Origin of the sequence: Saccharopolyspora gregorii (assembly GCF_024734405.1) — a bacterium.
Classification (GTDB): Bacteria; Actinomycetota; Actinomycetes; order Mycobacteriales; family Pseudonocardiaceae; genus Saccharopolyspora_C; species Saccharopolyspora_C gregorii.
Map to the genome: position 1 here is coordinate 975564 of NZ_CP059556.1, position 461373 is coordinate 1436936.

Below are 461373 nucleotides of genomic sequence, written 5' to 3' on the forward strand. Positions count from 1 at the left end.
GAGACCTGCCGGGCCATGTTCTGCGCGGCGGCGACGTGGCGTTCGTAGAGCGTCCCGTAGGCCTCCGTCGAACCGTGCCGGACGGCCTCGATCAGCTCGCCGTCGCTGGGGCCCTGCGCTTCGGCCGGGGCTGTGGCCACGCCGCACCTTCCTTTGTGTGGTCCGCTGTCCGGGGTGTGCCGCTGGTCGGGCGGGTCCGCGCTCGGGGTTCCGGTGCGACCGGCCGACCGGGTGCGTCCGGATGCGCCGATCGGAGCAGATCCGCTTCATGGAACCATCCGCGCGATCGCCCGTCGATCCGCCAACGTGATGCGAATTCGCGTCGTGCCCATTGTGATCGACGACTCCCCGCGCCCTGCACGCAGTCTTCCGTCATGGTCGAACGCGCAGGTCGTCTCCACGGTGAAAGGGGGTCGGGATGAGTAACTGGATCAAGGGGTGCAACGGGATCGACCGGTCGTTGCGGATGCGCTGGCGCACGGCGAGCCTCGCGGCGGGATGGCCGTTCCCGAGCGATTGGGGGGTGCGCGCCGTCGACGCGGTGTGCCGGGCGGTCGCGAGCGGGGCGGACCTCACCGAACCGCTGGGCAGGCTCGGTGCGGCGCGCGCGGAGGCCGGTGTCGGGCTGGCCGAGGCGCTGCTGGACGTGGCCGCGCTGCACGCCGCGAGCACCGGCACCGGCGACGGGCTGGTCTCGCCGGACCAGGACTCGGTGCCCGCGTGGATGCTGCGGCCGCTGGTGCTCGGCTGGGCCGAGGTGCAGGCCGAGTACACCGTGGGTCGCGAGGTGCAGGACCCGCTGACCGGCCTCACCACCGCGTCCTACCTGCGGGCCCGGCTGCACGAGGTGTACCGGGGATCGCGGTCGGCGGGACGCGCCGCCGACGAGGACCACGCGCTGATCACCGTGTCGCTGGACATCCCGCCGGACACCGGCGGCTACCCGATGATGATGGCGATGGTGCTGGCCGCGGACGTGCTGCGGGACGTGTTCGACGCGGGCGAGACGGTGTCGCTGCTGCGGCCGGACACCGCCGCGGTGCTCGCCGCCCGCCGGCCCTGCCTGGAGGAGCGGTGCGAGCGGGTGCGGATGCTGGTGCGGCGCAGCATCGCCGGTGATCCGGCGCTGCACCCGGTGGGGCCGGTGCGGGTCCGGCGGGAACAGCTGCCGGGCGACCCCGCCGCGGCCTGCGCCATGCTCGGCGCGGTGGACTGACCGTTCCCGGTGGTCCGGGTGCCGGAGGGCGGGCAGTAGGCTCTCCTGCTCGTGGACCACCGCACTCGCACTCCCGTCGTAGGCATGATCGGTGGTGGGCAGCTCGCACGGATGACCCACCAGGCCGCGATCCCGCTGGGCCAGTCCCTCAAGGTGCTGGCCGTCTCGCCGCAGGACCCGGCGGCGCTGGTCGCGCCGGACGTGCAGCTCGGCGAGCACACCGACCTCGACGCGCTGCGCACCTTCGCGGAAGGCTGCGACGCGGTCACCTTCGACCACGAGCACGTGCCCGGCGAGCACCTGCGCGAACTCGTCGCCGCCGGGGTCGCCGTGCACCCCGGGCCGGACGCGCTGCTGCACGCCCAGGACAAGCTGGTGATGCGCCGCAAGCTCGCCGGGCTCGGCTTGCCGGTACCGCCGTACGCCGAGGTCACCGAGGTCGCGCAGGCGCTGGAGTTCGGCGCCGAGCACGGCTGGCCGTGCGTGCTCAAGACCGCCCGCGGCGGCTACGACGGCCGGGGCGTGTGGACGCTGAACACCCCGGAGAGCGCCGAGCGCGTCGTCGGCGAACTCCTCGACGGCGGGGCGCCGCTGCTCGTCGAGCAGCGGGTGCCGCTGCGCCGCGAGCTCGCCGCGCTCGTCGCGCGCTCCCCGTTCGGGCAAGGCGCCGCCTGGCCGCTGGTGGAGACCGTGCAGCAGGACGGCATCTGCGTGCAGGTGCTCGCCCCCGCCCCGGACGCCTCGGAGGAACTGCGGAACGAGGCGCAGAACCTGGCGCTGCACATCGCCGAGGCCCTCGGCGTCGTCGGCGTGCTCGCGGTGGAGCTGTTCGAGACCGACGACGGGCTCGTGATCAACGAGCTGGCGATGCGGCCGCACAACTCCGGGCACTTCAGCATCGAAGGCGCCCGCACCTCGCAGTTCGAGCAGCACCTGCGCGCCGTGCTGGACTACCCGCTGGGCAGCACCGAGCTCACCGCGCCCGCCGTGGTGATGGCGAACGTGCTCGGCGCGCCCACCGAACCGGCGATGGGCGTGGACGAGCGGACGCACCACCTGTTCGCCCGGTTCCCGCACGCCAAGGTGCACCTCTACGGCAAGGCCGAGCGGCCCGGGCGCAAGGTCGGCCACGTCACCGTCCTCGGCGACGACATGGCCGCCACCCGCCGCGAGGCGGAACTGGCCGCGCACTTCCTCTCCACCGGGGAATGGGCCGACGGCCACCCGATCCACTGACACCCGCCTCGGCGAGCACCGGGGGTGCGGGGCGGCTGCCCCGCGGACGTGATGGGCTGGACGGCGGGCGGTCGCTCGCCGCGACGACGAGCAGGAGCACCGGGCGCGGGCGCCCGGCGGGGAGGAACCGGAGATGGCGCAGGAACGGCCGCTGGTCGGCGTGGTCATGGGCAGCGACTCGGACTGGCCGGTGATGGAGGCCGCGGGGCAGGCCCTCGCCGAGTTCGACGTGCCGTTCGAGGCCGGCGTGTACTCGGCGCACCGCACCCCGCAGCGGATGCTGGACTACGCCCGCGACGCCGCCGACCGCGGCCTGCGCGTGATCATCGCCGGCGCCGGGGGAGCGGCGCACCTGCCGGGCATGGTGGCGTCCGCGACCGTGCTGCCGGTGATCGGCGTGCCGGTGCCGCTCAAGCACCTGGACGGCATGGACTCGCTGCTGTCGATCGTGCAGATGCCCGCCGGGGTGCCGGTGGCGACCGTCTCGGTCGGCGGGGCGCGCAACGCGGGACTGCTGGCGGTGCGCACCCTCGCCGCGGACTCCGGTGAGCTGGGCACCCGGTTGCGCGCGGCGATGGCGCGCTTCCAGGAAGGCCTGGAGAGCATGGTCCACGACAAGCACGAGGCGCTGCAGGCGCGCCTCTGACGGACCCGTGCGGCGGGACGTCGCCGCCCGCCGCCGCGGTGCCGCCCGGCGGACTCACCTGGTGGATTCCAGCAGGGCCGCGCCGCGGAGGCGTTCGACGATGGTGGCGACATCGTGGCGGGCCACCTCCGCCGGGATGCGGTGGCGGTCGGCGAGCTCGCCCGCGATGCGGTCCGCGTCCTGCCCGATCAGCAGGCCGCGCAGCACCTGGGTGCCGGTGCGGTTGAGCAGCCAGCGCCGCCCGGTGCGCTCGTCGCGCAGCACCGTCCCGTCGCCGAGGTCGGTGGGGTCGACGTCAGGACGCAGTCGCAGGTGCATCGGTCCTCCCGGTGGAGCCCTGGGTGACGCCGCGCAGCCACGCCTCGCACCCCAGCAGGTGTTCCAGCGCGACCAGGGTGCGCGGTTCGACGTGCGGCGCGAGCAGGTGCTTGCGCAGCACGCCGGTGTCGACCAGTCCGTGCGCGGCGAGTTCCGAGTCGGTGAACAGCGCCAGGACGGCGCCGCGGTGGCGGCGCAACCCGATGTGCACGTCCGCCCCGACCCCGGCGTCCGGCCGGGGAGCGGGGACGGGCCGCTGCAGCACCGCGTCCGGTGCGGTGCCGCGGGCGGCTTCGGCCAGCAGCGGCTTGTACCGCCAGGGTGACGCCCGTTCGGCCGGGCGTACCGCGATCGCCGCCTCCACCACCCGGTCGTCGTAGTAGGGCAGTTCCAGCCGCACCCCGGCCGCCGCGTACCGCCGGACCAGCCGCCGGTACCCGGGTGCCGCGGTGCGCAGCGCGGTGAGCAGCTGGTGCCTGCCGCGGTCGGGCGCGAGCGGTTCGGCCTCGGTGGCCGCGGTGCGCAGCTCGGCGCGGGCGGCGGCCACCGCGTCGGCGCTCGCCCACGGCGCCGCGCGCAGCGGGGCGGGGCCCCAGTCCAGCGCGGTGTGGTGCCGCGGCCCGTTCGGCGCGGTGAGCCGGTCGGACTGCTCCCGCCACCAGTGCGCCACGTCGTGCGCGGCCAGCAGCGCCGCCATCGTCGGCAGCAGCGGCCAGCGGTGCAGCGACCGGTATCCGCGCAGTTGCCGGATCGCTTTCACCGGGCGTTGCCGCAGCAGCGAATGCAGATGTCCGGGCGGGCCGCCGAAGATTTCATCTCCGCCGAATCCGGCGAGCTGCCGCTGCACGCCGTGCTCGGCGAGCAGTTCCGCGCACCGGCCCGTCGCGGCGAGTTCCCGGAAAAGCGGAATGGGTTCTTCGTGGTCGGTGAGCGCTCCCGGGTCCTCGAATGCGGAGGGGAGTTCTCGCGGATCCAGCACGAGGTGCGTGCCGTCCGGCAATTGCCGCGCGCATTCGGCGGCGAACCGGTTCTCCCCGTTCTCGCGGTCGTTTTCCCGGCGGTTCAGCGTGACGAGCTCGGGTTCGTGCCGCGCGGTGAGGAAGCACAGCGCGGTGGAATCCATCCCGCCCGAGAGGTCGGCGCCGGTGCGCCCGGTCCCGGACCGGATCGCGGTGTCGAGCGCCTCCCGGGTGGCGCGGGCGCCGCGGCGCAGCGCCACGTCCGGTTCCGGCGGCCGCCACCACCGCACCTCCCGGGCCCGCTCGGCGGCGAGCCGCAGGTACGAGTCGGGGGCAGCGCCCGCACCCCGGACCACGCGGTGCGCCGGTCCAGCGGCGGCCCGGTCGGTCCGACCGCCACCCGCAGCGCCAGCGCCTGCTCGTCGATGCCCGCGCCGGCCAGCTCGGCGAGCAGGTCGGCGCGATCACCGGCGATCGGGACGCCGCCGACCCGGGTGTGGAACACCTGCCGCAGCCCGGAGATCCCGCCCTGCACCCGGACCTCGCCGCGCACCGAGGCGGCCAAGTGCACCCCGCCGGGCAGCCGGTGCAGCACCGCGTCCAGGTCGGCGACCGAGCGCAGCCCGTGCACGATCGACGCGAGCCGGGTCGCGTCGATCGGGCAGGACCCCAGCAGCGCCACCCGGACCGGCCCGAGCGCGACCGGGACGAGGTCGTCGGTGCGGAAGCGGCCGACCAGCCAGGGGTTCCCGGAATCGTGGCGGAGCACGATCCGCCCCTGCGCCGGGAATCGGTCGACGACGTTCTTCAATCCCGGCACGTCGGGCAGTACGACCCAACCGGAGTGGTGCTGGAGCATGCTCATTCCGTTCTCGGATCGGTGCGCGTCGCGGGGTAGGAGGAAAATGGTGCGGTGACCGGCTCGGGTAATTCCACGATTTCCACGAGCGTGGGAGTTTCGTAGCCGTCGGCAGCGGTCTGCTCGTCCATGAATGCCTCCGCAGTGGTGTGCAGGCACGGATTCATGCCGACGATCACACTGCTAGGAGCCCGGGTGGGGCACAATGCCCCCCGGGTGATGATGACCCCATTCGGTGAAGAAAGTACTAGTCACGTAACAATGCCCCGCGCGAAATGCGTCGGGACCGTCTCCGCGGTGTCGCGGCCGGGCCGCGCGGTCTCAGCCCAGGCGGTGCGCCAGCACCGCTTCGTGGGCCGTCCCGACCGGTCCGCGCTCGTCGAAGAGCCGGGCGCGGGTGACGCCGACGCCGGTGGGTTCGACGTCGCGCGCCATCTCCATCCCGAGCCATTCGCCGGCGGGCTCCCGGTGCAGGTACAGCGTGATGTCGCTGTTGATCCACGGGCCGAACAGCGAGCCGACGGGACTGCCCGCGCTGATGCAGTCGACGAGGACGGCGACCTGGCTCAGCCTGCTGGTCGGTTCGTCGGGCAGCAGCGGCAGCGGCAGCCGCATCCACGCCTGGGCAGGGCCGCCGGCGAGCTGGTCGCGGACCCAGCGGACCTGGACCACGTCGTGCACTCCCCAGCGCAGCCCGAGTTCGGCGGGCAGCAGCGAGGAGTCCGGCAGGCCCTGCGGTCCGGGGAACGGGGTGGGTTCGGGCGCGTGGTCGCCGTCGACCCCGCTGCGGCGCAGCACCTGGGCGGTGGCGCGGGTGACCTCGGTGCCGTCCTGGGCGAGGGTGACCTCGAACACGCGCAACCGCTTGCCGGCCCGGACGGTGCGGGTGGTGGCGGTGATCCCGGTGCGGGGGACGGGGCGGTGCAGGTCGACGGTGAGCCGGGCGACGAACAGGTCGGGTTCGTCGAGGGCCTGCTCGACGGCGCGGGCGACGAGTCCGGCGACGGGCCCGCCGCCGGTGAGCTCGCCCCACGGGTTGCCCGCGGCTTCGGTGGGCACGAACAGGTCGCCTTCGCGGCGGAACAGGCTCTCGTCTCGGCGCACGCCCGGATGCTACTCAGCAGTATCTTACTTTGGGTAGGTCTGACGGCTGGGTCGTCCGGGCGCGTTCGGGTTCGGTCGTCCGGCGCAGCGGGGGTGCGGGTTCCGTGACCAGTTTCCCATTCGGCCTTTTATTTGAAGGTTCATGTATATGCTGGGCGGTCGGAACCCCCGTGCCCCCCCGAAAGGTGAGCTGATGCAGCACCGTCTCCGCGACGTCACGATCCTGCTGGCCAGGTTGGTCGTCGGCGTGACCTTCGTCTTGCACGCCTACCAGAAGTTCGTGCTCAACGGCATCTCCGGCGTCGGCGCCGGATTCGAGCAGATGGGCATCCCGATGCCCGTCGTCGCGGCCGGGTTCACCGCCACCGTCGAACTGCTCGGCGGGCTCGCGCTCGTCCTCGGCGTGCTGATGCCCGTGGCGGGCGTGCTGCTCGCCGCCGTGATGCTCGGCGCGCTCGTCACCGCGCACGCGAGCGCCGGCTTCTTCGCCACCGACGGCGGCTTCGAATACGTGCTGGTGCTCGCCGCGACGAGCCTCGCGCTCGGCTTCAGCGGGCCCAAGTACACCGTGCAGGCGCTGTTCACCGGCGGCGCGCAGGCCGAACGCGCCGAGGTCGACGCCTGACCCGGGTGCCGGGCGCGAGGCGGCCGCCGACCGAGGCGGTGCCGCGCGCGAGCACGGAGCCGCGCGGGCCCGACGCCCGGTCCGCGCGGCCGGTGGCTCCGGCGGGGGCCGGAGGTTCGTGCTCCGCGACCCGGCACGCCGGGCGGCACCGCTCGGTGGTGGCGCCGCCCGGGGCGGTCGCGGAGCGCGGCTCCGGCGGCGATCAGCCGTCGAGCTCGACGGTCACCTTCTCGTCCGCGCGGCGCCGCTGCGCCTTCGCCGGATCCGGATTGCTCACCTGCACCAGGGAACCCTGCGCCGACAGCACCGACAACAGGCCGTCCAGCACGCCCTGCGGCAACGTCCAGTTTCGCGCGGACAGCACCCGCGCCCCGCGGTCCACGCCCTGCTCGGCGGCCCGCCGCGACGCCAGTCCCAGCACCTCGTCCACGCTGAACTCCAGCAGCGCGGGAGCACTGCCCGGCACCGGGTCGCGCGGGGCGAAGTCGTCCCCGTGCACCCGCACGTCCGAGGCGTAGTCCACGACCTCCGCGGGCAGCCCGCGCACCGGCCCGCCCATCGCGTCCAAGCCGACCGCGGCCACCACGTGCGCTCCCGCGCCCGCCTCCAGCACCGAGCCCGGCACGAACGCCACCTCGGCGCCCTTCGGATCGGCGACCACGTGCGCTCCGCACCACCAGGCGCCCAGCAGCACGCCCAGCGTCTGCCAGTGCGCGGGCAGCGCGACCGCCACCGGGGCGCCCGGCTCCACGTCGAGCTCGTCCACCAGCCAGTTCGCCGTCTTCGCCGCCCAGTTCGCGGTGGTGGCCCTGGACAGCTCGACCCGCGCGCCGGTCGCGTCGTCGTAGTGCGTGATCAACGGCCGCGGTGATCCGGCGGCCACCATCGGGGCCAGCAACGCCTGCGTGATGCTCATGGTGGGGGACCCTAGTGGTTCTGCTGCGCAGCACCGGGGTGGCGGAACCTCAGCGGGATCCCCCCTGAGAACCCGCTGGTGGTCCGGTTGCTTCGGTGGTCGCCGCTCATCGGCTTCGCCGCTGGCAGGACAGAGCCACGTCCCGCCTGGGCGGTTCGACGGCGGGGGTGCGGGCCGTGCGGTCGGGTTCAGTTGACGCAGGGGATGCCCGTGGAGCTGATCGCGGGTGCGGGCGGGCTCTGCCGCCGCGCCGAACCGTCCAGGTCCAGTGCCGGGCCCGCGCCGAAACCGGCGGTGGGCACCAGACCGGCGATGAACCCGCGCACCTGCGCCGGATCCACCGTCACCACGCTCTGCCCGTGCTCGTCGCGGTCGCCGACCGAACGCACCGGCAGCGTCACGAACCGGACGCTGCCCGAGGCGAGGCCCTGCATCCGCGCCGCGAACTCGGTGACGTCCCAGCTCTGGTCCAGCACCACCGAGCGCCGCGCCGCCTCCTGCAGCTCGGCGAGCTTCGCCGGATCCGTGAGCGTCCCGGTGGACAGCAGCTTGTCCGTCACCGCGGCCAGGAACACCTGCTGGCGCACGATCCGGTCCAGGTCGCCGCGCGGCAGCCCGTGCCGCTGGCGGACGAACGCCAGCGCGTCGCCGCCGGAGACGGTCTGGCGGCCCGCCGCGAAGTCCGCGCCCGAGTCCTTGTCGCTGGTGGCGTGCCGCAGGCACACCTCGACCCCGCCGAGCGCGTCGGTCACCTCGTAGAAGCCCAGCAGGTTCACCTCGGCGTAGCGGTCCACCCGGATGCCCGCGAGGCCCTGCACGCTCTGCACCAGCGCGCGCTGCCCGGCCAGCCGCGCGCGCCGCTCGGCGGCGGCGCCGGAACCGGGGTCCTGCCGGGACGCGGCCGCCTTCGCCAGCCCGTACACCGCGTTGATCTTCTGGGTGCCGCCGCCGGGCACCGGCACCGAGGTGTCCCTGGGCAGCGACACCGCCGTCGGCTGCGAGCCGTCGTGCGGGATCCGCAGCAGGATGAGGGTGTCGGTGTTGAGCCCGCTGGTGCTCTCGGTGCGCAGCTCGCGCAGCACGCTCAGCGGCAGCGGATCGCCCTGCGCGTCGGTGCGGCTGTCGTTGCCGGCCAGCAGCACGTCGGTGGCGGCGTCGTCGGCCGGCGGCGCGTCGGGGGTCTCGGTGAGCACTTCGGAGCCGCCGACCTCGTCGCTGAGCCGGTCCAGCGCGGTCCACCCGGCCGCGACGACCGCGAGCACGCAGGCCGACAGCAGCGCGATCACCGCCCGGCCGAAGATCCGCAGCGCGCGGCCCCCGCGCCTGTCCGGCGCCCCGGGGGCGTCCTCGTCGACGGCCACGGTCCCTCCCCGATGCGGCGGCCTCCCCGGCGGAGCCGCCCCGACAGCGGCCCGATTCCCGGAGTTGATCCACTGTAACCGGATCGCCCCGCCGAGCGGGCCCGTTCGGGCCGCGCGGCGGGGCGATCAGCGGGGTCGTGCCGGGATCAGTTCACGCAGGGGACCCCGCCCGCGTTGATCGGGCCGTCCGGCCCGTTCGGGTTCTGCTGCGCGGGCAGCGGCCTGGCCTGCCTGCCGCCGTCGAGCCGGATCTGCTTGCGACCGGCGAAGTTCTGCGTGCCGGGGCCCGCGTAGTCCGCGCCCAGGTACACCTCCACCGCGCCCGCGCCGAGGTTGCTGCTCTCCTTCAGCGGCAGCCCGCCGAGGCTCTCGGCGACCTGCTGCGCGGCGGCCTCGTCCCCGGGCGCGTGGTAGACCAGCGAGGTCGGCATCGAGTCCGCGTTGGAACTGCCGCCCTGGCTGAAGCCCTCCTGGCTGAGGCTGCTGAGCACGTCGGCGGCCAGGCCGGTCTTGCCGGAGGCGTTGAAGACGCTGACCGTGGTGCCGCTGCGCTGCTCCTCGGCGGCCTTCGCCTCCTGCTCCTTGGCCGCGCGTTCCGCGGGCGGCAGCAGCAGGTTGTCCACGAACTGCTTGACCTCGCGCGGGTTCGCCTCGACGTCCTCGGCACCGGATTCGCCGACCAGCTCGATCGGGATGGTCTGGAAGTCGATGTCGCCACCGGCGATGCCGGACATCTGCTGGGCGAAGTCGACCACGTCCCAGCCCTGGTCCAGCACCACGGACTTCTCCAGCGCCTGCATCAGATCGCCGAGCTTGCTCGGGTTGCTCAGGGTGCCGGTGGAGAGCATCTTGCCCGCCAGTCCGGACATGAACACCTGCTGGCGCACCACCCGGTCCAAGTCGCCGCGCGGCAGCCCGTGCCGCTGGCGCACGAACGCCAGCGCGTCCGCGCCGGAGATGGTCTGCGGGCCCGCCTTGAACACCGCGCCGGAGTAGGAGCTGTCGTCGACGTCGTCGAGCAGGCACACGTCCACGCCGCCGACGGCGGTGGTGATGTCGTGGAACCCCAGCAGGTTGACCTCGGCGTAGTGGTCGATGCTGGCGCCGGAGAGCTCTTCGATCGTTTTGATCAGGAACTTCTGGCCTTCGGCCTTGGATTGCAGTTCCAGCTGCTTGGGGTCGGTGACGCCGTCCTGTTCGAGGCGGTGGCGGGCTTCGCTCTTGGCGCGGCCGAGGGCGGAGTTGAGCTTCTGCTCGCCGTAGCCGTTGCCGAGCTGGACCATGGTGTCGCGGGGGAAGGACACGGCGCTGGCGCGTTGCCCGCCGTTGGGGATGCGCACCAGGATCATCGTGTCGGTGAGGTCGCCGCCCTCGTCGTCGGTGGTGCGCAGTTCCTTGAGGACCTCTTCGGGCAGCGGGTTCCCGTCGGCGTCGGTGCGGCTGTCGTTGCCGACCAGCAGCACGTCGGTGGCGCCGTCCGGCGAGTTCAGGCCGCTGCCGATGACATCGCTGCCGGAGAGCCCGTTGTTCAGGTTGCGCAGCGTTCCCCACGCGTAGCCGGTGGTCCCGAGCACCAGCACCGACAGCAGGGCCGCCACGGTGCGGCCGATGTGGGAGCCGGTGCGGCGTGCCGGGCGCGCGTGCTCGTCGGGCGGGGGTGGTGCGGGCGGTGCCGCCGGGTTGCGGGGTCCGTCGCCCGCGGGCCGCCGAGCCGGTCGTGCGGGCCGGTCGGGCGGGGTGCGTTCGGGCTTGGGGCGATCGGCCGGAGCGGGACGCCGGGGTTCGCCGCCGGCGGGCCGTCCGGCCGGTGCGCCGCCGGGGCGGGGCCTGCCGGGGGCACCGCCTGCCGGGCCGCCCTTCGGCCCGCGCGGGGGGACGGGCCTGCCCGGCTGCCCCGGTGGGCCACCTGGCCGTCGCGACCGGTCGTCCACGCCGAATCCTCCTCAGGGCCTGCCTTGCGAGCGTTACACCTCGCCGGGGTGATCCTCGGCGGGGTCACCGTGCAGGCTAACGGTGATCTGCCGCTGGGGTTGCGCGCGGGCGGGACGATCGGTGTCACTCGAACGATGGGCAGGTTCGATCACGCCGAGCACTGTCCGATCTCATTCTCCGCAACGATCCACGAACCTCCGCGGGCGCCTCCCGGCGCTCGGGTAGACGCCGGGAAACCCCCCACAACCCGCTGCGCACGAGATCCCGCCGGTACGGTGATCCGGCCCGCCGCGCGCGTGGCAGACTGCGGGCGAAGCCAGCCCGGACCGGGCCACCGCCCGGCCCGGCCGCTCTTTCGGGAAGGTGCCATGCGAGTTCTGATCACCGGCGGTGCCGGTTTCATCGGGTCGCACTACGTGCGGCGATCGCTCGGCGGTGACCACCCGGAGTTCGCCGACGCCGAAGTGGTGGTGCTGGACAAGCTCACCTACGCGGGAAACCGGGAGAACCTGCGCCCCGTCGCGGACGACCCGCGGCTGCGCTTCGTGCAGGGCGACATCTGCGACGCCGAGCTGGTCGGCGAGCTGATGCGCGGGGTGGACCTGGTGGTGCACTTCGCCGCCGAGTCCCACGTGGACAGGTCGATCCTCGGCGCCTCCGACTTCGTGCGCACCAACGTCCTCGGCACCGACGTGCTGCTGCAGGCCGCGCTCGCCGCCGAGGTCGGCAAGTTCGTGCACGTCTCCACCGACGAGGTGTACGGCTCCATCGACGAGGGTTCCTGGCCCGAAGGGGATCCGCTGGAGCCGAACTCGCCGTACTCCGCGGCGAAGGCCGGTTCCGACCTGCTGGCCCGCGCCTACTTCCGCACGCACGGCCTGCCGGTCTGCGTGACCCGCTGCTCCAACAACTACGGGCCGTACCAGTTCCCGGAGAAGATGCTGCCGCTGTTCATCACGAACCTGCTGGACGGTCGGCAGGTGCCGCTCTACGGCGACGGCGGCAACGTGCGGGACTGGCTGCACGTGACCGACCACTGCCGCGGGATCGAGCTCGTCGCCGGGGCCGGGCGGCCGGGTGAGGTGTACAACATCGGCGGCGGCACCGAGCTGACCAACCGGCAGCTCACCGACCGGCTGCTCGCCGAACTCGGCGCCGACGAGTCGGCGGTGCGCCACGTCGAGGACCGCAAGGGCCACGACCGCCGCTACTCGGTGGACCACGCGAAGATCAGCACCGAGCTGGGCTACCGGCCGGTCGTCGACTTCGGCGAGGGCCTCGCGGACACCATCCGCTGGTACCGGGAGAACCGCGCCTGGTGGGAGCCGCTGAAGCAGGCGACGACGATCAGCCGATGACGGAACGGGAAGCGGGCCCGATCACCGGGCCGGACGAGATCGCGCTGCTGGTGCCGGGCGGCCGCGGTCAGCTGGGCCGCGAACTGCACCGCCGGGCGCAGGGCCGCCTCGGCCTGGTGCACGCGCCCGGTTCCGGCGAGCTCGACGTCCGCGACGAGCAGGACGTCACCGACGCGGTGGACTCGTTCGCCGAGACCGCGCGGGACAACAACCTCCGGCCCGTCGTCGTCAACGCCGCCGCGCACACCGCGGTGGACGCCGCCGAAGGCGAGCCGGAACGGGCCGCGGCGATCAACGAGGCGGGTGCCGCGGCGCTGGCCCGCGCCTGCGCGGTGCGCCGGGTGCCGCTGGTGCACCTGTCCACCGACTACGTCTTCGACGGCACCGCCGACGTGCCCTACGAGCCGTCCGACGAGACCGGCCCGCGCACCGCGTACGGGCGCACGAAGCTCGCCGGGGAGCGCGCGGTCCTCGCCGCCGCCGACCGGGCCTGGGTGGTGCGCGCCTCCTGGGTGTACGGCGCCGGGGGCGGGAACTTCGTCAAGACGATGGTGCGGCTCGCCGGCGAGCGTGAGCGGGTGACGGTGGTCGACGACCAGGTCGGCGGCCCCACCTGGACCGGCGACCTGGCGGCCGGGCTGCTGGAGCTGGCCGGGCTGCTGGTCGAACGCCGCGATCCGGCCGACCGGGTGCTGCACTGCACGAACTCCGGGCGGGCCAGCTGGTACGAGTTCGCCCGCGCCGTGTTCGCCGAGATCGGCGCCGACCCGGACCGGGTGCTGCCGTGCGCCACCGCCGACTTCCCGCGTCCCGCGCCGCGGCCCGCTTACTCGGTGCTCTCGCCGCGCGCGTGGAACGCGGCCGGGCTGAGCCCGCTGCGGGACTGGCGTTCGGCGCTGGCGGCGGCGTTCGAGGTGGACGGCGCGGCGCTGCGCGGCGAGGGCTGAGGAGGCCGCCGGTCCCGGTTCCGCGCGTTCGCGGGGAGGGCCGGGACGGCCGCCGCTCCCGGTTCCGGGGCGTTCGCGGACGGCTGCCCGCGGCCCGCATTCATTGCGCGCGCATTCTTCGAGCCGTTCCGCTGTTCCTGCATTCGATTCGAGCCGCGCGGTTTCCGGTGAACCATTTCCGCTGCCAGCGCCGGTGTTACAGGCGAATGGGTGATCGTTGCTCCGGATCGGTGCGCGAACGACTGCGGTACCTGGTGGTAACGAGACCGAAGTAGTCACTCTTCGAGCCTAGTGCGATCACTTGTTCGGCGGGTTGGCAGCCGGTTCCGGGCATGAGGAAATTTCACCGCGGCCGGCGAACTGTCGGACCGACTGGGATGTCGCGGAAATCACGTGATCTGCGCTCGGGGGAAAGGTGTGCCATGGACTTCCGGTACGAAGCATTCTGCTTCGCCGATCCGCTGTTCTTCGACGAGCAGAACGGCGCTTCCGGTGGTCCCGGCGAATACGCGCGGCTGCTCGAACTCCCGGAAGTCCCGAGCTGGTCGGACGCGACCGCCGGCGGCTGGCGGATGCTGCGTCCGCGCGGCGTGGACCTGCCCTCCCAGGGGTGGAAGGTGCACGTCTCGGCCACTCTGCACAACGCGGAACGGGTGCTGCGCACCGTCGGCGGGTACTGCCTGCGCAACCGGATCGCGTTCAAGCACCTGGCCGGGCGCGACGTGCTCCTCGCGCGGAACTCCAAATACGCGTCGCGTTCGTCGAGCGGGAAGTTCATGACGCTCTACCCGGTGGACGAGAACCACCTCGAACGCATTCTCCTCGAACTGTCCGCACCGCTGCGCGGCGAATCCGGTCCGTACGTGCTGAGCGATCTCCGCTGCGGTTCCGGTCCGTTGTACGTGCGCTACGGCGGATTCGAGCAGCGGTGGGTGGAAGTCGGCGGAACCCGGGTGCTCGCCGTAGAGCGGCCCGACGGAGCGCTCGTTCCCGATGCGCGCGGACCGGGATTCTCGGTGCCCGGCTGGGTGCGGCTGCCCGCATTCCTCGAACCGCACCTGGCCGCCCGCCGGGACCCGGGGACGACCCGGTTCCCGTACCGGGTGACGTCCTCGATGCACTTCTCCAACGGCGGCGGCGTGTACCGCGCCACCCGGGAATCCGACGGCGTCGAGGTGGTGCTCAAGGAAGCCCGCCCGCACGCCGGGCTGGACCGCGACGGGACCGACGCCGAGGTCCGGCTGCGCCGGGAACACCAGGTGCTGCGGCACCTCGACGGCGTCCCCGGCGTGCCCGCGGTGCACGAGCTGTGCACCGCCTGGGAGCACACGTTCCTCGTCGTCGAACCGGTCCCGGGCCGCAACCTCGGCGCCTGGCTGGCCCGCAACTACCCGCTCACCCGCGGCGGCACCACCGCCGAGGAGCTCACCGCCTACGCCGACCGCGCGCTCGCGCTGCTCGACCGGGTGCGGGAGCTGATCGACCGGGTGCACGCCCGCGGCGTCGTCTTCGGCGACCTGCACCCGCTGAACGTGCTGGTGGACGAGGACGACTCGGTGGCGCTCGTCGACTTCGAGATGGCCGCGCTGGACGTGGACGCCCCGCGGCCCGCGCTCGGCGCGCCCGGATTCCGCGCCCCGCCCGGCAGCAGCGGCACCGAGGTCGACGGGCACGCGTTGGCCGCGCTCGCGCTGTGGATGTTCCTGCCGTTGAACGCGCTGCTGGAACTGGCGCCCGGCAAGCTCGACGCGCTCGTCGACGTGGCGCGCCGCCGCTTCCGGTTGCCCGCCGAGTACGGCGGTGCGCTGCGCGAACGGCTGCTGCCCGCGGGCACCGCGCCCGCCACCACCGAACTGGACCAGCCCGCGCCGGACTGGGGGATCGTCCGCAAAGGACTCGCCGAGGGCGTGCTCGGCAGCGCCACCCCGGCACGCGCGGACCGGCTGTTCCCCGGCGACATCGAGCAGTTCCGGGTCGGCGGCACCGGCATCGCCCACGGCGCCGCCGGGGTGCTGCTCGCGCTGGACGTCGCCGGTGCCGGGCGCTACCCGGAGCACGAGCGGTGGCTGCTCGACGCGGTGCGCCGCACCCCGCCGCAGCGGCCCGGGCTGCTCGACGGCGCGCACGGCACCGCGCACGTGCTCGACCACCTCGGGCACCGCGAAGCCGCGCGGGAACTCGTGGCGGCCGCCGCCGGGCTCGCCGCGCAGACCACCGGGCACGGCTACGGGGCGGGCCGGGCCGGCATCGCGCTGAACCTGCTGCACCTGGCGCACCGCTGGGACGACGGGGAACCGCTGAACCGCGCGCTGAACCTCGCCGACCGGCTCGCCGAGGAGCTGCCCGCCGCCGCGCCGCCCGGCGACGTGGGCCGGGCCGGGCTGCTCGACGGCTGGTCCGGGCCCGCGCTGCTGTTCGCGCACCTGCACGACGCCACCGGAGAACGCGCCTGGCTGGAGCTGGCCGACCGGGCGCTGCTGCGGGACCTCGACGAATGCGCCCGCACCGACGGCGGCGGCCTCCAGGTGCGCGACGGCACCGCCCGCACCCTGCCGTACCTGGGGGTCGGCAGCGCGGGCATCGCGCTCGTCGCCGAAGAGCTCGCGCTGCGCCACCCCGACGCGGAATGCCTGCGGTGGCAACCGGACCTGCTGGCCGCCTGCCTCGGCGAGTTCGTCATCCACCCCGGACTGCTGCACGGCCGCTGCGGGCTGCTCGCCGCGCTGGCCGCCGCGGACCGGCGGCGGCCCGAACCGGAGCGGACCGCGGCCATCGGCACCCACCTGGCCGCGCTGGGCTGGCACGCCCTGCCCTTCGGGGACGGCGGCATCGCGATGCCCGGCAACCAGCTGCTGCGGCTGTCCACCGACGTCGCCACCGGCGGCGCGGGCGTGCTCGCCACCGTCGCCGCCGTGCTCGACGGGCACGGCCGGGTGCTGCCGTTCTTCGACACGGCGCCGTGAGCGCCGCGCACCCGCACTGCGCCGTGAGCACCGCGCACCCGCCGGGCGACCGGTGGCACCACGAACTCCGGGCGGGATCCCGCCCGGTCAACGAAGGAAACGACGGAAGGAACGACCGTGGAGATGGTCCTGCAGCTCCAGGAGCTCGAAGCCCGGAACGAGACCTCGTTCGGCGGCGGCGGTGGCGGCGACAACGGCAGCAACCTGAGCCTGCTCGCGTCCTGCGCGAACAGCACGGTGAGCCTGCTCACCTGCCACTGATCGCCGCGTCGCCCGCCTCGTGCCGCGCGGGGGTCAGGTGGCGGAGCTCCGACGACCCGCTCATCGCGCTCGAACCGGTGCGGCGCACCCACCTCCGGCGGCCCACCCGCCGGACGGCGGGGCCGCCCCCGGGAGCGGGACGTCGAGGAACCGCGACGGTGCCGGTCGCGACCGGTGGGCACCGGTCGGCGCGAACGCCGGCCGAGCGGCGGCACCACGCGGAGCACGATCCCGAGGCGGACGACGGCTGAAGTGCGGCCCCGGCACCCACGCGGTGCCGGGGCCGTCCCGTGCCGCGGGCCGTCCGCGGCAGGTCGCGCGCGACGGCGGCGGAGGGCACGAGGGCCGAGGAGCGGAGGAGGACGCCGGATGGTGGACCACGAACGGGTGTTGGCGCCCGCGGTGCGCGCGCAGCGGTGGCCGGTGCTGCTGCTGGTGCTGACCGCGCTGGCGGCGACCGGCTGCGCCCTGCTGCTGCCCGCGGCGCTCGCGCGGACCGTCGACGCCGCCGTCTCCGGCAGCGGTGCCGTCGCCCCGCTGCTGGCGCTGCTGCTGCTCGGCTGCGGCGGGATCGCCGCGCAGGTGCTGGCGGTGCTGCTGTCGGCGCGGATCACCGCCGCCACCACGGCCCGGTTGCGGGCCGACCTCGCCGAGCGGCTGGTGCTGCTCGGCCACCGCGGCCCGTTCGCCGCCGGGGACGCGGTCAGCAGGCTCACCGGGGACTGCGCGGGCGCGGGCGGGATCACCGCGACGCTGGTGGAGATCGCGACCGCGGTGCTGCTGTCGGTGGGCGCGCTCGGCGCGCTGCTGCGGCTGGACCTGCGGGTGGCGCTGGTGTTCGTGGTGCTGCTGCCGCTCGCGGTGCTGCTGGCCCGGTCGCACCTGCGCAGCACGGCCGTGGACCTGCTCGGCTACCAGGAGGCGTCCGGCGAGCTCGGCGCCCGGCTGCTGGACGCGGTCACCGGGCTGCGCACCATCGCCGCCGCCGGGGTCGCCGAGCAGGAGGCTCGGCGGGTGCTGCGGCCGCTGGACCGGCTCGGCGCGGCGGGCGCGGGCACCTGGCGCACCCAGTCCCGGTTGATGTGGCGGGCCGGGTTGCTGGTGCCGCTGGTGCAGATCGCGGTGCTGTGCGCGGCCGGGCTCGGGCTGTTCGCGGGCAGGCTCACCGTCGGCGAGGTGCTGGCCGCCCTCGGCTACGCCACCGCCGGGATGGGCGTCGTCCGGCAGTCGGCGCTGTTCACCGCGCTGTCCCGCGCCCGGTCCTGCGCGCAGCGGCTCGCCGAGGTGCACCGGGTCGCGCCGGAACCGGCCGGTTCCCGGGTGCTGCCGCCGGGGCCGGGGGAGCTGCGGGTCCGCGGCGCCGCGGTGCGCGGGGCGCTCGACGGGATCGACCTGGTGGTGCCTGCGGGCACGATCGTCGCCGTCGTCGGACGTTCCGGGGCGGGCAAGTCCACGCTGGCCGAGGTGCTCGCCGGGCTGCGCCCGCCCGACCGCGGGCAGGTGCTGCTCGACGGGGTGCCGACGGCGGAGCTCGATCCGGCGGCGGCGCACGTGGGCGTCGCCTTCGCCCGGCCGGTGCTGCTGGGCACCACCGTGGCGACCGCCGTGTCCTACGGGGCGGTCGAAGCGGACGTGGCCGCCGCCTGCCGCGCCGCCCAGGTGCACGACCTGGTGACCCGGCTGCCCGACGGCTACCTCACCCCGCTCGCCGAGGTCCCGCTCTCCGGCGGGGAGGCGCAGCGGCTCGGGCTGGCCCGCGCGCTCGCCAGGACGCCGCGGCTGCTGGTGCTCGACGACGCCACCGCCAGCCTGGACGTGATCACCGAGGACCGGGTGGAGCGCGCCATCACCACCGCGCTGCCCGGCCGGACCCGCGTCGTGATCACCCACCGCGCGGGCACCGCCGGCCGCGCCGACCTCGTGGTGTGGCTCGACGAGGGCCGGATCCGGCGCGCCGCCCCGCACGCGGAGCTGTGGGCCGACCCGGACTACCGCGCCCTGTTCACCGAGGAGGCGCCGTGCTGATCGGCGAGTACCGGCGCGCCCTGACCGGGCACCGGCGCGGCTGGGCGGCGCTGCTGGCCTGCTCCGCGCTGGAGGCCGCGCCCGCGCTGCTGTCCGGGACGTTCGTGCGCAACGCCGTCGACGACGGGTTCGCCGCGGGCCGGTTCGACGTCGGCGCGGCCTGGCTGCTCGCGTTCGCCGCCGCCGCCGTGGTCGGCGCCGCCGGGGTCCGGTTCGTGTGGCGGCGCATCGGAGCCATCGTCGAGCCGCTGCGCGACGCGCTGGTGCGGCGGGTCGTGCGGGACGTGCTCGCCGACACCGCCCCGCCGCGCGGCGGACCGGACGCGGCGGGCGTCGCCCGGATCACCCAGCACGTGGAGGTGGTGCGGGACGCGACGGCGGGACTGCTCGTGCAGGCCAGGGGACTGCTGGTGTCGGTCGCCGCCGCGCTGGCCGGGGTGGCCGCGCTGGACCCGCTGCTGCTGTGGCCGGTGGCGCCGCCGGTGCTGCTGGCGGTGGCGCTGTTCGGCTGCTCGCTGCCCGCGCTCGCCCGCCGCCAGCGCGGCCTCGCCCTCGCCGACGAGCGGACCGCGACCCGGGCCGGGGCGGTGCTCACCGGGCTGCGGGACGTGGCGGCCTGCGGCGCGCAGCGGCAGGCGATCGCGGCGGTGCGCGACGCGGTGGACGCGCAGGCCGCGGCCGCGGTCCGGATGTCCACCGCCGCCGCGCTGCGCACCCTGATCATCGGCGGGGGCGGGTTGTTGCCGGTGCTGCTGGTGCTGGTGATCGCGCCGTGGGCCGTCGGGAGCGGGCGGCTCACCGCGGGCGCGGTGCTCGGCGCGCTCGTGTACGTCACCGGCACCGTGCAACCGGCGCTGCACGGGCTGGCCGCCACCACCGGGTCGGTGCTGCTGCGGCTGCTGGTGGCGCTGAACCGGCTCGCCGAGATCGGCCGCGCGGCGCCCGCGGACCGGCCGCGCGGCGTCCCGGCCGGGCCGCGGGTGCGGGCGCGCGGGCTCACCCACCGGTGGGGCGAGCACGCCGAACCGGTGCTGTCCGAATTGGACCTGGACCTGGACCCCGGCGAGCACCTCGCCGTCGTCGGACCCAGCGGCATCGGCAAGTCCACCTTCGCCGGGCTGCTCACCGGCACCCTCGCGCCCACCGGCGGCTCGGTGCGCGTCGGGGGAGTCGTGGTCACCGAGCTGGATCCGGCGGTGCGGCACCGGCTCATCGCGTTCACCCCGCAGGAGGCGTACCTGTTCGCCGGGACGGTGCGGGAGAACGTGGCGCTGCTGGCGGCCGGGAGCACCGATGCGCACCTGCTGGCCGCGGCCGCCGACGTCGGCGCCGCCGAGCTGGTGGACCGGCTGGGCGGGCTGGACGGCGAGGTGCGCCACGGCGGCGCGGACCTGTCGGCGGGCCAGCGGCAACTGCTGGCGCTGGCCCGGGTGCACGCGAGCGCGGCACCGATCGTGGTGCTCGACGAAGCCACCTCGCACCTGGACGGGCCCGCGGAGGCCCGCGCCGAACGCGCCTTCGCCGCGCGCGGCGGCGTGCTGGTGGTGATCGCGCACCGGCTCGGCTCGGCGCGGCGCGCGAACCGGGTGCTGCTGCTCGACGGGACCGGCGCACAGCTCGGCACCCCCGCGGAACTGCCCGCCCGCTCCGCGACCTACGCGGAACTGGTGCGCGCCTGGGACGACGCGCCGCCCGGGCTCAGCGGGCGGTGAGCAGGCAGTCCCGCAGCCGGATCAGCCCGTCCCGCAGCCGCGTCTTCACCGTCGCCGCCGGGGCGGCCAGCCGGCGCGCGGCCTCCCGGTGGTCGAGCCCGCAGTAGTAGGTCAGCGCCACCGCCTCCCGTTGCAACGCGGTCAACCCGGCCAGGCAGCTCCGCACCTCGCAGTGCTCGCTGCGGATCAGCACCGCCTCCACCACCGAGTCGTGCGCGATCCGGTGCGAGCGCGCCGCGAACCGCGCGTCCCGCGCCCGCGCCGACCGCACCGAGCGCAACCGGTCCACCGCCCGCCGGTGCGCCACGGTGAGCACCCAGCCGATCGCGCCGCCCCGCTCCGGCCGGTACCGGGCGGCGGTGCGCCACACCTCGACCAGCGCCTCTTGGGTGACCTCCTCGGCGTGCGCGTCGTCGTCGAGCACGTCGCGGGCCGCCGCGTGCACGAGCACCACGACCCGGTCGTAGAGCAGCTCGAACGCGCGCGGATCGCCCGCGGCCACCCGGAGCAGCAGTGCCTCAGGCCCGTCCTGCGCCCCTGCGCCCTGGGGCTGCCGCATCCGATCTCCCGTCCCGTCGTCCGCCCGTGCTCCCGGTGTTCGGTGCCGACCGGGGCGGCGACGGGCCGAATCGGCGATCCGGCCAGGAACGGCGCGAATCGGGCGCCCGCGAAGAAGGCCACCGAGCAGTGCCCGGTGGCCTTCGTCCCGCGCGGGCCGATCAGATGCCGAGGCCGCCGGTCAGGTCCTCGACCGTGCCCTCGACGCCACCGACGGGGCCGTCGGCGCCGGTCAGCGGGGCCGTCAGGTCCGCCATCGGGGCGACGCCGCCGACCACGTCGTCGATCGGCAGCTCGCCGGTGACGTCCTGCACCGAACCCATGACGCCGCCGCCGTCGACGCCGCCGAGGTCGAGTCCGCCGGTCAGGTCGCCGGCACCGGTGAGGTCCGAGATCCCGCCGGTCAGGTCGCCGCCCTGGACGCCGCCGACGGTGTCCTCCAGGCCGCCGACCACGTCGGTGACGCCGTTGCCCGCGACGTTGCCCGCGTTCAGGCCGCCGGTCAGACCGCTGATGTCACCGGTGTTGATGTCGCCGACCAGGCCGACGTCGTTGCCGTTGCCGACCGGCGCGCCCAGCTGGTTGTCCGAGCCGGTGCTGTCCTCGCTGCGGGACGTCTCGGTGCTGTTGCCGCTGTTCTCGGTGGACTGCTCGTCGGTGGTGCGCGCCGTCGGCGACAGCAGGCCTTCGACGTCGCCGAGCGCGGTGAAGATCTCCGGGGTGGCCATCGTGCTCTCCAATTCATCGGGACCGTTCGGGAGGAACGGCATCAGGGCGTCCGCGGGCACGCCGTCGCCGTCGGCGGCGAGCACCACCAGCCCCGGGGGCAGGGCTCGGGTGAACTCGTCGACGACCTCGACCGGTGCGAGGTCGAGGGTCAGCGAAGCGGCGTGCACCACGTCCGCGTTGCTCAGCTCGGGCAGGCCCGCCTGGTCCAGGAATGCGCGCGGCTCGGCGGCGAACTCGGCGCGCGATTCCGCGCCCGCCACCACTCGCCGCAGGATTTCGTACACCGTCTCCACGGTCCGCACGCTCCGTTCCCAGGAATGCTGCACGAGCGGGTCGGAACGGTTGTGGCGAAGTCATCGGTCCCCGCCGCACAGCCACGTCCGAGTCGGCCAAGACTCGGATTTCGGGGACCGATCGCACCGCGACCATCGCGCCGCCGACCCGTTCCGCCCGTGGTCACCACGCTAGGAGGGCGGTGAGCGGCGGGACATGGGGGTGATCCCCCTGTGCTTTTCCCCTATTAGGGGATCAGGCGCGAACGGGTTCTCCGGCGGCAGATCAGGAGTCCGGGGCGAAATCGATTGGTCGATTCACAGTGGGATTCGACACCGGTTTTCGGGGTGGGTCCATATCGATCGGGAAAAACATCGGCGGGTGACCGATCGATCGGGATCGCGGCTACGAAGGAATGCGCAACGGCGCGCGACGAGGCCCCGGCACGGTCGCACGGATCGCGGGCGCTGCGGTCACGTTCCGGGAATGGCCGGGTACCGGGTGCGCATCGGCGAGGTCCCGGCGAAGCACCTCCGGGGTCCGGGCGGGCTCGGCGGACGCCGCCCGGTCAGCTCGCGGCGCGGGCGTAGGCGCGCAGCGTCGCCGCCGCGCAACCGCGCCAGCTGTACCGCGCCGCGTGCGCCCGCCGCGCCGCCACCGCCGCCGGATCGGGCGCCGCCGCGGCGGCCCGCCGCAGTGCCGCGCGCAGCGCCTCCGCGTCGCCGTGCGGGACGAACTCGGCCAGCCCGCCGGTGACCTCCCGCAGCACGGGCAGGTCCGAGCAGATCACCGGCACCCCGCAGGCCAGCGCCTCCAGCGCGGGCAGCCCGAAGCCCTCGTCCCGGGACGGCAGCACCAGCGCCCGGGCCCCGGCCACCACGCTGCGCAGCTCCGGCTCCGGCAGGTACCCGGTGCGCAGCACCTTCCCCGTCTGCCGCGCCTCGCCAGGACCGGCCAGCACCAGCGGTGGCAGCCGCCGGTCGTGCGCGCGCAGCAGCACCTCGACGCCCTTGCGCGGGCCTTCGGCGCCGACGAACGCGAAGTACTCGTCCGGCAGGCCCAGCCGGTGCAGCTCGGCTCCCGGCGGCACCGCATCGAACCACTCCGGGTCCACGCCCAGCGGCGTGACCACCACGTCCTGGCGGGGCACGCCGAACCGCTCCGCGACCGAGTCGGCGACCGCCGCGCTCGGCGTGCACACCACCGCCGCCCGCCGCACCGAGGAGCGCACCAGGTCGGCGAAACCAGGCTCCGCCTCGGCTGGCTCGTCCAGGAACGCCAGGTCGTGCACCGTCACCACACCGCCCGCGCGCACCGCCGGCGGCAGCGCGAAGTTCGTGCCGTGCACCACGTCCACCGCGCCCGCCAGCAGCTCCACCGGCGGGAACGGCGCCCGGGTCCACAGCGCCCGCACCGCCCGCGCGGGCACGGGCACCCCGGTGGCCCGCACCCCCGGCGGCACCGCCCCGCGCAGCGCGCGCCAGCCGCGCGCCGTGAACCCGATCGCCCGAGCGTCCACATCGGACATCCGGCCGAGCTCCGCGCTCAACGACGCGGTGTAGCGCCCGATCCCGGTGCGCCTGCCCAGCAGCGGTGTGCCGTCCAGCAGGACCCGCAGCGGCCCGCTCACCGCTTGCGGAGCCGATCACCGGCCAGCCTGCGCAACCGGCCACCGGCCCGCCGCGCGACCTCCACCGGGCCACCCGCGTCCAGGTATTCGCGCAGCAGCGCCACGTCGCGGCGCACCGCCTCCACCCGGTCCGGCGGCTGCGTCCGGGTCAGCGGCGAGGCGGCGCGCAGCCGGTCCGCGGCCGGGCGCGGATCGCGGCAGAACTCGGTGAGCGGCGCCAGCACCGACTCCCAGGTGAACCGCTCCCGCACCGCCTCGATGCGCTCCCGGCAGGACGCGGCGAACTCCGCGTCGTAGAGCACCCGCTCCAGCGCCGCGGCCAGCGCGTCCGGGTCCTCGGCGGGCACCACCACGCCCAAGCCCTCCTGGCGCACCAGGTCCGCGAACGAATCGCCGTCCGTGGTCACCACCGGCAGGCCCGACCACAGGTAGTCCAGCACCCGGGTGCGGAACGCGAACGTCGTCTCCACGTGCTCGAAGTGCGAGGTCACCCCGCAGTCGGCGTCCAGCAGGAAGTTCTGCCGCTCCCCGTACGGCACCCACGTCTCGTTGAAGAACACGTGCTTGCCGGTCAGCCCCAGCCGGTTCGCCAGGTGCCGCGTCCGGTCCGCCATGCCCATCTCCGGCACGTCCGGGTTCGGGTGCTTCATGCCGAGGAAGAACAACCGCACGTCGTGGTGCCGCCGGGCGACCCGGTCCACCGCGTGCAGCAGCGTCAGCGGGTCGAACCAGCTGTAGACGCCGCCCGCCCACAGCACCACCTTGTCGTCGGCGTCGACGCCCGGCTGCACGCCCTTGATCGCGGGCCCGGTGCGGCGCGGCGCCACCGAGGACAAGCCGAACGGCACCACCTCCAGCAGCGAGCGCACCGTCGGATCCGTGTCGTAGAGGCCCGGCGTCAACCGGCCCAGCGACGCCAGGTGCCCCAGCCAGAAGTGCCGCTGCCGCTCCGAGGCGCACAGGAAGAAATCACCGCGCTGCAGCTGCGAGTTCAGCACCTCCGTCACCCCGCGCAGGTCGGCGGCGCGGCGCTCGTCGTCGGTGTCGCGGCCCTGCTCCAGCAGCTCCAGGTGCATCGGGTCGTACACGTCGCACACCACGACCTTCGTGGAGTCGGCGTGCTTGAGCGCGGGCACCATCTCCAGCACGTGGCCCTGCACGATCACCACGTCCGCCCACTCCACGTGCGCGGCGAGCTCGCGCGGTTTCGCCGCCACGACGGGGAAGGCCGACTCCGGCGGGTTCACGTGCGCGTTCACGCTGACCAGCCGCACCTGGTGCTCGGCGCTGAGCACCTCGGCCATGTGCCAGGCGCGGATCGCCGGGCCCGCCATCCGCTCGGCCACCGCGTCGCCGGTGATCACCGCGATGGTGCGGGGACGCCCGTAGACCTCGTCCAGGCCGAACGCGTCCACCAGCACCTCGTGCGCGGCCAGGTAGCTCGGCAGCGGGTAGGCCGGCTCCATCGCCTTGCGCATCAGCGGCACCAGGTCCGCGTCCGAGCGCACCCGGGCGGCCTGCTCGACCTCCCGCGACGCGGCCAGCTGCGGCAGCATCTCCACGAACCGGTCGATCGCGAGCAGGCTCGCCAGCGAGTCCCGCGAGATCGGCACGTCGTCGTCGAAGTCCGGGCCCTCCGGGCGCCGCGTCATCTCCAGCTGGTCCGGGTCGATGTCGCCGCGGGCCGTGGCCCGGCGCACCGACAGCGCCATCGCGGCGGGCAGCACCTTCGCCAGCGTCTCGGCGGAGACGTTCTTGTACAGCGCGGCCAGCGCGTTGCGCTCCAGCAGGAAGTGCTCCCGCGCCGAGGACACCTGCGTCATCGAGGCGTGGTGGCGGTGGAAGGTCAGCGACCGCGGCTCGTAGCGCACCCGCCAGCCCCGCAGGTTCAGCCGCCAGCCCAGGTCCACGTCCTCGTAGAACATGAAGAACCGCTCGTCGAACCCGTCCAGCGCGGCGAACAGCTCGGCGCGCACCAGCAGCGCCGAACCGGTGCCGAACAGCACGTCCCGCGGCGCGTCGTGGCTGCCGTCGTCCGGTTCGCCCGCGAACCGCTTGTAGCCCATGCCGAACCAGGTGAGCCCGCCGTCCACGAAGTCGACGAGCTCGCCCTCCCAGTCCAGGACCTTGCTGGCCACCGCGCCCACCGTCGGTTCGGCGCGCAGCACCGCCACCGCGGCCCGCACCCAGTCCCGGTCCGGCCGGGCGTCGTTGTTCAGGAACGCCAGCACCTGGCCGGACGCGGTCCGCGCCCCCAGGTTGCAGCCGCCGGCGAAACCCAGGTTCTCGCCCGGCTCCAGCACGGTGGTGCCCGGCGCCGCGTCGCGGATGCGGGCGGCCTCGGCGCTTCCCGGGGTGTTGTCGACGCAGATCAGTTCCAGCCGGTCCACCGGGTAGTCCAACTGGTCGCGCACCGCGCGCAGGCACGTGATCGTGTCCTCGGCGCCGCGGTGGTTGACGACGATCACGGAGACTGCGGGCAGCGCAGCGGACTCGGAGGTATCAGCCACGCCCCTAAGCGTGCCCTATCGGCGCCCGCCGAACGCACGCAGTCCGAAGATCCACCCGAATCCGGCGCCCCCGTTTCCGGGGTGAACGGACCGTTCGTCCGATCTCGTTGGACGAACGGTCCGTTCACTCGGGGGTCGGGGCGGGTCAGCGGCCCGCCCAGCGGTGCCAGACCTCGGCGCGGGCGGTCGCGGTGCGGCCGCGGCGGGCGAGCAGCGCGGCGGGAGCGTGGGCGCCGAGCTCGGCGAGCACCCGCAGCCGCAGCGCGAGCCGGAAGTTCGCCGGCGGCACCGGATCCCCGCGCAGCCTGCGCAGGGGCAGCACCGCGGTGAGCGCGGCGAAGCGCGCCAGCTCCCGCGCCGCGACCCGTCCCGGCGCGCAACGCAGCAGCGCCAGCAGCCGGTTCCGCTCGTTCCACCGGTGGAACTTCGCCGAACCGGGCCGAGTGCTCGCGCCGTGCAGGTGCGCCACCCGGGCACCGGGCACCAGCAGCACCCGGCCGCCGTCGAGCCGCAGCCGCCACGCGGTGTCGGTGTCCTCGTAGTAGCAGAAAAACCGTGCCGGAACCCCGCCCGCGGCGCGCAGTTCCGCGGTCCGCAGCAGCGCCGCCCCGCCGCAGAACCCGAACACCTCCCGCGCCGGGCCGGCGGCGCCCGAACCGGTTCCGCCGACGGACTCGGCCCCGCCGACCGACTCGACCCCGGCACCCGACTCGACCCGTGCCGCCGGTTCGTCCCCGCCGGCTGAAGGGACCCCGCCGACGGACTCGCCCCCGTCCACCGACTCGACCCCGGAACCCGACTCGACCCCCGCCGCCGGACCGCCCCCAGCGACCGGAGGAACCCCACCGACCGAATCGACCCCGTGCCCATCACCGCTCAACCGCACTCCGGCGGACTGCACGGCCCCGTCCGGGGTGCGCAGCACGGAGGCCGCCGCCCACGCCCCGCGGTCCGCGTCGAGCGCGTCCTCCAGCGCGGCGAGCCAGCCCGGTTCGGGTGCGGCGTCGTCGTTGAGCCAGGCCACGAACGGGGTGCCGATCCGCGGCAGCGCCGCCGCGATGCCGCCCGCGTAGCCGAGGTTGCGCGGCAGCCGCAGCACCTCCGGCCGGGACGGGTGCCGGGCGATCAGCTCGGCGGTGCCGTCGTCGGAGGCGTTGTCCACCACCAGCGTCCGATGTGGACGGTCCAGTGCGGCGACCGCGTCCAGGCAGGCGGTCAGGTGCCGCCGCCCGCGCCACGTCACGACCACGACCGTGCTCCGCACACCGCCTCCGTTCCGCGTCCGGCCCCGAACTCTAGGTGACGGCACCGCGCTTCCCGGCGGTACCGGTGAATTCGCAGCGTAGGGTTCTGCTCGGCGTGCAGGTGGCCGCCGTCCGCGAACCGGAGAGGTGATGAGGTGCCCGAGTTGGTCGTGATCGCCGAGCAGCTGGTCGCCCCGGTGCCGGGCGGAACGGGCCGCTACACCCGCGAACTGCTGGCCGCGCTCGCCGCCACCGCCCCCGCGGGCTGGGAGGTGCGCAGCGCGATCAGCCGCGGCGCCGACCCCGCCCGCGCCGCGGTGGACGGGGTGGGCGGCCCGGTGGTGCTGCCGCTGCCGCGCCGCGCCCTCACCGCGGCCTGGGAGCGCGGCCTGCCGCCGTGGCCCGGCGGCGACTCGGTGCACGCCATGACCCCGCTGGCCCCGGCCCGCAAGCGCGGCCGCGGCCTGGTGGTGACGGTGCACGACACCGTGCCTTGGACCCACCCGGAGACGCTCACCCCGCGCGGCGTCGCCTGGCACCGCCGCGCCATCGCCCGCGCCGCCCGCGACGCCGACGCGATCGTGGTGCCCACCGAGGCCGTCGCCACCGACCTCGCCACCCGCGTCGCGCTGCGCGCCGACGTGCGGGTGATCGGCGAAGGGGTGCCCGGAGCGCTGCTGGCCGAGCCCGATCCGGACCGGGCGCGCACCGCCGCCGCGAGCCTCCCGCCCAGGTACCTGCTGACCGTCGGCACCTTCGAACCCCGCAAGGGCCACGCGCACCTGATCGAGGCGCTGGCCCGGCCGGAGGCACCGGACCTGCCGCTGCTGCTGGTCGGTGCGCCGGGCTGGGGCGGGGTCGACCCGGTGCGCCTGGCCGAAGGGCACGGCCTGCCCGCCGGGCGGGTGCGGGTGCTGCGCGACATCGGCGACGCCGAGCTCGCCGTGCTGCTGCGGCGGGCGACGGCCCTGGTCGCGCCGAGCCTCGCCGAGGGCTTCGGGCTGCCGGTGCTGGAGGCGATGGCCCTCGGCACCCCCGTGGTGCACTCCGACGCCCCCGCCCTGCTGGAGGTCGCCGGGTCCGCCGGGCTCACCGCGCGCCGCGCCGACCCGCGCGCGCTGGCCCGCGCGTTGCGCATCGTCGTCGACGACCCGGACCAGCGCGCCCGGATGGCGGCGGCGGGTCCGCGCCGCGCCGAGCTGTTCGGCTGGCGGCGCGCGGCCGAGCAGGTGTGGCGGGCGCACCTCGAGACGTGATTTGCGGAACCCCCCACGATCCGCACCGGCACCCCCGTACGCTGCACGCGTGCACAGAGGCGAGCCGCAGCTCCTCGTCGACGCCACCGCCGTCCCCGCGGACCGCGGTGGCGTCGGTCGCTACGTGGATTCCTTGTTGGCCGCGCTCGACCAGGACGGCGCGCAGCTGAGCGTCGCCTGCCAGCCGCGGGACGCCGCGCTGTACGGCAGGCTCGCCCCGAACAGCCGGATCATCCCCGCGGCGGAGGCCGTCGCGACCCGCACCGCCCGCCTCACCTGGGAGCAGACGACGCTGCCCCGGCTGGTGCGCAGGCTCGGCGCGCAGGTGCTGCACTCGCCGCACTACACGACGCCGCTGGCGAACCCGGCGGCGTCGGTGGTCACGCTGCACGACGCCACGTTCTTCACCGACCCGGCGCTGCACTCGCCGGTGAAAGCCCGCTTCTTCCGCTCCTGGACGAAGGCCGCGCTGCGCCGCGCCACCCTGTGCGTGGTGCCGAGCGAAGCCACCGCCGACGAGCTCGCCCGCAGCGCCGGGGCCGACCGCTCGGCGATGCACGTGATGTACCACGGCGTCGACCCCGAGCACTTCCACCCGCCGTCGCCCCCGGAGATCGCGGCCGTGCGGGACCGGCTGGGCCTGCACGACCAGCCGTACGTGGCGTTCCTCGGCGCCCTCGAACCGCGCAAGAACGTGCCCGCGCTGATCAAGGGCTTCACGATGGCCGGCCGCGGCCGCTCCGACGACCCCGCGCTGGTGCTGGCCGGTCAGCCCGGCTGGGACACCAGGGTCGAGCGGGCGCTGGAAGCGGTGCCGCACCGCGTGCGGGTGATCCGCGCCGGGTACGTGCCGTTCGCCGAGTTACCCGGTTTCCTCGGCGGCGCGCACGTCGTCGCGTACCCGAGCATCGGCGAGGGCTTCGGGCTGCCCGTGCTGGAGGCGATGGCCTGCGGCGCTGCGGTGCTCACCACCGGACGGCTCAGCCTGCCCGAGGTCGGCGGGGACGCCGTCGCCTACTGCGGGGTGCGGCCCGCCGAGATCGCCACCGGGCTCACCGGGCTGCTCGACGACCCGGCCCGCCGCGCCGCGCTCTCGGCCGCCGCGCAGCGCCGCGCCAAGGAGTTCACCTGGGCCGCGTGCGCGGCGCAGCACCGCGAGGCCTACTCCCGTGCGCACCACCTGCACCGCCGCAGCCGCTGACGGGGCCTCACCGCCCCGCGGCCGCCGAGCGCCGTTCGGCAGAATGTCCGGGCGTGACCGCCTCTTCCCGCAGCCATGGCGACGAGCTCGCCATCGTCATCGTGACCTACTCGCCCGGCGAGACCCTCGACCGCAACCTCGACTCGATCCGCGCTGCCACCGAACGCCCGGTGCGGGTGGTCCTGGCCGACAACGGGTCGACGGACGGGGAACCGGAACGCGCCGCCGAGACCCGCTCCGAGGTCGAATTCCTGCCGACCGGGGCGAACCTCGGCTACGGCGGGGGAGCGAACCGCGGGGTGGCGGCCCTCGGCGAGGAGTACGGCTGGGTGGTGATCAGCAACGCCGACGTCGAATGGGCGCCGGGTGCGCTGGACGAACTGCTGGCCGCGGCCGAGCGCTGGCCGCGCGGTGGCGCCTTCGGTCCGCTGATCAACGAGCCCGACGGCACCGTCTACCCGTCCGCGCGGCTGCTGCCCTCGCTGGGGCGGGGAGCGGGGCACGCGGTGTTCGGCCGGATCTGGCCGGGCAACCCGTGGACCCGCGCCTACCGGCAGTCCGAGGCGGTCGTCGAAGAGCGCACCGCGGGCTGGCTGTCCGGCTCCTGCCTGCTGCTGCGCCGCGAGGCGTTCGACGGCATCGACGGCTTCGACCCGCGCTACTTCATGTACTTCGAAGACGTGGACCTGGGGGACCGGCTCGCCCGCAAGGGCTGGCTGAACGTGTTCGTGCCCAGCGCGCGGATCACGCACATCGGCGGGCACGCCACCTCCAGCGCACCGGCGAAGATGCTGGTGGAGCACCACCGCAGCGCCTACCGGTACCTCGCGGACCGGCACCGGGGCGCGGTGTGGGCGCCGCTGCGGCTGGCGCTGCGGGCCGCGCTGGCCGTGCGGGCGCGGCTGGAAGTGCGGGCGCGCGGGAAGTAGCCGGGCGGGGCGGCGCGAGCTCCGCGCCGCCCGTCGAGCCACCGCTAGTACTGCTGGCGGGCCGCGCGGGAGCCGAGCGGGCCGAACTGGCCCTCGGTGCGCTGCGCTTGATACGGGTTCGGCGGCAGCTGCTGGCCGAAGTCCTCCTCGGGCCAGCCGTACGGGTCGTTCCGGCCGCCCTGCTGCTGGCCCGGCTGCTGCTGCCCGCCCTGCTGCGGGGACTGCTGCTGCCCCGACTGCTGCCCGCCCTGCTGGCCGGACTGCGGCCTGCCCTGCTGGTCACCGCCCTGCTGCGGCCGGTTCTGGGGTTGCCCGCCCTGCTGTCCCGACTGCTGCCCCGACTGCTGCTGAGCGCCCTGCCGGGCCTGCCCCTGCTGCCCGGTCTGCTGCGGCCGCTGCTCGGCGCGCTGCTGCGGCCAGGCCGCCTGCTGCTGCGATCCGTGCTGCTGCTGGGGCTGCTGCTGCGACGTGGGCTGCGGGATCGCCGTCGTCGCGTCCGCGTCGACCTGCGCGTGGTCGGCGGCGGCGATCACGGTGCGCGGGATTCGCACGGTCGTCGAGGCGTCCATCGGCGAGGTGGCGCTGTCCGGTGTCACGACGAACGCGCCCCGTGCCCGCGCACGAGCAAGTGTTTCGTCGGCTCGGTCCCGCGGGTCCATAGCGGTGCCTCTCCATGCTTTCGCCGTCGGGTTCTCGGCCGCGTCGCGGCCGTCGCGCTACCGCGGGGCGCCGTCGAGGAGCTCGGTGCGCCGCGGTCCCTTCGTGTTGTCGCCGTTCCGCGGCAAGGTATGCGTGCCCTGTCCGCGTCCCGGCACGGGGTTCGACTTCGGTCCGCGCCGTGGCGCGGCGTTCGGTCCTGCTCCGCTGCTTCGCACTGTATCCGCCGTTGCCGTTCCGGGTCCGGTATCGGCGGTGGTCGGGCGCCCGGTGTCGTCGCGGCGCGACGATCATCGTGCCACCACCGGGAGCGCGTCCGCGACGCCGAGGTGGGGTGGAGCCGCGGTCGTTCGGTCGAGTTCGGGGGCGGCCGTCCGGACCCGGGACCTCGCCGCGCCGTCGCGGCGGCCGTCCCGCGCGTGCCACCGGGAGGATGGGGGGTGTGCTGCCGTGCCGGGGCGCCGTGCTCGCGGAACGGACCGGTAGTGACCGATTCCACTGAGCCGGAACCCGGTCTCCATTATGCCGCCGTCGTTGTCACAGTATTCCCCCCAACGGGTTTTCGTCAGGATCTACCGGACGCGCTCGGCACCGGAGCGGGGAAGCCCCCGCCGCCGATGACCGCGGCCGCGTGCCGGTACCGGATGCCGGGACGAGCCCGGCGCGAGGAAGGAGGTCCGGTATGACCGCCGGTCCCGATGGTTCGCCCGGCCCGCTGCGCGACGCGGAGGCGGTGGTGCTCGTCGGCGGCAAGGGCATGCGCCTGCGCCCCCTGACGCTGTCCGCGCCGAAGCCGATGCTGCCCACCGCCGGGGTGCCGTTCCTGAGCCACCTGCTGGCGCGGATCCGGGCGGCCGGCATCCGGCACGTCGTGCTCGGCACCTCCTACAAGGCCGAGGTGTTCGCCGAGCACTTCGGCGACGGCTCCGAGTTCGGCCTGGAGCTGGAGTACGTCGTCGAGGACGAGCCGCTGGACACCGCGGGCGCCATCCGCAACGTGGCGCACCTGCTGCGGGAGAAGGACGTGCTGGTGTTCAACGGCGACATCCTCTCCGGCCTCGACCTGCGCTCCCTCGTCGAGACCCACCGCGCCGGCGCGGCCGAGGTGACGCTGCACCTGGTGAAGGTGGCGGACCCGCGCCAGTTCGGCTGCGTGCCCACCGACGGCGACGGCCGGGTCACCGCGTTCCTGGAGAAGACCGAGGATCCGCCGGTCGACCAGATCAACGCCGGTTGCTACGTGTTCCGCCGCTCCGTGATCGAGGACATCCCGGCCGGTCGCCGGGTGTCGGTGGAGCGCGAGACCTTCCCGGGGCTGCTGGCCGCCGGGGCCCGGTTGCAGGGGCACGTGGACTCCTCGTACTGGCTGGACATGGGCACGCCCGCCGCCTACGTCCGCGGGTCGGCGGACCTGGTGCGCGGTGAGCTGCCGTCCGCGGCGCTGCCCGGCACCCCGGGCGAGGCCTTGCTGCTGCCCGGTGCGGACGTCGCCGCGGACGCCGTGGTCGACGGCGGCAGCACCATCGGCGCGGGCGCGGTCGTCGCGGAACGCGCCCGGATCACCGGCTCGATGGTGTTCGACGGCGCGCGGATCGGGGCCGAGACCGAGGTGGACGGTTGCGTGATCGGCGCCGGGGCCCGCATCGGTGCGGGGGTGGCGCTGCGCGGCGCGGTGATCGGCGACGGCGCGGTGATCGGCGACGAGTGCGAGCTGCTGGACGGCGCCCGGGTGTGGCCCGGCGTGGAGATCCCCGCCGGTGGCGTGCGGTTCTCGGCGGACCGGAGATGACCTGATGCGCACCACCTGGCAGCCGCCCGGCCCGCTGGACCTCCCGCAGGTGCTGTCCCCGCTGCGCCGCGGCAGCGGTGATCCCGCCAGCGCGGTGGAGGAGTCCGGTGCGTGGTGGCTGGCGTCGACCACCGCGCACGGCCCCGGGACGCTGCGGCTCGCCGCCGACCCGGCGGGCGCGGTCGTCGCCGAAGCGTGGGGCGAGGGCGCGGAACCGCTGCTGGCCCAGGTGCCGGAGCTGCTCGGCGCGGCCGACGACGACGGCGGGTTCGTGCCCGTGCACGACGCGGTCCGGCGCGGCGCGCGGGCCGCCCGCGGCCTCCGGCTCTGCGCCACCGGGCGGGTGTGGGACGTGCTGGTCGCCGCGGTGTTGGAGCAGAAGGTCACCAACCGGGAGGCGTGGCGGTCCTGGCGCGAGCTGTGCCGCCGGTTCGGCACTCCCGCGACCGGTCCGGCGCCGCGCGGGCTGTGCGCGCCGCCGAGCCCCCGGCAGCTGCGGGAGATCCGGGACTGGGAGTGGCACCGGGCGGGCGTGGACGGTGCTCGGCGGCGCACCCTGATCGCCGCGGCCGGCGTGGCGCACCGCCTGGAGCGGGCCGTGGAGCTGGGCGGGGAGCCGGGACGCGCGCTGCTCCAGCACCTCCCCGGCATCGGGCCGTGGACGGCGGCGGAGGTCGCGCAGCGCGCCTGGGGCGACCCGGACGCGGTCAGCGTCGGCGACTACCACCTGTCGACGATCGTCGGGATCGGGCTCGCAGGACGGCCGATGGACGACGCGGAGATGCTCGACGCGCTCGCCCCGTACGCGGGCCAGCGGCACCGGGCGGTGCGCTACCTCGGCGCCGCCGGGGTCCGGCGCCCCCGGTTCGGGCCGCGGCTGCCGCCCCGCGACTACCGCGTGCTGTGAGCCCCTGTCGGCCCGCTTCTGTTGCGACTACCGCGTGCTCTGCGGCGCCAGGTGCGGGCGGGCGGCGGCCAGCAGCGGGCCCAGGTCGGACTCCGCGGGCAGCGCGTCGATCGGCCACCAGCGCAGGTCCAGCGACTCGTCGCTGCGCACCGGCTCGGCGCCCGCGGGCGCGCGCACCAGGTACCGCACGTCGAAGTGCCGCGTCGGCACGCCCAGCGAGCAGGTGATCGGGTGCACGTCCAGGTGCACCGGTTCCGCCGAGACCGACAAGCCGTCGATCCCGGACTCCTCGGTGGCCTCCCGCAGTGCGGCGCCCGCCAGCGAGGTGTCCTCCGGTTCGCAGTGCCCGCCGAGCTGCAGCCACTTCCCGACCCGCGGGTGCAGGGTGAGCAGCACGTGCTCCCCGGCCGCGTCCAGCAGCACCGCCGACGCCGTCACGTGCCCCGGCGCGCAGGCGCGCAGGCACGCGTCCTCGCGCGCGTCGAGCAGCGCCAGGAACGCGTGCCGCAGCGCCTCCTGCCCGTCGCCGGACGGCCGCCATCCGCGCAGCACCTGTTCCGCGTCCGCGTGCAACACCTCGGCCCCCACGGCCGAACCTCCTCGCGCTCGCACCCGCTCACTCGGCGGGACCTGCGGTGATGTCAGAGTTCCAGCAGCCCGTCGTCCAGCTCGCGCGGCGGCCGCGGGCCGCCGACCGGCTCGGCCGGGTGCCCGACGGCCACCGCGCCCAGCGGTTCCCACGACTCCGGCAGCTCCAGCGCCGACCGCACCACGTCGGGGCAGAACATCGTCGAGGACACCCAGCAGGAGGCGAGCTCCTCCGCGGCCAGCGACACCAGCAGCCCCTGCACGGCGGCACCGCCCGCGACGGTGAACATCTCCCGCTCCGCGGCGGTGCGCCGCGCGTCCGGGTAGTCGTGCGCGCCGTCGCGGACCAGGAACGGCAGCACCAGTTCCGGGGCCGCGTACAGCAGGTCGCCGCGGCCCACCCGGCGCTGCGCGGAAGCCTCCTCGCGGCCGTCGCCGCGCAGGTCCGCCAGCCACGCCGTGCGCATCGCGTCCAGCAGCTTCGCCCGCAGCGGCCGGTCCCGCAGCCACACGAACCGCACCGGGCGGGTGTGGTGCGGGGCGGGCGCGGTCAGCGCGGCGGCCACGGCGCGGCGCACCGGTTCCTCGGCCACCGGTTCCGCGCTGAACGAGCGCACCGAGCGGCGCAGCAGCACCGCTTCCCGGCGGCCCTGCGCGATGGCCTCGTCGGTGCCGAGCCGGAACAGGTCGTGCTCCACCGGCCGCGCCAGGTCCCGCGCCGAGGAACCGTCGTCCTCGGTGCTCAGCCCGCGCAGCACCGCCACCGGCACGCCGCCGAGCTTGCCCTTCACCAGGTCCGCGGCGGCGGCGACCTCGTCGGCGATGGCGACCTCGGTGACGGCCAGCTCGTTGCCCTGCGCGTCGATGCTGCCCGCGTACCGGTGCAGCACCCGCAGTCCGGCCGCGCCGATCGCCGCGTCGGTCTGCCCGTTGCGCCAGGTCCGCCCCATCGTGTCGGTGATCACCACGCCGACCTGCACGCCCAGCCGGTCGGCCAGGCCGGCGCGCAGCCTGCGCGCCGAGGCGTCCGGGTCCTCCGGCAGCAGCGCGATCCGGTCCAGCGCCACGTTCGAGGCGTCCACCCCGGAGGCGGCCTGCACGATGCCCAGCTTGTTCCGCGTGATCAGCGTGTTCCGGAACCGCGCCAGCACCTCGGTCGCCTCGGAGCGCACCAGCTCGCGGCGCAGCCGCTCCCGCTCCTCCGGGTCGCGCGGGGTGCGCACCACCCGGCCCTCGACCTTCGAGACGACCTTGCTGGTGACCACCACGACGTCCCCGTCGGACAACCACGGCGCGCTCGCCGCGATGGAGGCCGCCACGTCGTCGCCGGGCCCGAACTCGGGCAGCCCGGTCACCGCGAACAGCTGGAGCCCGGCGGTCGCCGCGTGATCCCTCATGACCCCTCCGGAACCGAGAGCCCGGCCGCGTCGAACGCGGCCCGAGCCATCTCCGCCGTCGCGTCCACGTCGGACATCAGCAGCGGCACGTCCCGCACCGCCACGCCGGGCACGTCGGCGGTGTCGCCGGTGTGCACCAGCCACGCGTCGAGCACGCCGTCGGCGGACTCCGCGCGGGAGCCGTAGAGCCTGCCGACCGCCTCGGCGGAGGTCTCCACGCCGATCGCGGTCAGGCAGGCGTCGGCCATGCCGCGCAGCGGGCGGCCGCCGATGATCGGGGACACGCCCACCACGGGCGCCGCCGTCGAGCGCAGCGCCTCCCGGAAACCGGGCACCGCGAGCAGCGTCCCCACGCTCACCACCGGGTTCGACGGCGCGACCAGCACCACGTCGGCCCCGGAGATCGCCTCGGCGACCCCCGGTGCGAGCGAAGCCTCCTCGGCGCCGACCGGCACGATGGCGCCCGCGGCGGGTTCGGCGCGGTGGCGCACCCACCACTCCTGGAAGTGCACCGCGGTCGGCTCGCCGGTGGCCGGGTCCTCGATCGCCACGTGCGTCTCGACCCGGTCGTCGCTGACCGGCAGCAGCCGCACCCCGGGCCGCCAGCGGTCGCACAGCGCCTCGGTCACCGCGGACAGCGGGTAGCCGGCGCGCAGCATCCGGGACCGCACCAGGTGGGTGGCGATGTCCCGGTCGCCCAGCCCGAACCAGCTCGGTTCGGCGCCGTAGGCGGCCAGCTCCTCCTTCACCGACCACGTCTCGCCGACGCGGCCCCACCCCTTCTCGGTGTCGATGCCGTCGCCGAGGGTGTACATGCAGGTGTCCAGGTCCGGGCAGACCCGCAGCCCGTGCATCCACACGTCGTCGCCGATGTTGACCACGGCGGTCACCTCGTGCGGGGACCCGCCGTCGCCTTCGCCGAGCGCGGGCATGCCCAGCGCCGCCTTGACCCCCAGCAGGAACCGCGCCCCGCCGACTCCACCGACCAGTGCTACGACCTTCACCCCGCGATCCTCGCACGCGGGCGGGGGCGTCCGAGGCCGGACCGGTGTCCGCTGCGTCACCGGCGGGGCCCGCGGATCAGAACTCCCAGAAGCGGAACGACTCCTGGCCCAGCAGCGCCAGCACCGGTTCGCCACCGACGAGGCCGAAGACGAGGTAGGCCAGCGAGAAGAACGCCCGGCCCACGAACGGCACCGCGAACAGCAGCAGGAACAGCACCAGCGGCGCCCACGGCCGCGCCTTCTCGCCGAGCTCCCGCGCCCGGTACGACAGCCACGGCTCGATCGCGCCGTACCCGTCCAGGCCCGGGATCGGCAGGATGTTCAGCACGAACGCGATCACCTGCAGGAACGCCAGGTAGGACAGCCCGGTGGACAGCCCCTGCGGCATCGGCACCAGCTGCACCGCGGCCGTGATCAGCATCCCGAGCACCAGGTTCGTCAGCGGGCCGGCCAGCGAGACCATCGACTCGACGCGCCGGTTCCGCAGCGCGTGGTGGTTGATCCACACCGCCCCGCCGGGCAGCGGGATGCCACCGGCGATCACGAAGAGCAACGGCAGCACGATGCTGAGTACCGGATCGGTGTAACGGCGGGGGTCCAGCGTCAGGTAGCCCTTCGCCGGGACCGAGAGGTCGCCGCCCCGGTACGCGGTGATCGCGTGGCCGAATTCGTGCAGGCACAGCGACGTGGCCCACCCGCCGAGGACGATCAGCACGATGCCGGTGGTCCGGGCGAACGACTGGTCCACGGTGGCCAGGACGCCACCGAGCACCGTCGCGCCGAGCAGGGCCAGGAACAGGGGGCTCACTCGCGTGTTCACCCCACCAGTGTCCCCGGTCGGCCCCGGCCGCCGGGTGCCGACGGGTGAAAAGTCGCGATCCGCGCTGCGCGGCGCCGCCACCTGGCGTATCGGCCCGCCGACAAAAGAGTGCCGGAGTTGCGTCATGCGGCGGGAGCGGTGGGGTCCCTCAACGGGTTGGCTCCGCTTGACCGAGTGGAGCTACACCGGTGTAATCACAGCGGTGTCATTCTCCGCTGAAATGATTGCTCGGCGGCGGGTTCGCCGGGCGGTCCACCGCAGAGCGGTCGGCCGCCGGCGGTGAATCCCGGCGAATCGTCCGGTTCGGTTTTCCACCTCGTGGATTTTCCGCCTGCCGGATTTCGAGCGGAGGCCGGGGAAAGGGAGCCCCGGAAGGTGGCCATGGTCGGACGGGCGGGCCCGGTGAGAGGGCCGGTGCGCTGCCCGGGCGGCGACGCGGGGCGCGGTGCGCCTCACGTCCGGAGTGCATCCCGAACGGTCCTGGGGAGGGCCGCAGGGAACGGGAGCGATCGGGGGAGGACCAATGTGGGAGACAGGTCAAGCCCACCTGATGGAACAGGGCCGCTTGATGGAACAGAGTCATCCGCTGCTTCAGGGGAACCTGGTGCAATGGGGGGATCGGCAGGAATCCGAGACCACGGATGCCGATGTGCTCGCTCAGCTCTTCGAACTGGGTGAGCCGGAACAGGAGTGGCAGGAGCGCGCATTGTGCGCGCAAACCGATCCGGAGGCCTTCTTCCCGGAGAAGGGCGGCTCCACTCGCGAGGCCAAACGCATCTGCGCGGGCTGCGAGGTCCGGTCCGAATGCCTGGAGTACGCGCTGGAGCACGACGAGCGCTTCGGCATCTGGGGCGGGCTGTCCGAGCGGGAGCGCCGCCGCCTCAAGCGACGCGCGGTGTGAAGCCGGGCCCGCGCCCGCAGGTCCGGAGGGGCCGGCGGCGCGCCGGGCCCGGCTCCGCACCGGAGGCATCCGTCCCGGACCGGCCTGCGGTGATCACCTGAGACACCTGCGCGGACGCCCGTCCCGGTTCGGAGACAGGCTCTGAGGTTTCCGGCTCCCGTCCACTACCGTCGTGCGGTGATCGCACCACGGCAGGGGAGGACACTGTGGCCGGGACCGCGCCGCGCCTGAACACCGCGCCCGCACTGGCGGTGCTGGTGTGCCACGACGGCGACCGCCGGTTGCCCGAGGTGCTGGCCGCGCTGCGCGAGCTCACCGTCCGGCCGCGGCATCTGCTCGCGGTGGACACCGGTTCCACCGACGGCACCGCGGACCTGCTGGCGGGCGCCTCCGACCTGGTGGACGGGGTGCTCGACCTGCCGCCGGAGACCGGGTTCGGCGCCGCGGTCGCGGCGGCCACCGAGCACGCCGTCGCCCGCTGGGGCGATCCGGGCCGCTGGTTGTGGCTGCTGCACGACGATTCCGCGCCCGAGCCGGACTGCCTGCGCCGGCTGCTGGACGTCGCCGAGCTCGATTCGGCCGCGGCCGTGCTGGGGCCGCTCGGCCTGGACTGGGACGATCCGCGGCTCGTGGTGGACGCCGGGTTGTCCACCGACGCCTCCGGGCACCGGCAGACCGGCATCGGGGCTGCCGAGGTCGATCCGGAGCTCGCCTGGGCGGAGGCCGATGCGGGCGGGGATGTCGCCGGGGACCCGGGTCGGGACGGTGCGGGACGGGACGATCCGGAACGGCCCACGCCCGAGCGGGCCGAGAACGAGCGGGCCGAGAACGAGCGGGCCGAGAACGAGCGCGCCGGGGCCGAGACCGGGACCGAACCGGCCGGGACCGAACGCTCGGCGACCGAGCACCTCGCGACCGAGCGAACCCGGACCGAGGAATCCCGGACCGAGGAACCCGGGACCGAGCGAGCCGAACGATCCGGGATCGAACCCGCGGAGGCAGGGGCTGCGGAGGAGGCGGCCGAAGCGACCGGGACCGGAACGACCGGATCGCAGCGCGGGACGGGCTCGACCGGGACCGAACCCGCCGCCGCGGAAGCCGGGGACGAACCCGCCGCGGCCGCGAGCACCGCGCCCCGGGCCGCCGGGTCCACATCGGACGATCGGCGCCCGGCCCCCACCGACGTCCGCGTCGTCTCCGAAGTCCTGGCCGTCTCCACCGCCGGCGCCCTGGTCCGCCGAGAGGTCTTCGAGCGGCTCGGCGGCTTCGACCCGGCCCTGCCGCTGGGCTTCGACGACATCGACTTCGGCTGGCGCACCAACTCCGACGGGCACCTGGTGCTGTGCGTGCCGAGCGCCCGGATGCGCCACGCGGGCGCGCTGCGCACCGGCGACCGGGAACCCGACGCGACCGGGCGCGGGCTGCGGGCCGCCGAGCGCGTCGGCGGGGTGCGCACCTTCCTGGCCAACGCGCCGCTCCGGTCGTTCCTGCTCGGCGTGCCGCGGCTCGCGCTGCTGGTGCTGCTGCGCGCCGCCGGGTTCGGGCTGCTGTGGCGGCGCCGGGACGCGGCCGCCGAACTCGCCGCGTTCACCGCGCTGGTCACCGGCCGGATGGGGCTGCGCTCGGCGCGCGCCGAGCGGCGCGCCACCACCGCGGAACCGTCCGGGGTGCGCGGCCTGCTCACCAGCCGGGTGACGCGGTTGCGCAACGGGTTCCGGGCCGCGTTCGCCGGGCTGGTGCGGGAGCGGGTGCGCCGCGAGGTGGTGCTCGGCCGAACCCCCGCCGCGCTCGGGCCCGCGCGGGTCACACCGGTGGCCGCCGCGCCGCGTTCCGTCGGCCCCGCCGCGCTCCCCGCCGGGGCGCTCGGCACCCGCAGGCGCAGCGTCGGCGGCCTGCGCCGCCCCACCGGACCCGTGGTGGTGCCGGTGGCGGCCGCGCCCGCGGAGGAGGAGCAGCGGCGGCCCTCCCCGGTGCCGCGCGACGCGAGCTCCGCACCGGAACCGGATCGCAGGCTGCTGCTGGTGCAGGTGGACCGGCGCCGGGTGCTGCGGGAACTGGTGCTGGCGCCGCCGGTGGTGCTCGCGGTGGTGCTCACCGCGATCGCGCTGGTCACGCACGGCCTGGTCGCCGAGCACGCCCGGTTCGGCGCCGAGCTGCAGGGCGGCCGGCTGTTCGCGGCCGTCGACCTCGGTTCGACCTGGCGGGAGTACCTGGCTTCCTGGCACCCGGTCAACGGTGGCACCGGCTCGCCCGCACCGGCCTCGCTGCTGGTGCTGGCGCTGCTGGGCACGGTGCTGGCGCCGCTCGGCGGGCCGCAGGCGGTGGTGGCGCTGCTGCTGCTGTTCGGCGTGCCGCTGGCCGGGCTCACCGCGTACGCCGCGACCCGCACGCTGCCGATGCGCGGGAGGCACCGGGCGCTCGCCGCGGGTGCCTACGCGCTGCTGCCGCTGGCCACGTCCGCCGCCGGGCAGGGCCGGCTCGACGTGGTGGTCGCGCACGTCCTGGTCCCGCCGCTGCTGGCGGGCATCGCCTCCGTGATCGGGCTGACCAGGCTGGCGATGCTCGCCCAGTCCCGGCACTGGCTGGGCACGGCCTGCGCGACGGCGCTCGGCCTGGCCGTGCTGGGCGCGTTCGCCCCGCTGGTGCAGGCGCTGCTGGTGGTGCTGGCGCTGCTCGGGTTCGTGGCGGTGCCCGGCGAGGCGCGGCGGGCGCGGCGCCGGATGGCCGGGTTGGCCGCGCTGGTGCTGCTGCCGATCGTCTGCCTGCTGCCGTGGCCGGTCGTGCTGGTGCGGCACCCGGAGCTGCTGCTGCACGGCCTCGGCGCGCGGGTCACCGAGCTGCCCGCCGGGTGGTGGCCGCTGCTGCTGAGCGCCGACGGGGATCCGGCGACCTGGGCCGGCGGGCTGCTCGTGCTGGTGGCGCTGCTGGCCGCGGTGCTCGCCCCGCGCCCGGCGATGGTCCCGGGCGCGGTGACCGCGGTCGCCGGGTGGGCGGTGGCCTTCGCCGTGGACCGGATCGCGATGACCCCGGTGGCGGGCGGGCCGGCCAGCACCGGCGGAACCGGAGCTCCGCTGGTGGTGGCCGCGGCCGGGTTGCTGTGGACGGCGCTGTCCGCGGGACCGCTGCCGGTGCGGGTGCCGCGCCGGGTCCTCGCGGCCGCGTTGACCGGGACGCTGCTGCTCGCCGGGGTGAGCGCGGTGCTCGCCGGGCGCGGGCCGCTGCGGGTGGCACCGACGGGCGGGACCCCGGCGCTGGCCGCCGAGCTCGACGGGCCCGGCGGCATGCTGCTCGTCGAGCGCGGCCCGGCCCCGGCCCGGCTGGTCGAGGGCCGCGCGCCGCACTTCGGCGATGACGAACTGGTGCCGGTGCCTGCGGCGATGCGCTGGTTGCGGGAGGTCGAGGCGGACCTGCTCTCCGGCGACCCGCAGCGGGTGCGGACCGCGCTGGCCACCGCAGCGGCCCGCGGCACCGGCCACGTGGCGGTGCCGGACGCGGCGACCGCGGACCGGGTGCGGTCGGCGGCCGGGGACCTCGTCGCCGACCACGGCGAGCTCGGCGACGGCACCCCCGTGCTGCGGGTGCTGCTGCCGTCCGGCCCGGTGCAGCTGCTCGGCCCCGACCTGGCTCGGCAGTCGCGGCTGGCGGGTACGCCGTCCCCGCAGGCCCGGCCGCTGGGCGTGCCCGCGACGCTGCCGGAGGTAGCGGTGCGCGTCTCGGACGGCGGGGTGGGCCGGGTGCTGCTGCTCGCCGCCGAGCACGAACCCGGCTGGCACGCGCTGATCGACGGGCGGGAGGCGCCGCTGGCCGAGGGCTGGGGACACCAGGTCGCGGTGCCGGTGCCGGAATCGGCGAGCGAGGTCCGGGTCGGCTACGGCGACTCGTCCCGCACCGCGCTGCTCGTGGTGCAGGCCGCGGCCATCCTGTTCACCGCCATCGGCGCGCTGCCGTCCCGCCGCCGCTCCGACGAGTCCTGAACCGCCGGGCGGGGCCGGTCAGCAGGGCCTCACTGGCCTTCGATGACGTCCGGGTCGAGGCCCAGGTAGGTGGCGACCTGCTCGATGAGCACGTCGTGCAGCAGGTCGGCCATGTCCTGGCCGTCGCGGGCGCGGGCCTCCAGCGGCCTGCGGTAGAGCACGATGCGCGCGCGGGTCGGCAGCCCGCGGCGGTCCACCCCGGCGGGGACGAGCCGCGCCAGCGGCACGTTCGCGTCCACCACCACGTCGTCGTCCCAGACGACCTTCTCGGGGGCGGTGACCTGGACCTCGGGCACCTCGTCGACGGCCACGTCGAGCTCGGTCAGCTCGGCGTGCCAGCGCTGCTCGATCGGTTCCAGGGCTTCCAGCACGATCGCGTCGAACCGCTGCGAACGGCTGCGCGCGACCGGGACCGACGACGGGTACAGGGGGCCGCGCAGGCCGCGCCCTCGACGATCCCGCCGGGCGAGCGTCCGGCGCCGATATCCACGTGCGGTCACCACGGGCTGAGGGTACGCCCTCAGGACCGCCGCGGGGATGCCCGTTCGGGTCGCCTCTCGGCACCGGAGGTGAGCACGCGACGTCACCGGACTGCCCGACACCCGTTCAGCGCAGCGCGAACAAGGTCCGCCACCTGCGCGAACCCGCCGGTGAGCGGCGTGCGCGCCCGAAGATCGGGATCGGGGCGCGCGGACGTTTCCGCGTGCCTCCGGCGCGGGCTGGACGGGGGGCGCTATCGTGCCAGTCGTGCGGAGCGTGAGGCGGTGCTCGCGGACCGGGTGTACCAACCCGGCCGTTGCGACGCTTACGTATGCCTATGCGGACTCGACCGCGGTGGTCGGACCGCTCGCCACGTATGCGGAGCCCCACAGCTACGACCTGTGCGAGGAGCACGCGTTGCGGCTGACGGTGCCGAAGGGCTGGGAGGTCGTCCGGTACGAGGGCGAGTTCTCGTTGCCGGAAGGTTCCGCGGACGACCTGACCGCGCTGGCCGAGGCGGTCCGCGAAGCGGGGCGCTCGGACCGGCCGGTGGATCCGCCGGACTTCTCCGTGGGCGGTGGCAGGCGAGGTCACCTGCGGGCGCTGCCCGACCCCCGCGACGATTAGGGGATCCCGAACGTGACGTGCCGCTCGTGGCCGTCGGGAGCTCTCCGCAAGATCACCGATCGCCGGTAGGCTCGGACCGCAGCGAGGTTGGCCGGACTACGTAGGGATGTGCAGCGTGCGGGACCTGTCGGAGATCGTCAAGGCGTACGACATCCGCGGGGTGGTGGATGAGCAGCTCGACGCCGACGTCGTTCGGGAGATCGGTGCCGCGTTCACCAGGCTCGTCGGCGGTCCGGCCGTCGTCGTCGGGCACGACATGCGGGACTCCTCGCCGGGGTTGGCCGCCGCGTTCGCCGAGGGCGTCACCGGGCAGGGCGTCGACGTGATCTCCATCGGCTTGGCCAGCACCGACATGCTCTACTTCGCCTCCGGCACGCTGGAGCTGCCGGGCGCCATGTTCACCGCCAGCCACAACCCGGCCCGCTACAACGGCATCAAGCTGTGCCGGGCGGGCGCCGCACCGGTCGGCCAGGACAGCGGGCTGTCGGAGATCCAGGAGCTCGTCTCGCACGGCGTTCCCGAGTTCCTGGGTGCGAAGGGCAGCGCCTCCGAGCGGGACATGCTCGCCGAGTACGCGGAGTTCCTGCGCGGCCTGGTGGACCTGAGCGGGATCCGGCCGCTGAAGGTCGTCGTCGACGCCGGGAACGGCATGGCCGGTCACACGGTGCCGAAGGTGTTCGACGGCCTGCCCGTCGAGGTGGTGCCGATGTACTTCGAGCTGGACGGCGACTTCCCGAACCACGAGGCGAACCCGCTGGACCCGGCGAACCTGGTGGACCTGCAGGCGAAGGTGCGCGAGGTCGGCGCCGACGCCGGGCTGGCCTTCGACGGCGACGCGGACCGCTGCTTCGTGGTGGACGAGAACGCCGACCCGGTGGCGCCGAGCGCGATCACCGCGCTGGTCGCGGTGCGCGAGCTGGCGAAGGAACCGGGCGCGACCGTCATCCACAACCTGATCACCTCGCACGCGGTGCCGGAGATCGTCGCCGAGCGGGGCGGCAAGCCGGTGCGCACCCGCGTCGGGCACTCGTTCATCAAGCAGACCATGGCCGAGACCGGCGCCATCTTCGGCGGCGAGCACTCGGCGCACTACTACTTCCGGGACTTCTGGAAGGCCGACTCCGGCATGCTGGCCGCGCTGCACGTGCTGGCCGCGCTGGGCGGTCAGGACGGCGCGCTGTCCGGGCTGATGGCCGAGTACTCCCGCTACGCCGCCTCCGGCGAGATCAACTCGACGGTGGACGACCAGGCCGGGCGGATGAGCGCCGTGGCCGAAACCTACCGGGAACGTTCCGGTGCTCGAATCGACGAGCTCGACGGGCTTACCGTGGAGCTGGCGGACGGCTCCTGGTTCAACATCCGGCCTTCGAACACCGAGCCGCTGCTGCGGTTGAACGTGGAGGCGCCGGACGCCGCCGCGGTCGCCGCGCTGCGCGACGAGGTGCTCGCCGTGGTGCGGGGCTGACCGAGTGATACCGCCCGCTGGGCGTGGACCGGGTGTGGACTCAGGAGGGAACGTGGCCGTGGCCCTGGAACCGACATTGCTGGAGATCCTCGCCTGCCCGGCACCGGATCACGGCGCGCTGCGCGCCGAGGGCGGCACCGCGCAGGACGAGTACTTGACGTGCACTTCGTGCGGCCGCGGCTACCCGGTGCGGGACGGCATCCCGGTGCTGCTGGTCGACGAGGCCGTCGGCGGCCCCGAGGATCCTGGCTCGACCGGGGAGAGGTGACCTCCGGTGCTCGACGACAGCCTCTTCGACGATCCCGACCGGCTCACCGAGGCCGACTCGCGCGGGCTGTTGCGATCCGCGGCGCTCGCGGGTGCGCAGGTGCGGGCGGCCGCGGAGACCGTGCAGGAGATCGGTTTCGACGACCTCGCCGACGGCAGGCCGCGCTCGCTGGTGCTGATCTCCCGGCCCGGCCTCGGCCCGTCCGCGTGCGGGGTGCTGGCCGCGCTGGCCGGCCCGTCCTGCCCGGTCCCGGTGATCGTGGCCGAGTCGGTCCCGGTGTGGGTGGGACCGCTGGACGTGGTGTTCGCGCACACCCCGGACCCGGGTGATCCGACGCTGGCCGAAGGGGTGGCGACCGCGACCCGGCGGGGCGCCTCGATGGTGCTGGCCGCCCCGGCCGACGGACCGGTGGCCGCGTCCGGCGCGGGCCGGGCGAAGGTGGTGCCGCCGCGGATCCCGGTGCCGGACGAGCTGACGTTCGCGCACGTGTTCACGGTGGGCCTCAGCGTGCTCGTCGCGCTCGGGCTGCTGCGCTGCGACACCGATCAGCTGGCCGACGAGCTGGACCGGGAGGCGGAACGCGCCCACCCCGGGCAGGAACCGCTGATGAACCCGGCGAAGTCGCTGGCGCTGCGGCTCGCCGACCACGAGGCGCTGCTGTGGGGCGTGGACCTGACCGCCACCGCCGTCGCCGGGCACGGCTCCTACGCGTTGGGCGTGCACGCGGGCCTCGCCTGCGACGTGGCGAGCCACGCGCAGGCCACCACCCGGCACGCGCTGTACCGCTCGGTGCGCGACACCGGCTCGGACCTGTTCGCCGACCCGGACGAGGACGGCGGCGCGACTCCCCGGGTCTTCCTGATCAGCACCCGGCACGACGAGCGCTCGGAGGCGGACGAACGCACCGCGACCCGATCGCTGCCGGGCGCGGACCTGGTCGCCCCCGGCGAGTCGGCGCGGGCCGACGCGGTGCTGCGGGCCGCGGTGCTCGCGTTGCGGTTCGATCTCGCCGCGGTCTACCTGGGCCTCGCGGCGGGCACGCTCGGAGGTCCGGGCAGGCAGGCACTGGCCGTGCACTGACCGGACGGGGCGAACCCTGGGTGATTGCCGGGGACGTCCCTGGTGCACTGGTGGCGGAGAGGCGATGTCCTGGTTCCAGGGTCGGCGCCCTACGGTGCTGGTCCGAGGATGCGTGCGCGCCTGACCAGCGGTGAAGAGAGCGAGAAGGACTGTGGAGTTACTGCGGAACGCGGTGCGCCCCTACGCGTGGGGCTCGCGTACCGCCATCGCCGATCTGCTCGGCCGGCCCGTTCCCACTCCGCACCCCGAGGCAGAACTGTGGATGGGCGCGCACCCGGGCGACCCGTCGAAGCTGGTGCGCCCGGACGGCAGCGAGGAATCGCTGCTGGACCTGCTCGACGCGGACCCGGCGCACCACCTCGGCGAGGTGTGCACCGACCGGTGGGGCAGCAGGCTGCCGTTCCTGCTCAAGGTGCTCGCCGCGAACGAGCCGCTGAGCCTGCAGGCGCACCCGTCCGCGGAACAGGCCGCGGAAGGCTTCGAGCGGGAGGAGCGCGCGGGCATCCCGCGCAACGCGCCGAACCGGAACTACCCGGACCCCACGGCGAAGCCGGAGCTGGTCTGCGCGCTCACCGAGTTCCACGCGCTCGCCGGTTTCCGGGAGGCGCACCGCACGGTGCGGTTGCTGGGCGAGCTGGACGTGCCGACGCTGCGCCCGCACACCGCGCTGCTGGCGGCGCAGCCGGACGCCGACGGGCTGCGCGCGCTGTTCACCACGTGGATCACGCTGCCCGAGCACTACCTGCGGGGGCTGCTGCCGGAACTGCTCGACGCCTGCGTGCGGCACGTGCGCGAGCACGGCGAGTTCGCGCTGGAGTGCCGCACGGTGCTGGAGCTGGGGGAGGCGTACCCGAACGACGCGGGCGTGCTGGCGAGCCTGCTGCTGAACCGGTTGGTGCTGCAGCCGGGCGAGGCGATCTACCTGCCCGCCGGCAACCTGCACGCCTACCTGCAGGGCACCGGGGTGGAGATCCTGGCGAACTCGGACAACATCCTGCGCTGCGGGCTCACCCCGAAGCACGTGGACGTGCCGGAGCTGCTGCGGGTGCTGGACTTCACCTGCGGGGACATGCGGGTGCACAAGGGCGAGTCGCTGGACGGGAACCTCACCGTCTACCAGACGCCCGCCGAGGAGTTCCGGCTGTCCAGGGTGGACTGGTCCCCGGCGAACTCGACCGCGGTGCGGCTGGACTCGGACGGTCCGCAGATCCTGCTGTGCACGAAGGGCGCGTTGCGGCTGACCGCGCAGCGCCCCGGCGCGGAACCGGCCGAGCTGGAGCTGGGGAAGGGCCAGTCGGTGTGGCTGGCGGCCTCGGACCCGGCGGTGCTGGCGAGCCCGGTGTGCCCGGACGGGACGGCGCAGGTGTTCCGCGCGGCCGCGGGCACCTAGCGGGCGCGAATCCGCTCATACCTGCTCCGTCCGGGTGATCGTGGCGGTAGATTCCCCGCGGAACGCAAGGAATCGAACTCGGGAGCGGTGCGTGTCAGCAGGTGGCGGAACCAAAGCGATCCTGGCGGCGCTGGCCGCGAACGCGGGCATCGCCGTGGCCAAGTTCGGCGGATTCCTGTTCACCGGGTCCTCCTCGATGCTGGCGGAGTCGGTGCACTCGGTGGCCGACACCTCGAACCAGGGCCTGCTGCTGCTCGGGCAGAAGACCTCGGTGCGCAGGCCCACCGCGGAGCACCCGTTCGGCTACGGGCGGGACCGCTACTTCTACTCGTTCGTCGTGGCGCTGCTGCTGTTCAGCCTCGGTTCGGTGTTCGCGCTGTACGAGGGCGTGCACAAGATCCAGCACCCGGAGCCGTTGACCTCGCCGCTCGTGGCGGTGGTGATCCTGCTGGTGGCGATCGCGCTGGAGTCCTACAGCTTCACCACCGCGATCAAGGAGTCCCGCGCCATCAAGGGCGAGCTGAGCTGGTGGCAGTTCATCCGGCAGGCCAAGACCCCGGAGCTGCCGGTGGTGCTGCTGGAGGACGCGGGCGCGCTGCTCGGCCTGGCGTTCGCGCTCGGCGGCGTGGGGCTGGCGGTGCTGACCGGGAACCCGGTGTTCGACGGCGTCGGCACGGTCTGCATCGGCCTGCTGCTCGGCGTGATCGCGGTGATCCTGATCGTCGAGACGAAGAGCCTGCTGATTGGGGAGGGCGCGAGCCGGTCGGTGCTGGACGAGGTCGTCGGCGAGCTGCGCGGTGGCCGGGTGCGGCGCGTCATCCACATCCGCACCCAGTACCTCGGCCCGGACGAGCTGCTCGTCGCCGCGAAGATCGCCCTGGTGCCGTCGCTGGACGTGGCGGAGGTCGCAGCGGAGATCGACGCCGCCGAGGCGCGGGTGCGGGCGAAGGTTCCCGCGGTGCGGCTGATCTACCTCGAACCGGATCTGGACCGCGGAGCGGTCTCGGAACCGGCGGTGGATCCGGGTTCCGTGACGGACTCGGGACCGTCGATCGAGCCGCCTCGGGACTGATTCGCCGCAGATCTTCCTCTGTTCGCGGGGGCTTTCCCGATGATCTGCGGATAACCGGGAAATTGTGCCACCGGGCGCCGGTCTACCTGCAATGACACCGCTGCTGTGTGCGGACTGTGATCGCTTGGAGGCATTTGGCGGATCAACTTGTCCTCCGGGTGGACGGGGCGGTCACAGAGCATTAACGAATCGCGACCCCCACACTGTTTCCTAGCTAATCCGGTGCAACACTCCCCCGCTAGGGTGCGTTCCACCATTCGGGTTGGAAGAGGAGGGCGACAGTGCCAGGGACCGGGCTGTGGCGAACGAAGACGGTCGAGCAATCGATCAAAGACACCGATGAGCCGGACACGAAGCTCCGAAAGAACCTCGGTGCCTGGGACCTGATGGTCTTCGGCGTCTCGGTCGTCATCGGTGCGGGGATCTTCACGCTCGCCGCCTCCACAGCGGGGGACGTGACCGGCCCGTCGGTATCGCTGTCCTTCGTCTTCGCGGCGATCGCCTGCGGGCTCGCCGCGGTCTGCTACGCGGAGTTCGCCTCGACCGTGCCGGTCGCGGGCAGCGCGTACACGTATTCGTACGCGACGTTCGGCGAGTTCATCGCCTGGATCATCGGCTGGGACCTGATCCTGGAGTTCGCGGTCGCCGCCGCGGCCGTCAGCAAGGGCTGGTCCAGCTACCTGCAGCAGGTGCTGCAGCTCATCGGGATCAACGGGGTCCCGACGAAGTTCGAGCTCGGGCCGCTGCAGTTCGACTGGGGCGCGCTGCTGCTGATCGCCGGGCTCACCGCGGTGCTCGCGCTGGGCACCAAGCTGTCGGCGCGGGTCAGCCTCGTGATCAGCGCCCTCAAGGTGTTCGTGGTGCTGCTGGTCGTCGTGGTCGGGCTGTCCTACATCAACCCGTCCAACTACACGCCGTTCATCCCGCCGGCCGAGTCCGGCGCGGAGGACGCCTCCAAGCTGGACCAGTCGCTGCTGTCGCTGCTGCTGGGCGGTGAGACGAGCAGCTTCGGCGTCTTCGGCCTGCTCGCCGGTGCCTCGCTGGTGTTCTTCGCGTTCATCGGCTTCGACGTCGTCGCCACCACCGCGGAGGAGACCCGCAACCCGCAGCGCGACGCGCCGCGCGGCATCTTCGGCTCGCTGGCCATCGTCACCGTGCTGTACGTGGCCGTCGCCGTCGTGGTGACCGGCATGGTCAACTTCAAGGACCTGGCCACCGTGAACGGTGAGAAGGCCACGCTGGCGACCGCCTTCCAGCTCAACGGCGTCACCTGGGCCGCCGGGGTCATCACGGTCGGCGCGCTCGCCGGCCTCACCACCGTCGTCATGGTCATGTTCCTCGGCCAGGTGCGGATCCTGTTCGCCATGTCCCGCGACGGGCTGCTGCCGCGCGGGCTGGCCAAGACCCACGAGGAGCACGGCACCCCGGTGCGGGCGACGCTGCTCGTCGGCGGCATCGTGGCGCTGGCCGCGGCGTTCTTCCCGGCGGACAAGCTGGAGGAGATGGTCAACGTCGGCACGCTGTTCGCGTTCATCCTGGTGTCCGCCGGCGTGATCATCCTGCGTCGCTCGCGGCCGGACCTGCCGCGCGGTTTCCGGGCGCCGCTGGTGCCGCTGATCCCGATCCTGGCGATCATCGCCTGCCTGTGGCTGATGCTGAACCTGACCGCGCTGACCTGGGTGCGGTTCATCGTCTGGATGATCGCGGGCGTGGTGGTGTACTTCCTGTACAGCCGCAAGCACTCGCGGCTCGGCCAGCAGCAGCGGGAGGTCGCCGCGGGCGGCTCCGTCTGATCCGCCGTTCGCGCGCAGCGGGCCCGTTCCCCTCCGGGGGAGCGGGCCCGCTTCGTTGCGCGCCCCGGCCGCGCGGAGTGCACGCTTGGCATCTACTTGCCGATGTGCGTACACTTTCCATATGGAAAATGAATCGAACGCCTCCGGACGCGACCAGCTCGGCCAGCTCGACCAGGTCGCCGACGCGCGCCGCCGCATCGCCACCCACGTCGGGTTCTCCACCGCCTACTGGGTGGTCTACGGCGTCCTGCTCGTCGTGCTGGCCGGACTGCCGATCTGGATGGACCTGCTGGGCGCGGACTACAGCGCCTACCTGTCGTGGGGATTCGCTGTGATCGCCATCGGCTCGGCCTTCTTCACCGCCGCCCGGCGCCGCCGCTCCGGCGTCTACCTGTCCAAGCGCATCGGCTCCTACCCCGGCGCCCGGCCGTTCTGGCTGGCCGCGCTCGGCATCACCGCGGTCGGCTTCGGCGCCATCGCAGTGCTGGTCAGGTACCAGCAGCAGGGGATCGCGCTGCTGGTGCTGCCCGTCGTGGCCGTCGCGGTGTTCGCGGCGCAGGTGAAGACCCGGGCGGCGATGCGGCGCGACCTCGAAGAAGGCCGGGTCCGGCCGTGACGGGTGCGCACCACGAAGGCGACGGGCGCCAACCCCTCTTCGAGACCGGGCCCAGGCTGGCGCTGTGCGCTCTGCTGCAAGGCGCCGAGTGGGTCGACTTCGCGACCGCCCGGGACATGCTGGGCGTCAGCGACTCCGTCCTGTCCAAGCACAGCCGGGCGCTCGAAGAAGCCGGCCACCTCGAAGTGCGCAAGGGCTCCGTCGGGCGCAGGCCGCGGACCTGGTTCCGGCTCACCCCGGAAGGCAGGACCGCGATCAGCAACCACCTGAACTGGCTCTCCGGCCTCCGGGCGGCTTTGGACGGGGAGCGGTGAGGTGGTCCTGCTGCGAGGGGGACGGGGGGCGGAACGTCACCACCTGTCTTCGAACCCTGCCCCGCGGGTCCCGCGTCCTGTCAGCGGCGAAGCCGCTGGGCCGCCGACCGCCGAAGCAGCCCGACCACCGGCGGGTTCTCAGCGGTTCCCCCGCGAGGACGGCGATTTCGCTGTGCATGGACGTACATGAGAAATCGATCCCGCAGCGAGGGAACCGCTGAGGTTCCGCTACCCCAGTGCTACGCAGCAGAAGTAGAGCGACAGAGCTCAGCGGTCCGCGGCTCGGAGGGCGTTGCCTCGTTCCCAGGGGGCTGCTCGGCCGCGCGGGTCGGTGAGCTCGGGGAGCGCGGAGCGGGAGGGCTTCTCCTCGTCCGCGGAGGTCTCGGCAGCCCCGGTCTCGCCGGTGCCTGCCACCTCGTCCGGTTCCCAGCCCAGCAGGTCCGACACGGAAGCCGACTCGTCCCCGCCGAGCTCGGCGTCGGCGCCGTCGGCGGTGCGCTCCGGCTCGGTGCGCTTTGGCTCGGGGCGCCGCGGCTCGGCGAGCGCGCCCAGCGGATCCGCGGTCTGCTGCGCCACCGCGGTCGGCGTGCGCAGCGGCAACGTGGCACCCCGCACCGGGATCTCCAAACCGGCCGCCATCGCGACCGCGCGGTCCCACTCCGGGTCCCCGCTGTAGTCCGTGTGCCCCAGCACGCCCGGCACCCAGCGGCGGAACGAGAACGGCCCGCGCTGCGGATCCGGCAGCCAGTGGTCCCCGCCGAGCACCAGCGCACCCGTCGGCCCCCGCGTCGCAGGCGGCAGCGGGCCCTGCGTCCCGTCCGGCCGCAACCCGACGCCGATCAGCATCCCGTCGAAGACCTGCCGGTTCCAGGTGGTCACCGCGCCGCCCAGCGGATCGGTGCCCCGGCACAGCGACCGCCAGCGCCCGTTCAACGATCCGGCCAGATCCCGCAGCGACCCGTGCGGCACCACCCCCGGGAACGCCCGCGGATAGGCCCACTGCAGCTGGGAACCCGCGGTGACCAGTCCGACCCGTTCCCGGTCGGCCTCCGGCAGCGTCTCCAGCAGCCGCGCGGTCGCCACCGCCGCCAGCAGGCTGCCCTGGCTGTGGCCGACGAGCACCACCCGGGTGTCCGGCTCGGCGAGGTGCTCGGCCGCGCGCGCCGCCAGCTCCGGCACCACCTTCAGCGCGTAGCACGGCGGCACCACCGGGTGCGCCTCGCGCGGCCAGAACAAGGTGAGGTCGCACAGGATCCCCAGGTACCGCCCCGCGGTCCGCTCCTTCGCCGCCAGCTGCACCATCCGCAGCAGCCCCGCCGCGAGCAGACCCAGCGCCAGCACGCCCAGCGCCCGCAGCCAGTCCGCCCACTCGGTGCGCGGGAAACCCCACGCCCGCAGGGCCACCGCCAGCAGCGTGCTCGCGGTCAGCACCGCGGCGACCAGCAGCAGCACGTGGTGCGAGTAGCGGCGCTGCACGTCCGCGGTCCGCCACGAACCCGCCGCGTTGCGCTGGTCCTGCTGCCTGCCCGCGTGCAGCAGCGCCACCTGCTCGGGCACGTCCTCGACCCCGCTCGGCAACCAGCGGCGGACCAGCATCCAGCACCCCAGCGCGAGGCCGCCGACCAGCAGCAGCACCGCCGCGCTGCCCCAGAACAGCGCCACGTCGTCGTAGGCGTCCGGCAGCCGCAGCCGCTCCGGACCGCCCAGCGCCTGCCGGAGGCTCAGCGCGAGACCCGCGCCGAAACCGGCGCCCAGCATGCACGCCAGCATCAGCACCGGCGCCGCCATCCAGCCGCCCGCCCACGGGCGCAGCTCCCGCGGCACCGAAGCCCAGCCGGGCCGCGCCAGCAGCGCCGCCGGAACCAGCAGTGCCGCCACCGCCGAGCAGGTCAGCAGCAGTCCCACCGTGATCGCGTCCACGGTCGCCCCGGAACCCGGCAGCGGCGCGTTCAACGGCCCCGGCAGCACCGCCACCGCGAACAGCAGCACCGCGGCGGTCGCGACCACGACGCGGCGCGCGGTGCGGCTGAGCAGCCCGCGCACCACCGCGGCCACCGGGCCGGAACCCATCCCGCTCGGATCGTCCAGCAGCAGCGTGCCGCCCACCGACAGCACCAGCAGCAGTTCGGCGAGGATCCAGCGCGGATCGGGGTTCGGCGTCAGCGGCCCGCCCAGCGCGAGCACCGAGATCACGGCCAGCGCCCCCACCACGTGCAGCGCCCGCAGCGCAGGCGTGTCCGGATCGGCGACGACGTTCGCGCCCGGCAGCAGCGGGGCCCGCGCCGAGTGCTCGGCGGACTCGGTGCGCCCGCCGAACGTCCGCCACGAACCGGAGACCTGCCACGACACGCTGGAGAGCCGGTGCATCAGCAGCACGACCAGCCCGAGCAGCAGCATCGCCGGTACCGCACGTACCGCCGGCACGAGGCGCAACGACTCCGGCACCTCGTCCAGGCACGGCGAACCGGGGCGCAGGCACTGCGCGGCGAGCAGGTCCAGCAGCACCACGGCCAGCTGCGCGACGAACAGCATCGTCAGCAGCAGCGCGCCCACCCGCAGCAGCGCCCGCAGCAGGCGGGACAGCAGGGCACCGACGCGGTCGCCGGACCGGGGCGGCGGCAGCATCCAGTGCGCCACGTTGCTCAGCGCGAACGGGAACATCAGCGCCCAGCTGGCCTTCGCCCAGCCGCCGGAGGTCATGCCGCCCCACACGTAGCCCTCGACGATCCGGGGCACGGTGCGATCGCCCGCGGTGAGCATCGGGCCGGGCACGGGACGGCGCAGCCGGTCGGCGGGGCGCACGATGCGCCCCACCCCGTCGCCCGCCACGTCGACCGAGGCCACGGAGTCGGTGAGCGCGTCCCCGGTGGTCCCGAGGATGCCGTGCACCCGCAGCTCGACCACGCGGGTGTCGGGCCCCGGTATCTGCACTTGTGCCTCCTGGCCATCGGGTGTTGATCACTTGCCCGTGATTGTCCACCGCAGATCGACTCGTGGCGAGCCCTCGGCCACTCGATTGTGACGGCCTTCGCCCGCGCCTGTCCCCGGTTCGCCGTTGCTCGATCGAAATGCCAGGTCAGCGGATCGAGAAGGGCTTGCGCGCGCACGCAACCGGGCACGTCCGGGTGAGGTGCAGGCGTGTCGCGGGGCAGCGGCCGCGGTGCACCCACCCCCAGCGGGTGCACGGCGGCCGCCGGATGGCGGAACCGACCCCTCCGCGGTTCCTCCAGCCGCGATCAGGCCCCGCCGTTCAGGCCGTTGATGTCCCTGGCCTGCCCGATCTGCAGCACCGAGCCGCTGGTGGTGCCCGAGAAGTTGTTGTGCACGACCACCCCGCGCTGCGGCTCCGGCTCCACCGCGCGCCGCTGGTCCTGCTCCAGCCGTTCCCGGTCGACCCGCGCGGCGTCGACGCCGTCGAGCAGTTCCGGGTTCACCGAGTGCTTCGGGGTGTAGAGGTAAGCGTGGTCCTCGAAGTTCTTCACCTTGACCGCGTTCGCGGCGAACTGGGAGGCGCGCTTCTTGACGTAGCCGCCGCGGACGACGTCGGTGAACACCCGCTGGGACAGGATCGCGGCCACGTAGGTGACGTCCGCGTCGGAGGCGGTGAGGATGCGGCGCACCGGTTCCGCGTCGAGCAGCCGGTGGGTCTCGTTCATCGAGGTGGACAGCCCGCTCTCCGGCACCGGCCCGAGGTGGACGCTGGCGCGCAACCGCAGCTTGAGCGCGCGGTCCCGGGCGCGGACGACCTCGTCGTGCTCGTCGAGCACCTCGTTCAGCTCGTCCAGGAACGGGTCCACCAGGAACGGGGTGTCCATCGCGTCGACGCCGAAGTAGTAGCCGTCGCCGGTGGAACTGGCGAACACCTTCGTCTGCCACAGCCGGGAGAGCCCGCACTGCTCCAGGGCCCGCTCCAGCAGCTGCGGGATGTCCCGGCTGAGCCGCTCCTGGTGCGCGCTCGGGCTGAGGCTGAAGTCCTTGGTGTCCACGGCGAACACCGCGCGGTACGGCGGGAGCTGGCTGCTGCGCCGGGCGTTCGGACTGGGTGGCATGTCTCGTCCTTCCTGGAGCGGGAGCACCCGCGGGCCGGTGCTCGCCTGGGACCAGCATCGGGCGGGGGCGCGCGAACCGGCGTCCGATTTCGGACACCGCGGTGAGTGGTCGCGATCACATCTATCGGGATCGGTGGATCTCGTCCAGCAACGCCGCCGGATCGAGCACGTGCACCCCGCCCTGCTCGGTCCGCAGCAGGCCCAGCGCGCGGAAGTCGGCGAGGCTCGCCGCCACCGAACTCCGCGCCAGTCCCAGCAGGTCCGCCAGATCGCGTTGCGGCAGCGGCACGAAGTCGTCCTGCCCGGCGCCGGCCGTCAACCGGCACAGCAGCCACGCCACCTTCGACCGGGCCGACGAGCGGGACAGCTCCGAGATCATGCTGCCGTTCGACCGCAGCTTCATGCTCAAGTAGCCGGTCAGCTGGGTGCCCAGCCCGCGGCGGCGGACGAACGCGGTGAACTCGGGACCGCGCAGCCGCTGCCCGCGGCACTCCACCACCGCGAACGCGCTCGCCGACCGCGGTCGCTCGTCGATGGCGGCCTGCTCTCCGATGGTGTCGCCCGCGGCGCGCAGCGCCAGCAGCGACCGGCCGTGGTCCGCCCGCGCGCCGACCACCTTGCACAGCCCCGAGGTCAGCACGAACACGTGATCGCCGCCCTCGCCCTCGTTGAGCAGCGCCGCACCCGGCGCGCAGCGGAACGGCCCGCCGATGCGCAGCAGCTCGGCCCAGTCCGCGGCGGACAGGTGATCGCGAAAGCTGCGGTAGTCCTCGTCGAGCGCCACGGTGATCGATTCTGGAGCACCGGATCCGAGGTGGACGATTTTCGCGCCAGGTCAACCCTAATGGCGGTCCGCGGCCCTCGGCTGCGTATCGTCCCCGCCGTGGGGCGGCTGATCGTGATCGAAGGACTGGACGGGGCGGGCAAGCGCACGCTCGTCGACGGGCTCACCGCCCGGCTGCTGGAACGCGGCCGCAGCGTCGCGCACGCCGCCTTCCCCCGCTACACCGCCGACGTGCACGCCGAACTCGTCGCCGAAGCGCTGCACGGCGAGCACGGCGACCTCGGCGCCTCCGTGCACGGGATGGCCGTGCTGTACGCGCTGGACCGGCGCGGCGCCGCCGACGACCTGCGCGCCGACCTCGCCGCGCACGACGTGGTGCTGCTGGACCGCTACGTCGCCTCCAACGCCGCCTACGGCGCCGCCCGGCTGGGCCAGGACGTGGACGGCGACTTCGTGCGCTGGGTGCGGGAGCTGGAGGTGGAGCGCTTCGGGTTGCCGCGCCCCGACCTGCAACTGCTGCTGCAGGTGCCCGCCGACGTGGCCGCCGGGCGCGCCGAGCACCGCGAACGCACCGAGACCCGCCGCCGCGACCGGTTCGAGTCCGACTCCTCGCTGCAGCAGCGCTGCGCCGAGCTCTACGCGCGGCTCGCCGAGACCGGCTGGTGGTCGCCGTGGCTGGTCGTCGACGGCTCCGCGCGGCCCGACCACGAGGCGCTGGCCGCCCGCGTCCTCGGCTGACCGGCCACCGAGCTCCGCGGTGCCGTCGCCCGCGGCCGACTCCCCCGTTCGGCGGTACACCGCGCTCCGCGTTCGGTGCAGGCGCGACGACCTGCGGTGACGATCGGCGGGTGCTGCACGCCCCGGGAGTGAGAAGTGCAACCATGTGGGGCATGAAGGCGCGCGTGCTCGTGGTGGACGACGATCCGGCCCTGGCCGAAATGCTGACCATCGTCCTGCGGGGCGAGGGGTTCGAGACAGCCGTGGTCAGCGACGGCACCAAGGCGATGCCCGCGCTGCGCGAACTGAAACCCGACCTGGTGCTGCTCGACCTCATGCTGCCCGGCATGAACGGCATCGACGTGTGCAAGGCGATCCGCACCGAATCCGTGGTGCCCATCGTCATGCTCACCGCGAAGAGCGACACCGTGGACGTGGTGCTCGGGCTCGAATCCGGCGCCGACGACTACGTCGTCAAGCCCTTCAAGCCGAAGGAGCTCGTCGCGCGGCTGCGCGCCCGGCTGCGCCGCACCGACGCCGAACCCGCCGAGGTCCTCGCCATCGGCGACCTCAGCATCGACGTCCCCGGCCACGAGGTCACCCGCGACGGCGTGCCCATCGCGCTCACGCCCCTGGAGTTCGACCTGCTCGTGGCGCTGGCCCGCAAACCGCGCCAGGTGTTCACCCGCGAAGTGCTGCTCGAACAGGTCTGGGGCTACCGGCACGCCGCCGACACCCGCCTGGTCAACGTCCACGTGCAACGGCTGCGGTCCAAGGTCGAGCGCGACCCGGAACGGCCCGAGGTGGTGCTGACGGTCCGCGGCGTCGGGTACAAGGCCGGCCCCCCGTGATCCGGAGACCGGCGCGTTGAGCGGATGGGCGAGCCGGGGCGGCGTGCTGCACCGGTGGGGGGCGCGCGCCCGCGTCGAGGTCCGCGAGCGCTGGCAGCGCTTCGAACGCGTGTGGCGGCGGTCCATGCAGCTGCGCGTCGTCGTCAGCACGCTCGCGCTGTCGTCCGTGGTCATCTGCGTGCTCGGGATGGTGCTGCAGACGCAGATCACCTACCAGCTGATGACCGCGAAGGAAGACGCCGCGATCTCGCAGGTCCGCTACAGCCTGCCCGTGCTGGAACGCGAGCTGACCGCGGTCGACCCGAACTCCGACGACGTCTCCCAGCAGCTCGAACAAGCGCTCAACCGGCTCACCACGCCCAACTCGGGACGCCCCAGCACCGAAGCCTCCGCGGGCGCCTTCGACCCGGTGCTCGTCGACGGCTCCGACGCCGAATCCGAGGCGCAGCCCTCCGCCGGTCCCATCGACGACGTGCCCGAGGAACTGCGCCGGTTCGTCGAGCAGGGCGAGCTCGCCAAGCAGATCACCACCGTGCAGCGCGGACCCGAGCCGGTCACGATGCTCGTCGTCGGCACCCCCGTGGACAGCTCGACCCGGGCCCTGCAGGCCTACCTGCTGTTCCCGCTGACGTCCGAGAAGGACACCCTCAACGTCGTGCAGAGCACGCTGCTCGTCGGCGGTCTCGTGCTCGTGGTGCTGCTCGGCGCCATCACCAACCTCGTCACCCGCCAAGTGGTGCGCCCCGTGCGGCAGGCCGCGGAGAACGCCGCGCGGCTCGCCGACGGCGACCTCGACCAGCGGATGCGGGTGATCGGCGAGGACGACGTGGCCCGGCTGGCCGAATCCTTCAACGAGATGGCCGACAGCCTCAAGCAGCAGATCAAGCAGCTGGAGGAGTTCGGCCAGCTGCAGCGCCGCTTCACCTCCGACGTCTCGCACGAACTGCGCACCCCGCTGACCACCGTCCGGATGGCCGCCGACGTGCTGCACGCCTCCCGCGAGCAGTTCCCGCCCGGGCTGGCCCGCTCCACCGAACTCCTCGTCGACGAGCTCGACCGGTTCGAATCACTGCTCGCCGACCTGCTGGAGATCTCCCGGCTCGACGCGGGCGTCGCCGAACTCTCCGCGGAACCGCTCGACCTGCCCGCCATCGTGCAGCGCGCCGTCGACTCGGTGCGCGGCATCGCCGAGACCAGCGGCGTCCCGCTGCGCGTCGAAGTGCCCGCCGTCGACCTCGACCTCGTCGCGGACGCGCGCCGCGTCGAGCGGATCGTGCGCAACCTCATCGCCAACGCCATCGACCACGCCGAAGGCGGACCCGTCGAAGTGCGCTTCGGCGCCGGCCAGGACGCCGTCGCCGTCAGCATCCGCGACTACGGCGTCGGCCTGCGGCCCGGCGAAGCGGAACTCGTGTTCACCCGGTTCTGGCGCGCCGACCCGTCCCGCAACCGGCGCACCGGCGGCACCGGGCTCGGCCTGTCCATCAGCTCCGAGGACGCCCGGCTGCACGGCGGCGTGCTCGACGCGTGGGGCGAGCCGGGCTCCGGATCCTGCTTCCGGCTCACCCTGCCGCGCGAACCCGGCCGCGAGTTCGGCGAAAGCCCGCTGGCCCTGCCGTCGGGACGGCGCATCGCCGCACCCGGCGCGCTGCTCGCCCGCACCGTCGACGCGCACGCCGACGGCGAACCCGCCGTCCGCGACACCGGCCCGGCACGGCTGTCCGAACCGGCCCCGGCCGAGCCCCCGCCGCACGCCCGGCCGGCCCGGGCACGGCTCGAACCGGGACGTTCCGACCGGGCCGGGGAACAGGTCGCCGAACGAGGTGGGGAGGACCCGAGATGATCAGCCGCCGGCTCGTCGCGCTCGCCGTGGCGGTGCTCCCGCTCGCCGCCTGCGCCTCCATCCCGGAACGCTCCGACCCGATGGCCGTGCCGCTGACCGACCACGGCGTCTCCCGCACCACCACGCCGGAACCGCCGCGCGCCACCGATCCCGTCGACATCGTGCGCAGCTTCGTCGACTCCGGCTCCACCCGGGAGACCGGCTACGCGTTCGCCCGCACCCACCTCATCCCCGAAGCCGAGCGGCGCTGGGAACCGGCGAGCTCCGTGCTCATCGTCGACAACATCGACACCATCCCGGTGCCCCCCGCCCCGGGCCAGCCCGACGGGGAACGCCTCGTCAGCCTGCAGGCCGACCGGGTCGGGCGGCTGCGCGCCGATTCCTCCTTCGTGCCCGAGACCGGGCCGTACGAAGTGCGCGTCCCCGTGCAGCGGGGCCGGGACGGCCGGTGGCTGATCGCCGCGCCGCCGTCCGACATGGTCATCAGCCGCACCTCGTTCGAGAACGACTTCATGCCGGTGCCGATCTACTTCGCCGACCACGACGGCACCGGCGTCGTCCCCGACCTGCGGTGGATCGGATCGCAACCCGACAGCACGCTGCCGCGGCGCGTCGTCGAGCTGCTCATCGGCGGCCCGTCCGAGGGCTTCGAGAAGGCGATGGGCAGCAAGCTGCCGCCGAACGCGAGCCTCAAGACCAACGCCACCGAAGCCGACGACGGTGCGCTCGTGGTCAACCTCGGCGAACTCGGCGAACCCGACCTCGAAGCCCGCCGGATGATCGCCGCCCAGGTGGTGCTGTCGCTGCAGAGCGTCAGCAAGGCGCGCGTCCGGCTCCAGGAGGACGGGGTCGAGCTGCTGCCCGGCAAGCGGGACCTGCAACCCGCCGACGTCGCCTCCTACGAGAGCGACAACGCGTTGCGCCCCGGCACGCCCGGCCTCGTCGTGATCGGTGAACGGCTGCACGCGCTCGACGAGGACACCCGGCCCGTGCCCGGCCCCGCGGGGTCCGGTGCGCTGGAAGTCCTGCAAGGCGCGCAATCCATCGACGGCACCCGGCTCGCGGCGGCCACCCGCAACCCGTCCGGCCAGGTCGACCTGCGGATCGGCGCGTACGGCTCCGCCGACCTGCCCGCGGTCCCGCTCACCGGCAGCTTCATGTCCCGCCCCACCTGGCGCGACGACAACGAGGTGTGGACCGTGGTCAACGGGCGCGGGGTGTTCCGCGCGATCGAGGAGAACGGCAGCTGGACCGTCCGGCCGGTCGACGTCGCCGAGTTCGCAGGCGGACGGGAGATCAAGGAACTGCGGCTCTCGCACGACGGGACCCGGGCCGTCGGCGTCGTCGACGGGACCATCGTCGTCGCCGGGGTCGTCGACGAGGACGGCCGCGTCGCGCTGCGGCACCCCGTGGTGCTCGGCGCCGACCGCGGTTTCGATGTCACCCACGTCGACTGGCTCACCGACCGGTCGCTCGTCGCCACCACCGACGGATCCTCCCCGGTCATGGAGGTGTCCGTCGACGGGTTCAAGTGGACCGGGTACGCGTCCGCGAACCTCACCCAGCCGATCAACGCCGTCACCGTCGGGCCGGGCAAGCGCGTCGTCGTCGCCGACCAGAGCTGGCTGTGGGAGGCCGGGGAGCCGAAGGCGGTGTGGAGCGTGCTGCCCGGCCAGATCGGCGGCAACTCGATCCCGTTCTTCCCCGGCTGATCCTGGTCCTGCTGCGTCGACGGGCGGGGGCGGACTCCCCGCTGCGGGAACCGTCGGCACTGGAGGCTGCGCGGCAGGGGAGAACGCCGTTCCCGCGAGGACACCGCTGCACCCGAGGGAGTCCTGTTGCTCCGGTGGCCGGCCGCGCCGCTGACGGGATCGACGGCCCCGGTTCGCGGCGGTGCCGCCGACTCGCTCCGGTGTGTCGGATGGGGAGATCGCGCAGGATCGGGGCGTGCGTGGATCGGGTGAGCAGTGGGGGAGAGCGGGCGGGGCCGTCGCGGTCGCGATCGGTGGACTGGTGGATCTGGTGCTGCCGCTGCGGTGCGCCGGGTGCGCGCGGCCCGGTACCGGGTGGTGCACCGGCTGCGGCCGGGAACTCGGCGGGCTGCGCAAGGTGGTCCGCGAGCTGCCCGCGCCGCCCGGCGGTCGGGCCCCGATGCCGCCGGTGTTCGCGCTCGGCCGGTACCGCGGCGCCGCGCGGCACGCCATCATCGCGTACAAGGTCGCCGGCCGCCGTGACCTGGCCGAACCCTTCGGCCGCGCGCTCGCCGACGGGCTCGGCGGGATCGCCGGGTGGGAACCGGAGCTCGTGTCCGCCGCCCGGGCAGTGCCTGCGGCGGCCGGACCGTCCGATCCGAGCCGAGCGGTCGAGGCCCCGCGCTGGAACCTGGTGCCCGCCCCGTCGCGCCCGATCACCTCGCGCCGCCGGGGCGGTGCGCACATGAGCCGGGTGGCACGCCGGGCCGCCGCCGCGCTCGTCGACCGCGGCGCGGACGCGACCGTCGCCGACTGCCTGACCACCGGACCCGGCGCCCGCGACTCGGCGGGCCGCACCGCGCAGCAGCGGCTGCGCGACCTGGCGGGCCGCTCGGCGGTGCTGCTGGACCGCGCGCCCCCGCCGGGAGAGCCGGTGCTGCTGGTCGACGACGTGCTCACCACCGGCGCCACGATCGCGAGCTCGGTGGGTGCGCTGGCGGTCCACGGCGTGCCGGTCACCGCGGTCCTGGTGCTGACCGCGACCGGTGGCTGACCCGTTCGTGCGGACCGGCGTCCGGGGTGGAACTCCGCCCGGCCCTTCGTTCGTTCAGGGGGTATGAGCAGTCGACAGGATCCGGCGCCGGTCGCCCCGACCGGCGGGGACCGGGCATGGCGCCCGTTGCGGCAGGTAGCCGCAAGTCGATCTAGCTTCCCCCGAACGAGTGAGACGAGTGGGATGGGGCACGCCGATGGAACGCGCTACGCGAGCCTCGCGCGTCGCCCGCTCAGCCCCGCACATCACGCTCGGTGGCGGCTTGACGTCGCCCGTCTCGGGGGCTGTTTCCCGTTGGCGAAGTTAGCTAACGTGCCTGCATTCAGTCGTACCCGGGCTTTCGGGAAGGAGTGAAAACCCCATGTCCCTGGCGCCGGAAGCGAGCTGAGAACACCGCTGCACCGGCGCCTCCGTGCGGACACGTCCACGGGATGTACGCGAGGAACGGAGGTCGTGAATGGACATCGTCGTCAAGGGTCGCAACGTTGAGGTTCCCGAGCACTACCGGGAGCACATCGCTGAGAAGCTGACCCGGCTGGAGCGCTACGACAGGAAGACCATTCGGGCGGACGTGGAGTTGTTCCACGAACGCAACCCGCGACAGGCGAAGAGCTGCCAGCGCGTCGAGATCACCCTGAAGAGCCGCGGCCCCGCAGTGCGGGCCGAAGCGTGCGCAGGTGACTTCTACGCCGCGCTCGACTCGGCGACGAGCAAGCTGGAGAACCGGCTCCGCCGCATGCACGACCGCAGAAAGGTCCACTACGGCCGGCACAAGTCCACCTCCGTCGCCGAGGCCACCTCGGCGAACACCTCCCAGACCGTCGCGGCGGCGGGTTCCAGCGCCGTCGGATTGCTCGAAGCCCCCGCGGAGGAAGCAGTGGAAGCCGACGTCGATATCGACCTCCCCGCAGGCACCGGCGCGACCGGGACCGGCCGCGGTGTCCCCCAGCCGCGCGGCAGCTCCGACGACGGCTACGAACCGGGCCGGATCGTCCGGGAGAAGGAGCACACCGCCACACCCATGACCGTCGACCAAGCCCTCTACGAGATGGAACTGGTCGGCCACGACTTCTACCTGTTCTCCGACGCCGACACCGGCTGCGCGAGCGTGGTGTACCGGCGCCGAGGATTCGACTACGGGGTGATCCGGCTGGCAGGCTGACCCGATGATCGACCGGGCGTCCGGCGAGTCTGCGCCAGCGCCCGACCCCGCCGACCGTCCCCCGCGTACCGTGTGCGCGGGGGACGGTCGCCGTCCGGGGCCCGGTACCGACCGATCGCTCCTCGGGAATCGCCCACCGGGTGACCCGGCTCTAATACGATGACCACAAGGCGTCCTTGACGGGCGCATCACGATCAGCTAGTGAGGTCGACCGGATGGTCCTGTCCCGACTGCTCCGCGCCGGCGAGGGCAAGACGCTCAAGCGCCTCCGCGCCATCGCGAAGCACATCAACGAGCTCGAAGACGAAGTGCTCGCGCTCTCCGACGCAGAACTGCGGGCCAAGACCGACGAGTTCAAGCGCCGCTACAACGACGGCGAGACCCTGGACGAACTGCTGCCCGAGGCGTTCACGGTGGCACGCGAAGGTGCGCACCGCACCCTCGGCCAGCGGCACTACGACGTCCAGCTCATGGGTGGCGCGGCCCTGCACCTCGGCCAGATCGCCGAGATGCGCACCGGTGAGGGCAAGACCCTGACCTGCGTCCTGCCCGCTTACCTGAACGCCATCGCGGGCAAGGGCGTCCACGTCGTCACGGTCAACGACTACCTGGCCAAGCGCGACTCCGACTGGATGGGCCGCGTGCACCGCTTCCTGGGGCTCGACGTCGGCGCGATCACCGCCGACATGACCCCGGAGCAGCGCCGTGCCGCCTACGAAGCGGACATCACCTACGGCACGAACAACGAGTTCGGCTTCGACTACCTGCGCGACAACATGGCGTGGAGCCTGTCCGACTGCGTGCAGCGCGGGCACTTCTTCTCCATCGTCGACGAGGTCGACTCGATCCTCATCGACGAGGCCCGCACGCCGCTGATCATCTCCGGCCCCGCCGACCAGTCCTCGCGCTGGTACCAGGAGTTCGCGCGGCTCGCGCCGATGCTGCACAAGGACGTCCACTACGAGGTCGACGAGCGCAAGCGCACCGTCGGCGTCACCGAGGACGGCGTCACGATCATCGAGGACCAGCTCGGGATCGAGAACCTCTACGAGGCCGCGAACACCCCGCTGGTCGGCTACCTGAACAACGCGCTCAAGGCCAAGGAGCTCTACAAGCGCGACAAGGACTACATCGTCCGCGACGGCGAAGTCACCATCGTCGACGAGTTCACCGGCCGAATCCTGCACGGTCGCCGCTACAACGAGGGCATGCACCAGGCGATCGAGGCCAAGGAAGGCGTCGAGATCAAGGCCGAGAACCAGACGCTGGCCACGATCACGCTGCAGAACTACTTCCGCCTCTACGAGAAGCTGGCCGGCATGACCGGTACGGCCCAGACGGAGGCCGCGGAGTTCCAGGGCACCTACAAGCTCGGCGTCGTCAGCATCCCGACGAACGAGCCGATGGCCCGCAAGGACCAGCCCGACCTGGTCTACAAGAGCGAGGCCGCCAAGTTCGAGGCCGTCGCCGAGGACATCGAGGAGAAGCACCGCACCGGGCAGCCGGTGCTGGTCGGCACCACCAGCGTCGAGCGCTCCGAGCACCTGGCGAAGCTGCTGACGAAGAAGGGCGTGCCGCACAGCGTGCTCAACGCCAAGCACCACGAGTCCGAGGCGGGCATCGTCGCCGAGGCGGGGCGCAAGGGCGCGGTCACGGTCGCCACCAACATGGCGGGCCGCGGTACCGACATCGTGCTCGGCGGCAACGTCGACCACATCGCCGACGCCGAGCTGCGGCGCCACGGCCTCGACCCGGTGCAGCACCGCGAGCAGTACGAGGCGGAGTGGCCGGGCGTCGTCGAGAAGGTCAAGGCCCAGGTGAAGGCGGAGGCCGAAGAGGTCCGCGCCGCGGGCGGCCTGTACGTGCTGGGCACCGAGCGGCACGAGTCGCGCCGCATCGACAACCAGCTGCGCGGTCGTTCCGGCCGCCAGGGCGACCCCGGTGAGTCCCGCTTCTACCTGTCGCTCGGCGACGAGCTGATGCGCCGGTTCAACGCGGCCATGGTCGAGACGGTGATGACCCGGCTGAAGGTGCCGGACGACGTGCCGATCGAGAACAGCATGGTCACCAAGGCCATCCGCAGCGCTCAGACCCAGGTCGAGCAGCAGAACATGGAGATCCGCAAGAACGTCCTCAAGTACGACGAGGTCATGAACCAGCAGCGCACGGTGATCTACGCCGAGCGCCGCCGGGTCCTGGAGGGCGAGGACCTGCGCGAGCAGGTCCGCCACATGATCAAGGACGTGACCGCGGCCTACGTCGGCGGCGCCACCGCCGAGGGCTACGCCGAGGACTGGGACTTCGACAAGCTCTGGACGGCGCTGAAGGCGCTGTACCCGGTCCAGCTGGACTGGGAGGAGCTGGTCGAGTCCGAGGAGGACGTCAGCAAGGAGCTGCTCCAGGAAGCCGTCCTCAACGACGCCTGGGACGCCTACGACCGCCGCGAGGCCGAGGTCGACGGCAAGGTCGGCACGGGCGCCATGCGTGAGCTGGAGCGCCGGGTGGTGCTGAGCGTGCTGGACCGCAAGTGGCGCGAGCACCTCTACGAGATGGACTACCTGAAGGAAGGCATCGGACTGCGTGCCATGGCGCAGCGCGACCCGCTGGTGGAGTACCGGCGGGAAGGCTTCGACATGTTCCACGCGATGCTGGAGGCGTTGAAGGAGGAGTCGATCAGCTTCTTGTTCAACGTGCAGGTGGAGGCGGCCGAGCCGGAGCCCGCTCCGGAGCAGCCGTCGGTGCCGGTGTCGGTGAGCCGTTCCGACGGGTCCGACTTCCCGACCGACGTGCAGCCGGCCGTCGCGCGCGAACCGCGGGGCGCCGCCGCTGCGCAGCCGACCGGCGAGGCCGCGCAGCCGCGGTCCAAGCGCGCCAGGGCGGCCGGACCGGCGATGAGCCAGCTCGGCGGTGGCACGGTCGGCGGCGACGGCACGCAGAACGCGTTCGGCGGGCAGGGCTTCGGCGCTCCGCCGCAGCGTCCCCGGCTGAACTACTCCGGCCCCAGCGAGTCGGGCGAGGTGCGCACCAACACCGAGCGCGGCACCGGTGAGGACGCCAACGGCGGTACCCGGCGCGAGCGCCGTGCCGCGGCCCGGGAAGAGGCCAAGAAGAACAAGCGGAACTGACCTTCCGCCCGAAGCACCACCGCGGCGCCCCGCACTCCCCGTCGAGTGCGGGGCGCCGTCGTGTCGGGGCCCGGCCTTCAGACGGCGGCCAGGAAGGTGCACAGCCATCCCGCCTCACCCCGCTCCCAGCGCAGCACGACCGCGCGGGTCCGCTTCGGAGAGGAGATGACCGCGCAGCCCTCGACCAGGTCCGCGCCCACCGGACGCGCGTGCAAGGAGTGCAGCCGGGCCCGCGGCTCGTGCAGGACCTGCCGCAGCGCGTTCGACTTGAGCAGGGCGTGCACGGCGGGGGAGATCCGGGACTTGATCTGGCTGAGCGGCCGACGACCGAGCAGCACGTCCACCACCGGTTCGCCGAGCCTGGCCGCGAGCGCGCCGGAGCTGCGGTCGGCCGGTGCACCGGCCGGGTTGGCGAACAGGGTGCGCCGTGGAACGGCCGGCGCTCGTTCCGGGACCGTGCGTTCTGGCACCGTGCGTTCTCGGGCCGGGCGGACCGGAGCCGGGATGACCGCGGAAGCGTGGACCGGGACCGGGTGACCGGAAACCGCGGGCACCGGTTCTCGGCGGACCGGGTTCCCGGTGGAGCGAGCAGTGGGCGGCAGCGGTGTGGCGGGGGCGAGCATGGCACCTCCAGGGCGGTTCGCGGCGACCGGAGTCGGCCGGTCTCGTGGGGTAGAGGGCCGAGACCCCGGATCGCGGTCGTCTCCCGGCGAGATCGCCCCGAAGGTGTGAGCCGAGGCCCGAGCCGGCGCAACCCGGCGTTCATCCGCCGTGACCTGCGATTTCCCCTTAAGAGGGGGGTGGTGTTCAGGGCCCTGTGGGCGTCCTGTAGATTTCTTTCTGCCAGCACGGAACGGGCCGAAAACGAATCGGGCCGGGTGCGGCGGGGTCGCGAAACGGGCTTCCAGGTGACTGGTAGAGTGAGCGGCCGGATGGATCAACTCTAAACGGCAGGCCGGTGGCGGATGTTTCGCCTGTGGGTGTGGCGGGATGCGGGAACGCGGAACTGACCCCCCTGAAACGGCCGGAAATCGGGCCTGCTAGAGTTTGAAACATCGCAAGAACGAAAGACGAAATAACGACTCCCCGGAGTTCGCGGCCCTGATTGAGGGTTGTGGGTGATGGTGTGGGTGTGTTCTTTGAGAACTCAACAGCGTGCCGATGATGGTGAGTGGTAAACTCATCTTGATGAATTACATGCCTCGGCTTTCTTCGGATTGCTGGGGTGCCTCGTTTATTTCGGGGCAGGATTTTCTCTAAGACATTGTTGGAGAGTTTGATCCTGGCTCAGGACGAACGCTGGCGGCGTGCTTAACACATGCAAGTCGAACGCTGAAGCCCTTCGGGGTGGATGAGTGGCGAACGGGTGAGTAACACGTGGGTAATCTGCCCTGCACTCTGGGATAAGCCTTGGAAACGGGGTCTAATACCGGATAGGACACGTGGCCGCATGGTCTGCGTGTGGAAAGTTCCGGCGGTGCAGGTTGAGCCCGCGGCCTATCAGCTTGTTGGTGGGGTGATGGCCTACCAAGGCGACGACGGGTAGCCGGCCTGAGAGGGTGACCGGCCACACTGGGACTGAGACACGGCCCAGACTCCTACGGGAGGCAGCAGTGGGGAATCTTGCGCAATGGGCGAAAGCCTGACGCAGCAACGCCGCGTGGGGGATGACGGCCTTCGGGTTGTAAACCTCTTTCGACATCGACGAAGCCTTCGGGTGACGGTAGGTGTAGAAGAAGCACCGGCTAACTACGTGCCAGCAGCCGCGGTAATACGTAGGGTGCGAGCGTTGTCCGGAATTATTGGGCGTAAAGAGCTCGTAGGCGGTTTGTCGCGTCGGCCGTGAAAACCTGCCGCTTAACGGTGGGCGTGCGGTCGATACGGGCAGACTTGAGTTCGGTAGGGGAGACTGGAATTCCTGGTGTAGCGGTGAAATGCGCAGATATCAGGAGGAACACCGGTGGCGAAGGCGGGTCTCTGGGCCGATACTGACGCTGAGGAGCGAAAGCGTGGGGAGCGAACAGGATTAGATACCCTGGTAGTCCACGCCGTAAACGGTGGGCGCTAGGTGTGGGGACTGTTTCCACGGTTCCTGTGCCGTAGCTAACGCATTAAGCGCCCCGCCTGGGGAGTACGGCCGCAAGGCTAAAACTCAAAGGAATTGACGGGGGCCCGCACAAGCGGCGGAGCATGTGGATTAATTCGATGCAACGCGAAGAACCTTACCTGGGTTTGACATGCACAGGATCGCCCCTGAGAGGGGGTTTCCCTTGTGGCCTGTGTGCAGGTGGTGCATGGCTGTCGTCAGCTCGTGTCGTGAGATGTTGGGTTAAGTCCCGCAACGAGCGCAACCCTTGTCCTGTGTTGCCAGCACGTGATGGTGGGGACTCGCAGGAGACTGCCGGGGTCAACTCGGAGGAAGGTGGGGATGACGTCAAGTCATCATGCCCCTTATGCCCAGGGCTTCACACATGCTACAATGGCTGGTACAGAGGGTGGCGATACCGTGAGGTGGAGCGAATCCTTAAAGCCGGTCTCAGTTCGGATCGGGGTCTGCAACTCGACCCCGTGAAGTCGGAGTCGCTAGTAATCGCAGATCAGCAGTGCTGCGGTGAATACGTTCCCGGGCCTTGTACACACCGCCCGTCACGTCATGAAAGTCGGTAACACCCGAAGCCCATGGCCCAACCGGTTCGCCCGGGGGGAGTGGTCGAAGGTGGGACTGGCGATTGGGACGAAGTCGTAACAAGGTAGCCGTACCGGAAGGTGCGGCTGGATCACCTCCTTTCTAAGGAGCAATACACGTCCGCGAACGCTGGCCCTGTGGGGGTGGTGTTGGTGGGGTGTCCAGGGTTGAGAAGGCATGTGTTCTTCTGTTCTGGGTGCTCAAGGATTTAGTGGAAATGCCACTCGGAGTTTTCGTCATCGTGCACGCTGTTGGGTGTCTGAGAGGACACACTGGTGACCGTGGCCTGTTTGTGGGTTGTGGTTGGTGTCTTGTCGGTTGTTGTTTGAGAACTGTATAGTGGATGCGAGCATCTTTGTGGCCAAGTTATGTAGGGCACATGGTGGATGCCTTGGTACCAGGGGCCGATGAAGGACGTGGGAGGCTGCGAAATGCCTCGGGGAGCTGTCAACCGAGCTGTGATCCGAGGGTGTCCGAATGGGGAAACCCGGCCCGAGTGATGTCGGGTCACCTGCACCTGAATGTATAGGGTGTTGGGAGGGAACGCGGGGAAGTGAAACATCTCAGTACCCGTAGGAAGAGAAAACACTGGTGATTCCGTGAGTAGTGGCGAGCGAAAGCGGAGGAGGCTAAACCGGGCGCGTGGGATACCTGGCAGGGGTTGCGTGTCTGGGGTTGTGGGGCTTGTCTGGAGGCGGCTGTCACCGTTTCAGCGTGGTTGTGTGTGTTAGTTGAACAGGTTGGGATGCCTGGCCGGAGTGGGTGAGAGTCCCGTAGGCGAAAGCACATGCGATACGTGTGGATTTGTTCCCGAGTAGCAGCGTTTCCGTGGAGGGCGCTGTGAATCTGGCGGGACCACTCGCTAAGCCTAAATACTTCCTGGTGACCGATAGTGGATAGTACCGTGAGGGAATGGTGAAAAGTACCCCGGGAGGGGAGTGAAATAGTTCCTGAAACCATGTGCCTGCAATCCGTCAGAGCATGATCTTTGGGTTGTGTGATGGCGTGCCTTTTGAAGAATGAGCCTGCGAGTTGCTGCTGCGTGGCGAGGTTAACCTGTTGTGGGGTAGCCGGAGCGAAAGCGAGTCTGAAGAGGGCGTGGAGTCGCGTGGTGCAGACCCGAAGCGGAGTGATCTACCCATGGCCAGGGTGAAGCGCGGGTAAGACCGTGTGGAGGCCCGAACCCACCAGGGTTGAAAACCTGGGGGATGAGTTGTGGGTAGGGGTGAAAGGCCAATCAAACTTCGTGATAGCTGGTTCTCCCCGAAATGCATTTAGGTGCAGCGTCGTGTGTTTCCTGGGTGGGGTAGAGCACTGGTTGGTTGATGGGCCTTATGGGTTACTGACGTCAGCTAAACTCCGAATACGCCTGGGTAGAGCGCGGCAGTGAGACGGTGGGGGAGAAGCTTCATCGTCGAGAGGGAAACAGCCCAGAACACCGGCTAAGGCCCCTAAGTGTGTGCTCAGTGGGAAAGGATGTGGGATTGCCCAGACAACCAGGAGGTTGGCTTAGAAGCAGCCATCCTTGAAAGAGTGCGTAATAGCTCACTGGTCAAGTGGTCCTGCGCCGACAATGTAGCGGGGCTGAAGTGCACCGCCGAAGCCGTGTCAATGAGTCCTTGTGGCTTGTTGGGTAGGGGAGCGTCCTGCATGCAGTGAAGCGTCACCGTAAGGTTGGCGTGGAGTGTGTGGGAGTGAGAATGCAGGCATGAGTAGCGAGAGCAGAGTGAGAATCTCTGCCGCCGATTGACTAAGGGTTCCTGGGGCAGGTTCGTCCGCCCAGGGTGAGTCGGGGCCTAAGGCGAGGCCGACAGGCGTAGTCGATGGAGAACGGGTTGATATTCCCGTACCCGTGTGCACGCGCCCATGGCGAAACGGTTGAGACTAACCATCCGCGAGCATGATGGCTCTTCGGAGTTGTTGTGTGAGTGCATGGGACCTGATTCTGCGGTAGTCAAGTGATGGGGTGACGTAGTGGGGTAGCTGTGCCAGTGAGTGGTAGTACTGGTGTAAGCCTGTAGCCTGCCGTCTAGGTAAATCCGGGCGGTGTGAAGGGTGAGGGGTGATGCGTAGCCGTTGTGGTGAAGTCAGTGATCCCGTGCTACCGAGAAAAGCCTCTAGCGATGTGTGTGCATGGCCCGTACCCGAAACCGACACAGGTGGTCAGGTAGAGTATACCGAGGCGGTCGGGTGAACTGTGGTCAAGGAATTCGGCAAATTGCCCCCGTAACTTCGGGAGAAGGGGGGCCATTGCTGGTGAAGGGATTTACTCCTGGAGCTGGTGGTGGCCGCAGAGGCCAGGGAGAAGCGACTGTTTACTAAAAACACAGGTCCGTGCGAAGTCGTAAGACGAGGTATACGGACTGACGCCTGCCCGGTGCTGGAACGTTAAGAGGACCTGTTAGCACATCTTTGGTGTGTGAAGCGGAGAATTTAAGCGCCAGTAAACGGCGGTGGTAACTATAACCATCCTAAGGTAGCGAAATTCCTTGTCGGGTAAGTTCCGACCTGCACGAATGGCGTAACGACTTCTCCGCTGTCTCGACCACAGGCCCGGTGAAATTGCAGTACGAGTAAAGATGCTCGTTTCGCGCGGCAGGACGGAAAGACCCCGGGACCTTTACTATAGCTTGGTATTGGTGTTCGGTGCGGCTTGTGTAGGATAGGTGGGAGACTGTGAAGCGTTCACGCTAGTGGGTGTGGAGTCGTTGTTGAAATACCACTCTGGTCGTTCTGAGCATCTGAACCTCGGACCCTGATCGGGTTCAGGGACAGTGCCTGGTGGGTAGTTTAACTGGGGCGGTTGCCTCCTAAAGGGTAACGGAGGCGCCCAAAGGTTCCCTCAGCCTGGTTGGTCATCAGGTGTTGAGTGTAAGTGTATAAGGGAGCTTGACTGTGAGACTGACAGGTCGAGCAGGTGCGAAAGCAGGGACTAGTGATCCGGCACTGGCTGGTGGAAGCGGTGTCGCTCAACGGATAAAAGGTACCCCGGGGATAACAGGCTGATCTTGCCCAAGAGTCCATATCGACGGCATGGTTTGGCACCTCGATGTCGGCTCGTCGCATCCTGGGGCTGGAGTTGGTCCCAAGGGTTGGGCTGTTCGCCCATTAAAGCGGCACGCGAGCTGGGTTTAGAACGTCGTGAGACAGTTCGGTCCCTATCCGCCGCGCGCGTAGGAGATGTGAGGAAGGCTGTCCCTAGTACGAGAGGACCGGGACGGACGGACCTCTGGTGTGCCAGTTGTTCCGCCAGGAGCAGGGCTGGTTGGCTACGTTCGGGAGGGATAACCGCTGAAAGCATCTAAGCGGGAAGCCTGTTCCAAGATGACGTCTCCCACCCCTTTGTGGGTTAAGGCCTCCTAGAGATGATGGGGTTGATAGGCTCGGCATGGAAGCACAGTAATGTGTGGAGTGGACGGGTACTAATAGGCCGAGGACTTGTTCACGAAGATTGCTACGCATCCACTATACGGTGTCTGAGGCAGCAACTGGTTGGTTGTTGAATTGGATAGAGGTTTCACACGGCGCCCCGGGTGGGGTGTTGGTGTGGTTGGATTTGTCGGTGGTTTTAGCGGAGCGGGGAACGCCCGGTCCCATTCCGAACCCGGAAGCTAAGCCCTCCAGCGCCGATGGTACTGCACTCGATAGGGTGTGGGAGAGTAGGACACCGCCGACAATACTCATGAGGGGACACGCCCCGGAACCAAGTTCCGGGGCGTGTCCTGCTTTCCAGGCCCGTTCCGGGCATGTTGCTGGCCTGGGGCGAAGACGAGGGTGACGCGGGGCCCGGTCTCCGGGGGTGGTTTCACAGCCATCCTCCGGGGACCGGGCCCTTTTGTGTTCCCGGTCAGGACCTCCCGACGAAGCGGCCGGCTCGAACGACGCGCCTCCAGACCCCATTCACTGCTAATAGCCGCGCTTGAGCAACGAGCAGGAAAAAGCCCCGGTGCCGCAGCACCGGGGCTTCACCAGGACGAAGCGGAGAACCGCAGCTCAGCCCCCGCGCCGCCGCAGCAGCTCGAAGCAGAGCACCGCGGCCGCGCTGGCCACGTTCAACGATTCGACGCCACCCCGCATCGGGATGGCGAGCCGCTGCGCGATGCGGGTACCGACCTCTTCGGAGAGCCCCGCCGTTTCGCTGCCGAGCACGAACGCGGCCCGGGAACCGAAGTCGGCTTCGAAGATGCTCTCCGCCCCGGTGGCCTCCAGCGCGTACAGCGGATAGCCGGCGTCGGTGAGCATCTCGGCGGCATCCCCGGCGGTGGTGCAGCGCAGCACCGGCGCGTGGAAGGCGACGCCGGCGGAGGCCTTGATGACGAGCGGGTCCAGCCCGGCGACGCCGCGGTGCGGAACGATGATGCCGTCGATGCCCGCGGCCGTGGCGGTCCGCAGGATCATACCGACGTTCGCGGGCGTGGTGAGCCCGTCCAGCAGCAGGACCTGCCGCGGGGCGGTGGCCGGGTCGTCGAGGGCGTCGACCAGCGGGCGCATCTTCCGCGCCACCACGTCGGCGAGCACGCCCTGGTCGTGCCGCCCGTTGCCGGCGAGGACCTTCACCCGGTGCGCGCTGGCGCGCTGCACCTTCACCGCGCGGTCGGCGGCGGCTTCCTTGATCTCGTTGATCGCGGGGCCGCCGATGCCTTCGGCGATGATCACCTTGTCGACGCGCAGGTCCAGGTCGGACAGCGCCTCCAGGACCGGTTTCCGGCCGTAGACGGTGACGAACCGATCTTTGGGTGAGGTAGTGCTGGTCACGCGGTCCAGTGTCACACGAGGCGACGTGACCGCTCTGAGCAGGCCGATGGTGTGCCAGTATCGCGGACATGCCCGATCGCCTCTCCGCACTCGACGCCTCGTTCCTGTACCTGGAGGACCACACGACGCCGATGCACGTGGGTGGGGTGGCGGTGTTCCGCAGGCCGCGCAGCGGGTTCGAGTACGACCACGTGCTCTCGATGATCGATCGCAGGCTGGCGATGGTGCCGCGGTACCGGCAGAAGGTGCGGCAGTTGCCGGGGAAGCTGGCGCGCCCGGTGTGGGTGGACGACCAGGACTTCGACATCACCTACCACGTGCGCCGGTCCGCGTTGCCGAAACCGGGCAAGGACGAGCAGCTGCACGAGCTGGTGGCCCGGTTGATGTCCCGCAAGCTGGACCCGGAGCGCCCGTTGTGGGAGTTGTACCTGGTGGAGGGCTTGTCCCGAAGCCGGGTCGCGGTGATCACCAAGACGCACCAGGCGATGGTGGACGGGATCGGCGCGCTCGACATCGGGCAGGTGATCTTCGATCGGTCGACGTCCCCGGAGCGGCAGGAGGTCGAGGACCTGTGGATGCCGCGGCCGGAGCCGAGCCCCGCGCAGCTGGTGCTGGAGGCGGTGACGGAGGCGGTGCAGCGCCCGGGCGAGGTGGTGGAGAACGCCCGCTCGGCGGTCGGGGACGTGGCGGCGACGGTGCGGAAGGTGACCGGGGCGCTCGGCGGTCTCGCCTCGGCGGTGCGGGCCGCTGCGGTGCCCACCCCGGGCGGGCCGCTGAACGGGCCGACGTCGACGCAACGCCGCTTCGCGGTGTCCAGGGCGAAGCTGGACGACTTCCGCGCGGTCCGGCAGTCGCACGGTGGCACGGTGAACGACGTGGTGCTGGCGGTGGTGGCGGGGGCGCTGCGGAACTGGCTGCTGTCCCGGGGCGAGGTCGTGTCGGGTTCGACGACGCTGCGCGCGATGGTGCCGGTGTCGGTGCGCGGTGCGGATTCCGGTGGCGGAGACGAGGTTTCCGGGGCGGACGGCAACCGGGTGGCGGCCTACCTGGTGGACTTGCCGGTGGGGGAGCCGAGCCCGGTGCTGCGGCTGCACCACATCAGCCACGCGTTGCGGGCGCACGCCGAATCGGGCCGCTCGGTGGCGGCGGAGGCCTTGGTGGGCGTGTCCGGTTTCGCCCCGCCGACGCTGCACGCGCTGGGGGCGCGGGTGGCCAACGGCTTCTCGGACCGGTTGTTCAACGTGCTGGTGACGAACGTGCCGGGCCCGCAGGTACCGCTGTACGCGGCGGGCGCGAAGATGACGGAGATGTTCCCGGTGGTGCCGCTGGCGAAGAACCAGTCGCTGGCGATCGGGGTGACCTCCTACGACGGAGGGGTGTACTTCGGCCTGAACGGGGACCGGGACGCCATGTCCGATGTGGACGTGCTCGCGGCCATGATCGGGGAGTCAGTGGAAGAGATGATCGGGACGGTCGACGGATGAGGGTTTACCTGCCCGCCACGGTGCGCATGACGCGCGGCCTGGTGGAGGACCAGCAGATCCAGCCGCTCAGCGGCACCGGTTTCGCGTTGACGCCCGCGCTGCGGGAGTCGTACGCGGCGGGGGACACCGAGGAGCTGGAGTACGCCGCGATGCGCGAGGCCGCGCGGGCCTCGTTGCGGCTGATCGCGAGCGAACTCGCGGAGGACGAGAAGGCGGACCTGCGCCGGGTGGTGATCTCCGCCGACGTCGAGGACGTGGCGCTGCGCCCGGACCTGGACCACGCGGTGGTGCGGCTGTCCGGGCCGGTGCCGTGGAAGAAGGTCGCGGCCGTGCACGTGGACTCGCCGGACGCGGAGGACGCGGTGCGCGCCGCCGCCGGTGTGATCGACTCGGCGGACCTGGGGGACCCGGACGCGGAGTTCGTGCTGGGCGAGGCCGAGGACCACGAGCTGTCCTGGTACGCGCCGCAGGAGGTTCCGTTCCTGCTGGAACTGATGTGACCCGGGCGGCCGGGGCGCGCGTGGCGCCCCGGCCGGTCGCGGTTCACGGGCCTTGCGGCAGACCCGGCATCTCGAACTCCCGGATCTGGGAGGCGTCCGGCTTCGCGACGCTGACCGGCTTCCCCCAGTCGGAGTAGGTGAGGGTGGTGGTCGATTCGCCGACCTGCTGGCCCGCGATGTTCATCGGGGGAGTGACCTGCTCGACCTTGAGCGGGCGGCCTTCCTCGTCGGCCCACACGGTCTGCTTGAGCTCGGTGACACCGGCCTTCAGCATCATCTCGTAGCTCTGCTTGAGGATGCCCTCGGCGGAGCCGACGACGTCGTTGATGTTGGTGACGACCTCGTACTTGGTGGCCTGCGTCCCGTCGACGGTGTCGGAGCCCGCCGCGGTGAACTGGGATCCTTCCGGCAGCAGCTTGCGGAAGTCGGCGGCCTCGGACAGCGCGGTGGACTGCGCGCCGCCGACGGCGGCCGCGGGGCTGTTCTGGGCGATGTGCGCCCACGGCTTGCCCGGGTCGCCGCCCATCGAGTTCAGCTGCGGGTTGTTCATGTACGTCTCGCCGTCGATGACGATGATCTCACCGGTGGTGCCGGTGCAGCTCATCGCGGACTTGGCGGCGTCGACGTCGCAGTCGCTCTGGAGTCCACCGGCGCTGCCGAGCGTGGCGTTCAGCTTCAGCTTGTACGACTTGCTGTCGTCCATGGCCTGGGAAGCGCCGGAGACCAGCGAGGCGAGGTCGCTGTAAGCCCCGCCCTGCTGGGCCCCGGAGTCGCTGGAACCGGTCTCCCCGGCACCACCCGGGTTCTGACCGAGGGCACATCCCCCCAAGGTCGCGGTCAACGCGACGGTGCACACTGCGATGCTCGTGCGGCGCACGGAACTTCCTTCCCCTGATCAATATCGGCGAGAGGAAGCTAGCAGCGCGGTTCGACCGTTGTGGGCTGTTCGCGGAAGTTCGTCAACGCGGCGGTTGCGCTCCGGGCAGCGGGCCGTCCGGGAAGGCTCCGACCTGGTCGGCGAGTGGCGGCGCGATGTCGACGGGCGCGCCCCAGTCGCGGTAGGTGGAGGTCAGCGATACCTGCCCGGCTTGCGCGACCTGCTCGGTGGCGGCGAACCGCGCGGGGAGGCCGCGGTCGTCGAGCCACAGCTCGTAGCCGATCTCGGTGCGCCCCGCGTCGGCGGCCTTGCGCAGCCGGGTCCGCTGCTGCTCGTCGGGCGCGGATGCGGCGCCCTGCGCGGTGAGCACCCGCAGGCTGTACCGGGTGGTGGGGGTGCCGTCGACCTGTTCCGGCGTGCTCGACTGGATCCTGGTGGCGCCGGCGACCCCGGCGAACGTGGCGCGCGGATCGGCGGCGTCCTGCACCTGGCGGAGGGCGGGGGAGAGCAGCTTCGCGGCGAAGTCGGTGCCGTCGGCGGCGAGCCGCAGCCACGGCTTGCCCGGTTCCGGCTGCAGCAGCGGCGACTTCAGGTAGCCGACGCCGTCGACCACGGCGAGTTCCACCGGTTGCGGTGGCTGGGCGGCGGCCGGCTTGGTGGTGCCGTGCAGGGCCACGTCGGCGCGGTCGGCGGTGTAGCGCACCGCGCCGTCGCCGGCGAGTTCGCCGACGAAGCCGAGGTCGCCGCGCACGCTGCTGCGCACGCTGCCCTCCTCGTCGATGCGGTGCAGCACGTCGGCGAGCAGCGGTTCAGCGGACGGGCGCGGGTCGGGTCGCGCGGCGGCGGGCTTGGAGGGCTGCGGTGCGGGCGCGGGGGCGCAGCTCACCGCGGCGAGGGCGCCGAGCAGGACGGCGGTCAGCGGGGTGGCGTGGCGGACTCGGGGCATGGTCGAGCTCCTCGTCGGGGGACGACGTCCGCGTCCGACGCTAGCAACGCCGTGCGGCGAGCACAGGTGCCGTTCGAGTCGTCGAGGTTTCCGCGGCGTTGCGGCTTTCCCCGGGATTCCCGTTCGGCCGCAAGGATTTCCGCCGTGCGGACGCGGCCCGTCCGGGAAGTCCGCTTGCACCCGGCCGGGTGCCGGTCAGGCTTCGTCGCGTCCCGCGCGGGACCGCAGCAGCCGCCGCAGCGAGCTGAGCTGCTCGGTGCGGCCCGCACCCGCTTCGGCGGCGTAGGTGTCGAGGTGGCACTCCGGGTCCGCACCGCCGCCGAGGTGCCCGCAGTTCGACGGGCATTCCTCGGCGGCCTCGGCGAACCCGGTGAAGGCGCTGATCAGGTCGCCGGCGGTGACGTGCGCCAGGCCGAACGAGCGGATGCCCGGGGTGTCGACGACCCAGCCGCCCGCGGGCAGCGGGAGCGCTACCGCCGAGGTCGAGGTGTGCCTGCCCTTGCCGACGCCGCTGACCTCGCCGGTGGCGCGTTCGGCGTGCGGTACCAGCGTGTTCACCAGCGTCGACTTGCCGACGCCGGAGTGCCCGACCAGGGCGCACACCCGGCCGTCGAGCTGCTCGGACAGGTCCTCGTGCAGCTCGTGCATGTTGGTGACGACGATCGGCAGCGGCAGCGCCGAATAGGTCGCCAGCACCTCGTCCGGCGTGGCCAGGTCGGACTTGGTGAGGCACAGCACCGGGGTCAGCCCGCCCGCGTAGGCGGCGACGAGGCAGCGGTCGATCAGCCCGGTGCGCGGCGGCGGGTCGGCGAGCGAGGCGACGATGATGAGCCGCTGCGCGTTCGCGACCACGATCCGCTCGTACGGGTCGGTGTCGTCGGCGGTGCGGCGCAGCACGCTGCTGCGGTCGGCGACCCGCACGATCCGGGCGAGCGTGTCGGCGCGACCGGACGTGTCGCCGACGAGGTCCACCTGGTCGCCGACGACGACCGGGGTGCGGCCCAGTTCGCGGGCGCGCATCGAGGTGACCAGGCGGTCCGGGTCCCCGTCGAGCGCGCAGGTCCACCGGCCCCGGTCCACGGCCACGACCATGGCCGTGGCGGCGTCGGCGTGCTCCGGGCGCCGCTTGCTGCGCGGTCGGGTGCCGCGCCCGGGACGCACCCGCACATCGGATTCGTCCAGGTCTCGCCAGCCGCGGCGGCCCATCAGGCCACCGGCTCCAGCATCGCCGACCACATCCCGGGGAAGTCGGGGATGGTCTTGCGGGTGGTCGCGACGTCCTCCACTTCGACGCCGGGGACCCGCAGGCCGAGGATGGCGCCCGCGGTGGCCATCCGGTGGTCGGCGTAGGTGTGCCAGGTGCCGCCGCGCAGCGGCCGGGGCCGGATCAGCAGTCCGTCGGCGGTCTGCTCGACGTCCCCGCCGAGGCCGGTGATCTCCCGTTCCAGCGCGGCGAGCCGGTCGGTCTCGTGCCCGCGCAGGTGCGCGATGCCGTGCAGCCGCGAGGGCCCGTCGGCGAGCGCGGCGAGCGCGGCGACGGTCGGGGCGAGCTCGCCGACCTCGTGCAGGTCGACGTCGACCGGCAGCAGCCGTTCCGGGCCGGTGGCGGTGAGCCCGCCGGCGTGCAGCGCGACCTCGGCGCCCATCGCGGTGAGGATGTCCCGGAACGCGTCGCCCGCCTGCGTCGTGGCCGACGGCCAGCCCGGCACGGTGACCTCCCCGGCGGTGGCGGCCGCGGCCGCCAGGAACGGGGTCGCGTTGGACAGGTCCGGTTCGACGTCGAGGTCGAGCGCCCGGATCGGCCCGGGGGAGACCTGCCAGGTGTTCGGCCGCTGGTCGTCGACGTCGACGCCCGCCTCCCGCAGCATCGCGACGGTCATGTCGATGTGCGGCAGCGACGGCACCGGCGGCCCGTCGTGCACCACGGTCACGCCCTGCTCGAACCGCGGGGCGGACAGCAGCAGCCCGGAGACGAACTGGGAGGACGCGGAGGCGTCGATGGTGACCTGCCCGCCGGGCAGCGACCCGGTGCCGCGCAGTTCGAACGGCAGCGAGTCGCCGGTGATGTCGGCGCCGAGCTCGCGCAGCGCGTCGAGCACCGTGTCCAGCGGCCGCTTCCGCGCGTGCGGGTCGCCGTCGAAGGACACCGTCCCGTCGGCGAGCGCGGCCAGCGGCGGCAGGAAGCGCATCACGGTCCCGGCGAGGCCGCAGTCGACGCTCGCGGGCGCGCGCAGCTCGCCCGGTTCGACCAGCCAGGCGCCCTCGGCGCCGTCCCGCACCGCGGTGCCGAGGGAGCGCAGCGCCGCCGCCATCAGCTCGGTGTCCCTGCTGCGCAGCGGCCCGCGCAGCGTGGACGGCCCGTCGGCGAGCGCGGCGAGCACCAGTGCGCGGTTGGTGATCGACTTGGAGCCGGGGACGGGGACCGTCGCGCGGACCGGGCCTGCGGCGACCGGGGCGGGCCAGAGCTGCGTCATACCCCCATGATCCCGCATTCGTCCCTGCTCAACCGGCCGGGGCCGGGCCGGAGGAGTTCGACGTCGTCGGTGGGTGCTGCGACGATGGGCTCGGGGGCGGCGCGACCCCGCCCCCCTGGCGGCGACGGCGGAGGTGACCAGGAGATGTGCGGCAGGTACGCCTCCACGAAGGATCCGGCGGCGCTGGCCGCGGAGTTCGCCGCCGACGACCGGACCGGCGGTGGTGCCGGGGGAGCCGACTACAACGTGGCCCCCACCAAGCAGGTGCCCGCCGTGGTGGCGCGGCACCGCGACGGCGGACCGGCGCGCAGGCTGCGGACGATGCGCTGGGGCCTGGTGCCGAAGTGGGCGAAGGACCCGAAGATCGGCAACCGCATGATCAACGCGAAGGCGGAGACGGTCGTGTCGAAGCCCGCGTTCCGCGCCGCGGCGAAGTACCGCCGGTGCCTGCTGCCCGCCGACGGCTGGTACGAGTGGAAGCGCGACGGCGACCGCAAGCAGCCCTACTTCATGACCTCCCCGGACGGGGCGAGCCTGGCCCTGGCCGGGCTGTGGGAGACCTGGCACGACCCGGCCGCGGCGGAGGACGCGCCGCCGCTGGTGACCTGCTCGGTGCTGACCACCGCGGCCGTCGGGGCGCTCGCCGAGGTGCACGACCGGATGCCGCTGGTGCTGCCCGCGGACCGGTGGGAGGACTGGCTCGACCCCGAGCGCCACGACGCGTCCGGCCTGCTCGCACCCTCGCCGGACCTGGTGGCCGCGCTGGAGCTGCGGCCGGTGTCCTCGGCGGTGAACGACGTGCGGCACAACGGCGCCGAGCTCATCGCCCCGCAGGACGACCCGGACCCGGCGGTAGCGTTGGATCATGCTCGGGATGCGGGGTGAGTGCTGATGTGCGGTCGCTACGCGGTGCGGCGCGACCCGGCGGCGCTGGCCGCCGAGTTCGACGCCGTGGACCGCTCGGAGGGGCTGCTCGGCCCGGACTACAACGTGACTCCGACCAAGACGGTGCCGATCGTGGTGCGCCGCGGCACCGAGCGCAGCGTGCGGCCGGTGCGCTGGGGGCTCGTGCCGACCTGGGCGAAGGACGCCACCAGCGGACCGCCGATGATCAACGCGCGGGCTGAGACGATCACCACCAAGCCCGCGTACGCCGAGTCCGCGGCCCGCCGCCGCTGCCTGATGCCCGCGGCCGGCTGGTACGAGTGGCGGCCCGGCGACAAGCGCAGGCAGCCGTACCTGTGCGCGCACCGCGGCGGGGCCAGCCTCGCGATGGCCGCCGTGTTCTCCGCGTGGTGGTCGCCGGAGAACACCTCCGCACCCTTGGTGACCTGCGCCGTCGTCACCACCGACGCGGTCGGCGAGCTCGCGGGCGTGCACCACCGGATGCCGCTGGTGCTGCCCGCGGACAAGTGGGCCGACTGGCTCGACCCGGAGCGCGACGATCCGCGCCCGCTGCTCGACCCGGATCCGCGGTTGCTCGCGGAGCTGGACCTGACCACGGTGTCCACCGAGGTGAACAACATGCGCAACAACCACCCGGGCCTGCTGGAACCGGCGGAGCCGGTGCCCGCACCCGCCGAGCAGGGGGCGCTGTTCGAATGACCCGCGTGCAGATCGACACCCCGCACGGCCCGGCCGCGGCCGAGCTGCACTGCGCCGAGGAGGGCCGGGCGGCGCTGCTGCTCGGGCACGGTGCGGGCGGCGGCATCGCGGCGCCCGACCTGGTGGCCGCGACTCGCGCCGCCACCGGCGCCGGCGTGCACGTGGCGCTGGTCGAACAGCCCTACCGCGTCGCGGGCCGGAAGGCACCCGCGCCCGCCAAGCAGCTCGACGCCGCGTGGCTGGCCGTCGCCGAAGACCTCGGCGAGCGCTGGTTCGCGGACCTGCCGCTGCTGTTCGGCGGCCGTTCCTCCGGGGCGCGGGTCGCGTGCCGCACCGCCGAGGCGGGTACCGCGTCCGCGGTGCTGTGCCTGGCGTTCCCGCTGCACCCGCCGGGCAAGCCGGAGAAGTCGCGGCTCGGCGAGCTCGACGCCGTCGACCCCCCGGTGCTGGTGGTGCAGGGGGAACGGGACGCGTTCGGCAGGCCCGAACCGGCGCACCGGCGCGAAGTGGTGCTCGTCGCCGGGGACCACTCGTTGAAGGCCGACGTCGACGCCGTGTTCCGCGGGGTCGAGGAGTGGCTCACCCGGGTCCTGCGGCCGCTCGACTGATCAGGCCCCGGCGATGTCGGCGACCTGCGCGTCCAGCAACCGGACCAGGTCGGCGGCGGCGAGCTCGATCTCCAGGCCGCGGCGGCCCGCGCTGCAGAAGATCGTGTCGAACGCCTCGGCCGAGGAGTCGACGACCACCGGCAGCCGCTTCTTCTGCCCCAGCGGCGAGATGCCGCCCGCCACGTAACCGGTGGCGCGCTCGGCGGCTGCCATGTCGGCGAGCTTCGCCTTCTTGCCGCCGCGCGCCGCGGCCAGCGCCTTGAGGTCGAGCTGCCCGGTCACCGGCACCACCCCCACCACCAGCGCCCCGTCGACCTCGGCGACCAGCGTCTTGAACACCCGCTCCGGCGGTTGTCCCAGCGCATCGGCCGCTTCCTCGCCGAAGGACTCCGCCCGCGGGTCGTGCTCGTACGCGTGCACCCGGTGCGCGACCCGCTGCCGGTCCAGCAGCGCGGTCGCCGGTGTTCCCCTGCCTGCCATGCCCTGACCCTAGGAGCAGGAATACCCACCGGCCGCACCGCGTTGGACCGGCCGTGACGGAGTTGACGAACACGTGCTTACTCGAACGGCAGCGGGACCTGCCCGAGCGCTCTGACGCAGGTGAGCGGGGCATCGGGCGGGTATCCTCGAAGTGGGTCCATGCGCAGGACGGCATGGGTTCGTCGCCAGCAGCCACCTCTTCCTGGCGGCGGGAAAGGATCCCGGTGGTCAACACCCCGGAGCAACCCGGCACGGCGGGGACCGCCGGCGGCGATGCCGCGGCGGCCGAGCCGGAGCAGGTCGAGGAGACCGACCAGCAGCGCGTGGCCCGCTTCGAGCGGGACGCGATGCCGCTGCTCGACCAGCTCTACGGCGCGGCGCTGCGGATGACGCGCAACGCGCCGGACGCCGAGGACCTCGTGCAGGAGACGTACTTGAAGGCCTACTCGGCGTTCAAGTCGTTCAAGCAGGGCACGAACCTGAAGGCGTGGCTGTACCGCATCCTCACCAACACCTACATCAACGGCTACCGCAAGCGGCAGCGGCAGCCGCAGCAGCAGCCGACCGACGAGATCGCCGACTGGCAGCTCGCCCAGGCCGAGAACCACACGTCCACCGGGCTGCGCTCGGCCGAGGTGGAGGCGCTGGACCGGCTGCCGGACTCCGACGTGAAGAACGCCCTGCAGCAGTTGGCGGAGGAGTTCCGCATGGTCGTCTACTTGGCCGATGTGGAAGGCTTCGCCTACAAGGAGATCGCCGAGATCATGGGGACGCCCATCGGCACGGTGATGTCGCGGCTGCACCGCGGCCGCAGGCAGCTGCGCGACATGCTCACCGACGTGGCGCGCGACCGTGGTTTCCTCAGGGAGAAAAAGCAGGAGGTGAGCACCTCGTGACGTGCGAACATGACGAGGCGTCCTGCGAGGACGTGCTCGCCGAGGTGTGGCTGTTCCTGGACAACGAGTGCAACCAGGACCGGCGCGCGGCGCTGCAGGAGCATCTCGACGAGTGCGGGAGCTGCTTGGAGCACTACGGCTTGGAGGAGCACCTCAAGGAGCTGCTGCACCGCAAGTGCGGCGGCGAGCACGCCCCTTCGGACCTGCGGGAACGGTTGCGCAGCTCGATCCGCGAGACGGTGCTTCGGCAGGCGGACGTGACGGTCGAGCGCGGGCCGGACGGCACCTCGGTCGAGGTGCGGGCCAAGAAGCGGACCTCTTCGGCCGACTAGTACCGGCCACGCCGCGAGACGAAGAAGAGCCCCGGACCACATCGGTCCGGGGCTCTCGCATGCGTGCGGCGCGCGGAGCGCACCGTCACGTCAGCTGCCGTTGGGGCGCTTGCCGTGGTTGGCCTTGTTCTTGCGCCGGTCCTTCTTCTTGCGGGAACGCTTTCCCATGACCCCTCCCTCGCGTCGTCCCGCGCTCCGGCCGGGCAGGCCGTGGGCGGGGATTGGTTCCTTGCGGAGTTCTGGCTGTCCAGTCTCGCACGTGCGCCACCCGGGCCCGTTGGGTGGCCCGGCACGTGGTTTCCTTGACGAAACCCGCGTCCGGGCCGTCGCGGAGCGAACTCGTGGAGCGAAGGGTTCGCGCGGAGCCGGTGGTCTCGACCGCCGGGGGCGGTGCCGTGCGGGAGGGCGACCTCGACGCCGGTCGCCGAGTCCGGACCGAAGGAGCGCCTTGTCGACGCTGAGTGACCTGCTGGCCGAGCACACCGGGTTGTCCGGGGCCGCCGCCGACCACCTCCAGCTGGTCGTCGCGGAGTGGCAGCTGTTGTCGGACCTGTCGTTCGCCGATTTCCTGCTGTGGGTCCCGGTCGGCCCGGAAGACGCCACCGAGGACCGGTTCCTGTGCGTGGCGCAGGCCCGGCCGACGACCGCGCCGACCGCGCACCCCGAGGACGTGGTCTCCACCGAGGTCACCCCGGAGGATCACCCGCAGCTGCGGCGCGCCGCGCTGGAGGGGCGGATCTGCCGGGAGGAGGACCCGCGCTGGCACTTGGGCGTACCGGTGCGCCGCGAGACGATCCCGGTGAAGTTGGACCAGGAGATCGTCGCGGTGCTGAGCCGGGACACGAACCTGGCGGTGCCGCGGGTGCCGAGTCCGCTGGAGATCTCCTACCTGGGCAGCGCCGCCGACCTGTGCCAGATGATCGCCGACGGCACGTTCCCCACCCCGGAGCCTGCGCCGGACGTGCACACCAGTCCGCGCGTCGGCGACGGTCTGGTCCGGGTGGACGCGTCCGGCACCGTCGTGTTCGCCAGTCCGAACGCGCTGTCGGCCTACCACCGGATGGGGCACGCCGCGGATCTCGTCGGGGTGCAGCTGGCGCCGCTGACCAGGTCGTTGCTGTCCGACCCGTTCGACGCCGACGAGGTGGCCCAGCGGGTGCGCCGCGCGGTGTCCGGCGAGCCGAGCATGCGCATGGAGGCGGAGGCGAAGGGCGCGACGGTGCTGTTCCGCGCGTTGCCGCTGCAGCCCCGCGGTCAGGTCGCGGGTGCGTTGGTGCTGGTCCGGGACGTGACGGAGGTCAAGCGGCGGGACCGGGCGCTGATGTCGAAGGACGCCACGATCCGCGAGATCCACCACCGCGTGAAGAACAACCTGCAGACGGTGGCGGCGCTGCTGCGGCTGCAGTCGCGGCGCACCGGCAACTCGGAGGCGAGGCTGGCGCTGGACGAGTCGGTCCGGCGGGTCACCTCGATCGCGCTGGTGCACGAGACGCTGTCGATGTCGGTGGACGAACGCGTCGACCTGGACGACGTCGTGGACCGGGTGATCCCGATGATGAGCGACGTCGCGGTGGCCGAGACCGGGGTGAAGGTGAGCCGGGAGGGCCGGTTCGGCGTCGTGTCCGCCGAGTTGGCGACTCCGCTGGTGATGGTGCTCACCGAACTGGTGCAGAACGCCTTCGAGCACGCGTTCCCGGAAGGCACCGGCGGGGAGGTCGTGGTGCAGGCGGAGCGTTCGGCGCGCTGGCTCGACGTCGTCATCTCGGATGACGGTCAGGGCCTGCCGAAGGGATTCTCCCTGGAGCGCGCCGAACGTCTCGGCCTGCAGATCGTGCGAACCCTCGTCGAGTCTGAGCTGCGGGGTTCGTTGAGCTTGCGCGGTCGGGGCCGGCAGCGGGGTACGGAAGCCGTGTTGCGCGTTCCGCTGAAGTACCGCCGCTGAGCGCCTGACGCCGCAAGCGCGTCGATGGGGGTCGGTGAGCCCGATTGCGGGGTGGCTCACCTGGGGTCGGTCCGCTCGGTCAGTTCGCCTTGGGGGTGGCCGCTGACCGGCATCGACGCTGATCGACCCCGGTTCTCATCGGGGATGTGCTGTTCTTTCGCGACCGCCGTGTCGGGGTCGCCCGGGGGGGTTTGCGCGGGGTCGGCCGGGATGCCCTCCGGCCGACCCACTACGCTGCGAGCAGGTCCGCTGCTCAGGCGTTGGTACGAGCCGCCCGAGTCCGCGAGCTGCGACGCTTCAGGGCACGCCGCTCGTCCTCGCTCATGCCGCCCCAGACGCCGGCGTCCTGGCCGCTCTCCAGTGCCCACGCCAGGCACTCGGAGGCAACGGGACAACGCCGGCACACGGCTTTCGCCTCGGCGATCTGCAGCAGCGCAGGACCGCTGTTCCCAACGGGGAAGAACAGCTCCGGGTCCTCGTCACGGCAAACCGCATCGTGGCGCCAGTCCATGATTCCTTGCTCCTCGCTAGGCGCGCACATGGCGCGCCGGTAGTTCGTTCGGGGTGTTTGTGAATGCTTTCACGGAGTCCGTGTGCTTGTGAATGCTTTCACGAACTGCCGTGATGTCAAGAGTTCGATCTCGTGTCGTGAGCCAACTCACCTGAAAGATCGACGTCTCGTGACCAGGGGTTCTGAATGATCGCTGGTCAGGGGCGGGGCCGTCGATCAGCGATCGGGCTCCGTTACGAGAAGGTTATACAGCGACCCGCAGGGCGTCCGGCACGGACACGAACTCGATGACCGAACGCTCGCCGAGGTTGTCGCCGTCCACCTGCAGACGCAACGGCTCCTGACAGGCTACGTGGATGTGGCCGACATCGGCACGCCGAAGCGCGTTTCTTCCGTGTGGTTTCGCACTACCGCGGAGCATCTGCGCGATGTAGCGCAACACAACGTAAGCGTTCATGTCGCGCAGCGCGAACACGCCCAGCCCGGTGTCGAACGTGGTGTCCGGGTTCATCCGCATCGGACGTGAGCCCAGGTACGTCCAGGGGTCGGTGTTGGCCACGAACGCGGTGTGCAGCCCGGTGACCGGCTCCTCGTCGCCGACCTGCACGGTGATCATCGGTTCACGGCGCGACATGCGGAAGTAGCAGCTCAGCGCGGTGCGCGCGTAGAGCGCGGGGGTGACGTCGCGGCCGCGGCCGCGGATCTGGTCGACCTCGGCGACCACGTCGGCGTCCCAGCCGACGCCCGCGTTGAAGGTGAACCAGCGGTCGTTGGCCTTGCCGAGCCCGACCAGCCTGCTGCTGTCGGTGGCGATGGCCTGCAACAACCGGTACGTCGCCTCGATCGGGTCCTTCGGCAGGCCCAGGGCCCGCGCGAACACGTTCGCCGAACCGCCCGGCACGACGCCGAGGGTGGGCAACCCGCGCTCCGGGACCGGATCGGCGAGCATCCCGTTGACGACCTCGTTGACCGTGCCGTCACCGCCGTGCGCGATGACCAGGTCCACGCCTTCCGCGACCGCCGCGCGGGCGACCTCGGCGGCGTGACCCCGGTACCGGGTCTGCGCGACCTCCAGCTTCACCACGTCGGCCAAGGCGTGGGCCACCACGTCCCGCCCGGCGGCGGTGGTCGAGGTCGCCTGCGGGTTGACGACGAGCACGGCGCGCACGACCTGCAGCCTAGGCGAGGCGTTCCCGCGGCTTCGCGGGGTGCGGCCGGACGGTCAGGTCCTGGTCGGTCGAGTCCGCGTTCCTCCCCTGGTCGGCGACGTGGGACGGAGCGGGACGCTGCGGTCCCGGTCGACCCGACCGGCGGCGGGCTGAGACACCGCGCGGGCCGGGCGCGTCGCGCCGGCTCCGCTTCGCGGTGCGCCCGCACGGGCGCGGTCGTCGACCACCGGTACCGGTTCGGCGTGGGCGCGCAACCCCGGAGCGCGCCCGCGCCGCTCACCGGAACGGGCAGGTCGCGGCGATGATCGGTGGGACACCCCGTTGCCCACGACCTCCGCTGCTGCCATGGCACGATCTTCGCGCCCGCACCCGGCCCGAGCCATGCGGCGTTCGGGCGGTATTACCCTGGGCAGTGCACACGCAGAGTCACGATCGGTGGTGGGGGCCGGTGGCCGGCCTCCACGGGTCGAGTGTGACCTGCACCGCAATCCGTCGAGTCCGAAAGGCGATGCCGCCGTGCCGCCCTCCGCTCCTCCGCGCACCGTGCGCATCGCCGCCGTCCTGACCGTCGCCGAAGCGGTGGCGGGCCTCGCCTTCGTCGTCGCGCTGCTGGTGCGCACCGGCGCCCCCGACCTGGGCGGGGTGAACACGCTGGACCGCACCGACACGTTCGCCGAGGCCGGGTACTTCGGCATCATCTCGCTGGCGGTGCTCGCCGCGGGCGTCGGCATGTGGCAGGGCAGGCACTGGGCGCGCACGCCCGCGCTGCTGCTGCAGCTGATCCTGCTGGGGATCGCCTGGTACGCGATCGGGCCGTCGAAGCAGCCGCTGGTCGGGTTCGCGCTCGCGGTGCCCGCGGTGGCGGTGCTGTGGCTGATGTTCAACAAGCAGGGCCGGGTGTGGTCGCTGTACGGGCGGCCGCTCAACGGCGGCGGGTCCGGCGAGGGCTGATCGGCCCCGGCCGGGCGTGCCGGTCGCCGCGCTCCGGACGCTGAGCCCGCCGGAGCGCGGCGGGCGCGTCGTCGCCGGACGGATCTTCTGCGCGAGGCGTTCCGCGCGGCCCACGGCGGCGCTGAACGCCTCGGGGGTGTTGATCACCCGTCCGGTGGGGCTCTGCGTCCCGGCCGCCGGGCGAGGCGGGGTCAGGCGCCGAACTCGCGCAGCGCGTCCCCGGTGAGCCGGTGCACCGTCCACTCGTCCATGCCGCGGGCCCCGACCGACTCGTAGAACTCGATCGCCGGGGTGTTCCAGTCCAGCACCCACCACTCCAGCCGCGCGTAGCCGCGTGCGACGCACTCCTGCGCGAGCGTGCGCAGCAGCGCTTTGCCGAGCCCGGAACCGCGCCGCTCGGGCAGCACGAACAGGTCCTCCAGGTAGATGCCGTGGCGGCCCTCCCAGGTGGAGAAGTTCAGGAACCACAGGGCGAAGCCCGCGACCTCGCCGTCGACCTCGGCGACGTGCCCGAACAGCGCCGGGTCCGCGCCGAACAGCGCGCGGTGCAGGTCGGGTTCGGTGAGGTGGCACTCCTCGGCGGCCTTCTCGTACTCGGCCAGCGCGTGCACCAGCCGCACCACCGCGGGGACGTCGGACTCGGCCACCCGGCGGATGACGTGCTGCGGCATCGCTGTTTCCTCGCTATCGGATCGGAGCGGGCACGTTGGAGCGTTCGAGCTGGGGGACGCCGCGCTCGTGCCCGAGCACGGTGATCCCGGCGGGGTCGAGGGCGAACCGGACGCCTTCGGTGACGGGCAGGCCGAGCCAGCGGGCGATCAGCGCCCGGCTGAAGTGCCCGTGCCCGGCGAGCAGCACGTCCCCGGCGGGGCCGGTGGCGATGCGGTCGAGCAGCGCGTCGGCGCGGGCGGTGACGTCGGCGGGGGATTCGCCGCCGGGGCAGGGGTGCGTCCACACCGTCCAGCCCGGAACCTGCTCGCGGATCTCCGGGGTGGTGCGGCCCTCGTAGTCGCCGTAGTCCCACTCGGCCAGCAGCGGTTCGACCTGGGGGGTGAGCCCGGCGAGTTCGGCGGTGCGGCGGGCACGGCCGCGCGGGCTGGCGAGCGCGGTCAGCGGTGCGTCACCGCGCAGGGCGGTGAGGGTGCGGGCCGCGGCGGTGGCGAGCTCCTCGCCCCGCGCGGTGAGCGGGACGTCGGTGCGCCCGGTGTGCTTGCCGCTGCTGGACCACTCCGTCTCGCCGTGCCGCAGCAGGAAGACCTTGCGTTCGCCGGATTCCGCCACGCGGCGAAGTCTAGGCGGCCGGGCCCGCGGCGCCCGCCGCGCCACCGGTGCGGGGGCCCGAACGCGAGAACGGCGCCGTCGCGCGGTGTTCCCGCTGCGGCGGCGCCGTTCGGCGACAGCGACCTCAGCCCTGCTTGGTCTCCCAGAAGATCTTCTCGATCTCCGCGATGTAGTCCAGCAGCTCCTGGCCCTTGGCCGGGTCCATGGAACCCTTGGTGCCGGTCGCCCCAGCGGCCTTGGTGGCCTTGTTGACCAGCTCGTGCAGCTGCGGGTACTTCTCGAAGTGCGGCGGCTTGAAGTAGTCAGTCCACAGCACCCACAGGTGGTGCTTGACGAGCTCGGAGCGCTGCTCGGCGATGATGATCGCGCGAGTGCGGAACTCGAAGTCCTCGTTGTTCTGGTACTTCTCCTGCACGGCCTTGACGGACTCAGCCTCGATCCGCGCCTGTGCCGGGTCGTAGACCCCGCACGGCAGGTCGCAGTGCGCGGTGGCTTCCAGGCGCGGGCTGAGGATACGGGACAGTAGACCCATCATTCCTCCCTGACAGTGAATGCTCCGACGTGCGTGACCCTACTCGTGACGATCTCGTGCGTCTTCCTGGAGGGACCGCTGCGGGGGTGCTCTCGACCGGAGGTGGGACGGTGTCCGGGCTGGATCGGTGGCGGTGGCGCCGGGTGCTGGTGCGCGGGGCGTCGATGGTGCCCGCGCTGCGCGAGGGGGACGTGGTGGTGGTGCGGACCCGCGCGGTCGCCCGGGCGGGTGATGTGGTGCTGGTGCGGTGGGCGTCGCGACCTGCGCAGCTGTCGGTGAAGCGGGCGGTGCGCCGGGAGGGCGCCGGGTGGCACGTGGTGGGGGACAACGCGTTCGGTTCGACGGATTCGCGGGAGCTGGGGCCCGCGGCGGTGCTCGGCGTGGTGGCGTGGCGGTTGTGGCCGAGGCCACAGCGGCTCCGCTGAAGTGATACCCGTTCACTTCGTTTGCACCGTTTATGTGAACAGGGTTCACAACTGTGGGTGCGCGCTGCATCATCCAGCGTCATGACTCTCTCCCGCCGGCGCATGCTCGGTCTCACCGCGCTCAACGCGGCCGCCGCCCTCGGCCTCACCACCGTCTCCACCCGCGGGGCGGTCGCCGCAGGCCGGCGCACCACCGTGCCCGCCGTGGTGATCGGCTCGGGCTACGGCGCGGCCACCACCGCGCTGCGCCTCGGCTCCGCGGGAGTGCCCACGCTCATGCTGGAGATGGGGCGGCTCTGGGACACCGCGGGCGCCGACGGATCGATCTTCTGCGACATGCTGCGACCCGACCACCGCAGCAGCTGGTTCCGCACCCGCACCGAAGCACCGCTGGCCAGCATCCTGTGGCTCGACCTGGTGAACCGGGACGTGAAGCCGTACGCGGGTGTCCTGGACCGGATGCACTTCGACGAGATGGACGTCTACGTCGGCCGCGGCGTCGGCGGCGGCTCCCTCGTCAACGGCGGCATGGCCGTCACCCCCGAACGGGACGACTTCGCGCGGATCCTGCCGGGCGTCGACCCGGAACCGATGTACCGGCGGTACTACCCGCTGGCGAACCGGATGCTCGGCGCGAACTCCCCGGACCCCACCTGGTTCGAGGACACCGACTGCTACGCCTACGCGCGGCTGTCCCGCAGGCACGCCGAACGCGCCGGGTTCGGCACCACCTTCGTGCCGAACGTCTACGACTTCGACTACATGCGCCGGGAAGCCGCCGGTGAGGTCCCGAAGTCCGCGCTGGCCTCCGAGGTGATCTACGGCAACAACCACGGCAAGCGCAGCCTGGACAAGAGCTACATCCCCGCCGCCCTCGGCACCGGCAACGTCACCCTGCAGACCCTCACCCGCGTCACCTCGTTCCGGCAGGAGGCCGACGGGACCTACGTGCTCACCACCGAGCGCATCGACGAGCTCGGCGAGGTCCGCGGCACCGCCGAGATCGCCTGCGAGCACCTGTTCCTCGGCGCGGGCAGCCTCGGCTCCACCGAACTGCTGCTGCGCGCCCGCGACACCGGGGCGCTGCCCGACCTGCCCGCCGGGCTCGGCGAGAAGTGGGGGCCGAACGGCAACGTGATGCTCGGCCGCGCCAACCACCCGTGGGACACCACCGGGCTCGTCCAGTCGGGCATGCCCGCGCTCGGCATCGACAACCGGCACGACCCGGACAACCCGGTGTTCGCCGAGATCGCGCCGGTGCCCGCGGGCATCGAGACCTGGGCCAGCCTCTACCTGGCCATCACCCGCAACCCCGAGCGCGGCCGCATCGAGTACGACGCGGCCACCGACTCGGCGCGGCTGCGCTGGCGCGAGGCGCAGGGGCAGCCGTCCATCGACGCGGCGAAGGCCGTGTTCGACCGGATCAACCAGGCCAACGGCACCGCCTACCGGCACGACCTGTTCGGCGACACCAGGGCGTTCGAGAACCGGTTCACCTACCACCCGCTGGGCGGCTGCGTGCTCGGCGACGTCACCGACGCGTACGGGCGGGTGCGGGGCTACCGGAACCTGTACGTCACCGACGGCTCGCTGATCCCCGGCTCCACCGGGGTGAACCCGTTCGTGACGATCACCGCGCTCGCCGAGCGCAACGCGGAACGGGTCCTCGCCGAGGACTTCTGAGCTCGCGGTCGCCCGGGCCGGTCCGCCCGGGCGACCCGCCGGTCATGCCGCGGCGCGGAGTTCGGCGTAGCGGCGCAGGCAGGCGTCGTAGTCGGGCAGCAGGCCCGCGTCGGCGGCCGCCGCCAAGGTCGGCGCGGCGCGGTCCTTGTCCGAGAGCACCGGTTCCCCGTCGAGGTGCTCGGCCCACGGCAGGCCCAGTTCCGGGTCGAGCGGGCTGATCCCGTGCTCCGCCGACGGCGTGAACGGGGTGGAGCACAGGTAGCTCATCACCGTGTCGTCCTCCAGCGCGACGAACGAGTGCCCGAGCCCCTCGGCGACGTACAGCGCCCGGTACTCCGCGGAGTCCAGCCGCACCGCCACCCACCGCCCGAACGTCGGCGAGCCGACCCGCACGTCCACCACCACGTCGACCATCGAGCCGCGCGGGCAGTACACGTACTTCGCCTGCCCCGGCGGCACGTCCGCGAAGTGCACGCCGCGGATCACGCCGCGCGCCGAGACGCTGTGGTTGGTCTGCCCGAGGCGCAGCGGGTGCCCGACGGCCTCGACGAACGCCGCCTCCTGGAACGGCGCGGCGAACAGGCCGCGGTGGTCGGGGAAGGACTTCGGGGTGAACTCGTGCACGCCGAAGATGTCGAAGGACCGGATTTCCACGTCCGCAGCGTAACCACCTGATTTTCCGCTCTTGTCGTGGAGCACTGGGGTGGCGGAACCTCAGCGGTCCCCTCGCTGCGGGATCGATTTCCCAAGTGGCTCCGCCACGAGGGAAATCGCTGTCCTCGCGAGGGAACCGCTGAGAACCCGCGGGTGGCCGGGCTGCTCAGGTGGTCGGCGGCTCAGCGGCTTCGCCGCTGACAGGAGACTGCCAAGACCCGCGGGGCGGAGTTCGGGGTCGGTGGTCAGCGGCTCTGCTGCTAGTGGGGAACGGACGCGGGCCGCGGCTCGGGATGGACGCGGCAGCGGGTGCTGCGGCCCGCCGGGCGTTCGGGGCTGGTTGTCGGGTGCGCGGAAAATCGGGAAATGTTGCGCCACCGAGAACTGCCCGCAGGAAACCGCCCGCGTGACGCCCGACCTGCTCGATCAAGTCTGTGACCCTGGTCGCTGACAGCGCGGAACCCGCGCTGGCAGACTGGCCGGACCGCAGCGTCCACCGGTTCGCTTTCCCGCACCAGGGAAACCGGCACCGGTCGTCCCGACGCCCGTCGCACCCGGTACCGCCCGGGAGCCCTGACGAGCGCGTCGCCGGGTGGCTGTACGCCACCCATTCGCTCCGAAACCCGGGACCGCCCGGTTTTCGCAGGCCATGGCAACAGGAGGGACGCCGTGACCACTGTGAACGATCGCACTCCCCCCGCCGCGAGCGGCGCGGAACTGACCGACGACGAGATCTTCCACGCGCACGAGAGCGGCAAGCTCGGCGTCGACGTGACCGCGCCGCTGGACAGCGCGCGCGACCTGTCGATCGCCTACACGCCCGGTGTGGCCAAGGTGAGCCGGGCCATCGCCGCCGACGAGACCTTGGCCGACCGCTACACCTGGACGCAGAACCTGGTGGCGGTGGTCAGCGACGGCACCGCGGTGCTCGGGCTCGGCGACATCGGGCCGCGCGCCTCGCTGCCCGTGATGGAGGGGAAGTCGGCGCTGTTCAAGACCTTCGCCGGGCTCAACTCGATCCCGCTGGTCCTCGACACCACCGACGTCGACGAGATCGTGGAGACGTTGGTGCGGCTGCGCCCTTCGTTCGGCGCGGTGAACCTGGAGGACGTGGCGGCACCGCGGTGCTTCGAGCTGGAGCGCCGCCTCATCGAGGCCCTCGACTGCCCCGTCATGCACGACGACCAGCACGGCACGGCCGTCGTGGTGCTGGCCGCGCTGCGCAACGCCGCGAAGATCGTCGGCCGTGAGATGTCCTCGATGCGCGTGGTCATCTCCGGTGCGGGCGCGGCCGGCGTGGCGTGCGCGAAGATCCTGCACACCGCCGGGGTCGGCGAGATCGTCGTGCTGGACTCGCGGGGCGTGCTGCACTCCGGGCGGGACAACCTCACGCCCATCAAGGAGGAGCTGCTCGGCTACACCAACCCGCGCGGCATCACCGGCGGGCTGGAGAACGCCCTCGACGGGGCCGACGTGCTCATCGGCGTCTCCGCCGGCCAGATCCCGGAGGAGCTGGTCGCGACGATGGCCGACGACGCGATCGTGTTCGCGCTGTCGAACCCGGACCCGGAGGTGCACCCGGACGTCGCGCGCAAGCACGCGGCGGTCGTGGCCACCGGGCGCAGCGACTTCCCGAACCAGATCAACAACGTGCTGGCCTTCCCCGGCATCTTCAAGGGCGCGTTGCAGGAGAACTCGCGGATGATCACCGACCGGATGAAGGTCGCCGCCGCGGAGGCCATCGCCGAGGTCGTCGCCGAGGAACTCGCCGCCGACAAGATCGTGCCGAGCCCGCTGGACCCGCGGGTCGCGCCCGCCGTGATCAGCGCCGTCGCCGCGGCGGCCCGCGCGGACGGGGTCGCCACCGCCTGATCCCGCCGCGGGGATCGGACATCCGGACCACTGGGGCGCACCGTTCGCGGTGCGCCCCAGTGGTCTGTCCGGTGGGCTTCGCCCGCGGCGTTCGCGTCATGACCGCCGGTGCCCGTCGTCACACGCGCGGGTGGCACCGATCGAAGGGCGACCAGCGGTTCGCTGCGGAGTCCGTGCCGGTAAGGTCAGGTCCGTAACTCGCTGTGGTGCCGATCACGTGCGGGATGGTCGGTCTTCGGTCGTGTGCCCGGTGAACGTGGCCGCTACGCAGGAGGGGTGCTGGTGACCGATCGGTACGACGGAACGCCCGCTTCCAGGGCGAGAGGCGTGACGGAACCGGCGGCGGACGGGGCGGCGGGCTCGCTCGACGACGCGGGATTACCCGACGCACCCGCGATGCTCAGCGCCGCGGACGGCACGGTCCTGCGGGTCACCGAGCAGGCCGTGCGGCTGGCCGGGGTCGCCGACGCGGCCGAGCTGCTCGGTTCGCGGCTCGGTGAACTCGTGGTGCGCGCCGGATCGGTGTCGCTGCTGCGCGGAGCCCGCGACATCGCGGTGCGGGTGCTGAGCTGGCCCTCGCCGCGGGACCCGTCGCTGCGGGTGACCGTGCTGGTGGACGTGCGCGACCTGCTGCCCGAGGACGCCGCCGCCTCCGGTGCGGAGATCGCCGACGAACGCGCCCGCCTCATCGAGGCGCAGCGCATCGCGAAGGTCGGCAGCTGGAGCGTGTACCCCGAGACCGGGCAGATGTACCACAGCCCGGTGCTCAAGGAGCTCTTTCACGCCAGCGGCACCGAGGACGCCTTCGACGGCGTCAACATGATCGTCGCCGTGCGGCCCGACGACCAGCCGAAGGCCGAGGACTTCGGGGCCCGGCTGCGCGCCGCGCCCGTCGGCAAGCTCGTCGAGGTCGAACTGCGCGACCACACCGACCGCGTCTTCCTGTGCACCGGCCGCGTCGAACGCGACGCCGCCGACCGGGTCGAACGCATCGAAGGCACCGTGCAGGACGTCACCGAGCAGCGGCTGCTGGAACGGCAGCTGCGCGACGAGCGCCGCAAGCTGCACGACGCGCAGCGGGCCGCGCGCCTCGGCACCTGGGAGTGGGACGCCGCCACCGGCATCACCCAGCTGTCGGAGATGATGCGCGAGATCTGCGGGCACCTGCCCGGCGAGGCCACCGGCTACGAGAGCTACCTGCAGGGCGTGCACCCCGAGGACCGGGACCGCGTCGACGAGGCCTGGCGCGGGTTGTCCCAGTGCTTCGAGCCCGTCGAGGTCGAGCACCGCTTCGTGCGCCGCGACGGCGCCATCCGCACCCTGCGCGCCCACGGCACCGCCATCCGCGACCCCGACGGCCGGATGGTGCTCGTCGGCACCGCGCAGGACGTCACCGAGCAGCGCACCGCGCTGACCCGGATCGAGCGGTCCACGCAGCGGTTCACCGACCTGGTCGCCGTCACGCCCGTCGGCATCGGCCTGTTCGACCAGGACGAGCACCTCGTCGACGCCAACGACGCGCTGTGCGACCTGCTCGGCTACCGGCTGGAGCAGCTGCGCGGCATGAGCGCGCGGCAGATGACGCACCCGGACGAGCGCGATTCGGGGCTGCGCGCCGCCTCCGACGAGAGCGCCTCGTCCCGCGCCGGGCGGCGGAAGGTGCCGCAGCGGCTGCTGATCCGCTCCGACGGCGAACCGGTGTACTGCGAGCTGCACGTCGCGCTGTCGGTGCAGGACGACGGCACCCGGTTCTGGCTCGTGGTGTTCCAGGACATCACCGAACGCCGCCGTGCCGCCGAAGCGCTGCGCTACCAGGCCACCCACGACGACCTGACCGGGCTGCCGAACCGGGCCGCGGTCAAGGAGCTGCTCGGCACCCTGCTCGGCAGCTCCGATCCGGCCGGGGTCGCGGTGCTGTTCTGCGACATCGACAACTTCAAGCGGGTCAACGACTCGCTCGGCCACGACGCGGGCGACGAGCTGCTGGTGGCGTTGGCGCGGCGGCTCGAAGGCGGGCTGCCCGAAGGCTGCACCGCGGCGCGGCTCTCCGGTGACGAGTTCCTCATCATCTGCTCCGACATCGCCACCGTCGGCGGGCTCGACTCGCTCGCCACCCGGGTGTCCGGGCTGCTGCGCACCGCGGTGCCGGTGCACGGGCAGCTGATCCGGGTGTCGGCGTCCATCGGGGCCGCGGTGCCCAGCGGTGGTGGTTCCGGCGGGGAGGACCTGCTGCGGTTCGCCGACGCCGCCATGTTCGAGGCGAAGCGGCGCGGCGCGGGCAAGGTGTCGCTGGCCAGCCCGGCGCTGATGGCCTCCGCGGACCGGCAGCTGCACCTCGAAGGGCAGCTGCGGGAAGCGCTGAACAACGACGGCCTGACGTTGCACTACCAGCCGGTGGTGGCCTCCGACGGCACCGTGCTCACCGCCGAGGCCCTGGTGCGCTGGCCGCACCCGGACCGCGGGCTGCTCAGCCCGGACGCGTTCCTGCCCGTCGCCGAGCAGGGCGACCTGCTGCGCGAGCTGGACCGGTGGGTGCTGCGCACCGCGCTGCGCGAAGCCTCCACCTGGCCGGTGCCGAACGGGCGCCAGGTCGGGATCGCGGTGAACCTCGCCGGGCTCGTGCCCGGTGGCGCCGACTTCGTGGACGTCGTCGCCGACACCGTCGCCGAATGCGGGCTTGACTGGAACCGCGTGGTGCTCGAACTGGTCGAGACCGCGCTGGTCGACCTGCCGTCCCGCACCCGGCAGGCGATGGGGGAGCTCGTCGCGCGCGGCGTCCGGTTCGCGGTGGACGACTTCGGCACCGGCTACTCCTCGCTGGCGCGGCTCAAGGACCTGCCCGCGCAGATCATCAAGGTGGATCGGCGGTTCGTGGCCGGCGTCGGCGGCGACCCCTCCGACTTCGCCGTGGCGCAGGCCGTCGTCGGGATGGCGCGGGCCATGGGGCGGTTGTGCGTCGCCGAAGGCGTGGAGACCGCGACCCAGTTCCACGTGCTGTCCGGGGTGGGGGTGGACGCCTACCAGGGGTGGCTGTTCTCGCGGCCGATGCCGGCGCGGGAGTTCCGGGCGCTGCTGGAGACGGGCCCGCTCCCGCTGACCAACGACCGGTGAGATCTCTCCGCTCCTGCTGCGCAGCTCTGGGGTGGCGGAACCTCAGCGCCCTCCTCGCAAGAGGACCCGCGTCGGTGCCGGGTGTCCTGGGGATCGCTGCTCGGCTGCTTCGTTCGTCGGCAGGGCGTGCGGGCTGCGGGGCCGGGTTCGGCGGGCCGCGGGGGTGGGTGCGGGTGATGATGGCCGGAGCGGGGGACGGGGGCGCCGGGATCTCCGCCGGGGGACCAGATTTCCCGGAACGTGGGAAGAGGCTGTTGGCGGCGGCGGAAAAGATCACGTGAGAGTCGTGGATCATCGCGTCATTCCGGCGTTCGAGTTAGGGTCGGCCAGGTTTGCGGCGGTCGGCAAGTGACTGTCGGTGATCCGAGGGGGCTCGGTTGATCGAGTTCCGATCCGTGCGCAAGGAATATCCCGGGGGCGCGGTCGCGGTCGACGACGTGGACCTGGCGGTCGAGGCGGGCACGATCACCGTGCTCGTCGGGCCGTCCGGCTGCGGGAAGACCACCTTGCTGCGCATGGTGAACCGCATGATCGACCCGAGCGCGGGCACCGTGCTCGTGGACGGGCGGGACGTGCGCGACGCCGACCCGGCGGTGCTGCGCCGCGGCATCGGCTACGTCATCCAGCAGGCCGGGCTGTTCCCGCACCGCACCGTGCTGGACAACATCGCCACCGTGCCGAGGCTGTTCCGCGGTTCCCGCCGCGACACCCGGCGGCGCGCGCAGGAACTGCTGGACCTGGTGGGGCTGCCGGCCTCGCTCGGCGACCGCTACCCGGCGCAGCTCTCCGGTGGCCAGCAGCAGCGCGTCGGCGTGGCCCGCGCCCTCGCCGCCGATCCGCCGGTGCTGCTGATGGACGAGCCGTTCAGCGCCGTCGACCCCGTGGTCCGCGAAGGGCTGCAGGACGAGCTGCTGCGGTTGCAGGGCGAACTCGGCAAGACCGTCCTGTTCGTCACCCACGACATCGACGAGGCGGTGAAGCTCGGCGAGAAGGTCGCCGTGCTGCGCACCGGCGGGCACGTCGCCCAGTACGCGGCACCCGACGAGCTGCTCGCCCGGCCCGCCGACGACTTCGTCACCTCCTTCATCGGGCGCGACCGCGGCTACCGGCGGCTGTCGTTCACCGACGGCGGTGGGGTCGAACCCGGCGAGGTCCGCACCGCTTCCCTCGGCGACGCCCCCGGCCGCACCGGCGACGAGTGGGTGCTCGTCCTCGACGCCGACCGCAGGCCCCGCGGCTGGCTGCCGCCGCGCACCACCGCGGACGAACCCCTCACCGAGGACGTGCTGGTCGCGGGCGGCTCGCTGCACACCCGCGGGACGGCGCTGCGCGGCGCGCTGGACGCGGCGCTGTCCGCGCCGTCCGGGCTCGGCGTCGTCGTCGACGAGGACGGCGGGTACGTCGGCGTCGTCGGCGCCCGGCACGTGCTCGACGTCATCGAGGCCGGGCGCGGGGAGCGGCCGTGATCGACGAGCTCGCGCACTACTTCTCCAGCCCCAGCAACCGCGAGGTGGTGCTGGAATCCCTCGGGCAGCACATCTACCTCGCGCTGGTGCCGCTGGTGCTGGGCGCGTTGCTGGCGGTGCCCGCCGGGCGGCTCGCGCAGCGGGCGCCGAAGCTGCGCGGAGTGCTGCTGGGCTCGATGAACGTGCTCTACACGATCCCCTCGCTGGCCCTGTTCGTGATCATCCCCGCGGTGATCGGGACCGGTGCGACCGCCGCGATCAACGTGGTCATCGCGCTGACCATCTACAACGCGGCGCTGCTGGTGCGACCCGTGATGGAAGGTCTCGACTCGGTGCCCGAGCACGTCGTCACCGCCGCCACCGCCCTCGGCTACCGGCCGCGCCGCCGGTTCTTCGCCGTCGAGGTGCCGCTGGCGCTGCCGGTGCTGAGCACCTCGCTGCGGGTCGCCTCGGTCAGCAACGTCAGCCTCGTCAGCGTCGGCGCGCTGATCGGCATCGGCGGGCTCGGCCGGTTGTTCACCGACGGGTTCCAGCGGGACTACCTGACTCCGATCCTGATCGGCGTGGTGCTCACGCTCGCGCTGGCGATGGTCGGGGACCTGCTGATCGTGGCGCTGCGCAGGCTGTGCACCCCGTGGCAGCGGGCGAGCGCGGGGGGACGCTGACATGATCATCAACGAGCTGGTCGCCTGGTTGTCCGACCCGGAGCACTGGCTGTCCTCGACGGGGCTGCTCGCCCAGACGGGCAGGCACCTGTACTACTGCGTGCTGTCGGTGCTGTGCGCCTCGATCATCGCGATGCCGATCGGGCTGTGGATCGGGCACACCGGCCGCGGCGGCGCCACCGTCGTCGTGCTCAGCAACTCGCTGCGGGCGCTGCCGACGCTCGGCCTGGTCACCCTGTTCGTGCTCGTCGCGGGCATCGGCGAGGCGCCCACGCTGGCCGGGCTGGTGATCCTGGCGATCCCCGCGGTGCTCTCCGGCGCCTACGCCGGGGTGCAGAGCGTGCCCGCCGAGGTGCGCGACGCCGCCAAGGGCATGGGCATGACCCCGATGCAGCAGCTGTGGCAGGTGGAGCTGCCGAACGCCGCGCCGCTGCTGTTCGGCGGGGTGCGCACCGCGATGCTGCAGGTCGTGGCCACCGCCTCCGTCGCCGCGTACGTGGGCCTCGGCGGGCTCGGCAGCATCCTGCTCGAAGGCATCAAGACCTACGACTACGGCCAGACGCTCGCCGCGGCGCTGTGCATCGCGCTGCTGGCGGTGCTGCTCGACGTGCTGCTGAGCAGGCTCTCGCGAGCCGTCACGCCGCGCGGCATCCGCAGCGGCCCGCCTGCGGCCGCCACGAGCACCGGCTGAACACGTGTCCACTGCGACGGGAAGAAGCACGCCGTGAAGCGATGGGGAGCGCTGGCGCTGGCCGGCTTGGCGTTGGTCGGGGTCGCGGGCTGCGGCGGCGACCCGTTCCAGGCCGGGGACGGCACGAACGGGGCGCTGGTCGTCGGCTCCGCCGACTTCACCGAGAGCGAACTCGTGATGGAGATCTACGCCGAGGCGCTGCGGCGCACCGGCGCCGACGTCGACACCAAACCCCGCATCGGGGCGCGCGAGACCTACGTCAACGCCGTCGCCCAGGGCGAGCTGTCGGTGATGCCCGACTACACCGGCAACCTGCTGCAGTACGTCGACGAGAACGATCCCGCCACCGAATCGGGGCAGGTCTACGACGCCCTGCGGCGGAAGCTGCCGCCCGGGCTGGACGTCCTCGACCAGGCGCCCGCCGAGGATTCCGACGTGCTCACCGTGACCCGCCGCACCGCCGACAGCGGCATCGGCACGCTGGAGGACCTCGGGCCGCGCTGCGGCGAATTCGTGCTCGGCGCCCCCGCCGAGTGGAAGACGCGGTGGGAGCAGCGCATCGCCGAGGTCTACGGCTGCACCTTCGCGGAGATCCGCAACCTCGAAGCGGGCACCGTCACCGTGGACGCGCTCACCGGCGACACCGTGCAGGTCGCGAACCTGTTCACCACGTCCTCGCAGATCGCCGCGAACGACCTGGTGCCGCTGCGGGACACCCGCGACATGTTCCCGGCTCAGCACGTGGTGCCGCTGGTCGGCGAGGGCAGGCTGACCCCGCCGCAGGCCGAGGCGATCGACCGGGTGTCGCGGGCGCTGACCACCGAGGACCTCACCGAGCTCAACCGGCGGCTCGAAGTCGACAAGGCCAATCCCACCGATCTCGCCAAGGAGTTCGTCGCCGCAGTGGGTGCGTGACACCCCTCGACGCGTCCCGGCGGCCGGAGGAGCGCGCGCTCCGCGCTGATCCACTCCGACTGCCGGCGAAATCTGATTCCCTTTCGGGCTCGCCCGGTGTCGCCGCATCGTGCGAGCAACCGGTCGACGCAGCGTGACGCGGTCAACCATGGTGTGGGGCTCGGCCCACTTTTGCGCTACTGGAAGTGCTGGAGTTCGGGATCGGTGCGATGGTTTTCTCGCCGATCACCGAGAGGTTCGAACCTCGTCCTTCTCCGGTGGATCGGTTGAATCCGATTCAGCAACAACGAGGGGAAATCTCGCATGCGTACTTCTACTCGCCTCCTTGGTGCGGCCGCGGTCGCCGTGGCTCTGCTCGGTGCCGGCTCCACGACGGCGTTCGCCGGTGGGCACGACGACAAGCCGGAGGTCACCAGCGAGTCCGGTGACGGCGGCGCCGGTGGCAGTGGCGGCATCGGCGTGAACCTGCTCTGCGGCATCGGCATTCTCGGCCAGGGCTCGTGCTCCGCCGCCGAGGGCGGCGACGGTGGCGACACCGACTCCGAGACCGGCGTCGGCAACACCGAGGGCTGAGAGCTCGAACTTTCCGCCGCGGGAAAGAATGTGCCCGGTCCCCCTCTGCCGAGGGGGCCGGGCACATCGCTGTGCGCGCCCGGTGCCGGCGGCATTGCGAATTCGATCGAGCAGCACTCGATGCCAGCTCGTCGAACACCTGCCGAGATCGAATTCCGGAACGGGCTGGAGATCGTGAAAAACGCCGTTTCGAGGAATGGGAATCTCACGGATCGGCGATATGGGATCACGGATCAAGCCGCCATTCGCCGGAATATCGGTCGACGCAGGGTGAAAATTGATTCGAACGGGTTATCCGCGTCCCACTTTGGCGCTACAGAAGGTGCTGTAGCCGGGGATCGGTGCGATGGTTTTCTCGCCGATCACCGAGGAGCTCGAACCTCGATCTCCTCCGGTGGAAGCGGTTGAATCCGATTCAGCAACAACGAGGGGAAATCTCGCATGCGTACTTCTACTCGCCTCCTTGGTGCGACCGCGGTCGCCGTGGCCCTGCTCGGTGCCGGTTCCGCGACGGCGTTCGCCGGCGGGCACGACGACCCGGAGATCACCAGCGAGTCCGGCGACGGCGGTGCCGGCGGCAGCGGCGGTGTGGGCCTGAACCTGGTCTGTGGCCTCGGTGTCCTGGGCTCGGGTTCGTGCGACGCCTCCAACGGCGGGAACGGCGGCGACTCCGACTCCGTGACCGGCGTCGGCAACGAGAGCTGATAGCTCGAACTTTCCGCCGCGGGAAAGAATGTGCCCGGTCTCCTTTCCGGAGGGACCGGGCACATCGCTGTCCGGGTCCGTCCCGCGCCGCGCGGAGATCGGGCACGGCGTCCCGCGGCTCAGCGGCGGCCGCCGATCTGCTCGTTCACCTCCGCCGCCGCCCGCCCGACCGCCGCGGCGAGCTCCGGCCACGTCGCCCCGCAACCCGAGCGGCCCGCCGGTTCGCACACGTGCCGGAACGTCACGCTGATCGCCGCCGACGGCCACCGGTCCGGCCCGAACACCGGGCACGCCACCGAAGCGAACCCGCCGGTCACGTGCCCGTCCTCCACCGCCCAACCCAGGCGGCGCTCCGCGTCCAGCGCGCGGCGCAACTCCGGCAACGTCCGCGGCCCCCGCTCGGTGCGGCTCGGGAACCCCGCCGGGAACGACGCCCGCACCTGCGCGGCGGGCAGGTGCGCCAACATCGCCCGCCCCGACGCCGTCAAGTGCGCGGGCAACCGCACCCCCACGTCGGTGACCAGCGTCTGCGCCCGCGACGGGCGCTGCTGCAGCAGGTACAGCAGCTCACCACCGTGCAGCACCCCCAGGTGCGCGGTGCACCCCACCTCGTCCACCAGCCTGCGCAGCACCGGGCTCGCCAACCGCTCCAGCGGATCGGCGCGCAAGTACGCCGAACCCAGCTCGAACGCCGCCACTCCCAGCGCGAACCGGCGCTCCTCCGGCAACCGCACCACGAAACCGGCCGCCACCAGCTCCGCCAGCAAGTGGTACGTCGTCGACCGCGGCAACCCCAGCTCCCGCGCCAGCGCCCCCGCCGACACCGGCGCCGCCCGGCCCGCCATCGCCGTCAAGATCGCCAGCCCGCGCCGCAGCGCGGGCACCTCGCTGCTGGCTCCCACCGGACCTCCCCGCGACGTCTGGAATCCCAGACGGAACCACCCTAACCGGGCTTCTGCGCCGCGCCACACCCGTGTGACATGGAGGAATGCGACACGTGCACAAGTTGGTGGCCGGCGAGCTGACCCGGCAGCAGGTCGTCGACATCGCCCGCGGCGGCACCGCCGTCGAGCTCGACCCTGACACCGAACGCGCCGTCGAAGCCACCCGCAGGCACATCGACGCGCTCGCCGCCGCCGAGGAACCCACCTACGGCGTCTCCACCGGGTTCGGCGCGCTCGCCGTCCGGCACATCCCCGCCGAACGGCGCACCGCCCTGCAGCAGTCCTTCGTCCGCTCGCACGCCGCCGGCGCCGGGCCCGCCGTCGAAGCCGAAGTGGTGCGATCCCTGATGTTGCTGCGGCTGCGCACCATCAGCACCGGGCACACCGGCGCCCGGCTCAGCACCGCCCGCGCCCTCGCCGCCGCGCTCAACGCGGGCATCGTGCCCGTCGTGCACGAACACGGCTCCCTCGGCTGCTCCGGAGACCTCGCGCCGCTCGCCGCCGTCGCGCTCGCCCTCACCGGCGAAGGCCACGTGCTCGCGCCGGACGGGACCACCCGCCCCGCCGCCGACGCGCTCGCCGACGCCGGCATCGAACCCGTGGTGCTCGCCGAGAAGGAAGGCCTGTCGCTGACCAACGGCACCGACGGCATGCTCGGCATGCTGGTGCTCGCGCTGCACGACCTCGCCGAACTGCTGGAGATCGCCGACCTCACCGCCGCGATGAGCGTCGAAGCGCTGCTGGGCACCGACCGGGTCTTCGCCACCGACCTGCACGCGCTGCGCCCGCACCCCGGGCAGGCCCGCTCCGCCGACCGCATCCACCGGCTGCTCGCCGGATCCGAGATCGTCGCCAGCCACCGCGGCCCCGGCTGCACCCGCGTGCAGGACGCCTACTCGCTGCGCTGCGCACCCCAGGTGCACGGCTCGGCCGCCGATGCCGTCGCGTTCGCCGAGACCGTCGCCGACCGCGAACTCGCCGCCGCCATCGACAACCCCGTCGTCCTCGACGACGGCCGCGTCGAATCCAACGGCAACTTCCACGGCGCCCCGCTCGCGCACGCCCTCGACTACCTGGCGATCCCGCTCGCCGACGTGGCGAGCATGGCCGAACGCCGCACCGACCGGATGCTCGACGTGGCCCGCTCGCACGGGCTGCCCGCCTTCCTCGCCGACGACCCCGGCGTCGACTCCGGGCACATGATCGCGCACTACACGCAGGCCGGAGTCGTCGCCGAGCTCAAACGGCTCGCCGCGCCCGCCTCCGTCGACTCCATCCCCACCAGCGCCATGCAGGAGGACCACGTGTCGATGGGCTGGGCGGCGGCCCGCAAGCTGCGCCGCGCCCTCGACGGGCTGCGCACCGTGCTCGCCGTCGAACTGCTCACCGCCGCCCGCGCCCTCGACCTGCGCGCGCCGCTCGCGCCCGCGCCCGGCACCGCCGCCGCCCGGGACCTGCTGCGCACCCGCGTGCCGGGGCCCGGACCCGACGCGCACCTGGCCCCGCAGATCGCCGAGACCGAAGCGCTGCTGCGCTCCGGTGCCGTCAACACCACCGTGCAGGACCACCTGGGAGGCTGAGCATGAGCACCGGACCCCGGCCCGTGCGCGCGGCGCGCGGCACCACCCGCACCGCCCGCTCCTGGAGCACCGAAGCACCGCTGCGGATGCTGCAGAACAACCTCGACCCGGACGTCGCCGAACGCCCCGACGACCTCGTCGTCTACGGCGGAACCGGCCGCGCCGCCCGGAACTGGGCCAGCTACGACGCCATCGTCGCCGAACTCCGCGCCCTCGCCGAGGACGAGACGCTGCTGGTGCAGTCCGGCAAACCCGTCGGCGTGCTGCGCACCCACGAATGGGCGCCGCGGGTGCTGCTGGCGAACTCGAACCTCGTCGGGGACTGGGCGAACTGGCCCGAATACCGCAGGCTCGACGCGCTCGGGCTCATGATGTACGGGCAGATGACCGCCGGATCGTGGATCTACATCGGCACCCAGGGCATCCTGCAAGGCACCTACGAGACGTTCGGCGCCGTCGCCGCCAAGCGCTTCGGCGGCAGCCTCGCCGGAACGCTCACCGTCACCGCCGGACTCGGCGGCATGGGCGGCGCGCAACCCCTCGCCGTCACCATGAACGGCGGCGCCGCGCTCGTCGTCGAATGCGACCCCGAACGCGCCCGCCGCCGCGTGCAGCACCGCTACCTCGACGTGCTCGCCGACGACCTCGACGACGCCGTCGAGCAGGCCGTCGCCGCTCGCGACCAGCGCCGCGCCGTGTCCATCGGCGTCATCGGCAACGCCGCCGAAGTGCTGCCGGAACTGCTGCGGCGCGGCGTGCCCGCCGACATCGTCACCGACCAGACCTCCGCGCACGACCCGCTGTCCTACCTGCCGCGCGGCGTCGACCTCGACGACTGGGCGGACTACGCGGCGCAGAAGCCCGACGAGTTCACTACCCGCGCCCGCGACTCCATCGCCGAGCACGTCGAAGCGATGGTCGGCTTCCTCGACGCGGGCGCCGAAGTCTTCGACTACGGCAACTCGCTGCGCGGCGAAGCCGCCGAAGCCGGCTACGCGCGCGCCTTCGACTACCCCGGCTTCGTGCCCGCCTACCTGCGGCCGCTGTTCTGCGAGGGCAAAGGCCCGTTCCGCTGGGCCGCGCTGTCCGGCGACCCCGCCGACATCGCCGCCACCGACCGCGCGATCCTCGACGAGTTCGGCGAGGACGAGCACCTGGCCCGCTGGATCCGGCTCGCCGGGGAGAAGGTCGCGTTCCAAGGGCTGCCCGCCCGGATCTGCTGGCTCGGCTACGGCGAACGGCACCGCGCCGGGCTGCGGTTCAACGAACTCGTCGCCTCCGGCGAGGTGTCCGCGCCGCTCGTGCTCGGCCGCGACCACCTCGACAGCGGATCCGTCGCCTCCCCCTACCGGGAGACCGAGGGGATGGCCGACGGATCCGATGCCGTCGCCGACTGGCCGCTGCTCAACGCGCTGGTCAACACCTCTTCCGGCGCCACCTGGGTGTCGGTGCACCAGGGTGGCGGCGTCGGCATGGGCCGCTCGCTGCACGCCGGGCAGGTCACCGTCGCCGACGGCACCGAGCTCGCCGCCCGCAAGCTCGAACGCGTCCTGACCAACGACCCCGGCACCGGGGTGCTGCGGCACGCCGACGCCGGCTACGACCGCGCCCGCGACGTGGCCGCCGAACGCGGGCTGCGGCTGCCGATCGCGGGGGAGGGGCGATGAGCACGTCCCGGCTGCTCGCCGAACTCGACGACGTCGGCCGCGACCGGCGCCGCGGCGGCTACTCCCGGCACGTCTTCGACCGCGGGGAACGCGAACTCCGCGAGTGGTTCACCGAACAGGCCGGGCGTCGCGGCCTGCAGGTCGAGACCGACCGCAACGCGAACCTGTGGGCGTGGTGGGGAGAACCGGGCGACGACGCCGTCGTCACCGGCAGCCACCTCGACTCGGTGCCCGGCGGCGGGGCCTTCGACGGGCCGCTCGGCGTGGTGTCCGCGCTCGCCGCCGTGGAGTCGTTGCGCGACAGCGGGTTCCGGCCGCGGCGACCGCTCGCCGTCGTCGCGTTCGCCGAAGAGGAAGGCGGCCGGTTCGGGGTGCCGTGCCTCGGTTCCCGGCTGCTCAGCGGCGGCATCAGCCGCGACGCCGCCTGTGCGCTGCGCGACCCCGACGGCACCACCTTCGCCGAAGTGATGCGCGCCGCCGGGCACGACCCGGAACGCGCCGGGCGCGACGACGCGGCGCTGCGGCGCATCGGACGCCTGGTGGAACTGCACGTCGAACAGGGCAAGGGTCTCATCGACCTGCACCGGCCCGTCGCCGTCGCCGACAGCATCCTCGCGCACGGGCGCTGGCGGTTCCGGTTCCGCGGCGAAGGCAACCACGCCGGGGCCACCCCGATCGGCGACCGCCGCGACCCCATGATCCCCGCCGCCCGCACCGTGCTGGCCGCCCGCCGCGAAGCCGCCGCCCGCGAGCAGGCCCGCGCCACCGTCGGCCGCGTCGAAGCCACCCCCGGCGGCACCAACGTCATCGCCTCCGCGGTGGACCTGTGGCTGGACGCCCGAGCCCCGCTGCACCCCGCCGCCCGCGCCCTCGTCGACGAGATCGCCCGGCACGCCCACGAGCACGCCCACGACGAAGGCTGCACCGTCGAGATCACCGAAGAGTCCTACGGCGACACCGTGCACTTCGACCCCGGGCTCCGCGACGAACTCCGCGCCCAGCTCGACGACGCTCCCGTGCTGCCCACCGGAGCCGGGCACGACGCCGGAGTCCTCGCCGCCCACGCGCCCACCGCCATGCTGTTCGTCCGCAACCCCACCGGCGTCAGCCACGCGCCCGAGGAACACGCCGAACCCGACGACTGCGCCGCGGGCACCAGTGCGCTCGCCGACGTCCTCCGGAGGTGGACCGCATGACCTACTGGTGCGAACACGCCTGGCTCGACGACGGGCCGCAGGCCGGCGTGCTCGTCGACGTCGACGGCACCACCATCACCGCCGTCACCCGCACCGACGACCCGCCCGCCGGAGCCACCCGGCTGCCCGGGCTCGTCATCCCCGGCCTCGCCAACGCCCACTCGCACGCCTTCCACCGCGGGCTCCGCGGGCGCGCCACCGGACGCGGCACCTTCTGGACCTGGCGCGAGCAGATGTACGCGCTCGCCGGACGGCTCGACCCCGACAGCTACCTGCGGCTCGCCACCGCCACCTACACCGAGATGGCGCTCGCCGGGATCACCTGCGTCGGCGAATTCCACTACCTGCACCACCCGCCCGGCGGCGGCCGCTACGACGACCCCAACGCGATGAGCGCCGCGCTCGCCCAAGCCGCCCACGACGCGGGCATCCGGCTCACCCTCCTCGACACCTGCTACCTCACCGGCGGTTTCGGCACCCCCGCCGAAGGCGTGCAGCTGCGGTTCAGCGACGGCGACGCCACCGCCTGGGCCGACCGCGTCGACCGGTTCCGCGTCGACTGCGGCCGGGTGCGCCTCGGCGCCGCCGTGCACTCCGTGCGCGCCGTCCCCGCCGGGCAGATCCCGCACCTCGTCGGCTGGGCGCAGCGCGGCGGCACCCCGCTGCACGTGCACCTGTCCGAACAACGCGCCGAGAACGACGCCTGCCGCGCCGCCCACGGCCGCACCCCGACCGAACTCCTCCACGAGCACGGCGCCCTCGGCCCCCGCACCACCGCCGTGCACGCCACCCACCTCACCGAGCACGACCTGCGACTGCTCGGCGACACCGGCACCGGCAGCTGCCTGTGCCCCAGCACCGAAGCCGACCTCGGCGACGGCATCGGACCCGCCCGCGCGCTGCACGACGCGGGCAGTCCGCTGTCCCTCGGCAGCGACGGGCACTCCACCATCGACCTGCTCGCCGAAGCCCACGCCGTCGAAGCAGGACAACGGCTGCGCGCCGAAACCCGCGGGCACTTCGACACCCCGCGGCTGCTCGACATGGCCACCACGAACGGGCACCGCGCCCTCGGCTGGCTCGACGCCGGACGCATCGCACCCGGGCAGCGCGCCGACCTCGTCGCGCTCGACCTCGACGGGCCCCGCCTCGCCGGAATCCCCCTGGGCGGCGTGCCCACCGCCGCCCGCGCCGACGACGTCCGGGACGTCATCGCCCACGGCCGCGCCATCGTCCGCGACCGCGCCCACGAACACGTGCCCGACCCGGCCCGGCGCCTCCGGCGGGTGCTCGCCGAACTCAGCTGACCACCGACGCGGACGGAACACCATGACCAGCACCGCCATCACCGGCATCGGCGAACTCACCACCAACGACGACGAGCTCGGCACCCCCGGCGACGCCGCGCTCGTCCTCGACGGCGACCGCATCGCCTGGGTCGGACCAGCCCACCGCGCACCCGCCGCCGACACCTCCGTCGACGTCGGCGGCCGCGCCGTGCTGCCCGGCTGGGTCGACAGCCACACCCACCTGCTGTTCGCCGGCGACCGCACCGCCGAGTTCACCGCCCGCACGAACGGCGAGCCCTACGCCGCGGGCGGCATCGCCGTCACCGTCGACGCCACCCGCGCCGCCACCGACGACGAACTCCGCGCCACGCTGCGCCGCCACCTCGCCGAAGCCGCGTGGAACGGCACCACCTGCGTCGAGACCAAGACCGGGTACGGGCTCACCGTCGCCGACGAACTCCGCGCCGCCCGCATCGCCGCCGCCGAAGCCGACGACGTCACGTTCCTCGGCGCGCACCTCGTGCCGCCCGGCGAAGACCCCGACCGCTACCTCGACCTCGTCCGCGGCGACATGCTCGACGCCGTCGCACCCCACGTGCGCTGGTGCGACGCGTTCTGCGAACGGGGCGCCTTCGACGCCGAGCAGACCCGGCGGGTGTTGCGCGCCGCCGCCGACCGCGGACTCGGGCTGCGCGTGCACGGCAACCAGCTCGGACCCGGACCCGGCGTGCGGCTCGCCGTCGAACTCGGCGCCGCCAGCGTCGACCACTGCACCCACCTCGAAGCCGAGGACATCGCCGCGCTCGCCGGATCGGGCACCGTCGCCACCCTGCTGCCCGCCTGCGACCTCTCCACCCGGCAGCCGCTGCCGCCCGCGCGGGAACTCCTCGACGCCGGGGCGACCGTCGCGCTCGCCTCCAACTGCAACCCCGGTTCCTCCTACACCACGTCCATGGCGTTCTGCGTCACCACGGCCGTGCTCCAGATGCGGATGACCGTGCCCGAAGCGATCCGCGCCGCCACCCTCGGCGGGGCGCGGGCGCTGCGGCGCGACACCGGCGACGGGGCCGTCGGCGTGCTCCGGCCCGGTGCGCGCGCCGACCTGCACGTCCTCGACGCGCCCAGCGCCTCCTGGCTGGCGTACCGGCCCGGGGTGCCGCTCACGCACGCGGTGTGGCGAGCGGGGGAGCGGGTGCGGTGAGGAAGGGAACCTTCCTGTCACGAGGGCGAGGAAGGGAACCTTTCGATCACGGGCGCGGTGAAGGGAACCTTCCGGTCACGACGGGCGGAAGGGGGACGTCGCTGCCACGGATGCGGTGCGGGGAACCTTCCTGCCATCCGTGGGATGACGGGAACTTTCCGGTCATCCCGGAGCAGGGGAGCTGCTCAGTCGTCGTCCGCGTCGTCGCGGGCGAGGAAGGTCGCGAGGCGCTCGGTCGCGTCCTCGAACGCCGGGTTCAGGTCCACGAAGACCCGCATCCGGTCCGCGAGCCACGCCAAGGTCACCTCGTCGTCGCCACGGCGCTCCTCGAGCTCCTCGATGCCCCGGTCGGTGAAGTACACCGTCTCCTCCTCCACGTGCGAACCGGCGGCAGCGCACCGCCGGAGCTGACAGCAAGGGAACCTTACTGTCACACGTGGCAGGAAGGTTCCCTTCATCGCACCCCTCCGGGCGCGCAAAAAGGGCCGCCGGTTCCCGGAGGAACCGACGGCCCGCGGCAGGCCCGGTCAGCCCGCTTGGGTGGCGGGCCGGACGATCCGTTCGGCTTGTTCGAGCAGGCTCCGCAGCTTCCGCGCTTCGAACGCGCTGATCCCGGTGACCTGAGCGGTCGTGCGGTTCGCCGCAGCGACGCAGACGGTCCGGATCCACTCGGACTGGCTGAGGCCCGCGGTCGCCGCGGCTTCGCGGATCGCCGCTGCCTCCTCGCGGCTCATCCGGAACGAGGTCGACACGTTGAGCGGCTGGGCCACCTCGACCGCGATCTCTTCGGCGTCGTCGAAGTCCGCTTCGAGCTCCTCGCGGTGCAGCTGGTGCCATTCGGCCTCGTCGGAAGCTGCACCATCGTGCGGGTCCCGGGTCATGTCGCCTCCCAAGCCGTGATCGGACGAACGGTCGAGGACGGTTCGTCGTAGGCGATGGCCACCAAGATCGGGCGGCCGCCGCGCGTGCGGCCGAGCAGGAGGTGCGACGCGGCCCTGGCTCGCTTGTTCCGAGCCACCTTCGTCGGGTTGGAGATCGCCTGGTCGATCTCGTCCGCCGAGACGCCGTGGCGGGTGGCGTGCTCCAGATTCGCGTCATCCCACTCGATCGACTCGATCCGCATGGCCGATCAATGTATTACACAGGTTAGTTCGCGTATTACGCGGCGGCAAGGTGGGGAACGTCGCCCTCGGCCGATGAAGGGAACCTTCCGGTCACCACTGGCAGGAAGGTTCCCTTCATCGCACCCCTCCGGGCGCGCAAAGAACGGGCCGCCGGTTCCCGGAGGAACCGACGGCCCGCGATCGTGCGCAAGGATCAGGCGAAGGCGTTCTGCACCACTTCGGCCTGCTCCACGTCGTGCACGGCCTTGAGGCCGGTGGCCGGGGCGGCCATCGGGCGCCGCGACACGCGCTTGAGCCCGCGCATCCGCTCGGGGAACAGCTCCGGCAGCGCGAGGCCGAGGAACGGCCACGGGCCCTGGTTCGCCGGTTCTTCCTGCGCCCACCGGATATCGGTGGCGTTCGGGTAGCGCTCCAGCAGCGCGCCGAGCTTGCGGTGCGGCAGCGGGTACAGCTGCTCGAGCCGCACCAGGGCCGTGTCGGTGTGGCCCTGCTTCTCCTTCTCGGCGGCGAGGTCGTAGTAGAGCTTGCCGGAGCAGAACACGATCCGGCGCACCGCCGACGGGTCCGGCTGCGCCGGGTCGTCGATCACCGAGGTGAACTTGCCCTCGGTGAAGTCGGCGACGGAGCTCGTCGCGGCCTTCATCCGCAGCATCGACTTCGGCGTGAACACCACCAGCGGACGGTGGATGCCGTCCAGCGAGTGCCTGCGCAGCAGGTGGAAGTAGTTCGCCGGCGTCGACGGCAGCGCCACCGTCATCGACCCCTCGGCGCACAGCTGCAGCCAGCGCTCGATGCGGGCCGAGCTGTGGTCGGGGCCCTGGCCCTCGTGGCCGTGCGGCAGCAGCAGCACCACGTCGGAGCGCTGCCCCCACTTCGCCTCACCGGACGAGATGAACTCGTCGATGATCGACTGGGCGCCGTTGAAGAAGTCGCCGAACTGCGCCTCCCACAGCACCAGCGCGTCCGGGTTGGCCACGGAGTAGCCGTACTCGAAGCCCATCGCCGCGAACTCGGACAGCGCCGAGTCGTAGACGAGGAACTTCGCCTGGTCCTCGCCGAGGTTCTGCAGCGGGGTGTACTCGGTGCCGTTCTTCCGGTCGATGAGCACCGAGTGCCGCTGGCCGAAGGTGCCGCGCCGCGAGTCCTGGCCGGTGAGCCGCACCGAGCGGCCCTCCATCGCCAGCGACCCGAACGCGAGCAGCTCGCCGAAGCCCCAGTCGATCTCGCCTTCGCGGGCCATCTTCGCGCGCCGCTCCAGCACCGGCTTGACCCGCGAGTGCGGGGTGAAGCCCTCGGGCAGGTCGACGTGCGCGTCGGCGATCCGCTCCAGCGTGGCCGGGGAGATCGCGGTGACCAGCTTCGTCGGCACCTGCTGCTCGGACTCCACCGAGGGGCTGGGCTCCGGCGGGTGCTTCTCCAGCTCGCGGACCTCGTTGAACACGTGCTCCAGCTGGGAGGCGTAGTCCTTGAGCGCCTTCTCGGCCTCTTCGACGGTGATGTCGCCGCGGCCGATGAGGGACTCGGTGTAGGTCTTGCGCACGCTGCGCATCTTGTCGATGGCGTCGTACATCGCCGGCTGCGTCATCGACGGGTCGTCGCCCTCGTTGTGACCGCGACGGCGGTAGCAGACCATGTCGATCACGACGTCCTTGCCGAACGCCTGGCGGTACTCCACCGCCAGCTTCGCCACCCAGACGCAGGCCTCGGGGTCGTCGCCGTTGACGTGGAAGACCGGCGAACCGATCATCTTCGCCACGTCCGTCGAGTACTTGCTCGACCGCGAGTGCTCCGGGGCGGTGGTGTAGCCGACCTGGTTGTTCACGATCACGTGCACAGTGCCGCCGGTGCGGTAGCCGCGCAGCAGCGACAGGTTCAGCGTCTCGGCGACCACGCCCTGACCGGCGAACGCGGCGTCGCCGTGCAGCAGCACCGGCAGCACCGTGAAGCCTTCCTGGCCCTTGTCCAGGATGTCCTGCTTGGCGCGGACGATGCCCTCCAGCACCGGGTCCACGGCCTCCAGGTGCGAGGGGTTCGAGGTCAGCGACACCTTCGTCTCGCCGTCGCCGAACATGCGGAAGTACTTGCCCTCCGCGCCCAGGTGGTACTTGACGTCACCGGAACCGTGCGCCTGGCCCGGGTCCAGGTTGCCCTCGAACTCGCGGAAGATCTGCGAGATCGGCTTGCCGACGATGTTCGCCAGCACGTTCAACCGGCCGCGGTGCGGCATGCCGATGACGACCTCGTCGAGGTCCGCGGCGGCCGAGGAGTCCAGCACCGCGTCCAGCAGCGGCACCACGGTCTCGGCGCCCTCCAGCGAGAAGCGCTTCTGCCCGACGTACTTGGTCTGCAGGAACGTCTCGAACGCCTCGGCGGCGTTGAGCTTCGAGAGGATGTACTTCTGCTCGGACTGCTCCGGCTTCTCGTGCGGCTTTTCGACCCGATTCTGCAGCCACTCGCGCTCGTCCGGCTCCAGGATGTGCATGTACTCGACGCCGACGGTGCGGCAGTACGAGTCGCGCAGCACGCCCAGCACGTCGCGCAGCGACATCCGCTCCTTGCCGGCGAACCCGCCGACCGCGAACTCCCGGTCCAGGTCCCACAGCGTCAGGCTGTGCGAGAGGACGTCGAGGTCCTCGTGCCTGCGCTGCCGGTAGTTCAGCGGGTCGATGTCGGCCATCAGGTGGCCGCGGGTGCGGTAGGCGTCGATCAGCTCCAGCACCCGGGCGGTCTTGTCGACCGCGCCCTCCGGGATGTCCTGGGTCCAGCGGATCGGCTCGTACGGGATGCGCAGCGACGAGAAGATGTCGTCGAAGAACTTGTCCTCGCCCAGCAGCAGCTGGTGCACCTTGCGCAGGAAGTCGCCGGACTCGGCGCCCTGGATGACCCGGTGGTCGTAGGTCGAGGTCAGCGTCACGATCTTGCTGATGCCCATGTCGACCAGGGACTTTTCCGACGCGCCCTGGAACTCGGCCGGGTAGTCCATCGCCCCGACGCCGATGATCGCCGACTGGCCCTTGGTCAGCCGCGGCACCGAGTGGTTCGTGCCCGACGGGCCCGGGTTCGTCAGCGAGAACGTGGTGCCCGCGAAGTCGTCCGCGGTCAGCCCACCGGTGCGGGCCTTGCGGATGATGTCCTCGTAGGCCTGCCAGAACTGCTGGAAGGTCATCTCCTCGCAGCCCTTGATGGAGGCCACGACGAGGTTGCGCGAGCCGTCCTTGGCGGGCAGGTCGATCGCGAGACCGAGGTTCACGTGCTCCGGGGTGACCACCGCGGGCTTGCCCTTGGCGTCCTCCCCGTAGTGGCGGTTCATGTTCGGGTAGTCCCGCATCGCCCGCACCAGCGCGTAGCCGATGAGGTGCGTGAACGAGACCTTGCCGCCCTTGTTCCGCTTCAGGTGGTTGTTGATCACGATGCGGTTGTCGAACAGCAGCTTCGCCGGGACCGCCCGCACGCTCGTCGCGGTCGGCACCTCCAGCGACTGCTCCATGTTCTTGGCGATCGCCGCGGCCGCACCGCGCAGCGGCTTCGTCTCCTCACCCGCACCGGAGCTCTTCACCGGAGCCGCCTTCGCGGCCTGCTGCGGGGACGGCTTCGGCTCGGCCGCCTTGGCCGGCTTCGGCGCGGGGGCCTGCGCCGCGGCGGCCGGGCGAGCCTGCCCGTTGCCCTCGCTGCGCGTGGCCGTCGCAGTAGTCGTTCCCGACACCGTTGTCGTCGTCGCGGTCGACCCGGCTCCTGCCGCGGCGGTGGAGTTGTCAGCGGCTACCGAGACCGAGGTCGCCTGCCCCGGCTTGTAGTCGGCGAAGAACTCGTGCCACGCGGAGTCCACCGAAGCGGGATCTTGGAGGTACTGCTCGTACATCTCCTCGATCAACCACTCGTTGGGGCCGAACTGTGACGCAGGGCTGCTGCTGGACACGGCTGGCGTTCGCCTCGATCCATCTGCTCGTGATGTACACACACTCAAGTACCAGGCTAGCGGTCCGTTTAGTGCGGTTGGCACACAGTGCGGGCCTGGTGGAGAAGAGTTCGGTCACAGGATCGATCAGGAAAGTCCCTCACCAGGCAAACATGACCCGTTCGGGCGTGGTCCTCGATCACTGGCATCCGTACTATGCGCCGACTCGCCGCCGGTGCTCCGGTCGGCCTCCGCCCCGTCTGTCGCCTGCGGACGGCACAACGTTTCGGTCACGACCGCTGTTCCCGCCGTTCGGGACGACCCGGTCCGACCGGCGAGAACAGGTGACGCGGCGTGCCCGGACTCACCCGCGCGGTGAGCACGTCAGGGGGAGGTGCGGAGCGGGTCCTGCGCCGAGTCACCGGGCCGCACCGGCTCGTGATCGGGCCCGCCCGGTCCCGGCGCGTGATCACCGGCCCGCCACAGCCGCGCGTAGTGGCCGTTCCGCGCCAGCAGCTCCGCGTGCGCACCGTCCTCCACCACGCGGCCGCCGTCGACCACCACGATCCGGTCCGCCCGCGCCGCCGTGCCCAGCCGGTGCGCCACCACGAACGTCGTGCGCCGCGCCGCCAGCCGATCGCTGGCCGACACCACCAGCGACTCCGTCGCCGGATCCAGCGCGGCCGTCGCCTCGTCCAGCAGCAGCAGGTCCGGCCGCACCAGCTCCGCACGCGCCAGCGCCACCAGCTGCCGCTGTCCCGCCGACAACTCCCGGCCGCGCTCGCCGACCTGCTGGCGGAACCCGCGCCGCAACATCGCGATCCCCGGCAGCGCGCCCACGTCCCGCGCCGCCGCCTCCACCTCCGCGTCCGACGCCGACGGCCGCCCGTAGGCGATGTTCGCGGCCACGTCCCCCGCGAACAGGTAGCCCTCCTGCGGGACCACCGCCAGCCGGTGGTGGAAGCCGGACAGCTCGTAGCGGCGCACGTCCACCCCGTCCACCAGCAGCTCGCCGCCGGTCACGTCGTAGAACCGGGCCAGCAGCTTCACCAGCGTCGACTTCCCCGCACCCGTCGGGCCCACCAGCGCCACCGTCGTCCCCGGCTCCACCCGCAGCGACACGTCCCGCAACGCGTCCCGCTCCGCACCCGGGTAGCGGAACGACACCGACCGCAGCTCCACCGCGCCCGCCAGCCGGTCCGGCACGGCCACCGGCGCCGCGTCCTGCGGCACCGACGTCGGGGTCCGCAGCAGATCTCCGATGCGGCGCAACCCCACCCGCGCCTGCTGATAGCCGTCGAACACGCCCGACAACTGCTGCACCGGCGAGAAGAACATCCCCAGGTACAGCAGGAACGCCACCAGCACCCCCGCGGTCAGCTCGCCCGAGGCGACCCGCGTCGCGCCCACGCCCAGCACCGCCGCCTGCGCCAGCTCCGACAGCAGCGCCGTGAACGGGAAGTACGTCGCGATGTAGCGCTGCGCCCGCAGCCGCGACCGCCGGTACGCGTCGCTGCGCTGCGCGAACACCTTCGCCGAATAGCGCTCGCGGCGGTGCGCCTGCGCCACCCGCAGCCCCGACACGTTCTCCTGCAGGTCCGCGTTGACCGTGCTGACCCGCTCCCGGGCCTCCGCGTACGCCGTCGACGACACCCGCCGGAAGATCACCGTCGCCACCACCAGCGGCGGCAGCACCGCCAGCGCCACCAGCGCCAGCGACAGGTCCGTCACCAGCAGCGCCACCGCGATCCCCACGATCGTGAACGCGCTCACCACCGCCGTGGCCAAGCCCGTCTGCAGGAACGACGACAACGCGTCCACGTCCGTCGTCATCCGCGTCATGATCCGGCCCGCGAGTTCCCGCTCGTAGTAGTCCAGCCCGAGCCGCTGCAGGTGCGCGTAGCTGCGCACCCGCAGCAGGTACAGCAACGTCTCGCCGGTGCGGGCCGTCACCACCGTCTGCACCTTGATCACCAGCCAGTTCACCAGCACGATCACCGCGCCGACCGCCGTCACCAGCCACAACGTCCCCGGATCCCGCGCGTCCACCCCGCCGTCCACGCCGTGGCGCACCAGCGACGGCAACGCGACGGACCCCAGCGCGTCCGCCGCCACCAGCAGCACCGTCAACGCCAAGCCCCACCGGATCGGCCGCAACAACCGCGCCAGCCGGAACCCCGGATCGGGCGCCGTCGCGTCCACCCCGGGCAGCCGCGGCGCCGCCACCGCCGGCGGCAGCGCGCGCAGGCCCTCCGCCAGCTCCGGCGTCAACGGCGTCGCCGCACCCGAACCGCCGCGAGTACCGCGCACCCCGCCCGGCACCGCCACCGCGCGCGTCCGCTCCGGTTCCTCCGCCGCCGGCCACAGCTCCGCGGTCGGGGCCGCATCGGCCGGCACCGGATCCGGCTCCGCCGCACCCGCCGCGTCGATCTCCTCCCCGGGACCGGCCAGCAGCGAGCGGAACAACCCGCACCGCTCCCGCAGCTCCTCCTGCGTGCCCACGTCCACGACCCGGCCCGCGTCCAGCACCGCGACCCGGTCCGCCAACGCCAACGTCGACCGGCGGTGCGCGATCAACAACGTCGTGCGCTGCGCCGTCACCGACCGCAACGTGTCGTGGATCGCCGCCTCCGTCGCCGGATCCACCGCCGACGTCGCATCGTCGAGCACCAGGATCCGCGGATCCGACAGCAGCGCCCGCGCCAACGCCACCCGCTGGCGCTGGCCACCCGACAACGTCAGGCCCCGCTCACCGACCAGCGTCCCGTAACCCTCGGGCAGCGCCGCGATGAAACCGTGCGCCTCCGCCGCGCGCGCCGCCGCCTCCACCTCCGCGTCCGTCGCGTCCGGGCACCCGTAGGCGATGTTCCCGCGGATCGAATCCGAGAACAGGAACGCCTCCTCGAACACCACGCCCACCGCCGAACGCAGCGACTCCAGCCGCAGGTCCCGCACGTCGTGCTCGGCCCCGCCGTCCGCCGCGCCGATCCGCACCGCACCGTGCTGCACGTCGTAGAACCGCGGCAGCAACAACGACACCGTCGACTTGCCCGACCCCGCCGGACCCACCAGCGCCACCGTCTCGCCCGGCTCCACCAGCAGCGACACGTCCCGCAACACCTGCTGGTCCCGGGTGTAGCCGAAACCGACCCCGTCCAGCCGCACCCGCAGCGGCACCTCCGGCAGAGCCACCGCACCCGGCCGGTCCCGCACGTCCGGCCGCGAATCGATCAGATCCGTGATCCGCTCCATGCCCGCCCGCGTCAACTGGCCCTGCACCAGCACGCTCGCCATCATCCGAGCCGGGCCGCCCAACATCGCCACGTACGCCGCGAACGCCACGAACGTGCCCAGCCCCACCTGGCCGTGCAGCGCCATCCAACCGCCGAGCCCCAGCACCCCCACCTGGCCCGCCGCGGGCAGCACCGACAAGCTCGCCTGCGGGAGCGACGTCATCCGCGCCGTGCGCAGCCGCTCCGCGAACAACCGGCGCGCACCCGACTCCAACCGGGCCACCTCGCGGGCCTCCTGGCCGAAGCCCTTCACCACCCGGACCCCGGACACCGTCTCCTCGACCTGCTGGGCGATGTCCGCCGCCCGCTGCTGCGCCGACCACGTCGCCGGGAACAACCGCTTCTTGCTGCGCGCCGACACCGCCGCGATCAACGGCACCACCACCAGCACCACCGACGTCAGCAGCGGCGACAACCACACCATCGCCACCAGCGCGAACGCCATCAGCACCACGGTCCCGGCCGCCAGCGGCACCATCGACAGCAGCGCGTTCACCAGCTGCAGATCGCTGATCGCCCGCGACGCCACCTGGCCCGTGCGCAACGCGTCCTGCTTGCCGCCGTCCAAGCGCTGCACCGAGCCGAACACCGCGCGCCGCAGGTCGTGCTGCACGTCCAGCGCCAACCGGCCCGCCGAATAGCGGCGCACGAACGCCGCCCCGAACCGGAACACCCCCAGCCCCGCCAACGCCGCCGCGAACCACCACAACCGGTCGGTATCGCCCGCCACCGCGTCGTCCACCGCCGTCTTCGTGATCAGCGGGACCAGCGCCTCCAAGCCCACCGCCGCCACCGACGCGCCCAACGCCAGCAGCATCGCGACCGGGTGCCGCCGGCAGGCGGCGAACAATCGGCGGATCCAACCAGGACGGGAACATTCGCTGCCGGAGTCGCTCACCAGGCCAGGTTAGGTGCCGGGGACGACGGGGATCCGGGGGCGCGGCGGCGGCGCACCGGCGCTCACCTGAGCGAGGAGGGGAACCTTCCGGTCATCGACGTGAGGAAGGGAACCTTCCTGTCACGGGTGCGAGGAAGGGAACCTTTCGATCACAGGTGGGATGAGGGGAACCTTCCTGTCACGGGTGCGAGGAAGGGAACCTTTCGATCACAGGCGCGATGAAGGGAACCTTCCTGCCACCGCCCCGCACGAAAGAGGGGACCTCCCCACCCGAGCAGGAAGATCCCCTCCGATCGAACAGCGCCACCTCAGGTGATGTCGCGCCGCCCGCTGAAGTACCAGCCGCCGAGGACGAACAGCGCCGCGTACCCGGCGAAGGTCAGCATGCTCAGCCACCACGGATGCCCGTAGGACCCGCCGAAGACGAAGTGCAGCACCTCGAACAGCCCTTGCGGCACGTACTGCTCGTCGGGCCCGGCGGTGGCGCTGATGAAGATCGGTACGGCGAGGTTGCCGACGATCCCGCTCCCCGCGGCCCCCGGCAGGTAGGCGCTCACCCCGGACGCGTCGGAGCCGACGAGGAACAGGTCGACGATGAACTCGAACACGAACTTGTAGACCAGCAGCACGATGATCACGATCACCGGGTTGGCGACGAGAGCGCCGAACCCGACGCCGAGCAGCGTCCACAGCACCATCGCGAGGAGCCCGGCGGCGCACACGATGAGCCAGTCCGGACCTTCGCCGAACCCGTCGAGCCCGGCGCCCGCGATCGCGCCGAGGCTCGCCGACAGCACGTTGACCAGCCCGTACAGCAGGCCGAGGTTGGTGTAGGCGATGAGCTTCGCCCCGAGCACCGCCCCGCGCGGGTTGCCGGTGAGGTACGTGGTGGTGATGCTCTTGTTCCGGTACTCCCCGGCGAACGCCAGCGCCCCCACCAGACCGGCGAAGATCGTGCTGAAGTTCGTCGACATCGACATGGTGAGCAGGCCCAGCGGCAGCGGCCGCCCGATCTCCTGCTCGATCGAGGACATGTAGCCGAACCCGGTGCCCATCCAGCTGGCGCCGAAGCTCAGCAGCGCCACGGGGATGAGCAGCGCCCACCACAGGTTGGTGGTGAAGAGCTTCCGGAACTCGGACTTGACCAGGCCGTCCATCAGGCGCCACCTCCGAATCCGCCGTGCTGCTGGTACGGGTTGGGGCCGCCGGGCGGTGCCCAGCCGCCGGTGCCGGGTGGCGGACCGCCGGGCGGGTGCTGGTTGCCGACGTACTGGCCGCTGGTGAGCTGGAAGAACAGCCGTTCGAGGTCGACCTGCTCCTCCTGGATCCCGTAGACGGCGACCCCGGCCTGCAGGGCCAGTTCGGCCACCGACCGGGAGTCGGAGCCGGTGACGGCGATCCGCCCGTCGGGCAGCGGTTCGACCGCCAGCCCGGCCGCCTGCAGCGCGTTCACCAGCGCCTGCGGATCACCGGCCTGCACGAGCACCCGGTTGCGCTGCTGCGCCCGCAGCTGGTCCAGGTCGCCGTTGTAGACGCACTCGCCGCGGCTCACGATCACCACGTGGTCGACGGTGTGCTCCATCTCGCGCAGCAGGTGGCTGGAGACGAGCACGGTGCGCCCGGACGCGGCGAACGACTTCAGGAAGCCGCGCAGCCACGCGATGCCCTCCGGGTCGAGCCCGTTGGCGGGTTCGTCCAAGATCAGTACCTGCGGATCGCCGAGCAGCGCCGTGGCCAGCGCCAGCCGTTGCCGCATGCCCAGCGAGAAGCCGCCCGCGGCCCGGTTCGCGGCGCCGGTCAGCCCGACGAGGTCCAAGGCGTGGTCGACCTGCTGGTCGGGCACGTTCATCGCCGCCGAATAGCAGCGCAGGTGGTTGCGCGCCGTGCGGGACGGGTGGAAGCTCTGCGCCTCCAGCACCGCCCCGACCACGGTGGCGGGGTTGCGCAGCTGCGCGAAGGGCACCCCGTTGACGGTGGCGGTTCCCGACGTCGGGTTCACCAGCCCCAGCACCATGCGCAGCGTCGTCGTCTTGCCGGATCCGTTCGGGCCGAGGAACCCGGTCACCACACCGGGGTGAACGGCGAAGCTGAGGTCGCGGACCGCGCTGACCGGCCCGAAGTTCTTGCTCAGGTTCTGCACCAGGATCCGGCCGCTGCCGTCGTGCACACGCTCCTCCATCGTCGCTCGGCCCCGCAGGGTGCTCGCGAGCGCGGGACGCGGACGATCACGCTCGGGCGCGGGGCCGGTCCCATCCTGCCTGACCGGCCCGCGCCGACAGGGAGGAGTTCGGAAATCAACCGGTCCCGTGCTGCGGCCAGGCGATGGGCCGTTCCGGCCCGGGCCGGCGCGCCGCGGCGGGCCGGCCGTCCTCGGGGCGGGGGGAACGGTGGTGGCGGACCGGTGCGCTGCTCGGCCAGCGGCCGGTGGGCTGCCGCCCCTCGGCGTCCGGGCCGGGCTCGTCCGCCGGGCCGTGGCGGCCGGTCGGGGCGGCGGGCGCGGTGCGGTCGCCGATGAGGCCGCGGTGCACCATCAGCCACGACTCGCACGGCCAGCTGCGGCTGCGCACCGCGCCGGAGCAGGCGGGGCAGCGGCCGTCGGCATCCGGGTGGTGAGCCTCCAGCAGGGCCCGGAGCCCGCTGGTGAGGCGGTGCAGCTCGGACCTGGCGACCGGTAACAGCTCCTCGGTGCCGCCTTCGACGGCCACCCGCTCCAGCCGGGCCAGCCGGTCCAGGACGGCCTCCCGCATCTTCGCGTCGTCCACGTGCCACTCCCCGCGTCGTACGGTCATCGCGCGCGCTGATCGGGGCGGAGAACGCGGGCCCCGGTGGCGCCCGCGACGAGCACCGCCGCAGATCGCCGCGGCTTGGCGCACTCCCATCGGCAGCTCACCCGGCCGACTGCACCGAACTCACTCGGTCGAGTGGATTTCCGGTCGTGGCGGGGAACCGGGCGTTCGTCACGCTGCGCACGTCGGAAATCAAGCGTTCGTGTCCTACACTGGGACCTGGCGGCCTGCTCCCGGTGACCCCCAGGCCGGTTGAGCGGGCCGCCCTCTAACCCCTTCCGGGGTGTTCTCACCTCCACGAGTGAAACTCGCCGGTCTCGCCGCGCAGTGGTCTCGGATGGTCTCGCGGTTGCGGATCGGTTCAGACCAGCACCGCGTCCGGGGCCGTGCTCGGCAGCCCGTGCGCCAGCGCCACCGCCTCGCTCACCAGCAGCCCGCCGTGCGCGTTCAAGCCCCGGGCCAGCGCCGCATCCGCCCGGCACGCCGCCCGCCAGCCCTGATCGGCGATCCGCAGCACGTACGGCAACGTCACGTTCGTCAACGCGTACGTCGAGGTGTTCGGCACCGCGCCCGGCATGTTCGCCACGCAGTAGAACACCGAACCGTGCACCCGGAACGTCGGATCCTCGTGCGTCGTCGGCCGCGAATCCTCGAAGCACCCGCCCTGGTCGATCGCCACGTCCACCAGCACGCTGCCCGGCTTCGACCGCGCTACCAGCTCGTTCGACACCAGCTTCGGCGCCTTCGCACCCGGCACCAGCACCGCGCCGATCACCAGGTCCGCCGCCCGCACCGCCGACTCCACCGCGTACGCGTTCGACGTCACCGTGCGGATCGCGCCCCCGTGCGCCGCGTCGATCTCCCGCAGCCGGTCCACGTCGGTGTCCAGCACCTGCACCTGGGCGCCCATGCCCGACGCCACCCGCGCCGCGTTCAACCCGGCCACCCCGCCGCCGATCACGACCACCCGCGCAGGCGGCACCCCGGGCACGCCGCCCGGCAGCACACCGCGACCACCCTGCGGGGTCAGCAGCGCCTGCGCGCCGACCTGCGGGGCGAGCCTGCCCGCGACCTCGCTCATCGGCGCCAGCAGCGGCAACCCGCCGCGCGCCGTCTGCACCGTCTCGTAGGCGAGAGCCGTCACCTCGGCGCGCAGCAACTCGTCCGTCAACTCCGCCGACGCCGCCAAGTGCAGGTAGGTGAACAGCACCTGGCCCGCCCGCAGCCGCGGGAACTCCTCGGCCACCGGCTCCTTCACCTTCAGCACCAGCTCGCCCTCGGCCCACGCGTCCGCCGCGGACGGCACGATCGTCGCGCCCGCCGCCGCGTAGTCCTCGTCGGGGATCGACGAACCGAGCCCGGCGCCGGCCTCCACGAACACCGCATGCCCCCGCGCGGCCAGCTCGTGCACCCCTGCCGGGGTGCACGCCACCCGGTACTCGTGGTTCTTCACCTCACGCGGCACTGCGACCTTCACCCGGTCCGCCTCCCGACACCACGACCGAACACCGACCCCAGCATCATCCGCCCGGCGTCCGCACCCCGCCGCGAGGAAGGGAACCTTCCGGTCACCGGTGACCGGAAGGTTCCCTTCCTCGCTGTGATCCGGGCGGCTGGGCGTTGACACCCGCCCACGTCCGTTTATCGTTGCCGGGCACGACCACAACCGCACAGCGCCGCAGAACCCGAGCGGGAGAGACCCTGCGCAACGCAGGGCGCCGAAGGAGCAAACCCTCCCCGCAAAACTCTCAGGCACCCATGACCGCTCGGGCGAGGCCACTCTGGAAAGCGCGCGCCCCGGCGCCGCACCCACGGTGCAAGCCGCGAACCACCGCGGCGAAGCTCTCAGGTCCCGAAACAGAGGGGGAGGCCCGCGAACCCAGGGCACACCCGTGCCCGCGATGGTGAGGAGCCTCCATGTCCCTGCCCGAACAGCTGCGCTACACCGAAGAGCACGAGTGGATCGAGGACCGCGGCGACCTGGTGCGCATCGGCATCACCCCGTACGCGGCCCAAGCGCTCGGCGACATCGTCTACGTGCAGCTGCCCGAGGTGGGCGAGCGGATCGAATCCGGCGCCTCCTGCGGTGAGCTGGAATCGACCAAGTCCGTCAGCGACCTGTTCGCGCCCGTGACCGGCGAGGTCGTCGCCGTCAACGCGGCCGCCGCCGACGACCCCGCGGTGATCGGCTCGGATCCGTTCGGCGAGGGCTGGCTGCTCGAAGTGCGTGCCGAGCAGACCGGTGCTGTGCTCACGGCCCAGGAGTACGCCCAGTTCACCGGTGGTGAGTAGGCCGGGGCTGAGGGGGACGGAGCTGTGACGATCAGCGTCTTCGACCTCTTCTCGGTGGGCATCGGCCCGTCGAGTTCGCACACCGTCGGCCCGATGCGGGCGGCGCGGATGTTCACCGCGCGGCTGCGGGACGACGGTCTGCTCGGTCAGGTCGACAAGGTGAAGGCCGAGCTGTTCGGTTCGCTCGGCGCGACGGGGCACGGCCACGGCAGCCCCAAGGCGGTGCTGCTCGGCCTGGAAGGGCACGACCCGGAGACGGTCGACCCGGCCGCCGTCGAACAACGGGTGGAGACGATCCGCGCCGACGGCAGGTTGTTGCTGGCGGGGGAGCGCGACATCCGGTTCTCGGTGGACCGCGACCTGGTGATGCACCGGCGCAGGTCGCTGCCGCTGCACCCCAACGGGATGCGGTTCGCGGCGTTCGGCGCAGGTGGGGAACTGCGGTCCGCGGTGTACTACTCCGTCGGTGGCGGATTCGTCGTCGACGACGAGGCCACCGGCACCGACCGGATCAAGCCGGACGAGACGCCGGTGCGCCACCCGTTCCGCACCGGCGACGAACTGCTCGCCCGGGTCGCCGAATCCGGCTCCCGGATCAGCGACGTCATGTTCGACAACGAGCTGTCCTGGCGCTCCGCCGAGGACGTCCGCGCCCGGCTGCTGCACATCTGGTCCGTGATGCAGGAGTGCGTCGACAACGGGTGCCGCAACGACGGGGAACTTCCCGGCGGGCTGCGGGTGAAGCGGCGCGCCGCCGCGCTGCGGGCGAACCTCGGCGAGCAGGACGACGCCATGGAATGGCTCACCCTGTTCGCGCTCGCCGTCAACGAGGAGAACGCGGCAGGCGGACGGGTCGTCACCGCGCCCACCAACGGTGCCGCCGGCATCGTTCCCGCGGTGCTGCACTACTACGTGCGCTTCGTGCCGGGGGCGAACGAGCAGGGCGTCATCCGGTTCCTGCTCGCCGCCGGTGCCATCGGGGTGCTGTTCAAGGAGAACGCGTCGATCTCCGGTGCCGAGGTCGGCTGCCAGGGCGAAGTCGGTTCGGCCTGCTCGATGGCGGCCGCCGGGCTCGCCGAGGCGATGGGCGCGACGCCGTGGCAGGTGGAGAACGCCGCCGAGATCGCGATGGAGCACAACCTCGGCCTCACCTGCGACCCCATCGGCGGGCTGGTGCAGATCCCGTGCATCGAGCGCAACGCCGTCGCCGCGGTCAAGGCCGTCACGGCGACGCGGATGGCGCTGCGCGGCGACGGCAGCCACTTCGTGTCGCTCGACAAGGTGATCAAGACGATGCGGGAGACCGGGCGCGACATGAAGGTCAAGTACAAGGAGACCGCTCGCGGCGGGCTCGCGGTGAACGTCATCGAGTGCTGAGAGCGCTTCGTCTCGCCCGGCGCTCGAAACCGCGCGGGGCGGTGAGAGCAGGGGAACCTTCCTGTCACGTCGCAGGCGTGGACCACCGGCGTGAGTCGATGCGAGCAGGGGAACCTTCCTGTCACCGGTGCGATGAGGGGAACCTTCCTGTCACGCTCGGCCTCGTCCGGAGCCGTGGTGGCCGGTGTGGTGGAGTGCGGCGGTGGTGTTCCGGCGGGCCGCGCGGTGGTGGCTCCGGATGACGGGGAGGTTCCCTTGCAGAATTTAGGATGCGCACAACTCAGTTGCGCGCAACTTGAATTGGGGCTAATGTCGGCCACGTGCAGGAGGCGGGGATGAGCGCGGACTCGGCGCTGTCGCTGGACCAGCAGGTGTGCTTCGCGCTCTACAGCGCGTCGCGCTCCTTCACCAACCTGTACCGGCCGTTCCTCGACGAGCTGGGACTGACCTACCCGCAATACCTGGTGATGCTGGTGCTCTGGGAACACGACTCGCTGGCGGTCAAGGACCTCGGGGCGATGCTCAAGCTGGACTCCGGGACGCTGTCGCCGCTGCTGAAACGGCTCGAAGCGAGCGGACTGGTGGACCGGCGGCGCAGCACCCGCGACGAGCGGTCCGTCGAGATCGGACTGACCGAGCGGGGGCGGGAGCTGCGGCAGCACGCCGAGCAGATCCCGAACCGGGTGCTCGCCGCCAGCGGCATGGAACTCGAGGAGGTGCTGGCGCTGCGCTCCACGCTGCACCGGCTCACCGCCAACGTGGACCAGGCCGCGCACCGGGCCAGGGCCGCCGTCGCCGACGGCGTCCCCATCACCGACGAACTCCTGCGCGGGACCACGACACAAGGAGACTGAGATGGCAGCGTTGTACACCGCCGAAGCGACCGCGACCGGGGAAGGGCGCGGTGGCCGCACCCGCTCCTCCGACGGAGTGCTCGACCTCGACCTGGCGGTCCCGCGCGAGATGGGCGGCCCCGGTGGCGACTCCACGAACCCGGAGCAGCTGTTCGCCGCCGGTTACGCAGCCTGCTTCCACAGCGCGCTGCAACTGGTCGCCCGCAAGGCGAAGGCGAACATCGCCGACTCCTCGGTGACCGCCCAGGTCGGCATCGGCAGCAACGGCGCGGGCGGGTACGCGCTCGAGGTCACGCTGTCGGTCAGCCTCCCCGGCGTCGACCAGGAGCAGGCCCGGCAGCTCACCGAGCAGGCCGACGCGGTGTGCCCGTACTCCAACGCCATCCGCGGGAACGTCCAGATCGACCTCGCGGTCGCCTGACCTCCGCTCGGCGCGCCCGCCTCGGATTCCGGGGCGGGCGCCGTCACATCAGCAGCACGTACACCGCGCCGATCGCGCCGGCCAGCAGCGCGAGCGCGGTGAACGCCGCCTGCAGCACGCCGTCCGGCAGCGGTTTCGCCGCGCGCAGGTTCCGCTCCGCCTGCCGGTGCCTGCGCCACGACGCGACCGCGATCACCGCCGCCAGCGGCAGCGCCACCGCGGCGCACACCGCGGCCGCGACCGCGCTGCGGTGCGCCAGCAACCGCAGCAGCACCATCAGGCCCACCACGAACGTCAACCCGGTCCGCAGCCAGGCCAAGGTCGTGCGCTCGACCTGCAAGCCCGGATCCCACGGGCCCTGCCCCGGCACGCTCAGAACCCGTTGACCAGCAGCAGCACCGTCGCCGCCACGCCGACCACGCCGAGCCCGAACCCGAGGACCGGCGCCAGCTTCGGCGGCGGCAGCGGGGCCTTCGTGCGCAGCGCCCGCTCCATCGTCATCCACCGGCCGAACGCCGCCACGCTGCACACCACGCCCGCGAGCAGCAGCAGTACCGCCAGCGAGGTCCGCAGCGGATCCGGGCCGGGCGACATCGCCGCGTTCAACGCCTCCACGCCGACACCGGCCGCCATCAACGCCAAGGCGGTGCGGATCCACGCCAAGAACGTGCGCTCGTTCGCCAGCGTGAACCGGGGATCCGGTTCCTCGCCCACCCCGTAGATCCGGTGCGGCCAGCGCCTACACGCGGGCTCTTCGTTCTCGGCAGCCATACCGCCACCGTAGTGCGACCGGAGCAGCGCGAATCCGTCGAGGGGGCGATGCCGCGGGGCACCGGCGCGGCGCTCGGCCGGATCCGGTGCCCTGCGGACGGGAGAACTCAGAAGTCGAACACGGCCCCCGCGGCGGACGCCGCCACGCACTGGTTGCCGAACTCCTTCTCGAAGTGCACCGGGCGGCCCTGCCAGGTGCCGTGCGCCGTGCCGACCACCGGCTTCAGCTCCATCGTGCACTGGCCGGTGTGCGCCTGGCCGAGCTGCTCGAAGTCGCCGCCCGCCGTGGTCAGGCTGTCGCAGGCCGCCGCCGCGTTCGGGTGCGAACCGCCCACCGGCTCGCAGCGCAGCGACACCGTGCGCGGCAACTCCGCCCGGTCCTTCGCCGCGATCGTCAAGGTCAGGTCGCTCTGCGCCGCAGCCGCGCCCGCCGTCGCCGGGGTGAGCACGAGGACGGCCGTCGCCGCGAGCAGAAGACCGCGGATGAAGCGGGTGGCAGCCATGTCGGTGCGCCTCCAAGAGGTAGTGGGGAAGACTCCGCACAGATCTATCGGCAGCGGCCCCGCGATTTCCGCACCTGCGACCGAAGATCACCAGATCGTGGGGTTCACGGACGGGGAGGTGGTCACCCTCGGCTCATCTGGATCGAGCGCCGTGGCTGGAGTGGATCACTCCAAAGTGGAGAGGATGAGGCTCGGTGCGGAGGCGTCCGTTCGTTCGAACTTCGGTGACCGGAAGGTTCCCTTGCCCGCACCGGTGACCGGAAGGTTCCCTTGCCCGCACCGGTGACCGGAAGGTTCCCTTCATCGCACTCGTGACCGGAAGGTTCCCCTGCTCGCCCCGGCCCACGCCGGTCGCGTCCGCACCTGCGATGTGACCGGAAGGTTCCCTTCATCGCACCCGTGACAGGAAGGTTCCCCTGCTCGCGGCCGGCCCGTCAGCCGTACAGCTCGTCCAGCACCTCGGCGTACTTGGTGTGGATGACGCGCCGCCGCAACTTCAACGCGGGACTGAGCTCGCCACCCGCCGCACCCCACGGCCGGTCCAGCACGCGGTGCGCGCGCACCTGGCCGGAGCTGCCCAGCGCGGCGTTGGCCGCGTCCACCGCGCGGTCCACTTCGGCCAGCACCTGCGCGTCGCGGGCGAGCTCGGCGAGATCGGTGGTGCCGATGCCGTGCGCGGCCGCCCACGCAGGCGCGGTGTCCTCGTCGAGCACGACCAGCGCGACGACGTGCGGCCTGCCGTCGCCGAAGGCGAGCGCGTGCCCGATCAGCGGGTGCGCGCGCAGCGCGTTCTCCACGACGCTGGGGGCGACGGTCTCCCCGTGCGAGTTGATGATCAACTCGCTCTTGCGGTCGGTGATGGTGAGGTAGCCGTCGTCGACGTGCCCGACGTCCCCGGTGCGCAACCAGCCGTCGGCGCCCGCCGCCGCCCGGACCAGGCCGTCCTCCTGCAGGTGCCCCGCGCAGACCACGGGCCCGCGCACCAGCACTTCACCGTCCTCGTCGATGCGGACCTCGACGCCGGGCAGCGGGGTGCCGACGGTGCCGAAGCGCACCGCGCCCGGCCGGTTGGTGGTGGCCCAGCCGCTGGACTCGGTCGACCCCCACGTCTCGAAGATGTCGAAGCCGAGCCCGGAGAACAGCTCCAGCAGGTCGCGGCGCAGCGGAGCCGCCCCGCTCGCGCCCCACACGGTGCCGTCGAGGCCGAGCCCGCTGAGCACCTCGTGCTTCTCGGCCGCGGTGTGCGCGGTGGGCTGGGCGCGGGCGAGGGCGGCGAGCCGTTCCCACATCCGCGGCACCCCGAAGAACGTGTGCGGACGAACCTGTGGCAGCACCCGCACGGCCTCGGCGATGCCGTTGCAGAAGTGCACGTGCGCGACGTCGTGGATGGCGCTGTAGACGTTGCCCGCGCGCTCCGACATGTGCGCCATCGGCAGGTAGCACAGGGTCCCGGCGTGCGGCGGCGCGCCCGTGACCAGCTGCCGGGCGGAGGCTGCGGCGAGCACGTTGCGGTGGGTCAGCACCACGGCCCGCTGCATCCCGATCGCGTCGGGGGAGTAGAGCACGGTCACCGGATCGTCCGGCACCACGTCCGCGGTGCGCCGCCGAACCAGCTCCGGGTCCTGCCGCAGCAGCCCGCCGCCGTGTTCGCGCAGCGTCGCCCAGGTGCGGAAGCGGGTGTCCTCCGCGGGGATCGCGGCCTCGTCGACGACGATGACGTGGCCGAGCGCGTCCGGTTCGCGCAGCGCCGCCGACCAGCGGCGCACGTGGTGGGCGTTGCCGAGAACGGCGATGTGCGCCCGGCTGTGCCGCGTGACGTCGCGGATCTCGCCGGAGCTCGACGCGGGGTGCACGGCGATCGGCACCGCCCCGAGGTGCGTGGCGGCGACGTCGGCCAGCCACTGCTCCGCGCCGTTCGACATCATCAGCACCACCGTCTGGCCGCGCTGCAACCCGAGGTCGGCGAAGCCCGCGGCGAGGTCCTGCACCGCCTCCGCCGCCTCGCCCCAGCTCCAGGTCCGGCCGTCCGCGGTCAGCGCCGGGTGGTCCCGGTGCTCGGTCGCGTTGCGCTCGAACAGGTGCGGGATGGTCGCGGTCAGCGTCGGTGCCGGTGATGTGCTCATGTGGCTCCTCCACTCACGAGGCGGCCACGTGCGTGACGCGAGGTTCGTGGTGACCTCGCCGATGAAACCGCACCGGAGGCCCGTTTGGCCAGTAGGCGGACGGGTGCCGTCGGGAGCGGGGTGCGGGGGCCCGGCTGCACCGCGTGTTCGAGGCTCGTGCCTGGCGCGCCCCCGGGTTCGGCCGTCCGAGGAGCCGGCTCGCTCGAACGGGCCGCTGTCCGGATCGCTACCGGTGACCGCCGAGCGCTCGGCGCACCGGCGGCGGGCCGGGTGACAGGAAGGTTCCCTTCACCGCACCCGTGATCGGAAGGTTCCCTTCATCGCACCGGTGATCGGAAGGTTCCCTTGCTCGCGCCGGTGGCAGGAAGGTTCCCTTCCTCCGATCAGACGTGGTCGCGGATGACGTCGTTGATCGCGTTCTGGAACCCGTTGACGAGCACGTGGATGGTCAGCGGCCGCAGCTGCTGGGTGGCGACGTGCACCCGTTCCCGCTCTTCTTCGGGCCGTCCGCGTTCGAGGTAGGGCCGCAGCACGTTCGCGGCGAACAGTTCGCGCAGCTCGACGGCGATCTGCGAGGTGTGCTGCTCGACGATGTCCTTGGCTTCGAGGAGCATGCCCTGCGGCAGGTCGAGGTCGAGGATCTGCAGCCCGACGCCGAGCATGGCGGAGTTGGACAGCCGCACCCGGCTGAGGTCGTCGTCGAGGGCTTGGAGGATGCCGAGCGAGATGAGCTTGCCGACGAGGTCGTCGTCGAGCTGCCGCCCGGCGCGCTGGCTGAGCTCGTGCCGGGTGAGGTCTTCGCTCTGGTCGCTGGTCCACGGCGCGAGCAGTGCGCGGTGCAGCGCGAGGTCTTCGGCCGTGGCGTCGTCGGGGATCCGCTCCAGGTGCCGTTCGATGGCGGAGAGGGTGAACCCGAGCGCTTGCAGTTCCCGGATCAGGTCGAGCCGCGCCAGGTGGTCGCCGCCGTAGAGGCCCAGCCGCCCGCGGAGCCGGGGCGGGGGCAGCAGACCGCGGGACGCGTAGAAGCGAACGGTCCGCACGGTGACGCCGGCGCGCGCGGCCAACTCGTCGATGGTCAGCTCTTCGTCCGCGGTTCGGAGCATGGTCGGGGAGCTTACTCCTTGACCGCTGTGACACCAACGATGTAACACTGATTGCGTCGCGACACGGTGTCGTGCGCGGCGTGCGGCCGCTGGCGGAGAGGTGCAGGCGTGACGGCAAGAGGTGACGGCCCCCTCGCGGGCCTGCGGGTGGTGGAGCTGGCGGGCCTCGGACCCGCTCCGTTCTGCGGGATGCTGCTGGCGGACCTGGGCGCGGACGTGGTCCGCGTCGGCCGTCCCGGCGGGGCTCCCGGCGAGCACGACCTGCTGGACCGGGGCAAGCGCGCGATCTCGGTGGACCTCAAGCACGAGCAGGGCCCGGAGACGGTGCTGGCGCTGGCCGAACGCGCCGACGTGCTCATCGAGGGCTTCCGGCCGGGGGTCGCCGAACGCCTCGGCGTCGGCCCCGAGCAGTGCTGGGAGCGGAACCCGAAGCTGGTGTTCGGCCGGATGACCGGCTGGGGCCAGGACGGTCCGCTGGCGCAGACCGCGGGCCACGACATCGGCTACATCGCGTTGAGCGGCATGCTGCACGCCATCGGCCGCAGCGGTGGCCCGCCGCAGGTCCCGGCGAACCTGCTGGGCGATTTCGGCGGCGGCGCCCTGTACCTGGCGGTGGGCGTGCTGTCCGCGGTGCTGAACGCGCGCAGCACCGGGCAGGGCCAGGTCGTCGACGCGTCCATCGTGGACGGTGCCGCGCACCTGGGTTCGATGCTGTTCGGGTTCGCCGCCGCCGGCGCGTGGCAGGAGCGGCGCGGCACGAACCTGCTCGACACCGGCGCGCCCTACTACGACGTGTACGAGACCTCCGACGGCGAGCACGTGGCGGTCGGCGCGCTGGAACCCAAGTTCTACGCCGAGCTGGTCGACCGACTCGGCCTCGACGACCTCCCGGACCGCGACGACGCGGCGAACTGGCCCGCGCTGCGCGAGCGGTTCGCCGCGACCTTCGCGAGCCGCACCCGCGCCGAGTGGACCGAGGTCTTCGACGGTTCCGACGCCTGCGTCGCCCCCGTGCTGTCCATGAGCGAAGCCCGGGAGCACCCGCACCTGCAGGCCCGCGGCACCCTGCCCAGCCCCGGTGGCGTGCTGCAGCCCGCGCCCGCACCGCGGTTCTCCCGCACCCCGAGTTCACCGCCGCGCCCGGTCCCCGCCCCGGACACTGCGGTGCTGGCCGACTGGCAGGTGCCCACCGCGGCGGACCTGCTGGCGTCCGGCGCGATCCACCAGGCCCGAGAGGAAGCGTGACCCGCATGCGCAGGGAACTGTTCGAAGCCGAGCACGAGGCGTTCCGCGAGACCGCCAAGGCGTTCATCGCCAAAGAACTCCTCCCGCACCAGGAGGAGTGGGAGGCCGCGGGCGTCGTCAGCCGCGACGCGTGGCTGGCCGCCGGCGAGCAGGGCCTGCTCGGCATCGCCGTCGACGAGACCTACGGCGGCGGGGGAGTCGACGACTTCCGGTTCAACGTGGTGTTCGACGAAGAGCTCGTCAACGCCGGTATCAACGGCTTCGGCGTGCCCGTGCACAGCGACATCAACATCCCCTACCTGACCCGGCTGGCCACCGAGGAGCAGAAGCGGCGCTGGCTGCCCGGCTTCTGCACCGGCGAGATCATCAGCGCCATCGCTATGACCGAACCCGGAGCGGGCAGCGACCTGCAGGGCATGCGCACCACCGCGGTCCGCGACGGCGACCACTACGTGCTCAACGGGCAGAAGACGTTCATCTCCAACGGCATCAACGCCGATCTGGTGATCGTCGCCGCCCGCACCGACCCGGACGCGGGCGCGCAGGGCATCAGCCTGCTCGTCGTCGAGCGCGGCATGGACGGTTTCGAACGCGGCCGCAACCTGGAGAAGATCGGGCAGAAGTCCCAGGACACCGCCGAGCTGTACTTCAACGACGTGCGGGTGCCCGCGGCGAACCTGCTCGGCGAAGAGGGCCAGGGCTTCATCTACCTGATGCAGAACCTGCCGCAGGAACGGCTGTCCATCGCCGTCGCCGCCGCCGCCAGCGCCGAGAAGATCCTGGAGATCACCAAGCAGTACTGCCGGGACCGCACCGCCTTCGGCCGCCCCATCGGCAAGTTCCAGAACACCCGTTTCGAACTGGCCGAGATGGCCACCGAGGTGCAGATCGGCCGCGTGTTCGCCGACCGTTGCGTCGCCGACCACGTCCGCGGTGAACTGAGCGTGGAACACGCCGCCATGGCCAAGTGGTGGCTCACCGAGATGAACAAGCGCGTCGTGGACCGCTGCCTGCAGCTGCACGGCGGCTACGGCTACATGCTGGAATACCCCGTCGCGAAGGCGTTCCTCGACTCGCGCGTGCAGACCATCTACGGCGGCACGACCGAGATCATGAAGGAGATCGTGGGGCGCTCGCTGGGGATCTGAGTCGGAAGAGGTGCGGCATGGACTGGATGGTCACCCCCGCGGCGGACCGGGCGCTGTCCGACGTGCTGCCCTCCGCGCTGGCCGCCCTCGGCACCGCCGGGTTCACCGACGTGCTCGGGATCCCGCGGTGCCGTTCGGCGGCCGTGCTGCTCGTCGACGGGCTCGGCTGGTCGCTGCTGCGCGAGCACGCCGCCGACGCGCCGGCGCTGAACTCGCTGGCCACCGGTGAGCCGCTCGTCGCCGGATTCCCCACCACCACCGCCACCAGCATCACCTCGCTCGGCACCGGGCGGCGCGCCGGTGAGCACGGGATCGTCGGCTACACCTTCGCCGAACCCTCCGGCGGTCTGCTGCACCCGCTGGCGTGGGTGAGCCGCGGCGCCGACGGGCGGCGGCGCGGGCTGCTCGACGAGTGGCCGCCGGAAATCGCCCAGCCCACCCCGACCGCGCTGGAACGCGCCGCCGAAGCCGGGGTGGCCGTCCGCTCCGTCGCGCCCGCCGAGTTCGGCGGGACCGGGCTGACCAGGGCCGCGCTGCGCGGCGGCGAGTTCCGCGGCGTGCACGCGCTCGGCGACCTCGGTGCGGAACTGCTCGCCGCGCTCGCCGAGCCCGGGCCCGCGCTGTGCTACGGCTACCACGGCCACCTCGACCTCGTCGGCCACGTGCACGGGCCCGGTTCGTTGCCGTGGCGGATCCAGCTCGCCCAGGTCGACCGGCTCGTCGACTCGCTGCTGCAACGGCTGCCCGCCGAATCGGTGCTGCTCGTCGTCGCCGACCACGGCATGGTCGCCGTCGACCCGGCCGACGCCGTCGACGCCGACTCCGAACCCGCGCTGCGCGCCGGGCTGCGGCTCATCGGCGGCGAACCCCGCGCCCGCCACCTCTACCCGCTGCCGGGGGCGCGCGACGACGTGCTGCACGCCTGGCGGGACGTGCTGGGGGAGCGCGGCGCCGTCGTGACCCGCGAGCAGGCCGTCGACGACGGGTGGTTCGGCCCCGTCGTCACCGACGAGGTGCGCTCGCGCATCGGCGAGGCCATCGCCGTGCTGCGCGACGGCGCGGTCGTGCGGTCCGCGGCCGAACCCGGCGAATCCGCGTTGCGCGGCCACCACGGCTCGCTCACCGCGGCCGAACAGCACGTGCCGCTGCTGATCGCGCGGGGATGAGCGCGGCGCGCCGGTGACCGGTCGCGTCCGGGCGGCCGCCGGGAACGGTTCCGGGCTCGTGGTCGCCGGTGACGGTCCGTCGGTGCAGCGCCGATCGCGTTCGTCCGTCCTGCGTCGGCCGGTTCTGCGTCGGCCGGTTCTGGGGTCGCGGGTTCTGCGTTCGTCGGTTCAGCGGAGGAAGGAGTCGCGGGAGAAGTCCTCGTCACCGGGGTCGTCGTCGCGGCGGGGCCGGTTCGGGCGGGACCGCGGCGGCTGGGCGGGCCGGTCGGCCGCGGGCGGTGCCGGTCTCGGCGCGGGTTCCGCCGCCGCGTCGACGTCCGCGGGCGGCTGCGCCCCGTGCGCCTGGTAGGCCTCGCGGAACTGCTCGGCCCGATCGCCCAGCACCGGTTCCACGGTGGCGTTCATCGTCTCCGCGGCCCGCTGGGTGGCCTGCCGGATGGTCTGCACGATCGTCTGCTGCAGCTCGGTGTGCGAGCAGCGCATCGCCTCCGGGCTCAGCCGCAGGTCGAGCACCGCGCCGGACGGGGCGACGGTCACGGTGACCGCACCGTCCTGGCTGCGCGCCTCGCCGCGGATCTCGCTCATCTTGTCCTTGAGCTGCGCCGCGGCCGCCGCCTGCTCCTCGAAACGGGACAGCATCTCCCGGACGCGCTGCTGGGCGCTGGACATGAAAAGTCTCCCCGACTTCCGAACGTTTTCAGAGAGCGTAGCCAGTGCTGGTGGCGCGCCGCGGACGTTCCGCGGTTTCCGCTCCGCGCCGAACCTCGGAGGTGGTGACGAGGAGCACAATGGGGGTGCGGCGACGCCTCGTCGGCCTCTTGTATCTATGCGGCGATCCGCCTAGAGTTCCCGACGGCCGGAATGTTGTTTCCGCATAGCGAAATCCTCAGTGGTGAGGAGGCGTGCCCATGTCCACCACCAGCGCCACGACCGCCCCCGACCTCGACCGGCTCGTGCGGCACCTGCGCACCGCGCTGCCCGAACGCGCGGTGATCACCGATCCGCAACGGCTGCGCACCTACGAATGCGACGGGCTCGCCAGCCACCGCGTCGTGCCCGCCGTCGTCGTCCTCCCGGAAACCACCGAACAGGTCCAGCACGTCGTCACCGCCTGCGCCGAGCAGGACGTGCCGTTCGTCGCGCGCGGCTCCGGCACCGGCCTGTCCGGCGGGGCGCTCCCGCACTCCGACGGCGTCCTCATCGTCACCGCCAAGATGCGCCGCATCCTCGACGTCGACATCGCCAACGAACGCGCCGTCGTCGAACCCGGCGTCATCAACCTCGACGTCACCCGCGCCGCCGCCCCGCACGGCTACTACTTCGCGCCCGACCCCTCCAGCCAGCAGGTCTGCTCCGTCGGCGGCAACGTCGCCGAGAACTCCGGCGGCGCGCACTGCCTCAAGTACGGGTTCACCACCCACCACGTGCTCGGGCTGCAGGTCGTGCTGCCGAACGGAGAACTCGTCGAACTCGGCGGCACCGCCCGCGAAGCACCCGGCTACGACCTGCTCGGCGCGTTCATCGGCAGCGAAGGGACCCTCGGCGTCGTCACCCGGATCACCGTGCGGCTGCTGCGCGCACCCGAAGCCGTGCAGACCCTGCTCGCCGGCTTCCGCACCACCGACGACGCGGGCGCCGCCGTCTCCGCCATCATCAGCGCCGGAGTCACCCCCGCCGCCATCGAGATGATGGACGCGCTCGCCATCGAAGCCGCCGAACAAGCCGTCCACTGCGGATATCCCGACGGAGCGGGTGCCGTCCTCGTCGTCGAACTCGACGGGCCCACCGCCGAAGTCGAGCACACCTTCGCCGAGGTGAAGCGGCACTGCGACCGGCACGGGGCCTTCGAGATCCGCGTCGCCGCCGACGACCAGGAACGCGCCACCATCTGGAAAGGCCGCAAATCCGCGTTCGCCGCCGTCGGCCGCATCAGCCCCGACTACATCGTCCAGGACGGGGTGATCCCGCGGACCGCGCTGCCCGAAGTGCTCGGCCGCATCGCCCGCCTCTCCGCCGACTCCGGCGTCCGCGTCGCCAACGTCTTCCACGCCGGAGACGGGAACCTGCACCCGCTCGTGCTGTTCGACGACGCCGAGGACGGCGCCGCCGAACGCGCCGAAGCCGTCTCCGGCGCCATCCTCGACCTCTGCATCGAACACGGCGGCTCCATCACCGGGGAGCACGGCGTCGGCGCCGACAAGGTCAAGTACATGGGGCGCATGTTCACCGACGACGACCTCGACACCATGCAACTCCTGCGGTGCGCGTTCGACCCCGCCGGGATCTGCAACCCCGGCAAGGTGTTCCCCACGCCGCGGCTGTGCGGCGAAGTCCCCGGACCCCGCCGCGGCGTGCACCCGCTGACCGAAGCAGGATTGGCGGACCAGTTCTGATGACCACCACCCGCGCCGCCCTCCACGACCGGCTCGGCGACCGCCTCCGCGACGCCACCGAACACGACGAGATCGCCGGCATCCGGCCCCGCTGGGTCGTCACCGCCGCCGACACCGCCGACGTCGCCGACGCGCTGCGCGCCGCCGCCGAACACGACCTCACCGTCGTGCCCCGCGGCTCCGGCAGCAGACTCGACTGGGGACCGGCGCCCACCTCCGCCGACCTGCTGCTCGACCTCGCGCCCTGCACAGGCATCCTCGAACACGCCGCGGGCGACCTCGTCATCAGCGCCCGCGCCGGAACCCCGCTGCGCGCGCTGCACGACACCGCCGCCGCAGCAGGTCAACGGCTGCCCATCGATCCGCCGCAGCCCACCGCCACCGTCGGCGGCGTCGTCGCCACCGGCACCTCCGGACCCGCCCGGCACTACTTCGGCGGAATCCGCGACCTGCTCATCGGCATCACCGTCGTCCTCGCCGACGGGACCACCACCACCTCCGGCGGCAACGTCGTCAAGAACGTCGCCGGATACGACCTCGGCAAGCTCTACACCGGATCCTTCGGCACCCTCGGCGTCATCACCGAAGCCGTGTTCCGGCTGCACCCCCTCGCCGCCGAACACCGCTGGATCAGCAGCACCACCCACGACCCCGGCGACGCCGCAGGCATCGTCGACGCCCACCGGCACAGCCAGGCCATGCCCACCGCCATCGAACTCGACCGGCCCGAACCCGGCGGACCCATCACCATCACCGCGCAGCTCGAAGGCCGCCCCGACGCCACCCACGCCCGCGCCGACGCGCTCGCCCGCACCGTCGGCGGCGAAGTCCACGAGCACCCGCCCGGCTGGTGGGGCGCGCACCCCTTCCCCGCCGACGGCACCGGCCTGCGCATCGGCACCGAACCGGCCGCGCTGGCCGACCTGCTCCGCGCCGCCGACCGAGCCGCCACCCGCACCGCACTGCCGCTCGCGCTGCGCGGCGCCGCCGGACTCGGCGTCCTGCACGCCGGACTCCCCGGCACCGCCGACCCCGCCGCCACCACCGAACTCGTCACCGCGCTGCGCGCACTGCCCGGCTACACCGCGCTCGAACGCGGCACCCCCGCCGTCCGCGCCGCCCTCGACCCGTGGGGGCCGCGACCCGCCGCGCTCACCGCGCTCGACCGGCAGCTCAAGGACCGCTTCGACCCCGGACACCGACTCGCCCCCGGCCGCCACGCGGGAGGAATCCGATGACCGACACCGAACCCGACGACGTGCTCCGCGGCGGAGCGTTCGACGCGCTGCACCCGCCGCAACGCGAACTCGTCGACGACTGCGTCCACTGCGGGTTCTGCCTGCCCAGCTGCCCCACCTACGACCTGTGGGGCGAAGAGATGGACTCGCCGCGCGGCCGCATCTACCTCATGAAGGAAGGCCTCGAAGGCGAACCCATGACCGACACCATGGTCGGCCACATGGACGCCTGCCTCGGCTGCATGGCCTGCGTCAGCGCCTGCCCCTCCGGAGTGCAGTACGGCACCCTCATCAACGAGACCCGCGCCCAGATCGAACGCAACCACACCCGCGGGCGCTGGGAGAAGCTGCTGCGCACCGCGATCTTCACCCTCTTCCCGCACCCGCGCAGGCTCCGCGCGCTCCGCGGACCCCTCGCCCTCTACCAACGGCTCCGCATCGGAGCACTGCTGCGCCGCACCGGGATCACCGACGCGCTGCCGCCTCACCTGCGCACCATGGAATCTCTCGCACCGCCCATCACCCGGGCGCCCCGGCTCGGCCGCCGCGTGCCCGCCCGCGGACCGCGCCGCGCCACCGTCGGCATGATCACCGGCTGCGTGCAGAGCGCCTTCTTCCCCGACGTCAACGCCGCCACCGCCCGCGTCCTCGCCGCCGAAGGGTGCGACGTCGTCATCCCACCCGCGCAAGGGTGCTGCGGCGCGCTCAGCGAACACTCCGGCCGCGAAGCCGAAGCCACCGCCTTCGCCCGCGCCCTCCTCGACACCTTCGAGCAGACCCGCGTCGACCACGTCGTCATCAACTCCGCGGGCTGCGGCTCCACCCTCAAGGACTACCCGCGGCTGCTGCGCGACGACCCGCACTACGCCGCCAAGGCCGAACGGTTCGCCGCCCAGGTCCGCGACATCACCGAACTGCTCACCGAACTCGGACCCGCCGCCACCCGGCACCCGCTGCCCGCCGCCGTCGCGTACCACGACGCCTGCCACCTCAGCCACGGCCAAGGCATCCGCCGCCAACCCCGCGACCTGCTGCGCGACATCCCCGGCATCGAACTCCGCGAAATCGATCGCGGCGAACTGTGCTGCGGCTCCGCCGGGATCTACAACCTGCTCCAACCCGACGCCGCCCGCGAACTCGGCGACCGCAAGGCCGGCCACGTCCGCGACACCGGCGCGCAACTGCTCGTCACCGCCAACCCCGGGTGCTCCATGCAGATCCGCGCCGCCCTCGAACGGCGCGGGGAAGCCATGCCGATGGCGCACACCGTGCAGGTGCTCGACGCGGCCATCCGCGGGGTGGGGGTGGACGGGTTGCTGCGGGGTTGAGCGCGGGGGTGGCAGGAAGGTTCCCTTCATCGCACCGGTGACCGGAAGGTTCCCTTGCTCGTGACCCGACGGCCGGAACCTCGGCGTCGGCGCCGCGTGACAGGAAGGTTCCCTCCACCGCACCGGTGACTGGAAGGTTCCCTTGCTCGGAGCCCGCAGCGGACGTCTCGTCAAGGCGCTGAGCGCACCCCGAACCCGGGCCGGACGGCGCTACCAGCGGCAGTGGTGCGCGGTTATCGTCGCCGTCTCGGCCCGTCGGCCTCCGCCACGAAGGAGTGGTCGTGTACCAACAGATCCTGGCCCCGCTGTTCGGTTCGCTCGGCTGGAGCGCCCTCGCGGCCGCCCTGCCGCTGCTGGTCCTGTTCGCCCTGCTGGGCGTCGCGCGCATGACCGCGTGGAAGGCCTCGCTCATCGCGTTGGCCGTCGCGCTCGCGGTCGCGGTGTTCGTGTACCCGATGCCGGTCGACCAGGCCCTGCTGTCCGCCGTGCTCGGCGCGGCCTTCGGCTTCTTCCCGATCCTGTGGATCGTCATCAACGCGATCTGGATCTACCAGATGACCGTCACCACCGGGCACTTCGACGTGCTGCAGCGGAGCTTCTCCCGGGTCAGCGGGGACCGGCGGATCCAAGCGGTGATCATCGCGTTCTGCTTCGGCGCGCTGCTCGAAGCACTCGCCGGCTTCGGCACCCCGGTCGCGATCACCACGGTGATGCTGCTGGCGCTCGGGATCAGCCCCATGACCTCGGCCGTCGTGGCGCTCGTCGCGAACACCGCGCCCGTCGCCTACGGAGCGCTCGCCTCGCCGCTGGTCACGTTGGCCAGCGTCACCGAACTGCCGCTGGACGAGCTCGGCGCCATGACGGGCAGGCAGACCCCGGTTCTCGCGGTGATCGTGCCGATGGTGCTCGTCGGCATCATCGACGGGGTGCGGGGCGTGCGCGAAACCCTCCCGGCCACCCTCACCTGCGGCATCACCTTCGCCGTCGCCCAGTTCGCCGCCGCGAACTACGTGTCCGTGCCGCTGACCGACATCATCGCGGCGCTGCTCGCGGCCGGGGCGACCGTGCTGCTGCTGCGGGTGTGGACGCCGCGCGGAGCGGAACCGCCCGCGACCGGAGGCGCCGACGGGCGCGGTGACGTGCTCCGCGCCTACGCGCCATACCTGATCATCATCGCGGTGTTCGTCGTCGCCCAGCTCGGGCTCGTCGCCGACCTGCTCGAGACCGTCACGCTCAAGTTCGGCTGGCCAGGGCTGGACGTCCGCGACGCGGGCGGGGACGCGCTGTCGCTCACCGAGTTCAAGCTGAACTGGCTGTCCAGCGCCGGATCGTTGCTGCTGATCGCCGGGCTCATCACCATTCCGGTGATCGGGATCCGGGCGCGCGACGCGCTCGGCCGCTACGGCGCCACCTACCGGCAGCTCGCGTTGCCGATCGTCACCGTGATGGCGGTGCTCGCCATCGCCTACGTCATGAACACCTCGGGGCAGACCGCGACGCTCGGCACCTGGATGGCCGCCACCGGCGGGCTGTTCGCGTTCCTCTCGCCGATCCTCGGCTGGCTCGGCGTCGCCGTCACCGGATCCGACACCTCGTCGAACTCGCTGTTCGGGGCGCTGCAGGTGACCGCGGCCGAACAGGCCGGGATCGAACCGATGCTCGCGGCCGCCGCCAACGGATCCGGCGGTGTGCTCGGCAAGATGATCTCCCCGCAGAACCTGGCGATCGCCGCGGGAGCCGTCGGCATGGCCGGGCGTGAAGGGGACCTGTTCCGCCGCGTCCTGCCGTTCAGCCTCGGATTCCTGCTGCTGATGTGCGTGCTGGTGGCGTTGCAGTCGACGCCGGTGCTGTCCTGGATGACCTGAGCAGGGGAACCTTCCGGTCACCGCTGCGGGGAAGGGAACCTTCCGGTCACGGCGCCGCCCTCACCCGTGCCGACCGGGTGCGAGGAAGGGAACCTTCCGGTCACCAGTGGCAGAAAGGTTCCCTTCCTCGCGCCCGCATGCCATTGACTGTGACAGTGCTGGTGTCACACTCTGGATGGAGAACCAGGCCGCAACGAGGAGGCACGTCGCCCATGTCCGAGGCGCTCGTCTACGAAGCGATCCGCACCCCGCGCGGACGCGGCAAGAAAACCGGCTCGCTGCACGGGACCAAACCGATCAGCCTCGTCGTCGGACTCGTCGACGAACTCCGCAGGCGCCACCCGGGCCTCGACCCCGAGCTGATCGACGACCTCGTGCTCGGCGTCGTCTCCCCGATGGGCGACCAGGGCGGCGACATCGCCAAGACCGCCGCGCTCGCCGCCGGCCTGCCCGACACCGTCAGCGGCGTCCAGCTCAACCGCTTCTGCGCATCCGGGCTCGAAGCCGTCAACGTCGCCGCCCAGAAGGTCCGCTCCGGCTGGGAGGACGCCGTCCTCGCCGGCGGCGTCGAATCCATGTCGCGAGTGCCGATGGGCTCCGACGGCGGCGCCTGGGCGATGGACCCCGAGACGAACTTCGACACGTCCTTCGTGCCTCAGGGCATCGGCGCCGACCTGATCGCCACCCTCGAAGGCTTCGACCGCGCCACCATCGACGCCTACGCCGCCGAATCCCAGAACCGGGCCGCCAAGGCTTGGGCCGACGGCCGCTTCGCCCGCAGCGTGGTGCCGGTCGTCGACCGCAACGGCCGCACCGTGCTGGACCGCGACGAGCACATCCGGCCCGGTACCACCGCCGACTCCCTGGGCGGTCTCCAGCCGTCGTTCGCCGCCATCGGCGACATGGGCGGATTCGACGCGGTCGCCCTGCAGAAGTACCACTGGGTGGAGCGCATCGACCACGTGCACACCCCCGGCAACTCGTCCGGCATCGTCGACGGCGCCGCGCTCGCCCTCATCGGCAGCGAGAGCCTCGGCGACCGCACCGGCCTGCGCCCGCGCGCCCGCGTCGTCTCCACCGCGCTCAGCGGAGCCGACCCGACGATCATGCTCACCGGCCCCGGACCCGCCGTGCGCAAGGCGCTCGCCAAGGCCGAGCTGACCATCGACCAGATCGACCTGGTCGAGATCAACGAGGCCTTCGCCGCGGTGCCGCTGCGGTTCATGAAGGAATTCGACCTGCCGCACGAGAAGGTCAACGTCAACGGCGGCGCCATCGCCATGGGCCACCCGCTCGGCGCGACCGGTGCCATGATCCTCGGCACCCTCATCGACGAACTCGAACGCCGCGAGCAGCGCTACGGCGTGGCCACCCTGTGCGTCGGCGGCGGCATGGGCATCGCCACCGTCATCGAACGGCTCGGCTGAACCCACCCCGCACCGACCCCGGCACCGGCCGCCGCGCCGCGATGAAGGGAACCTTCCTGCCACCGGTGGCAGAAAGGTTCCCTTGCTCGCACCCCGCCGGCCGGTGTTCGCGAACCACGAAGGGCACCTACGCCATGAGCGACCAGAGCACCATCCGCTGGACCGAGGACGCCGACGGCATCGTCGTGCTCACCCTCGACGACCCCCAGCAGCAGGCGAACACGATGAACGACCGCTACCTGCGGTCGATGGAAGAGACCGTGCAGCGCCTCCAGGCCGAGCGCGAGAAGATCACCGGCGTGGTGATCACCTCGGCGAAGAGCACCTTCTTCGCGGGCGGCGACCTGCGCGACCTCGTCAAGGTCCGCCCCGCCAACGTCGAGGAGTTCGCCGAGGTCAGCGCCACCAGCAAGCGGCAGCTGCGCGCCCTGGAGACGTTGGGCGTCCCGGTCGTCGCCGCGCTGAACGGCACCGCCCTCGGCGGCGGGCTGGAGATCGCCCTCGCCTGCCACCACCGCATCGCCCTCGACGGCCCGAAGACCCGCTTCGGCCTGCCCGAGGTCACCCTCGGCCTGCTGCCCGGCGCCGGCGGCGTCGTCCGCACGGTCCGCATGCTCGGCATCGCCGACGCCCTGCTCAAGGTCCTCACCCAGGGCCAGCGGCTGCGCCCGGAGAAGGCCAAGGAGATCGGCCTCGTCGATGAGGTCGTCACCGACGCCGACGCCCTCCTCGACCGCGCCAAGCAGTGGATCAAGGACAACCCCGGTGCCGTGCAGCCGTGGGACGAGAAGGGGCACAAGATCCCCGGCGGCACCCCGTCGAACCCGAAGTTCGCCGCGAACCTCCCCGCGTTCCCCGCGAACCTGCGCAAGCAGCTCAAGGGCGCCCCGATGCCCGCGCCGAAGAACATCCTCGCCGCCGCCGTCGAAGGCGCCCAGGTCGACTTCGACACCGCCCTGGAGATCGAAGGCCGCTACTTCGTCGACCTCGCCAGCGGCCAGACCTCGAAGAACATGAGCAAGGCGTTCTTCTTCGACCTCCAGCACATCAACTCCGGCGGCAGCAGGCCCGACGGGTTCGAACGCTGGACGGCGAACAAGGTCGCCGTGCTCGGCGGCGGAATGATGGGCGCGGGCATCGCCCACGTGTGCGCGAAGGCGGGCATGCAGGTGGTGCTCAAGGACGTCTCCGCGGCCGCCGCCGAGAAGGGCAAGGCCTACTCGGAGAAGATCCTCGACAAGGCCGTCGCCAAGGGCCGCACCACCGAGGCCGAACGCGACGAGGTCCTCGCCCGCATCACCCCCACCGACCAGAACGACCAGCTCACCGGCTGCGACCTGGTCATCGAGGCCGTGTTCGAGGACACCGCGCTCAAGCACCGGGTGTACGGCGAGATCGAAGACGTCATCGACGGCGACGCCCTCATCGCCTCCAACACCTCCACACTGCCGATCACCTCCCTCGCCGAAGGCGTGCGCCGCCGCGAGGACTTCATCGGCCTGCACTTCTTCTCGCCGGTCGACAAGATGCCGCTCGTCGAGATCATCCGCGGTGAGCAGACCAGCGACCGCGCGCTGGCCAGGGCGTTCGACGTCGTGCAGCAGATCAAGAAGACGCCGATCGTCGTCAACGACAGCCGCGGCTTCTTCACCAGCCGCGTCATCGGTACCTTCCTCAACGAGGGCGTGTCGATGCTCGGGGAGGGCATCCACCCGGCCACCGTCGAACAGGCCGCCAACCAGGCCGGATTCCCCGCGCCGGTGCTGCAGCTGTTCGACGAGCTCACCCTCACCCTGCCGCGCAAGATCCGAGCCGAGACCAAGCGCGCGCTCGAAGCCGCCGGCGGCACCTGGAGCCCGCATCCGGCCGACGAGATCCTCGACCGGATGGTGGAGGAGTTCGAGCGCCCCGGCCGGTCCGGCGGTGCCGGGTTCTACGAGTACACCGACGGCGTCCGCGCCGGGCTGTGGCCCGGACTCGTCGACGAGCTCGGCGCGGGCAGCATCGACCCGTCGGAGGTCGTGCTCGAGGACCTCGTCGAACGGCTGCTGTTCATCCAGGCCGTCGAAACGGTCCGCTGCCTGAACGAGGACGTGCTGCGGTCCGTGCCGGACGCCAACATCGGCTCGATCTTCGGCATCGGCTTCCCCGCGTGGACCGGGGGAGTGGTGCAGTACATGAACGGCTACCCCGGCGGCCTCCCCGGATTCGTCGAGCGCGCCCGGGCGCTCGCCGAGCGCTACGGGGAGCGCTTCACCCCGCCGGCATCCCTGGTTCGCAAGGCTGAAGCCGGCGAGTCGTTCGACCTCGGCGAGCCGGACGCCGAGATCGTCAGCGCTACCTCCGCGGCGTGACCACGAGGTCGCCTTCCGATCACCGGTGACCGGAAGGCGACCTTCCGCGCACCGCAGTCCCCCGCCACGGGGCGGTCCGGAGCATGCGAGCAAGGGAACCTTCCTGTCACCGGTGGCAGAAAGGTTCCCTTGCTCGCACCGATCCCGGGCGCGCGAAAAGGGCGCCGGACCACTGGTCCGGCGCCCCTTTTCGCGTTCGGTGCGCGCCGCGGCGCGCCCGTTCTCAGGTCAGCGCTGTCCGGGCAGCTGCGGCAGCCCGGTGGCGAGGCCGTGCACGACCTGCCCGGGAACGGACGTGAGCTCGTCGGCCTTGGTCATGTCGGCGACCTTGCCCGCGGCGGGCACCACGTCGCCGACCTCCGGCAGGTCGCCACCGCGGAAGTCGTGCTTGAGCAGTTCGTCGGGCCGGGCCGCCGGGCCCACCGTGTAGCCCTGCGCGGCGGTGAGCGCGACCGCGGTGTCCCCGGTGGACACGCCCTGGTGGTCGGGCTGCCGCGGGCCGATCTCGCCCTTGAGGAATCCCCCGCCGGGGGCGTGCGAGTCGACGATGCCGGTGTGCCGCGGCTCGACGTCGAAACCGATGGTCGGGCGGGTCTTGGCGAGCCCTTCGACCCGGAGCCGCTCGTCGCCGATGTGCTGCGAGATGCGGGTCAGCTTGGCTTCGTCGAGCTGCTTGCCGTCGCGGAGCTCACCGGCCACGCCGTGCGTGGTGGTGACGATGTCGGCGCCGACCTGCTTGACGACGTTCGGTGCTTCGGCGCGCAGCTGCGCGTCGACGCAGGGCGCCTTGGTGCTGTTGAAACCCGGAGCGTCCTGCGCGCTGCAGGCGTTCACCGGCACGGTGGCACCGATGGTGTCGGGCACCGTGGACAGGTCCGGCTTGGCCAGGTCGGGAGTGGGCGCTGCCGAGGCGGTGCCTGCCCCGACTGCGGCGAATCCCGCAGCCACGACGGCTGCTTGCAGGGTGCGCGTGGTCCAGGGGCGCAAGATCAGTTCTCCTTGGTGTCGCGGGTGGGGCTCGGTTCCCGGCCCGGCGCCGGGGTGCGGTGCCGGGACGGGAACCTCGTGAAGCCGCCCGGTGCGGGTGCTGACGACCCGATCGGGTCATGCGCCAACTCCAGACGATCAACGCGCTCCACATCGGCGCTTTGCGAACCGACCTTGATCCCTCGATAGGGGATGCCGCTCGATCGAGTGGTTTTGGCCCGCTCGTCCTGCGGAGGGAGGTGCGGGCTGGTTCAGGCCTGCGCGACGAGGCTCGGGCTGATCAGGGCCATCAGGTGCCGGGTGGCCTCTTCGGCGGTGATCTCGGAGCGCTTCTCGCGCCAGAGCGCGAGCCGCTCGCACGCGCCGATGATCGATTCGGCGAAGGCTTCCAGCTGCACCTGGTCCAGGTCGGGCCGGGACGCTTCGAGCAGCCGGGCGGTGAGGTCGGTCTGCTGCTGCCGGGTGGCTTCGAGCGCGGTGTTGACGGTGGCGAGCGGGATGGCGGCTTCGGTGCGCAGCAGCGCCCAGGACTGGGCGTGCTCGTCGCTGAAGCGGAAGAAGGCGAGCAGGCAGTCGTGCAGCAGCTGGTGGGCGTTCTCGCCGGCTCCGGCAGCGGCTTCGGTGGTGGCCTCGAGCAGTTCGCGCCGGGCGCGTTCGACGCAGGCGAGCAGCAGCCCTTCCTTGGAGCCGAAGTACTCGTACAGCATCGGTTTGGACAGCCCGATCCGGTTCGCGATGTCGTCCATGGAGCTGGCCTGGTAGCCGTTGGTGGCGAACACCTGCTCGGCGACGGCCAGTATCTGCTGCTCCCGCTCCGCCCGGGGGAGGCGTTTGCGTCGTCCTGCTGGGGCGGAGTGGTCGTCGGCGTGCTGCACGTTCACGGTTCCGACCTTATCGAGAATCGGTCCACCGAACCCTACCGGAGGTAACTTACTCATAGTAGGCTACTTGGAAGTAGGTGGCTGATCAGGGAGGGCTGGAATGACACAGGCGTCGGCACAGCGGTACGACACGTCCGTCGTCATCGTGGGCACCGGGTTCGCCGGCATCGGCACGGCGATCAAGCTCAAGGAAGCGGGCATCCACGACTTCATCGTGCTCGAGAAGGACGACGACCTCGGTGGCACCTGGCGCGACAACACCTACCCGGGCTGCGCCTGCGACGTCCCGTCGCTGATGTACTCGTTCTCCTTCGAGCAGAACCCGAACTGGTCCAGGCTGTTCGCCCAGCAGCAGGAGATCTGGGACTACCTCCAGCACTGCGCCGACAAGTACGGCATTCGCGAGCACATCCACTACGGGGTCGAGTTCACCGGCGCCGAGTACGACGAAGACCGCCGCAACTGGCACGTGCGCACCGCCTCCGGCACCGAGTACGTCGGCCGCGCGCTCGTCTCCGGCGTCGGCGCCCTCCACATCCCCAGCTATCCGGAAGTCGACGGCATCGAGCGCTTCCAGGGCGAGGTGTTCCACTCCGCGCAGTGGAACCACGACTACGACCTCGAAGGCAAGCGGGTCGCCGTCATCGGCACCGGTGCCAGTGCCATCCAGTTCGTGCCCCAGGTCGCCGAGCAGGCCGCCAAGCTGCACCTGTTCCAGCGGACCCCGCCGTGGGTGCAGCCCAAGCCCGACCGCGAGATCCCGCGGAGCATCCGCACGCTGTTCCGCCGCGTCCCGTTCGCGCAGCGCATCGCGCGCGCCGCCGTCTACTGGGTCCTCGAACTCCGCTCCGTCGCCGTGCTGCGCAGCAAACTGCTGGGGAAGATCTCCGAACACCTCGCCAAGCGCTACATCCGCAGCGTCGTGCGCGACCCGCGGGTGCGCGAGGCCGTCGTCCCGCGCTACTCCATGGGCTGCAAGCGGATCCTGCTCTCCAGCGACTACTACCCGGCGCTGAACAAGCCCAACGTCGACCTGCGCACCAGCGGCGTCGCCGAGGTCAAGGAGAACTCGATCGTCACCGGCGACGGCGAGGAGCACCCCGTCGACGCCATCATTTACGGCACCGGATTCCACGTCACCGACGCATTCGACCACCTCGAGATCGTCGGGCGCGGCGGGCGCAAGCTGCAGGACGCCTGGAAGAACGGCATGCAGGCGCACCTGGGCATCACCGTCTCCGGCTTCCCCAACCTGTTCTTCCTGCTCGGCCCGAACACCGGCCTCGGGCACAACTCGGTCGTGTTCATGATCGAATCGCAGATCAACTACGTGCTCAGCTGCCTGCGGCCGATCCTGCGCGGCGACGTCGACCAGGTCGACGTGCGGCAATCCGTGCAGGACGAGTTCAACGACAGGATCCAGCACCAGCTCGGCGGGGCCGTCTGGTCCGCCGGTGGCTGCCAGAGCTGGTACCTCGACGTCAACGGCGTCAACCGCACCATCTGGCCCGGCTTCACCTGGAACTACTGGCTGCGCACCCGCAAGGCCGACCCGGCGGACTTCGAGGTCACCGCCGCGTCCGGGCACCGTTGATGGTTCGCACGGGCGTTCGATATAGTCGGGTCCGTCATTGCTGGAACAGCCCCGGCTGACTTCACCCGGTGTGGGGCCGGAGGACGGGGCGCACCCTGAGCTAGGGGCTCTCCGATGCCACAGGCCCGCACGCTGACGTCCGACGAGATCAGCGGACTCCGCGACGAACTCACCTCCGGCGGCACGCCGACCGTGTGGTTCACCGCCACCGCCGTCGGAGTGCCCGAAGGGCGCTCCGGCAAGGTCGTCGCCCTCGACGATCCGGCCGAAGGCGACTTCATCCAGATCCGCCCGGCCGGGTCCAAGGACGTGCTGTCCTTCTCCGCCGCCGAGGTGACCGTCGTCAAACCGCCGCGCAAGCGGAAGGAAACGCAACCCGTCGCCGCCCGCACTCCCGAACCACCGCGAGCCGCGGCCACCGCGCCCGAACCACAGCCCGCCACGCCGCAACCGGCCGCGAAGACCCGCGAACCGCAACCGGCCGCCAAGCCGGTGCCCGCCGCCGACGACACCTCGAAATCAGCCCCGACGGCGAACCGGCGCAAGCCGAAACCGCCCGCCGGCGCCACCGTGATCCTCACCGCGGACCAGGCCGGGCAGTGGAACGTCGAAGTCAGCACCGGCAAGAAGCGCGTGCTGCGGCCCACCCCCGTGTCCACCTCCGCCGTGGCGCAAGCCGCGAAATCCCTGCACGAAGAGGTCGCGGCCGCCGTCGAACCACTGCTGGAAGCCGCCCGGGAACAGCAGCGGGAGCGCGTCGAACAGCTCGAACGACAGCTCGCCGAGGCGCAGCGGATGCTGCACGAACTCACCGAATGAGCCCCGGAGCCGAGGCGGGGTGACAGGAAGGTTCCCTTCCTCGCATCGGTGGCAGAAAGGTTCCCTTGCTCGCACCGGCCCACGCCGGTGAGTCATGCCCTGCGGTGTGGCAGGAAGGTTCCCCTCCGCGCGGAGATGACAGGAAGGTTCCCTTCCTCGCACGGAGGTCCGGACGCATGCTCGGACGCGTCGGCGCAGCTCACGGCGGCACCGCCGCACGACGTCCGCCCCGCGGTGACAGGAAGGTTCCCCTGCTCGCCATCACCGCCCCCGGCCCGCGCGCCTGACGACCCGCGCCGCGGGACGCCTAGAATCGTCGGCGTGAGACGGATGCTGACCCCGCGCTGGCTGCTGCTGCACGCGCTGTTCGTGGCGGCGGCCATCGCCACCGGCTTCCTCGCGTGGTGGCAGTGGGACCGGGCGCACGAGGCGGGCGGCAGCTTCCAGAACCTCGGCTACGCCTTGCAGTGGCCGCTGTTCGGCGTGTTCACCGTGTGCATGTGGGTCTGGCTGATCCGGATGGAGCTGCGCGGCGGCCACGACGCGCCGGTCGCGGTGCCCGAACCCGCCTCGGAACCCGAGACCCCGGCGGCGGAGGACGCCCGGCCGCGACGACGTCCGCTGGTGCCCCCGCCGGCGAGCTCAGTCGACGCGGACGAGGATCCGGAGCTCGCCGAGTACAACCGCTACTTGGCCGAGCTCGACCGAGCGGACCGCCAGGGCTGAATCCGCGGGCGGCGGCTCAGTTGAACGTGATGTCGCCGTTGATCTGTTCGGTCTGCACGAGGGTCCGCACCTCGCCGGAGTTCTGGTTGACCACGCGGCTCTGCGAGGCGGACAGCTCCACGTGCACGCTGCTACCCGCCGCGCGCACCTCCGCGTCGAACTCGGGGTCGTCCTGCGCCACCCGGTCCAGCCGTTCCGCCAAGGCCTTGATCTGCGGCTCGCCGGCTGAGGGCTGCTCGGCGGCGGTCAGCGCGGCCATCGTCTCCGGGTCGGTGTCGCCGCGGCGCCGCAGCAAGCTCCGCACCTTGGCCAGTGCGCTCTGCGCGGCGGTGCCCAGCGCGACGGCGAGTTGCCCGCCGAGCGCGTTCGCCAGCGAATCGAAGAACGGGTCGACCATCAGCCCCTCCGCACGGTTAGTCGAACCCCAGTGTAGTCGGCCGATCACGGGCGGCGTGCCCGTTCCGGCGGATCGGATGCACGTCGCTCGTCCCCGGGACCGCTGGTCGTGATGTCCGATGGCGGAGGTATGGGGCGGTTGCGCCGCACGGCGGATTTTCCTCGCGGTGCCAGGGGGAACGCCGGTTCCGGAAGGTCGGCCGGAGGTCGGCGCCGACCAGCCGGTGTGATATCAACGAAGGGACCGATGGAGCAGGTTCGGCGATCTCACGGCAGAGCCGCCGCGTCTCCCGGAACGTTCGGAACCGCCGCCCTGGCGCACCTACCCCGGGCCTGCGGTCAGCGGTCGAGATCAGGTCGTCATGGACATGCGGTGATTGGGGCAGGCGTGCGCAGCGGCGTGCTGTTGAAGATGTTCGGGCTGTGCGTACTGGCCGGTGTGCTGGTGGCGTTCCTCATGATGCCGATGGCCACCGGCGCTGGAGCGGTGGTCAACCAGGCCACCGACGCGATGGCGAGCATGTCCAGCTCGCTCGCCAAGCGGGACATGCCGCAGGTGTCGGTGGTCACCGACAAGGACGGCGAACCCATCGCGCACTTCTTCAAGGACTACCGGGTCGAGACCAAGCCCGAGCAGATCTCCGGGTACATGAAGGCCGCGATCACCGCTGTCGAGGACAAGCGCTTCTGGAACCACGACGGCGTCGACTGGCAGGGCACCGTCCGCGCCCTCGCCAAGAACGTCAGCACCGGTGGCACCGCCCAGGGCGCGTCCACGATCACCCAGCAGTACGTGAAGAACTACCTGGTGCACGTGGTCGCGCAGAACGAGGTCGACGCGGAGAAGGCCAAGGAGACGACGATCGCGCGAAAGCTGCGCGAGGCGAAGATCGCCGTCGAGCTCGAACGCACCATGACCAAGGAGGAGATCCTCACCGGCTACCTGAACGTGGTGCCGGTCGGGAACCAGACCTTCGGCGTGGGCGCGGGTGCCCAGACCTACTTCGGCACCACCCCGGACAAGCTGACGATCGCGCAGTCCGCCCTGCTCGCCGCCATCGTCAACCAGCCCGGATCGCTCAACCCGCGGACCAACCCGGACGAGGCGATGGAGCGCCGGAACCTCGTCATCGACCTCATGACGGACCCGCACAACCGGCTCCGGATCAGCGAAGAGGACGCCAAGGTCGCGAAGGAGGAGCCGCTCGGGCTCACCCCGCAGCTGGGTCGCCCGCCGAACGGCTGCGTCGGCATCGGGGACGGCACCACCGACGGGTTCTTCTGCGAATACGTGCGCCACTACCTGGAGAAGTCCGGCATCGACGACGACGAGCTGGAGACCGGCGGCTACACCATCCGCACCACGCTGGACCGCAACGCCAGCGACGCCGCGAAGGAAGCCGCCAAGAAGCAGGTGCCCACCCAGACCGACGGCATCGCCAACGCCATGGCCGTCGTCGAACCCGGCACCGACAAGCACAAGGTCCGCGCGCTCGTCGCCAACCGCGACTTCGGCAACGACCCCGCAGCCGGGCAGACCGCATACGACATCGTCAGCCGGGTGCAGCCGTTCGGCGCCGGCTCGATCTACAAGGTGTTCACCGCGGCCACCGCGCTCGAACAGGGCATGACCATCGCGGACAACGTGCCGGTGCCCGCCACCTACACGTCCCGCGTCTACAAGAACGGGACCAACCCCTACACCGTCGGCAACGCCGAAGGCGTCCAGCCGGGGGACCGCACCTTGCAGATGGCACTCGCGACCTCGCCGAACACCGGCTTCGTCGCGCTCCAGGAGAAGGTCGGGCTCAACAACGTCGTCGACATGGCTTCCCGGCTCGGCCTGCGGCAGGGGATGAACGGGGTGAACAGCGCGGGCTCCACCCTCAAGAAGGACGGCTCCAACGGGCCCTCCCAAGCCGAAGCCGTCAAGAAGAACAAGCGCGGCGCCTTCACCCTCGGCTACACGCCCACCAGCGTGCTCGAGCTGTCCAACGTGGCCGCCACCATCATGAGCGGCGGCACCTACTGCCCGCCGACGCCGCTGGAAGAGATCCAGGACCGCAACGGCAACGACGTCCCCATCAAGGAAGCGGCCTGCGAACAGGCGATCTCGCCGGAAGTCGCGGGTCAGCTCGCGCAAGGCATGAGCAAGGACGACACCGAAGGCACCTCCAAGGCCGCGGCCACGGCCGCCGGCTGGACCCGGCCCATGATCGGCAAGACCGGGACCACCCAGGAGAGCAAGTCCGCCGCGTTCCTCGCCGCGACCCCGCAGATGGCCGGAGCGGTGCTCACCTACGCCGACGGATCGCGCCCCCGCGGCATCTGCGACGCGGGTGGCGACGCACCGCCGTTCCTGTGCAGCGACGGCAACATCTTCGGTGGCAAGGTGCCCGCCCGGACTTGGTTCGACGCCATGAACAGGATCCACCAGGACCTGCCCGTGGCACCGCTTCCCGGTGGGCCACCGCCTGCGCCGTGATCGCCATCTGATCGGGGAGGGGCCGTCCGCATCGTGCGGGCGGCCCCTCCGCACGTTCGGCCCCGCCCGGTGACAGGAAGGTTCCCTTCACCGCGGAGGTGACAGGGAGGTTCCCTTCCTCATCGAGGTGGCGGGAGGCGGCACCTTCGCCGCAGGTGTGGCAGGAAGGTTCCCTTCATCGCCGACGTGACAGGAAGGTTCCCTTCCGCGCGCTCGTGCCGGCGCCGGTTCCGGTGCTCACTCCTCGGTCGCTCAGCGACGGCTGAGCCTGCGAACGCCGCGGGTCAAGCCGGGCTCCTCGTCCGGCGGCGGGACCGGGAGCTTCCCCAGCAGCACCAGAACCAAGATCGCCAACACCAGCACGATCCAGCCGGACCAGCCGAGCAGCCCCGACGTCACGTTGTTCACCGGGCTGCCCGCAGCGCTGAACAGAACGCCGAAACCAGCGGCTGCGTTGACGAAACCGTGTGCGATCGCCGCAGGCCACACGCTGCCCGACGACAACCGCAGCCACCCCAGGAGCGCACTCAGCAAGCTGCAGAAGCAGCCCATCATGATGAAGGCGACCACCACCGGGGCGTTCGGGTAGTTGTAGCCGAGAACGAGCAGCGGAGCGTGCCACAGGGCCCACAGGACGCCCGTCACCAGGAACGCGCCCGGCTGCCCCAACGGCAACAACGCCGACGTCAGGTAGCCGCGCCAGCCCACTTCTTCGCCCGCCGCGGGAATCACGTTCAACCAGCCGAGGAAGAACACCTGGGCCAATTGGATCAGCGCCAGCGACGGCGCTGACGGCGCGTTCTCGCCCACCACGCCGAGCTGTTCGGACAGCCCCGAGAACCCGGTCCAATCCGCCTGGTACACGCCGAACAAGGCGCCCAGCAGCAGTGCGAGCAACATCAGCACCGGCGGACCGAGCCAGGCCAGCAGCGCACGCCCCCACCACTTCCGGAGGCCGCCCGCACCGGTCACACCCAACTCGCGCAGCGGCGCAGGCCGCGGACTGATCCACTTCGTGACCACCACCGCGGACAAGGCGGGCACGAACATCATGACCACGAGCAGCAGCGGAGCCCACTCCCAGGTCAACCCCGTCCCCGTGACCCACATCGGAAGGGTCAACGCCCACGTCACCGCGTAGGTCAACCCGAGGAAACTCAGCACGCCACGAACATCAACCCGATCGCCCACAGGTCCCATCCTGCCAACCACCCCACGTCCCCTCCACGAGAGGAAGGGAACCTTCCTGCCACCGGTGACAGGAAGGTTCCCTTGCTCACCTGATGTCCGTGACAGCATGGGCGGCATGACGAGCTTGCTGCCTTCCACCGAACGAGCGCTGCTCAGACGATTGGCCGTCGAACAGAGCCAGAACCGGGTGCCGTCGCTGATCGCCGGCATCGTCCGCGACGGCGAAACGCTCTGGACGGGCAGCCGAGGCCTGGTAGCCGGGGCGGCACCCACCTCGGACACGCAGTACCGCATCGGGTCCATCACCAAATCGCTCGTCGCCGTCGCCGTACTGCGGCTCCGCGACGAGGGCTTGCTCAACCTGGAGGACAAGCTCGACCAACACGTCCCGGGCACCGCCGTCGGCGACCGCAGCATCGCCCGGCTGCTCTCGCACACCAGCGGCATGAGCGCGGAGCCCGCCGGGGACTGGTGGGAACGCACCGAAGGCGGCCCGGTCGAAGAGCTGCTCGCCGGTGTCGACCAGCAGGCGATCCGGCCACGGCCCAGGCACGGGTTCCACTACTCCAACACCGGGTTCGGCGTGCTCGGCGAGCTGGTCGCCAGGCTGCGCGGTCGTTCTTGGTACGAGTCGGTCCGGCAGGAGGTCCTCGAACCGCTGGGGATGACCAGGACCACCTTCCACCCCGAGGCGCCCCACGCGCAGGGGTGGGCGGTCCATCCGTGGGCCGACGTGCTGCTGCCGGAGCCCGCCGAGGACGGTGGTGCCATGGCGCCCGCGGGCCAGCTGTGGTCGACCGTGGACGACATGCTCCGGTGGGCTCGTTTCGTCGCCGGTGAAACCGCTGACGTGCTGCACCCCGACACGGTCGCCGAGATGCGAGCTGCGGGCGCGGTCGACGACGGGGACGTCTGGCGTGCCGGGTACGGGCTCGGGCTGCAGCTGATCAGGCATCAGGGGCGGAGGCTCGCCGGGCACACCGGATCCATGCCGGGGTTCCTCGCTACGGTCATGGCCGATCCTGCTGATCGAACCGGGATCATCTTCATGGCCAACACCACGGCGGGTGTTTCCTCGGCGCTGGTGACCGACCTGCTCGACCTGCTGGAAGCGCACGAACCGCGCATCCCCGAGCCGTGGGTACCTCGAGCCGACGTTGAGGCCGGACTGCTCGAGCTGACCGGGCAGTGGTTCTGGGGGCCTTCGCCGTACGTGCTCCGGATCCTGCCCGATGGTCTGCTAGATCTGGTGCCGTGGCAGGGACGCGGCCGGGCTTCTCGCTTCCGCCGGGATCACGAAGGGCGGTGGATCGGTCTGGATGGGTATTACTCCGGTGAAGAACTCCGGATCGGCCGGTCCGCCGACGGGAACGTCAGCCACCTGGATCTGAACACGTTCATCTTCACCCGGACTCCCTACGACCCGGACGCGCCGGTGCCGGGTGGGGTGGCGGGCTGGACCAGCACTCCCTGAAGGGGATTGCGGAGATGAGGAAGGGAACCTTTCTGCCACCGGTGGCAGAAAGGTTCCCTTCCTCACACCGCACGGCGATCAAATTAGGTTAGGCTTACCTGGTTATGGGAGGTGGGATGTCCGAGCATCCGTCGATCGACGTCGTGCCCAGGCCCGGAAAATCCGTCGTAGCGGTCACCTCGCCGGCCGCGCTATCGGCCGAGCTGCCGGTCGAGCAGGCGGCCACGAGCAAGATCGCCGATTGGCGCAGGTCGATCGCGGAAGTGCTCGCCGGCGAAGACGATCGGGTGCTCGCCGTGGTCGGCCCCTGCTCGCTGCACGACGCCGCGGCGACCCGGCAGTACGCGAGCCGCCTGCGCGGACTCGCGGCCGAACTCAGCGACGAGATCTTCGTGGTGATGCGCGCCTACCTGGAAAAGCCACGCACCACGGTCGGCTGGACCGGGCTGCTCGCCGACCCTGGCTTGGACGGCAGCGCCGACATCGAGACGGGATTGCGCACCTCCCGCCGATTACTGCTCGAACTCGCCGACCTGGATCTTCCGACCGCGACCGAATGGGTCAGCCCCATCGCGCCGGACTACCTCGGTGACCTGGTCAGCTACGGAGCGATCGGCGCGCGAACGGTGGAAAGCCAGGTGCACCGCCAGCTGACCAGCGCGCTGCCGATGCCGATCGGCATGAAGAACGGGACCAGCGGCTCGCTGCAGGCAGCGGTCGACGCCATCGTCGCCGCCCGGCACCCGCACAGCTTCCTCGCCTCCGGGGCGGACGGCGCCGTGACCTGGGTGCGCAGCACCGGGAACCCGGCTGCGCACATCATCCTGCGTGGCGGTGCGACCGGACCCAACTACGACGCCACATCCGTGCGGAAAGCCGTCGGCAAACTGCGCTCGGCAGGCGTGCCACCAGCAGTGGTGGTGGACGCCAGCCATGGCAACAGCGGCAAGGACCACACCAGGCAGCCGTCGGTGGTCGCCGCGGTCGGCGACCAGATCGCCAGCGGTACAGCAGCCATCCGCGGGGTGATGGTGGAGAGCTTCCTCGTCCCTGGCAGGCAGGACATCGGGGCTGCACGCCCGCTCCGGTTCGGGCAGAGCATCACCGACGCGTGCCTCGGCTGGGACGACACCGCGGCAGTGCTGCGCGACCTCGCCGCCTCGGTGCGGGCGTCCCGGCGGACGTGCGACTCCGCGAACTGGCTGCAGCTGGCCTGAACGCCGCCGGTGCGGCCATGCTGGGACGGTGCCCGAAGATCTGCGCATCACCCCCAGGCTGACCGTGCCGGCAGCCGAGTTGTCGGAACGGTTCTCGCGTTCCTCGGGGCCCGGCGGTCAACACGTCAACACCTCCGACTCCCGCGTCGAGCTCACCTTCGACCTGGCCGGCTCCAGCCTGCCCGAACGAGAACGCCACCGGGCGCTCGCCCGGCTGGAATCCCGGCTGGTCGACGGTGCCATCACCATCGCCGCATCCGAACACCGCAGCCAGCTGCTCAACCGCACCGCAGCGCGGGAACGCCTCGCACAACTGCTCGCGGACGCCGTCGCACCCGAGCCGCCGACCCGTCGCCGCACCAAACCCACAGCCGGATCACGACGTCGGCGCATCGCCGCCAAGAAACGCCGCGGTCAGGTCAAGCAATGGCGCCGACGCGGTGACCCCGGAGACAGCTGAAGCGCTCATCCCGCAACTCCGGCTAGCCTCGACCGCACGACGAGCAGAGAGGGTGACGCTCATGCGCACAGCTTGGGTGCTTCCTGGCGGATCGACGTTCGGAGCCGTCCAAGCCGGCCTCGCCACCGCGCTGTTCGAAGCCGGCGTCGAACCCGACCTCCTAGTAGGCACCTCGGCGGGATCGCTGAACGCCGCCTGGCTCGCCGGTGACCCTTCTGGCGGCGGAGCGGAAAGCCTGCGCGCGGTGTGGAGCTCCATGCGGCGCTCCGACATCTTCCCGATCCAACCCGCGCGCATACTCGCCGGAAAGCTCGGCATCACCAACCACCTGATGACCAGCACCGGACTGGCGCGCTGGCTGCACCGAACCCTCCCGTACCGAACCTTCGAGCAAACCGCGATCCCGCTCACCGTCACCGCGACCGACGTCGACACCGGCACCGCCGTCTACTTCGACCACGGGCCGGTGCTGCCGCCGCTCGTCGCATCCTGTTCCATCCCCGGCCTTTTTCCGCCGTTCCGCGTCAACGACCGGTGGCTGGTCGACGGTGGTGTCGCGGCGTTCATGCCGATCAGCAGGGCCGTCGAGCTCGGCGCGGAACGGGTCTTCGTACTCCCGTGCGGCGGAACCGAACCGTTCGAACACCGGCCTGGAAAACGCGGCGGCCACATCGTCACCAGTCCCTCGACGCCTACGATCCCGCCCCGGTCGGTCAGCGGGGTCAGCGGCGCCGCGCTCGGAGCGGCGATGCTCAACGCGGCACGACTCGACGTGCAGCTCAACTCCACGCGATGCGAGCTGTACATCCTGCCCGCGCCCGCCACGGTGGGACTCTCGCCCTACTCGTTCGCCCACTCCGCGGCGCTCATCGAAGCCGCCTGGGATGTCGCAGCGACCTGGTATCCGCGGGCGCGTCCGGTGCCTGCGGGGGTCGTCGACAGCTCTGGGAAGCCGGAGCGGGTGGGGAAGACCGCCCTGACTCCCAACTGATCTGCTTTGGAGCAAGGGAACCTTCCTGTCATCTGTGCCAGAAAGGTTCCCTCGCTCCTGCACGGATGTCGTTCGTGTGGGATTGCAGGTAGCCAGCGCAGCGTGGGCATGCGAGATGCCCGGAGGCGTTTGTTGCCCTCCGGGTAGGCGTCCGTGTTCACCTATCGTTCGGATCAAGCTCCTTCGGCGATGGCGCGGACGAGAACGTTGGGACGTGGTCTCAGAGTCGCGGCTCGATACGCTCGTCCGATGGCGGCGATAGCCTCGTCAGGTCTCTGCATGACGTCGACGGGCAAGATCTGCACGACTGCTACGCCGTGTGCCGCGTACCGGGTGTTCCGCCGTGTCGTAGCGGCGAAATCGGCCCGCGACGAGTGGTATGCGAACGAGTCGAATTCGACGGCGAGGCCGACGTCGTCGAACCAGGCGTCGGGCATGCCGACGTAACGCCCGTCGGGATCGAACAGCGATGTGTTCCACGAGGGATCGGGCAGGTCGGCACTTTTGAGCAACTCGAAAGCTCGGAGTTCAGCGATGGAACGGACGTCGGCGGTCATCGCCCGGAGGATCTCCCGGGGCAACCCGGTTCCTCGCCGAGAGCCGCGTTCCATTTCCTCGTTGAGGGCCCGTGGCGAACATCCCGGCGCCCGTTGGATCGCTTCCACGAGCAATGCCTCCGTCGATCGGCGGGACTGCCAGGTGCGGGCGGCATCCATGACGGCCCGAGGCGCGGGGGCGACCGGAATGCCGTCGATGATGACCGGTGGCGGCGGGCGCGTGGTGCGTTCGAACCTGACCAATTCGTTGCTCTGGATCTTTTTGGTGTGCGGGATGAGGATGTGGACCGGAGCGTTCTCGTCCGGCGTTTCGAGACCGTGCATCCGGGCCGCGTGCATGCCCGTGACCATGGCGGACGGGCCGGCACGTAGTAGTGCAGCCGCTATCAGATCGTCTGCGGTGGGCGGGCCCGGCATGACCAGGACGATTCCGGGGAGCAAACGCGTCCATGGTCCGTCGGCGCGTCCCCGCCGATAACTGGTCGATTGCGAGACGCCGAGCCTTTCCAGTTCGGCGACGTGAAACACGCGTCGCGGAGCGGAATGCGGAGCATCCTTGCTGATCACTGTCGATGACATGTGGTCACTATCGGTCATGTCGGGTGACGTGGGGGCTCGCGCATTCGTCGGTGTGTCGGCGGCACTCGCACCCCGCGAAGCAGAAGGAGCAAGGGAACCTTTCTGCCGCTCGTGACAGGAAGGTTCCCTTGCTCCGTAGTTGAGCGCGGCTGGGTTGAGGGCGAATCACCAGGCAACGCAAAGCTTGCTCTCAGCCTGGTGGAGCACTGTCGGCTCATGGCTGACAACGATTTCGCAGGCGCAGGGGACCGGTTCGCAGCGGACGTGCCGTCGGGAGGTGGTCGCGGCGCGACCTCGGCACCGTGGGAATCGGCTACTCCTCAAGGTCAGCAGCCGACCGGGTTCTCGAGTGAGCGGAGACCACGCCTCGCCGGTGTTTCGGCGGGCACGGTCGTCGTAGCCCTGCTCGCCGGACTCGTCGGTGGTGCTGCCGGATTCGGCGGAAGTCTGTTGCTGGGAACGTCCGGAAGCTCGGGTTCGCCGGTGTTGAACCAGCACGATTCCACCGTCGGCACCCAGGTCAGTTCGCAGAGCGGAACCGTCCAGTTCGCGGCGGAGAAGGCGTCGAAGAGCACCGTGGACATCGCAGTGTCGTCGCGTTCCGGCAGCGCGGAGGGGACGGGCGTGGTGCTGACCGCCGATGGTTACGTGTTGACGAACAACCACGTGGTGAGCAGCGGCGGAGATATTTCCGTCACCCTGCCGGATGGGAAGAAGTCGGCTGGTGAGGTCGTCGGGACGGCCCCGTCGTACGACTTGGCGGTGATCAAGCTGGCTGGTGTCGACGGGCTCACCGCAGCGGAGTTGGGCAAGTCCTCGAACCTGGCGGTCGGGCAGACCGCGGTGGCGATCGGTTCGCCGCTGGGGCTCGAAGGCACGGTCACTTCGGGCATCGTGAGTGCGCTCGACCGCACGGTGGAGGTGTCGTCGGACGACGGCCAGGCGGTCGTATACAACGGAATCCAGACGGATGCGTCGATCAACCCGGGTAATTCGGGTGGGCCGTTGGTGAATCTCGACGGGCAGGTGATCGGGATCAACTCGAGCATCCAGTCGAACACCTCGGGTGAATCCAGCGCGGGCAACATCGGGTTGGGTTTCTCGATTCCGATCGACACGGCGAGCAGGGTCGCCGGCGAGATCATCGAATCGGGGGCGGCGATGAAGCCGCAGCTCGGTGTCACGGGCACGGATGGCGAGTCCGGCAATGCCGTGATCAGCACTGTCAGCGCGGGTTCCGCGGCGGAGAAGGCGGGGCTCCGGCAGGGGGACACGATCCTGGAGGTGGACGGCAAAGCGGTCAGCGCGTTCTCGGATCTGATCGCCCAGATCGGTTCCAGCGAGCCTGGCGGGAAGGTGGTTCTCACCGTCGGCGACGCGCAGGGCGGCAATGCCCATCCGGTCGAAGTCACGTTGGGAAGCATCCGGGACTCGGAGCCGGAGACGACCACGCAGCGCCCCGGGGCGCAGAGCCCGTACCAGTGGCCGGGCGGACAGTTCCCGTACGGCCGTTGACGGAGCGAGCAAGGGAACCTTCCTGTCACCGGTGACAGGAAGGTTCCCTTGCTCTCACGGTGCGGGGTGGGTGGGGCAGTGCTTCTCCACCCCCGGCACCACCCCCTCCACCAAGTACCGCTCCGCAGCAGAGTCGAGGCAGTCGTCGCGTTGGCTGGCGAAGGCCCCGTGGGAGCGGCTGCCGTCGAGGACGACGAGGCTGGATCCGGGGAGCCGTCGTTGCATGCGCCGCGCGCCGTCGAGGGGCGTGGTCGGGTCGTGTTCGGCTTGGGTGAGCAGCACGGGTGGCATGTCGGGGTGCCCGAGCCGGGTGGTTTCGCGGGGCGGCGCCCAGTAGGCGCAGGTGGCGGCTTCGAGCCCGGTGAGGACGGGTTGGGGGTCGACGGCGCGCAGCGCGCGGATGCTGCCGATGACGTCGGCGGGCCGGGGTCGGGTGCTGTCGGCGCATTTGATGGTGCGCAGCGCGGATTCGTAGTTGTGGTCGTCGGGTTCGGCGGGGCGCAGCGCGGCGTCGTCGCCGGTGCGGACGTAGTGGCTGAGGGCTTGTGCGAAGGGTTCCCACCGTTCGGTGCGGGAGAGGGTGCGGTAGACGACGCGGTCGAATTCGTCGGGGCCGAAGGTGTCGTGGGGGAGTGCGGCGCGGGTGTCGAGGTAGTGCTGCCGGACGGTGCGCCGGTCGTGGCCGAGTCCGAGCCCGGGCCGGGCGGCGATCCAGTCGAAGAGCGCGTCGCGTTGTTCGATCATGGCGAGGGCTTGGCGGGTGTCGAAGTCGTACCAGTCGTCGGGGCTGACGACGCTGTCGAGCACCATGCGGCCGACGTGCCGGGGGTGGTGGGCGGCGTAGGCGGCGCCGAGGTAGGTGCCGTAGGAGACGCCGAGGTAGTTGAGCCGCGGTTCGCGCAGTGCGAGCCGGATCCGTTCCATGTCGTGCGCGGTGTTGGTGGTGTTGATGTGGGTGAGCGCGGCCCCGATGCCGCGCGCGCAATCGTCGGCGATGGCGCGGAGTCCGCGCAGGTGGGCGCGCTCCTGTTCGGGATCGGTGGGCACCGGATCGGGCCGGGGGTGCTGGTAGAGCCCGCCGGCGGGTCCGCAGTCGACGGGGGCGCTGCGGCCGGTGCCGCGCGGGTCGAAGCCGATGATGTCGTAGCTGCGTTGGACGGCGGTGGGGAGTTTGGCGCGTTTGCTCTCGGCGTAGTCGGTGCCGGTGCCGCCGGGTCCGCCGGGGTTGACGAGGAGTGCGCCGCGTCGTTCTTCGGGTGTGCCGCTGGCGGGGATGCGGGTGAGGGCGAGGGTGATGGTCGGCCCGTCGGGGGCGGCGTGGTCGAGCGGGACCCGCAAGTGTCCGCATTGGACTGATGGATCGTTGGCGATTCCGTCCGGGCAGGGGCCGAATCCGGGGTCGGGCGCCGCCGTGGCGGCGGGGGCGGGCGCGAGTGCGGCGAGCAGCAGGGTGAGCAGCGGGATGGTGCCGCCGCGACGCGAGATGAACACGCTGAGTGACTCCAGTGCTACCTGAATGGGGTTTGCGAAGGAGTATTGAACATGATTATCGTTACCGTCCGCTAGTGGTAAACCATGCGGAGGAGTCGGAGTGGGTCACCTGCTGATGGTGGAAAGCTGGGTCGGGGCGATGAGCACCCTGCTGCCCAGAGGTATCCGGGACGGAGGCCACCGCTTCAGCTTCCTCACCCGGGACGTGCACCACTACCTGCGTGCCTGGAACCGGCCGGGCGCCCACCCGCTGCTCGGCGCGCAGAACGTGCTCACCGCCGAGACCAACGACGTGCCGTCCCTCGTGGAGCACGTGGCGAAGTTGCAGCCCGCGCTCCGGTTCGACGGCGTGCTCACCTCCTGCGACTACTACCTGGGCGCGGTCGCGCACCTCGCGCGGCACCTCGGCCTGCCGGGATCTCCGCCGGAAGCGGTGGAGCTGGCCTGCAACAAGGACCGGACCCGGCTGGCGTTGCGCGAAGCGGGAGTTCCCGGGCCCGCGTTCGCGCTCGCCGACAGCGCGTCCGGGCTCCGCGAAGCGGCCGTCGCCCTCGGCTTCCCGCTCGTGGTCAAACCGGTCGACCTGTGCGCGGGCATGTTCGTGCGCAAGGTGTCCGACGAAGCCGAACTAGCCGAAGCCGTTCGTGACCTGGAGGGCTTCCCGGTGAACGCCCGCGGCCAGCGCCGCAGCCCCACGGTGCTGCTGGAGGAACTGCTCACCGGGCCGGAAGTGAGCGTCGAAGCCGTCACCTCCCACGGACGAACGACCGTCATCGGCGTGACCGACAAGAGCGTCGGCGGCGCACCCTGGTTCGTTGAGACCGGGCACATGTTCCCCGCCGCCCTCGACGCCGCCACCGAACGAGCCGCCACCTCGATCGCCGTCGACGCCATCGCCGCGCTCGGCCTCGACAACACGGTCACCCACACCGAGCTCAAGCTCACCCCCGACGGGCCGCGCATCGTCGAGGTCAACCCGCGTCCCGCGGGCAACCAGATCACCGAGCTGATCCGCCGCGTCACCGGCATCGACCTGCCCGCGGTGCACGCCCGGCTCGCCGCCGGCGAACAGCCCGACCTGGCGCCGCACGCCACCGGTGCGGGCAGCGCGGCCATCTCGTTCCTGCTGCCGCCGCGCACCGGCCCGATCCGGCACATCGCCGGAGCCGAGCGGCTCGCCGGGACCGAGGGCGTCGTCGACAGCGTCGTCAAGGAACCCGGGCACGTGGCAGGCGCGGCGACCAGCAACAACAACTACCTCGGCCACGTGCTGGCCACCGATCCGGCACCCGGGGCCGCGCGGGCTCGCGCCGAGGCGGCCGTCGGCTCCCTGGAAGTCGTCTACGCCGAGGATCTGGTCACCGCATGAAGGACGCCTTCCTGTCACTGGACGGGTTCGCGGCGGCCGTGGGCGAGGGGTTCGCGGGCGACGAGGTCGGCGAAGCGGAGGTGAGCGTCGGCTTCCTCACCCAGCAAGGCGTCCGCCATTCCGGGCGTGGCCGCTCCTACCGGAACCACGTGCTGAGCCTCCGCGTCGAGGACGCCGTCGGCTCCTGCGCGGTGGAACCCGGGGAACTCACCGACGAGCAGGTCGTGGACTGCGTAGGCGCCCCCGTCGGGCGGCTGCTGCGGCACCCGCTGCCCGCGGTGCGCACCGCGGCGCTGGACGCCTACCTGATGTGGCGGTTCCCGCACCACGAGCACGCCGAGCAGGTCGCGCTGGAGCGCGGGAACTCGCTGCGGAAGTCCTTGCAGCGCGCCGAACTCGTCGTGGACCTGCTGCCGGACCAGGTGAACCGGGTGCTCGTGGTCGGGGTGGTGAACTCGCTGCTGCACCGGCTCCGGCACCGCGACCTCGACTACGTCCCCTGCGACCGCAAGGGCGGCAGTACCGAATGGGACGAGCCCATCGTCGGCGACGCCATGGCCGCCGTCGACGGCTGCGACGCCGTGCTCGCCACCGGGATGCTCGCGGCGGGCGACACGTTCGCGCCGCTGCTGGAACACGTGCGCGCCACCGGAAAGCCGCTGGTCATGTTCGCCCAGACCGCGAGCGCGATCCTGCCGTGGTTCATCGGATCCGGCGTCACCGCCGTCTCGGCCGAGCCCTACCCGTTCTTCTGGCTCGACGGCGGCCCCGGCTCGATCTACCGCCACCGCGCCCCGATCACCCCGACCGGGAAGGACCCCCGTTGATCGACGTGAGCACGAGCCCGGCCAGCACCCCCAACCCGGACCTGCTGGAGCTGATGCGCGACACCCCGGTCACCAGGGTCAGCACCCCGCTGCCGGACCACCACCCCGGATTCTGGGCGAAGCTCGAATGCCTCGGCGCGGGCGGCATGAAGGCGCGCGCCGCCATGTCCATGCTGCGCGGGGCCCGTGCCCGCGGGGAACTCCGGCCCGGCGCGCCCGTCGTCGAATCCACCAGCGGCACCCTCGGTGTCGGACTCGCCTTCGCCGGCCAAGCCCTCGGCCACCCCGTGGTGCTGGTCGTCGACCGGGAACTGGAACGCAGCATGCGGTCGCTGCTGCGCGCCCACGGCGTCCGCACCGAGGTCGTCGACCGCCCGCACCCCGTCGGAGGCTGGCAGCAGGCCCGGCTGGACCGGGTGCACGAGCTGTGCGCGGAACTGCCCGGCTCCTACTGGCCCGACCAGTACAACAACCCGGACAACCCGGCGGGCTACGAGCGGCTCGCCGAAGAGCTCGTCGCCCAGCTCGGCACCGCCGACACCCTCGTGTGCAGTGTCGGGTCCGGTGGGCACAGCGCAGGCGTCATCCGCACGTTGCGCAGGCACTGGCCGCGGCTGCGGCTGATCGGCGTGGACACCGTCGGCTCCACGATCTTCGGGCAGCCCGCGCGGCGGCGGCTCATGCGGGGACTCGGCAGCAGCATCTTCCCCCGCAACGTCGCCTACCCCGAATTCGACGAAGTGCACTGGATCGGCCCGGCGGAGGCCGTCGACGCCTGCCGCAGGCTCGCCGCCCACTCCTTCGTCAGCGGGGGCTGGAGCACCGGTGCGGTCGCGCTCGTCGCCGCGTGGGCCGCGCGGCGCGACCCCGGATCCCGCGTCGCCACCGTCTTCCCCGACGGCCCGCACCGCTACCTCGACACCATCTTCGACGACGAGTTCTGCCAGGAGCACGGCCTGCTCGGCGGACGACCCGCGACGCGTCCCGTCGAGATCGCCGACCCGGCCGCGGTCGAAGTGCACGGCTGGGCCCGCTGCCGCGCGGTCCGCGACCCCGCCGGATCGGTGGAGGTGCCCGCGTGAAGCTCAGCGCACGCACCGGAACCCTGCGGCTGCGCGAGCCGTTCCGGATCTCCCGCTCCGTCATGCACGAACGGGACGCGGTGTGGATCGACCTCGAACACGGCGGCCGCACCGGGCACGGCGAAGCCGTCACCAGCGTCTACTACGACCTCGACGTGCCGCGGATCCTCGACCGGCTCGATGCGCTGCGCCCGCACGTCGAGAGCTGCACCGGACCCGACGAGCTCCTCACCGGCATCGACGACTGGCCGGACGTCGAACCGGGAGTGCGCTGCGCCGTCGACGCCGCCGCCCACGACCTCGCCGCGCAGCACAGCGGCCGGACCGTGCAGGACCTCATCGGCGCACCACCCGTCGGCGAGCCCGCGACCGCCCGCACCATCGGCATCACCGGCACCGAGCACGCCGCGCGCACCGCGGCCGAGCTCACCGCCCGCGGATTCCGCGTCCTCAAGGTGAAGCTCGGCGACGGCCCCGACGAACAGGACCGGGTCGCCGCCGTCCGCGCCGCCGCCCCCGACGCGCAACTGCTGCTCGACCCCAACGGTGCGTGGGAACCCGAGCAGGCGCTGCGCCTGCTCGACGCCCTCGCCGTGCACGACATCGCGGCTGTCGAACAACCCATCCCGCCCGGCGACCCCGTCGAACTCGGCCGCGTCGCCCGGCACAGCCCCATTCCGGTGATCGCCGACGAGGACGCGCAGACCCTCGCCGACGTCCGGGCGCTCGGCTCGACCGTGCACGGGATCAACGTGAAACTCGCCAAGTGCGGCGGGATCCGCGCCGCCGTCGAGATCATCGACGCCGCGCGGTCCGCCGGGGCCGACGTGATGCTCGGATGCCTCGTCGCCAGTTCCCTCGGCATCGCACCCGCCGTGCACCTCGCCGGACACGCCCGCTGGATCGACCTCGACGGGCACCTGCTGCTCGCCGACGACCCGTGGGACGGCATCGGCGGCACCGGCGGGACGCTGCACATCACCCGCGAGCCCGGGCTCGGCGTGCGGCCGAAGGTGGCGGCATGACCACCTGGCGGCTCATCCGGAGCTTCCCGCTCGCGGTGCAGGTGCTGCTGATCAACCAGCTCGGGGTCAACATCGGCTTCTACCTGCTCATCCCGTACCTCGCCGGCTACCTCGGGCACGACCTCGGCATGTCCGCGGCGCTCGTCGGCGTGGTGCTCGGGGTGCGCAACCTCAGCCAGCAAGGGCTGTTCCTCATCGGCGGCAGCGCCGCCGACCGGCTCGGGGCGCGTCGCGTCATCATCGCCGGCTGCGCGCTGCGCACCGTCGGGTTCGGGTTGTTCGCGCTCGGCAGCTCGCTGCCCGTGCTGCTCGCCGCCTCCGTCCTCAGCGGACTCGCCGGGGCGCTGTTCAACCCCGCGGTGCGCGCCTACCTCGCGCGCGAAGCGGGGGAGCGGCGAGCCGAAGCGTTCTCGCTGTTCAACGTGTTCGCCAACACCGGGGCGCTGATCGGGCCGCTGCTCGGCAGCGCACTCGTCCTCATCGGGTTCACCACGTCCGCGCTCGTCGCCGCGCTCGTGTTCGCACTGCTCACCGCCGCCCAGATCGCCGTGCTGCCGCGCCGGGACGTGCCGCCCTCGCGCGGCACCGTGCTCGGGGACTGGCGCGGCGTGCTCGGTGACAAGCGGTTCCTCCTGTTCACCCTCGCGCTGACCGGGATGTTCGCGCTGCAGAACCAGCTGTACCTGGTGCTGCCGATGGAAGCGGCCCGGCTCACCGGATCCAGCGGCACCGTCGCCGCTGTGTTCATCGTGTCCACAGTGGCCGGTCTGCTGCTGCAGGTGCGGATCACCCGGTACTTCCAGCGCACGTGGTCCCGGGGGAGCACCATCGCCGCAGGTATGGCGCTGATGGGGATCGCCTTCCTCGCCACCCTCGTCGCCGGCTTCGCGCTGCCCACCGCGACCTCCGTGCCCGACCCGGTCGGCGTGCTGCTGCGGCTCGGCCCCGTGCTGCTGGCCACCCTCGTGCTCACCACCGGGCTGATGCTGGCGCAACCCTTCGTCAACGACCTCATTCCCTCGTTCGGGCCGAATTCGCTGTCCGGTACCTACTTCGGGGTCTTCTACCTGGCCTCCGGGGTGACCGCCGCGGCGGGCAACGCCGCCATCGGGTGGATCAGCGACCTCGCCGGGACCACCGCGCCGTGGGCGCCGTCCGCGCTGTGCCTCGCGCTCGGACTGGTCTCAGCCGCCGCGGTCGCCCTGCTGCAGCGCCGTGGACTCGTCGGCCCGGAACCCGCCCCGCGACCAGGAGAGACCGCATGCGCGTCGACGCCAACTTCCTGACCGACAACCCCCGGCTGTACGAAGCGCAGTTCCCCGACCCCGAGCACCTCGCCGCACGATTCGTGCTCGACGTCCTCGCCCGCCGTGGCATCGGACACGGCACACTGCTCGACATCGGGTGCGGCACGGGGCGCGACGCCGCGCACTGGGCCCGGAGCGGTTTTCACGTCACCGGGATCGACAATTCGCCGCGCATGATCGAACACGCCCGGGCGCACTGCCCCGGCGGCACCTTCCACCAGCGCGACATGCGCGAATTCCAGCTGGATCGCACGTTCGACGCGATCACTTGCCTGGACAGCGCATTCCTCTACTGCCACACCAACGACGAACTCGATTCCTTCCTCGGGCGGTGCCGGGACCATCTCCGTCCCGGCGGGGTGCTCGTCGCCGAAATGCGCAACGGTGCGTTCTTCCTCGGGAGCACCGAACTGCTCGACGGAATTCGCGAGCGGACAGTCGAATGGGAAGGCGTGCCGTACCGGTCGCGAACCCGGCTGTGGATCGACCACGCCGAACAGCTGCTGCGCCGAGAACGGGTGTGGGACTGGCCCGGGTGCGAGCGGGAACTCACTCAACGCTCCGCCTGGCGACTGCTCTTCCCGCAAGAACTGCGTCGCATCCTGCACCAAGCGGGGTTCGAAGTGCTCGACCTCTTCGACCACCCCGGCCCGCGCACGGAACCGCCCTGGCACGCCGACGCGGCCCTCGGCACGTCGCTCGCGGGGGATCGGTTGCACCTGGTGGCCCGCCGCCCCACCTGACCAGCGGGTGCGTGCAAGGGAACCTTCCTGTCACCGGTGACAGGAAGGTTCCCTTGCACGCGACGTGAGGAAGATCGCTTGCTGGGAGTTCTTGAAAAGTATTATCGTTTTCTTTTGGTGTTGCGGTGGGCTGCGCCGGCGTTGCAGGTGATGGGACGGAATGGAGAACCGCGCATGGAGTCCGACGGATCGGCTGCTGGCTCTTCCACCGGCGGGGCGGTGACCAGGCGGGGTTTCCTGGGGTTCACCGCAGCGGCCGCATTCGTGGGAATGTCGGGTTGCGCGGCGGGTGGCTCCGGTTCGACCGCGGGCCCGCCGAAGCCGGGCGGCCGGTTGCGGGCGGTGTTCCCCGGCGGCGGAGCCGACGAGGTGCTGGACCCGCACGCCACGAACCTCTACGCCGAGGTGGCCCGCGCCAAGGCGCTGTTCGACAAGCTCGCCGACTACGGCTCCGACATGTCCCCGCAACCCCGGCTGGCCGAGCGGTGGGAGTCGAGTCCGGACCTGCGGACGTGGCGGGTACCGCTGCGCGAGGCCACGTTCCACGACGGACGGCCGGTGCGCGCCGCTGATGTGCTGGCGAGCTACGCGCGCATCCTGCGTCCGGACAGCACTCGACGGGCTAAGGCGAGTCTGTCCGTGATCGACCTGCAGGGCAGCCGCGCGATCGACGACCGCACCGTTGAGTTCCGGTTGAAGCGGCCGTACGCCGAGTTCCCGAACGCGCTCGCCACCTTGGGCGCCTACATCGTTCCGGAGGGCGCGGAGAACTTCGAGCGCCCCGTCGGTTCGGGCCCGTTCCGGTTCACCTCGTTCGAACCGGGGCGCAGCTTCCTCGTCGCCCGCAATCCGAACTACTGGGAGGGCGCGCCGCTGCTCGACGAGCTCGAAATCCTGGTGAGCAACGACGAAGCGGCCCGGGTGAACGCGCTGCTGGGTGATCAAGCGGACTACGCGCACGACCTGACCGCCACCACCGCCCGCAGCCACGAGGCGGCGGGGCAGATCAACATCCACCGGTTACCGCTGAGCAATTTCCACTCGCTGGCGATGAAGGTGGACCGGCCCCCGTTCGATCGACTGGAGGTCCGGCAGGCGTTCTTCCACTTGGTCGACCGCGAAGAACTGGTCCGTTCGGTGCTGCAGGGCTCGGGCGAGGTGGCCAATGACCTGTTCGGCAAGAACTACCAGTACTACGACGCTGAGCTCCCGCAGCGGCGGCAGGACCTGGCGAAGGCGAAAGAGCTGCTGCGCCGTGCGGACGCGGAGAACCTGCGGGTCGAGCTGCTCACCTCCGAAGCCTCTCCCGGCTTGCGGGAAGCGGCGCTGGCGTTCGCCGACCAGGCGAAGCTCGCGGGCGTCACGATCGACGTGACCTTGGGGAACAAGGACACCTACTGGTCGGACATCGGCGAGCAGGGGTCCATCGTCAGCTACCGGTCCGGCGCGATGCCGATCGAGTCGCACCTCTCGCAGCGGCTGCTGTCGAGCTCGACGACGAACAACACCAAGTGGCAGCGTCCCGAGTTCGACGCGCTCTACCAGCAGGCGCAGTCCACTTCGGACGAGAACGCGCGCGCCGGGCTCTACCGGGAGATGCAGCGCACGCTCTTCGAAGAGGGCGGCTTCCTGTGGTGGGGCGTGTCGGATTGGATCGTGGCGTCGGCGAACAGGGTCGGCGGCATCGATGACGGCGCCCCCGCGAACACCCTGGATTGGGCGCGTTTCGACAAGGTGTGGCTGGGGTGAGCATTCCGGGCTACATCGCCCGGCGAGTGCTGCTGGGGTTCGTGCAGGTCTTCCTGGTCATGGTCGTCGTGTTCTTCTTGACCGAGGCATTGCCCGGTGACGCGGCCGTCACCATCGCCGGGGACGATCCGGACCCGGCGGTCATCGCGTTGCTGCGGGAGCAGCTCGGGTTGAACGCGCCGGTGTGGGAACGCCTCGGTGGCTGGATGCTCGCGGCGTCGCAAGGAGATTTCGGCCGGTCCTTGGTGGGTCCGCGTTCGGTGCTGGACATCATCGGCTCTTCCGTGGGCCCCACCTTGTTGCTGGCGGCGCTCACCTTGGCGTTGATCGTGCCGGTGTCGCTCGGACTCGGCGTGCTGGCGGCGAACCGGGAAGGCCGGCTCACCGACCGCCTCATCACCTCCACCACGCTCGGTCTGTACTCGGTGCCGGAATTCGCCATGGGGATCCTGCTGGTCACCGTGTTCGCCGTTCAGCTCGGCTGGTTGCCGCCGACCGCCGTGGGCGGCGGCGGGCTGCTGAGCCGCCCGGCGGTTTTGGTGCTGCCGGTGCTGGTGCTGCTGCTGCGCCCGATCTGCTCGCTGAGCAGGCTGGTCCGCGCCGGCATGATCGACGCGTTGCGGTCCGGGTACGTCCGGCAGGCGCGCCGAGCCGGGCTCGCGCCGCTGCGGGTGCAGTTCGCGCACGCGCTGCCGAACGCGGTCGTGCCCGCGATGCAGCAACTCGCCCGCACGACGGACTGGCTCATCGGCGGCGTCATCGTCGTGGAGGCGATCTTCGTGGTCCCAGGACTGGGCACCACGTTGATCGATGCCGTGTCCGCGCGCGACCTGCCGGTGGTGCAAGGGTTGTCCTTGGTGCTGGCCGTCGTGACGGTCCTGGTGAACCTGGTGGCGGACATCGTCGCCCGGATCCTGGCTCCTGCCGCGGAGGACGACCGATGAGAAGCCTGCTCAGGCCCGGGGTGCTGGTTCCCGGCATCCTGATCGCCGTGCCGCTGCTGCTGGCCGTGTTCGGCCCGCTGTTCGCTTCGGGGGCGGTGGCAAAGGACGTCGCGTTCAGCAGCGGGGCCGGCCACCTGTTCGGCACCGACTTCGTCGGCCGGGACGTGTGGAACGAAGTCCTGCTCGGCGGTCGTTCGGTGGTGCTGGTCGCCGTGGCCGCCACGGTGTGCACGTACGCCGTGGCCGTGCCGATCGGCGTGGCAGTCGGGATGAACCGGGCCAGGTTCGTCGACGAGGTGGTGATGCGGCCGCTGGACGTCCTGCTCGCCATCCCTTCGATGCTCCTGCTGCTGTTGCTGGCCTCCGCCGCACCGAACGTCGGCTGGGTGCTGGTCGCGATCGTCACCGTCATCAACCTTCCGGACGTCATCAGAATTTCCAGGGCTTCGACGCTCTCGCTCTCCGCACGTCCGGCCGTGGAGGCCATGCGCATGCAGGGGGAGAGCCGCGTTCGCATCGGACTCGGCTACGTGGTGCGCGCGATGGCGCGCACGCTGGCCGCGGACTCGGGCACCAGGTTCACCGGAGCGATCTACCTCGTCGCCTCGGCGAGCTTCCTGGGTGTGGGGGTGTCGCCGCAGGCCAGCGATTGGGCGGCCATGGTGGACCGCAACCGCACGGGCCTGTTCCTGCAGCCGTGGGCTGTCGTGCTGCCCGCGTTGCTGATCGTGGCATTGTCGGTAGGTGTGAACTTGGCTTTCGACCAGCTGCTGCGCAGGAAACGGCGAGAGGTGCGCGCGTGAACGTCGTCGAGGTCGGCGGGCTGAACGTCTCGCTCGATTCCCGGCCCCTGGTGTCCGATGTCTCGTTCGCGATGGCAGCGGGTGAGGTGACCGCGCTCGTCGGTGAATCCGGCAGCGGCAAGACCACGACCGGGCTCGCCCTGCTCGGTGAACACCCGGCCGGGGCGCGCGTCGACGGTGAGGTCACCGTGGCCGGGCACCCGGTCGGTCCGGGTCGGCCGCCGGCGGCGGGGCACCTCGGATACATCCCGCAGCACCCCGCGGCCGCGTTGAACCCGGTGCGGCGGGTCGGTTCGGTCTTGCGGGAGATCGCTCGCCGCCACCTGGGGCCGGTCGCGCGCTCCGAGCGCAAGGAACTGGTGCGGGCCCGGGTCACCACTGCGCTGCGCCGGGCGCAGCTCCCCGACGGGCAGGCGCTGCTCGACCGCTACCCGCACCAGCTCTCCGGGGGACAGCAGCAGCGGATCGTGCTGGCCCAAGCGCTGGTCTGCGATCCGGCCGTGGTGATCGCGGACGAACCGACGACCGGGCAGGACGCGTTGACCCGCGCCCAGATCGTCGAAGAGCTGCGCGGTCTCGCGGACCAGGGCATCGCTGTGCTGCTGCTCACCCACGACCTCGACGTGGTGCGGCAGTTGGCGCACCGGGTGCTGGTCATGCGTGGCGGAGCCGTCGTCGAATCGGGCCCGGCCGCGGCGGTGCTCGGCTCCCCGGAGCACGCCTACACGCGGCTGCTCGTCGAATCCCAGCCCGACACCAGAGCGCCACTGGCACCTGCCGAGGACGACCGCGAACCGCCGGTTCTCGCCGCGAACGACCTGGTCGCCGGTCACCGGGGCCGGGGCAGGAAGGTCGAGACGCTGCACGGGATGTCGCTGGACGTCGGCCGGGGCAGGCGGATCGCCGTGGTCGGCCGCTCCGGCAGCGGCAAGACGACGCTGGCCCGGTGCCTCGCCGGACTGCACCCGCCGCGGCGAGGGACGATCGTGCTCGACGGAATACCGCTGGCCGCGCGCCTGAGCGGGCGCAGCAGGGAGCAGCTGGCCGACGTCCAGTACGTCTTCCAGGACGCGCGCGCTTCGTTCAACGAGTTCGCGCCCGTGCTCGACCAGGTAGCGCGGACCGCCGAACGGCTCCGCGGGGTCGACCGGCAGCAGGCGCGGCGACGGGCGGCGGAGTGGTTCGAACGCGTCGGGCTCGACGCGGAGATCACCGCACGGCGGCCCGATTCCCTCTCCGGGGGTGAGTTGCAACGCGCTGCCCTGGTGCGCGCACTGCTTGCCGAACCGCGGGTGCTGATCTGTGACGAGATCACCTCCGGGCTCGACACCGTCACCCAGGCCGAGCTGCTCGTCCTGCTCAAGGAGCTGCAGCGGACCGCGGAGTGCGCCTTGGTGCTGATCACCCATGACCTCGGGGTCGTGGCCGATCTCGCCGAGCACGTCATGATCGTCGACGGTGGGTGCATCGTCGAGCAGGGTGCTGCTTCGGAAGTGCTGCGTGCGCCACGACATCCGATGACGAGCGCGCTGGTCGAGGCCGCGACGAGCCGGATCAGCCAGGCCTAGGCCGGGAAGTTCGCGGTGTCGCCGAGCGGGGAGGTGCTTGGAGGGGGACATGCCTCCATGCTTCCCCGTCGAACGCGCGTTCGCATCGCTCGAGCGGGTAGGAACGGGGCCACACGATCTCGCAGCCGAGATCACCCGGCGTAATCGACGTCCGGGAACGCGAAGGCGGCTTCCCCTGGGCGGGCGGAGGACCGGCCCGGGATCGGGATCTCGAAGTGGACGCTCGGGCTGTACCGGGAGTCCTCCCGGGCGTCGTAGATCTCCGTCGCGGCGCTGCGCCAGAACGGCGCCGCACCCTCGATCGCCGGATTCGTGTGCAGGTAGATCGTCGAATATTCGGGCGTGTCGGCGACGAAGTCGCACGCCATCGACACCAGCGCGCTCGCCAGGCCGTTGCGGCGGTGCTGCCGGTCCACGTACACCCGGAACAGCTGCGCGGTGCTGCCGTCCCCGTACCGGGCCGCGAGCCACTCGGGGTGCGGGGGACAGCGCGGGCCGCCGGAGCGGATCGCCGTGGTCGCGGCGACCTCGCCGTCGCGCACCGCGACGAACAGCGCGTGCCGCGGGTTCTTCAGGTACGCGCCCTCGATGTCCACGACGTCGGAGTGCCAGCGGGCGTGGTAGCCGTGGCCGAACTCCTTGTAGAACGTGTCGAGCATGACCCGGCGCGCGCCTTCGACGTCCTCCGGGCGGGCGCGGCGCACCGCGTACTCGCCGATCCGGTGCTCTTCCTGGTGATCCATGTGCTCTCCATCGGGCTCTCGCGCCTGAGTCGCGAGCGAACGCGACTCCCGGTGCGCCGCGGCCACAATACAATGACTCTCATTTTCAATAAGTCCGGGGTGTGGCGCAAAGGCCGCAATGATCATCGGATGAAGGGAACCTTCCTGCCACCGGTGGCAGGAAGGTTCCCTTCATCGCACCGGCCTGTCGGAGTGCGGGGGCGGTGGGCGAGCCGCACGCTTCGCCCATGGTGTGTCTGGTGACGGGAGCGAGCGGGTACGTCGGCGGCAGGTTGGTCCCCCGGCTGCTCGAGGACGGACGGCAGGTCCGCTGCCTGGTCCGGAATCCGGAGAAGCTGCGCGACGTGCCCTGGCGGGACCAGGTGGAGGTGGTCCGCGGCGACCTGCTGCGCGAGGGGGACGTGACGGCCGCCTGCGACGGTGTCGAGGTCGTCTACTACCTCGTGCACGCGATGGCCGAGTCGGGTTTCGCGGCCCGGGACCGGCGTGCGGCGCTGCTGATGGGGCAGGCGGCGCGGGAGACGTCGGTTCAGCGGATCGTGTACCTCGGCGGGGTGCATCCGGCGGGGGAGCAGTTGTCCGAGCACATGGCCTCGCGAGCGGAGGTCGGCGAGATCCTGCTGCGCAGCGGGGTTCCAACGGTGGTCCTGCAAGCCGCGGTGATCATCGGTTCGGGTTCGGCGAGCTTCGAGATGCTGCGGCACCTGACCGAGCGGCTCCCGGTGATGGTGACCCCCCGCTGGGTGGCCAACCGGGTGCAGCCGATCGCGGTGCGTGACGTCGTGCACTACCTGGTCGAGGTGTCCCGGCTGCCGAGTTCGATCAACCGGACGTTCGACGTGGGTGGCCCGGACGTGCTGACCTACGGCGAGATGATGCGCCGCTACGCGGTCGTGGCGGGTCTGCCGCCGCGGCGGATGCTGTCGGTGGGCGTCCTGACGCCGTGGCTGAGCGCCCAGTGGATCAACGTGGTGACGCCGGTGCCGAAGAGCGTGGGCCGGCCGCTGATCGAATCGCTGATCCACGAGGCGGTCTGCTCCGAGGACGACATCGACGAACTGGTGCCGCGGCCGGAGGGCGGCCTAACCGGCTACGACCGCTCGGTGGAGCTGGCGTTGCGCAAGGTCCGGAACGCCGAAGTGGAGACCCGCTGGTCGGATGCGGCGCCGTCGGACGCCCCCTCGGATCCGTTGCCCTCGGACCCGGCCTGGTCCGGCGGGACCGTGTACGCGGACGTCCGCGAAGGCAGCAGCCAGGTGGCGCCGGAACGGCTGTGGCGCGTGGTCGAAGGCGTGGGCGGGGAGCACGGCTGGTACTCCTCGTCGCTGCTGTGGGCGGTGCGCGGTGCCCTGGACAAGCTCTCCGGCGGAGTCGGTTTGCGGCGCGGGCGCCGGGACGCGCAGCGGTTGCGCGTCGGCGAGGCGCTCGACTGGTGGCGGGTGGAAGAGCTGGTGGAGGGCAGGTTGCTGCGGCTGCGCGCGGAGATGCGGTTGCCGGGGCGGGCGTGGCTGGAGTTCACCGTGGAGCCGGACGGCACGGGTGGTTCGCACTACCGCCAGCGCGCGGTGTTCGTCCCGCGCGGATTGGCCGGTCACCTCTACTGGTGGCTGGTCGCGCCGTTCCACGGCGTGGTTTTCGGCGGGATGGTGCGCAACGTGCTCCGCGTCGCGGCCGAGAAGTAAGACCCGGCAGGCAATTCCGCTTCAGAACGCGAAAAAGGACGAGCATCGACTGCTCGTCCATTTTCGTCGGGCGCCCTCGGCAGGACTCGAACCTGCGACACCTGCCTCCGGAGGGCAGTGCTCTATCCGCTGAGCTACGAGGGCTTGCTGTTGTTGACGTAGGTCAGCTTAGCGCACGCTCCGGCGCGGACCGGAAGGGGGTGAAGGTTCGTGGGCGGACGGTCGCGTCCAGTGCGTGGACCCTCCATTGCATTCATGCGCATCTCGCTATATATCATGGTGGCGGTAGGAGAAGGGGAGGTTCGTGATGGGCCACGGGCACGGCCATGGGCACGGGACCGCATCGCCCGCGAGCGCTTCCGGGCGGTACTCGCGGCGCCTGGCGATGGCGTTCGGGGTGTTGCTGGCGTTCTTCGTGCTGGAAGCGGTCGTCGGGTACCTGACGTCCTCGCTCGCCCTGCTCTCGGACGCCGGGCACATGTTGACCGACGTGCTGGGCGTGGGGATGGCGCTCGCCGCGATCACCGCCGCGCGCCGCCCGGCCTCGGCGAAGCGGACCTTCGGCTGGTACCGCATCGAGGTGCTCGCCGCCCTCGCCAACGCGGTGCTGCTGTTCGCGGTCGCCGGCTACATCCTCGTCGAGGCCGTCGGGCGGTTCCAGGATCCGCCGGAGGTCGCCGGGCTGCCCATGATGATCACGGCGGCGGCCGGACTCGCCGCGAACGTGGTCGCGTTCCTGCTGCTGCGCGAAGGCGCGGGGGAGAGCATCAACCTGCGCGGTGCCTACCTGGAAGTGCTCGCCGACACCATCGGCTCGGTCGGCGTGCTGCTCGGCGGCGCGCTCGCCTGGGCCTTCGGCTGGTACCTGGTCGACCCCATCGTCGCCGTCGCCGTCGGGCTGTTCGTGCTGCCCCGCACCTGGAAGCTCGCCGGGCAGGCGCTGCGGATCCTGGTGCAGCAGGCGCCCGAAGGCGTCGACGTGCACGCGATGCACCGCGACCTCGCCGCGCTGCCGGCGGTGAAGGAGGTGCACGACCTGCACGTGTGGACGTTGACCTCCGGCATGGAGGTCGCCTCGGCGCACCTCACGATTCCGGCCGGGGCCGACCACGGGGACGTCCTGACCGCCGCGCAACGGCTGCTCGCCGAGCAGTACCGGATCGAACACGCCACCTTGCAGGTCGAGCCGGCCGAGTGCGCCCGGCGGTGCCAAGCGCTCACCTGGTGATCGGCTGACGGCAGGTTCTTGCGCCCGGACCGCGGTCCAGGCGGGCGCCGGAGGTGATCGGAAGGTTCCCTTCACCGCACCGGTGACAGGAAGGTTCCCTTCCACGCCGGGGCGCACAGCTGAGCCCGGAGTCGGGTCCCGGACTTCGACTGACCGGAAGGTTCCCTTCCTCGCACCACCGACGTGACCCGTGGAACGGCGTGACAGGAAGGTTCCCTTCCTCGCACCAGGTGAAAACGAACCGGCCCGCACCCCTCGCGAGGTGCGGGCCGATCCGTGCGTGGTTCGGACGTCAGTTGTCGTCCTTGCCACCGGGGGCGTTCTTGGCGACCTGCATCAGGAACTCGATGTTGGTGCGCGACTTGCGCAGCCGTTCCTGCAGGAGTTCCAGCGACTGCTGGGCGTCCAGCGCGGCGAGCACCCGGCGCAGCTTGTGCGTGACGGTGAGCTCGTCGGGTGCGAGCAGGATCTCGTCCTTGCGGGTGCTGGAGGCGTCCACGTCGACGGCGGGGAACAGCCGCTTGTCGGCGAGCTTGCGGTCCAGCTTGAGCTCGGCGTTGCCGGTGCCCTTGAACTCCTCGAAGATCACCGTGTCCATCGTGGATCCGGTTTCCACCAGCGCCGTGGCGAAGATGGTCAGCGAGCCGCCGTTCTCGATGTTGCGGGCCGCGCCGAGGAACCGCTTCGGCGGGTACAGCGCGGTCGAGTCGACACCACCGGAGAGGATCCGGCCGGACGCGGGGGCCGCGAGGTTGTAGGCGCGGCCGAGGCGGGTGATCGAGTCGAGCAGCACGACCACGTCGTGCCCCATCTCGACGAGCCGCTTGGCCCGCTCGATGGACAGCTCGGCGACGGTGGTGTGGTCCGACGGCGGGCGGTCGAAGGTGGAGGCGATGACCTCGCCCTTGACCGAGCGCTGCATGTCGGTGACCTCTTCGGGGCGCTCGTCGGCGAGCACCACCATGAGGTGGCATTCCGGGTTGTTCGTGGTGATCGCGTTGGCGATCGCCTGCAGCACCATCGTCTTGCCCGCCTTCGGCGGCGAGACGATCAGCGCGCGCTGGCCCTTGCCGACGGGCATCACCAGGTCGATGATCCGGCCGGTGAGGTTCTGCGGTTCGGTTTCCAGCCGCAGTCGCTCGTTCGGGTACAGCGGGGTCAGCTTGTGGAACTCCGAGCGGCCCTTCGACGCCTCCGGTTCGAGGCCGTTGATGGAGTCGACGCGGACCAGCGGGTTGAACTTCTGCCGCTGCTGCTCGTTGTCCCGGGGCTGCCGGATGACGCCCTTGATCGCGTCACCGCGGCGCAGCCCGTACTTGCGGACCAGCGACAGCGACACGTACACGTCGTTCGGCCCGGCGAGGTAGCCCGAGGTGCGGACGAACGCGTAGTTCTCCAGCACGTCGAGGATGCCGGCGACGGGCAGCAGGACGTCGTCCTCGCGGACCTCGGGCTCGTTGCCGCCACCTTCGGCGCGGCCGCGGTTGCGCCTGCGGTCCCGGAAGCGGCGTCCGCGCCTGCGGCCGCCGTCCTCGTCGGAGTCGTCCTGCGGACGGTTGTCCTGCTTGTCCTGCTGCTGCCGGGAGTTCTGCCGGTCGCCCCGGTCCTGGCCACCCCGGTCGCCGCGGTCACCCCGGTCCTGGCCACCCCGGTCACCCCGGTTGTTGTCCTTGTCGCGGTCCCGGTTGTCGCCCCGGTCGCCGCGGTCGTTCTGCCGGTCGCCCCGGTCCTGGCCGCGCTCGTCGCCCTGGTCCTGGTTGCCGCCGGAGCGGTTGGAGGAGCGACGGCGGCGGTTGCCGCGGCGGCCCTCGTCCTCACCGCCCTGCTCGGCGGGCTGCTGGCGCCGGGAGCGCCCGCGGTTCGGCGCGGAGCCGTTGTTGCCGGAGTCCGAGCCCGAGTCCTGCTGCTGGGCAGCGGAGTCGGTCTCGTCCAGCGCGGGCTGGTGGGACTTGCCGCGGCTCGGCGCGGTCTCCTGCGCCGGGGCGTCCTCCTGCGCAGGCTTGGCGGCCGCGCGGGGCTTGGCGGGGGCGCCGCCCTGCCGCTCCTTGATGGCCGCGATCAGGTCGCCCTTGCGCAGGCCGCTGGTGTCGATCCCCAGTTCCCCGGCGAGTTGTCGAAGCTCGGCGAGGACCATGCCGGACAGCCCGCCGCGGCGGCGCGGAGCGCCGTTGGTCTCGGCGCCCGCGGACGGCTGCTCAGACTCCTGCTGGCCAGCCTGGGAGACGCCGTTGGTCGTCTCGCTGCTCAACAGTTCGGTGTTGCTCACGAATGTCCTTCCTGACCGGACCGCGCCTCCTACGCGACCCAGCGGATTGCCCGCCCGCTGTTGTCAGCGGAACGGCCTTGATGTGCTACCAGCCCGATGCCGGTCGAGTTCAACACGCACGCGCGGCTCGATCGACGTCGGCGATCAGGGGGACCAGCAGCACCGGGCGGTGGGAGGTACCCGGGTCATGTGCTCGTCCGAATGCCGTTGCGCGGTGCGGTTTCCACGCTCCTGCGTGTCAGAACCACGGTGCACGTGCGACGCATCCACTCCGATCCACACTCGCCGATGCACGCCCTGCTGCCGCCTCACTCAGATGTCGTCGTTCACGGGGAGCGCTGTGATTTCCGGTCCGGCCCGATCTGCCGCAGAGCGGAATCGGGACGACGGGCACCGGGGTGCGCCGATCCGGCGTCGATCGCGTCGAAAGCATGACCATCGCGGTCAGGCCCCCATGCGGCGTCGGCCGGAACCCACAGGTCGGCAGCCCCGCGCGAACCCCATTGAGTTGACAACTCCTGCCTCTGCCACCGCGTCCGGCAACCCGCAGATCCTGATCTTCACCCGTGTGGAGTGGAGTCGATTCACCAGCGGGAAATGTGCCCCGGAGAACGAAGCTCCGGATGCGGCACCGGCGCCGAGCGCGCGGTGACTGATTGACCTTGAGGGTAGACGCCTCGCCACCGAGGTGCAACAACCTCCGCAGGCGTGGCACGCCCTCGTTCGATCACGGTGTTCGCGCAATCGGCGGTGCCGGAGCATCCACCGTTTCGGAACACCTGCCGTGCAGTCCTGACGTCCTGCCGACATGTCCTTTGTACCACCACGCGCGGCGGAATGGTCGGGCCGGGCCGGTCATTCCGCCGTCGTCAGCTCCGAAATCACCTGAACGCCGCGCCGATCGACCGGAAGGCGCAGCGCGGTGAACCCGCTGGTGTCCACCGTGCGGGGCAGTTCACCGCCCGCGGGCAGCGCCAGCACCGTCGGTCCGGCGCCGGACACGGCGGCGGGCACGCCTGCCGCGCGCAGCCGCCGCACCAGCTCGATGGTGTTCGGCCACGCCGATTCCCGGTAGTCCTGGTGCAGCCGGTCGTCGGTGGCGGCCAGCAGCAGCGACGGATCGGTCGTGAGGGCGTGCACGGCGAGCGCGGCGCGGCCCGCGGCGAACGCGGCGTCCGCGTGCGGAACCCGCTCGGGCAGCAATCCGCGAGTGGTGTGCGTGGCGGACTCGCCGCCCGCGACCAGCGCGATCGGGTGCACGTCCGGATGCGCGGGCAGCGAGGCGGCGCGGAACCGGTCCGCCTCCTGCCAGGCGATCACCACGCCGCCGAGCAGGCTGGCCGCGACGTTGTCGCCGTGGCCTTCGCAGTCGGCGGCCAGGTGCAGCGCCTGTTCGAGGTTCTTGGTCTCGCGCAGCGGGAAACCGGCGAGCTCGTAGGCCGCCGCGACCCCGGCGACGATCGCCGCGGCCGAGGAACCCAGCCCCCGCGAGTGCGGGATGGCGTTGCGGCAGCGCAACCGGACGGCAGGCGCGGGCACGCCGAGCTCGGACCAGGTGCGGTGCAGCACCCGCACGACCAGGTGCTCGTGGTCGGTGGGGATCGATCCGGCGCCTTCGCCCTCGGCGGTCACCACCGCGCTGCCGGGCGGGCCGCCGGTCACCGCCACGTGCACGGTGTCGTGCAGCGCGAGCGCCATGCCGAGCGCGTCGAACCCGGAGCCGAGGTTGGCGGTGGAGGCGGGCACCACGACCCGCACCCCACCGCCGGCCCGCAGGCTCACACCAGTTCCAGCGCGGTGGCCACGGCTCGCGGGTCCACCGGCAGCGGCTCGACCTCGACCATGCCGGACAGCGCCGTGTCCGGGTCCTTGAGGCCGTGCCCGGTGACGGTGCACACGACGCGGGACCCGCGCGGCAACCGGCCGTCCTCGACCGCGGCCAGCAGCCCGGCGACGCTGGAGGCGGAGGCGGGTTCGACGAACACGCCTTCCCGGGAGGACAGCAGCCGGTAGGCGTGCAGGATCTGCTCGTCGGTGACCGCGGCGAACAGGCCGCCGGAGGCGTCCTTCGCGGACACCGCGTGCTGCCAGGAGGCGGGGCTGCCGACCCGGATGGCGGTGGCGATCGTCTCCGGTTCGAGCACGGGCGCGCCGTGCACGAGCGGCGCGGCGCCCGCGGCCTGGAAGCCGAACATCCGCGGGGTGGACGGGATCACGCCGTCCGCGGCGTACTCCGCGTAGCCCTTCCAGTAGGCGGTGATGTTGCCCGCGTTGCCCACCGGCAGGCAGTGCACGTCGGGGGCGGAGCCGAGCACGTCGCAGATCTCGAACGCGGCGGTCTTCTGGCCTTCCAGCCGCACCGGGTTCACCGAGTTGACCAGCGTGACCGGGTGCTCGGCGGAGGTCTTGCGGGCGAGTTCGAGGCAGTCGTCGAAGTTGCCCTGCACCTGCAAGATCTTCGCGCCGTGCGCCACGGCCTGCGCCAGCTTGCCCATCGCGATCTTGCCCTGCGGCACCAGCACCGCGGAGGTGAGCCCGGCGCGCGAGGCGTAGGCCGCCGCCGAGGCGGAGGTGTTGCCGGTGGAGGCGCAGATGACGGCCTTGCTGCCCGCGGCGAGCGCGTGCGTGATGGCGACCGTCATACCGCGGTCCTTGAAGGAACCGGTCGGGTTCGCGCCCTCGACCTTGAGGTGGACCTCGCAGCCGGTGAGCTCGGAGAGGTGCTGCGCGGGCACCAGCGGGGTGCCGCCCTCCTGCAGGGTGACCACGCGGGCGCCCTCGGGGATCTCCACCCGGTCCCGGTACGCCTCGATGAGGCCGGGCCACCCGGCCCTCGCGGGCGCACCCTGGATGTTCGAAGTCACGACGGTTCACCTTCCACGCGCATCACGCTGACGACCTCGCGCACCGAGGCCAACCCGGCAATCTTGTCCACTGTGGATTTCAGGGCCGCATCGGTGGCGGTGTGGGTGACCACGACCAGGCTGGCCTCTTCGCCCCTGCCCGCCTGGCGCACCACCGAGATGCTCACATCGTTGTCGTTGAACGTGGCCGCCACCTGGGACAGCACGCCCGGTTTGTCGTCCACGTCGAGGCTGATGTGGTACCGGGTGGGGGTGGCGCCCATCGGCTGCACCGGCAGGTTCGCGTGCGCGGACTCGCGCGGACCCTTGCCCGCCACGACCAGGTTCCGCGCCACCGCGACGAGGTCGCCGAGCACGGCGCTGGCGGTCGGTTCGCCGCCGGCGCCCTGGCCGTAGAACATCAGGCTCCCGGCGGCCTCGGCCTCCACGAACACCGCGTTGTAGGCGCCGCCGACCCCGGCCAGCGGGTGGTCCCGGGGGATCATCGCCGGGTGCACGCGGGCCGAGACCGATTCGGTGCCGTCCTCGGCGACGACGCGCTCGCAGATCGCCAGCAGCTTCACCACCCGGTCCAGCGATTTCGCGGCCGCGATGTCGCCGGGGGTGACGCCCGAGATGCCCTCGCGGTGCACGTCGGTGGCCGCGACCCGGGTGTGGAACGCCAGCGACGCCAGGATGGTGGCCTTCGCCGCCGCGTCGAAGCCGTCCACGTCGGCGGTCGGATCCGCTTCCGCGTAGCCCAGCCGCCCGGCCTCATCGAGGGTCTCCGAGTAGCCGGCGCCCGTGGAGTCCATCGCGGACAGGATGTAGTTCGTGGTGCCGTTGACGATGCCCATCACCCGGTTGATGCGGTCCCCGGCGAGGGATTCGCGCAGCGGGCGCAGCAGCGGGATCGCCCCGGCGACGGCGGCCTCGAAGTAGATGTCCGCCCCGGACTCGTCGGCGGCGGCGTACAGCTCCGAGCCGTGCTCGGCCAGCAGCGCCTTGTTGCCCGTCACCACCGACTTGCCGCTGCGCAGCGCGCGCAGCAGCAGCGAGCGGGCCGGTTCGATGCCGCCGATGAGCTCCACCACCACGTCCACGTCGCCGTCGACGAGCGCGGCGGCGTCCGTGGTGAGCAGCTGCTCGGGGACGTTCGGATGCTTGTGGAGCCGCCGCACGGCGACGCCGGTGACCTGCACGGGTGCACCGGTCCGCGCCGCGAACTCCTCGGGGCGGCCCTGCAGCAGGCGCAGTACCTCGGTGCCGACCGTGCCGCAGCCCAGCAGCGCGACGCGGATCGGCTCACGGTCCTCGATCACTCACACCTCCAGCCGGAGCAGGTCGTCCTCGGTCTCCCTGCGCAGCAGCAGTCGCGACCGCCCGTCCCGCACGGCGACCACCGGCGGCTTGGGGAGTCGGTTGTAGTTGCTCGCCATCACGTAGCAGTAGGCTCCCGTCGCGGCGACGGCCAGCAGGTCGCCCGGAGCAATGTCCTCCGGCAACCAGCAGTCTCGCACCACAACGTCACCGGACTCACAATGCTTGCCCACGATGCGGGACAGCACGGGGGGAGCTTCGGCCGATCGGGAGACGAGCCTGCAGTCGTAGACGGCGTCGTAGAGCGAGGTCCGGATGTTGTCGCTCATGCCGCCGTCCACGCTCACGTAGCGGCGCGACACGCCGCCGTCGAGCTCGACGTCCTTGATCGTTCCCACTTCGTAGACGGTGACCGTGCCGGGCCCGGCGATGGCGCGGCCCGGTTCGACGGCCACCCGGGGCGGCTCGAACCCGGCGAGGTCGCACTCCTTGCGGACCACGTCGTGCAGCCGGGTCGCCAGCTCCCGCACCGGCAGCGGGTCGTCGTCGGGGGTGTAGGCGATGCCGAGGCCGCCGCCGAGGTCCACGGTGGTCAGGTTCGCCAGCGCTTCGGCGCCGTGCTCGGCCCGCAGCTCGGCCAGCAGCGACACCACCCGGTGCGCGGACAGGCCGAAACCGTCGTCGTCGAAGATCTGCGAACCGATGTGGCTGTGCAGGCCCACCAGGTCGAGGCCGTCGGCCTTGATGACGCGGCGGGCCGCTTCGGCGGCGTTGCCCGCGGCCAGCGAGAACCCGAACTTCTGGTCCTCGTGCGCGGTGGCGATGAACTCGTGGGTGTGCGCCTCGACACCGACGGTGACCCGGATCATCACCGGCTGCACGACACCGCGTTCGCGGGCCAGGTGGTCCAGGCGGGCGATCTCGTGGAACGAGTCCAGCACGACGGAACCGACGCCGGCGTCCACGGCGGTCGCCAGCTCCGCGGTGGACTTGTTGTTGCCGTGGAAGGTGATGCGCTCCGGCGGGAACTCGGCGCGCAGCGCGACGCGGAGCTCACCGCCGCTGCACACGTCCAGGCTCAGGCCTTCCTCGGCGACCCAGCGGGCCACCTCGGTGCACAGGAACGCCTTCGACGCGTAGTGCACGGATGCGGGATCGCCGAACGCGGTCGCGTACTCGGCGCAGCGGGACCGGAAGTCGGCCTCGTCGAGGACGAACAGCGGGGTGCCGTGCTCGCGGACGAGTTCGCGCACGTCCGTCCCGGCGAAGGAGACGGCGCCGTCGTCCTCCCGGTGCGCACCGCGCGGCCACACCGCCGCGTGCAACTCGTCGAGCTCGGACTCGTCCGCCGGGACCGGCCCGGCTGTGCTGCCCGGCAACAGGACCTCGGCGTGCCGAGGTCCGGCGGGATGGGCGCGCATGATCGCGGCTCCTCTGCGGATTCGTGCCGGCCGGGGAGCCGTTCCCCGGCGCGGCCGCCCGAACGCCGGGCGTGGACGTCGTCGGTCACATCTGGTCGGGAGCGCTCACTCCGAGCAGCCCCAGACCGTTGGCCAGCACCTGGCGGGTCGCCTCGCACAGCTGCAGGCGCGCGATCGTCAGCGCGTTCGCCTGGTCATCACCGGGCTGCAGCACGCGGCACGCGTCGTAGAACTTGTGGTAGGCGCTGGCCACTTCTTCCAGGTACCGCGCGATGCGGTGCGGTTCCCGCAGTTCGGCGGCGGAGAGCACCACTCGCGGGTACTCGCCGAGCGTGCGGATCAGGTCGCCCTCGCGTTCGTGGGAGAGCAGCGACAGGTCCGCCTCCTGCACCGGTCCCCGGTCGATGCCGAGGGACGCGGCGTTGCGCTGCAACGAGGACAGCCGGGCGTGCGCGTACTGCACGTAGTAGACCGGGTTCTCGTTGCTGCGCTTGCTGATCAGGTCCAGGTCGATGTCCACGGCCGAGTCCACCGAGGAGCGGGTCAGCGAGTAGCGGGCGGCGTCCACGCCGACCGCCTCGACCAGGTCCTCCAGGGTGACGACGGTGCCCGCGCGCTTGCTCATCCGCACCGGTTTCCCGTCGCGCACCAGGTTCACCAGCTGCCCGATCAGCACCTCGACCGCGTTCGGGTCGTCGTCGAACGCGGCGGCCGCGGCCTTGAGCCTGCTCACGTAGCCGTGGTGGTCGGCGCCGAGCATGTACAGGCACAGGTCGAAGCCGCGGCCCCGCTTGTCCCGCAGGTAGGCGATGTCCCCGGCGATGTAGGCGGTGCCCCCGTCGCTCTTGATCACCACCCGGTCCTTGTCGTCGCCGAACTCGGTGGAGCGCAGCCACCAGGCGCCGTCCTCGAAGTACAGGTGCCCGGATTCCTTCAGCTGCGCGACGGCCGTCTCCACCGCGCCGGAGGAGTGCAGCGAGTCCTCGTGGAAGAAGACGTCGAAGTCGGTGCCGAACTCGTGCAGGCTGCGCTTGATCTCCTCGAACATGAGGCCCACGCCGACGCGCCGGAACGTCTCGTGCCGTTCGGCCTCCGGCTGCTCCAGCGCGCCCGGTTCGGCGGCGAGCACCCGCTGGGCGATGTCGGCGATGTAGTCGCCGCCGTAGCCGTCCTCCGGCGCGGGCTCGCCCTTCGCGGCGGCCAGCAGCGACAGCACGAAGCGGTCGATCTGCGCGCCCGCGTCGTTGAAGTAGTACTCGCGCACCACCTCGGCGCCCTGCGCGGACAGGGTGCGGCCCAGCGCGTCGCCGACCGCGGCCCAGCGGGTGCCGCCCAAGTGGATCGGGCCGGTCGGGTTCGCCGAGACGAACTCCAGGTTCACCCGCAGGCCCTGGTAGCGGTCGCCGCGGCCGAACCCGGCTCCGGCGGTGACGACGTCGCGCACGATCCCGGCCTGCGCGTCGGTGGCCAGCCGCAGGTTCAGGAAGCCCGGCCCGGCGACGGTCACCTCGGTGATGCCGTCCTGCGCGGCCAGCGCCTCGGACAGCCAGGTCGCCAGGTCGCGCGGCGGCACGCCCGCCTTCTTCGCGACCTGCATCGCCAGGTTCGTCGCGTAGTCGCCGTGCTCGGGGTTGCGGGGGCGCTCTACCGTCACCGTCTCCGGGAGCACGGAAACGTCCAGGTCACGTGCGGAGAGCACGTCGACGGCGGCGTTGCGGACCAGATCAGCGAGCGCGGCGGGAGTCACCTGGAGAAGTCTAAGGATGCGTCGCCGCTGTTCAGCGAACGGGTGCGATCGCCGGGCCCGCCGCGTGCACGGTAGGTGATCGGGCGGTGACCTCGGTGTGAGAACGTGACCCACGACGTGTTCGACTTACGCCCTCCGGTGGCCGTGGGATCCCTAGACTGGCGAGCCGGGTCACCTGGCGACCGATGGCGAGACGAGGTCCGGACAGCATGGCGAGCGGTAAGCAGAGCAAGGCGATGCGCAAGGCGCGCGGTTCCGTGGTGCAGCAGCGCTCGATCCCGTGGGCGACGATCTCCGGAGTCGGAGTGGTGCTCCTCGTCGCGGTCGTGGTCTTCGGCTACGCCTACGTCCGCTACGCTGGCCAGGCCGAGTCGCGGGAGGCGCAGGCCAAGGCGGAAGCCGCCGCCGCACCGTTCAAGCCGAGCCCGGAGAACCCGGACCCGTCCAAGGGCATCCCCGGCGTCGTCACCGCCGAGTACCCGGGCCAGCAGCACGTCACCCCGGCCCAGCGCGTCGCCTACGACAAGACGCCTCCCTACGGCGGCCCGCACGACGGGATCTGGGCCGACTGCACCGGCGTCGTCTACCCGAACGCGGTGCGGACCGAGAACATGGTGCACTCGCTGGAGCACGGCGCCATCTGGATCGCCTACGACCCGGCGCGGATCGACGAGGCGGGCAAGGAGAAGCTCGCCCGCCGGGTGGAGAACAAGCCCTACACGATGATGTCGCCGTACCCGGGCCTCGACTCCCCGATCTCCCTGCAGTCCTGGGGCCACCAGCTGAAGCTGGACAGCCCGGACGACGCGCGCATCGACCAGTTCATCACCGCGCTCAAGGAGAACCCGAACAACGTCTACCCGGAGATCGGCGGCTCCTGCCAGGCCTACCCGGGCGCGTTCGACACCCAGAACCCGCCGCCGTTCGACGCGAGCCCGCCGCCCGCGGACGCCATCCCGATGAGCGGGGAGGGCACCCAGCAGGCGCAGGGCGAGATGGGCGGTCGGTGACCCGGTGAGCACCCAGGAGAACCCCGGCGCGTCGATGCCGGTGCGCATCGCCATCGCCGTCGTGGCGGCCGCCGCCCTGCTGCTGCTCGGCGGTGCGGGCGGGCTGCTCATCGCCACCCCCTCGCACGACTCCGAACCGGCACCGAGCGCCGTCGACATCGGGTTCGCGCAGGACATGTCGACGCACCACCAGCAGGCCGTGACCATGGCCACGCTCGCCAGGGAGCACGCGGCGGACGTCGCGGTGCGCCAGCTCGCGTTCGACATCGAGACCAACCAGCGCGACCAGATCGGGCGGATGCAGGGCTGGCTGAACCTGTGGGGCGAGCCGACCGGCAGCACCTCGCCGATGCGGTGGATGGGTTCCGGCGGGCACGAGCACGGCATGGAGCAGCACTCGATGCACGGCGCGGCCACCGGCTCCGGCGCGGCCACCATGCCCGGCATGGCCGACACCGCGGAGCTGGGCCGGTTGCGCGGGCTCGACGGTCCCGCGTTCGACGCGTACTTCCTGCAGCTGATGCTGCGCCACCACGAGGGCGGGGCGCCGATGGCCCGCTACGGCGCCGAGCACGCCGGGCTCGAACCGGTGCGCGGGCTCGCGGCGAACATGCTGGGTTCGCAGGGCACCGAGAGCGAGCTGATGCGCGGGATGCTGGCGGACCGCGGGGTCGCGCCGCTGCCCGCGAACTGAGGTCTTCGCAGCGTCGGCGCACGTCGCCGGGCGAGGAAGGGAACCTTCCTGCCACCGGTGACCGGAAGGTTCCCTTCCTCGCGGGTGCGCGGGTGCGCGGGTGCGCGGGTGCGCGGGTGCGCGGGAAAGCTGGGGGAGCGGGGATCGGGGAGCGGTCAGCGGGATTCGCAGGTCCGCGCCGCACCGCGGAACGCGACTACCACGAGCGCCACCAGCGCCACCCCGCCGAGCAGCAGCGTCGGCAGCAGCGGCACCAGCACCCGGTCGGCGCCGAGCGCGCAGCCGAACAGCGCGGCCGGGTAGGCGAACCGGAGCCAGCGGCGCTGCCAGTCGCGGGACCAGCGCACCTTCCCGCCGGTGAACAGCGCGAGCCCCGCGGCGAACCCCAGCAGCACCGGCGGCGACACCTCCAGCCCGGGCCGTCCCGGTTGGAAGGACCAGGACACCAGCGCGGCCACGCCGCTCGCGCCGACGAGGAACAGCGGCGGCAGCAGGATCCACATCCGGACCGTGAGGTCACGCAGCGCAGGGCACAGCACGGGATCAAGGATGCTGGCGGACCGGCCCGTTCGCACCGCGTCGCGGCGGCCGCTCGGCGGGCGGTCGCCTGCCCGCGCCGGGCGGTCGGGCGAGCCGCTCGCCAGGAATAACGTGCTCGGCGACTGCGTTCCAGGTCAGCGCCTTCGGTCTGGCAGAATGACAGGCCGAGTCGGCTCCGGTTCACCTCGCGATGATCGTCGGCGAGGACCCGGCGGCCCCGAACAGGAGGACACGCGTTGAAGTCGGACATTCACCCCGAGTACGTCGCCACCCAGGTGACCTGCGGCTGCGGGAACACTTTCACCACCCGGAGCACCAGCAAGGCCGGCAACATCACGGTCGAGGTCTGCTCCAACTGCCACCCGTTCTACACGGGCAAGCAGAAGATTCTGGACACCGGTGGCCGGGTTGCTCGCTTCGAGGCCCGCTACGGCCGGCGGCAGAAGAACGCCGCGAAGTAGCTGAGCCGACGGCGCCCGTCCTCGCGCACCGCGCAGGGCGGGCGCCGTCGTCGTGCCGGGCCCTGCCCGCTCGTCCAGCCGAATCCCGGTCCAGCCCGTCCGGTCCAGCAGCGAAGAAGGTTCCCGTGGAAACGTCCAAGCTCGACGAGTTGCTCGCGGAGCACGCGGAACTGGAACGGCGCCTGGCCGAACCGGACGTGCACGCCGACCAGGCCACCGCGCGCAAGCTCGGCCGCCGCTACGCCGAGCTGACCCCCGTGGCGAAGGTCGCGAAGGAGTGGGAGCAGGCCCGCTCCGACCTGGTGACGGCGCGCGAGCTGGCCGCCGACGACGAGGGGTTCGCCGCCGAAGCCGATGCGCTCGCCGAATCCGTGCCGGAGCTGGAGGAGAAGCTCACCGAGCTGCTGCTGCCCCGCGACCCGCACGACTCCTCCGACGTGGTGCTGGAGGTCAAGTCCGGGGAGGGCGGCGAGGAGTCGGCGCTGTTCGCCGGTGACCTGCTGCGGATGTACCTGCGCTTCGCCGAGCGGCAGGGCTGGCGGGCCGAGGTGCTCGACGCCACCGAATCCGACCTGGGCGGCTACAAGGACGTGACGGTCGCGGTGAAGGCCAAGGCGGGCGACACCGGGCCGGACGGCGTGTGGTCGAAGCTGAAGTTCGAGGGCGGCGTGCACCGGGTGCAGCGGGTGCCGGTCACCGAATCGCAGGGCCGGGTGCACACCTCCGCGGCCGGTGTCCTGGTGTACCCGGAGACCGAAGAGGTCGAGGTCGAGGTGGACGAGAAGGACCTGCGCATCGACGTGTACCGCTCCTCAGGGCCCGGTGGGCAGAGCGTCAACACCACCGACTCCGCGGTGCGCATCACCCACCTGCCGACGGGCACCGTGGTGTCCTGCCAGAACGAGAAGTCGCAGCTGCAGAACAAGCTGCGCGCCATCCAGGTGCTGCGCGCCCGGCTGCAGGCGCTCGCCGAGGAGGAAGCGCAGAAGGAGGCAGCCGAGACGCGGCGCAGCCAGGTGCGCACCGTGGACCGCTCCGAACGGGTTCGCACCTACAACTTCCCGGAGAACCGCATCTCCGACCACCGGGTCAACTACAAGGCCTACAACCTGGACCACGTGCTCGACGGGGACCTGGACGGGGTGCTGGAGGCGCTGGTCGCCGCGGACCGCGCCGATCGGCTTGCCGCGAGTGCCTGAGCGGACCGGCCGCGTGCCCGAGCCGCGCGGTACCGGATCGACCCGACCGAGTCGTGTTCGCCGTGCCGGGGAGGTTCTCCGCCTTCCGGGGTGTCGCCTGAACGAGCTTCCGGATCATGCGCTCTAAGCTTGCCCCCGTGACTCGACAGCCACTGCGCCTGGCCATCCTCGAAGCGGAACGTCGGTTGTCCGCGGCAGGCGTGGCGAGCCCCCGGACGGACGCCGAACTGCTGGCCGCGCACCTGCTCGGCGTGGAACGCACCAAACTGATGATGGTGCCGCTGGTCGATCCGCCGGTGGTGGAGGCGCTGCAGGCGCTCGTGCAGCGCCGCGCCGAGCGGATCCCGCTGCAGCACCTGGTCGGCAACGCGCACCTCGGCGGCGTGGAGCTCAGCGTCGGGCCGGGCGTGTTCGTCCCCCGGCCGGAGACGGAGCTGCTGCTCGCCTGGGGCCTCTCGGTGCTCGACGGCGTGGAGCGACCCGTGATCGTCGACCTGTGCACGGGGACCGGGGCGCTCGCGCTGGCCGCCGCGCACGCCCGCCCCGACGCCCAGGTGCACGCCGTCGAACTGGACCCGCACGCGCTGGCGTGGGCGCGGCACAACGTGGACCAGCAGGCCGCCGCGGGCGACACCCCGGTCCGGCTCTACTCCGGTGACGTGGGCGATCCGACGCTGCTGATGGAGCTCGAAGGGCTCGTCGACCTGGTGCTGTGCAACCCGCCGTACGTGCCCGAGGGCACGCCGGTGCCGCCGGAGGTGCGCGACCACGACCCGCACGGCGCCGTGTTCGGCGGCCGTGACGGGCTCGACGTGGTGCGGCAGGTCGTCGGGTGCGCCGCGCGGCTGCTGCGGCCCGGCGGCGGGGTGGCGATCGAGCACGACGACACCCACGGCGGTTCGGTGCCCGCGCTGCTCAAGGCGCGGCGGGTGCTGTGCGACGTCGAAGACCACCCGGACCTGGCGGGGCGCCCGCGGTTCGCCACCGCGCGGCGGGCCGTGCCGGAGCACTGAGTCACCGGCCGGTGCGCTGCCGGCCGTTCCGCTTCCCGCGACGAGCGGGCCTTCGTGCTGCCCGGATCCGCGCGGTGGGGTGGGGAAGGGAACCTTCCTGCCACCGGTGATCGGAAGGTTCCCTTCCTCCACCGGGGTGCGGACGTCGAAAAGCCCGGCCGGGGCGTGCCCTGGCCGGGCTTCGCGAACGCGTCCGGGACTCGCCCGGTGGTCGATCAGCGGTGCTGCCGCGGTGCCTGCTCGGCGGGTGCGGACTTCGGGCCGCCCTGCTCGGCGCCCTGGCGCTGCTGCTGTTCGGCGGCGCCGGGGATGGGCAGCTGGATCCGCCGGGTCGGCGGGTCGTGCGGGTTCCGCTGCTGCTGCCCGGGGTTGGCCGCGCCGGGGAGGTTCTGGCGCTGGATCTTCTCCGTGGGCCCTTCGGCTCCGCTGCGCTGCTGGTTCTGCGGCCGCTGCTGGGGTTGCTGCGCGGGACGCTGCCCCGGCTGGGCGGCCTGCGGTGCGGGTTCGTGCGAGCGGTCTTCGGCGACCTCGGCTTCGGCGGACTTGCGCGCCTGCTCGCGGGCTTCCGCGGCGGCTTCCCGCAGCGCGGCCTCCTCCTCGTCCTCCTGGTCGAGGCGGGCGAGCAGCGGCGTGGTCTGGCCGAGCAGTTCCGCGGCGTCCCGCAGCTTGCTCGCGACGGTGTCGCGCAGCTCCGTGAGCGAGTGCACCTGCTGGTCGGCCTTGGTGAGCCTGCGCTGGCACTCCTCGGTGGTGGCGCCGAGCCTGCGCTCGGCGTCGAGCCGCGCCTCCCGGATGAGGCGTTCGCGTTCCCGGGTGCCCTCCTCGACGAGGCGGGTCGCTTCGTCGGTGGTCTCCCGGACCATCCGCTCGGACTTCTCGGTGGCCTCGGCGACCAGCCGTTCCGCTTCCCGGGTGCTGTCGAGCTCCCGCTTCTCGGCGGCCTCGACGCTCTCCTTCTCGCGCTGCTGGGCGGCGGCGATGCTGTCCTTCTCGCGCTTGTCCGCGGCCGCGGTGCTCTCGCGTTCGAGGAGCTGGGCGGCTTCGGTGCTCTCCCGGTGCAGCTTCTCCGCGGCCTGCTGGGCTTCGGTGGTGAGCCGGGTGGCCTCGTCGGTGGCCTCGCGGACCCGGCGGTGCGCCTCGTTGGTGCCTTCCCGCAGCCTGCGGTTGGCTTCCTCGGTGGCTTCGCGGACGCGGCGCTGGGCGTCGGCCTTGCTGGTCGTCTCCTGCTCGGTGAGCAGCTTCATGGACTCGGTGCGCCGCGCCGCCATCGCGATCTCGAAGTCCTCTTCGACCTGCACCCGGCGGGCCTCGGACTCCTCGTCGGCGCGCTTGCGGTTCTCCTCCGCCTCGGTGGTGATCCGCTCGGCTTCGGCTTTGGCCTTCTCCAGCGTCGACCGGTGCTCCTGCTCCATCTCGGAGCGCCGGGTGTCGACCTCGGCGATGAGCTTCTCGTAGCGAATGCGCAGCGCGCCCGCTTCGGCCTCGGAACGAGCGCGGGTCTCGGCGGCGTCCTTCTCGGCGCGGGCGCGGATGTCGTTGGCCTCGTCCTGCGCGAGGCGCAGCATCCGCTGCAGCCGTTCGCTGAGCCCTTCCAGCGTGGTCGGCGGCTTGGACAGCCGCTCCACCTGACCGCGGAGGTTCTCGATCTCCGAGCGCGACGATTCGAGCTGCTTCGACAGATCGCGCGCCTGCGACACGGCCGCGTCGCGGTCGGAGGTGATGATGCGCAGATCCGCGTCGACCCGTTCGAGATGCTCGTCGACCTGGGCGCGGTCGTATCCGTTCTTGCGAACGAGGTCGAAGCCCGATCCCAGCGGGAGAAGATCACGATCGTCGGCGAGGCCCATGGTTCAACGCTACCTGGAAGGCAACCGCGTTGTGGGAGGTGTGGGCGGGATGACCGGAGAATCGCGCCGCGGAACCACCGGACCGGGGCTGAGCGCGCGGTCTCGGGCCGGAAGTCCCTTGTTCGGCCGGCCGGTCAACGCGAACGGTGGGGTGCGTCGGGCGGGCTGCTGGAGGTGATCGACATGGCGACCAGGGCGAACGAACCGTCGCAGGTCCGGCCTTGGACGCGGTGGCAGGACTGGGCGGCGCTGGTGATCGGGGTGTACGTCGTGCTCGCGACGATGTGGACGCGCACCAACGGCGGTGCGCTGTCGGCGATGGTCGTGCTCGGCGGGCTGCTGGTGATCGCCGCCGTGTGGTCGCTGGCGCTGCCCAGGTCGATGACCAGCGAGTACGCCCACATGCTGCTGGGGGTGCTGCTGTTCATCGCGCCGTGGGTGCTGGGCTATGCGGCGTTGACCGGGGCCGCGTGGACTTCCTGGGTGGCGGGGGTGCTGGCCGTCCTCGTCGGCGCGGCGGCGCTGCCGCAGGCGACCGTGGCGCACGGCAGGGGCGTGGCCGGTCAGCACTGACCGGTCGGTCGCGCGCTCCGGCCGCGGAGTTCCGCGCGGTCGGTCGGTGCGGCCCGCTGACGGGAAGAGGCGCTGTGCGCGAGTTCACCGACGGGAAGCCGAGTCGCCGACGTCGCGCGCCGGCGGCGTCGGCGCGGGAGCGGATCCTGTCGGCGGCGGGGGAGTTGTTCGCCGAGTCCGGGTTCGCCGCCACCCCCACGTCGCGGATCGCCGAGCGGGCCGGCGTGCCGAAGGGCCTGATCCACTACTACTTCCGCCGCAAACCGGACCTGCTGGTGGCGCTCGTGGACCGGCTGCCCGCGGAGCGCGTGGACGTCCGGCGGATCGTGGTGCCGGGCGACGTGGCGGGCACGCTGCGCCGCCTGGTCGCCGAGCTGGACCGGCGGTTCGAGGCGACGCTGCCGCTGCACCACCTGCTGTGGCGGGAGGCCGACACGCACAGCGCGGTCCGGCGCGCGCTGCGCGAACGCTTCCGGGCCGTCGTGGCCCAGGTCCGCGAGGTCGTCACCGCCGCGGCACCCGCTCCGGCGCACGCCGACGTGGACACCGCCGCCGTCCTGCTGGCCAGGGTGATCGACCACCGGCACGCGGTCGCCGGGCGCGCCGAGCACGACGAGTCCGCCGACCGCGAGATCGAGTTCATCGCCCGCGGGCTCGGCCCGCGCTGACGGTCAGGACGCGGGTTCGACGAGCTCCACCAGCACCCCGCCCGCGTCCTTCGGGTGCACGAAGTTGATGCGGCTGCCCGCGGTGCCCCGCCGCGGCGCGTCGTAGAGCAGCCGCAGGCCCTTGGCGCGCAGGGCCTCGCTCGCCGCGTCCACGTCGGTGACCCGGTACGCGAGCTGCTGCAGGCCCGGCCCGTTGCGGTCCAGGAACTTCGCGATCGCCGAGTCGGAGCGCAGCGGCGCGATCACCTGCAGCTGGGTGGCCCCGGCGGCGTCGCCCGGCGCGCGCAGCATCGCCTCCCGCACCCCCTGCTCCTCGTTGACCTCGGTGTGGGCGACCTCCAGGCCGAACGTGGCGCGCTGGAACTCGATCGCGGCGTCGAGATCGGTGACCGCGATGCCGACGTGGTCGACGGTGGTGACCAACCCGCTCAGTTCGCTCTGCATGGCGGGAGCCTAACGCGCCGCGAATCCTGCGCGGGGGTGCGAGATGTGGCAGGAAAGGCCTCGGCCCGGGTGCCGCCGCGGTGCGCGCCCGGGCGCCGCGCCGTCTACGTGGAGGGTGGGACATGGTCTCCGGACGACGAACCCGGCTGATCGCGGTGGCCACCGCGGTGCTCGCGATCGGCCTCCCGTCGATCTCCGCGGGCGTACCCGACGAGGTCCGGCTCAAGCACGAACGCGCCTGGGTCGACGCGGGGCCGCTGGAGTTCGGGGCCGAACCGCACGCGGCGGTGCGCGCCGCGGCCGCCGACGCCGCGGCGGGGGCGGACTGCGCGGTGGAGGTGGACACCGCCGCCCGCCTGGTCCTCGCACCCACCTGGCCGGAGGTCGCGGCCTCCGGCGGCGCACCGGCGCCCATGACGCTCTCCCGGTACGACGACGGGACCGCGCTCGCCGACCCGGGGCGGAGTTCACCGGGGATCTTCTTCAGCCCCGGCGTCGGGGCCTGGCAGCTCGACTCCGCCGGGCTCGGCGCGGCCGCGACCGCGGCGGCCGCCATCGACACCGCCGCGGCCGCGCGCACCGTCGCAGCGCACGTGGTGCGGAAGTACTGCGCCGAACTGGGCGACGGCTCCTCCCCGGCCGCGGCGCGCGCCGTCGCCTGGAGCTCCTGGTACGCCTGCGACGAAGGTGCCTGCGAGGACGTGTACCAGCGGCTCCTCGCCGAGGGCGTCGTCGAGGACACCACCGTCGGCGTTCACGGCGGGGCCGCACCTCGGCGGTGCCGCTACGCGGGCGCCGTCCACGACTGCGCCTTCGTCGACCCGGCCGCGGCGCAGGGGGACGAGGCGTGGCGGGTCCCCGGCTACGGGCCCGCGCCGGTGCCCGACCCGTTCTACGTGCTCACCCGCGGCGGCCACGAGGTGCGCTACTGGCTCGCCGCCGACACCGGGGCGCGCGGCGACGTGTCCGCGTCCAGGGCGCTCGGCTCCGACGCCCGGGAGTCGTTGAGCTGGTCGGCGGGGGCGGGGTTGTGCGACCTCACCGCGTCCCGCGGCGCCTGCTGACGGACTGCGAGGAAGGGAACCTTCCGGTCACCGGTGGCAGGAAGGTTCCCTTCCTCGCAGGCGCCGTGACGGGAAGGGAACCTTCCTGCCGACGGTGTTCCTGTGCGAGAGTGCCCAGATGGCACTGCGTGCCACGCGTGGACGTGGGCGGGTCGAGCGCATGATGGAGAGCGCGCCCGAGCGGTGCGCAGCGGTAGTCGACGAGAGGGCCGGGAGGCCACTGTGAGCACATCTGTGATCGTTGCCGGGGCGCGCACCCCGATGGGCCGCCTGCTGGGCTCGTTGAAGGACTTCTCGGGCGCGCAGCTCGGCGGCGTGGCCATCAAAGCCGCCCTCGAACGCGCCGGCGTCGCCCCCGACCAGGTGCAGTACACGATCATGGGGCAGGTGCTGACCGCCGGCGCCGGCCAGATCCCCGCCCGGCAAGCCGCCGTGCACGCCGGGATCCCGATGGACGTGCCCGCGCTGACCATCAACAAGGTGTGCCTGTCCGGGCTCGACGCCATCGCCCTCGCCGACCAGCTCATCCGCGCCGGCGAGTTCGACGTCGTCGTCGCCGGCGGCCAGGAATCGATGACGCAGGCCCCGCACCTGCTCGCGGGCTCCCGCGAAGGCACCAAGTTCGGCGACGCGCAGCTCGTCGACCACATGGCGTTCGACGGCCTGACCTGCGCCTTCGACGACATCGCGATGGGGGCCTCCACGGAGAAGCACAACTCCCGGCACGGCCTCACCCGGCCCGAGCAGGACGAGTTCGCCGCCCGCTCGCACCAGCGCGCCGGAGCCGCCGCGGAACGCGGCGCGTTCGCCGAGGAGATCACCCCCGTCGAGGTGCCGCGGCGCAAGGGCGACCCGGTCGTCGTCGACGCCGACGAGGGCATCCGCCCGGACACCACCGCCGAATCGCTCGGCAAGCTCCGCCCGGCGTTCGCCCCCGACGGCACCATCACCCCCGGATCGGCCTCGCAGATCTCCGACGGCGCCGCCGCCGTCATCGTCATGAGCAGGGCGAAGGCCGAGGAGCTCGGCCTGACCTGGCTCGCCGAGATCGGCGCGCACGGCGTCGTCGCCGGCCCCGACGCCAGCCTGCACGAACAACCGTCGAACGCGATCAAGGCGGCCTGCGCCAAGGGCGGCGTGGACGTCGCCGACCTCGACCTGGTGGAGATCAACGAGGCGTTCGCCGCCGTCGGCATCGTCTCCACCCGCGCGCTCGGGCTCTCCCCGGACGTCGTCAACGTCAACGGCGGCGCCATCGCCCTCGGTCACCCGCTCGGCATGTCCGGTGCCCGCATCGCGCTGCACCTGGCGCTGGAACTGCGGCGCCGCGGCGGCGGCACCGGCGCGGCCGCGCTCTGCGGCGGCGGCGGTCAGGGCGACGCGCTGATCCTCCGCGTCCCCGCCGCCTGACCCGGCACGGGCGGCATCGGGGGAGCCCGGAAATCACCCTGATGCCGCCCTGGTTTCGCGCCACCGACCGTGATCACGTTCCGTGTTCGCCGCTACCCTGGCGAGCATGAAGTGGCTTCCAGGTGGATGGCAACGCGCGGACCGGGCCGGACGGGAATGGGCGACGGTGCCCGGCCGCGTCACCCGCAGGAATGACGCCACCGCGCGGATGGGGGCGGAACGCGGCGGCTCCGCGACCCGCGTCTACGGCAAGCAGGAACAGCCCCCGGAACCCCCGGCGCCCGTCGGGCTCGGTCCCGAAGCGCAGGACGTCGACGTGTCCGCGAACAGCTTCCGCCTGCTGCTCATCGGCGGCGGCGTCAGCGGTCTCGGCACCGTGCTGTGCGCGGCCACCCTGGCGAGCAACGGCAGCACCGTCGGCATGTGGGTGTGGCAGCTGGTGTTCGGCATCGTGTTCCTCGGCTTCGTGATCTCCTCCCGGGGCATGCTCAGCAGCCGCGGTTTCCTGCTCGACCGCAGCGGCTTCTACGCCCGCACCCTCGGCGAGGTGTACGGGGTGTCGTGGAACGAGATCTCCGCCATCGGCATCGGCAGCCTCCCGTGGATCGAGCAGAAGCGGCCCGTGCACCCCGAGCGGCGCGTGGCGCTGGAGTTCTACCCGGCCGACCCGGGATTCAGCAGCAGGCACCCCGAACTGGAGCGCTGGCGCGTCGAAGAGCAGCCCTCGCTGCCCGGGACCCCGTCGGTGCGCTACCGCTTCCACCTGCCGCCGTTCACCCGGCTCCCGCGCGCCGTGGAACGCGCCGTGCAGACCGTGGCGCCGCGCAAGTGGGTCGGGCACTACCGCAGGCACCTCCCGCCCATCCACTTCCCGGACTCGACCAAGCTCTGAGGCCCTTCACCAGCCGAGGCTGTCCAACGGGTCGGCGGAGGTGAGCGCCGGGTCGTCGTCGTGGAACGTGCGGGCTCGGCCGCGACCCGTCACGGCCGTCTCGAAGCGGACCGTGACCCGGCCCAACCCGGCGCCCTGCACCCAGCCGTGCCCGGCATCCGGGTGGAACACGTCGTCGCCCGCGCGCCACGACCGGTGCGCCGCCACCGGCGCGGGATCCGCCACCGGCGCCGACGAGTCCGGCTCCGGAACCGCCTCGGGTTCCTGGGACGGGTTGCCGAACAACGCCTCCTGCTCGGACGTCGCCAAACCCGAGAACGACACGCCCACCAGCCGGATCGGGGTGCCCGGCGGCACCGCCACCCCGATCAGCCGCCGCGCCGCCGCACCCAGCGGGCCCAGGTCCGAGGTCGCCGTCGCGAACGTCTCCGCCCGGCTGATCGTCGTGAAATCCGCGTCCCGCACCTTCACCGTCACCGTCCGCGCCGCCCGGCCCGAGGACACCAGCCTGCGGTGCGCGTGCTCCGCCATCCCGTCCACCTCGGTCGCCAACCGCACCGGCTCCGTGATGTCCACGTCGAACGTCGTCTCCGCGCTGACCTGCTTCGCCTCCGCGCGCTCCGCCACCGGGTGGTCGTCCACGCCGTGCGCCAGCCGGTGCAACTCCGCGCCGTGCGCCTGCCCGAGCAGCGCCGTCGCATCGCCCAAGCGCAGCGCCGCCAGCTCACCCACGCTGTACACCCCGATGCGGTGCAACTTCGACTCGGTGACCGGGCCCACGCCCCACAACTTCCGCACCGGCAGCCCGGTCAGCAGCTCCAGCTCCTGCTCCGGCGGCACCACCAGCGCTCCGTCCGGCTTCGCCAACCCCGACGCGATCTTCGCCAGCTGCTTGCCGGAACCCGCACCGACCGACGCCGGCACCCCCACCTCGCCGCGGATCCGCTCCCGCAACCCGGCCGCGAACCGCTCCACCTCCGCCGGCTCGGCACCCGCCAGCTCCACCGGCTCCAGGAACGCCTCGTCGATCGACACCTGGCCGACCACCTCCGACACGTCCCGGACGATCTCGAACACGCGGCGGCTCACCGCCTGGTACACACGGCCCCGCGGCGGCAGCACCACCGCCACCGGGCAGCGCCGCCGGGCCTCCGCCATCGGCATCGCCGACCGGGCCCCGTAGGCGCGGGCCTGGTAGCTCGCCCCCGCCACCGTGCCCCGCGGCCCCAAGCCGCCCACCAGCACCGCCCGGTCGGCGACCGTGGGACGGGTGAGCTGCTCGACCGACGCGAAGAACGCGTCCATGTCCACGTGCAGCACCCATCTGCGCATGTGCACATTCAACGAGATGCCACCGACAACGACCACGCACCCCGCCCGGGAGGAAGGGAACCTTCCGGTCACGGATGACACGAAGGTTCCCTTCCTCGCCCTCGGGCGCGGTCAGTCCTCGGCAGGCGCGTCCCGCTCCGGTGGTGCCTCGCCGGACTCCTGCTTCGGCGGCGCGAGGAACACGACGCCGCGGTCCAGGTCCAGCGGGCCACCCGGATCGTGCTCACGCCCGGGCGCGCCCTGATCGCCCTCGTGCCGGAGCTTGCGCCCCGGGAAGAGTTCTCCGTAGGAAGCCATGTCCCCAGCGTAGGACGGTCGCGGCAGGCACGGCACCGATCCGGGCCGCCGTGCTGCGAGGAAGGGAACCTTCCGGTCACGGGTGGGAGGAAGGGAACCTTCCTGTCATCCGGAGCTCGTGGGCGCCCGGCACGTGCGGAGAGGGGCACCTCCCTGCCACGGGTACGACGAAGGGAACCTTCCTGCCACCCGTGCGACGAGGGGAACCTTCCTGTCACGGGCGCGACGAGGGGAACCTTCCTGCCACGGGTGCGACGAAGGGAACCTTCCTGCCGCCGACGACCCCCGGAACGAAACCGGCCGCCACCGATGATCGGTGGCGGCCGGTGTGCGGCGAAGCTCAGAACAGCGCGCTGGCCAGGGCCCGCCGGGCCTGGGTGACCCGCGGGTCCCCGTCGGGGAACAGCTCGAACATGTCGATGAGGTGCTGGCGGACGCGGTTGCGCTCGTCGCCGGAGGTCCGCTTGACGGTGCGCACGAGCCGGTCGAACGCGGCTTCCACCTGCTGCCCGGCGAGTTCGGCGTCGGCGGCGGCGAGCTGGGCGTCGACGTCGTCGGGCGCGGCGTCGGCGCGCTCGATGGCGGCCGGGTCGGCGTTCTCGGCGCGAGCGCTGAACCGGACCTGGGCGAGCGCGGCCTTGGCCTGCTCGTTGGCGGGTTCGGCGTCGAGGATCCGCTGGTAGGCCGCTTCGGCGGCGGCGAAGTCACCGTTCTCCAGCGCGTCTTCGGCGGCGGTGAACCGGGGGTCTTCCGGTTCTTCCTGCTCGCCGGGATCGGCTGCGCCCTGCTCGGCGGCGCTGATGCCGGGGAGCTGTTCGCGCAGCGCGTCGAGCAGCTGGGTGATCCACTGCCGGATCTGCGGTTCGGGCTGCGCGCCGGCGAAGGCTTCGACGGGCTGGCCGCCCGCGATCGCGATCACGGTGGGGATGGACTGGACCTGGAACAGCTGCGCGATCCGCGGGTTGGCGTCCACGTCGACCTTCGCCAGCACCCAGCTGCCGCCGCCTTCGGCCGCGAGGCGTTCGAGCACGGGGGAGAGCTGCTTGCAGGGGCCGCACCACTCGGCCCACAGGTCGACGACGACGGGGACCTGCATGGAGCGGTCCACGACTTCGGCCTGGAAGGTCGATTCGGTGACGTCGATGACCGTCGGGGTCCCGGGCGCCGAGGTGTTCTCGGCGGGGCCGCCCGCGGCGGGCTGCCGGGAGGCGTTGTCCGCTTTGGTCTTCAGCGCGGACAGGTCGACTGCGCCCGCCATCGCGGCGGGCATGGCTGCGTTCTGGCGTGGATCGGGCCTCGTCACCTCTCCATCCTGACACGCGGCGCCTCGCGCGCGGTGCGTGGGCAAGGGTTGTCCGGCGGGGCCGGGAGCTGCGCCGCACGGCCGGTGACGGTCCGCTAGTTCTACCTGAGAGATCAACCTGAACGAGTGCTGATGACCACTCGAAAGGCTGAGGTTACGTGGATTCCCCTCAGGTTTTCCCGGGGTGGTCGCCGAAGGAGCCACTGTGCCTGGTCGGGATCTTGTCCTGATCGGCGCGAGGGGAGCCCCGGGAAAGAGCCGGGACCGAGCTCCCTGCCCGAAGTTCTAGGAGAGGTTTCAGAACGTGCGTATTGCAACCCGCGTCGCCGGCGCTGCCGGCATCGCAGCCCTCGGCATGGTGTCCCTCGGCTCGACCGCCTTCGCCGACACCGCCGGCAACGAAGGTGTGAACCTGGTCGACGACAACAACATCAGCGCGGTGCCGGTGCAGGCCTGCGGCAACAACGTCGGTGCCGCCATCGGCGTCGTGGTGCCGGTCCTGTCGCCGCAGACCAGCGACTGCACCAACGCGCCGGTCGTCGACCACCCCTCCATCAAGGGCTGATCGACCCAGTGCGAACACGACCGGCCGGGGAGTCCGCGAGGGCTCCCCGGCCGGTTCGTTCATTCCCCGGCCGACAGGTGCTCTTCGACGCGGCGCACCTTCTCCTGCAGCTGCCCGGTGTGCCCGGGCCGGATGTCGGCCTTGAGCACCAGGCTGGTGCGCGGCGAGCGCGACGACACCGCTTCGGTCGCCCGCTTCACCACGTCCATCACCTCGTCCCAGTCACCTTCGATCGTGGTGAACATCGAGGTCGTCTCGTGCGGCAGGCCCGATTCGCGCACCACCCGCACCGCCGCCGCGACCGCCTCGCTCACGCCGCCGTCCTCGCCGGAACCGGACGGGGCCACGCTGAACGCCACCAGCATTCGCTCTTCCTCCTGCGCTGTTCGGGCAGATTCAGCACGATCATGCGCGATCCGGCCGGGACCTCGCGCATCGGCGGGCGAATGGTCATTCGTCTCCGCGACGCCCGCTGCTAGCGTCGGGGCATGAGCGCTCGTAGTCCGCTGCCCTTCGATCCCATCGCACGAGCGGCCGAGCTGTGGTCGGAGCGGATCGGACCGTCGACGACGATGGCCGCGGTCACCAGCGTGATGCGGGTCCAGCAGATCCTCCAGTCCGCAGTGGACACCGCGCTGCGGCCGCACAACCTGACGTTCGCCCGCTACGAGGCGCTCGTGCTGCTCACCTTCTCCCGGCGCGGCAGCCTGCCGATGCGCGTGATGGGCGACCGCCTCCAGCTGCACCCGACCAGCGTCACCAACATCGTGGACCGGTTGGAGCACGACGAGCTGGTGCGCCGGGTGCCGCACCCCACGGACCGGCGCACCACCCTGGTGGAGATCACCGACGGCGGGCGGGACCTGATGAAGCGCGCCACCGAATCGGTCACCGAGATCGAGTTCGGCCTGGGCGGGGTGACCGAGCGGCAGACCCAGCAGCTGACCGAACTGCTCGGCAGGGTCCGCCACGCGGCCGGGGACTTCTGAGGCGCACGCGCCGGTACCTCTCGATCATCGCGGCGGCCCCGCGCGTCCCGGTGCGATGAAGGGAACCTTCCTGCCACCGGTGACCGGAAGGTTCCCTTCATCGCATGATCAGTTGAGGGTGCGCAGGACGTGGGCGACCCGTCCCCAGAACGTCGGTTCCGCCGAGTCGCGCCACGTCAGCAGTCCGCGCCGGTTCGCCCAGCGTTCGAAGGCGACGGAGGCCAGCGGCGGGATGGACGACACCAGCGAGGCCACCAGGACGGGGAACGACCAGCGCAGCGGGCTGAACACCACGAGGCAGGTCACGACGTAGCCGGTGAACACGAGCCCGTGGACCCAGCCGAGGACGGTGACGCCCGTCGGCATGCCGAGGCCGTACTTGAACGCCATCGCGATCAGCAGCCCCGCCCACGAGCACGCTTCAGCGATCGCGACGAGGCGGAACCACCCCGCGTAGGTGCGCAACACCGTGAACCAGCCTTTCCGCGCGGCGCCGCCGGTCGGCGCTCGACGTCTTCGAGTGTGCCGGGTGCGCGCGGTCACACGGCCACCGGTGACGGGCGTCGCGTCGTGATCGATCCCGAAACGGAATTGTGACAACCTTGTCTTCCCGGTGGGTTCCGCTGATTTCGATCTTGATTCGGAAAAGTGCGGGGCCGATCGCGGACGAATGATTTCCGCGATTCCGCTGCGCCGTTCGGCCGCATTTCTGCGCCCGTCGGTACGCAGCGGTGCGGTCGAGCATTGACACCGCTGGCCCGGCCCGGTGGAATCCGCCAGATCATGACAACGTTGTCTGATTCCGGGAATGTTCGGCGCGCCACGATGAACGACGTGGCGCGCCTCGCCGGGGTGAGCATCAAAACGGTGTCTCGGGTGGTCAACGGGGAGCGCGGGGTGCATCCGGGCACGGCGTCCCGCGTTCTCGTCGCGATCGACCAGCTCGGTTTCCGCCGCAACCTGGGGGCGCGAAATCTGCGGCGTGGTGCCGAGACCGGAATCGTGGGCCTCGTCCTGGAGGACGTGGCGAATCCCTTCTACTCGATGTTGACGCGCGCCGTGGAAGAAGTCGTGAGCGCGCAGGGCGCGCAGGTGCTGACCGGTTCTTCCGGCGAGGATCCGGCGCGGGAGCGGGAATTGGTGCTGGAATTCCTGTCCCGCCGGGTCGACGGCCTGCTGGTGGTGCCCGCGGGGGACCGGCACGGCTACCTGGCGCGGGAGGTGCGCACCGGCACCCCGGTGGTGTTCGTGGACCGGCCGGCGGGCGGGGTGGAAGCGGACACGGTGCTGGTCGACAACGTGGGCGGCACCGCGCTGGCCGCACGGCACCTCGCCGAGCACGGGCACCGGCGCATCGCGTTCCTCGGGGACGCGCCGGGCATCAGCACCGCGGCGGAGCGGCTCCGCGGGTTCCGCGAGGGCTGCGCGCAGGCCGGTGTCCCGTTCGACGCCGAGCTGGTGCGGATGGGGCCGCACACCGCGGAGTCGGTGGCGGACGCGCTGGCCGGGCCGCTGCGCGCGGCCAGCGCGCTGGTCACGGGGAACAACCGGATCACGGTGCACGCGCTGCGGGCGCTGGCGGGCCGGGTGGCGCGCCCGGCGCTGGTCGGCTTCGACGACTTCGAACTGGCGGATCTGCTGGACCCGCCGATCACGGTGATCACCTACGACGTGCGGGAGCTGGGCGCTTCGGCGGCGCGGGCGGTGTACGCGCGGCTCGGCGGCGACACCGCCCCGCCGCGGCGGCTGGTGCTGCCGACGCGGCTGCTGGCGCGCGGATCCGGCGAGGTGTCGGCGTGAACCGGAACCACCCCCTCGAACCCGGGAAGGTCTGATGTCCGAACCGCTGCTGGAAGCACGCGAACTCACCAAGAGGTACGGCGGCGTGGAGGCGCTGCGCGGCGCCTCGTTCACCGTCCACCCCGGCGAGGTGGTCGCCCTCATCGGCGACAACGGCGCCGGGAAGTCCACCTTGGTCAAGTGCCTGTCCGGTGTGGAGCGCCCGGACTCCGGGCAGGTCCTGATCTCCGGCGAACCGGTGGAGCTGGACTCGCCGGTCGCCGCCCGCGCGCACGGGGTGGAGACGGCCTACCAGGACCTGGCGGTGGCTCCCGACCTCGATCCGGCGGCGAACCTGTACCTGGGGCGGGAGATCCGCCGCCCCGGCCTGCTCGGCAAGCTCGGGATGCTGGACGAGAAGGCCATGCGCAGCCGCGCCGCCGAGCAGTTCGCCACGTTCGGCGTCTCGCTGCCGGACCTGGACGTGCCGATCGGCGCGCTCTCCGGCGGCCAGCGGCAGAGCGTCGCGGTGGCCCGCTCGGTGGCCTGGGCGGACAAGCTGGTGTTCCTCGACGAACCGACCGCCGCGCTCGGCGTGGTGCAGCGGGAGCGGGTCCTCGACGTGGTGCGCCGCGTCCGCGACACCGGGATCTCAGTGGTGCTGATCAGCCACAACATGCCGGAGGTGCGGTCGGTCGCCGACCGCGTGGAGGTGCTGCGGCTGGGCCGCCGCGTCGCCCGCTTCCGCGCCGCCGACGTGAGCTTGGAAGAGCTCGTGGGCGCCATGACCGGGGCGTTGACCCAGGAGGACGAGAGCTGATGCCCGCGACGACACCGAACTCCGAGGTCACCGGAGAGCTCGCCGAGACCCCGCAAGGCTTCCGCGCCCGGCTGGCCGCCTCGCCGACGCTGTGGACCGGGCTGGTGCTGGTGGCGCTGTGCGTGCTGTTCAGCGCGGTGCGCCCGGACGCCTTCCCGACCCTGTTCAACCTGCAGACGCTGCTGGTGCAGGCGGCGCCGCTGCTGATGCTGGCCGTCGGCATGACCTTCGTGATCATCACTTCCGGCATCGACCTGTCCGTCGGTTCGGTCCTGGTGTTCGCCGGGGTGGTGTCCGCGCAGACGATGGAGGCGCTCAGCGGCGGCGACGCCACCGGCGCCGGGTGGGGCGTGATCGCGGTCGGGCTGGTGGTGGCGCTGCTCGGCGGTGCCGCGTGGGGCGTGCTCAACGGGCTGCTGGTGGCGGTGGCGAAGGTACCGGCGCTGATCGTCACGCTCGGCTCGTTCGGCGCGGCCCTCGGCGCCGCGCAGCTGCTCACGAACGGCATCGACGTGCGGACCGTGCCCGCGGCGCTGCGCGAGACCTTCGGCACCGGCACCTCGTTCGGGGTGGTGCCGAACCTGGTGCTGCTGGCCGCGGCGGTCACCCTGCTGGCCGGCTGGGCGCTGCACACCACCCGGTTCGGCAGGCACACCTACGTGATCGGTTCCAACGCGGAGGCGGCGCGGCGCGCGGGCATCGACGTCAGCAGGCACCTGGTCGCGGTGTACGCGCTGACCGGGGTGCTGGCGGGGCTCGCCGGGTTCATGTCGCTGGCCTACTTCGGCACCACGACGATCAGCGGTCACAGCAACGACAACCTCAACGCCATCGCCGCGGTGGTCCTCGGCGGGACCAGCCTGTTCGGCGGCGTGGGCACCATCCTCGGCAGCGTGATCGGCGTGTTCATCCCCGCCGTGCTCGACGCCGGGTTCGTCATGGCCGGGGTCCGGCCGTTCTGGCAACCGATCGCGGTCGGTGCCGTGCTCGTCGCCGCCGTCTGGCTCGACCAGCGGCGCCGCCGGGCGCGCAGCAGCCGCTGACCCGCTTTGCAGCACAACGGTGTGTGGAGGAACAAGTGAAGATCAAGTCGACGGTGATGGTCGTGCTGGCGGCGGGCGCTCTGCTCGCGGGCTGCGGATCCGGGCAGATCGGGGACGGCGGGGGAGCGGCCACCGACCCGGGCAACAAGAACTTGGCACTGCTGACCGGCATGCGCGGGGAACCGTTCTACGTCTCCATCGAGTGCGCGGCGAAGGAGGCGGCCGCGGCCGCCGGGTACGAGCTCAACGCGCAGGCCCCGGAGAAGTTCGAGCAGGCCGAGCAGGCGCAGCTGCTCAACGGCGTCGTCAGCTCCCGGCCCGGTGCGGTGATCATCGCGCCGACCGACGACAAGGCGCTCGCCACCCCGCTGCAGCAGGCGAAGGACAACGGCGTGCAGGTCGTGGAGGTCGACACCGCGCTGGAGGACCGGTCGATCGCGGTGAGCTCGCTGTCCTCGGACAACCACGCGGGCGGCGTGCTGGCCGCGCAGACCCTCGCCGAGCTCGTCGGGGACCGGCCCGGTTCGGTGCTGGCGCTGAACACGAAGGCGGGCACCTCCACCACCGACGAGCGGGCCCGCGGCTTCGAGGAGGAGATCGCGAAGCACCCGAACCTGAAGCTGCTGCCCACGCAGTACACCGAGAACGAACCGGCCACCGCCGCGCAGATCGTGTCCGCGACGCTGGCCGCCAACCCGGACCTGGTGGGCGTGTTCGGCACCAACCTCAACACCGGTGAGGGGGCGGGCACCGCGCTCGCCAACGCCGGGCGGTCCGGTCAGGTGCAGCTCGTCGGCTTCGACGCCAGCCCCAAGCAGGTCGACGACCTGCGCAGCGGGCGGGTGCAGGCGCTCATCGCGCAGAACCCCGCCGAGATCGGCCGGGAGGGCGTGAACCGGGCGATCGCCGCGATCAAGGGCGAGCCGGTGGAGCGGGAGACGAAGACCGACATGATCGCGCTCACCCGGGATTCGATGGATCAGCAGGCGCAGCACTTCTACCGCGCCACCTGCTGACCAGGGGTGCGATGAAGGGAACCTTCCGGTCATCGGTGACCGGAAGGTTCCCTTCCCCGCTCACGCCCGCGCGTTCACGAACTCGCGCAGCAGCGCGTTGAACTCGTTCGGCTTCTCCCGGTTCGGCCAGTGCCCGGCGCCGGGGATCACGTGCAGCTGCGCGCCGGAGATGGCGGTGGCGGCCTGCCGCGACGAGGAGACGGGCACCACCGAGTCCCGCTCGCCGTGGATGAACATCACGGGGCAGCGGAGCTGGTCGAGGTGCGGCCCGTGGTTGACGCGCATGGCGCGCCGCCCCAGCGAGTCCCGCTGCCAGTCGGCGAACACCGAGTCGCGCTGCGCGGCTTCGGCGGCGACCTCGTCGACGATGCTCTCCAGGTCGGGCACCGGACGGTCGCCGGTGAACAGCCGCTTCGCCAGCATCCGGCGGGCCAGCCCGCGGTGCCGCGCCAGCAGCTTCGCGCCGGTGGTGCCGATGAGGTCGACGCGGGTGGCGAGGTAGCTGAGCAGGTGCCGGTCGAGCCGGGCCACGAGCCCGCCGGAGCCGACGAGGACGAGGCCGCGCACCCGCCGCGGGTGCCGCAGCGTGAAGCCGGTGGCGATGCTGCCGCCCAGCGACAACCCGACGATCATGGTGTCCCGCACTCCCCACGCATCGAGCAGCCAGCGCAGCACCTCCTCGCAGGTGCGCTGGTTGGCGCGGCCGTGCCACGGGAGGCTGCCGCCCTGGCCGGGCAGGTCGGGGACGTAGACCCGGTGGTCGGCGGCGAGCACCGGGATGGCGTGCCGCCAGCTCAGCATCGCGTTGTCCAGACCGCCGCCGTGCAGCAGCACGATCGCGGGCCCCGAGGCTCCCGAGCGGTAGTAGCGGATCTTGCCGGCAGGGAACTCGACGTGGTCGACCTCGACACCCTGGGGCGGGGCGGTCATCTGTACTCCTTGTTCGGGACTGGCGTGCGGCGGTCCGCTGCGGTGCCGCGGACCAGCCGGTCGTTCGCGGGGACGTGCGGCGGACCGTCGCGTTGCCGCGGGTGAACGGTGGTGGGGGCGACGATTCCGCCGGGACGAGCGCACCCCTTCGATCTCGCGCGGGGGCGCCGGTGTTACTCGGCAGGATAGGCCCGCGCCGGTGCGGACGGGCACCACCCGCCGGGGTGCGCGCGGGGCGTGCCAGGATTCGGAGCGTGAGCACCGCGTATGACTGCAACCGTCCGGACGGCCGGGAATCCGGTCTCGCCGCCGCCGCCAACACCGTCCGAGCCGGTGGCCTGGTGGTCCTGCCCACCGACACCGTGTACGGGATCGGCGCGAACGCCTTCGACGCGGAGGCGGTGGGTGCGCTGCTGGCGGCGAAGGGCCGCGGCCGCGACATGCCGGTCCCGGTGCTGGTCGGCTCGTGGTCGACGATCGACGGCCTGGTCCAGTCCGTGTCGAAGCAGGCCCGCGCGCTGGTGGAGGCGTTCTGGCCGGGTGGCCTGTCGCTGATCCTGCCGCAGGCGCCGTCACTGGCCTGGGACCTGGGCGACACCCGCGGCACGGTGAACCTGCGGATGCCGCTGCACCCGGTGGCGCTGGACCTGCTCCGCGAGGTCGGCCCGATGGCGGTGTCGAGCGCGAACCGCACCGGCAACCCGCCGCCCGCGACGGCGCAGCAGGCGCAGGACCAGCTCGGTGACTCGGTGCAGGTGTACCTGGACGGCGGCCCGACCGGGGAGCCGGTCGCCTCGACGATCGTGGACCTGACCCAGTCGACGCCGCGCGTGCTGCGCCAGGGCGAGATCACCCTGGAGCAGCTCACCGAGGTCCTCGGCGTCGAGGTCGAACCGCTCGCCTGACCGCTGCCCGCGCGTCCCGCTCCCGCGGTGAGGAGTTCGCCGGGAGCGGGAGGAGGCGGACAGGACGGACGATCTTCGCTGATCCGGACCGGTGGTCGTGGCGCGGCTGTTTGCCGATAGCGTTAGCACCCGGATGCGCAACGTGGACAGCGATGAGGAGCGCCGAGCTTGAAGACGCCGTTCCGGTGGCCGGACATCGACCTTCCGCGGGCCGTTGGCCCGCGAGGGTAGAGCCGCCATGGACAACGCACCTCTGTGGGCGCCGGCGGGATTGCCCGTCCGCGAATACCTGCTCGTTCTGCTCACCGCGGCGGCGGTGACGTTCCTGCTGACCGGTCTGGTCCGCCTGCTGGCGATCCGGGTGGGCGCGGTCGCCTACCCGCGCAAGCGCGACGTGCACCTGACGCCCATCCCGCGGATGGGCGGGGTGGCGATGTTCGGCGGGGTGCTCGCGGCGATGTTCCTGGCGAGCAACCTGCCCGCGCTGTCGCGGGGTTTCGACTTCTCCAACGATGCCGCCGCCGCGATCGTGGCCGGTGGGCTGATCGTGCTGGTCGGCGCGTTGGACGACCGCTTCGAACTCGATTCGCTGACCAAGCTCGCGGGGCAGGTGACCGCGGCGGGGATCCTGGTCCTGTTCGGCGTGCAGTGGTTCGGCTTCTGGGTGCCGTGGGGCGGCGACGAGGGCCACATCGGCCAGCTGATGGTGCTCAACAGCAACCAGGGCCAGCTGCTGACGGTGCTGCTGGTCGTCACGATGATCAACGCGATGAACTTCGTGGACGGCCTGGACGGGCTGGCCTCCGGCATCGGCCTGATCGCGGCCAGCGCGACCTGCGCGTTCTGCCTGAGCCTGCTCCAGCAGCACGGCGGCGACGTGACCGCCTACCCGCCGGCGCTGATCGCGGCGTCGATCGCCGGCGCCTGCATGGGTTTCCTGCCGTACAACTTCCAGCCGGCGCGGATCTTCATGGGTGATTCGGGGTCGATGCTGATCGGCTTGATGCTGGCGACGGCGAGCACCTCGGCGTCGGGCAAGGCGGACTACGCGGGCTTCGGCGGCAAGGACCTGCTGGCGCTGCTGTCGCCGCTGCTGGTGCTGGCCGCGGTGCTGTTCGTCCCGCTGCTCGACCTGATCATGGCGGTGGTGCGGCGGACCGCGGCGGGCAAGAGCCCGTTCCACGCGGACAAGATGCACCTGCACCACCGATTGCTGGAGATCGGGCACTCGCAGCGCCGCGCGGTGCTGCTCATCTACTCGTGGGCGGCGGTGATCGCCTTCGGCGCGGTTTCGTTGACGCTGTTCAGCGCGGTGCTGGTGGCGTGGGTCATCGTAGTGGGCGTCATCGTGGCGGCTATCATTTCGGTGATTCCCAGGATGCGGGCCCGAGCCGATCGAGAGACCAGATGAGCGACGACGCCGACACGCCGGTCGACGACAAGCCGACCGACGATGCGCCGGTGAACGAGCACGCCCGGGTGGTGCGCGCCCTCGCCGACGCGATGCTGCGCATGTCCGTGCTCCCGGTCGCGATCACCGTCGTCGTCGCGGCGATCGCCGGTTACTTCGCCGCCGGGGTGCCGGGCGTGGCCGGGGCGGTCACGGCGGGGGTGGTCGCTTCCGGAGCGTCCCTGTTCACGCTGTGGTTAATGCATCGCACGGCGGGCATGGCGTCGATGTTCGTGCTGGGCGCCTCGATGGGCGGCTTCCTCATCAAGATGTTCGCGCTGTTGGTCACCATGATGGCGTTGCGCGGAGTAGAAGCCGTCGACGCCATGACGTTGGCGCTCACCTTCATCGCGATGGTGCTCGTTTGGGCGACATCGGAGGCGGTGGCGTTTCGCCGGACGAAGGTCCCGACGATCGTGCCAGGTCGATGAACTAGTGTTCGGGCATCCTTCGTAGCCCGACCGGCGGTGCGAAGGGCTAGATTACTCGCTGGTATCTTGCTCGCGTGCGGCCGATCCGCGCACCGCGAGCAGGCTCGATGCGGCTCCCCGAGTGGGAGCCCTGAGCCTGGATGAGGCCCCTCCGCAGTCGGATCGGGTATCAGGTACGTTAAGTGCAAATCGTGACGATTCCCCCGATTGAGCGAACTCGATCGGGAGAACCGGAAGGAGCCCAGTTGGGCACGCTGGTGATGGCCGAGGGCGGGAAGTTCGTACCGCCAGGTGCCGATAGTTTTGTCCTCCCGCCGATCGTGGGCGGAATCACCAAGCCGATGGTGCTTGTCGCGCTCGCCGCCGTGCTGGTCGCCGTGTACTTCGTGGTCGCCACCCGCAGCCTCAAGGTGGTTCCCTCCAAGGGCCAGTTCGTGGCGGAGTACATCTACAGCTTCAGCCGGAACACGATCGCCCGGCAGCAGATCGGCGCCAAAGATTTCCGCCCGTTCGTGCCGCTGATCTTCGCGTTGTTCACCTTCGTACTGGTGAACAACATCTTCGGCATCGTTCCGTTCCTCCAGTTCCCCACGATGGCCCGAATCGGTTTCCCCGTCGCGCTGCTGATCGTGGTGTACGTGACCTACCACGGTGTCGGGATCAAGCGTCACGGACTGGGTGGCTACTTCAAGCACGTGATGTTCCCGCCGGGCGTGCCGAAGCCGATCTACGTGATCTTGTCACCGATCGAGTTCCTGCAGAAGTTCATCGCTCAGCCCGCCGCGCTCGCGGTCCGGGTGTTCGCGGCGATGTTCGCAGGTCACCTCATGCTTCTGGTGTTCATCCTGGGTGGCGAGTTCTTGCTGCTCGAGGCGAGCGGCGGGTTCAAGCCGGTTTCGATCTTCGCTTTCGCCTTCGCGATTGCCTTGACTTTCGTCGAGGCCTTGATCCAGGTACTCCAGGCCTACATCTTCGCGCTGCTGACCGCCAACTTCATCGGTGCGGCGCTGGCCGAGGGCCACTGAAAAAGACCAAGACCTCCGATCCGCAAGTACCTGCGGACCGAGTTGAAAGGTAGTGAAAGTGAGCAACATCGTTCTTGCGCAGGCCGCTGAAGCCGCGAACATCAATGCAGGCCTGGCCGCGATCGGCTATGGGCTGGGCGCCATCGGCGCTGCCATCGGTGTCGGCCTGATCTGGGCCGCTGTCATCAACGGCACCGCCCGGCAGCCGGAAGCCCAGGGGCAGCTCCAGGGCATCGCCTGGATTTCCTTCGTGCTCGTCGAGGTGCTGGCGCTGATCGGCCTGGTCGTCTACTTCATCGCGTCCGGAGCCTGAGTCCCCGACCCTGTCTTAGGGAGACGTTGTGGTGAAGACAGAGATTCTGGCGGCGGCAGGCGAGCACAACCCGATCCTGCCGGAGACGTCGGAGATCATCGTCGGCCTGATCGCGTTCCTCCTGCTGTTGTTCGTGCTCCAGAAGTACGCTGTTCCGCGCTTCGAGAAGGTGTTCTCCGAGCGCAGCGAACAGATCGAGGGTGGTATCGCCAGAGCCGAAGCGGCCCAGGCGGAGGCTCACCGGACGCTGGAGCAGTACAAGTCGCAGCTGGCCGAGGCGCGCGCCGAGGCGGCGCGGATCCGGGACGACGCGCGGGCCGAAGGCCAGCAGATCGTCGCGGAGATGCGTGCGCAGGCGCAGACCGAGTCGGAGCGGATCGTCACGCAAGGCCAGAACCAACTGGCGGCGCAGCGCTCGCAGATCATCGCGGAGCTGCGCGGCGACCTCGGCCGGCAGGCCGTGGATCTGGCCGGTCGTATCGTCGGGGAGTCCCTGGAGGACGAAGCCCGTCGTCGCGGCACCGTGGACCGGTTCCTCGAGGAACTGGACTCCACGTCGGCACCGTCCGGGTCCAGCAGGTCCTGACGGCGCCGGTGCGATGGACACGCACATGATGTGGTCCCCGAAGGTTTCCCCAGAACGAAAGGCCCTGGAGAGTTGAGCACCCTCGTGAACGCCGCGAGCCGCGATGCGCTGGCAGCCACCGAGCTGCAGCTGTTGCAGGCCACCGACGGGGCCGGGGCCGCGGAGATCACCGGCCTCGCCGACGAACTGTTCGGCGTGGCCGCCCTGTTGGGTCGTGAGTCGGCCCTGCGCCGGGCGCTGGCGGACACCTCCACCGAACCCCGTTCGCGGGAGGAGCTGGCCAAGCAGCTGCTGGCCGGCAAGCTCGGCGCCCGGGCGCTGCCCGTGGTCGTCGAAGCCGTCCGCTCCCGCTGGTCGAGCGCGAAGGACCTGGTCGGAGGTCTGGAGCGGCTGGCCCGGGTCGCCCTGCTGGTGCAGGCGGAACGGGCGGGCCGGCTGGACGCGGTCGAGGACGAGCTCTTCCGCCTCGGCCGCATCATCGGCGCCGAACTGGAGCTGGAGCGGCTGCTGGCCGATCCGGCCGCTGCCCCCGACGGCAAGACCGCGCTGGTCGACCAGCTGCTCGGCGGCAAGGTCGAACCGGTCACCCAGGCCCTGGTGCGCCAGCTGGTGGCGCACCCGCACGGCGGACACGTCAGCGAAGGCCTGGAGGAGCTCGCGGAGCTCTCGGCGAAGCGCCGGGAGCGTTCGGTGGCGCACGTGCGGTCCGCCGTCGAACTGACCGAGCAGCAGCAGCAGCGGCTCGCGGCCACGTTGCAGCGGATCTACTCGCGGCCCATCGCGGTCCACCTGGAAGTGGATCCTGCGGTCGGCGGCGGCCTGCTGATCAAGGTCGGTGACGAGGTCATCGACGGGACGACCACGGGGCGCCTGCAGTCCCTCCGGCGCGACCTCGCCGACTGACGGCGAGGGCTGCGGCCCGGACACGAACTTCCTTCCAGAACGAACCGAGAGCAGGAACGAGACATGGCGGAGCTGACGATCTCGTCGGACGAGATCCGCAGTGCGATCGAGAAGTACGTCTCCAGCTACTCCCCGGAGGTCAGCCGCGAGGAGGTCGGCGTCGTCACCGATACCGGTGACGGCATCGCCCATGTCGAGGGCCTGCCTTCGGTGATGACCGAAGAGCTGCTGGAGTTCCCCGGTGGCGTCTACGGCGTGGCGATGAACCTGGAGGCTCAGGAGATCGGCGCGGTCATCCTGGGCGAGTCCGCGGGCATCGAAGAGGGCCAGGAGGTCAAGCGGACCGGCAAGGTGCTGTCCATGCCGGTCGGCGACGGCTTCCTCGGCCGCGTGGTGGACCCGCTGGGCGAGGCCATCGACGGCCTCGGCGAGATCAAGGCCGAGAGCCAGCGCGCGCTGGAGCTGCAGGCCGCCACGGTCGTGCAGCGCCAGGGCGTCGCCGAGCCGATGCAGACCGGCATCAAGGCCATCGACTCGATGACTCCGATCGGCCGCGGCCAGCGCCAGCTGCTGATCGGCGACCGCAAGACCGGCAAGACCACGGTCGCGGTCGACACGATCATCAACCAGAAGGGCAACTGGGACAGCGGTGACCCTGCCAAGCAGGTGCACTGCATCTACGTCGCGATCGGCCAGAAGGGCTCCACGATCGCCGGCGTGAAGAAGTCCCTCGAGGACGCGGGCGCGATGGAGTACACCACCATCGTCGCCGCCCCCGCCTCGGACTCGCCGGGTCTGAAGTGGCTGGCGCCGTACGCGGGCTCCGCGCTGGGCCAGCACTGGATGTACCAGGGCAAGCACGTCCTGATCGTGTTCGACGACCTCACCAAGCAGGCCGAGGCGTACCGCGCGATCTCGCTGCTGCTGCGCCGCCCGCCGGGCCGCGAGGCCTACCCCGGTGACGTCTTCTACCTGCACTCCCGCCTGCTGGAGCGCTGCGCGAAGCTGTCGGACGAGATGGGCGCCGGCTCGATGACGGGTCTGCCGATCATCGAGACCAAGGCGAACGACGTGTCGGCCTACATCCCGACGAACGTCATCTCGATCACCGACGGCCAGTGCTTCCTGCAGTCGGACCTGTTCAACTCCGGTCAGCGCCCCGCGATCGACGTCGGCATCTCGGTGTCCCGCGTCGGTGGTTCCGCGCAGATCAAGGCGATGAAGTCGGTCACCGGCTCGCTGAAGATCGACCTGGCGCAGTTCCGCGAGCTGGAGGCGTTCTCCGCGTTCGCGTCCGACCTGGACGCCGCGTCGAAGGCGCAGCTGGACCGCGGTGCCCGCCTGATGGAGCTGCTCAAGCAGGGCGCAGGCGACCCGCTGCCCGTCGAGGAAGAGGTCGTGTCCCTGTTCCTGGGCACGAAGGGCCACGTCGACACCGTTCCGGTGAACGACGTGCGGCGCTTCGAGTCGGAGTTCCTCGCCTACCTGCGCCGGACCCACGAGTCCGTGCTCAAGGACATCGTCGAGAGCAAGAAGCTCTCCGACGACGGCCAGCAGCTCATCGTGGACTCGGTCGAGGAGTTCAAGAAGCAGTTCACGACCTCCGACGGCACCTCGCTCACGCAGGAGGCCGACGCCGAGGCGATGGACGCGAACGCGGTGGGCAAGGAAACCGTCCAGGTCAACAAGCCCGCCCCGAAGAAGTGACCGGGTAGCCATGGCCAATCTTCGAGAACTGCGAGACCGCATCCGGTCGGTCAAGTCGATCCGGAAGATCACCAAGGCGCAGGAACTGATCGCCACCTCCCGCATCATGCGGGCCCGGACCAGGGTCGAGGCGTCCCGGCCGTACGCGGCCGAGATCACCAAGTCCCTGTCCGAGCTGGCAGGCGCGAGCTCGCTGGACCACCCGCTGCTGGTGGAGCGGGACAACCCGAAGCGGGCCGCGGTGCTCGTGGTGACCAGTGACGGCGGCCAGTGCGGCGGCTACAACTCCAACGTGCTGCGCGCGGCGGAGGAGCTGCAGAGCCTGCTGCGCGAGCAGGGCAAGACCCCGGTGCTGTACGTGATCGGCCGCAAGGGCGACGCGTACTACCGGTTCCGCCAGCGCCCGGTCGCGGCCAGCTGGACCGGCTTCGCCGAGAAGCCCGCCTACTCGGACGCCGCCGAAGTGGGGGAGACCCTGGTCAAGGCGTTCCTCGCGGGCGCCGACGACTACCTCGACGACGGCGGGCCGGACGGTACGCTGGGCGTGGACGAGCTGCACGTGGTGCACACCGAGTTCGTCTCGATGCTGACCCAGCGGCCGACCGTCACGCGGATCGCTCCGCTGGAGGTCGAGTACTCCGACGAGCCGAAGAAGCCGCGGTCGGTGTACGACTTCGAACCGGACGCGGACACGTTGTTCCGCGCCCTGCTGCCGAAGTACATCAACACCCGGATCTTCGCCGGGCTGCTGGACTCGGCGGCGTCCGTCTTCGCGGCGCGTCGTACCGCGATGAAGGCGGCCACGGACAACGCGGACGAACTGATCCGCAACCTCAGCCGTGAGGCCAACCAGGCCCGCCAGGCCCAGATCACCCAGGAAATCAGCGAGATCGTCGGTGGTGTCGAGGCGCTCTCGTCAGCAGGAAGTGAGTGACATGACTGCGACTGCCACTAGCACGGCTACTGGCACCGGCCGCGTCGTCCGGGTTCTCGGCCCGGTCGTGGACGTCGAGTTCCCGCGCGACCAGGTGCCCGACCTCAACAACTCCCTCACCGTGGACATCACGGCCGAGGCCATGGCGAAGACGCTGACGCTCGAGGTCGCCCAGCACCTCGGCGACAGCGTGGTGCGCTGCGTGTCGATGCAGCCGACCCAGGGCCTCGTCCGGGGCGTCGCGGTGCGCGACTCCGGCGAGGGCATCTCGGTGCCGGTGGGCGACGTGGTCAAGGGCCACGTGTTCAACGCCCTCGGGCACTGCCTCGACGAGCCGGGCTACGCCTCGGACGCCGAGCGCTGGTCCATCCACCGCAAGGCCCCGGCGTTCGACCAGCTCGAAGGCCGCACCGAGGTGCTGGAGACCGGCATCAAGGTGATCGACCTGCTCACCCCGTACGTGCAGGGTGGCAAGATCGGCCTGTTCGGCGGTGCCGGTGTCGGCAAGACGGTGCTCATCCAGGAGATGATCCGCCGCGTCGCCAAGAACTTCGGTGGCACCTCGGTGTTCGCCGGCGTCGGTGAGCGCACCCGTGAGGGCAACGACCTCTGGGTCGAGATGGCGGAGTCCGGCGTGCTCGCCGACACCGCCCTCGTCTTCGGGCAGATGGACGAGCCGCCGGGCACCCGCATGCGGGTCGCCCTGTCGGCGCTGACCATGGCGGAGTACTTCCGCGACGTCCAGAACCAGGACGTGCTGCTGTTCATCGACAACATCTTCCGGTTCACCCAGGCGGGTCAGGAGGTGTCCACCCTGCTGGGCCGGATGCCTTCCGCGGTGGGTTACCAGCCGACGCTGGCCGACGAGATGGGTGAGCTGCAGGAGCGGATCACCTCGACCCGCGGCAACTCGATCACCTCGATGCAGGCGATCTACGTGCCCGCGGACGACTACACCGACCCGGCGCCGGCGACCACCTTCGCCCACCTGGACGCGACGACGGAGCTTTCCCGGCCGATCTCGCAGATGGGCATCTACCCGGCGGTCGACCCGCTGACCTCCAGCTCCACCATTCTGGACCCGGCCGTCGTGGGCGACGAGCACTACCGCGTCGCTCAGGAGGTCAAGCGGATCCTCCAGAAGTACAAGGAGCTGCAGGACATCATCGCCATCCTCGGCATGGACGAACTGTCCGAAGAGGACAAGGTGACGGTGCAGCGGGCGCGGCGCATCCAGCGCTACCTGTCCCAGAACTTCTTCGTGGCGAAGCAGTTCACCGGCCAGGACGGTTCCTTCGTGCCGGTGAAGGAGACCATCGAGGCGTTCGACAAGCTCTGCAAGGGCGACTTCGACCACTACCCGGAGCAGGCCTTCCTGTCCATCGGTGGTCTGGAGGACCTGGAGCAGGCCTACAAGAAGCTCACCGAGAAGTGAGCCCCGGTCTTCGCCGCGGTGCACCACCGCGGCGAAGACCCACCGGCAGCGGGTCGGGGTCCGGTCACGGGCCCCGGCCTTCTTTTTCGCCCTTCCCCGAGGAAGGGAACCTTCCGGTCACCCGTGACCGGAAGGTTCCCCTGCTCGCACCCCTCCGGATGTGACGCGGCCCTGCTCGGCCCGTCACCAGGGCCCGCCTGGCGTTGGCTAGACTGCGGGCTGTACACCCGACAAAGGAGACGCGCGTGGCCAACATGTCCGTCCAGCTGGTCGCTGTCGAGCGCCGCCTGTGGTCCGGTGAGGCGACCACCGTCGTGGCCCAGACGACCGAAGGCGAGATCGGCATCCTGCCGGGGCACGAGCCGCTGCTCGGCCAGCTCGTCGAGGGTGGCGTCGTGAAGATCACCACGACCGATGGCGACACCGTCACCGCCGCCGTGCAGGGCGGATTCCTGTCCGTCACCGCCGATGGCGTCAGCGTCCTCGCCGAGTCGGCCGAACTCGCCCAGGAGATCGACGTCGCGCAGGCCCGCGCCGACGCCAAGAGCGACGACGAGGAAGCGCGCACGAGAGCGCTGAGTCGACTTCGGGCGGCCGGGCAGTCGGTCTGACGGGCCGCAGAACATGGGCTCCGCGGGCGTGTGGTCGATCATCGTTTCCGGGCTGGTGCTGCTCCTGGCGGGCGCGGCCCTGAGCGTGGTGCTGGCCGCGCGTCGGCGGTTGCAGCAGTTGCGCGCCGGCGGGATCGACGTGGCGCTGCGGCTGCGCACCGACGACCGCGGGCGGGGCTGGCACCTCGGCGTCGCGCACTACCGCGGCGAGGAGTTCACCTGGTACCGGGTGCTGAGCCTGCGTTCCGGCCCGAACTGGGTGGTGAACCGCCGGGAGGTGGAGATCGCCACCCGCCGCGAGCCCTCGGCGTCCGAGGTGTACGCGCTGCCGCAGGCGGCCACCGTGCTGCACTTGACCGGTCGCGGCGAGGAGATCGAGGTCGCGATGGGCGCGGATGCGCTCACCGGCTTCCTGTCCTGGTTGGAGTCCGCTCCGCCCGGGCGTTCCGTGCCCTGGGCTTCCTGAGCCCGCAGCGTCCAGCGCCCCTCTTCGGAGGGGGCGCTTTTTCGCGCGCCGGGTCCGGAGGAAGGGAACCTTCCTGTCACCGGTGACCGGAAGGTTCCCTTCCTCGCACGTCGCTCGCGGCGCCGCCGCGCTGCCGGAGCGGAAGCTCGGCGGCCCCGGCCGGGCGAGCTGCTGGGCCACCGCGGGCAGGCGCGTGCGGGCGTGGATGACGCGGCCCGGCGCGCAGTCGAGCCGTCCGTTCCGGCCACCGGCCGGGCGGGTGGCTGGCGGTGCGGGCTCCGGCTCGGAAAGACTGGCCGCATGATGGACGCGACCCCGGACAGCGGCCGGTTCACGATCACCGCCGAATCGATCGCCGGTGCGGACGCCACCGCCGCGCTGGAGCAGTACGTGGCCGAACTGGCGCAGGTGTTCCCCGCCGGGTTCGACCCGGGGCGGGCCGCCCCGCCGGAACCCGGCGATTTCGCTCCGCCGCACGGCCGTTTCCTGCTGGTGCGCGAGGCGGGCGGTGCGGTGCGGGGGTGCGGCGCGGTGCGCGTGCTGGAGCCGGGGGTCGCGGAGATCCGGCGCATGTGGATCTCGCCGGTGCTGCGCGGGCGCGGTGCGGGCCGGGCGCTGCTGGCGGAACTGGAGCGGTGCGCGGGTGAGCTCGGGTGCGGGGTGGTGCGCCTGGACACGGCGGCCGAGCTGCACGCGGCCCGCGCGCTGTACGGGTCCGCCGGGTACGCGGAGATCCCCGCCTACAACGACAACGAGTACGCCCGGCACTGGTTCGAGAAGGCGCTGAGCTGAGTTCCGGCCGACCGGGCGGGGCGGAACGCGCGAGTTCGGCCGGGAGCCCCGGTTCCGCTCCTCGGACGAACGCCGGGTCGCCGCTGAACGCTCCCTAATCTGGTCGCATGCACATCGAAATCGCCGAGTTCGACCATCCCGACGCGCAGCGGCTGATCGAGGAGGTCCAGCAGGAGTACGTGGGCCGCTACGGGCACCGGGACGAGACGCCGATCGACTCCGCGCAGTTCAGCGCCCCGCGCGGCACGTTCCTGCTCGGCTACCTCGCGGCGGAACCGGTCGCCATCGGCGGCTGGCGGGTGTACGACCCGGCGGAGCCGGAGTTCGAGGACGGCGACGTCGAGCTCAAGCGGATGTACGTGTCGCCCGGCGCGCGGGGCCGCGGCCTGGCGCGGCGGCTGCTCGCCGAGCTGGAGGAGCGGGCCGCGGCGGCCGGGCACAAGCGGATCCTGCTGGAGACCGGGAACCGGCAGCCGGAGGCCATCGCGCTGTACCGCTCGGCGGGCTACTCCGGCATCCCGGCGTTCGGCCCGTACCGCGGCGATCCAGGTTCGGTGTGCTTCGCCAAGCGGCTGTGATCGGTCAGGCGCCGCCGCCCGGGCGCCACAGCACGTCACCGTCCGGGTTGGCGACGCGGGCGAGGATGAACAGCAGGTCGGAGAGCCGGTTCAGGTACTTGGCGGCGAGCGCGTTGCTGCGCTCGGCGTCGACCTCCAGCAACGCCCACGCGGAGCGCTCCGCCCGCCGCGCCGTGCACCGGGCCTGGTGCAGCAGCGCACCGCCGGGGGTGCCGCCGGGGAGGATGAACGAGTTCAGCTTCGGCACCTGCGCGTTGTACTCGTCGCACCAGCCTTCGAGCCGGTCGATGTAGTCCTGGGTGACCCGCAGCGGCGGGAACTCGGGGTTCGGCACCACCGGGGTGGACAGGTCGGCGCCCACGTCGAACAGGTCGTTCTGCACGGTCCGCAGCACCTCGACGATCGCCGCGTCGAAGCTCGCGGTGGCCAGCGCCACGCCCAGCACCGAGTTCGTCTCGTCCACGTCGGCGTAGGCGACCAGCCGCGGATCGGTCTTGCTGATCTGCGAGTTGTCCGAGAGCCGCGTGGTGCCGGCGTCGCCGGTCCGGGTGTAGATCTTCGTCAGGTGTACGGCCATGCCTTCCAGCGTAGGTGCTGCGCGCCGGTTGATCGTGGGATGAAGGGAACCTTCCGGTCACCGGTGGCAGGAAGGTTCCCTTCATCGCCCGGCCGCGGCCCGGCGCACCCGCCACGGACGGGGCGGCGCCCGGCCCGTAACCTGCTGTTCGTGAGTGAGCACTTCCGCGTGCACGGCGGGGCGCGCCTCGTCGGCGAAGTCGATGTGGTCGGCGCGAAGAACAGCGTGCTGAAGCTGATGGCGGCCGCGTTGCTGGCCGAGGGCACGACGACGATCACCAACTGCCCGGAGATCCTGGACGTCCCGCTGATGGGCGACGTGCTGCGCAGCCTGGGCTGCGAGGTCGCCATCGAGGGCCGCACCGCGTACATCACGACGCCCGCGGAGATCAGCCACGAGGCGGTGTCGCCGTCGATGGGCAAGCTGCGCGCCTCGGTGTGCGTGCTGGGCCCGCTGGTGGCGCGGTGCCGCAAGGCCGTGGTGACGTTGCCGGGCGGCGACGCGATCGGTTCGCGTCCGCTGGACATGCACCAGAGCGGGCTGCGGCAGCTCGGCGCGACCAGCCACATCGAGCACGGCGCGGTGGTGGCGGAGGCGGAGAACCTGCGCGGCGCCCAGATCTGGCTGGACTTCCCGAGCGTGGGCGCCACGGAGAACATCCTGATGGCCGCGGTCCTCGCCGAAGGCACCACGATGATCGACAACGCGGCGCGGGAGCCGGAGATCGTCGACCTGTGCGTGATGCTCCAGCAGATGGGCGCGAAGATCGAGGGCGCGGGCACCTCGACGCTCACCGTGCACGGGGTGACCTCGCTGAAGGCGGTGGAGCACCGCGTCATCGGCGACCGCATCGTCGGCGCCACCTGGGCGTTCGCCGCGGTGGCCACCCAGGGCGACATCAAGGTGCGCGGAGTGGATCCGCACCACGTGAACCTGGTGCTGGAGAAGCTGCGCAGCGCGGGCGCCGAGGTCGTGGTGGGCGATGAGGAGTTCCGCGTGGTCGCGGACCGCCGCCCGCTGGCCGTGGACTACGTGACGCTGCCGTACCCGGGGTTCGCGACGGACCTGCAGCCGATGGCGCTGGCGCTGTCGGCGGTGGCCGACGGCACGTCGATGATCACGGAGAACCTGTTCGAGTCCCGCTTCCGGTTCATCGAGGAACTGGTGCGGATGGGCGCGGACGCGCGCACCGACGGGCACCACGCGGTGGTGCGCGGGTTGGAGCGGCTCTCCAGCGCCCCGGTGTGGGCGTCGGACATCCGCGCCGGGGTCGGCCTGGTGCTGGCCGGGTTGTGCGCGGACGGCGTGACCGAGGTGTGGGACGTGTTCCACATCGACCGGGGTTACCCGAACTTCGTGGAGAACCTGCGCAGCCTGGGCGCCTACATCGAGCGCGTCACGGACTGACCGACCGGCGGCCGGACTCCTCTCGGCTCAGCAGCTCGCAACGGCTCCGCGGTTCGGCCGTCGCGGAGGTTCCGCCACCCGAGCACCACGTGGCCGAAGTGGGGCCGGCATCAGCCGCTCTCGAAGGCCACCCGGAGGCCCAGGGCGATCATCACGGTGCCGGTGGCGCGTTCCAGCGCGAGCTTCACCTTCCGGCGGCTGAGCAGTTCGCGCAGGCCGCCGACCAGCCAGGACGCCAGCCGCCAGTACACCAGCGCCACGGCCAGGAACGCCACGGTGAGGATCATCGAGGTGAGCGCGCGCGGTTCGCCGGGCGAGATGAACTGCGGCAGCAGCGTCAGGAACAGCAGGATGATCTTCGGGTTGAGCACGTTGCTCACCAGGCCTTGCCGGAACGCCGCGCGCCGCGTCAGCCCCCCGGCGACCGGCTGCGGTTCCGGCAGCGCCGCCGCGGGCGCCTCGTGCCGGTTGCGGATGCTCTTCCACAGCGTCGTCGCGCCGAGCCACACCAGGTAGGCGGCGCCGCCGAGCTTGAGCGCCGTGTAGGCGACGGCGGAGGCCGCCAGCAGCGCGGAGAGCCCCGCCACCGAGATCGCCGCGTGCACCAGCAGACCGGCGCAGCAGCCGAGCCCGGTCCACCACATCCCGGTCGAGCCGCCGCGGATGCTGTTGCGCAGCCCGAGCGCCATGTCCGGCCCGGGGGCGAGGGTCACCACGATCACGAACAGCACGAAGGGCACGAGTTGAGCGGGCACCAGCGCAGGATAAGGAGCCGGGGCGGGTTCCGTCACGTGATCCGGTGCCGCCGCGACGGGCGCCACAGCGGCCCCGGGGCCGAAACCGGTCAAACACCCCGTTCGTGCAAGCAGAGCAGCTGGTAGGCGGCGACGGACTGGGCGTCGGTGACCGCGCCGCCGCGGATCATCCGCTCGAACTCGGCGCGTTCGAACCACGCCGCCCGCATGTCCTGCTCCTCCGGTTCCCGTTCGTGCTCGCCCGCGGTGAGCCCGGTCGCCAGGTATGCGCGACCGCGCTGGCTGGACATGCCCGGCGCCACGTCCAGGCGTCCCAGCTCGGTGAGCCGCTCGGCGCGCAGGCCCGTCTCCTCGCGCAGTTCGCGGGCGGCGAGTTCGGCGGTCTCCACTTCGGCGCGGTCGGGCGCGGTGCCCTGCGGGAATTCCCAGCGGCGTTGCCCGAGCGGGTAGCGGAACTGCTCGACCAGGTGAATCCGGTCGCCGTCCAGCGGGATGATCAACGCGTAGTCGGGTTTGTCCACCACGCCGTAGATGCCGTCGGACCCGTCGGGGCGGCGGATGCCGTCCTCCCGGACGGTCATCCACGCGTTGGCGTACACCTCGCGGCTGCTCGTCGTGCGCATGAGCCCATCGTCCACCGCCGCGCGGCACGTCGATCGCGCGGTGCGGGGAAGGGAACCTTCCGGTCGCGAGAGCGGGGAAGGGAACCTTCCGGTCACCCGGCCTCGTTGAGCTTCGACCGCCGCAGCCCGTACCCGAGGTACACGGCCAGCCCCGCCGCCATCCAGATCGCGAAGACCAGCCAGGTGATCCGGTCCAGCCCGAGGATCAGGTAGGCGCACAGCGCGACCCCGAGCAGCGGCACCCACGGCATCAGCGGGGTGCGGAAGGACCGCTCCAGGTCGGGTTTGCGCCGGCGCAGCACGATGACGCCGATGTTGACGACGCCGAACGCGACCAGCGTCCCGATGCTGGTGGCGTCGGCGAGCCTGCTCAGCGGTACCACGGCGGCGAGGGCGGCCACCAGCAGTCCGACGATCATGGTGTTGTGCGCGGGCACGGCCCGGCGGTTGACCGCGGACAGCTTGGCGGGCATCAGCCCGTCCCGGGACATCGACACCAGGATCCGGGTCTGCCCGTACAGCACGGTGAGCACCACGGAGGCGATGGCGACGACGGCGCCGAAGGCGAGCAGCACCGCGGGCCAGCCCTGCCCGGTGACGATCTCCAGCGCGGTGGCCAGCGAGGCGTCCGAGCCGCCGAGCACGTCGGTGCCGACGGCACCGACGGCGGCGAACGCGACGACGACGTAGACGAGGGTGACGATCGCCAGCGAGATCATGATGGCTCGCGGCAGGTCCCGCTTCGGGTTGCGCGCCTCCTCGCCCGCGGTGGAGGCGGCGTCGAAGCCGATGAACGAGAAGAACACCGCGGACGCCCCCGCGGAGATCCCGGCGATGCCGGCGGGCGCGAACGGGGTGAGGTTGTCGGAGCGGAACGCGGTGAGCGCCACGCAGACGAAGAACACCAGCACACCGATCTTGAGCAGCGTGGTGGCGGTGGTGACGGCGGCGCTCTCCCGCACCCCCCGCAGCAGCACGGCCGTGGCCAGCAGCACCACGATGACGGCGGGTACGTTGACGACCCCGCCTTCGCCGGGGGGCGCGGACAGCGCGTCGGGCAGGGTGACCCCGATGGTGCCGCGCAGGAACTCGTTGAGGTAGCCGCCCCAGCCGACGGCGACCGCGGCCACCGAGACGCCGTACTCCAGCAGCAGGCACCAGCCGCAGATCCAGGCGACGAGTTCGCCGAGCGTGGCGTAGGCGTAGGAGTAGGCCGATCCGGAGACGGGCACGCTGCCCGCCAGTTCGGCGTAGGACAGCGCGGAGCAGAGCGCGGCGAGACCGGCCAGCACGAACGACACGACGACGGCCGGGCCCGCGGCGGGCGCGGCTTCGGCGAGCACCACGAAGATGCCGGTGCCGAGGGTGGCGCCGACGGACAGCGCGATGAGCGGCACGAGTCCGAGCGTGCGGTGCAGCGCGGTGTGCGAGCCGTCGTCGGCGAGGCGCTCGACCGGTTTGACTCGGGTGAACAGCTGGGCGTACGACACGGGAACGCACGGTAGACCCGGTAGGACTGGTGATCTTTCGAAGGTTCGCCTGCCCTGAACCGGCATGGGTGCTCGACATCGTGATCGTCGCCCGTACCCTGTGCCGGGTGCGTCTTGTCATCGCTCGCTGCAAGGTCGATTACGTCGGCCGCCTCACCGCGCACCTGCCCATGGCGCAGCGCCTGCTGCTGGTGAAGGCGGACGGTTCGGTCTCGGTGCACTCCGACGACCGCGCCTACAAGCCGTTGAACTGGATGAGCCCGCCGTGCTGGCTCATCGAGGATCCCGGCGTGTGGACGGTGCAGAACAAGGCCGGCGAGAAGCTGGTGATCAGCCTCGAAGAGGTGCTGCACGACTCCAAGCACGAGCTCGGCCCGGAACCGGGCCTGGTCAAGGACGGCGTCGAGGCGCACCTGCAGCAGCTGCTGGCCGAGCACGTCACGACGCTCGGCGACGGGTGGTCGCTGGTGCGCCGCGAGTTCCCGACGGCGATCGGTCCGGTGGACCTGATGTGCCGGGATTCGGACGGTTCCAGCGTCGCGGTCGAGATCAAGCGCCGCGGCGAGATCGACGGGGTGGAGCAGCTGACCCGCTACCTGGAGCTGCTGAACCGGGATCCGCTGCTGTCCCCGGTGACGGGCGTGTTCGCCGCGCAGCAGATCAAGCCGCAGGCGCGGACGCTGGCCGAGGACCGCGGCATCCGGTGCGTGACCTTGGACTACGACCAGCTGCGCGGGATCGAGCCGGACGAGTTCCGGCTGTTCTGATCCGCCACCGGGTGAAACCCGGATTTCGAACGTGTGTTCACCCCGCTGAGTGATGATTCCCGCGGTGGGGCGCGGAACACTGGAGGCATGATCAGCCCAGTGCTCCGCGCTTCCGCTCCTGCTCCTCGTCCTGCCGGCCGTGTCGACGGCCGGTGTTCGGCGTGGCCGGCCGGGTTCGGCGGCCCACCTGCGCGCACCGCTCGCCCCGGCGCTCCGCCGGTGCGCGAACCGGCTCGGTGCGTCTCCGGCGGCTCGGGTTGATTTCCGTTTTCTCCTGTGGACTGGTCCGGTGCGGCGTGGTGGATTCACCGTCCGCGTTGGCTCGGCGTCGGTTCGTGGTGAGTTTCCGGTGCCGCTGCTGCGGCTGACTGTCCGTGATGTTTCCGCTGCTCGGGGGAGTGTTGATACCTCCGAAAGGTGACGCTCAACGAATTGGTATCGGTCCAGTGTGAGTGGTCCCACTGTGCGGTAGTGTCCGTCTGCCGCCGATCGGGTGGTGATTATCGTTGGACTTTGTTGGGTCTGGAGGTGGGGTAGCCGTGGACGTGCTAGCCCAAGAAGAGTTGCGGCTCGATGCCAGTGCGGTCGACTACGTGCTGCTCGCGCTGTACTTCGCGTTCGTGCTCGGAATCGGCTATCTCGCCCGGCGCTCGGTCTCCACGAGCTTGGACTTCTTCCTGTCCGGGCGCGCGCTGCCGGCGTGGGTGACGGGGTTGGCCTTCATCGCCGCCAACCTGGGCGCGATCGAGATCATCGGCATGTCGGCGAACGGCGCCGAGTACGGCATGCCGACCATGCACTACTTCTGGGTCGGTGCGGTCCCGGCGATGCTGTTCCTCGGCATCGTGATGATGCCGTTCTACTACGGCTCGAAGGTCCGCAGCGTTCCCGAGTTCATGCTGCGCCGGTTCGGCAAGCCCGCCCACCTGGTCAACGGCATCAGCTTCGCCGTCGCCCAGGTGCTCATCGCGGGCGTCAACCTGTACCTGCTGGCGAGCATCGTGAACGTGCTGCTGGGCTGGCCGCTGTGGGTCTCCGTGCTGGTGGCCGCCGCGATCGTGCTCACCTACACCGCGCTCGGCGGGCTGTCGGCGGCGATCTACAACGAGGTGCTGCAGTTCTTCGTGATCGTCGCGGCGCTGCTGCCGCTGACCCTGGTCGGCCTGCACAAGGTCGGCGGCTGGAACGGCCTGGTCGAGAAGATCAGCGCCAGCCCGGGCGGGCCCGAGCAGCTCTCGGCGTGGCCGGGTACCGAGCTCACCGGCTTCACCAACAGCTTCCTGAGCGTGCTGGGCATCGTGTTCGGCCTCGGCTTCGTGCTGGCCTTCGGCTACTGGACGACGAACTTCGTCGAGGTGCAGCGCGCCATGGCCTCCAAGAGCATGTCCGCTGCCCAGCGCACCCCGATCATCGGTGCCTTCCCTAAGCTGCTGATCCCGTTCATCGTCATCATCCCCGGCATGATCGCCGGCGTCGCGGTGCAGGAACTCGTCGCCTACAAGGCGACCGAGACCGGCAGCGTGGACTACAACGACGCGATCCTGCTGCTGATGCGCGACCTGCTGCCCAACGGCATCCTCGGCGTGGCGCTGGCCGGTCTGCTCGCCTCGTTCATGGCGGGCATGGCGGCGAACCTGAGCTCGTTCAACACGGTCTTCACCTACGACATCTGGCAGGCGTACATCGCCAAGGACCGGCCGGACCAGTACTACCTGAAGATGGGTCGCTGGGTCACCGTCGGTGCCACCGTGATCGCCGTCGGCACCGCGTTCATCGCCTCCGGTTACTCCAACCTGATGGACTACCTGCAGCAGCTGTTCTCGTTCTTCAACGCGCCGCTGTTCGCCACGTTCATCCTGGGCATGTTCTGGAAGCGGATGACCCCGACCGCGGGCTGGCTCGGCCTGGTGCTGGGTACCGTCTCCGCGGTCGCGGTGTTCGGCCTCTCCGAGGCCGGGGTGCTGGACCTGCCGGGCCAGGGCGCCAGCTTCGTCGGTGCCGGTGCCGCGTTCGTCGTCGACATCGTGGTCAGCGTGCTGGTGAGCGTGGTGACCCGTCCGAAGCCCGAAGCCGAGCTGGTCGGTCTGGTGTACTCGCTCACGCCGCGGACCAAGCTCCAGGCCTCGAACTCGGGTGAGGACGCGGGCTGGTACCGCAAGCCCGGCTTGATGGCGGGCATCGTCCTGGTGATCACCATCGTGCTCAACATCGTCTTCGGCTGACCGGAGGAACCCCATGGCTACTGAGACAAGCAAGCGCACCGCGGGCGCCTTCGACATTCGGCTGATCATCGCCGTGCTGTTCTTCCTGTACGGCTTGGTGCTCACCGTGCTCGGGGCCACCGCGAGCTCCGAGGACGTGGCGAAGGCCGCGGGCATGAACATCAACCTGTGGAGCGGCGTCGGCATGCTCGTCTTCGCCGTCCTGTTCGCCCTGTGGGTCCGGTTGCGGCCCATCGTGGTGCCCGCGGACGTCTCCGAGGACACCGCGACCGAGCACTGACCGGGTCCTTCCCGCCCGGTCACCGGGCGGAACGGCCCGTCCGCGCGGCGTCGTCGACCACGGCTTCGGCCTGGTCGGCGGCGCCGCGTTCGCACGTCCGGGCCCGGGACGCGCGACCGCCGCCGCGCCGACCGAGGTGCGGTCCGGCGGCGGTGCGCCGCGAACCCGGGAGCCCGCTGCCGCGGCCGCGCGGGCGGCCGAGGACTTCGCGCCGTTCACATGCGAACCCGGCATTAGTTCGCAGAACCTGCCGCTGAGCGCGGGATTTCCGTAGGCTGCCGATTCACAACGACCATTGACACGGTGGGAGGCAGCACATGACCCGGACCGCCAGCGGCGAGGCCGAGCCGATGGCCGCAGCGAGCTCAGCGCAGACCACGTTCGACTCGCTCGACCCGCGTACCGGCGAAGTCGTGGGCCGGTACCCGCTGCACGACGCCACCGAGGTCAACGAGATCGTCGAATCCGCCCGGGTCGCCGGGCGGTGGTGGGCGGAGCTCGGCTTCGCGGAGCGCAAGAAACGATTGGACCAGTGGCGCGCCCTGCTGGTGCGCGGCATCGACGAGCTGGCCGGGGTGATCTGTTCGGAGACCGGCAAACCGCTCGACGACGCCCGGCTCGAACTGGTCCTGGTGATCGACCACCTGCACTGGGCGGCGAACAAGGCTGAGAAGGTCTTGCGCCGGCGCAAGGTGGGGTCCGGCGTGCTGATGGCCAACCAGGCCGCCACCGTCGAGTACGTGCCGTTCGGGGTCGTCGGCGTGATCGGCCCGTGGAACTACCCGGCGTTCACTCCGATGGGATCGATCGCCTACGCGCTCGCGGCGGGCAACTCGGTGGTGTTCAAGCCCAGCGAACTCACCCCCGGCGTCGGTCGCTGGTTGGTGGACAGCTTCGCCGAGGTCGTACCGGAGCACCCCGTGCTGGCCCTCACCACCGGATTCGGCGAGACCGGTGCCGCGCTGTGCGCGTCCGGCGTCGACAAGGTGGCGTTCACCGGCTCCACGGCCACCGGCAAGCGCGTGATGGCGGCCTGCTCGGAGACGTTGACCCCGGTGCTGGTCGAGTGCGGCGGCAAGGACGCGCTCATCGTCGACTCCGACGCCGACCTCAAGGCCGCCGCGGAAGCCGCCGTCTGGGGCGGCATGTCCAACGCCGGGCAGACCTGCATCGGCGTGGAGCGGGTGTTCGTGGTCGAGGCCGTCGCGGACCGGTTCCTCGAACTCGTCGCCGAACGCGCCAAGAAGCTGCGGCCCGGCGGTGAGCCGGGTGCCGACCTGGGGCCGATCACCATGCCCTCCCAGGTCGAGGTCATCCGCAGGCACGTCGACGAAGCGCTCGACGGGGGCGCGCGGGCCGTCGTCGGTGGCAAGGACTCGGTGCGGCCCCCGTTCGTGGAACCGGTGGTGCTCGTCGACGTCCCGGCCGGCTCGGCGGCGGCGGTCGACGAGACCTTCGGCCCGACCCTCGTCGTGGAACGCGTGCGCGACGCGGACGAAGGCGTCGAGCGCGCCAACCAGGGGAACTACGGCCTCGGCGGCACCGTGTTCTCGCGGTCCCGCGGGGTGGAGCTGGGGCGGAAGCTGCGGGCCGGGATGGTCGCGGTCAACTCGGTCATCGCGTTCGCCGCGGTTCCCGCGCTGCCCTTCGGCGGCGTGGGCGACTCCGGGTTCGGGCGCATCCACGGCGAGGACGGGCTGCGCGAGTTCGCCCGCCCGCAGTCGATGACCCGCACCAAGTTCCGCATCCCGCTGAACCCGATGAGCTTCGCCCGCTCGAAGGGCACGGTGCGCGCGGTCGTGCGGCTGATCCGCCTCACCCGCGGGCGCTGACGGGCTGAGCACGAGGGCCTCCGGTCACCGCGCCTCGCGTGCGGTGACCGGAAGGTTCCCTTCTTCGCGCCGGTGACCGGAAGGTTCCCTTCTTCGCGCCGGTGACTGGAAGGTTCCCTCCCTCGCGCCCGCTCGCGTCGGTGACCGGAAGGCTCCCTTCCTCGCACCCGTGAGCGGAAGGTTCCCTTCCTCGCACCGGCGGTGCTCGGTGTGCTGGTGCGGCGCGCCGCGTAACCTGCCCGCTCGGAGTGATCGAATGCGCGTCGCGGGCGGGCCGAGAGGTGCCGCGCGGCCCCGGTGGGGGTGAGGATTGTGCGGAGGCGGTCGCGCCGGGCGCGTGCGGTCGGTGCGCCCGAACGTTCCAGCGAGACCGGTCGTCGAGCAGGCGGCGCCGCGGTCGCGATCCGGCGGCGAGGAGAGCAACGGTGAAGAAGATCATCAACGATCCGGCCGCGGTGGTCGGCGACGCGCTGCGCGGCATGGCCGCCGCGCACCCGGAGCTGCTGCGGGTGCGCACCGATCCGGCGTTGATCGTGCGCGCCGACGCGCCGCTGGCGGGCCGGGTGGCGTTGATCTCGGGTGGTGGTTCGGGCCACGAGCCGCTGCACGGCGGTTTCGTGGGGCGGGGCATGCTCACGGCGGCGGTGCCGGGCGCGGTGTTCACCTCGCCGACGCCGGACGCGGTGCAGGCGGCGATCGCCGAGACCGAGGCGGGCGCGGGTGCGCTGCTGCTGGTGAAGAACTACACGGGTGACGTGCTGAACTTCGAGACGGCGGCGGAGCTGGCGGGCCTGGAGGGCACCGACGTCCGCGCGGTGATCGTCGACGACGACGTGGCGGTGAAGGACTCCACGCACACCGCGGGCCGCCGCGGCGTGGGCGGCACCGTCCTGGTGGAGAAGATCGTCGGCGCGGCGGTGGAGCGCGGCGTGGACCTGGCGGGTTGCGAGGCGATCGCCCGGCGCGTGGTGGGGCGGGTGCGGTCGATGGGCGTGGCGCTGACCGGGCCGACCGTTCCGCACGCGGGCTCCCCGAGCTTCACGCTCGGCGACGACGAGGTGGAGATCGGCATCGGCATCCACGGGGAGCCGGGCCGGGAACGCATCCCGATGGAGGACGCGGACGGCCTGGTCGCGAGGCTGCTGGAGCCGATCTTGGCGGACCTGCCGTTCGAGGCGGGCGACGAGGTCCTGCTGTTCACGAATTCGATGGGCGCGACGCCGCTGATCGAGCTGTACCTGGCGCACGGCGTCGCGGAGCGGCTGTTGGCGGAGCGGGGCGTGCGGGTGCGCCGCAGGCTGGTCGGCCCGTACACGACGAGCCTGGACATGCAGGGCATGAGCCTGACGTTGCTGAAGCTGGACGACGAGCTCACCGAGCTGTGGGACGACCCGGTGCGCACGGCCGCACTGCACTGGTGACGAGGACGGGTGAACTGATGGGTTGCACGGCACAGGACGTGATCGCCGCGCTGCGGGCGGGCGCGGCGGTGGTCGCCGATCACCGGGACGAGCTGGTGGAGCTGGACCGGGTGATCGGCGACGCGGACCACGGCGAGAACATGGACCGCGGGTTCCGCGCGGTCGCTTCGAAGCTGGACACGGCGGCGCCGGAGACGCCGGGCGCGGTGCTCAAGCAGGTCGCCACCACGTTGATCTCCACGGTCGGCGGGGCGTCCGGTCCGCTGTACGGCACGGCGTTCCTGCGGGCGGCGTCCGCGGTGGGCGACGCGACCGAGCTGGACGGCATGGCGGTCGCGGCGGCCCTGCAGTCCGGGTTGGAGGGCGTGGTGGCCCGCGGCAGGGCCGAGCCGGGGGACAAGACGATGGTGGACGCGCTGGTCCCGGCGGTGGACGCGGCGACGGCCGCCGCCGCGGAAGGCGCGGGTCCGGACCGGGTGCTGGCGGTGGCCGCGGCCGCCGCGCGCACGGGTGCGGAGTCCACCGAACCGCTCGTCGCCCGCAAGGGCCGGGCGTCCTACCTGGGGGAGCGCAGCGCGGGGCACGTCGACCCGGGCGCCCGTTCGACCGCGCTGCTGTTGTCCGCGTTCGCCGAATCGAGGTCGTGATGGGTGTCGGACTTGTCGTCGTGTCGCACAGCGAGCGGCTCGCCGCGGGGGTGGCGGAGCTGGCCGCGCAGATGGCGCCGGACGTGGTGGTGCTGCCCGCGGGCGGGCTGGCCGGGGGTGCTCTCGGCACCGACTTCGACAAGGTGTCCGCGGCGCTCTCGGACGCCGACTCGGGTTCCGGGGTGGTGCTGCTCTACGACCTGGGCAGCGCGCAGATGACGGCGGAGCTGGCGGTGGAGACGCTGGGCGACCCGACCCGGGCCATCGTCGCCGACGCCCCGCTGGTGGAGGGCGCGGTGGCCGCGGCCGTGGAGGCGCAGGGTGGCAAGGACCTGGACGCGGTGGCGCGCGCCGCGGTCGCCGCCGGGGTCGGGTCGGACATCGAGCAGGCCGCTCCGGCCGGGGAGACGATCACCGAGGAGCTGGAGCTGCGCAACGAGGTCGGGTTGCACGCCCGCCCGGCGGCGTTGCTGGCCCGCAGCCTCGCCGGGTTGCAGGCGGACGTGCGGGTGCGGCTCGGCGACGCGGAGGCCGATGCGGCGAGCGTGCTGGGGCTGATGGGGCTCGGTGCCCGCAAGGGCGACCGGGTGACCCTCGTCGCCAGCGGCGCCGACGCCGGGGAGGCGGTGCGGCGCGTGCTGGAGTTGGTGGAGGGCAACTTCGGCGAGTGACCGGGCCGGCCCGGGAGATCACGGCCCCGTCCGGAAGACCGCGGTCCCACCGGCAAGATCGCGGCTTCGCCGGGAAGAGCGCCGCCTGGGGAACCGCTGCCGGGCCCGGGAACTCGCGGTTTCGCCGGGAAGATCGTTCCCTGGGGAACCGCTGTCGAGTCCGGGAACTCGCGGTTTCGCCCGGAAGACCGCCACCCGGAAAATCGCAGCTCGGGCCGGAAATCCGCGCCCTCGCCCGGAATGCGGTCCACCGGGCAGCCGCCTACGCCCCGTCGCCCGGGCACCGTGCGACGAGTCGAGGCGCGGCGACCGGAGTTCCGCGCGGCCCGCCCCCATCGTCGCGGGAGCGGGTCGCCGGGCGGTTAGGGTGAGCCGATGCCGTCGCGCCCCCGCTTCCGAGGCCTGCCGGTGCTGCTGCTGTCGCTGCTGCTGGCCGCAGGGTGCAGCGGTGTCGCGCAGCAGCTCCCCGAACCCGCGCCGGACCGCGAGTCGGCCGATCGGGCGGCGGCCCTCGGCGATCCCCGCACGGTCGACCCGTGTTCGCTGGTCGACGATGCCGCGCTGGCGCGCTTCGGCGAGGTGCGCGACGCGGGCACCGTCTCGTTGGACTACTGCCTGCTGCGGGTGCGCGCGGACGGCGGTGCCCTCGCGCAGGTGAAGGTCGGCGAACTCGCGCCGGAAGACCCCGGCCAGTCGGATCCGGTGGTGGGCGAGGCCGAGCCGCGCATCGCGCAGGAGGCGCCGCTGCCGGGCCACTGCACCCGGCGGGTGCTGCTCGGCGACCGGTCGGTGCTGGTGAGCGCCGACCAGCTGGCCGGTGCTCCGGGCGTCGAGCTGTGCGGGATGGCGCAGGCGGGTGCCGAGCAGGCCGCCGCCGCCATCCGGGAACACCGGGTGGCGCACCGGAACTTCCCCGCGAACTCGCTGGCCGTGCTGGATCCGTGCCGGGTGCTGTCCACCGACGTGGTGCGGCAGGTCCCGGGCCTGGAGGACGCCGAGCCGGTGGCCGCGCCGGGCGGCCACCAGTGCCAGTGGGGGCCGGACGACGCGTCCGCGCCGCGGGTCCGGCTGGTGCACACGGCCGGTGACCCGCCTGCGGTGCTGCACGGCACGGCGGTCGAGGAGCAGATCGCGGGCCGGCGCACCGTGACCAGCGTCGTCGGTGGTGATCCGGCGACCCCGCTGTGCTCGGCGGAGACCGGGCACCTGCCGTTCGGCCCGGCCGGCGGCGGCCAGGTGGAGGTGGCGATGCTCGTCGTCGCCTACCCGGACGGAACCGGCCTGGACGCGTGCGAGTTCGCGAGGGGCCTCGCGGAGCGCGCCTGGCCCGGGCTGCCACCGCGCTAGGGGCGGCGGCGCGGGCGGTTACGGTGTGGGGCGTGCCGCGCCGCAACCGCCAACAACGTCCCGCCGGAGGCCAGCCGGGGAAGTCCCCGCGCCCGTTGGGCGCCGGTTTCGGCTGGTCCAGGGTCGAAGAGGGTCCCGACGGCGAGTGGGTGGTGCGCACGGTGCCCGCCGCGCAGGCCACCAAGACCTACCGCTGCCCGGGCTGCGACCACGAGGTGCGGCCCGGTGTCGGGCACGTGGTGGCGTGGCCCGCCGACGAGCAGGGGGACGTGGCGGACCGGAGGCATTGGCACAGCTCCTGCTGGCAGGCCCGCGCCCGGCGCGGCCCGACGCGCCGGTGGTCCTGAGCCGGTTCGCGCGCGGCGGTGCCTCGGCGACCGCACCGCTGACGGCCGGTACGGGCGGGCCCGGTTGCCGGGAAGCTCACAGCGATCGGTGCGTGCTCGCGTGGGAGGATCGCGGGGATGAGCACCGAGATCCGCGCCAACACCGTGCTGCCCGCGAAGCGGGAGCAGATCACCCTGCACACCGCGGACGAGCTGCGGTTGATCGGTGAGCTGTCGCTGCCGGAGACCGGCGCGCCGCGGGCCACCCTGGTGTGCCTGCACCCGCTGCCGACGCACGGCGGCATGATGGATTCGCACCTGTTCCGCAAGGCCGCGTTCCGGCTGCCCGCGCTCGCCGATCTGGCGGTGCTGCGGTTCAACACGCGCGGTACGGCCAGCGAGGCGGGTCGCAGCGAGGGCGAGTTCGACTCGGGCGGCGCGGAGCGGTTCGACGTGGCCGCCGCCCTGGAGTACGCCGAGTTCCACGACCTGCCGAACGTGTGGCTGGTCGGTTGGTCGTTCGGCACCGACCTGACCTTGGTGCACGGGCTGGATCCGCTGGTGCGCGGCGCGGTGCTGATCTCGCCGCCGCTGCGCTGGAGCACCGAGGAGCACCTGCGGGCCTGGGGCGAGTCCGGGAAGCCGGTGCACGCGCTGGTTCCGGAGTTCGACGACTACCTGCGCCCGGCGGAGGCGCGGGAACGGTTCGCGGCGATCCCGCAGGCCCGGGTGCACGGCTTCGGCGACACCAAGCACCTGTGGGTCGGCAAGGCGGAGGCCGCGCTGGACGCGATCGTGGACGTCGTCGCGCCGGAGGTCACGACGCCGCTGCCGCGCACCTGGGACGGCCCGCATGAGACCCGCCAGGTCACCATCGTCGGGCAGTGATCAGGTGCGTTCGGCCCGGCACAGGTAGGCGCGCGGGGTGCTGCCGACGCGGGTGAGGACCGCGGTGGCTTCGGCGCCGCCGCGCGGTTTGAGCCTGCGCCGCAGCGCGTCCGGGTCGACGTCCACCCCGCGGGTCATGATCTCCAGCCGCCCCACGTCGTGCGCGCGCAGCAGCGCCCGCAGCGCCTTCTCGGAGTACTTGCCGTGGTCGAGGACCCGGAACGCGCGGATGCCGGGCGGCGGCGCGTCGCCGGTGAGGTAGGCGATGCGCGGGTCGAGCTGCCCCAGCCCGTGCCGCGCCGCGTAGTGCCGCACCAGCCCGGCGCGCACCACCGCTCCGTCCGGGTCGACCAGCCACTGCCCGGCGTCGCGGGTGGGGCAGTCGTCGGGTTCGCGGTCGGTGAGCTCGTCGCGGGTGCCGTCGGCGCGCAGCACGGTGGCGCGGCGGCGCACTTCGGGGTCGGCGAGCCCGCCGAGCCACACCGCGGCCTCCCGCACCTGCCCGGCCAGCGACACGACCTCCACTTCGGCGTGCGCGGGGACGGCGTCGAAGTCCAGGCCGGGCGCGCACTTCACGACGAGGTCGCGTCCCGTGTAGACGTCGAGGAGCTCGTCGAGCGGCGGTACCAGGTCGGCGGGGTTCCAGCGGCGACGCCCGCTGCCGTCGCGGCGCGCCGGGTCCGCGGTGATCGCGGTGCCGGTGCTGGTGGGCCGCAGCGCGTCGGCGCGCACGAATCCGGCGGTGGCCCCGTCGGCGGCGAGGTTGTGCCGGGCCATGGCGAGCCGCACCTCGTCGAGGTCGGAGCCGAGGCAGCGCCGCGCGACGCGGGCGATCTCCCGCAGGTCCGCGCCGATCGAGCAGGTCACGTCGTGCACGTCCCGCCCGGCGAGGCGGCGCGCGCGGTGCCGGGCGACGGCGGCCGCGGTGGCCTGCTGCAGCGCGTCGCCGGTGAACAACCAGTCCGCGGTGCCGTCGAGCTTCGCCGCGGCCTTGCCGCGCAGCACCGCGGTCTCCAGCGCGGCGGCGGCGAACCGCGGGCCCGCGGCGGCGCGGGCGGCGGCGACGTCGGCGAGGCGGGAGTCCGCGGTCAGCGGCCGCCCGGACAGCGCGGCGACGGCCTCGGTCCCGGCGGGGGAGCGCAGGAACGCCACGTCGTCCAGGTCGAAGGCGTACGCCACTCCGGATCTCCCTGCCACGCGCTGCTCGGACGCGCAGCACTCTAGTCCGCGCGAACGCCCCGCCCGCCGGGGAGGGCGAGCGGGGCGTCCGCGGGAGTGCCGGTCAGCGGCCGGTGAACTCGGCCTTGCCGGGCCCGTTCTCGACGAACGAGCGCATGCCGATCTTCTGGTCCTCGGTGGCGAACAGGCCGGCGAAGATCTGCGTCTCCAGCTTCAGCCCGCTGGCCAGGTCCACGTCGAGTCCGCCGTCGATGGCGGCCTTCGCGGCGGCGAGCGCGTGCACCGGTCCGTTCGCGAACTGCTCGGCCCACTTCCGCGCGGCCGCGTACACCTCGTCACCGGGGACGACCTCGTCGACGAGGCCGAGTTCGAGCGCTTCGGGTGCCTTCACGAACCGGCCGGAGAAGATGATGTCCTTCGCCTTGCTGGGGCCGACGAGGCGGGCGAGCCGCTGGGTGCCGCCCGCGCCGGGGATGACGCCGAGCAGGATCTCCGGCTGGCCGACCTTCGCACCCTCGCCCGCGATGCGGCGGTCGCAGCTCAGCGCCAGCTCGAACCCGCCGCCGAGGGCGTAGCCGGTGATGGCGGCGACGGTCGGCTTCGGGATGGCGGCGACGGCGCTCATCGCCGCGGACAGCCCGTCGGCTTCCTTGCCCGCCATGTCCGCGTAGGACATGTCGGCCATCTCCTTGATGTCGGCGCCCGCGGCGAGGACCTTCTCGCCGCCGTAGACGATCACCGCGCGCACGTCGGGGTGCGCGGCGGCCTCGGCGGCCACGGCCTTCAGCTCCTGCTCGATCTGCTGGTTCAGCGCGTTCATCGGCGGCCGGTCCAGCCGGATCGTGCCGATGGCGCCTTCCACTTCGAGCCTGACGAACTCGCCCACGCCGCAACCTCCTCGTCGAAACCGCTGCTTGCCCGCAGGCTATCCCGAGCGGCGGGCACCGTCAGTGGCGCTGATCTCACGTCGGGTCCGGGACGCGACGGGCCCCGCTCCGGCTGGGGAGCGGGGCCCGGTTCGCGGGTGCGGTCAGGCGCGCCTGCGAGCGAAGAAGCGGTCGCCGCTGCGCTGCAGTTCCAGGTCCTGGTCGAAGGTCTTCGACAGGTTGTCCTCGGTGAGCACGTCGTCCAGCAGCCCCTGCGCGACGATCGCGCCGTCGCGCAGCAGCAGCCCGTGGGTGAACCCGGGCGGGATCTCCTCGACGTGGTGGGTGACCAGCACCGATGCCGGCGCGTCCGGGTCGAGGGCGAGCGCGGACAGCCGTGCCACCAGGTCCTCGCGGCCGCCGAGGTCCAGTCCGGCGGCCGGTTCGTCCAGCAGCAGCAGCTCCGGGTCGGTCATCAGCGCGCGGGAGATCAGGGTGCGCTTGCGCTCCCCTTCGGACAGCGTGCCGAAGGAGCGGTCCGCCAGGTGCGCCACGCCGAGGAGTTCCAGCAGCTCCCCGGCCCGGTCGGTGTCCATGTCGTCGTACTCCTCGCGCCACCGCCCGAGCACCGAGTACCCGGCGCTGACGACCACGTCGCGCACGAGTTCGTCCCCGGGCACGCGGGAGCCGAGCGCCGCCGAGGTCAGGCCGATGCGCGGGCGCAGCTCGAAGACGTTGACGCGGCCCATGCGTTCGCCGAGCACGTCCACGGTGCCGTCCGACGGGTGCAGTTCGGCGGCGGCCAGCTTGAGCAGCGTGGTCTTGCCCGCGCCGTTCGGGCCGAGCACCACCCAGCGCTCGTCGAGTTCCACCGACCAGTTCACGTCGGACAGCAGCGCGTTCCCGCCGCGCCGGACTCCGACACCGTCCATCCGGATGACCAGGTCGTCCACGTCCACCTCCCAGCCGTTTCCGGCCGCTCTGCGCACGGTTCCGGGCGCGTTCGGACCGCCTGCGATCACCGGCGGGTCCCCTCCGGTGCTCATTCTTCCGGTCCCGCACCACGGGCTTGCGCCGGGGCCGACCCGAGGGGGCGGTGGACGCGGGAACGGACCGTTCGTCCCGCCGGATCGGACGAACGGTCCGTTCACCTGGGTGCTCAGCCGACGGGGGCGTGGCCGCCTTCGACGACGGGCAGCCCGGCCGCGGCCCACGCCCGGAACCCGCCGACCAGGTCGGTCGCCCGGCCGAGGCCGAGGTCGCGGGCCTGCGCGGCGGCGAGGCTGGACGCGTAGCCCTCGTTGCAGACCAGGATGACCGGCTGGTCGACGCGCAGGCCGTCGAGCCGGTGCGGGCTGGACGGGTCCAGCCGCCACTCCAGGACGATCCGCTCCACGGTCAGGGCGCCGGGGATCTCGCCTTCGGAGAGCCGGTTCGCCTGCGGGCGGATGTCGATCAGCAGGGCGCCGTCGCGCTGGAGCTCCGCCGCCCGATGCGGGTCGACCCGGTCGAGTTCGTCGCGGGCGTCGCCGAGCAGGTGGTCGATGCCGTACGGGCCGAATCCGGGGGTGTCCTCCGGGTGGACGCGTTGCTGGGGCACGGTGACCTCGCTCATCGGGTTGCCTTCCGGATCGGGCCCGCCGGCTGCGGCGCGACGGGCGGCACGTCGGCCAGGTCGGCGTAGTGCCGCACCGGCAGCAGCGGCGGCGAGTAGGCGTGCACGCTGGCCGCGTTCACCGAACCGGTGTTGCGCACCTGGTGGGCGCGGCCCGCGCCGAAGCCGATGGAGGCGCCGGTGCCGTGCTGCGCGGTGCGGATCGGGCCGGACGGGTAGCGGTAGTCCTCGCGGACCTCGCCGAACAGCACGGCGAACGAGCCGGAGGCGCCGCCGTGGTCGTGCGGGTGGGTGCCCTGGCCGGGCGCCCAGGACAGCAGCCACAGCTCGACGCCCGCGGTGAGGCCGAGCCGCGCCCACCAGCGTTCCTCGTCGTGCACCTCGACGAGGTCCAGCAGCGAGCCGGTCAGCTCGGTGATGGCCAGCGTGGTGAGGTCGCGCAGCTCCTTCGGCGTCCACAGGTCGTGGTCGGGCCGGATCCAGTCCCGCAGCAGCGGCAGGTCGAGGGCGGGGTGCAGCTCGAACGCACCGAGTTCGGGGATCTCCTCGGTGGGGGTGTACTGCGAGATGTGCGTGGGTGCGGACATGGGTGTTTCCGTTCCTTCGTTCGAGAGCTGAATCGGGAACGGGCCGATCGGCGGGGCCGGACCGCATGCGTCCGCGGCAGGGCGGGCGGGTCCGGGGATCAGGTGGTGCCGCGCCGTCGACCCGAGCGGGTCCACGGGGAGTTGCGGTCAGTGACAGGCCGAGGTGACGACCAGGAACAGGTCGATCACGCGATCACGAGTCAGCAACGAATCCGGCACGGACGGATCGTGGCACGTCACCGGGTTTCTCGGCCATACCCCGGCCGGTGCCTCCCACGATGTGGGCGCCGGGCCGGGGTGCGGGTGCGACCGCGGTGATCACCCGCTGCGATCGGTCCGGGCCGCCGATCCGGTGCCCGCGATCCCGGTGTCCCCGAGTCCGGTGCGGCCGATCCGGTCGTCCCGGTCGGCCGGTGCCGCCGACCCCGGCCCGCCGGTGCCTCCGACCCCGGCCCCCGGTCGTTCCGGCGGCTCGGCAGCCCGGCGGCCCGGCGATCAGCCGCAGCGGTCCGGGCCGTGCAGCAGCCCGTCGCGGAAGGCCTCGACGCGCCGCGCACCGGTGAGCTCCTGCCCGCCACCTGCGTCGCGGGACGCGGCGTCGGAGACCAGCAGCGATTCGACGGCCTCGTCCAGATCGCCCGCGGACACGCGCTCGGCGGCGGTGTAGGCCCCGGTGAGGCAGCTGATCGCGGTCCCCGCGGCCGGACCGGTCGTCGGCAGTCCCAGCGGTTCCAGCGCGGCGAGCGCGTACCGGGAGGCGAGCAGCGTCGCGGTGGCCTGGTCGCCGATGTCGCGGTGCAGCTCGTCGAGCCGCGCCGGGTCGTAGCCGACGATCCCGCGGTCGGCGCAGAGGCCGACCGGGTCGCCGGGGCAGTCCCCGGCGCGCACCGCGGGCGGCGTCCAGCCGCGCCCGGCGGCGGCGACCCTGGCGCCGAAGAACGCGCGGGCCGTCGTCTCCGCCCGCGCGAGCGCGGCGTCCAGGGGAGCGTTGGGACCGTCGGGCCCGTCGCCGGTGGGGGCGCGTTCGACGTCCGGTTCGGCGCAGCCGCCGGGCCCGTCCCGGTAGCCGTCCTGGAACGCGGAGATCCGGTCGAAGGAGGTGCCGTGCGCGTCCCCGGCGGAGGCGTCGGTGCCGATCGGGTCGCGGAACACGATCAGCGCGTGCAGCGCCCCGTCCAGGTCCTGCGGCGAGAACCGCAGGTGCGCGGTGCGCCCGTCGGCGGCGGCGCGCAGGAAAGCACCCGCGTAGCAGTCCGCCCCGGCTTCGGTGCGCGCCGCGTCGCCGCCCGCGCCCACGTCCACCCCGGTGTGCTGCTGCACCGCGTGCCCCATCTCGTGGGCGAGGACCACGGCGACCGCCGCGTCCCCGTAGTGCTCCCGCAGCACCGGCAGCAGCGCCGCGCGGTCCCAGGCGACGGCGTCCACCGAGGCGCAGTAGTAGGCGTTGCCCTCCAGGTTCGCGACGGTGCCCGAGCACGGCGGCGGGCGCCCCGTGCCGTTCGAGGTGTCCACCGAGAAGTAGCCGCCGTCGAGGTCGCGCCACTCCTCGCCCGCCACGGCCGGGAGGTTCGCCGTCCAGAAGTCCCGCACGTCGGTGAGGACGGTGGCGGCGAGCCGGTCGGTGTCGCCGCCGTCGGTGCCGTGCACGAAACCCGGGTCGACCGCCCGGTTCGCCGGTTCCCCGGCGGGCGCGGGCTGCGGCTGCGGTGCCGTGGGCGAGCAACCCGCGACCCCGAGGACGAGGGCCAGCACGGCGGACGGGAAGATGCGCACCCCGCCAGCTTCGCACCACCGGGTGGATCAGCCGTCCGCGGCCGCGTCTCCGGCCTGCGAGACTGGCGGGCACGCGTTCGCCCGCGGGCGGCGCGGAACTCGTCGGAGCTGTGCGACGCCGCGCCGGTTCCCGCGACCGACCAGACCGCGAGATGGGATCAGCCGCCGTGAAAGCCGTCCACCGATTCACCGTTCGAGCACACCTGCCGGAACAGCTGGCGGCGTTGGGGACGTTGGCGACGAACCTGCGCTGGACCTGGCACCCGCCGACGCAGGACCTGTTCGCCGCGGTGGACCCGCAGGTGTGGTCGCGGGTGGGCGGCGATCCGCTGCGGTTGCTGGAGGAGGTGCCCGCGGAGCGGCTGCGCGGGCTCGCCCAGGACGACGACTTCCTGGCCCGCACCCGAGCCGTGCACGACGACCTGCGGCACTACCTGTCGGTGCCGCGCTGGTACCAGCAGCGCCAGGCCGAAGGCGCCGGGCTGCCGTCGTCGGTGGCGTACTTCTCGATGGAGTTCGGGGTCAGCGAGGCGCTGCCGAACTACTCGGGCGGGCTCGGCGTGCTCGCGGGCGACCACCTGAAGTCGGCGTCGGACCTGGGGGTGCCGCTGATCGGGGTGGGCCTGTTCTACCGCTCCGGCTACTTCCGGCAGGCGCTGTCCGCGGAGGGCTGGCAGCAGGAGCACTACCCGGTGCAGGACCCGAAGGGCCTGCCGCTGGAGGTGCTCACCGAGCCGTCCGGCGCGCCGCTGCTGGTGCGGGTGGCGATGCCCGCCGGGCGGGAGTTGCGCGCGCGGATCTGGAAGGCGCAGGTCGGCCGGGTTCCGCTGCTGCTGCTGGACACCGACCTGCCGGACAACGACGACGACCTGCGCGGCACCACCGACCGGCTCTACGGCGGGGACGCGGACCACCGGATCCGGCAGGAGATCCTCGCCGGGATCGGCGGGGTGCGGGCGCTGCGCGCCTACTGCGAGCTGACCGGGCACCCCGAGCCGGAGGTGTTCCACACCAACGAGGGGCACGCCGGTTTCCTCGGCCTGGAACGGGTCCGGGAGTTGCACGGCGGGCCCGGGCTGCACTTCGACGAGGCGGTGGCGGCGGTGCGCGCGGGCACCGTGTTCACCACGCACACCCCGGTCCGGGCGGGCATCGACCGGTTCCCGGTGGACCTGGTGCGGCACTACTTCGGCGACGGTTCCTCCGGGGCGCTGCTGCCGGGAGTGCCGACGGAACGGGTGCTGGCGCTGGGTGCGGAGGACAAGCCCGGCATGTTCAACATGGCGCACATGGGGTTGCGGCTCGCGCAGCGCGCCAACGGGGTGTCGGCGCTGCACGGCGGGGTGCTGCGCACCATGTTCCGCGGGCTGTGGCCCGGTTTCGGCGTGGAGGAGGTGCCGATCGGGTCGGTCACGAACGGGGTGCACGGGCCCACCTGGTCGGCGCGGGAGCTCGGCAAGCTGCTCGGCGAGTCCGAAATGGACAGCGGCGCGGGGCTGCGCGGGATGGAACCGGTGAGCGACCCGCTGCTGTGGGAGCTGCGCAGTTCGCTGCGGCAGCGGCTGGTGGACGAGGTGCGGCGCAGGCTGCGGCAGGCGTGGTTGCAGCGCGGCGCCTCCGACCTGGAGCTCGGCTGGTGCGATTCGGTGTTCGACCCGGACGTGCTCACCATCGGCTTCGCCCGCCGGGTGCCGACCTACAAGCGGCTCACGCTGATGCTGCGCGACACCGAGCGGTTGCGGCGGCTGCTGCTCGACCCGGAGCGGCCCGTCCAGCTGGTCGTGGCGGGCAAATCGCACCCGGCCGACGAGGGCGGCAAGGCGATGATCCAGCAGATCACCCGGTTCGCCGACGACCCCGAGGTGCGCCACCGCATCGTGTTCCTGCCGGACTACGACATGTCGCTGGCCCGGTACCTGGTGTCCGGCTGCGACGTGTGGCTGAACACCCCGGTGCGGCCGCTGGAGGCCTGCGGCACCTCCGGGATGAAGGCGGCGTTGAACGGCGCGCTGAACCTGTCGGTGCGGGACGGCTGGTGGGACGAGCTGTTCGACGGCGAGAACGGGTGGGCGATCCCGAACGCCGACGGCGTCACCGACCAGAACCGGCGCGACGACCTGGAGGCGGCCGCGCTGTACGAGCTCATCGCCACCGGTGTCGCCCCCACGTTCTACGAGCGCAGCGCCGACGGCGTGCCCGGCAAGTGGATGTCGATGGTGCGCCACACCCTCGCCACGCTCGGCCCGCGGGTGCAGGCGTCCCGGATGGTCCGCGAGTACGTGGACCGCTACTACGGGCCGGCGGCGCGGTCGGCGCAGGCGATGACCGAGCACGACCACCGCGGCGCGAAGGAGCTCGCCGAGTACGGGGCGCGGCTCGGGTCGGCGTGGGGTTCGGTGCGGATCGGCTCCACCCGGATGTCGGTGCCGGACGGCGCGACCCCGTTGCTGGGCGGGCGGATCACGGTGCGCGCCCAGGTCGACCTCGCCGGACTCGCACCGTCCGATGTGGACGTCGAGGTGGTGGTGGGCCGCGTCGACGACGCGGACGTGCTGCACGAGTTCAGCACGGAATCCATGCGGCCCGGCCCGGACGGCGACTACGAGGCGACGGTGACCCTGCCGCACGCCGGACCCGCCGGCTACACGGTCCGCGTCCTGCCGAAGCACCCCCTGCTGTCCGGTCCGGCGGAACTGGGCCGGATCGTGCTCGCCTGACCCGGTTCGCGGCCGGGAACTAGGCGACGTGCAGGCGGTCGCGGACGTCGCGGACCCGCGGCCACCAGGCGGCGAGGCGTTCGGCGGCGGCGAGCGCGGTGCGGGCGGCGGCGTTGTCGCGGCGGGCCATGTGCGCGCGGGCCAAGGTCGCGAAGTCGTCCGCCTTGGACAGCGGCGAGGTGGCGTGGTCCGCGCCGGACGCGGCCAGCCGCGCCGCCTCGTCCGCGTCGCCCTCCAGCAGCGCCAGCAACCCCTTCGTCCCGTTCAGCCGGTACGCCGGGTAGCCGAGCGAGATGGCGTCCTCCATCGCCTTCCGCGCGATCGGCAGCACCTCGTCGGCGGGCAGCTGGCCGGATTCCGCGGCGCAGCAGCCCAACCCGGCCAGGCCCGCCAGCACGTAGGACAGCTCGCGCGGCGGCAGGTCGGCCGCCGCGATGTGCCCCACCAGCTTCAGCACCGCCTCCGCGTACTCGCCGCGCGCCTCGTGCATGGTGATCTGGCAGTTGATCGTGGTGTCCAGGCCGGGGTGCAGCGCGGCCAGCCGGTTCACCACCACTTGCGCGCGGGCCACGTCCCCGTCCTGCAACGCCTCGTGCGCGCGCGCCGCCAGCGGGCTCGCCAGGAACTCGGTGCGCTGCGGTTCCTCCATCCGCGGCAACCCGAACAGCAGCCAGCCGGTCGAGGTGGCCAGCGGCGCCCGCCGCGGCCACAACTTGTGCAGCATCAGCGGCGTCACGGCGATCAGCAGGCCGCGTCCGAACGATCCCTCCGCCAGCAGCCAGCACGCCAGCACGGCACCGATCCCGGCCACCGCCGACGTCACGCCCGCCAGCCAGCAGCGCAGGATCACCGGGCTGCGCCACGGCCCGATCTCGGAGGCCAGTTCCAGCGGCAGCGCCCGCAACGTGATCGTGGTGCGCCCCACCCGCCAGGTCGCGATGCCGCGCAGCGAGCCGATCACGACGTGCCGGATGCGTAGCCCGAACACCGCCGCCCCGGTCAGCAACCCCAGTTGCGTGATCATCGGCAGTGCGACGACCCCGGCGAGCGCGCCCAGCACGCCCCACCCGAACCCGCCGGGACCGCTGCCCGCGACGCCTTCCACGACCCCCACGGCCACCAGGCCGGACAGCGCGGCCACCACCCACGGCCGACACCACTGACGCAACGTCCCCATGGGCAGAGGACCTTACGGGAACGATCGCCGCCACCACGGCGGTTTCCGGTGCGAAGCCCGTCTCGATCCGCGGCGCGGACGCCGTGCGCGGCACCGGATTCCGGGCGCGGCGCGGAGAACCGGGCCGCACCGGCCACCCGATAGGCTGATCCGCGCGGCCGGTGGACCGAGCTCGGGGACGCGGGTCCGCCGCCGCCAACGGACCTTCGGACAGGATGAGGAACTTCTGTGGCACCGGTTTCGGCAGGCGCTCCGCGCGGCACCCGGGTCGGCGGCGCGGTCCTCGCGCTGCTCGCGTGCATCTCGCTGGTGAGCGGGTGCTCGCGGGTGATCAGCGGCACCCCCACCGCGGAAGGCGGGCCCGCCGCCGACGACGTGGCCGGACTGCCCGTGAACGACGGACCCACCGGGCCCCGCGCGGGCGTCGCCGACGCCGACCTGGCGGTGGAGGGCACCGACCGCGGCGAGATCGACGGGCTCGCCCGCAACGCCGTCTCCGACGTCCAGGACTACTGGAAGGCCGAGTTCCCCGACGCCTTCGACGGCAAGGAGTTCGACCCGGTCGGCAAGTTCGTCTCCTACGACTCCACGGCGCTCGGCGGCGCGCTCTGCGGCCAGCAGACGCGCGGGCTGTCCAACGCGTTCTACTGCGGCAAGGAGGACCTCGTCGCCTGGGACCGCGCGGACCTGCTGCCGCGGCTGAACAACAGCTTCGGGCCGATCGCCGTCGTCACCGTCCTCGCGCACGAGATGGGCCACGCCGTGCAGCAGCGCGCCGGCACCGTCGGGGAGCAGGACTCGACGCTGGTCTCCGAGCAGCAGGCCGACTGCTTCACCGGCTCCTTCTTCCGGCACGTCGCCGAAGGCGGCGCGCAGCACTTCCAGGTCTCCACCGGCGACGGCCTGAACAAGGTCATGGGTGTGCTCAGCTACATCCGCGACACCCCGGGCGAGAGCGACTTCACCGGCGCCGACGCGCACGGCAGCGCCTTCGACCGGGTCACCGCCTTCCAGTACGGCTTCAGCGACGGGCCGAAGCGGTGCGCCGAGATGGACGCCGAGGACGTCAAGCAGCGCACCACCCAGTTCCGGTTCTGGAAGCAGGCGCAGGAGACCGACCTGCCCGTCGACGAGAAGAACCTGGCCGCCGTGCAGGAGAGCCTCCGGCTGGTCTTCAAGGACACCGGGGCGCTGCCGCCGCACCTGGTGACCGAACCGCTCGCCTGCGCGGGGGTGCGCAGCACCAGCCCCGTCGCCTACTGCCCCGGCACCAACACGGTGTCGTTGAGCCTCGACGACCTGCAGCGGATCGCGACTCCGCCCGCGAAGGACGACGCGAACTCCGGCTACGGCGACTTCGCCGCGTACGCCCAGGTCGCGTCCCGCTACGCGCTGTCCGTGCAGGAGGCCGCCGGGCTGCCGCTGACCGGGCAGAACGCGGGGCTGCGCACCGCGTGCATGGTCGGCGCCTGGAGCGGGCTGCTGGTGGAGGACCCGATCGGGCGGCGCAACCCGGTGGGCGAACTGCGGATGGCGCCCGGGGACATCGACGAGGGGGTGGCCGCGCTGCTCGGCGACGACAGCCTCATCGCCGCCGACGTCGACGGCCGGCAGGTGCCCGCGGGCTTCGCCCGGGTCGAAGCCTTCCGCCTCGGCTTCCAGGACGGTTTCTCCCCCTGCAGCACCCAGTACTCCGCCGGACCCGCCTGAGACGCGGCCGCGGGAGCATCGCGGCGGGCGGCGAACGACGGGCGGTGGTTGGGCCGTTCGGCGTGCAACGGCGGTCGGGTCCGCGCGTCCTCCGGACATGGCTGGATGGCGGGAACTCGGGTGGGACGGACTGATCAACGGCCGCGAGCTGGGCGGCGTGCCGGTGCGCGACGGTTACGTGCGCTGGGGCGCCGTCGTCCGCGCCGGGAACCCGGTGCGGTTGAGCGCCGAGGGCTGGGCGGCGCTGTGGGCGCACGGGGTGCGCACCGTCGTCGACCTCACCGACGGCGTCGAGGACGGCCCGGACCGGGCGCCGCGGCCCGCCGGGCTCAGCACGCTGCACCTGCCGCTGGACGATCCCGGGGACGCCGAGTTCCGGGACCGCTGGGGCGGCGCGCTGTCCTGCACCCCGCTGTACTACCCGGCGTTCGTGCGGCGCTACCCGCGGCGGCTGGCCGAGGTGGTCGGCGCGATCGCCACCGCCCGCCCGGGCGGGGTGCTGGTGCACTGCGGCAGCGGGCGGGACCGGACCGGGCTGGTGGTGCTGGTGCTGCTCGGCCTGCTGGGCGCCTCCGCCGAGGTCATCGCCGCCGACCACGCGCTCAGCCACGCCCCGCTGCGCGCGGTCGCCGCCGCCGAGGGCAGACCGGACGACGCCCCGGAGATCCGGCGGTTGCTCGCCGCGCACGGCAGCAGCACCGCCGCCGTGGTCCGCGAGGTCGTCGAGGCCCGCGACCTGGCCGCCGAGCTGCTCGCGGCGGGCCTGACCGGCGGGGAGCTCACCGCGCTGCGGGAGCGCGCCCTCGGCCGCGTCCGCCCGGCCCGCCCCATCGACACCCCGTTCCTGCACGGCTGAGCCGGCCCCTCCCGCGCTGCCGGGCCGTGCTGCCGCACCGCGGTGGGAGCCGACCGGCGGGGCGTCCGCCGCGTCACAGCCTGACCGGCGGAAAACCGGTGGCGGCGTTCTCTATCCTGGAACGAAGTATGGGTACGTCACCTGTGAGCTCCCCGCTGGCCGATCTGCGCGGCCGCCTGCCCGAGCTGATGTTCAACGACCAGCGCAGGCTCCGCCGCCGCATCGAAGGCGCCCGCAAGATCCGCGACGCCGCGGCGCTGGACTCGGTCACCGGCGAGATCGCCGCCGAGGTCGCGGCCGCCGAACAGCGGGTCGAGCGCCGCCGCGCCGCGGTCCCGCGCATCACCTACCCCGAGCAGCTGCCGGTCAGCGCGCGCCGCGACGACCTGCTGGCGGCGATCCGGGACAACCAGGTGGTGATCGTCGCGGGCGAGACCGGCTCCGGGAAGACGACCCAGCTGCCGAAGATGTGCCTGGAGCTGGGGCGCGGCATCCAGGGCGGCATCGGGCACACCCAGCCGCGCCGGATCGCGGCCCGCACCGTCGCCGAACGCGTCGCCGAGGAGCTCGGCACCGAGCTGGGCGAGGCGATCGGCTACCAGGTGCGGTTCACCGAGCGCGCGGGCGAGTCGACGCTGGTGAAGCTGATGACGGACGGCATCCTGCTCGCCGAGATCCAGCGGGACCGGCTGCTGCGCCGCTACGACACGCTCATCATCGACGAGGCGCACGAGCGCAGCCTCAACATCGACTTCATCCTCGGCTACCTCAAGCAGCTGCTGCCGCGCCGCCCCGACCTCAAGGTGATCATCACCTCGGCGACGATCGACCCGGAGCGGTTCTCCCGGCACTTCGACGACGCCCCGTCGTGGAGGTCTCCGGCCGCACCTACCCGGTCGAGGTCCGCTACCGGCCGCTGGTGGAGGAACCGGACGACCCGGACCTGCCCGCGCTCGAACGGGACCAGACGCAGGCGATCTGCGAGGCCGTCGACGAGCTCGGCGCCGAAGGCGACGGGGACGTGCTGGTGTTCCTCAGCGGTGAGCGGGAGATCCGCGACACCGCCGACGCGCTGGAGCAGCTGAAGCTGCGGAACACGGAGGTGCTGCCGCTGTACGCGCGGCTCTCCGCCGCCGAGCAGCACCGCGCGTTCCAACCGCACACCGGCAGGCGCGTCGTGCTGGCCACCAACGTCGCCGAGACCTCGCTGACGGTGCCCGGCATCAAGTACGTGATCGACCCGGGCACCGCCCGCATCTCCCGGTACAGCTTCCGCACCAAGGTGCAGCGGCTGCCGATCGAACCGGTGTCGCAGGCGTCGGCGAACCAGCGCAAGGGCCGTTGCGGCCGCGTGTCCGAGGGCATCTGCATCCGGTTGTACTCCGAGCAGGACTTCGAGTCCCGGCCCGAGTTCACCGACCCGGAGATCCTGCGCACCAACCTCGCCTCGGTGATCCTGCAGATGACCTCGCTGGGCCTGGGCGACGTGGCCGAGTTCCCGTTCCTGGAGCCGCCGGACCGCCGCCAGATCACCGACGGCGTGAACCTGCTGCACGAGCTGGGCGCGCTGGACACCGGCGAGCAGGACGGGAAGCGCACGCTCACCCCCGTCGGCCGCACCCTCGCGCAGCTGCCCGTCGACCCGCGGCTGGCGCGGATGGTGCTGGCCGCGGACCGCAACGGCTGCCTGCACGAGACGCTCGTCATCGCCGCCGCGCTGTCCATCCAGGACCCGCGGGAGCGCCCCGCCGAGCACCAGCAGGCGGCGGGGGAGAAGCACGCCCGGTTCACCGACGAGGGCTCGGACTTCCTGGCGTTCCTGAACCTGTGGAACCACCTGCGGGAGCAGCAGCGCGCGCTGTCGTCGAACCAGTTCCGCAAGCAGTGCAAGGCGGACTTCCTCAACCACCTGCGGGTGCGCGAGTGGCAGGACCTGTACTCGCAGCTGCGGCAGATGGTGAAGTCGCTGGACATGACGCTCAACGACAACCCGGCCGCGCCCGAGCTGGTGCACCGCTCGCTGCTGGCCGGGCTGCTGTCGCACATCGGGCTCAAGGACGTCGACGAGAAGAAGCAGCAGGGCGGCCAGCGCAGGCGCGGGGCCACCGAGTACCTGGGCGCCCGCGGCGCCAAGTTCGCGATCTTCCCCGGCTCGGCGCTGTTCAAGAAGCCGCCGCGGTTCGTGGTGGCCGCCGAGCTCGTCGAGACCTCCCGGCTGTGGGCGCGGGTGAACGCCCGCGTCGAACCGGAGTGGGTGGAGGAGCTCGCCGGGCACCTGGTGAAGCGCAGCTACAGCGAACCGCACTGGGAGAAGAAGCGGGCCGCCGTCGTCGCCGCCGAGAAGGTCACGCTGTACGGGGTGCCGCTGGTCGCCGACCGCAAGGTGAACTACGGCCGCGTCGAACCGGAGCTGTGCCGGGAGCTGTTCATCCGGCACGCGCTGGTGGAGGGCGACTGGGACACGAACCACCGGTTCTTCCACGACAACCGCGCGCTGCTGGCCGAGGTGGAGGGCCTGGAGGAACGGGCCCGCCGCCGCGACATCCTCGTCGACGACGAGACGCTGTTCGAGTTCTACGACCAGCGGGTCGGCGCCGAGGTCGTCTCCGGCAGGCACTTCGACAGCTGGTGGAAGAAGACCCGCCGCGAGCAGCCGGACCTGCTCAACTTCGAGAAGTCCATGCTCATCAACCAGGAGTCGGCGCGGGTCACCGACCACGACTACCCGGACGCCTGGCAGCAGGGCGGGCACCGGCTGGAGCTGACCTACCAGTTCGAGCCGGGCGCCGACGCCGACGGCGTCACCGCGCACGTCCCGCTGGCGGTGCTGAACCAGATCGAACCGGCCGGGTTCGACTGGCAGATCCCGGGCCTGCGCGAGGAACTCGTCGTCGCGCTGATCAAATCGCTGCCGAAGTCGTTGCGGCGCAACTTCGTCCCGGTGCCCGACCACGCGAAGGCCGCGCTGTCCCGGATGCCCGCGCTGCAGGGCGACCTGGTCGGGGCGCTCAGCGACCAGCTGCGGCGGATGACCGGGGTGACGGTGCCGCCGGGCGAGTTCGACGTGGACTCGCTGGCCGACCACCTGTCGATGTCGTTCCGCGTCATCGACGGCGACGGGAAGAAGCTCGCCGAGTCGAAGGACTTGGAGGAGCTGAAGCGGCGGCTGCGACCGAAGCTGCGCGCCGAGATCTCCGCGGCCGCGGGCACCGTGGAACGCGCCGGGCTGGACTCGTGGAATTTCGGGGAACTGCCCCGCACCTTCGAGCAGGATCGCGGCGGGAACGCGGTGAAGGCCTACCCGTCGCTGGTGGACGAGGGCGATTCCGTCGCGGTCCGCATGTTCGACACCGAGGCCGAGCAGCGCCGCGCGCTGTGGGACGGCACCCGGCGGTTGCTGCTGCTGAACCTGCCGTCGCCGGTGAAGTCGTTGCAGCGCGGCATGAACGCCCGCACCCGCGTGGTGCTGGGCACCGCCCCGCACGGCGATCTGGGGCTGCTGCTGGAGGACTGCGCGAGCTGCGCGGTGGACAAGCTCGTCGCCGACGCGGGCGGCCCGGTGTGGAGCCAGGACGGGTTCGCGGCGCTGCAGGCGAAGGTGCGCGCCGGGCTCGGCCCGGTGACCGCCGACGCCGCCGCCAAGGTGGAGAAGGTCCTCGACGCGGCGCAGCGGGCCCGCTCGGCGCTCGCCGACCGGGCGCCGACGATGCCCGCGGACTCGCGCGCCGACGTCGAGGAGCAGCTGTCCGGCCTGCTGCACCCGGGGTTCGTCACCGAGGCCGGGTGGGCGCGGTTGCCGGACCTGGAGCGCTACCTGCGGGCCGTGGAGCAGCGGCTGGAGAAGGTCCAGCACCACCCGCAGCGGGACCGGCAGTGGATGGCGCAGGTCGACGAGGTGCGGGACCGCTACCTGGACGCGCTGGACGCGGTGCCGGACGGGCACGCGCCCGCGCCGGAACTCCTCGACGTCGGCTGGATGATCGAGGAGTTCCGCGTCTCCCTGTTCGCGCAGTCGATCGGCACCCCGAAGGCCGTGTCGGCCAAGCGGATCCACCGGGCGTTGGACAAGGCGCTGCGTTGACCGGGCCGCCCCCGCGGGTCAGGTCGCGGGGGAGACGGTGAGGCCCAGGGCTCCCGGCCCGGCGTGGGCGCCGATGATGGCGCTGGTCTCGGCGACGACGACGCGGCGGGCCTGCGGCAGCTGCGCGCGCAGCTGCTCGGCGATCTCGTGGGCGCGTTCGCCGTACTGGAAGTGCTCGATGCCGATGTCCACCGGCCCGTCGCCGGCGCGGGCGACGGCTTCGCGGATGGCCTTCTTCAGCGCCCGCTCCGGTCCGCGGCCCTTGACCATCGGTTCCAGGATGCCTTCGCGCAGCACCAGCACCGGTTTGATGGACAGCGCCTGCCCGAAGAAGGCCTGGGCGCGGCCCACGCGCCCGCTGCGGCGCAGGTACTCCAAGGTGTCCACGTAGATCATCTGGGTGGTGCTGCGCAGCCTGCGGTCCAGCACGCCGAGCACGCCCTGGGTGCTGCCGCCCGCGGCGGCGGCCTCGGCGGCGGCGATCACGGGGAAACCCATGCCGAGCCCGCACAGCCGCGAGTCGACGACGAACACCGGCAGGCTGATCTCCTCCGCCGCGGTGCGCGCGGACTGGCAGGTCTGGGAGAGGCCTTCGGAGATGTGCACGGAGACGATCGCCTCGGCCCCGGAGGAGGCGGCGTCGTTGTAGTTCCAGAAGAACGCGGGCGGTGGTGGCGGGCCCGTTTCGACGTGGGTGCCGTCGCGCAGCGCCTGCGCGAGTTCCGTGTGCGGGATGCGGCGTTCGTCGTTCTCCTGATCGCCGATCGTGAGTTCCAGCTGGATCACGCAGATGTTCAGCTGCTCGGCGACGTCGGGCGGGATCGAGGCGGTGGAGTCCGTCACGATGGCGACGTGGTGCTTCATGGCGTGCAGGCTAGTCACGTGTGAAAGTTTTCAGATCTTGGCCGGGTGGGTTCGTGCGCCGGAGTTGTGGGTGCGGTCGGAAGCCGCGCCGACTACGTGAGTACCGTCACGGGAAACGTTGGTTGCGCAGGGGCTACCGGCAAGTAACATCCGGGGTGGTTGGCGTCACTGTGCCACCACCAGTGCGCCGTGGCAAGGTCGAACTTCCCGGTCGTGGTGTCATCGCACCGACCGGAACCCCGCGCAACCGCGCGAAACGCAAGCGAAGCCGACGTGAAGTCCGCAGGAGGTCGAAGAGGACCCATGAACATCGTCGTCCTGGTGAAGCAGGTGCCCGACACGTGGTCCGAGCGCAAGCTCAAAGACTCCGACCACACGCTCGACCGCGAGTCGGCGGACGCCGTGCTGGATGAGATCAACGAACGTGCGGTGGAAGAGGCGCTGCTGATCAAGGAGGCGCAGGGCGGTGAGGTGACCGTCGTGGCGATGGGTCCGGACCGCGCCACCGACGCGATCCGCAAGGCGCTGTCGATGGGCGCGGACAAGGCGGTGCACCTCTCCGACGAGGCGCTGGCCGGTTCCGACGCGGTCTCCACCGCCAAGGCCCTCGCCAAGGTCGTCGGCACCGTCGACTCCGTGGACCTGGTGATCGCGGGCAACGAGGCCACCGACGGCCGCGTGGGCGCGGTCCCGGCGATGCTGGCCGAGCTGCTGGGCCTGCCGCAGCTGACCTACGCGCGCAAGGTCACCACCGATGGCTCGACCATCAGCATCGAGCGCGAGACCGACGCGGGCATCATCAGCCTCGAGGCGAACCTGCCCGCGGTCGTGTCGGTCACCGAGAAGATCAACGAGCCGCGGTACCCGTCCTTCAAGGGCATCATGGCCGCCAAGAAGAAGCCGGTCTCCGTGCTGACCCTGGCCGACGCGGGCATCGACGCCGCCGAGGTCGGCCTGGCCGGTGCCGGGTCCAAGGTGGTCGAGTCCGCGCCGAAGCCGCCGAAGCAGGCCGGCCAGCGCGTCAACGACGAGGGCGACGGCGGCACCAAGATCGTCGAGTTCTTGGCCGCCGAGAAGCTGGTCTGAGTCCTAGGTTCGCGAGGAGATGAAAGACATGTCTGAGGTTCTGGTCCTCGTCGACCACTCCGGCGGTGAGGTCAAGAAGGTCACCCTGGAGCTGCTGACCGCCGCCCGCCGCCTCGGCGCACCGTCCGCGGTCGTCGTCGGCGAGCCCGGTGAAGCGGGCAAGCTGGCCGATGTGCTGGCGTCCTACGGCGCCGAGAAGGTGTACGCGGCCGAGTCCGCCGACACCGCGTCCTACCTGGTCACCCCGGCCGTCGACGTGCTCGCGTCGCTGGTCGGCTCGGCCTCCCCGGCCGCGGTGCTGGTACCGGGTTCGATCGACGGCAAGGAGATCGCGGGCCGGCTGGCCGTGCGGCTCGGTTCGGGTCTGCTCTCGGAGGTCGTCGACATCGACGGCGACGGGGTCGGCTCGCACTCGCTGTTCGGCGGCACCTACAACGCCAAGGCCCAGGTCACCACCGGCACGCCGGTCGTGACCGTGCTGCCCGGCAGCGTCGAGGCCGAGCAGGCCGCCGGCGCCGGTGCCCAGGAAGCGGTCGAGGTGCCCGCGGTCGACGCCGCGAAGAACGCCAAGATCACCGGCGTGCAGCCCGCCGAGGCCGGGGACCGCCCCGAGCTCACCGAGGCGTCCGTGGTCGTCTCCGGTGGCCGCGGCGTCGGTTCGGCCGAGTCGTTCGACGTGGTGGAGAAGCTCGCCGACTCGCTCGGCGCCGCCGTCGGCGCGTCCCGCGCCGCGGTCGACTCCGGCTACTACCCGCACCAGTTCCAGGTCGGGCAGACCGGCAAGACCGTGTCGCCGCAGCTCTACATCGCCCTCGGGATCTCCGGCGCCATCCAGCACCGCGCCGGCATGCAGACCTCGAAGACGATCGTGGCGGTCAACAAGGACGCCGAGGCGCCGATCTTCGAGATCGCCGACTACGGCGTCGTCGGCGACCTGTTCAAGGTCGCCCCGCAGCTGACCGACGAGGTCGGCAAGCGCAAGGGCTGAGCCCTCCGCTGAGCCGAGAACGGGCCGCACCCCGCACCGGGGCGCGGCCCGTTCTCGTCGTACGGACGGGCTCCTCGGCGGCGGTCACCGCCGGAGCCCGGCCGGGGTGTCAGCGGTGCTCGTCGCGGCCCTGGCAGGCGAGCTTGTCGGCGCGCTCGTTCTCCGGGTGGCCGTTGTGGCCCTTCACCCAGTTCCACGTCACCTCGCCGTGCCGCTGCACCTCGGCGTCCAGGCGCTGCCACAGCTCCGCGTTCTTCACCGGCTTCTTCGCCGAGGTCAACCAGCCGTTGCGCTTCCAGCCGCGCATCCACTCCGAGATGCCCTTGAGCACGTAGGTGCTGTCGCTGAACACCCGCACCTGCGGCATCGGGCGGGTCAGCGCGGCGAGCCCCTCGATGACCGCGGTGAGCTCCATCTTGTTGTTCGTGGTGGCGGGCTCCCCGCCGTGCAGCTCGCGCTCGTGGTCGCCATAGCGCAGCACCACGCCCCACCCGCCGGGGCCGGGGTTGCCGCTGCAGGCGCCGTCGGTGAACAGTTCCACGAGGTTCCGGTCGGGCTCAGGCATCCCGCAAACCTACTTCCCGGGCCGCGGCGACCCGCGAGGCGGACCGCATCGATCGAGTACCGCGCATTCACCGAAAGTTCCTGCTGCGTGTCCTCGTCCGATCTACTGCGCTTCCTGCGCGCGGCGATACACCTGCAGGCATGTCCGAGTCGCAGCTGCTTGCCAGCACCGCGCCCGCGGGATCGTCCGCCTCCGGCGGAGCCCACTACTCGCTGCTCGTGGCCAGGGACGCCGAGGAGGTGCGGGCCGCCCAGCGCCTGCGCTACCAGGTGTTCGCCGAGGAGATGGGCGCCACCGTGCACGCCGACCTGCCCGGCGTGGAGACCGATCCGTTCGACGACTTCTGCGATCACCTGATCGTCCGCGACGACCGCTCCGGCGCGGTCGTCGGCACCTACCGCATGCTCCCGCCGGAACGCGCGCACGCCGCCGGGAAGCTGTACTCCGAAGGCGAGTTCGACCTGGGCTCGCTCACCTCGCTGCGCCCCGCCCTGGTCGAGGCCGGCCGGTCCTGCGTGCACCGCGACCACCGCTCCGGTGCGGTGGTGAGCCTGGTGTGGGCGGGCATCGCCCGCTACATGCTGCTGTCCGGCCACACCTGGCTGGCCGGGTGCGCTTCGGTGCCGCTGGACGACGGCGGGCCGCTGGCGGCGAAGGTCGCCGACGCCGTGACCGCCAAGCACCTCTCGCCCCCGGAGCTGCGGGTGCGGCCCTACCGGCCGTGGAACCCGGACGGGGTGCCGCGCACCCACCGCGGTCCGCTGCCCGCGCTGCTGAAGGGCTACCTGCGGCTGGGCGCGTGGGTGTGCGGACCGCCGGCGCACGACCCGGAGTTCGGGGTGGCGGACTTCTTCGTGCTGCTCGACTTCACCGCGATCGACCAGCGGTACCTGCGGTTCTTCCTGGGCGCGTCGGCATGACGCACCCGTGGTTCCCGGACTCCCCGTGCGGTCCCGGGTGCCTGCCCGGGCCGGGGAGCCCGCGGGCCGGCACCCACCTGGTGGTGCTGCGGCTGTCCCGGGCGGTGGCGCTGCTGCTGCTGGGCGTGGCGCTGGCGGTGGTGTTCGCGCTGCTGCGCGGCTCGCTGCGCACCGCGCTGGTGCGGGCCTGGTTCCGGGCGCTGCTGCGCGCGTTCGGCGTGCGGTTCGTGGTGCGCGGCGAGCTCGGGAGCTCCGGCTGCCTGGTGGTCACCGACCACGTGTCCTGGCTGGACGTGGTGGCGCTGATGGCGGTGCGGCCGATGCGGTTGCTGGCGAAGATCGAACTGCGGGCCTGGCCGGTGGTGGGACCGCTGGCCACCCGCGTCGGCACCCTCTACATCGACCGGGAGCGGCTTTCGGCGCTGCCCGCCGCGATCGGCGCGCTCGCCGACGCGCTGCGCGGTGGTGCCGTCGTCGGTGCCTTCCCGGAGGGCACCACCTGGTGCGGCCGGGCCTCCGGGCGCTACCGGCCCGCGGTGTTCCAGGCGGCGCTGGACGCGGGGGTGCCGGTGCGGCCGGTGGCCCTGCGGTTCCGCACCGGGGCCGGGGAGCCCACCACGGTCGCCGCGTTCGTCGGGGCGGCGACCCTGCTGGACTCGGTGCTCGCGGTGGCGCGGGCGCGGGACCTGGTGGTGGAGTTCGAGGTGCTGCCGGAGCTCGCGACCGGCAGCCGGGCCGAGCTGGCCCGCCGCGCACGGCACGCCGTCGCCCGAGCCACCTCCGCAGCGGAACGGCACCCCGCCCACCGGCACCGCTGCGCCCCGCACCCGCTCCCGTCGGCGGCCTGATCACCGCTGGACGAACGCGGCAGCGGGCGGCGTCGGGGGCGTCCGCTCCTCGTCAGCGGCGCGGCCGCTGAACGGCGACCCGGCACCGTCCTGGCGGAAGGGCCCGGGGGCACCGCTAGCGGTGGCCCCACGCCTGCACGAACGCGGGGGAGAGGTCCCAGAAACCCGGGTCCCGCAGCAGGCGGTGGAACTCCGCCAGCTCGTCCGCCGGCACCCGGCCGTCGGCGAGCAGCCGCTCCGCCGACATCGCCACGCCGCGCCGCCAGAACTCGGCGAGGTCCGTGCCGCCGCGCAGGTGCCAGGTGGCCGAGCGCGCCCCGACGTCCCGGTAGCCGAGCTCCAGCAGCGATCCGGGCTGGCGCCGGGACCAGCCGCTGTCGGTGCCCACGACCTCCCGCAGCAGGTCGCTCCACCGCCGCAGCACCCCGCTGTAGACCGGGTTCGGCGAACCGCCCAGCGGGAACCAGCCGAACGACTCGACCAGCACGACGCCCCCGGGCCGCAACCAGTCCCGCATCCGGCGCAGCACCTCGTCGCGCTCGCGGAGGTGGGACAGCACCAGCCGGGCGTGGATCACGTCGAACGACTCCGGCGGGAACACCTCGCGGACCACGTCGTGGCGCAGCACGGTCAGGTTCGGGCGCGGGTCGCGCTCCAGCAGGGAGGTCTGCACGTCGGTCGCGACCACCTCGCCGTCGGGGACCTGCTCGCACCACCACCGGGCGACCGAGCCGGAGCCGGCGCCGACCTCCAGGCAGCGGGCGTCCGGCCGGGTGCCGAGCTCGGCGAGCAGGCGGGTGGTCTCCGGGTCGAAGAGCCGGCACAGCAGGTCGAGCCGCACCTCCTCGTCGGCGTCCAGGGTGAACAGGCTGTCGCCGTACTTCTCCATCGTCCTCTTCCGCCGTCGTGGGCCGCCCGGACGTTCCGGTGCCCGGGTCACTCCTGGCCGGTGTAGGCGGCGAGGGTGCGGTCGGCGGCGGCGCGCGCCTCCGGTTCCGGGGTGCCCGCGGCCACGCTGGCCTCGTACCAGGCTTCGGACCCGGCGCGCAGGAACCGCAGGCCCTCCGCGGACGCCAGCCACTCCGGGCCCTCCTCCGGAGTGATCCCGCCCCCGGCCGCCAGGTGCGAGGCGAGGCCGAGCAGCATCGAGTCCCAGCCGAGCCCGACCGCGCCCGGCCCGTACTGCGCCCAGCGCTGCTCGGACACGTGCGCCACGTGCTCCAGCTCCAGGTCGGTGCCGCCGTCGGCGGGGCGCAGCCGCACCTCGATCCAGCTCACCTCGCCGCCGAACTCCCAGGTCGCGGCGAAGGAGCGCGGCGGGTCGCAGCGCTGCACGGTGCCGCCCGCGTGCCCCTCCAGCTGGTAGCGGCCGCCGAGGCGCAGCTCCCCGCTGATCGGCAGGAACCACCGCGGGATCCGCTCGGCGCTGGTCACCGCGTCCCAGACCTCGTCGAGCGGCGCGTCCAGCCGCTCGGCGAGCACCGCGACCCGCGCGGGACCGGTCTCCAGTTCGCGGGTGCCGACGGTGCGCCGCACCGCGGCCAACTGCTGCTGGGCGTCGACCATGACCTGCTCCTCCGTGGTGGCGGCTCGCTCCGGGGCCAGCGTAGGAGCGACCGCCGACGTCCGGCCCGGCGCAGGTCGCGCACCGCCGAACGGTGGACCCGACTGGACCTCGACCGGGGTGCGGGTTGCAGGCTCACCGGGTGACGATCGACGACGAAGCCACCGGCACGCCCGAACCCGCCCGTCCTTCGACCAGCGCGCTGTGGAGCCCGCAGCGGCGGAACTTCACCGCCGGACTGGTCCTCGTCATCACCCTCGCCGCGTTCGAAGCGATGGGCATCGGGACCGCGCTGCCGACGATCGTGCGGGAATGGGGCGCCGAGCGGTGGTACTCGTGGCCGTTCACGATCTTCATGGCGGCCAGCGCCATCGGCACGGTCGTCGCGGGCCGGATCTGCGACCGGCGCGGTCCCGCGGTCCCGCTGCTGGTGGCGATGCCGACGTTCGCGGCGGGCCTGGTGCTCGCCGGGTTCGCGCCGGGGATGCCGGTGCTGCTGGTGGCACGCGCGCTGCAGGGGCTCGGTGCCGGGGCGCAGATCGTCGCGCTGTACGTGCTGATCGCCCGCGTCTACCCGGAGCGGGACCGGCCCGCCGCGTTCGGCGCGCTGTCCGCGGCCTGGGTGGTGCCCGCGCTGCTCGGGCCGGTGGTGGCGGGGACGCTGACCGAGCACGTGGGCTGGCGGTGGGTGTTCCTCGGGTTGGCGCCGCTGATGGTGCTCGGGGCGCTGCTGCTGGTGCCGACGGTGCGGCGGATCGGTTCCGAGGGCGAACCGGACGCCGCGCCCGTTCCGGGGCTGCCGCTGGCGGCGGTAGGCGCCGCCGCCGGGACCGTGGGGCTGAACTGGGCGGCGCAGGACCTGTCCGGTTCGGCCGGGGGAGTGCGGTTGCCGGTGCTGGTCGCGGGGCTGGTCGGGTTGCTGGTGCTGGTGCCGTCGCTGCGGGTGCTGCTGCCCAGCGGTACCGGGACCGGACGGCCCGGCATCCCGGTGATGGTGCTCGCGCGCGGCCTGCTCGCCGGGGTGTTCTTCACCGCGCAGGCGTTCGTGCCGCTGACCCTGTCCGTGGTGCACGGGTTCTCGCCGACCGCGGCGGGCGTCCCGCTGACCGTCGGCTCGCTCGGCTGGAGCGTCGGGGCGCTGTGGCAGAGCCGCCGGGCGGGGGCGCGCCGGGAGCACCTGGTGGGGTCCGGGCTGGTGCTGGTGGCGATTGCGGTGGCCGGGCTGGTGCTGATCGCCCCGGCCGGCGGCCCGGCGTGGCCGGTGTTCGCGCTGTGGTCGCTCGGCGGGGTGGGGATGGGGCTCGGCGTGGCCAGCACCTCGGTGCGGGTGCTGGCGCTGTCGGCGCCGGAGCAGCGCGGGTTCCACTCCTCGGCGCTGCAGATCTCCGACATGCTCGGGCAGGCCCTGCTGGTGGGGCTCGGCGGCGTCCTGGTGGCCGCGCTGGCCGCGCCGGGGGCGGCCACCGCGGGGGTGGTGCCGCTGGACCTGGGGCTGGCGGTGATCGCCGTGCTCGGTGCCGTCCGCGTGTTCCGCAGCGGCCGGGCGTGACCGAGCACCTGGCACGGCGAGTCGGGTGATGAGCCTGCATTACCCTGGTGGGGCGATGACTTACCTCGACCACGCGGCCACCACGCCCATGCGGGCGGAGGCGGTCACGGCGATGAGCGGGGCGTTGGCCCGGTTGGGCAACGCCTCGTCCCTGCACACCTCGGGCCGCCGGGCCCGCCGCGCCGTGGAGGAGTCCCGCGAGACCATCGCCACCGCCCTCGGCGCCCGGCCCTCCGAGGTGCTGTTCACCGGCGGCGGCACCGAGAGCGACAACCTCGCGGTGAAGGGCATCTTCTGGGCCCGCCGCGGCGCGGACCCGGCGCGCAACCGGGTGCTGGCCTCCGCGGTGGAGCACCACGCGGTGCTCGACACCGTGGAGTGGCTCGCCGAGCACGAAGGCGCCGACGTCACCTGGCTGCCCGTCGACGAGCACGGCAGGGTGCGCCCCGAGGCGTTCGAGGAGGCGCTGCGCGCCGACCCCGACCGCGTCGCGCTGGCCACCGTGATGTGGGCCAACAACGAGGTCGGCACCGTCAACCCGATCCCGGAGCTCGCCGCGATCGCCGACCGCTACGGGGTGCCGCTGCACACCGACGCGGTGCAGGCCGTGGACACCGTGCCGGTCGACTTCGCCGCCTCCGGCGCCGCCGCGCTCACCATGACCGGGCACAAGGTCGGCGGCCCCTACGGAGCGGGCGTGCTGCTGCTGGCGCGCGACGTGCCGTGCACCCCGCTGCAGCACGGCGGCGGCCAGGAGCGGGAGGTGCGCTCCGGGACGCTCGACGTGCCCGGGGTGATCGGCCTGGCCACCGCGACCCGCGAGGCCGTCGAGCAGCGGGCCGCGCACGTGCCCGCGGTCGCCGCGCTGCGCGACGAACTCCTCGCCGGGGTGCGCGCGGCGGTGCCGGACGTGGTGCTCAACGGCGACCCGGACCTGTCGGTGACCGGACCGGCGCCGGCACGGCTGCCCGGCAACGCGCACCTGACCTTCCCCGGCTGCGAGGGCGACAGCCTGCTGATGCTGCTGGACGCGCACGGCATCGAGTGCTCCACCGGTTCCGCCTGCACCGCGGGCGTCGCCGAACCGAGCCACGTGCTGCTGGCGATGGGGGCCGAACCGCGGGCGGCGCGCAGCTCGCTGCGGTTCTCCCTGGGACACGACTCCACCGGCGCCGACGTGCGGGCGCTGACCGAGGCCATCGGGCCGGTGGTGGAACGGGCGCGCAACGCCGGGCTGACCGGGTTGCGCCGTGCGGCGGCGCGGACGACCGCCACGACGGAGGTGTGAGGCAGTGCGAGTACTGGCTGCGATGAGCGGCGGGGTGGACTCCGCGGTCGCCGCCGCCCGCGCGGTGGAGGCCGGCCACGAGGTGACCGGCGTGCACCTGGCGCTGTCGGCGAAACCGGGGACGCTGCGCACCGGCGCCCGCGGCTGCTGCACCATCGAGGACTCCCGCGACGCGCGGCGCGCCGCCGACATCCTCGGCATCCCGTTCTACGTGTGGGACTTCGCCGAGCGGTTCACCGAGGAGGTCATCGAGACCTTCGTCGGCGAGTACGCCGCCGGCCGCACCCCGAACCCGTGCCTCACCTGCAACGAGAAGATCAAGTTCGAGGCGTTGCTGGAGAAGGCGATGGCGCTCGGCTTCGACGCCGTGTGCACCGGCCACTACGCGCGGCTCGTCGTGCAGGACGGCGTGCCGGAGCTGCGCCGCAGCCGCGACGAGGGCAAGGACCAGTCCTACGTGCTGGCCTCGCTGACCGCGGAGCAGCTGCGGCACTCGATGTTCCCGCTGGGCGACTCGCTGAAGTCCGAGGTGCGGGCCGAGGCGGAGCGCCGCGACCTGGCCGTCGCGCAGAAGCCGGACAGCCACGACATCTGCTTCATCCCCGACGGCGACACCCGCTCCTTCCTGGAGTCGAAGCTCGGGCAGACCCCGGGTGAGCTGGTGGACGCCGAGACCGGCGCGGTCCTCGGCAAGCACACCGGCGTGCACGGGTTCACCGTCGGGCAGCGCAAGGGCCTCGGCATCGACGCGCCCGCGCCGGACGGCAAACCGCGCTACGTCCTGTCGCTGGAACCGGTGTCGGGCACCGTGAAGGTCGGCTCGGCCGACCACCTCGGGGTGACCGGGATCGACGCGAAGCGGCCGATCTGGCCGTCCGAGCGGGAACTGGACGGGTCCACCGAGTGCGTGGTGCAGGTGCGCGCGCACGGCGGCACGGCGGGGGCCGTCGCCGAGGTCGCGGACGGCGGCCTGCGCGTCGAGCTCACCGAACCGCTGCGCGGCGTGGCCCCCGGCCAGGCGATCGTGCTGTACCGCCCGGAACCCGAAGGCGACCTGGTCCTCGGCAGCGGCCTCATCTCGGCGACCCGCTGAGGATCCTCCGGCCTGCTCGGCCGAACGGCCCACCCGCCCGATCTCGGGCCGGTGGGCCGTTCGGCCGCGGAGCGGCCACCGCGCCGGATCCCCTCGGGCCGCCGTGCAGCCGGTGCGTCAGCGGGTCTTGAGGATCGCTTCGAGCTCGTCCAGGGCCGCGACGGCCTGGGAGTAGCCGAAGACGTACAGGTTGTGGAACGGGATCCCGCGCCGCTCGCGGACCGCGGGCAGGTTCTGGAACGCGCCCTGCCCGAGCAGCGCCTCCATCGCGGGTTCGGCGGATCCGTCCGGGTTCACCTGGTACAGCAGCACGTCGGTGTCGTTGAGCACCCCCAGCTGCTCATAGGAGTGCTCGACGGCGCTGCCGGTCCGGCCTTCGGCCGCGGAGCCGAACCGGGCGCCCGCCTCGGCGAGCACGACGCCGCTCCACGAGTCCGGCAGGCACAGGTTCCAGCTGCCGGAGCTGAACGAGGCGACCAGGTTGAACCGGGTGCGGCCCAGCGCGTCCGCGTAGGTCTCGCGGAGCTTCTTCGCCCGCGCGAGGTAGTCGTCGCGCAGCCGGTTCATCGGTTCGGGCCGGTTCACGATGTTCGCGGCCTGCAGCGCCATCTCCTGCCACTCGCCGGACACCCGGGAGGTGAGAATGACGGTCGGCGCGATGCCGGACAGCTGCTCGTAGGTGCTGCCGCCGGTGAGGGTGAACGCGCTGTTGCCGATGATCAGGTCGGGGTGCATGGAGATCACCCGTTCCATCTCCGGCTGGTAGCCGCCGACGCGGGGCAGCTGCTCGTAGGCCGCCTTGTGCTGCTGCGGCATCCAGTCGTCGAGGCCGTCGACGGTGGCCGCGGGCCGGATGCCGACGTCCAGCAGCGCGATGGTGGCGTACTGGTCGAGGCACACGACGCGCTGCGGGTCGGCCGGGATGGTCACCGGGCCCAGGTGCGAGTCGACGCTGCGGGTCGCCCCTTCGGGTTCGGCGGCGTCGCCTCCTCCCGCGCAGCCCGCGGCGCCCAGCACGGCGAGCATCCCCGCGGCTTGCAGCAACCCGCGGCGCGAAAGCGCGGACGTCCCGGACGACAGGGGCATGGAGTACTCCTTCGCAGAACCGGCGCGCCCGAGCGGGTGACACCGAAGGGCGGTAAGCATGGTTAGCCTAACCTAGCGTGCGCATCCCGCCTGCCGGTCCGCCCGTGGGCGCCGCCGATAATGGGGGCGTGAGTGACGCAGCGTGGAACCCCGGGATCGCCACCGCCATCGGCTCGATGCCGGGAACGGATCCGCTGGAAGCCGCCCGCGTCGTGCTGGGCGAGCTGCCGGACCTGATGCCGTTCCCGGAGCTGCCCGCGCGCGGAGTGGGTGCCGACATCCTCGGCCGCACCGCCGGGCTGCTCGTCGACCTCGCCGTCGAGGTCGTGCCCTCCGGCTACCGCGTCGCGGGCCGCCCCGGCCGGGACCACCGCCGCGCCCTGGACCTGCTGCGGTGGGACCTGGACGCCGTCGAGCAGGCCGTCGCCGAAGCCGGTGCGCCGCGCGCGGTCAAGGTGCAGGCCGCCGGACCGTGGACGCTGGCGGCCGGCATCGAGCTGGAGCGCGGGCACCGGGTGCTCACCGACCCGGGCGCGCTGCGGGACTTCGCCGAATCCCTCGGCGAAGGGCTCCGCGCGCACGCCGCGCAGGTCGCCGCCCGCACCGGCGCGCCCGTCGTGGTGCAGCTCGACGAACCATCGCTGCCCGCCGTGCTCGCCGGGAACCTCCCCACCCCGTCCGGCTACGGGCAGGTGCCCGCCGTGCCGGGGCCGGAGGCGCAGCGGCTGCTCGGCGACGTCGTCGACGGCCTCGCCGCCGCCACCGGCCGGCCCGTGATCGTGCACTGCTGCGCGCCCCGGCCGCCGGTGCGGCTGCTGCGCGGCGCGGGTGCCGGGACGATCTCGCTGGACGCCACCCGGCTCGGCTCGGTCACCGGGGCGTTCGCCGACGAGCTCGGCGAAGCGTGGGAGGAGGGCACCCGGCTGCTGCTCGGCCTGGTCCCCGCAGTCGACCCGGAACACCGCCCGGATCCGCGGGAACTCGCCCGGCCCGGGCTGGAACTGGCCGCCCGCCTCGGTTTCGCGCCGAAGGCGCTGCTGGAACGCGCCGCGGTGAGCCCGTCCTGCGGGCTGGCCGGCGCCTCCCCGGAGTGGGCGCGGCGGGCGCCCGCGGTGGCGCGACAGGTCAACGAGGTGTTCGCGGAAGCGGCGGAACGCTAGCGGTGGCGCGAGGTTCGCCCCGATGAGCAAGATCGTTAGTGCCGTTCACATCACCTGGATGTCCCAGCGATGGTAAGAAACCAGACGTGTCGAACACCGGGGAAGTCGAGCGGTTCGGATGGGTGCACCGCAGCACCGTCCAGGACGCCGCGTGCCTGACCTTCGTGCGCGGCACCGGCCTCGACGCGATCGCGGGGCGGTTCGGCGCCATCACCGAGCACCGGCGCCCCCTCGACTTCGACGAGTACTGCGAAGAGGCCTTCGCCCACCAGGACCGCTACCCGGTGATCGGGCTGCGCAGCGCCGGGGAGTGGACGCTGGTCGCCGAGGACGGCGGTTTCCAGGGCAGCAGGCCGGAGGTGCTGCGCCAGGTCAGCCGCGGCACCGAAGTCGTCTCGGCGTTCTGGAACGTCAACGCGCTCACCCAGTTCAGCCACGCCGTCGACGGCGAGGTGCGCACGTCCTTCGAAGCGCTGATGCCCGCGTTCCGCCAGGGAACCCGGCCCGACGGGCTCGAAGAGGTCCGCGCCGGACTCCCGTGGGCGGGCAGCGGACCGGGGGAGCGCGGGGCGGACACCATCGAGCTGATGCTGGCGCTGGCCGCCCGCATCACCGGTGAACCGCTGACCCCCGAGTGGTTCGACGGGGACTTCGCCACCTACCCGGTCGCGGCCTGGCCGCTGGACCTGCCCAGCTCCCCGGAGGCGCTGCTCGACGAGGTGGGGCTGGGCCAGATCGGCATCCGGCCCGCCGCCGAGGACTTCGAGGCCGAACCCACCGAACTGCTCGACCTGGTGCGCAGCGCGGGTCCCGCCCGGTGCCGGCGGGCCGCGGTGAACGTGGCGCGGCACGTGCTGGACCTGACCGCGGGCCACGACCAGCTGGTGGTGGCCGCGACGCTGCGCGGGCTGGAGGACGGGGCCGAACCGGACGGCACCGCCATCGGCGAAGTGGTGCGGCTGCGCCGGTGGGAGCTGCACCGGGCACCGGTGACGAGCGTGGACCGCGCACGGGTGCGGGCGCTGGAAGTGCTGCGGCAGGCCACGAACCGCGATCCGCTGACCGCGCTGCTCGGTGCGCTGGCCGAGGCGGGCAGGCTGCGGATCGAGCGCCGCGACCTCACCGACCTGGTGACCGCGGCCCTGACCTGACCGGCCGCGGGACGGGATCTTCCGGAACGGCCGCGGGAATCGGGGCCGGGGCGGCACAATGGCCGCATGCTGAGGTTCTTCCGCCGCCGCACCGCCCAGGACGCGCCCGACGAGGTCGACGACGTGGCCGCCGACGCGCGGGCGAAGGCGGCGGAGTTCTGGCGCCGCTGGGACGAACTGCTGCCGCGAGTGGCCGCGGCCCTCGGCGAAGGCGCCCCGCAGCAGCTGGACGAGGAGCTGGCGGCGGCCGTCACGGCGCTGCACCCGGACCTGGCGTTCTCCCTGGAGCAGGGCGGGCGCCTCCCCTACGCGCTCGTCGTCAGCGGCCAGGCCGATCCGCGGGTGCGGCCCTACACCGACGCGTGGCTGGCCGCCGCGCCCACCGGTGATTCGCTGTTCGAGTACCACGACGCGGTGCCGCCGGTGCCGGATCCGACGCAGGTCACGGTGAACCTGGCGGGCGAGCGCTACCCGCTGGCCGACGTGCGGGTGTTCGCCCAGGTCGACGAGACCGAGGGCGTGGTGGACGTGGCCGTGTACCACCCGGGTTTCACCGCGATGGAGCCCGCCGCCCGCTCGGCGCTGACCTTCCTGCCGCTGGACGCCGCGCTCGGCGAGCGGCTCGCGGCGGACCGCCTCGGCCGGGTGGAGACCGCCGAGCGGGAACCGCAGGGCGCGATCGGGCTGCTGGAGTTCCGCGAACTGGTCCGCGGCGTGGGTGCCGCGGCCCGGCCGGACGACGCGGAGTGATTCGGAGCCCCACCCGGACCGGTGGCCGAGCCGTCGCCCGGTAGCCCGCGGTGACCGCACCGGCCGGGTCGCGGCCCGGTCGCGCCGCGGGGCCGGGTGATCCGCGCGAGCTGTCGGGGTGGCTCGTTAGGCTCAGTGCGTGACCAGCAAGGACCGCGCCGGCACGGCCTCCGGCGAGAAGACCGCTCCCACCAGCCCGGACGCGACCGGGCCCGAGCAGGGCGGAACCGCCGCGCGGCCGGACGCCGAGCTGCCCGCCGACCCGGCCACCGCGCAGGCGGAGGGCGTGGAGGACGTGCCCGCCGAGGTGCGGGAGCGCTACGCGGCGCTCGCCGACGAGGTCCGCGGTCACCAGTTCCGCTACTACGTGCTCGACTCGCCCACGATCGCCGACTCCGAGTTCGACGAGCTCTTCGTGGAACTGCAGCGGCTGGAGGACGAGCACCCCGCGCTGCGCGCCCCCGACTCGCCGACGCAGACCGTCGGCGGCACCTTCTCCACCGAGTTCACCGCGGTGGACCACCTGGAGCGGATGCTCAGCCTGGACAACGCCTTCGACACCGAGGAGTTCCGCGCCTGGGTGGACCGGGTGGAGCGCGAGGTCGGCACCGACGTGCACTACCTGTGCGAGCTGAAGATCGACGGGCTGGCGATCAACCTGCTGTACCGGGACGGGAAGCTGGAGCGCGCGCTCACCCGCGGCGACGGCCGCACCGGCGAGGACGTGACGCTCAACGTGCGCACCATGGGCGACGTGCCCACCGAGCTGCACGGCACCGACGAGTACCCGGTGCCCGCGCTGGTGGAGGTCCGCGGCGAGGTGTTCTTCCGCGTCGAGGAGTTCGCCGAGCTCAACGCCGCCCTGGTCGACGCGGGCGGATCCCCGTTCGCGAACCCGCGCAACGCGGCCGCCGGTTCGCTGCGGCAGAAGGACCCGCGCGTCACGCGGCGCCGCCCGCTGCGGTTGATCTGCCACGGCCTCGGCAAGCGGAAGGGCTTCGAACCGAGCAGGCAGTCCGAGTCCTACGCGGCGCTGAAGGCCTGGGGCCTGCCGGTGTCCCGGCACACCCGGGTTCTGTCCACAGTGGACGATATCGTGGCGCACATCCGGTACTGGGGCGAGAACCGGGACACCGCCGAGCACGAGATCGACGGCGTCGTCGTCAAGGTCGACGAGGTCTCGCTGCAGCGCCGCCTCGGCACCACCTCCCGCGCCCCGCGCTGGTCCATCGCCTACAAGTACCCGCCGGAACAGGCGACCACCACGCTGGTCGACATCAAGGTCAACGTCGGCCGCACCGGCCGCGTCACCCCCTACGCCGAGATGGAACCCGTCAAGGTCGCCGGATCCACCGTCTCCATGGCCACCCTGCACAACTCCGACGAGGTGCGGCGCAAGGGCGTGCTCATCGGCGATCGCGTCGTCATCCGCAAGGCGGGTGACGTGATCCCCGAGGTGCTGGGGCCCGTCGTCGACGTCCGCGACGGCCGCGAACGCGAATTCGTGATGCCCACCGAATGCCCCGAGTGCGGCGCCACCCTGCACCGGCAGAAGGCGGGCGACGTCGACATCCGCTGCCCCAACTCCCGGTCCTGCCCGGCGCAGCTGCGGGAACGGCTGTTCCACCTGGCCGGGCGCGGCGCCTTCGACATCGAAGCCATGGGCTACGAATCCGCGGTGGCGCTGCTGTCCTCCGGCGTGCTCGTCGACGAAGGCGACGTGTTCGACCTCGGCGAGGACGAGCTGCTGCGCACCGAGCTGTTCCGCACCAAGGAGGGCAACCTCTCCGCCAACGGGGCCAAGCTGCTCAAGAACCTCGCCGCCGCCAAGGAGAAACCGCTGTGGCGGGTGCTCGTGGCGCTCTCCATCCGGCACGTCGGACCCACCGCCGCGCAAGCGCTCGCCCGCGAATTCGGCTCCCTGGAACGCATCGAGGACGCCGCCGAGGAGGAGGTCGCCGCCGTCGACGGCGTCGGCCCCACCATCGCCACCGCCGTCCGCGAATGGTTCGAGGTGGACTGGCACCGCGAAGTGGTGCGCAAGTGGCGCGCCGCCGGGGTGCGGATGGCCGACGAGCGGGACGAGTCGGTGCCGCGCACCCTCACCGGCCTGTCCATCGTCGTCACCGGCTCGCTGGAGACCTACTCCCGGGACGAGGCCAAGGAGTTCATCATGGCCCGCGGCGGCCGCGCCGCCGGATCGGTGTCGAAGAAGACCGCGTTCGTGGTCGTCGGCGACTCGCCCGGCTCCAAGTACGACAAGGCCGTGCAGCTGAAGGTGCCGGTGCTGGATGAGGAGGGGTTCCGGGTGCTCCTGGAACAAGGCCCAGAAGCAGCGGCCTCCGCGGCGCTTGAGGTTGAGTGATCGGATCGCCCTGCGATAGGGGCGGGTGGCGGAACCTCAGCGCTTTCCTCGCTGCGGGATCGATTTCACAGGTGGCTCCGCCACGAGGGAAATCGCTGTCCTCGCGAGGAAAGCGCTGAGAACCCGCGGGTGGTCCTGTTGCTCTGGTGGTCGCTGCTCAGCGGCTTCGCCGCTGACAGGAGAAGAGCGAAAGGCTCCGGCGATGCCGGTTGTTCAGCTCGTTCGCCGTTGGCGGCGAGCGAGCTGGTCAGCCGTCCAGGACCACCGAGACGATTCCGGCGAGGTGGGCCAGCCGGGCGACCTCGGCGGCACGGAACATGGGACCGCCGGGGCGGCCGGCGAGCAGGACGCGGTCCGGCTTGCCGATCGGCGTGGCGGCCAGCTCGGTGCCCAGCTCCTGCCAGGTCTCCGGCACCCACAGCTCGTCGCCGTCCAGGATCGTGGCCCGCGGCAGCGGTAACCACGGCAGTTCGAGGTAGCCCTCCTGCGGGGCCGACGAACTGGCGGCGAGCTGCTCGGCGCCGCCCGCGTGGTGGCCGAACACGATCGCCCAGCCCGACCGGATGATCTTCGGGACGCCTTCGGCGAAGATCTGCAGCCCGTTGCCGGGTTCCGCGGCGATGTCCTCGACGAGCTCCAGCTCGCGGTGGGTGTCCAGCACGCCCGCGTACGGGCGGACCGCGTCGACCTCGACGCCGTCCACGGACTCCGCGGCGGTGATCAGGATGTCCGGGAGGCGGCCCGAGGGCAGTTCGACGACCATGTCGTCGATCGCCACGTCCCCGCCGCGCTCCACGACGTCGACGCTGAGGATGTCGGCGCCGATCTCGCCGAGTGCGGACGCGACCGCCCCCAGCACGCCCGGACGGTCCGGTATCTGCACCCGGATCAGGAAGGACACCGGACTCAACGCCTCCAGCTTCGTGCGCGGAACCTCGCCGTCCGCGCTCCCCGCACCGCACACGGCCGCACGCGGAGGCCACCGTGCGCCCGGCAGGCGGGGCAAATTGTGGCAGACACCGCACCCTATCGGTGCGACCGGCGTTCGTGTAGTGGAACGAGCACGGCATTCCCGGGGTTCCCGCCCAGGTCCCCGGCCCCACGTCCGATGTCCACGATGTGCGCGCTGGTGTCCACGATGCGGGAGGAGGCCGGGACTCCGCGCGGTCGCCCGATCGCGGGGAGCGAGCAGGCGCCCGGCGCGCCCGATCGCCCCCTGGGCGGGCAGGCGCGGGCTCCGCCATAGACTGAGGAGCAACCGTGATACCGGACATGACCAGGGAGCCTTCGTAGTGTCCAAGATCTCCCGCGACGAGGTCGCGCACCTCGCCGGCCTCGCCAGGCTGGCGGTCACCGAACAGGAGCTCGACACGTTCGCCGGGCAGCTCGACGTCATCCTGGAATCGGTCGCGAGGGTCGGTGAGGTCGCGGCGGAGGACATCCCGCCGACCTCCCACGCCGTGCCGGTGACGAACGTGTTCCGCGACGACGTGGTGCGGCCCAGCCTGCCGCGCGAGGCTGCGCTGGACGGCGCGCCCGCGGCCGAGGAGAACCGGTTCCGCGTTCCGCGGATCCTGAGTGAGGAGGCGTGATGACGACGACCGCGACCGGAGGTGACCCGGCCCTGACCGGCCTGTCCGCCGCCGACCTCGCCGACCGCCTCGCCGCGGGCGAGGTCACCTCGGTGGAGGCCACCCAGGCCCACCTGGACCGCATCGCCGCCGTGGACGGCGTGGTGCACTCGTTCCTGCATGTCGACGCGGACGGCGCGCTCGCCGCCGCGCGGCAGGCCGACGAGGACCGCGCCGCGGGTAAGGCCGCCTCGCCGCTGGCGGGTGTGCCGCTGGCGCTCAAGGACGTGTTCGCCACCAGCGACATGCCCACCACCTGCGGCTCCAAGATGCTGGAGGGCTGGACGCCGCCGTACGACGCGACGGTGACGCGGCGGCTGCGCGAGGCGGGCGTGGTCGTCCTCGGCAAGACCAACATGGACGAGTTCGCGATGGGCTCCTCCACCGAGAACTCCGCGTACGGCCCGACCCGCAACCCGTGGGACCCCGAGCGCATCCCGGGCGGCTCCGGCGGCGGTTCCGCCGCCGCGCTGGCCGCGTTCGAGGCCCCGCTGGCCATCGGCACCGACACCGGCGGTTCCATCCGCCAGCCCGGCGCCGTCACCGGCACCGTCGGCGTGAAGCCCACCTACGGCGGGGTGTCCCGCTACGGCCTGGTCGCGTTCTCGTCCTCGCTGGACCAGCCGGGGCCGTGCGCGCGCACCGTGCTGGACGCGGCGCTGCTGCACGAGGTGATCGCCGGGCACGACCCGATGGACTCCACCTCGATCAGCTCGCCGGTGCCGCAGGTCGTGGCCGCCGCCCGCGACGGCGCCGCTGGGGACCTCACCGGGGTGAGGGTCGGCGTGGTCCGCGAGTTCGCCGGGGACGGCTACCAGCCCGGCGTGGAACGCTCGTTCCGCACCGCGGTCGAGCAGCTGGCGAAGCTGGGCGCCGAGGTCGTCGAGGTCTCCTGCCCGCACTTCGAGTACGCGATGGGCGCGTACTACCTGATCGCGCCGAGCGAGTGCTCCTCGAACCTGGCCCGGTTCGACGCGATGCGCTACGGCCTGCGCGTCGGCGACGACGGCAGCCGCAGCGCCGAAGAGGTCATGTCGCTGACCCGCGAAGCCGGGTTCGGGCCCGAGGTGAAGCGGCGCATCATGCTCGGGACCTACGCGCTGTCCTCCGGCTACTACGACGCCTACTACGGGCAGGCGCAGAAGGTGCGGACGCTGATCACCCGCGACTTCGCCGCCGCCTTCGAGCAGGTGGACGTGCTGGTGTCGCCGACGACGCCCACCACGGCGTTCCCGATCGGCGAGCGCACCGACGACCCGCTGGCGATGTACCTGGCGGACCTGTGCACCATCCCGTCGAACCTGGCGGGCAACGCGGCCATGAGCCTCCCCAGTGGACTGTCCGATGAGGACGGCCTGCCGGTGGGTCTGCAGATCATGGCCCCGGCGCTGGCCGACGACCGGCTCTACCGGGTCGGCGCCGCCTACGAGACCGCGCGCGACGCCGCCCAGGGCGGCCCGCTGCTCGACCGTGTCCCCGCCCTGGAGGTGGCGTGATGAACCAGAAACTGAAGGCGGCGTTCCAGCTCGCATCCGTGCTCTCCGCGGCCTACGGCCTGCGCGCGAGCCTCCGCGAGGCCAAGGCGAACGGCGACCGGCTCGCGATGGCCGACTCGATCATCACCGCGCTCGGCCTGATCACCGGCACCGCGCTCGCCATCCGCACCCTGCGCAAGGGGGAGGACGGCCAGTGACCGCGGTCGCCGAGATCATGGACTACGACGAGGTCCTGGAGCGGTTCGACCCGGTCCTCGGCCTCGAGGTGCACGTGGAGCTGTCCACGGCCACCAAGATGTTCTGCGGCTGCGCCAACGAGTTCGGCGCCGAGCCGAACACGCAGGTGTGCCCGGTGTGCCTGGGCCTGCCCGGCGCGCTGCCCGTCGTCAACGGCAAGGCGGTGGAATCGGCGATCCGCATCGGGCTGGCGCTGAACTGCCAGGTCGCCGAGTGGTGCCGGTTCGCGCGGAAGAACTACTTCTACCCGGACCAGCCGAAGAACTTCCAGACCTCGCAGTACGACGAGCCGATCGTCTTCGACGGTCACCTCGACGTGGTGCTCGACGACGGTGAGACCTTCCGCGTCGACATCGAGCGGGCGCACATGGAGGAGGACACCGGCAAGTCGCTGCACGTCGGCGGTGCCACCGGCCGCATCCACGGCGCCGAGCACTCGTTGCTGGACTACAACCGCGCGGGCGTGCCGCTGGTGGAGATCGTCACCAAGCCGATCGTCGGCGCCGGGGAGCGCGCTCCCGAGGTGGCGCGGGCCTACGTGGCCGCGCTGCGCGACCTGCTGCGCTCGCTGGACGTCTCCGACGTGCGGATGGACCAGGGTTCGCTGCGCTGCGACGCGAACGTCTCGCTGATGCCGAAGGGCACCACCGAGTTCGGCACCCGCACCGAGACGAAGAACGTCAACTCGCTGCGCAGCGTGGAACGCGCGGTGCGCCACGAGATGCGCAGGCACGCCGCGGTGCTGGTCGCAGGCGGCGAGATCCGCCAGGAGACCCGGCACTTCGACGAGTCCACCGCGACCACCTCGGCGGGCCGCAAGAAGGAGACCTCCGAGGACTACCGGTACTTCCCGGAGCCGGACCTGACTCCGATCGCGCCGTCCCGCGAGTGGGTCGACGAGCTGTCCCGGACCCTGCCCGAGCTGCCCTGGGAGCGCCGCAAGCGCATCCAGGACGAGTGGAAGCTCTCCGACGAGGAGCTGCGCGACCTGGTCAACGCCGGGGCGCTCGACCTCGTCGCGGCCACCGTGGACGCCGGAGCCCCGCCCGCCGAGGCGCGGTCCTGGTGGGTGGCCTACCTGTCGCAGCAGGCCAACACCCGCGGCGTCGAGCTCACCGAGCTCGCGATCACGCCGGCGCAGCTGGCGCGGGTCATCGCGCTCGTCGCCGAGGGCAAGCTGACGAACAAGCTGGCCCGCCAGGTCGTCGACGGCGTGCTCGACGGGCAGGGCGAGCCGGACGAGGTCGTCGCCGCGCAGGGCCTGGAGGTCGTCTCCGACGACTCCGCGCTGCAGGCCGCGATCGACGAGGCCCTGGCCGCGCAGCCCGACGTGGCGGACAAGATCCGCGGCGGCAAGGTGCAGGCCGCGGGCGCCGTCGTCGGTGCGGTCATGAAGTCCACCGGCGGCAAGGCCGACGCCAAGCGGGTCCGCGAGCTGATCCTCGCCGCCTGCGGCCAGTAACAACGCTCGGCCGACAACGGGCCGCCCGTCCTCCGGGACGGGCGGCCCGTTCGGTGTTTTCGGACTCGGGTTGCGTAGTGGTCGGGTGGCGGAACCTCAGCGGTTCCCTCGCTGCGGGATCGATTTCTCATGTACCAAGCTCGTACACAGCGAAATCGCTGTCCTCGCGAGGGAACCGCTGAGAACCCGCGGGTGGTCATGTTGCTTTGGTGGTCGGCGGCTCAACGGCTTCGCCGCTGACGGGAAACCGACGAAACTCACGACGGGTCAGAGGTCGCGGATTACCTTGCAGGGGTTGCCCGCCGCGAACACGCGGTCCGGGACGTCCCGGGTGACGACGCTGCCCGCGCCGACCACCGCGTCGTCGCCGATCGTCACGCCCGGGCAGACGATCACACCCCCGCCGAGCCACACGTTGTTGCCGATGCTGATCGGTGCCGCCGTCTCCCAGCGCTCTCGCCGGGCCCGGTGGTCGGTCATCGGGTGCAGCGCGGTGAGCAGCTGGACGCGCGGCCCGATGGACACGTCGTCCCCGATGCTGATCGGCGCGCAGTCCAGCAGGATCGCGTCGTAGTTGAGGAAGCTGTTGTCCCCCACGCTGATCAGGTACCCGTAGTCGCACTGGAAGCGCGGCATGATCCACGACCCGGTGCCCAGCCGACCCAGCAGCCTGCCGAGGACCTCCTGCCGCCGCTGCTCCTCGCCGGCCCGGGTCGCGTTGAAGTCGTCCAGCAGTTCCTGGCAGCGCCTGCGCTCGGCGAGGAGTTCCGGATCGCCGTCCTGGTACGGCTCCCCGCGCAGCATCCGCTCCTTGTGCTCACCCATGCCCGCATCGTCCCGGCGCGGTGCCGCGCGGGTCAGTCGGGGGCGCCGTCCTCGCCGAACCAGTGGGCCATGCGGCCGCGGCGGCTCACGGCGCGCAGCCGGTGCTCGGTGGCGGTGCGCGCTCCCGCGGTGGTCATGATGAGCAGGTCGTCGCCGGTGCGCAGCCGGGTGCCCGGTTCCGGCACGAAGGAGGTGCCGCCGCGGATGATCAGGGTGATGGCGCTGGGGTCCGGCAGCCGCAGCTCCCGCAGCATCACGTAGTGCAGCTGCGAGCCCGGCGGCACCGACACGGTCAGCAGTTCCGCGTCGAGCACGTCCAGCGGCGCCACCTCCACCTGGATCTCCCGCGCCGCGTCCGCCCGCACCAGCCCGAGCGCGCGGGCCAGGCCCAGCAGCCCGGGGCCCTGCACCAGGGTGAACACCGCGACCAGCACGAACACCACGTTCAGCACCCGGTCGCTGCCCGGCACGCCCGCCACCACCGGGAAGGTGGCCAGCACGATCGGCACCGCGCCGCGCAGCCCCGCCCAGGACACGAACGCCTGCTCCCGCAGCGGCACCCGGAACGGCAGCAGCGACACCAGCACCGACAGCGGTCGCGCCACCAGCAGCAGCACCAGCCCCACCACCAGCGCGGGCAGCAGTTCCGGCAGCAGCTCGTGCGGCGTGATCAGCAGGCCCAGCAGCACGAACAGCCCGATCTGCGCGAGCCACCCGAGCCCTTCGGCGAACGAGCGCACCGAGGCGCGGTGCGGCAGCCCGGAGTTCGCGAGCACCAGACCGGACAGGAACGCGGCGAGGAACCCGGACGCGTCCACCGCGCCGGAGGCGGCGAACGCGACGACACCGAGCCCGAACATCGCCACCGGGTACAGCCCGGACGCGGGCAGCGCCACCCGGTGCAGCACCCACGCCCCGGCCCGGCCGACGAGCAGGCCGATCACGGCGCCCGCGCCCAGTTCGTAGAGCACGTCCCCGGCCACTTCCAGCGGGTGGAACTCCAGCGGCACGGTGCTGAACAGCAGCACCAGGATCACCGTCGGCGCGTCGTTGAAGCCGGATTCGGCCTCCAGCATCCCGGAGACCCGGCGCGGCACCGGCAGGGTGCGCAGCACCGAGAACACCGCGGCCGCGTCGGTGGAGGACACGACCGCGCCGAGCAGCAGCGAAGCCTGCCAGGGGAGCCCGATGAGCAGGTGCGCGCCCGCGGCGGTGACCACGACGCTGACCGCGACCCCGGCGGTGGCGAGCAGCCCGCTGGGCGCGAGCAGCGGTTTCACGTCCGACCAGCGGGTGGTGAGGCCGCCTTCGACGAGGATGACGGCGAGCGCGGCGGTGCCCAGGTCCTGCGCCAGCTGCGCGTCGTCGAAGTGCAGGCCGAGCCCGTCCTCGCCGATGACGAGCCCGAGCGCGAGGAACAGCAGCAGCGCGGGCAGGCCGAAGCGCGCCGCCGCGCGGGTGGCGAGGATGGCTGCCAGCAGCACGAGCCCACCCGCCAGCAGCGTCGTGTACAGCTGCTCCAAGGTCATCGCTGTTCCGTTCCGCCACCGGCGCGCCGCCGGCCTCGGGCCGGGACGCGTCCTGAGTGGACCATGGCCGGGTTCGTCCTGCTCCGGTCACCCCTCGCAGCGGCGAGGGGGCGGACCCGTCAGGCCTTCGGCCCCGGGTCAGTCCTTGCCGGTGTCGCCGGAGGGAGGTTCGATCCGGATCGCCCGGTCGTCGCTGGGCACGGGCGCGCCGCCGGACTTGTTCGCGGTGCCCAGCCACAGCAGCCCGTCCGGGCCGTTCGCGGCGGCGGAGAAGCGCCCGTAGGTCTTCTCCATCACCTTGGCGGGCTGGCCGGTGAAGGTGCCGTCCGGGCCGGGGTTGAGCGCGTACAGCGCCGCCGCGTCGGTCAGCGCCACGACCACGGAGGCCGGTCCGGCGGCGCAACCGGCCACGCCGGGCCGGTCCGGCCAGCTCCAGGCGGGTTCGCCGAGCGCGGTGCCGAACTCGACGCGGTGCAGCGCGTCCCGGGTCGCGCCGCGGTCGGTCAGCCAGTAGCCGCCGGTCTCGGCCGCCCCGCACAGCCCGCCGGGATCGGAGACGCCGGAGGCGACCACCCGGGACTTCGGATCGGGGTTGCCCGCGGCGGGCGCGCCGAAGCCGTCGATGCGCAACACCTTGCCCGCCAGCGATCCCGGGTTCGCCGCGTTCGCGCGGTCGCCCGCGTCGCCGGTGGCGACCAGCAGCGCGCCGCGCCCGTCGTCGAGCAGCGCCCCCGCGTTGCCGGTGGAGCCCTTCGGGATGCCGGTGAGCACCGGTTTCGGGCTGTCGCCCGGCGCGACCCGCAGCACCTGGTTCTCGCCGCCGACGCTGGCGTACGCGTAGACGAGCTCGTCCTCCTGGTAGCTCGGGGACAGCGCCAGCCCGGTCAGCCCGCCACCGCCGGAGCGGTCCACCGGCACCCGGGCGATCTCGACGGGTTCGGCGTCCTGCTCGACGCGCAGGATGCGGCCGGTGGCGCGTTCGCCGACCAGCGCGCCGCGGCCGTCGGGCAGCACGGTGATGGCGCCGACCGGGTCGAGGCAGGTCGCGACGACCGCCGGGTCCGGGTCGATGCAGCCGATGGGCACCGCGGGCACGTCCTCGGTGGGCTGTCCCGGTGGCGGTGGGGGCGGCGCGGGCTGCTCGATCGACGGCTGCGGGCCGGCCTGCGGTTCCAGCGACGGCTGGTCGCGCCAGGTACCGGGGTGCTCGTCGGGGAACTGGGCGCAGCCGCCGAGCGCGATCGCGGCCAGCAGCGCTCCCGCCGTCCGCGCGCGAGGACGGCGACCGGCGGGGGAGGTGCGCTGGGCTGCCACGAGTGCCGAGGGTATCGGCCCCGCCGTGAACACCGGGTGAGCACCCGGCGGGCCGAGCGTCGCACCGCCCGGAATCCCACCCGCCGGGAACGTCCGTTCCGCGGAACCCGCCGTGCAGCCGCGCGAGCGCCACCGAATGCAGCAATTCCGGATGAGACCGCGGTCGCCGATCCGGAACCGGTCCGCGCCGCGAGACCGGTCCGGGCGGTCGATCCGGAACCGTCCGAGTCGCGCGGCGCATCGCCGGCACCTGCGGAAACGAAGAATTCACGAGTCCGGTACCGCATTCTGGCGAATGCCGGAACAACGCGATCTCCGTGGAATTCCCCTCGGAAATGGTTCACCCGAAAGGGTCGCTTAGGCAGTGCGTGATGCCTTAGCCTTCTGCGCCGTGAGCATTCACGACGATCGCCCCAGCGGACACCGAGACGAGCGTCCGCAGCGCGGCGGGAAGAAGTCCGCCGACGGGCCTGCGGGAACCCAGGGCCTCGGCGTGCAGGACTACGACTACGACTACTACGACGACGCCGCGTACAGCGATGCGAACGCGACCGCCGTGGTGGACCGCGGCTCCGGTGCCGACTTCTACGAAGAGCTCGACGACCGCAAGCCGTTCGCGTGGAACGCAGGCACCGACCTGGGCCTGCTGGTGCTGCGCCTGGTCGTCGGCGGCATCTTCGCCGCGCACGGCGCGCAGAAGCTGTTCGGCGTGCTCGGCGGTTCCGGCCCGGAGAAGTTCGCGCAGAGCCTGGCCAAGGCCGGGTTCGAGCAGAGCGCGGTGCTGTCCCTGGTCACCGGCGGGACCGAGCTCGGCGCGGGCGCACTGCTCGTGCTGGGCCTGTTCACGCCGCTGGCGGCCGCGGGCATCGTCGGCGTGATGGCCAGCGCCATCGTGTCGATGAAGCTGCCCGGCCCGTTCTTCGACCAGGAGGGCGGCTACGAGTACCCGGTCGTCCTGATCGCCATCGCGCTGTGCCTGATGTTCACCGGGCCCGGCCGGGTCGCGCTGGACAACGGGCGGTCCTGGTTCCGGCACCCGCTGGTCAGCGGCTTCATCTGCCTGGTGATCGCGGCGGGTTCCGCGGCGGCGGTGCTGGTCCTGCTGAGGTCCTGATGTCCGGCGGAGCGCCGGTCCTCGGCGGCTCCGCGTCCTCCGACGAAAAGCGACGGCCGGGTTCCACGTGGAACCCGGCCGTCGGCACGTTCGCGGTCCTACTTGGAGACGTCCCGGACGGCGCCGTGCGAGGCGGAGGTGGCCAGCCGCGCGTAGGCGCGCAGCGCCGAGGTCACCTTGCGCTCGCGGGACACCGGCTGCCACGGGTGCTCGCTGCTCTCCATCTTGGCGCGCCGCTCGGCCAGCACCTCGTCGTCGACGAGCAGCTGCAGCGTGCGCTCCCGCACGTCGATGAGGATCTGGTCGCCCTCCTCGACGAGGCCGATGACGCCGCCGTTGCCCGCCTCCGGCGAGATGTGCCCGATGGACAGCCCGGAGGAACCGCCGGAGAACCGGCCGTCGGTGATCAGCGCGCACTTCTTGCCGAGACCGGAGCCCTTCAGGAACGCGGTCGGGTGCAGCATCTCCTGCATGCCCGGTCCGCCGGACGGGCCCTCGTAGCGGATCACCAGCACGTCACCGGGCTCGATCTTCTTCTGCAGGATCGCGGCGACGGCCTGCTCCTGGCTCTCCAGCACCCGCGCCGGGCCCTGGAAGTGCCACAGCTCCTCCTCGACGCCCGCGGTCTTCACGACCGCACCGTCCTCGGCGAGGTTGCCGCGCAGCACCGCCAGCCCGCCGTCCGCGGTGTAGGCGTGCTCGAAGTCGCGGATGCAGCCGCCCGCGGCATCGGTGTCCAGCGAGGACCAGCGGTTCTCGGTGGAGAACGCCTGCGTGGTGCGGACTCCGCCGGGCGCGGCGTGGAACAGGTCGAGCGCTTCTTGGGAGGGCGATGCACCGCGCACGTCCCAGCGGTCCAGCCACTCGGTGAGGCTGGCGCTGTGCACCGAGGACACGTCGCGGTGCAGCAGCTCCGCGCGGTCCAGCTCACCCATGATCGCGGAGATGCCGCCGGCCCGGTGCACGTCCTCCATGTGGTAGTCGGAGTTCGGCGCGACCTTAGACAGGCACGGCACCTGGCGGCTGATTCGCTCGATGTCCGAGAGCTCGAAGTCGATCTCGCCCTCGCGGGCGGCGGCCAGCGTGTGCAGCACCGTGTTCGTGGAGCCGCCCATCGCCATGTCCAGCGCCATCGCGTTCTCGAACGCCTTCTTGTTCGCGACCGAGCGCGGCAGGACCGAGTCGTCGTCCTCCTGGTACCAGCGCTTCGAGATCCGCACGACGGTGCGCCCGGCCTCCTCGAACAGGGCGCGGCGCGCGGCGTGCGTGGCCAGCGTGGAGCCGTTGCCCGGCAGCGCGAGGCCCAAGGCCTCGGTGAGGCAGTTCATCGAGTTCGCGGTGAACATCCCGGAGCAGGAACCGCAGGTCGGGCAGGCGGAGCGCTCCACCTCGCTGAGCCCGTCGTCGTCGACCGCGGAGTTCGCCGACGCGGAGATCGTGGTGATCAGGTCGGTCGGCGCCTGCGCGACGCCCTCCACGACCACGGCCTTCCCGGCCTCCATCGGGCCACCGGAGACGAACACCGTCGGCACGTTGAGCCGCATCGCGGCGTTCAGCATGCCGGGCGTGATCTTGTCGCAGTTCGAGATGCACACCAGCGCGTCCGCCTGGTGCGCGTTGACCATGTACTCCACCGAGTCGGCGATGATCTCGCGCGAGGGCAGCGAGTAGAGCATCCCGCTGTGGCCCATGGCGATGCCGTCGTCCACCGCGATCGTGTGGAACTCCCGCGGCACGCCGCCCGCTTCGCGGATCGTCTCGGCCACCACGTCGCCGAGGTCGCGGAGGTGCACGTGACCGGGCACGAACTGGGTGTAGGAGTTGGCGATGGCCACGATCGGCTTGCCGAAGTCGTCGTCGGTCATGCCGGTGGCACGCCACAGCGAACGGGCGCCTGCGGCGTTCCGTCCGTGGGTGGTGGTGCGGGAGCGCAACTGGGGCATGGTCCTTCTCGGTTCTCTCGCTGAATTCGCGTCGGGACGGCGAAAAGACGCCCACCTCGTGAGTGGGGGGACGAACTGCGGTGACCTCGACGCTACTCCTGCCCGGCGGCGCCGGAGGTGACCGGTGCGCGCTCCCCGGGCGTTCGTGACGCAGGCCTCGGCCGGTACCGGGGAGCGGACGGCGCCGGCGGCGCCCGGTTCGGAGCGGGCACCGCCGGTGCGAGCGGGGATCAGCCCGCCGACTCGCGGGAGCCGTCGGTGCCGGTCTCGTCGGTGGACGGCTCGGCGGCGGACTCGGCACCGGTGGACTCGGTGCCCGCGGTGGCCGGAGATCCGGAGGCGGCATCTCCAGCGGTGGCGGTATCTCCCGCGGTGGCGGCGGATTCGGCGTCGGTCGCGGACCCGGTGCCCTCGTCGCCCGCGTCCCGGGCCTCGGCGGTGGCGCGGTCGGGCTCCGGAGCGCTCGGCGCGGCGTTCGGGTCGGGGACGCGGCCGCCGCTGAGCTCGGCCAGCCGGCCCACGTCCCGCACCCGGATCGCCGGGAGCGCGATCTCCGCGCCGGAGCCGAGCACGGCCCGCACCCAGCGCCGCTCGTCCAAGCGCAGCGAGGCCAGCTCGTCCCAGCCGAACCCGGTGCGGCCGAACAGGCGGCGGACGGTGATCCGCTCGGCGGTGACCACGGTGCGCGGCCGCACGATCACGTAGGCGAGCGCCAGCGGGATCAGGTAGGTGGGCAGCAGCTGCGGGAACGGCTCGGCGAAGGCGATCGGCGTCACCGAGATCGCCACCGCGAACACCGCGAGCAGCGAGGTCCGGGTCAGCTGGAAGGTCAGCGACTTCGGCAGCGCCTTGGCACGCCCGGCGGCGCGCGGGACGGGCGTCGCGGCCGGTCCGGCGGGCTCGGTGGTGCCGGAGCTCCCGGCGCCGGAGCCGTCGGTACCGGAGTCGTCGGCGCCGGAGTCCCCGGTGCCGGATCCCTCGGCGGTGCGGGGCTGCCCGGCGGCGCCGGAGCCCTCGGGCGCATCGGGGCCGGTCGCCTCGGTGGCCGGCGCGACGCCGGGTTCCGCCGCGTCCTCCCGGGTGGCGGTGCCGGTCGTGCCCTGGTCCTCGGACGTGCTCACTTCGCGGGTCCCCTCTGCCTCTGCGCGTTCCGGCCCCGCGGTCCCGGGCTCCGCGGGGGAGCCGGTGCGCCCGGTGTCGCGCTCGCCGCGGCCGGGGCCGGGCGGCTCGGGTGCCGCAGGTGTCTCGCTCACCCCTCGATGCTCTCACCCGCGCGCGGGACGCCCGCAGCGTCCCTGCTGGTGGCGGGAGTGCGGGGACGCGGTGCGCCCGGTGTCGCGACCGGGCCGCGCGGACCCGCGGCGGCGGAGCGACGTACGCCACACCGGGTTCCGCCGAATGCGCGCGGCATGCTCCCGACCTGCGGGAACACCGGGCGGTGCGCGGCTCCGGCCGGGCCTCCGGTGTCCAGCATGCGGGAGGATCTTCCCGCATGGTTTGACCTCGCGGCGTCCGGGCCGTTAACGTCCTCGTCATGCTGCGACTGCACGACATTCTCGTACTTCCCCGGCGCGTCGACGCCTGAGGAAGCTCCGCAGCGACGACGCGCCAACCCTCGTACGGTCCTATCCGGCCCGGCGGGGGTTTTTTCGTGCCCACTCACCGACCACCACCGTTCGGACAGAGGCGAACTCGATGACCAGCGCCCACACCAGGCAGAGCCCGGTCCCGGCACCGCCGCCGGGACACCGTCCCAAACCAGCACCGACCAACGACGCTCCAGTGCAGGTCACCGGCGCGCAGTCGCTCGTCCGGTCGCTGGAGTCCGTCGGCGCCGAGATCGTCTTCGGCATCCCCGGCGGCACGATCCTGCCTGCCTACGACCCGCTGCTCGACTCCACGAAGGTCCGGCACGTGCTGGTCCGGCACGAGCAGGGCGCCGGGCACGCCGCCACCGGGTACGCCCAGGCCACCGGCAAGGTCGGCGTGTGCATGGCGACCTCCGGTCCCGGCGCGACGAACCTGGTCACCGCGCTCGCCGACGCGCAGATGGACTCGGTCCCGATCGTCGCGATCACCGGCCAGCAGTCCACCAGCCTGATCGGCACCGACGCCTTCCAGGAAGCCGACATCTGCGGCATCACGCTGCCGATCACCAAGCACAACTTCCTGGTCACCAAGGCCGAGGACATCCCGCGCACCATCGCCGAGGCCTTCTACATCGCCTCGTCCGGACGTCCCGGGCCGGTCCTGGTGGACATCCCGAAGGACGTCCAGCAGACCGCGACCACCTTCTCCTGGCCCCCGGAGATGAAGCTGCCCGGCTACCGGCCGACCAGCAAGCCGCACGGCAAGCAGGTCCGCGAAGCCGCGAAGCTGATCACCGCGGCGCAGCGGCCCGTGCTCTACGTCGGTGGTGGCGTGCTCAAGGCCGAGGCGACCGAACGGCTCCGCGAGCTCGCCGAGACCACCGGCATCCCGGTCGTCACGACCCTGATGGCCCGCGGCGCGTTCCCCGACTCGCACCCGCTGCACCTGGGCATGCCCGGCATGCACGGCACCGTCGCCGCGGTCGCCGCGATGCAGCGCTCCGACCTGCTGATCGCGCTCGGCGCCCGGTTCGACGACCGGGTCACCGGGCAGCTGTCCTCCTTCGCGCCGGAGGCGAAGGTCGTGCACGCCGACATCGACCCGGCCGAGATCTCCAAGAACCGCAACGCCGACGTGCCGATCGTCGGCGACTGCAAGGAGGTCATCGCCGAGCTCATCGACGCCGTCGCCACCGCCACCGAAGCGGGCGGCACCGCCGACCTCGGCCCGTGGTGGACGCAGCTGAGCAGCTGGCGCGACACCTTCCCCCTCGGCTACGAGTGGCCCGCCGACGGCAGTCTCGCCCCCGAGTACGTCATCGAGCGGCTCGGAGCGCTGGCCGGGCCGGAGGCGGTGTACTGCGCGGGCGTCGGCCAGCACCAGATGTGGGCGGCCCAGTTCATCAACTACGAGAACCCCCGGACCTGGTTGAACTCCGGCGGTCTCGGCACCATGGGCTACTCGGTGCCCGCCGCGATGGGCGCCAAGGCCGGACTGCCCGGCACCCAGGTGTGGGCGATCGACGGCGACGGCTGCTTCCAGATGACCAACCAGGAGCTCGCGACCTGCGCCATCGAGGAACTGCCGATCAAGGTGGCCGTCATCAACAACGGCAACCTCGGTATGGTCCGGCAGTGGCAGAGCCTGTTCTACGCCGAGCGCTACTCACACAGTGACCTCGGCACCCACAAGCACCGCATCCCCGACTTCAAGCTGCTGGCCGAAGCGCTCGGCTGCGCGGGCCTGCGGTGCGAATCCCGGGAGGACGTCGACAGCGTCATCCAGCAGGCGATGGAGATCAACGACCGACCCGTCGTGATCGACTTCGTGGTGGGCAAGGACGCGCAGGTGTGGCCCATGGTGGCCGCGGGAACCGGCAACGACGAGATCATGGCGGCGCGCGGAATCCGCCCGCTGTTCGACGAAGACGAGGGGTGACCGCACCCATGAGCCGACACACTCTCAGCGTGCTGGTGGAGAACGTGCCGGGCGCGCTCGCCCGCGTTTCCGGGCTGTTCTCCCGCCGCAGCTTCAACATCGAATCCCTGGCCGTCGGCCCGACCGAGCACCCGGAGATCTCCCGGATGACGATCGTGGTCGCGGTCAGCGACCAGCCCCTCGAACAGGTCACCAAGCAGCTCAACAAGCTCGTCAACGTGATCAAGATCGTGGAGCTGGAACCGGAGGTCGCGGTCCAGCGCGAACTGCTCCTGGTGAAGGTGCGGGCCGACGCCTCCGTGCGCAGCCAGGTGCTGGAGACCGTCCAGCTGTTCCGGGCCAAGGTCGTCGACGTCTCCCCGGAGGCGCTGACCGTCGAAGCCACCGGCGACGGCGAGAAGCTGGGCGCGCTGCTGCGCATGCTGGAGCCCTACGGTATCCGGGAGATGGTGCAGTCCGGGGCGATCGCCATCGGCCGCGGACCCCGTTCCATCACCGCCACCGCGGTGCGCTGACCCCGGTCCCCGGCACCGCCGGGAGATCGTCGGCGCGCACCGGCGGGCGGCCGTCCCGCCGCGACCGGGACGGCCACCGCGGGCAGAACAATTCGAGAAGTCCCGAAAGGAACACGGAAACCATCATGGCAACTGAGATCTTCTACGACGCCGACGCCGACCTCAGCATCGTGCAGGGCCGCAAGGTCGCGGTCATCGGCTACGGCAGCCAGGGCCACGCGCACGCGCTGAGCCTGCGCGACTCCGGTGTGGACGTTCGCATCGGCCTGCCCGAGGGATCGAAGTCCCGCGCCAAGGCCGAGGAAGAGGGCCTGCGGGTGCTGACCCCGGCCGAGGCCTCCGCCGAAGCCGACGTGATCATGATCCTGGCGCCGGACACCAAGCAGCGGGAGATCTACGCCAACGACGTCGCCCCCAACCTCAAGAGCGGCGACGCGCTCTTCTTCGGCCACGGCTTCAACATCCGCTACGGCCTGATCCAGCCGCCGTCGGACGTCGACGTCGCCATGGTCGCCCCCAAGGGCCCCGGCCACCTGGTGCGCCGCCAGTTCGTCGACGGCAAGGGCGTGCCCTGCCTGATCGCCATCGAGCAGGACGCTTCCGGCAACGCACAGGCGCTGGCGCTGTCCTACGCCGCGGGCATCGGCGGCGCTCGCGCCGGCGTCATCAAGACCACCTTCAAGGAGGAGACCGAGACCGACCTGTTCGGTGAGCAGGCCGTCCTCTGCGGTGGCGCCAGCGCCCTCGTGCAGACCGGTTTCGAGGTCCTCGTCGAGGCCGGCTACCAGCCCGAGATCGCCTACTTCGAGGTGCTGCACGAGCTGAAGCTGATCGTCGACCTCATGTGGGAGGGCGGCATCGCCGGGCAGCGCTACTCCTGCTCCGACACCGCCGAGTACGGCGACCTCACCCGCGGCCCGCGCGTCGTCGACGCGCACGTCAAGGAATCCATGCAGAAGATCCTCGGCGAGATCCAGGACGGCACCTTCGCGAAGGAGTGGGTCGCCGAGGACGAGGCCGGCCGCCCCCACTTCACCAAGCTGCAGCAGGCCGGCAACGACCACCAGATCGAAGAGGTCGGCAAGAAGCTCCGCGCCCTCATGTCCTGGACCGGGAAGTGAGCATCGGCGCACCGCTGAACTGAACCAGCACGCCGCCCGCCGTCCGATCGACGGCGGGTGAGCGGTCGGGAAGGCCCGGGATCCCCACAAGGGATCACCGGGCCTTCGGCTTTTCCCCCTCGGGGTCTTCTTGCTTTGGGGGCGGGTGGCGGAACCTCAGCGCTTTCCTCGCTGTGAGATCGATTTCACCGGTGGCTCCGCCACAGGAGAAATCGCTGTCCTCGCGAGGAAAGCGCTGAGAACCCGCGGGTGGTCCTGCTGCTTGCTGGGTCGCTGCTCATCGGCTTCGCCGCTGACAGGACGGTGTCAGGGCTTCTTCGCGTAGAGGGTGGTGAGGAGGTCGACCACGGCGCTGGTCGCGGGGTGGGGGTCGTTGCGGGGCCAGATGACCTGGACGGGGACCGGGGGTGCGTCGCGGACCGGGCGGTAGGTGATGCCGTCGCGGCGGTACTGGGCGACCGTGCCGTGCGGGGTGATCCCCACGCAGCGGCCGGTCGCGATCGCCGCCAGCCAGTCGTCGATGTCGTGCGTCTGCTCCAGCACCGGGCGCTGCTCCGGCGGCCACAGGTCCGCGGTGGTGGTGCCGGTGCGGCGGTCCACCACCAGCACCCGGTCCCGGATCTCGCCCAGCGGCACCGAACGCCGCCGCGCCCACGGGTCGTCGCCCGCAAGCGCCACGTAGCGCCGTTCGTGCCCCACCGTCGCGTGCCCGTAGCGCGCGGAATCCACCCCGGCCCGCACCACCGCCAGATCGCAGGCGCCCTCGGCGAGGCCGCCGGTGTGCGTGTTGGTGCGCACCAGGTGCAGCGCCACGTCCGGGCGCTCGGCCGCCCAGCGGCGCTGGAACTCCTTGGTGTGCCGCCCCACCGCCGACCACGCGTGCCCGAGGCGAAGCCGGGCGTGGCCGCCGGTGGCCTCCCGCACCAGCTCCTCCGCCTCGGCCAGCAGGTGCCGGGCGCGGGCCAGCACCCGCGCGCCCGCCGAGGTCGGGACGCAGCTGCGGCTGGTGCGGTCCAGCAGCCGGACGCCGAGCGCGCGCTCCAGCGAACGCAGCGTGCGCGAGACCGCCGCCTGCGACACCCCGAGCTCGATCGCGGCGTCGGTGAACGTCCCGGCGTCCGCGATCGCCACCAGGCAGCGCAGCTGCCGCAACTCCACATCCATGACTCCAGCGTATGGATGGTGGTCCCGGTGCATTTTGCCCGGCGCCGCGGCGGCCCGATGCTCGCGGTCATGACGACGACGGAACGCCTCGAACCGGCCACCGCGGACACCGGGACCGCGGGAACCGGGCGGGCGGCCGGGGTGGCGCTGATGCTCGGCGGCGGACTGTCGAACCAGTTCGGCGCCGCCACCGGGGCGCTCGCGTTCCCCGTCGTCGGACCCGCCGGGGTGGTGGCGGTGCGGCAGTGGGTGGCGGCCGTGGTGCTGCTGGTCGCCGGACGGCCGCGGCTGCGCTCGTTCACCGCGCGGCAGTGGTGGCCGGTGCTGGGCCTGGCCGCCGTGTTCGCCACCATGAACCTCTCGCTGTACACCGCCATCGACCGCATCGGGCTCGGCCTCGCCGTCACCCTCGAATTCCTCGGGCCGCTGGCGGTGGCGCTGCTGACCTCGCGGCGCGCCGTCGACCTCGGCTGCGCCCTCGCCGCCGGGGCCGCCGTGGTGGTGCTGACCCGGCCGCAGCCCAGCACCGACTACGCGGGCATCGGGCTGGCGCTGCTGGCCGCGGTCTGCTGGGGCTGCTACGTGCTGCTGAACCGGACCGTGGGGCGCCGGGTGCCCGGCGCGCAGGGCTCGGCGGCCGCGGCGGGCGTCTCCGGGCTGCTGTACCTGCCGATCGGCATCGCGGTGCTCTGGCAGCACCCGCCGACGCCCGCCGCGCTCGGCTGCGCGGTCGCCGCGGGAGTGCTGTCCTCGGTGGTCCCGTTCGTCGCCGACCTGTTCGCGCTGCGCCGGGTGCCCGCGAACTCCTTCGGCGTCTTCATGAGCGTCAACCCGGTGCTCGCCGCGGTGGTCGGCCTCGTCGTGCTGGGCCAGCGGCCCGGACCGCTGGAGTGGGTGGCGATCGGGGTGATCGTGGCGGCGAACGCGGTCGCCGTGCTCGCCGGGTCCCGCGCGGCCCGCCGCTGACGACCGCGCAGCGGGGCGTCACCGGAGGGCCCGGACGCGTCGGCGTCCGGGGGAACGGCCACCCGTTCACGCGATCGAAGGGCACCGCCGGTGAGCGGTATCGTGCCGGGCGTGAGCGAAGAGACCAACACCACCGTGGACGAACCGGTGGACGACAAGGCGCACATCCGGCACAAGCTGGACTTCACCGACGCCGAGTGGATCACCAGCACCGAGGACGACGACGAACCGGGCGTGGAGATCGCCTTCGTCGACGGCTACATCGGCATGCGCAACGGCGCCGAGCCGGAAGGACCCGTCCTCGTGTTCACGCCCGAGGAATGGGACGCCTTCGTCGCGGGGGCCAAGGACGGCGAATTCGACGAGCCGTGATCCCCGACCGCACGCGCAGCCGCTGAGCTGCCGGTTCATCCTCCCGCCTTCGATCCGGTCGGGCCGCTCGCGCGGACGCCCGGGGCGGCGCGCGGTGGGGTTGGGATGCGTCACACCCTTGTGAACGAGTTCTCAATCTCCCGTTAAACTCGCTGACCGTCCGGGTACAACGCCGTGCCCAGCTACGACCGTGATCCCTCTCAATGGAGCGCGCCCGTGACCAACCGTCCTGTCGTCCTGATCGCCGAGAAGCTGGCCCCCTCCGTGCTGGAAGCCCTCGGAGAAGAGGTCGAGATCCGCCACGTCGACGGCACGGACCGGCCGGCGCTGCTGGAGGCCGTCGCCGACGCCGACGCGCTGCTGGTCCGCTCCGCCACCAAGGTGGACGCCGAAGTCCTCGGCGCGACCGGCAAGCTCAAGGTCGTCGCCCGCGCCGGCGTCGGCCTGGACAACGTCGAGGTGCCCGCCGCCACCGAGCGCGGCGTGATGGTCGTCAACGCGCCCACCTCGAACATCGTCTCCGCCGCCGAGCACGCGCTGGCGCTGCTGCTGGCGGTGGCCCGCAACGTGGCCGCCGCGGACGCGAGCCTGCGCGCGGGGGAGTGGAAGCGCAGCTCCTTCAGCGGCATCGAGCTCAACGGCAAGACCATCGGCGTCGTCGGCCTCGGCAAGATCGGCCAGCTGTTCGCGCAGCGCATCGCGGCCTTCGGCACCAAGCTCATCGCCTACGACCCCTACGTCTCGGCCGCGCGCGCCGCGCAGCTGGGCATCGAGCTGGTCAGCCTGGAAGACCTGCTGGCGCGCGCCGACGCGATCTCCATCCACCTGCCGAAGACCGCCGAGACCCTCGGCCTGATCGGCGCGGAGGAGCTCAAGAAGGCCAAGCAGGGCCTCATCGTCATCAACGCCGCCCGCGGTGGCCTGGTGGACGAGGAGGCGCTGGCCGAGGCGATCCGCAGCGGTCACATCGGCGGTGCCGGCATCGACGTCTACAAGACGGAGCCGACCACCTCCAGCCCGCTGTTCGAGCTGACCAACGTGGTCGCCACCCCGCACCTGGGCGCCTCCACCACCGAGGCGCAGGACCGCGCGGGCACCGACGTGGCCCGCTCGGTGCTGCTGGCGCTGCGCGGCGACTTCGTGCCGGACGCGGTGAACGTGCAGGGCGGTGCCGTCGGCGAAGAGGTGCGCCCGTACCTGCCGCTGACCCAGAAGCTGGGCCAGCTGCTGGCCGCCGTGCTCGGCAGCACGCCGACCTCGGTGACCGTCGAGGCGCGCGGCGAGCTCGCGCACGAAGACGTCTCGGTGCTGCAGCTCGCGGCGCTGCGCGGCGTGTTCTCCGGTGCCGTGGACAGCCAGGTCACCTTCGTCAACGCGCCGCAGCTGGCCGAGGACCTCGGGGTGCAGGTCGAGGTGAAGACCACCTCGGAGAGCCCGAACCACCGCAGCGTCGTCTCGGTGCGCGCGACGCTCGCCGACGGCCGTTCGGCGGTCGTGTCGGGCGCGCTGTCCGGCACCGACCTGGTGGAGAAGCTGATCGAGGTCAACGGCCGCCACTTCGACCTGCGGGCCGAGGGCAGCGTGCTGCTGCTGGAGTACCCGGACCGCCCGGGCGTGATGGGCAAGGTCGGCACCCTGCTGGGCGAGGTCGGCGTGAACATCGAGGCGGCCACGGTCAGCCAGACCGCCGAGGGCTCCGACGCGATCATGCTGCTGCGGGTGGACCGCCCGGTGGAGGCGGGCGTGCTGGAGCCGATCGGCGCGGCCGTCGGCGCTCGCACGGTCCGGACCGTGGACTTCGAGTGATCGGCTGACCGGCGAGGTTTCGGGTTCGCCGTTGCCGGAAAAGGGGCCGTCGCACACCTGTGGGCGGCCCTTTTCGCCACCCCGCTCACCTGCGTCACTCGTTCGGGTGTCCCGCCAACCGGGATGCCTCGACCACTTGGTGGGTCCGGCGTGCCTGCCCGCGTGGCCTTGCCGGTAGCCTTCGGCGCAACAGTTCGAGCCCCGCGGGTCGGGGTGGTAGTCGGGAGGTGTGTACATGCGGCTCGCTGTGATCCCCGGTGACGGGATCGGGCCGGAGGTGGTGGCCGAGGCGCTCAAGGTCCTCGGTGAGGTCGTTCCCGATACCGAGATCACTCGATACGACCTGGGAGCCGCCCGCTGGCACGCGACCGGTGAGCTGCTGCCGGAATCGGTGCTGACCGAACTCCGCCAGCACGACGCGATCCTGCTCGGCGCGGTCGGCGACCCCTCGGTGCCCAGCGGAATCCTGGAGCGCGGGCTGCTGCTGCGGCTGCGCTTCGAGCTCGACCACCACGTCAACCTCCGCCCCGCCCGGCTGTACCCGGGGGTGAAGAGCCCGGTCAACGACCCGGGTGAGATCGACATGGTGGTGGTGCGCGAAGGCACCGAAGGCCCCTACGCGGGCAACGGCGGTCTGCTGCGCAAGGACACGACCCACGAGATCGCCACCGAGGTCAGCCTCAACACGGCGTTCGGCGTGGAGCGGGTGGTGCGCGACGCGTTCGCCCGCGCCGCGTCCCGGCCGCGCAAGCACCTCACGCTGGTGCACAAGACCAACGTCCTCACCCACGCCGGATCGTTGTGGTCCCGGGTGGTCGAGGAGGTCTCGCTGCAACACCCCGACGTGACGGTCGCCTACCAGCACGTGGACGCGACGACGATCCACCTGGTGACCGACCCGAGCCGGTTCGACGTGGTGGTCACCGACAACCTGTTCGGCGACATCATCACCGACCTGGCCGGTGCGGTGACCGGCGGGATCGGTCTCGCCGCCAGCGGCAACATCGACGCGACCCGGCGGAACCCGAGCATGTTCGAGCCGGTGCACGGCAGCGCGCCGGACATCGCCGGGCACGGTTCGGCGGACCCGACGGCCGCGGTCCTGTCGGTGGCGCTGCTGCTCGACCACGTCGGGCAGACCGAGGCGGCACGCCGGGTGGAGGCCTCCGTGGCCTTCGACCTGGCGACGCGGGACCACTCGGCACCGGGAGCGACGTTCGCGGTCGGCGACCGGCTCGCCGCGCTGGTGTCCTCCCGCGAGGTGGCCCAGCAACCCTGATCTCCGGGTCCAGGACGGGCGCCTCCCCGCTCCGGGGAGGCGCCCGTCCTCGTCTCCGGGGTGCGGACCGCGGACGCGTTCCACCTGGGCGGACCGGGAACCGGCGGGTGGTGCCGGGCCGGTGCGGTGTGGCAGCATGCGGGCGTGGCCACCACGACCATGATCATTATCGGAGCGCGCGCCGGGTGACGGATTCCGCACCCCCGGCGCGCAGACCTCTCGCATCCACGCGGGGGGTCTTTTTCATGTTCCGGGGGCGGTTCGGCACCAGGCGGCTCCGCCGCACGAGACACCCGACAGCCCGCAGGAGACCCCAGTGACCCGCACGACCCCGGCCGCCACCCCGCTCGGCGACGACTTCCACGTCTACGACACGACGCTGCGCGACGGAGCCCAGCGGGAAGGCATCTCCTACTCGGTCACCGACAAGCTCGCCGTCGCGCGGCTGCTGGACTCGCTCGGCGTCGGTTTCGTCGAAGGAGGCTGGCCCGGCGCGCTGCCCAAGGACACCGAGTTCTTCGCCCGCGCCGCCGCCGGTGAGCTCGACCTGCGGCACGCCGCGCTCGTCGCCTTCGGCGCCACCCGCCGGGCGGGCGTGCCCGCGCAGGAGGACCCGCAGGTGCGGGCGCTGCTCGACTCCGGCGCACCCGTCATCACCCTCGTCGCCAAGGCCGACCGCAGGCACGTGGAGCGCGCGCTGCGCACCAGCGCCGAGGAGAACCGCGCGATGATCGCCGACACGGTGCGCCACCTCGTCGGCGAGGGCCGCCGGGTGTTCGTGGACGCCGAGCACTTCTTCGACGGCTACGCCCACGACCCGGACCACGCGCTGCGGGTGCTCGACGCCGCCGTCACCGCGGGCGCCGACCTCGCCGTGCTGTGCGACACCAACGGCGGGCAGCTGCCGACCGGGCTCGCCGACACCGTGCGGGAGGTCGTGGCGCGCACCGGGTTCCGCGTCGGCATCCACTGCCAGGACGACACCGCCTGCGCCGTCGCCAACTCGGTCGCCGCCGTGCAGGCCGGCGCCAGCCACGTGCAGTGCACCGCCAACGGTTACGGCGAGCGCGCGGGCAACGCGGACCTGTTCTCGGTCGTCGGGAACCTCCGGACCAAGCTCGGCATGCCGGTGCTGCCGGACGGGCGGCTGACCGAGCTGACCCGCGTCTCGCACGCGCTCGCCGAGATCGCCAACCTCGCCCCCGACGCGCACCAGGCGTACGTGGGCGCCTCCACGTTCGCGCACAAGGCGGGGCTGCACGCGAGCGCGATCAAGGTGGACCCGGAGCTGTACAACCACCTGGACCCGGCCGTGGTCGGCAACGAGATGCGGGTGCTGGTCACCGAGATGGCCGGGCGCGCCAGCCTGGAGCTCAAGGGCGCCGAACTCGGCGTGGACCTGTCCGGGGCGCCCGACGCGGTCGGCGGCGCGGTGCGCAGGGTCAAGGAGTTGGAGGCGCGCGGCTGGTCCTTCGAGGCCGCCGACGCCTCGCTGGAACTGCTGCTGCGCCGCGAACTCGACGCGGCGGGGGAGCGGTCCGCGGTACCGGAGGCGCCGTTCGAGCTGGAGTCCTACCGGGTGCTGCTGGACCACCGCCCCGACGGCGCCGTCGTCTCCGAGGCCACGGTGAAGGTGCACGTCGCCGGAACCCGGGTGATCGCCACCGCCGAGGGCAACGGCCCGGTGAACGCGCTGGACGCGGCGCTGCGCGAGGCGCTGGTGCCGCACCTGCCGTGGCTGGACGAGGTGGCGCTGGTGGACTACAAGGTCCGCATCCTCACCGACGCCTCCGGCACCGACGCGGTCACCCGGGTGCTGGTGGAATCCCGGGACGACCACGAGGAGTGGACCACCGTCGGCGTGCACGGCAACATCGTCGAGGCCAGCTGGCTCGCGCTCCGCGACGCCCTCGCGTACAAGGCGTTGCGCCGCAACGCGAACGCGGACCGACCGGCGACGGGCCCGGCCGCCGCGACCGCATAGGCTGGTCCGGCCCGCCCCGCGCGGGACACGTGGAACAACCGGGAACGAAAAGAGGTCCGCCGTGCGCCTGGCCCGAGTCGCCCACTCCGACGGGGTGTCGTTCGTCGCGCTGGAACCCGATCCGTCGGCGCCGAAGGAGAAGGTGCTGGCCATCGAGATCGACCAGCACCCGTTCGGCGACCCCACCTTCACCGGGCGCAAGTGGCCGATGGCCGACGTCCGGCTGCTCGCCCCGATCCTGCCCAGCAAGGTCGTCTGCGTCGGCAAGAACTACGCCGACCACGCGAAGGAGATGGGCGGGGAGGCGCCGGCGAACCCGGTGATCTTCATGAAGCCGTCGACTTCGGTCACGAGCCCGAACGCGCCGATCAAGCTGCCGCCGAACTCGGAGCGCGTCGACTTCGAGGGCGAGCTGGCCGCCGTCATCGGCCAGCCGTGCAAGGACGTGCCGGAGGCGCGCGGCACCGAGGTGGTCCTCGGCTACACGATCGCCAACGACGTCACCGCGCGCGACCAGCAGCAGGCCGACGGGCAGTGGACCCGGGCCAAGGGCTACGACACGTTCTGCCCGCTGGGGCCGTGGATCGACACCGCCGTGGACCCCGCCGACCTGGGGCTGCGCACCGAGCTGGACGGCGAGCTCCACCAGGAGTCGCGGACCTCGCTGATGCTGCACGACGTGGCGGGCCTGGTGTCCTGGGTGTCGCGGATCATGACCCTGCTGCCCGGCGACGTCATCCTCACCGGCACCCCCGCCGGGGTGGGGCCGATGAAGTCCGGCCAGTCGGTCTCCGTCTCCATCGACGGCCTCGGCACCCTCACCAACCCGGTGCAGTGATCCGCACTGCCCGCCGCCCGACAACAGCGGCGGGCAGTGCCCTTCCCCGATCCTCTTCCTGTCAGCGCGAAGCGCTGAGCCAACGACCACGCACGCAACCGGACCACCCGCGGGTGAGGTTCCGCCACCCACCCCCTCAACGAGACGACCAGCGCGCAGGAGGGCGTTCGCGAAGAGCGCCGTAGGCGAGCAGGTAGGGCGGGAGCACCCGCAGCGCGGGCAGCCGCGTGATCAACCGGATCGGGCGCGGCAGCCGGGTCCGGCCCCCGAAGTCGATGGCACCGCGCAGCGCGGGCTCGACCACGTTGCGGTGCAACACCTTCTGCAATCCCTGGATCAGCACGGTCGTCGGCCAGCGCCTGCGCTGGATCGCCGCCACGTGCCTGCGCCGCAGCCGGCCCTCGCGCAGCGGCCGCGCCAGGTGCCGGGCCGCGGCCACCGCGTCCTGCACGGCCAGGTTGATGCCGATGCCGCCGACCGGGGACATGGCGTGCGCCGCGTCCCCGATGCACAGCAGCCCCGGCACGTGCCACTTGCGCAACCGGTCGAGGGTGACGTGCAGCAGCTTCACGTCCGCCCACTCGCCGACCAGCTCGCGGCCGTCGTCGAACCAGGGCACGAGGCGGCGCAGCCGCCGGTTGAACTCCTCGATCGGCCCGGACCTGCCGTCGGCATCGGTGTCCTTCGCGATGATCGAGGCCGTCTGGTAGTAGTCGCCGCGGTCGATCAGCGCGGTGAACGTGCGGTCCCGGACCAGCCCGACCAGCCCGGAGGGGTCGTCCTCCCGGCGCGGCACCCGGAACCAGCGCACGTCCATCGGAGTGGGGAAGTCCCGCAGCCCGAGCTCCGGCAGCCGCCGGGCGAGCGAATCCCGTCCGTCGCAGGCGACGGTGATGTCGGCGCGCAGTTCCCCGGTGGTGCCGTCGGCCGCGCGGTAGTGCACGCCGTTGACCCGGCCGCCCTCCCGGATGAGCCCGGTGACCTCGGTGCGCATCCGCAGCGCGAAACCGTCCTCCTGCTTCGCCTCCTCGGCGAGCAGGTCCAGCAGATCCCACTGCGGGACCAGCGCGATGTGGTTGTACTTGATCGGGAGCAGCCGGAAGTCCCCGATGGTGACGAGTTCGCCGTCCTCGCCGACGGGCAGCCGCACCGTCTCCACCTTGCGCTGCGGCAGCGCGGCGAACCGCTCCGCCAGGCCGAGGTCGTCCATGAGCTGCAGGGTCGTCGGGTGCACCGTGTCGCCGCGGAAGTCCCGCAGGAAGTCGCCGTGCTTCTCCAGGACGGTGACCCGCACCCCGGAGCGGGCCAGCAGCAGCCCTAGGACCATGCCCGCGGGTCCGCCTCCGATGACGCAGCAGGTGGTGCGTTCCATCCCGATCACTCCCAGCCGGTGCGGCGCTGCACGAACATCCGGTCGATATTCAACGGACGTTGAATAACTCCAGGGTGCTCCTCCCGGACTCGCTGGTCAACCACCCCGCCCCGCCCGATATGGTGGGCGGGTCATGAGCACGCCAGAGTTCGCCACCCCAGCGCCAGGAACCGTCCGCGCCCGGTTCTGCCCGTCGCCCACCGGCACGCCGCACGTCGGGCTGATCCGCACCGCCCTGTTCAACTGGGCCTTCGCCCGGCACCACCGCGGCAGCCTCGTGTTCCGCATCGAGGACACCGACGCCAGCCGGGACAGCCAGGAGTCCTACGACGCGCTGCTCGAAGCGCTGCGCTGGCTCGGCCTCGACTGGGACGAAGGTCCCGGCGTCGGCGGCGAGCACGGCCCCTACCGGCAGAGCGAGCGCAAGGACGTCTACGCCGACATCGCCCAGCGCCTGCTGGCCGCCGGCGAGCTCTACGAGGCGTACTCCACGCCGGAAGAGGTCGAAGCCCGGCACAAGGCCGCCGGCCGCGACCCCAAGCTCGGCTACGACAACTTCGACCGCGACCTCACCGACGAGCAGAAGGCCGCCCACCGCGCCGAAGGCCGCACCCCCGTGCTGCGGCTGCGGATGCCGGACCACGACATCACCTTCGACGACCTCGTCCGCGGCGAGATCACCTTCCGCGCGGGCACCGTGCCCGACCCGGTGCTCGTCCGCGGCAGCGGTGACGCGCTCTACACCCTCACCAACCCCGTCGACGACGCGCTCATGCGCATCACCCACGTGCTGCGCGGCGAGGACCTGCTCTCCTCCACCCCGCGCCAGATCGCGCTCTACGAAGCGCTCCAGCGCATCGGCGTCACCGACTTCACCCCCGCCTTCGGGCACCTGCCGTTCGTCATGGGCGAAGGCAACAAGAAGCTCTCCAAGCGCGACCCGCAGTCCAACCTGTTCCACCACCGGGACCGCGGATTCCTGCCCGAAGGGCTGCTCAACTACCTGGCGCTGCTCGGCTGGTCCATCGCCGACGACCGCGACGTGTTCACCCTCGACGAGATGGTCGAGGCCTTCGACATCGGCAGCGTGAGCAGCAACCCCGCGCGGTTCGACCAGAAGAAGGCCGACGCCATCAACTCGGCGCACCTGCGGGCCCTCGCCCCCGACGACTTCGTGCAGCGCGTCGTGCCCTACCTCGTCGCGGGCGGCGTGCTCGACGCCGAACCCACCGAGCAGCAGCTCGACACCGTGCGCGCGGCCGCACCCCTCGTGCAGGAACGGCTCATCGTGCTCTCCGACGCCGTCGGCATGATGCGGTTCCTGTTCGCGGGCGACGAGTTCGAACCCGAAGAGGCCTCCGCGCAGAAGGCCCTCGGCGACGACGCGCGGCCCGTCCTCGAAGCCGCCATCGGCGCCCTCGACGCCCTCGACGGCTGGACCACCGAAGCCATCGAAGCGGCGCTCAAGGAGTCCGTCGTGGACGGACTCGGCATCAAACCGCGCAAGGCCTTCGCGCCCGTCCGCGTCGCCGTCACCGGCCGCACCGTGTCGCCGCCGCTGTACGAATCGATGGAACTGCTCGGGCGGGACGTCTCGCTCCAGCGCCTCCGGCGCGCACTGGGCTGATCAGCAGCACGATTCCGGCGACCGGGTGATGTCCGCAATGGACGTCACCCGGTACCGGCGCGTGCACTAAACCGTGTCAGCCAACGACTATCACCGGCTTGGCCGAGTCGGGCACCGCCGGTGAACACCTAGCCTCTCGGGGTGACATCCGCGCCGCACCCAGAGATCGCCCCACCCGGCCACGTCAAAGCCGTGTGCCTCGACATCGACGACACCCTGCTCGACAACGCAGCCTCCTCCCGCCTCGGCCTCCGCGCCCTCATCGGCAACGACGCCGCCTGGCCCGTGTGGCGACACACCACCGAAGAGCACTACGAGCGCTACGTCGCGGGCGAACTCGACTTCGCCACCATGTGCCGCGAACGCACCCGCGCCTTCTTCGCCGCCTTCGGCGAACGGCTCAGCGACGCCGAAGCCGCCGCCCGCGAAGACCGCCGCATGGCCGCCATGCAAGCCGCCTGGTGCCTCTTCGACGACGCCGTGCCCTGCCTCGACTGGCTGCGCGCCGCAGGCCTCCAGCTCGCCGTCATCACCAACGCGCCCAGCGCCTACCAGCGCAAGAAGATCAGCCGCACCGGGCTCGCCGGCGTCTTCGACAGCCTCGTCATCTCCGGCGAACTCGGCATCGCCAAACCCGATCCGCGGATCTTCCACGCCGCCTGCGAATCCCTCGGCGCCGCCCCGCACGAAGTCGTCCACGTCGGCGACCGGCTCGACACCGACGCCCTCGGCGCCGCCGACGCCGGACTGCACGGCGTCTGGCTCAACCGCGGCGGAACCGAGCACACCCCGCCCGACGGCGTGTCCATGATCACCAGCCTCGCGGAACTCCCCGAACTCCTCGTCTGCGAACTGCCCTTCGCGCCCGGGATCCCCGGCCAGAACGTCGCTGCCCCGACTCCGGCGGACCGGTCCCAACCGGACATCGGGAGACCGCGCCTCGGCGCGCTCAGCGGCTGAACGAGCCCGGCCCGCGACGCCGGCGACGACGCCGACCGGACAGCGCCCCGGACCCACCCCCACCAGGGAAGTCATCCGAAGAGGGGGGTGCTGTCACGGCCCCGCGGGCCATGCTCTACTATTTTCATCAGCAAGGCGGACAGCGGCAAAGAGCCGGACTTCCCCCAGAAGCCCGGACCAGCACCGCTGAACGCCGAAGCCGATGGGGTATGGTGTAATCGGCAGCACGACTGATTCTGGTTCAGTTAGTCTAGGTTCGAGTCCTGGTACCCCAGCGGAACGATCAGCAATGATCGTTCGTTCTAGGGCCCCGTCGTCTAGCGGCCTAGGACGCCGGCCTCTCACGCCGGTAGCGCGGGTTCGAATCCCGTCGGGGCTACGTCAGCGTGTTCAGTCCCCACATCCTTCGGGTGTGGGGACTTTTCCGTGTTCGTCCTTTTTCTGGGGGGCGACCCCCCAGGCCCCCACGGTGCGGGGGGTGCGGTTGTGTGGGTGGGCTTGGCGCTTTGCGCCTCGCGGTGGGGTGGGCTCGCGCTGCGCGCTTCGCGGTGGGTGGGCTCGCGCTTCGCGCTTCGCGCTTCGCGCCTCGCGCTTTGCGCTTTGTGTTTTGTGGGTGGGGTGGCTTTGCGGTTTGGGGTGGGTGTGCTTCGGGCTTTGGGGTTTGGTGGGGGTGGTTGTTGGGGGGTGGGTGGGGTGTTGTAGAGTTCTTTTTGTTGCGCGGTCCCGTCGTCTAGCGGCCTAGGACTCCGGCCTCTCACGCCGGCAGCGCGGGTTCGAATCCCGTCGGGACTACCAGGAAAGCCCCGCTTCCTTTGGGAAGCGGGGCTTTTCTTTGTTGGGGTTGTTGTTCTGGTGGGGTTGGGTTTCTCGGCCTCGGCCTCGGCCTCGGCCTCGGCCTCGGCCTCGGCCTTCGGCCGTTGGCCGTTGGGCGGGGTGGGTCTTGGTGGGGCGGTGGGGTCAGAGGCGGTTTTGGAGGCCTTCGGTGGCTGCTAGGAGGTCTTGGGCCCAGCGGGCTCCTGGCCTCCGGCCCATGCGGTCGATGGGGCCGGAGACCGAGATCGCGGCTACCACCGTGCCTTGGGAATCCCTGACGGGAGCCGAGACGCTGGCCACTCCGGACTCGCGTTCCGCGACGCTCTGCGCCCAGCCGCGGCGGCGGACCTCCAGCAGGGTGCGCTCGCCGAACACCGCCTCCGACAGGACCGCGCGCTGGGTGGCCGGATCCGCCCACGCCGCGAGGACCTTCGCGCCCGAACCCGCCACCATCGGCAACGTGCTCCCCACCGGCACCGTGTCCCGCAAGCCGCTCGGCGGCTCCGCCGAGGCGATGCACAGGCGCTGCATGCCGTCCCGGCGGTACAACTGCACGCTCTCGCCCGTGATGTCCCGCAATTTGGGCAGCACCGTCGAGGCCGCCTCCAGCAGCGGATCCACCGCGCCACCGGCCAGCTCCGCCAGCGCGGCGCCCGGCCGCCACCGGCCGTCCGAACCGCGGCGCAGCAGGCGGTGCACCTCCAGGCCCACCGCCAGCCGGTGCGCGGTCGCCCGCGGCAGGCCCGTCCGGCCGCACAACTCCGTCAAACCGCACGGCTCACCGGCCACCGCCTGCAGCACGGCCACTGCCTTGTCCAACACTCCGATACCGCTATGCTGTCCCACGTACCGATATTAACTTCTCGATATCTGAGAAGTCCACTCTTTGGGACAGTGCCCCGGAACCGGGGTGCGACCACCACATCTCGATGGGGAGGAGCGATGGGCAACACGCTCGCGGAGAAGGTCTGGGAAGGCCACATCGTGCGCCGAGGTGAAGGCCACGAACCCGACCTGCTCTACATCGACCTCCACCTCGTGCACGAAGTCACCAGCCCGCAGGCGTTCGAAGGGCTGCGGCTGGCAGGCCGCCCCGTCCGGCGGCCCGATCTCACGATCGCCACCGAGGACCACAACGTGCCCACCACCGGCATCGACCTGCCGATCGCGGACCCCGTCTCGCGCACCCAGGTGGACACCTTGCGGCGCAACTGCGAGGAGTTCGGCGTCCGCCTGCACCCGATGGGCGACGCGGAGCAGGGCATCGTGCACGTGGTGGGGCCGCAGCTGGGGCTCACCCAGCCCGGCACCACGGTGGTGTGCGGCGACAGCCACACCTCCACCCACGGCGCGTTCGGCGCGCTCGCGTTCGGCATCGGCACCTCCGAGGTGGAGCACGTCCTCGCCACCCAGACGCTGCCGCTGCGCCCGTTCAAGACGATGGCCGTCAACGTCGAGGGCACGCTGCGCCCCGGAGTCACGAGCAAGGACGTCATCCTCGCCGTCATCGCCAAGATCGGCACCGGCGGCGGGCAGGGCTACGTCCTGGAGTACCGCGGCGAAGCGATCCGGCAGCTGTCCATGGAAGCCCGCATGACGATCTGCAACATGTCGATCGAAGCGGGCGCCCGCGCCGGGATGATCGCCCCCGACGAGACGACCTTCGAATACCTCAAGGGACGCCCGCACGCGCCGGAAGGCGCCGACTGGGACGCCGCCGTCGAGTACTGGAAGACGCTGCGGACCGACGAGGGCGCCGAATTCGACGCCGAGGTCACCATCGACGCCGACGCGCTCACCCCGTTCGTCACCTGGGGCACCAACCCCGGGCAGGGCCTGCCGCTGGGGGAGCGGATCCCCGATCCCGCGGACATCGGCGACGACGCCGAGCGCTACGCCGTCGAGAAGGCGCTCGACTACATGGGCCTGGAAGGCGGCACTCCGCTGCGCGAAGTCGCCGTGGACACCGTCTTCCTCGGTTCCTGCACCAACGGCCGCATCGAGGACCTGCGGGCCGCAGCGGGCGTCCTGGACGGCCGCAAGGTCGCCCAGGACGTGCGGATGCTCGTCGTCCCCGGCTCGATGAAGGTCCGGCTGCAGGCCGAGACCGAAGGACTCGACGAGGTCTTCACCGCGGCCGGCGCCGAATGGCGTTCCGCGGGCTGCTCCATGTGCCTCGGCATGAACCCCGACCAGCTCGCTCCCGGGGAGCGCAGCGCCTCCACCTCCAACCGGAACTTCGAAGGGCGGCAGGGCAAGGGCGGGCGCACCCACCTGGTCTCCCCGCTGGTGGCGGCCGCGACCGCCGTCCGCGGCACCCTGTCCTCGCCCGAAGACCTCGACTGACCCACCACGACCCGAAAGGAGCAACGTTCGATGGAACCGTTCACCGAGCACACCGGCGTCGGCGTTCCGCTGCGGCGGTCCAACGTGGACACTGACCAGATCATCCCCGCCGTGTACCTCAAACGGGTCGCGCGGACCGGGTTCGAGGACGCGTTGTTCGCCGGATGGCGCGGCGACGAGACCTTCGTGCTCAACAACGACGCGTACCGGAACGGCAGCGTGCTGGTCGCCGGACCGGACTTCGGCACCGGATCGTCCCGCGAGCACGCCGTCTGGGCGCTCAAGGACTACGGCTTCCGGGTGGTCATCTCCTCCCGGTTCGCCGACATCTTCCGCGGCAACTCCGGCAAGCAGGGACTGCTCGCCGCCGAGTGCGCGCAGTCCGATGTGGAACTGCTCTGGAAGTTGCTGGAGAACGAACCCGGCACCGAGGTGACCGTCGACCTCGTCGAGCGGACCGTGCAGGCGAAGGACCTCACGGTGCCGTTCGGCATCGACGACTACACCCGCTGGCGGTTGCTGGAAGGCCTCGACGACATCGGTTTGACGCTGCGCCACGCCGAGACGATCGACACGTACGAAAAAACCCGGCCTTCCTTCAAACCCGCGACGCTGCCCGCCCGCGCGGGCTGATCGGCTCCGGCCGCGAAGCGGATTCTCCTTTCTGCGCAGGGAAGAACCGATTCGCGGCCGGTGTTCACAACCTCACCGGGAAACCGGCGCGACGAGCCCCGAGCCGCCGAAAGCCCCCACGCCCCAACGAAAAAATGGGGCGTGGCGAATGGCATTCGGCAGTTCGGGGCTTTACCGTGGGTTTCGAGTCGGCCCGACGGGGCCGTTGTTGTCCTGGGAGGGACTGAAGTGAACAAGGCCCAACTCATCGAGGCACTCGCGGAACGCCTCGGCGACAAGAAGACCGCCAGTCAGGCGGTGGAAGGCGTCGTGGACCTCATCGTCCGCAACGTCAACAAGGGCGAGAAGGTCAACATCACCGGCTTCGGCGTCTTCGAGAAGCGCGCACGTGCCGCCCGCACCGCGCGCAACCCGCGGACCGGCGAAGCCGTCAAGGTGAAGAAGACCAACGTCCCGGCCTTCCGCGCCGGCACCCAGTTCAAGGAAGTCGTCGGCGGCAGCCGGAAACTGCCCCGCGCGACCGCGGCGAAGTCGGCGGGCACCAAGTCCGCGGGCACCCGCGCCACCGCCACCAAGACCGCGGGCACCGGCCGCGCCGCGGCGAAGACCGCGAGCACCGCCACCAAGGCGCCCGCCACCAAGGCCGCCGGCACCAAGGCGAGCACCGCCAAGACGGCCGCCGCGACCAAGACCGCGCCGAAGAAGGCCGCCGCCACGCGGTCCAGCGCCAAGCCGGCCGCCACCAAGGCCGCGCCGAAGGCCGCCGCGGGCACCAAGGCCACCGCGGCCAAGTCCACCGGGACCAAGGCGCCCGCCGCGAAGGCGAGCACCGCCAAGACCGGTACCGCCGCCAAGGCCGCCCCCAAGAGCACGGCGACCAAGAGCACGGCCGCCAAGAGCACCGCCACCAAGGCGGCGCCGAAGAAGGCCACCGCCACCAAGGCCGCGCCGAAGGCCGCCGCGTCGAAGTCCACCGCCAAGTCCACCGCCTCGAAGACCTCGGCGGCCAAGACCAGCGGCCAGACCTCGACGGCCAAGACCTCCACCGGCAAGAGCACGCGCAAGACCGCCAAGAAGTGAGCGCTCGCCGCCTGAGCGAGCCGAACCACGGCGGGCACGGGTGGCGTTCACGCACACCGCGCGGCGTCATCCGCGCCAGGCGCGGCGGCGGAGCGGCGGGCGGCCCCGGTACCCGGTCCACGGGCGCCGCGGCCGTGCGCGAGCACTGCTCCGCGAGCGTTCCGCGATGATCCCGGCACGATCGCCCAGTGCGATCGGGCCGGGATCATCGCCGTTCCGGGGTGTTCCGCGGAATCCGCCCGGGCGCCGACGGAGCCGGTGTCCCGAGCGGTCGGGTGCCGCGAACTCCGAATCCCGGTGAACGGGTCCGCGGCCGGATGAACCAGCGGCCGGGCGGAACCGCGGAGCTCGGGCCAGCTGCCGAACGGGCCAGCTGCCGAACGGGCCGGCTGCCGAACGGGTCAGCAGCGTGACGGATCAGCGGCCGGACGGATCCGCCAAGTAGTCCGCCGACACCAGCCGCAGCCGCGGTCCCGAACCGTTGCCCGAGTGCGCGTCCCGGCTGAACCGCAACGTCCACACGCTGCCCTTGGCGCTCGCCGGATCGCCCCGCTCACCGCGGCCGGTGCTCCTGCTGCGCGAACCGTCGCGCAGCACCCCGTTCCGCACGATGGCACCCCGCGGCGCCGAGCCGCCCGGATCCGCGCCGTCCGGCCCGAGAACTCCCGTCCCCGAAGCCTCCGGCGCGGAACTCCCCGGCCCGAAGTTCTCCGGTGCGCGCTCGGCGGACCGCGCCAGCCGGGCCACCAGGTCCGGGATCACCCCGCCTTGGCTGCACACCACGGCCGTGCCGGAACCCGCCGCGATGCGCAGGAACCGGTGCACGGCGGCCTCCGGGTCGGCCTTGTAGCCCTCCTCGGACAGCAGCGGTTCCACGGCCACCTCGATGCCCAGGCTTGCGGCGACCGGCCGCACCGTCTCCTCGCAGCGCACCCGCGGCGCCGAGTACACCCGTTCCGGCCCGAACAGCGGCAGCCACGAGTGCAGCGCGTCCCGCTGCCTGCGGCCGGTGCCCGACAGCGGGCGCAGCGCGTCGTCGCCGTCGAACTCCGCTCGTCGCCCGGCTTTCGCGTGCCGCACCAGCAACACCGTCACCGGATCGTCGGGCAGCGCCGCGAACTCGTCCAGCACCTGCCGGTCCTGCGGGTAGCTCAGCAGCTCCCGGGCCTTCGGCAGCGCGACCCACACCACCTCGTCGACCTCGTCGTTCGGCGCGAAATCGCCGTCCCCGGCGCGGGCCGTGAAGTAGTCCACCCGCTTGCCGGTGCGGCCGCCGGGCCCGGGCACCTCGTAGTGCACCCGGCCGAGGAAACCGGACAGCACGCAGCCGAACCCGGTCTCCTCCCGCACCTCCCGCACCGCGGCGTGCGCCGAGGTCTCGCCCGGGTCGAGCTTCCCCTTCGGCAGCGACCAATCGTCGTAGCGGGGGCGGTGCACCACGGCCACCTCGGGCGCCGCACCGGTGCCGGGCCGCCACAGCACCGCGCCCGCGGCGCGCACCGTCACCGGCAGCCTGCCGCTGCTGTTCGTCCGCCGCTCCGGTTCGTGCTGGGCCGTCATGACACCTTCGCCCCGTGCTGGCGCAGCATCTCCGCCTGGTGGTCCTGGACCTGCTCACCGCTGCGCGGCGAGGCCTCCCAATCGCCCTTCGCGTTGAGCACCCAGCAGCGCGTCTGCGCGTCCAGCGCCGAATCCATCATCGCGTCCAGCTGCTCGGTCAGCTTCGGGTCCACCACCCGCACCTGCGTCTCGATCCGGCGGTCCAGGTTGCGGTGCATCATGTCCGCGCTGCCGATCCAGCGCTCGTCGATGCCGACGAAGTGGAACACCCTGGAGTGCTCCAGGAACCGGCCCAGGATCGAACGGACCTCGATGTTCTCGCTGAGGCCCGCCACCCCGGCCTGCAGCGCGCAGATGCCGCGCACCACGATCCGGATCGGCACGCCCGCCAGCGAAGCGCGGTACAGCGCGTCGATGATCTGCTCGTCGACCAGCGAGTTGACCTTCATCCGGATCCCGCACGGCAGGCCGGTGCGGGCGCGCGCCGCCTCCGCCTCGATGCGTTCCACGATGCCGAGCCGGATCCCGTGCGGGGACACCAGGATCCGCCGGTAGGTGCTGTGCCGGGCGTAGCCGGTGAGCACGTTGAACAGGTCCGTGAGGTCCGCGCCCACCTCCGGCGCCGCCGTCAGCAGTCCCAGGTCCTCGTAGGTGCGGGCCGTCTTCGGGTTGTAGTTGCCGGTGCCCAGGTGGCAGTAGCGGCGGATCGCCGAACCCTCCTGGCGCACCACCAGCGCCGTCTTGCAGTGCGTCTTGAGCCCCACCAGGCCGTACACCACGTGCACCCCGGCACGCTCCAGGGTGCGCGCCCACTTGATGTTCGCCTGCTCGTCGAACCGGGCCTTCAGCTCGACCAGCGCCACCACCTGCTTGCCGGCCTCCGCCGCGTCGATCAGCGCGTTCACGATCGGCGAGTCACCGGAGGTGCGGTACAGGGTCTGCTTGATGGCCAGCACGTGCGGGTCGGCGGCGGCCTGCTCTATGAAGCGCTGCACCGAGGTGGAGAACGCGTCGTACGGGTGGTGCACCAGCACGTCGCCCTCGCGCAGCGTCGCGAAGATGCTCTTCGGCGTCTGCCCCTCGGCGAACGCCGGGTGGGTGGCGGGCACGAACGGCGGGTTCTTCAACTCGGGGCGCTGCAGCTTGTCCAGCTGGAACAGGCAGGACAGGTCCAGCAGGCCCGGCACCTCCACCACGTCGTGCTCGTCGACCTCCAGCTCGCGCAGCAGCAGTTCGAGCATCGTGTCGCTCATCGTGTCGGTGACCTCCAGGCGCACCGGCGGGCCGAACCGGCGTCGCGCCAGCTCCCGCTCCATCGCCTGCAGCAGGTCCTCGTCGCGGTCCTCCTCCACCTCCAGGTCCGCGTTGCGCGTCACCCGGAAGATGTGGTGGTCGCTGATGTCCATGCCGGGGAACAACTTGTCCAGGTGCGCGGCGATGAGCTCCTCCAGGGGCAGGAACGTCGCCCGCTCCTGCTCCCGGTCCGCCTCCACCCGGATCAGCCGCGGCACGTTGTCCGGCACCTTCACCCTGGCGAAGCGGCGCAGGCCCTCCTCCGGGTCGCTGACGGTCACCGCGAGGTTCAGCGACAGCCCCGAGATGTACGGGAACGGGTGCGCCGGGTCCACCGCGAGCGGGGTGAGCACCGGGAAGATGTGGTCGTCGAAGTACCGGCCCAGCACCTGCTGCTCGGCTTCGGCGAGCATGTTCCAGCGCTGGATGCGGATGCCGTTGGCCTCCAGCTCCGGCAGCAGCTCGTCGAGGAACGTGCGGCCCAGCTTCTTCGTCAGCTCCTGGTTCCGCGCCGAGATCCGGGTCAGCTGCTCGTGCGGGGTGAGCCCGTCCGCGCTGCGCACCGACAGGCCGGTCTCCTCCCGGCGCTTCAGGCCGGCGACGCGCACCATGTAGAACTCGTCCAGGTTGGACGCGAAGATCGCGAGGAACTTGGCGCGCTCCAGGACCGGCTGCGAGGGGTCCTCGGCGACGGCCAGCACCCGGGCGTTGAAGTCCAGCCAGGACAGCTCGCGGTTCAGGTAGCGGTCGTCGGGCAGGTCGGTGCTGGCGGCCGCGCGGGTCACCGCGGGGGGAGCGGCCGGTACCCGGGCACCGTCACCGCCGATCGCGGTCTTCGCCCCGTTGCGGGCGGGCGGCGGTGCGGTGGGTTCCGCGGCGGCCCGGCGCGCGGTGGAGCCGGTGCCTGCGGTCGTCCCCGCCGCGGACTTCGCGGTCCTGGTGGTCGCGGTGCGGCCCGTGGTGCGGGATCCGGTGGTGGGCGCGGACTTCGCCGCAGCGGTCTTGCGCCTGGTCGCCGCCGCGCCCGAGGTCGCCGCCCCGCTCGATCCGGCGGTTCCGCTCGATCCGGCCGCCCCGCTCGATCCGCTCGACTTCGCCCCGGCCCGCGGCGCGGCACCGGACCTGCTCGTGGACCCGGTGGCCCGCTTCTTCGCGGTCGTGGACTTCGCGGTGGACCGTGAGCCGGTCGTCCCGGACTTCGCCGCGGTCCGGCGCTTCGCACCCGGTGCGGTCGCCTCCGACTCGACCGCACCGGTTCCGGCGGCGGGCTCCGCGGCGCCCGCCGCACCGGCCGACCCGCCCGTCGCGTCCGCACCGGACGCCCCGGGAACCGCCGCCCGGCTCCCGCGGCCGGACTTCGGCGCATTCCGGCGAGCACCGGCGGACCCGGCGGTCGACGAGGTCCGGCGGCGCGCTGGTGGAGTGGTCTCGTGATCGCTGCTGTCGGTACTCACGGGGCCCATTCTCACCCATCCGGTCGCCGCGGTTCGACCTTTGTCGGCGGGAACACCACACAGGTCAGCGCGGGTGTCCGGCAGCCCCGGCCAGCCACGCCGAGGTGCGTTCGCCGAGCCCCATGCCCGTCGCCCGCCGCAGGTCCTCGGCGGTGTCCACATCGCAGCGCAGCGACTCCCAGCCGCCGTCCAGCCGCCGCGCACCGGACGCCTCGTGCGCCGCGGCCGACCCCGGCCCGAACCGCGGATCGAGCGCACCGTCCACCCCGGCCAGCAGCATCGTCGTCCCGGTCCCCAGGTGATCGGCGCAGAAGGCGCGGTGCGGCCCGGCGAGCTCCAGCGCCGCGGTCAGCTCCGCCGGACGCAGCGCGGGCAGGTCCGCCTGCAACGCGCCGACCCGCGCCCCGCGCCGCCGCAGCAGCCGCGCGCCGTGCTCCAGCGCCGGGTTCAGGCCCGCCGCCGGATCGTCCGGCACCACCTCGACGCCCACCGCCGCGAACGACCCGGCCAGCCGCGGGTCCGAAGTCACCACCAGCACCTCCCGCACGCCCGGGGCGCGGCGCGCGGCGTCCACCGCGTCGTGCGCGATCGCGCTGACCAGGTCCGCGTGCCGCTCGGCGGGCCGATCGCCGCGCAACCGCGACTTCGCCAGGTGCAGCGGCTTCATCGGCACCAGCAAGGACACTCCGAGGCTCATCCCGCCATCCTCCGCTCCGCCCGTCGATCTTCGAGTATGCCCGCCGCGACCGCACCGCTCGCCGGGCGAACGCGTGGGCCAGGTAACTTGACAGCCGCTCTTGAGGGCGAGAGGAGACGCGCGTGGTGGAACCGGCAAGCCTCAAACGGCCGCGCAAGCACACCAAGGAACGGCCGCCGACGGCGATGGGCCGGTTCTGGCTGCGGCTCGCCGCGATCGTGTTCTACCCGCTGACCGCGCTGCTCTCCCGAGTCCGGGTGCACGGGCTGGCGAACGTCCCCGCGACCGGCCCGGCGCTGCTGGTGCTCAACCACGTGTCCCACCTGGACCCGATCTACGACGCCGTCACCGTGCACCGCGCGGCGCGGATCCCGCGGTTCATGGCCAAGAACACGCTGTGGAACGTGCCCGTGCTGCGCAACGTCCTCACCGGCGTCGAGCAGATCCCCGTGTTCCGGCAGACCGCGGACGCGCGCAAGAGCCTGGAAGCCGCGCACGGCTCCCTCGAAGACGGCAAGATCGTGATCATCTACCCGGACGGGACGGTCACCAGGGACCCCGACGGCTGGCCGATGACGCCGAAGGCGGGCGTGGCCCGGCTCGCCCTGGAGCACGACGTGCCGATCGTGCCCGCCGCCCGCTGGGGCACCCGCGGCATCTACGACCACTACGCGAAGAAGTTCCGCCCGTTCCCGCGCAAGACCGTGCACGTGCGCATCGGCGAACCCCTCGACCTCGGCGAGTACCGGGGCCGTGCCGCCGACCCGCAAGTGCTGCGCGAGATCAGCGAGCTGGCCATGGGCCGGGTGCGCGACCTCCTCGGCGAGATCCGCGAGGAGCAGCCGCCCGCCGGCTTCTACTCCCCGGTGCGCCGCCGCGAACCCCGGAACGACGATGACCGGGCCTGAGCCCGCCGCGCAGCGGATCGCGGTGCTGGGCGCCGGGTCCTGGGGCACCACCTTCGCGAAGGTCCTCGCCGACGCGGGCAGCGACGTCGCGCTGTGGGCCCGCCGCGCCGAGATCGCCGAGCGGATCAACACCGAGCACCACAACCCCGGCTACCTGCCGGGCGTGCCGCTGCCCGCATCGCTGCGCGCCACCGACGACGCGGCGGCGGCCATGCACGGGGCCGACGCCGTGGTGCTCGCGGTGCCCAGCCAGACGCTGCGGGAGAACCTGGCCGGCTGGCAGCCGCTGCTGCCGCCCGACGCGACCCTGGTCAGCCTCGCCAAGGGCGTCGAGCTCAGCACCCTCAAGCGGATGAGCGAGGTCGTCGCCGAGGTCGCCGACGTGCCGATGGCGCAGGTCGCCGTGGTGTCCGGCCCGAACCTCGCCAAGGAGATCGCCGCCGAGCAGCCCACCGCCACCGTCGTCGCCTGCACCGACCACGACCGCGCGGTCGCGCTGCAGGCCGCCTGCTCCACCGGCTACTTCCGGCCCTACACCAACACCGACCTGGTGGGCATCGAACTCGCCGGGGCCTGCAAGAACGTGATGGCGCTGGCCTGCGGCATGGCCGCCGGGCTCGGGTTCGGGCACAACACGATGTCCTCGCTGATCACCCGCGGCCTCGCCGAGACGACGCGGCTGGGCGCGGCGCTCGGCGCGGAACCGATGACCTTCGCCGGGCTCGCCGGGCTCGGCGACCTGGTCGCCACCTGCACCTCGCCGCTGTCCCGGAACCGGACGTTCGGCGAACGCCTCGGCCGCGGTGAAACCCTGGAGCAGGCGCAGGACGCCACCCACGGGCAGGTCGCCGAAGGTGTCAAGTCCTGCTCGTCCATCCGGGCGCTCGCCGCCCGCCACGGCGTGGAGATGCCGATCACCGAGGTCGTGCACCGCGTCTGCCACGAAGGGCTCGCGCCCGCGCCCGGTGCCGCGATGCTGCTGGGGCGCGACCCGAAACCGGAGTGACCCTCCGCTCGACCGGCGGAGTTCGCGGACCTGCGGGGTTAGATTGCGACCGGCCGCCCGTTCGGGGCGGACGAGCGCGAGGAGGTCGGCAGTGGACGACGGCACCCGGTACGGCGACGGCACCCGCTGCGTGCACGGCGGGCACGGCGACCCGGAACCCGGGGCACCGCTCGCGCCCGGTCCGGTGTTCGCCGCGCCCTACCACCTCGGCGAGCCGGCGGCCGACTTCTACGGCCGCGCCGGGAACCCCACCTGGCGGGCGCTGGAGAGCGCCATCGGCGAGCTGGACGGCGGGGAGTGCGTGCTGCTGCCCTCCGGCATGGCCGCGATCAGCACCGTGCTGCGGGCGGTGCTGCGCGCCGGGGACGGGCTGCTGGTGCCCAGCGACGGCTACTACGCGACCCGGCAGTTCGTGCACGAGGAGCTCGCCGAGCTCTCGCTGCACGTGCAGGAGATCCCCACCACCGGCCCGTGGCCGCCGGAGCTGTTCGACGGGGTGCGGCTGGTGCTGCTCGAAACCCCGTCCAACCCGGGCCTCGACGTCTGCGACATCGCCGCGCTCGCCCGGCTCGCGCACCGGGCCGGGGCGCTGCTGGCGGTGGACAACACCACCGCGACGCCGCTCGGGCAGCGGCCCCTGGAACTCGGCGCCGACCTCGCGATCGCCAGCGACACCAAGGCCCTGACCGGGCACAGCGACGTGCTGCTCGGGCACGTCTCCACCGCCGACGCGGAGCTGGCGGCGCGGCTGCGGCGGGCCCGCACCCTCTCCGGTTCCATCCCCGGCCCCTTCGAGACCTGGCTGGCGCACCGCAGCCTCGGCACCCTCGACCTGCGGCTCGCCCGGCAGGCGTCGAACGCGGCCGCGCTGGTGGCGGCGCTGCGCGGGCACCCCGCGGTCACCGGGCTGCGCTGGCCGGGGCTGCCGGACGACCCGGCGCACGAGCTGGCGAGCGCGCAGATGCGGCGCTGGGGCGGGGTGTTCCGCTTCGAGCTCGCCGACGCCGACGCCGTCGCCGAGTTCGTCCGCCGCAGCGAGCTGGTCGTGGCCGCCACCAGCTTCGGCGGGCTGCACAGCACGGTGGACCGGCGCGCCCAGTGGGGCGATCCGGTGGCGCCGGGCTTCGTGCGGTTCTCCGCCGGGTGCGAGGACCCGGACGACCTCGTCGCCGACGTCCTCGCGGCGCTCTCCTGAGCCACCTCTTCCTGAGCCTCCTCGGAGTGATCATGCTCGGTGCCGCTTACCCGGTGGTGTGACGCGAGCGCAATCGGCTTGACGGGTTCCCTTCGGCGCTGGTTCACTACGCGGCGTGTTGCGAGCCATGACCGATGGACGAGGTCACATCGACCTGCGCCGGGTGGCGAGCGCGCTTTGTCTGCAGCGGTGATCGATCCCGCTGCCGTGGTGAGACCCGGACCCCGCGAGACCCGCTGAACCAGCTGCCTCCCGAAGAGGTCCGGACCGCGCCGTCCCCGAGACCGCGCCGCCACACCGCCCGATCCGCGACATCCACCGGAACGCCGCCCGCCCGGCGGCAGGTCCGGGCGGCCCGCCGATCGCGCGCCGGGACACGTCACCGCCACCACCCGGCCTCCGACCGCACGACCACCGAGGATTCCCCGTGTTCGCCGTACCCCCTGACACCATCGCCGCCGTCGCCGACCGCGCCATCGCGCACCCCGTGCGGATCGCCCGCGAACTCGCCGCCGACCGGCTCGGCTGGGCGCACCTGCTGCGCTACGACCCCGAACAGCGCTGGGCCGGACTGCTGGAACGCACCGCCACCCACGAGGCCTGGCTGCTGAGCTGGCTGCCCGGCCAGCGCACCGAACTGCACGACCACGGCGGTGCCGCCGGGGCGTTCACCCTCGTCTCCGGCAGCGTCACCGAACGCGTCGTGCGCAGCACGCCCACCGGACCCGTCGAGGAGTGGCACGCGCTGGAGACCGGGCAGTCCCGCGTGTTCGGCCCCGACCACGTGCACCAGGTGCGCAACGACGGGCCGGACCCCGCGGTCACCATCCACGTCTACCGCCCCGGCCGGACCCGGATGACGCCGTACTCGCTGCACCCGGTGGACGGCCTCACCCGGCTCTGACCGGGGACGCCCGTCCCCGTGGCGGGCGCGCGGTGGCATCATCGGGAGGCCGAGCGGGAGGAATCCTGAGATGCCACATCCGGTGCCCGCGGCGAGTTCGCCGCTGCTGGAACCGGCCGTCGAACTGCGCCGCGACGACGCCCGTCCGCTGGCGGTGCAGCTGGCCGACGCGCTGCGCCGCGCCGCCGCGCTCGGCCAGCTCCGCGGAGGCGATCGGCTGCCCTCGACGCGCGCGCTGGCCCGGCACCTCGGCGTCAGCCGCACCGTCACCGCCGCCGCCTACGAACAGCTGCACGCCGAGGGCTGGATCGTCGGCAGGCACGGCTCCGGCACCTACGTCACCACCGCGCCGCCCGGAGCGCCCGGCACCCCGGCGGAGTTCGCGGCGGGGGTCGCGGACCGCGGCGGCGCGGGGACGGTGCGGCTGGTCCCGGGGATCCCGTGGACCGGCGGCATCGACCGCGCCGCCTGGCGCCGGGCGTGGCGCGCCGCCGCGGACCGCGAACCGGACGAGACCCGCCGGGTCGCCGGCGCCGACCAGTACCGGGACGCGGTGGTGGAGCACCTGCTGCGCCACCGCGGCATGACCACCGGCGGCCCGCACCTGGGCACCGTGATCGCCACCGGCGGCACCACCGCGGCCCTCGCGGAGCTGGCCGCGACCGCGCTCGGCCGCGGTGCCACCGTCGCCGTGGAGGAACCCGGCTACCAGCGCGCCGTGCAGACCCTGCTCGCCGCCGGGGCCCACGTGGTCCCCGCCCCGGTGGACCACGGCGGGATCGTGGTGGAGGCGATCCCGCGCGGTGTGCGCGCCGTCTACTGCTCCCCGGCGCACCAGTACCCGATCGGCGGCAGGCTGCCCGCGGAACGCCGCGTCGCGCTGGTGGAACGCGCGCGTGCGGAGGACTGGCTGATCGTGGAGGACGACTACGACGGGGAGCTGCGCTACGACGTGGCGCCGCTGCCCGTGCTGGCCGCGATGGCGCCGGACGTGGTGGTGCACCTGGGCACCACCAGCAAGATCCTCACCCCGACGCTCGGCGTCGGCTGGATGCTCGGTCCGGACCGGCTGGTCGCCGGGGTGCTGGAGCACCGCGAGCGCACCAGCACCGGGCCGGCCCCGGCCGGGCAGCGGGTGCTCGTCGAGTACGCCCGCAACGGTGATCTGGGGCGGCACCTGCGCAGGTTGCGCCGCGAGCTCTCGCAGCGGCGCGCGCTGGTCGTGGCCCGGTTGGCCGAGGCCGGGGTCGAGGTGTCCGGCGACGAGGCGGGCGCGCACGTGGTGCTGCCGCTGCCGTCCGCCGCGGCCGAGCAGCGCGTGGTGGAGCGGGGGAACGAGCACGGCATCGTGCTCGACGGGCTGCGCAGGCACCACCACGGACCGCAGCGCTGGACCGGGATCGCGCTCGGCTACGCCTCGTGTTCGCGCGCCGACCTGGAGCGATCGCTGGAACTGGTGGCCCGCTGGTGCGGCGAGGAGGCCGCTGGCGGCTCCCACGCGTGCGGGTAGGGTCCCGCGCATGACTGAGCGCAAGACCAGGGTGGCCGTCGTCTTCGGCGGACGGAGCACCGAGCACGGCGTTTCCTGCCTGTCCGCGGGCAGTGTCCTGAGCCACCTGGATCGGGAGCGCTTCGAGGTCGTCCCCGTCGGCATCACCCGCGAAGGCGCTTGGGTGCTGGGCACCTCGGACCCGGCGGAGCTGGCCATCCGCGACCGGCAGGCGCCGGAAGTGGCGCAGGGGACCGCGGTCGCGCTGCCCGGCGACCCGACGCGGCGGGACCTGATCCTGGTCGAGCCGGGCCGCGGCGGCGAGGTCCTGTCCGAAGTGGACGTCGTGTTCCCGGTGCTGCACGGGGCTTTCGGCGAGGACGGCACCATCCAAGGCCTGCTGGAGATGGCCGACGTGCCCTACGCCGGGCCGGGCGTGCTCTCCAGCGCGGTGTCGATGGACAAGGAGTACACCAAGAAGCTCCTGGCGGCGGAGGGCATCGAAGTCGGCACCTACGAGGTGCTGCGCCGCGACCAGTCCACTTTGGACGAAGCGCGCCGGGAGCGGATCGGGCTGCCCGCCTTCGTCAAGCCGGCCCGCGCCGGCTCCTCGCTCGGCATCACCAAGATCACGGACTGGGCCCAGCTGGACGACGCCGTCGCCGAGGCCCGCCGCACCGACCCCAAGGTGATCATCGAGAAGGCCGTCGTCGGCCGCGAGGTCGAGTGCGGCGTCCTCGAATTCCCCGACGGCCGCGTGGAAGCCTCGCTGCCCGCCGAACTCCGCGTCACCGGCGAGGCCGACTGGTACGACTTCGACTCCAAGTACCTCGACGACGTCACCGAGTTCGACATCCCCGCCAAGGTCGGCGACGACACCGTCGAGCAGCTGCGCGCCACCGCGATCACCGCGTTCCGCGCTCTGGAGTGCCAGGGCCTCGCCCGCGTGGACTTCTTCGTCGCCGAGGACGGCGGGCTCATCGTCAACGAGGTCAACACCATGCCCGGGTTCACCTCGATCTCGCTGTACCCGCGGATGTGGGCGCAGACCGGGGTGGACTACCCGACGCTGCTGACCACGCTCGTCGACACCGCGCGGGCCCGCGGCACCGGGCTGCGCTGACCGACCGGCTCACGGACGCCGGGACGCGGGGCCGCCCGCCGTCGACACTCGCGCGGCGGGTCCCGGAGGACGGCCGATCAGGGGAAGACCGGCTTCGCGGGCAGCGCCCGCAGCCGGTCCGACAGGTCCTGCACCGGACCGCTGCCCGAGTTCTCCGGGGCGGTCAGCGCCACGTACACCGGCCGGTCCACCGCCAGCCACGAGGTGTTCCCGGCCTCGGTGATCCGCAGCCACTGCACCCCGTTGATCTGCACCAGCGGCGAGGTCGGCGTCAGCTCGGCGGGCGCGGGCAGGCCGCAGCGCACCGTGATCGGGTCGTGCTCGGCGTCGCCCCACGCGACCGCGCCCGGCGGCACCGGGTCGGCCAGCTCGCGGCGCGGAACCCGGGCGTCGTCCACCGCCAGCTCGGCGGGCAGCTCCGCGAGCAGCTTCGCGCACTCCGGGCCCTCGGCGCCGGGGGAGGGGATGGGGGGCAGGGCCAGCGGACCGGTGCGGCGGGCCTGCTGCACCGCCTCCACCGCGTCCTGCTGCCGCTGCTCGGAGAACCGGGACACCAGCCCGAGCGAGATGACGCCCAGCGCCAGCAACCCGCTGAGCGCGAGCGCCGTGATCAGCACCGGGCGGGGGAACCTGGGATGTTCGTCGGCCACCCGGCCACTACAGCACGCGCGACCGGAATGCCCGGAAGCGGGCGCTCACAGGTGTACGACCGGACACGTCAGCGTCCGGGTGATGCCTTCCACGTTCTGGATGCCTGCGACGACCATCTTGCCCAGCTGGTCGACATTCTCGGCCTCGGCGCGCACGATCACGTCGTACGGACCTGTCACGTCCTCGGACGTGATCACGCCGGTGGAGCCGGAAATCTCGGCGGCGACGGCGGCGGCCTTGCCGACTTCGGTCTGGATGAGGATGTATGCCTGAACCACGGCGTGCCCCTTCGTCTCGGCCTGGTGCGCGGGGTAGGAAACTGGGAGAAAGCTACCCCATCGGGCCGAGCGGATGCTCAAGAAAGGGAGGTCTGACGTGGGTTCGGACACTTCGGCGCAGGACCAGACCGTGTCCGAGGCCGGTGAGTTCGGCCTCATCCAGCGGGTGACCTCCGGGCGGGCCCAGCCCGCCGCGACCCTGCTCGGTCCCGGTGACGACGCCGCGGTGCTCGCCGCGCCGGACGGCCGGATCGTCGCCACCACCGATGTGCTGGTGGAACAGGTGCACTTCCGGCTGGCCTGGTCGACGCCGCACCAGGTCGGGCGCAAGGCCGTGGCGGTGAACCTCTCCGACGTGGCCGCGATGGGGGCGGTGCCGACCGGGCTGCTGGTGGGGCTCGGCTGCCCGCCGGACACTCCGACCTCGGTGGTCGACGAGCTCTCGGCGGGCATGTGGGAAGAAGCGCAGCGCGTCGGCGCCGGGCTCATCGGCGGGGACATGGTGACCGCGCCCGCGCTGACGATCTCCATCACGGCGCTGGGCGACCTGCAGGGCCGCACGCCGGTCACCCGCTCCGGGGCGTGCCCCGGCGACGTGGTGGCCGTGGCGGGGCGGCTCGGCTGGGCCGCCGCAGGACTGGCGGTGCTGGGGCGCGGGTTCCGGTCGCCGGTGGCGGTGGTCGGGGCGCAGCGGGTGCCGGAGCCGCCGTACGCGGCGGGTCCGCTGGCCGCGGACGCCGGCGCCACCTCGATGATCGACGTCTCGGACGGGTTGCTGGCCGACCTGGGGCACGTCGCGGCGGCCGCGCAGGTCGGCATCGACCTGCGCGACGAGCTGATCGAAGTGCCGCAGCGGTTGACCGAGGTCGCCTCGGCGCTGGGCGCGGACGCCCGGCACTGGGTGCTCACCGGCGGCGAGGACCACGCGCTGGTGGCGACCTTCCCGCCGGAGCAGGCGCTGCCCGAGGGCTGGCGCGCCGTCGGCGAAGTCGTGGAGGGCGAAGGGGTCACCGTGGACGGCGCGACCTACGAGGGCGCCGTCGGCTGGGAGCACTGGCGCTGACCACCTGAGCCGCTCCGGACGGCAGAAGGCCCGGCGGGGAGTTCCCGCCGGGCCTTCGCACGCATCCGCTCAGCCGGTCGCCGGAGCGGAGGTGCCGGGTGAGTCGGCCTCCTCCATCAGCGGTTTCCGCGCCGTCTCCTTCATCAGCAGGATCGGGACCAGCGCGACCACCGCGGCCCCCATCAGGTAGAACGCCGGGAAGAACGAGTTCCCGGTGTAGGTCACCGCCCAGTCGTTGATCAGCGGTGCGGTACCGCCGAACGCCGCCGTGGACAGGTTGTAGCCGACGCTGAACGCCGCGTACCGCACCTTCGTCGGGAACATCGCGGGCAGCGTCGCCGCCAGCGGTCCGATCAGCTGCAGGTGACCCACGCCCAGCAGCGTCAGCCCCAGCATCGTGGTGAGCATCGTGCCCTGCGAGATCAGCAGGAACGCCGGGTACGGCAGCACGATGAAGCAGATCGCCGCGGACAGGAACAGCGGCTTCCGCCCGATCCGGTCCGAGAGCGCGCCGACCGGCGTGATCGCCGCCATCATCAGCGCCACCACCAGGAGCAGCGGCACCAGCACCTCGTACTCCCGGCCCTCCGGGATCTGCAAGGTGTCGGTCAGGTAGCTCTCCATGTAGGTCAGGATCGTGTAGTTCGCGACGTTGATGAGCACCACGACGCCCATCAGGATCAGCAGCGGCCGCCAGTACTCGCGCACCAGGGACTTCAGCGGCGAACGGGCCAGGTTGTCGCTCTGCTCCAGGTTCTTGAACGCCGGCGTGTCCTCCAGCTTGGACCGCAGGTAGAGCCCGATCAGGCCGAGCGGTCCGGCCAGCAGGAACGGGATCCGCCAGCCCCAGGACTCCATCGACTCGGCGGGCAGGACGAGGATCAGGATCGTCGGCACCAGCGCGCCGAGACCGAATCCCGCGAGCGTGCCGAATTCGAGCCAACTGCCGTAAAAACCGCGTTTCCGGTTCGGTGCGTACTCGGCGATGTAGGTGGCCGCGCCACCGTATTCACCACCGGTCGAGAACCCTTGCACCATCCGGCACAACAACAGCAGAACGGGTGCGAGAAGTCCGATCGTGTCGTAGTTCGGCAGGCAGCCGAGGATGAATGTCGATCCGGACATCAGCAGGATCGTGATCGCCAGCACCTTTTGGCGTCCGATGCGGTCCCCCAGCGGACCGAAGAACATGCTCCCCAGGGGACGCAGCAGGAACGAGATCGCGAATACGCCGAATGCGGAGACCGTCTCCCACGGTCCGGGGAAGAACTGGTGGCCCACGTAGGCGGCGACGTAGGCGTACACGCCGAAGTCGTACCACTCCGTCGTGTTCCCGATTGCCGCGGCGCCGACCGCGCGCCGGAGCAGTGATCGCCGTTCCGGGGTGAGCTCTTCCGTTTCCTGTGCAGTCATGAGGGTGTGTGCCACCTCCGGGTCGTGCCGTCCACGGTGCGTGAACACGTTTGGAGTACTGGGGAACTTAGCCCAGCGGCTCCCTCCTGGCCACCAAAACGGCTACTTGTGTCCGTTTCGATAATTGTGGTCATGCCTAATGCATCACCTCGCAGTCGCTTTGTGCCCTGCGGTGGCCGAGGTGGTGGCCGAGGCCGAAACGCTGGTCACGGGCGGTTATGGAGATCTCGATCGTTCGGCCGGAGGAATGGCTCGCCCGGGGGTCGATGATGACGCGCCGCTGTGTGGGGCACAACACGTTGACGGCTCCGCGGTGCTGCCCGCCGGGGCGGCGGGAAGTGGATCGAGCGCGCTCGCTAGAGTGCGCGACCATGGCACGTCCGCTGCACGAGGTCGTCGAAGCCGGTTGGGCCGAGGCGCTGGAACCCGTCGCCGACCGGATCGCCGCGATGGGGGACTTCCTGCGCGCCGAGGTCGCCGCCGGGCGGCAGTACCTGCCCGCGGGGGACGACGTGCTCCGCGCCTTCCGGCAGCCGTTCCGCGACGTGCGCGTCCTCATCGTCGGCCAGGACCCGTACCCGACGCCCGGGCACCCGGTCGGGCTCAGCTTCTCCGTGGCGCCCGGCGTGCGGCCGCCCAAGAGCCTGATCAACATCTTCCGGGAGTACTGCGACGACCTGGGCCATCCCACGCCCACCAGCGGTGACCTGACGCCGTGGACCGAGAACGGCGTGCTGCTGCTGAACCGGGCGCTCACCGTGCAGCCCGGCAAGTCGGCCTCGCACCGCGGCAAGGGCTGGGAGGCCGTCACCGACCAGGCGATCCGGGCGCTCGCCGCCCGCGAGCAGCCGATGGTCGCGATCCTCTGGGGCAACGACGCCCGCAGCACCCGGGAGCTGATGCCCGGCGTCGAGCGGATCGAATCGGTGCACCCGAGCCCGATGTCCGCCGACCGCGGCTTCTTCGGCACCCGGCCGTTCAGCCGGGCCAACGAGATCCTGCGGCGCGCGGGCGCCGAGCCCGTCGACTGGAAGCTGCCCTGACGGTCGCCGCACCGGCCGGCGGCGACGCGCTGTGACGACCTCAGTCGTGGCGACCCGCCGGGCCTGAGTGCGCGCGCGGGGCCCCGATCCCGCTCGGCGGCCCGCCCGCCGCGCTCGTCCGCCCCGCCCCACCAGCTCGAACGCATCGACGACGGTCCCCGCAGACGCCCTGCGGCAGGGGACCGGGCGTGCTCTCCCGTGCGCTCCGGATCAACGCACCGTGATCGGAACCGGCCCGCCCCACCTCCCGTTTCGGCGGATGGTTTTCGCCCGGCGCCGGTCGTACATTCGACCCTTGCGGTGGACTTGTGCTCGCCGACGGAAGAAGGCTCGTCATGGGTGCCGGCCCGGTCAGTGGAGGAGTCCTGGCGCGGCTGCGGCGCGGGGTGTGGCCCGGGGCCAACCCGCTGCGCCGCCGGACCGACCTGTTCGAACCCGTCGCGCTGCTCGTGCTCTCGGCGGCGGCGGTGGTGGTGCTGATCTGTTCGTTCGTCGCGTCCCAAGCCGTGCTGCGGGACCACTTGGGGCAGGTGAACGCCGAACGCGCCCAGCGCCACGAGGTCACCGCCCGCGTGCTCTCCGACGTGCCGGGGCAGGACTCCGCCGTCGTGCGGTCCGTCGCCGTCGGGTGGGGGCCCGAACCGCAGCGCGTGGCCGTCGTCGAAGTGCCCACCGGGACCCGGCTCGCCGACACCCTGCAGATCTGGGTCGACCCGCAGGGCCGGCCGGTGCCGCCGCCGCGCACCCGCTCCGAAGCCACCCAAGCGGCCGGGACCGCGGGGGCCGCCGTGCTGCTCGGCTCGGGCCTCGTGCTCGGCGGGCTGTTCGCCGCCGCGCGCTGGTACGTGGGCAGGCGGCGGTTGGCGGCGTGGGAGCAGGAGTGGGCGGAGATCGGTCCGCGCTGGCGGCACCACCACCCCTGAACCTTGGCCGGACGCGCAAAAACCCCGGGACGTCGGTTCGTCCCGGGGTTTGCGCTAGCGGCAGGCGCTCAGCCGCGCGTGACCTTGCCCGCCTTCAGGCAGGAGGTGCACACGTTCATGCGCTTGCGCTGCGACAGACCGAACTTGGCGTGCACGGTCTGGATGTTCGGGTTCCACCGGCGACGGGTCTTCCGGTGGGAGTGCGAGACCGAGTTACCGAAGCCCGGACCCTTACTGCAGACGTCGCAGACGGCAGCCACGTCAGACACCCCTTAACTTTGCGTTCGACGTCCTCCCACGCCCGCGGCGGGGAAGCCTGAGTTCGGTTGCGGCGATGAGTCCACGCGAGCGCTGCCCGCTTGGGGATCCCGCCCGCTGAGCGGACCGGACCACGTACCGCTGGGCTTGCTGCTCGCCAGGAACCGGCGATCTCCTCCCGGCGCGGAGCCGGTTCGGACCTGCATGCCTTACGGGTGCCCTGGGTCATCGCCACCCGGGACCCGGTAAGCCTACCCCACGGCCCGAACGGCTCCGGCGGCCCCTGACATGCGGCGCAGCCAGGGGTGCGCGCGCCCGGCCGCGACGGGGGCTCGGCGGCCGCGGGCGGTCCCGGCACCGCGCGTCGGGCGCGGGCCCCGCGCGGGACCGTTGGCCTAGGCTTCGCGATGTGGTGGGAAGTCCGAAGGCGCCGGAGTTCGGCGCGGAGGCGGCCCGGAGCTGGGCGCGGGAATCGGTGGCCGCGCTGGAGCGGGACCGGGCGGCGCTGGACCGGATCAACGTGTACCCGGTGGCCGACGGCGACACCGGGACGAACCTGCTGCACACCATGAGCTCGGCGCTGGCGGTGGTCGAAGGCGCTCCGGACGTGCTGGGCGACGTGCTGGGCGCGCTGGCCGCGGGCGCGGTCTCGGGGGCGCGCGGCAACTCCGGGATGCTGCTCTCGCAGGTCCTGCGGGGCGTGGCCGAGCAGCTGCGCGCGGCGACCTCGATGGACGGTGCCGCGCTGCGCGCCGCGCTGCACCAGGCGTCCGCGCTCGCCGCGGAGGCGATCGCGGAACCGGTGGACGGCACCATGCTCTCGGTGTTGCGCGCCGCAGCCGAGGGGACCGGCGACGCGGGCGACGAGCTGGGCGAGGTCGTGCGCGCCGCGACCGCGGCGGCGATCGAGGCGCTGGCGCGGACCCCCGGCCAGCTGCCCGCGCTGGCCGCCGCCGGGGTGGTCGACGCGGGTGGGCGCGGGCTGGTGGTGCTGCTGGACGCGCTGCACGCGGTGGTGCACGACGGGGCCCGCCTCGCCCCGGATCCGCCGGCGGGGGACGTCACCGTCCCCACCGAGCAGGGCGGCTACGCGTACGAGGTGATGTACCTGCTGGCCGGGGCCGAACCGGACGGGGTCGACCGGCTGCGCACCGCGCTCGCCGAGCTCGGCGACTGCGTGTCCGTGGTCGGGGACGGTGCGGGCGCGTGGGCGGTGCACGTGCACTGCGACGACATCGGCGGTGCGATCGAGGCGGGCATCGAGACCGGCAGGCCCAGCCGGATCCGGGTGCAGCGCTTCGCCGACCAGGCGGTCGCCCACCCGGTGGGGCAGGCGGTGCTCGCCTGCGTGGCGGGGGACGCGCTCGCCGAGCTGTTCCGCGCGGAAGGGGCCGAGGTGCTGCCGCTGGGGGACGCGGACCCGCAGGTGTCCGACCTGGTCGCGGCGATCGAGCGGACCCGCGCCGCGCACGTGGTGCTGCTGCCCAACGAGGAGGGGCTGGGCGAGCGGGCCGAGCTGGCCGCGAAGCGCGCCGTGCGCGACGGCCGGGACGTCGTGGTGGTGCCGACCGCGTCCCCGGTGCAGGGCCTCGCCGCGCTGGCCGTGCACGACCCGGCCCGCCGCAGCGCCGACGACGCGGTGGTGATGGCGGAGGCCGCGGCCGCGACCCGGCGCGGGGAACTGCGCATCGCCGAGTCGGAAGCGCTGACCTGGGCGGGCCGCTGCGCGCCCGGTGACGTGCTGGGCCTGGTGGACGGCGAGGTCGTGCTGGTGGGCCGCGATTTCCCCGCGGTGGCGCGGGATCTGGTGGACCGCATGCTGACCGCGGGCGGCGAGCTGGTGACGGTGCTGGTGGGCGATCGGGCGCCCGCGGCGGCGGCCGACCGGATCGTCGAGCACCTCGCCCGGCACCGCCCCGAGGTGGAGTGCGCCTGCTACCCGGCGGGCGCGCTGCCCGCCGCGCTGCTGCTGGGCGTGGAGTAGCCGGGCGGAGTTCTCCGCGCCGCGGCGGGAAAACGGGCAGCCGACGCGGTGCGACGCGGTGGTCGCTCGGCGCACCGGTCCGCCCTCCTGACGCCCCCGTCCGATAACTTCGGAGCGGGTACGGCGGGGCACGGGCGACACGGGCAGGGCGGCATGACCACTTCGGAGACGGGGCTCGACCGGGTGCTGGGCGCGAAGACCGGGGAGGCGCTGGAATCCTCGCTCGGTCTGTCCACTGTGGGCGATCTGCTGCGGCACTACCCGCGCCGCTACGCCGAGCGCGGTGAGCTGACCGCGATCGCCGGGCTGGAGCTCGACGAGCACGTGACGGTGCTGGCGAAGGTGGACCGCGTCTCCAAGCGCAGCATGCGTTCCCGCCGCGGCACCATCGTGGAAGCCCGCATCACCGACGGACACCGCTCGCTGACCTGCACGTTCTTCAACCAGGCGTGGCGGGAGCGGGAACTGCTGCCGGGGCGGCAGGGCATGTTCGCGGGCAAGGTCACCGCCTACCGCGGCTCGTTCCAGCTCTCCCACCCCGAGTACCAGCTGTTCGACTCGGACGACCCGGAGCGGGCCGGTTCGGCGGTGGAGGAGTTCGCGGGCGCGCTGATCCCCGTCTACCCGTCCGCGCAGGGGCTCCCGTCCTGGTCCATCGCCCGCTGCGTGCGCCAGGTGCTCGACACCTGGGACGGCGCGGACGATCCGCTGCCTGCGGAGCTGCGCGCCGAGCACCGCCTGCTGGGGCTGGAGACCGCGCTGCGCAAGATCCACCGGCCGAAGGACCACGCGGAGGTCGCCGCCGCGCAGAACCGGCTCAAGTGGGACGAGGCGCTGGCGGTGCAGCTGGTGCTGGCGCGGCTGCGCGAATCGGCGCACGAGAACCCGGCCCCGGCGTGCCCGCGGCGCGAGGACGGGCTGCTCGCCGACTTCGACGGCAGGCTCCCGTTCCAGCTGACCGCCGGGCAGGCCGAGATCGGCACCGAGATCGCCGCCGACCTCGCCGCCGAGCAACCGATGAACCGGCTGGTGCAGGGGGAAGTGGGCTCCGGCAAGACCGTCGTCGCGTTGCGCGGCATGCTGCAGGTCGTCGACGCCGGACGGCAGGCCGCGATGCTCGCGCCCACCGAAGTGCTCGCCGCCCAGCACGCCCGGTCGCTCGCGGAACTGCTCGGCGACCTGAGCACCGCCGGGGAGCTCGGCGCGCCCGAGCGGGCCACCCGCATCACCCTGCTCACCGGTTCGCTGCCCGCCGCCGCGCGGAAGAAGGCGCTGCTGGAGGCCGCGTCCGGGGAGGCGGGCATCGTCGTCGGCACGCACGCGCTGATCCAGGACCGGGTGTCCTTCGCCGACCTCGGGCTCGTCGTGGTCGACGAGCAGCACCGCTTCGGCGTGGAGCAGCGGGACGCGCTGCGCGCCCGCGGCGGCTCCGAATCCGCGCCGCACGTGCTGGTGATGACCGCGACGCCGATCCCGCGGACCGTCGCGATGACCGTGTACGGCGACCTGGAGACCTCCGCGCTGCGCGAACTGCCCAGCGGCCGCTCGCCGATCAGCACCAGCGTGGTCCCGGTGGCGGAGAAACCGGCGTGGCTGGACCGGGCGTGGCAGCGGATCCGGGAGGAGGTCGCCGCCGGGCACCAGGTGTACGTGGTGTGCCCGCGCATCGGCGACGACGAGCAGAACCCGCCGAAGAAGGGGAAGAAGAAGCCGAGCACCGACGACGGCGTGGAAGAACCCGAGGACGCGGGCGCGGGCACCGACGAGCGCCGCCCGCCGCTGGCGGTGCTCGACGTGGCCGAGCGGTTGAGCGGCGGGCCGCTGTCCGGGCTGCGGCTGGGCGTGCTGCACGGCAGGCTCGCCGCCGACGACAAGGACGCGGTGATGCGGGCGTTCGCCGCGGGCGAGCTGGACGTCCTGGTCGCCACCACCGTCGTCGAGGTCGGGGTGAACGTGCCGAACGCGACCGTCATGGTGATCATGGACGCGGACCGGTTCGGGGTCAGCCAGCTGCACCAGCTGCGCGGGCGCGTCGGCCGCGGCTCGGCCCCCGGCCTGTGCCTGCTGGTGAGCGAGGCGATGGCGGGCACCTCCACGCGGGACCGGCTGGACGCGGTCGCGTCCACCACGGACGGTTTCGAGCTGGCCCGGTTGGACTTGGAGCTGCGCCGCGAGGGTGATGTGCTCGGTGCCGCCCAGTCCGGTCGCCGTTCGGGGCTGAAGATGTTGTCGCTGCTGCGGGACGAGGACGTCATCGCCGAAGCGAGGGATGCCGCGCAGCGCTACGTCGCCGAGGACCCGTCGCTGCGCGCGCACCCGGGTCTGGCGCGGATGGTCGGCGAGGTCGTGGACGAGGGTCGCGCCGGGTACCTGGAGAAGAGCTGACCTGCGCCACCCGGTGCTGCCGGCCGCGGGGTGGTCCGATGGTGCGGCGGGGTGGCCCGGCGGGAGCGGCGGATCAAGTCCCCGATCTTGCCGGATCAGGAAGAACGACGAAATTTCTATTCCGCAGGTCTTGTGCACCTTCGGTGTCCTCGCAGGTCATTACGGTCGGATGACGTGGGTCACCCCATGATTCTCTCGTCAGGCGGAATTTTCGCGGTACCGTTTCGGGACCGTCCGACACCTGTCCAGGAGGTAGCCGGCATGTTTCGCAAGGTCCTCGTCGCCAACCGTGGCGAAATCGCGATCCGAGCCTTCCGCGCGGGCTACGAGCTCGGCGCGGGCACCGTCGCGGTGTTCCCGCACGAAGACCGCAACTCGCTGCACCGCTTGAAAGCCGACGAGTCCTACGAGATCGGCGAACCGGGCCACCCGGTGCGCGCCTACCTCTCGGTGGAGGAGGTCATCAAGGCGGCGCAGACCGCGGGCGCCGACGCCATCTACCCCGGTTACGGGTTCCTCTCCGAGAACCCGGACCTGGCGAAGGCCTGCCACGACGCGGGCATCACGTTCGTCGGGCCGAGCCACGAGATCCTCGAAATGGCCGGGAACAAGGCCACCGCCGTGGCCGCCGCCCGCGAAGCGGGCGTACCCGTGCTCGACTCCTCCGCGCCGTCGGCGGACATCGACGAGCTCATGTCGGTGGGGGAGACGATCCCGTTCCCCGTGTTCGTGAAGGCCGTCGCGGGCGGTGGCGGCCGCGGGATGCGCCGCGTCGCCGAGCTCGGCGGGCTCCGCGAAGCCCTGGAAGCCGCGATGCGGGAAGCCGAATCCGCCTTCGGCGACCCCACGGTGTTCCTGGAGCAGGCCGTGGTGAACCCGCGGCACATCGAGGTGCAGATCCTCGCCGACGCGACCGGCGAAGTGATCCACCTGTTCGAGCGGGACTGCTCGGTGCAGCGGCGGCACCAGAAGGTCATCGAGATCGCGCCCGCCCCGAACCTCGACCCCGAGCTCCGCGAACGCATCTGCGCCGACGCCGTCGCCTTCGCCCGCAAGATCGGGTACGTGAACGCGGGCACCGTCGAGTTCCTCGTCGACGAGCAGGGCAGGCACGTGTTCATCGAGATGAACCCGCGCATCCAGGTCGAGCACACCGTCACCGAAGAGGTCACCGACGCCGACCTCGTGCAGTCCCAGATCCGCATCGCCGCGGGCGAGACGCTGGCCGACCTGGGCATGACGCAGGACTCGGTCCGGTTGCGCGGCGCCGCGCTGCAGTGCCGCATCACCACCGAGGACCCCACCAACGGATTCCGGCCGGACACCGGCATGATCAGCGCTTACCGCTCGCCGGGCGGCGCGGGCATCCGGCTCGACGGCGGCACCGCGTTCGCGGGCACCAGCATCAGCCCGCACTTCGACTCGATGCTGGTGAAGCTGTCCTGCCGCGGCCGGGACTTCGGGACCGCGGTGGCCCGCGCCCGGCGCGCCCTCGCCGAGTTCCGGATCCGCGGCGTGGCCACGAACATCCCGTTCCTGCAGGCGGTCCTGGAGGACGACGACTTCGCGGGCGGCCGGGTCACCACCTCGTTCATCGAGGAGCGCCCGCACCTGCTGACCGCGCGGCACTCCGCCGACCGCGGGACCCGGCTGCTGAACTACCTGGCCGACGTGACGGTGAACCAGCCGAACGGGCCGCGCCCCACCGCCGCGGACCCGGTGCTCAAGCTGCCCGAGGCCGACCTGAGCGCCCCGCCGCGGGACGGCTCCAAGCAGCGCCTCACCGAACTCGGCCCGGAGGGCTTCGCCCGCTGGCTGCGGGAGTCCGACGCCGTCGGCGTCACCGACACCACCTTCCGCGACGCCCACCAGTCGCTGCTGGCGACCCGGGTGCGCAGCAAGGACCTGCTGGCCGTCGCGCCGCACGTGGCGCGGATGACGCCGGAGCTGCTGTCCCTGGAGTGCTGGGGCGGCGCCACCTACGACGTGGCGCTGCGGTTCCTCGCCGAGGACCCGTGGGAGCGGCTGGCGAAGCTGCGCGAAGCGGTGCCGAACATCTGCCTGCAGATGCTGCTGCGCGGGCGCAACACCGTCGGGTACACGCCCTACCCGACGGAGGTGACCGAGCACTTCGTGCAGGAGGCCACCGACACCGGCATCGACATCTTCCGCATCTTCGACGCGCTCAACGACGTCGAGCAGATGCGCCCCGCCATCCAGGCCGTCCGGGACACCGGCAGGTCCGTCGCCGAGGTGGCGCTCTGCTACACCGGTGACCTGCTGGACCCGGCGGAGCAGGTCTACACGCTGGACTACTACCTGCGGCTGGCCGAGCGGATCGTCGAGGCCGGGGCGCACGTGCTGGCGATCAAGGACATGGCCGGGCTGCTGCGCGCACCCGCCGCCGCCGAGCTCGTCACCGCGCTGCGCCGCGAGTTCGACCTGCCCGTGCACCTGCACACCCACGACACGCCGGGCGGGCAGCTGGCCACCTACCTGGCGGCCGTGCAGTCCGGGGTGGACGCGGTCGACGGGGCGACGGCCTCGCTGGCCGGCACCACCTCGCAGCCCGCGCTGTCCTCGGTCGTCGCGGCGACCGACCACACGGACCGGGCCACCGGGCTGGACCTGCGCTCGGTGTGCGACCTGGAGCCGTACTGGGAGTCGGTGCGCAAGATCTACCAGCCGTTCGAGGCCGGCCTGGCCGCGCCCACCGGCCGCGTGTACCGGCACGAGATCCCCGGCGGGCAGCTGTCGAACCTGCGCACCCAGGCCGTCGCGCTCGGCCTCGGCGACAAGTTCGAGGAGATCGAGGCCATGTACGAGGCCGCCGACCGCATCCTCGGCAGGCTCGTGAAGGTCACCCCGTCCTCGAAGGTCGTCGGCGACCTCGCGCTGCACCTGGTCGGTGCGGGCGTCGACCCCGCCGACTTCGAGGCGGAGCCGCGCAAGTTCGACATCCCGGACTCCGTCATCGGCTTCCTGCAGGGCGAACTGGGCGAGCCGCCCGCGGGCTGGCCGGAGCCGTTCCGCACCCGGGCGCTGGAAGGGCGCACCGGTGGCCGGAAGCTCGCCGAGCTCACCGCGGAGGACCGGACCGGGCTGGCGGACGACCGCCGCGGCACGCTCAACCGGCTGCTGTTCGCCAAGCCCACCAAGGAGTTCACCGAGCACCGCGAGGCATACGGGGACACGTCGCTGCTGCGCAGCAAGGACTTCTTCTACGGGCTGCGGCCCGGCGAGGAGTACTCCGTCGACCTCGACCCGGGCGTGCGGCTGCTCATCGGGCTGGAGGCCATCAGCGAGGCCGACGAGCGCGGCATCCGCACCGTGATGGCGATCCTGAACGGTCAGCTGCGGCCCATCCAGGTGCGGGACCGCTCGGTGGCCACCGACCTGCCGGTGGCGGAGAAGGCCGACCGCGGCAACCCCGGCCACGTGCCCGCCCCGTTCGCCGGTGTGGTCACGCTCGCCGTCGCCGAAGGCGACGAGGTCGCCGCCGGGCAGACCATCGCGACGATCGAGGCGATGAAGATGGAGGCCGCGATCACCGCGCCGCAGGCCGGCCAGGTCAAGCGGCTCGCCATCGGCCGGGTGCAGCAGGTGGAGGGCGGCGACCTGATCGCCGAGATCGGGTAGTCCCGTTCGGACTCCGGTGGCGCGGGTGCGGTCGCACCCGCGCCACCGCTGCGTTCGGCGTGGCACGGCGGCAGCGGCCTGCGCTGCGGGATCGGGCGAGTACCGTGACCGCACCGCGCGTTCCGGCGGGTTCCGGGACCGCGGCGCGGGTGCGGAGCAGCACCCGGGGCACGAGCGACGGAGGAACCGTGCGGGAGCTGCCCAGAGGCGCCGACATCAGCAAGGCCAGCGCGGCCCGGATCTACGACTACGGCCTCGGCGGGTCGCACAACTTCGAGGTCGACCGCAAGGTCCTCGACGCGATCAAGGAGATCTTCCCCGCCACGCCGCAGCCCGCCCTCGACAACCGCGCGTTCCTGGCCCGCGCCGTGCGGTACTGCCGGCGGGCCGGGATCCGCCAGTTCCTCGACCTCGGTTCCGGGATGCCGACCGTCGGCAACGTGCACGAGATCGCGCAGCAGGGCGATCCGGCGGCGCGCGTGGTCTACGTGGACCTCGATCCGGTGGCCGTCGCCGCCAGCCGCGCGCTGCTCGCCGGGGACCCGCGCACCACGGTGCTGCACGCCGACATGCGCGAGCCGGAGACGATCCTCGGCCACCCGGAGGCGTTGCGGCTGCTGGACTTCGCGGAACCGGTGGCGGTGCTCATGGTCGCGATGACGCACTACCTCACCGACGAGGACGATCCGGCGAGCGCGCTGGCCGCCTACCGGAAGGCGATGCGGCCCGGCTCCTTCCTGGTGTTCTCGCACATGACCGCGGACGACCACCCCGAGGTGCACCGCACCGCGGAGACGTTCAACGCCGGCGGCTCGGAACGGCTGGTGCTGCGTTCCAAGGAGGAGATCACCGCGCTGCTGGCGGACTTCGAGTTCGTCGAACCGGGCCTGGTCCACCCCGCGAACTGGCACCCGGACGGCCCGCTCGCCCCGGACCACGTCCCCTCCGCAGCCGCCTGCTACGCGGCCGTCGCCACCCCGCGGCGCTGACGGGGCCACGCCGCGTGATCGGAAGTCCTTGCGCGGCAAGGACAACACGTCCCCGAAGTCCGAAATATCCCTTGCCGCGCGGGAGTTCCGGGGCCGATGTGGTGAAAGTGGTGGTATGAAAGCGCATTCCGGCGACCGCAGTGTGTTCGAACCCCTGTGCCTGTGGCACGGTGGTGTGAACTGCGGAAGCAGGAAGGGACGTGAAGCCCATGCGCAACGTGAACAAGCGCCTCGGTCGGACGGCCACCGTGGCCGCCCTGGTCGCCGGGGCGGCCCTCACCGGCACCGCCGCCTACGCGGACGCCGGGGACGTGACGCCCTGCCAGGCGACGGCGAAGGCCTGCGTGGACCTGTCGTCGAAGCAGGCGTGGCTGCAGGAGAACGGCCAGGGCTTCTACGGGCCGGTGCCGCTGACCTCCGGGAAGGCCGGCTCGGAGACCCCCGTCGGGACCTTCCGGGTGCAGTGGAAGGACGCCGACCACCGCAGCAGCGAGTTCGACAACGCGCCGATGCCGAACTCGGTGTTCTTCACCACGACCGGGGTCGCCTTCCACGAGGGCAGCCTCGAACAGGAGTCGAACGGGTGCGTGCACCTGTCCACCACGGCGGCCAAGGAGTTCTTCGACACCCTCAACCCCGGTGACGAGGTCCAGGTCGTGCAGTGATCCAGCAGCACGAGCAGGGGCGGCATCCGCGCGGGTGCCGCCCCGCTTCGCGTCCGGAGGCCCGCACGGGCGCCGTCCCCGGCGGTGCGAAGATGGGCCGGTGACTCGGATCGTGGCGGGGAGTGCGGGCGGCAGGCGGATCGACGTGCCACCGCGCGGGACCAGGCCCACCTCGGACCGGGTCCGCGAGGCCGTGTTCAGCGCGCTCGAAGCGGCCGTGGACCTCGACGGGGCGCGGGTGCTGGACCTCTACGGCGGTTCCGGGGCGCTCGGGTTCGAAGCGCTCTCCCGCGGTGCCGCGCACGCCACGTTCGTCGAAGCGGACCGCCGCGCCGCGCAGATCATCCGGCGCAACGCCGCGGCCCTCGGCTTCCGGCAGGTCGTCGTCGAGCAGGCCAAGGCGGAGACCGCGCTGGCCACCCCGCCCGGCGAGCCCTACGACGTGGTGCTGGCCGACCCGCCCTACGACCTCGACCCGGCCCGGCTGGCCCAGGTGCTGGCCGCGCTGGCCACCGGGGGCTGGACCGCGCCCGGCGGGCTCGTCGTGCTGGAGCAGTCCACCCGCAGCGGCGATCCGGCCTGGCCGGCCCCGCTGGTCGCCGACCGCAGCCGCCGCTACGGCGACACCGCGGTGCACTGGGCCTTCCTGGAGGACGAGCGGGCCTTCCCGGCGGACGAGCGGGCTGTCCCGGAGGAGCAGCGGGCTTTCCCGGCGGACGAGCAGAGCTTTCCGGCGGACGAGCGGGCTTTCCCGGCGGACCGCGGGTCCCAGTAGGACGGCCGGGCTGTCCCGGAAGGCCGAGCAGCAGCCCGGATCGGGCGCGTCCGATCGAGCGGTGACCCGTGCCACGTCCGGCCTGAGCGGGCCGCGGCCCGGTGCTAACGTCCGGCCTCATGAGACGTGCCGTGTGTCCTGGCTCCTACGACCCGGCCACCAACGGCCATCTCGACATCATCGAGCGGTCCGCGGGCCTGTTCGACGAGGTGGTCGTCGCGGTCTTGGTGAACAAGAGCAAGCGCAGCCTGTTCACCGTGGAGGAGCGGCTGGACATGCTCCGCGAGGTCACCGAGCCGTGGCCGAACGTGCGGATCGACTCCTGGCACGGCCTGCTGGTGGACTACTGCCGGGAGAACGAGATCTCGGCGATCGTCAAGGGCCTGCGCGCGGTCAGCGACTTCGACTACGAGCTGCAGATGGCGCAGATGAACCAGCGGCTGTCCGGGGTGGAGACCCTGTTCATGTCGACGAACCCGCTCTACAGCTTCCTGGCCAGCTCGCTGGTCAAGGAGGTCGCGACCTACGGCGGCGACGTGGCGAGCCTGGTCCCGCCGAAGATCGAGCAGCGGCTGGTGGACCGCGTCGCCGAGCGCAACGCCGAGCACACCTGACGCTCACCCGGTGAGGTCGAGCTTCATTCCCACGTGGCTGCGCTCGAAGCCCAGCCGCTCGTAGAACCGGTGCGCCCGCTCCCGCGAGTTGTTGCTGGTGAGCTGCAGGATCCGGGCGCCCCGCCCGCGCGCCTGCGCCACCGCCCAGCGCACCATCTCCCCGCCGAGCCCGTTCCCGCGCTCGTCCTCCCGCACCCGCACCGCCTCCAGCTGCGCCCGGGTGGCGCCCGCGTGCGAGAGGCCCGGGATGAACGTGAGCTGCAGCGTGCCCACGATCTCGCCGTTCCGGTCGGCGACGGCGAGCAGCTGGTTCGGGTCGGCGTCGATCGCCGCGAACGCCGCCGCGTACGCCGGATCGCCGGGCTTCTCCCGCAGCCGCCCCAGCGGATCGTCGGCGAGCAGGTCCACGATCGCGGCCAGGTCGGCTTCGGCGGCGCTGCGGAGAACGGGCAGTGTCATGGTCCGACCGTAGGACCACGTGCGGGTGAACTGTGCGTCCACCCGGCTTCGTGTTCACGACAAGCCACCAGCTGATCATGGCCGCGGGTTAGCGTCCGGGCATGAAGATCTCGTCGAAAGCCATGAACATCCTGCTGGCCGGTGTGCTCGCCGTCGCGGGCCTGTTCGGCGTCTCGGTGACCGCGCTGTCCGCCGACCCGGTCGGCCCCCAGACCCACCAGGTCGCCGCGGCCGAGTGCGGCGACACCTCCGGGTTCGAGTCGGTGCAGCTGTCCGCGCTGCCCGCCGAGGCCGCCGAGACCGTCGACCTGATCAAGGCCGGTGGCCCGTACCCGTACCCGCAGGACGGCGGCACGTTCAGCAACCGCGAGGGCATCCTCCCGGACTGCGCGAGCGGCTACTACAAGGAGTACACCGTCGAGACGCCCGGCAGCGACGACCGCGGCGCGCGCCGGTTCGTCGTCGGGGAGAACGGTGAGTTCTTCTACACCGACGACCACTACGAGAGCTTCTCCATCACCGACGTCAACGGCTGACCTCCCGGCCGCCGCGCGGGCCGCTCGTCCTCCGGGGCGGGCGGCCCGTTCGCGTCCGGGCGGCGTGAAACGGGACACGCGCGGCGAGGTTCCCCACTTCGGGCGAGCCTCGGCGGCACACTGGTGATCGGCCGACCCGTGATCCCCGGGGCCGGGGTCTGGTGTCATGCTTGCCGCTCCGGGCGGCTACGACGGCAGGGAGATCGAGGTGTACCGGGTTTTCGAGGCGTTGGACGAGCTCGTCACGATCGTGGAGGAGGCGCGCGGGGTACCGATGACCTCGGGCTGCGTCGTTCCCCGCGGCGACGTGCTGGAGCTGCTCGACGACGTGCGGGACGCGCTCCCGCAGGAGCTCGACGACGCCCAGGACGTGCTCGACCACCGCGACGACGTGGTGTCCAAGGCGGAGGCGCAGTCCGGGAAGGCGATAGGGGACGCCCGGTCCGAAGCGGACCGCACCCTGTCCTCCGCGCGCGCCGAGGCCGAGCAGCTCGTCGCCGACGCCCAGGAGCAGGCCGACCAGCTCATCGCCGACGCCCGCGCCCACGCCGAGGAGTCGGTGACCGCGGGCCGCCGCGAGTACGAGGACTACGTGGGCCGCGCCCAGTCCGAGGCCGACCGCATGGTGCAGGCCGGCCGGGCCGCCTACGACCAGTCCGTGCACGAAGGCCGCTCCGAGCAGGCCCGGTTGGTCGCCGACACCGAGGTCGCGCAGGCCGCGCACGCCGAGGCGCGGCGCATCACCGAAGCCGCTCAGGAGGACGCGGAGCGGCTGCGCAGCGAGTGCGACGCCTACGTGGACGCGCGGCTCGCCGACTTCGAGGACCTGCTCAGCCGCACGCTGCGCACCGTGGGCAAGGGCCGCCAGCAGCTGCGCAGCCCGGTCGGCGTCCCGTTCGACTACGAGGAGACCCGGCACGGCGCGCCCGCCTACGAGGAGAACTGACCCGGCGGATCCACCGGCCCGCGCGTGCGACCGGGGTGATTCCGGGTGGTCGCGGCCGTGGCGTACCCTGAACGCGATGGCCGTGCGAGGTCCGTCCGGATGTGCTCCGGTCGCTTGGCCGGTTCCACTCGACGCTCGTCGATCCCGCATTCCGGAGCCTCCACGCTCCGCGGGCGCGGGCCGTGGACCCGGGTCCGGCGCCCGGTACCGGCCGGAGCTCCGCGCGCTGAGCGGTTCCGGCCGCTCGTGCCATCGCGGAACCGCACCTGGCCCGGCAGCACCGACCAGACGCGGTCGTTCAGCCGTCGGCTGGCACCTTGACCCGCCCCTTCGCTTCGACGAGATTCGTGATGTCCCAGAACCGTGATGCAGCAAGTGCCGCCCCGCAGGTCGGCCCGTGGGTGATCGACACCCGCGAGCTCGGCCACCGCGCGGGCAGCAGCCGCAGCTTCAGCCGCAGCGCCCCCGCGCCCGCCGGTTTCGGCCTGGACATGATCGGGGTGCCGGAAGGCGACCCCGTCCAGCTCGACGTGCTGGCGGAGTCGGTGGTGGAAGGGGTGCTGATCTCGGGCACCGCCACGGCGGAGTTCACCGGTGAGTGCGCGCGCTGCCTCGACCAGTTCTCCGAGGAGATCGAGATCGAGCTGCGCGAGCTGTACGCCTACCCGGACAGCACCACCGAGGCGACCACCGACGAGGACGAGGTCAGCCGCGTCGTCGACGAGCTGATCGACCTGGAGCCCGCGGTGCGGGACGCGATGCTGCTGACGATGCCCACGTCCCCGGTGTGCAGCGAGGACTGCGAAGGTCTGTGCACCGGGTGCGGGGTGAAGTGGGCCGAACTCGGCTCCGATCACACCCATGAGACGATGGACCCTCGCTGGGCCGCGCTGCGTGAGCGGTTCGGCGGGAACGAAGAGGAGAACTAGTCGTGGCCGTCCCCAAGCGCAAGATGTCCCGCTCCAACACCCGGCACCGCCGGTCCCAGTGGAAGGCCACCGCGCCGACCCTGGTGCAGTGCTCGAACCGGGCCTGCCGGGAGCAGAAGCTGCCGCACGTCGTCTGCCCGGCCTGCGGCCAGTACGACGGCCGCCAGGTCGTCCAGCCCGCCTGACGCGCGCGGATCGCGGAGTGGGGGGAAAGCAGTCCCGGAACCGCGTTGCGGACCGGGCCCCGTTGCTGTCAGCGCTCGGCGTCGAACTCGACGCCGAGCTGCTCACTCTCGCCCTGACGCACCGCTCCTACGCGTACGAGAACGGTGGTCTGCCGCCGAACGAGCGGCTCGAGTTCCTCGGCGACTCCGTGCTGGGCCTGGTGATCACCGACCGGCTGTACCGGGAGCACCCGGACCTGCCGGAAGGGCAGCTGGCGAAGTTGCGCGCGAGCTTGGTGAACATGCACGCGCTGGCCGGCGTGGCCCGGACCCTCGGTGAGGGCGGGCTCGGCAGGTACCTGCTGCTCGGCCGCGGTGAGGAGCTCACCGGCGGTCGGGACAAGGCGAGCATCCTGGCGGACAGCCTGGAAGCGGTGCTCGGCGCGGTGTACCTGGAGAACGGCATCGAGGTCGCCAGGGACCTGATCTACCGCCTGTTCGGCTCGTTGCTGACCGAGGCGCCGCAGCGCGGTGCCGGGTTGGACTGGAAGACGAGCCTGCAGGAGCTCACCGCGGCCACCGGCCGGGGCGTACCGGAGTACCGGGTGCAGGAACGCGGCCCTGATCACCGCAAGGAGTTCAGCGCGTTCGTGTCCGTGGCGGGCGACACCCTCGGCGAGGGTGACGGCCGGACCAAGAAGGAAGCCGAGCAGAAGGCCGCCGAGGCGGCGTGGCGCTCGTTGTCCGAGCGGGAGCAGAACGCTCAGGACGAGGCCGACCAGGCCGGGGAGGGAACCGGCGGGACGGACGAGTCCGCCGCGAGCGCCCCCGGCGGTTCGGCCCGCGACGGCGATCCGGCGTGATCGTCCTGCGTTAGAGCGAGTGCACTGCCGGTCGAGCGGTGGAACCTCCGGCGGCTCCGGCCGCCGCGGGATCCTCTGCTCGACCGGCTTTTTTCGCGCGCGCCGCGGCGCGCGCACCGACGTTCCGCCGCCGTCACGCGGCGTTCCCCGGTGGTGCCGAAAGGTGGGCGCGTGCCCGAGTTGCCCGAGGTCGAGGTGGTGCGGCGCGGCGTCGCCGAGCACGTGACCGGACGGACCGTGTCCGCGGTGGACGTTCTGCACCCGCGCGCGGTGCGCAGGCACGTCCCCGGGCCGGAGGACTTCGCCGCCCGGCTGGCCGGGCGCACCGTCAACGGCGTGCGGCGGCGCGGCAAGTACCTGTGGCTGGTGCTGGACGAGGACGCGGCGCCGCAGGCCACCGAGTTCGTCGGCACCGCGGACGCGCCCGGCGAGGCCCTGCTGACCCACCTGGGGATGAGCGGGCAGCTGCTGGTGCAACCGGTGGGGACCGCGGACGAGAAGCACCTGCGGGTGCGGTTCGCGTTCGCCGACGGCGGTCCCGAGCTGCGGTTCGTGGACCAGCGCACGTTCGGCGGCCTGGCCCTGGCCGACCAGGTGGAGGTCGGCGGCGTGCTGCTGCCGACGCCGGTGGCGCACATCGCGCCGGACCCGCTGGAGGAGGCGTTCGACGTCGACGCGGTGGTGGCGAAGCTGCGGTCGCGGCGCACCGGGGTGAAGCGGGCGCTGCTGGACCAGAGCCTGGTCTCCGGCGTCGGCAACATCTACGCCGACGAGGCGCTGTGGCGGGCGAAGCTGCACTGGGCGCGGCCGACCGCCACCCTGACCCGGCCGGAGGTGCGGGCCCTGCTCGCCGCCGTCACCGAGGTGATCGGGGAGGCGCTGCAGGTGGGCGGGACCTCCTTCGACGCGTTGTACGTCAACGTCAACGGCGAGTCCGGCTACTTCGACCGGTCGCTCGCCGTCTACGGCCAAGCCGACCGGCCCTGCCCGCGCTGCGGTGCGGTGGTGCGGCGGGACGCGTTCATGAACCGCTCGTCCTACACCTGCCCGGTGTGCCAACCGGAACCCCGCAACGCGCACCGGTGACGCGGTTCGGCGACGGAAAGCAGCGAATCGTCACGCTTTGTCGGTGACTGCTGGCACACTCCGTGGTCATGACGGTGATCGTCGGCAGGCGCGCGCTCCGCGCGCGGATGAGGAACTTCCGGGAGACAGCGGATCGCGTGGAGCGCTCCTGCGACGATCCCGAGACGTGGCACCTGCTGCTCTTCTACGGGGCGGAGTGCGGTCTGAAGGAACGTCTGCTGGACCGTGGCGGGCAACCCGACACGACGGACGTTCCGAAGGATCACGATCTGCGCGAGCTGGCGAAGCGACTGGGATTACCCCCTGTGGTGCTGAGGGACCTGGGCACCCTGCGCGCGCGAAGAGTGCAGCAGGAGAAGGAACCGGTCGCGTTGAAGGACCTGCACCAAGCGTGGCGCTACGGGGCGAAGCTGGTGCGCGATGATGAGAAGCGGGCCGAGAAGGCGTTGCGGAACTTGATCGCCTGGTGCGAGCAGGGCCGTTGAGGAGGAGCGCGCGATGAGTGGGATGCCGGACGAAGGCCTTGCGCCGCCGGAGCACCTGTTCACCTGGGTCGATGTCGACGATCACCTCGCCTCGCTGGCGCTCGCGGGACGCTGGCCCGATTGGCTGCTCGCCGTCGACGGCTGGTGGGACGGGATCGACGTGGTCGTCACGCCGGGCACGGGGGTAGGTCAGGTCGAGCGGTGGTTCGACGAGGCGTTCGGTGCGGGATCGACCAGCTACCAGGACGACGAGCTGGTGCTGAGGCTGGATGATCCCCGGGCGAGCGAGATCAAAGGCACCCCGATCATGCTCACCGAAGCGAGCGCGGATGATCCGTCGCGGCGATCGACGCGGCCGGTGCTGCGGGATCGCCACGTCACGAAGGAACTCGCCGAACCGCTCGTCCGCCCGGAGAAGGCCCAGTTCGCGTCGGACGTGCAACTCGTGGCGCTGCACTCGTTCAAGGGTGGCGTAGGGCGCACGGTGCACGCCGTGGCCATCGCCGACGCGATCGCGCGCAGCGGTGGGAAGGTGCTGCTCGTCGACGCAGATCTGGAGGCGCCGGGGATCACCTGGATGCACCGCGAACAGGGAGCTCAGCTGGACTTCGGTTACGAGGACCTGCTGGCTCTGCTGCAAGGGGCGGAGGACGGCGGCTCGCGCGAGGCGGTGGAGATCGCGGCGGCGTACCTCCCGAACCAGCGCGTGGTCAGCCACGTGAACGGCGGTAGCCTCACCGTCGTTCCCGCCAGCCGTGGTACGCGGCTCGGACCGCCGCGCATCGAGCCGGTGGACTTGCTGATCCCCGGCCGGTCGCCGTACTTCCTGACCGAGGCCATCGCCGAGCTCGCTGCGGAAGTCGGTGCCGACACCGTCGTGATCGACCTCAGGGCCGGGGCCTCGGAGCTGTCCGCTCCGGTGCTGCTGGACCCTCGGGTGCAGCGGATCTTCGTGACGACGCTGAGCCACCAGTCGATCGCGGGAACGCACCGGATGTTGCGGCAGCTCAGCAGGCGTGCTCCTGCGGTCCACGGCACCGACCCGGCGGCTTCCGTGATCATCACTCAGTACCGCCAGGACGCGCACGGGGACCACGCGGAACGGGTGCGCGCCGAGTTCGCCGATGCGCTCTCCGCGCTGCTGCGGATTCCGGGCGAAGATGCCACGGAGAAGACCGATGCTGACGGAGATGACACGGAGGCGACTGACGCCGACGTGCTGTCCCGCCCGGTGCTGAGCCCGTTCCGGGAGGAGCTGCTGGCGCTCCCCGGAGCATGGGACTCGGTCGTGCGCCTGCTGGCGAGGTGCGGGTTGCCGGAGGTCCTCGAACCGATCGTGCCCGTGCACACACCGGTGGTTCTGTCCACCAAGCCGGAGGACGATGCCATCGATTACGACGAGCTCCGCCGACAGCTCATGACCACGGCGAAGCGCCTCAAGTTCGCGGAGCAGGACAGTTTCTCTTCGACGAGCGAGTTCCTCGTCACCGAACCGCTGCGCCACCTGCTCGGCGATCACCGGACCGAGGCCCCGCTGGTCGTCGTCGCGGGGGCCAAGGGTGCGGGCAAGACGTTCCTGCACGCGAAGGCGTGCGTGGCTCGGAGCTGGGACCGGTTCGCGGAGAGGTCCGGAGTCGACGGGGTGCAGCTCGCCTCGGCGATCGTGCCGGTGCTGGAGTCGACGAACCTCGACTCCCAAGGGCTCACACCGCAGCAGCTCCGGGACGAATTCACGATGGCGAACGGTTCGGTGGGCGGGGCCGAGAGCGGTCTTGAGATCCGGGACCGGATCACGCGCGCCAAGCGTGACCTCGACTCGGATGATGAGCTCGGTTGGCGCGATGTCTGGCTGCGGACCCTCGCCGCGGCGGCGGGGGTGTCGGACCCGGATCGTGACCCGCAGCAGCTGCTGACCGAGCTCGGCGCGAGGTCGCACGCGGTCTTCCTGATCGACGGGCTGGAGGATCTCTTCCAGGACCTCGACGACGAGAAGCAGAAGGTAGCGCTGCGCGTCCTGCTCACCGATGTGCTCGCCTGGTTGAGGTCGCTGCGCGGGCGTCCATTCGGACTGGTCGTCTTCGTGCGGCAGGATCTGGTCACCTTGTCGGTGCCGCAGAACAGCGGCCAGCTATTGGGGCGCTACGCCCGCTACGCCCTGGAATGGAACCGGGAGGAGGCGCTCCGGCTCGCGCTGTGGGTCGCCGGCCACGCCGGTGCACTGCCAAGACCTATGCCGGAGGCGGAGATCATCGCGCTGTCCGCCGATGAGGTGATTAAACAGCTGATCCCCCTGTGGGGCTGGAAGATGGGAACGGAGAAGTCGAAGGAGGCCCGTTCTCATCTGTGGGTTCCGGCGGCGCTCGGCGATTTCAACGAGCAGGTGCAGGCCCGCGACGTCGTGGTGTTCCTGGCCGAGGCGGCGGAGAAGTCGCTCCATCAGTCCGGGACCGACCGTCAGCCCTGGACCGACCGTGTCCTGGCTCCGGGCGCGATGCGCAAGGCCTTGCTCGAATGCAGCCAGAACAAGATCGGTGACATAAAGCAGGAGAATCCCGCTGTCGGCGGTCTTCTCACGAGATTGCAGAACGTCGCTCCGGTCGTCGTCCCGTTTGATCTGGAAAAGGTGGGATTGTCGACGAGTGACGCCGACTTCCTCGTCAAGTCGGGAGTGCTCGACCACGGAACGGGAGGCCTCTACTTCGTGGCCGAGATCTACCGCCACGCACTGGGATTCGTGAGCCGTCGTCGTGCCCCGGTGCTGCGGCAGCAGTGAGACGCGCGATCACTGGCTGCGGTGCGGTGGTGCGGCGGGACGCGTTCATGAACCGGTCGTCCTACAGCTGCCCGGTGTGCCAACCGGAACCCCGCAACGCGCACCGGTGACGCGGGCGGGCCCCCGGCTGCTGCGATGAACCGAGGGGCCCTGGACCAGTGCCACGCTCGAGCGGTGTCTCCTGACCCGGGCGTCGGCTACCCGTGCCCGCGCCGTGCGAATCACGCCGGTCGGGCTAGCGGGCGCCGGGGATCTCGCCGGTGCTGGTGACCTGCTCGGCGACGTCCCGGAGCTTGACGTTGCCGTGCTGCGAACTGGTCCGCAGCACGTCGAAGGCCTGGTCCTCGGAGATCTTGTAGCGCTCCATGACGATGCCGATCGCCTCCCCGATGAGCTGCCGGGTGGCGACCGCGGCGTGCAGCTGGGAGTCGACGCGGGCCGAGGAGAAGGCGACCGCGGCGTGCGAGGCCATGATCCAGCCGATCAGCTCGGAGTGTTCGGTGAAGGCGGCGGGCCGCGCGGAGTAGAGGTTCAGCGCGCCGAGCTCGTCCTCCTCGGTGTAGAGCAGGAAGCCCATCATGCTGCCGATGCCCAGGTCGCGGGCCTTCGCCGCGTAGCGCGGCCAGTGCGGGGTGCTGGTCATGTCGCTGATGCGGTACGCCTGCTCGCGGTGTTGCGCGGCGTCCAGGCACGGGCCTTCGCCGAGGTCGACCTGGATCTGGTCGGAACGGGTGACCAGCTCGTGGGTGACCGACAGGGTCTCGACCCGCCGCCCGCGTCCCGCGCCGTGCAGGGTCAGGATCCCGGCGTGCTCGCAGCCGTCGACCAGCCGCACCGCGTGCTCGCAGATGCGGTCCAAGGTGAGCTGCACGCTGCGCTGCGAGAGCAGGTCCCGCGACATGGTCGCCAACGCGATCGCCAGCTCCTCGGAGCCGTTGGACACGGTCACCTCCCGGTCGGCGGGCGATTCCCTCGGTCGGTACCCGTTCTGGAAGCCGCTGACACCCGCGCGGGAATGCCGCGGGCGGGGTGGGCGTTGTGCGGGGTGGTTGAGCAGCAGCCTCCGGAATCCGCACCGGCGACGTCGTCGCCTCGTCCGAGGGAGCTGCTCATCGCCCTGCACGAACGTTCCCGGCTCATCGGCCCCGGCGCCGCGGAGCTCGGTCCCCTCGGCGCGTTCGACCCGCCTTCGGCGGCGTGCGGGGTCTGCGGGCACCACGCCTTGACCACGCACCCGGGCGCGGGTCTTCGCTCCGACGCGGGTGACCGGATGGTGTGCCGGGTCTGCGGTGCGCACCGCGTCGGCTGAGGTGGTCGATGCGGAGCAGCACGGTGCCGTGGGCGGGGACGTCGGCGGTGAGCGGGCCGGTGGTGCCGTCGGTCAGGTTCCGGGCGAGGCGCGCTCCGGCGGGGAGGCCCAGTTCGGCGGGGCCGGTGGTGATGCGGGTCGGGGTGTCGGCCTGGTTGTGGAGGGCGATGGCGGTGCCGTCGAGCAGCGGCTTCACCCACACCTGGTGGTCACCGCCGCGAACCCGGTGCGCGGCCGCGCCCAGCGGTTCCTGGTCCACGGCGAGCAGTTCGGGATCGGTGAGCAGCGCGCGGTCCGCCTCGGACATCGTGCGGGGATCGTTGCCCGCGATGAGCGGGGCGGCGAACATGGCCCACATGCTCAGGTGGGTGCGCTCCTCGTCGGGGGTGAGCCCGGCGTAGCCGTTCACGCCGTGCACGCCGACCTCCAGCATGTCCGGGTCGTTCCAGCAGCCCGGGCGCACTCGATCTGACAGTCCACTGTGGACGTCGATGATGTTCCGCACGCCCATCGGATGTTCGTTGCGGTGCCCGGAATCCCACACCGGCTGGATGTCCTCGGTGGTGCGCGCCAGGTGCGCGACCCCGCACCAGTCCTCCGATTCCCCCGGCTCGCCGGGGAAGTTGCTGTTCGGGTTGGTGCTGTAGACGATCGGCCTGCCGGTGGTGGCGAGCGCGTCGCGCATCGCGGTGAACGCGACGCGCACGTTGCGGGTGGAACCGCCGCCGGAGCACCAGTCGTACTTGAGGTAGTCCACGCCCCAGGACGCGAAGGTCCGGGCGTCCTGCACCTCCCGGTCGCCGCTGCCGGTCGCACCCGGGTAGGCGCCGGTGCGCTGCGCGCAGGTCCGCACGTTCGGCGACGCGTAGATCCCGAACAGCAGGCCCCGCGAGTGCAGGTACTCGCCGAGCGCCGCCATGCCGCCGGGGAAGCGGGTGCGGTCGGCCCGCAGGTTCCCGGCGGCGTCGCGTTCCGGCTCGTACCAGCAGTCGTCCACCACGACGTAGCGGTAGCCCGCGTCGCGCATCCCCGACGCCACCATCGCGTCCGCGACGCCGCGGATCTTCGCCTCGTCGATGTCGCAGCCGAAGGTGTTCCAGCTGTTCCAGCCCATCGGCGGGGTGGCCGCGGGCGGCACCGGAAGTGGTGCCGCCGCGGCGGTGTCCCGGGGTGGGGCGCTGGTGCCCGCCAGCGCGAGCACGGCCAGCAGGGCGAGCGCGATGCTCGGCATCCGGCGAGCGGTTCCCCTCGGCATCAGTGCCGGTTCGCGCAGTCGTAGAGCCGGGTCGGGGCGTCCTCCCCGCCGGTGCCGGTCGTCGTGCCGGAGCCGGTCGTCGTGCCAGAGCCGGTCGTCGCGGCCGTGCCGCCGTAGTCGGCCGGGTCGACGGCGGTGCAGTGCGCGGCGACCCAGGCCATCGACTCGTCGACGACGCGGGTGTCGACGTCCTCGCCCGTGCTCCGCACCCCGGAGCTGCCGTTGGTCCACACGTAGCGCAGCCGTCCTTCCTCGACGTAGGTCCGCAGCCGGTCGACGGTGGGGGCCGGGTCGTTGCCGTTGTAGCCGCCGACGGCCATCACGGGCTCGCCGGTGTCCAGGATGATCGGCGCGGCCACCATGGCACCGACGACGGCGACCAGCCAGGTCTCGCCCTGGTGGTGGTCGGTGAGGTAGCGGACCACCTCGTCGCTCACCTCGGAGCTCTGGCCACCGGGACCGCCGCGGCGGCCGTCGCCGGGCGTCCGGGCGCCCTGCCCGTCACCGTTCCGACCGTCCGCGTTCTGCCCGTTCGGGTTCCGGCCGTCCGAGCTCGTGCCGTCCGCGTTCGGGTCGGCCGAGTCCTGGCCGCTGGAGTCCTGCCCGTCCGCGCCCCGGCCGTCCGGGCTCCGCCCGTCGGCGCCCGGTCCACCGCGCCCGTCCTGGCCGGGACCGCGCTGGCCCCGGCCTGGACCACCACCGCCGGGACCACCGCCCGGCCCGCCCTGGGTGGCCGGTCCGGCGGACGGGAACGTCGCCTGGATCGGCGTGCTCAGCGGGGTCAGCGCGTAGGCCGTCGGCCCGGACAGCACCGCGACCAGCCCGGCCAGCAAGGCCGCCAGCGCCAGCTTCGCCCGCATCCGCCGCTGCCGGGGGACGGCGAGCAGCGCTACCAGCACCAGCACCGACACCGCGGTGAGCACCGCGATCAGCGGCGGCAGCCAGCCGATCCAGTCGGGGTCCAGCACCGCGCACGCCCACGCCCCGGTCGCCGCGATCGACAGCGGAAGCAGCGCGCCCCACCCGGCCGAGACCCGGAACAGCCGCACCATGCACACCACGCCGATGCCCGCCACGGCCGCGAGCGGTGCCGCCAGCGCCACCGAGTAGTACGGGTGCCAGATGCCGGAGGCGAAGGTGAACACCGCCGCGGTCACCAGCAGGGTTCCCAACCACAGCAGGAGATCCGCGCGCTGCGCGCTGTGCGCGGGCCGCCGCCGCAGGTACACCAGCGCGGCGATCGCACCGCACAGCGCCAGCGGGAACAGCCAGGAGATCTGGCCGGCCACCTGGTCGCTGATCAACCGGGTGAGGCCCTCGTCGCCCCCGCCGGGACCGCCGCCCATCCCGCCGGGACCGCCCATCCCGCCGGGACCGCCCATGCCGCCGGGGCCGCCACCGCCGGGCGGCATCCCGCCCGGCATCCCGCCGCCACCTCCGCCGCCGGTCATCCCGGGCGACATGATGTGGTTCTGCCCGAACACCCGCCCGAGCCCGTTGTAGCCGAGCAGCAGGTCCAGCACCGTGTTGTCCGTGCTGCCGCCGACGTAGGGCCGCGAGGCGGCGGGCACCGCGTCCACCGCGACCAGCCACGAGGCGCTCACCCCGGCCAGCACCAGCCCGGCGACGCCGAGGTTGAGCAGCTTCCGCGGCCACCGCGGCCGGGCCGCCACCAGGTACACCACCGCGATCACCGGGACCACGAAGTACGCCTGCAGCATCTTGACGTTGAACGCGAGGCCGATCGCCACCGCGCTCCACACCAGCGGCGCGAGCTTCCCGGAGCGGATCGCGTCAGACGCGCCCCAGATCGCGAGCGCGGTCAGCAGCACCAGCAGCCCGTCCGGGTTGTTGTGCCGCGCCATCGCCACCGCGATCGGCGTCACCGCCAGCACCAGCGCCGCCAGCAGGCCCGCGGCGTGCCCGAAGGAGCGCCGCACCAGGTGGTGCACCACGGCGACGGTGAGGACGGCGCACACGGCCTGCGGCACCAGCAGGCTCCACGTGTTGAAGCCGAACGCCCGCGCCGACAGGGCCTGCACCTGCAGCGCCAGCGGCGGCTTGTCCACGGTGATGAACGAGGCCGCGTCCAGCGAGCCGTAGAAGAACGCCTTCCAGCTCTGCGTCATGCCCAGCACCGTCGCCGAGTAGTACGTGTTCGCCCACTCGTTGATCGACAGCGCCCAGGTGTCGAGCACCGCCGAGACCGCCAGCACCGCGATCAGCGCCGGCCGCGCCCACGCCGGGTCCGTCCTCCTGCCCAGCACCCACCGGGCCGCCCGGGACCGTTCCTGCTCCACCGCGTCACTCCTCCGCTCGCCGTCGGCCCCGACGGTGGACGGCGAAGCTGGGAATCGGCTGGACGTCCGGTGCGAGCACTCCAGCCGGTCCGGCGCCCGTTCGCGCAGCACCCGGCACCCCGAGCGGTGCGCGGGTGCGCGCGACGGGCCCGGATTCCCAGCGAACTCCCACCCAGCGCCTAGGCCCTGGACAACCCGGCGGTGCTTCATGGAACCCGGGTCGCCAGAGCTGCCGGCCGTGATGTCAGGAGCGGGAGAACGTGGAAAGGGATGAACGTGATGCCGCAAGGAAGTGTCGAGACCGCGCGCCGGGGGGCGATGGCGCGCGAGACGGCGACGGTCGATCTGGTGATCCCGGTCTACAACGAGGAACGTTCGCTGCCCGGGTGCCTACACGTGCTCCGGGACCACCTCGAGCACGACTTCCCGTTCAACTGGACGATCACGGTCGTCGACAACGCCAGCACCGACGGGACGCTGCGCGTCGCCCACGAGCTGGCCGAGTCGATGCCCAACGTGCGGGTGCTGCACCTGGACCGCAAGGGCCGGGGACTGGCGCTGCGCACCGCGTGGGGCTACAGCGACGCGGACGTGGTGGTCTACATGGACGTGGACCTCTCCACCGGGCTGGACGGGCTGCTGCCGCTGGTGGCGCCGCTGGTCAACGGGCATTCGGACCTGGCCATCGGGTCCCGGCTGGCGCCGGGCTCGCGCACCATCCGCGGGGCGAAGCGGGAGCTGATCTCGCGGGCCTACAACAAGGTGATCCGCTGGACGCACGGCGCGCGGTTCTCCGACGCGCAGTGCGGGTTCAAGGCGGCGCGCACCGACGTGATCCGGCCGCTGCTGCGCAAGGTCGAGGACGATTCCTGGTTCTTCGACACCGAACTCCTGCTGCTGGCCGAGCACAACGGGCTGCGGGTGCACGAGGTGCCGGTGGACTGGGTCGAGGACGTCGACACCCGCGTCAACGTCACCAAGACCGCCACCGACGACCTCGCCGGGCTGCTGCGGGTGGCGCGGGCGAAGCTGACCGGCGCCGCCACCGTCGAGGGCCTGCCGCGGCGACCGGAACCGCGCGCCGCGCACCCGCAGGCGGTGCTCGCGGAGCGGGAGAACGGCCTGCTGTGGCAGCTGTTCTCCTTCGGCATCATCGGAATCCTGTCCACAGTGGCCACGTCGGTGCTGTACGCGCTGCTGCGGTCGTGGTGGCCGCCGCTGGTGGCGAACCTGGTGGCGCTGACCGTGACGACCCTGTGGAACACCGAGGCGAACCGCCGGTTCACCTTCGTCGGGCGGGCCGCGTCGTCCGGGCGGGTGCACGTGCAGGGGCTGGTGGTGTTCGCCCTGTACTACGTGGTGACCTCCGGCGCGCTGCTGGCGCTCGACGCCGCGGTTCCGGACGCCTCCCGCTGGCTGGAGGTGCTGGTGCTGGTCGCCTCCTCGGTCGTCGGCACCGCGCTGCGCTTCGTACTGCTGCGCTCCTGGGTGTTCCGCCCGAGGACGCCGCAGCCCACTCCCGTTCCCTCCTCCGAAAAGGAAGCAGCATGACCACGGTCGCACTCGGCGCACCCGCAGCGGACGCCGTCGACGCACCCCGGCGGAGGCGGTGGCAGCCGTTCGCGCTCGGCGCGATCTGCCTGCTCGCCGCGGTCCTCTACGCGTGGGGGATCGGCTCGTCCTGGGGTAACACGTACTACTCGGCGGCGGTCAAGTCGATGTCGCAGAGCTTCGAGAACTTCCTGTTCGGGTCGTTCGACCCGGCCGGGGTGGTCACCGTGGACAAGCCGCCGATGGCGCTGTGGGTCCAGGTGGCGTCCGCGAAGATCTTCGGCTTCAGCCGGTTCGCGGTGCTGTTCCCGCAGGTCGTGATGGGCGTGGCCGGGGTGTTCCTGCTGCACCGCGTGGTGCGCCGGTGGGCGGGGGAGCACGCCGCGCTGCTGGCGGCGCTGGTCATGGCGCTGACGCCGATCACGGTGGCGATCAACCGGGACAACAACCCGGACACGCTGCTGGTGCTGCTGGTGCTGGGCGCCGCCTACGCGCTGACCCAGGCCGTCTCGGCGGAGCGCGCCTCCCGCGCGACCTGGTGGCTGGTGGGTGCGGCGGCGCTGGTCGGCTGCGGATTCCTGACGAAGATGTTGCAGGCGTGGATGCTGCTGCCGGTGTTCATCGCGGTGTACCTGGTGGGGCGGCAGGCGCCCTGGGGGCGCAAGGCGCTGGACCTGGTGGCGGCCGCGGTGACCGTGCTGGTCACCTCGTTCTGGTGGGTGGCGGCGACGGTGCTGTGGCCGTCGCCGAAGCCCTACATCGGGGGCAGCGAGGACGGCTCCGCGCTGGACCTGATCTTCGGCTACAACGGGTTCGGCCGGATCTTCGGCGGCGAGGGCAACGGCGGTGGCGGGGGCTCCTCCTCGGGCGGTGGTCCTGGCGGTGGCGGCGGCGGGTTCTCCGGTGAGTCCGGGCTGCTGCGGTTCGCGAACGAGCAGCTCGCCGGGCAGATCAGCTGGCTGTTCCCGCTGTGCGCGCTGGTGCTGGTCTCCGTCGTGGTGGGGGCGGTGCTGCGGCGCCGCGCCGGGGAGCCGGGCGATCGGTTCGAGGCCGCGGGCTGGGTGCTGTGGGGCGGCTGGCTGGTGTTCATCTGGCTGATGTTCAGCTTCGCCCAGGGCACGATGCACCCGTACTACACGACGATGCTGGCGCCCGCGGTCGGCGCGGTCGCCGGGGCCGGGCTGGTCCGGTTCTGGAAGTCGTACCGGTCGGGCGCGGGCAAGGGGTGGCTGCTGCTGCCGCTGGGCGTGGTGCTCACCGTGGCGTGGGCGGCGGTGCTGGTGTTCCGCAACGCCGACTGGAACGGCTGGGCCGGGTACCTGGCCATCGGGCTGGGCGTGCTCGCGGTGCTCGCGCTGCTGCTCGGCCGCGGCAAGGGCGCCGTGGGCACGGTGGCGCTGACGTTGTCGCTGGCCGCGGTCCTGGCGGTGCCGAGCGTGTGGTCGGCGGCGACGGCGTTCGCGTCCGACGGTGGCGGCGGCATGGGCGGGGCGAACCCGACGGCCGGTCCGTCCACCGGCATGGGCGGTCCGGGCGGCGGCGGTCCCGGTGGTGGTCCTGGTGGCATGCCGGGGCGCGACGGGCAGGACTCCCGGGGTCAGGACGGGTCGGACCAGAACGCCCAGGGCTCGCAGGACCGGGGTTCGCGGCCCGGCGGCGGGCGGTCCGGCGGCGGCCCCGGCGGCATGAGCGACGAGTCCCTCACCGACGAGCAGCAGTCGCTGCTGGCGTACGTGACCGCGCAGGCCGGTGACCGGGAGATCCCGCTCGCCGTCGAGGGCGGGGCGCACGGCGCGAGCTCCTACATCATCAACAGCGATGTCCGGGTGATCGGCATGGGCGGGTTCACCGGCAGCGACGACGCCCCGTCGGTGGTGCAGCTGACCTCCTGGCAGGAGGCCGGGCAGCTCGGTTTCGTGCAGCTCGGCGGCATGGGCGGCCCCGGCGGCGGTGGTCCCGGTGGCGGCGGTCCGGGCGGTACGTCCGGGCAGCGGTCCCAGGACGGCCAGAACCAGGACGATCAGGCCCAGGACGCCCAGGACGGCCGCTCGCAGGGCGGCGGGATGCCCGGCGGCCAGGGCGGTGCCGCCACCGAGCGCCAGGAGTGGGTGGAGCAGAACTGCACCCTGGTGGACGCCGCCACCTACGGGGGCACCGGCTCCGAGCAAGACGGCCAGTCCTCCGGCGGTCTCTACGACTGCCGGGGCTGAGCCCCCGCCGCCGGGCCCGCGCACAGGCCCGGTGGCGGAGCCCGCCGGGGCGCCCCGGGTCGCGTTCGACGACGAGCGCGCCCCGGGGCGTCCTGGTCCGCAGGCCGTTCCCAGCATCCGTTCAGCGAGTCCCCAGCCGAGTGAGAGATCCTTGCCCCGTGGTTGATGCGAAGGCGCCGTCGGCGCGCGTACTGGTCGTCGATGACGAGCCGAACATCCTGGAACTGCTCACCGCCGCCCTGCGGCTGAGCGGTTTCGAGGTGCGCGGCGCCGCCAGCGGCGCCGAGGCGTTGCGCGCCGCGAGCGATTTCCGCCCGCACATCGTGGTGCTGGACGTGATGCTGCCGGACCAGGACGGCTTCACGGTGGCGCGGCGGCTGCGCGAGGGCGGGGACGCGGTGCCGGTGCTGTTCCTGACGGCGCGGGACGCGGTGGAGGACCGGATCGCGGGGCTCACCGCGGGCGGCGACGACTACGTGACGAAGCCGTTCAGCCTGGACGAGGTGGTGCTGCGGTTGCGCGCGATCCTGCGCCGCGCCCAGCCGGAGCAGGTCGCCGAACCGGATTCGCGGCTGCGCTACCAGGACCTGGAGCTGGACGAGGAGACTTACGAGGTGCGGCGAGCCGGGCAGCTGGTGAACCTGTCTCCGACGGAGTTCAAGCTGCTGCGCTACCTGCTGATCAACGCGGAGAAGGTGGTCAGCAAGGGCCAGATCCTGGACCGGGTGTGGAACTACGAGTTCGGCGGGGACAGCCGCATCGTCGAGTCCTACATCAGCTACCTGCGCCGCAAGGTCGACTTCACCCGGCCCGCGCTGATCCACACGATCCGCGGCGTCGGCTACGTGCTGCGCATCCCGCCGGAGGAGCGACCCCGATGCTGACCCGGATGCGCCGGTTCACCCGCACCTTGCGCGGCAGGTTGTTGCTGCTGCTGATCGGCGCGACGGTGACCGGCCTGGTGGCGATGGGCTTCGCCAGCCAGCTGCTGCTGCGGGATTCGCTGATGGACAAGCTGGACGGGCGGCTGCACGAGATGGCGCGGCCGTGGCTGGACGACCGGCCGCGCCCGATGCCCGGCGAGGGACCGGAGGACCACGGCTCGGGGCCGCGGCTGCCCACCGAGTTCCGGGCGCTGCTGTTCGACGAGGAAGGCCGGTTGTGGTCGGTGGCCGGTCCGACGGAGACCGATCCGCGGCAGCCGATGATCCGCCGGCCGGGTCCGGTCGGCGAGATCATCACGGTGCCGGACCGCTCCGGCGGCTCGGATTGGCGGGTGCTCACCGAGAGCCGGCCGAACGGGGAGAGGGTGGCGCTGGCGCTGTCCACCGGCGACGTCAACCAGACCTTGCAGTGGCTGACCATCATCGAGCTGGTGGTGGGCGGGATCGTGGTGGTGCTGCTGGCGGCGGCGTCGATGGTGACGGTGCGGCTAGGGTTGCGGCCGCTGACCCGCATCGAGCACACCGCGCACGCCATCGCCACCGGTGACCTGGAGCGCCGCGTCGCCGACCAGGACCCGAGCACGGAGACGGGCCGGCTGGGCGCGGCGCTGAACACGATGCTGGGCAGGCTGGTGGCCGCGCTGCAGCAGCGGGAGCAGTCCGAGCACCGGCTGCGCCGGTTCGTCGCGGACGCCTCGCACGAGCTGCGCACCCCGCTGACCTCCATCCGCGGTTTCGCAGAGCTGTACCGGCGCAGCGAGTCGCCGGGGGAGCAGGACGTGCGGATGATGATGTCCCGCATCGAGAGCGAAGCGGTGCGGATGGGCGCGCTGGTGGAGGACCTGCTGCTGCTGGCCCGCCTGGACCGGGAGCGCACGATCGACCTGGTGGACCTGGACCTGGTGCCGCTGGCCACCGACATCGCGGGCGACGCGCGGGTGCGGGACCCGGGTCGCGAGATCGAGCTGGTGGTGCCGGAGCGCGCGGTGCGGGTGCTGGGGGACGGCCCGCGGTTGCGGCAGGTGCTGACGAACCTGATGACGAACGCGCTGGTGCACACGACGCCGGGCACGCCGGTGCGGGTGGAGGTGGCGCACGGTTCGGTGCGCGACGGGGTGTTCGCGGCGGGAGCCGAGGTGCGGCCGGGCACCGCGATGGGCGTGGTGTCGATCAGCGATGCCGGGCCGGGGATCCCGCCGGAGCACGCGCAGCGGATCTTCGACCGGTTCTACCGGGTGGACGACGGGCGCGAGCGCTCGGAGGGCGGCACCGGCCTGGGCCTGGCGATCACCGCGGCGATCGCGGAGGCGCACAACGGCCGGGTGGAGCTGGCCACGAGCCCGTCCGGTTCGACCTTCCGCCTGCTGATCCCGTTGAGCTGACGCGCGAACGCCCCCACCGGCACCCGAACCGGTGGGGGCGTTCACCAGGGGTGCCGCTCGGCCCGCAGAGCAGGACGGGCCGAACGGCGGACCAGCGGCCCGATCAGCGCTCGATCAGAGCTTGACGGTCGGGTTGTGCAGGTCGAACCAGGTGGAGACGTCCAGCGCGCGCTCGAACACATTCCGTGTCGGGGTGTCCACTTCGGACGGATCGAGGTTCGCGGCCTCGCGCACCCAGTCGGCGTTGAGCAGTTCCAGCGCCCGGTCGCCGTTCGAGATGAGCTCCTTGACCTGCTTCTGCAGCTCGGCGGCGTAGGCCGGGTCCTGGGTCGACGGGTACGGGCTCTTCACCCGGTCCACCACGGACTTCGGCAGCACGTCGGCGGAGGCGCCGCGCAGCAGGCTCTTCTCCCGGCCGTCGTAGGTCTTGAGCGACCAGGGCGCGTTGAACACGTACTCGACGAGCCGGTGGTCGCAGAACGGGACGCGGACCTCCAGGCCCACGGCCATCGACATCCGGTCCTTGCGGTCCAGCAGCATCCGCACGAAGCGGGTCAGGTGCAGGTAGCTGATCTCCCGCATCTTCGCCTCGAACGGGCTGTCCGAGTCGAGCGTGGGCATGCCCGCGATGGCCGCCTCGTACTCCGAGCTGATGTAGCCGGGGATGTCGAGGGTGTCGGCGACCGACTTGTCCAGGACGCGCGGTCCCTCGGCCTGCTGGGTGTTGAAGGCGGCCAGCCACGGGAAGGTGCGCGCCTGCTGCACCTTCGGGTCGTGGAACCACTTGTAGCCGCCGAAGACCTCGTCGGCGGACTCGCCGGACAACGCCACGGTCGAATGGCCGCGGATGGCCTTGAACAGCAGGTACAGCGAGTTGTCCATGTCGCCGAGGCCCATCGGGAAGTCCCGGGACTGCACGGCGGCGCGGCGCACGGCCGGGTCGGCGAGGGCCTGCGGGTCGAGCACGATGTCCTGGTGCTGCGAGCCGACGTGCTTGTGCACGTCCTGCACGAACGGGCCGTCGGGGGTCGCGCGCATCTCGTCGGGCTGGAAGTTCTCGGTCTGGCCGACGAAGTCCACGGCGAAGCTGCGGACCTTCTCGCCCTGCGCGGCGAGCTGCTGGGCGGACAGCGCGGTCAGCGCGCTGGAGTCGAGGCCACCGGAGAGCAGCAGGCACCGCGGCACGTCGGCGACGAGCTGGCGGCGCACGATGTCGTCGAGCAGTTCGCGGACGTGCGCGACGCTGGCTTCCTGGTCGTCGGTGTGCTCGACGGCGTCGAGGCTCCAGTAGGTGTGCTCGCGCAGGCCGTTGCGGTCGAAGGTGACGACGGTGCCGGGCACGACCTCGCGCATGCCCTGCCAGATGGCCCGGCCGGGGGACTTGGTGACGGAGAACAGCTCGCGCAGCCCGTCGGCGTCGACGACCTTCTCCACCTCGGGGTTGGCCAGGATCGCCTTCGGCTCGGAGCCGAACAGCAGGCCGTTCTCGGTCTGCTGGTAGTACAGCGGCTTGATGCCCATCCGGTCGCGGATCAGCAGCAGCTGCTCGGTGCGGGTGTCCCAGACGGCGAAGGCGTACATGCCGTTGAGCTTCTCGGCGACGTCGGCGCCCCACTCCAGGTAGCCGTGCAGCACGACCTCGGTGTCGGAGTCGGTGTCGAAGCGGTGGCCGCGGCGGCGGAGTTCGTCGCGCAGCTCGGTGAAGTTGTAGGCCTCACCGCTGTAGACGAGCCCGACCTTGCCGTCAGGGGTGTCGACCTCCATCGGCTGGGCGCCGCCGGGCAGGTCGATGATGGCGAGCCGCCGGTGGCCGAGCGCCGCGTGCGGCTGGACCCAGGTTCCCGCCCCGTCCGGCCCGCGGCAGGCCATCGTGTCGCACATCGCGTCGATGACCGGCTGTTCCCGGGTGAGGTCTCGGCGGAAATCGATCCAGCCGGAGATGCCGCACATGGCGTAGCTCCCTTCGCGAAGGTTCTTACTTAGTCAAGGTAACTACTTTGTTGCATCGACGAAACCAATCCGCGGTATCGAACTCGTTGCGTGACAACGCCCAGACCTGCCAAAACGGTCGAAAAACCACGCGCTACACCGGCGTTCCCGCGCATCGCGGCAGGTAACGCGGTCGTAACGCGGTCCGTACCGACGTGCGGTGAGGGACGCCACGCCCTCACCCGGACGGACCACGGACGCCGCCGGCGTAAGCAGCGCGTCAAGACCGCCGCTCCCCGCGTCAAACCACCGTCAGCAGCCCTGTCCGCGCCCCGCGCGACGACGTTGAGTGGGGGAGACGGCGCCACCGGGGCGCCCCGCATCGAAGGAGGCGCGCGGAGATGGCGGACCTCGCCTGCGCGCTCGTGCTGATCGGTGGGTTCCTCGTGCTCGCGCTGAGCCTGCGCGGTCTGGAGCGGTTGTGATCGCCCTGCTCGCCAACGCCGCGGGCGGGCTGCTCGCGCTGCTGCTCATCGCCTTCCTGTTCGTCGCCCTGATCAGGCCGGAGAAGTTCTGATGTCCTCCCTCGCGGTCGGCCTCACCCAGGTCGGCCTCCTCGTCCTCGCCCTGGCGGTCTGCTACCGGCCGCTCGGCGACCACATGGCGCGCGCCTACACCGACGACCGGCACTGGCGGGTGGAGCGCGGGCTCTACCGGGTGCTGCGCGTCGACGGCGACGCCGGGCAGCGCTGGACGACCTACGCGGCCTCGGTGCTCGCGTTCACGTTCGCCTCCGTCGTGCTGCTGTACCTGCTGCAGCGGTTGCAGGGCTTCCTGCCGCTGGACTTCGGGCGCGGCCCGGTCGACCCGGCCACCGCGTTCAACACCGCGGTCAGCTTCGCCACCAACACCAACTGGCAGTCCTCCGTGCCGGAGCAGGTGCTCGGGCACACCGTGCAGCTCGCCGGGCTCACCGTGCAGAACTTCCTGTCCGCCGCGGTCGGCATGGCCGTCGCCGTCGCGCTGGTGCGCGGGTTCACCCGCTCCGGCACCGACCGGATCGGGAACTTCTGGGTGGACCTCACCCGCGGCGTGGTGCGGATCCTGCTGCCCATCGCGGCGGTGGCGGCGGTGCTGCTGGTGGGGCTCGGTGCGGCGATGAGCTTCGCGCCCGGCCTGCACGTCGTCGGCCTCGACGGGCAGCAGCACACCATCGCCACCGCGCCCGTCGCGAGCCAGGAGGCCATCAAGGACCTCGGCACCAACGGCGGCGGCGTGCTCAACGCGAACTCCGCGCACCCGTTCGCGAACCCGGACGGGGTCAGCAACCTGCTGCAGATCTTCCTGATCCTGCTGATCCCGGTGAGCCTGACCCGCACCTTCGGCACCGTGGTCGGCGACCGCAGGCAGGGCCACGTCCTGCTGTCGGTGATGGCCGGGCTGTTCACCGCGATGCTGGCCGTCGTGTGGTGGGCCGAGGCGCACCCGAACGGCCCGGCGGCGCTCGCCGCGGGCGGCGCGCTGGAGGGCAAGGAGGCGCGCTTCGGCACCTACCTGTCCGGGCTGTTCGCCGTCGCCACCACCGGGACCTCCACCGGCGCGGTGAACTCGACGCACGACAGCTTCAGCGGGCTCGGCGGCGGGGCGGTGCTGCTGAACATGCTGCTCGGCGAGGTCGCGCCCGGCGGCGTCGGCTCCGGGCTGTACGGCATCCTCGTGCTGTCGGTGCTCGCCGTGTTCCTGGCCGGGCTGATGGTGGGGCGCACCCCCGAATACCTGGGCAAGAAGCTCGGCCGCCGGGAGATCACCGCCGCCGCGCTGTCGATCCTGGTGATGCCCGCGCTGGTGCTGGTGGGCACCGGCGTCGCCATCGCGCTGCCCGCCACGTCCGGGGCGATGGCGAACCCGGGGGCGCACGGGCTCAGCGAAGTGCTCTACGCGTACGCGTCGGCCGCGAACAACAACGGCAGCGCGTTCGCCGGGCTCACCGCGACCTCCGGCTTCTTCCAGACCACCCTGGCGCTGGCCATGCTGTTCGGCAGGCTGCTGCCGATCATGGCGGTGCTGATGCTGGCCGGGGCGCTCGCCCGCCAGCGGCGCGTCCCGCCCGGTGCGGGGACGCTGCCCACCACCGGGCCGCTGTTCGCAGGCCTGCTCGCAGGCACCGTCGTCCTCGTCGCCGCGCTGACGTTCCTGCCCGCGCTGGCGCTCGGCCCGATCGCGGAGGCCCTGGCATGACCGCCGTCCGCACCGACACCCCGGAATCCGCCGGGAACCAGCAGCCGCCGCGCGGCCGCGCCGTCGCCGCCGGGTCGTTCCGGCCGCGGCAGCTGCTCGCCGCCCTGCCGCAGGCCCTGCGCAAGCTGCACCCGAAGCACCAGCTGGCGAACCCCGTCCTGCTCGTCGTGTGGGTCGGCTCGGTGCTCAGCACCGCGCTCGCCGTCGCCGAGCCCAGCGCCTTCGGCATCGCCGTCGCCGCCTGGCTGTGGTTCACCGTGCTGTTCGCGAACCTCGCCGAAGCGGTCGCCGAAGGGCGCGGCCGCGCGCAGGCGGACTCGTTGCGGCGCACCAGGTCCGAGGCCGTCGCCCGCCGGATCGTCGAGGGCGGCGAGGAGCGGGTCGTGGGCACCGGCCTGCGCATCGGTGACCGCGTCGTCGTCGAAGCCGGCGAGGTGATCCCCGGCGACGGCGACGTCGTCGAGGGCATCGCCACCGTCGACGAGTCCGCCATCACCGGCGAATCCGCCCCCGTCATCCGCGAATCCGGCGGCGACCGGTCCGCGGTGACCGCCGGGACCACGGTCCTGTCCGACCGGATCGTCGTGCGGATCACCACCGCGCCCGGCGAGACCTTCGTGGACCGGATGATCGCGCTCGTCGAAGGCGCGCAGCGGCAGAAGACGCCGAACGAGATCGCGCTGACGATCCTGCTGTCCACGCTCACCATCATCTTCCTGCTCGCGGTGACCGCGCTGCAGCCGCTGGCCGGCTACTCCGGCGGGCTGCTGCCGGTGGTGACGCTGACCGCGCTGCTGGTGTGCCTGATCCCCACCACGATCGGGGCGCTGCTGTCGGCGATCGGCATCGCGGGCATGGACCGGCTGGTGCAGCGCAACGTGCTCGCCAAGTCCGGGCGCGCGGTGGAGGCCGCCGGGGACGTGGACACGCTGCTGCTGGACAAGACCGGCACCATCACCTTCGGGAACCGGCGCGCTACCGCGCTCATCCCGGTCGGGGGAGCAGCGGACGCCGACCTGGCCGAGGTGGCGGTGCTCTCCAGCCTCGCCGACCCGACCCCCGAAGGAGTCAGCGTCGTCGAGTTCTGCCGCGAGCAGCACGAGATCCCCGACCGGCCGGACGGCGGCGAACCGGTGGAGTTCACCGCGCAGACCCGGATGAGCGGCCTCGACCTGCCCGGCCGCCGCATCCGCAAGGGCGCGATCAGCGCGGTGCGGGACTGGGTGCGCGCGGGCGGCGGTACCGTCGAGTCCGAAGTGGACACCATCGCGGACGGCATCGCCCGGGACGGCGGCACCCCGCTCGCCGTCGCCGAGGAGCGGGACGGCGCGTTCCGCGTCGTCGGGGTGGTGCGGCTCTCCGACGTCGTCAAGCCCGGCATGGCCGAGCGGTTCGCCGAACTCCGCGCCATGGGCATCCGCACCGTCATGGTCACCGGCGACAACGCGCTCACCGCCGCCGCCATCGCCCGCGAAGCCGGTGTGGACGACCACCTCGCCGAGGCCAAGCCCGAGGACAAGATGGAGCTGATCCGCCGCGAGCAGGACGGCGGCAGGCTCGTCGCCATGACCGGGGACGGCACCAACGACGCGCCCGCCCTCGCGCAGGCCGACGTCGGCGTCGCCATGAACACCGGCACGGCCGCCGCCAAGGAGGCCGGGAACATGGTCGACCTGGACTCCGACCCGACCAAGCTCATCGAGATCGTCGAGATCGGCAAGCAGCTGCTCATCACCCGCGGCGCGCTGACCACGTTCAGCATCGCCAACGACCTGGCCAAGTACTTCGCGATCCTGCCCGCCCTGTTCGTCGCGATCCACCCGCAGCTGGGCCGGTTGAACGTGATGCAGCTGGCCACGCCGTCCTCGGCGATCCTGTCCGCGGTGATCTTCAACGCGCTGATCATCGTGGCGCTGATCCCGCTGGCGCTGCGCGGCGTGCGGTACCGGCCGTCGAGCGCGGCGGCGCTGCTGCGGCGGAACCTGCTGCTGTTCGGCGTCGGCGGGGTGCTCAGCCCGTTCCTCGGGATCTGGCTCATCGACCTGGTGGTGCGCCTCATCCCCGGCCTGGGGTGAGGCGCCGGACTTCGGTTGCGAGGTGGGTCGGGTGGCGGAACCTCAGCGGCTTCCTCGCTGCGGGATCGTTTTCGCAGGTGGCTCCGCCACATGCGAAAACGCTGTCCTCGCGAGGAAGCCGCTGAGAACCCGCGGCGGTGCGGGTTGCGTGCGTGGTCGGCGGCTCAGCGGCTTCGCCGCTGACGAGAGAACTGCGAGAACCGCGATGCGGGTTCGAAGACGGGCAGTGGAGAGAGGACGCGATGTTCACGACGTTGGTGCGGCAGGCCGGGACCGCGGTGCGGGCGCTGCTGCTGTTCACGGTGCTGCTGGGCGTGTGCTACCCGCTCGCGGTGTGGGGCGCGGGCCACCTGCCGGGGTTGCGCGACCACGCGGAAGGGTCGCCGCTGGTGGTGGACGGCCGGGTCGTCGGGTCCGAGCTGATCGGCATCGACCCGGTGCCCGCGGACCCGGCGCACGACCCGTACTTCCACACCCGCCCGTCGGCGTCGGCGGACGGGCCGCTCGGGCCCGGTGACCCGGCGACGTCCGGCGGCTCGAACCTGGCCGCGGACAACCCGGAGCTGCTGGCGGCCGTGCAGCAGCGGCGCACCGGCATCGCCGCCCGCGAAGCGGTCGCCCCGCAGCTGGTCCCGGCGGACGCGGTGACGGCCTCGGCCAGCGGTGTGGACGCGGGCATCAGCCCCGCGTACGCCGCGCTGCAAGCTCCGCGCGTCGCCCGCGAGACGGGGCTGCCGGTCGAGGAGGTGCACCGGCTCATCGCCGCCGCCACCTCCGGCGGCGTGTTCGCCGAGCGCACGGTCGCGGTCCCGGCGCTCAACGCGGCCGTCGCCGAGCACCGCGGATGACCCGCGGCGGGTGGTCCGCGCGTCGGACCGGCAGGATCGGTGCCGACGGCCGTCGGCGGGGAGGCGCGGGATGAAGCGGGGCGAGCTGCGGATCTACCTCGGCGCCGCGCCGGGCGTGGGCAAGACCTACGCGATGCTCGGCGAGGCGCGGCGGCGGCTCGAACGCGGCACCGACCTCGTCGTCGGCCTGGTGGAGACGCACGGCCGCGCCGAGACCGAACGCCTGCTGGACGGGCTGGAGCAGGTGCCGCGCCGCCGCGAGCTGCACCGCGGCGTCCAGGTCACCGAACTCGACCTGGACGCCGTGCTGGCCCGCCGCCCGCAGGTCGCCGTCGTCGACGAGCTCGCGCACACCAACGCCCCCGGCTCGCGCAACGAGAAGCGCTGGCAGGACGTCGAGGAACTCCTCGAAGCGGGGATCACCGTGCTGTCCACGGTGAACGTGCAGCACCTGGAGAGCCTCAACGACGTGGTCGAGACGATCACCGGGGTCCGCCAGCAGGAGACCGTCCCCGACGAGGTGGTGCGGCGCGCCGAGCAGATCGAGCTCGCCGACATCACCCCGCAGGCGCTGCGCCGCCGCCTCGCGCACGGCAACGTCTACGCCGCCGACAAGGTGGACGCCGCGCTGGGCAACTACTTCCGCACCGGCAACCTCACCGCGCTGCGCGAACTGGCGCTGCTGTGGCTGGCCGACCAGGTGGACGTGGCGTTGCGCCGCTACCGGGCGGAACGGCACATCACCGACACGTGGGAGACGCGGGAGCGGGTCGTCGCCGCGATCACCGGTGGTTCGGAGAGCGAGACGCTGATCCGCCGCGCCCGCCGCATCGCGGCCCGCGCCGGAGCCGAGCTGCAGGTAGTGCACGTGCTGCGCGGCGACGGCCTGGCCGGGGCGTCCCCGGCGAACCTGGCCCGGGCGCGGCGGGTCGCCGACGACGTGGGGGCCAGCTTCCACAGCGTCGTCGGCGACGACGTGCCGGAGGCGCTGCTGGAGTTCGCTCGCGGCGTCGACGCCACGCAGCTGGTGATCGGCACCTCGCGGCGCTCCCGGTGGGCGCGGCTGGCCGCGGAGGGCATCGGCTCGACCGTGGTCCAGCGCTCCGGGTCGATCGACGTGCACATGGTCACGCACGGCAAGGCGGGCGCGCGCCCGTTCCGCCGCGCCGCGAAGAACCCGCTGTCCCGGGCGCGCCGCAGCTGGGGCTGGGCGCTGGCGTGCACGCTGCCGCCGCTGGTGACGCTGGTCAGCGCGCTGCTCGGCGACTTCGAACTGTCCACCGACGTGGTGGGCTACTTCCTGGCGACCGTGGTGGTGGCGCTGGTCGGCGGGGTGGCGCCGTCGGTGGCGGCGGCGCTGCTGGCGGGCGGGCTGCTGAACTTCTTCTTCACCGAACCGCGGCACTCGCTGGCCGTCAGCTCCCCGGAGACGCTGGTGACGGTGCTCGGCATGGTCGGCGTCGGCGTGATGGTGGCGGTGGTGGTGGACCGGGCGGCACGGCTGGCGGAGCGCGCGGCGCGGGCGCGCACCGAGGCGGCGCTGCTGGCGTCCTACGCGCGCACGGTGCTGGCGCACCCCGATCCGCTGCCGCGGTTGCTGGAGAAGCTGGTGGAGAACTTCGGGCTGTCCTCGGCGGCGCTGCTGGAGCGCGGGCCGGACGGCTGGCGCATCGCGGCGTCCCTCGGCACCACGCCCTGCGCCCGGCCCGACCAGTCCGATGTGGACATCGAGGTGACCGCGGACGTGCACCTGGCGCTGCGCCGCCCCGACGGCCGGGCGCTGCCCGCCGACGACCGCACGGTGCTGGAGGCCGCCGCGGGCCAGGCGCTGGTGGCGCTGCGCCAGCAGCGGATGGCCGCCGACGCCGCCGAAGCCCAGCGGGAAGCGGACGCGAACCGGCTGCGCACCGCGCTGCTGTCCGCCGTCGGCCACGACCTGCGCACGCCGCTGGCGTCCATCAAGGCCTCGGTGAGCAGCCTGCGGCTGCCCGGCGTGCAGCTGTCCGAGCAGGACGTCGCCGAACTGCTCGCCGGGGTGGAGGAATCCACCGACCGGCTCGCGGACCTGGTGGACAACCTGCTGGACTCGTCCCGGCTGGCGACCGGCGCGATCGTGCCGCGGCTGCGCCCCGTCGGCTACGACCAGGCCGTCGCGGGCGCCCTGGTGGGCTTGGACGGGCGGGAGCGGGTCGCGGTGGACACCGACGAGTCGCTGCCCGCGGTGCTCGCCGACGTCGGACTGCTGGAACGGGTGATCGCGAACGTGGTGCAGAACGCGCTGAAGTACGGCGGAGACCGGGTTGGCGTGCGCGCCAGCGAACACGCCAGGTGGGTGGAGCTGCGCATCGTCGACCACGGCCCCGGCCTGCCCGAAGGCGCCGCGGACACCGTGTTCGCCCCGTTCGAGCGACTCGGCGGGCACGCCGACACCGGTCCTCCCGGGGTCGGGCTCGGGTTGAGCGTCGCGCAAGGTTTCATGCAGGCCATGCACGGCACGATCCGCGCCGAGGACACCCCCGGCGGCGGACTGACGATGGTGCTGGCGCTGCCGGTGGCGACGGAGGGGCGATGACGAAGGTCCTGGTGGTGGACGACGAACCGCAGCTGCTGCGTGCCCTGCGGATCAACCTCACCGCGCACGGCTACGAGGTAGTGGTCGCGCCGGACGGCATGACCGCGCTGCGGGTGGCGGCCGAAGCGCGGCCGGACGCGGTCGTGCTGGACCTCGGCCTGCCCGACCTGGACGGGGTGGAGGTGATCGCCGGGCTGCGCGGCTGGACCACGCTGCCGATCATCGTGCTGTCCGCGCGCACCGAATCCACCGACAAGGTGCACGCCCTCGACGCGGGCGCCGACGACTACGTGACGAAACCGTTCGGCATGGACGAACTCCTCGCCCGGCTGCGCGCCGCGGTCCGCCGCTCCCGGTCCGCGGTCGCCGAGGACGAACCGGTGGTGCGCACCGACGCGTTCGAAGTGGACCTGTCGGCGAAGAAGGTGCTGCGCGCCGGCGCCGAAGTGCACCTGACGCCCACCGAGTGGGGCATGCTGGAAGTGCTGGTGCGCAACCGCGGCAAGCTCGTCGCGCAGCGGCGGCTGCTGCAGGAGGTGTGGGGCCCGGCCTACGCCGACGAGTTCCACTACCTGCGGGTGTACATCGCGCAGCTGCGCCGCAAGCTGGAGGACGACCCGAGCCGCCCCCGCCACCTCATCACCGAAGCGGGCATGGGTTACCGGTTCGAAGGCTGAACTTCCCGCTGCTCCGTGGGCTGAACTTCTCGCTGCTCCGCGGGCTGGAGCTCCCGGCGGGCCTCGCGCTGCTCCGAAAGCCGGGCCTCCCGCCGGTCGAGGTCGTCCGCCGCGAGCACCGCGGCCTCGTCCAGCGCCCGCCGGAACACCGCGATCTCGCTGCCGCGCAACCGGAAGTAGCCCTGAAGCTCGGGCCCGAACACCTCCACGTCGCCCGCCGCGACGCCGACGGTGCACAGCGCGAGCTCCTCATCGTCGTCGCTGCACCGGCACAGCCATTCGCGCTGCGGGCTGCTGTTGGCGAAACGGGTGATCTGCTGGGACATGGGGACTCCTGAGGTTGGTGGATCTTGGTGGAAAGAATTGCGCAGGCGCATTGAACCCCGCAATTACGCGATCGAGTGATCGCGGACGCGAATCTTCTTCGGCATGCTGGGGGAGAATTCCGCTCAACCGCAGGAGATCGACCATGCCCCGCCGCGCCGGACCATCCGCTCGCTCTCGCCGACTCGCCCGATCCCTCCGCCGGATCAGGGCGGAGCGAGGACTCAGCGCCGCCGAAGTGGCCAAGGCGCTCGGCATGTCCGGTAGCAAGATAAATCGAGTGGAGACCTGCGAGATCGGGATCTACCTGGACGACCTGGAACGCCTGCTCGACTACTACCGCCTGCCCGCTGAGCGTCGCGTCGAGCTCCTCGACATCGCCCGGCACGCCGAACAACGCAGCTGGCTGCGCACCCGCAACGCGCACTTCCCGGCGGATTGGCAGACGTGGAGCGATTTCGAAGACGAGGCGACGGGGTTGCGGCAGTACGAGCCGTTGACCATCCCGGGCCTGTTGCAGACGCCGGAGTACGCCCGGTCGGTCATCGCGGCCACCGGTGGTGCCTTGTCTGGAGACGAGGTGGACGATCTGGTGGCGCACAGAATGGCTCGCCAGCAGCTTCTTTCGCGGAGAAGTCCGTTCAATCTCCATGTCATTTTGGAAGAGTGTGTTCTGGTTCGAAATTTCCATACACATGGATGTGGCGCACGCCAACTCCGGCATATTGCGCACGAAGCCGAGCGCGAGAACGTCATCGTGCAGATCGTCCCCGCGAACGTCGGGATTCATGCGGGGATGGCAGGCGCCTTCATCCTGCTGGACTACGGCCAAGACCCGTGCTCGGTGTGGCTGGAGCAGCTCGTGTCCAGTCTGTTCCTCGACGACGAAGAACACGTTGAGATGTACCAAGCCACCTGGGAAAACCTGGTTCACGTAGCGCTTGATCCTGAGCAGTCCAGAGACCGGTTGCGCCAGATGGCTGTTCTGGAGAGTGCGGAGACTGAGATCATGCCCTCATGAGCTGCTCAAGGTTCGATGGGGTGCGATGGCAGAAGTCGACCCGCAGCGCCAGCACGGCCAACTGCGTCGAGGTCGCGCTGGGCGGCCCGATCGTCGGCGTCCGCGATTCGAAGGACCCGGGCGGTCCGGTGCTGGCGGTGTCCGGCGAGCGGTGGGCTGACTTCCTCGCTGCAGTGGGGGATTCGCGCCTTCGGTGATGGTGCTTCCGGGTGGGATTCCCGGTGGTGCGCTGCTCCGGCGGCGGGACGGCGCTGGGCAGGGGACGGATGCGCTGCCACGCTCGTTCCATGGGCAGTCCTGGAACGGCCGGTGGGTGGCGCAAGTCAGCGCATAGCGCGAGCTCCGCGAACTGCGTCGAGATCGCCTTCGGTTGGCGGAAGTCCAGCCGCAGCAACAGCACCGCCAACTGCGTCGAGGTGGGCTGGCGGAAGTCCAGCCGCAGCAATAGCTCGGCGAACTGCGTCGAGGTGGCCGCCGACGGCCCGGTGGTGGCGGTCCGAGATTCGAAGTCGCCCGACACCGGCCTCCTCGTGTTCCCCGCCCGCCACTGGGCCCGGTTCCTCGCCTCTCTCCGCCGCTGACGCCCGAGCGCGTCCCAGTCCCAGGTGAATGGCCCATTGGCCCAATCAGGCTAGGCGAATGGGCCATTCACCTCGCTGGAGTCGCGGGTTCCGCGAAATTGATCGAATCGGGTACGCGGTCGCCGGTGCGCTGTTAGCGTTCCGAGCCGTTGCCCGCTGATCATCGGCGGTGCGCGGAGCTCGGAAGGAAGTGCGGGATGAACCTGCGGCTCCAGTGCTGGGGGGTGCTGGATGCGTGAAGTGGTGCGGATGTCCGGAGATCTGGGCGTGCCACCTCCGGAACCGGGGCGGCTCCGGTCCGAACCGGAACCGGCGCGGATGTCGGAACCGGCGTGGCCCGAACCGGGATCAGGCGCGGAGGGGGTGCGCTCGCCGGTGCCGGAACGATCGGATCCGGCGCGAACGCCTGAACCGGAACGAATCTCGGACCCGGTGCGAACCTCGGACCCGGCACGAGCGGCCCTGCCGGAGCCGGAACCGGAACTGAGCGCGGACCCGGTGCCGACGCCGGACCCGGAGCGGACGGCACCGCCCGAGCCGGACCCGGAGCGGACGGCACCGCCCGAGCCGGACCCGGTGCTGGTGCTCGCGGCCCGTCGCTGGCAGGACGCGGGGAGTCCGCCGGATCCGACGCTGCTGCTGGCGACCTTGGGGCGGTCGACCCTGCACCTGCCCGCGGAGACGTCGACGCTGCTGCTCGGCGGCCGCGAGTGGCTGCCGGTGTTCTCGACGCGGCAGCGCGCCGCGGACTACGCGGGCGCGGCGGGCCTGGCGGACGCGGACGGCACCGTGGACGTGGTGGCGCTGCCCGCGAAGCGGATCTTCGAGCACTACCTGCCACCGGACGTCGGCGTCGTCGTCGATTCCGGCGAGCAGCACCAGCTGGTGCTGGCGGCGGGGGCGGTGCGCGATGCCTGACGACGGTTTCGGCCTCGACGCGGCCGCGCTGGAAGCGGTGATCGCCGGGCACGAGAAGACGGTGCGGGCGCTGTCCGACCTGATCCCCGGCGGCGGGTACGTCGCCGATGCGGGATCGGCCGCCGGTCTGCACTCGATGGCGTTCAGCGCCGGTGATCTCGGCGAGGACGACAAGGTGCAGGGCGCGCTCGCCAAGTTCTGCCTCAGCTGGGAGCACGGCCTGGGCAGCCTGCTGCGCACCGGTCAGGAGCTGGCCGACCAGCTCACCGACGTCCTGAAGGAGTACCGCGGCCAGGATGACGAGATCTCGGGGCTGTTCAAGGAGATCCTCATGACCGTCGTCTCGCCGGACCAGCAGAAGATCGCCGGTGCCCGCGAGATGAGCTGGGGCGAACTGGCACAGGCCGGCAGGCCCGACTACGGCGGCTGGGGCGAGGAGTTCGGCGAGGTCGGCGAGTCGCTAGGCCAAGCCGGTGACGACCTGTGGACGGCTGGACAGGCCGGCGCCGAAGTCATGAACCCGGCCCTGCACCAGAGGAATGATCGCTGATGGCGGCGGAACTCGGCGACACCGACGACCCCACCGAGCTCGTGCCCGGCGACGTCGCGGGCACCAAGGACAAGGCGGACACGTTCCGCCGCATCGCCGAGGGCCTCGCGGCGGTGCAGCGCATCGACTCCGAGCACGCCTGGAGCGGACCGGCCGCCGACGCCTACCGGAAGACCGTCCGCGACGAGCAGCAGCGGTGGGACGAGGCGGCCGCGGCGTTCGGGAAGGCGGCGACGGCGCTCGTGGAGCACGCGGACTCGCTGCGCACCGCGCAGGACGCGGCGGCCCGCGCGATCGAGCTCTACCGCCAGGGCGAGCAGGAGACCTCCCGCGCCGAGAAAGCCCACGCGGCGCAGGTGGAAGCGGCCGGGCCCACCGACCAGGTCGCGCCGTTCCAGGATCCTGGCGCGGCGAAGACCGCCGAAGCGCGTGCTCTGCTGAACGTCGCCAGGAGCAAGTTCGGCACGTCCGGCGCCGGCACCGCCGAGGCGCTCAAGGCGGCGGCCGAGAGCGCTCCCGACGCCTCCTTGCTGGAGCGGATGATGGATGCGATGCGCAGCAGCGGCGGTGCCCTGTTCGAAGCGGGCAAGAGCTACGCGGGCGGGGGACTCGGCGCGCTGGGCGAGATGGCGATGGGCGGGCTCGGCCTGGTCGCGAAACCCCTGCACCTGATCACCGACCCGGCCGCGACGATCTCTTCCGGGTTCGCCGCCGGAGCGGGCGTCGTGCACATGGTCACCACGAAGGAGGGCTGGGGCCAGACCATCGGCTCCCTCGACGAGTGGAAGAAGGACCCGGCGGCCGCGTTGGGCAAGGCCGGCGCCAACATCGCCGCCACCGTCGCGGGCGGCGGTGCGGGCGCGGCCTCCAAAGCGGGCCTTGCCGCCCGCGTCGCCAAGGTCGCCAAGCACGCACCCGAACCGGAACTCCCCAAGGCACCGCCCCGCCCCACCCACGACGCCGAGGGCTACACCCTCCCCACCGAAGAAGAACTCCAACGCGCCCGCGAGAAAGCCGCCCAACCCGACCCCGAACCGGACCCGGAACCGCCGCCGGAGAAGGAACAACCCCGCCGCCCCGACCCGTGGGAAGCCGACGACCACAGCGACCCGATCGACCCGATGAACCCGGACCCGGACCGCTACGAAGCGGAACCGGAACCTCGGGAGCGGGTGGAGAAACCTGCGTACACCCCGCGCTTCAACGTGGACGAAGAGCTGGGCAGAGCCCGCTCCAACTTGGATGATGCGATGAGGACGCTGGCGGACATGGAACGCGTGAGTTCGCCTGACCTGCCCGAGCAGGTGAAGAAGGTCGGGGAACTGCGCCGCAGGATTGATGAGCTGGAAGCGATGAAGGGGACCAGATGACCGCGGAAGCCGGTGCTGCGATGAACGAGAACGGGTTTTCGGTGCGGGAAGTGGACGTGTTCGGGCCGGTCGACGGTGACCCCGCGAAGACGGACTTCCAACCTGCGGTGGCCACCTGGTCCCGAACCTCCGATGGCCAGGTCGGACTTGAGCTGTCCGGCCCGTTCGGCGCGCACCACGCGGTGGAGCCGAACCTGTTCAAAGCCCTCATGCTGGTGCGCGCGGAGTTGCAGGAACTGAAGTGGCAGGTGGTCGTCAACGCCGCCCGCCGCGACGCGTGGGGGCCGACCGAGGAACACCCTTGCGCAGTGGACGAGGTGCGGATCTACCCCGACCTGGCAGGCCCGCCGACCACGGAGCCGCTCGACGCGCTCGGCCCGCCGACCGAGCTGGGCGGGCGCGGAATGCTCGTGACCGAGCAGATCTTGTGGCGGGAGGAGTGGGCGGGCCTGACGCGGCCGGGCAAGATGAACTGGACCGAGTTCGACCGCTCCATGCGCGAGATGAGCGCGACGCGGAAGCAGGAGGCCGCCGAGGCCGCGGTTCCAGAACTCCCCCATTCCGAGCCCATTTTCCTCGCCGGTCCGTCACCGGAAGACCCGACGAAGCAGGCATTGCAGGAGGGCATCGCGGAGTGGGGCCGCCGCGCGGAGGGCGGCGTTCACCTGCGGGTGCGCGCTCCCGGGGTCCAGTTCGACGACCACGGTGCCGATCTGCTCGCCGCGCTGCAGAACCTGCGGATGGAGTCCTGGCGGCGACGGTGGGAAGTGCTGGTCAACGGCTCGTTGCGCGGGGCGTGGCACGGCACGGAGCAGCACCCCTGCGGCATCGCGCACGTCCGGTTCTACCCCACGCTCACCGACCCGCCCCTTCCCGAACAGGTCGATGTGCTGGGGACGCCGCCCGGAGATCTGCGCAAGGCGCACTGGGCTTCGGTGAGCCAGCAGACCTGGTGGTACCACGACTGGGCGGGCACCACCCCGCCGGCGTGGTGCCAGGTCAAACGCAAGCCGCGGGCTGAGGGACAGCAGCCGAGTTGACGTCGCACGGCAACGGAAGAACCACGACTCCTCGGGAAGAGCACGCGATGAATCCCACGTGCGGCTGGCCGTGGACCCGGCCCATACCCGCGTACGGTCCGACGCTCGCCGACCCCGAACGCCTGGAGTTCCAAGAGATCCCGCTGACGTGGTCTCCGGTCGATGCCGGTGTGCAGGTGGAACTGGGCCTTCCCACCGGCCCGGTCCGCGCCGGTGGCGTGGACTTGTTCTCCGCGCTGATGCTGCTGCGCGTCGACATCGAAGACGACGGCTGGGGGTGGACGCTGCTCGTGGCCGCGGCCTGGAAACGGGCTTGGGGGCCGACGGACCGGTACCCCTGCGACATCAGCGCGGTCCGGTTCTTCGCTGACGACGGAACACCTGCGACGGAACCGGTTGACGCGCTCGCGCGTCTCGCAAGTTCGGACCTGTACGAATACCGTCCCAGAGTCCAATGGACCGAGCGAATGCGGCGGGAAACCGGTGCGGACTACGTCCGCGTGAATTCGGGCCCGTACTGGCGGCACATCGATGCCTTGCGGGAAGGTCGCAAGGAGGCGGAGTTCGACCCGAACCGGCCCGAGGACTTCTTCGACGGCTTGGACAAGTGGTCGAAGAACGCTCCGCCGCACCAGCCCGCCTGCATCCCCACCGAGCGACAACGGCGCGAAGTCCTCCCGCACGCGGAGAAGATCTACGTCCGCGGCCGCAAGCCACGAACCCCCGAGCCGGTCCAAGCGCTGGCCGAATGGGGACGCCGGGACGATGGCGGCGTGCACCTGCGCTTGACCGGACCGTTCGGGCAGCTCAGCGCGGAGGCCGAGAACGTGTTCGTGGCGCTCCTGCGCATCCGCTGGGACCTGTTCATCGAGGCCTGGGAAGTGCTGGTCAACGCCGCCCTCCGCGAAGCGTGGGGGAGCACTCCGCTGTTCCCCTGCGGCATCGCGCACGTCCGGCTCTACCCCAGTGTCCTCCGGGCCCCTGCCAACGACCAGATCGATGCGCTGGGAACCCCCGCCGAATTCGGTGAGGAGCGGGACTTCCGCGTTCCCCAACAGCAAAGCTGGCACTGGAGGTGGGCCGGACCGAAAGGTTTCGGGAACGGGGCGGACGTGGACGAGGGCACTGCGCCCGGACCGCTGAAGGGCTAGCGCGGCCAGGCCACCACGGCTGCGCCGGATCAGGACATGTGCGCCAGAGCGAAGCAAGCGGCGGAGTTCGCCGTGTCGAATCTGCGGGCGCAGGGTTGAGAGCAGTTCGGGGCGTCGTGGTGCGGAAGGTCGTGGGGGCTGGGCCGGGAGGGGTTCGGGAACTCCGAAGACGCGACCGGAGGCGCTCGACGATCTCGTCTCCGACGATGGTCGGGGTCCGTTCGGGTGTCGGCTGTGCGTTCGGTGTGAACTTGGTGGAAGTCGGGACGGGGGTGGAACCGCCGCTGCTACTGTCTGCGTCGCACTGGTGATCAGCAGCCGCGACTAGGGGGTTCCCCGCGATGACCGCACCAGCACCGCCCCCCGCCCCGGGCGGGCCGAGCCAGACCATCACCGTCACCCCGGAGAACGTCCTGGCGGCTCGGCGGGTGATCGGGGAAGCGGCGTCGAGCGCCAGGGACCAGCTGGGTCGGATCAGGATGGATCTGCGAGTGCTTCCCGCTGCTTCCGACGAGGTCAGCGCGGCCGCCGCTCGGGTCTGGAACATGAACCTGCTCGGTAGCCCAGAGTCGCACTATGGACGCCTGTTGGAGTACATACGGGGCGTCGAGCAGCTCGGGGAGCAGCTCGAAGAGGTGGCCAGGCAGTACGGCATCGACGAAGAGGAGATCGCTGCTTCCTTCAAACAGGCGAAGGAGCGGTCGTGACCAAGCGAGCGATCAAGCGCGCGGTGCAGGTCGTTGTTCTTGCGAGTCTGCTGCCGGTTCTGATCGGTGGATGTGCGCTCAACGGATCCCAGCCCACGGGGCCGCAACAGGGGCAGGCCGCGCCCCCTCCGGAGCCTGGCCTGGATCTGCCGGAACGCCCTCGGGACCTCCCCGTCGCAGGACTGGGGGAGGCACAGATTTGCGAGCTCATCAAGCCGGAGCAGCTCGGTCAACTCGGAGTCGGGGGAGGTAACCCGGCACCGAAAGATGCCGAGCACGACTTTCCCGGATGCTCGTGGCTGAGTGAGCCGGGTGCGGCGTCGAGTATCGGCGTCCTCGTACTCATCGCGCCGATGAGCGTGCAAGATCTCCAAGCTCAATCGATGGACCCGTCCGGCGATACGGCGACGACTTATGAGTTGGCGGACGGGTTCGGTGCGGTCCAAACGCAGGTTCCTGGCGCGGAGCGCCTGGGATGTGTGGTCGATGTCGATGTCGCCGAGGGCAAGACGTTGGAAGCCGGGTTGTCCTGGCAAGGCGGAGCCGAGATGACCAACCAGGCCATGTGCGCCAAAGCCAAGCAAGCGGCGGAGTTCGCCGTGTCGAACCTGCAGGCGCAGGCCTGAGAGAGCGGAATCCAGGGGGCCGGTGTGGAGGATTTGAACCCGATCAGGAACCTGCGCTTCGAGGGTTTCGACATCCCGGAGCTGCTGGGGTGGATCGGCCGGATCAAGGACGGCCGGGGCACCGAGTCGATGGACCAGGCCGCGGCCGCGCTGCAGCAGTGCGCGCAGATCGTCACGGAGCTGGACGAGACGTTGCGCGTCGAGCTCGGCAAGCTGGAGATCGAGTGGACCGGCAACGCGGGCTCGATCGCGCAGGAGGCGACGAAGCAGCAGTCGGCGGTGATGCAGCAGTCGCAGGATCCGCTGGCGACCTCGGCGACGAGCGTGGAGGCGCAGGGTCGCGGCTACGAGTCGGCGAAGAACACGCTGCCGAACCAGTCGGAGATGCACAACGACAAGTCCGAGAACATCTTCGAGAAGGGCTTGGGCTACTTCGGCTACACCAGCGACTACGACGAAGAGGCCAAGAAGATCGACGGCCGCAAGCAGGTCGCGCAGCAGGCCCTGACGTCGTACCGGGACACCACGGTGGCGCAGGCGGAGAACTTCCAGCCGATGCCGGAGATGCGACCCGCGGCGGTGTCCGCGCAGTCGGCGACGGCGAGCGGCACCGCGGGCGGCGGGATCGGCGCGTTCGCCACGCCGGGTTCGGCCGGGTCGGTGCCGGGCGGCGTCGGCGGCGGCTCGGACCCGGGTGGCGGTGGCGCGATCGGCGGTCGGCCCGGTGGGAGCCCCGGCGGTAGCCCGGGCGGCGCGCCGGGTGGCCGCACGCCGGGCGGCCGCAGCGGCACCGACGAGGAACCGCACGACGGCGCGGACGGCGGCCCCGGTTCGCGGCCGCACCCCGACGAGGACGGCGGACCGGGCATCGGCCTGGGCGGCGTGCTCGGCATCGGTGCCGGTGGGGCGGCGGTCGCCGGGATCGGCGCGGTCGCGGCGAGCAAGATGCTCGGCGGCAAGGCCGGTGCGCCCGAGGGCAGCGTGCGCGGTGGTCCGGCGGGCGCCGGCAAGGGCAAGGGCGGTTCGCTGCGCGGCGGCTCGTCCGGCATCGGCGGCCCGGGGGACACCACGGCCGGGCGCACGGCCGGCGGCTCGGCGACGAGCAAGCCCGCACCGGGTTCGGTGATGGGCCCGGCGGCGACCCGGGGCCAGGGCAAGTCCGACGAGGACGCCGAGCACGAGAACAAGTACTACGAAGAGGAAACCCCGTTCGACGACAACCGCTTGGTGGCCCCGCCGGTGTTCGGCGCGGACCCCGAGCCGGACGCCGATGACCGGAAGAAGCAGGGTTGACGGTGCGTCCCGGAGCCGATGGCGAGCAGATCGTGCTGTCCGCGTTGGAGTTCGACGTGGCGTGCGAGTCGGAAGGGCTGACGGCGCGCAGGCACGCGGTGCTCACGGTGCCCAGCCCCGGAGCCACGCACACCGAGCGCGCCCGGCTGGTCGCGCAGGTGTGGGCGGATCTGCGGGCGCGGCGGCTCGCCGAACCCGGCACGGACCGCCTGGACGAGGACTTCGCGGACCTGCTGGTGCTGCTGGACCGGCCGCAGCTGTCGGTCGACCTGCGGATCTGGGCCCCGGACCGGTCGATCCGGGCGCTGGGCTCGGCGAACGGCGGCGCGGGACTGGTCACGGTCGTCGACGGTGACGTCGTCGAGTTCACGCCGGTGCGGGGGAGCTCGCTGCCCGAAGCCGTCGTGTCCGTCGCCGGGGACGGTCCGCCGGGCGGCGGGCGGCCGGTGAGCGTGCCGAACGACGTGCTGCTGGACGCGAGCGCCCGCGCGGGTCAGGACCTGCGGGTGTTCGAGGACGAGCTGCGCGGCCGCGGCGTGGTGGCCGACGACGCCGCGGTCCTGGCGCGGATGGCCGACGGGATGGGCATGCGCGGCCAGTTCGGCGTGGAGCACGTGCGGAGCCGGTCGGCCGCGCCGCGCCGCGCGGACCGCGTCGTCGGGTTCCACGACACACCGGACGGCCGCTACCTGCACAGCGTGCGGGCCAGCGGCGACGGCCGGTTGTGGAGCACGGTCGCGCCCTGCGACAACCAGCGGCTCGCGGAGTACGTGCGCGAGCTGGTCGCGGAGACCGTCGAGGACTGAGCCGGGCGCCCGGAACCGAGGTCTCCCGCAGGCCCCGGGAGACCTCGCTCGCGGACCCGCACCGCCTCCGAGCGGCCCCCGCCGGTTGCCGCACCCCCGCTCGGCACCAACGCTGGTCATCACGACCGCCGTCATCTAGCGTCTCGTCGGCCGAGCGGCGGAAGATCGACCCAGGAGGACGCACCGAGCATGAGCACCGCAGCCACACCCACCCCCGGGGCCGGACGCGGCGCCGTCGTCGGCGCCGCCACCATCGCCGCGCTCGGCGGACTGCTGTTCGGCTACGACACCGGCGTCATCTCCGCCGCGCTGCTCTACATCGCCCCCGCCTTCGGGCTCGGCGACGGCATGCAGGAGGTCGTCGTCGCCTCCCTGCTGCTCGGCGCGATCGCGGGCGCCCTCGGTGGTGGCCGCGTCGTCGACGGCTTCGGCCGCAAGCGCACCCTGCTGCTGGTGTCGGCCGTGTTCACCGCGGGCGCGCTGCTGTCGGCACTCGCGATGAACGTGACCGTGCTGATCGTGGCGCGCGTGGTGCTGGGCCTCGCCATCGGTGCCAGCTCCCTGGTGGTGCCCACCTACATCGCCGAGATCGCGCCGCCCGCGCTGCGCGGCCGCCTGGTGTCGATGAACCAGCTCATGATCACGATCGGGATCTTCGCGTCCTACCTGGTCGGCTACGCGTTCGCCGCCGGCGGCGGGTGGCGCTGGATGCTCGGGCTGGCCGCCGTGCCGTCGCTGCTGATGCTGTTCGGGCTGCTCGGGCTCGGCGAGAGCCCCCGCTGGCTGCTGTCCCGCGGCCGCACCGAGCAGGCCCGCGCCGCGCTGCTGCGCACCCGCACCCCGGAGGAGGCCGAAGCGGAGCTCGCCGAGATCGGCGAGACGATGCGGGAGGAGCGCCGGTTCACCTACCGCGACCTGTTCGGCCCGCGGCTGCGCCCGGCGGTGCTGCTCGGCGTCGCCGTCGCCGCCACCAACCAGCTCGTCGGCGTCAACGCCGTCATCTACTACGCGCCGACCATCCTCAAGCAGGCCGGGCTCGGTGACTCCGCGGCGATCCTGTCCTCGGTGGGCATCGGCGCCACCAACATGGTGTTCACCGCGATCGCCCTGCTGCTCATCGACCGGGTGGGCAGGCGTCCGCTGCTCATCGGCGGCACGAGCGTCGTCATCGTCGTGCTGTTCGGGCTCGGCGCGCTGTACCTGCTGCCGAGCGTGCAGGGGCTCGGGACGCTGCTGACGATCGGGCTGATGCTCTACGAGGCCGCGTTCGCCGCCAGCCTCGGGCTCGCCATCTGGTTGATCAACAGCGAGGTGTTCCCGACCGCGGTGCGCGGCAAGGCCTCCAGCATCGGGACCGTCACGCACTGGGGCCTGGACTTCGTCATCTCCATCTCGGTGCTCACCCTGATCAACGCGTTCACCGCGACCGGACTGTTCTGGATCTACGGAGTGCTCGGCATCATCGGCCTCACCTACCTCTACCGGAAGTTGCCGGAGACGAAGGGCCGCAGCCTGGAGGACATCGAGACCTCGCTGCGCGGGGAGGCCCGCGCATGAGCACCGTCGCGCTCGACGAACTCGTCCGCCGCGCCCGCGCGCTCGCCGCGGACGGCCCCCGGCGCGTCCTCGGCATCACCGGCGCGCCCGGCGCGGGCAAGGGCACCGTCGCCGACGCGGTGCTCGCCGAGCTCGGACCGGCGGCCGTGCTGGTGCCGATGGACGGCTTCCACCTCGCCGAGGCCGAACTGCGCAGGCTGGGCCGCCACGACCGGAAGGGTGCTCCGGACACGTTCGACGCCGCCGGGTACGTGGCGCTGCTTCGCCGGATCCGGGACCAAGGCGGCGAAACGGTGTACGCGCCCGAATTCCACCGCGAGGTCGAAGAATCGTACGCGGGTTCCATCGCGGTCCACCCGGAAACGCCGCTGGTGATCACCGAAGGCAATTACCTGCTGCTGGACTCACCACCGTGGGACGGGGTCCGGGAACTGCTCGACGAATCGTGGTTCCTCGCCCCGGACGACGGCGAACGCCTTTCCCGGCTCATCGCCCGGCACGTCCGCTACGGCCGTTCCCCGGCGGAGGCGCGGGACTGGGTGCTGCGCAGCGACGAGCGCAACGCCGACCTCGTGTCACCCACCCGGGCGCGGGCCGATCTGCTCGTCACCGGCGACCCGGCGTGAGCCTGTTTTGTCCCGTGGACAATTCGCCTACCTGCGCGGACATTGCTCCCGGCGGTCGCGGCCAATGATCGCTCGACGCGGCCCGCAGCGGCTGGCAACGTAGTCGGCACGGCAGCGGCGGACGACCTCCTGGGGGATCGCCCGCAGGCTGCCGGAGCGATCGCCGCACGTGGGGAACCGGCCGCGGAATTCCGCGACCGGTACGTCTGCGGCGATCACTCGAACCACCGGGAGAGGCGCGGACATGGGGAATCCGAGACCAACCCCTGGGGAATGCGGACGGCGGGTGCCTTCGTCCCGGAATCGCGGGCGGAGGCACCCCCTCCGGAATTGCTCAGGCGGAGCCCGGTGTCACGCGGATGTCGAAGAACACCGGGCGCAGCGCCTGATCGGGGAAGAACAGGTCGCCGTTCTCGTCGACCATCTTCCAGGCGATCTTGCACTGGCCGGTCTTCTCCCCGGCCACGACCGGAACGGTGATCCGCACCTGCTCGCCGGCCGGGGTGTCCCGGATCCACACGCGCTGCGGCGCGGTGCACTCGGCGTCTCCGATCCGCTCGCCGGTCTGCTCCAGGTAACGCCCGGTCCAGGGCACGCGGCCCACGTTCTTGATGTCCCAGGACTTCACGAAGCTCGTCCCCGCCGGGATCGGCGTCTCGTCCGGCACCGTTTCGCCCAGCATCACCGACGCGTCGCCCGGGATGGGGCGCTCCGGGCCGGACAGCAGGTACCAGCCGAGCGCGGCGGCCACCAGCACCACCGCGGCGCCGGTGCCGGCCAGGATCCAGCCGCGGCGGCGCGCCCGGTCGGGCCCGGACTCCGGGTCGGGTTCGGTGGCGGGAGGGTCGCGCCGCACCGCGGGTTCGGGTTCCGCCGCGGACGGCTGCTCCGCGGCGGAGCGGGCGTGCTCCCAGCGGCGGGACCACTCGCGGCGGACCGTCTCGGCGTCCTGCCCGAGCGCGCCGACCGCGAGGCTGCGCACGTACTCCCACGTCGTCTCCCAGGACGGCAGGTCCTGCCCACGCGCGGCCGAGGACAGCGCCGACTTCGACGCGGCGGCCCCGAAATCGGCGCGCATCCGGTCGTACGACGGGTCGCCTGCGGATTCCTTGAGCTCGCACAACCGGTAGGCGAACGCGGCGACCGGGCCGTCGGCCGGGTCGGGACGCAGCTGCTTGCGCCCCCGCTTGCCACCGGCAGCGGGGGTCGCCTCTGATTCGCTCATCGTGGGTGCCTCGTGGAGGTGGGTTCATGCGCGCGAGCAGCCGCGTGCGGCTCGCCCGGCCGGAGCGGTCGGCGCGGCGCGTTCGGGGACGTGAACTCCGTGTCTAGCACGGCCCGGCCGACGCCTTCCGCCGCAGTGCGCGGGAATGCACCGTTCGACCGCCGATGCCGGGCGAACGGTGCAACCGCCCCGCCCGAACGGCCGGGACCGGTCAGCCGGTCACGTCCGCCGAGGAGGTGGCCGAGGTCGTCGGCTCCTCCGCGGAGCTGCTGCGGGTGGTCGGTTCCTCGGTGCGCGAGGCGGACGGACCGGAGGAGCCGCTGGACTCCGTCGGCGGTTGCGTCGTGGGCTCCGAGGTGTCCGGCGGAGACGTCGGCGGGCTCGTCGTGGTGGGCGGCGGCTCCGGCTCCGACGTGGTCGGTGGCGGCGGAGGCGGCGGCTTCGGGGTGCCGGTGTCCGGCGGAACCCAGGTCGGGCGCGGCGGTGGCGGCGGTGCGGAACCGTCGTCCGGCGGCTGCGAGGTGCTCGCGGAGGTCTCGCCGGTCTCCTCCACCTCGCTCGACGCGGTGTCGGCGGGGGAGGTGCCCGGCGGCGGGGGCGGTGCCAGCTGAGGTGGTCCCACCGGCCGCGGCACCCCCGGGTAGCCCGTGGTGGTCAGCAGCGTCGTCCCGCTCGGCGAGACCGCGGGGAACTGCTCGGCGGCTTCGCGCTGCTGGTCACCGACGACGACGGCCGCGGAGGCGGCGAAACCGGTGGCCACGACCACTCCGGTCGTCGCCCACAGGGCGAGTCTTCGCGACCGCGTCCCGGTCGGTTCCCCGGCCTGCGCGGCGGGGTCAGGTGCTAAAGGGTCCATCGTGTCCCACTCGTTCAGTCCCGACGGCACGGGCCGGCGCACCCGTACCGCTGCTACCGGCGGCGTCCGGTTCGGGCGGAAGTCGACGTTCCGGACGTAGCGCGTGGATCTCGCGACACGGTAGCCGCCTGGGCAAGCCCCGTTCGGGCCGGGTTCCGCGCTCGCAGTCGATCATCCGGGCCGTGCGCTGGTGGTTCCCCGCGAGAATCCACCGTGGGCACACCTTCGGGTGACGTGCGGTCGCGGAGCGTGCGGGGTGCGGTCGGCTCGGCCCCGCGCGGCGGGCATCATGCGAGGTGTGAGCGATCTCGACGACACCTCCGCGACCACCGAGCAGGCCCGGCTGACGGCTTGGGTGCACGGCCACGTGCACGGCGTCGGGTTCCGCTGGTGGACCCGGGCCCGCGCCCTCGAACTCGGCCTGGTCGGCAGCGCCACGAACCTGCCCGCCCGCCGCGTCGAAGTGGTCGCCGAAGGCCCGCGGGACGCCTGCGAGCGGCTGCTGGCGGCGCTGCGCTCCGGCGGGACCCCCGGCGAGGTCGAGCACGTCGCCGAGCAGTGGTCCGAGCCGAAGGGCGACCGCTCGGGCTTCGTCGAACGCTGACCCGCCCCGCCCGGCCCGGTTCCGCCGGTGGTGAACATCGCGGCGGGTAGGCTCTGCCGAACGCCGCACGCAGGCAGCACTCGCGGAAAGGTCGATCGCAGCCGTGCACTTGAAGAGCCTGACGCTCAAGGGGTTCAAGTCCTTCGCCTCGGCCACCACGCTGCGCTTCGAACCGGGCATCACCTGCGTGGTCGGGCCCAACGGCTCCGGCAAGTCGAACGTGCTGGACGCGCTGCGCTGGGTGATGGGCGAGCAGGGCGCCAAGGACCTGCGCGGCGGCAAGATGGAGGACGTCATCTTCGCCGGCACCTCCGGCCGCGCGCCGCTGGGCCGCGCTGAGGTCACGCTCACCATCGACAACTCCGACGGCGCGCTGCCCATCGAGTACACCGAGGTGTCGATCACGCGCCGGATGTACCGGGACGGCGCCAGCGAGTACGAGATCAACGGCAACAGCTGCCGCCTGATGGACGTGCAGGAGCTGCTGTCGGACTCCGGCATCGGCCGCGAGATGCACGTCATCGTCGGCCAAGGCCAGCTCGCCTCCATCCTGCAGGCCAAGCCGGACGAGCACCGCAGGCTCGTCGAAGAGGCCGCGGGCGTGCTCAAGCACCGCAAGCGCAAGGAGAAGGCGCTCCGCAAGCTCGACGCGATGCAGGCCAACCTGACCCGGCTCACCGACCTCACCGGGGAGCTGCGCCGCCAGCTCAAGCCGCTCGGCAAGCAGGCCGAGATCGCCCGCAAGGCGCAGACCGTGCAGGCCGACCTGCGCGACGCCCGGCTGCGGCTCATCGCCGACGATCTGCTGTCCTCCCGCGCCGAGCTGGCCCGCGACCAGGCCGACCAGGAGGAGGCGAAGGCCAAGCGCGCCGAGGTCGAGCGCGGCCTCCAGTTCGCCCAGTCCGAGGAGAAGGGGCTGGAGGAGAAGGTCGCCGCCGACGCGCCGCGGCTCCACCGCGCCCAGGACACCTGGTACCGGCTGTCCGCGCTGGAGGAGCGGCTGCACGGCACGCTGCGGCTCGCCGCGGAACGGCACAAGCACCTCACCGCGCAGAACACCGAGCAGCGCACCGGCCGCGATCCCGACCAGCTCGACGCCGAAGCCGAAGAGGCCGCCGAGCAGGAGATCGAGCTCCGCGAGGAGGTCGAGACGGCCCGCGAGGTCCTCGCCGAGGTGGTGCGCCGCCGCGCCGAGTTGGAGGACCGGCTCAAGGAGGCCGAGCGCGAGCACATGGCCGCGGTCCGCGCCATCGCCGACCGCCGCGAAGGCGTCGCCCGGCTCTCCGGCCAGGTCGAGTCGATGCGCAGCAAGGCGAGCGCCACCTCCGACGAGCTGGAGCGGCTGAACGTCTCGCTCGCCGAATCCCAGGAGCGCGCCGAGGTCGCGGAGACCGCGTTCGCCGACGCCGAAGCGGAGAGCGGCGGCCAGGAGTCCGATGATGCGGGGCTTCCGGAGCGCCAGGCGAACGCGGCCGCGGCCCGGGACGCCGCTCGCTCCCGGGTGGAAGAGCTGGTCAAGGCCGAACGCGCCGCCGAACGCGAGATCGCGTCCTGGCAGGCCAGGGTCGAGGCGCTGTCGATGGGCCTGAACCGCAAGGACGGCGCGGGCGCGCTGCTCGGCGCGGGGGAGAAGGTGCCGGGCCTGCTCGGTTCGGTGGCGGCGCTGCTGACCGTGGACACCGGTGCGGAAGCGGCGCTGGCCGCGGCGCTCGGCGCCGTCGCGGACGCCGTGGCCGTGTCCGGGGTGGACGATGCGGTGCGCGCCCTGGAACTGCTCAAGTCCGACGCCGCGGGCAAGGCCGGGGTGCTCGTCGGCGGCACGGCCGAACCGGACCGCACCGGCTGGCCGCAGCTGCCCGTGGGGGCGGCCTGGGCGGTGGACCTGGTGCGCGCCCCGGACGGGCTGCGCGCGGCGGTGACCACGGCGCTGGATCGGATGGCCGTGGTCGACGACCTGCCCGCCGCCCGCGACCTGGTGCGGCGGTACCCGGAAGTGCGGGCGGTGACCCGCGACGGCGACGTGCTCGGCGGGCACTGGGCCACCGGCGGCTCCGACGACGGGCAGAGCGTCATCGAGGTGCAGGCCGCCGTCGCCGAAGCGGAGCAGGAGCTGGCCGCCGCGCAGCGCCGCCAGGAGCAGCACTCGGCGGCGCTGGAGGGCGCCCGCGCCGAGGAGGAATCCCGCCGCGACGAGGTCCGCGCCGTGCAGGAGCAGATCAACGAGGCGAAGGTCGCCGCGGCCCGCAGCTCCGAACGCGTCTCCAGCCTCCGCAAGGCCGCCCAGTCCGCGGCGGCCGAGGTGGAGCGGGTCCGCCAGCAGCGCGCCAAGGTCGAGCAGTCCCGCGAGCAGGCGCTGGCCTCGCTGGCGGAGCTGGAGGAGCGCCTCGCCGCGGTCAAGGACGAGCAGGAGGAGCAGGCCGAACCGGACACGGAGCTGCGCGACCGGCTCGGCGGCGAGCTCGGCACCCTGCGCCAGGAGGAGATGGACGCCCGCCTCGGCCAGCGCACCGCGGAGGAACGCGCCCGCGCCGTGCAGGGCCGCGCCGACCAGCTGCGCCGCGCCGCCCGGCAGGAGCGCGAGGCCCGCGCCCGCGCCGAAGCGGCCCGCCAGGCCAGGGAGCGCGGCGCCCGCGTCGCGAAGGCCGTCGTGGACGGTGCCGAAGCCGCGCTGGAACGGATCGCGGTGTCGCTGCGGGCGGCCACCGAGGAGCGCGACACCGCGCAGGCGTTGCAGAGCGAGCACGAGCAGGCGCTGGGCGCGGTGCGCGCGCGGGTGCGGGAGCTCAGCGGCGAGCTGGAGAAGCTCACCGACGCGGTCCACCGCGACGAGGTGGTGCGCGCCGAGCAGCGGCTGCGGATCGAACAGCTCGAATCGAAGATCATCGAAGATTTCGGTATCGGCCTCGACGACCTCGCCGAGGAGTACGGCCCCACCGTCCCGGTCCCGCCGAGCCCCGCCGAGGTCGCCGAGTACGAGGCGGCGAAGGAGCGCGGCGAAGAGGTCACCATGCCGCCGTCGGTGCCCTACGACCGCGCGACCCAGGAACGCCGCGCCAAGCGCGCCGAGAAGGACCTGTCGCTGCTGGGCAAGGTCAACCCGCTGGCGCTGGAGGAGTACGCGGCACTGGAGGAGCGCTACCGCTTCCTGTCCACGCAGCTGGAGGACATCAAGTCCACCCGCCGCGACCTGCTGGACGTCGTGAAGGAAGTCGACGAGAAGATCCTGGAGGTCTTCCAGTCCGCGTTCCACGACGTCGCCGCCGAGTTCGAGAAGGTGTTCTCGGTGCTGTTCCCCGGCGGCGACGGAAAGCTGGTGCTCACCGACCCGGACGACATGCTCACCACCGGCATCGAGGTGGAAGCGCGGCCGCCCGGCAAGAAGGTCAAGCGGCTGTCGCTGCTGTCCGGCGGGGAGAAGTCGCTGACGGCGGTCGCCATGCTGGTGTCGATCTTCCGGGCGCGCCCGTCGCCGTTCTACGTGCTCGACGAGGTCGAGGCCGCGCTGGACGACACGAACCTGCGGCGGCTGATCATCCTGCTGGACCAGCTGCGCAGCACCTCGCAGCTGCTCATCATCACGCACCAGAAGCCGACGATGGAGATCGCCGACGCGCTCTACGGCGTGAGCATGCGCGGGGACGGGATCACCACGGTCATCTCGCAGCGGCTGCGCGGCGGGAAGGCCGGGAAGTCCGGCGAGGGGCCCGCGCCGGAGGCGGTGGCCGACGGGGCGGTGCCCGCGGACGCGGCGCCCACGTCGGCGCAGGAGGACCCGGCCGCCGCTGGAGCGCAGGACGCGGCTCCCGCTGGAGCGCAGGACGCGGCTCCGGCTGGAGCGCAGGAAGATCCGGCGCAGGAAGATCCGGCGCAGCAGGACCCGGCTCCCGAGCAGGACGCCGCCGCACCCGAGGACTCCGCCGGGAGCTGACCCCGCACGCCCGGTGATCTCGCAGCCGGTTCCCAGCCTCCTCGCAGCTCGCCGCTCTAACTTCGAACTCGTTCCGCGAACGAGACTGCGAAAGAGGGCGGCATGTCGGACCACCACGAAGGGCAGCGGGTCAGCAGGCGATCGATGTTCGCCGGCGTCGGCTCGATCGGCTTGGGCACGCTGTTGGCGGCCTGCGGCTCGCAGGCGGGCGGCAGCACCACCGTCACCACTTCCACCGGGGAGAGCCAGGCACTCACCCCGCAGACCGCCACCGACGCGTCGGACCTGTTCTCCGGCGTGAACACCTGCACGCTCACCCCGGACACCACGCAGGGGCCGTACTACTTCGACGCGGACAAGGTCCGCAGCGACATCCGGGAGGACCGGCAGGGCGTGCGGCTGCGGCTGGCGCTCAAGGTGCAGGACAGCGAGACCTGCGCGGCGCTGCCGAACGCGGTCGTGGAGATCTGGCACTGCGACGCGGCCGGGCTGTACTCGGGCGCCGAGTCCCAGTCCTCCGGCGGCGGCGGGGGCATGCCGCCGGGACCGCCGCCGGAGGACGGCGAGAAGCCGGGCGGTGGCGGACCCGGTGGCGGCGGCGGGGACCAGGACCTGGTGCCCACCGACGACAAGCGCTACCTGCGCGGCGCCCAGGTCAGCAACGCCGACGGCGTCGTCGAGTTCACCACCATCTGGCCCGGCTGGTACACCGGCCGCACGGTGCACGTCCACGTGATGGTGCACGTCAGCAACGAGCGGGTGCTGACCAGCCAGCTCATGTTCGACGAGCAGCTGAACTCGGCGGTGTTCGCGCGGGCCCCGTACAGCGAGCACACCGGGCGGGACACGTTCAACGACGGGGACAACATCTTCGAGGACTCGATGCTGCTGAAGGTGGTGCCGGAGGACGACGGCTACCTGGCGTCGATCGTGCTCTCCGCCGACTCCGACCAGGACGGCGCCTGACCAGCACCGGGATCCCGGTCCGACGATCAGCGATGATCGTTGATCACGCTTCAGCCACTAATAACAGCGAGCATTGCGCAGGACGACCGGCGGTGAACGGCTCACCCGCACCGCGAGCGGGCCGTTCACCTGCGGTTTCAGGCGGAGTCGGCGGTGGCCGCCACCTTCTCCGCTTCGGGCGGCGCCGGGTGCCGCAGCGACAGCAGGCCGCCGACCAGCAGCGTGACGATCACCCCGACGGGCGTGAACCACGGGAACGCCAGCGACGCCTCGCCGCCCTCGCCGTCCGGGAACGTCACGCCGAACGCCAGCACGAGCACCACGACCAGCGTCGCCACGAAGGCGATGATCGCGTCGCTCTGCCGCGCCCGCTTCACCAGCAGCCCCAGCAGGAAGGCGCCGAGCAGCGCGCCGTAGGTGTAGCTGGCGATGCTCAGCCCGATCTCCACGACGGGGTTGTCGGTGCTGCTGAACAGGGACGCGAACACCACGAACACCAGCGCCCAGATCAGCGTCCACACCTTGCCGAGCCGCAGCACGCTCGAATCGTCCGCTCCGCTGCCCCCGATCCGCCGGTACAGGTCGCTGACGGTGGAGGTGGACAGCGAGTTCAGCGAGGACGACAGGGTGCTCATCGCCGCGGCGAGGATGCCGGCGATCAGCAGCCCGGACACGCCGGGCGGCAGCTCGGTCACGATGAACCGGGGGAACAGCTCGTCGTCGCTGCCCATGCCCAACGACGCGGGATCGGCCCCCTGGTAGAAGGACCACAGCTGGGTGCCGATGAACAGGAACAGCGCGAACTGCACCGCCACCACGACCCCGCTGGTGATCAGGGCGAGCTGGCTGTCCCGCAGGTTCCGGCAGGACAGCAGCCGCTGCACCATCAGCTGGTCGGCGCCGTGCGAGGCCATCGCGAACACGGCGCCGCCGATCACCGCGGTGAAGAACGCGTACTGCTCGGTGACGATGGACGACCCGAAGTCGAACAGCTGGAACTTGCCGGCTTCCCAGGCGGTCGAGACCCAGTCCCCGGGCAGCTCGCCCGCGAGCACCACCGCGGCCAGCACCGCACCGGCCACGTAGACGAACATCTGGATCGCGTCGACCCACACGACGGCCTTGATCCCGCCGAGGTAGGTGTAGATCACGGTCAGCACCGACAGCGCGAGCACGATCTGCCAGTAGGAGACGCTGAGGCCGAACACCTCCAGCATCACCTTCACCGGGATCGCGGTGGCGAACAGCCGCAGCCCGTCCGCGAGCAGCCGGGTGATCAGGAAGGTCACCGACGCGGTGCCCTGCAACCCGGAGCCGAACCGCTGCCCGAGGAATTCGTAGGCGCTGACCAGGTTCCCGGCGTAGTACTTGGGCAGCAGCACGAACGCCACCACGACGCGGCCGATCAGGTACCCGATGGCCAGCTGGAGGTAGGTGAAGGTGCCGAGGTAGGCGACCGTCGGCACGCTGATCACGGTCAGCGTCGAGGTCTCGGTGGCGACGACGGAGAAGCATACCGCCCACCACGGCAGGGTCCGGCTGCCGACGAAGTACTCCTGCGAGCTGCGCTGCCTGCCGCTGAGCAGCAGGCCCAGCAGCGGCATCGCGACCAGGTACAGCCCGATCACGATGAGATCGATCGACCTCATTCGGCCTCCAGTGTCGTGGGGTGGGTGATGCGCAGGCTCCGCACCGGTCCGGCCGCGGGTTCGGGCAGGCGCAGCGGTCCGGTTCCGGGGGTGAGCGAGCCGAGCAGCCGGGGGCCGTCGGCGCCGGTCGTGCCGGGCACGTTGCCGGGCAGCCCGTTCCAGGTCAGCCAGCCCAGCAGCGCCGCGAGGTAACCCTCCTTGCCCGCGGCGGGCAACCCGAGGTCGTCGCTGACGTGCAGGTCCACCCCGGTGCCGAGCCTGCGCCGTAGCGCGGCCAGCAGCGCCGGGTTGCGCACCCCGCCGCCGGAGGCGACGACTTCGCGCGCGCGGTGGCGGTGGCAGGCGTCGGCGACGGTGGCGGCGGTGAGCTCGGTGAGCGTGGCGAGCAGGTCGGGCCCGCCCGGTTCGGTGCCGTCGAGGTCGGCGCCGTCGAGGTCGGTGCCGTGCAGGACCTCGTCGAGGTAGGCGGCGTTGAAGTGCTCCTTGCCGGTCGACTTCGGCGGCTCCGCCCGGTAGTAGCCGTCGGCGAGCAGCCGTTCGAGGAGCTCCGGCCGCACCCGCCCCGCGGCGGCGAGCCGTCCGTCGACGTCGCTGCCGGCCGCACCGCCGGTGACGCGGGCCGCCGCGGCGTCGAGCAGCGCGTTGCCGGGCCCGGTGTCGTAGGCGAGCGGTTCGGGGCCGCCGACGACGGTGATGTTGGCGATGCCGCCGATGTTGAGCGCGATGACCGGCCCCGGCCGGTCGGCGAGCCACAGCGCGTCGAGCACCCCGGCGAGCGGCGCGCCGTGCCCGCCCGCGGCGACGTCGCGGGCGCGCAGGTCGGCGATCACCGGCAACCCGGTGGCTTCGGCGATCCACGCGGCCCGGCCGAGCTGGGTGGTGCCGCGGGCCCGCCCGTCCTCCACCCAGTGGTAGAGCGTCTGGCCGAGCGAGGAGATCAGGTCGGCGCCGCCGAACTCGGCGAGGCCGTGCCGGGCGGCGGCGGCGAAGGCGCGGCCGACCTCGGTGTCGAGCACGCAGAACTCCCGCGCGTCCACGGCCGCCGGTGGCAGCGCGGCCTGCAGCCGTTCGCGCAGCGCGGGCGGGTAGGGGACCTCGGCGAACCCGAGCGGCCGCAGTTCGACGACCCCGTCGCCCGCGGTGCTCAGCTCGGCGGCGGCGACGTCGATGCCGTCCATCGATGTGCCGGAGAGCAGGCCGAGGACTCGCCATGAGGACATGCTCAGTGGTGTATTGCACCGAGCTGGGGGACGCAAGCGCCTTTCCGCCATTGTTGGTGAATCGCCCACCTTGGGGTTGTCCCGCTGCTGCTCCGGGCGGGTGCGAGGATGGGCGCCGTGTCCACCTCGAACCTGATCCTGGTCGTCGTTGTCGTCGCCGTCCTGCTGGTGCTGGCCGTGGTCGCCGGCATCGTGCTGGCGCGCAGGCGCCGCATCAGCCTGCGCGAGCAGGAGGCGGAGCGCCCGGCGGTGCAGGGCGGCGGGTACCAGGCGGGCGGCGGGTTCAGCTTCTCCAGCGGTGGGGCGACCGCCGCACCCGCGGAGGCGGAGCAGCCGGAGCACCCGGTCCGGGAACGTCCGGAGACCGAGGGCCAGCCCGGCGTGGGCGACGACGCCGCGGAACCGAGGGACAGCGCGCGCCGCGGCATCGTGGACGTGCCGCTGCCCGCCGAGGGCGAGGTCGAGGCCGAGACCGGCACGCCCCGCGAGCAGCCCGCCGACACCGACACCGGCACCGACACCGGCGCGTCCGAGACCGACGTCGACCGCGTCGAGGACGGCGCCGATGGCGGGGCGGTCGTCGCCGACGAGATCCCCGGCGGCGACTCGACCGGCACCGCGACCCCCGTGCCCGACCAAGACCGGGTGGAGACCCCGCCGGAACCGGCGCCCGCCGCGGAACCGGTCACCGAGGTCGAGGAGATCGAGCCGACCGCGGGCCGCTTGGAGCGGCTGCGCGGCAGGCTGTCCCGGTCCCGCTCCACGTTCGGCCAGGGCCTGCTGGGCCTGCTGGGCGCGGGCGACCTGGACGAGGACTCCTGGGAAGAGGTCGAGGACACGCTCCTGCTGGCCGATCTGGGCGCGGCCACCACGACCGAGATCGTGGAGCGGCTGCGCACCGAGATCGCCTCGCGCGGCGTGCGCACCCCCGACGAGGCGCGGGCGCTGCTGCGCGAGGTCCTCATCGACGCGCTGAGCACCGAGGCGCAGCGCTCGGTGCGCGCCCTGCCGCACGGCGACCCGGCCGACGGCGGCAAGCCCGCGGTGCTGCTGGTCGTCGGCGTCAACGGCACCGGCAAGACCACCACCACCGGCAAGCTGGCGCGGGTGCTGGTCGCCGACGGGCACCAGGTGCTGCTGGGTGCCGCCGACACGTTCCGCGCCGCCGCAGTCGAGCAGCTCGCCACCTGGGGCGAGCGGGTCGGCGCCGAGGTGGTGCGCGGCAACGAGGGCCAGGACCCGGCGAGCGTCGCGTTCGAATCGGTCTCCCGCGCCACCGACAGCGGCGTGGACGCGGTGCTGATCGACACCGCGGGCCGGTTGCACACCAAGACCGGGCTGATGGACGAGCTCGGCAAGGTCAAGCGGGTGGTGGAGAAGCGCGCCCAGGTCGACGAGGTGCTGCTGGTGCTGGACGCCACCACCGGGCAGAACGGGCTGGTGCAGGCCCGGGTGTTCTCCGAGGTCGTGGACGTGACGGGCATCGTGCTCACCAAGCTGGACGGCACCGCGAAGGGCGGCATCGTCTTCCAGGTGCAGCGCGAGCTGGGCGTTCCGGTCAAGCTCGTCGGCCTCGGCGAAGGCCCGGACGACCTGGCTCCCTTCGAGCCCGCCGCCTTCGTCGACGCCCTCCTCGGCTGACCGGTCCCGAACCCCCGGAACCGGTTGCCCGCGCTCGGTGCCGATGAGGTGCGTCCGAGCACCCCGCCGCCGTCCTGCGCCGCGGTCGCGCCTGCGGAACCGCGCCCCGACTGGGCGTTCGGCTACTGGCCGGACGGGTATCCGGAGCGGCTCCGGTTCGCCGCGGGCGAATGGGAGCACCTGGTCGGCGTGCTGCACGAGCTCTCGGCGGAAGGCGACGCGCTGATCGACGGTCTCGTGCGGGACAACCGGGGAGAGGTGTTCGACCGGATTCGCGGGTACTGGGAGACGAAGTCCCAGCTGTGCGGGACCGCGCAGATCTTCCCCGCCGTCACGGCGACCACCACCCTGCTCGCCCAGTCGTGCCGCGAACTGGCGAAGGGCGTCCAGCGAGCGCAGCAGGGCATGCGCACGCTCGCCGAACAGCGTGCAGATGACCGGTTCCTCGACGTCCTGGCCACGGCCCTGGGCTACCTACCGGGTCCCTGGGCGAAAGCGGCGTCCGCCGCCGTGGACGTCGGGGAGTACTTCGCGGTGCTCGCGATCGTGGAACGGATCAAGAGCAACTACGACGCCGACCGGGAAGTCGCCGTCGCACGCCTCGCCGACAGCGGCGCCGCCGCCCGGTTGCGGGAATGGGCGGGCTCGGACACCGAGATCGGTTCCGAGAGCCGGGTCTACTCCCAGGTGGACGCGGGGCTCGAACAGCGGCTGGGAGACGCGCCGTACGACGGCTGGGCCGCGGTGGACGAACCGCACCCCGACCCGGCTTCGGTGCACATCACGGCGGCGCGGGAGGCGCACGTCCTGGGCGGGGACCGCACGGGCGGCGGGCATCTCGCGGGCACGGGTGCTCCGGGCAAGACCGAATTCCCGGCGGAATGGGACCGGGAATTGATCTTGAACAATGCGCGCAGCGTGGGGCGGAATCCGGATCAGCCGCCGTTGAGGACCCAGAGCGGCCGATGGGAGGTGGAAGGTGTGCGGGACGGCGTGTTGATCAAGGTCGTGTTGGCGCCGGATGGCGGTATCGTGACCACCTATCCGCTGGGAGGGCCAGGGACCCAGCAGAATCCGCGTTAGGAACCCATGCACGAGTCGGAGTTCATGGATCGGGTCGACGATCTGCTCGGCAACCTGCTGAATCGGCTTGTGCCGAGGTCGGTGTCGTTCTTGACCGGTGCGGCACGGGCGGGCGAGCACGGACTGGTCTTGGACGAACTGACGGCAGAGATCCGTGGTCGGCACATCCCGCTGTCCCCCGAAGAGGCCGCTGAGCTGCGGGAACTGCTGTACTACTTCGAGCTCCCGGTGGACGCGCTGGACTCGATCAACGATCGGGACGCCGTCCTGGCCTCGTTGAACGTGGTGCGCGCGAAGTGATCCCGGCGGCCGGATCTCGGCTCGGCGCGTGACCTGGTGGTGACCGGGGAACGTCGCCGTAACACGAGGGCCCGGACAGTTCACGGCGGGGAAACGAGCGGACGGATCGCCTGAAACAGGCATTCCCCAGGATGCGCCCAACCGGTTCGCACGGGGAGGCGACGTGAATTCAGGCGATACCGCATGGGTGCTGATCAGCGCCGCGCTGGTGCTGCTCATGACACCAGGGCTGGCTTTCTTCTACGGCGGCATGGTGCGCGCCCGCGGCGTGCTCAACATGATCATGATGAGTCTGGGCGCGATGGGCGTCGTCGGCGTCCTGTGGGTGCTGTTCGGGTACTCGGCCGCGTTTGGCAGGGACCTCGGCGGGCTCGGGCTGCTCGGTGACCCGGTGCAGTTCTTCGGGCTCGACGGGCTGCTCGGCGAGGACCAGCTGTCCGGGACGATCCCGACGCTGGCGTTCGCCGGTTTCCAGGCCATGTTCGCGATCCTGACGGTCGCGCTGATCTCCGGCGCCATCGCCGACCGGGCCCGCTTCGGGCCGTGGCTGCTGTTCGCGGGGCTGTGGGCGACCGTCGTGTACTTCCCGGTGGCGCACTGGGTGTTCGCGTTCGACGAGACCGACGATGCGGGGAACGCGACCGCGGTCGGCGGCTGGATCGCGAACCGGCTCGCCGCCATCGACTTCGCGGGCGGTACCGCGGTGCACATCAACGCCGGTGCGGCCGCGTTGGCCCTGGCGCTGGTGCTCGGCAAGCGGGCGGGCTGGCCGAAGGGCACCGGGAAGCCGCACAGCCTGCCGTTCGTGGTGCTCGGCGCCGGGCTGCTCTGGTTCGGCTGGTTCGGCTTCAACGCCGGTTCCGCGTTGGCCGCCGACAACTCGGCGGCGGTGGTGCTGGTGAACACGCTGGTGGCGACGTGCGCGGCGATGCTGGCCTGGCTGCTGGTGGAGCGGGTGCGCGACGGTCACGCCACCACGCTCGGCGCGGCCTCCGGCATCATCGCCGGTCTCGTGGCGATCACCCCGGCCTGCTCGTCGGTGACGCCGCTGGGCGCGATCGCGGTCGGCGGGATCACCGGCGCGGTGTGCGCGCTGGCTCTGAGCCTGAAGTACCGGTTCGGCTTCGACGACTCGCTCGACGTGGTCGGCGTGCACCTGGTCGGCGGCCTGGTCGGCACCCTGCTGGTCGGGTTCTTCGCCTCCGGTTCGGCGCCCGCCGGGGTGAACGGGCTGCTCTACGGCGGTGGCTTCGACCAGCTGTGGCGACAGGCGGTGGGCGCGGTGGTCGTGTTCGCCTACTCGTTCGCGCTGAGCCTGCTGCTGGCCTGGATCGTCAAGGCCACCGTCGGTTTCCGGCTGAGCCCGGAGGACGAGGCCGAAGGCGTCGACGAGACCGAGCACGCCGAATCCGCGTACCACTTCGGCGACGGTCGTTCCGCGCGCCGCCCGGCGGTGCGCACCGACGGCGCCGACCGCGAGCTGGAGGGCAGCAACGCATGAAGCTGGTGACCGCGATCGTCCAGCCCAGCAGGCTGGATGCGCTCAAGGACGCGCTGGGGAGGCTGGGCGTGCTCGGCATGACCGTCAGCGACGTCCAGGGATACGGCAGGCAGCAGGGCCACACCGAGGTGTACCGCGGCGCCGAGTACGCGGTGGACTTCGTGGAGAAGGTCCGGGTCGAGGTCGTCGTGGACGACGTGGCGGTGGGTGAGGTCGTCGACGGGATCGTGCGCGCCGCCCGCACCGGCAAGGTCGGCGACGGCAAGGTCTGGGTCACCGCGGTGGATTCCGTGGTGCGGGTCCGGACGGGGGAGACCGGGGTGGCGGCGATCTGACACCGGGCGGTTCCGGCCATCGGCCGGAGGGCTGCCGAGGAGCCGGGTGTGGACCAGCAGGTCCGCGCCCGGCTCCTCGTCGTCGGTCCCCCGGTGGAGTTGCGTAGCTCTACTCAGCGGCACCGCGGGCTCTCACGGTCTTGCGGGGCCCCCGGCCACGGCAGACTTCAGCGCGTGCCGGGGCCGAGCCGGAGACCCGCCCGCACCGGGGGTCGGACGGGATCGGGCGGGGGCGGTCCGGGCGCAGACCTGGGGGAGCCGGAACACCGGGGGAACCGCGCCGGAGTACCGGGGCGCTGAGGTCTGGGGATGTGGGCCGGGTCGGGGGACCCGGCCCACCTGAGGAGGAAGAAGGGGGCGGGATCCCGGGAGCCGGTGGGGGCCGGGAGGAGCGGGATCCCGACGGGTGGGGGTGGGAGGGGACTGGGGAAGGGGAATCCGGGGTGGCCCGCACGAGGGGTGGGGCCACCCCGGATTCCCGCGTCCGCCCGCGCGCTCGGCGCAAGATCCGTTTCGCGTAGCCTGGGGACGTCGTGGACATTTCGGACGAGTCCGCCGTGGACGGCGGCCCAGCCCCCGCCCTGCGCGCCCCTCGCCGCGCGCTCGTCGTCCTGGCCGGGCTGCCCGGCGCGGGCAAGAGCACCGCGCTGCACAAGCTGGTCGCACCGCCGGGCACGGTGGTGCTGGACTCCGAGCAGGTCCGGGCCCGCCTCAAGGCGCTGCTGCCCGACGCCGTCCCGTACCGCTGGTACCGGCCGCTGGTGCACGCGGTGCACCGCTCGCGCATCGCCTGGTACTGCCTGCGCTCCCGCGGCCGCGTCGTCGCGCACGAACCCTCCACCCGCGCCACCACCCGGCTGATGCTGGTGCTGTTCGCGCTGCTCAGCGGGCGGCGGCGGATCCTGGTGTGGCTGCACGTCGGACCGGAGGAGGCGTTGGCCGGGCAGCACGCCCGCGGCAGGCTCATCCGGGGTCACGCGTTCCAGCTGCACGTGCACCGGGCGCACCGGATGCACCGGGCGCTGCTGTCCGGGCGCGCGCCGCGCGGCTGGCAGGAGGTGCACCTCTACACGCGCGCCGACGTGACCGGTGGGCTGCGCCTGCTCGGCCCCCGCTGACCTGGCGGCGAGGTGAGATTCGTCCCGATAGCACGGGTGGGTTCGCCCACCCGAACAGATGATCGCTACCCTGGACGACGACGCGGGGGCAGATTCCGCCGCGTCTGGCTGAGACAGCGAGCTGCGAGTGACTGGCAACAGTGCGTGTGCGTGCCAGGTGTGCGCGGCTTGACATGCGCGAGCAGCACCGCCCGCCCTTGGAGACGGCGACGGCGGAGCTGTGTTCGGACCTGACTGTTGCGATCGCCGCGTGCAGTGGACGTCGGTGCAGGGCCGTGACGCATTCCGGTTCAGCCCTGGCGACCACTACCGAGGAGATCCGCTACACCCATGCCCCAAATCGATCAAGCAGTTTCCGGTGTGCTCCTGACCGGCGACGCGAGCTCCGAGCTGCCCGCCGCCGACGTCAACGGCGAGCAGGCCGTCACCGCCGCCGTCGAGTCCGTCGAATCCGCGCTGGCCGAGCAGGCGTCGGAGACGCCCACCGCTGAGCAGGCCCCCGCTGAGCAGGCCCCCGCTGAGCAGGCCGCAGCCGAGCAGGCTCCGGTCGAGCAGCCCGCCGCCGAGCAGCCCGCCGCCGAGCAGGCTGCCGTCGAGGAGCAGCCCGCCGCCGGGCAGGCCCCCACCGGCTTCGACGCCCTCGCGCTCGACCCGCTGGTCCGCAAGGTCCTCGTCGAGCTCGGCTACGAGACGCCCTCGCCGATCCAGGAGCAGACCATCCCGCCGCTGCTGGAAGGCCGCGACGTGATGGGCCTGGCGCAGACCGGCACCGGCAAGACGGCCGCGTTCGCGCTGCCGATCCTCACCAACCTCGACCTCGACGCGCCCGGCCCGCAGGCCCTGGTGCTGGCCCCGACCCGCGAGCTGGCCATCCAGGTCGCCGAGGCGTTCCAGCGCTACGCCAAGCACCTGCCGGGCTTCAACGTGCTGCCGATCTACGGCGGCCAGAGCTACGGCCCGCAGCTGGCCGGGCTCAAGCGCGGCGCGCACGTCGTCGTCGGCACCCCGGGCCGGCTCATCGACCACCTGGACAAGGGGTCGCTGAACCTGCGCAACCTCAAGCACCTGGTGCTCGACGAGGCCGACGAGATGCTGCGGATGGGCTTCATCGAGGACGTCGAGCGCATCCTGCAGTCGGTGCCGGCGCAGCGGCAGGTCGCGCTGTTCTCCGCGACGATGCCCGGCGCGATCCGCAAGATCAGCCAGTCGTACCTGCGCGAGCCGGTGGAGATCTCGGTCAAGACCAAGACCTCCACGGCCACCAACATCACGCAGAAGTACGTGCCGGTGCGCGGCCCGTACAAGCTGGACGCGCTGACCCGCATCCTCGAAGTGCAGACCTTCGACGCGATGATCGTGTTCGCCCGCACCAAGCAGATCACCGAAGAGCTCGCCGAGAAGCTCAAGGCGCGCGGCTTCAACGCCGCCGCGATCAACGGTGACGTGCCGCAGGCGCAGCGCGAGCGGACCATCGGGCACCTGCGCGAGGGCCGGATCGACATCCTGGTGGCCACCGACGTCGCGGCCCGCGGGCTCGACGTGGAGCGCATCTCGCACGTGCTGAACTACGACATCCCGCACGACAGCGAGTCGTACGTGCACCGCATCGGCCGCACCGGCCGGGCCGGGCGCAGCGGCGAGGCGATCCTGTTCGTCTCCCCGCGCGAGCGGCACATGCTGCGCTCCATCGAGAAGGCCACCCGGCAGTCCATCGAGCAGATGGACCTGCCGAGCGTGGACGACGTGAACGACCAGCGCCTCGCCCGCTTCGCCCAGGGGATCACCGACACCCTGGAGAAGGGCGGTCTGGAGCTGTTCCACAACCTCGTGCAGGAGTACGAGCGCACCCACGACGTGCCCGCGGTGGAGATCGCCGCCGCGCTGGCCGGCATGGTGCAGGGCGACCGCCCGCTGCTGCTCGAACCGGAACCGCAGGACAACCGCCGCGGTCACCGCGACGGCGGCTTCGAGCCCGCCGGTACCGACACCGACACCTACCGGGTCGAGGTCGGCCGCCGGAACCGCGTCACGCCGAGCGCCCTGGTCGGCGCGCTGGCCAACGAGGGCGGCCTGCACAGCAAGCACATCGGGCACATCGACATCCGGGCCGAGCACACGCTCATCGAGCTGCCCGCGAACCTGCCCGAGGACATGCTGCGCAAGCTCAGCAAGACCCAGGTCGCCGGCCGCGGCCTGCGGATCAGCCGGGCCGACGGCGAGGTGCTGGCCCGCCGCGGTCCGCGTCCCGGCCGGGACAAGCCGCGCCCGCACCGCAAGGGCGGCCCGCGGGCACCGCAGCAGGGCGGTCGTCCCGGCGGCGGCTACGGTAAGCGCCCCAGCCGCGACCGCACCTGATGACGAGGGCGGCGCGGTCTCCCGTGGAGGCCGCGCCGCCCGCTCGTCCGCCCCGCGCCCGCCGCTCGGACGCGGGCACCCGCCCGGCGGTCGCCTCCGGCGATTCCGGGTGCGGTTACCCTCGACCCTCAGGTACATCATTCGACTCAGGAGCGGCGAGAACCCGTGTTCGACACCCTTAGCGACCGGCTCACCTCGGTTCTGCAGAACCTGCGCGGCAAGGGCCGGCTCTCGGACGCCGACATCGACGCCACGGCGCGCGAGATCCGCATCGCCCTGCTGGAAGCGGACGTGGCGCTGCCGGTGGTCCGCGCGTTCATCGCGGGTGTCAAGGACCGCGCGAAGGGTGCCGAGGTCTCCGGTGCGCTCAACCCGGCCCAGCAGGTCGTCAAGATCGTCAACGAGGAGCTCGTCGGCATCCTCGGCGGCGAGACCCGCAGGCTGGAGCACGCCAAGAACCCGCCCACGGTGATCCTGCTCGCCGGGCTCCAGGGCTCGGGCAAGACGACCCTGTCCGGGAAGCTCGCCAAGTGGCTCTCCGGCCAGGGGCACACCCCGATGCTGGTGGCCTGCGACCTGCAGCGCCCCAACGCGGTCACCCAGCTCCAGGTCGTCGGCGAACGCGCCGGCGTGCCGGTGTTCGCCCCGGAACCGGGCAACGGCACCGGTGACCCGGTGGACGTGGCGCGGCGCAGCCTCGACGAGGCGAAGCGCGCGCAGCACGACGTGGTCATCGTCGACACCGCGGGCCGCCTCGGCGTGGACGAGGAGATGATGCGCCAGGCTGCGGACATCCGGGACGCCGTCCAGCCGGACGAGGTCCTGTTCGTGGTCGACGCCATGATCGGCCAGGACGCGGTGTCCACCGCGGAGGCCTTCCGGGACGGCGTCGGCTTCTCCGGGGTGGTGCTCACCAAGCTCGACGGCGACGCCCGCGGTGGTGCCGCGCTGTCGGTGCGGCACGTGACCGGCCAGCCGATCATGTTCGCCTCCAACGGGGAGAAGCTGGAGGACTTCGACGTCTTCCACCCGGACCGGATGGCGAGCCGGATCCTGGGCATGGGCGACATGCTCACCCTCATCGAGCAGGCCGAGCAGGCGTTCGACGCCGACCAGGCCGAGCAGGCGGCGCAGAAGCTCGGCTCCGGGCAGCTCACCCTGGAGGACTTCCTGGAGCAGATGCAGGCGGTCCGCCGGATGGGCCCGCTGCAGAACCTGCTGGGCATGCTCCCGGGCGCGAACCAGATGAAGGACCAGCTCGCCAACTTCGACGAGAAGCACCTGGACCGGGTGCAGGCGATCATCCACGGCATGACGCCCGCCGAGCGCTCCGACCCGAAGATCATCAACGCGTCCCGGCGGCAGCGCATCGCCAAGGGTTCCGGCGTCACCGTCAGCGACATCAACGACCTGGTGAACCGCTTCTTCGAGGCCCGCAAGATGATGCAGCAGATGGCCGGCCAGTTCGGCGGCTTCGGCGGCGGGGGCGGCAAGAAGGGCAAGAAGGGCAAGGGCAAGAACCGCAAGGGCAAGGCCAAGGGGCCGACCCCGCCGAAGGGGATGCGCGGCATGCCCGGCGGGTTCCCCGGACTGCCCCCGGGCGGACTCCCCGGCGGGATGCCCGGGGCGGGCCCGGACACGTCCCAGCTGCAGGGCGGGCTCAACGAGCTCCCGGCCGGGTTCGACCCGTCCAAGCTGAACTTCGGCGGCAAGAAGAAGAAATGACCGCGCCGCTGCACCTGCGCGGCGTGCTGCTGCCCGAGGGCGAAGCCGGTGAGCTGTGGATCGGCGACGGCCTGATCAGCCGCACGCCGCTGCCCGGCGCGACCACCGCGTTCGACGGCGGGTACGTGCTGCCCGGGCTCGTCGACGCGCACTGCCACGTCGGCATCGGCCCGAACGGCCCGGTCGACCTGGAGGTCGCCGCGCAGCAGGCCGAGACCGACCGGGACGCGGGCACCCTGCTCATCCGCGACTGCGGCGCGCCGATCGACACCCGGCCGCTGCAGGAACGCGCCGACCTGCCGCGGATCATCCGCGCGGGCAGGCACCTGGCGAAGCCGAAGCGCTACATCCCGTACCTCGCCGACCAGCTGGAGCACGAGTCCCAGCTGCCCGCCGCGGTCGCCGAGCAGGCGGCCTACGGCGACGGCTGGGTGAAGCTCGTCGGCGACTGGATCGACCGCGCCGCCGGGGACCTCACCCCGCTGTGGAGCGAGGACGTGCTGGCCGAGGCGATCGCCGTCGCGCACGCGCACGGCGCCCGCGTCACCGCGCACGTGTTCGGCGAGGACGCGCTGCCCGGCCTGCTCAACGCGGGCATCGACTGCATCGAGCACGGCACCGGACTCACCGACGACACCGTCGAGCTGATGGCCCGGCACGGCACCGCGCTGGTGCCGACGCTGGTGAACGTCGAGAACTTCCCGTCGTTCGCCGCGGCCGCCACGAAGTACCCGGACTACGCGAGCCACATGAGCGCGCTCTACGAGCGCGGCGACGCGACCGTGGCCAAGGCGGTCGAGGCGGGCGTCCCGGTGTACGCGGGTACCGACGCGGGCGGTGGCATCGAGCACGGCGTGCTCGTCGACGAGATCCGCGCGCTGCACCGCATCGGCATGTCCGCCGAGCAGGCGCTGGGCGCCGCTTCCTGGGCCGCCCGCGAATGGCTCGGCCACGGCGGCCTGGAGCACGGCGCGGTGGCCGACCTGGTCTGCTACGACACCGATCCGCGCGCGGACCTGGGCGCCCTGCGCCATCCCAGCCGCATCGTGCTGCGAGGCGCCGTCGTCACCTGATCGACGGTCCACCGCGTCCGAAAGCGGATGTGGGGCGGTGAAAGACGAAGGTAATCTGGCGATTCCGCCGGCACCTCGGCGTGCTGGAGAGAACCCACGGCCGAGCGGCGGGATACCCGGGCGAGCGCGTCCCGGAACGCCGCTCGCTCGAGACGGAGGCGCCCGTGCAGGTACCGCAGCCCGAGCCCGCCGAAGGCGCTTCCGCCGCGGACGGGGGGACCGGAACGGCCACCAAGATCCCCACCCCGTCGGCCGAACGCGACCACCGCTGGGGCTTCGGCGCGTTCTTCCTGGCGGAGGCCGTGTTCATCCTCGCCTCGGTGACGCTGGCGGCGCTGTTCGGGAACCCGCGCGAGAGCGCGTGGTTCTCGACCGCTCTGGTGTGCATGCTGATGCTGCCGACGCTGGTCTCCGCGGCCGTCGCCGTGGTCATCACCCTGGTGCGCGGCAACGGCCCGCGGCTGGACTTCGGGCTGCACTGGCGCTGGGAGGACGTCAAGACCGGCTTCGGCATCGGCCTGATCGGGCTGCTCAGCACCACCGTCGCCTCGATGGTCTGGATCAACTGGGTGGGGCCGGAGAACGCGACCTCCACGGTCAGCAGCCTGCTCGACGGGGTGCAGCTGTCCCCGTCGCTGGCGGTGCTGATCTTCCTGCACGTGTGGCTGATCGCCCCGGTGTGCGAGGAGGTCCTCTACCGCGGACTGCTGTGGGGCGCCATGGAACGGCTGCGCTGGAGCCGGATCAGCGCGTTCGTGCTCAGCACCGCCGTGTTCGCCATCGGGCACCTGGAACCGGAGCGCACCTGGCTGCTGCTCATCATCGCGATCCCGATCGGGGTGGCGCGGATGCGCACCGGCAGGCTCACCGCGAGCGTGGTCGCCCACCAGGTGAACAACTTCCTGCCCGCGCTGGGCCTGCTGCTGATCTCCCTCGGGGTCGTCCCGGCGTCCTGAGCGGGACCTGCTGCGGGGCGCGACCGGCCATCTGGCAGAATAGGCGCCTGTTCGCTGCGAGTCGGTCCCTCTCACCGTCCGCGGCCATCGACGTATGAGCCATCCACTCCGTATTTCCCCACACGGCTTGGTTCGCTCACCCGAGCACGAACGAGAGTCTGAGGAGCACCAGCACCCGTGGCTGTGAAGATCAAGCTGGCCCGCATCGGTAAGATCCGGGAGCCGCACTACCGCATCGTCGTCGCCGACTCGCGCACCCGTCGCAACGGCCGGGCGATCGAGACCATCGGTCAGTACCACCCGATGGAGAACCCGAGCCGCATCATCGTCGACTCCGAGCGCGCGCAGCACTGGCTGAGCGTCGGTGCGCAGCCGACCGAGCCGGTTCAGGCCATCCTCGAGGTCACCGGTGACTGGCAGAAGCACAAGGGCCTGCCGGGCGCCGAGGGCACCCTGAAGGTCGCCGAGCCGAAGCAGAGCAAGGAAGAGCTGTTCGCCGCTGCTCTCGCCGCTGCCGGTGAGGACACCGTCGCCGAGGCCACCACGCCCAAGAAGAAGGGCGGCAAGAAGGCCGAGGCGGAGGCCGCTGAGGAGCAGAAGTCCGAGGACGGCCAGGCGTGACGGTCCTCGCGGACGCGCTCGAACACCTGGTGCGCGGCATCGTCGACAACCCCGACGACGTCCGCGTCCAACTCCTCACCACCCGGCGGGGCCGCACCCTGGAAGTCCACGTGAACCCGGACGACCTGGGCAAGGTCATCGGCCGTGGTGGCCGCACGGCGACCTCGCTGCGCACCGTGATCTCCGGGATCGGCGGGCGCGGCATCCGGGTCGACGTGGTCGACACAGATCGATGAGGACGGCATGACCGGTCCGGAGCTGGCCGTGGGCAGAGTCGTGAAGACGCACGGCGTGCGCGGCGAAGTCGTCGTCGACGTGCGCACCGACAGCCCTGAACTGCGGTTCGCGCCGGGCGCGGTGCTCGGCGTCCAGCGGCGCGGCAAGCCCGGACCGGACACGCTCACCGTGACAGCCGCCCGGCCCCACGCCGGGCGGCTGCTGGTGCGCTTCGAGTCGGTGGACGCCATGGACGAGGCCGAGCGGCTGCGCGGTTTCACGCTGACCGTGCGCACCGACGAGCTCGCGCCCACCGACGACCCGGACGAGTTCCACGACCACCAGCTGGAAGGTCTGCGAGTGGTGCTGCCGACCGGCGACGAGGTCGGCGTGGTGCGCGAAGTGCTGCACACGCCCGGCGGCGAACTGCTGTCGGTGCGCACCGCGGACGACGTGGAACGGCTCGTCCCGTTCGTCGCCGCGATCGTGCCCGAGGTGGACCTCGCGGCCGGGCGCGTCCTCGTCGATCCGCCCGAGGGCCTGCTCGGCGACGGCTGACGCGTCGCCCCTCTTCCCGGCTCCGCGCCGGAACTCCCCGCTCGAAGGAACACCCGTTGCGCATCGACGTCGTCACGATCTTCCCCGAATACCTGGCTCCGCTGCGCGCCGCGCTGCTGGGCAAGGCGATCGAGCGGGAGAAGATCTCCGTCGGCGTGCACGACCTGCGCGACTGGACCCACGACGTCCACCGCGCGGTGGACGACAGCCCGTACGGCGGCGGCCCGGGCATGGTGATGAAGCCCGACGTGTGGGGCGAGGCCCTCGACGAGGTGTGCGGTTCCGGTCCGCAGCCGCCCCGGCTGATCGTGCCCACCCCGGCCGGTCGGCCGTTCACCCAGCGCACCGCCGTCCGCTGGTCGGCGGAACCGTGGCTGGTGTTCGCCTGCGGCCGCTACGAGGGGATCGACCAGCGGGTGGTCGACGAGGCCGCGTCGCGGATGCCCGTGGAGGAGGTCTCCATCGGCGACTACGTGCTCGTCGGCGGCGAGGTCGCCACCCTGACCATGGTCGAGGCCGTGGCGCGGCTGCTGCCGGGCGTGCTGGGCAACCCGGCCTCCGCGGAGCAGGACTCGTTCTCCGACGGCCTCCTCGAAGGTCCCAGCTACACCCGGCCGGAGGTGTGGCGGGAGCGGCCCGTCCCGGACGTGCTGCGCTCCGGGAACCACGCCGCCATCGCCCGCTGGCGCCGGGACCGGGCGCTGGACCGGACCTACCGCCGGCGTCCCGACCTGCTGGAGCGGTTGCCCGCCGAGGCGCTGGACAAGAAGGACCGCGCCCGGCTGGACGCGCTGCGCGCCGAGGACGGGGCGGACGCCCCGGACTGACCGCGCCGGCGCTCCCGGGTGCCGTTGTCCGGGGTCGGTTGCGGCGCCTGCCTGCGCGTCTGGCACACTTGACGGGTTGCCGAAGCCGGATTCGATCCGGCGCGCACATCGCAAGCCAACCCCGTGTCAGGCGGCGGCCGCGGTTCAGTCCGGGCCACGATCCGCGAATGCACGGGTGCCTACGACACGGATGAGGACGGACCACCGATGAACACCCTGGACGCTCTGGACGCCCAGTCGCTGCGTTCCGACATTCCGGCCTTCCGGCCTGGCGACACGCTGAAGGTCTACGTCCGCGTCATCGAGGGTTCGCGCGAGCGGAACCAGGTCTTCCAGGGCGTCGTGATCCGCCGCCAGGGCGCGGGCGTCCGCGAGACCTTCACCGTCCGCAAGATCTCCTTCGGTGTCGGCGTGGAGCGCACCTTCCCGGTGCACACCCCCAACATCTCCAAGATCGAGGTCGCCACCCGCGGCCAGGTGCGTCGCGCGAAGCTGTACTACCTGCGCGAGCTCCGCGGCAAGGCCGCCAAGATCAAGGAGAAGCGGGAGCCGATCGGCGCTTCCTGACGCGGAACTCCCGCCATCGGCGGGTGACTTCGGACGACCCGGGTGCCTCGTGCACCCGGGTCGTCCTTTTTGTTGCCCTGCAGGCGATTCCCTTGATCCACGATCAGGTGAACGAGCCGGTGGGTCGTGGCGCATCACACCCCGGCTCCGTTCGCGCCGGCCCGGCACCGACCGCTCGCGGCGGGGGAATCCGCACGTCACGGCCGGGATGCGCGCGGCGGCCGCGCGTGCGGGCGGGCAGGGGGACTCCGCCGGGGCGCTCCGCGGTTCCAGTAGCCTGGCCGCGTGGCCGACGTCATGCGCTCTACCGGACCAGAAGAAGAGCCTCGCGAAGGCGCGGCTGCCGAACACGCCGAAGGGGGAGGCCGCCGCTCGCGGGGCGGTCGTTCGCGCGAGCGGAAGGGATCGTTCTGGCGGGAGCTGCCGATCCTGGTCGTGACCGCGCTGGTGCTGACGATCCTGATCCAGGCATTCCTGGCCCGGGTCTACGTGATCCCCTCCCAGTCGATGGAGCAGACGCTGCACGGCTGCGACGGCTGCCAGAACGACCGGGTGCTGGTGGACAAGATCTCCTACCGGTTCACCGACCCCGATCCGGGCGACGTCGTGGTCTTCCGCGGCCCGGAGACGTGGGGCCAGAACGACTTCACGGTCGAGGAGCCCTCGAACCCGGTGGTCGGCTTCATGCAGAGCGCCATGTCGCTGGTCGGCTTCGGCTCGCCCGACGAGAAAGACTTCGTCAAGCGGGTCATCGCTACCGGCGGGCAGACCGTCGAGTGCTGCGACGACCAGAACCGCATGCTGGTGGACGGCAAGCCGCTCAACGAGCCCTACATCTACTGGGAGCCGGGCCGCGGCAACGTGCAGAAGGAGTTCTCGCCGGTCACCGTTCCCCAGGGCTACCTGTGGGTGCAGGGCGACAACCGCAACGACTCCAGCGACTCCCGCATCCAGGGCGGTGGCGGCGTCAACGGTGCGGTGCCGGTGGACAACGTGATCGGCAAGGCCCAGGTGATCGTGCTGCCGCCGCAGCGCTGGCAGAGCATCGAGGAGACCGACCCGCAGGCCGACGCGCTCGGCGCGCCCGCCTGGCAGGCGGGGCTTCCCGCGGGGATCGGCTTCGCCGCCGCCTTCCCCGTGCTGTGGGTGGGGCGCAAGTTCTCCGCCGCAGTCCGGCAGCGCCGCCAGGAGCGGCACTGACGGTGGGTGCACGGCTCGCGGTCGCCGGGGCGGGGTGGCGCCCGCCGCGGCCGGTGATCCGCCGCAGCAGCGGGAACTGGGCACTGCAGAGCGCCGTGGACCGCAGCGGTCTGGGGCCGGTCGCCGGGGTCGACGAAGCGGGTCGCGGTGCCTGCGCGGGTCCGCTCGTGGTCGCGTCCTGCGTCCTCCGCCCGGGGGACGCGCGGCGGTTCGAAGGGCTCACCGACTCGAAGGTGCTGACCGAGGCCGAGCGGGAGCGGCTCCACGAGGTGATCCTGCGACGCGCGGAAGCGCACTCGACGGTGGTCATCGACGCGGAGGACGTGGACGCGCTCGGCATCCACGTGGCGAACCTGGAGGGCATGCGCCGCGCGGTGGCGCGGCTGCCGGTGCACCCCGGGTACGTGCTCACCGACGGCTTCACGGTGCAAGGCCTGGGGGCGCCGAGCGTCGCGGTGCTCAAGGGGGACCTGGTCGCCGCGTGCGTGGCGGCCGCCTCGGTGCTGGCGAAGGTCACCCGGGACCACATCATGCGCGACCTGCACGAACGGTGGCCGAGGTACGGGTTCGCCGCGCACAAGGGCTACTGCACCGCGGACCACACCGCGAGCATGCGCGCGCACGGGCCGTGCGCGGAGCACCGCTGGTCCTACTCGAACGTGGTCGCCGCGGCGCGGTTGCACGGGATGCGTTCGCCGCGCGCGATCATCAGCAAACCCGGTCTGTTCGATGCTTCTGAGGGGGAAGTGGTGGACAATGGGAGAACGTAGGACGAACGACGGGGAAGGGCTCGCACTGCGATGAGCGCCGAGGATCTCGAAAAGTACGAGACCGAGATGGAGCTTCAGCTCTACAAGGAGTACCGCGACATCGTCGGGCAGTTCACCTATGTCGTGGAGACCGAACGGCGCTTCTACCTGGCCAACGCGGTGGACGTGCAGGTCCGGAACTCCGATTCCGAGGTCTACTTCGAGGTGTCCATGTCGGATGCGTGGGTGTGGGACATGTACCGGCCCGCGCGGTTCGTGAAGAACGTCCGGGTGATCACGTTCAAGGACGTCAACGTGGAGGAGCTGGACAAGCCGGACCTCCGGTTGCCGGAGAACGGGCCGTTCGGCGGGAGCTGAGCGGCAGCGGGCGGAGGGGCGCCCGGAACGGATGTCGGTGGAACGGGTGATCACCTGCGGGTGGTCACCCGTTCTGCGTTTCCCGGACGGGTGCCTGTAGCCCGTTCCCGCTCGAGTTGTCCACAGGTCGTCGATCCATCCACAGATTTCCCATTCGGGTCTGGTGGGTGCGATCCGGCCGGGGCAGTTTGGAATGGAGCCCGGAGATCCGCTCCGGGATTCCACTCCAGCCCGGGAGGACATCATGGCGGTGCGAACGCTCGACTACCGGCCGTTGCGCGGCGCGCTCTCCGACTTCTCCGAACGCGGAACGCACGCGTTGGGGCGAGCGGGCGAACGGCTCGCGGCCGAACACCTGGAGCGGCTCGGTGTTTCGGTGCTCGCGCGGAACTGGCGGACCGCGCGGGGCGAGCTCGACATCATCGGCACCGACGGCGACCTCGTGGTGTTCTGCGAGGTCAAGACCCGCTCCGGCATCGACTACGGGGCGCCGCTGAACGCGATCGGGCCGAACAAGATCCGCCGGCTGCGGGAGCTGGCGCGGGCGTGGCTCGCGGAGCGGCGGCTCGTCGGCTGCTGGGTGCGGTTCGACGTCATCTCCATCCTGTGGCCGCCGAAGGGCCCGATCACCCTCGACCACCTGCCGGGGGTGTTCTGAATGGCGCTGCGGCGGACCTGGGCGGTCGCGCTGTTCGGCGTGGACGGCCGGCTGGTCGAGATCGAAGCGGACGTACGCCGGGGCGGGCTGCCGAACGTGCAGCTGCTCGGACTGCCGGACACGGCGCTGCAGGAGGCGAAGAACCGGGTGCGTGCCGCGGTGCAGAACTCCCGGGAGGACTGGCCGCAGAGCTGCGTGACGCTGGCGCTCTCCCCGGCCGCGCTGCCGAAGGCGGGGACCTCGTACGACCTGGCCCTGGCCTGCGCGGTCCTGGCCGGGGCCGAACAGGTTCCCCCGCGGTTGCTGGAGGGAACGGTGCTGTTCGGCGAACTGGCGCTGGACGGCCGGATCCGATCGGTGCGGGGGCTGCTGCCCGCGCTGCTGGCGGCCCGGCGGGAAGGCGTGCGGCGGGCCGTCGTGCCGGTGGAGGGCCTGGCCGAAGGGCAGCTGGTGGACGGGCTGGAGGTGCTCGGCGCGCACGACCTCGGTGAGGTCATCGGCTGGCTGCGCGGCCAGGCGGAACTCGCGGACCGCCCTGCCGAGCCGACCGCTGGGCAGGCCGTCGAGGCGGAAGACCTGGTGGACGTGCTGGGGCAGCCGGAGGCGCGGTGGGCGCTGGAGGTGGCCGCGGCGGGCGGGCACCACCTGCTGCTGGTCGGGCCACCGGGCACCGGCAAGACGATGCTGGCGCGGCGGTTGGGCGGTCTGCTGCCGGACCTGACCCGGCAGGAGGCGCTGGAGGTCACCGCGATCCACTCGGTCGCCGGTGAGCTCCGCGGTGGGGCTCCGCTGGTGTCGGCGCCGCCGTTCGTGGCGCCGCACCACTCGACTTCGGTGCCCGGGCTGATCGGCGGCGGATCGGGACTCGCGCGACCCGGAGCGGTCAGCAGGGCGCACCGCGGCACGCTGTTCTTGGACGAGGCCTGCGAGTTCGGGCCGCAGCGGCTCGAAGCGCTGCGCACCGCGCTGGAAGAGGGCGAGGTCCGGTTGTCCCGGCGGGACGGCACGCTGCGGTACCCGGCGCGGTTCCAGCTCGTGCTGGCCACGAACCCGTGCCCGTGCGCTCCGGCGCGCGATGCCGACTGCCACTGCGCGCCGCAGGCCAGGCGACGCTACTTCGGCAAGCTCTCCGGGCCGTTGCTGGACCGGGTCGACCTGCGGGTGGACATGCGTCCGGTCACCGCGATGACCATGCGCGGCGGCGAGCCGCCGGAGTCGTCCGAGGTGGTCCGGGCGAGGGTGGCCCGGGCGCGAGAAGTCGCCGCCGAGCGGTGGTCGGAGCGCGGGTGGCGGACCAACGGCGAGGTTCCGGGTCCGGTGCTGCGCCGCGAGTTCGGCCTGCCTGGGAAGGTGACCGCGCTGCTGGACCGCGGGCTGGACGCGGGCGCGGTGACCGCGCGCGGCGCCGACCGCTGCCTGCGGGTGGCGTGGACGCTGGCCGATCTGGACGGGCGGGAGCGGCCCGAGGCCGAGCACGTGGCCGCGGCGCTGGCCTTCCGGGAACGGAGGCCGGCGTGAACGCCCCGGTGCAAGTGGTGCGGACAGTGCTGAACGGATGGGCATCGTGCGAGGCCTCCGCGCACGTGGCGGCGTCCCGTGGAGAGCGGGGTGCGCGATGACCGGCACGGCGCGGGACGAGCGGCTCCGCGCGGCCCGCGCGTACCTCGCGGCGGTGGCGGAACCGCCGGCTCCGGCGCTCGCCGGGTGCGTCGCCGAGCACGGGCCCGTCCGGGTCGCCGAACTGGTCCACCGCGGTGTCGCTCCGGCGGCGGTGGCCGACGAGGTGGAGGCCCGCCGGGAACACGTCTCGGGGGCCGGGCTCCTGGCCGCCACCCGGAGCAGCGGAGCCCGGCTGCTGGTCCCGGAGGACCCGGACTGGCCTGCGGAGCGGTTCGCGCTGCTGGCCGGGGCGGCCGAAGTCGGGGTGCCGGGCCTGGCCGCGCCGCTGGCGCTGTGGGTGCGGGGCCGGGCGGAACTCGGCCCGGCGTTGGGGTCCTCGGTGGCCGTGGTCGGAGCCCGAGCGGCGACCGGGTACGGCGAACACCTGGCGGCGGAGTTGGGCCACGGCCTCGCCGCGTCCGGGGTCGCGGTGGTCTCCGGCGCGGCCTACGGGATCGACGGGGCGGCGCACCGGGGCGCGTTGGCGGCGGGCGGTACCACCGTCGCCTTCCTGGCCTGCGGCATCGACGTCGACTACCCGGCCGGGCACGGGCGGCTGCTGCGGGCGATCGCGGCGCAGGGGCTGGTGGCGACCGAGTACGCCCCGGGAACGACGCCTCGGCGGCACCGCTTCCTGGTGCGCAACCGGCTGATCGCCGCGTGCGGGCACGGCACCGTGGTCGTGGAGGCGGGCGCGCGCAGCGGTGCGGGCAACACCGCCAACACCACTGATGCGCTGGGGTTGCCGCTGATGGCGGTGCCGGGTCCGGTCACCTCGGCGAGCTCGGTGGGGTGCCACGACATGGTCCGGGCGGGAAAGGCGGTGCTGGTGACCTCGACGGCCCAGGTGCTCGAAATGATCAATCCGCTGGGTGCGGCGCCACCGGTGGATCCGGTGGCCGCGGACCGTCCCACCGACGCGCTGGAACCACGGGCACGCCGGTTGCACGATGCGATCGTTGCTTGCAACGGCGCCGATTCCGGGCGGCTCGCGCGCGAATGCGGATTGCCGGTGCGCACGGTGCGCGCGCTGCTGCCGGAGCTGGAACTGGCCGGACTGGTCGAGCGGAAGGAGGGCGGCTGGATCGCGGCGGGCGGGTGAACGGCCCGCGACCGGCAGCAAGCGGCGATGGGATCGCGTTCACGGCGTGGCCCCCTTGACCGGGCCCCGTCCAGGGGCGAGCGTTTGCGATATGGAACGCACACGGTCCGGCGCGACCGCGAGAACCGACCTCCGGGCGGCTCGGGCGGCGTTGCCGGCGGAGCTGGGCGGGGCCGCGGACGGGTTCCAGCGGCACCTCGCCGCGGAGCGCGGACTCTCGGAGCACACCGTGCGGGCCTACCTCGGAGACGTGTCCTCGTTGCTGGCCGACGTCGCCGCGCACGCGGGACCCGGCGCCGGTCTGCACGCGGTGACCCTGCCCGCGCTGCGCTCCTGGCTCGCCGGGCAGCACGCCCAGGGCATCAGCCGGGCGACGCTGGCTCGCCGGGCGGCGTCGGTGCGGACCTTCACCGCCTGGGCGCACCGCACCGGCCTGCTCGCCGCCGACCCGGGACCGCGGCTGGCCGCGCCCGGCAAGCACCGCTCGCTGCCCGCGGTGCTGCGCGCCGACCAGGCCGATTCCGCGATGGCGGCTTCCGCCTCGGGCGCGGAGCAGGGCGACCCGGTCGCGCTGCGCGACCACGCGCTGCTGGAACTGCTCTACGCGACCGGCGTCAGAGTCGCGGAGCTGTGCGGTCTCGATCTCGATGACATCGATCGCGAGCGCAGGCTGCTGAGGGTGCTGGGCAAGGGCAAGCGGGAACGGGCGGTGCCGTTCGGCGCACCGGCCGATGCGGCACTGGAACGGTGGCTGTCGGCGGGACGGCCCGCGCTGCGCACCGACCGGTCCGGGCCCGCGGTCTTCCTCGGCGCGCGCGGCGGCAGGCTGGACCAGCGCATGGCCCGCCGGGTCGTGCACGACGCGGTGCAGGCCGTGCCGGGCGCGGCCGACCTCGGGCCGCACGGCCTGCGGCATTCGGCTGCGACCCATCTGCTCGAAGGAGGAGCAGACCTCCGTAGCGTTCAGGAGTTGCTTGGTCACGCTACGCTCGCAACGACCCAGCTTTACACCCACGTGACCGTCGACCGGCTGAAGGCGATTCATGACCGAACCCACCCCCGTTCCTGACGACGCCGGGGGCGGTGCCCGCACCGTGGCCACGGAAGCGACATCGAGATCGACGTCGTCGAGGGCGAACCTCCCCGGCGAGCCGACCCCGCAGCGCAGCCGAAACGGCCGTGGCACGAGCTCCGCGACCAACGGCGCGAAGGTCAACGGCAGCCGGCAGCCCGAGGGCGCGGCCGCTTCCGAGCGGGCCGCCGCGCAGCCGGAGCGCGCCACCCGATCCAGGGGCGACCAAGAGGCTGACGCGGCGAAGCCCCCGGTCTCCGCGCGCCTGCCGTACCTGGTGCCGGACGACCAGCGCAGCGCCGACGAGGTCGAGGCCGGCATCGTCGCGCTGTGGCAGGCCTTCGGCGAACACCGCGACCAGGGGCTGCGGGACCGCTTGGTGCTGCACTACGCGCCGCTGGTCAAGTACGTCGCGGGCCGGGTCGGTACCGGGCTGCCCTCCCACGTCGAGGTTTCCGACCTGGTGCAGTCCGGAATATTCGGCCTGGTCGACGCGATCGAGAAGTTCGAGCCGGAACGCGGCCTGAAGTTCGAGACTTACGCGATGCAGCGGATCCGGGGCGCCATCCTGGACGACCTGCGCGCGCAGGACTGGGTGCCGCGTTCGGTCCGCAGCCGGGCCCGCGACCTCGAACGGGCGTTGGAACGGCTCGAAGCGAAGCTGCAGCGGCACGCCACCGACGTCGAGCTGGCCGACGAACTCGACGTGTCCGCCGACGAGCTGCGCGAGCTGTTCGCGCAGCTGCAGATGACCAGCGTCGTCGCCCTCGACGACCTGATCAGCGTCGGCTGGGGTGGCACCGCCTCGCTGGCCGAGACGCTGCCCGACGACCGCGCCGAGGACCCGGTGGCCGCCCTGGTGGATCGGGACAGCCGCAGGCAGCTCGCCGAGGCGGTGGAGCGGCTCAGCGACCGCGACCGGGTCGTGGTGACGCTCTACTACTTCGAGAACCTGACCCTCGCCGAGATAGGCAAGGTCCTCGGCGTGACCGAGTCCCGGGTCTGCCAGCTGCACACCCGCGCGGTCCTGCGGCTGCGGAGCAAGCTCACCGAACCGCAGGGCTGAGCTCGGCGGACGGGCGCGGTTCGCCGGACCACGGCAGCAACCGGACCGCGCCGCCGCCGAGCAGGAGCATCGGGTCCTGGTAGCGCTCGCCCCGGCGAGCACCCCAGTGCAGGCAGGCCGCGCCCGAACAACCGGGATGGCCGGGTTCGAGCAGGCCGAGCGGCGTGCCAGCACCGACCCGGTCACCGCGCTCGACCGAGGCGCGGACCGGTTCGTAGGTGGTGCGCAACCCGCCCGCGTGCTCGACCGACACCAGCGGCCGGCCCGCGACGAGTCCGGCGAAGCGCACCACGCCGGGGCCGGCGGCGAGCACCACCGCCCCGGGTGTCCCGGGCAGGTCCACGCCGCGGTGGCCGGGGCCGTAGGCGGTGGTCGGCGCCTGGAACGGCCGCGACACCGTCGAACCGGGCAGCGGCAGGCGGAAGCCGTGGCCACCGGTGGGCGCCGCGGATCGCTCGGCCGTGGCCCCCTCCATCCCGAGCCCGGCCGTGGCGGTCCTGGGCGTCGAGGCGGAGACCGGCGCGGCCCCGGGCAGCACCGCGACCGGCAGCAGCGCGACCGACAGCACCGCGACCGGCAGCAGCGCCGACAGCGCCAGCGCGGCGATCGGCCCGAGCGGGGACCCGCTTGGCGGTCGGGGTGGTGACGGGCGGTGGCCGGGCCGCCCACCAGCGCGGGAGCCGGGTGTGCGGGGGAGCGGGAGCATGGTTCCACCGTGGCCCGCGCTGCCCGCCGCCGACAGGGGTGATCCGGGAATCTGTGGATGGACCGGCGCCCTGTGGACAACTCGTGACCGCGCCCGGGGGGTCTTTGCCGGTCGAGTACACTGTGACGGCGGTTTCGTGTGCGCACGATCCGACTTCGCGTGTCCGCGCGTCGCCGCCGGAAACCCGATCCCGGAGCAACGACCGGTTCGGGGAACCGACAACTCCAGCTCTCCCACGACGCCCGACGGCTGTGCCCGGTGGTGTCGATGTCGGCGCCGCACGGCGTCGAGCCGCCCGGCAGGCCCGGACGGGCCGCCACCGAGCGGCGGGGGATGCGGTTCGTCGGTCCGGCGCGGCAGCGGTGCCTCCGAGGTCCCGGCCGTCGAGGCCAGGGCGGGGGCATCGAACGCGGGCACCAGGGCGGCAGGTCACCCGGCCCGCCGCGAGAACCGAAACCCGCGCACCGCTCGGCGGTGCGCCCGACACAAGAGGTGCGAACAAGGCCATGGCCGTCGTCACCATGAAGCAGCTGCTCGACAGCGGCGTGCACTTCGGGCACCAGACCCGGCGCTGGAACCCGAAGATGAAGCGCTACATCTTCACCGAGCGCAACGGCATCTACATCATCGACCTGCAGCAGACGCTGTCGTACATCGATGCGGCGTACGACTTCGTCAAGCAGACGGTCGCCCACGGCGGGACGATCCTGTTCGTCGGCACCAAGAAGCAGGCGCAGGAAGCGATCGCGGAGCAGTCGCTGCGCGTCGGCATGCCCTACGTGAACCAGCGCTGGCTGGGCGGCATGCTCACGAACTTCCAGACGGTGCACCGCCGTCTCCAGCGGCTCAAGGAGCTGGAGGCGATGGAGCAGACCGGCGGCTTCGAGGGGCGCACCAAGAAGGAAATCTTGATGCTGACCCGCGAGAAGGACAAGCTGGAGAAGACCCTCGGCGGCATCCGCGACATGTCCAAGATCCCCAGCGCCGTCTGGATCGTGGACACGAAGAAGGAGCACATCGCCGTCGGCGAGGCTCGCAAGCTGAACATCCCGGTCGTCGCGATCCTGGACACCAACTGCGACCCGGACGAGGTCGACTACCCGATCCCGGGCAACGACGACGCGATCCGCTCCGCCGCGCTGCTGACCCGCGTGGTGGCCGACGGTGTCGCCGCCGGTCTGATGGCCCGCAGCGGCCGCGGCAACGGCGTTGCCGAGGGCGAGGAGAAGCCCCAGCCGGCCGGCGAGGAGCCGCTGCCGGAGTGGGAGCAGCAGCTGCTGACCACCGGTTCCGGTGAGGGTGCGGCGAAGGCCGACGAGCCCGCCCAGTCCTGATTCCGACCGTGCCGGTCACCCCAGCGGTGACCGGCACGATCATCGGGTCTCCCGGCCGCACCGCGGCTCGGGGCCCAGCGGCGGCGGGCGTCGAGCACGACCCGCCGCCCATTCGCGTCGCGAGCGGCCGCGGACGCACGTGCTGCCTCCGCTGCCGCCGCTGATCTTCCGCTGTGCACACATTCCGAAAAAGGACGGACCCGCACGATGGCGAACTACACTGCGGCCGACGTCAAGCGTCTCCGTGACCTGACCGGCGCCGGCATGATGGACTGCAAGAAGGCCCTCACCGAGACCGACGGGGACTTCGACAAGGCCGTGGAGGTCCTGCGCATCAAGGGTGCCAAGGACATCGGCAAGCGCGCCGAGCGCTCCGCCGCCGAGGGCCTGGTCGTCGCCGCCGGCGGTGCGATGATCGAGCTGAACAGCGAGACGGACTTCGTCGCCAAGAACGACGAGTTCATCGCGCTGGCGGACAAGGTCGTCGAGGCCGCGAAGGCCGCGAACTCCTCCGACCTGGAGACGGTCAAGGCCGCCCCGCTGGGCGACAAGACCATCGGTGAGGCCGTGCAGGACCTCGCCGTCAAGATCGGCGAGAAGCTGGAGCTGCGCCGCGTCGTCGTCTTCGACGGCCAGGTGACCACCTACCTGCACCGCCGCGCCGCGGACCTCCCGCCGGCCGTGGGCGTGCTGGTCGAGTACACCGGCTCCGACGAGGACGCCGCGCGCAACGCCGCGATGCAGGTGGCGGCCCTGAAGGCCACCTACCTCAGCCGCGACGACGTCCCCGAGGACGTGGTGGCCAACGAGCGCCGCATCGCCGAGGAGACCGCGCGCGCCGAGAACAAGCCGGAGCAGGCCCTCCCGAAGATCATCGAGGGTCGTCTGAACGGCTTCTTCAAGGAGAACGTGCTGCTCGACCAGCCGTCGGTGCAGGACAACAAGAAGACCGTCAAGGCCCTGCTGGACGAGGCAGGCGTGACCGTGACCCGCTTCGCGCGGTTCGAGGTCGGCCAGGCCTGATCCCGCCCGGCGCGGCGGTCCTCCGACCGCCGCGCCGGTTCCGCGTCGCCGCCACCGGACGATCCCGGTGGCGGGGTTCGCGACCCGCACGCCCCGCCTCCGCCCAGTGGGAGGGCGGGGCGTTCGCGCAGCGCAGCACAGGTGGTGCTGCACGATCACCGTGGAACAACGGCCCTCCAGGAGGAACCCAGTGACCGACGACGGCACGTCGGAAGACGGCTACGGGCGTGTGCTGCTCAAGCTGGGCGGTGAGATGTTCGGCGGTGGCGCCGTCGGCGTCGATCCGGACGTGGTGGGAACGGTGGCCAGGCAGATCGCCGAGGTCGTCGCGAGCGGGGTCGAGGTCGCCGTGGTCATCGGCGGCGGGAACTTCTTCCGCGGTGCGGAGCTGCAGCAGCGCGGCATGGAACGCGCCCGCGGCGACTACATGAGCATGCTGGGCACGGTGATGAACTGCCTGGCGCTGCAGGACTTCCTGGAGCGCGAGCACGACATCGACACCCGGGTGATGACGGCGATCGAGATGGGCCAGGTCGCCGAGCCGTACATCCCGCGCCGCGCGAGCAGGCACATGGAGAAGGGCCGCGTGGTCATCTTCGGTGCCGGTACCGGGATGCCGTACTTCTCCACCGACACCGCCGCCGCCCAGCGCGCGCTGGAGATCGGCTGCGAGGTCGTGCTGATGGCGAAGGCCGTCGACGGCGTCTACACCGCGGACCCGAAGACGGACCCGACGGCGGTGCGCTTCGACGCGGTCAGCCACCGCGAGGTGCTGGAGCGGGGCTTGAAGGTCGCCGACGCGACCGCGTTCAGCCTCTGCATGGACAACGCCATGCCGATCCTCGTGTTCAACCTCCTGCAGGAGGGCAACATCGCCCGCGCGGTTCGCGGTGAGAAGATCGGAACCCTGGTCAGCACCCCTGCCGCAGCGCCTGCGTGACGCTGCTGAGATCCTGATCGGGTCCGCTGACGACGCTTCACCGCGTCGCGCGGCGCGCACTGCACGTACATCGGCCGCCACACCTAAGGAGCAACCGTGATCGACGAGGCCCTCCTCGACGGCGAGGAGAAGATGGAGAAGGCGGTGCACGTGGCCAAGGACGACCTGGCCACGGTTCGCACCGGCCGTGCCAACCCGGCGATGTTCTCCGGCATCGTCGTCGACTACTACGGTTCGCCGACGCCGCTGAACCAGCTGGCCAGCGTCAGCGTGCCCGAAGCCCGGCTGGTCGTCATCAAGCCCTACGACTCCAGCCAGCTCGCGGCGATGGAGAAGGCCATCCGGGACTCGGACCTGGGCGTGAACCCGTCGAACGACGGTCAGCTGATCCGGATCGCGATCCCGCAGATGACCGAGGAGCGCCGCAAGGAGATGGTCAAGCTCGCCAAGCACAAGGGCGAGGAAGGCAAGATCACCATCCGCGGCATCCGGCGCAAGGTCAAGGAAGGCATCGACCGCGCGGTCAAGGACGGCGACGCGGGCGAGGACGAGGGCACGCGCGGTGAGAAGGAGCTGGACAACCTCACCCACCGCTTCACGGCCCAGATCGATGAGCTCGTCAAGCACAAGGAAGCAGAGCTCCTCGAAGTTTGAGAGGCTGTCTTGCAACTGTGGTTCGCGGCTGCCGGGCCGCTTTCGCCGGCGGCGCCCGCGTGGGCGTCTGGTCGTTTCCGCTCGTGTCCGCCCGGGGTCAGGCCGCAGGCCGCCCGGGTGCCGGGTGTGCTGGACCCGGGCGACCTTCGGTGACGACCAGCCAGCGCGAAGGTGAGTCCGGGATGTCCGCTTCCGCACCGGACGAGCCGTCGCGCCCCTCCCGGGCGGGTCGTGATCTGCGGGCGGCGATCGCGGTGGGCGTCGTGCTGGGCGCCGCGGTGATCCTGTCGTTGCTGATGCTGCGGCACCTGTTCATCGGCATCGTCGCGGTGGCGGCCGCGGTGTCCACGGTGGAGCTGGCCGGGGCGCTGCGCCGCGGCGCGGACATCCGGGTGAGCCTGCTGCCCGTGCTGGTGGGCGGGCAGCTGATGATCTGGTTGTCCTGGCCGTTCGGGCTGCGTGGCCTGCTGGTGGCGTTCACGATCACGACGTTGGGCTGCCTGGCGTGGCGGTTCCGGCTCGGCGTGGACGGTTATCTGCGCGATGTGACGGCGTCGGTGTTCACCGCCGCGTACGTCCCGATGTTCGCGTCGTTCGCGGCGATGCTGGCGGTGCCGTCGGACGGCGCGTTCCGCGCGCTGTGCTTCATGATCGGTGTGGTGGCCTCGGACACCGGTGGTTACGCGTTCGGCGTCCTGCTGGGCAAGCACCCGATGGCGCCGTCGATCAGCCCGAAGAAGTCCTGGGAGGGCTTCGCGGGTTCGATGCTGACGGGCGCCGTGGCGGGCGTGCTGTCGGTGGTGCTGCTGCTGGGCGGCGAGTGGTGGCAGGGCGCGCTGTTCGGCGCCGCGCTGGTGTGCAGCGCGACGCTGGGCGACCTGATGGAGTCGGTCATCAAGCGGGACCTGGGGATCAAGGACATGGGCAACATGCTGCCCGGTCACGGTGGCCTGATGGACCGGATGGATTCGCTGCTGCCGTCCGCGGTGGTGGCGTGGATGATGTTGTTCTGGCTGCTCCCGCAATGATCGGGTCGGGCGATCCGGCCCGGATCACGCCGAGTCCGAACATCTGGCACTGGCCGGACGTCTACGAGCGGGAGAACCGCGCGCAGGACGTGTCCGGCGCGCTGTGGGCGGCGTTGCGCGCGAGCTGCGACTGGTCCGGCGGCGACGTGGTGGACGTGGGCTGCGGCGACGGGTTCCACCTGGGGGTCTTCGCGGAGTCGGCGCGTTCGGTGGTGGGGGTGGAACCGCACCCGCCGCTGGTGGAGCGAGCGCGCTCGCGGGTGGCCGGGATGCCGGGGGTGGCGGTGCTGCAGGCTCCTGCGCAGCGGTTGCCGCTGGCCGGTGCCTGCGCGGACCTGGTGCACGCCCGGACCGCGTACTTCTTCGGACCGGGCTGCGAGCCGGGGCTGGTGGAGGCCGAGCGGGTGCTGCGGCCGGGTGGCACGCTCGCGATCGTCGACCTGGACGGGTCGTGCTCGCCGTACGGCGACTGGATGCGCGCGGATTCGCCGCGGTTCGACCCGGTCGCGGTGGAGCGGTTCTTCCAGCTGCACGGTTTCCGCAGCGAGTCGGTGCGCGCGGTGTGGCGGTTCGCGGACCGGGCCGAGCTGGCGGCGGTGCTGGGGATCGAGTTCTCGCCGAAGGTGGCGCGCCGGGCGTTGCGGCAGATCTCCGGCTGCGAGTTCGAAGTGGGTTATCGGGTGCGCATTCGCACTCGTCCGGTGGGGCTGCTCCGAGGTTCTTGAACCGGTGCGCCGGCATTGCCGATTCGCGGTGCTCGAAGATTTCTTCCGAATACCGACCGGTACTCGCAGTGTCGGCAAAACACCTGGTGGGAGCGCATGCCGGGTGATCAACGCGCGGTTGCCGACACGTAAAGTAGCGACATTTCCCGAACGGCTGGCAAGACCAACCGACCGGACGATCAAGACTTGTCGTGCACTCGGTCGCAGTCACGCCGAGGTGTCCGGGCCGCGGTTCGGGCGCCCCCGAATGACGCCTTGTTCGCAGCGCTCCGTCGTGATCGACTTGTCTTGGTGACGGAGTGTGGTGCCCGCCGGGCTGATCCGGCGACGACCCCACCGCGGGCCGCGGCGCGGCGGCCGGGCCTCGATCGCGGTCTCGGGGCGAACTCTGAAGTGGCCGGGAACCGGCCGGATCCCGCCGCGAACACGTGCAACAGGAGCGACCAGATGGCCTTTCACGCGGGCGGACCGGTCACCGCGGGATTGAGCCAGGTCGCGCGGATGGACCGGCGCGAACGAGCCGGGCTCGTCCGGGAGCTGTCCCGGCAGCACCCGACCTTCCGGACGTTGTGGCGGCGGTTGATGCTGGCCAGGGCCGTCGCGTTCACCTCGGTGCTGGCCCTGGCGGTCGCGGTGGTGCTGCTGGTGCAGGACGAGGTGCCGGCGCGGTGGGTGTCGGTGCTGGTGCTCGGCGGGTTGGGCGGTTTCGCGCACGTCGCGATCGTGCTCACCGACCACCGGTTCGACCTGCTGCTCGCGGTGCTCGGCGCGCACCGCACCGACCAGTTGCACGACCGCCTCCTCGCCGACGAGCTCTACGGCTCGGGGACGTCCGAGGACGAGCGGGCGGAAGGGGAGGAGCCGCGGGCCGAGCACGACCGCCGCGCCTCCTGACCGGAGGTCAGCTGCGGATGGACAGCGTGCTCGCGATCTCGGTGCCGAGGAAGTGCGTCTCGGCCTCCGCCGGTTCCCCCACTCGCACCACGAGCGGGCCGCCGAACGGTTTGCGCTCCACCACCTCGATGCGCGCGCCGAGGATCATCCCGTGGTCGGTGAGGTAGCGCAGCAGCTCCGAATCCGTGTCCCAGACCCGCGCGATGGTGCCGACGGTGCCCGGTTCGACCTGGTCCAGCAGCCGGGTGGTGGGCTTCTCCACGACGCCGTCCGCGGTGGGGATGGGGTCGCCGTGCGGGTCGTGGGTGGGGTGGCCGAGCTTCGCGGCGATGTGCTCGATGAGCTCGTCGGAGACGGCGTGCTCCAGCGCGTCGGCCTCCGGGTGCACCTCGTCCCAGGTGTAGTCGAGGACCTCCACCAGGAACAGCTCCAGCAGCCGGTGCCTGCGCAGCACGTCGTAGGCGAGCCTGCGGCCTTCCGCGGTGAGTTCGACGCTGCGGTAGCGGATGTGCGTGACCAGCCCCAGCTGGGCCAGCTTGGTGATCATCCCGGAGACGGAGGAGGGGCTGAGCCCCAGCCGCTGCGTCAGCGTCGCGTTGGTCACGGCCACCCCGCGCTCGGTGAGCCCGTAGATCGCCCGGACGTAGTCCTCCACGGACGCCGAAGGGCGTTCGGCCATGCTCGTCATGGCCCCCACGATAGGAGACCGGGTGGTGCCACGAGTGGGTGGACTATCCGGCGGTGGCGGCCTCCGCGCGCCGCGCGCGCCGCCGCAGCAGCTCCCGGAACAGCCCCTGCCCGGGTGCGAACAGGTAGGTGAGCAGGAACAGCGCGGCCTGGCAGCACACGATCATCCCGCCGGTCGAGGTGTCCAGGTGGAAGCTCAGGTAGGTGCCCGCGATCCCGCTGCCGACCGACAGCGCCGCGGCCACCGCCAGCATCCGGGGGAAGCGCCTGGTCAGCAGGAACGCGGTCGCCCCTGGCGTGATCAGCATCGCGGTCACCAGGATGACGCCGACGGCCTGCAGCGCGACGACCACGGTCAGCGCCAGCATCGTCAGCAGCAGCGCGCCGATCCGCCGCGGCTGCAGCCCGATGGCGTGCGCGTGGGTGGGGTCGAACGCGTACAGCGTGAGGTCGCGCCGCTTCAGCACCGCCACCGCCAGCGTGATCGCGCTGATCACCAGCACCTGCGCGATGTCGCCGTCGGTGACGCCGAGGACGTTGCCGAACAGGATGTGGTTGAGGTCGACCTGGCTGGGGATCCGCGAGATCAGCACCACGCCCAGCGCGAAGAGCCCGGTGAACACCACGCCGATCGCGGTGTCGCCCTTGAGCTTCGTGGTGCCGCGCACCGCACCGATCATGGCCACGGACAGGCCGCCGAACAGGAACGCGCCGACGGAGAACGGCAGCGCGAACACGTAGGCCAGCACCACACCGGGCAGCACGGCGTGCGAGACGGCGTCGCCGAGCAGCGACCAGCCGATCAGCGTCACCCAGCAGGACAGCACGGCGCACACCAGTGCCGCCACCACGCTGACCAGCAGCGCGCGCCGCATGAAGCCGAACTGCAGCGGTTCCAGCAGCCAGATCGCGAGGTCGTTCATCGGACTCCTCCCGGCACGCCGAAGGTGCGGGCCAGCACTTCGGGGGCGAGCACGTCGTCGACGGGGCCGTGGGCGAGGACCCGCTGGTGCAGCAGCACGGCCTCGTCGCACAGCGCGGGGGCGCCGGCCAGGTCGTGCGTGGAGATCATGATGGTGCGGCCTTCGTCGCGCAGTCCCCGCAGCAGGTCGGCGATCATGGCCTCGGAACCCTTGTCCACCCCGGCGAACGGTTCGTCGAGCAGCAGCAGCTCGGCGCCCTGGGCGATCCCGCGGGCGACGAAGGCGCGCTTGCGCTGGCCGCCGGAGAGCGCGCCGATGGGGTTGCGCGCGAGGTCGGTGAGCCCGACGCGGTCCAGCGCCTCGGCGACCGCGGCCCGGTCGGCGGGCCGGGCGCGGCGGGTGATCCCCATCCGCCCGTAGCGGCCCATCAGCACCACGTCGGCGACGGTGACGGGGAACGTGGCGTCGATCGCCTCGGACTGCGGCACGTAGGCGACGAGTCCGTCGCGGCGGGCGCGCTTCGGGTCGCGGCCGAGGAGCCGGATCTCGCCGCGGTCGGGGCGCACCAGCCCCATCAGCGCTTTGAACAGGGTGGACTTGCCGGATCCGTTGACCCCGAGCAGCCCGCAGACCTGCCCGGAGGCGATGTCCACGGTCACGTCGTCGAGGGCGAGCGCTTCGCGGTAGGAGACGGTCACGTGCCGGGCCTGCACGCTCATCGGGCACCTCCGGAGAGTCCGGCGACGATGGTCTCGGCGTCGTGGCGCAACAGGTCGAGGTAGGTGGGCACGGGCCCGCCGGGTTCGGACAGCGAGTCGACGTAGAGGGTGCCGCCGAGCCGCGCCCCGGTCTCCTCGGCCACCTGGCGCTGCGCCTTGTCGTTCACGGTCGATTCGCAGAACACGGCGGGCACGTCCTGCTGCTGCACGAAGCGGGTGGTGTTCTTGATCTGCTGCGGGGTGCCTTCGGAGTCGCTGTTGACCGGCCACAGGTACGCCTCCTGCAGGCCCGCGTCCCTGGTCAGGTAGGAGAAGGCGCCTTCGCAGGTGACCAGTGCCCGCTGCCGCGCGGGGATCCGGTCGAGCTCGGTGCGCAGGTAGCGCTCGATCTCGTCGAGCCGTCGGGTGTAGTCGTCGGCGTTGGCGCGGAACTCGGCGGCGTGCGCGGGGTCGATCCGGCTGAGCGCGTCGCGGATGTTCGCGACGTAGGTCTTGGCGTTGCGCGGGGACATCCAGGCGTGCGGGTTGGCGGCGCCGCGGGTGCCGCCCGCGGCGACCGGGATCGGGTCGACGCCTTCGCTCAGGGTCACGTGCGGGGCTTCGCTGCGTTCGACGAACTGGGCGAACCAGCTCTCCAGGCCGAGGCCGTTGTCCAGCACCAGGTCGGACTTCGCGGCGGTGAGCAGGTCGCTGGGCGTGGGCTCGTAGCCGTGCACCTCGGCGCCGGGCTTGGTGATCGAGTCGACGGTGATCCGGTCGCCCGCGACGGCCCTGGTCATGTCGGCGAGGACGGTGAAGGTGGTGACCACCGAGGGCTTGCCGTCCTCGGCCCGTCCGAGCCCGGCGTCGCACCCGGCGACGAGCGGCAGCGCGGCGGCCAGCGCGGCGATCCCGGCCGCGGCACGCCTGCCACACCGGAAAGTTCGCCGCACTGGGGAGTGAAGTTTCGGCACGACGAAACCTTAGCGGACGCGGTCCGGGCGGACCAGGGCCGCCGGTCCCGGCGGGCCGACCCGGACGTGCCGACGGGGCTCGCCTCGGGCCGTGGGACACTGGTGGGCGCTATGTCGACTTCACTTCCGCTGGTCTTCGACGCGCCCAAGCGCGGCCTGCCCCCTCGTCACCTCGCCGACCTGTCGGTCGAGGAGCGCCGCGCCGCGGTGGGCGAGCTCGGGGAGAAGCCGTTCCGCGCGAAGCAGCTCGCGCACCACTACTTCGGCCGGCTCAACGCCGACGTGGAGTCGATGACCGACATCCCCGCGGCGAGCCGGGCCAAGCTCGGCGCGGACCTGCTGCCCACCCTGCTCACGCAGGTGCGGACGCTGGACACCGACGAGGGCACCACCCGCAAGACGCTGTGGCGGGCGCACGACGGCACGCTCATCGAGAGCGTCCTGATGCGCTACACCGACCGCGCCACCGTCTGCATCTCCAGCCAGGCGGGCTGCGGCATGGCCTGCCCGTTCTGCGCGACCGGGCAGGGCGGTCTGCAGCGGAACCTGTCCACCGCGGAGATCGTGGACCAGGTGCGCACCGCGGCCGCGATGCTGCGCGACGGCGAAGTGCCCGGCGGCCCGGGCCGGCTGTCCAACGTGGTGTTCATGGGCATGGGCGAGCCGCTGGCGAACTACAAGCGGGTGATCTCCGCGGTGCGCCGCATCTGCGACCCCGCGCCGGAGGGGCTGGGCCTGTCGCAGCGTTCGGTGACGGTCTCCACCGTGGGCCTGGTGCCCGCGATCAAGCGGATGACCGAGGAGCAGCTGCACGTGACGCTGGCGGTGTCGCTGCACACCCCCGACGACGAGCTGCGGGACACGCTGGTGCCGGTGAACAACCGCTGGAAGGTCGCCGAAGTGCTGGAGGCGGCGCGCGGCTACGCCGACCACACCGGTCGCCGGGTGTCGATCGAGTACGCGCTGATCCGGGACATCAACGACCAGCCGTGGCGCGCGGACCTGCTGGGCAAGCTGCTGCACAAGCACCTCGGCCAGTTCGCGCACGTGAACCTGATCCCGCTGAACCCGACGCCGGGCAGCAAGTGGGACGCCTCGCCGAAGCCGGTGCAGCGCGAGTTCGTGCAGCGCGTCCGGGACGCGGGCGTGCCGTGCACCGTCCGCGACACCCGCGGCCAGGAGATCGCGGCGGCCTGCGGGCAGCTCGCCGCCGAGGCCTGACCTCGGAGATTCCCGGCGGCCTCGCGCGCGGTGAGCCCTGCTCGGCCGACCGCCGCGATGCCCGCCGCGCGCGAGCCCGGATCACCTCCGCCGGAGACCGTCGCCGCCCCGCTTCATCAAGTCGGATGATCCGGATCGGTGGAGCCCCGGAGCACCGCGCCACCGGCGTGGTTGCCGCCGCACGTACCCGCCCGGTGTCGAACGCCCGTCGTTGACCTGCGCGGACGGTGCCGGGCGAGCCGCTGCGACACCCGCACCTCCGCAGCCGGGAGGACATCGGCGCACCCCGCGCAAGGGGTGTCCATCGACCGTGTGGGGCCTCTGGAAAAACGCGCCGCGCGGAGATCATGCTGGTCGTGGTCCCGGCGATGCCGGATCGCTCGGCCCGATGTCGAGACCCCCCGACCGGCATCGGGCCGTCGCCGGCCGGACAGTGCTCCCTTCCCCTCGCACCGCACTGTCCGGCCGGCCTCCCGTCCGGGTCAGCGCACCTCGGCGAGCTTCCCGGTGGCGACGTCGAAGACGAACCCGCGCACCGAGCCCTTCTTGGGGATGAACGGGTCGTCGAGGATCCGCCGCAACGAACGCCGGACGTCCTCGGCGACGTCGGCGAACGCCTCCGCGGCCCACTCCGGTTCGGCCCCGACCTCCTGCCGGAGGGTGGCGGCGAACTCCTCGTCGGTGAACGTCAGCATCCCGCAGTCGGTGTGGTGGACGAGCACGATCTCCTCGGTGCCGAGCAGCCGTTGGCTGATCGCGAGCGATCGGACCTCGTCCGCGGTGATCACCCCGCCCGCGTTGCGGATCACGTGCGTCTCGCCTTCGCGCAGGCCGAGCGCGCGGTAGACGTCCAGCCGGGCGTCCATGCAGGCCACCACGGCGACGTGCTTGGACGGCGGCAGGGGGAGCGGGCCCTCGAAGCCCGCGGCGTAGGCCTCGTTGTTGCGGAGCAGTTCATCGGTGACCGACATGATCGGTGACCTCCTCGTCGTGCTGGATGGCCGGCGTGCCGAGCGGGAGCGGCCGCGCACTTCGCTGCGCGGCCCGCCGACACGCCTGGTCGAACAGCGATCCGCGCCGGGTCGGCCAGAACGGGGTGAGCACCGCACCGGTCATGCGCCCACTCCAGGCGCTACGAGCGGTGCGCGCAAGGGCGCGCCACGTGGTGGGACGCCGCGGTCACCCGTGCGGCGGAGCGCTGCCGGAGGTGCTCAGCGTCGCCGCGTCCGGCGGCCAAGCGATGCACTCGCCGATCGCGTCGCCGATGCCCGCGCGCGGCTCGGCCGAACCGGGAACCGTCACCGCGCCGTCCTGCAGCGCCTCCCGCAAGGCCAGCAGCACGCAGAGCTCGTAGCCGGTCCGGTCCACCCGGCCGTTCCGGTCCACCACGCCCTCCAGCCAGCCCGCGGGCACGACGCCGCGCACGGGGACGTCCAGGCCGGACGGCAGGTAGCGGCCCTCGCCCCACACCCGGGTAGGGCCGTCGACCAGTTCCCCCAGCGCCGCCAGCAGCGGCCACCGGCGCCGGTCGCTGCTGCGGAAGTCCAGGACGTGCAGCAGCGCGGACAGCAGCTGCCGGTGGTCGGAGGTGTAGGTGATGTGCAGCGCGGCCCGCGCGGCCCGTCCCCGGTCCGGCTCGGCGGAACGCCGCAGCAGCGCGTCCGCGTGCTCCTCGGGGGGCGACCAGCGCCGCCAGCGCCCGTCGGGCGGTGCGCCCGCGGCGCGCAACCGGGCGCCGGCGCGGGACCGCAGCTCGTCGATCAGGGTCAGCAGCACGCCCAGCAGCTCGCGGGTCAGCTCGCCCTGCCGGTGCCAGCACAGCGCGGCCAGCAGGGACAGCCGGGCGTTCGTCGACTCGGTGGGCAAGCCGTTCAGCGCCCGGTGCCGCCAGCAGTCGACGGTTTCGAGCGGGACGTCGGCGAACACGTCCGGCGGCAGCCGCAGCTCCCGCAGCCGGTCGAGGCGCTCTATCTCGTGGAGCACCTCGGGCAGCCGTTCCGGCGCCCGGTCCCCGCCCACCTCGTCCAGGAAGGAGTCGGGCAACCGGAGGGAGCGGACGGCGCTGAGCTCGTCCAGCTCCAGGCAGAGCGCGTGCGCGTCGATCCGCGCGGGATCGGCCAGGAACTCGTGCGGTATCCGGTCGCGGCCCCGGGCACCCAGCAATCCGGCGAGCTCGTCGCTCGCCGCCCCCAGACGTGCCAAGACCCACCGGTGCAGTTGCGGCTCCGGGTAATGGCCCACGAAGCGAAACGTAGACCTCCCGTGGCAAACCCGATCGGGCGACCTCTGCTCAACCGCTGATCATCATCGCAGGTCGGGTCGGGGGCCGCTCCGCCGAGCGGGTGCCGGGCGCCACTCGAACGTCCCAACCGGGGCAAGTCCCCGGGTGACGCACCGCGTCAGCGGCGGAAGCCCTTGCGGCGGCGGCGCAGGTCGGCCAGCAGGCCGATCGCGACGATCACGGCGATGCCGATCAGCCAGATGTCCTCGGTCTTGAAGGCGTGGCCGCCGCTGAGGATGCCCTGGTGGTTGCCCACCAGCATGATCAGCAGGGCGAAGACGGTGAACCAGCCGGCGATCTGGGTGCCCTTGGGAAACCCGCCGTGCCAGCCCCACTCGACCGACGGCTCGTCTGCCGGGTCGATGGCCTGACTGGGCTTGGTGTCCAGTTCCGTGCTCGCCACGTACCCTCCTGCGCCACAACCCGCCACCGGGGCGGTTGAACCTGCTACTCGGCGCGGCACGCGCCACGCGTAGCCCATCTTCGCATAGCGCGAGCGCGCGCCGGTGCGCTGGTGGCGCAGCCCCGGCACAGCGCAAAGCCGCGGAACGGGCGAACCCGTTCCGCGGCTTCCTGGGAGTGGACGGAGAGCGCTAGCCCCCCTTGGCGGCCTTCCCGGTCCTGCTGACGATCAACCGGTAGATGCCCAGCACGATGATCGCGCCCACGATGGCCAGCAGCCACGTCCGCCACGACCAGAAGCTGCCCAGTCCGACGTGGAACACCCAGTTCCCGATCAGGCCACCGACGAAAGCCCCGACCACGCCCAGCAGCAAGGTGACGAGGATCCCGCCCGGATCCTTGCCCGGCATGATCAATTTGGCGATGGCGCCCACGATGAGCCCGAGAACGATCCATCCGATGATGCCCATGGCGCTACCCCTTCCTGCCTGGTGTGTGAACGCTGTGCCAGCGGCGCGGACCGCTGGTTCAGGCGTCCGGTGCTCGGGGCCTACCCCCCGATCGTGACGCTGATCGCGGATTCGCGCACCGCGAGCGACCGGCGACCACCTGCTTCGGGGAGAATGGGCGGTGATGGACACCGCGACCCCCGCTTCGAGCGCGCGCCCCGAATCCCCCGTCCCCGCGAGCGGCCAGGCAGGCACCGCCGAGTCGAACGCCGCGCGCGGGACTCCGCGCAGCGTGCTGATCCTCGGTTCCACGGGGTCGATCGGGACCCAGGCGCTGGACGTGATCCGGAACGACCCCGGCCGGTTCCGCGTCGCCGGCCTCGCCGCCGGGGGCAGCGACCCGGCCGCGCTGGCCGCGCAGGCGCTGGAGTTCGACGTCGAGGCGGTCGCCGTGGCCAAGGGCACCGCGGCCGAGGACGTGCAGCTCGCGCTGTACGCGGAGGCGCAGCGCCTCGGCTACTCCCGCGGCGGGTTCCGGATGCCGCGGCTGCTGGCCGGGCCGGACTCGACGACCGAGCTGGTGCAGAGCACCCCGGCCGACGTGGTGCTCAACGCGGTGGACGGCTCGCGCGGGCTGAAGCCGACCCTGGCCGCGCTGGAGACGGGCGCGACGCTGGCGCTGGCGAACAAGGAATCGCTGGTCGCGGGTGGCTCGCTGGTGCTGCGGGCGGCGAAGCCCGGCCAGATCGTGCCGGTGGACTCCGAGCACTCCGCGCTGGCGCAGTGCCTGGCGGGCGGCCGGGCCGACGAGGTGGACCGGCTGGTGCTGACCGCCTCGGGCGGGCCGTTCCGCGGCCGCAGCCGCGCGGAGCTGGAAGGCGTCACGCTGGAGCAGGCGCTCAAGCACCCGACCTGGGCGATGGGCACCGTCGTCACGATCAACTCGGCGACGCTGGTGAACAAGGGCCTGGAGCTGATCGAGGCGCGGCTGCTGTTCGACGTCGGCTACGACCGGATCGACGTGGTGGTGCACCCGCAGTCGATCGTGCACTCGATGGTCACCTTCGTGGACGGCTCGACGCTGGCGCAGGCCAGCCCGCCGAACATGCGGCTGCCGATCGCGCTCGGCCTGGACTGGCCGAACCGGATCGCGAAGGCCGCGCCGCCGCTGTCGTTCACCGAGGCGTCCTCGTGGACGTTCGAACCGCTCGACGACGAGGCGTTCCCCGCGGTCTCGCTGGCCCGGCACGCCGGTTCCACCGGCGGCTGCCTGCCCGCGATCTTCAACGCGGCGAACGAGGAGGCGCTGGCCGCGTTCGTCGGAGGGAACAGTGGTTTCACCGGCATCGTGCAGACTGTGGAGCGGACCCTCGCGGCGGCCGACCAGTGGCGCGGTGAACCGCAGGGCGTGGACGAGGTCTTCGCAGCAGAGGAGTGGGCCCGAGTGAAATCCCGCGAGCTCGTAGCGGCAGGGAAGGTGCAGTGATGCTGGTCATCGTCGGCATCGTCCTGTTCTTCGTCGGACTGCTGCTGTCCATCGCCTGGCATGAGCTCGGTCACCTGCTCACCGCGAAGATGTTCGGCGTCAAGGTCACCCAGTACATGGTCGGCTTCGGCCGGACCGTCTGGTCGCGCAAGACGGCGGAGACCGAGTACGGGGTGAAGCTGATCCCGTTCGGCGGCTTCATCCGCATGATCGGCATGTTCCCGCCGAAGCGGGACGAGGAGTACGGGCGCACCGCCTCCTCCGCGCCGTGGCGGGTGATGATCGAGGACGCCCGGGAGGCCGCGGCCGAGGAGGTCACCCCCGAGGACGCGCACCGGCAGTTCTACCAGCGCAAACCGTGGAAGCGGATCATCGTGATGGCCGCCGGGCCGATCATGAACCTGATCCTCGCGGTGCTCATCTTCGCCGGGATCCTGATGGGCTACGGCAAGGCCGAGCTCACCACCTCGGTCTCGTCGATCAGCGAGTGCGTGGTGTCCGCCGACGCGCAGGACAAGGGCACCTGCCCGCCGGGGGCGCCGCCGTCGCCCGCCGCGGCCGCCGGGTTCCGGCCCGGAGACAAGATCGTCGAGTTCGACGGCAAGCCCTACGGCTCGTGGACGGAGCTGCAGAAGGCCATCCGCGGCTCCGCCGGCTCGGTCCCGATCGTCGTGGAACGCGGTGACCAGCGCCTCACCCTGCACGCCGACCTGATCCAGGACAGGCGGCCCGCGCTGGACGACCCGAAGCGGACCGAGGTCGTCGGATTCCTCGGGCTCAGCCCGGACCAGGTCATGGTCCGCCAGGACGTCGGCGGCGTGGTCCGCACGATCGGCGGGTTCGTCAGCCTCACCGCGCAGAAGATCGTGGAGCTGCCGCAGCGGGTGCCGGACCTCATCTCGGCCATCGGCGGTCAGGAGCGGTCCGCGGATTCGCCGGTGGGCATCGTCGGCGCCAGCCGCATCGGCGGCGAGGTGCTGTCGATGGACCAGGTGTCGGTGGGCGCCCGGCTGATCACGATGCTGAACCTGCTGGCCGCGGTGAACCTCTCGCTGTTCGTGATGAACATGCTGCCGATCCTGCCGCTGGACGGCGGGCACATCGCCGGTGCGCTGTGGGAGTCGGTGCGCCGCGGCTTCGCGAAGCTGGTGCGCAGGCCGGACCCGGGCCCGTTCGACACGGCGCGGCTGATGCCGCTGGCCTACGGCGTGACGTTGATCTTCATCGCCTATTCGCTGCTGGTGCTCGTCGCCGACGTGGTGAACCCGGTGACGCTGATGTAGCGCTGCCGGGTGAACCGCCGGTGAACCCCGGGCGGCATCGCGCCGAGTGCCCTCCGTCGATCACGCCAGGTGATCAGTCCAGGGGTGAACCTTGCCCGTCCGGGGGAGTGGCTATCGGTATCGTGGTTCGGGGAACGGCGTGCGCCGGGTACCCGGAAGGCCACCCGGGGGCTTTCCCGGAGCGGTGGTGACGGGCTCGTCGCCGAGCCGTTCCGGCCGCGGGGCGCGGTAGGAACCGCCTCGTCCCGCTGACACTCACGAGCGCATCCGCGCAGCGCAAAGGTGGAGAGGAATCGATGACCGTCGATCTGGGCATGCCCGCAGCACCCGCCCCGACACTGGGCGAACGGCGCAAGACCCGGCAACTGCAGGTCGGTGCGGTCGGAGTGGGCAGCGACCACCCCATCTCCGTGCAGAGCATGACCACCACCAACACCGCCGACATCAACGGCACGCTGCAGCAGATCGCGGAGCTCACCGCGTCCGGCTGCGACATCGTGCGGGTGGCCTGCCCGAGCGCCGACGACGCGGAAGCCCTGCCCGCGATCGCGCAGAAGTCCAAGATCCCGGTGATCGCCGACATCCACTTCCAGCCGAAGTACGTGTTCGCGGCCATCGAAGCGGGCTGCGCGGCCGTCCGGGTCAACCCGGGCAACATCCGCAAGTTCGACGACCAGGTCAAGGAGATCGCGCAGGCCGCCAAGGACCACGGCACGCCGATCCGGATCGGCGTCAACGCCGGTTCCCTCGACCCGCGGCTGATGAAGAAGTACGGCAAGGCCGTGCCGGAGGCGCTGGCCGAATCGGCCATGTGGGAAGCGGGCCTGTTCGCCGAGCACGACTTCCACGACATCAAGATCTCGGTGAAGCACAACGACCCGGTCGTGATGGTGCGCGCCTACGAGATCCTCGCCGAGCAGTGCGACTACCCGCTGCACCTCGGCGTCACCGAGGCCGGTCCCGCGTTCCAGGGCACGATCAAGTCGGCGGTCGCGTTCGGCTCGCTGCTGCGCCAGGGCATCGGGGACACGATCCGCGTCTCGTTGTCCGCGCCGCCGGTCGAGGAGATCAAGGTCGGCACCCAGATCCTGCAGTCGCTGAACCTGCGCCCGCGCAAGCTGGAGATCGTCTCCTGCCCGTCCTGCGGTCGCGCCCAGGTCGACGTCTACACCCTCGCCGAGGAGGTCACCGCCGGGCTGGAGGGCATGGAGGTGCCGCTGCGCGTCGCCGTCATGGGCTGCGTCGTGAACGGCCCCGGCGAGGCCCGGGAAGCCGACCTCGGCGTCGCCTCCGGCAACGGCAAGGGCCAGATCTTCGTCAAGGGCGAGGTCATCAAGACCGTGCCCGAGGCCAAGATCGTGGAGACGCTGATCGAGGAGGCCATGCGCATCGCCGAGACGATGGAGGGCGCCGAGGATCAGGGCGAGGGCGCCCCCGTCGTCACCGTCGGCTGACCAGGCCCGCGGGCCCGCGGCGGGAGCGATCCGCCGCGACCGTGGTCGTCTGATGTCCGCGGAGCACTGCAGGCCCGTCGGGAGATCCGGCGGGCCTGGCTCGTTCGTGGGCGGTTCGTCCGCAGTCAGGGGCGGGCTGCTCGGCACGGAGCGTCATCGGTGGCCCCAATGACCGCGCCGTCGCTGCGCCATCCGGGTGATACCCGGAGGGATTGTGCTGGGTACGTCGGGTAGGGGAGCCTGCGAGCGGTCCGGTCTGGCAGTCTTTACCCGTGCTGAAGCTCGTCGGAGCCCGCCTGCTGGAGGATCGGGACGCGGCCCAGGTCCGCACCGCGCTGGGCAGGGACCCGGTCGCGGCCTGCATGGTGGCCTCCCGCGTCGAAGCGGCGGGACTGCGGCCCAGCAGGCTCGGCGCCGAGGTGTGGGGCTACGGCAGCAGGCTCGAAGGGCTCTGCTTCTCCGGCGTCAACCTGATCCCGTTGTCCGGCGGGCCCGACGCGATGCGCGCCTTCGCCGACCGGGTGCTGCGCCGCCGCCGGGTGTGCTCCTCGCTCGTCGGTCCCGCCGAGCAGGTGCTGGCGCTGTGGGACGAGCTCGCCGGCCAGTGGGGGCCCGCGCGGGAGATCCGCGAGGAGCAGCCGCTGCTGGTGCTCACCGGTGCCCCGGCCGTCCGCCCCGACCAGCAGGTGCGCCAGGTCCGGCCGGACGAGCTGGACCGGTACCTGCCCGCCGCGATCGCCATGTTCACCGAGGAGGTCGGCATCGACCCGTCCCGGGACGGGGGTGCCGCCGGGTACCGGGCGCGCGTCGCCGAGCTGATCGCCGCCGGTCGCGCCTTCGCCCGGTTCGAGAACGGCGAAGTCGTGTTCAAGGCGGAGATCGGCGCGATGTCCCAGGCCGCCGGCCAGATCCAAGGGGTGTGGGTGCACCCGGACAAGCGCAGCTCCGGGCTCGGCACCGCGGGCACCGCCGCCGTCGCCGACCGCCTCGTCCGCGGGCTGGGGCGCGCCGCGAGCCTCTACGTCAACGGGTTCAACATCGCCGCCCGGATCGCCTACAACAAGGTCGGTTTCCAGCAGTTAGGCACCTTCAGCACGATCTTGCTCTGAGCCCGGGCGGGAGTCCCGGCGCCGCCGCCACCGGCCGGACGCGGCCGCCGATCGCGGGACGGCGTTGCCCCTTCGGACCCCACGAGTTGCGCGAACGGGCCAACCTCGTCCGGGCGAACGGGTGGTGGGTTCGGAGCTGTCATCGTCTTAGGCATACTTCCGGGGGTGCGTTCTTCACGGATCTTCCCCCAGCGGCGCCCGCGGGCGAGGCTGCTCGCCGTGTGCACCGGACTGGCGATGACCCTGCCCGTCTCGGGTTGCGGCCTGTTCGATTCCGGGCCGTCCGCCCAAGAGGTCGCCACGGCGTTCCTGAACACCGTCGCCGCCGGGGACACCGCGGGTGCGGCCGGCCGGACCGACGCCCCGGAGAAGGCCCGGCAGGCCCTGGACGACGCGCGCGGCGAGCTGTCCCCGCGCGCGATCGACTTCAACGTGACCCAGGTCGTCGAGGACGAGGGCGGCGCCCCCGCCCGCGCCACCTTCGACGCGAACTGGGACCTCGGTGACGGTCGCGCCTGGCAGTACCGGGGCGCGCTGGAGCTCAGCGAATCCGACCAGGGCTGGAAGGTGCACTGGGCGCCGTCGGTGCTGCACCCGAAGCTCGCCGACGGCCAGCGGCTCGCGTTCGACGAGCAGCGCCCGGAACCGCGGCCGGTGCTCGACCGCGAAGGCACCGAGCTGATGCGGCCCGAGCAGATCGTCACCGTCACCCTCGACCCGCAGGCCGCGGGCGACCTGCCCGGCGTGGCCGAGCAGCTCGCCGCCGGGTTGCAGCCGGTGGACCCGGAGATCACCCGGCAGACCATCGTCGACGGCGTGAACGCCACCGAAGCCGGCCAGCCGTACGTGGTGGTGTCGCTGCGCCAGGACGACTACGACCGGGTGCGCCCGGCGATCTACGACCTGCCCGGGGTGCGGTTCCCGGCGCAGACGAAGCTGGTCGCCGAGGAGCGCGGGTACGCCGCGCAAGCCCTGTCCGGGGTGTCCGAGCAGGTCGACGAGCAGATCACCGCGAACGCGGGCTGGAACGTGCACACCGCGGACGCGAACGGTGCCCCGATCGAGGTCCTCCAGGAGCAGCCGATCCGGCCGGTGGACCAGGTGCGCACCACGCTCAGCGACCGGACCCAGCGGGCCGCGGAACAAGCCCTGGACCCGGTGCCGCAGGCCGCGATGATCGTCGCGATGCAGCCCTCCACCGGCGACGTGCTGGCGGTCGCGCAGAACGACCCGGCCGACGCCCAGGGCGCCCCGGCGCTGACCGGCCAGTTCCCGCCCGGATCCACCTTCAAGATCATGACCGCGGCGGCGGGCCTGGAGGCGGGCAAGGTGACCGTCGACCAGCCGGTGGAGTGCCCGGCCAGCAAGGTCTTCGACGGCCGCACCATCCCGAACGACAAGGACTTCGACCTGGGCGTCGTGCCGTTGCGCACCGCGTTCGCGAAGTCCTGCAACACCACGTTCGCGCAGCTCGCGGTGGATCTGCCCGCGCAGGCGCTGACCGACATGGCGAAGCGGCTCGGCATCGGCGTCGACTTCGAGGTCCCGGGCATCACCACGATCACCGGCCAGGCGCCGCCCGGGGAGAACACCACCGGCCGCGCCGCGAACGGCTTCGGGCAGGGCACCGTGCTGACCAGCCCGTTCGGGATGGCGCTGGCCTCGGCGACGGTCGCGAACGGGTCGATGCCCACCCCGAAGCTGATCGAGGGCGCCGAGACGAAGGCCGATTCGCAGGTCGAGCCGCTGTCGCCGCAGGTCCTGGACCAGTTGCGGCCGATGATGCGGGAGGTCGTGCTGTCCGGGACGGCCACCGCCGTAGCCGGGGAGGGCGAGGTCGCGGGCAAGACCGGCACCGCGCAGTTCGGCGACGGCACGCATTCGCACGGCTGGTTCGTCGGCTACCGCGACGACCTGGCGTTCGCGGTGCTGCTGGAGGACTCGGGCGAGTCCAAGCCCGCGGTGCAGGTCGCGCAGAGCTTCCTGTCGAACGTGCCCTGACCGGCCGCGCGGCGGACGTCGAGATCATCCGTTCGAGTGAGTCCGCGGTCGATCTTCAGGTGCTACTTTGTAGCGCATGGAGCGGATCGGGGTGCGCGAGCTGCGGCAGAACGCCAGCCGGTACCTGCGCCGGGTGGCGACCGGGGAATCGATCCTGATCACCGATCGCGGACGCACGGTCGCGGTGCTCAACCCGCCGTCGCGCGAGCGCTCGCTCTACGACGAGCTGATCGCCGCCGGGGAGCTCATCCCCGGCGACGGCGGTGAGCTGCCGGAACCGCTCGACGCGGACGGTCCGCTCGGCGACGACCGAGGTGAACGGGAGCGGCATTGATCTACTTCGATTCCTCCGCGCTGGTGAAGCTGATCGCGCCCGAGCCGGAGAGCGTGGCGCTGAGCGAATGGGTGCGGGCCCGCCTGGAGCAGCCCCGCATCACCAGCGCCATCTCCCAGGTGGACGTGCTGCGCACGTTCCGCGAGCAGGGACCGGCCATCGAGGACCTGGCCACGATCGTCCTGTCGAAGCTGGACCGGCTGCCGGTGAAGCAGGACGTGCTGGACGGCGCGGCGGCGCTGCGGTCGCGGGTGAGCCCGCTGGAGGCGATCCACCTCGCCTCCGCCTGCAAGCTCCGCGAAGGCCTGCACGCCTACGTCTCCTACGACGGGGCGCTGCTGGCCGCCGCCGCGGAGGAAGGTCTCGCCACCGCATCACCGGGGGCTTGACCAGCGGAGATCGTGCCCGGGGCGGGGCGGTCGGGGCCGAGTGGCACGCTCTAGAGTGAAGGGCATGCCCGTACGCGCACCGTTGCAGCCAGGAGTCCAGACGCCCCGCCGGCCGGTGCCGGTGACGATCGAGCGGCCCGAGTACGTCGACAAGCCCGCTCCGCGGCGCAACACCGACCCGGACGTGCAGCCGCCCGAGGTGATCGAGGCGATGCGCGTGGCGGGCAGGCTGGCCGCGCAGGCGCTGGAGCTGGCGGGCAAGACGGTCCAGCCGGGCGTGACCACCGACCGCGTGGACGAGGTGGTGCACGAGTTCTTCGTGGACCACGGGGTGTACCCGTCGACGCTCGGCTACCGCGGTTTCCCGAAGTCCTGCTGCACCTCGCTGAACGAGGTGATCTGCCACGGCATCCCGGACTCGACGGTGATCGAGGACGGCGACATCGTCAACGTCGACGTCACCGGGTTCGTCGGCGGCGTGCACGGCGACACGAACGCGACCTTCATCGCGGGCGAGGCCTCCGAGGAGGTGCGGCTGCTGGTGGAGCGGACCCACGAGGCCACGATGCGCGGCATCAAGGCGGCGAAGCCGGGCCGCCAGCTCAACGTGGTGGGCCGCGTCATCGAGTCCTACGCGAAGCGGTTCGGCTACGGCGTGGTGCGCGACTTCACCGGGCACGGCATCGGGCGTTCGTTCCACTCCGGGCTGGTGGTGCTGCACTACGACGAGCCGTCGGTGCAGACGGTGCTGGAGCCGGGCATGACGTTCACCATCGAGCCGATGATCACGCTCGGCACCCACGAGTACGACCTGTGGGAGGACGGCTGGACGGTGACCACGCAGGACAAGTCGTGGACCGCCCAGTTCGAGCACACCATCTTGATCACCGAAGACGGCAACGAGATCCTCACCCTGCCGTGAGCGGGTTGCTCGTCGCGGGCACGACCTCGGACGCGGGCAAGAGCGTGCTGGTCGCCGGCATCTGCCGGTGGCTGGCGCGGGAGGGCGTTCGGGTGGCGCCGTTCAAGGCGCAGAACATGTCGAACAACTCCGTGGTGTGCCCGGACGGCGGCGAGATCGGCCGCGCGCAGGCGGTGCAGGCCGCGGCGTGCGGGCTGGCGCCGTCGGTGCGATTCAACCCGGTGCTGCTCAAGCCGGGCGGGGACCGCACCTCGCAGGTCGTGGTGCTGGGCCGGGTCGCCGGGGAGGTCACGGCGCTGTCGTACCGGGAGCGCAAGGCGGCCCTGCTGGAGGTCGTGTCGGCGACGTTGCAGGAGCTGCGCGGCGAGTACGACCAGGTGATCTGCGAGGGCGCCGGGTCGCCCGCGGAGATCAACCTGCGGGCCACCGACATCGCGAACATGGGGTTGGCGCAGGCGGCGGGCTTGCCGGTGCTGGTGGTCGGCGACATCGACCGGGGCGGGGTGTTCGCCGCGCTCTACGGCACCTTGGCGCTGCTGGACGCGGCGGACCAGGCGCTGGTCACCGGCTTCGTGATCAACAAGTTCCGGGGCGATCCGGCGCTGCTCGAATCCGGGCTGGCGCAGGTGAAGGCGCTGACCGGGCGCCCGGTGCAGGGTGTGCTGCCGTGGTCGGAGGAGCTGTGGCTGGACGCGGAGGACTCGCTGTCCTACGTCGCCGACGGCGTGGTGGGCAGCCCGGCGCCGCCGCGCGGTGACCAGTGGCTGCGGGTGGCGGTGCCGAAGCTGCCGCGCATCTCGAACGCCACCGACATCGAGGCGCTGGCCGCGGAACCGGGCGTGGCGGTGCGGTTCGTGACCGAGCCGTCGCGGCTGACCGACGCGGACCTGGTGGTGCTGCCCGGGTCGAAGGCGACCGTCTCGGACCTGGCGTGGCTGCACCGCACCGGGCTGGCGGACGCGGTGCTCGCGCACGCGCGGGCGGGGCTGCCGGTGTTCGGGATCTGCGGTGGTTTCCAGATGCTGTCGCGGCGGATCACCGACGAGGTGGAGTCCGGCGGCGGTGTCGTGGACGGGCTGGGCCTGCTCGACGTGGAGATCGAGTTCGCGGCGGAGAAGACGCTGCGCACGCCGAGCGGCACCGCCTTCGGCGAACCGGTCACCGGCTACGAGATCCACCACGGCGTCCCGGTGCGGCCGGGCGACGCGCTGACGCCGCTGCTGGAGACCGGGTCGGGCCCGGAAGGCGCGGTGGACGGTGCGGTGGCGGGCACGCACTGGCACGGGCTGTTCGAGAACGACGCGTTCCGCCGCCGGTTCCTCGCGCACGTCGCCGCGCAGGCGGGGCGGGACGGGTTCACCGCCGCGCCGGACGTGTCGTTCGCGGCGCTGCGCGAGGGGCAGCTGGACCTGCTCGGCGATCTGGTGGAGCGGCACCTGGACACCGGTGCGCTGCGGCGGCTGCTGGACCGCGGTGCGCCGTGCGGGTTGCCGGTGATCGGTCCCGCGGCGATGCGTGCGGGGGAGTGACGCGGGTAACGTCGTGGGCATGGCGACTGAATTCTCCGCGGACGAAGCGCAGGCGCGGCTGCCGGAGCTGCTGGACCGCGTGGAATCGGGGGAGGAGATCGTCATCACCCGGTTCGGGGCGCCGTCGGTGGCGCTGCACCGCGCGGGTTCCCGCCGCTCACCGGAGGTGGTGAGCGCGGGCGTGCTCACCGCGGCGTGGCTGGCGCCGATCGCCGGCGGTGCGGTCGCGGACGCCGGGTTCGACGTGGGGACCGATTACTCGCCGGGCGAGGTCGGCTTCTCCGGCTGAGCGCTGAGCGAGTCGAGCAGCTCGTCGAGGAAGCCGCCCGCTTCGGTCGCGGCCCGGTGCGCGTCGCCGGAGCGCACCGCGTCGAGCAGCGCGGTGTGCGAGACCTGGGTGACCGAGGCCGGGTCGAAGGTGGTGGCGACGCTGGACTGCACCGCCTCGCTGATCCCCTCGTAGAGCCCGATCAGCAGCACGTTGTGCGAGGCGGCGACGAGCCGCAGGTGGAACCGGGTGTCCTTGTCGACGACCTGTGCCGGGTCCCGCTGCTCCAGCGCCGCGTCGCGGGCCGTCAGCAGCGCGTCCAGTTCGGTGAGGTCCTCGTCGGTGCGGGCGGCGGCGGCGAGCCGGGCGGCCTCGACTTCCAGGGCGCGGCGCACTTCGAGGATGCGGCGCAGTTCGGAGCCGCAGAGGCGGCGCACGGCACCGGAGAGCTCGTTGGTGGCGCGGACGAAGGTCCCGTCGCCTTGGCGCACTTCCAGCAGGCCGGCGTGGGCGAGGGCGCGAACCGCCTCGCGGACCGTGTTGCGGCCGACACCGAGGGCGGTGACGAGCTCGGATTCGGTGGGGATGCGTTCCCCCAGCGGCCATTCCCCGGAACTCACCAGGGTGCGCATCTGCGCGATGACCTGCTCGACCAGACCCGTGCGCTGGGTGGTGACCAAAGGCACTGAAGGGTCCTTTCATCCAAACATCCTATGTTTGCCATACTAGGCGGCGATGTCTCCTGAGTCGCACACCCAGCCCCCGATCGACCGAGTTCCCGACGACCGTGTGACCGACCAGGATGCCAGGACGGCGGCGCACGCCGTGTCCGGTACCCCGGCCGACGACGCCTCCAGGCCGGCCGCGGCCGAGGCGTTGGTCAACGAAGGCGCCGCCGAGACGATGGCGCCCCGCGGCCGCGCCGTCGCGGGCGGCGGCCTGCTGCTGGCGGGCGTGGCGCTCGCCGCGGCGAACATGCGGCCCGCCGTCACCAGCCTCGCCTCCATCCTCGGCGAGGTCCGCGATTCGCTGGGTGCGGGCAGCACGTGGGCGAGCATCGTGACCTCGGTGCCGACGCTGTGCTTCGGCCTCGCCGGGATCGGTGCGCCGCTGCTCGCCCGCCGGTGGGGGATGAACCGGGTGGTGGGCGCCTCGCTGGCGCTGCTGACCGCCGCGATGATCGCCCGCGTGCTCGGTGGCCCGTGGACGCTGCTGGCGGGCACCGTGCTGGTGTGCGCGTCGATCGCGATGTGCAACGTGCTGATCCCCGTGGTGGTGAAGGAGTCCTTCCCCGGGCGCGTCGGCTTGGCCACCGGGCTCTACACGACGGCGATGGCCGCCGGTGGCGCGTCCGGTTCGGCGCTGACCCCGTACCTGAACTCGGCGACCGGGAGCTGGCGGCTGTCGCTGGCGACGTGGATGGTCGTGGCGCTGGCCGCGCTGTGCCTCTGGGTGCCCGGCACCCGCGGACACGGCTCGAAGGCCGTCGCGGCGCCGAAGGGCGAACGCCGGTCGCTGATGCGCAACCCGCTGGCCTGGCTGATCACGTTCTACTTCGCGATGCAGTCGACCGTCGCCTACGTGGTGATGGGCTGGCTGCCGGAGGTGTTCAAGGGCGCGGGCATGGACGCGACCTCGGCGGGGGCGCTGCTGGGCGCGCTGCTGCTGATCGGCGTGCCGATCAACATGGTGCTGCCGCCGCTGGTGACGCGGACCCGCGGGCAGTCCGGATGGGCGCTGCTGCTGGGCGTGCTCATGTTCGCCGGGCTGCTGGGGCTGCTGATGGCGCCGCTGGCCGCACCGGTGCTGTGGGCGGTGCTGATCGGGATCGGGATGAGCGCGTTCCCGCTGGCGCTGGTGATGATCTCGCTGCGCACCCGGAACGCCGCCGACACCGGGCAGCTCTCGGCGATGGCGCAGAGCATCGGCTACCTGATCGCCGCCTCGGGCCCGTTCCTGTTCGGGATGCTGCACGACGTGACGGCGGCCTGGGCGGTGTCGCTGGTGGCGTTGCTGATCATCGTGGTGGTGCAGACGGTCGTCGGCATGCTCGCCGGCCGCCCGCGCACGATCTGACCGGGGTCTCTGAACTCGGGTCGCGGAGCGCTCGGGCTGCGTGCTGGGGCGCTGCTCAGCGGTTTCGCCGCTGACAGGGAACGACCGAGGCTCGCCGGGCGGGTTCGAAGGGTGAACTGAGTGAACGGACCGTTCGTCCCTCTCGTGGGACGGACGGTCCGTTCGCTCGTGTTGGTGGGGGTGCGCCGTTCAGCCCCGGTGTCAGGAGGGCGGGCGGAGCAGTTCCGCGTTGCTGCGGCCCACGGCCCGGGTGAGCTCGCCGAACGCCGCCTCGCTGAAGCTGAGCGTCAGCCCGTCCTCGCCGCGGCCCCGGAAGTCCAGCTGCACCGAGCGGTCGGTGTCGATCTCGTAGGAGATCCGCACGTGCTCGGACAGGCACACGTAGGTGTCGCTCTCGACTGCTCGCTGTTCGCGCATCCGGGTTCCTCCTGGTTTGCGGTGTATCGGTACAGTTCACGGAAGATCTTCATGTAAGCCGCATAGTTAGGCTTGCCGGATAAATAGAACACAGGTTGTGGTCTATTGTCGGTCCCCTGATCAGGTAGCCAATGGATCAGCCGGAGGAGATTTCGTGCCCACAGGCCGCCAAACGGTCGAGCGCCGCCAGCTGGGGCTGACGCTCCGCCGACTCCGACGTGAAGCAGGGCTGTCCCAGCAAGAGGCGGCTCGCGCGATCAACCGGCACTACACCCGGATCAGCCACCTCGAATCGGCGAAGGCCTCGCTGAGCATCGATGAGCTCGGGTTGCTGCTCGACCGCTACGGAGTGTCCGACGCCGACCGGGAAACCGTGCTCGCGTTGGGCGCGGTGGCCCGGAAGCGGCAGCGCGGGAAGGGCTACACCGACCAGCTGCCCAAGTCGTTCGAGCGGCTGGCCGACCTGCAAGCCGATGCCGCCGCGATCGGCTTCTACGACACCGGGATCGTTCCGGGGCTCGCGCAGTCGCAGGACTACATCGTCGCGCTGATGCGCGCGGCCGATGGGATCTGGTGGGAGGCGTCGGAGGACGAGATCGAGCGCAGAGTCGCATTCCGGCTTCAGCAGCAGCGACGCGTGCTGGAGGCGGAGGAGCCGAAGCAGATCGACTTCGTGCTGACCGAATCGGCGCTGGAGGAAGTGGTCGGGAGCCCGGAGATCATGCGTGGCCAGCTCCTCCACCTTCTCCAGCTAGGTGAACGTCCGTCGGTGAGCGTTCGAGTGCTGAGTCGGGCCGCTACCTCCAAGCCCCTCCTTGGAGGCGGTCTCATCACATTGGACTTCGCAGGGAACGCACCTCGCATGACCTGCACCACTTCCCACGGCCCCTGTACTTACCACGATCAAGAATTGGAAACTGCTCCCATGCTCCGGGCTTGGGAGAGCGTTCGCGAGCTCGCCCTGGACTCGGAGTCGGCTCGTGCCTTGCTCATCGAGAAGCTGAAGGAGCTGAAGTGAGGGCCTACGACAGCGGATGGTTCACAAGCAGCCGCAGTGCGGCCTCTTCCAACGCCTGCGTCGAGGTGAGGTTGACCGATCGGGCGGTGTCGGTGCGGGATTCGAAAGACCCGTACGGCGGTGACTTCACGGTCGATCACCGGGCCTGGTCGGCGTTCCTCCGGCACCTCACCGCTCCCGACGTCACCGGGTGAACGGACCGTTCATCCAACGGGATTGGGGCCTGTGACGGCCGGGCGTCGGCGGGATCGTCGTGGACGATCGGGTGCGATGGGATCACTAGTTGAGGAGCCCGCATGAGGTGTCACGACACCGGGTGGTTCAAGAGCGGCCGCAGTTCCGCGCAGGGGCAGTGCGTCGAGGTCCGCCTGACGGATCGTGCGGTGTCGGTGCGGGATTCGAAGGACCCGAGCGGCGGTGATTTCACGGTGGATCATCGGACTTGGTCGGCGTTCCTCCGGCACCTCACCGCTCCCGACGTCACCGGGTGAACGGACCGTTCGCCCGGCCGCCACGTCGGCTCGTGCCTTGCTCATCGAGAAGCTGAAGGAGCTGACAGTGATGCGCTACGACACCGGGTGGTTCAAGAGCAGTCGCAGCTCGGCCTCCTCCAACGCCTGCGTCGAGGTTCGCCTGACCGAGCGGTCCGTTTCGGTGCGGGATTCCAAGGACCCGGACGGTGGCGAGTTGTCGGTGCGCCACGACGCCTGGGCGGCGTTCCTGGCGACGCTGAGCTAGCGGAACCGGCGCTCGCCGCTCAGGTTCGCGGCGGCAGGCGGTGGAGTTCGACGCCCGCCAGGACCCCGTCGGTGAGCTCCGCCGTCTGGTAGGTGCAGTGCGGCTGGCGGCGGCGGTCGGTGGGGGAGCCGGGGTTGAGCAGCCGCACCCCGTTCGGCGTCGTCGAATCCCACGGGATGTGGCTGTGGCCGAACACCAGCACGTCGGTGTCCGGGAAGTCCCGGTCGCAGCGGCGTTCCCGGCCCTGCGCCGCACCCGTCTCGTGGACCATCGCGAAGCGCACGCCGGCCAGCTCGACCCGCGCCACCTCCGGCAACCGGCGCCGCAGCTCCGCGCCGTCGTTGTTGCCGAAGACGCCGACGAGCCGCGCGCTGCGGGACTCCAGCTCGTCCAGCAGCGGCGGCTCCACCCAGTCCCCGGCGTGGAAGACGACGTCGGCGCGCGCCACCTCCTGCCACACCTGCTCGGGCAGCGCCTTCGCGCGCTTCGGCAGGTGGGTGTCGGCGATCAGCAGCAGGCGCACGGTCACTCCGGCTGCAGTTCCAGGCCCAGCAGGGCGTTCTCGATGAGCTCCGGCATCGCCGGGTGGATCCAGTACTGGCCGCGGGCCATCGTGCGCGCGTCCAGGCCGAACTGCATCGCCTGGATCAGCGGCTGGAGCAGGGTCGGCGCCTGCGGGCCGATGATGTGCGCGCCGAGGATCGTGCCGTCCGACGGATCGGCCAGCAGCTTCAGGAAACCGGTGGAGTCCTCCATCGCCCAGCCGTAGGCGATGTCGCCGTAGGCCTGGATCTTCGTGACGTAGTCGACGCCGCGCTCCCGGGCCTCCTGCTCGGTCAGCCCGACCGCCGCGATCTGCGGGGAGGAGAACACCGCGTGCGGCACGTAGGTGTGGTCCGAGTCGATCAGCTCGTCCGGGTGCAGCAGGTTGTGCTGCACCACCCGCATCTCGTGGTTCGCGACGTGCTTGAGCTCGTGGTCCGAGCTGATGTCGCCCAGCGCCCACACGCCGTCCACCGAGGTCCGCTGCTCGGCGTCCACCTGGACCTTGCCGTCCTCGCGGACCTTCAAGCCGCCGGCCGCCGCGTCGATCAGGTCCGAGTTCGGGGTGCGGCCGATCGCGACCAGCAGTTGCTCCGCCTCCACGACCTCCGGGCCGTCGGGACCGTCCAGGTGCAGCCGCACCACGTCGCCGTCCTGCTCCACCGACGTCTGCTTCCGGTTCAGCCGCACGTCCCAGCGGGCCTGGGCGAGCTCGGTGAACCGCTGCGCCACGTCCTCGTCCTCGGCGCGCAGCAGCGCACCGGACCGGGCCACCACCGTCACCTCGACGCCCAGCGCCGAGAACACGTGCGCGAACTCGGCGCCGACGAACCCGCTGCCCAGGATGATCATGCGGCGGGGCAGTTCGTCCAGCCGCATCACGCTGTCGCTGGTGTGGAAGTCGACCTGCTCGATGCCCGGCAGGTCCGGCACCGTCGGGCGCCCGCCCGCCGCCACCACGAACCGGTCCGCGGTGATCGTCTCCGGGCCGTCCGCGGTCGCTACGGTGAGCTCCTTCACGCCGGTGAAGCGCGCCTCGCCCTGGAACAGCGTCACGTTGGAGCCGCCCTCGGCCCGGTAGCGGCGGCCGCCGTCGGAGATCGCGTCGATGCGGCCGAAGATCCGGTCCCGGATCTCGCGCCAGCGCACGTCCCGCAGCTCCAGGTCCACGCCCAGCTTCGCGCCCACGCCGGGGCTCGACGCCGTGTCCGCGGTGTGCACGAACATCTTCGTCGGGATGCAGCCCACGTTCAGGCAGGTGCCGCCGTAGTTCCCGGTGCTGCCGACGCCCTTCTCCACGATGGCGACGTTCCAGTCGTCGAACCGCTCGTCGAGGATCGAGTTGCCGGAGCCGCTGCCGATGATGATCAGGTCGAAGTGAGGCATGTCCATCCCGTGCTCGTCGTGGGCGCGCGGTGCGCTCGGCGCACCTCGACGTACAACCGCGCGGGGCGCCCGCTGATTCCAGCAGCCTGCCACGGACCACGAGCCGAGCCCCGCCGAGGCCCGTCGAGCCGAGTCGGGCGGAACGGGCGGAACAGTCAGTCCGGACCCTTGTTTAACTACCACGTAGGTTTACCCCGGATTTCCTGCTGTGGTCTGTCGACCGCGCCCGACCAAGATCACTAACTTGGTGCTCGCATCGCTGTGCGCAATGCCGGAACGGGTGCGGCCGCGCAGCGAACACGGGGAGGCACGAGAAGCAGGGATGACCACCAGGGGGTGTCATCCCTGCTTTTTCCTGTTTCTGGTGTGTGGGTCGTTCTGCTCGGTGGCGCCGGTGGCGGAACCTCAGCGGTTCCCTCGCTGCGGGATCGTTTTCACCGGTGGCTCCGCCACAGGCGAAAACGCTGTCCTCGCGAGGGAACCGCTGAGAACCCGCGGCGGTGCCGGTGGCGTGCCGGGTCGCCGCTCAGCGGCTTCGCCGCTGACAACCGGACGGCACCGGTGCAGCGGGCGCTCGCCGTTCGGCGCTTTCGGCAGGAACGCAGCAGGGCCCGCGACCTCCCGGTCACGGGCCCCGTTCGCTGCTTCCGTCAGCCGTTCAGGCCTCGTTCGATCGAGGCGATGATGCGGGGGCGCAGCTGGGCGACGCTGACGATCTCGTCGACCGAACCGACCTCCACCGCGCGCTGGATGCTGTGCACCCGGTCGAACTCCGCGGCGACCTCGCCGAGCTTCTCCGCCCGCACCGAGGACTGCACCTCCGCCAGCTGCGCGTGCAGCGCCGCCCGCTCCGCGCCCGTCGCCTCGCCCGCGCTCGCCTGCAACGCGGTGACCCGCGGATCGTTCGCCGTGCGGTTGTTCACCTCACCGGAGAACACCACCGCCGCCGCCGGGGCGCCGCCCAGCACCGACGCGAACGAACCCTCCAGCGCCAGCACCGTCATGTTCGGGTTCAACGCCTTCGAGAACACCACGAACGCGCCGCCGTGGTACCGCGAGATCACGCAGAACACGATCGGCCCGTCGAAGTTCACGATCGCCCGGCCGATCTCCGCGCCGTACTCCAGCTGGAGCTTGCGCATCGATTCCGGCGAACCGTCGAACCCGGACAGGTTCGCCAGCACCACCAGCGGCCGGTTCCCCGACGCCGCGTTGATCGCCCGCGCCGCCTTTTTCGATGACCGCGGGAACAACGTGCCCGCCGTGTAGGTGTCCGGGCCGTCGGTGGGGGGGAACCCGCGGCGCTGCACCGAGCGGGACTCGATGCCCAGCAGGCACACCGGGTGCCCGCCCAGGTGCACGTCCTGCACCGCCGCCGTGTCCGCGTCCGCCATGCCCGCCCAGCGCTCCAGCACCGGGTGGTCCTGGTCGGACAGCGCGCGCATCACCGTGCGGATGTCGAAGGGCTTCTTGCGGTCCGGGTTGTGCTCGGCGGAGAAGATCTCGCCGACCGTGCTGAAGTCGCCGCCGTACTCGTGCGGGTAGGGCGAGACGTCCCGGTCCGCCGGGTCGGTCGTCGCCGCCGCGCGCGGCGCCGACTCGCCCGGCACCACGTAGGTGTGGTCGTAGTGCGCCATCAGCACGTCCCGCGCCGCGGGCAGGTTCGGCGCCCAGTACTGCGCCTGGCCGTTCGGCCCCATCACCCGGTCGTAGCCGCCGATGCCGAAGTTGTCCTCCGCCGACACGCCGCCGGAGAAGTCCAGCGACTGCTTGCCGGTGAGCACCATCGCCGAATCGGGCGTCATCACCAGGATTCCCTTGGTGTGCATCAGCATCGTCGCCTCGGCGTTCCAGTACGGCTGCGCGCCGACCGTGATGCCCGCGACCACGATGTTGATCTCGCCGCCGTCCTGGGTGAACCGCACGATCCGCTTCAGCGCGGCCGCCACCCAGTCCATGTTCTCGGTGCCCGAGGACATCGAGATCCGGGCGCCCGCCGACAGCGCGAACCACTCCAGCGGCAGCCGCAACCGCTCCGCCAGGTCCAGCGCCGCGATCACCCGCGCGCACTCCGGTTCGGACAACGCGCCCAGCGCCTTCGTCGGGTCGCCCAGCAGCACCACGCGCCGCACGCCCTCCGGGTGACGCTCGGTCGGGGTGGAGACCACGCCCGCCACGATCGCCGCCGAGTTCTTCCCGCGCGGCCGGTCCACCGGCACCAGCACGCCGTCCTCGTCCAGGTCGTGCTCGACGAAACCGCCCGCGTCCCCGGCCAGCATCCCGGTCAGCTCGTACGGGTAGGTGGTGCCGCGGCGCGCCGCGCGCAGCACCTTCTGCCGGTAGTCGTCCAGCGGCAGCACCGGCTCCGCGGACGGCTCCTCGATGTGCAGCCGCGGCTCGCGGCCACCGGCCAGGTCGATCCGCACCGCCATGTCGGTGAGCTCGCCGTTCTCCCCGCGCTGGCGGGACAGGAACACGACCTCCTCCAGCCCGGCGCCGGCCGTCGTCGGCAGGATCCGCTGCACCAGCGTGTTCAGCTCGTCCGAGGTGAACTCCGTGGGCGGCCACACGTACATCAGGATCCGGTTGGTGTCGAAGCGCTTCTTCGCCGGGCGCTGCGCCTGCACCGTGCGGATCGCGTCCATGCACCCGGCGAGAATGTCCTCCACCGCGGGCAGCGCCACCAGCCGGCCCTCCGCGTCGCGCAGCGGGGTCAGGTCCCGGACCTGCGCCATCGCGACCAGCCGCTCGTCGGACGGGTTCTCCCGCGCGACGCACTTGAACAGGTAGACCTCCTCGTCCGCCGACGGCAGCCGGGTCAGGTCGAACTCGCGCAGCCGCTCCAGCTGCATCCGCTGCGCGATCAGCGGGTGCAGGCCGCGGATCAGCCGGTCCTCGGCGAACCCGGCGTGCTCGTCGCGGCGGAACGTGAAGTGGTGGTGCATCACGGCACCGCCGGTGCCCGCGACCGTGGTGGTGATGCGGCCGACCTCGGCGGGCAGCGGCTGCGCCGCCAGCACCTCGCCGAGCCGGGCCGCCACCGCGTCCGCGTCCGGCTGCCCCTCCCACTTCACGTACAGGTCCGCGACCACGTCCGCACCGTCCGGGCGGTCCGCGGCCAGCTCGCCGACCGCGCGCACCGCCTCCGGCAGCTCGCCGAAGTCGACGGCCGTGGTGACCAGCCGGGTCACGCCCTCGGCGCCGGTGTGCTCGGCGGTGACGAACCGGCAGCCCGCGGCCTCCCGCGACGTGACGCCGGACAGCCCGCGGTTGCCGTAGTAGCGGCGGGTCAGCACCTCCAGCAGCGGGGTGTGGTCGTGCCCGCCGCGGCCCATGCGCTGGCCGAGCAGCCGCACCAGCGGCTCGGCGCTGGCGACCATCTTCGCGATCCGCTCCGCGCGGTCCGCGGCGTCCGGGTGCTCGTCGAGGTGGCGCAGCTCGGCGCGCACCCCGGCGTACACCTCGGCGCGGGTGCGGCGCAGCAGCGGCTGCGCGAACCAGCGGAACACCACGCCGCGCGCCAGGTCCGACACCGCGGGGAAGCGCACCTGGGTGGCCTTGATGACGTGCTCCAGCGCCAGCCCGGCGCGCTCCCGCAGCTCCTTCGCGGGCGGCGGCTCGGCGATCCAGCGCCGCAGCAACGCCGAGATGATCTTCACGTCGGAGGCGGCGCGCTGCTGCGCCAGGAAGATCCGGAACACCGCCGACTCCAGCTCCGGCGTCCGCTCCAGGTCCGTCACGTCGTAGTGCGCCAGCACCCGGCGCAACCGCTCCTCGAAGCCGCTGCTGACCCCGGCGCGCTCGACGTCCAGGCTCTGCAGGTAGCTGTGGAAGTACTCGCGCGGGCTGTGCACCGGACCCGGCTCGTCGTCCACGTCCCCGGCCGGCTTGTTCCGGCTCAGCTCCGAGAGGTCCGCGAACACGCCCAGCAGCTCGACCTCGCCCTCGGTCACCCCGGGCGCCGCGTCCGGCTCGGTGCGCGCCGCCAGGTAGCCGCTGAGCACCCGCTCGCCGTCCTGCGGATCCACGTCGAAGCCGAGCAGCAGACCGCGCAGGTCCCGCAATCCGGCGGCGGCGCGCTGCGCGGCCGACACGCTCGTCGGCTCCGCGGGCAGCTCCACGTCCACCGCCGCGGACTCGTCGGCCTCCTCGGCCGCGTCGTCGTCGGCCAGCGGCTCCAGCCGCATCAGCGGCGCGCCCGTCTCGACCTGGCTGCCGGTGGACACCGGCAGCTCCCGCACCCGCGCCCGGAACGACGCCCGCAGCACGGTCTCCATCTTCATGCTCTCCAGCACCAGGATCGGCGCGCCCGCCTCGACCTCGTCGCCGACGGCCAGCGGAGTCGCCACCACCAGCGCGGGCGCGGGGGAGCGGACCACGCCGCCCTCGTCCCGGGTGATCCGGTGCGCTACCCCGTCCACCTCCACCAGGTGGATCGGGCCGTGCGTGCCGGTGACCAGGCGGAACCGGTGGCCGTTCACGGTGATCCGGCCGCTGTGCTCGTCGAAGCGGTCGATCTCCACGTCCGCCGGGTGCACCGGCCCGCCACCGGAGATCGCGACGCGGAACCGCTTGTGCCCGACCCGGGCGACGCCCACCTGGTAGCCGACGCCGCGCAGCTTCAGGTCCAGCGGGCGGCCCGTCTCGTGCTGCACCTGCGGCCTGCCGCCGAACGCGGTGGACAGCAGCCGCTGCCGCGCCGCCTCCTCCTCGTCCTGGTAGGCCTCGATGGCCGCCGCGGCCAGCGCGATCGCCGAGTGCCGGTGCAGCACCAGCCGGCCGTCCTCGCGCACCCGGTCGATCCAGCCGGTGTCGGCGCTGCCGTCGATCACCTCCGGCTGGTCCAGCAGGTCCAGCACGAAGCTCTTGTTCGTCGCCCCGCCGTCGATGATCACCGTGGTCTCGGCCATCGCGCGGCGCAGCCGGGCCAGCGCCTCGTCCCGGTCCCGCCCGAACGCGATGATCTTCGCGATCATCGAGTCGAAGTCCGCGGGGATCGTGTCGCCCTCCGACACCCCGGTGTCCACCCGGATGCCCGGGCCGGCGGGCAGCAGCAGGCGCGCGATGCGCCCGGGGGAGGGGGCGAAGTCGCGGTCCGGGTCCTCGGCGTTGAGCCGCGCCTCCACCGCGTGCCCGCTCTCCGAGGCGCACAGCCCGTCCAGCGAGCCGCCCGCGGCCACGTGCAGCTGCAGCTTCACCAGGTCGGTGCCGGTGGTGATCTCGGTGATCGGGTGCTCGACCTGCAGGCGGGTGTTGACCTCCAGGAACGCGAACAGCTCCTCGCCCGGGTGGTACAGGAACTCCACGGTGCCCGCGCCGCGGTAGTCCACCGCCAGCGCCAGCCGCTCCGCCGAGGCCTTCAGCTCCGCGGTCTGCTCCGGGGAGAGCACCGGCGAGGCCGACTCCTCGATGATCTTCTGGTTGCGCCGCTGCACCGAGCAGTCCCGCACGCCCAGCGCCACCGCGGTGCCCTGGCCGTCCGCGATGACCTGCACCTCCACGTGGCGGGCGCCGGTCACCAGGCGCTCCAGGAACACCACGCCGGAACCGAAGGAGCGCAGCGCCTCCTGGCTGGTGCGCTCGTAGGCGTCCGCCAGGTCCGCCGCCGAGGTCACCTTGCGGATGCCGCGACCGCCGCCGCCCGCGGTCGCCTTCAGCATCAGCGGGTAGCCGATCCGCTCACCCGCGGCCAGCGCCTCCGCCGCGGACGCCACCTCGCCGCGGGACCACGGCGCCACCGGCACGCCGACCTCCTCGGCCAGCAGCTTCGCGCCGATCTTGTCGCCGAGCCTGCGCATCGCCTCCGCGCTCGGGCCGATGAACGTCACGCCGATCCGCTCGCAGACCTCCGCGAACGCCGGGTCCTCGGCGACGAATCCCCAGCCCACCCAGGCCGCGTCCGCGCCGGTCTCCAGCAGCGCCCGCTCCAGCACCGCGTGGTCCAAGTAGGGCCGGGCCGAAGCCGGGCCCAGCGAGTAGGCCACATCGGCCTCCCGCACGAACGTCGCGGTCCGGTCGGCGTCGGTGTAGAGCGCGACCGTCTCCACCCGCTTGCCGGTCTCCGCGGACAGATCCCGCACGGCGTGGATGAGCCGCATCGCAGCCTCTCCACGGTTGACGATGGCGACACGACTGAACACCGGATGAGCCTCCTGATTGCCACGCACAACAGGCGACGTCCCGTCCCCGGAGCGTCGCCTGCACCTGCCCTACACACTGCTCCGTCACACGCGGGTGTACCAATGTCCGCACCGGCGCATGCCGGAGCCGAGACTTTGTAGGAACCCGCCAAAAAACTAGCCGAGCACCACCCCGGAACTCCCCGGAAGGCCGGTCCAGCACACGAATTCGCGGCAGAACCCGCGAGATCGGCGAGACCGGCTCGCCGCCGCGTTGCGCCACCCGCAGCAACCCGCACCGCCGCGCGGACCGCCCGCACCGCCTCGCGGCGGGGCCCGGCGGGCGGGCGGTTAGGTTCCCGTGGTGGACGGAGCACGGTGGGCGGCGCTGCCGCAGCGGTACCCGCGGATCGCCGACGCGGTGCTCGCGGTCTTCGTCACCTACCTGGCGCTGCTGGGCACGTCCCCCGGGCGACGTGCTCGACAGCGGCGATCCCGGGCCGGTCGCCCACACCGCGGCCGTGCTCGGCGGCGCGCCACTGGCGCTGCGCAGGCGGTACCCGGTGCTCGTGCTGGCCGTGGTCGCGGCGGCGCTGTGCGTGTTCTACAGCACCGGCTGCAAGACCTCGCTCGGGCTGCTCGGGCCGCTCGTCGCCATCTACACCGTCGGCGTCCACCACCCGCTGACGCGCTCCGCGCCGCTCACCGCGGCAGGCGTCCTCGTCATCAGCAGCGGTGCCGTCGCGGGCCTCGCCCACTTCCGGTGGACCACCGACCTGTTCGCCGGGCTGCTGTTCGGCAGCACCCAGGCGGTGATCGCGCTCGCGCTCGGCCAGGCGATCCGGATCCGCGGCAGGCAGGCCGAACGGCTCCGGCACGAACGCGACCTGGAAGCCGAGCGCGCCGTCACCGAAGAACGGATGCGCATCGCGCACGAACTGCACGACGTCGTCGCCCACCACCTGTCCGTGGTGGCCGTGCAGGCCAGCCTCGCCCGCTACGTGCTCGACTCCGACCTGGAGACCGCCCGCGAAGCGCTCGGGACCATCTCGGCCACCACCTCCAGCTCGCTCGACGAGCTCGGCAGGCTGCTGCGCGTGCTGCGGCCCAGCCTCGAAGAACCGCCCGGCGGCGGCACCCGGTTCCTGCCGCAACCCGGTCTCGACGAACTACCGGTGCTGCTCGAACGGGTCCGCTCGTCCGGGGTACCGGTTGAACTGCGGGTCGAAGGGGAACCGCGGGCGCTGTCGCCCGGTGCCGAGCTGTGCGCCTACCGCGTCGTGCAGGAGGCCCTCACCAACGTGCTCAAGCACGCGCCCACCGCCACCGCCGAAGTCCACGTGCACCACCACCCCGACGCGGTGACCGTGCGGATCCGGGACCACGGCGCACCGCCCCCGAAGAACCGCAAGCCCTCCGGGCACGGTTTGATCGGCATGTGCGAACGGGCGAAGATGTACGGCGGCAGCGTGGAGACCGGACGTCGTCCCGAAGGCGGCTTCCAAGTGGTGCTGCGCATCCCGCGCGCCGAGAGCTGACCGGCCGCGCACCGGGCCGCCGGGTGCCGATCGGCCGGGGGAGCACCGCATGATCCGCGTGCTCGTCGTCGACGACCAGGACCTGCTGCGCGCCGCGTTCGCCGCGCTGCTGCGCGCCACCGACGGCATCGACGTCGTCGGTGAGGCCGCCAACGGACGCGAAGCCGTCGACCTCGCCGCGCGGCTGCGGCCCGACGTGGTGCTGATGGACCTGCGGCTGCCCGAGGTGGACGGGGTGCGCGCCACCGAGCTCATCCTCGACGCCGCCGAACCACCGCGGCCCGGGATCCTGGTGCTCACCGTCTTCGACCTCGACGACTACGTGTACGCGGCGCTGCGGGCCGGGGCCTCCGGGTTCCTGCTCAAGGACAGCCCGCCGGAAACGCTGCTCACCGGGGTGCGCACCGTCGCCGACGGCGGAATGCTGTTCGGCCCCACCATCACCCGGCGGCTCGTGGAGACCTACATGCGGGTGCCGCCGCCCGGCTCCGGGATCCCCGTCCAGCTGTCCGGCCTCACCCAGCGGGAACTGGCCGTGCTGCGGCTCATCGCCACCGGCGCCACCAACGCCGAGATCGCGGAGCACCTGGTGCTCAGCGAGGGCACGGTGAAGACGCACGTGAACCGGGCCATGACGAAGCTCGGGGTGTCCAGCCGGGCGCAGGCCGTGGTCGTCGCCTACGAATCCGGGCTGGTCGTCCCCCGGCGGCGCTGACCGCCGCCGCGCGCCGCTCGTCCGGCCGGGTTCAGACCAGGCCGGCGTCGTGGGTGACGATCGCGACCTGGGTGCGGTTCGCGGCGCCGAGCTTGCCCATGATCCGGCCGAGGTGGACCTTCACCGTGGACGGGCTCATGTACAGGTGCGCGGCGATCTCCGCGTTGCTCAGGCCCTGCGCCACCGAGACCGCCACCTCCCGCTCGCGCGGGGTCAGCTGGTCGATCCTCCGGCGCGCGTCCGAGTTCTCCTTGCCCGCCGCGAACGCGCCGAGCAGCCGCTTGGTGATCCGCGGCGAGAGCATCGCCTCCCCGGAGGCCACCGTGTGCACCGCCGCCGCCAGCTCCCGCGGCGGGGTGTCCTTGAGCAGGAACCCGGACGCCCCCGCCTGCAGCGCGGCGTGCACGTACTCGTCCACGTCGAACGTCGTGAGCACCAGCACCGCGGGCGGATCCGGCAGCGCGGCGACCCGCTTGGTCACCTCCAGGCCGTCGACCCGCGGCATCTGGATGTCGGTGACCACCACGTCCGGGCGGTGCTTCGCGATCAGCTCCACCACCCCCGAACCGTCGGCGGCCTCCGCGGCCACCTCGATGCCCGGGTCGGATTCGAGGATGAGCCGGATCCCGCCGCGCACCAGTTCCTCGTCCTCCAGCAGGACCACCCTGATGCCCACGTGACTCCCCCGTGCCCGACTGCGTTGCCGGGCCCACGGTATCCAAGTCCGGTCCGCACCGGATCACGGTGTCCCGGGACCGGGCGCGTCAGGACGCGGCGGCGGGCTCCAGCACCGGGAACTCCGCCCGCACCCGGTAGCCGTCCTCGTCGGTGCGGCCCACCTGCAAGGTGCCGCCGGCGAGGGTGACCCGCTCGCGCATGCCGATCAGGCCGTAGCCGGAGCCCTCCACCACCGTGGTGCCCGTGCCGCGCGCGTTCACCACCTCCACCGCGAGCCCGTCCGGCCCGACGGCGACCGACGCGCGCACCGGCGAACCGGGGGCGTGCTTGCCCGCGTTCGTCAAGGCCTCCTGCACCACCCGGTAGGCGGCGCGGCCGACGGCGGTGGAGGCCTCCGGCAGCTCCGCCGGCATGTCCAGCGTGATGTCCGCGCCCGCCGCCACCGAATCCGCGACCAGCTCGCGCACCCCCTCCAAGGTGGGGGCCGCGTGGTCGCCGCCCGGGTTCTCGGCGTCGTCGCGCAGCGCGCGCAGCATCTCCCGCAGCTCGCTGAGCGCGGCCGAGCTCGACACCCGGATCACCTCGGCGACCTGCTCGGTGCGCTCGTCCGCGGCGGTCATCGTGAGCGCGCCCGCCTGCAGCGAGATGACGCTGACCCGGTGCGCCACCACGTCGTGCATCTCGCGGGCGATGCGGCGGCGTTCGGCGCCGACCGCGCGCTCCGCCAGCAGGTCCCGCTCCCGCTCGGCCTGCACCGCCCGCTCCCGCAGCGAGCGCAGCAGGTCCCGGCGCTGGTACAGCCACAAGCCCAGCAGCGTCGGCATCCCGACGAAGCCGGTCAGCATCGCGCCCAACCCCAGCAGCACGCCCAGCATGCCGCTCGACCACAGGCTCTCGTTGGCCATGAGCAGCATGCGGGTCAGCTGCGCCACCGCGACGATCGCCGCCGCGCCCCAGGTGGAGGCGACCGGGCCGCGCTGCTTCGCCATCGTGTACAGCGCGATCACGACGGCCATGCTCTGGTCCGCCGTCCCGGACAGCACCGAGATGGCGGCCGCCGCCAGCACCGCGATCCACGGGAAGCGCCTGCGCACCAGCAGTCCGGCGAACAGCACCGCGTTCGCCGGTACCAGCACCCACTGCTGCCAGATCTCCGGATCGTCGGGCATGGCCACCGCCGCCACCGCGATCAGCAGATCGAGCAGCAGGGATCTGAACTTGCCGTCCCACCAGGCCAGCCGGCTGGCCCACTTCCCTCGTTCGCGCACCCGACCACGGTAGGCGTCGTCTTCGTCGTCCGGCACCAGGTGTCCGATCATGCTGCTCCTCTCCGGTGACGAGGTTGGCCGACGGGCTCCGCCGATCGCGTCCCGCTTCCGGTCAGGGCGGCGTACTACTTCGGGCCAAGTCGGGACGAGCCGGTTCGACGACGTGCGCGGGCCTCCTCGCGGCGCACCATGGATCTCGTCGGCGAACGGCGGAAGTCGAGCCGGCGGGCACCGCGACCGCGGTCCGCTCCCGAAGCACTCCCGGAAGGACGAATCCGATGTTGAAGTCCGAGGTCACCCGTTCCCTCGCCCAGACCGCCGCCGAGCAGCCCTCGCAGGTGTGGGGCTGGGTGGTGCTGGCGGTCGGCGCGCTGATCGCGCTCGGCCTGGCCGCGCTGGTCATCGGCGCGCTGGTGAGCTTGTACCGCGCCGAGGCGGACGGCACGACGAAGGCGGTGTGGGTGCTGATCGTCGTGATGGCGCCGCTGCTGGGCGCGGCCCTGTGGTTCGTGATCGGCCGCTCCCAGGCCCGCAAGAACGCGCTCCGGCCGGCGGAGGGCCCGGCGCCGCGGCTGGACGGCGACCAGGCCACCGCGTGACCGCCCGCGGCCACGACCGCGCCGCCGCTGCGCGCGCTCCCCGGCTCCGGGGACGCGGGGGACCGGCGGCGCAGCGGTCGTCCGGGGCTCCGCGGGAGCGGCGTTCACCGTCCGAAGTGGACCGCGCGGCCCCCGTCGTCGAGCGGGCGGCGGATCAGCGGTCGGTCGCGGTGAGCGCGCGGGCGTCCACCAGCTCGGTGCCCGCGACCTTCCCGCTCAACCCGCGGCACCGCGCGCTGCGCGGCACGGCCAGCGCGTGCACCGCGCACCACACCACCGCGACCGGGAGCCCCGCCACGGGCCACAGCACCGCGAGCACGCCCTCGACGAGGGCCAGACCGCCCAGGCCCACCAGCCAGCGCCGCAGCACCGCGCGCCACCCGGGGCGCCGCCCGTCGACGACGACGCGCAGCAGCACCGCGTGCTGGCCGAGCGAGCTGCCGCGCCCCGCCGCGGTGGCGATCAGGAGCAGCACGGCGGGCGCGAACCACAGCGCCGCCGCCTCCGACCAGGCCTGCGCCGCGACGGGCGGCCGCACCTCGGCGACCCGCAGCAGCAGGTCCGCGCCGCGGGCCAGCGCCAGGCCCAGCCACCACAGCAGCAGCAGGTCGCAGAGCATCCCCAGCAACCGGCGGTAGCTCCCGACCGGCCGCGGCTCCCCGGACCCGGCGGCGCCGCGCTGACCGGGGACCAGCCGCAGCACCGGTGCCAGCAGCGCCCCCAGCACCGCGCCCGAGGTGTTCGCGATCAGGTCGTCCACGTCGAACAGCCGGTACGGGCACGGGTACAGGAACCAGATCCCGGTGAGCTGGGTGAGCTCCACCGCCAGCGACACCATGAACCCGGCGAGCGCGGTGCCGCCGAAGCCCTCCCGCAGCAGGTAGCGCACGAACATGCCCAGCGGCACGAACAGCAGCACGTTGAACCCGAACTGCTGCACCGCGGGATCCGCGACCAGCCCGGTCAGCTCGGTCAGGCCGCCGGGCCGCCGGACCTCGTCGAACCCGGCGAAGGGCCGCCACTGCGGCCGCAGGTCGCCGAACGCCTCGCAGAACCCGGGGCCGATCGGCGGCAGCGGCACCAGCACGTACGCCACCAGGCCGAGCGCGTAGAGCACCGCGGCCACGAACAGCAGCAGCGCGCCGGGCCGCAGCTCGCCGCGCTTGCGGTGCTCGCGGGCCACGTAGGGCACGAACAGCAGCACCACCAGCGCCACCGCCACCAGGACGGCGGCCACCGCGGGCAGCACCCGGATGCTCACCGGGACCTCCTGGTGGCGGTCAGTGCGCGTAGGTGGTGGACAGCACCGCGCGGCCCAGGACGTGGCCGAGCGCGGTGAAGTTGACGACCGCGGGCGTCACCTGGTCGTTCAGCCCCAGCGTGGGCACGTCCAGCGCGAGCACCGCGAACAGGTAGCGGTGCGGCCGGTCTCCGGGCGGCGGCGCGGCGCCCGCGTAGGCGCGCTCGCCGAGGTCGTTCGGCACCTGGAACGCGCCGGCGGGCACGCCCGAGCCCGTGGCGGAACCGGCGTCGGTGGCCAGCTCGGTCACCGCGGCGGGCACGTCCACCAGCGTCCAGTGCCAGAACCCGCCCGGGATCGGGGCGTCCGGGTCGAAGCAGGTGACCACGAAGCTCTGCGTCCCGGCGGGGAAGCCCTCCCAGCTCAGCTGCGGGGAGCGGTTCCCGCCGCCCGCTCCCATCCCGCTGTGGACGTGCGCGAGGTCCAGCTGCTCGTCGGCGGCGACGTCCTTGGAGGTGAGCGTGAACGCGGGGACCTCGGGCAGCAGCGAGTACGGGTCCGGGTCGATCGGGCGTTGCAGGCTCATTCGTCTCCTCCTCGGCGGGCGCGGCGGGGTCGGACGATCTTCGGGATCGTCCGGTCGCAGCCTAGTGGGGCCTGCGCGGGCACGTGCGCGGCCTCGCGCGCGGGGCGATCCGCGCCACTCCGTCACCCCCTTGATGCAACCCGTGCAAGCGTTCACTTGATCGAGTTATTGTCGCTGCCCGCCAGGCTCGGGATCATGGTCCGGTGCGCGCCGATCTCCACGTCGGCGACCGCGGTCGAGCGGATCCGGGACAATTTCGGGCGGACGTCCCACAACGACGATGACCGGTTCTTCGAGCGGCTACCGGAAACCGCTCGGAAGCCGAATGCGAGAATCGGTCGGCCGGATTCGGAACAGCAGGGGAAACCGCCCCCGAAACCGGTGGTGGACCTGTCCAATGCGCCGTCGTCGCCGGTACCGGAAAAGTCCGGGTTCCGCCGATGCCGGCCCAGGGATGTCGATGCTGGGGGATAGCGCAGTCATGCCGGGAAATCGCCACACTTCGGTCCGTTCGCGCCAGGTGGCCGCGGAACTCCGCCGCCACCGCGAGCGCGCCGGGCTCAGCTGCACGGCGGCGGGGGCCCGGCTGGGCGTCTCGGGCAGCAAGATCAGCCGGATCGAGACCGGCGCCAGCGGGGTGCAGCTCGACGACGTCACCGCGCTGCTGCGGCTCTACCAGGTGGGGGAGCGGGAGCGCACCGCGCTGGTGGAGCTGGCGCGCAACGCGGGCCGCTCCGCCTGGTGGCAGCGGCCGTCCGCGGCCCCCGCCCGCTGGCGGGATTTCCTCGACTACGAGAGCAAAGCGGTCCGGATGCACAGTTTCGAACCGATGCTGATCCCGGGCCTGCTGCAGACCGCGGAATACGCGCGGGCCGTCATCTCGGGGATGGAACCCGGGCGTTGCGAGGACGAACTGGACGATCTGATCGCGACCCGGATGGCGCGGCAGATCATTCTGAGCCGTTCCCGCGCGCCGTTGTTCCACGCGGTGCTGGAGGAATCCGCGTTGCGCCGCCCGATCGGCGGCCGGGGGGTGATGAAGCGGCAGCTGCTGCACCTGCTGGTGATGATGGAATCCGATCACGTCTGCCTGCGAGTGGTGCCGCGTTCCGTGGGCGCCTATCCGGGATTGCAGGGGTCATTCCTTCTTCTGGAATATGACGGAGAGCCGGACGTGGTGTACGTGGAGAACCAGCACGGTCCCGCATTCCTGGATTCCGAGCGGACCGTGAGTTCCTACCGGGAGGTGCTGCGGGACATCGTGCGGCTCGCCCACGCCCCCGACGCGGCGGGCGACCTGATCCGCGAGGTCCTCGCCGAGCACTGACCGCGCTCGTGCGCCGGAAATCCGCTCCGCCGCCGGTTCGCGCGGCGCCGGGACTACGCCGGTCCGGTGATCTTCTCCGTCGCGCGGGTGACTCCGAACCGGCTGCGGCGGGCCGAGGAGATGGGCGCCGAAGGGGGGACGGGTGATCCGGTGGAACTGCTGGAGCGGGTCGCCGCCGTGGCCCGCAGGCTGCGCGAACACCGGCCGGTGCCGCCCGTGCGACCGTCCGAAGTGGACTTGGTCTGATGCTGCCGCCGAGCGGTTTTCTCCCGATGCATCACCTGATCAGGTAACGACGTTCGGCCGTTGTGGACGATGACCGGGCCGTGATCGGCTCCCTCCGCGACACTGGCACGAGCCGGAGGCGGGCCGGTCACCCCGACCGCGCCGCAGGGGCTCCGGGGGATGGAGAGCAGCGGGATGACACGCACACGGCGGACCCACACCCGGTGGTGGTCGGCAGCCGGAACACTCGCCGCGGCCGCGCTGGCCACTGTCGCGATCACGACCCCCGCCGGGGCCGGGACCGCCGCCGACGAGCCCGCCGCCGCGCCGATCAGCACCCGGATCGTCGGCGGCGAGTACGCCAGCACCAGCGAGTACCCGTGGGTCGTGTACCTCACCGACTCGGCGGGCAACCAGTTCTGCGGCGGCACCATCGCGGCCGCGAACAAGGTCATCACCGCCGCGCACTGCGTCACCGGGGGTGCGCCGCCGGAGATCACCGTCGTCTCCGGCCGCGACGACAAGAACAGCGACGAGGGCACCGAGACCGCCGTCCGGGACGTGTGGGTGCACCCCGACTTCCAGAACGCCAGCAGCGGTGCCGACGTCGCCGTGCTCACGCTGGACCGCGACGTCACCGCGACCCCGCTGCCCATCGCGACGGCGGGCGACCTCCCCGAGTACCGGCCGGGCGGAGCCACCACCGTCCTGGGCTGGGGGACCACCACCGAAGGCGGCTCGCCGTCCAGCACGCTCCGCCAGGCGCACCCGCCGATCACCAGCGACCAGGACTGCAGCCGCGCCTACGGCGGGCAGTACGACCCGCGAGGCCAGGTGTGCGCCGGGCTCCCCGGAGGCGGGGAGGACAGCTGCCAGGGCGACTCCGGCGGACCGCTCGTGGCCGGGGACAAGCTGATCGGCATCGTGTCCTGGGGCAACGGCTGCGCCCGCCCCGGCCAGCCCGGCGTCTACACGAGGCTCGGCGCCTACCACGACGAAGTCCAGGCCCAGCTCCGCTGATCCCCCCCCACCACCGAGGCGCACGGCCCGTTCGACCGCACCGCGCGGTCGAGCGGGCCGTTCTGCTGCGGGGTCAGGCCGCGACGAGACCCGCGGAGATGGTGAGGAAGGCCGCCGCGCTGATCACGTCCAGGGAGCGGGCGAAGCGCGGGCGGCGCAGCCGGTCGGCGATGCGGGCCGCGCCCAGCACGATGGTGACCTCCCAGATCGCCGCCAGCACCAGGAACACCGCGCCCAGCAGCACCAGTTGCAGCGTCGGGTTCGCCGCCGAACCCACGAACTGCGGCAGGAAGGCCAGGCTGAACAGCAGCATCTTCGGGTTCGTGATGTTGCTCAGCAGGCCCTGCCAGAACGGCCGGGTCGTGGCGCCGCCTCCGGAGAGGCCGTCGCCGGTCTCGGCGCGGGTGAGCCACAACCCGCGCACGATCATCGCGGCGAGGTACACCAGGTACGCGGCGCCGGCCCACTTCAGCGCCGCCAGCACCGCCGGGTGGCTGGTGATCACCGCGCCGAGCCCGCAGATCACCAGCGCCACCTGCAGGATGCTCGCCGCGTGGATGCCCGCCAGCGCTCGCAGCCCGGCGCCGATCCCCTGCCGCAGCGACGTCCGCAAGATCAGGAACGCGTCCACCCCGGGCGTCAGCACCACCACTGCGCTGGCGAGCAGGAACGCCGGCAGGGTCGTGGGGTCCAGCAGCATGACGAGTTCGCTCCTTGCCTGGTCGACGCGCGCGCGGAGGCGCCGGTGAGCGCGCGGCCCACTGGTCGAGGTTTCACCGGATCGGGGGTGATCTCGGTTCCGCGTCGTCGCGGGCACCGGAGATCTTGACTGAGTGGGCGGGACGAACCACCTCTGCCGAAGCAGTGTTCCGAATTTTTTCCCGCCTAAGTCCATCTTAACGAAAAATTATCATGAGCCGATGTGAGCTCGCCCTCGTCATCCCGGCGTGATCGGGCCGCTACCGTGTGCCGCCGAACGACGCCGCACGTCCAGGAGGCAGCCGTGCCCGACCGATCCAGCCCGCTCGCCCGGATCGCCGCCGGAGGCGCTGCCGCCGCCACCGCGGCCACCGCCGCGCTCGCCGCACCGGCCGCCGCCGACCCCGCGCAGGAACGCGTGCTCGGCGGCACCGACGAACGCGCGGCGCCCTGGGTGGTCGCGCTCACCGACCAGGCCGGGCGCCAGTTCTGCGGCGGCACCCTCGTCACCGAGATCAAGGTGGTCACCGCCGCGCACTGCGTGGACGGCCACGACGCGGCGGAGCTGCGCGCCGTCACCGGCCGCCCCGACCTGCGCACCACCGGCGGCGCCGACACGCCCGTCGGCGACGTCTGGGTGCATCCCGAGTTCCGCGACGTCACCGGCGGGCACGACGTGGCGGTGCTGACGCTGGCCGCACCGGTGCGCGAACGACCGCTGCCGATGGCCGGGGCCGACGAGACCGCCCGCTACCGGCCCGGCACCCCGGCGCGGGTGCACGGCTGGGGGCGCACCACCGAGAACGGGCCCACCTCGGCGACGCTGCAGTCCGTCGAGGTGCCGATCAGCGCGGACGCCGACTGCCGCGCCGCCTACCCGGGCTACGAGCCGGGGACGCGGGTCTGCGCGGGCCCGCCCGAAGGCGGCCGGGACGCGTGCGCCGGGGACTCCGGCGGACCGCTCGTCGCCGACGGCAGGCTGATCGGCGTCGTCTCCTACGGCACTGGCTGCGGACGTCCCGGAACACCCGGCGTGTACACCCGGATCTCCGGGGTCGCCGACGACGTCGCCGCGCGGCTCTGAACCCGGCGTCCCGCACCGCGGGACGGGCCGGTGCCGCCCGGTGCTCGCGCCGCGGCGGTGCACCGGTCGCCGTGCGCAGCACCGACCCGCTCCGAGGCCCGCGCGCCCGGGCGCGCGGGACGTGGTGTGCGCTACTTCCACCGCAGGTGACCCCGGGTGTCGTAGCCGGAATGTGATATCCCGTTGGGGTGACCCTGCAACCGCTCGCCACCGCCGTCCACCGCGCCTACACGGCCGACCTCGACGCCGAGGACTTCTACCGCATGCTCCGCTTGCGCGTGGACGTGTTCGTGGTCGAGCAGCAGTGCGCCTACCCGGAACTGGACGGCCGGGACCTGGAGACCACCACCAGGCACTTCTGGATCGACTCCGCCGACGGCTACGTGCTCGGCTACCTGCGCCTGCTCGAAGACCCCGACGGCACCTTCCGCATCGGCCGCGTCGCCACCGCCAAGGACGCCCGCGGCCTCGGGCTCGGGCGCAAGCTGATGCGCGCCGCGCTCGCCGAGATCCAGCGCGCGCCGGCGACGCTGTCCGCGCAGACCTACGCGCTGGAGTTCTACCGCGGATTCGGGTTCGAACCCTCGGGTGAGGAGTATCTCGAAGACGGCATCCCGCACGTCGACATGCACCGATACCCGGGTTCGCCGCGCTGAGCGAGCCGCGCCGGTTCCTCGCCCGTCGCGGGGATGCGACGATGCTCGCTGGTCCCAGCCAGGGCAGGTCAGGAAACCGGTGCGACACCGGTGCGGTCGGCGCCACTGTGACCGGGGAGCGGATCTCCCCCGCGAGCCACCGGGCGCTGCCGCCTGGGAAGGCCGGAGTTCCGCGCTGATCCGGGAGCCAGGACACTGCCTCGCCCAGGCGCAGCCGACATCGGGGCGTCCGAGACCCGAGGAAGGAACACCTGGCATGACTGCTCCCGCGAGCCCGCGGTACCCGTTCACGGCCGTGGTCGGGCACGACGACATGCGGCTGGCGCTGCTGCTCAACGCGGTGCACCCGCGCATCGGCGGGGTGCTGGTGCGGGGTGAGAAGGGCACCGCGAAGTCGACGGTGGTGCGCGCGCTCGCTTCGCTGCTGCCCGCGCTGGACGTCGTGCCCGGCTGCCGCTTCGGCTGCGAACCGCGGCGACCCGACCCGCGGTGCCCGGACGGCCCGCACGCCGAGGTCTCCGGGACGACACGCCCCGCGGAACTCGTGGAACTTCCGGTCGGCGCCACCGAGGACCGGCTCGTCGGCTCACTCGACCTGGAACGCGCGCTCACCGAAGGCGTCAGCGCCTACCAGCCCGGGCTGCTGGCCGCGGCGCACCGCGGCGTGCTCTACGTGGACGAGGTCAACCTGCTGCACGACCACCTGGTGGACCTGCTGCTGGACGCCGCCGCGATGGGCCGCGCGCACGTGGAGCGGGAAGGCGTGTCGGTGACGCACGCCGCCTCGTTCCTGCTCGTCGGCACCATGAACCCGGAGGAGGGCGAGCTGCGCCCGCAGCTGCTCGACCGGTTCGGCCTCACCGTGCAGGTCGCCGCCTCCCGCGACGTCACCACCCGCACCGAAGTGGTGCGCAGGCGCCTCGCCTTCGAAGCGGACCCGGCCGGCTTCGCCGAGCGGTGGGCCGCCGAGGACGCCGCGCTCGCCCGCCGCATCGCCGACGCCCGGTCCACAGTGGAATCGGTGCGGCTGCCCGACGCCGAGCTGCGGCGGATCTCCGCGCTGTGCGCCGCGTTCGACGTGGACGGGATGCGCGCCGACCTGGTGCTAGCCCGCACCGCCGTGGCGCACGCCGCGTGGCGCGGCGCCGACGAGGTCGCCGAAGCCGACGTGGAGGCCGCGGCCCGGCTCGCGCTGCCGCACCGGCGCCGCCGCGACCCGTTCGACGAACCCGGCGTCGAGGAGGACCAGCTGCAGCAGGCCCTCGAAGACGCCGCCCAGCACGCCGAGCAGGAACCGGCCGACGACCGGAACGCCGGCGACGATCAGGACTCCGCCGACGATCAGGACTCCGGCGACGAACCGCCGGAAGGTCCCGACGACGGCCCCGGCGGAGGCGGTGGTGGGGCGCCCGACGGCGGACCGGACGACGGACCCGACGGGCCCGGTGGCGGCGAAGCCCCCACTCCGCCGGACTCGCCCGCGCCGAACGGCGACGGCGGTTCCCGGCGCGAGGACGGCCCCGGCCAGGCTCCCGCGAACAAGCCCCCGGCC

The 461373-nt window shown here is 72.2% G+C and carries 408 protein-coding genes, 4 tRNA genes, 3 rRNA genes, 2 pseudogenes and 3 riboswitches (2 of these 420 running past the window's edge); of the genes and pseudogenes, 280 read left to right on the forward strand and 137 right to left on the reverse strand.

The window, feature by feature from the left end; genetic code table 11:
- Positions 1–140: the start of a sigma-70 family RNA polymerase sigma factor gene (locus H1226_RS04205; protein ID WP_258347110.1), read on the reverse strand. 2263 nt of this gene lie to the left of the window's left edge; 140 of the gene's 2403 nt are visible here — the first part of the coding sequence; its start codon is at positions 138–140; the stop codon falls past the left edge of the window.
- A 278-nt stretch (positions 141–418) separates the two neighbouring features.
- Here H1226_RS04205 and H1226_RS04210 point away from each other — a divergent pair, with 278 nt between their 5' ends.
- From H1226_RS04210 to purE, 3 genes are all read left to right on the forward strand, one after another.
- Complete coding sequence (locus H1226_RS04210; protein ID WP_258347112.1) at positions 419–1216, forward strand: hypothetical protein; 798 nt, start codon at positions 419–421, stop codon at positions 1214–1216.
- 51 nt (positions 1217–1267) lie between these two features.
- Entirely contained in the window at positions 1268–2452 is a 1185-nt protein-coding gene (locus H1226_RS04215) for a 5-(carboxyamino)imidazole ribonucleotide synthase (RefSeq protein WP_258347116.1), read from the forward strand.
- A gap of 133 nt (positions 2453–2585) precedes the next feature.
- The gene (gene purE / locus H1226_RS04220; protein WP_224962530.1) at positions 2586–3098 is read left to right on the forward strand and encodes a 5-(carboxyamino)imidazole ribonucleotide mutase; all 513 of its coding nucleotides are present in this window, start codon (positions 2586–2588) and stop codon (positions 3096–3098) included.
- 54 nt (positions 3099–3152) lie between these two features.
- Here purE and H1226_RS04225 read toward each other — a convergent pair whose 3' ends face one another.
- From H1226_RS04225 to H1226_RS04245, 5 genes are all read right to left on the reverse strand, one after another.
- On the reverse strand, positions 3153–3416 hold the full coding sequence (locus H1226_RS04225) for a lasso peptide biosynthesis PqqD family chaperone (RefSeq protein ID WP_224962528.1): 264 nt from the start codon (positions 3414–3416) through the stop codon (positions 3153–3155).
- Positions 3394–4584: an asparagine synthase-related protein gene (locus H1226_RS04230; RefSeq protein WP_258349334.1), complete on the reverse strand. Its 1191-nt coding sequence runs from the start codon at positions 4582–4584 to the stop codon at positions 3394–3396. The genes H1226_RS04225 and H1226_RS04230 overlap by 23 nt, the downstream gene beginning before the upstream one ends.
- A complete protein-coding gene (locus H1226_RS04235) occupies positions 4479–5234 on the reverse strand; it encodes a hypothetical protein (protein ID WP_258347145.1) in 756 nt (251 codons plus the stop codon). Before H1226_RS04235 ends, H1226_RS04230 begins: the two co-directional genes overlap by 106 nt.
- A 2-nt stretch (positions 5235–5236) precedes the next feature.
- Positions 5237–5365, reverse strand: coding sequence for a hypothetical protein (locus H1226_RS04240; RefSeq protein ID WP_255615122.1), 129 nt, complete (start codon positions 5363–5365; stop codon positions 5237–5239).
- 190 nt (positions 5366–5555) lie between these two features.
- The gene (locus H1226_RS04245; RefSeq protein WP_258347155.1) at positions 5556–6338 is read right to left on the reverse strand and encodes a thioesterase family protein; all 783 of its coding nucleotides are present in this window, start codon (positions 6336–6338) and stop codon (positions 5556–5558) included.
- Positions 6339–6531: 193 nt separating this feature from the next.
- Between H1226_RS04245 and H1226_RS04250 the strand changes: the two genes are divergently transcribed.
- Positions 6532–6963 carry a DoxX family protein gene (locus tag H1226_RS04250; RefSeq protein WP_258347158.1) on the forward strand — a complete coding sequence of 144 codons (432 nt, stop codon included), beginning with the start codon at positions 6532–6534 and terminating at the stop codon, positions 6961–6963.
- 202 nt (positions 6964–7165) lie between these two features.
- Here the strand turns inward: H1226_RS04250 and H1226_RS04255 are convergent, their stop codons facing one another.
- From H1226_RS04255 to H1226_RS04265, 3 genes are all read right to left on the reverse strand, one after another.
- A complete protein-coding gene (locus H1226_RS04255) occupies positions 7166–7879 on the reverse strand; it encodes a TIGR03089 family protein (protein WP_224962520.1) in 714 nt (237 codons plus the stop codon).
- Between the two features lie 188 nt (positions 7880–8067).
- A complete protein-coding gene (locus H1226_RS04260; protein WP_258347183.1) occupies positions 8068–9240 on the reverse strand; it encodes an LCP family protein in 1173 nt (390 codons plus the stop codon).
- 146 nt (positions 9241–9386) lie between these two features.
- Positions 9387–10838, reverse strand: a complete 1452-nt coding sequence (locus H1226_RS04265) for an LCP family protein (RefSeq protein WP_258347187.1) — start codon at positions 10836–10838, stop codon at positions 9387–9389.
- Between the two features lie 702 nt (positions 10839–11540).
- Here H1226_RS04265 and rfbB point away from each other — a divergent pair.
- The 6 genes from rfbB to H1226_RS04295 all read left to right on the forward strand — a co-directional run bounded on the left by rfbB (position 11541) and on the right by H1226_RS04295 (position 20438).
- Complete coding sequence (gene rfbB / locus H1226_RS04270) at positions 11541–12530, forward strand: dTDP-glucose 4,6-dehydratase (RefSeq protein WP_258347196.1); 990 nt, start codon at positions 11541–11543, stop codon at positions 12528–12530.
- Positions 12527–13477, forward strand: coding sequence for a dTDP-4-dehydrorhamnose reductase (gene rfbD / locus H1226_RS04275; RefSeq protein WP_258347209.1), 951 nt, complete (start codon positions 12527–12529; stop codon positions 13475–13477). Before rfbB ends, rfbD begins: the two co-directional genes overlap by 4 nt.
- 422 nt (positions 13478–13899) lie before the next feature.
- Positions 13900–16440: a class III lanthionine synthetase LanKC gene (lanKC, locus tag H1226_RS04280; RefSeq protein WP_258347229.1), complete on the forward strand. Its 2541-nt coding sequence runs from the start codon at positions 13900–13902 to the stop codon at positions 16438–16440.
- Between the two features lie 123 nt (positions 16441–16563).
- The gene (locus H1226_RS04285) at positions 16564–16701 is read left to right on the forward strand and encodes a SapB/AmfS family lanthipeptide (protein WP_255615140.1); all 138 of its coding nucleotides are present in this window, start codon (positions 16564–16566) and stop codon (positions 16699–16701) included.
- A 369-nt stretch (positions 16702–17070) separates the two neighbouring features.
- The gene (locus H1226_RS04290) at positions 17071–18726 is read left to right on the forward strand and encodes an ABC transporter ATP-binding protein (RefSeq protein ID WP_258347248.1); all 1656 of its coding nucleotides are present in this window, start codon (positions 17071–17073) and stop codon (positions 18724–18726) included.
- Entirely contained in the window at positions 18720–20438 is a 1719-nt protein-coding gene (locus H1226_RS04295) for an ATP-binding cassette domain-containing protein (protein ID WP_258347254.1), read from the forward strand. Before H1226_RS04290 ends, H1226_RS04295 begins: the two co-directional genes overlap by 7 nt.
- Here H1226_RS04295 and H1226_RS04300 read toward each other — a convergent pair.
- The 5 genes from H1226_RS04300 to H1226_RS04320 form a co-directional block, all read right to left on the reverse strand.
- Complete coding sequence (locus H1226_RS04300) at positions 20425–20997, reverse strand: sigma-70 family RNA polymerase sigma factor (protein WP_258347261.1); 573 nt, start codon at positions 20995–20997, stop codon at positions 20425–20427. The two genes, H1226_RS04295 and H1226_RS04300, sit on opposite strands and share 14 nt — an antisense overlap.
- 160 nt (positions 20998–21157) lie before the next feature.
- Positions 21158–22018, reverse strand: coding sequence for a hypothetical protein (locus tag H1226_RS04305; protein WP_258347265.1), 861 nt, complete (start codon positions 22016–22018; stop codon positions 21158–21160).
- Between the two features lie 548 nt (positions 22019–22566).
- Positions 22567–23628, reverse strand: a complete 1062-nt coding sequence (locus H1226_RS04310) for a glycosyltransferase family 4 protein (protein WP_258347273.1) — start codon at positions 23626–23628, stop codon at positions 22567–22569.
- Positions 23625–26138: a glycosyltransferase gene (locus tag H1226_RS04315; RefSeq protein WP_258347278.1), complete on the reverse strand. Its 2514-nt coding sequence runs from the start codon at positions 26136–26138 to the stop codon at positions 23625–23627. Before H1226_RS04315 ends, H1226_RS04310 begins: the two co-directional genes overlap by 4 nt.
- 145 nt (positions 26139–26283) lie before the next feature.
- The gene (locus tag H1226_RS04320) at positions 26284–27402 is read right to left on the reverse strand and encodes a glycosyltransferase family 2 protein (RefSeq protein ID WP_258347286.1); all 1119 of its coding nucleotides are present in this window, start codon (positions 27400–27402) and stop codon (positions 26284–26286) included.
- A 135-nt stretch (positions 27403–27537) separates the two neighbouring features.
- On the opposite strand from H1226_RS04320, the gene H1226_RS04325 reads away from it, so the two are divergent.
- Genes H1226_RS04325 through H1226_RS04335 form a run of 3 tightly spaced genes read left to right on the forward strand, consistent with a single transcriptional unit; the run spans position 27538 to position 30768 of the window.
- Positions 27538–28638: a glycosyltransferase family 4 protein gene (locus H1226_RS04325; RefSeq protein WP_258347301.1), complete on the forward strand. Its 1101-nt coding sequence runs from the start codon at positions 27538–27540 to the stop codon at positions 28636–28638.
- Between the two features lie 49 nt (positions 28639–28687).
- Entirely contained in the window at positions 28688–29839 is a 1152-nt protein-coding gene (locus H1226_RS04330) for a glycosyltransferase family 4 protein (protein WP_224959291.1), read from the forward strand.
- 53 nt (positions 29840–29892) lie between these two features.
- A complete protein-coding gene (locus H1226_RS04335) occupies positions 29893–30768 on the forward strand; it encodes a glycosyltransferase family 2 protein (protein WP_258347317.1) in 876 nt (291 codons plus the stop codon).
- 44 nt (positions 30769–30812) lie between these two features.
- On the opposite strand, the gene H1226_RS04340 is transcribed toward H1226_RS04335, so the two are convergent.
- Positions 30813–31364, reverse strand: coding sequence for a hypothetical protein (locus tag H1226_RS04340; RefSeq protein ID WP_258347327.1), 552 nt, complete (start codon positions 31362–31364; stop codon positions 30813–30815).
- Between the two features lie 743 nt (positions 31365–32107).
- Here H1226_RS04340 and H1226_RS04345 point away from each other — a divergent pair.
- Together H1226_RS04345 and H1226_RS04350 are read left to right on the forward strand one after the other, a co-directional pair.
- Positions 32108–33214, forward strand: a complete 1107-nt coding sequence (locus H1226_RS04345) for a mannose-1-phosphate guanylyltransferase (RefSeq protein ID WP_258347329.1) — start codon at positions 32108–32110, stop codon at positions 33212–33214.
- Positions 33215–33218: 4 nt separating this feature from the next.
- Complete coding sequence (locus tag H1226_RS04350) at positions 33219–34121, forward strand: DNA-3-methyladenine glycosylase family protein (RefSeq protein ID WP_258347330.1); 903 nt, start codon at positions 33219–33221, stop codon at positions 34119–34121.
- A 27-nt stretch (positions 34122–34148) separates the two neighbouring features.
- Here the strand turns inward: H1226_RS04350 and H1226_RS04355 are convergent, their stop codons facing one another.
- From H1226_RS04355 to H1226_RS04370, 4 genes are all read right to left on the reverse strand, one after another.
- The gene (locus tag H1226_RS04355; RefSeq protein WP_373690011.1) at positions 34149–34709 is read right to left on the reverse strand and encodes an NUDIX hydrolase; all 561 of its coding nucleotides are present in this window, start codon (positions 34707–34709) and stop codon (positions 34149–34151) included.
- A gap of 53 nt (positions 34710–34762) precedes the next feature.
- Positions 34763–36106: a coenzyme F420-0:L-glutamate ligase gene (locus tag H1226_RS04360; protein WP_224967525.1), complete on the reverse strand. Its 1344-nt coding sequence runs from the start codon at positions 36104–36106 to the stop codon at positions 34763–34765.
- Positions 36103–37110: a 2-phospho-L-lactate transferase gene (gene cofD / locus H1226_RS04365; RefSeq protein WP_224967523.1), complete on the reverse strand. Its 1008-nt coding sequence runs from the start codon at positions 37108–37110 to the stop codon at positions 36103–36105. The genes H1226_RS04360 and cofD overlap by 4 nt, the downstream gene beginning before the upstream one ends.
- 76 nt (positions 37111–37186) lie before the next feature.
- Positions 37187–37930, reverse strand: a complete 744-nt coding sequence (locus tag H1226_RS04370) for a site-2 protease family protein (protein WP_224959281.1) — start codon at positions 37928–37930, stop codon at positions 37187–37189.
- Between the two features lie 568 nt (positions 37931–38498).
- Between H1226_RS04370 and H1226_RS04375 the strand changes: the two genes are divergently transcribed.
- Both H1226_RS04375 and H1226_RS04380 read left to right on the forward strand, forming a co-directional pair.
- Entirely contained in the window at positions 38499–38831 is a 333-nt protein-coding gene (locus H1226_RS04375; protein WP_224959299.1) for a WhiB family transcriptional regulator, read from the forward strand.
- Positions 38832–39037: 206 nt separating this feature from the next.
- The gene (locus H1226_RS04380) at positions 39038–42805 is read left to right on the forward strand and encodes a glycosyltransferase (protein ID WP_258347346.1); all 3768 of its coding nucleotides are present in this window, start codon (positions 39038–39040) and stop codon (positions 42803–42805) included.
- 29 nt (positions 42806–42834) lie between these two features.
- Here the strand turns inward: H1226_RS04380 and H1226_RS04385 are convergent, their stop codons facing one another.
- Entirely contained in the window at positions 42835–43308 is a 474-nt protein-coding gene (locus H1226_RS04385; RefSeq protein WP_184482313.1) for a metallopeptidase family protein, read from the reverse strand.
- Positions 43309–43552: 244 nt separating this feature from the next.
- On the opposite strand from H1226_RS04385, the gene H1226_RS04390 reads away from it, so the two are divergent.
- The 9 genes from H1226_RS04390 (at position 43553) to H1226_RS04430 (ending at position 51910) form a co-directional block, all read left to right on the forward strand.
- Entirely contained in the window at positions 43553–43912 is a 360-nt protein-coding gene (locus H1226_RS04390) for a DUF3499 domain-containing protein (RefSeq protein ID WP_224959277.1), read from the forward strand.
- 115 nt (positions 43913–44027) lie between these two features.
- Positions 44028–45377, forward strand: coding sequence for a phosphomannomutase/phosphoglucomutase (locus H1226_RS04395; RefSeq protein ID WP_258347364.1), 1350 nt, complete (start codon positions 44028–44030; stop codon positions 45375–45377).
- A 52-nt stretch (positions 45378–45429) separates the two neighbouring features.
- Complete coding sequence (locus H1226_RS04400; protein ID WP_224959273.1) at positions 45430–45645, forward strand: Trm112 family protein; 216 nt, start codon at positions 45430–45432, stop codon at positions 45643–45645.
- Between the two features lie 6 nt (positions 45646–45651).
- The gene (locus H1226_RS04405; protein WP_258347365.1) at positions 45652–46725 is read left to right on the forward strand and encodes a hypothetical protein; all 1074 of its coding nucleotides are present in this window, start codon (positions 45652–45654) and stop codon (positions 46723–46725) included.
- Positions 46726–46876: 151 nt separating this feature from the next.
- The gene (manA, locus tag H1226_RS04410) at positions 46877–48115 is read left to right on the forward strand and encodes a mannose-6-phosphate isomerase, class I (protein ID WP_224959270.1); all 1239 of its coding nucleotides are present in this window, start codon (positions 46877–46879) and stop codon (positions 48113–48115) included.
- 91 nt (positions 48116–48206) lie between these two features.
- The gene (locus tag H1226_RS04415; protein ID WP_258347366.1) at positions 48207–49187 is read left to right on the forward strand and encodes a cation diffusion facilitator family transporter; all 981 of its coding nucleotides are present in this window, start codon (positions 48207–48209) and stop codon (positions 49185–49187) included.
- Between the two features lie 281 nt (positions 49188–49468).
- Positions 49469–50980: an amino acid permease gene (locus tag H1226_RS04420; protein WP_258347367.1), complete on the forward strand. Its 1512-nt coding sequence runs from the start codon at positions 49469–49471 to the stop codon at positions 50978–50980.
- Between the two features lie 121 nt (positions 50981–51101).
- On the forward strand, positions 51102–51596 hold the full coding sequence (locus tag H1226_RS04425; RefSeq protein ID WP_258347369.1) for a hypothetical protein: 495 nt from the start codon (positions 51102–51104) through the stop codon (positions 51594–51596).
- Positions 51593–51910, forward strand: a complete 318-nt coding sequence (locus H1226_RS04430) for a winged helix-turn-helix domain-containing protein (RefSeq protein ID WP_258347371.1) — start codon at positions 51593–51595, stop codon at positions 51908–51910. The genes H1226_RS04425 and H1226_RS04430 overlap by 4 nt, the downstream gene beginning before the upstream one ends.
- A gap of 267 nt (positions 51911–52177) precedes the next feature.
- On the opposite strand, the gene H1226_RS04435 is transcribed toward H1226_RS04430, so the two are convergent.
- From H1226_RS04435 to H1226_RS04445, 3 genes are all read right to left on the reverse strand, one after another.
- Positions 52178–54841: a cutinase family protein gene (locus H1226_RS04435; protein WP_258347373.1), complete on the reverse strand. Its 2664-nt coding sequence runs from the start codon at positions 54839–54841 to the stop codon at positions 52178–52180.
- Between the two features lie 305 nt (positions 54842–55146).
- Positions 55147–55959, reverse strand: a complete 813-nt coding sequence (locus H1226_RS04440; RefSeq protein WP_258347375.1) for a hypothetical protein — start codon at positions 55957–55959, stop codon at positions 55147–55149.
- A gap of 121 nt (positions 55960–56080) precedes the next feature.
- Positions 56081–56743, reverse strand: coding sequence for a Crp/Fnr family transcriptional regulator (locus H1226_RS04445; RefSeq protein ID WP_258347376.1), 663 nt, complete (start codon positions 56741–56743; stop codon positions 56081–56083).
- 99 nt (positions 56744–56842) lie between these two features.
- Here H1226_RS04445 and H1226_RS04450 point away from each other — a divergent pair, with 99 nt between their 5' ends.
- The 7 genes from H1226_RS04450 (at position 56843) to secA (ending at position 67186) form a co-directional block, all read left to right on the forward strand.
- Positions 56843–57481 (forward strand): dTMP kinase, encoded by a 639-nt coding sequence (locus H1226_RS04450; protein WP_258347377.1) that lies wholly within the window; start codon positions 56843–56845, stop codon positions 57479–57481.
- 152 nt (positions 57482–57633) lie between these two features.
- Positions 57634–58311, forward strand: coding sequence for an MtrAB system response regulator MtrA (gene mtrA / locus H1226_RS04455; RefSeq protein ID WP_224959260.1), 678 nt, complete (start codon positions 57634–57636; stop codon positions 58309–58311).
- Between the two features lie 16 nt (positions 58312–58327).
- Positions 58328–60154 (forward strand): MtrAB system histidine kinase MtrB, encoded by a 1827-nt coding sequence (gene mtrB / locus H1226_RS04460; protein WP_373690012.1) that lies wholly within the window; start codon positions 58328–58330, stop codon positions 60152–60154.
- Positions 60151–61866: an LpqB family beta-propeller domain-containing protein gene (locus H1226_RS04465; protein WP_258347378.1), complete on the forward strand. Its 1716-nt coding sequence runs from the start codon at positions 60151–60153 to the stop codon at positions 61864–61866. Before mtrB ends, H1226_RS04465 begins: the two co-directional genes overlap by 4 nt.
- 235 nt (positions 61867–62101) lie before the next feature.
- Positions 62102–62899, forward strand: a complete 798-nt coding sequence (locus tag H1226_RS04470) for a ComF family protein (protein ID WP_258347379.1) — start codon at positions 62102–62104, stop codon at positions 62897–62899.
- A 457-nt stretch (positions 62900–63356) separates the two neighbouring features.
- Positions 63357–64061 carry a ribosome hibernation-promoting factor, HPF/YfiA family gene (gene hpf / locus H1226_RS04475; protein ID WP_224959257.1) on the forward strand — a complete coding sequence of 235 codons (705 nt, stop codon included), beginning with the start codon at positions 63357–63359 and terminating at the stop codon, positions 64059–64061.
- Positions 64062–64276: 215 nt separating this feature from the next.
- A complete protein-coding gene (gene secA / locus H1226_RS04480) occupies positions 64277–67186 on the forward strand; it encodes a preprotein translocase subunit SecA (protein WP_258347381.1) in 2910 nt (969 codons plus the stop codon).
- 77 nt (positions 67187–67263) lie between these two features.
- On the opposite strand, the gene H1226_RS04485 is transcribed toward secA, so the two are convergent.
- Complete coding sequence (locus tag H1226_RS04485; protein ID WP_258347383.1) at positions 67264–67656, reverse strand: Rv3235 family protein; 393 nt, start codon at positions 67654–67656, stop codon at positions 67264–67266.
- 794 nt (positions 67657–68450) lie between these two features.
- Here H1226_RS04485 and H1226_RS04490 point away from each other — a divergent pair.
- The 3 genes from H1226_RS04490 to rrf all read left to right on the forward strand — a co-directional run bounded on the left by H1226_RS04490 (position 68451) and on the right by rrf (position 73548).
- Positions 68451–69974 (forward strand): 16S ribosomal RNA (locus H1226_RS04490).
- Between the two features lie 257 nt (positions 69975–70231).
- Positions 70232–73318: ribosomal RNA gene (locus H1226_RS04495) — 23S ribosomal RNA — on the forward strand.
- 112 nt (positions 73319–73430) lie between these two features.
- Positions 73431–73548 (forward strand): 5S ribosomal RNA (gene rrf / locus H1226_RS04500).
- Together the 16S, 23S and 5S rRNA genes form the textbook arrangement of a ribosomal RNA operon.
- A gap of 317 nt (positions 73549–73865) precedes the next feature.
- On the opposite strand, the gene H1226_RS04505 is transcribed toward rrf, so the two are convergent.
- A complete protein-coding gene (locus tag H1226_RS04505; RefSeq protein WP_224960508.1) occupies positions 73866–74627 on the reverse strand; it encodes a TrmH family RNA methyltransferase in 762 nt (253 codons plus the stop codon).
- Between the two features lie 68 nt (positions 74628–74695).
- Between H1226_RS04505 and H1226_RS04510 the strand changes: the two genes are divergently transcribed.
- Positions 74696–76111 carry a WS/DGAT/MGAT family O-acyltransferase gene (locus H1226_RS04510; RefSeq protein ID WP_258347385.1) on the forward strand — a complete coding sequence of 472 codons (1416 nt, stop codon included), beginning with the start codon at positions 74696–74698 and terminating at the stop codon, positions 76109–76111.
- Positions 76108–76611: a DUF6912 family protein gene (locus H1226_RS04515; RefSeq protein WP_224960506.1), complete on the forward strand. Its 504-nt coding sequence runs from the start codon at positions 76108–76110 to the stop codon at positions 76609–76611. Before H1226_RS04510 ends, H1226_RS04515 begins: the two co-directional genes overlap by 4 nt.
- Before the next feature lie 43 nt (positions 76612–76654).
- On the opposite strand, the gene H1226_RS04520 is transcribed toward H1226_RS04515, so the two are convergent.
- From H1226_RS04520 to aroA, 4 genes are all read right to left on the reverse strand, one after another.
- The gene (locus H1226_RS04520) at positions 76655–77488 is read right to left on the reverse strand and encodes a LolA-like protein (RefSeq protein WP_258347386.1); all 834 of its coding nucleotides are present in this window, start codon (positions 77486–77488) and stop codon (positions 76655–76657) included.
- Positions 77489–77570: 82 nt separating this feature from the next.
- Entirely contained in the window at positions 77571–78434 is an 864-nt protein-coding gene (locus tag H1226_RS04525; RefSeq protein WP_258347388.1) for a hypothetical protein, read from the reverse strand.
- A gap of 195 nt (positions 78435–78629) precedes the next feature.
- Entirely contained in the window at positions 78630–79640 is a 1011-nt protein-coding gene (gene rsgA, locus H1226_RS04530) for a ribosome small subunit-dependent GTPase A (protein WP_224960502.1), read from the reverse strand.
- Complete coding sequence (gene aroA / locus H1226_RS04535) at positions 79640–80908, reverse strand: 3-phosphoshikimate 1-carboxyvinyltransferase (protein WP_258347390.1); 1269 nt, start codon at positions 80906–80908, stop codon at positions 79640–79642. Before aroA ends, rsgA begins: the two co-directional genes overlap by 1 nt.
- Before the next feature lie 144 nt (positions 80909–81052).
- On the opposite strand from aroA, the gene H1226_RS04540 reads away from it, so the two are divergent.
- Genes H1226_RS04540 through H1226_RS04550 form a run of 3 tightly spaced genes read left to right on the forward strand, consistent with a single transcriptional unit; the run spans position 81053 to position 83121 of the window.
- Positions 81053–81793, forward strand: a complete 741-nt coding sequence (locus tag H1226_RS04540; RefSeq protein WP_258347392.1) for an SOS response-associated peptidase — start codon at positions 81053–81055, stop codon at positions 81791–81793.
- A 6-nt stretch (positions 81794–81799) separates the two neighbouring features.
- The gene (locus H1226_RS04545; RefSeq protein ID WP_258347394.1) at positions 81800–82513 is read left to right on the forward strand and encodes an SOS response-associated peptidase; all 714 of its coding nucleotides are present in this window, start codon (positions 81800–81802) and stop codon (positions 82511–82513) included.
- Entirely contained in the window at positions 82510–83121 is a 612-nt protein-coding gene (locus tag H1226_RS04550) for an alpha/beta hydrolase family protein (RefSeq protein ID WP_224968161.1), read from the forward strand. The genes H1226_RS04545 and H1226_RS04550 overlap by 4 nt, the downstream gene beginning before the upstream one ends.
- On the opposite strand, the gene ybaK is transcribed toward H1226_RS04550, so the two are convergent.
- Entirely contained in the window at positions 83122–83601 is a 480-nt protein-coding gene (gene ybaK, locus H1226_RS04555) for a Cys-tRNA(Pro) deacylase (protein WP_224960492.1), read from the reverse strand.
- 218 nt (positions 83602–83819) lie between these two features.
- On the opposite strand from ybaK, the gene H1226_RS04560 reads away from it, so the two are divergent.
- Positions 83820–84497: a sigma-70 family RNA polymerase sigma factor gene (locus H1226_RS04560; protein ID WP_308011229.1), complete on the forward strand. Its 678-nt coding sequence runs from the start codon at positions 83820–83822 to the stop codon at positions 84495–84497.
- Complete coding sequence (gene rsrA / locus H1226_RS04565) at positions 84494–84829, forward strand: mycothiol system anti-sigma-R factor (protein ID WP_258347397.1); 336 nt, start codon at positions 84494–84496, stop codon at positions 84827–84829. The genes H1226_RS04560 and rsrA overlap by 4 nt, the downstream gene beginning before the upstream one ends.
- Positions 84830–84919: 90 nt before the next feature.
- On the opposite strand, the gene H1226_RS28240 is transcribed toward rsrA, so the two are convergent.
- Positions 84920–84997: a 50S ribosomal protein bL37 gene (locus H1226_RS28240; protein ID WP_373690061.1), complete on the reverse strand. Its 78-nt coding sequence runs from the start codon at positions 84995–84997 to the stop codon at positions 84920–84922.
- Positions 84998–85277: 280 nt separating this feature from the next.
- Between H1226_RS28240 and H1226_RS04570 the strand changes: the two genes are divergently transcribed.
- Positions 85278–86771, forward strand: coding sequence for a PAS domain-containing sensor histidine kinase (locus tag H1226_RS04570; RefSeq protein ID WP_258347399.1), 1494 nt, complete (start codon positions 85278–85280; stop codon positions 86769–86771).
- A 253-nt stretch (positions 86772–87024) separates the two neighbouring features.
- On the opposite strand, the gene H1226_RS04575 is transcribed toward H1226_RS04570, so the two are convergent.
- Entirely contained in the window at positions 87025–87282 is a 258-nt protein-coding gene (locus H1226_RS04575; RefSeq protein WP_200073222.1) for a WhiB family transcriptional regulator, read from the reverse strand.
- A gap of 244 nt (positions 87283–87526) precedes the next feature.
- Entirely contained in the window at positions 87527–88450 is a 924-nt protein-coding gene (locus H1226_RS04580) for a diacylglycerol/lipid kinase family protein (RefSeq protein WP_224960484.1), read from the reverse strand.
- A gap of 517 nt (positions 88451–88967) precedes the next feature.
- Between H1226_RS04580 and H1226_RS04585 the strand changes: the two genes are divergently transcribed.
- Positions 88968–89402 carry a hypothetical protein gene (locus H1226_RS04585; RefSeq protein WP_258347402.1) on the forward strand — a complete coding sequence of 145 codons (435 nt, stop codon included), beginning with the start codon at positions 88968–88970 and terminating at the stop codon, positions 89400–89402.
- A gap of 191 nt (positions 89403–89593) precedes the next feature.
- Here H1226_RS04585 and H1226_RS04590 read toward each other — a convergent pair whose 3' ends face one another.
- The 3 genes from H1226_RS04590 to sodN all read right to left on the reverse strand — a co-directional run bounded on the left by H1226_RS04590 (position 89594) and on the right by sodN (position 91215).
- The gene (locus H1226_RS04590) at positions 89594–90073 is read right to left on the reverse strand and encodes a GNAT family N-acetyltransferase (protein ID WP_258347403.1); all 480 of its coding nucleotides are present in this window, start codon (positions 90071–90073) and stop codon (positions 89594–89596) included.
- 13 nt (positions 90074–90086) lie between these two features.
- Positions 90087–90683, reverse strand: a complete 597-nt coding sequence (locus H1226_RS04595; protein ID WP_258347404.1) for an acid phosphatase — start codon at positions 90681–90683, stop codon at positions 90087–90089.
- A gap of 124 nt (positions 90684–90807) precedes the next feature.
- Positions 90808–91215, reverse strand: a complete 408-nt coding sequence (gene sodN, locus H1226_RS04600; protein ID WP_224960478.1) for a superoxide dismutase, Ni — start codon at positions 91213–91215, stop codon at positions 90808–90810.
- Positions 91216–91325: 110 nt separating this feature from the next.
- On the opposite strand from sodN, the gene H1226_RS04605 reads away from it, so the two are divergent.
- Both H1226_RS04605 and H1226_RS04610 read left to right on the forward strand, forming a co-directional pair.
- Positions 91326–91640, forward strand: coding sequence for a S24 family peptidase (locus H1226_RS04605; RefSeq protein WP_258347405.1), 315 nt, complete (start codon positions 91326–91328; stop codon positions 91638–91640).
- 81 nt (positions 91641–91721) lie between these two features.
- On the forward strand, positions 91722–93323 hold the full coding sequence (locus H1226_RS04610; RefSeq protein ID WP_258347406.1) for a GMC oxidoreductase: 1602 nt from the start codon (positions 91722–91724) through the stop codon (positions 93321–93323).
- A 42-nt stretch (positions 93324–93365) separates the two neighbouring features.
- Here the strand turns inward: H1226_RS04610 and H1226_RS04615 are convergent, their stop codons facing one another.
- On the reverse strand, positions 93366–93977 hold the full coding sequence (locus H1226_RS04615; protein WP_258347407.1) for a dTDP-4-dehydrorhamnose 3,5-epimerase family protein: 612 nt from the start codon (positions 93975–93977) through the stop codon (positions 93366–93368).
- 669 nt (positions 93978–94646) lie between these two features.
- Here H1226_RS04615 and H1226_RS04620 point away from each other — a divergent pair.
- The 8 genes from H1226_RS04620 to H1226_RS04655 all read left to right on the forward strand — a co-directional run bounded on the left by H1226_RS04620 (position 94647) and on the right by H1226_RS04655 (position 103975).
- Positions 94647–95849, forward strand: coding sequence for an NAD(P)-dependent malic enzyme (locus H1226_RS04620; protein ID WP_258347408.1), 1203 nt, complete (start codon positions 94647–94649; stop codon positions 95847–95849).
- Positions 95850–96245: 396 nt separating this feature from the next.
- Positions 96246–98960, forward strand: a complete 2715-nt coding sequence (locus tag H1226_RS04625; protein ID WP_258349337.1) for a sensor domain-containing protein — start codon at positions 96246–96248, stop codon at positions 98958–98960.
- Between the two features lie 377 nt (positions 98961–99337).
- Positions 99338–100426 (forward strand): ABC transporter ATP-binding protein, encoded by a 1089-nt coding sequence (locus H1226_RS04630; protein WP_258347409.1) that lies wholly within the window; start codon positions 99338–99340, stop codon positions 100424–100426.
- On the forward strand, positions 100423–101091 hold the full coding sequence (locus tag H1226_RS04635) for an ABC transporter permease (protein WP_224978408.1): 669 nt from the start codon (positions 100423–100425) through the stop codon (positions 101089–101091). Before H1226_RS04630 ends, H1226_RS04635 begins: the two co-directional genes overlap by 4 nt.
- Before the next feature lies 1 nt (position 101092).
- Entirely contained in the window at positions 101093–101782 is a 690-nt protein-coding gene (locus tag H1226_RS04640) for an ABC transporter permease (protein ID WP_224958263.1), read from the forward strand.
- 33 nt (positions 101783–101815) lie between these two features.
- Complete coding sequence (locus H1226_RS04645; protein ID WP_258347411.1) at positions 101816–102697, forward strand: ABC transporter substrate-binding protein; 882 nt, start codon at positions 101816–101818, stop codon at positions 102695–102697.
- Positions 102698–103000: 303 nt separating this feature from the next.
- Positions 103001–103270, forward strand: coding sequence for a hypothetical protein (locus H1226_RS04650; protein ID WP_258347413.1), 270 nt, complete (start codon positions 103001–103003; stop codon positions 103268–103270).
- Positions 103271–103711: 441 nt separating this feature from the next.
- On the forward strand, positions 103712–103975 hold the full coding sequence (locus H1226_RS04655) for a hypothetical protein (protein WP_258347415.1): 264 nt from the start codon (positions 103712–103714) through the stop codon (positions 103973–103975).
- A 119-nt stretch (positions 103976–104094) separates the two neighbouring features.
- On the opposite strand, the gene H1226_RS04660 is transcribed toward H1226_RS04655, so the two are convergent.
- Positions 104095–104877, reverse strand: coding sequence for an IclR family transcriptional regulator (locus H1226_RS04660; RefSeq protein WP_258347416.1), 783 nt, complete (start codon positions 104875–104877; stop codon positions 104095–104097).
- 86 nt (positions 104878–104963) lie between these two features.
- Here H1226_RS04660 and hutH point away from each other — a divergent pair, with 86 nt between their 5' ends.
- The 5 genes from hutH to hutI are packed head-to-tail and all read left to right on the forward strand — an operon-like array spanning position 104964 to position 111852.
- Positions 104964–106499, forward strand: coding sequence for a histidine ammonia-lyase (hutH, locus tag H1226_RS04665; protein ID WP_258347418.1), 1536 nt, complete (start codon positions 104964–104966; stop codon positions 106497–106499).
- 2 nt (positions 106500–106501) lie between these two features.
- Entirely contained in the window at positions 106502–108166 is a 1665-nt protein-coding gene (hutU, locus tag H1226_RS04670) for a urocanate hydratase (protein ID WP_258347420.1), read from the forward strand.
- Complete coding sequence (locus tag H1226_RS04675) at positions 108163–109362, forward strand: allantoate amidohydrolase (RefSeq protein WP_258347422.1); 1200 nt, start codon at positions 108163–108165, stop codon at positions 109360–109362. The genes hutU and H1226_RS04675 overlap by 4 nt, the downstream gene beginning before the upstream one ends.
- A complete protein-coding gene (locus H1226_RS04680; RefSeq protein WP_258347423.1) occupies positions 109359–110669 on the forward strand; it encodes a formimidoylglutamate deiminase in 1311 nt (436 codons plus the stop codon). Before H1226_RS04675 ends, H1226_RS04680 begins: the two co-directional genes overlap by 4 nt.
- A 22-nt stretch (positions 110670–110691) precedes the next feature.
- Positions 110692–111852, forward strand: a complete 1161-nt coding sequence (hutI, locus tag H1226_RS04685; RefSeq protein WP_258347425.1) for an imidazolonepropionase — start codon at positions 110692–110694, stop codon at positions 111850–111852.
- 185 nt (positions 111853–112037) lie between these two features.
- On the opposite strand, the gene H1226_RS04690 is transcribed toward hutI, so the two are convergent.
- The 9 genes from H1226_RS04690 to ald form a co-directional block, all read right to left on the reverse strand.
- A complete protein-coding gene (locus H1226_RS04690) occupies positions 112038–112214 on the reverse strand; it encodes a DUF6104 family protein (RefSeq protein WP_258347427.1) in 177 nt (58 codons plus the stop codon).
- Between the two features lie 165 nt (positions 112215–112379).
- On the reverse strand, positions 112380–112733 hold the full coding sequence (locus tag H1226_RS04695) for a plasmid mobilization protein (protein WP_224958281.1): 354 nt from the start codon (positions 112731–112733) through the stop codon (positions 112380–112382).
- Entirely contained in the window at positions 112730–112975 is a 246-nt protein-coding gene (locus H1226_RS04700) for a DUF4258 domain-containing protein (RefSeq protein ID WP_258347429.1), read from the reverse strand. The genes H1226_RS04695 and H1226_RS04700 overlap by 4 nt, the downstream gene beginning before the upstream one ends.
- A gap of 194 nt (positions 112976–113169) precedes the next feature.
- Positions 113170–116892, reverse strand: coding sequence for a multifunctional oxoglutarate decarboxylase/oxoglutarate dehydrogenase thiamine pyrophosphate-binding subunit/dihydrolipoyllysine-residue succinyltransferase subunit (locus tag H1226_RS04705; RefSeq protein ID WP_258347430.1), 3723 nt, complete (start codon positions 116890–116892; stop codon positions 113170–113172).
- Between the two features lie 363 nt (positions 116893–117255).
- Positions 117256–120981 carry an ABC transporter ATP-binding protein gene (locus H1226_RS04710; protein WP_258349338.1) on the reverse strand — a complete coding sequence of 1242 codons (3726 nt, stop codon included), beginning with the start codon at positions 120979–120981 and terminating at the stop codon, positions 117256–117258.
- Positions 120982–121370: 389 nt separating this feature from the next.
- A complete protein-coding gene (locus tag H1226_RS04715; protein WP_224967357.1) occupies positions 121371–122219 on the reverse strand; it encodes an ABC transporter permease in 849 nt (282 codons plus the stop codon).
- A complete protein-coding gene (locus H1226_RS04720; RefSeq protein WP_224958286.1) occupies positions 122219–123241 on the reverse strand; it encodes an ABC transporter ATP-binding protein in 1023 nt (340 codons plus the stop codon). The genes H1226_RS04715 and H1226_RS04720 overlap by 1 nt, the downstream gene beginning before the upstream one ends.
- A 115-nt stretch (positions 123242–123356) precedes the next feature.
- Entirely contained in the window at positions 123357–123851 is a 495-nt protein-coding gene (locus H1226_RS04725; protein ID WP_258347432.1) for a hypothetical protein, read from the reverse strand.
- Between the two features lie 358 nt (positions 123852–124209).
- A complete protein-coding gene (gene ald / locus H1226_RS04730) occupies positions 124210–125325 on the reverse strand; it encodes an alanine dehydrogenase (protein ID WP_258347434.1) in 1116 nt (371 codons plus the stop codon).
- 203 nt (positions 125326–125528) lie between these two features.
- Positions 125529–125623: riboswitch (glycine riboswitch) on the forward strand.
- A gap of 1 nt (position 125624) precedes the next feature.
- Positions 125625–125716, forward strand: a riboswitch (glycine riboswitch).
- 49 nt (positions 125717–125765) lie between these two features.
- Between ald and gcvH the strand changes: the two genes are divergently transcribed.
- The 4 genes from gcvH to H1226_RS04750 all read left to right on the forward strand — a co-directional run bounded on the left by gcvH (position 125766) and on the right by H1226_RS04750 (position 128792).
- Positions 125766–126140: a glycine cleavage system protein GcvH gene (gene gcvH, locus H1226_RS04735; RefSeq protein ID WP_258347436.1), complete on the forward strand. Its 375-nt coding sequence runs from the start codon at positions 125766–125768 to the stop codon at positions 126138–126140.
- 24 nt (positions 126141–126164) lie between these two features.
- Positions 126165–127517, forward strand: coding sequence for an L-serine ammonia-lyase (locus H1226_RS04740; RefSeq protein WP_258347438.1), 1353 nt, complete (start codon positions 126165–126167; stop codon positions 127515–127517).
- 335 nt (positions 127518–127852) lie between these two features.
- Positions 127853–128371, forward strand: coding sequence for a MarR family winged helix-turn-helix transcriptional regulator (locus H1226_RS04745; protein ID WP_224958291.1), 519 nt, complete (start codon positions 127853–127855; stop codon positions 128369–128371).
- 1 nt (position 128372) lies between these two features.
- Positions 128373–128792 (forward strand): organic hydroperoxide resistance protein, encoded by a 420-nt coding sequence (locus H1226_RS04750; protein ID WP_258347439.1) that lies wholly within the window; start codon positions 128373–128375, stop codon positions 128790–128792.
- Between the two features lie 43 nt (positions 128793–128835).
- On the opposite strand, the gene H1226_RS04755 is transcribed toward H1226_RS04750, so the two are convergent.
- From H1226_RS04755 to H1226_RS04775, 5 genes are all read right to left on the reverse strand, one after another.
- On the reverse strand, positions 128836–129132 hold the full coding sequence (locus H1226_RS04755) for a DUF202 domain-containing protein (RefSeq protein WP_258347441.1): 297 nt from the start codon (positions 129130–129132) through the stop codon (positions 128836–128838).
- A 32-nt stretch (positions 129133–129164) separates the two neighbouring features.
- Positions 129165–129563, reverse strand: a complete 399-nt coding sequence (locus H1226_RS04760; RefSeq protein WP_224958295.1) for a YidH family protein — start codon at positions 129561–129563, stop codon at positions 129165–129167.
- Between the two features lie 107 nt (positions 129564–129670).
- The gene (locus H1226_RS04765) at positions 129671–130066 is read right to left on the reverse strand and encodes a subtilase-type protease inhibitor (RefSeq protein ID WP_258347443.1); all 396 of its coding nucleotides are present in this window, start codon (positions 130064–130066) and stop codon (positions 129671–129673) included.
- Positions 130067–130500: 434 nt separating this feature from the next.
- Positions 130501–132189, reverse strand: a complete 1689-nt coding sequence (locus H1226_RS04770) for an AMP-dependent synthetase/ligase (protein ID WP_258347446.1) — start codon at positions 132187–132189, stop codon at positions 130501–130503.
- Between the two features lie 383 nt (positions 132190–132572).
- The gene (locus H1226_RS04775) at positions 132573–133292 is read right to left on the reverse strand and encodes a MerR family transcriptional regulator (protein ID WP_258347448.1); all 720 of its coding nucleotides are present in this window, start codon (positions 133290–133292) and stop codon (positions 132573–132575) included.
- Between the two features lie 108 nt (positions 133293–133400).
- Here H1226_RS04775 and H1226_RS04780 point away from each other — a divergent pair, with 108 nt between their 5' ends.
- The 3 genes from H1226_RS04780 to H1226_RS04790 are packed head-to-tail and all read left to right on the forward strand — an operon-like array spanning position 133401 to position 136851.
- Entirely contained in the window at positions 133401–134537 is a 1137-nt protein-coding gene (locus H1226_RS04780) for a CaiB/BaiF CoA transferase family protein (protein WP_258347450.1), read from the forward strand.
- A 5-nt stretch (positions 134538–134542) separates the two neighbouring features.
- Positions 134543–135685, forward strand: a complete 1143-nt coding sequence (locus H1226_RS04785; RefSeq protein ID WP_224958300.1) for an acyl-CoA dehydrogenase family protein — start codon at positions 134543–134545, stop codon at positions 135683–135685.
- A gap of 17 nt (positions 135686–135702) precedes the next feature.
- The gene (locus tag H1226_RS04790) at positions 135703–136851 is read left to right on the forward strand and encodes an alkaline phosphatase family protein (RefSeq protein ID WP_258347453.1); all 1149 of its coding nucleotides are present in this window, start codon (positions 135703–135705) and stop codon (positions 136849–136851) included.
- 168 nt (positions 136852–137019) lie between these two features.
- Here the strand turns inward: H1226_RS04790 and H1226_RS04795 are convergent, their stop codons facing one another.
- Positions 137020–137520: a YbaB/EbfC family nucleoid-associated protein gene (locus H1226_RS04795; protein ID WP_258347456.1), complete on the reverse strand. Its 501-nt coding sequence runs from the start codon at positions 137518–137520 to the stop codon at positions 137020–137022.
- 239 nt (positions 137521–137759) lie between these two features.
- Here H1226_RS04795 and H1226_RS04800 point away from each other — a divergent pair, with 239 nt between their 5' ends.
- The 6 genes from H1226_RS04800 (at position 137760) to H1226_RS04825 (ending at position 147456) form a co-directional block, all read left to right on the forward strand.
- Positions 137760–139244 carry an FAD-linked oxidase C-terminal domain-containing protein gene (locus tag H1226_RS04800; RefSeq protein ID WP_258347458.1) on the forward strand — a complete coding sequence of 495 codons (1485 nt, stop codon included), beginning with the start codon at positions 137760–137762 and terminating at the stop codon, positions 139242–139244.
- A complete protein-coding gene (locus H1226_RS04805) occupies positions 139244–140482 on the forward strand; it encodes an FAD-binding oxidoreductase (RefSeq protein WP_258347460.1) in 1239 nt (412 codons plus the stop codon). Before H1226_RS04800 ends, H1226_RS04805 begins: the two co-directional genes overlap by 1 nt.
- On the forward strand, positions 140479–141810 hold the full coding sequence (locus H1226_RS04810) for a (Fe-S)-binding protein (protein WP_258347462.1): 1332 nt from the start codon (positions 140479–140481) through the stop codon (positions 141808–141810). The genes H1226_RS04805 and H1226_RS04810 overlap by 4 nt, the downstream gene beginning before the upstream one ends.
- A 281-nt stretch (positions 141811–142091) precedes the next feature.
- Positions 142092–143675, forward strand: a complete 1584-nt coding sequence (locus H1226_RS04815; protein WP_258347464.1) for an L-lactate permease — start codon at positions 142092–142094, stop codon at positions 143673–143675.
- A gap of 212 nt (positions 143676–143887) precedes the next feature.
- Positions 143888–145102 carry an acetyl-CoA C-acetyltransferase gene (locus tag H1226_RS04820; protein ID WP_258347467.1) on the forward strand — a complete coding sequence of 405 codons (1215 nt, stop codon included), beginning with the start codon at positions 143888–143890 and terminating at the stop codon, positions 145100–145102.
- Between the two features lie 134 nt (positions 145103–145236).
- Complete coding sequence (locus H1226_RS04825; RefSeq protein ID WP_258347469.1) at positions 145237–147456, forward strand: 3-hydroxyacyl-CoA dehydrogenase NAD-binding domain-containing protein; 2220 nt, start codon at positions 145237–145239, stop codon at positions 147454–147456.
- A 228-nt stretch (positions 147457–147684) separates the two neighbouring features.
- Here H1226_RS04825 and H1226_RS04830 read toward each other — a convergent pair whose 3' ends face one another.
- Complete coding sequence (locus tag H1226_RS04830) at positions 147685–148404, reverse strand: hypothetical protein (protein WP_258347471.1); 720 nt, start codon at positions 148402–148404, stop codon at positions 147685–147687.
- A 290-nt stretch (positions 148405–148694) separates the two neighbouring features.
- Positions 148695–149324: a TetR/AcrR family transcriptional regulator gene (locus H1226_RS04835; RefSeq protein ID WP_258347474.1), complete on the reverse strand. Its 630-nt coding sequence runs from the start codon at positions 149322–149324 to the stop codon at positions 148695–148697.
- 100 nt (positions 149325–149424) lie between these two features.
- Between H1226_RS04835 and H1226_RS04840 the strand changes: the two genes are divergently transcribed.
- The 3 genes from H1226_RS04840 to H1226_RS04850 all read left to right on the forward strand — a co-directional run bounded on the left by H1226_RS04840 (position 149425) and on the right by H1226_RS04850 (position 152463).
- Positions 149425–150918 (forward strand): flavin-containing monooxygenase, encoded by a 1494-nt coding sequence (locus H1226_RS04840; RefSeq protein ID WP_258347476.1) that lies wholly within the window; start codon positions 149425–149427, stop codon positions 150916–150918.
- Positions 150919–151032: 114 nt separating this feature from the next.
- Positions 151033–151737, forward strand: coding sequence for a DUF6319 family protein (locus H1226_RS04845; RefSeq protein WP_258347478.1), 705 nt, complete (start codon positions 151033–151035; stop codon positions 151735–151737).
- Positions 151738–152067: 330 nt separating this feature from the next.
- Complete coding sequence (locus H1226_RS04850) at positions 152068–152463, forward strand: hypothetical protein (RefSeq protein ID WP_258349339.1); 396 nt, start codon at positions 152068–152070, stop codon at positions 152461–152463.
- A 16-nt stretch (positions 152464–152479) separates the two neighbouring features.
- On the opposite strand, the gene H1226_RS04855 is transcribed toward H1226_RS04850, so the two are convergent.
- Positions 152480–152860 carry a hypothetical protein gene (locus tag H1226_RS04855; protein ID WP_258347480.1) on the reverse strand — a complete coding sequence of 127 codons (381 nt, stop codon included), beginning with the start codon at positions 152858–152860 and terminating at the stop codon, positions 152480–152482.
- Positions 152861–153271: 411 nt separating this feature from the next.
- Here H1226_RS04855 and H1226_RS04860 point away from each other — a divergent pair, with 411 nt between their 5' ends.
- Positions 153272–155344 carry a transglycosylase domain-containing protein gene (locus tag H1226_RS04860; RefSeq protein WP_258349340.1) on the forward strand — a complete coding sequence of 691 codons (2073 nt, stop codon included), beginning with the start codon at positions 153272–153274 and terminating at the stop codon, positions 155342–155344.
- 252 nt (positions 155345–155596) lie between these two features.
- On the opposite strand, the gene H1226_RS04865 is transcribed toward H1226_RS04860, so the two are convergent.
- On the reverse strand, positions 155597–156544 hold the full coding sequence (locus H1226_RS04865; protein WP_373690013.1) for a CPBP family intramembrane glutamic endopeptidase: 948 nt from the start codon (positions 156542–156544) through the stop codon (positions 155597–155599).
- Between the two features lie 106 nt (positions 156545–156650).
- On the opposite strand from H1226_RS04865, the gene H1226_RS04870 reads away from it, so the two are divergent.
- From H1226_RS04870 to H1226_RS04885, 4 genes are all read left to right on the forward strand, one after another.
- Complete coding sequence (locus H1226_RS04870; protein ID WP_258347485.1) at positions 156651–158009, forward strand: serine hydrolase domain-containing protein; 1359 nt, start codon at positions 156651–156653, stop codon at positions 158007–158009.
- A gap of 116 nt (positions 158010–158125) precedes the next feature.
- Positions 158126–159226 carry a 3-deoxy-7-phosphoheptulonate synthase gene (locus tag H1226_RS04875; RefSeq protein ID WP_258347487.1) on the forward strand — a complete coding sequence of 367 codons (1101 nt, stop codon included), beginning with the start codon at positions 158126–158128 and terminating at the stop codon, positions 159224–159226.
- A gap of 28 nt (positions 159227–159254) precedes the next feature.
- Positions 159255–159686, forward strand: coding sequence for an alternative ribosome rescue aminoacyl-tRNA hydrolase ArfB (gene arfB, locus H1226_RS04880; RefSeq protein ID WP_258347489.1), 432 nt, complete (start codon positions 159255–159257; stop codon positions 159684–159686).
- The gene (locus H1226_RS04885; RefSeq protein ID WP_224958322.1) at positions 159667–160677 is read left to right on the forward strand and encodes a patatin-like phospholipase family protein; all 1011 of its coding nucleotides are present in this window, start codon (positions 159667–159669) and stop codon (positions 160675–160677) included. Before arfB ends, H1226_RS04885 begins: the two co-directional genes overlap by 20 nt.
- 173 nt (positions 160678–160850) lie before the next feature.
- On the opposite strand, the gene H1226_RS04890 is transcribed toward H1226_RS04885, so the two are convergent.
- Positions 160851–161813 carry a hypothetical protein gene (locus H1226_RS04890; protein ID WP_258347491.1) on the reverse strand — a complete coding sequence of 321 codons (963 nt, stop codon included), beginning with the start codon at positions 161811–161813 and terminating at the stop codon, positions 160851–160853.
- A gap of 216 nt (positions 161814–162029) precedes the next feature.
- Here H1226_RS04890 and H1226_RS04895 point away from each other — a divergent pair, with 216 nt between their 5' ends.
- A complete protein-coding gene (locus tag H1226_RS04895) occupies positions 162030–163328 on the forward strand; it encodes a S1C family serine protease (RefSeq protein WP_258347494.1) in 1299 nt (432 codons plus the stop codon).
- A 54-nt stretch (positions 163329–163382) separates the two neighbouring features.
- On the opposite strand, the gene H1226_RS04900 is transcribed toward H1226_RS04895, so the two are convergent.
- Entirely contained in the window at positions 163383–164666 is a 1284-nt protein-coding gene (locus tag H1226_RS04900; RefSeq protein ID WP_258347496.1) for an alpha/beta hydrolase, read from the reverse strand.
- Positions 164667–164919: 253 nt separating this feature from the next.
- Here H1226_RS04900 and H1226_RS04905 point away from each other — a divergent pair, with 253 nt between their 5' ends.
- The 10 genes from H1226_RS04905 to H1226_RS04950 all read left to right on the forward strand — a co-directional run bounded on the left by H1226_RS04905 (position 164920) and on the right by H1226_RS04950 (position 176236).
- Complete coding sequence (locus tag H1226_RS04905; protein ID WP_258347498.1) at positions 164920–166188, forward strand: ATP-grasp domain-containing protein; 1269 nt, start codon at positions 164920–164922, stop codon at positions 166186–166188.
- Positions 166185–167015 carry a PIN domain-containing protein gene (locus H1226_RS04910; RefSeq protein ID WP_258347500.1) on the forward strand — a complete coding sequence of 277 codons (831 nt, stop codon included), beginning with the start codon at positions 166185–166187 and terminating at the stop codon, positions 167013–167015. The genes H1226_RS04905 and H1226_RS04910 overlap by 4 nt, the downstream gene beginning before the upstream one ends.
- A 53-nt stretch (positions 167016–167068) precedes the next feature.
- Positions 167069–168097 carry a PLP-dependent cysteine synthase family protein gene (locus tag H1226_RS04915; RefSeq protein ID WP_258349341.1) on the forward strand — a complete coding sequence of 343 codons (1029 nt, stop codon included), beginning with the start codon at positions 167069–167071 and terminating at the stop codon, positions 168095–168097.
- Complete coding sequence (locus H1226_RS04920; RefSeq protein WP_258347502.1) at positions 168094–169122, forward strand: dipeptide epimerase; 1029 nt, start codon at positions 168094–168096, stop codon at positions 169120–169122. Before H1226_RS04915 ends, H1226_RS04920 begins: the two co-directional genes overlap by 4 nt.
- On the forward strand, positions 169119–170408 hold the full coding sequence (locus H1226_RS04925; protein ID WP_258347503.1) for an MFS transporter: 1290 nt from the start codon (positions 169119–169121) through the stop codon (positions 170406–170408). The genes H1226_RS04920 and H1226_RS04925 overlap by 4 nt, the downstream gene beginning before the upstream one ends.
- Entirely contained in the window at positions 170384–171172 is a 789-nt protein-coding gene (locus H1226_RS04930; RefSeq protein WP_258347506.1) for a class I SAM-dependent methyltransferase, read from the forward strand. The genes H1226_RS04925 and H1226_RS04930 overlap by 25 nt, the downstream gene beginning before the upstream one ends.
- 219 nt (positions 171173–171391) lie before the next feature.
- The gene (locus H1226_RS04935) at positions 171392–172921 is read left to right on the forward strand and encodes an ABC transporter substrate-binding protein (RefSeq protein ID WP_258347508.1); all 1530 of its coding nucleotides are present in this window, start codon (positions 171392–171394) and stop codon (positions 172919–172921) included.
- On the forward strand, positions 172918–173865 hold the full coding sequence (locus tag H1226_RS04940; protein WP_258347509.1) for an ABC transporter permease: 948 nt from the start codon (positions 172918–172920) through the stop codon (positions 173863–173865). Before H1226_RS04935 ends, H1226_RS04940 begins: the two co-directional genes overlap by 4 nt.
- Entirely contained in the window at positions 173862–174668 is an 807-nt protein-coding gene (locus H1226_RS04945; RefSeq protein ID WP_224960637.1) for an ABC transporter permease, read from the forward strand. Before H1226_RS04940 ends, H1226_RS04945 begins: the two co-directional genes overlap by 4 nt.
- Positions 174665–176236 carry an ABC transporter ATP-binding protein gene (locus H1226_RS04950; protein WP_258347511.1) on the forward strand — a complete coding sequence of 524 codons (1572 nt, stop codon included), beginning with the start codon at positions 174665–174667 and terminating at the stop codon, positions 176234–176236. The genes H1226_RS04945 and H1226_RS04950 overlap by 4 nt, the downstream gene beginning before the upstream one ends.
- 131 nt (positions 176237–176367) lie before the next feature.
- On the opposite strand, the gene H1226_RS04955 is transcribed toward H1226_RS04950, so the two are convergent.
- On the reverse strand, positions 176368–176979 hold the full coding sequence (locus H1226_RS04955; RefSeq protein WP_224960639.1) for a GNAT family N-acetyltransferase: 612 nt from the start codon (positions 176977–176979) through the stop codon (positions 176368–176370).
- Positions 176980–177206: 227 nt separating this feature from the next.
- Here H1226_RS04955 and H1226_RS04960 point away from each other — a divergent pair, with 227 nt between their 5' ends.
- Complete coding sequence (locus H1226_RS04960; RefSeq protein WP_258347512.1) at positions 177207–178661, forward strand: SDR family oxidoreductase; 1455 nt, start codon at positions 177207–177209, stop codon at positions 178659–178661.
- Between the two features lie 71 nt (positions 178662–178732).
- Here H1226_RS04960 and H1226_RS04965 read toward each other — a convergent pair.
- Positions 178733–178805 (reverse strand) — tRNA-Arg (locus H1226_RS04965).
- Between the two features lie 163 nt (positions 178806–178968).
- Here H1226_RS04965 and H1226_RS04970 point away from each other — a divergent pair.
- Complete coding sequence (locus H1226_RS04970; protein ID WP_258347514.1) at positions 178969–179889, forward strand: cation diffusion facilitator family transporter; 921 nt, start codon at positions 178969–178971, stop codon at positions 179887–179889.
- 292 nt (positions 179890–180181) lie between these two features.
- Here the strand turns inward: H1226_RS04970 and rho are convergent, their stop codons facing one another.
- The 6 genes from rho to argS all read right to left on the reverse strand — a co-directional run bounded on the left by rho (position 180182) and on the right by argS (position 189486).
- Positions 180182–182155, reverse strand: coding sequence for a transcription termination factor Rho (gene rho / locus H1226_RS04975; RefSeq protein ID WP_224960377.1), 1974 nt, complete (start codon positions 182153–182155; stop codon positions 180182–180184).
- 855 nt (positions 182156–183010) lie between these two features.
- Positions 183011–183931, reverse strand: coding sequence for a homoserine kinase (gene thrB, locus H1226_RS04980; protein WP_258349342.1), 921 nt, complete (start codon positions 183929–183931; stop codon positions 183011–183013).
- 2 nt (positions 183932–183933) lie between these two features.
- Entirely contained in the window at positions 183934–185019 is a 1086-nt protein-coding gene (thrC, locus tag H1226_RS04985; RefSeq protein ID WP_224960379.1) for a threonine synthase, read from the reverse strand.
- Positions 185016–186320: a homoserine dehydrogenase gene (locus H1226_RS04990; RefSeq protein WP_224960381.1), complete on the reverse strand. Its 1305-nt coding sequence runs from the start codon at positions 186318–186320 to the stop codon at positions 185016–185018. Before H1226_RS04990 ends, thrC begins: the two co-directional genes overlap by 4 nt.
- Complete coding sequence (lysA, locus tag H1226_RS04995; RefSeq protein WP_258347517.1) at positions 186321–187739, reverse strand: diaminopimelate decarboxylase; 1419 nt, start codon at positions 187737–187739, stop codon at positions 186321–186323.
- Between the two features lie 85 nt (positions 187740–187824).
- Positions 187825–189486, reverse strand: a complete 1662-nt coding sequence (gene argS, locus H1226_RS05000; RefSeq protein ID WP_225043604.1) for an arginine--tRNA ligase — start codon at positions 189484–189486, stop codon at positions 187825–187827.
- 209 nt (positions 189487–189695) lie between these two features.
- On the opposite strand from argS, the gene H1226_RS05005 reads away from it, so the two are divergent.
- Together H1226_RS05005 and H1226_RS05010 are read left to right on the forward strand one after the other, a co-directional pair.
- Positions 189696–190496 (forward strand): DUF3105 domain-containing protein, encoded by an 801-nt coding sequence (locus H1226_RS05005; RefSeq protein ID WP_224960387.1) that lies wholly within the window; start codon positions 189696–189698, stop codon positions 190494–190496.
- 4 nt (positions 190497–190500) lie between these two features.
- The gene (locus tag H1226_RS05010; protein ID WP_258347521.1) at positions 190501–191190 is read left to right on the forward strand and encodes a DUF305 domain-containing protein; all 690 of its coding nucleotides are present in this window, start codon (positions 190501–190503) and stop codon (positions 191188–191190) included.
- Between the two features lie 155 nt (positions 191191–191345).
- On the opposite strand, the gene H1226_RS05015 is transcribed toward H1226_RS05010, so the two are convergent.
- On the reverse strand, positions 191346–191729 hold the full coding sequence (locus H1226_RS05015; RefSeq protein WP_258347523.1) for a hypothetical protein: 384 nt from the start codon (positions 191727–191729) through the stop codon (positions 191346–191348).
- A 237-nt stretch (positions 191730–191966) separates the two neighbouring features.
- Between H1226_RS05015 and rpmE the strand changes: the two genes are divergently transcribed.
- From rpmE to prmC, 3 genes are all read left to right on the forward strand, one after another.
- Positions 191967–192191 carry a 50S ribosomal protein L31 gene (gene rpmE / locus H1226_RS05020; RefSeq protein ID WP_224960393.1) on the forward strand — a complete coding sequence of 75 codons (225 nt, stop codon included), beginning with the start codon at positions 191967–191969 and terminating at the stop codon, positions 192189–192191.
- A gap of 125 nt (positions 192192–192316) precedes the next feature.
- On the forward strand, positions 192317–193390 hold the full coding sequence (prfA, locus tag H1226_RS05025) for a peptide chain release factor 1 (RefSeq protein WP_224960395.1): 1074 nt from the start codon (positions 192317–192319) through the stop codon (positions 193388–193390).
- A gap of 137 nt (positions 193391–193527) precedes the next feature.
- Positions 193528–194403, forward strand: a complete 876-nt coding sequence (gene prmC / locus H1226_RS05030) for a peptide chain release factor N(5)-glutamine methyltransferase (RefSeq protein WP_224960396.1) — start codon at positions 193528–193530, stop codon at positions 194401–194403.
- Between the two features lie 215 nt (positions 194404–194618).
- On the opposite strand, the gene H1226_RS05035 is transcribed toward prmC, so the two are convergent.
- Positions 194619–196250, reverse strand: coding sequence for a coiled-coil domain-containing protein (locus H1226_RS05035; RefSeq protein ID WP_258347526.1), 1632 nt, complete (start codon positions 196248–196250; stop codon positions 194619–194621).
- Positions 196251–196433: 183 nt separating this feature from the next.
- Here H1226_RS05035 and H1226_RS05040 point away from each other — a divergent pair, with 183 nt between their 5' ends.
- Together H1226_RS05040 and H1226_RS05045 are read left to right on the forward strand one after the other, a co-directional pair.
- Positions 196434–196823: an SPW repeat protein gene (locus H1226_RS05040; protein ID WP_258347528.1), complete on the forward strand. Its 390-nt coding sequence runs from the start codon at positions 196434–196436 to the stop codon at positions 196821–196823.
- Positions 196824–196897: 74 nt separating this feature from the next.
- Complete coding sequence (locus H1226_RS05045; RefSeq protein ID WP_258347530.1) at positions 196898–197491, forward strand: TetR/AcrR family transcriptional regulator; 594 nt, start codon at positions 196898–196900, stop codon at positions 197489–197491.
- 3 nt (positions 197492–197494) lie between these two features.
- Here the strand turns inward: H1226_RS05045 and mce are convergent, their stop codons facing one another.
- Positions 197495–197935, reverse strand: a complete 441-nt coding sequence (gene mce, locus H1226_RS05050; RefSeq protein ID WP_258347531.1) for a methylmalonyl-CoA epimerase — start codon at positions 197933–197935, stop codon at positions 197495–197497.
- A gap of 122 nt (positions 197936–198057) precedes the next feature.
- On the opposite strand from mce, the gene H1226_RS05055 reads away from it, so the two are divergent.
- The 3 genes from H1226_RS05055 to H1226_RS05065 all read left to right on the forward strand — a co-directional run bounded on the left by H1226_RS05055 (position 198058) and on the right by H1226_RS05065 (position 201301).
- Complete coding sequence (locus tag H1226_RS05055; protein ID WP_258347533.1) at positions 198058–198999, forward strand: hypothetical protein; 942 nt, start codon at positions 198058–198060, stop codon at positions 198997–198999.
- A 222-nt stretch (positions 199000–199221) separates the two neighbouring features.
- Positions 199222–200409 (forward strand): acetyl-CoA C-acetyltransferase, encoded by a 1188-nt coding sequence (locus H1226_RS05060; RefSeq protein WP_258347535.1) that lies wholly within the window; start codon positions 199222–199224, stop codon positions 200407–200409.
- A gap of 106 nt (positions 200410–200515) precedes the next feature.
- The gene (locus tag H1226_RS05065; RefSeq protein ID WP_258347536.1) at positions 200516–201301 is read left to right on the forward strand and encodes a hypothetical protein; all 786 of its coding nucleotides are present in this window, start codon (positions 200516–200518) and stop codon (positions 201299–201301) included.
- Positions 201302–201307: 6 nt separating this feature from the next.
- Here H1226_RS05065 and H1226_RS05070 read toward each other — a convergent pair whose 3' ends face one another.
- The 3 genes from H1226_RS05070 to trxA all read right to left on the reverse strand — a co-directional run bounded on the left by H1226_RS05070 (position 201308) and on the right by trxA (position 204188).
- Positions 201308–202633: a DNA polymerase IV gene (locus H1226_RS05070; RefSeq protein WP_225043611.1), complete on the reverse strand. Its 1326-nt coding sequence runs from the start codon at positions 202631–202633 to the stop codon at positions 201308–201310.
- 111 nt (positions 202634–202744) lie between these two features.
- Complete coding sequence (locus tag H1226_RS05075) at positions 202745–202930, reverse strand: hypothetical protein (protein ID WP_258347538.1); 186 nt, start codon at positions 202928–202930, stop codon at positions 202745–202747.
- 340 nt (positions 202931–203270) lie between these two features.
- Positions 203271–204188 carry a thioredoxin gene (gene trxA, locus H1226_RS05080; RefSeq protein WP_258349343.1) on the reverse strand — a complete coding sequence of 306 codons (918 nt, stop codon included), beginning with the start codon at positions 204186–204188 and terminating at the stop codon, positions 203271–203273.
- 349 nt (positions 204189–204537) lie between these two features.
- Between trxA and H1226_RS05085 the strand changes: the two genes are divergently transcribed.
- On the forward strand, positions 204538–204798 hold the full coding sequence (locus H1226_RS05085; protein WP_224956382.1) for a hypothetical protein: 261 nt from the start codon (positions 204538–204540) through the stop codon (positions 204796–204798).
- Between the two features lie 59 nt (positions 204799–204857).
- Here the strand turns inward: H1226_RS05085 and H1226_RS05090 are convergent, their stop codons facing one another.
- A complete protein-coding gene (locus H1226_RS05090; RefSeq protein ID WP_224956384.1) occupies positions 204858–205163 on the reverse strand; it encodes an MTH1187 family thiamine-binding protein in 306 nt (101 codons plus the stop codon).
- Between the two features lie 123 nt (positions 205164–205286).
- Between H1226_RS05090 and H1226_RS05095 the strand changes: the two genes are divergently transcribed.
- On the forward strand, positions 205287–205787 hold the full coding sequence (locus H1226_RS05095) for a MarR family winged helix-turn-helix transcriptional regulator (protein WP_224956385.1): 501 nt from the start codon (positions 205287–205289) through the stop codon (positions 205785–205787).
- Between the two features lie 108 nt (positions 205788–205895).
- Here the strand turns inward: H1226_RS05095 and H1226_RS05100 are convergent, their stop codons facing one another.
- Positions 205896–206255, reverse strand: coding sequence for a DUF3817 domain-containing protein (locus H1226_RS05100; protein WP_224956386.1), 360 nt, complete (start codon positions 206253–206255; stop codon positions 205896–205898).
- A 357-nt stretch (positions 206256–206612) separates the two neighbouring features.
- Between H1226_RS05100 and H1226_RS05105 the strand changes: the two genes are divergently transcribed.
- The 4 genes from H1226_RS05105 to H1226_RS05120 are packed head-to-tail and all read left to right on the forward strand — an operon-like array spanning position 206613 to position 210445.
- The gene (locus H1226_RS05105) at positions 206613–207587 is read left to right on the forward strand and encodes a LacI family DNA-binding transcriptional regulator (protein ID WP_258347543.1); all 975 of its coding nucleotides are present in this window, start codon (positions 206613–206615) and stop codon (positions 207585–207587) included.
- Between the two features lie 34 nt (positions 207588–207621).
- The gene (locus H1226_RS05110) at positions 207622–208386 is read left to right on the forward strand and encodes an ATP-binding cassette domain-containing protein (protein ID WP_258347544.1); all 765 of its coding nucleotides are present in this window, start codon (positions 207622–207624) and stop codon (positions 208384–208386) included.
- A complete protein-coding gene (locus H1226_RS05115; protein ID WP_258347545.1) occupies positions 208386–209429 on the forward strand; it encodes an ABC transporter permease in 1044 nt (347 codons plus the stop codon). The genes H1226_RS05110 and H1226_RS05115 overlap by 1 nt, the downstream gene beginning before the upstream one ends.
- A 56-nt stretch (positions 209430–209485) precedes the next feature.
- Complete coding sequence (locus H1226_RS05120; protein WP_373690062.1) at positions 209486–210445, forward strand: ABC transporter substrate-binding protein; 960 nt, start codon at positions 209486–209488, stop codon at positions 210443–210445.
- A 60-nt stretch (positions 210446–210505) separates the two neighbouring features.
- Here H1226_RS05120 and H1226_RS05125 read toward each other — a convergent pair whose 3' ends face one another.
- Entirely contained in the window at positions 210506–211375 is an 870-nt protein-coding gene (locus tag H1226_RS05125) for an alpha/beta fold hydrolase (protein ID WP_258347547.1), read from the reverse strand.
- A gap of 254 nt (positions 211376–211629) precedes the next feature.
- Here H1226_RS05125 and H1226_RS05130 point away from each other — a divergent pair, with 254 nt between their 5' ends.
- The 14 genes from H1226_RS05130 to H1226_RS05195 all read left to right on the forward strand — a co-directional run bounded on the left by H1226_RS05130 (position 211630) and on the right by H1226_RS05195 (position 223511).
- Entirely contained in the window at positions 211630–212280 is a 651-nt protein-coding gene (locus tag H1226_RS05130) for an L-threonylcarbamoyladenylate synthase (protein WP_258347549.1), read from the forward strand.
- 238 nt (positions 212281–212518) lie between these two features.
- A complete protein-coding gene (locus H1226_RS05135; RefSeq protein WP_258347551.1) occupies positions 212519–213691 on the forward strand; it encodes a glycosyltransferase family 4 protein in 1173 nt (390 codons plus the stop codon).
- Complete coding sequence (locus H1226_RS05140) at positions 213688–214161, forward strand: hypothetical protein (RefSeq protein ID WP_258347553.1); 474 nt, start codon at positions 213688–213690, stop codon at positions 214159–214161. The genes H1226_RS05135 and H1226_RS05140 overlap by 4 nt, the downstream gene beginning before the upstream one ends.
- A 245-nt stretch (positions 214162–214406) precedes the next feature.
- Positions 214407–215186, forward strand: coding sequence for a F0F1 ATP synthase subunit A (atpB, locus tag H1226_RS05145; RefSeq protein WP_258347555.1), 780 nt, complete (start codon positions 214407–214409; stop codon positions 215184–215186).
- A 58-nt stretch (positions 215187–215244) separates the two neighbouring features.
- Positions 215245–215499, forward strand: coding sequence for an ATP synthase subunit c family protein (locus H1226_RS05150; RefSeq protein ID WP_243792462.1), 255 nt, complete (start codon positions 215245–215247; stop codon positions 215497–215499).
- A gap of 31 nt (positions 215500–215530) precedes the next feature.
- Positions 215531–216085: a F0F1 ATP synthase subunit B gene (locus H1226_RS05155; RefSeq protein WP_243792464.1), complete on the forward strand. Its 555-nt coding sequence runs from the start codon at positions 215531–215533 to the stop codon at positions 216083–216085.
- Positions 216086–216157: 72 nt separating this feature from the next.
- Positions 216158–216988: a F0F1 ATP synthase subunit delta gene (locus tag H1226_RS05160; protein ID WP_258347557.1), complete on the forward strand. Its 831-nt coding sequence runs from the start codon at positions 216158–216160 to the stop codon at positions 216986–216988.
- A gap of 63 nt (positions 216989–217051) precedes the next feature.
- Positions 217052–218695, forward strand: coding sequence for a F0F1 ATP synthase subunit alpha (gene atpA / locus H1226_RS05165; protein WP_258347559.1), 1644 nt, complete (start codon positions 217052–217054; stop codon positions 218693–218695).
- Positions 218696–218705: 10 nt separating this feature from the next.
- Positions 218706–219629: a F0F1 ATP synthase subunit gamma gene (locus H1226_RS05170; RefSeq protein WP_258347561.1), complete on the forward strand. Its 924-nt coding sequence runs from the start codon at positions 218706–218708 to the stop codon at positions 219627–219629.
- Position 219630: 1 nt separating this feature from the next.
- Positions 219631–221064 (forward strand): F0F1 ATP synthase subunit beta, encoded by a 1434-nt coding sequence (atpD, locus tag H1226_RS05175; protein WP_224956408.1) that lies wholly within the window; start codon positions 219631–219633, stop codon positions 221062–221064.
- Between the two features lie 245 nt (positions 221065–221309).
- Positions 221310–221675: a F0F1 ATP synthase subunit epsilon gene (locus tag H1226_RS05180; protein ID WP_224956409.1), complete on the forward strand. Its 366-nt coding sequence runs from the start codon at positions 221310–221312 to the stop codon at positions 221673–221675.
- A 13-nt stretch (positions 221676–221688) separates the two neighbouring features.
- Positions 221689–222141, forward strand: coding sequence for a DUF2550 domain-containing protein (locus tag H1226_RS05185; protein ID WP_258347564.1), 453 nt, complete (start codon positions 221689–221691; stop codon positions 222139–222141).
- A gap of 300 nt (positions 222142–222441) precedes the next feature.
- Entirely contained in the window at positions 222442–222933 is a 492-nt protein-coding gene (locus H1226_RS05190) for a GNAT family N-acetyltransferase (protein WP_258347566.1), read from the forward strand.
- Positions 222934–223040: 107 nt separating this feature from the next.
- Positions 223041–223511 carry a GNAT family N-acetyltransferase gene (locus H1226_RS05195; protein WP_258347568.1) on the forward strand — a complete coding sequence of 157 codons (471 nt, stop codon included), beginning with the start codon at positions 223041–223043 and terminating at the stop codon, positions 223509–223511.
- Positions 223512–223515: 4 nt separating this feature from the next.
- Here H1226_RS05195 and H1226_RS05200 read toward each other — a convergent pair whose 3' ends face one another.
- Positions 223516–224088, reverse strand: coding sequence for a cob(I)yrinic acid a,c-diamide adenosyltransferase (locus H1226_RS05200; protein WP_224966742.1), 573 nt, complete (start codon positions 224086–224088; stop codon positions 223516–223518).
- Positions 224089–224238: 150 nt separating this feature from the next.
- On the opposite strand from H1226_RS05200, the gene murA reads away from it, so the two are divergent.
- The gene (gene murA, locus H1226_RS05205) at positions 224239–225495 is read left to right on the forward strand and encodes a UDP-N-acetylglucosamine 1-carboxyvinyltransferase (RefSeq protein WP_224956415.1); all 1257 of its coding nucleotides are present in this window, start codon (positions 224239–224241) and stop codon (positions 225493–225495) included.
- 110 nt (positions 225496–225605) lie between these two features.
- Here the strand turns inward: murA and H1226_RS05210 are convergent, their stop codons facing one another.
- The 3 genes from H1226_RS05210 to H1226_RS05220 all read right to left on the reverse strand — a co-directional run bounded on the left by H1226_RS05210 (position 225606) and on the right by H1226_RS05220 (position 228363).
- A complete protein-coding gene (locus tag H1226_RS05210; RefSeq protein WP_258347571.1) occupies positions 225606–226250 on the reverse strand; it encodes a LysE family translocator in 645 nt (214 codons plus the stop codon).
- 89 nt (positions 226251–226339) lie between these two features.
- Entirely contained in the window at positions 226340–226873 is a 534-nt protein-coding gene (locus H1226_RS05215) for an NUDIX domain-containing protein (RefSeq protein WP_258347573.1), read from the reverse strand.
- A gap of 92 nt (positions 226874–226965) precedes the next feature.
- Positions 226966–228363: an amino acid permease gene (locus H1226_RS05220; protein WP_258347575.1), complete on the reverse strand. Its 1398-nt coding sequence runs from the start codon at positions 228361–228363 to the stop codon at positions 226966–226968.
- A 107-nt stretch (positions 228364–228470) separates the two neighbouring features.
- On the opposite strand from H1226_RS05220, the gene nucS reads away from it, so the two are divergent.
- The 10 genes from nucS (at position 228471) to H1226_RS05270 (ending at position 238764) form a co-directional block, all read left to right on the forward strand.
- On the forward strand, positions 228471–229130 hold the full coding sequence (gene nucS, locus H1226_RS05225) for an endonuclease NucS (protein ID WP_224956421.1): 660 nt from the start codon (positions 228471–228473) through the stop codon (positions 229128–229130).
- A 539-nt stretch (positions 229131–229669) separates the two neighbouring features.
- Positions 229670–231352 carry a sodium:solute symporter family protein gene (locus tag H1226_RS05230; RefSeq protein ID WP_258347576.1) on the forward strand — a complete coding sequence of 561 codons (1683 nt, stop codon included), beginning with the start codon at positions 229670–229672 and terminating at the stop codon, positions 231350–231352.
- Positions 231353–231365: 13 nt separating this feature from the next.
- Positions 231366–231632, forward strand: a complete 267-nt coding sequence (locus H1226_RS05235; RefSeq protein WP_224956423.1) for a hypothetical protein — start codon at positions 231366–231368, stop codon at positions 231630–231632.
- A gap of 317 nt (positions 231633–231949) precedes the next feature.
- Positions 231950–233464, forward strand: coding sequence for an aldehyde dehydrogenase family protein (locus H1226_RS05240; RefSeq protein ID WP_224956424.1), 1515 nt, complete (start codon positions 231950–231952; stop codon positions 233462–233464).
- A 425-nt stretch (positions 233465–233889) separates the two neighbouring features.
- Complete coding sequence (gene dhaK / locus H1226_RS05245; RefSeq protein WP_258347578.1) at positions 233890–234885, forward strand: dihydroxyacetone kinase subunit DhaK; 996 nt, start codon at positions 233890–233892, stop codon at positions 234883–234885.
- 17 nt (positions 234886–234902) lie between these two features.
- Positions 234903–235532: a dihydroxyacetone kinase subunit DhaL gene (dhaL, locus tag H1226_RS05250; protein ID WP_258347580.1), complete on the forward strand. Its 630-nt coding sequence runs from the start codon at positions 234903–234905 to the stop codon at positions 235530–235532.
- On the forward strand, positions 235532–236203 hold the full coding sequence (dhaM, locus tag H1226_RS05255; protein WP_224956428.1) for a dihydroxyacetone kinase phosphoryl donor subunit DhaM: 672 nt from the start codon (positions 235532–235534) through the stop codon (positions 236201–236203). Before dhaL ends, dhaM begins: the two co-directional genes overlap by 1 nt.
- A gap of 375 nt (positions 236204–236578) precedes the next feature.
- The gene (locus H1226_RS05260; protein ID WP_258347581.1) at positions 236579–237550 is read left to right on the forward strand and encodes a DUF3558 domain-containing protein; all 972 of its coding nucleotides are present in this window, start codon (positions 236579–236581) and stop codon (positions 237548–237550) included.
- Between the two features lie 32 nt (positions 237551–237582).
- Positions 237583–237897, forward strand: coding sequence for a hypothetical protein (locus H1226_RS05265; RefSeq protein ID WP_224956430.1), 315 nt, complete (start codon positions 237583–237585; stop codon positions 237895–237897).
- 117 nt (positions 237898–238014) lie between these two features.
- A complete protein-coding gene (locus H1226_RS05270) occupies positions 238015–238764 on the forward strand; it encodes an alpha/beta hydrolase (RefSeq protein WP_224956431.1) in 750 nt (249 codons plus the stop codon).
- Here H1226_RS05270 and H1226_RS05275 read toward each other — a convergent pair whose 3' ends face one another.
- The 6 genes from H1226_RS05275 to H1226_RS05300 all read right to left on the reverse strand — a co-directional run bounded on the left by H1226_RS05275 (position 238765) and on the right by H1226_RS05300 (position 244784).
- Entirely contained in the window at positions 238765–239943 is a 1179-nt protein-coding gene (locus H1226_RS05275; RefSeq protein WP_258347584.1) for a class I SAM-dependent methyltransferase, read from the reverse strand. It abuts the gene before it with no gap.
- A gap of 103 nt (positions 239944–240046) precedes the next feature.
- Entirely contained in the window at positions 240047–240829 is a 783-nt protein-coding gene (locus tag H1226_RS05280; RefSeq protein ID WP_258347586.1) for an enoyl-CoA hydratase/isomerase family protein, read from the reverse strand.
- Positions 240830–240973: 144 nt separating this feature from the next.
- Positions 240974–241741 carry an ABC transporter ATP-binding protein gene (locus H1226_RS05285; RefSeq protein ID WP_258349345.1) on the reverse strand — a complete coding sequence of 256 codons (768 nt, stop codon included), beginning with the start codon at positions 241739–241741 and terminating at the stop codon, positions 240974–240976.
- Between the two features lie 227 nt (positions 241742–241968).
- Positions 241969–242424, reverse strand: a complete 456-nt coding sequence (locus H1226_RS05290) for a rhodanese-like domain-containing protein (RefSeq protein ID WP_258347588.1) — start codon at positions 242422–242424, stop codon at positions 241969–241971.
- Entirely contained in the window at positions 242421–243011 is a 591-nt protein-coding gene (locus H1226_RS05295; RefSeq protein ID WP_224966745.1) for a cysteine dioxygenase, read from the reverse strand. The genes H1226_RS05290 and H1226_RS05295 overlap by 4 nt, the downstream gene beginning before the upstream one ends.
- A gap of 495 nt (positions 243012–243506) precedes the next feature.
- Complete coding sequence (locus tag H1226_RS05300; RefSeq protein WP_258347591.1) at positions 243507–244784, reverse strand: neutral zinc metallopeptidase; 1278 nt, start codon at positions 244782–244784, stop codon at positions 243507–243509.
- Positions 244785–244951: 167 nt separating this feature from the next.
- On the opposite strand from H1226_RS05300, the gene glgP reads away from it, so the two are divergent.
- Positions 244952–247501, forward strand: a complete 2550-nt coding sequence (gene glgP / locus H1226_RS05305) for an alpha-glucan family phosphorylase (protein WP_258347593.1) — start codon at positions 244952–244954, stop codon at positions 247499–247501.
- A 19-nt stretch (positions 247502–247520) separates the two neighbouring features.
- On the opposite strand, the gene H1226_RS05310 is transcribed toward glgP, so the two are convergent.
- Positions 247521–248678 (reverse strand): hypothetical protein, encoded by a 1158-nt coding sequence (locus H1226_RS05310; RefSeq protein WP_258347594.1) that lies wholly within the window; start codon positions 248676–248678, stop codon positions 247521–247523.
- A gap of 228 nt (positions 248679–248906) precedes the next feature.
- On the opposite strand from H1226_RS05310, the gene H1226_RS05315 reads away from it, so the two are divergent.
- From H1226_RS05315 to hrpA, 3 genes and pseudogenes are all read left to right on the forward strand, one after another.
- Entirely contained in the window at positions 248907–250388 is a 1482-nt protein-coding gene (locus tag H1226_RS05315; protein WP_258347596.1) for a neutral zinc metallopeptidase, read from the forward strand.
- Between the two features lie 97 nt (positions 250389–250485).
- Entirely contained in the window at positions 250486–251244 is a 759-nt protein-coding gene (locus tag H1226_RS05320; RefSeq protein ID WP_258347598.1) for a tyrosine-protein phosphatase, read from the forward strand.
- A gap of 188 nt (positions 251245–251432) precedes the next feature.
- Positions 251433–255325 (forward strand): annotated as a pseudogene (gene hrpA, locus H1226_RS05325) (ATP-dependent RNA helicase HrpA).
- Between the two features lie 18 nt (positions 255326–255343).
- Here the strand turns inward: hrpA and H1226_RS05330 are convergent.
- Positions 255344–256189 (reverse strand): DegV family protein, encoded by an 846-nt coding sequence (locus H1226_RS05330; RefSeq protein WP_258347600.1) that lies wholly within the window; start codon positions 256187–256189, stop codon positions 255344–255346.
- A gap of 303 nt (positions 256190–256492) precedes the next feature.
- Between H1226_RS05330 and H1226_RS05335 the strand changes: the two genes are divergently transcribed.
- Positions 256493–257275: an electron transfer flavoprotein subunit beta/FixA family protein gene (locus tag H1226_RS05335; protein ID WP_258347601.1), complete on the forward strand. Its 783-nt coding sequence runs from the start codon at positions 256493–256495 to the stop codon at positions 257273–257275.
- A 28-nt stretch (positions 257276–257303) separates the two neighbouring features.
- Positions 257304–258263, forward strand: coding sequence for an electron transfer flavoprotein subunit alpha/FixB family protein (locus H1226_RS05340; RefSeq protein WP_258347602.1), 960 nt, complete (start codon positions 257304–257306; stop codon positions 258261–258263).
- 109 nt (positions 258264–258372) lie between these two features.
- On the opposite strand, the gene rnhA is transcribed toward H1226_RS05340, so the two are convergent.
- Positions 258373–258828 (reverse strand): ribonuclease HI, encoded by a 456-nt coding sequence (rnhA, locus tag H1226_RS05345; protein ID WP_258347603.1) that lies wholly within the window; start codon positions 258826–258828, stop codon positions 258373–258375.
- Between the two features lie 140 nt (positions 258829–258968).
- On the opposite strand from rnhA, the gene H1226_RS05350 reads away from it, so the two are divergent.
- Positions 258969–259748, forward strand: a complete 780-nt coding sequence (locus H1226_RS05350) for a GNAT family N-acetyltransferase (protein ID WP_258347605.1) — start codon at positions 258969–258971, stop codon at positions 259746–259748.
- Entirely contained in the window at positions 259745–260596 is an 852-nt protein-coding gene (locus H1226_RS05355) for a lysophospholipid acyltransferase family protein (RefSeq protein ID WP_224956449.1), read from the forward strand. Before H1226_RS05350 ends, H1226_RS05355 begins: the two co-directional genes overlap by 4 nt.
- 115 nt (positions 260597–260711) lie before the next feature.
- Here H1226_RS05355 and H1226_RS05360 read toward each other — a convergent pair whose 3' ends face one another.
- Together H1226_RS05360 and H1226_RS05365 are read right to left on the reverse strand one after the other, a co-directional pair.
- Positions 260712–261485: a class I SAM-dependent methyltransferase gene (locus H1226_RS05360; RefSeq protein WP_258347607.1), complete on the reverse strand. Its 774-nt coding sequence runs from the start codon at positions 261483–261485 to the stop codon at positions 260712–260714.
- A gap of 47 nt (positions 261486–261532) precedes the next feature.
- On the reverse strand, positions 261533–262162 hold the full coding sequence (locus tag H1226_RS05365; RefSeq protein ID WP_258347609.1) for an SRPBCC family protein: 630 nt from the start codon (positions 262160–262162) through the stop codon (positions 261533–261535).
- A 140-nt stretch (positions 262163–262302) separates the two neighbouring features.
- Between H1226_RS05365 and H1226_RS05370 the strand changes: the two genes are divergently transcribed.
- Genes H1226_RS05370 through mnmA form a run of 3 tightly spaced genes read left to right on the forward strand, consistent with a single transcriptional unit; the run spans position 262303 to position 266090 of the window.
- Complete coding sequence (locus tag H1226_RS05370; RefSeq protein ID WP_258347610.1) at positions 262303–263709, forward strand: MFS transporter; 1407 nt, start codon at positions 262303–262305, stop codon at positions 263707–263709.
- 55 nt (positions 263710–263764) lie between these two features.
- A complete protein-coding gene (locus tag H1226_RS05375) occupies positions 263765–264997 on the forward strand; it encodes a cysteine desulfurase family protein (RefSeq protein WP_258347612.1) in 1233 nt (410 codons plus the stop codon).
- A gap of 4 nt (positions 264998–265001) precedes the next feature.
- Positions 265002–266090, forward strand: a complete 1089-nt coding sequence (gene mnmA / locus H1226_RS05380) for a tRNA 2-thiouridine(34) synthase MnmA (protein ID WP_258347614.1) — start codon at positions 265002–265004, stop codon at positions 266088–266090.
- 117 nt (positions 266091–266207) lie between these two features.
- Here the strand turns inward: mnmA and H1226_RS05385 are convergent, their stop codons facing one another.
- Positions 266208–267176, reverse strand: a complete 969-nt coding sequence (locus tag H1226_RS05385) for an ABC transporter substrate-binding protein (protein WP_258347616.1) — start codon at positions 267174–267176, stop codon at positions 266208–266210.
- A 128-nt stretch (positions 267177–267304) separates the two neighbouring features.
- Between H1226_RS05385 and H1226_RS05390 the strand changes: the two genes are divergently transcribed.
- The 4 genes from H1226_RS05390 (at position 267305) to ligA (ending at position 272602) form a co-directional block, all read left to right on the forward strand.
- The gene (locus H1226_RS05390) at positions 267305–268336 is read left to right on the forward strand and encodes a methionine synthase (RefSeq protein WP_258347618.1); all 1032 of its coding nucleotides are present in this window, start codon (positions 267305–267307) and stop codon (positions 268334–268336) included.
- 86 nt (positions 268337–268422) lie between these two features.
- Positions 268423–269487, forward strand: a complete 1065-nt coding sequence (locus H1226_RS28070; RefSeq protein WP_224956457.1) for a DUF6461 domain-containing protein — start codon at positions 268423–268425, stop codon at positions 269485–269487.
- Between the two features lie 66 nt (positions 269488–269553).
- A complete protein-coding gene (locus tag H1226_RS05400; protein ID WP_258347620.1) occupies positions 269554–270237 on the forward strand; it encodes a hypothetical protein in 684 nt (227 codons plus the stop codon).
- A gap of 250 nt (positions 270238–270487) precedes the next feature.
- Positions 270488–272602: an NAD-dependent DNA ligase LigA gene (gene ligA, locus H1226_RS05405; RefSeq protein WP_258349346.1), complete on the forward strand. Its 2115-nt coding sequence runs from the start codon at positions 270488–270490 to the stop codon at positions 272600–272602.
- Between the two features lie 247 nt (positions 272603–272849).
- Here the strand turns inward: ligA and H1226_RS05410 are convergent, their stop codons facing one another.
- Positions 272850–273503, reverse strand: coding sequence for an ACT domain-containing protein (locus H1226_RS05410; RefSeq protein WP_224956480.1), 654 nt, complete (start codon positions 273501–273503; stop codon positions 272850–272852).
- Positions 273504–273894: 391 nt separating this feature from the next.
- On the opposite strand from H1226_RS05410, the gene gatC reads away from it, so the two are divergent.
- From gatC to gatB, 4 genes are read left to right on the forward strand one after another with little or no spacing between them, the layout of a single operon-like run.
- Positions 273895–274194 (forward strand): Asp-tRNA(Asn)/Glu-tRNA(Gln) amidotransferase subunit GatC, encoded by a 300-nt coding sequence (gene gatC / locus H1226_RS05415; protein WP_224956462.1) that lies wholly within the window; start codon positions 273895–273897, stop codon positions 274192–274194.
- On the forward strand, positions 274194–275729 hold the full coding sequence (gatA, locus tag H1226_RS05420; protein WP_258347623.1) for an Asp-tRNA(Asn)/Glu-tRNA(Gln) amidotransferase subunit GatA: 1536 nt from the start codon (positions 274194–274196) through the stop codon (positions 275727–275729). Before gatC ends, gatA begins: the two co-directional genes overlap by 1 nt.
- Positions 275729–275926: a hypothetical protein gene (locus H1226_RS05425; RefSeq protein ID WP_224956466.1), complete on the forward strand. Its 198-nt coding sequence runs from the start codon at positions 275729–275731 to the stop codon at positions 275924–275926. Before gatA ends, H1226_RS05425 begins: the two co-directional genes overlap by 1 nt.
- Positions 275923–277428, forward strand: a complete 1506-nt coding sequence (gatB, locus tag H1226_RS05430) for an Asp-tRNA(Asn)/Glu-tRNA(Gln) amidotransferase subunit GatB (protein WP_258347625.1) — start codon at positions 275923–275925, stop codon at positions 277426–277428. Before H1226_RS05425 ends, gatB begins: the two co-directional genes overlap by 4 nt.
- Positions 277429–277695: 267 nt before the next feature.
- Here gatB and H1226_RS05435 read toward each other — a convergent pair whose 3' ends face one another.
- The 3 genes from H1226_RS05435 to H1226_RS05445 all read right to left on the reverse strand — a co-directional run bounded on the left by H1226_RS05435 (position 277696) and on the right by H1226_RS05445 (position 281096).
- Positions 277696–278253: a sugar O-acetyltransferase gene (locus H1226_RS05435; protein WP_258347627.1), complete on the reverse strand. Its 558-nt coding sequence runs from the start codon at positions 278251–278253 to the stop codon at positions 277696–277698.
- Positions 278254–278285: 32 nt separating this feature from the next.
- A complete protein-coding gene (locus tag H1226_RS05440) occupies positions 278286–279776 on the reverse strand; it encodes a potassium/proton antiporter (RefSeq protein WP_373690063.1) in 1491 nt (496 codons plus the stop codon).
- A gap of 144 nt (positions 279777–279920) precedes the next feature.
- Positions 279921–281096: a PQQ-dependent sugar dehydrogenase gene (locus H1226_RS05445; protein ID WP_258347631.1), complete on the reverse strand. Its 1176-nt coding sequence runs from the start codon at positions 281094–281096 to the stop codon at positions 279921–279923.
- Between the two features lie 391 nt (positions 281097–281487).
- On the opposite strand from H1226_RS05445, the gene H1226_RS05450 reads away from it, so the two are divergent.
- Positions 281488–282210, forward strand: coding sequence for a DoxX family protein (locus H1226_RS05450; RefSeq protein ID WP_258347633.1), 723 nt, complete (start codon positions 281488–281490; stop codon positions 282208–282210).
- Positions 282211–282308: 98 nt separating this feature from the next.
- Here the strand turns inward: H1226_RS05450 and ilvD are convergent, their stop codons facing one another.
- Entirely contained in the window at positions 282309–284153 is a 1845-nt protein-coding gene (gene ilvD, locus H1226_RS05455; RefSeq protein WP_224956481.1) for a dihydroxy-acid dehydratase, read from the reverse strand.
- 230 nt (positions 284154–284383) lie between these two features.
- Positions 284384–285406 (reverse strand): PH domain-containing protein, encoded by a 1023-nt coding sequence (locus tag H1226_RS28075; RefSeq protein WP_309148780.1) that lies wholly within the window; start codon positions 285404–285406, stop codon positions 284384–284386.
- Between the two features lie 442 nt (positions 285407–285848).
- Between H1226_RS28075 and H1226_RS05465 the strand changes: the two genes are divergently transcribed.
- The 3 genes from H1226_RS05465 to ilvC all read left to right on the forward strand — a co-directional run bounded on the left by H1226_RS05465 (position 285849) and on the right by ilvC (position 289317).
- The gene (locus tag H1226_RS05465) at positions 285849–287681 is read left to right on the forward strand and encodes an acetolactate synthase large subunit (protein ID WP_224956482.1); all 1833 of its coding nucleotides are present in this window, start codon (positions 285849–285851) and stop codon (positions 287679–287681) included.
- A gap of 8 nt (positions 287682–287689) precedes the next feature.
- Positions 287690–288196 (forward strand): acetolactate synthase small subunit, encoded by a 507-nt coding sequence (ilvN, locus tag H1226_RS05470; protein WP_224956483.1) that lies wholly within the window; start codon positions 287690–287692, stop codon positions 288194–288196.
- Positions 288197–288321: 125 nt separating this feature from the next.
- On the forward strand, positions 288322–289317 hold the full coding sequence (gene ilvC / locus H1226_RS05475; RefSeq protein WP_224956484.1) for a ketol-acid reductoisomerase: 996 nt from the start codon (positions 288322–288324) through the stop codon (positions 289315–289317).
- A gap of 306 nt (positions 289318–289623) precedes the next feature.
- On the opposite strand, the gene H1226_RS05480 is transcribed toward ilvC, so the two are convergent.
- Positions 289624–290481: a LysR family transcriptional regulator gene (locus H1226_RS05480; RefSeq protein WP_258347637.1), complete on the reverse strand. Its 858-nt coding sequence runs from the start codon at positions 290479–290481 to the stop codon at positions 289624–289626.
- Between the two features lie 69 nt (positions 290482–290550).
- On the opposite strand from H1226_RS05480, the gene H1226_RS05485 reads away from it, so the two are divergent.
- From H1226_RS05485 to H1226_RS05510, 6 genes are all read left to right on the forward strand, one after another.
- Positions 290551–291447, forward strand: coding sequence for an EamA family transporter (locus H1226_RS05485; RefSeq protein WP_258347638.1), 897 nt, complete (start codon positions 290551–290553; stop codon positions 291445–291447).
- Between the two features lie 111 nt (positions 291448–291558).
- Complete coding sequence (locus H1226_RS05490; RefSeq protein ID WP_373690015.1) at positions 291559–291819, forward strand: DUF397 domain-containing protein; 261 nt, start codon at positions 291559–291561, stop codon at positions 291817–291819.
- Between the two features lie 216 nt (positions 291820–292035).
- On the forward strand, positions 292036–293625 hold the full coding sequence (serA, locus tag H1226_RS05495) for a phosphoglycerate dehydrogenase (protein WP_224956487.1): 1590 nt from the start codon (positions 292036–292038) through the stop codon (positions 293623–293625).
- A 235-nt stretch (positions 293626–293860) separates the two neighbouring features.
- Positions 293861–294904, forward strand: a complete 1044-nt coding sequence (locus H1226_RS05500; RefSeq protein WP_224956488.1) for a 3-isopropylmalate dehydrogenase — start codon at positions 293861–293863, stop codon at positions 294902–294904.
- A 316-nt stretch (positions 294905–295220) separates the two neighbouring features.
- Entirely contained in the window at positions 295221–296888 is a 1668-nt protein-coding gene (gene cimA, locus H1226_RS05505) for a citramalate synthase (RefSeq protein ID WP_258347639.1), read from the forward strand.
- Between the two features lie 61 nt (positions 296889–296949).
- The gene (locus H1226_RS05510; protein WP_224956490.1) at positions 296950–297726 is read left to right on the forward strand and encodes a fumarylacetoacetate hydrolase family protein; all 777 of its coding nucleotides are present in this window, start codon (positions 296950–296952) and stop codon (positions 297724–297726) included.
- 136 nt (positions 297727–297862) lie between these two features.
- On the opposite strand, the gene H1226_RS05515 is transcribed toward H1226_RS05510, so the two are convergent.
- Positions 297863–299098: an FAD-dependent oxidoreductase gene (locus H1226_RS05515; RefSeq protein WP_258347641.1), complete on the reverse strand. Its 1236-nt coding sequence runs from the start codon at positions 299096–299098 to the stop codon at positions 297863–297865.
- 133 nt (positions 299099–299231) lie between these two features.
- Between H1226_RS05515 and gltX the strand changes: the two genes are divergently transcribed.
- From gltX to H1226_RS05540, 5 genes are all read left to right on the forward strand, one after another.
- On the forward strand, positions 299232–300725 hold the full coding sequence (gene gltX, locus H1226_RS05520) for a glutamate--tRNA ligase (protein ID WP_224956493.1): 1494 nt from the start codon (positions 299232–299234) through the stop codon (positions 300723–300725).
- A 192-nt stretch (positions 300726–300917) separates the two neighbouring features.
- Complete coding sequence (locus H1226_RS05525; protein WP_258349348.1) at positions 300918–301685, forward strand: HAD family hydrolase; 768 nt, start codon at positions 300918–300920, stop codon at positions 301683–301685.
- A 203-nt stretch (positions 301686–301888) separates the two neighbouring features.
- Positions 301889–301960 (forward strand) — tRNA-Gln (locus H1226_RS05530).
- A 31-nt stretch (positions 301961–301991) separates the two neighbouring features.
- Positions 301992–302064 (forward strand) — tRNA-Glu (locus H1226_RS05535).
- A 340-nt stretch (positions 302065–302404) separates the two neighbouring features.
- A tRNA-Glu gene (locus H1226_RS05540) sits at positions 302405–302480 on the forward strand.
- 162 nt (positions 302481–302642) lie between these two features.
- Here the strand turns inward: H1226_RS05540 and H1226_RS05545 are convergent.
- On the reverse strand, positions 302643–303344 hold the full coding sequence (locus H1226_RS05545; protein WP_224959247.1) for an IclR family transcriptional regulator: 702 nt from the start codon (positions 303342–303344) through the stop codon (positions 302643–302645).
- Positions 303345–303440: 96 nt separating this feature from the next.
- Here H1226_RS05545 and leuC point away from each other — a divergent pair, with 96 nt between their 5' ends.
- The 3 genes from leuC (at position 303441) to H1226_RS05560 (ending at position 306557) form a co-directional block, all read left to right on the forward strand.
- A complete protein-coding gene (gene leuC / locus H1226_RS05550) occupies positions 303441–304844 on the forward strand; it encodes a 3-isopropylmalate dehydratase large subunit (RefSeq protein WP_224959246.1) in 1404 nt (467 codons plus the stop codon).
- Between the two features lie 30 nt (positions 304845–304874).
- Entirely contained in the window at positions 304875–305477 is a 603-nt protein-coding gene (gene leuD / locus H1226_RS05555; RefSeq protein WP_224959245.1) for a 3-isopropylmalate dehydratase small subunit, read from the forward strand.
- A gap of 228 nt (positions 305478–305705) precedes the next feature.
- A complete protein-coding gene (locus tag H1226_RS05560) occupies positions 305706–306557 on the forward strand; it encodes an HU family DNA-binding protein (protein WP_258347643.1) in 852 nt (283 codons plus the stop codon).
- 417 nt (positions 306558–306974) lie between these two features.
- Here H1226_RS05560 and H1226_RS05565 read toward each other — a convergent pair whose 3' ends face one another.
- Together H1226_RS05565 and H1226_RS05570 are read right to left on the reverse strand one after the other, a co-directional pair.
- Positions 306975–308117, reverse strand: a complete 1143-nt coding sequence (locus H1226_RS05565) for an NUDIX hydrolase (protein ID WP_258347644.1) — start codon at positions 308115–308117, stop codon at positions 306975–306977.
- Positions 308114–310237: an RNA degradosome polyphosphate kinase gene (locus tag H1226_RS05570; RefSeq protein ID WP_224967112.1), complete on the reverse strand. Its 2124-nt coding sequence runs from the start codon at positions 310235–310237 to the stop codon at positions 308114–308116. Before H1226_RS05570 ends, H1226_RS05565 begins: the two co-directional genes overlap by 4 nt.
- A gap of 73 nt (positions 310238–310310) precedes the next feature.
- Between H1226_RS05570 and H1226_RS05575 the strand changes: the two genes are divergently transcribed.
- Positions 310311–310844 carry a hypothetical protein gene (locus H1226_RS05575; RefSeq protein WP_258347648.1) on the forward strand — a complete coding sequence of 178 codons (534 nt, stop codon included), beginning with the start codon at positions 310311–310313 and terminating at the stop codon, positions 310842–310844.
- Between the two features lie 84 nt (positions 310845–310928).
- On the opposite strand, the gene cofC is transcribed toward H1226_RS05575, so the two are convergent.
- Positions 310929–311561 (reverse strand): 2-phospho-L-lactate guanylyltransferase, encoded by a 633-nt coding sequence (gene cofC, locus H1226_RS05580; protein ID WP_258347649.1) that lies wholly within the window; start codon positions 311559–311561, stop codon positions 310929–310931.
- Positions 311562–311683: 122 nt separating this feature from the next.
- Between cofC and H1226_RS05585 the strand changes: the two genes are divergently transcribed.
- From H1226_RS05585 to H1226_RS05610, 6 genes are all read left to right on the forward strand, one after another.
- Entirely contained in the window at positions 311684–312469 is a 786-nt protein-coding gene (locus H1226_RS05585) for a lysophospholipid acyltransferase family protein (protein WP_224967109.1), read from the forward strand.
- Positions 312456–313475: an NAD(P)H-dependent glycerol-3-phosphate dehydrogenase gene (locus H1226_RS05590; RefSeq protein ID WP_258347650.1), complete on the forward strand. Its 1020-nt coding sequence runs from the start codon at positions 312456–312458 to the stop codon at positions 313473–313475. The genes H1226_RS05585 and H1226_RS05590 overlap by 14 nt, the downstream gene beginning before the upstream one ends.
- A 91-nt stretch (positions 313476–313566) precedes the next feature.
- Positions 313567–314670, forward strand: coding sequence for a cystathionine gamma-lyase (locus H1226_RS05595; protein ID WP_258347653.1), 1104 nt, complete (start codon positions 313567–313569; stop codon positions 314668–314670).
- 427 nt (positions 314671–315097) lie between these two features.
- On the forward strand, positions 315098–315574 hold the full coding sequence (locus H1226_RS05600; protein WP_258347655.1) for a cysteine dioxygenase: 477 nt from the start codon (positions 315098–315100) through the stop codon (positions 315572–315574).
- A gap of 70 nt (positions 315575–315644) precedes the next feature.
- A complete protein-coding gene (pdxR, locus tag H1226_RS05605; RefSeq protein ID WP_258347657.1) occupies positions 315645–317084 on the forward strand; it encodes a MocR-like pyridoxine biosynthesis transcription factor PdxR in 1440 nt (479 codons plus the stop codon).
- A 10-nt stretch (positions 317085–317094) separates the two neighbouring features.
- Positions 317095–318186 carry a D-alanine--D-alanine ligase family protein gene (locus H1226_RS05610; RefSeq protein WP_224959236.1) on the forward strand — a complete coding sequence of 364 codons (1092 nt, stop codon included), beginning with the start codon at positions 317095–317097 and terminating at the stop codon, positions 318184–318186.
- Between the two features lie 77 nt (positions 318187–318263).
- On the opposite strand, the gene H1226_RS05615 is transcribed toward H1226_RS05610, so the two are convergent.
- Both H1226_RS05615 and H1226_RS05620 read right to left on the reverse strand, forming a co-directional pair.
- Complete coding sequence (locus tag H1226_RS05615) at positions 318264–318836, reverse strand: DUF3515 domain-containing protein (RefSeq protein ID WP_224959235.1); 573 nt, start codon at positions 318834–318836, stop codon at positions 318264–318266.
- Between the two features lie 45 nt (positions 318837–318881).
- The gene (locus H1226_RS05620; protein ID WP_184481871.1) at positions 318882–319115 is read right to left on the reverse strand and encodes an Lrp/AsnC ligand binding domain-containing protein; all 234 of its coding nucleotides are present in this window, start codon (positions 319113–319115) and stop codon (positions 318882–318884) included.
- Between the two features lie 97 nt (positions 319116–319212).
- On the opposite strand from H1226_RS05620, the gene H1226_RS05625 reads away from it, so the two are divergent.
- Positions 319213–320178: a thiamine-phosphate kinase gene (locus tag H1226_RS05625; protein WP_224959234.1), complete on the forward strand. Its 966-nt coding sequence runs from the start codon at positions 319213–319215 to the stop codon at positions 320176–320178.
- 69 nt (positions 320179–320247) lie between these two features.
- Here H1226_RS05625 and H1226_RS05630 read toward each other — a convergent pair whose 3' ends face one another.
- Complete coding sequence (locus tag H1226_RS05630; RefSeq protein WP_258347660.1) at positions 320248–321591, reverse strand: MFS transporter; 1344 nt, start codon at positions 321589–321591, stop codon at positions 320248–320250.
- 371 nt (positions 321592–321962) lie between these two features.
- Here H1226_RS05630 and H1226_RS05635 point away from each other — a divergent pair, with 371 nt between their 5' ends.
- Together H1226_RS05635 and H1226_RS05640 are read left to right on the forward strand one after the other, a co-directional pair.
- On the forward strand, positions 321963–322634 hold the full coding sequence (locus H1226_RS05635; protein ID WP_224959230.1) for a uracil-DNA glycosylase: 672 nt from the start codon (positions 321963–321965) through the stop codon (positions 322632–322634).
- A 335-nt stretch (positions 322635–322969) separates the two neighbouring features.
- Positions 322970–323557, forward strand: coding sequence for an Rv1733c family protein (locus H1226_RS05640; protein ID WP_224959229.1), 588 nt, complete (start codon positions 322970–322972; stop codon positions 323555–323557).
- 68 nt (positions 323558–323625) lie between these two features.
- Here the strand turns inward: H1226_RS05640 and rpmB are convergent, their stop codons facing one another.
- A complete protein-coding gene (rpmB, locus tag H1226_RS05645; RefSeq protein ID WP_224959228.1) occupies positions 323626–323817 on the reverse strand; it encodes a 50S ribosomal protein L28 in 192 nt (63 codons plus the stop codon).
- Positions 323818–324227: 410 nt separating this feature from the next.
- Between rpmB and H1226_RS05650 the strand changes: the two genes are divergently transcribed.
- The 7 genes and pseudogenes from H1226_RS05650 (at position 324228) to coaD (ending at position 334866) form a co-directional block, all read left to right on the forward strand.
- Positions 324228–325799 carry a DAK2 domain-containing protein gene (locus H1226_RS05650; RefSeq protein WP_258347663.1) on the forward strand — a complete coding sequence of 524 codons (1572 nt, stop codon included), beginning with the start codon at positions 324228–324230 and terminating at the stop codon, positions 325797–325799.
- A gap of 153 nt (positions 325800–325952) precedes the next feature.
- Positions 325953–328184 (forward strand): ATP-dependent DNA helicase RecG, encoded by a 2232-nt coding sequence (gene recG / locus H1226_RS05655; RefSeq protein ID WP_225043630.1) that lies wholly within the window; start codon positions 325953–325955, stop codon positions 328182–328184.
- 261 nt (positions 328185–328445) lie between these two features.
- On the forward strand, positions 328446–331823 hold the full coding sequence (locus H1226_RS05660) for a pyruvate carboxylase (RefSeq protein WP_258347665.1): 3378 nt from the start codon (positions 328446–328448) through the stop codon (positions 331821–331823).
- A 188-nt stretch (positions 331824–332011) separates the two neighbouring features.
- The gene (locus H1226_RS05665; protein ID WP_258347667.1) at positions 332012–332812 is read left to right on the forward strand and encodes an SAM-dependent methyltransferase; all 801 of its coding nucleotides are present in this window, start codon (positions 332012–332014) and stop codon (positions 332810–332812) included.
- Positions 332813–333021: 209 nt separating this feature from the next.
- The gene (locus H1226_RS05670; RefSeq protein ID WP_258349349.1) at positions 333022–333477 is read left to right on the forward strand and encodes a L,D-transpeptidase; all 456 of its coding nucleotides are present in this window, start codon (positions 333022–333024) and stop codon (positions 333475–333477) included.
- A gap of 100 nt (positions 333478–333577) precedes the next feature.
- Positions 333578–334120: pseudogene (gene rsmD, locus H1226_RS05675) on the forward strand (16S rRNA (guanine(966)-N(2))-methyltransferase RsmD); the annotation flags it as partial.
- Positions 334121–334371: 251 nt separating this feature from the next.
- Complete coding sequence (gene coaD, locus H1226_RS05680) at positions 334372–334866, forward strand: pantetheine-phosphate adenylyltransferase (RefSeq protein ID WP_225043632.1); 495 nt, start codon at positions 334372–334374, stop codon at positions 334864–334866.
- A 3-nt stretch (positions 334867–334869) separates the two neighbouring features.
- On the opposite strand, the gene H1226_RS05685 is transcribed toward coaD, so the two are convergent.
- A complete protein-coding gene (locus H1226_RS05685; protein WP_258347670.1) occupies positions 334870–335325 on the reverse strand; it encodes a GNAT family N-acetyltransferase in 456 nt (151 codons plus the stop codon).
- 101 nt (positions 335326–335426) lie between these two features.
- On the opposite strand from H1226_RS05685, the gene H1226_RS05690 reads away from it, so the two are divergent.
- The 8 genes from H1226_RS05690 (at position 335427) to H1226_RS05725 (ending at position 343107) form a co-directional block, all read left to right on the forward strand.
- On the forward strand, positions 335427–335861 hold the full coding sequence (locus H1226_RS05690; protein WP_258347672.1) for a ribonuclease domain-containing protein: 435 nt from the start codon (positions 335427–335429) through the stop codon (positions 335859–335861).
- A 208-nt stretch (positions 335862–336069) separates the two neighbouring features.
- The gene (locus H1226_RS05695; protein WP_224959223.1) at positions 336070–336807 is read left to right on the forward strand and encodes a DivIVA domain-containing protein; all 738 of its coding nucleotides are present in this window, start codon (positions 336070–336072) and stop codon (positions 336805–336807) included.
- A 350-nt stretch (positions 336808–337157) separates the two neighbouring features.
- Positions 337158–337736, forward strand: a complete 579-nt coding sequence (locus H1226_RS05700) for a YceD family protein (RefSeq protein ID WP_224959210.1) — start codon at positions 337158–337160, stop codon at positions 337734–337736.
- 2 nt (positions 337737–337738) lie between these two features.
- Complete coding sequence (gene rpmF / locus H1226_RS05705; RefSeq protein WP_184481814.1) at positions 337739–337921, forward strand: 50S ribosomal protein L32; 183 nt, start codon at positions 337739–337741, stop codon at positions 337919–337921.
- A gap of 17 nt (positions 337922–337938) precedes the next feature.
- The gene (gene rnc, locus H1226_RS05710) at positions 337939–338763 is read left to right on the forward strand and encodes a ribonuclease III (protein ID WP_373690016.1); all 825 of its coding nucleotides are present in this window, start codon (positions 337939–337941) and stop codon (positions 338761–338763) included.
- Between the two features lie 171 nt (positions 338764–338934).
- Entirely contained in the window at positions 338935–339849 is a 915-nt protein-coding gene (mutM, locus tag H1226_RS05715) for a bifunctional DNA-formamidopyrimidine glycosylase/DNA-(apurinic or apyrimidinic site) lyase (RefSeq protein ID WP_258347675.1), read from the forward strand.
- 68 nt (positions 339850–339917) lie between these two features.
- Positions 339918–340334: a hypothetical protein gene (locus H1226_RS05720; protein WP_258347676.1), complete on the forward strand. Its 417-nt coding sequence runs from the start codon at positions 339918–339920 to the stop codon at positions 340332–340334.
- Positions 340335–340347: 13 nt separating this feature from the next.
- Entirely contained in the window at positions 340348–343107 is a 2760-nt protein-coding gene (locus H1226_RS05725; RefSeq protein WP_258347678.1) for a MinD/ParA family ATP-binding protein, read from the forward strand.
- Between the two features lie 235 nt (positions 343108–343342).
- Here the strand turns inward: H1226_RS05725 and H1226_RS05730 are convergent, their stop codons facing one another.
- From H1226_RS05730 to H1226_RS05740, 3 genes are all read right to left on the reverse strand, one after another.
- A complete protein-coding gene (locus H1226_RS05730; protein WP_258347680.1) occupies positions 343343–344050 on the reverse strand; it encodes a GAF and ANTAR domain-containing protein in 708 nt (235 codons plus the stop codon).
- Positions 344051–344243: 193 nt separating this feature from the next.
- Positions 344244–345647, reverse strand: coding sequence for a glycoside hydrolase family 27 protein (locus tag H1226_RS05735; RefSeq protein ID WP_258347682.1), 1404 nt, complete (start codon positions 345645–345647; stop codon positions 344244–344246).
- Between the two features lie 23 nt (positions 345648–345670).
- Complete coding sequence (locus H1226_RS05740; RefSeq protein WP_258347684.1) at positions 345671–347971, reverse strand: ArnT family glycosyltransferase; 2301 nt, start codon at positions 347969–347971, stop codon at positions 345671–345673.
- 279 nt (positions 347972–348250) lie between these two features.
- Here H1226_RS05740 and H1226_RS05745 point away from each other — a divergent pair, with 279 nt between their 5' ends.
- The 4 genes from H1226_RS05745 to H1226_RS05760 all read left to right on the forward strand — a co-directional run bounded on the left by H1226_RS05745 (position 348251) and on the right by H1226_RS05760 (position 354058).
- A complete protein-coding gene (locus H1226_RS05745; RefSeq protein ID WP_373690064.1) occupies positions 348251–349522 on the forward strand; it encodes a glycosyltransferase in 1272 nt (423 codons plus the stop codon).
- Positions 349519–351732: an ArnT family glycosyltransferase gene (locus H1226_RS05750; RefSeq protein ID WP_258347689.1), complete on the forward strand. Its 2214-nt coding sequence runs from the start codon at positions 349519–349521 to the stop codon at positions 351730–351732. The genes H1226_RS05745 and H1226_RS05750 overlap by 4 nt, the downstream gene beginning before the upstream one ends.
- Positions 351733–351890: 158 nt before the next feature.
- Positions 351891–352616: a response regulator transcription factor gene (locus H1226_RS05755; RefSeq protein WP_224958743.1), complete on the forward strand. Its 726-nt coding sequence runs from the start codon at positions 351891–351893 to the stop codon at positions 352614–352616.
- On the forward strand, positions 352610–354058 hold the full coding sequence (locus tag H1226_RS05760) for a sensor histidine kinase (protein WP_258347691.1): 1449 nt from the start codon (positions 352610–352612) through the stop codon (positions 354056–354058). Before H1226_RS05755 ends, H1226_RS05760 begins: the two co-directional genes overlap by 7 nt.
- A 114-nt stretch (positions 354059–354172) precedes the next feature.
- On the opposite strand, the gene asnB is transcribed toward H1226_RS05760, so the two are convergent.
- Positions 354173–356008: an asparagine synthase (glutamine-hydrolyzing) gene (gene asnB / locus H1226_RS05765; protein ID WP_258347692.1), complete on the reverse strand. Its 1836-nt coding sequence runs from the start codon at positions 356006–356008 to the stop codon at positions 354173–354175.
- A 460-nt stretch (positions 356009–356468) separates the two neighbouring features.
- On the opposite strand from asnB, the gene kdpF reads away from it, so the two are divergent.
- From kdpF to H1226_RS05795, 6 genes are all read left to right on the forward strand, one after another.
- Positions 356469–356564, forward strand: coding sequence for a K(+)-transporting ATPase subunit F (kdpF, locus tag H1226_RS05770; protein WP_224958746.1), 96 nt, complete (start codon positions 356469–356471; stop codon positions 356562–356564).
- Positions 356564–358225, forward strand: coding sequence for a potassium-transporting ATPase subunit KdpA (gene kdpA / locus H1226_RS05775; protein ID WP_258347694.1), 1662 nt, complete (start codon positions 356564–356566; stop codon positions 358223–358225). Before kdpF ends, kdpA begins: the two co-directional genes overlap by 1 nt.
- Complete coding sequence (kdpB, locus tag H1226_RS05780) at positions 358222–360300, forward strand: potassium-transporting ATPase subunit KdpB (protein WP_258347696.1); 2079 nt, start codon at positions 358222–358224, stop codon at positions 360298–360300. Before kdpA ends, kdpB begins: the two co-directional genes overlap by 4 nt.
- 242 nt (positions 360301–360542) lie before the next feature.
- Positions 360543–361148 carry a potassium-transporting ATPase subunit C gene (locus tag H1226_RS05785; protein WP_258347698.1) on the forward strand — a complete coding sequence of 202 codons (606 nt, stop codon included), beginning with the start codon at positions 360543–360545 and terminating at the stop codon, positions 361146–361148.
- A gap of 70 nt (positions 361149–361218) precedes the next feature.
- The gene (locus H1226_RS05790; RefSeq protein WP_258347700.1) at positions 361219–363720 is read left to right on the forward strand and encodes a sensor histidine kinase; all 2502 of its coding nucleotides are present in this window, start codon (positions 361219–361221) and stop codon (positions 363718–363720) included.
- Entirely contained in the window at positions 363717–364397 is a 681-nt protein-coding gene (locus tag H1226_RS05795; RefSeq protein WP_258347702.1) for a response regulator, read from the forward strand. The genes H1226_RS05790 and H1226_RS05795 overlap by 4 nt, the downstream gene beginning before the upstream one ends.
- On the opposite strand, the gene H1226_RS05800 is transcribed toward H1226_RS05795, so the two are convergent.
- Positions 364379–364723, reverse strand: coding sequence for a hypothetical protein (locus H1226_RS05800; protein ID WP_258347704.1), 345 nt, complete (start codon positions 364721–364723; stop codon positions 364379–364381). The genes H1226_RS05795 and H1226_RS05800 overlap by 19 nt on opposite strands.
- Positions 364724–364866: 143 nt before the next feature.
- On the opposite strand from H1226_RS05800, the gene H1226_RS05805 reads away from it, so the two are divergent.
- The 14 genes from H1226_RS05805 to H1226_RS05870 all read left to right on the forward strand — a co-directional run bounded on the left by H1226_RS05805 (position 364867) and on the right by H1226_RS05870 (position 376967).
- Positions 364867–365742: a helix-turn-helix domain-containing protein gene (locus H1226_RS05805; protein ID WP_258347707.1), complete on the forward strand. Its 876-nt coding sequence runs from the start codon at positions 364867–364869 to the stop codon at positions 365740–365742.
- Positions 365739–365939 carry a DUF397 domain-containing protein gene (locus H1226_RS05810; RefSeq protein ID WP_258347708.1) on the forward strand — a complete coding sequence of 67 codons (201 nt, stop codon included), beginning with the start codon at positions 365739–365741 and terminating at the stop codon, positions 365937–365939. The genes H1226_RS05805 and H1226_RS05810 overlap by 4 nt, the downstream gene beginning before the upstream one ends.
- A gap of 90 nt (positions 365940–366029) precedes the next feature.
- Complete coding sequence (locus tag H1226_RS05815) at positions 366030–366323, forward strand: DUF397 domain-containing protein (RefSeq protein ID WP_258347709.1); 294 nt, start codon at positions 366030–366032, stop codon at positions 366321–366323.
- Positions 366324–366755: 432 nt separating this feature from the next.
- Positions 366756–367241, forward strand: a complete 486-nt coding sequence (locus tag H1226_RS05820) for a hypothetical protein (protein ID WP_258347711.1) — start codon at positions 366756–366758, stop codon at positions 367239–367241.
- Entirely contained in the window at positions 367234–367791 is a 558-nt protein-coding gene (locus H1226_RS05825; protein WP_258347712.1) for a hypothetical protein, read from the forward strand. The genes H1226_RS05820 and H1226_RS05825 overlap by 8 nt, the downstream gene beginning before the upstream one ends.
- Entirely contained in the window at positions 367791–369161 is a 1371-nt protein-coding gene (locus H1226_RS05830; protein ID WP_258347713.1) for a putative T7SS-secreted protein, read from the forward strand. Before H1226_RS05825 ends, H1226_RS05830 begins: the two co-directional genes overlap by 1 nt.
- Positions 369158–370201: a hypothetical protein gene (locus H1226_RS05835; protein WP_258347715.1), complete on the forward strand. Its 1044-nt coding sequence runs from the start codon at positions 369158–369160 to the stop codon at positions 370199–370201. Before H1226_RS05830 ends, H1226_RS05835 begins: the two co-directional genes overlap by 4 nt.
- 47 nt (positions 370202–370248) lie before the next feature.
- Entirely contained in the window at positions 370249–371352 is a 1104-nt protein-coding gene (locus H1226_RS05840; protein WP_258347717.1) for a hypothetical protein, read from the forward strand.
- Positions 371353–371693: 341 nt separating this feature from the next.
- Positions 371694–372059 (forward strand): PE domain-containing protein, encoded by a 366-nt coding sequence (locus tag H1226_RS05845; RefSeq protein WP_258347719.1) that lies wholly within the window; start codon positions 371694–371696, stop codon positions 372057–372059.
- Positions 372056–372685 carry a DUF3558 domain-containing protein gene (locus tag H1226_RS05850; protein WP_258347721.1) on the forward strand — a complete coding sequence of 210 codons (630 nt, stop codon included), beginning with the start codon at positions 372056–372058 and terminating at the stop codon, positions 372683–372685. Before H1226_RS05845 ends, H1226_RS05850 begins: the two co-directional genes overlap by 4 nt.
- Before the next feature lie 24 nt (positions 372686–372709).
- Positions 372710–373978, forward strand: coding sequence for a PPE domain-containing protein (locus H1226_RS05855; protein WP_258347723.1), 1269 nt, complete (start codon positions 372710–372712; stop codon positions 373976–373978).
- Positions 373979–373980: 2 nt separating this feature from the next.
- Positions 373981–374784, forward strand: a complete 804-nt coding sequence (locus H1226_RS05860) for an ESX secretion-associated protein EspG (protein ID WP_224958789.1) — start codon at positions 373981–373983, stop codon at positions 374782–374784.
- A 189-nt stretch (positions 374785–374973) separates the two neighbouring features.
- Positions 374974–376341 (forward strand): sugar porter family MFS transporter, encoded by a 1368-nt coding sequence (locus tag H1226_RS05865; protein ID WP_258347725.1) that lies wholly within the window; start codon positions 374974–374976, stop codon positions 376339–376341.
- Positions 376338–376967 carry a nucleoside/nucleotide kinase family protein gene (locus H1226_RS05870; RefSeq protein WP_258347727.1) on the forward strand — a complete coding sequence of 210 codons (630 nt, stop codon included), beginning with the start codon at positions 376338–376340 and terminating at the stop codon, positions 376965–376967. The genes H1226_RS05865 and H1226_RS05870 overlap by 4 nt, the downstream gene beginning before the upstream one ends.
- A 334-nt stretch (positions 376968–377301) precedes the next feature.
- Here the strand turns inward: H1226_RS05870 and H1226_RS05875 are convergent, their stop codons facing one another.
- A complete protein-coding gene (locus tag H1226_RS05875; RefSeq protein WP_258347728.1) occupies positions 377302–378192 on the reverse strand; it encodes an NBR1-Ig-like domain-containing protein in 891 nt (296 codons plus the stop codon).
- A gap of 236 nt (positions 378193–378428) precedes the next feature.
- Here H1226_RS05875 and H1226_RS05880 point away from each other — a divergent pair, with 236 nt between their 5' ends.
- The 4 genes from H1226_RS05880 (at position 378429) to H1226_RS05895 (ending at position 384546) form a co-directional block, all read left to right on the forward strand.
- A complete protein-coding gene (locus tag H1226_RS05880) occupies positions 378429–378803 on the forward strand; it encodes a hypothetical protein (protein WP_258347729.1) in 375 nt (124 codons plus the stop codon).
- Positions 378804–379337: 534 nt separating this feature from the next.
- Positions 379338–379652: an acylphosphatase gene (locus tag H1226_RS05885; protein ID WP_258347731.1), complete on the forward strand. Its 315-nt coding sequence runs from the start codon at positions 379338–379340 to the stop codon at positions 379650–379652.
- 103 nt (positions 379653–379755) lie between these two features.
- Entirely contained in the window at positions 379756–383580 is a 3825-nt protein-coding gene (smc, locus tag H1226_RS05890; protein WP_258347733.1) for a chromosome segregation protein SMC, read from the forward strand.
- A 102-nt stretch (positions 383581–383682) separates the two neighbouring features.
- Entirely contained in the window at positions 383683–384546 is an 864-nt protein-coding gene (locus H1226_RS05895; RefSeq protein WP_258347734.1) for a peptidase associated/transthyretin-like domain-containing protein, read from the forward strand.
- Positions 384547–384683: 137 nt separating this feature from the next.
- Here the strand turns inward: H1226_RS05895 and H1226_RS05900 are convergent, their stop codons facing one another.
- Both H1226_RS05900 and H1226_RS05905 read right to left on the reverse strand, forming a co-directional pair.
- Positions 384684–386195: a sodium:solute symporter gene (locus H1226_RS05900; RefSeq protein ID WP_258347736.1), complete on the reverse strand. Its 1512-nt coding sequence runs from the start codon at positions 386193–386195 to the stop codon at positions 384684–384686.
- A complete protein-coding gene (locus tag H1226_RS05905) occupies positions 386192–387415 on the reverse strand; it encodes an anhydro-N-acetylmuramic acid kinase (protein ID WP_258347738.1) in 1224 nt (407 codons plus the stop codon). Before H1226_RS05905 ends, H1226_RS05900 begins: the two co-directional genes overlap by 4 nt.
- A gap of 117 nt (positions 387416–387532) precedes the next feature.
- On the opposite strand from H1226_RS05905, the gene ftsY reads away from it, so the two are divergent.
- The 23 genes from ftsY to whiG all read left to right on the forward strand — a co-directional run bounded on the left by ftsY (position 387533) and on the right by whiG (position 410175).
- The gene (gene ftsY / locus H1226_RS05910) at positions 387533–389056 is read left to right on the forward strand and encodes a signal recognition particle-docking protein FtsY (protein ID WP_373690018.1); all 1524 of its coding nucleotides are present in this window, start codon (positions 387533–387535) and stop codon (positions 389054–389056) included.
- Between the two features lie 189 nt (positions 389057–389245).
- Positions 389246–390139 (forward strand): EndoU domain-containing protein, encoded by an 894-nt coding sequence (locus H1226_RS05915; RefSeq protein WP_258347742.1) that lies wholly within the window; start codon positions 389246–389248, stop codon positions 390137–390139.
- A 6-nt stretch (positions 390140–390145) separates the two neighbouring features.
- Positions 390146–390439 (forward strand): hypothetical protein, encoded by a 294-nt coding sequence (locus H1226_RS05920; protein WP_258347744.1) that lies wholly within the window; start codon positions 390146–390148, stop codon positions 390437–390439.
- A 163-nt stretch (positions 390440–390602) separates the two neighbouring features.
- Entirely contained in the window at positions 390603–391940 is a 1338-nt protein-coding gene (locus H1226_RS05925; protein ID WP_258347747.1) for an ammonium transporter, read from the forward strand.
- Positions 391937–392275, forward strand: a complete 339-nt coding sequence (locus H1226_RS05930; protein WP_224958787.1) for a P-II family nitrogen regulator — start codon at positions 391937–391939, stop codon at positions 392273–392275. The genes H1226_RS05925 and H1226_RS05930 overlap by 4 nt, the downstream gene beginning before the upstream one ends.
- A 533-nt stretch (positions 392276–392808) precedes the next feature.
- Positions 392809–393393: an AAA family ATPase gene (locus H1226_RS05935; protein WP_309148781.1), complete on the forward strand. Its 585-nt coding sequence runs from the start codon at positions 392809–392811 to the stop codon at positions 393391–393393.
- Between the two features lie 330 nt (positions 393394–393723).
- Positions 393724–395748 carry a DEAD/DEAH box helicase gene (locus H1226_RS05940; protein ID WP_258347749.1) on the forward strand — a complete coding sequence of 675 codons (2025 nt, stop codon included), beginning with the start codon at positions 393724–393726 and terminating at the stop codon, positions 395746–395748.
- A gap of 165 nt (positions 395749–395913) precedes the next feature.
- Positions 395914–397473: a signal recognition particle protein gene (gene ffh, locus H1226_RS05945; protein WP_258347751.1), complete on the forward strand. Its 1560-nt coding sequence runs from the start codon at positions 395914–395916 to the stop codon at positions 397471–397473.
- Complete coding sequence (locus tag H1226_RS05950) at positions 397470–398546, forward strand: metal-dependent hydrolase family protein (RefSeq protein ID WP_258347753.1); 1077 nt, start codon at positions 397470–397472, stop codon at positions 398544–398546. The genes ffh and H1226_RS05950 overlap by 4 nt, the downstream gene beginning before the upstream one ends.
- Positions 398547–398710: 164 nt before the next feature.
- Positions 398711–399502: a CPBP family intramembrane glutamic endopeptidase gene (locus H1226_RS05955; RefSeq protein WP_309148782.1), complete on the forward strand. Its 792-nt coding sequence runs from the start codon at positions 398711–398713 to the stop codon at positions 399500–399502.
- Positions 399503–399679: 177 nt separating this feature from the next.
- Positions 399680–400123: a 30S ribosomal protein S16 gene (rpsP, locus tag H1226_RS05960; RefSeq protein WP_224959979.1), complete on the forward strand. Its 444-nt coding sequence runs from the start codon at positions 399680–399682 to the stop codon at positions 400121–400123.
- Positions 400120–400359: an RNA-binding protein gene (locus H1226_RS05965; RefSeq protein ID WP_184481725.1), complete on the forward strand. Its 240-nt coding sequence runs from the start codon at positions 400120–400122 to the stop codon at positions 400357–400359. The genes rpsP and H1226_RS05965 overlap by 4 nt, the downstream gene beginning before the upstream one ends.
- A gap of 7 nt (positions 400360–400366) precedes the next feature.
- Positions 400367–400897, forward strand: coding sequence for a ribosome maturation factor RimM (gene rimM / locus H1226_RS05970; RefSeq protein ID WP_258347755.1), 531 nt, complete (start codon positions 400367–400369; stop codon positions 400895–400897).
- Positions 400898–400953: 56 nt separating this feature from the next.
- On the forward strand, positions 400954–401724 hold the full coding sequence (gene trmD / locus H1226_RS05975) for a tRNA (guanosine(37)-N1)-methyltransferase TrmD (protein WP_224977872.1): 771 nt from the start codon (positions 400954–400956) through the stop codon (positions 401722–401724).
- A gap of 207 nt (positions 401725–401931) precedes the next feature.
- Positions 401932–402291 carry a 50S ribosomal protein L19 gene (rplS, locus tag H1226_RS05980; RefSeq protein WP_258347757.1) on the forward strand — a complete coding sequence of 120 codons (360 nt, stop codon included), beginning with the start codon at positions 401932–401934 and terminating at the stop codon, positions 402289–402291.
- A gap of 297 nt (positions 402292–402588) precedes the next feature.
- On the forward strand, positions 402589–403491 hold the full coding sequence (lepB, locus tag H1226_RS05985) for a signal peptidase I (protein WP_255615700.1): 903 nt from the start codon (positions 402589–402591) through the stop codon (positions 403489–403491).
- 2 nt (positions 403492–403493) lie between these two features.
- The gene (locus H1226_RS05990) at positions 403494–404261 is read left to right on the forward strand and encodes a ribonuclease HII (protein WP_258347759.1); all 768 of its coding nucleotides are present in this window, start codon (positions 403494–403496) and stop codon (positions 404259–404261) included.
- A gap of 30 nt (positions 404262–404291) precedes the next feature.
- Complete coding sequence (locus H1226_RS05995; RefSeq protein WP_224959986.1) at positions 404292–404618, forward strand: DUF2469 domain-containing protein; 327 nt, start codon at positions 404292–404294, stop codon at positions 404616–404618.
- Between the two features lie 244 nt (positions 404619–404862).
- Positions 404863–405276, forward strand: a complete 414-nt coding sequence (locus H1226_RS06000; RefSeq protein WP_258347762.1) for a YraN family protein — start codon at positions 404863–404865, stop codon at positions 405274–405276.
- The gene (locus H1226_RS06005) at positions 405277–406794 is read left to right on the forward strand and encodes a YifB family Mg chelatase-like AAA ATPase (protein ID WP_258347765.1); all 1518 of its coding nucleotides are present in this window, start codon (positions 405277–405279) and stop codon (positions 406792–406794) included.
- Between the two features lie 97 nt (positions 406795–406891).
- Positions 406892–408037, forward strand: a complete 1146-nt coding sequence (locus tag H1226_RS06010) for a DNA-processing protein DprA (protein WP_258347766.1) — start codon at positions 406892–406894, stop codon at positions 408035–408037.
- A 91-nt stretch (positions 408038–408128) separates the two neighbouring features.
- Positions 408129–409106 carry a tyrosine recombinase XerC gene (locus H1226_RS06015; RefSeq protein ID WP_258347767.1) on the forward strand — a complete coding sequence of 326 codons (978 nt, stop codon included), beginning with the start codon at positions 408129–408131 and terminating at the stop codon, positions 409104–409106.
- Complete coding sequence (gene whiG / locus H1226_RS06020; RefSeq protein ID WP_258347770.1) at positions 409081–410175, forward strand: RNA polymerase sigma factor WhiG; 1095 nt, start codon at positions 409081–409083, stop codon at positions 410173–410175. The genes H1226_RS06015 and whiG overlap by 26 nt, the downstream gene beginning before the upstream one ends.
- Here whiG and H1226_RS06025 read toward each other — a convergent pair.
- Positions 410156–410881, reverse strand: a complete 726-nt coding sequence (locus H1226_RS06025; RefSeq protein WP_258347771.1) for a M23 family metallopeptidase — start codon at positions 410879–410881, stop codon at positions 410156–410158. The two genes, whiG and H1226_RS06025, sit on opposite strands and share 20 nt — an antisense overlap.
- Before the next feature lie 506 nt (positions 410882–411387).
- On the opposite strand from H1226_RS06025, the gene rpsB reads away from it, so the two are divergent.
- The 7 genes from rpsB (at position 411388) to H1226_RS06060 (ending at position 417479) form a co-directional block, all read left to right on the forward strand.
- Complete coding sequence (gene rpsB / locus H1226_RS06030; protein ID WP_224960004.1) at positions 411388–412215, forward strand: 30S ribosomal protein S2; 828 nt, start codon at positions 411388–411390, stop codon at positions 412213–412215.
- 207 nt (positions 412216–412422) lie between these two features.
- Complete coding sequence (gene tsf / locus H1226_RS06035) at positions 412423–413238, forward strand: translation elongation factor Ts (protein ID WP_224960005.1); 816 nt, start codon at positions 412423–412425, stop codon at positions 413236–413238.
- 190 nt (positions 413239–413428) lie between these two features.
- A complete protein-coding gene (gene pyrH / locus H1226_RS06040; RefSeq protein WP_225044741.1) occupies positions 413429–414178 on the forward strand; it encodes a UMP kinase in 750 nt (249 codons plus the stop codon).
- A 96-nt stretch (positions 414179–414274) separates the two neighbouring features.
- On the forward strand, positions 414275–414832 hold the full coding sequence (gene frr / locus H1226_RS06045; protein WP_224960007.1) for a ribosome recycling factor: 558 nt from the start codon (positions 414275–414277) through the stop codon (positions 414830–414832).
- A 182-nt stretch (positions 414833–415014) separates the two neighbouring features.
- The gene (locus tag H1226_RS06050) at positions 415015–415860 is read left to right on the forward strand and encodes a phosphatidate cytidylyltransferase (protein ID WP_258347775.1); all 846 of its coding nucleotides are present in this window, start codon (positions 415015–415017) and stop codon (positions 415858–415860) included.
- A complete protein-coding gene (locus tag H1226_RS06055) occupies positions 415857–416585 on the forward strand; it encodes a class I SAM-dependent methyltransferase (protein ID WP_258347777.1) in 729 nt (242 codons plus the stop codon). Before H1226_RS06050 ends, H1226_RS06055 begins: the two co-directional genes overlap by 4 nt.
- Positions 416586–417032: 447 nt before the next feature.
- Positions 417033–417479 (forward strand): hypothetical protein, encoded by a 447-nt coding sequence (locus tag H1226_RS06060; protein WP_224967001.1) that lies wholly within the window; start codon positions 417033–417035, stop codon positions 417477–417479.
- Positions 417480–417486: 7 nt separating this feature from the next.
- Here H1226_RS06060 and H1226_RS06065 read toward each other — a convergent pair whose 3' ends face one another.
- Genes H1226_RS06065 through H1226_RS06080 form a run of 4 tightly spaced genes read right to left on the reverse strand, consistent with a single transcriptional unit; the run spans position 417487 to position 420740 of the window.
- A complete protein-coding gene (locus H1226_RS06065) occupies positions 417487–418158 on the reverse strand; it encodes a metal-dependent transcriptional regulator (protein ID WP_373690065.1) in 672 nt (223 codons plus the stop codon).
- Positions 418159–418210: 52 nt separating this feature from the next.
- A complete protein-coding gene (locus H1226_RS06070) occupies positions 418211–419089 on the reverse strand; it encodes a metal ABC transporter permease (RefSeq protein ID WP_224960013.1) in 879 nt (292 codons plus the stop codon).
- Positions 419086–419808: a metal ABC transporter ATP-binding protein gene (locus tag H1226_RS06075; protein WP_258347780.1), complete on the reverse strand. Its 723-nt coding sequence runs from the start codon at positions 419806–419808 to the stop codon at positions 419086–419088. The genes H1226_RS06070 and H1226_RS06075 overlap by 4 nt, the downstream gene beginning before the upstream one ends.
- Positions 419805–420740 carry a metal ABC transporter substrate-binding protein gene (locus tag H1226_RS06080; protein ID WP_258347782.1) on the reverse strand — a complete coding sequence of 312 codons (936 nt, stop codon included), beginning with the start codon at positions 420738–420740 and terminating at the stop codon, positions 419805–419807. The genes H1226_RS06075 and H1226_RS06080 overlap by 4 nt, the downstream gene beginning before the upstream one ends.
- Positions 420741–420872: 132 nt before the next feature.
- On the opposite strand from H1226_RS06080, the gene rlmN reads away from it, so the two are divergent.
- Positions 420873–421982 carry a 23S rRNA (adenine(2503)-C(2))-methyltransferase RlmN gene (gene rlmN / locus H1226_RS06085; RefSeq protein ID WP_224966998.1) on the forward strand — a complete coding sequence of 370 codons (1110 nt, stop codon included), beginning with the start codon at positions 420873–420875 and terminating at the stop codon, positions 421980–421982.
- A gap of 482 nt (positions 421983–422464) precedes the next feature.
- Here rlmN and H1226_RS06090 read toward each other — a convergent pair whose 3' ends face one another.
- From H1226_RS06090 to H1226_RS06105, 4 genes are all read right to left on the reverse strand, one after another.
- A complete protein-coding gene (locus H1226_RS06090; RefSeq protein WP_258347784.1) occupies positions 422465–422953 on the reverse strand; it encodes a beta-class carbonic anhydrase in 489 nt (162 codons plus the stop codon).
- Positions 422954–423161: 208 nt separating this feature from the next.
- Positions 423162–424184, reverse strand: a complete 1023-nt coding sequence (locus H1226_RS06095; protein ID WP_258347785.1) for a hypothetical protein — start codon at positions 424182–424184, stop codon at positions 423162–423164.
- A 197-nt stretch (positions 424185–424381) separates the two neighbouring features.
- The gene (locus H1226_RS06100; protein ID WP_224963274.1) at positions 424382–424666 is read right to left on the reverse strand and encodes a DUF2631 domain-containing protein; all 285 of its coding nucleotides are present in this window, start codon (positions 424664–424666) and stop codon (positions 424382–424384) included.
- Positions 424667–424856: 190 nt separating this feature from the next.
- Positions 424857–425135: a GlsB/YeaQ/YmgE family stress response membrane protein gene (locus H1226_RS06105; protein ID WP_224956838.1), complete on the reverse strand. Its 279-nt coding sequence runs from the start codon at positions 425133–425135 to the stop codon at positions 424857–424859.
- A gap of 163 nt (positions 425136–425298) precedes the next feature.
- Between H1226_RS06105 and dxr the strand changes: the two genes are divergently transcribed.
- From dxr to H1226_RS06155, 10 genes are all read left to right on the forward strand, one after another.
- Complete coding sequence (dxr, locus tag H1226_RS06110) at positions 425299–426600, forward strand: 1-deoxy-D-xylulose-5-phosphate reductoisomerase (protein ID WP_258347788.1); 1302 nt, start codon at positions 425299–425301, stop codon at positions 426598–426600.
- A complete protein-coding gene (locus H1226_RS06115) occupies positions 426600–427883 on the forward strand; it encodes a M50 family metallopeptidase (protein WP_258347790.1) in 1284 nt (427 codons plus the stop codon). Before dxr ends, H1226_RS06115 begins: the two co-directional genes overlap by 1 nt.
- Before the next feature lie 296 nt (positions 427884–428179).
- Positions 428180–429337: a flavodoxin-dependent (E)-4-hydroxy-3-methylbut-2-enyl-diphosphate synthase gene (gene ispG, locus H1226_RS06120; protein WP_258347791.1), complete on the forward strand. Its 1158-nt coding sequence runs from the start codon at positions 428180–428182 to the stop codon at positions 429335–429337.
- A gap of 272 nt (positions 429338–429609) precedes the next feature.
- The gene (locus tag H1226_RS06125; RefSeq protein WP_258347793.1) at positions 429610–430446 is read left to right on the forward strand and encodes a GNAT family N-acetyltransferase; all 837 of its coding nucleotides are present in this window, start codon (positions 429610–429612) and stop codon (positions 430444–430446) included.
- A 237-nt stretch (positions 430447–430683) separates the two neighbouring features.
- Positions 430684–432447 (forward strand): penicillin-binding transpeptidase domain-containing protein, encoded by a 1764-nt coding sequence (locus H1226_RS06130; protein ID WP_258349353.1) that lies wholly within the window; start codon positions 430684–430686, stop codon positions 432445–432447.
- A 76-nt stretch (positions 432448–432523) separates the two neighbouring features.
- Complete coding sequence (locus tag H1226_RS06135) at positions 432524–432781, forward strand: type II toxin-antitoxin system Phd/YefM family antitoxin (protein WP_224956833.1); 258 nt, start codon at positions 432524–432526, stop codon at positions 432779–432781.
- Positions 432778–433170 (forward strand): PIN domain-containing protein, encoded by a 393-nt coding sequence (locus tag H1226_RS06140; protein ID WP_224956832.1) that lies wholly within the window; start codon positions 432778–432780, stop codon positions 433168–433170. The genes H1226_RS06135 and H1226_RS06140 overlap by 4 nt, the downstream gene beginning before the upstream one ends.
- A 64-nt stretch (positions 433171–433234) precedes the next feature.
- The gene (gene map, locus H1226_RS06145) at positions 433235–434092 is read left to right on the forward strand and encodes a type I methionyl aminopeptidase (RefSeq protein ID WP_224956831.1); all 858 of its coding nucleotides are present in this window, start codon (positions 433235–433237) and stop codon (positions 434090–434092) included.
- Positions 434089–435621: a cobyric acid synthase gene (locus H1226_RS06150; protein ID WP_225044739.1), complete on the forward strand. Its 1533-nt coding sequence runs from the start codon at positions 434089–434091 to the stop codon at positions 435619–435621. Before map ends, H1226_RS06150 begins: the two co-directional genes overlap by 4 nt.
- 19 nt (positions 435622–435640) lie before the next feature.
- Positions 435641–435910: a type II toxin-antitoxin system Phd/YefM family antitoxin gene (locus H1226_RS06155; RefSeq protein ID WP_225044738.1), complete on the forward strand. Its 270-nt coding sequence runs from the start codon at positions 435641–435643 to the stop codon at positions 435908–435910.
- Here the strand turns inward: H1226_RS06155 and H1226_RS06160 are convergent.
- Positions 435877–436575, reverse strand: a complete 699-nt coding sequence (locus tag H1226_RS06160; RefSeq protein WP_224966995.1) for a FadR/GntR family transcriptional regulator — start codon at positions 436573–436575, stop codon at positions 435877–435879. The genes H1226_RS06155 and H1226_RS06160 overlap by 34 nt on opposite strands.
- A 103-nt stretch (positions 436576–436678) precedes the next feature.
- Here H1226_RS06160 and H1226_RS06165 point away from each other — a divergent pair, with 103 nt between their 5' ends.
- Positions 436679–437965, forward strand: a complete 1287-nt coding sequence (locus H1226_RS06165; protein ID WP_224956827.1) for a CynX/NimT family MFS transporter — start codon at positions 436679–436681, stop codon at positions 437963–437965.
- Positions 437966–438166: 201 nt separating this feature from the next.
- Here the strand turns inward: H1226_RS06165 and H1226_RS06170 are convergent, their stop codons facing one another.
- Complete coding sequence (locus tag H1226_RS06170) at positions 438167–438382, reverse strand: hypothetical protein (protein WP_224956826.1); 216 nt, start codon at positions 438380–438382, stop codon at positions 438167–438169.
- Positions 438383–438536: 154 nt separating this feature from the next.
- Between H1226_RS06170 and H1226_RS06175 the strand changes: the two genes are divergently transcribed.
- The 4 genes from H1226_RS06175 to H1226_RS06190 all read left to right on the forward strand — a co-directional run bounded on the left by H1226_RS06175 (position 438537) and on the right by H1226_RS06190 (position 440138).
- Positions 438537–439400 (forward strand): helix-turn-helix domain-containing protein, encoded by an 864-nt coding sequence (locus H1226_RS06175; protein WP_224956825.1) that lies wholly within the window; start codon positions 438537–438539, stop codon positions 439398–439400.
- Positions 439397–439594 (forward strand): DUF397 domain-containing protein, encoded by a 198-nt coding sequence (locus H1226_RS06180; protein ID WP_258347797.1) that lies wholly within the window; start codon positions 439397–439399, stop codon positions 439592–439594. The genes H1226_RS06175 and H1226_RS06180 overlap by 4 nt, the downstream gene beginning before the upstream one ends.
- A 102-nt stretch (positions 439595–439696) precedes the next feature.
- On the forward strand, positions 439697–439891 hold the full coding sequence (locus tag H1226_RS06185) for a DUF397 domain-containing protein (RefSeq protein WP_258347798.1): 195 nt from the start codon (positions 439697–439699) through the stop codon (positions 439889–439891).
- Between the two features lie 37 nt (positions 439892–439928).
- A complete protein-coding gene (locus H1226_RS06190) occupies positions 439929–440138 on the forward strand; it encodes a DUF397 domain-containing protein (protein WP_373690019.1) in 210 nt (69 codons plus the stop codon).
- A gap of 19 nt (positions 440139–440157) precedes the next feature.
- Here H1226_RS06190 and H1226_RS06195 read toward each other — a convergent pair whose 3' ends face one another.
- The 3 genes from H1226_RS06195 to H1226_RS06205 form a co-directional block, all read right to left on the reverse strand.
- A complete protein-coding gene (locus tag H1226_RS06195; protein WP_258347800.1) occupies positions 440158–440661 on the reverse strand; it encodes a metallophosphoesterase family protein in 504 nt (167 codons plus the stop codon).
- 2 nt (positions 440662–440663) lie between these two features.
- On the reverse strand, positions 440664–442067 hold the full coding sequence (locus H1226_RS06200; RefSeq protein ID WP_258349355.1) for a mycothione reductase: 1404 nt from the start codon (positions 442065–442067) through the stop codon (positions 440664–440666).
- A 650-nt stretch (positions 442068–442717) separates the two neighbouring features.
- Positions 442718–448207, reverse strand: coding sequence for an ATP-binding protein (locus tag H1226_RS06205; protein ID WP_258347802.1), 5490 nt, complete (start codon positions 448205–448207; stop codon positions 442718–442720).
- Positions 448208–448662: 455 nt separating this feature from the next.
- On the opposite strand from H1226_RS06205, the gene H1226_RS06210 reads away from it, so the two are divergent.
- The gene (locus tag H1226_RS06210; RefSeq protein ID WP_258347804.1) at positions 448663–449724 is read left to right on the forward strand and encodes a sensor histidine kinase; all 1062 of its coding nucleotides are present in this window, start codon (positions 448663–448665) and stop codon (positions 449722–449724) included.
- Positions 449725–449773: 49 nt separating this feature from the next.
- Entirely contained in the window at positions 449774–450439 is a 666-nt protein-coding gene (locus H1226_RS06215; RefSeq protein WP_224956816.1) for a response regulator, read from the forward strand.
- A 31-nt stretch (positions 450440–450470) separates the two neighbouring features.
- On the opposite strand, the gene H1226_RS06220 is transcribed toward H1226_RS06215, so the two are convergent.
- Positions 450471–451115, reverse strand: a complete 645-nt coding sequence (locus H1226_RS06220) for a response regulator (protein ID WP_224956815.1) — start codon at positions 451113–451115, stop codon at positions 450471–450473.
- Positions 451116–451203: 88 nt separating this feature from the next.
- Positions 451204–452436 (reverse strand): sensor histidine kinase, encoded by a 1233-nt coding sequence (locus H1226_RS06225; protein ID WP_225044732.1) that lies wholly within the window; start codon positions 452434–452436, stop codon positions 451204–451206.
- A 227-nt stretch (positions 452437–452663) separates the two neighbouring features.
- Between H1226_RS06225 and H1226_RS06230 the strand changes: the two genes are divergently transcribed.
- Positions 452664–452984, forward strand: a complete 321-nt coding sequence (locus H1226_RS06230; RefSeq protein ID WP_258347807.1) for a PLD nuclease N-terminal domain-containing protein — start codon at positions 452664–452666, stop codon at positions 452982–452984.
- A 154-nt stretch (positions 452985–453138) separates the two neighbouring features.
- On the opposite strand, the gene H1226_RS06235 is transcribed toward H1226_RS06230, so the two are convergent.
- The 3 genes from H1226_RS06235 to H1226_RS06245 all read right to left on the reverse strand — a co-directional run bounded on the left by H1226_RS06235 (position 453139) and on the right by H1226_RS06245 (position 455085).
- The gene (locus tag H1226_RS06235) at positions 453139–454245 is read right to left on the reverse strand and encodes a VanZ family protein (RefSeq protein ID WP_258347809.1); all 1107 of its coding nucleotides are present in this window, start codon (positions 454243–454245) and stop codon (positions 453139–453141) included.
- A gap of 19 nt (positions 454246–454264) precedes the next feature.
- Positions 454265–454810 (reverse strand): YbhB/YbcL family Raf kinase inhibitor-like protein, encoded by a 546-nt coding sequence (locus H1226_RS06240; protein WP_258347811.1) that lies wholly within the window; start codon positions 454808–454810, stop codon positions 454265–454267.
- 152 nt (positions 454811–454962) lie between these two features.
- Positions 454963–455085 carry a hypothetical protein gene (locus H1226_RS06245; RefSeq protein WP_258347813.1) on the reverse strand — a complete coding sequence of 41 codons (123 nt, stop codon included), beginning with the start codon at positions 455083–455085 and terminating at the stop codon, positions 454963–454965.
- A 245-nt stretch (positions 455086–455330) separates the two neighbouring features.
- Between H1226_RS06245 and H1226_RS06250 the strand changes: the two genes are divergently transcribed.
- From H1226_RS06250 to H1226_RS06260, 3 genes are all read left to right on the forward strand, one after another.
- A complete protein-coding gene (locus H1226_RS06250) occupies positions 455331–456137 on the forward strand; it encodes a helix-turn-helix domain-containing protein (protein WP_224956811.1) in 807 nt (268 codons plus the stop codon).
- A 66-nt stretch (positions 456138–456203) separates the two neighbouring features.
- On the forward strand, positions 456204–456383 hold the full coding sequence (locus tag H1226_RS06255; protein WP_258347815.1) for a hypothetical protein: 180 nt from the start codon (positions 456204–456206) through the stop codon (positions 456381–456383).
- A gap of 174 nt (positions 456384–456557) precedes the next feature.
- A complete protein-coding gene (locus H1226_RS06260) occupies positions 456558–457382 on the forward strand; it encodes a S1 family peptidase (RefSeq protein ID WP_258347816.1) in 825 nt (274 codons plus the stop codon).
- 73 nt (positions 457383–457455) lie between these two features.
- Here H1226_RS06260 and H1226_RS06265 read toward each other — a convergent pair whose 3' ends face one another.
- Entirely contained in the window at positions 457456–458082 is a 627-nt protein-coding gene (locus H1226_RS06265; RefSeq protein WP_224956808.1) for a LysE family translocator, read from the reverse strand.
- A gap of 303 nt (positions 458083–458385) precedes the next feature.
- On the opposite strand from H1226_RS06265, the gene H1226_RS06270 reads away from it, so the two are divergent.
- The 3 genes from H1226_RS06270 to H1226_RS06280 form a co-directional block, all read left to right on the forward strand.
- Entirely contained in the window at positions 458386–459165 is a 780-nt protein-coding gene (locus H1226_RS06270; RefSeq protein WP_258347819.1) for a S1 family peptidase, read from the forward strand.
- Positions 459166–459353: 188 nt separating this feature from the next.
- Positions 459354–459821 (forward strand): GNAT family N-acetyltransferase, encoded by a 468-nt coding sequence (locus H1226_RS06275; RefSeq protein WP_224956804.1) that lies wholly within the window; start codon positions 459354–459356, stop codon positions 459819–459821.
- A 69-nt stretch (positions 459822–459890) separates the two neighbouring features.
- Positions 459891–460019, forward strand: a riboswitch (cobalamin riboswitch).
- 58 nt (positions 460020–460077) lie between these two features.
- A protein-coding gene (locus tag H1226_RS06280; protein WP_258347821.1) for a putative cobaltochelatase crosses the window boundary here: on the forward strand, positions 460078–461373 show its 5' portion. Its footprint extends 852 nt past the window's final position; the window shows 1296 of its 2148 coding nt (coding positions 1–1296); it begins with the start codon at positions 460078–460080; the stop codon falls past the right edge of the window.

What these genes read in the sequence shown, in the direction of transcription:
- H1226_RS04610 (WP_258347406.1), top strand. Translation starts at nt 91,722, where the DNA reads ATGACTCTCTCCCGCCGGCGCATGCTCGGTCTCACCGCGCTCAACGCG.
- H1226_RS06185 (WP_258347798.1), top strand. Translation starts at nt 439,697, where the DNA reads ATGAGGTGTCACGACACCGGGTGGTTCAAGAGCGGCCGCAGTTCCGCG.
- H1226_RS05375 (WP_258347612.1), top strand. Translation starts at nt 263,765, where the DNA reads ATGACTTACCTCGACCACGCGGCCACCACGCCCATGCGGGCGGAGGCG.
- H1226_RS06010 (WP_258347766.1), top strand. Translation starts at nt 406,892, where the DNA reads ATGACCGGCACGGCGCGGGACGAGCGGCTCCGCGCGGCCCGCGCGTAC.
- H1226_RS05295 (WP_224966745.1), bottom strand. Translation starts at nt 243,011, where the DNA reads ATGTCCGCACCCACGCACATCTCGCAGTACACCCCCACCGAGGAGATC.
- H1226_RS05660 (WP_258347665.1), top strand. Translation starts at nt 328,446, where the DNA reads ATGTTTCGCAAGGTCCTCGTCGCCAACCGTGGCGAAATCGCGATCCGA.
- H1226_RS06170 (WP_224956826.1), bottom strand. Translation starts at nt 438,382, where the DNA reads ATGCGCGAACAGCGAGCAGTCGAGAGCGACACCTACGTGTGCCTGTCC.
- H1226_RS04770 (WP_258347446.1), bottom strand. Translation starts at nt 132,189, where the DNA reads ATGAGCACATCACCGGCACCGACGCTGACCGCGACCATCCCGCACCTG.
- hutI (WP_258347425.1), top strand. Translation starts at nt 110,692, where the DNA reads ATGACCAGCACCGCCATCACCGGCATCGGCGAACTCACCACCAACGAC.
- H1226_RS04285 (WP_255615140.1), top strand. Translation starts at nt 16,564, where the DNA reads ATGGTCCTGCAGCTCCAGGAGCTCGAAGCCCGGAACGAGACCTCGTTC.
- H1226_RS05270 (WP_224956431.1), top strand. Translation starts at nt 238,015, where the DNA reads ATGAGCACCGAGATCCGCGCCAACACCGTGCTGCCCGCGAAGCGGGAG.
- H1226_RS04895 (WP_258347494.1), top strand. Translation starts at nt 162,030, where the DNA reads ATGGCTGACAACGATTTCGCAGGCGCAGGGGACCGGTTCGCAGCGGAC.
- H1226_RS05875 (WP_258347728.1), bottom strand. Translation starts at nt 378,192, where the DNA reads ATGAGCGAATCAGAGGCGACCCCCGCTGCCGGTGGCAAGCGGGGGCGC.
- H1226_RS05515 (WP_258347641.1), bottom strand. Translation starts at nt 299,098, where the DNA reads ATGGAACGCACCACCTGCTGCGTCATCGGAGGCGGACCCGCGGGCATG.
- H1226_RS05465 (WP_224956482.1), top strand. Translation starts at nt 285,849, where the DNA reads ATGACCAGCGCCCACACCAGGCAGAGCCCGGTCCCGGCACCGCCGCCG.
- mce (WP_258347531.1), bottom strand. Translation starts at nt 197,935, where the DNA reads ATGCAGAGCGAACTGAGCGGGTTGGTCACCACCGTCGACCACGTCGGC.
- H1226_RS05320 (WP_258347598.1), top strand. Translation starts at nt 250,486, where the DNA reads ATGGCTGGATGGCGGGAACTCGGGTGGGACGGACTGATCAACGGCCGC.
- H1226_RS04650 (WP_258347413.1), top strand. Translation starts at nt 103,001, where the DNA reads ATGCGTACTTCTACTCGCCTCCTTGGTGCGGCCGCGGTCGCCGTGGCT.
- H1226_RS04225 (WP_224962528.1), bottom strand. Translation starts at nt 3,416, where the DNA reads ATGCACCTGCGACTGCGTCCTGACGTCGACCCCACCGACCTCGGCGAC.
- H1226_RS05040 (WP_258347528.1), top strand. Translation starts at nt 196,434, where the DNA reads ATGGCGACCAGGGCGAACGAACCGTCGCAGGTCCGGCCTTGGACGCGG.
- H1226_RS04945 (WP_224960637.1), top strand. Translation starts at nt 173,862, where the DNA reads ATGAGAAGCCTGCTCAGGCCCGGGGTGCTGGTTCCCGGCATCCTGATC.
- H1226_RS06225 (WP_225044732.1), bottom strand. Translation starts at nt 452,436, where the DNA reads ATGATCGGACACCTGGTGCCGGACGACGAAGACGACGCCTACCGTGGT.
- H1226_RS05940 (WP_258347749.1), top strand. Translation starts at nt 393,724, where the DNA reads ATGCCCCAAATCGATCAAGCAGTTTCCGGTGTGCTCCTGACCGGCGAC.
- H1226_RS04465 (WP_258347378.1), top strand. Translation starts at nt 60,151, where the DNA reads ATGATCAGCCGCCGGCTCGTCGCGCTCGCCGTGGCGGTGCTCCCGCTC.
- H1226_RS04970 (WP_258347514.1), top strand. Translation starts at nt 178,969, where the DNA reads ATGGGCCACGGGCACGGCCATGGGCACGGGACCGCATCGCCCGCGAGC.
- H1226_RS04675 (WP_258347422.1), top strand. Translation starts at nt 108,163, where the DNA reads ATGAGCACGTCCCGGCTGCTCGCCGAACTCGACGACGTCGGCCGCGAC.
- H1226_RS05385 (WP_258347616.1), bottom strand. Translation starts at nt 267,176, where the DNA reads ATGCCCCTGTCGTCCGGGACGTCCGCGCTTTCGCGCCGCGGGTTGCTG.
- H1226_RS05800 (WP_258347704.1), bottom strand. Translation starts at nt 364,723, where the DNA reads ATGTCCCAGCAGATCACCCGTTTCGCCAACAGCAGCCCGCAGCGCGAA.
- atpA (WP_258347559.1), top strand. Translation starts at nt 217,052, where the DNA reads ATGGCGGAGCTGACGATCTCGTCGGACGAGATCCGCAGTGCGATCGAG.
- H1226_RS05700 (WP_224959210.1), top strand. Translation starts at nt 337,158, where the DNA reads ATGTCCCAGAACCGTGATGCAGCAAGTGCCGCCCCGCAGGTCGGCCCG.
- H1226_RS04785 (WP_224958300.1), top strand. Translation starts at nt 134,543, where the DNA reads ATGCGCAGGGAACTGTTCGAAGCCGAGCACGAGGCGTTCCGCGAGACC.
- dhaL (WP_258347580.1), top strand. Translation starts at nt 234,903, where the DNA reads ATGGGTTGCACGGCACAGGACGTGATCGCCGCGCTGCGGGCGGGCGCG.
- rpsB (WP_224960004.1), top strand. Translation starts at nt 411,388, where the DNA reads ATGGCCGTCGTCACCATGAAGCAGCTGCTCGACAGCGGCGTGCACTTC.
- H1226_RS04915 (WP_258349341.1), top strand. Translation starts at nt 167,069, where the DNA reads ATGCGCGACACCCCGGTCACCAGGGTCAGCACCCCGCTGCCGGACCAC.
- H1226_RS04360 (WP_224967525.1), bottom strand. Translation starts at nt 36,106, where the DNA reads ATGAGGGATCACGCGGCGACCGCCGGGCTCCAGCTGTTCGCGGTGACC.
- cofC (WP_258347649.1), bottom strand. Translation starts at nt 311,561, where the DNA reads ATGAGCCTCGGAGTGTCCTTGCTGGTGCCGATGAAGCCGCTGCACCTG.
- H1226_RS06105 (WP_224956838.1), bottom strand. Translation starts at nt 425,135, where the DNA reads ATGGGCATCATCGGATGGATCGTTCTCGGGCTCATCGTGGGCGCCATC.
- H1226_RS04545 (WP_258347394.1), top strand. Translation starts at nt 81,800, where the DNA reads ATGTGCGGTCGCTACGCGGTGCGGCGCGACCCGGCGGCGCTGGCCGCC.
- H1226_RS05170 (WP_258347561.1), top strand. Translation starts at nt 218,706, where the DNA reads ATGGCCAATCTTCGAGAACTGCGAGACCGCATCCGGTCGGTCAAGTCG.
- H1226_RS04925 (WP_258347503.1), top strand. Translation starts at nt 169,119, where the DNA reads ATGACCACCTGGCGGCTCATCCGGAGCTTCCCGCTCGCGGTGCAGGTG.
- H1226_RS04765 (WP_258347443.1), bottom strand. Translation starts at nt 130,066, where the DNA reads ATGGCTGCCACCCGCTTCATCCGCGGTCTTCTGCTCGCGGCGACGGCC.
- H1226_RS04680 (WP_258347423.1), top strand. Translation starts at nt 109,359, where the DNA reads ATGACCTACTGGTGCGAACACGCCTGGCTCGACGACGGGCCGCAGGCC.
- H1226_RS05425 (WP_224956466.1), top strand. Translation starts at nt 275,729, where the DNA reads ATGAACCAGAAACTGAAGGCGGCGTTCCAGCTCGCATCCGTGCTCTCC.
- H1226_RS05795 (WP_258347702.1), top strand. Translation starts at nt 363,717, where the DNA reads ATGACGAAGGTCCTGGTGGTGGACGACGAACCGCAGCTGCTGCGTGCC.
- H1226_RS05310 (WP_258347594.1), bottom strand. Translation starts at nt 248,678, where the DNA reads ATGGGGACGTTGCGTCAGTGGTGTCGGCCGTGGGTGGTGGCCGCGCTG.
- whiG (WP_258347770.1), top strand. Translation starts at nt 409,081, where the DNA reads ATGACCGAACCCACCCCCGTTCCTGACGACGCCGGGGGCGGTGCCCGC.
- ybaK (WP_224960492.1), bottom strand. Translation starts at nt 83,601, where the DNA reads ATGGCAGGCAGGGGAACACCGGCGACCGCGCTGCTGGACCGGCAGCGG.
- H1226_RS05365 (WP_258347609.1), bottom strand. Translation starts at nt 262,162, where the DNA reads ATGGTCGACGCCCAGCAGCAGTTGGCCGCGGTGCGGCGCACCGTCGGC.
- H1226_RS04210 (WP_258347112.1), top strand. Translation starts at nt 419, where the DNA reads ATGAGTAACTGGATCAAGGGGTGCAACGGGATCGACCGGTCGTTGCGG.
- H1226_RS04955 (WP_224960639.1), bottom strand. Translation starts at nt 176,979, where the DNA reads ATGGATCACCAGGAAGAGCACCGGATCGGCGAGTACGCGGTGCGCCGC.
- rfbD (WP_258347209.1), top strand. Translation starts at nt 12,527, where the DNA reads ATGACGGAACGGGAAGCGGGCCCGATCACCGGGCCGGACGAGATCGCG.
- H1226_RS06090 (WP_258347784.1), bottom strand. Translation starts at nt 422,953, where the DNA reads ATGTCGGTCACCGATGAACTGCTCCGCAACAACGAGGCCTACGCCGCG.
- H1226_RS04800 (WP_258347458.1), top strand. Translation starts at nt 137,760, where the DNA reads ATGTCCACCACCAGCGCCACGACCGCCCCCGACCTCGACCGGCTCGTG.
- H1226_RS04575 (WP_200073222.1), bottom strand. Translation starts at nt 87,282, where the DNA reads ATGGACTGGCGCCACGATGCGGTTTGCCGTGACGAGGACCCGGAGCTG.
- H1226_RS06000 (WP_258347762.1), top strand. Translation starts at nt 404,863, where the DNA reads ATGGCGGTGCGAACGCTCGACTACCGGCCGTTGCGCGGCGCGCTCTCC.
- H1226_RS05685 (WP_258347670.1), bottom strand. Translation starts at nt 335,325, where the DNA reads ATGACACTGCCCGTTCTCCGCAGCGCCGCCGAAGCCGACCTGGCCGCG.
- H1226_RS06260 (WP_258347816.1), top strand. Translation starts at nt 456,558, where the DNA reads ATGACACGCACACGGCGGACCCACACCCGGTGGTGGTCGGCAGCCGGA.
- leuD (WP_224959245.1), top strand. Translation starts at nt 304,875, where the DNA reads ATGGAACCGTTCACCGAGCACACCGGCGTCGGCGTTCCGCTGCGGCGG.
- H1226_RS04345 (WP_258347329.1), top strand. Translation starts at nt 32,108, where the DNA reads ATGACCGCCGGTCCCGATGGTTCGCCCGGCCCGCTGCGCGACGCGGAG.
- H1226_RS06065 (WP_373690065.1), bottom strand. Translation starts at nt 418,158, where the DNA reads ATGGCCGAACGCCCTTCGGCGTCCGTGGAGGACTACGTCCGGGCGATC.
- H1226_RS05805 (WP_258347707.1), top strand. Translation starts at nt 364,867, where the DNA reads ATGCCCCGCCGCGCCGGACCATCCGCTCGCTCTCGCCGACTCGCCCGA.
- H1226_RS04890 (WP_258347491.1), bottom strand. Translation starts at nt 161,813, where the DNA reads ATGTCATCGACAGTGATCAGCAAGGATGCTCCGCATTCCGCTCCGCGA.
- H1226_RS05035 (WP_258347526.1), bottom strand. Translation starts at nt 196,250, where the DNA reads ATGGGCCTCGCCGACGATCGTGATCTTCTCCCGCTGGGATCGGGCTTC.
- H1226_RS04760 (WP_224958295.1), bottom strand. Translation starts at nt 129,563, where the DNA reads ATGGCTGCCGAGAACGAAGAGCCCGCGTGTAGGCGCTGGCCGCACCGG.
- H1226_RS05340 (WP_258347602.1), top strand. Translation starts at nt 257,304, where the DNA reads ATGTCTGAGGTTCTGGTCCTCGTCGACCACTCCGGCGGTGAGGTCAAG.
- H1226_RS06130 (WP_258349353.1), top strand. Translation starts at nt 430,684, where the DNA reads ATGACCCTGCCCGTCTCGGGTTGCGGCCTGTTCGATTCCGGGCCGTCC.
- H1226_RS04250 (WP_258347158.1), top strand. Translation starts at nt 6,532, where the DNA reads ATGCAGCACCGTCTCCGCGACGTCACGATCCTGCTGGCCAGGTTGGTC.
- H1226_RS06200 (WP_258349355.1), bottom strand. Translation starts at nt 442,067, where the DNA reads ATGCCTCACTTCGACCTGATCATCATCGGCAGCGGCTCCGGCAACTCG.
- ilvC (WP_224956484.1), top strand. Translation starts at nt 288,322, where the DNA reads ATGGCAACTGAGATCTTCTACGACGCCGACGCCGACCTCAGCATCGTG.
- H1226_RS05125 (WP_258347547.1), bottom strand. Translation starts at nt 211,375, where the DNA reads ATGACCGCCCCGCCCCAGGGTGTCGAGGTCGACCACGTCGAGTTCCCT.
- pdxR (WP_258347657.1), top strand. Translation starts at nt 315,645, where the DNA reads ATGCCACATCCGGTGCCCGCGGCGAGTTCGCCGCTGCTGGAACCGGCC.
- H1226_RS04855 (WP_258347480.1), bottom strand. Translation starts at nt 152,860, where the DNA reads ATGGTCGACCCGTTCTTCGATTCGCTGGCGAACGCGCTCGGCGGGCAA.
- H1226_RS04840 (WP_258347476.1), top strand. Translation starts at nt 149,425, where the DNA reads ATGACACAGGCGTCGGCACAGCGGTACGACACGTCCGTCGTCATCGTG.
- H1226_RS05735 (WP_258347682.1), bottom strand. Translation starts at nt 345,647, where the DNA reads ATGCCGAGCATCGCGCTCGCCCTGCTGGCCGTGCTCGCGCTGGCGGGC.
- hutH (WP_258347418.1), top strand. Translation starts at nt 104,964, where the DNA reads ATGCGACACGTGCACAAGTTGGTGGCCGGCGAGCTGACCCGGCAGCAG.
- H1226_RS05690 (WP_258347672.1), top strand. Translation starts at nt 335,427, where the DNA reads ATGAAGATCTCGTCGAAAGCCATGAACATCCTGCTGGCCGGTGTGCTC.
- H1226_RS04930 (WP_258347506.1), top strand. Translation starts at nt 170,384, where the DNA reads ATGCGCGTCGACGCCAACTTCCTGACCGACAACCCCCGGCTGTACGAA.
- H1226_RS05285 (WP_258349345.1), bottom strand. Translation starts at nt 241,741, where the DNA reads ATGGACGGTGTCGGAGTCCGGCGCGGCGGGAACGCGCTGCTGTCCGAC.
- H1226_RS04640 (WP_224958263.1), top strand. Translation starts at nt 101,093, where the DNA reads ATGATCATCAACGAGCTGGTCGCCTGGTTGTCCGACCCGGAGCACTGG.
- H1226_RS05670 (WP_258349349.1), top strand. Translation starts at nt 333,022, where the DNA reads ATGCGCAACGTGAACAAGCGCCTCGGTCGGACGGCCACCGTGGCCGCC.
- H1226_RS04850 (WP_258349339.1), top strand. Translation starts at nt 152,068, where the DNA reads ATGCTGACCCCGCGCTGGCTGCTGCTGCACGCGCTGTTCGTGGCGGCG.
- H1226_RS05950 (WP_258347753.1), top strand. Translation starts at nt 397,470, where the DNA reads ATGACCGCGCCGCTGCACCTGCGCGGCGTGCTGCTGCCCGAGGGCGAA.
- H1226_RS04810 (WP_258347462.1), top strand. Translation starts at nt 140,479, where the DNA reads ATGACCGACACCGAACCCGACGACGTGCTCCGCGGCGGAGCGTTCGAC.
- H1226_RS05065 (WP_258347536.1), top strand. Translation starts at nt 200,516, where the DNA reads ATGAAGTGGCTTCCAGGTGGATGGCAACGCGCGGACCGGGCCGGACGG.
- dxr (WP_258347788.1), top strand. Translation starts at nt 425,299, where the DNA reads ATGGACACCGCGACCCCCGCTTCGAGCGCGCGCCCCGAATCCCCCGTC.
- H1226_RS05400 (WP_258347620.1), top strand. Translation starts at nt 269,554, where the DNA reads ATGCTGAGGTTCTTCCGCCGCCGCACCGCCCAGGACGCGCCCGACGAG.
- kdpA (WP_258347694.1), top strand. Translation starts at nt 356,564, where the DNA reads ATGTCCTCCCTCGCGGTCGGCCTCACCCAGGTCGGCCTCCTCGTCCTC.
- gcvH (WP_258347436.1), top strand. Translation starts at nt 125,766, where the DNA reads ATGTCCCTGCCCGAACAGCTGCGCTACACCGAAGAGCACGAGTGGATC.
- H1226_RS06135 (WP_224956833.1), top strand. Translation starts at nt 432,524, where the DNA reads ATGGAGCGGATCGGGGTGCGCGAGCTGCGGCAGAACGCCAGCCGGTAC.
- H1226_RS04700 (WP_258347429.1), bottom strand. Translation starts at nt 112,975, where the DNA reads ATGCGGATCGAGTCGATCGAGTGGGATGACGCGAATCTGGAGCACGCC.
- H1226_RS05845 (WP_258347719.1), top strand. Translation starts at nt 371,694, where the DNA reads ATGACCGCACCAGCACCGCCCCCCGCCCCGGGCGGGCCGAGCCAGACC.
- H1226_RS05635 (WP_224959230.1), top strand. Translation starts at nt 321,963, where the DNA reads ATGGCACGTCCGCTGCACGAGGTCGTCGAAGCCGGTTGGGCCGAGGCG.
- H1226_RS06070 (WP_224960013.1), bottom strand. Translation starts at nt 419,089, where the DNA reads ATGAACGACCTCGCGATCTGGCTGCTGGAACCGCTGCAGTTCGGCTTC.
- H1226_RS05745 (WP_373690064.1), top strand. Translation starts at nt 348,251, where the DNA reads ATGCCGCAAGGAAGTGTCGAGACCGCGCGCCGGGGGGCGATGGCGCGC.
- H1226_RS05905 (WP_258347738.1), bottom strand. Translation starts at nt 387,415, where the DNA reads ATGTCCTCATGGCGAGTCCTCGGCCTGCTCTCCGGCACATCGATGGAC.
- H1226_RS04775 (WP_258347448.1), bottom strand. Translation starts at nt 133,292, where the DNA reads ATGCTCCGAACCGCGGACGAAGAGCTGACCATCGACGAGTTGGCCGCG.
- H1226_RS06115 (WP_258347790.1), top strand. Translation starts at nt 426,600, where the DNA reads ATGCTGGTCATCGTCGGCATCGTCCTGTTCTTCGTCGGACTGCTGCTG.
- H1226_RS05110 (WP_258347544.1), top strand. Translation starts at nt 207,622, where the DNA reads ATGTCCGAACCGCTGCTGGAAGCACGCGAACTCACCAAGAGGTACGGC.
- H1226_RS04820 (WP_258347467.1), top strand. Translation starts at nt 143,888, where the DNA reads ATGTCCGAGGCGCTCGTCTACGAAGCGATCCGCACCCCGCGCGGACGC.
- tsf (WP_224960005.1), top strand. Translation starts at nt 412,423, where the DNA reads ATGGCGAACTACACTGCGGCCGACGTCAAGCGTCTCCGTGACCTGACC.
- H1226_RS05185 (WP_258347564.1), top strand. Translation starts at nt 221,689, where the DNA reads ATGGGCTCCGCGGGCGTGTGGTCGATCATCGTTTCCGGGCTGGTGCTG.
- H1226_RS05630 (WP_258347660.1), bottom strand. Translation starts at nt 321,591, where the DNA reads ATGACTGCACAGGAAACGGAAGAGCTCACCCCGGAACGGCGATCACTG.
- H1226_RS05610 (WP_224959236.1), top strand. Translation starts at nt 317,095, where the DNA reads ATGACTGAGCGCAAGACCAGGGTGGCCGTCGTCTTCGGCGGACGGAGC.
- rsgA (WP_224960502.1), bottom strand. Translation starts at nt 79,640, where the DNA reads ATGGGCCGCCGCGGCTGGCGAGACCTGGACGAATCCGATGTGCGGGTG.
- H1226_RS04540 (WP_258347392.1), top strand. Translation starts at nt 81,053, where the DNA reads ATGTGCGGCAGGTACGCCTCCACGAAGGATCCGGCGGCGCTGGCCGCG.
- H1226_RS05870 (WP_258347727.1), top strand. Translation starts at nt 376,338, where the DNA reads ATGAGCACCGTCGCGCTCGACGAACTCGTCCGCCGCGCCCGCGCGCTC.
- H1226_RS04715 (WP_224967357.1), bottom strand. Translation starts at nt 122,219, where the DNA reads ATGGACGGCCTGGTCAAGTCCGAGTTCCGGAAGCTCTTCACCACCAAC.
- H1226_RS05355 (WP_224956449.1), top strand. Translation starts at nt 259,745, where the DNA reads ATGACGCACCCGTGGTTCCCGGACTCCCCGTGCGGTCCCGGGTGCCTG.
- H1226_RS05335 (WP_258347601.1), top strand. Translation starts at nt 256,493, where the DNA reads ATGAACATCGTCGTCCTGGTGAAGCAGGTGCCCGACACGTGGTCCGAG.
- H1226_RS04790 (WP_258347453.1), top strand. Translation starts at nt 135,703, where the DNA reads ATGGACTGGATGGTCACCCCCGCGGCGGACCGGGCGCTGTCCGACGTG.
- H1226_RS05135 (WP_258347551.1), top strand. Translation starts at nt 212,519, where the DNA reads ATGGACAACGCACCTCTGTGGGCGCCGGCGGGATTGCCCGTCCGCGAA.
- H1226_RS05725 (WP_258347678.1), top strand. Translation starts at nt 340,348, where the DNA reads ATGAGTGGGATGCCGGACGAAGGCCTTGCGCCGCCGGAGCACCTGTTC.
- H1226_RS04290 (WP_258347248.1), top strand. Translation starts at nt 17,071, where the DNA reads ATGGTGGACCACGAACGGGTGTTGGCGCCCGCGGTGCGCGCGCAGCGG.
- atpD (WP_224956408.1), top strand. Translation starts at nt 219,631, where the DNA reads ATGACTGCGACTGCCACTAGCACGGCTACTGGCACCGGCCGCGTCGTC.
- kdpB (WP_258347696.1), top strand. Translation starts at nt 358,222, where the DNA reads ATGACCGCCGTCCGCACCGACACCCCGGAATCCGCCGGGAACCAGCAG.
- asnB (WP_258347692.1), bottom strand. Translation starts at nt 356,008, where the DNA reads ATGTGCGGCATCTCCGGCTGGATCGATTTCCGCCGAGACCTCACCCGG.
- H1226_RS05830 (WP_258347713.1), top strand. Translation starts at nt 367,791, where the DNA reads ATGGCGGCGGAACTCGGCGACACCGACGACCCCACCGAGCTCGTGCCC.
- gatA (WP_258347623.1), top strand. Translation starts at nt 274,194, where the DNA reads ATGACGACGACCGCGACCGGAGGTGACCCGGCCCTGACCGGCCTGTCC.
- ispG (WP_258347791.1), top strand. Translation starts at nt 428,180, where the DNA reads ATGACCGTCGATCTGGGCATGCCCGCAGCACCCGCCCCGACACTGGGC.
- H1226_RS05785 (WP_258347698.1), top strand. Translation starts at nt 360,543, where the DNA reads ATGTTCACGACGTTGGTGCGGCAGGCCGGGACCGCGGTGCGGGCGCTG.
- H1226_RS05995 (WP_224959986.1), top strand. Translation starts at nt 404,292, where the DNA reads ATGAGCGCCGAGGATCTCGAAAAGTACGAGACCGAGATGGAGCTTCAG.
- H1226_RS04870 (WP_258347485.1), top strand. Translation starts at nt 156,651, where the DNA reads ATGACGAGCTTGCTGCCTTCCACCGAACGAGCGCTGCTCAGACGATTG.
- recG (WP_225043630.1), top strand. Translation starts at nt 325,953, where the DNA reads ATGACCACTTCGGAGACGGGGCTCGACCGGGTGCTGGGCGCGAAGACC.
- H1226_RS05590 (WP_258347650.1), top strand. Translation starts at nt 312,456, where the DNA reads ATGACCGGGCCTGAGCCCGCCGCGCAGCGGATCGCGGTGCTGGGCGCC.
- H1226_RS05835 (WP_258347715.1), top strand. Translation starts at nt 369,158, where the DNA reads ATGACCGCGGAAGCCGGTGCTGCGATGAACGAGAACGGGTTTTCGGTG.
- lysA (WP_258347517.1), bottom strand. Translation starts at nt 187,739, where the DNA reads ATGCGCGCCCATCCCGCCGGACCTCGGCACGCCGAGGTCCTGTTGCCG.
- H1226_RS05090 (WP_224956384.1), bottom strand. Translation starts at nt 205,163, where the DNA reads ATGCTGGTGGCGTTCAGCGTGGCCCCGTCCGGTTCCGGCGAGGACGGC.
- H1226_RS04795 (WP_258347456.1), bottom strand. Translation starts at nt 137,520, where the DNA reads ATGTCCAGCGCCCAGCAGCGCGTCCGGGAGATGCTGTCCCGTTTCGAG.
- H1226_RS04350 (WP_258347330.1), top strand. Translation starts at nt 33,219, where the DNA reads ATGCGCACCACCTGGCAGCCGCCCGGCCCGCTGGACCTCCCGCAGGTG.
- H1226_RS04720 (WP_224958286.1), bottom strand. Translation starts at nt 123,241, where the DNA reads ATGGAGGAGCGTGTGCACGACGGCAGCGGCCGGATCCTGGTGCAGAAC.
- H1226_RS05140 (WP_258347553.1), top strand. Translation starts at nt 213,688, where the DNA reads ATGAGCGACGACGCCGACACGCCGGTCGACGACAAGCCGACCGACGAT.
- H1226_RS06005 (WP_258347765.1), top strand. Translation starts at nt 405,277, where the DNA reads ATGGCGCTGCGGCGGACCTGGGCGGTCGCGCTGTTCGGCGTGGACGGC.
- trxA (WP_258349343.1), bottom strand. Translation starts at nt 204,188, where the DNA reads ATGGCGGGCGCAGTCGACCTGTCCGCGCTGAAGACCAAAGCGGACAAC.
- H1226_RS04655 (WP_258347415.1), top strand. Translation starts at nt 103,712, where the DNA reads ATGCGTACTTCTACTCGCCTCCTTGGTGCGACCGCGGTCGCCGTGGCC.
- H1226_RS05240 (WP_224956424.1), top strand. Translation starts at nt 231,950, where the DNA reads ATGACCCGGACCGCCAGCGGCGAGGCCGAGCCGATGGCCGCAGCGAGC.
- H1226_RS04750 (WP_258347439.1), top strand. Translation starts at nt 128,373, where the DNA reads ATGGCAGCGTTGTACACCGCCGAAGCGACCGCGACCGGGGAAGGGCGC.
- H1226_RS04825 (WP_258347469.1), top strand. Translation starts at nt 145,237, where the DNA reads ATGAGCGACCAGAGCACCATCCGCTGGACCGAGGACGCCGACGGCATC.
- H1226_RS05235 (WP_224956423.1), top strand. Translation starts at nt 231,366, where the DNA reads ATGGCTACTGAGACAAGCAAGCGCACCGCGGGCGCCTTCGACATTCGG.
- H1226_RS05200 (WP_224966742.1), bottom strand. Translation starts at nt 224,088, where the DNA reads ATGGCCGTACACCTGACGAAGATCTACACCCGGACCGGCGACGCCGGC.
- H1226_RS06230 (WP_258347807.1), top strand. Translation starts at nt 452,664, where the DNA reads ATGTTGAAGTCCGAGGTCACCCGTTCCCTCGCCCAGACCGCCGCCGAG.
- H1226_RS04515 (WP_224960506.1), top strand. Translation starts at nt 76,108, where the DNA reads ATGAGGGTTTACCTGCCCGCCACGGTGCGCATGACGCGCGGCCTGGTG.
- H1226_RS05920 (WP_258347744.1), top strand. Translation starts at nt 390,146, where the DNA reads ATGCACGAGTCGGAGTTCATGGATCGGGTCGACGATCTGCTCGGCAAC.
- hpf (WP_224959257.1), top strand. Translation starts at nt 63,357, where the DNA reads ATGGACATCGTCGTCAAGGGTCGCAACGTTGAGGTTCCCGAGCACTAC.
- H1226_RS05105 (WP_258347543.1), top strand. Translation starts at nt 206,613, where the DNA reads ATGAACGACGTGGCGCGCCTCGCCGGGGTGAGCATCAAAACGGTGTCT.
- H1226_RS05885 (WP_258347731.1), top strand. Translation starts at nt 379,338, where the DNA reads ATGCGAGGTGTGAGCGATCTCGACGACACCTCCGCGACCACCGAGCAG.
- lanKC (WP_258347229.1), top strand. Translation starts at nt 13,900, where the DNA reads ATGGACTTCCGGTACGAAGCATTCTGCTTCGCCGATCCGCTGTTCTTC.
- H1226_RS06050 (WP_258347775.1), top strand. Translation starts at nt 415,015, where the DNA reads ATGTCCGCTTCCGCACCGGACGAGCCGTCGCGCCCCTCCCGGGCGGGT.
- lepB (WP_255615700.1), top strand. Translation starts at nt 402,589, where the DNA reads ATGCGCTCTACCGGACCAGAAGAAGAGCCTCGCGAAGGCGCGGCTGCC.
- purE (WP_224962530.1), top strand. Translation starts at nt 2,586, where the DNA reads ATGGCGCAGGAACGGCCGCTGGTCGGCGTGGTCATGGGCAGCGACTCG.
- H1226_RS05330 (WP_258347600.1), bottom strand. Translation starts at nt 256,189, where the DNA reads ATGAAGCACCACGTCGCCATCGTGACGGACTCCACCGCCTCGATCCCG.
- H1226_RS05640 (WP_224959229.1), top strand. Translation starts at nt 322,970, where the DNA reads ATGGGTGCCGGCCCGGTCAGTGGAGGAGTCCTGGCGCGGCTGCGGCGC.
- H1226_RS04300 (WP_258347261.1), bottom strand. Translation starts at nt 20,997, where the DNA reads ATGCGGCAGCCCCAGGGCGCAGGGGCGCAGGACGGGCCTGAGGCACTG.
- H1226_RS05115 (WP_258347545.1), top strand. Translation starts at nt 208,386, where the DNA reads ATGCCCGCGACGACACCGAACTCCGAGGTCACCGGAGAGCTCGCCGAG.
- H1226_RS04725 (WP_258347432.1), bottom strand. Translation starts at nt 123,851, where the DNA reads ATGACCGTACGACGCGGGGAGTGGCACGTGGACGACGCGAAGATGCGG.
- H1226_RS06155 (WP_225044738.1), top strand. Translation starts at nt 435,641, where the DNA reads ATGGCGACTGAATTCTCCGCGGACGAAGCGCAGGCGCGGCTGCCGGAG.
- H1226_RS05360 (WP_258347607.1), bottom strand. Translation starts at nt 261,485, where the DNA reads ATGGAGAAGTACGGCGACAGCCTGTTCACCCTGGACGCCGACGAGGAG.
- H1226_RS28240 (WP_373690061.1), bottom strand. Translation starts at nt 84,997, where the DNA reads ATGGGAAAGCGTTCCCGCAAGAAGAAGGACCGGCGCAAGAACAAGGCC.
- H1226_RS05840 (WP_258347717.1), top strand. Translation starts at nt 370,249, where the DNA reads ATGAATCCCACGTGCGGCTGGCCGTGGACCCGGCCCATACCCGCGTAC.
- secA (WP_258347381.1), top strand. Translation starts at nt 64,277, where the DNA reads ATGGTCCTGTCCCGACTGCTCCGCGCCGGCGAGGGCAAGACGCTCAAG.
- H1226_RS04805 (WP_258347460.1), top strand. Translation starts at nt 139,244, where the DNA reads ATGACCACCACCCGCGCCGCCCTCCACGACCGGCTCGGCGACCGCCTC.
- H1226_RS05485 (WP_258347638.1), top strand. Translation starts at nt 290,551, where the DNA reads ATGACGACGACGGAACGCCTCGAACCGGCCACCGCGGACACCGGGACC.
- H1226_RS04845 (WP_258347478.1), top strand. Translation starts at nt 151,033, where the DNA reads ATGCCACAGGCCCGCACGCTGACGTCCGACGAGATCAGCGGACTCCGC.
- H1226_RS05930 (WP_224958787.1), top strand. Translation starts at nt 391,937, where the DNA reads ATGAAGCTGGTGACCGCGATCGTCCAGCCCAGCAGGCTGGATGCGCTC.
- H1226_RS06075 (WP_258347780.1), bottom strand. Translation starts at nt 419,808, where the DNA reads ATGAGCGTGCAGGCCCGGCACGTGACCGTCTCCTACCGCGAAGCGCTC.
- H1226_RS05215 (WP_258347573.1), bottom strand. Translation starts at nt 226,873, where the DNA reads ATGCGCACGACGAGCAGCCGCGAGGTGTACGCCAACGCGTGGATGACC.
- H1226_RS04550 (WP_224968161.1), top strand. Translation starts at nt 82,510, where the DNA reads ATGACCCGCGTGCAGATCGACACCCCGCACGGCCCGGCCGCGGCCGAG.
- H1226_RS05760 (WP_258347691.1), top strand. Translation starts at nt 352,610, where the DNA reads ATGCTGACCCGGATGCGCCGGTTCACCCGCACCTTGCGCGGCAGGTTG.
- H1226_RS06055 (WP_258347777.1), top strand. Translation starts at nt 415,857, where the DNA reads ATGATCGGGTCGGGCGATCCGGCCCGGATCACGCCGAGTCCGAACATC.
- H1226_RS06240 (WP_258347811.1), bottom strand. Translation starts at nt 454,810, where the DNA reads ATGAGCCTGCAACGCCCGATCGACCCGGACCCGTACTCGCTGCTGCCC.
- rfbB (WP_258347196.1), top strand. Translation starts at nt 11,541, where the DNA reads ATGCGAGTTCTGATCACCGGCGGTGCCGGTTTCATCGGGTCGCACTAC.
- rnhA (WP_258347603.1), bottom strand. Translation starts at nt 258,828, where the DNA reads ATGCCTGAGCCCGACCGGAACCTCGTGGAACTGTTCACCGACGGCGCC.
- H1226_RS04625 (WP_258349337.1), top strand. Translation starts at nt 96,246, where the DNA reads ATGCTCAGCGCCGCGGACGGCACGGTCCTGCGGGTCACCGAGCAGGCC.
- dhaM (WP_224956428.1), top strand. Translation starts at nt 235,532, where the DNA reads ATGGGTGTCGGACTTGTCGTCGTGTCGCACAGCGAGCGGCTCGCCGCG.
- H1226_RS05815 (WP_258347709.1), top strand. Translation starts at nt 366,030, where the DNA reads ATGGGCAGTCCTGGAACGGCCGGTGGGTGGCGCAAGTCAGCGCATAGC.
- H1226_RS04240 (WP_255615122.1), bottom strand. Translation starts at nt 5,365, where the DNA reads ATGGACGAGCAGACCGCTGCCGACGGCTACGAAACTCCCACGCTCGTG.
- H1226_RS04875 (WP_258347487.1), top strand. Translation starts at nt 158,126, where the DNA reads ATGTCCGAGCATCCGTCGATCGACGTCGTGCCCAGGCCCGGAAAATCC.
- H1226_RS06265 (WP_224956808.1), bottom strand. Translation starts at nt 458,082, where the DNA reads ATGCTGCTGGACCCCACGACCCTGCCGGCGTTCCTGCTCGCCAGCGCA.
- map (WP_224956831.1), top strand. Translation starts at nt 433,235, where the DNA reads ATGCCCGTACGCGCACCGTTGCAGCCAGGAGTCCAGACGCCCCGCCGG.
- H1226_RS05190 (WP_258347566.1), top strand. Translation starts at nt 222,442, where the DNA reads ATGATGGACGCGACCCCGGACAGCGGCCGGTTCACGATCACCGCCGAA.
- ilvN (WP_224956483.1), top strand. Translation starts at nt 287,690, where the DNA reads ATGAGCCGACACACTCTCAGCGTGCTGGTGGAGAACGTGCCGGGCGCG.
- H1226_RS05075 (WP_258347538.1), bottom strand. Translation starts at nt 202,930, where the DNA reads ATGGCTTCCTACGGAGAACTCTTCCCGGGGCGCAAGCTCCGGCACGAG.
- H1226_RS05195 (WP_258347568.1), top strand. Translation starts at nt 223,041, where the DNA reads ATGCACATCGAAATCGCCGAGTTCGACCATCCCGACGCGCAGCGGCTG.
- H1226_RS04235 (WP_258347145.1), bottom strand. Translation starts at nt 5,234, where the DNA reads ATGCTCCAGCACCACTCCGGTTGGGTCGTACTGCCCGACGTGCCGGGA.
- H1226_RS05260 (WP_258347581.1), top strand. Translation starts at nt 236,579, where the DNA reads ATGCCGTCGCGCCCCCGCTTCCGAGGCCTGCCGGTGCTGCTGCTGTCG.
- H1226_RS05565 (WP_258347644.1), bottom strand. Translation starts at nt 308,117, where the DNA reads ATGACGGCCCAGCACGAACCGGAGCGGCGGACGAACAGCAGCGGCAGG.
- H1226_RS05825 (WP_258347712.1), top strand. Translation starts at nt 367,234, where the DNA reads ATGCCTGACGACGGTTTCGGCCTCGACGCGGCCGCGCTGGAAGCGGTG.
- H1226_RS05790 (WP_258347700.1), top strand. Translation starts at nt 361,219, where the DNA reads ATGAAGCGGGGCGAGCTGCGGATCTACCTCGGCGCCGCGCCGGGCGTG.
- H1226_RS06215 (WP_224956816.1), top strand. Translation starts at nt 449,774, where the DNA reads ATGATCCGCGTGCTCGTCGTCGACGACCAGGACCTGCTGCGCGCCGCG.
- rplS (WP_258347757.1), top strand. Translation starts at nt 401,932, where the DNA reads ATGAACACCCTGGACGCTCTGGACGCCCAGTCGCTGCGTTCCGACATT.
- H1226_RS04525 (WP_258347388.1), bottom strand. Translation starts at nt 78,434, where the DNA reads ATGCCCCGAGTCCGCCACGCCACCCCGCTGACCGCCGTCCTGCTCGGC.
- H1226_RS05095 (WP_224956385.1), top strand. Translation starts at nt 205,287, where the DNA reads ATGAGCGCTCGTAGTCCGCTGCCCTTCGATCCCATCGCACGAGCGGCC.
- H1226_RS05720 (WP_258347676.1), top strand. Translation starts at nt 339,918, where the DNA reads ATGACGGTGATCGTCGGCAGGCGCGCGCTCCGCGCGCGGATGAGGAAC.
- H1226_RS05120 (WP_373690062.1), top strand. Translation starts at nt 209,486, where the DNA reads ATGGTCGTGCTGGCGGCGGGCGCTCTGCTCGCGGGCTGCGGATCCGGG.
- H1226_RS05435 (WP_258347627.1), bottom strand. Translation starts at nt 278,253, where the DNA reads ATGGGTGAGCACAAGGAGCGGATGCTGCGCGGGGAGCCGTACCAGGAC.
- mtrA (WP_224959260.1), top strand. Translation starts at nt 57,634, where the DNA reads ATGAAGGCGCGCGTGCTCGTGGTGGACGACGATCCGGCCCTGGCCGAA.
- H1226_RS06060 (WP_224967001.1), top strand. Translation starts at nt 417,033, where the DNA reads ATGGCCTTTCACGCGGGCGGACCGGTCACCGCGGGATTGAGCCAGGTC.
- H1226_RS05350 (WP_258347605.1), top strand. Translation starts at nt 258,969, where the DNA reads ATGTCCGAGTCGCAGCTGCTTGCCAGCACCGCGCCCGCGGGATCGTCC.
- H1226_RS04860 (WP_258349340.1), top strand. Translation starts at nt 153,272, where the DNA reads ATGTTCGGGCTGTGCGTACTGGCCGGTGTGCTGGTGGCGTTCCTCATG.
- H1226_RS05480 (WP_258347637.1), bottom strand. Translation starts at nt 290,481, where the DNA reads ATGGATGTGGAGTTGCGGCAGCTGCGCTGCCTGGTGGCGATCGCGGAC.
- leuC (WP_224959246.1), top strand. Translation starts at nt 303,441, where the DNA reads ATGGGCAACACGCTCGCGGAGAAGGTCTGGGAAGGCCACATCGTGCGC.
- H1226_RS04255 (WP_224962520.1), bottom strand. Translation starts at nt 7,879, where the DNA reads ATGAGCATCACGCAGGCGTTGCTGGCCCCGATGGTGGCCGCCGGATCA.
- H1226_RS04375 (WP_224959299.1), top strand. Translation starts at nt 38,499, where the DNA reads ATGGAACAGAGTCATCCGCTGCTTCAGGGGAACCTGGTGCAATGGGGG.
- H1226_RS05895 (WP_258347734.1), top strand. Translation starts at nt 383,683, where the DNA reads ATGTCGGACCACCACGAAGGGCAGCGGGTCAGCAGGCGATCGATGTTC.
- H1226_RS05070 (WP_225043611.1), bottom strand. Translation starts at nt 202,633, where the DNA reads ATGCGCAGATGGGTGCTGCACGTGGACATGGACGCGTTCTTCGCGTCG.
- H1226_RS06015 (WP_258347767.1), top strand. Translation starts at nt 408,129, where the DNA reads ATGGAACGCACACGGTCCGGCGCGACCGCGAGAACCGACCTCCGGGCG.
- H1226_RS06025 (WP_258347771.1), bottom strand. Translation starts at nt 410,881, where the DNA reads ATGCTCCCGCTCCCCCGCACACCCGGCTCCCGCGCTGGTGGGCGGCCC.
- H1226_RS05290 (WP_258347588.1), bottom strand. Translation starts at nt 242,424, where the DNA reads ATGAGCGAGGTCACCGTGCCCCAGCAACGCGTCCACCCGGAGGACACC.
- H1226_RS04510 (WP_258347385.1), top strand. Translation starts at nt 74,696, where the DNA reads ATGCCCGATCGCCTCTCCGCACTCGACGCCTCGTTCCTGTACCTGGAG.
- hutU (WP_258347420.1), top strand. Translation starts at nt 106,502, where the DNA reads ATGAGCACCGGACCCCGGCCCGTGCGCGCGGCGCGCGGCACCACCCGC.
- H1226_RS05055 (WP_258347533.1), top strand. Translation starts at nt 198,058, where the DNA reads ATGGTCTCCGGACGACGAACCCGGCTGATCGCGGTGGCCACCGCGGTG.
- H1226_RS05005 (WP_224960387.1), top strand. Translation starts at nt 189,696, where the DNA reads ATGGCGAGCGGTAAGCAGAGCAAGGCGATGCGCAAGGCGCGCGGTTCC.
- H1226_RS04910 (WP_258347500.1), top strand. Translation starts at nt 166,185, where the DNA reads ATGAAGGACGCCTTCCTGTCACTGGACGGGTTCGCGGCGGCCGTGGGC.
- H1226_RS05750 (WP_258347689.1), top strand. Translation starts at nt 349,519, where the DNA reads ATGACCACGGTCGCACTCGGCGCACCCGCAGCGGACGCCGTCGACGCA.
- gltX (WP_224956493.1), top strand. Translation starts at nt 299,232, where the DNA reads ATGAGCACGCCAGAGTTCGCCACCCCAGCGCCAGGAACCGTCCGCGCC.
- H1226_RS04590 (WP_258347403.1), bottom strand. Translation starts at nt 90,073, where the DNA reads ATGCCGCAGCACGTCATCCGCCGGGTGGCCGAGTCCGACGTCCCCGCG.
- H1226_RS04425 (WP_258347369.1), top strand. Translation starts at nt 51,102, where the DNA reads ATGGAAAATGAATCGAACGCCTCCGGACGCGACCAGCTCGGCCAGCTC.
- H1226_RS05865 (WP_258347725.1), top strand. Translation starts at nt 374,974, where the DNA reads ATGAGCACCGCAGCCACACCCACCCCCGGGGCCGGACGCGGCGCCGTC.
- aroA (WP_258347390.1), bottom strand. Translation starts at nt 80,908, where the DNA reads ATGACGCAGCTCTGGCCCGCCCCGGTCGCCGCAGGCCCGGTCCGCGCG.
- rlmN (WP_224966998.1), top strand. Translation starts at nt 420,873, where the DNA reads ATGTCGACTTCACTTCCGCTGGTCTTCGACGCGCCCAAGCGCGGCCTG.
- H1226_RS04960 (WP_258347512.1), top strand. Translation starts at nt 177,207, where the DNA reads ATGGTGTGTCTGGTGACGGGAGCGAGCGGGTACGTCGGCGGCAGGTTG.
- H1226_RS05810 (WP_258347708.1), top strand. Translation starts at nt 365,739, where the DNA reads ATGAGCTGCTCAAGGTTCGATGGGGTGCGATGGCAGAAGTCGACCCGC.
- H1226_RS04710 (WP_258349338.1), bottom strand. Translation starts at nt 120,981, where the DNA reads ATGCTGCTGGCGTTGGGCGCGTCGGTGGCGGCGGTGGGCTTGGAGGCG.
- rimM (WP_258347755.1), top strand. Translation starts at nt 400,367, where the DNA reads ATGACCGGTCCGGAGCTGGCCGTGGGCAGAGTCGTGAAGACGCACGGC.
- coaD (WP_225043632.1), top strand. Translation starts at nt 334,372, where the DNA reads ATGAGACGTGCCGTGTGTCCTGGCTCCTACGACCCGGCCACCAACGGC.
- H1226_RS04865 (WP_373690013.1), bottom strand. Translation starts at nt 156,544, where the DNA reads ATGGGACCTGTGGGCGATCGGGTTGATGTTCGTGGCGTGCTGAGTTTC.
- ilvD (WP_224956481.1), bottom strand. Translation starts at nt 284,153, where the DNA reads ATGCCCCAGTTGCGCTCCCGCACCACCACCCACGGACGGAACGCCGCA.
- H1226_RS05500 (WP_224956488.1), top strand. Translation starts at nt 293,861, where the DNA reads ATGCGGCTCGCTGTGATCCCCGGTGACGGGATCGGGCCGGAGGTGGTG.
- H1226_RS04695 (WP_224958281.1), bottom strand. Translation starts at nt 112,733, where the DNA reads ATGACCCGGGACCCGCACGATGGTGCAGCTTCCGACGAGGCCGAATGG.
- H1226_RS05900 (WP_258347736.1), bottom strand. Translation starts at nt 386,195, where the DNA reads ATGAGGTCGATCGATCTCATCGTGATCGGGCTGTACCTGGTCGCGATG.
- H1226_RS04440 (WP_258347375.1), bottom strand. Translation starts at nt 55,959, where the DNA reads ATGCCACCCAGTCCGAACGCCCGGCGCAGCAGCCAGCTCCCGCCGTAC.
- sodN (WP_224960478.1), bottom strand. Translation starts at nt 91,215, where the DNA reads ATGGGTCTACTGTCCCGTATCCTCAGCCCGCGCCTGGAAGCCACCGCG.
- H1226_RS04745 (WP_224958291.1), top strand. Translation starts at nt 127,853, where the DNA reads ATGAGCGCGGACTCGGCGCTGTCGCTGGACCAGCAGGTGTGCTTCGCG.